465 protein-coding genes and 2 pseudogenes (2 of these 467 only partly in view) are annotated in these 450736 nt (G+C 70.6%); 291 read left to right on the forward strand and 176 right to left on the reverse strand.

Going from position 1 to position 450736, the window contains the following annotated elements; translation table 11 throughout:
• The 3 genes in view from BLV96_RS29980 to BLV96_RS49990 are tightly spaced (each overlapping or abutting the next) and all read left to right on the forward strand, a layout consistent with a single transcriptional unit that may run on beyond the window.
• Window positions 1–695, forward strand: the 3' portion of a protein-coding gene (locus tag BLV96_RS29980; RefSeq protein WP_086674678.1) for a histidinol-phosphate transaminase. The gene continues 406 nt to the left of window position 1, outside the view; the window shows 695 of its 1101 coding nt (coding positions 407–1101); its start codon lies off the left edge, out of view; the stop codon is at window positions 693–695.
• Window positions 692–1291, forward strand: a complete 600-nt coding sequence (hisB, locus tag BLV96_RS29985) for an imidazoleglycerol-phosphate dehydratase HisB (protein WP_086674679.1) — start codon at window positions 692–694, stop codon at window positions 1289–1291. The genes BLV96_RS29980 and hisB overlap by 4 nt, the downstream gene beginning before the upstream one ends.
• Window positions 1288–1446 carry a hypothetical protein gene (locus BLV96_RS49990; RefSeq protein WP_167379781.1) on the forward strand — a complete coding sequence of 53 codons (159 nt, stop codon included), beginning with the start codon at window positions 1288–1290 and terminating at the stop codon, window positions 1444–1446. Before hisB ends, BLV96_RS49990 begins: the two co-directional genes overlap by 4 nt.
• A gap of 61 nt (window positions 1447–1507) precedes the next feature.
• Here BLV96_RS49990 and BLV96_RS29990 read toward each other — a convergent pair whose 3' ends face one another.
• Window positions 1508–3700 (reverse strand): MMPL family transporter, encoded by a 2193-nt coding sequence (locus tag BLV96_RS29990; protein WP_086674680.1) that lies wholly within the window; start codon window positions 3698–3700, stop codon window positions 1508–1510.
• A 205-nt stretch (window positions 3701–3905) separates the two neighbouring features.
• Between BLV96_RS29990 and BLV96_RS29995 the strand changes: the two genes are divergently transcribed.
• On the forward strand, window positions 3906–4496 hold the full coding sequence (locus tag BLV96_RS29995; protein ID WP_086674681.1) for a TetR/AcrR family transcriptional regulator: 591 nt from the start codon (window positions 3906–3908) through the stop codon (window positions 4494–4496).
• 4 nt (window positions 4497–4500) lie between these two features.
• On the opposite strand, the gene BLV96_RS30000 is transcribed toward BLV96_RS29995, so the two are convergent.
• Window positions 4501–5034, reverse strand: coding sequence for an RNA 2'-phosphotransferase (locus BLV96_RS30000; protein ID WP_086674682.1), 534 nt, complete (start codon window positions 5032–5034; stop codon window positions 4501–4503).
• A 33-nt stretch (window positions 5035–5067) separates the two neighbouring features.
• Window positions 5068–5529, reverse strand: coding sequence for a redox-sensitive transcriptional activator SoxR (gene soxR, locus BLV96_RS30005; RefSeq protein ID WP_086674683.1), 462 nt, complete (start codon window positions 5527–5529; stop codon window positions 5068–5070).
• Between the two features lie 53 nt (window positions 5530–5582).
• Here soxR and BLV96_RS30010 point away from each other — a divergent pair, with 53 nt between their 5' ends.
• Together BLV96_RS30010 and BLV96_RS30015 are read left to right on the forward strand one after the other, a co-directional pair.
• The gene (locus tag BLV96_RS30010; RefSeq protein WP_086674684.1) at window positions 5583–6278 is read left to right on the forward strand and encodes a thiamine pyrophosphate-dependent enzyme; all 696 of its coding nucleotides are present in this window, start codon (window positions 5583–5585) and stop codon (window positions 6276–6278) included.
• Window positions 6275–7159, forward strand: coding sequence for a transketolase family protein (locus tag BLV96_RS30015; protein WP_086674685.1), 885 nt, complete (start codon window positions 6275–6277; stop codon window positions 7157–7159). Before BLV96_RS30010 ends, BLV96_RS30015 begins: the two co-directional genes overlap by 4 nt.
• Here the strand turns inward: BLV96_RS30015 and BLV96_RS30020 are convergent.
• Window positions 7137–8135 carry a hypothetical protein gene (locus tag BLV96_RS30020; protein ID WP_167379782.1) on the reverse strand — a complete coding sequence of 333 codons (999 nt, stop codon included), beginning with the start codon at window positions 8133–8135 and terminating at the stop codon, window positions 7137–7139. The two genes, BLV96_RS30015 and BLV96_RS30020, sit on opposite strands and share 23 nt — an antisense overlap.
• 506 nt (window positions 8136–8641) lie before the next feature.
• Between BLV96_RS30020 and BLV96_RS30025 the strand changes: the two genes are divergently transcribed.
• On the forward strand, window positions 8642–9058 hold the full coding sequence (locus tag BLV96_RS30025; protein ID WP_086674687.1) for an NUDIX domain-containing protein: 417 nt from the start codon (window positions 8642–8644) through the stop codon (window positions 9056–9058).
• A gap of 24 nt (window positions 9059–9082) precedes the next feature.
• Window positions 9083–9508, forward strand: a complete 426-nt coding sequence (locus tag BLV96_RS30030) for an NUDIX hydrolase (RefSeq protein WP_086674688.1) — start codon at window positions 9083–9085, stop codon at window positions 9506–9508.
• On the opposite strand, the gene BLV96_RS30035 is transcribed toward BLV96_RS30030, so the two are convergent.
• The 3 genes from BLV96_RS30035 to BLV96_RS49995 are packed head-to-tail and all read right to left on the reverse strand — an operon-like array spanning window position 9497 to window position 11464.
• Window positions 9497–10027 (reverse strand): NIPSNAP family protein, encoded by a 531-nt coding sequence (locus tag BLV96_RS30035; RefSeq protein ID WP_086674689.1) that lies wholly within the window; start codon window positions 10025–10027, stop codon window positions 9497–9499. The two genes, BLV96_RS30030 and BLV96_RS30035, sit on opposite strands and share 12 nt — an antisense overlap.
• A 36-nt stretch (window positions 10028–10063) precedes the next feature.
• On the reverse strand, window positions 10064–11239 hold the full coding sequence (locus tag BLV96_RS30040; protein ID WP_086674690.1) for an acyl-CoA dehydrogenase family protein: 1176 nt from the start codon (window positions 11237–11239) through the stop codon (window positions 10064–10066).
• Window positions 11240–11287: 48 nt separating this feature from the next.
• Window positions 11288–11464 (reverse strand): hypothetical protein, encoded by a 177-nt coding sequence (locus tag BLV96_RS49995; protein WP_167379783.1) that lies wholly within the window; start codon window positions 11462–11464, stop codon window positions 11288–11290.
• A gap of 170 nt (window positions 11465–11634) precedes the next feature.
• Here BLV96_RS49995 and BLV96_RS30045 point away from each other — a divergent pair, with 170 nt between their 5' ends.
• Genes BLV96_RS30045 through BLV96_RS30065 form a run of 5 tightly spaced genes read left to right on the forward strand, consistent with a single transcriptional unit; the run spans window position 11635 to window position 14840 of the window.
• Window positions 11635–12489: a hypothetical protein gene (locus BLV96_RS30045; RefSeq protein WP_086674691.1), complete on the forward strand. Its 855-nt coding sequence runs from the start codon at window positions 11635–11637 to the stop codon at window positions 12487–12489.
• 32 nt (window positions 12490–12521) lie between these two features.
• Window positions 12522–13139 (forward strand): imidazole glycerol phosphate synthase subunit HisH, encoded by a 618-nt coding sequence (gene hisH / locus BLV96_RS30050; protein WP_086674692.1) that lies wholly within the window; start codon window positions 12522–12524, stop codon window positions 13137–13139.
• A gap of 36 nt (window positions 13140–13175) precedes the next feature.
• The gene (priA, locus tag BLV96_RS30055; protein ID WP_086674693.1) at window positions 13176–13913 is read left to right on the forward strand and encodes a bifunctional 1-(5-phosphoribosyl)-5-((5-phosphoribosylamino)methylideneamino)imidazole-4-carboxamide isomerase/phosphoribosylanthranilate isomerase PriA; all 738 of its coding nucleotides are present in this window, start codon (window positions 13176–13178) and stop codon (window positions 13911–13913) included.
• A 54-nt stretch (window positions 13914–13967) separates the two neighbouring features.
• Window positions 13968–14318, forward strand: coding sequence for a DUF1330 domain-containing protein (locus BLV96_RS30060; protein WP_086674694.1), 351 nt, complete (start codon window positions 13968–13970; stop codon window positions 14316–14318).
• Window positions 14319–14366: 48 nt separating this feature from the next.
• On the forward strand, window positions 14367–14840 hold the full coding sequence (locus tag BLV96_RS30065; protein ID WP_086674695.1) for a GNAT family N-acetyltransferase: 474 nt from the start codon (window positions 14367–14369) through the stop codon (window positions 14838–14840).
• Here the strand turns inward: BLV96_RS30065 and BLV96_RS30070 are convergent.
• The 3 genes from BLV96_RS30070 to BLV96_RS30080 are packed head-to-tail and all read right to left on the reverse strand — an operon-like array spanning window position 14824 to window position 16668.
• A complete protein-coding gene (locus BLV96_RS30070) occupies window positions 14824–15210 on the reverse strand; it encodes a PPOX class F420-dependent oxidoreductase (protein ID WP_086674696.1) in 387 nt (128 codons plus the stop codon). The genes BLV96_RS30065 and BLV96_RS30070 overlap by 17 nt on opposite strands.
• Before the next feature lie 13 nt (window positions 15211–15223).
• Window positions 15224–15958 (reverse strand): ABC transporter permease, encoded by a 735-nt coding sequence (locus tag BLV96_RS30075; RefSeq protein WP_086674697.1) that lies wholly within the window; start codon window positions 15956–15958, stop codon window positions 15224–15226.
• Window positions 15955–16668 (reverse strand): ABC transporter ATP-binding protein, encoded by a 714-nt coding sequence (locus tag BLV96_RS30080; RefSeq protein WP_086674698.1) that lies wholly within the window; start codon window positions 16666–16668, stop codon window positions 15955–15957. The genes BLV96_RS30075 and BLV96_RS30080 overlap by 4 nt, the downstream gene beginning before the upstream one ends.
• 147 nt (window positions 16669–16815) lie before the next feature.
• On the opposite strand from BLV96_RS30080, the gene BLV96_RS30085 reads away from it, so the two are divergent.
• Entirely contained in the window at window positions 16816–17754 is a 939-nt protein-coding gene (locus BLV96_RS30085; RefSeq protein ID WP_086674699.1) for a hypothetical protein, read from the forward strand.
• Here the strand turns inward: BLV96_RS30085 and BLV96_RS30090 are convergent.
• The 6 genes from BLV96_RS30090 to BLV96_RS30115 form a co-directional block, all read right to left on the reverse strand.
• Complete coding sequence (locus tag BLV96_RS30090; RefSeq protein ID WP_086674700.1) at window positions 17744–18706, reverse strand: hypothetical protein; 963 nt, start codon at window positions 18704–18706, stop codon at window positions 17744–17746. The two genes, BLV96_RS30085 and BLV96_RS30090, sit on opposite strands and share 11 nt — an antisense overlap.
• Entirely contained in the window at window positions 18703–19200 is a 498-nt protein-coding gene (locus tag BLV96_RS30095) for an RNA polymerase sigma factor (RefSeq protein ID WP_086674701.1), read from the reverse strand. The genes BLV96_RS30090 and BLV96_RS30095 overlap by 4 nt, the downstream gene beginning before the upstream one ends.
• A 61-nt stretch (window positions 19201–19261) precedes the next feature.
• Window positions 19262–20761: a right-handed parallel beta-helix repeat-containing protein gene (locus BLV96_RS30100; RefSeq protein ID WP_086674702.1), complete on the reverse strand. Its 1500-nt coding sequence runs from the start codon at window positions 20759–20761 to the stop codon at window positions 19262–19264.
• Window positions 20762–20909: 148 nt separating this feature from the next.
• Window positions 20910–22064, reverse strand: coding sequence for a phytase (locus BLV96_RS30105; protein WP_086674703.1), 1155 nt, complete (start codon window positions 22062–22064; stop codon window positions 20910–20912).
• Between the two features lie 227 nt (window positions 22065–22291).
• Window positions 22292–24034 carry an ATP-dependent nuclease gene (locus BLV96_RS30110; protein ID WP_086674704.1) on the reverse strand — a complete coding sequence of 581 codons (1743 nt, stop codon included), beginning with the start codon at window positions 24032–24034 and terminating at the stop codon, window positions 22292–22294.
• Window positions 24035–24615: 581 nt separating this feature from the next.
• A complete protein-coding gene (locus tag BLV96_RS30115) occupies window positions 24616–25212 on the reverse strand; it encodes a TetR/AcrR family transcriptional regulator (RefSeq protein WP_086674705.1) in 597 nt (198 codons plus the stop codon).
• 38 nt (window positions 25213–25250) lie between these two features.
• On the opposite strand from BLV96_RS30115, the gene hisF reads away from it, so the two are divergent.
• The 5 genes from hisF (at window position 25251) to BLV96_RS30140 (ending at window position 27779) form a co-directional block, all read left to right on the forward strand.
• On the forward strand, window positions 25251–26024 hold the full coding sequence (gene hisF, locus BLV96_RS30120) for an imidazole glycerol phosphate synthase subunit HisF (protein WP_086674706.1): 774 nt from the start codon (window positions 25251–25253) through the stop codon (window positions 26022–26024).
• Window positions 26021–26398 (forward strand): hypothetical protein, encoded by a 378-nt coding sequence (locus tag BLV96_RS30125; RefSeq protein WP_086674707.1) that lies wholly within the window; start codon window positions 26021–26023, stop codon window positions 26396–26398. Before hisF ends, BLV96_RS30125 begins: the two co-directional genes overlap by 4 nt.
• On the forward strand, window positions 26395–26757 hold the full coding sequence (gene hisI, locus BLV96_RS30130) for a phosphoribosyl-AMP cyclohydrolase (protein WP_086674708.1): 363 nt from the start codon (window positions 26395–26397) through the stop codon (window positions 26755–26757). The genes BLV96_RS30125 and hisI overlap by 4 nt, the downstream gene beginning before the upstream one ends.
• A complete protein-coding gene (locus BLV96_RS30135) occupies window positions 26754–27107 on the forward strand; it encodes a DUF1304 domain-containing protein (RefSeq protein ID WP_086674709.1) in 354 nt (117 codons plus the stop codon). Before hisI ends, BLV96_RS30135 begins: the two co-directional genes overlap by 4 nt.
• A 105-nt stretch (window positions 27108–27212) precedes the next feature.
• Window positions 27213–27779, forward strand: a complete 567-nt coding sequence (locus tag BLV96_RS30140) for a ParB N-terminal domain-containing protein (RefSeq protein WP_143051041.1) — start codon at window positions 27213–27215, stop codon at window positions 27777–27779.
• Here BLV96_RS30140 and BLV96_RS30145 read toward each other — a convergent pair.
• Both BLV96_RS30145 and BLV96_RS30150 read right to left on the reverse strand, forming a co-directional pair.
• Complete coding sequence (locus BLV96_RS30145) at window positions 27755–27943, reverse strand: DUF397 domain-containing protein (RefSeq protein ID WP_086674711.1); 189 nt, start codon at window positions 27941–27943, stop codon at window positions 27755–27757. The two genes, BLV96_RS30140 and BLV96_RS30145, sit on opposite strands and share 25 nt — an antisense overlap.
• Before the next feature lie 11 nt (window positions 27944–27954).
• A complete protein-coding gene (locus BLV96_RS30150; protein WP_086674712.1) occupies window positions 27955–28788 on the reverse strand; it encodes a helix-turn-helix domain-containing protein in 834 nt (277 codons plus the stop codon).
• A gap of 163 nt (window positions 28789–28951) precedes the next feature.
• Between BLV96_RS30150 and BLV96_RS30155 the strand changes: the two genes are divergently transcribed.
• Window positions 28952–29908, forward strand: coding sequence for a DUF3592 domain-containing protein (locus tag BLV96_RS30155; RefSeq protein ID WP_086674713.1), 957 nt, complete (start codon window positions 28952–28954; stop codon window positions 29906–29908).
• On the opposite strand, the gene BLV96_RS30160 is transcribed toward BLV96_RS30155, so the two are convergent.
• Window positions 29889–30503 carry a TetR/AcrR family transcriptional regulator gene (locus BLV96_RS30160; protein WP_244180590.1) on the reverse strand — a complete coding sequence of 205 codons (615 nt, stop codon included), beginning with the start codon at window positions 30501–30503 and terminating at the stop codon, window positions 29889–29891. The genes BLV96_RS30155 and BLV96_RS30160 overlap by 20 nt on opposite strands.
• Window positions 30504–30597: 94 nt before the next feature.
• Here BLV96_RS30160 and BLV96_RS30165 point away from each other — a divergent pair, with 94 nt between their 5' ends.
• The 8 genes from BLV96_RS30165 (at window position 30598) to BLV96_RS30200 (ending at window position 37313) form a co-directional block, all read left to right on the forward strand.
• Window positions 30598–32148, forward strand: a complete 1551-nt coding sequence (locus tag BLV96_RS30165) for an anthranilate synthase component I (RefSeq protein WP_086674715.1) — start codon at window positions 30598–30600, stop codon at window positions 32146–32148.
• Window positions 32149–32179: 31 nt separating this feature from the next.
• Window positions 32180–32707: a Trp biosynthesis-associated membrane protein gene (locus tag BLV96_RS30170; protein WP_086674716.1), complete on the forward strand. Its 528-nt coding sequence runs from the start codon at window positions 32180–32182 to the stop codon at window positions 32705–32707.
• 124 nt (window positions 32708–32831) lie between these two features.
• Window positions 32832–33641 carry an indole-3-glycerol phosphate synthase TrpC gene (gene trpC / locus BLV96_RS30175; RefSeq protein WP_086674717.1) on the forward strand — a complete coding sequence of 270 codons (810 nt, stop codon included), beginning with the start codon at window positions 32832–32834 and terminating at the stop codon, window positions 33639–33641.
• Window positions 33620–34849 carry a tryptophan synthase subunit beta gene (gene trpB / locus BLV96_RS30180; RefSeq protein ID WP_167379811.1) on the forward strand — a complete coding sequence of 410 codons (1230 nt, stop codon included), beginning with the start codon at window positions 33620–33622 and terminating at the stop codon, window positions 34847–34849. The genes trpC and trpB overlap by 22 nt, the downstream gene beginning before the upstream one ends.
• The gene (gene trpA, locus BLV96_RS30185; RefSeq protein WP_086674719.1) at window positions 34846–35637 is read left to right on the forward strand and encodes a tryptophan synthase subunit alpha; all 792 of its coding nucleotides are present in this window, start codon (window positions 34846–34848) and stop codon (window positions 35635–35637) included. The genes trpB and trpA overlap by 4 nt, the downstream gene beginning before the upstream one ends.
• Before the next feature lie 33 nt (window positions 35638–35670).
• Window positions 35671–36048, forward strand: coding sequence for a MerR family transcriptional regulator (locus tag BLV96_RS30190; protein ID WP_086674720.1), 378 nt, complete (start codon window positions 35671–35673; stop codon window positions 36046–36048).
• Between the two features lie 324 nt (window positions 36049–36372).
• Window positions 36373–36582, forward strand: coding sequence for a Uma2 family endonuclease (locus tag BLV96_RS50855; protein WP_244180591.1), 210 nt, complete (start codon window positions 36373–36375; stop codon window positions 36580–36582).
• A 44-nt stretch (window positions 36583–36626) separates the two neighbouring features.
• Window positions 36627–37313, forward strand: coding sequence for a peptidoglycan recognition protein family protein (locus BLV96_RS30200; RefSeq protein ID WP_086674721.1), 687 nt, complete (start codon window positions 36627–36629; stop codon window positions 37311–37313).
• On the opposite strand, the gene BLV96_RS30205 is transcribed toward BLV96_RS30200, so the two are convergent.
• The gene (locus BLV96_RS30205) at window positions 37266–38624 is read right to left on the reverse strand and encodes a type I glutamate--ammonia ligase (protein WP_167379784.1); all 1359 of its coding nucleotides are present in this window, start codon (window positions 38622–38624) and stop codon (window positions 37266–37268) included. The genes BLV96_RS30200 and BLV96_RS30205 overlap by 48 nt on opposite strands.
• A 50-nt stretch (window positions 38625–38674) precedes the next feature.
• On the opposite strand from BLV96_RS30205, the gene BLV96_RS30210 reads away from it, so the two are divergent.
• The 4 genes from BLV96_RS30210 to lgt are packed head-to-tail and all read left to right on the forward strand — an operon-like array spanning window position 38675 to window position 43433.
• Window positions 38675–40102, forward strand: coding sequence for an APC family permease (locus tag BLV96_RS30210; protein ID WP_244180592.1), 1428 nt, complete (start codon window positions 38675–38677; stop codon window positions 40100–40102).
• Window positions 40099–41223, forward strand: a complete 1125-nt coding sequence (locus BLV96_RS30215) for an amidohydrolase family protein (RefSeq protein WP_086674724.1) — start codon at window positions 40099–40101, stop codon at window positions 41221–41223. The genes BLV96_RS30210 and BLV96_RS30215 overlap by 4 nt, the downstream gene beginning before the upstream one ends.
• Window positions 41220–42389, forward strand: a complete 1170-nt coding sequence (locus BLV96_RS30220) for a M20 metallopeptidase family protein (protein WP_086674725.1) — start codon at window positions 41220–41222, stop codon at window positions 42387–42389. The genes BLV96_RS30215 and BLV96_RS30220 overlap by 4 nt, the downstream gene beginning before the upstream one ends.
• A gap of 18 nt (window positions 42390–42407) precedes the next feature.
• The gene (gene lgt / locus BLV96_RS30225) at window positions 42408–43433 is read left to right on the forward strand and encodes a prolipoprotein diacylglyceryl transferase (RefSeq protein ID WP_208608362.1); all 1026 of its coding nucleotides are present in this window, start codon (window positions 42408–42410) and stop codon (window positions 43431–43433) included.
• A gap of 449 nt (window positions 43434–43882) precedes the next feature.
• Here the strand turns inward: lgt and BLV96_RS30230 are convergent, their stop codons facing one another.
• Window positions 43883–44671: an SDR family oxidoreductase gene (locus BLV96_RS30230; protein ID WP_086676716.1), complete on the reverse strand. Its 789-nt coding sequence runs from the start codon at window positions 44669–44671 to the stop codon at window positions 43883–43885.
• 310 nt (window positions 44672–44981) lie between these two features.
• Between BLV96_RS30230 and gltB the strand changes: the two genes are divergently transcribed.
• From gltB to BLV96_RS30255, 5 genes are all read left to right on the forward strand, one after another.
• Window positions 44982–49535: a glutamate synthase large subunit gene (gltB, locus tag BLV96_RS30235; RefSeq protein WP_091389700.1), complete on the forward strand. Its 4554-nt coding sequence runs from the start codon at window positions 44982–44984 to the stop codon at window positions 49533–49535.
• Window positions 49528–51036 (forward strand): glutamate synthase subunit beta, encoded by a 1509-nt coding sequence (locus BLV96_RS30240; RefSeq protein ID WP_086676714.1) that lies wholly within the window; start codon window positions 49528–49530, stop codon window positions 51034–51036. The genes gltB and BLV96_RS30240 overlap by 8 nt, the downstream gene beginning before the upstream one ends.
• A 149-nt stretch (window positions 51037–51185) precedes the next feature.
• The gene (locus BLV96_RS30245) at window positions 51186–52073 is read left to right on the forward strand and encodes a trypsin-like serine peptidase (RefSeq protein WP_086676713.1); all 888 of its coding nucleotides are present in this window, start codon (window positions 51186–51188) and stop codon (window positions 52071–52073) included.
• Window positions 52074–52154: 81 nt separating this feature from the next.
• Window positions 52155–53534, forward strand: coding sequence for an alpha/beta hydrolase (locus BLV96_RS30250; protein WP_086676712.1), 1380 nt, complete (start codon window positions 52155–52157; stop codon window positions 53532–53534).
• Window positions 53535–53636: 102 nt separating this feature from the next.
• Complete coding sequence (locus tag BLV96_RS30255; RefSeq protein WP_167379785.1) at window positions 53637–55028, forward strand: class II 3-deoxy-7-phosphoheptulonate synthase; 1392 nt, start codon at window positions 53637–53639, stop codon at window positions 55026–55028.
• On the opposite strand, the gene BLV96_RS30260 is transcribed toward BLV96_RS30255, so the two are convergent.
• A complete protein-coding gene (locus BLV96_RS30260) occupies window positions 55029–55802 on the reverse strand; it encodes an SDR family NAD(P)-dependent oxidoreductase (RefSeq protein WP_086676711.1) in 774 nt (257 codons plus the stop codon).
• Between the two features lie 86 nt (window positions 55803–55888).
• Between BLV96_RS30260 and BLV96_RS30265 the strand changes: the two genes are divergently transcribed.
• Window positions 55889–56716 carry a helix-turn-helix transcriptional regulator gene (locus tag BLV96_RS30265; RefSeq protein ID WP_086676710.1) on the forward strand — a complete coding sequence of 276 codons (828 nt, stop codon included), beginning with the start codon at window positions 55889–55891 and terminating at the stop codon, window positions 56714–56716.
• 1 nt (window position 56717) lies between these two features.
• Here BLV96_RS30265 and BLV96_RS30270 read toward each other — a convergent pair whose 3' ends face one another.
• The 5 genes from BLV96_RS30270 to pknB form a co-directional block, all read right to left on the reverse strand.
• Window positions 56718–58034: a wax ester/triacylglycerol synthase family O-acyltransferase gene (locus tag BLV96_RS30270; RefSeq protein WP_086676709.1), complete on the reverse strand. Its 1317-nt coding sequence runs from the start codon at window positions 58032–58034 to the stop codon at window positions 56718–56720.
• A 185-nt stretch (window positions 58035–58219) separates the two neighbouring features.
• Window positions 58220–58924 (reverse strand): hypothetical protein, encoded by a 705-nt coding sequence (locus BLV96_RS30275; RefSeq protein ID WP_086676708.1) that lies wholly within the window; start codon window positions 58922–58924, stop codon window positions 58220–58222.
• 275 nt (window positions 58925–59199) lie between these two features.
• Window positions 59200–60705 (reverse strand): SPFH domain-containing protein, encoded by a 1506-nt coding sequence (locus BLV96_RS30280; RefSeq protein ID WP_086676707.1) that lies wholly within the window; start codon window positions 60703–60705, stop codon window positions 59200–59202.
• A 55-nt stretch (window positions 60706–60760) separates the two neighbouring features.
• Window positions 60761–60970, reverse strand: coding sequence for a hypothetical protein (locus BLV96_RS30285; RefSeq protein WP_086676706.1), 210 nt, complete (start codon window positions 60968–60970; stop codon window positions 60761–60763).
• Entirely contained in the window at window positions 60967–62997 is a 2031-nt protein-coding gene (gene pknB, locus BLV96_RS30290; protein WP_086676705.1) for a Stk1 family PASTA domain-containing Ser/Thr kinase, read from the reverse strand. The genes BLV96_RS30285 and pknB overlap by 4 nt, the downstream gene beginning before the upstream one ends.
• A 103-nt stretch (window positions 62998–63100) precedes the next feature.
• On the opposite strand from pknB, the gene BLV96_RS50000 reads away from it, so the two are divergent.
• The 3 genes from BLV96_RS50000 to BLV96_RS30305 all read left to right on the forward strand — a co-directional run bounded on the left by BLV96_RS50000 (window position 63101) and on the right by BLV96_RS30305 (window position 65858).
• Window positions 63101–63469: an Rv2175c family DNA-binding protein gene (locus BLV96_RS50000; RefSeq protein ID WP_158104136.1), complete on the forward strand. Its 369-nt coding sequence runs from the start codon at window positions 63101–63103 to the stop codon at window positions 63467–63469.
• A gap of 1117 nt (window positions 63470–64586) precedes the next feature.
• Window positions 64587–65120, forward strand: a complete 534-nt coding sequence (locus tag BLV96_RS30300; RefSeq protein WP_091389703.1) for a CGNR zinc finger domain-containing protein — start codon at window positions 64587–64589, stop codon at window positions 65118–65120.
• 117 nt (window positions 65121–65237) lie between these two features.
• Window positions 65238–65858, forward strand: coding sequence for an MmpS family transport accessory protein (locus BLV96_RS30305; RefSeq protein ID WP_086675127.1), 621 nt, complete (start codon window positions 65238–65240; stop codon window positions 65856–65858).
• Between the two features lie 42 nt (window positions 65859–65900).
• On the opposite strand, the gene BLV96_RS30310 is transcribed toward BLV96_RS30305, so the two are convergent.
• Genes BLV96_RS30310 through merB form a run of 5 tightly spaced genes read right to left on the reverse strand, consistent with a single transcriptional unit; the run spans window position 65901 to window position 70918 of the window.
• Complete coding sequence (locus BLV96_RS30310; RefSeq protein ID WP_086675128.1) at window positions 65901–66680, reverse strand: LLM class F420-dependent oxidoreductase; 780 nt, start codon at window positions 66678–66680, stop codon at window positions 65901–65903.
• Window positions 66677–67603 carry a phytoene/squalene synthase family protein gene (locus tag BLV96_RS30315; protein ID WP_086675129.1) on the reverse strand — a complete coding sequence of 309 codons (927 nt, stop codon included), beginning with the start codon at window positions 67601–67603 and terminating at the stop codon, window positions 66677–66679. Before BLV96_RS30315 ends, BLV96_RS30310 begins: the two co-directional genes overlap by 4 nt.
• Entirely contained in the window at window positions 67600–69072 is a 1473-nt protein-coding gene (crtI, locus tag BLV96_RS30320; RefSeq protein ID WP_086675130.1) for a phytoene desaturase family protein, read from the reverse strand. Before crtI ends, BLV96_RS30315 begins: the two co-directional genes overlap by 4 nt.
• Before the next feature lies 1 nt (window position 69073).
• Window positions 69074–70165: a polyprenyl synthetase family protein gene (locus tag BLV96_RS30325; RefSeq protein WP_086675131.1), complete on the reverse strand. Its 1092-nt coding sequence runs from the start codon at window positions 70163–70165 to the stop codon at window positions 69074–69076.
• A gap of 60 nt (window positions 70166–70225) precedes the next feature.
• Complete coding sequence (gene merB / locus BLV96_RS30330) at window positions 70226–70918, reverse strand: organomercurial lyase (RefSeq protein WP_086675132.1); 693 nt, start codon at window positions 70916–70918, stop codon at window positions 70226–70228.
• 49 nt (window positions 70919–70967) lie between these two features.
• Between merB and BLV96_RS30335 the strand changes: the two genes are divergently transcribed.
• Together BLV96_RS30335 and BLV96_RS30340 are read left to right on the forward strand one after the other, a co-directional pair.
• Window positions 70968–71852, forward strand: coding sequence for a methylenetetrahydrofolate reductase (locus tag BLV96_RS30335; RefSeq protein WP_086675133.1), 885 nt, complete (start codon window positions 70968–70970; stop codon window positions 71850–71852).
• A 42-nt stretch (window positions 71853–71894) separates the two neighbouring features.
• Window positions 71895–73577 (forward strand): DUF885 domain-containing protein, encoded by a 1683-nt coding sequence (locus BLV96_RS30340; RefSeq protein ID WP_208608363.1) that lies wholly within the window; start codon window positions 71895–71897, stop codon window positions 73575–73577.
• Between the two features lie 22 nt (window positions 73578–73599).
• Here the strand turns inward: BLV96_RS30340 and BLV96_RS30345 are convergent, their stop codons facing one another.
• Both BLV96_RS30345 and BLV96_RS30350 read right to left on the reverse strand, forming a co-directional pair.
• A complete protein-coding gene (locus BLV96_RS30345) occupies window positions 73600–73908 on the reverse strand; it encodes a hypothetical protein (RefSeq protein ID WP_086675135.1) in 309 nt (102 codons plus the stop codon).
• A gap of 40 nt (window positions 73909–73948) precedes the next feature.
• Window positions 73949–74686, reverse strand: a complete 738-nt coding sequence (locus BLV96_RS30350) for a hypothetical protein (RefSeq protein WP_086675136.1) — start codon at window positions 74684–74686, stop codon at window positions 73949–73951.
• 233 nt (window positions 74687–74919) lie between these two features.
• Between BLV96_RS30350 and BLV96_RS30355 the strand changes: the two genes are divergently transcribed.
• The gene (locus BLV96_RS30355; RefSeq protein WP_086675137.1) at window positions 74920–75789 is read left to right on the forward strand and encodes a DMT family transporter; all 870 of its coding nucleotides are present in this window, start codon (window positions 74920–74922) and stop codon (window positions 75787–75789) included.
• Here the strand turns inward: BLV96_RS30355 and BLV96_RS30360 are convergent.
• Complete coding sequence (locus tag BLV96_RS30360; protein ID WP_086675138.1) at window positions 75786–76358, reverse strand: GNAT family N-acetyltransferase; 573 nt, start codon at window positions 76356–76358, stop codon at window positions 75786–75788. The two genes, BLV96_RS30355 and BLV96_RS30360, sit on opposite strands and share 4 nt — an antisense overlap.
• Entirely contained in the window at window positions 76355–76867 is a 513-nt protein-coding gene (locus tag BLV96_RS30365) for a YbaK/EbsC family protein (protein WP_086675139.1), read from the reverse strand. The genes BLV96_RS30360 and BLV96_RS30365 overlap by 4 nt, the downstream gene beginning before the upstream one ends.
• A 213-nt stretch (window positions 76868–77080) precedes the next feature.
• Here BLV96_RS30365 and BLV96_RS50860 point away from each other — a divergent pair, with 213 nt between their 5' ends.
• The 4 genes and pseudogenes from BLV96_RS50860 (at window position 77081) to BLV96_RS30385 (ending at window position 81149) form a co-directional block, all read left to right on the forward strand.
• On the forward strand, window positions 77081–78424 hold the full coding sequence (locus tag BLV96_RS50860; protein WP_244180594.1) for an SAV_6107 family HEPN domain-containing protein: 1344 nt from the start codon (window positions 77081–77083) through the stop codon (window positions 78422–78424).
• Window positions 78414–79184: a maleylpyruvate isomerase family mycothiol-dependent enzyme gene (locus BLV96_RS30375; RefSeq protein ID WP_086675140.1), complete on the forward strand. Its 771-nt coding sequence runs from the start codon at window positions 78414–78416 to the stop codon at window positions 79182–79184. Before BLV96_RS50860 ends, BLV96_RS30375 begins: the two co-directional genes overlap by 11 nt.
• A 59-nt stretch (window positions 79185–79243) precedes the next feature.
• Entirely contained in the window at window positions 79244–79975 is a 732-nt protein-coding gene (locus BLV96_RS30380; RefSeq protein WP_086675141.1) for a VOC family protein, read from the forward strand.
• 95 nt (window positions 79976–80070) lie between these two features.
• Window positions 80071–81149, forward strand: a pseudogene (locus BLV96_RS30385) (GNAT family N-acetyltransferase).
• Between the two features lie 421 nt (window positions 81150–81570).
• On the opposite strand, the gene def reads toward BLV96_RS30385, so the two are convergent.
• The 6 genes from def to BLV96_RS30415 are packed head-to-tail and all read right to left on the reverse strand — an operon-like array spanning window position 81571 to window position 91089.
• On the reverse strand, window positions 81571–82071 hold the full coding sequence (def, locus tag BLV96_RS30390) for a peptide deformylase (RefSeq protein ID WP_086680494.1): 501 nt from the start codon (window positions 82069–82071) through the stop codon (window positions 81571–81573).
• A 36-nt stretch (window positions 82072–82107) separates the two neighbouring features.
• Window positions 82108–86787 carry a DEAD/DEAH box helicase gene (locus BLV96_RS30395; protein ID WP_208608364.1) on the reverse strand — a complete coding sequence of 1560 codons (4680 nt, stop codon included), beginning with the start codon at window positions 86785–86787 and terminating at the stop codon, window positions 82108–82110.
• The gene (locus BLV96_RS30400; protein ID WP_086680490.1) at window positions 86768–87568 is read right to left on the reverse strand and encodes a DeoR/GlpR family DNA-binding transcription regulator; all 801 of its coding nucleotides are present in this window, start codon (window positions 87566–87568) and stop codon (window positions 86768–86770) included. The genes BLV96_RS30395 and BLV96_RS30400 overlap by 20 nt, the downstream gene beginning before the upstream one ends.
• A complete protein-coding gene (locus BLV96_RS30405) occupies window positions 87540–88817 on the reverse strand; it encodes an MFS transporter (protein WP_086680488.1) in 1278 nt (425 codons plus the stop codon). The genes BLV96_RS30400 and BLV96_RS30405 overlap by 29 nt, the downstream gene beginning before the upstream one ends.
• A complete protein-coding gene (pdxA, locus tag BLV96_RS30410; RefSeq protein ID WP_086680486.1) occupies window positions 88814–89842 on the reverse strand; it encodes a 4-hydroxythreonine-4-phosphate dehydrogenase PdxA in 1029 nt (342 codons plus the stop codon). Before pdxA ends, BLV96_RS30405 begins: the two co-directional genes overlap by 4 nt.
• Window positions 89839–91089, reverse strand: coding sequence for a four-carbon acid sugar kinase family protein (locus BLV96_RS30415; protein WP_086680485.1), 1251 nt, complete (start codon window positions 91087–91089; stop codon window positions 89839–89841). The genes pdxA and BLV96_RS30415 overlap by 4 nt, the downstream gene beginning before the upstream one ends.
• A 179-nt stretch (window positions 91090–91268) precedes the next feature.
• Here BLV96_RS30415 and BLV96_RS30420 point away from each other — a divergent pair, with 179 nt between their 5' ends.
• From BLV96_RS30420 to BLV96_RS30435, 4 genes are all read left to right on the forward strand, one after another.
• A complete protein-coding gene (locus BLV96_RS30420; RefSeq protein WP_086680483.1) occupies window positions 91269–93107 on the forward strand; it encodes an Hsp70 family protein in 1839 nt (612 codons plus the stop codon).
• 45 nt (window positions 93108–93152) lie between these two features.
• Window positions 93153–93347, forward strand: coding sequence for a DUF3046 domain-containing protein (locus BLV96_RS30425; protein ID WP_086680497.1), 195 nt, complete (start codon window positions 93153–93155; stop codon window positions 93345–93347).
• Between the two features lie 240 nt (window positions 93348–93587).
• Complete coding sequence (gene recA / locus BLV96_RS30430; protein ID WP_086680482.1) at window positions 93588–94634, forward strand: recombinase RecA; 1047 nt, start codon at window positions 93588–93590, stop codon at window positions 94632–94634.
• Between the two features lie 64 nt (window positions 94635–94698).
• Window positions 94699–95244, forward strand: coding sequence for a regulatory protein RecX (locus BLV96_RS30435; protein WP_086680480.1), 546 nt, complete (start codon window positions 94699–94701; stop codon window positions 95242–95244).
• Window positions 95245–95282: 38 nt separating this feature from the next.
• Here BLV96_RS30435 and BLV96_RS30440 read toward each other — a convergent pair whose 3' ends face one another.
• From BLV96_RS30440 to edd, 6 genes are all read right to left on the reverse strand, one after another.
• Entirely contained in the window at window positions 95283–96065 is a 783-nt protein-coding gene (locus tag BLV96_RS30440) for a hypothetical protein (RefSeq protein ID WP_086680478.1), read from the reverse strand.
• 92 nt (window positions 96066–96157) lie between these two features.
• The gene (locus BLV96_RS49315) at window positions 96158–96862 is read right to left on the reverse strand and encodes a hypothetical protein (RefSeq protein ID WP_143051042.1); all 705 of its coding nucleotides are present in this window, start codon (window positions 96860–96862) and stop codon (window positions 96158–96160) included.
• A gap of 31 nt (window positions 96863–96893) precedes the next feature.
• A complete protein-coding gene (locus tag BLV96_RS30450; protein ID WP_244180596.1) occupies window positions 96894–98213 on the reverse strand; it encodes an MFS transporter in 1320 nt (439 codons plus the stop codon).
• A gap of 17 nt (window positions 98214–98230) precedes the next feature.
• Complete coding sequence (locus BLV96_RS30455) at window positions 98231–100198, reverse strand: PEP/pyruvate-binding domain-containing protein (RefSeq protein WP_091389706.1); 1968 nt, start codon at window positions 100196–100198, stop codon at window positions 98231–98233.
• 204 nt (window positions 100199–100402) lie between these two features.
• Window positions 100403–101008 carry a bifunctional 4-hydroxy-2-oxoglutarate aldolase/2-dehydro-3-deoxy-phosphogluconate aldolase gene (gene eda, locus BLV96_RS30460; protein ID WP_086678339.1) on the reverse strand — a complete coding sequence of 202 codons (606 nt, stop codon included), beginning with the start codon at window positions 101006–101008 and terminating at the stop codon, window positions 100403–100405.
• Window positions 101005–102894, reverse strand: a complete 1890-nt coding sequence (edd, locus tag BLV96_RS30465) for a phosphogluconate dehydratase (protein WP_086678338.1) — start codon at window positions 102892–102894, stop codon at window positions 101005–101007. The genes eda and edd overlap by 4 nt, the downstream gene beginning before the upstream one ends.
• A gap of 248 nt (window positions 102895–103142) precedes the next feature.
• Here edd and BLV96_RS30470 point away from each other — a divergent pair, with 248 nt between their 5' ends.
• Genes BLV96_RS30470 through BLV96_RS30495 form a run of 6 tightly spaced genes read left to right on the forward strand, consistent with a single transcriptional unit; the run spans window position 103143 to window position 108629 of the window.
• Entirely contained in the window at window positions 103143–103430 is a 288-nt protein-coding gene (locus tag BLV96_RS30470) for a hypothetical protein (protein ID WP_167379786.1), read from the forward strand.
• Window positions 103427–104251 carry a hypothetical protein gene (locus BLV96_RS30475; RefSeq protein ID WP_086678336.1) on the forward strand — a complete coding sequence of 275 codons (825 nt, stop codon included), beginning with the start codon at window positions 103427–103429 and terminating at the stop codon, window positions 104249–104251. Before BLV96_RS30470 ends, BLV96_RS30475 begins: the two co-directional genes overlap by 4 nt.
• Before the next feature lie 51 nt (window positions 104252–104302).
• Window positions 104303–106219 carry a fumarate reductase/succinate dehydrogenase flavoprotein subunit gene (locus BLV96_RS30480; RefSeq protein ID WP_086678335.1) on the forward strand — a complete coding sequence of 639 codons (1917 nt, stop codon included), beginning with the start codon at window positions 104303–104305 and terminating at the stop codon, window positions 106217–106219.
• Window positions 106216–106968 carry a succinate dehydrogenase/fumarate reductase iron-sulfur subunit gene (locus BLV96_RS30485; RefSeq protein ID WP_086678334.1) on the forward strand — a complete coding sequence of 251 codons (753 nt, stop codon included), beginning with the start codon at window positions 106216–106218 and terminating at the stop codon, window positions 106966–106968. Before BLV96_RS30480 ends, BLV96_RS30485 begins: the two co-directional genes overlap by 4 nt.
• A gap of 27 nt (window positions 106969–106995) precedes the next feature.
• Complete coding sequence (locus BLV96_RS30490; protein ID WP_086678333.1) at window positions 106996–107520, forward strand: GNAT family N-acetyltransferase; 525 nt, start codon at window positions 106996–106998, stop codon at window positions 107518–107520.
• The gene (locus BLV96_RS30495) at window positions 107517–108629 is read left to right on the forward strand and encodes an amidohydrolase family protein (protein ID WP_158104172.1); all 1113 of its coding nucleotides are present in this window, start codon (window positions 107517–107519) and stop codon (window positions 108627–108629) included. Before BLV96_RS30490 ends, BLV96_RS30495 begins: the two co-directional genes overlap by 4 nt.
• Here BLV96_RS30495 and BLV96_RS30500 read toward each other — a convergent pair.
• On the reverse strand, window positions 108616–109467 hold the full coding sequence (locus tag BLV96_RS30500; RefSeq protein ID WP_086678331.1) for a helix-turn-helix domain-containing protein: 852 nt from the start codon (window positions 109465–109467) through the stop codon (window positions 108616–108618). The two genes, BLV96_RS30495 and BLV96_RS30500, sit on opposite strands and share 14 nt — an antisense overlap.
• A 172-nt stretch (window positions 109468–109639) precedes the next feature.
• On the opposite strand from BLV96_RS30500, the gene BLV96_RS30505 reads away from it, so the two are divergent.
• Window positions 109640–110575: a DUF4037 domain-containing protein gene (locus BLV96_RS30505; RefSeq protein WP_208608365.1), complete on the forward strand. Its 936-nt coding sequence runs from the start codon at window positions 109640–109642 to the stop codon at window positions 110573–110575.
• Window positions 110568–111257: a YoaK family protein gene (locus BLV96_RS30510; protein ID WP_086678329.1), complete on the forward strand. Its 690-nt coding sequence runs from the start codon at window positions 110568–110570 to the stop codon at window positions 111255–111257. Before BLV96_RS30505 ends, BLV96_RS30510 begins: the two co-directional genes overlap by 8 nt.
• On the opposite strand, the gene BLV96_RS30515 is transcribed toward BLV96_RS30510, so the two are convergent.
• The 5 genes from BLV96_RS30515 to BLV96_RS30535 form a co-directional block, all read right to left on the reverse strand.
• Window positions 111211–111948, reverse strand: a complete 738-nt coding sequence (locus tag BLV96_RS30515) for an SDR family NAD(P)-dependent oxidoreductase (protein WP_086678328.1) — start codon at window positions 111946–111948, stop codon at window positions 111211–111213. The two genes, BLV96_RS30510 and BLV96_RS30515, sit on opposite strands and share 47 nt — an antisense overlap.
• Window positions 111949–112044: 96 nt before the next feature.
• Window positions 112045–112950: an amino acid ABC transporter permease gene (locus BLV96_RS30520; protein ID WP_086678327.1), complete on the reverse strand. Its 906-nt coding sequence runs from the start codon at window positions 112948–112950 to the stop codon at window positions 112045–112047.
• A complete protein-coding gene (locus tag BLV96_RS30525; protein WP_086678326.1) occupies window positions 112947–113633 on the reverse strand; it encodes an amino acid ABC transporter permease in 687 nt (228 codons plus the stop codon). Before BLV96_RS30525 ends, BLV96_RS30520 begins: the two co-directional genes overlap by 4 nt.
• Before the next feature lie 76 nt (window positions 113634–113709).
• On the reverse strand, window positions 113710–114561 hold the full coding sequence (locus tag BLV96_RS30530; RefSeq protein WP_086678325.1) for a glutamate ABC transporter substrate-binding protein: 852 nt from the start codon (window positions 114559–114561) through the stop codon (window positions 113710–113712).
• A gap of 55 nt (window positions 114562–114616) precedes the next feature.
• Window positions 114617–115345: an amino acid ABC transporter ATP-binding protein gene (locus BLV96_RS30535; protein WP_208608384.1), complete on the reverse strand. Its 729-nt coding sequence runs from the start codon at window positions 115343–115345 to the stop codon at window positions 114617–114619.
• 275 nt (window positions 115346–115620) lie between these two features.
• Between BLV96_RS30535 and BLV96_RS30540 the strand changes: the two genes are divergently transcribed.
• Together BLV96_RS30540 and BLV96_RS30545 are read left to right on the forward strand one after the other, a co-directional pair.
• A complete protein-coding gene (locus BLV96_RS30540; RefSeq protein WP_167379812.1) occupies window positions 115621–116295 on the forward strand; it encodes a response regulator transcription factor in 675 nt (224 codons plus the stop codon).
• A 2-nt stretch (window positions 116296–116297) separates the two neighbouring features.
• Window positions 116298–117695: a sensor histidine kinase gene (locus BLV96_RS30545; protein ID WP_091389709.1), complete on the forward strand. Its 1398-nt coding sequence runs from the start codon at window positions 116298–116300 to the stop codon at window positions 117693–117695.
• Here BLV96_RS30545 and BLV96_RS30550 read toward each other — a convergent pair.
• Window positions 117692–118618 carry a TAXI family TRAP transporter solute-binding subunit gene (locus tag BLV96_RS30550; RefSeq protein ID WP_086676134.1) on the reverse strand — a complete coding sequence of 309 codons (927 nt, stop codon included), beginning with the start codon at window positions 118616–118618 and terminating at the stop codon, window positions 117692–117694. The two genes, BLV96_RS30545 and BLV96_RS30550, sit on opposite strands and share 4 nt — an antisense overlap.
• Before the next feature lie 83 nt (window positions 118619–118701).
• Here BLV96_RS30550 and BLV96_RS30555 point away from each other — a divergent pair, with 83 nt between their 5' ends.
• Complete coding sequence (locus BLV96_RS30555) at window positions 118702–119907, forward strand: FAD-dependent oxidoreductase (protein ID WP_086676136.1); 1206 nt, start codon at window positions 118702–118704, stop codon at window positions 119905–119907.
• A gap of 275 nt (window positions 119908–120182) precedes the next feature.
• A complete protein-coding gene (locus tag BLV96_RS51565) occupies window positions 120183–121544 on the forward strand; it encodes a beta-1,3-glucanase family protein (protein ID WP_086676138.1) in 1362 nt (453 codons plus the stop codon).
• Window positions 121545–121582: 38 nt separating this feature from the next.
• Here BLV96_RS51565 and BLV96_RS30565 read toward each other — a convergent pair whose 3' ends face one another.
• Window positions 121583–122248: a TetR/AcrR family transcriptional regulator gene (locus BLV96_RS30565; protein WP_086676190.1), complete on the reverse strand. Its 666-nt coding sequence runs from the start codon at window positions 122246–122248 to the stop codon at window positions 121583–121585.
• A gap of 54 nt (window positions 122249–122302) precedes the next feature.
• Here BLV96_RS30565 and BLV96_RS30570 point away from each other — a divergent pair, with 54 nt between their 5' ends.
• Window positions 122303–123382 carry an FAD-dependent oxidoreductase gene (locus BLV96_RS30570; protein WP_244180657.1) on the forward strand — a complete coding sequence of 360 codons (1080 nt, stop codon included), beginning with the start codon at window positions 122303–122305 and terminating at the stop codon, window positions 123380–123382.
• Here BLV96_RS30570 and BLV96_RS30575 read toward each other — a convergent pair.
• Entirely contained in the window at window positions 123363–124514 is a 1152-nt protein-coding gene (locus BLV96_RS30575; protein WP_158104129.1) for an SMI1/KNR4 family protein, read from the reverse strand. The genes BLV96_RS30570 and BLV96_RS30575 overlap by 20 nt on opposite strands.
• Before the next feature lie 483 nt (window positions 124515–124997).
• Between BLV96_RS30575 and miaB the strand changes: the two genes are divergently transcribed.
• Both miaB and BLV96_RS30585 read left to right on the forward strand, forming a co-directional pair.
• Window positions 124998–126491 carry a tRNA (N6-isopentenyl adenosine(37)-C2)-methylthiotransferase MiaB gene (miaB, locus tag BLV96_RS30580; protein ID WP_086676144.1) on the forward strand — a complete coding sequence of 498 codons (1494 nt, stop codon included), beginning with the start codon at window positions 124998–125000 and terminating at the stop codon, window positions 126489–126491.
• Entirely contained in the window at window positions 126488–126961 is a 474-nt protein-coding gene (locus tag BLV96_RS30585) for an Rv2732c family membrane protein (protein WP_086676146.1), read from the forward strand. The genes miaB and BLV96_RS30585 overlap by 4 nt, the downstream gene beginning before the upstream one ends.
• On the opposite strand, the gene BLV96_RS30590 is transcribed toward BLV96_RS30585, so the two are convergent.
• The gene (locus BLV96_RS30590) at window positions 126958–127386 is read right to left on the reverse strand and encodes a hypothetical protein (protein WP_086676148.1); all 429 of its coding nucleotides are present in this window, start codon (window positions 127384–127386) and stop codon (window positions 126958–126960) included. The two genes, BLV96_RS30585 and BLV96_RS30590, sit on opposite strands and share 4 nt — an antisense overlap.
• A gap of 148 nt (window positions 127387–127534) precedes the next feature.
• Window positions 127535–128848 carry a DUF349 domain-containing protein gene (locus BLV96_RS30595; protein ID WP_086676149.1) on the reverse strand — a complete coding sequence of 438 codons (1314 nt, stop codon included), beginning with the start codon at window positions 128846–128848 and terminating at the stop codon, window positions 127535–127537.
• A gap of 219 nt (window positions 128849–129067) precedes the next feature.
• Here BLV96_RS30595 and miaA point away from each other — a divergent pair, with 219 nt between their 5' ends.
• Window positions 129068–129979 (forward strand): tRNA (adenosine(37)-N6)-dimethylallyltransferase MiaA, encoded by a 912-nt coding sequence (miaA, locus tag BLV96_RS30600; RefSeq protein ID WP_086676151.1) that lies wholly within the window; start codon window positions 129068–129070, stop codon window positions 129977–129979.
• A 10-nt stretch (window positions 129980–129989) separates the two neighbouring features.
• Complete coding sequence (gene dapF / locus BLV96_RS30605; RefSeq protein WP_086676153.1) at window positions 129990–130817, forward strand: diaminopimelate epimerase; 828 nt, start codon at window positions 129990–129992, stop codon at window positions 130815–130817.
• 5 nt (window positions 130818–130822) lie between these two features.
• Here the strand turns inward: dapF and BLV96_RS30610 are convergent, their stop codons facing one another.
• The 3 genes from BLV96_RS30610 to BLV96_RS30620 form a co-directional block, all read right to left on the reverse strand.
• On the reverse strand, window positions 130823–131773 hold the full coding sequence (locus BLV96_RS30610; protein ID WP_086676155.1) for a hypothetical protein: 951 nt from the start codon (window positions 131771–131773) through the stop codon (window positions 130823–130825).
• Window positions 131774–131845: 72 nt separating this feature from the next.
• Window positions 131846–134359 (reverse strand): valine--tRNA ligase, encoded by a 2514-nt coding sequence (valS, locus tag BLV96_RS30615; RefSeq protein ID WP_086676156.1) that lies wholly within the window; start codon window positions 134357–134359, stop codon window positions 131846–131848.
• Between the two features lie 9 nt (window positions 134360–134368).
• Window positions 134369–135622, reverse strand: a complete 1254-nt coding sequence (locus tag BLV96_RS30620; RefSeq protein ID WP_086676158.1) for an MFS transporter — start codon at window positions 135620–135622, stop codon at window positions 134369–134371.
• Between the two features lie 64 nt (window positions 135623–135686).
• On the opposite strand from BLV96_RS30620, the gene BLV96_RS30625 reads away from it, so the two are divergent.
• From BLV96_RS30625 to BLV96_RS30635, 3 genes are all read left to right on the forward strand, one after another.
• A complete protein-coding gene (locus BLV96_RS30625; protein ID WP_086676160.1) occupies window positions 135687–136190 on the forward strand; it encodes an ArsR/SmtB family transcription factor in 504 nt (167 codons plus the stop codon).
• A gap of 42 nt (window positions 136191–136232) precedes the next feature.
• Complete coding sequence (hflX, locus tag BLV96_RS30630; protein WP_086676162.1) at window positions 136233–137681, forward strand: GTPase HflX; 1449 nt, start codon at window positions 136233–136235, stop codon at window positions 137679–137681.
• A gap of 64 nt (window positions 137682–137745) precedes the next feature.
• Window positions 137746–138759 carry an SdiA-regulated/phytase-like domain-containing protein gene (locus tag BLV96_RS30635; protein WP_086676163.1) on the forward strand — a complete coding sequence of 338 codons (1014 nt, stop codon included), beginning with the start codon at window positions 137746–137748 and terminating at the stop codon, window positions 138757–138759.
• Window positions 138760–139039: 280 nt separating this feature from the next.
• On the opposite strand, the gene lexA is transcribed toward BLV96_RS30635, so the two are convergent.
• Window positions 139040–139699, reverse strand: coding sequence for a transcriptional repressor LexA (gene lexA, locus BLV96_RS30640; protein WP_051736098.1), 660 nt, complete (start codon window positions 139697–139699; stop codon window positions 139040–139042).
• A gap of 353 nt (window positions 139700–140052) precedes the next feature.
• Between lexA and BLV96_RS30645 the strand changes: the two genes are divergently transcribed.
• The 3 genes from BLV96_RS30645 to BLV96_RS30655 all read left to right on the forward strand — a co-directional run bounded on the left by BLV96_RS30645 (window position 140053) and on the right by BLV96_RS30655 (window position 144218).
• Window positions 140053–140523 (forward strand): LysM peptidoglycan-binding domain-containing protein, encoded by a 471-nt coding sequence (locus BLV96_RS30645; protein WP_086676166.1) that lies wholly within the window; start codon window positions 140053–140055, stop codon window positions 140521–140523.
• 355 nt (window positions 140524–140878) lie between these two features.
• Window positions 140879–141373, forward strand: a complete 495-nt coding sequence (nrdR, locus tag BLV96_RS30650) for a transcriptional regulator NrdR (protein ID WP_086676168.1) — start codon at window positions 140879–140881, stop codon at window positions 141371–141373.
• Window positions 141374–141404: 31 nt separating this feature from the next.
• A complete protein-coding gene (locus BLV96_RS30655) occupies window positions 141405–144218 on the forward strand; it encodes a vitamin B12-dependent ribonucleotide reductase (RefSeq protein ID WP_086676170.1) in 2814 nt (937 codons plus the stop codon).
• 73 nt (window positions 144219–144291) lie between these two features.
• On the opposite strand, the gene BLV96_RS30660 is transcribed toward BLV96_RS30655, so the two are convergent.
• Entirely contained in the window at window positions 144292–145800 is a 1509-nt protein-coding gene (locus tag BLV96_RS30660; RefSeq protein ID WP_086676172.1) for an FAD-dependent monooxygenase, read from the reverse strand.
• A gap of 69 nt (window positions 145801–145869) precedes the next feature.
• On the opposite strand from BLV96_RS30660, the gene BLV96_RS30665 reads away from it, so the two are divergent.
• The gene (locus BLV96_RS30665; RefSeq protein ID WP_086676173.1) at window positions 145870–146571 is read left to right on the forward strand and encodes a TetR/AcrR family transcriptional regulator; all 702 of its coding nucleotides are present in this window, start codon (window positions 145870–145872) and stop codon (window positions 146569–146571) included.
• 51 nt (window positions 146572–146622) lie between these two features.
• Here the strand turns inward: BLV96_RS30665 and BLV96_RS30670 are convergent, their stop codons facing one another.
• From BLV96_RS30670 to BLV96_RS30680, 3 genes are all read right to left on the reverse strand, one after another.
• Window positions 146623–147381 carry a hypothetical protein gene (locus BLV96_RS30670; protein ID WP_086676175.1) on the reverse strand — a complete coding sequence of 253 codons (759 nt, stop codon included), beginning with the start codon at window positions 147379–147381 and terminating at the stop codon, window positions 146623–146625.
• 289 nt (window positions 147382–147670) lie between these two features.
• Entirely contained in the window at window positions 147671–147985 is a 315-nt protein-coding gene (locus tag BLV96_RS30675; RefSeq protein ID WP_086676177.1) for a VOC family protein, read from the reverse strand.
• Window positions 147982–148140: a ribbon-helix-helix domain-containing protein gene (locus tag BLV96_RS30680; RefSeq protein WP_086676179.1), complete on the reverse strand. Its 159-nt coding sequence runs from the start codon at window positions 148138–148140 to the stop codon at window positions 147982–147984. Before BLV96_RS30680 ends, BLV96_RS30675 begins: the two co-directional genes overlap by 4 nt.
• Before the next feature lie 101 nt (window positions 148141–148241).
• Here BLV96_RS30680 and BLV96_RS30685 point away from each other — a divergent pair, with 101 nt between their 5' ends.
• On the forward strand, window positions 148242–148976 hold the full coding sequence (locus BLV96_RS30685) for a ferritin-like domain-containing protein (protein WP_086676180.1): 735 nt from the start codon (window positions 148242–148244) through the stop codon (window positions 148974–148976).
• On the opposite strand, the gene BLV96_RS30690 is transcribed toward BLV96_RS30685, so the two are convergent.
• Window positions 148973–149512, reverse strand: a complete 540-nt coding sequence (locus BLV96_RS30690) for a TetR/AcrR family transcriptional regulator (RefSeq protein ID WP_086676182.1) — start codon at window positions 149510–149512, stop codon at window positions 148973–148975. The genes BLV96_RS30685 and BLV96_RS30690 overlap by 4 nt on opposite strands.
• A gap of 77 nt (window positions 149513–149589) precedes the next feature.
• Here BLV96_RS30690 and BLV96_RS30695 point away from each other — a divergent pair, with 77 nt between their 5' ends.
• Together BLV96_RS30695 and BLV96_RS30700 are read left to right on the forward strand one after the other, a co-directional pair.
• Window positions 149590–150201, forward strand: coding sequence for an FMN-dependent NADH-azoreductase (locus tag BLV96_RS30695; RefSeq protein ID WP_167379787.1), 612 nt, complete (start codon window positions 149590–149592; stop codon window positions 150199–150201).
• Window positions 150201–150515, forward strand: coding sequence for a DMT family transporter (locus tag BLV96_RS30700; protein WP_086676184.1), 315 nt, complete (start codon window positions 150201–150203; stop codon window positions 150513–150515). Before BLV96_RS30695 ends, BLV96_RS30700 begins: the two co-directional genes overlap by 1 nt.
• Here BLV96_RS30700 and BLV96_RS30705 read toward each other — a convergent pair.
• The gene (locus BLV96_RS30705; RefSeq protein ID WP_086676186.1) at window positions 150505–152517 is read right to left on the reverse strand and encodes a prolyl oligopeptidase family serine peptidase; all 2013 of its coding nucleotides are present in this window, start codon (window positions 152515–152517) and stop codon (window positions 150505–150507) included. The genes BLV96_RS30700 and BLV96_RS30705 overlap by 11 nt on opposite strands.
• A 127-nt stretch (window positions 152518–152644) precedes the next feature.
• Here BLV96_RS30705 and BLV96_RS30710 point away from each other — a divergent pair, with 127 nt between their 5' ends.
• Window positions 152645–153625, forward strand: a complete 981-nt coding sequence (locus BLV96_RS30710) for a neutral zinc metallopeptidase (protein WP_091389844.1) — start codon at window positions 152645–152647, stop codon at window positions 153623–153625.
• Here the strand turns inward: BLV96_RS30710 and BLV96_RS30715 are convergent.
• Window positions 153618–154190, reverse strand: a complete 573-nt coding sequence (locus BLV96_RS30715; RefSeq protein ID WP_208608366.1) for a TIGR03086 family metal-binding protein — start codon at window positions 154188–154190, stop codon at window positions 153618–153620. The genes BLV96_RS30710 and BLV96_RS30715 overlap by 8 nt on opposite strands.
• 77 nt (window positions 154191–154267) lie before the next feature.
• On the opposite strand from BLV96_RS30715, the gene pdxR reads away from it, so the two are divergent.
• The 5 genes from pdxR (at window position 154268) to BLV96_RS49320 (ending at window position 162025) form a co-directional block, all read left to right on the forward strand.
• Complete coding sequence (gene pdxR / locus BLV96_RS30720; protein ID WP_086684991.1) at window positions 154268–155674, forward strand: MocR-like pyridoxine biosynthesis transcription factor PdxR; 1407 nt, start codon at window positions 154268–154270, stop codon at window positions 155672–155674.
• On the forward strand, window positions 155671–156117 hold the full coding sequence (locus BLV96_RS30725; RefSeq protein ID WP_086684988.1) for a hypothetical protein: 447 nt from the start codon (window positions 155671–155673) through the stop codon (window positions 156115–156117). The genes pdxR and BLV96_RS30725 overlap by 4 nt, the downstream gene beginning before the upstream one ends.
• 102 nt (window positions 156118–156219) lie before the next feature.
• Complete coding sequence (locus BLV96_RS30730) at window positions 156220–156651, forward strand: CBS domain-containing protein (protein ID WP_086684985.1); 432 nt, start codon at window positions 156220–156222, stop codon at window positions 156649–156651.
• Between the two features lie 269 nt (window positions 156652–156920).
• Entirely contained in the window at window positions 156921–158246 is a 1326-nt protein-coding gene (locus BLV96_RS30735; RefSeq protein ID WP_086684982.1) for an esterase/lipase family protein, read from the forward strand.
• Window positions 158243–162025, forward strand: coding sequence for an NACHT domain-containing protein (locus BLV96_RS49320; protein WP_143051044.1), 3783 nt, complete (start codon window positions 158243–158245; stop codon window positions 162023–162025). Before BLV96_RS30735 ends, BLV96_RS49320 begins: the two co-directional genes overlap by 4 nt.
• Before the next feature lie 8 nt (window positions 162026–162033).
• On the opposite strand, the gene BLV96_RS30750 is transcribed toward BLV96_RS49320, so the two are convergent.
• Window positions 162034–163593: a mucoidy inhibitor MuiA family protein gene (locus BLV96_RS30750; protein WP_086684485.1), complete on the reverse strand. Its 1560-nt coding sequence runs from the start codon at window positions 163591–163593 to the stop codon at window positions 162034–162036.
• 84 nt (window positions 163594–163677) lie between these two features.
• On the opposite strand from BLV96_RS30750, the gene BLV96_RS30755 reads away from it, so the two are divergent.
• The 3 genes from BLV96_RS30755 to BLV96_RS30765 all read left to right on the forward strand — a co-directional run bounded on the left by BLV96_RS30755 (window position 163678) and on the right by BLV96_RS30765 (window position 167599).
• The gene (locus BLV96_RS30755; protein ID WP_086684488.1) at window positions 163678–165483 is read left to right on the forward strand and encodes a Xaa-Pro dipeptidyl-peptidase; all 1806 of its coding nucleotides are present in this window, start codon (window positions 163678–163680) and stop codon (window positions 165481–165483) included.
• Window positions 165483–166130 (forward strand): YdcF family protein, encoded by a 648-nt coding sequence (locus BLV96_RS30760; protein WP_086684491.1) that lies wholly within the window; start codon window positions 165483–165485, stop codon window positions 166128–166130. Before BLV96_RS30755 ends, BLV96_RS30760 begins: the two co-directional genes overlap by 1 nt.
• 74 nt (window positions 166131–166204) lie before the next feature.
• Window positions 166205–167599 carry an FAD-binding oxidoreductase gene (locus tag BLV96_RS30765; protein ID WP_086684494.1) on the forward strand — a complete coding sequence of 465 codons (1395 nt, stop codon included), beginning with the start codon at window positions 166205–166207 and terminating at the stop codon, window positions 167597–167599.
• Window position 167600: 1 nt separating this feature from the next.
• Here the strand turns inward: BLV96_RS30765 and BLV96_RS30770 are convergent, their stop codons facing one another.
• Together BLV96_RS30770 and BLV96_RS30775 are read right to left on the reverse strand one after the other, a co-directional pair.
• Window positions 167601–168242, reverse strand: a complete 642-nt coding sequence (locus BLV96_RS30770; RefSeq protein ID WP_086684497.1) for a response regulator — start codon at window positions 168240–168242, stop codon at window positions 167601–167603.
• Window positions 168239–169354, reverse strand: a complete 1116-nt coding sequence (locus BLV96_RS30775) for a sensor histidine kinase (protein ID WP_086684500.1) — start codon at window positions 169352–169354, stop codon at window positions 168239–168241. The genes BLV96_RS30770 and BLV96_RS30775 overlap by 4 nt, the downstream gene beginning before the upstream one ends.
• A gap of 96 nt (window positions 169355–169450) precedes the next feature.
• On the opposite strand from BLV96_RS30775, the gene BLV96_RS30780 reads away from it, so the two are divergent.
• Together BLV96_RS30780 and BLV96_RS30785 are read left to right on the forward strand one after the other, a co-directional pair.
• The gene (locus tag BLV96_RS30780; protein ID WP_091389718.1) at window positions 169451–170305 is read left to right on the forward strand and encodes a M23 family metallopeptidase; all 855 of its coding nucleotides are present in this window, start codon (window positions 169451–169453) and stop codon (window positions 170303–170305) included.
• A 159-nt stretch (window positions 170306–170464) separates the two neighbouring features.
• Window positions 170465–171571 carry a DUF4192 domain-containing protein gene (locus BLV96_RS30785; RefSeq protein WP_086678067.1) on the forward strand — a complete coding sequence of 369 codons (1107 nt, stop codon included), beginning with the start codon at window positions 170465–170467 and terminating at the stop codon, window positions 171569–171571.
• Window positions 171572–171688: 117 nt separating this feature from the next.
• Here the strand turns inward: BLV96_RS30785 and galE are convergent, their stop codons facing one another.
• The 3 genes from galE to BLV96_RS30800 all read right to left on the reverse strand — a co-directional run bounded on the left by galE (window position 171689) and on the right by BLV96_RS30800 (window position 174645).
• Window positions 171689–172669 (reverse strand): UDP-glucose 4-epimerase GalE, encoded by a 981-nt coding sequence (gene galE, locus BLV96_RS30790; protein ID WP_086678065.1) that lies wholly within the window; start codon window positions 172667–172669, stop codon window positions 171689–171691.
• Window positions 172670–172747: 78 nt separating this feature from the next.
• Window positions 172748–173932 carry a galactokinase gene (gene galK / locus BLV96_RS30795; protein ID WP_086678063.1) on the reverse strand — a complete coding sequence of 395 codons (1185 nt, stop codon included), beginning with the start codon at window positions 173930–173932 and terminating at the stop codon, window positions 172748–172750.
• Window positions 173929–174645, reverse strand: coding sequence for an iron-dependent transcriptional repressor DtxR (locus BLV96_RS30800; RefSeq protein ID WP_086678061.1), 717 nt, complete (start codon window positions 174643–174645; stop codon window positions 173929–173931). Before BLV96_RS30800 ends, galK begins: the two co-directional genes overlap by 4 nt.
• A 112-nt stretch (window positions 174646–174757) precedes the next feature.
• Here BLV96_RS30800 and BLV96_RS30805 point away from each other — a divergent pair, with 112 nt between their 5' ends.
• The 4 genes from BLV96_RS30805 to BLV96_RS30820 all read left to right on the forward strand — a co-directional run bounded on the left by BLV96_RS30805 (window position 174758) and on the right by BLV96_RS30820 (window position 181005).
• Entirely contained in the window at window positions 174758–175603 is an 846-nt protein-coding gene (locus tag BLV96_RS30805; protein ID WP_086678059.1) for a sulfurtransferase, read from the forward strand.
• A 418-nt stretch (window positions 175604–176021) separates the two neighbouring features.
• Window positions 176022–177191 carry an acetoin utilization protein AcuC gene (locus tag BLV96_RS30810; protein ID WP_086678057.1) on the forward strand — a complete coding sequence of 390 codons (1170 nt, stop codon included), beginning with the start codon at window positions 176022–176024 and terminating at the stop codon, window positions 177189–177191.
• A gap of 2 nt (window positions 177192–177193) precedes the next feature.
• Entirely contained in the window at window positions 177194–179875 is a 2682-nt protein-coding gene (locus tag BLV96_RS30815; protein WP_086678056.1) for a bifunctional acetate--CoA ligase family protein/GNAT family N-acetyltransferase, read from the forward strand.
• A 2-nt stretch (window positions 179876–179877) separates the two neighbouring features.
• Window positions 179878–181005 carry a serine hydrolase domain-containing protein gene (locus BLV96_RS30820; protein WP_086678054.1) on the forward strand — a complete coding sequence of 376 codons (1128 nt, stop codon included), beginning with the start codon at window positions 179878–179880 and terminating at the stop codon, window positions 181003–181005.
• Here the strand turns inward: BLV96_RS30820 and BLV96_RS30825 are convergent.
• Both BLV96_RS30825 and BLV96_RS30830 read right to left on the reverse strand, forming a co-directional pair.
• Window positions 181002–182021, reverse strand: coding sequence for an acyl-CoA dehydrogenase family protein (locus BLV96_RS30825; protein WP_086678052.1), 1020 nt, complete (start codon window positions 182019–182021; stop codon window positions 181002–181004). The genes BLV96_RS30820 and BLV96_RS30825 overlap by 4 nt on opposite strands.
• 9 nt (window positions 182022–182030) lie before the next feature.
• Entirely contained in the window at window positions 182031–183191 is a 1161-nt protein-coding gene (locus BLV96_RS30830; RefSeq protein ID WP_086678051.1) for an acyl-CoA dehydrogenase family protein, read from the reverse strand.
• A 70-nt stretch (window positions 183192–183261) separates the two neighbouring features.
• Between BLV96_RS30830 and BLV96_RS30835 the strand changes: the two genes are divergently transcribed.
• From BLV96_RS30835 to BLV96_RS30900, 14 genes are all read left to right on the forward strand, one after another.
• Complete coding sequence (locus BLV96_RS30835) at window positions 183262–183453, forward strand: ferredoxin (protein WP_086678049.1); 192 nt, start codon at window positions 183262–183264, stop codon at window positions 183451–183453.
• A gap of 82 nt (window positions 183454–183535) precedes the next feature.
• Window positions 183536–184393 (forward strand): 3-oxoacyl-ACP reductase, encoded by an 858-nt coding sequence (locus tag BLV96_RS30840; RefSeq protein WP_086678047.1) that lies wholly within the window; start codon window positions 183536–183538, stop codon window positions 184391–184393.
• Complete coding sequence (locus BLV96_RS30845) at window positions 184390–185154, forward strand: glucose 1-dehydrogenase (protein ID WP_091389721.1); 765 nt, start codon at window positions 184390–184392, stop codon at window positions 185152–185154. The genes BLV96_RS30840 and BLV96_RS30845 overlap by 4 nt, the downstream gene beginning before the upstream one ends.
• An 88-nt stretch (window positions 185155–185242) precedes the next feature.
• The gene (locus BLV96_RS30850) at window positions 185243–186031 is read left to right on the forward strand and encodes an MlaE family ABC transporter permease (RefSeq protein WP_086674213.1); all 789 of its coding nucleotides are present in this window, start codon (window positions 185243–185245) and stop codon (window positions 186029–186031) included.
• Complete coding sequence (locus BLV96_RS30855; RefSeq protein WP_167379789.1) at window positions 186031–186879, forward strand: MlaE family ABC transporter permease; 849 nt, start codon at window positions 186031–186033, stop codon at window positions 186877–186879. The genes BLV96_RS30850 and BLV96_RS30855 overlap by 1 nt, the downstream gene beginning before the upstream one ends.
• A complete protein-coding gene (locus BLV96_RS30860; protein WP_086674192.1) occupies window positions 186876–188198 on the forward strand; it encodes an MCE family protein in 1323 nt (440 codons plus the stop codon). The genes BLV96_RS30855 and BLV96_RS30860 overlap by 4 nt, the downstream gene beginning before the upstream one ends.
• Window positions 188195–189232: an MCE family protein gene (locus tag BLV96_RS30865; RefSeq protein WP_086674193.1), complete on the forward strand. Its 1038-nt coding sequence runs from the start codon at window positions 188195–188197 to the stop codon at window positions 189230–189232. The genes BLV96_RS30860 and BLV96_RS30865 overlap by 4 nt, the downstream gene beginning before the upstream one ends.
• Window positions 189229–190260, forward strand: coding sequence for an MlaD family protein (locus BLV96_RS30870; RefSeq protein WP_167379790.1), 1032 nt, complete (start codon window positions 189229–189231; stop codon window positions 190258–190260). The genes BLV96_RS30865 and BLV96_RS30870 overlap by 4 nt, the downstream gene beginning before the upstream one ends.
• A complete protein-coding gene (locus BLV96_RS30875; RefSeq protein ID WP_086674195.1) occupies window positions 190257–191450 on the forward strand; it encodes an MCE family protein in 1194 nt (397 codons plus the stop codon). Before BLV96_RS30870 ends, BLV96_RS30875 begins: the two co-directional genes overlap by 4 nt.
• Window positions 191447–192592 carry an MCE family protein gene (locus BLV96_RS30880; RefSeq protein WP_086674196.1) on the forward strand — a complete coding sequence of 382 codons (1146 nt, stop codon included), beginning with the start codon at window positions 191447–191449 and terminating at the stop codon, window positions 192590–192592. The genes BLV96_RS30875 and BLV96_RS30880 overlap by 4 nt, the downstream gene beginning before the upstream one ends.
• Complete coding sequence (locus BLV96_RS30885; RefSeq protein WP_086674197.1) at window positions 192589–193824, forward strand: MCE family protein; 1236 nt, start codon at window positions 192589–192591, stop codon at window positions 193822–193824. The genes BLV96_RS30880 and BLV96_RS30885 overlap by 4 nt, the downstream gene beginning before the upstream one ends.
• Before the next feature lie 2 nt (window positions 193825–193826).
• Window positions 193827–194297, forward strand: a complete 471-nt coding sequence (locus tag BLV96_RS30890) for a hypothetical protein (RefSeq protein WP_244180658.1) — start codon at window positions 193827–193829, stop codon at window positions 194295–194297.
• A complete protein-coding gene (locus tag BLV96_RS50875) occupies window positions 194294–194776 on the forward strand; it encodes a hypothetical protein (protein WP_086674199.1) in 483 nt (160 codons plus the stop codon). The genes BLV96_RS30890 and BLV96_RS50875 overlap by 4 nt, the downstream gene beginning before the upstream one ends.
• Before the next feature lie 177 nt (window positions 194777–194953).
• Window positions 194954–196180 carry an HNH endonuclease signature motif containing protein gene (locus tag BLV96_RS30900; protein ID WP_086674200.1) on the forward strand — a complete coding sequence of 409 codons (1227 nt, stop codon included), beginning with the start codon at window positions 194954–194956 and terminating at the stop codon, window positions 196178–196180.
• Between the two features lie 1103 nt (window positions 196181–197283).
• On the opposite strand, the gene BLV96_RS30905 is transcribed toward BLV96_RS30900, so the two are convergent.
• Window positions 197284–197763: a hypothetical protein gene (locus BLV96_RS30905; RefSeq protein WP_086674214.1), complete on the reverse strand. Its 480-nt coding sequence runs from the start codon at window positions 197761–197763 to the stop codon at window positions 197284–197286.
• Window positions 197764–197826: 63 nt separating this feature from the next.
• Between BLV96_RS30905 and BLV96_RS30910 the strand changes: the two genes are divergently transcribed.
• The 4 genes from BLV96_RS30910 (at window position 197827) to BLV96_RS30925 (ending at window position 202208) form a co-directional block, all read left to right on the forward strand.
• Window positions 197827–199068, forward strand: coding sequence for an aspartate aminotransferase type Ic (locus BLV96_RS30910; RefSeq protein ID WP_086674201.1), 1242 nt, complete (start codon window positions 197827–197829; stop codon window positions 199066–199068).
• Window positions 199069–199184: 116 nt separating this feature from the next.
• Window positions 199185–200153, forward strand: coding sequence for a ferritin-like domain-containing protein (locus BLV96_RS30915; RefSeq protein ID WP_086674202.1), 969 nt, complete (start codon window positions 199185–199187; stop codon window positions 200151–200153).
• Window positions 200154–200220: 67 nt separating this feature from the next.
• On the forward strand, window positions 200221–201324 hold the full coding sequence (locus BLV96_RS30920) for an FAD-dependent monooxygenase (RefSeq protein ID WP_086674203.1): 1104 nt from the start codon (window positions 200221–200223) through the stop codon (window positions 201322–201324).
• Window positions 201321–202208, forward strand: a complete 888-nt coding sequence (locus BLV96_RS30925) for an aminoglycoside phosphotransferase family protein (protein WP_086674204.1) — start codon at window positions 201321–201323, stop codon at window positions 202206–202208. The genes BLV96_RS30920 and BLV96_RS30925 overlap by 4 nt, the downstream gene beginning before the upstream one ends.
• A 1-nt stretch (window position 202209) precedes the next feature.
• Here the strand turns inward: BLV96_RS30925 and BLV96_RS30930 are convergent, their stop codons facing one another.
• On the reverse strand, window positions 202210–203247 hold the full coding sequence (locus BLV96_RS30930) for a LacI family DNA-binding transcriptional regulator (RefSeq protein ID WP_086674205.1): 1038 nt from the start codon (window positions 203245–203247) through the stop codon (window positions 202210–202212).
• 203 nt (window positions 203248–203450) lie between these two features.
• Between BLV96_RS30930 and BLV96_RS30935 the strand changes: the two genes are divergently transcribed.
• Genes BLV96_RS30935 through BLV96_RS30950 form a run of 4 tightly spaced genes read left to right on the forward strand, consistent with a single transcriptional unit; the run spans window position 203451 to window position 207885 of the window.
• Window positions 203451–204692 carry an ABC transporter substrate-binding protein gene (locus tag BLV96_RS30935; RefSeq protein WP_244180598.1) on the forward strand — a complete coding sequence of 414 codons (1242 nt, stop codon included), beginning with the start codon at window positions 203451–203453 and terminating at the stop codon, window positions 204690–204692.
• Window positions 204692–205612: a carbohydrate ABC transporter permease gene (locus tag BLV96_RS30940; RefSeq protein ID WP_086674207.1), complete on the forward strand. Its 921-nt coding sequence runs from the start codon at window positions 204692–204694 to the stop codon at window positions 205610–205612. The genes BLV96_RS30935 and BLV96_RS30940 overlap by 1 nt, the downstream gene beginning before the upstream one ends.
• Window positions 205613–205621: 9 nt before the next feature.
• Window positions 205622–206506, forward strand: coding sequence for a carbohydrate ABC transporter permease (locus BLV96_RS30945; RefSeq protein WP_086674208.1), 885 nt, complete (start codon window positions 205622–205624; stop codon window positions 206504–206506).
• A gap of 17 nt (window positions 206507–206523) precedes the next feature.
• Window positions 206524–207885 (forward strand): GH1 family beta-glucosidase, encoded by a 1362-nt coding sequence (locus BLV96_RS30950; protein ID WP_086674209.1) that lies wholly within the window; start codon window positions 206524–206526, stop codon window positions 207883–207885.
• 3 nt (window positions 207886–207888) lie between these two features.
• Here the strand turns inward: BLV96_RS30950 and BLV96_RS30955 are convergent, their stop codons facing one another.
• A complete protein-coding gene (locus BLV96_RS30955) occupies window positions 207889–209685 on the reverse strand; it encodes an AMP-dependent synthetase/ligase (protein ID WP_086674210.1) in 1797 nt (598 codons plus the stop codon).
• Window positions 209686–209811: 126 nt separating this feature from the next.
• Between BLV96_RS30955 and BLV96_RS30960 the strand changes: the two genes are divergently transcribed.
• From BLV96_RS30960 to BLV96_RS30985, 6 genes are read left to right on the forward strand one after another with little or no spacing between them, the layout of a single operon-like run.
• A complete protein-coding gene (locus BLV96_RS30960; RefSeq protein WP_086674211.1) occupies window positions 209812–210222 on the forward strand; it encodes a polyketide cyclase / dehydrase and lipid transport in 411 nt (136 codons plus the stop codon).
• A gap of 10 nt (window positions 210223–210232) precedes the next feature.
• Entirely contained in the window at window positions 210233–211027 is a 795-nt protein-coding gene (locus BLV96_RS30965; protein WP_091389724.1) for a metallophosphoesterase family protein, read from the forward strand.
• Window positions 211028–211054: 27 nt separating this feature from the next.
• A complete protein-coding gene (locus BLV96_RS30970) occupies window positions 211055–211489 on the forward strand; it encodes an SRPBCC family protein (protein ID WP_086678751.1) in 435 nt (144 codons plus the stop codon).
• A 4-nt stretch (window positions 211490–211493) separates the two neighbouring features.
• Window positions 211494–212621, forward strand: a complete 1128-nt coding sequence (locus tag BLV96_RS30975; protein WP_086678752.1) for an ArsA family ATPase — start codon at window positions 211494–211496, stop codon at window positions 212619–212621.
• Complete coding sequence (locus BLV96_RS30980; protein ID WP_208608367.1) at window positions 212618–213022, forward strand: hypothetical protein; 405 nt, start codon at window positions 212618–212620, stop codon at window positions 213020–213022. Before BLV96_RS30975 ends, BLV96_RS30980 begins: the two co-directional genes overlap by 4 nt.
• Window positions 213023–213037: 15 nt before the next feature.
• Window positions 213038–213976: an ROK family protein gene (locus BLV96_RS30985; protein WP_086678753.1), complete on the forward strand. Its 939-nt coding sequence runs from the start codon at window positions 213038–213040 to the stop codon at window positions 213974–213976.
• Between the two features lie 67 nt (window positions 213977–214043).
• On the opposite strand, the gene BLV96_RS30990 is transcribed toward BLV96_RS30985, so the two are convergent.
• Complete coding sequence (locus tag BLV96_RS30990) at window positions 214044–214520, reverse strand: SMI1/KNR4 family protein (RefSeq protein ID WP_086678754.1); 477 nt, start codon at window positions 214518–214520, stop codon at window positions 214044–214046.
• Window positions 214521–214547: 27 nt separating this feature from the next.
• On the opposite strand from BLV96_RS30990, the gene BLV96_RS30995 reads away from it, so the two are divergent.
• On the forward strand, window positions 214548–215390 hold the full coding sequence (locus BLV96_RS30995) for an NUDIX hydrolase (protein WP_086678755.1): 843 nt from the start codon (window positions 214548–214550) through the stop codon (window positions 215388–215390).
• A 96-nt stretch (window positions 215391–215486) separates the two neighbouring features.
• Window positions 215487–216434, forward strand: a complete 948-nt coding sequence (locus BLV96_RS51570) for a cold-shock protein (RefSeq protein WP_086678756.1) — start codon at window positions 215487–215489, stop codon at window positions 216432–216434.
• A gap of 65 nt (window positions 216435–216499) precedes the next feature.
• On the opposite strand, the gene BLV96_RS31005 is transcribed toward BLV96_RS51570, so the two are convergent.
• Genes BLV96_RS31005 through BLV96_RS31015 form a run of 3 tightly spaced genes read right to left on the reverse strand, consistent with a single transcriptional unit; the run spans window position 216500 to window position 218950 of the window.
• Window positions 216500–217639: a glutamate--cysteine ligase gene (locus tag BLV96_RS31005; RefSeq protein ID WP_086678757.1), complete on the reverse strand. Its 1140-nt coding sequence runs from the start codon at window positions 217637–217639 to the stop codon at window positions 216500–216502.
• A 10-nt stretch (window positions 217640–217649) separates the two neighbouring features.
• Entirely contained in the window at window positions 217650–218186 is a 537-nt protein-coding gene (locus BLV96_RS31010; RefSeq protein ID WP_086678758.1) for a hypothetical protein, read from the reverse strand.
• Window positions 218183–218950 carry an alpha/beta hydrolase gene (locus BLV96_RS31015; protein ID WP_086678759.1) on the reverse strand — a complete coding sequence of 256 codons (768 nt, stop codon included), beginning with the start codon at window positions 218948–218950 and terminating at the stop codon, window positions 218183–218185. Before BLV96_RS31015 ends, BLV96_RS31010 begins: the two co-directional genes overlap by 4 nt.
• A gap of 209 nt (window positions 218951–219159) precedes the next feature.
• On the opposite strand from BLV96_RS31015, the gene BLV96_RS31020 reads away from it, so the two are divergent.
• Both BLV96_RS31020 and BLV96_RS31025 read left to right on the forward strand, forming a co-directional pair.
• Window positions 219160–219921, forward strand: a complete 762-nt coding sequence (locus tag BLV96_RS31020; RefSeq protein ID WP_086678760.1) for a lysophospholipid acyltransferase family protein — start codon at window positions 219160–219162, stop codon at window positions 219919–219921.
• 17 nt (window positions 219922–219938) lie between these two features.
• On the forward strand, window positions 219939–220427 hold the full coding sequence (locus BLV96_RS31025; protein WP_086678761.1) for a polyadenylate-specific 3'-exoribonuclease AS: 489 nt from the start codon (window positions 219939–219941) through the stop codon (window positions 220425–220427).
• Window positions 220428–220430: 3 nt separating this feature from the next.
• Here BLV96_RS31025 and BLV96_RS31030 read toward each other — a convergent pair whose 3' ends face one another.
• Complete coding sequence (locus BLV96_RS31030; RefSeq protein WP_086678762.1) at window positions 220431–220886, reverse strand: Lrp/AsnC family transcriptional regulator; 456 nt, start codon at window positions 220884–220886, stop codon at window positions 220431–220433.
• Window positions 220887–220995: 109 nt separating this feature from the next.
• On the opposite strand from BLV96_RS31030, the gene BLV96_RS31035 reads away from it, so the two are divergent.
• On the forward strand, window positions 220996–221853 hold the full coding sequence (locus tag BLV96_RS31035; protein ID WP_086678763.1) for a DMT family transporter: 858 nt from the start codon (window positions 220996–220998) through the stop codon (window positions 221851–221853).
• 245 nt (window positions 221854–222098) lie between these two features.
• On the opposite strand, the gene BLV96_RS31040 is transcribed toward BLV96_RS31035, so the two are convergent.
• Window positions 222099–223178, reverse strand: coding sequence for a 3-deoxy-7-phosphoheptulonate synthase (locus BLV96_RS31040; RefSeq protein WP_086678764.1), 1080 nt, complete (start codon window positions 223176–223178; stop codon window positions 222099–222101).
• A gap of 284 nt (window positions 223179–223462) precedes the next feature.
• Between BLV96_RS31040 and BLV96_RS31045 the strand changes: the two genes are divergently transcribed.
• Window positions 223463–224488 (forward strand): 6-phosphofructokinase, encoded by a 1026-nt coding sequence (locus BLV96_RS31045; RefSeq protein WP_086678765.1) that lies wholly within the window; start codon window positions 223463–223465, stop codon window positions 224486–224488.
• 26 nt (window positions 224489–224514) lie between these two features.
• Here BLV96_RS31045 and BLV96_RS31050 read toward each other — a convergent pair whose 3' ends face one another.
• Window positions 224515–225951: an aromatic amino acid ammonia-lyase gene (locus tag BLV96_RS31050; protein WP_086678766.1), complete on the reverse strand. Its 1437-nt coding sequence runs from the start codon at window positions 225949–225951 to the stop codon at window positions 224515–224517.
• Window positions 225952–225987: 36 nt separating this feature from the next.
• A complete protein-coding gene (locus BLV96_RS31055) occupies window positions 225988–226461 on the reverse strand; it encodes a group II truncated hemoglobin (protein ID WP_086678767.1) in 474 nt (157 codons plus the stop codon).
• 64 nt (window positions 226462–226525) lie between these two features.
• Between BLV96_RS31055 and BLV96_RS31060 the strand changes: the two genes are divergently transcribed.
• Window positions 226526–226867, forward strand: coding sequence for a winged helix-turn-helix transcriptional regulator (locus BLV96_RS31060; RefSeq protein WP_086678768.1), 342 nt, complete (start codon window positions 226526–226528; stop codon window positions 226865–226867).
• 10 nt (window positions 226868–226877) lie between these two features.
• Here the strand turns inward: BLV96_RS31060 and BLV96_RS31065 are convergent, their stop codons facing one another.
• On the reverse strand, window positions 226878–227186 hold the full coding sequence (locus BLV96_RS31065; protein WP_208608368.1) for an ArsR/SmtB family transcription factor: 309 nt from the start codon (window positions 227184–227186) through the stop codon (window positions 226878–226880).
• Window positions 227187–227354: 168 nt separating this feature from the next.
• On the opposite strand from BLV96_RS31065, the gene BLV96_RS31070 reads away from it, so the two are divergent.
• From BLV96_RS31070 to BLV96_RS31105, 8 genes are all read left to right on the forward strand, one after another.
• The gene (locus BLV96_RS31070) at window positions 227355–228578 is read left to right on the forward strand and encodes a glycoside hydrolase family 18 protein (RefSeq protein ID WP_086678770.1); all 1224 of its coding nucleotides are present in this window, start codon (window positions 227355–227357) and stop codon (window positions 228576–228578) included.
• 55 nt (window positions 228579–228633) lie between these two features.
• Entirely contained in the window at window positions 228634–229299 is a 666-nt protein-coding gene (locus BLV96_RS31075; RefSeq protein ID WP_086678771.1) for a DUF2461 domain-containing protein, read from the forward strand.
• A gap of 245 nt (window positions 229300–229544) precedes the next feature.
• Window positions 229545–230969 (forward strand): pyruvate kinase, encoded by a 1425-nt coding sequence (gene pyk, locus BLV96_RS31080; protein WP_086678772.1) that lies wholly within the window; start codon window positions 229545–229547, stop codon window positions 230967–230969.
• Between the two features lie 36 nt (window positions 230970–231005).
• Window positions 231006–231902, forward strand: a complete 897-nt coding sequence (gene tesB / locus BLV96_RS31085; protein WP_086678773.1) for an acyl-CoA thioesterase II — start codon at window positions 231006–231008, stop codon at window positions 231900–231902.
• A 379-nt stretch (window positions 231903–232281) separates the two neighbouring features.
• Window positions 232282–233184 (forward strand): helix-turn-helix domain-containing protein, encoded by a 903-nt coding sequence (locus BLV96_RS31090; RefSeq protein WP_086678774.1) that lies wholly within the window; start codon window positions 232282–232284, stop codon window positions 233182–233184.
• Window positions 233185–233196: 12 nt separating this feature from the next.
• Window positions 233197–233400, forward strand: a complete 204-nt coding sequence (locus BLV96_RS31095) for a DUF397 domain-containing protein (RefSeq protein WP_086678775.1) — start codon at window positions 233197–233199, stop codon at window positions 233398–233400.
• A 159-nt stretch (window positions 233401–233559) separates the two neighbouring features.
• Window positions 233560–233766 carry a hypothetical protein gene (locus BLV96_RS31100; protein ID WP_086678776.1) on the forward strand — a complete coding sequence of 69 codons (207 nt, stop codon included), beginning with the start codon at window positions 233560–233562 and terminating at the stop codon, window positions 233764–233766.
• A gap of 62 nt (window positions 233767–233828) precedes the next feature.
• A complete protein-coding gene (locus BLV96_RS31105; protein WP_086678777.1) occupies window positions 233829–236852 on the forward strand; it encodes a helix-turn-helix transcriptional regulator in 3024 nt (1007 codons plus the stop codon).
• A 3-nt stretch (window positions 236853–236855) separates the two neighbouring features.
• On the opposite strand, the gene BLV96_RS31110 is transcribed toward BLV96_RS31105, so the two are convergent.
• From BLV96_RS31110 to BLV96_RS31120, 3 genes are all read right to left on the reverse strand, one after another.
• Window positions 236856–238466 carry a succinic semialdehyde dehydrogenase gene (locus tag BLV96_RS31110; protein ID WP_091389728.1) on the reverse strand — a complete coding sequence of 537 codons (1611 nt, stop codon included), beginning with the start codon at window positions 238464–238466 and terminating at the stop codon, window positions 236856–236858.
• A gap of 112 nt (window positions 238467–238578) precedes the next feature.
• The gene (locus BLV96_RS31115; protein WP_091389732.1) at window positions 238579–239541 is read right to left on the reverse strand and encodes a hypothetical protein; all 963 of its coding nucleotides are present in this window, start codon (window positions 239539–239541) and stop codon (window positions 238579–238581) included.
• A gap of 84 nt (window positions 239542–239625) precedes the next feature.
• Window positions 239626–240243: a TetR/AcrR family transcriptional regulator gene (locus BLV96_RS31120; RefSeq protein WP_091389735.1), complete on the reverse strand. Its 618-nt coding sequence runs from the start codon at window positions 240241–240243 to the stop codon at window positions 239626–239628.
• Between the two features lie 94 nt (window positions 240244–240337).
• On the opposite strand from BLV96_RS31120, the gene BLV96_RS31125 reads away from it, so the two are divergent.
• Window positions 240338–241489: an acyl-CoA dehydrogenase family protein gene (locus tag BLV96_RS31125; RefSeq protein WP_091389738.1), complete on the forward strand. Its 1152-nt coding sequence runs from the start codon at window positions 240338–240340 to the stop codon at window positions 241487–241489.
• 11 nt (window positions 241490–241500) lie between these two features.
• Window positions 241501–242637 carry a CaiB/BaiF CoA transferase family protein gene (locus BLV96_RS31130; RefSeq protein ID WP_091389741.1) on the forward strand — a complete coding sequence of 379 codons (1137 nt, stop codon included), beginning with the start codon at window positions 241501–241503 and terminating at the stop codon, window positions 242635–242637.
• Here the strand turns inward: BLV96_RS31130 and BLV96_RS31135 are convergent.
• Both BLV96_RS31135 and BLV96_RS31140 read right to left on the reverse strand, forming a co-directional pair.
• Window positions 242634–243164, reverse strand: a complete 531-nt coding sequence (locus BLV96_RS31135) for a GNAT family N-acetyltransferase (RefSeq protein WP_091389743.1) — start codon at window positions 243162–243164, stop codon at window positions 242634–242636. The two genes, BLV96_RS31130 and BLV96_RS31135, sit on opposite strands and share 4 nt — an antisense overlap.
• A 170-nt stretch (window positions 243165–243334) precedes the next feature.
• Window positions 243335–244108, reverse strand: a complete 774-nt coding sequence (locus tag BLV96_RS31140) for a crotonase/enoyl-CoA hydratase family protein (protein WP_091389746.1) — start codon at window positions 244106–244108, stop codon at window positions 243335–243337.
• Window positions 244109–244224: 116 nt separating this feature from the next.
• Here BLV96_RS31140 and BLV96_RS50005 point away from each other — a divergent pair, with 116 nt between their 5' ends.
• The 5 genes from BLV96_RS50005 to BLV96_RS31160 all read left to right on the forward strand — a co-directional run bounded on the left by BLV96_RS50005 (window position 244225) and on the right by BLV96_RS31160 (window position 247082).
• A complete protein-coding gene (locus tag BLV96_RS50005; RefSeq protein ID WP_167379779.1) occupies window positions 244225–244380 on the forward strand; it encodes a hypothetical protein in 156 nt (51 codons plus the stop codon).
• A 361-nt stretch (window positions 244381–244741) separates the two neighbouring features.
• Window positions 244742–245224, forward strand: coding sequence for a transcriptional regulator (locus BLV96_RS31145; protein ID WP_091389749.1), 483 nt, complete (start codon window positions 244742–244744; stop codon window positions 245222–245224).
• Between the two features lie 116 nt (window positions 245225–245340).
• The gene (locus tag BLV96_RS31150) at window positions 245341–246249 is read left to right on the forward strand and encodes a lytic transglycosylase domain-containing protein (protein ID WP_091389750.1); all 909 of its coding nucleotides are present in this window, start codon (window positions 245341–245343) and stop codon (window positions 246247–246249) included.
• A 65-nt stretch (window positions 246250–246314) separates the two neighbouring features.
• The gene (locus BLV96_RS31155) at window positions 246315–246713 is read left to right on the forward strand and encodes a hypothetical protein (protein WP_425266203.1); all 399 of its coding nucleotides are present in this window, start codon (window positions 246315–246317) and stop codon (window positions 246711–246713) included.
• 24 nt (window positions 246714–246737) lie between these two features.
• Window positions 246738–247082 (forward strand): DUF3817 domain-containing protein, encoded by a 345-nt coding sequence (locus tag BLV96_RS31160; RefSeq protein WP_086678653.1) that lies wholly within the window; start codon window positions 246738–246740, stop codon window positions 247080–247082.
• Here BLV96_RS31160 and BLV96_RS31165 read toward each other — a convergent pair.
• Window positions 247060–248484 (reverse strand): MFS transporter, encoded by a 1425-nt coding sequence (locus tag BLV96_RS31165; protein ID WP_086678654.1) that lies wholly within the window; start codon window positions 248482–248484, stop codon window positions 247060–247062. The two genes, BLV96_RS31160 and BLV96_RS31165, sit on opposite strands and share 23 nt — an antisense overlap.
• Window positions 248485–248620: 136 nt before the next feature.
• Here BLV96_RS31165 and BLV96_RS31170 point away from each other — a divergent pair, with 136 nt between their 5' ends.
• Window positions 248621–249181, forward strand: a complete 561-nt coding sequence (locus BLV96_RS31170; RefSeq protein ID WP_086678655.1) for a TetR/AcrR family transcriptional regulator — start codon at window positions 248621–248623, stop codon at window positions 249179–249181.
• A 19-nt stretch (window positions 249182–249200) separates the two neighbouring features.
• Here BLV96_RS31170 and BLV96_RS31175 read toward each other — a convergent pair whose 3' ends face one another.
• Together BLV96_RS31175 and BLV96_RS31180 are read right to left on the reverse strand one after the other, a co-directional pair.
• Window positions 249201–250793, reverse strand: a complete 1593-nt coding sequence (locus tag BLV96_RS31175) for a solute symporter family protein (protein WP_086678656.1) — start codon at window positions 250791–250793, stop codon at window positions 249201–249203.
• Window positions 250790–251227, reverse strand: a complete 438-nt coding sequence (locus BLV96_RS31180; RefSeq protein ID WP_086678657.1) for a DUF485 domain-containing protein — start codon at window positions 251225–251227, stop codon at window positions 250790–250792. Before BLV96_RS31180 ends, BLV96_RS31175 begins: the two co-directional genes overlap by 4 nt.
• A gap of 1012 nt (window positions 251228–252239) precedes the next feature.
• Between BLV96_RS31180 and BLV96_RS31185 the strand changes: the two genes are divergently transcribed.
• Genes BLV96_RS31185 through BLV96_RS31200 form a run of 4 tightly spaced genes read left to right on the forward strand, consistent with a single transcriptional unit; the run spans window position 252240 to window position 258153 of the window.
• Window positions 252240–256388 (forward strand): sensor histidine kinase, encoded by a 4149-nt coding sequence (locus tag BLV96_RS31185; RefSeq protein WP_091389753.1) that lies wholly within the window; start codon window positions 252240–252242, stop codon window positions 256386–256388.
• On the forward strand, window positions 256385–256837 hold the full coding sequence (locus tag BLV96_RS31190) for a roadblock/LC7 domain-containing protein (protein WP_004561253.1): 453 nt from the start codon (window positions 256385–256387) through the stop codon (window positions 256835–256837). The genes BLV96_RS31185 and BLV96_RS31190 overlap by 4 nt, the downstream gene beginning before the upstream one ends.
• Before the next feature lie 7 nt (window positions 256838–256844).
• Entirely contained in the window at window positions 256845–257561 is a 717-nt protein-coding gene (locus tag BLV96_RS50900) for a DUF742 domain-containing protein (protein WP_244180601.1), read from the forward strand.
• Between the two features lie 28 nt (window positions 257562–257589).
• Window positions 257590–258153: a GTP-binding protein gene (locus BLV96_RS31200; protein ID WP_091389756.1), complete on the forward strand. Its 564-nt coding sequence runs from the start codon at window positions 257590–257592 to the stop codon at window positions 258151–258153.
• Between the two features lie 75 nt (window positions 258154–258228).
• Here the strand turns inward: BLV96_RS31200 and BLV96_RS31205 are convergent, their stop codons facing one another.
• From BLV96_RS31205 to BLV96_RS31215, 3 genes are read right to left on the reverse strand one after another with little or no spacing between them, the layout of a single operon-like run.
• Window positions 258229–258879, reverse strand: a complete 651-nt coding sequence (locus BLV96_RS31205) for a DUF899 domain-containing protein (protein ID WP_091389760.1) — start codon at window positions 258877–258879, stop codon at window positions 258229–258231.
• Window positions 258876–259307: an SRPBCC family protein gene (locus tag BLV96_RS31210; protein ID WP_086685152.1), complete on the reverse strand. Its 432-nt coding sequence runs from the start codon at window positions 259305–259307 to the stop codon at window positions 258876–258878. The genes BLV96_RS31205 and BLV96_RS31210 overlap by 4 nt, the downstream gene beginning before the upstream one ends.
• Window positions 259300–259629 carry an ArsR/SmtB family transcription factor gene (locus BLV96_RS31215; protein WP_086685149.1) on the reverse strand — a complete coding sequence of 110 codons (330 nt, stop codon included), beginning with the start codon at window positions 259627–259629 and terminating at the stop codon, window positions 259300–259302. The genes BLV96_RS31210 and BLV96_RS31215 overlap by 8 nt, the downstream gene beginning before the upstream one ends.
• Window positions 259630–259766: 137 nt before the next feature.
• Between BLV96_RS31215 and icmF the strand changes: the two genes are divergently transcribed.
• A complete protein-coding gene (gene icmF / locus BLV96_RS31220) occupies window positions 259767–263000 on the forward strand; it encodes a fused isobutyryl-CoA mutase/GTPase IcmF (RefSeq protein WP_091389763.1) in 3234 nt (1077 codons plus the stop codon).
• Here the strand turns inward: icmF and BLV96_RS31225 are convergent.
• On the reverse strand, window positions 262997–263776 hold the full coding sequence (locus BLV96_RS31225; RefSeq protein WP_091389764.1) for a hypothetical protein: 780 nt from the start codon (window positions 263774–263776) through the stop codon (window positions 262997–262999). The two genes, icmF and BLV96_RS31225, sit on opposite strands and share 4 nt — an antisense overlap.
• A complete protein-coding gene (locus tag BLV96_RS31230) occupies window positions 263773–264462 on the reverse strand; it encodes a class I SAM-dependent methyltransferase (protein WP_091389768.1) in 690 nt (229 codons plus the stop codon). Before BLV96_RS31230 ends, BLV96_RS31225 begins: the two co-directional genes overlap by 4 nt.
• Before the next feature lie 76 nt (window positions 264463–264538).
• Here BLV96_RS31230 and BLV96_RS31235 point away from each other — a divergent pair, with 76 nt between their 5' ends.
• Window positions 264539–265369: an LLM class F420-dependent oxidoreductase gene (locus BLV96_RS31235; RefSeq protein ID WP_086684848.1), complete on the forward strand. Its 831-nt coding sequence runs from the start codon at window positions 264539–264541 to the stop codon at window positions 265367–265369.
• Between the two features lie 7 nt (window positions 265370–265376).
• On the opposite strand, the gene kstR is transcribed toward BLV96_RS31235, so the two are convergent.
• Window positions 265377–265997, reverse strand: coding sequence for a cholesterol catabolism transcriptional regulator KstR (gene kstR / locus BLV96_RS31240; RefSeq protein ID WP_091389771.1), 621 nt, complete (start codon window positions 265995–265997; stop codon window positions 265377–265379).
• 146 nt (window positions 265998–266143) lie between these two features.
• Between kstR and BLV96_RS31245 the strand changes: the two genes are divergently transcribed.
• Window positions 266144–268183, forward strand: coding sequence for an acyl-CoA dehydrogenase family protein (locus tag BLV96_RS31245; protein ID WP_086681501.1), 2040 nt, complete (start codon window positions 266144–266146; stop codon window positions 268181–268183).
• 249 nt (window positions 268184–268432) lie between these two features.
• On the opposite strand, the gene BLV96_RS31250 is transcribed toward BLV96_RS31245, so the two are convergent.
• Together BLV96_RS31250 and BLV96_RS31255 are read right to left on the reverse strand one after the other, a co-directional pair.
• On the reverse strand, window positions 268433–268879 hold the full coding sequence (locus BLV96_RS31250; RefSeq protein ID WP_086681498.1) for a hypothetical protein: 447 nt from the start codon (window positions 268877–268879) through the stop codon (window positions 268433–268435).
• A 51-nt stretch (window positions 268880–268930) separates the two neighbouring features.
• The gene (locus BLV96_RS31255; RefSeq protein WP_086681495.1) at window positions 268931–269266 is read right to left on the reverse strand and encodes a hypothetical protein; all 336 of its coding nucleotides are present in this window, start codon (window positions 269264–269266) and stop codon (window positions 268931–268933) included.
• A 495-nt stretch (window positions 269267–269761) separates the two neighbouring features.
• Between BLV96_RS31255 and BLV96_RS31260 the strand changes: the two genes are divergently transcribed.
• The 7 genes from BLV96_RS31260 to BLV96_RS31290 all read left to right on the forward strand — a co-directional run bounded on the left by BLV96_RS31260 (window position 269762) and on the right by BLV96_RS31290 (window position 273377).
• On the forward strand, window positions 269762–270208 hold the full coding sequence (locus tag BLV96_RS31260) for a hypothetical protein (RefSeq protein ID WP_086681492.1): 447 nt from the start codon (window positions 269762–269764) through the stop codon (window positions 270206–270208).
• On the forward strand, window positions 270205–270618 hold the full coding sequence (locus BLV96_RS31265; RefSeq protein WP_086681488.1) for a hypothetical protein: 414 nt from the start codon (window positions 270205–270207) through the stop codon (window positions 270616–270618). The genes BLV96_RS31260 and BLV96_RS31265 overlap by 4 nt, the downstream gene beginning before the upstream one ends.
• A 322-nt stretch (window positions 270619–270940) precedes the next feature.
• Window positions 270941–271318, forward strand: a complete 378-nt coding sequence (locus tag BLV96_RS31270; protein WP_086681485.1) for a hypothetical protein — start codon at window positions 270941–270943, stop codon at window positions 271316–271318.
• Window positions 271315–271851: a hypothetical protein gene (locus BLV96_RS31275; RefSeq protein WP_086681483.1), complete on the forward strand. Its 537-nt coding sequence runs from the start codon at window positions 271315–271317 to the stop codon at window positions 271849–271851. Before BLV96_RS31270 ends, BLV96_RS31275 begins: the two co-directional genes overlap by 4 nt.
• Before the next feature lie 49 nt (window positions 271852–271900).
• Window positions 271901–272161, forward strand: coding sequence for a hypothetical protein (locus tag BLV96_RS31280; protein ID WP_086681480.1), 261 nt, complete (start codon window positions 271901–271903; stop codon window positions 272159–272161).
• Window positions 272158–272364 carry a hypothetical protein gene (locus tag BLV96_RS31285; RefSeq protein ID WP_086681477.1) on the forward strand — a complete coding sequence of 69 codons (207 nt, stop codon included), beginning with the start codon at window positions 272158–272160 and terminating at the stop codon, window positions 272362–272364. The genes BLV96_RS31280 and BLV96_RS31285 overlap by 4 nt, the downstream gene beginning before the upstream one ends.
• The gene (locus tag BLV96_RS31290; protein ID WP_091389774.1) at window positions 272361–273377 is read left to right on the forward strand and encodes a hypothetical protein; all 1017 of its coding nucleotides are present in this window, start codon (window positions 272361–272363) and stop codon (window positions 273375–273377) included. Before BLV96_RS31285 ends, BLV96_RS31290 begins: the two co-directional genes overlap by 4 nt.
• A gap of 70 nt (window positions 273378–273447) precedes the next feature.
• Here BLV96_RS31290 and BLV96_RS51470 read toward each other — a convergent pair whose 3' ends face one another.
• The 3 genes from BLV96_RS51470 to BLV96_RS31300 all read right to left on the reverse strand — a co-directional run bounded on the left by BLV96_RS51470 (window position 273448) and on the right by BLV96_RS31300 (window position 275141).
• Complete coding sequence (locus BLV96_RS51470; protein WP_341866112.1) at window positions 273448–274122, reverse strand: hypothetical protein; 675 nt, start codon at window positions 274120–274122, stop codon at window positions 273448–273450.
• A gap of 89 nt (window positions 274123–274211) precedes the next feature.
• Window positions 274212–274385, reverse strand: coding sequence for a hypothetical protein (locus BLV96_RS50010; protein ID WP_158104217.1), 174 nt, complete (start codon window positions 274383–274385; stop codon window positions 274212–274214).
• A 240-nt stretch (window positions 274386–274625) separates the two neighbouring features.
• Window positions 274626–275141, reverse strand: coding sequence for a hypothetical protein (locus BLV96_RS31300; protein WP_086681470.1), 516 nt, complete (start codon window positions 275139–275141; stop codon window positions 274626–274628).
• 196 nt (window positions 275142–275337) lie between these two features.
• On the opposite strand from BLV96_RS31300, the gene BLV96_RS31305 reads away from it, so the two are divergent.
• The 64 genes from BLV96_RS31305 to BLV96_RS31595 all read left to right on the forward strand — a co-directional run bounded on the left by BLV96_RS31305 (window position 275338) and on the right by BLV96_RS31595 (window position 317612).
• The gene (locus BLV96_RS31305; RefSeq protein ID WP_086681467.1) at window positions 275338–275598 is read left to right on the forward strand and encodes a hypothetical protein; all 261 of its coding nucleotides are present in this window, start codon (window positions 275338–275340) and stop codon (window positions 275596–275598) included.
• Between the two features lie 235 nt (window positions 275599–275833).
• Complete coding sequence (locus BLV96_RS50015; RefSeq protein ID WP_167379792.1) at window positions 275834–276007, forward strand: hypothetical protein; 174 nt, start codon at window positions 275834–275836, stop codon at window positions 276005–276007.
• Window positions 276008–276057: 50 nt separating this feature from the next.
• Window positions 276058–276417: a hypothetical protein gene (locus BLV96_RS31310; protein ID WP_086681464.1), complete on the forward strand. Its 360-nt coding sequence runs from the start codon at window positions 276058–276060 to the stop codon at window positions 276415–276417.
• Between the two features lie 77 nt (window positions 276418–276494).
• A complete protein-coding gene (locus BLV96_RS31315) occupies window positions 276495–276812 on the forward strand; it encodes a hypothetical protein (protein ID WP_086681461.1) in 318 nt (105 codons plus the stop codon).
• Window positions 276809–277003, forward strand: coding sequence for a hypothetical protein (locus BLV96_RS31320; protein ID WP_086681458.1), 195 nt, complete (start codon window positions 276809–276811; stop codon window positions 277001–277003). Before BLV96_RS31315 ends, BLV96_RS31320 begins: the two co-directional genes overlap by 4 nt.
• Window positions 277000–277248 (forward strand): hypothetical protein, encoded by a 249-nt coding sequence (locus tag BLV96_RS31325; protein WP_086681455.1) that lies wholly within the window; start codon window positions 277000–277002, stop codon window positions 277246–277248. Before BLV96_RS31320 ends, BLV96_RS31325 begins: the two co-directional genes overlap by 4 nt.
• Complete coding sequence (locus BLV96_RS31330) at window positions 277245–277592, forward strand: hypothetical protein (protein WP_086681452.1); 348 nt, start codon at window positions 277245–277247, stop codon at window positions 277590–277592. Before BLV96_RS31325 ends, BLV96_RS31330 begins: the two co-directional genes overlap by 4 nt.
• Window positions 277589–277885: a hypothetical protein gene (locus BLV96_RS49325; protein WP_143051045.1), complete on the forward strand. Its 297-nt coding sequence runs from the start codon at window positions 277589–277591 to the stop codon at window positions 277883–277885. Before BLV96_RS31330 ends, BLV96_RS49325 begins: the two co-directional genes overlap by 4 nt.
• Window positions 277882–279081 carry a DNA cytosine methyltransferase gene (locus BLV96_RS31335; protein ID WP_143051046.1) on the forward strand — a complete coding sequence of 400 codons (1200 nt, stop codon included), beginning with the start codon at window positions 277882–277884 and terminating at the stop codon, window positions 279079–279081. Before BLV96_RS49325 ends, BLV96_RS31335 begins: the two co-directional genes overlap by 4 nt.
• A complete protein-coding gene (locus BLV96_RS31340; RefSeq protein WP_086681449.1) occupies window positions 279078–279566 on the forward strand; it encodes a hypothetical protein in 489 nt (162 codons plus the stop codon). The genes BLV96_RS31335 and BLV96_RS31340 overlap by 4 nt, the downstream gene beginning before the upstream one ends.
• 34 nt (window positions 279567–279600) lie before the next feature.
• The gene (locus BLV96_RS31345; RefSeq protein WP_208608369.1) at window positions 279601–280599 is read left to right on the forward strand and encodes a PD-(D/E)XK nuclease family protein; all 999 of its coding nucleotides are present in this window, start codon (window positions 279601–279603) and stop codon (window positions 280597–280599) included.
• Complete coding sequence (locus tag BLV96_RS31350; protein ID WP_086684521.1) at window positions 280596–280844, forward strand: helix-turn-helix domain-containing protein; 249 nt, start codon at window positions 280596–280598, stop codon at window positions 280842–280844. Before BLV96_RS31345 ends, BLV96_RS31350 begins: the two co-directional genes overlap by 4 nt.
• Window positions 280841–281293 carry a hypothetical protein gene (locus tag BLV96_RS31355; RefSeq protein WP_086684524.1) on the forward strand — a complete coding sequence of 151 codons (453 nt, stop codon included), beginning with the start codon at window positions 280841–280843 and terminating at the stop codon, window positions 281291–281293. Before BLV96_RS31350 ends, BLV96_RS31355 begins: the two co-directional genes overlap by 4 nt.
• 274 nt (window positions 281294–281567) lie before the next feature.
• Window positions 281568–281879: a hypothetical protein gene (locus BLV96_RS31360; protein WP_086684529.1), complete on the forward strand. Its 312-nt coding sequence runs from the start codon at window positions 281568–281570 to the stop codon at window positions 281877–281879.
• Window positions 281876–282151, forward strand: a complete 276-nt coding sequence (locus BLV96_RS31365; RefSeq protein ID WP_086684532.1) for a hypothetical protein — start codon at window positions 281876–281878, stop codon at window positions 282149–282151. Before BLV96_RS31360 ends, BLV96_RS31365 begins: the two co-directional genes overlap by 4 nt.
• Window positions 282148–282435, forward strand: a complete 288-nt coding sequence (locus BLV96_RS31370) for a hypothetical protein (protein ID WP_086684535.1) — start codon at window positions 282148–282150, stop codon at window positions 282433–282435. The genes BLV96_RS31365 and BLV96_RS31370 overlap by 4 nt, the downstream gene beginning before the upstream one ends.
• A gap of 23 nt (window positions 282436–282458) precedes the next feature.
• Window positions 282459–282842: a hypothetical protein gene (locus BLV96_RS31375; RefSeq protein WP_086684538.1), complete on the forward strand. Its 384-nt coding sequence runs from the start codon at window positions 282459–282461 to the stop codon at window positions 282840–282842.
• A 96-nt stretch (window positions 282843–282938) separates the two neighbouring features.
• The gene (locus BLV96_RS31380; protein ID WP_143051047.1) at window positions 282939–283652 is read left to right on the forward strand and encodes a bifunctional DNA primase/polymerase; all 714 of its coding nucleotides are present in this window, start codon (window positions 282939–282941) and stop codon (window positions 283650–283652) included.
• Window positions 283649–285058, forward strand: coding sequence for an AAA family ATPase (locus BLV96_RS31385; RefSeq protein ID WP_086684541.1), 1410 nt, complete (start codon window positions 283649–283651; stop codon window positions 285056–285058). The genes BLV96_RS31380 and BLV96_RS31385 overlap by 4 nt, the downstream gene beginning before the upstream one ends.
• A 244-nt stretch (window positions 285059–285302) precedes the next feature.
• A complete protein-coding gene (locus BLV96_RS50020; protein ID WP_158104239.1) occupies window positions 285303–285464 on the forward strand; it encodes a hypothetical protein in 162 nt (53 codons plus the stop codon).
• Window positions 285461–286021, forward strand: coding sequence for a hypothetical protein (locus BLV96_RS31390; RefSeq protein ID WP_086684544.1), 561 nt, complete (start codon window positions 285461–285463; stop codon window positions 286019–286021). Before BLV96_RS50020 ends, BLV96_RS31390 begins: the two co-directional genes overlap by 4 nt.
• Window positions 286018–286203: a hypothetical protein gene (locus tag BLV96_RS31395; RefSeq protein ID WP_086684547.1), complete on the forward strand. Its 186-nt coding sequence runs from the start codon at window positions 286018–286020 to the stop codon at window positions 286201–286203. Before BLV96_RS31390 ends, BLV96_RS31395 begins: the two co-directional genes overlap by 4 nt.
• Complete coding sequence (locus BLV96_RS31400) at window positions 286200–286460, forward strand: helix-turn-helix domain-containing protein (RefSeq protein WP_086684551.1); 261 nt, start codon at window positions 286200–286202, stop codon at window positions 286458–286460. Before BLV96_RS31395 ends, BLV96_RS31400 begins: the two co-directional genes overlap by 4 nt.
• Complete coding sequence (locus BLV96_RS31405; protein WP_086684554.1) at window positions 286457–286651, forward strand: hypothetical protein; 195 nt, start codon at window positions 286457–286459, stop codon at window positions 286649–286651. The genes BLV96_RS31400 and BLV96_RS31405 overlap by 4 nt, the downstream gene beginning before the upstream one ends.
• Before the next feature lie 74 nt (window positions 286652–286725).
• Complete coding sequence (locus tag BLV96_RS31410) at window positions 286726–286917, forward strand: hypothetical protein (protein ID WP_143051048.1); 192 nt, start codon at window positions 286726–286728, stop codon at window positions 286915–286917.
• Window positions 286910–287647, forward strand: coding sequence for a hypothetical protein (locus BLV96_RS31415; protein ID WP_143051049.1), 738 nt, complete (start codon window positions 286910–286912; stop codon window positions 287645–287647). The genes BLV96_RS31410 and BLV96_RS31415 overlap by 8 nt, the downstream gene beginning before the upstream one ends.
• The gene (locus BLV96_RS31420; RefSeq protein WP_086684563.1) at window positions 287644–288027 is read left to right on the forward strand and encodes a hypothetical protein; all 384 of its coding nucleotides are present in this window, start codon (window positions 287644–287646) and stop codon (window positions 288025–288027) included. The genes BLV96_RS31415 and BLV96_RS31420 overlap by 4 nt, the downstream gene beginning before the upstream one ends.
• A gap of 252 nt (window positions 288028–288279) precedes the next feature.
• Window positions 288280–288483, forward strand: a complete 204-nt coding sequence (locus BLV96_RS31425) for a hypothetical protein (protein ID WP_086684566.1) — start codon at window positions 288280–288282, stop codon at window positions 288481–288483.
• On the forward strand, window positions 288480–288710 hold the full coding sequence (locus BLV96_RS31430) for a hypothetical protein (protein WP_086684569.1): 231 nt from the start codon (window positions 288480–288482) through the stop codon (window positions 288708–288710). The genes BLV96_RS31425 and BLV96_RS31430 overlap by 4 nt, the downstream gene beginning before the upstream one ends.
• Window positions 288711–288881: 171 nt before the next feature.
• Entirely contained in the window at window positions 288882–289415 is a 534-nt protein-coding gene (locus BLV96_RS31435) for a ParB N-terminal domain-containing protein (protein WP_086684572.1), read from the forward strand.
• Window positions 289391–290512 (forward strand): DNA cytosine methyltransferase, encoded by a 1122-nt coding sequence (locus tag BLV96_RS31440; protein ID WP_086684575.1) that lies wholly within the window; start codon window positions 289391–289393, stop codon window positions 290510–290512. The genes BLV96_RS31435 and BLV96_RS31440 overlap by 25 nt, the downstream gene beginning before the upstream one ends.
• Complete coding sequence (locus BLV96_RS31445) at window positions 290476–290835, forward strand: hypothetical protein (RefSeq protein WP_091389778.1); 360 nt, start codon at window positions 290476–290478, stop codon at window positions 290833–290835. Before BLV96_RS31440 ends, BLV96_RS31445 begins: the two co-directional genes overlap by 37 nt.
• Before the next feature lie 443 nt (window positions 290836–291278).
• On the forward strand, window positions 291279–291716 hold the full coding sequence (locus BLV96_RS31450; RefSeq protein ID WP_091389781.1) for a hypothetical protein: 438 nt from the start codon (window positions 291279–291281) through the stop codon (window positions 291714–291716).
• Complete coding sequence (locus BLV96_RS31455; protein WP_208608370.1) at window positions 291658–293172, forward strand: hypothetical protein; 1515 nt, start codon at window positions 291658–291660, stop codon at window positions 293170–293172. Before BLV96_RS31450 ends, BLV96_RS31455 begins: the two co-directional genes overlap by 59 nt.
• Window positions 293173–293174: 2 nt before the next feature.
• Window positions 293175–293675, forward strand: a complete 501-nt coding sequence (locus BLV96_RS31460; protein WP_086684057.1) for a DEAD/DEAH box helicase family protein — start codon at window positions 293175–293177, stop codon at window positions 293673–293675.
• 11 nt (window positions 293676–293686) lie between these two features.
• Window positions 293687–293896: a hypothetical protein gene (locus BLV96_RS31465; protein WP_086684060.1), complete on the forward strand. Its 210-nt coding sequence runs from the start codon at window positions 293687–293689 to the stop codon at window positions 293894–293896.
• A gap of 74 nt (window positions 293897–293970) precedes the next feature.
• On the forward strand, window positions 293971–295245 hold the full coding sequence (locus tag BLV96_RS31470) for a phage portal protein (protein WP_158104234.1): 1275 nt from the start codon (window positions 293971–293973) through the stop codon (window positions 295243–295245).
• A complete protein-coding gene (locus BLV96_RS31475; RefSeq protein ID WP_086684066.1) occupies window positions 295242–296234 on the forward strand; it encodes an HK97 family phage prohead protease in 993 nt (330 codons plus the stop codon). Before BLV96_RS31470 ends, BLV96_RS31475 begins: the two co-directional genes overlap by 4 nt.
• Window positions 296203–297627, forward strand: a complete 1425-nt coding sequence (locus BLV96_RS31480) for a phage major capsid protein (RefSeq protein ID WP_091389784.1) — start codon at window positions 296203–296205, stop codon at window positions 297625–297627. Before BLV96_RS31475 ends, BLV96_RS31480 begins: the two co-directional genes overlap by 32 nt.
• Window positions 297628–297717: 90 nt before the next feature.
• Window positions 297718–298098 (forward strand): hypothetical protein, encoded by a 381-nt coding sequence (locus tag BLV96_RS31485; protein ID WP_086674063.1) that lies wholly within the window; start codon window positions 297718–297720, stop codon window positions 298096–298098.
• Between the two features lie 62 nt (window positions 298099–298160).
• A complete protein-coding gene (locus BLV96_RS31490) occupies window positions 298161–299471 on the forward strand; it encodes a glycosyltransferase family 2 protein (RefSeq protein ID WP_167379793.1) in 1311 nt (436 codons plus the stop codon).
• Window positions 299461–300093, forward strand: a complete 633-nt coding sequence (locus BLV96_RS31495; RefSeq protein WP_086674061.1) for a 2OG-Fe(II) oxygenase — start codon at window positions 299461–299463, stop codon at window positions 300091–300093. Before BLV96_RS31490 ends, BLV96_RS31495 begins: the two co-directional genes overlap by 11 nt.
• Window positions 300094–300097: 4 nt before the next feature.
• On the forward strand, window positions 300098–300601 hold the full coding sequence (locus BLV96_RS31500) for a methyltransferase domain-containing protein (RefSeq protein WP_158104090.1): 504 nt from the start codon (window positions 300098–300100) through the stop codon (window positions 300599–300601).
• A gap of 16 nt (window positions 300602–300617) precedes the next feature.
• On the forward strand, window positions 300618–301517 hold the full coding sequence (locus BLV96_RS31505) for a LamG domain-containing protein (RefSeq protein ID WP_086674059.1): 900 nt from the start codon (window positions 300618–300620) through the stop codon (window positions 301515–301517).
• 28 nt (window positions 301518–301545) lie between these two features.
• Window positions 301546–301875 carry a hypothetical protein gene (locus BLV96_RS49330; RefSeq protein WP_143051052.1) on the forward strand — a complete coding sequence of 110 codons (330 nt, stop codon included), beginning with the start codon at window positions 301546–301548 and terminating at the stop codon, window positions 301873–301875.
• A 5-nt stretch (window positions 301876–301880) separates the two neighbouring features.
• A complete protein-coding gene (locus BLV96_RS31510) occupies window positions 301881–302546 on the forward strand; it encodes a hypothetical protein (protein ID WP_086674058.1) in 666 nt (221 codons plus the stop codon).
• A gap of 12 nt (window positions 302547–302558) precedes the next feature.
• A complete protein-coding gene (locus BLV96_RS50025) occupies window positions 302559–302702 on the forward strand; it encodes a hypothetical protein (RefSeq protein WP_158104089.1) in 144 nt (47 codons plus the stop codon).
• A 3-nt stretch (window positions 302703–302705) separates the two neighbouring features.
• Window positions 302706–303098 (forward strand): phage tail fiber protein, encoded by a 393-nt coding sequence (locus BLV96_RS31515; protein WP_086674057.1) that lies wholly within the window; start codon window positions 302706–302708, stop codon window positions 303096–303098.
• Between the two features lie 4 nt (window positions 303099–303102).
• On the forward strand, window positions 303103–303570 hold the full coding sequence (locus BLV96_RS31520; RefSeq protein ID WP_086674055.1) for a hypothetical protein: 468 nt from the start codon (window positions 303103–303105) through the stop codon (window positions 303568–303570).
• 9 nt (window positions 303571–303579) lie between these two features.
• The gene (locus tag BLV96_RS31525) at window positions 303580–304545 is read left to right on the forward strand and encodes a hypothetical protein (protein WP_086674053.1); all 966 of its coding nucleotides are present in this window, start codon (window positions 303580–303582) and stop codon (window positions 304543–304545) included.
• Between the two features lie 3 nt (window positions 304546–304548).
• Window positions 304549–304896 (forward strand): hypothetical protein, encoded by a 348-nt coding sequence (locus BLV96_RS31530; RefSeq protein ID WP_086674051.1) that lies wholly within the window; start codon window positions 304549–304551, stop codon window positions 304894–304896.
• Between the two features lie 77 nt (window positions 304897–304973).
• On the forward strand, window positions 304974–305795 hold the full coding sequence (locus BLV96_RS31535) for a head-tail connector protein (protein ID WP_086674049.1): 822 nt from the start codon (window positions 304974–304976) through the stop codon (window positions 305793–305795).
• On the forward strand, window positions 305792–306250 hold the full coding sequence (locus BLV96_RS31540) for a hypothetical protein (RefSeq protein WP_086674047.1): 459 nt from the start codon (window positions 305792–305794) through the stop codon (window positions 306248–306250). The genes BLV96_RS31535 and BLV96_RS31540 overlap by 4 nt, the downstream gene beginning before the upstream one ends.
• Before the next feature lie 12 nt (window positions 306251–306262).
• Window positions 306263–306556 carry a hypothetical protein gene (locus BLV96_RS31545; RefSeq protein ID WP_086674045.1) on the forward strand — a complete coding sequence of 98 codons (294 nt, stop codon included), beginning with the start codon at window positions 306263–306265 and terminating at the stop codon, window positions 306554–306556.
• Between the two features lies 1 nt (window position 306557).
• Window positions 306558–307586 (forward strand): phage tail tube protein, encoded by a 1029-nt coding sequence (locus BLV96_RS31550; RefSeq protein WP_086674043.1) that lies wholly within the window; start codon window positions 306558–306560, stop codon window positions 307584–307586.
• 3 nt (window positions 307587–307589) lie between these two features.
• On the forward strand, window positions 307590–308147 hold the full coding sequence (locus tag BLV96_RS31555) for a hypothetical protein (RefSeq protein WP_086674041.1): 558 nt from the start codon (window positions 307590–307592) through the stop codon (window positions 308145–308147).
• A gap of 15 nt (window positions 308148–308162) precedes the next feature.
• A complete protein-coding gene (locus BLV96_RS31560; RefSeq protein ID WP_086674039.1) occupies window positions 308163–308471 on the forward strand; it encodes a hypothetical protein in 309 nt (102 codons plus the stop codon).
• Between the two features lie 155 nt (window positions 308472–308626).
• Window positions 308627–312520, forward strand: a complete 3894-nt coding sequence (locus BLV96_RS31565; RefSeq protein WP_086674037.1) for an aggregation-promoting factor C-terminal-like domain-containing protein — start codon at window positions 308627–308629, stop codon at window positions 312518–312520.
• Complete coding sequence (locus BLV96_RS31570) at window positions 312517–313377, forward strand: phage distal tail protein (RefSeq protein WP_086674035.1); 861 nt, start codon at window positions 312517–312519, stop codon at window positions 313375–313377. Before BLV96_RS31565 ends, BLV96_RS31570 begins: the two co-directional genes overlap by 4 nt.
• Window positions 313374–314534, forward strand: a complete 1161-nt coding sequence (locus BLV96_RS31575) for a siphovirus ReqiPepy6 Gp37-like family protein (RefSeq protein WP_086674033.1) — start codon at window positions 313374–313376, stop codon at window positions 314532–314534. Before BLV96_RS31570 ends, BLV96_RS31575 begins: the two co-directional genes overlap by 4 nt.
• 9 nt (window positions 314535–314543) lie before the next feature.
• Window positions 314544–315455, forward strand: coding sequence for a hypothetical protein (locus BLV96_RS31580; RefSeq protein WP_086674031.1), 912 nt, complete (start codon window positions 314544–314546; stop codon window positions 315453–315455).
• A 6-nt stretch (window positions 315456–315461) separates the two neighbouring features.
• Entirely contained in the window at window positions 315462–315860 is a 399-nt protein-coding gene (locus BLV96_RS31585) for a hypothetical protein (RefSeq protein ID WP_086674029.1), read from the forward strand.
• Window positions 315861–316158: 298 nt separating this feature from the next.
• Window positions 316159–316593 carry a hypothetical protein gene (locus BLV96_RS31590; protein WP_143051053.1) on the forward strand — a complete coding sequence of 145 codons (435 nt, stop codon included), beginning with the start codon at window positions 316159–316161 and terminating at the stop codon, window positions 316591–316593.
• Window positions 316594–316658: 65 nt separating this feature from the next.
• The gene (locus BLV96_RS31595) at window positions 316659–317612 is read left to right on the forward strand and encodes a glycoside hydrolase domain-containing protein (RefSeq protein ID WP_086674025.1); all 954 of its coding nucleotides are present in this window, start codon (window positions 316659–316661) and stop codon (window positions 317610–317612) included.
• A 174-nt stretch (window positions 317613–317786) separates the two neighbouring features.
• Here the strand turns inward: BLV96_RS31595 and BLV96_RS31600 are convergent, their stop codons facing one another.
• The 10 genes from BLV96_RS31600 to BLV96_RS49345 form a co-directional block, all read right to left on the reverse strand.
• A complete protein-coding gene (locus tag BLV96_RS31600; protein WP_086674023.1) occupies window positions 317787–318668 on the reverse strand; it encodes an endonuclease/exonuclease/phosphatase family protein in 882 nt (293 codons plus the stop codon).
• Window positions 318665–319612: an endonuclease/exonuclease/phosphatase family protein gene (locus tag BLV96_RS31605; protein WP_086674021.1), complete on the reverse strand. Its 948-nt coding sequence runs from the start codon at window positions 319610–319612 to the stop codon at window positions 318665–318667. Before BLV96_RS31605 ends, BLV96_RS31600 begins: the two co-directional genes overlap by 4 nt.
• A 73-nt stretch (window positions 319613–319685) precedes the next feature.
• Window positions 319686–319814 carry a hypothetical protein gene (locus tag BLV96_RS51300; protein ID WP_279627559.1) on the reverse strand — a complete coding sequence of 43 codons (129 nt, stop codon included), beginning with the start codon at window positions 319812–319814 and terminating at the stop codon, window positions 319686–319688.
• A gap of 103 nt (window positions 319815–319917) precedes the next feature.
• Window positions 319918–320364: a hypothetical protein gene (locus BLV96_RS49335; protein ID WP_143051054.1), complete on the reverse strand. Its 447-nt coding sequence runs from the start codon at window positions 320362–320364 to the stop codon at window positions 319918–319920.
• A gap of 4 nt (window positions 320365–320368) precedes the next feature.
• Window positions 320369–320875: a hypothetical protein gene (locus BLV96_RS31615; RefSeq protein WP_086674016.1), complete on the reverse strand. Its 507-nt coding sequence runs from the start codon at window positions 320873–320875 to the stop codon at window positions 320369–320371.
• On the reverse strand, window positions 320872–321390 hold the full coding sequence (locus tag BLV96_RS49340) for a hypothetical protein (RefSeq protein ID WP_143051055.1): 519 nt from the start codon (window positions 321388–321390) through the stop codon (window positions 320872–320874). The genes BLV96_RS31615 and BLV96_RS49340 overlap by 4 nt, the downstream gene beginning before the upstream one ends.
• Before the next feature lie 407 nt (window positions 321391–321797).
• Window positions 321798–322133, reverse strand: coding sequence for a hypothetical protein (locus BLV96_RS31625; RefSeq protein WP_086674012.1), 336 nt, complete (start codon window positions 322131–322133; stop codon window positions 321798–321800).
• 262 nt (window positions 322134–322395) lie between these two features.
• A complete protein-coding gene (locus BLV96_RS31630; protein WP_086674010.1) occupies window positions 322396–322809 on the reverse strand; it encodes a hypothetical protein in 414 nt (137 codons plus the stop codon).
• Window positions 322802–323827 (reverse strand): helix-turn-helix domain-containing protein, encoded by a 1026-nt coding sequence (locus BLV96_RS31635; RefSeq protein ID WP_143051056.1) that lies wholly within the window; start codon window positions 323825–323827, stop codon window positions 322802–322804. Before BLV96_RS31635 ends, BLV96_RS31630 begins: the two co-directional genes overlap by 8 nt.
• 5 nt (window positions 323828–323832) lie before the next feature.
• The gene (locus BLV96_RS49345) at window positions 323833–324225 is read right to left on the reverse strand and encodes a hypothetical protein (protein WP_143051057.1); all 393 of its coding nucleotides are present in this window, start codon (window positions 324223–324225) and stop codon (window positions 323833–323835) included.
• Window positions 324226–324537: 312 nt separating this feature from the next.
• Between BLV96_RS49345 and BLV96_RS49350 the strand changes: the two genes are divergently transcribed.
• The 3 genes from BLV96_RS49350 (at window position 324538) to BLV96_RS31650 (ending at window position 326119) form a co-directional block, all read left to right on the forward strand.
• Window positions 324538–324792, forward strand: a complete 255-nt coding sequence (locus BLV96_RS49350; RefSeq protein WP_143051058.1) for a hypothetical protein — start codon at window positions 324538–324540, stop codon at window positions 324790–324792.
• A gap of 217 nt (window positions 324793–325009) precedes the next feature.
• Entirely contained in the window at window positions 325010–325888 is an 879-nt protein-coding gene (locus BLV96_RS31645) for a helix-turn-helix domain-containing protein (RefSeq protein ID WP_086674004.1), read from the forward strand.
• A 36-nt stretch (window positions 325889–325924) separates the two neighbouring features.
• Window positions 325925–326119, forward strand: a complete 195-nt coding sequence (locus BLV96_RS31650) for a DUF397 domain-containing protein (RefSeq protein WP_086674002.1) — start codon at window positions 325925–325927, stop codon at window positions 326117–326119.
• Window positions 326120–326261: 142 nt separating this feature from the next.
• Here the strand turns inward: BLV96_RS31650 and BLV96_RS31655 are convergent, their stop codons facing one another.
• The 6 genes from BLV96_RS31655 to BLV96_RS31680 all read right to left on the reverse strand — a co-directional run bounded on the left by BLV96_RS31655 (window position 326262) and on the right by BLV96_RS31680 (window position 330340).
• Window positions 326262–326774 carry a hypothetical protein gene (locus BLV96_RS31655; RefSeq protein WP_143051059.1) on the reverse strand — a complete coding sequence of 171 codons (513 nt, stop codon included), beginning with the start codon at window positions 326772–326774 and terminating at the stop codon, window positions 326262–326264.
• A gap of 46 nt (window positions 326775–326820) precedes the next feature.
• On the reverse strand, window positions 326821–327258 hold the full coding sequence (locus tag BLV96_RS31660; protein ID WP_086673998.1) for a hypothetical protein: 438 nt from the start codon (window positions 327256–327258) through the stop codon (window positions 326821–326823).
• Entirely contained in the window at window positions 327258–327845 is a 588-nt protein-coding gene (locus BLV96_RS31665; RefSeq protein WP_143051060.1) for a hypothetical protein, read from the reverse strand. Before BLV96_RS31665 ends, BLV96_RS31660 begins: the two co-directional genes overlap by 1 nt.
• A complete protein-coding gene (locus BLV96_RS31670; protein WP_143051061.1) occupies window positions 327842–328405 on the reverse strand; it encodes a YkgJ family cysteine cluster protein in 564 nt (187 codons plus the stop codon). Before BLV96_RS31670 ends, BLV96_RS31665 begins: the two co-directional genes overlap by 4 nt.
• 116 nt (window positions 328406–328521) lie before the next feature.
• Window positions 328522–328959, reverse strand: coding sequence for a hypothetical protein (locus BLV96_RS31675; RefSeq protein ID WP_086678612.1), 438 nt, complete (start codon window positions 328957–328959; stop codon window positions 328522–328524).
• A gap of 649 nt (window positions 328960–329608) precedes the next feature.
• Entirely contained in the window at window positions 329609–330340 is a 732-nt protein-coding gene (locus BLV96_RS31680) for a DUF7873 family protein (protein ID WP_091389791.1), read from the reverse strand.
• Between the two features lie 193 nt (window positions 330341–330533).
• Between BLV96_RS31680 and BLV96_RS49355 the strand changes: the two genes are divergently transcribed.
• The gene (locus tag BLV96_RS49355; protein ID WP_143051062.1) at window positions 330534–330878 is read left to right on the forward strand and encodes a hypothetical protein; all 345 of its coding nucleotides are present in this window, start codon (window positions 330534–330536) and stop codon (window positions 330876–330878) included.
• An 80-nt stretch (window positions 330879–330958) separates the two neighbouring features.
• Here BLV96_RS49355 and BLV96_RS31690 read toward each other — a convergent pair whose 3' ends face one another.
• The 4 genes from BLV96_RS31690 to BLV96_RS31705 form a co-directional block, all read right to left on the reverse strand.
• Window positions 330959–331291, reverse strand: coding sequence for a hypothetical protein (locus BLV96_RS31690; RefSeq protein ID WP_143051063.1), 333 nt, complete (start codon window positions 331289–331291; stop codon window positions 330959–330961).
• 54 nt (window positions 331292–331345) lie between these two features.
• Window positions 331346–331903 (reverse strand): Lsr2 dimerization domain-containing protein, encoded by a 558-nt coding sequence (locus BLV96_RS31695; protein WP_086676622.1) that lies wholly within the window; start codon window positions 331901–331903, stop codon window positions 331346–331348.
• 7 nt (window positions 331904–331910) lie between these two features.
• Window positions 331911–332330 carry a histone-like nucleoid-structuring protein Lsr2 gene (locus BLV96_RS31700; RefSeq protein ID WP_086676621.1) on the reverse strand — a complete coding sequence of 140 codons (420 nt, stop codon included), beginning with the start codon at window positions 332328–332330 and terminating at the stop codon, window positions 331911–331913.
• A 360-nt stretch (window positions 332331–332690) separates the two neighbouring features.
• Window positions 332691–332882 (reverse strand): helix-turn-helix transcriptional regulator, encoded by a 192-nt coding sequence (locus tag BLV96_RS31705; RefSeq protein WP_086676620.1) that lies wholly within the window; start codon window positions 332880–332882, stop codon window positions 332691–332693.
• Between the two features lie 102 nt (window positions 332883–332984).
• On the opposite strand from BLV96_RS31705, the gene BLV96_RS31710 reads away from it, so the two are divergent.
• The 4 genes from BLV96_RS31710 to BLV96_RS31725 all read left to right on the forward strand — a co-directional run bounded on the left by BLV96_RS31710 (window position 332985) and on the right by BLV96_RS31725 (window position 338780).
• Window positions 332985–333578: a hypothetical protein gene (locus BLV96_RS31710; RefSeq protein ID WP_143051064.1), complete on the forward strand. Its 594-nt coding sequence runs from the start codon at window positions 332985–332987 to the stop codon at window positions 333576–333578.
• Window positions 333575–334774 carry a tyrosine-type recombinase/integrase gene (locus BLV96_RS31715; protein WP_086676618.1) on the forward strand — a complete coding sequence of 400 codons (1200 nt, stop codon included), beginning with the start codon at window positions 333575–333577 and terminating at the stop codon, window positions 334772–334774. Before BLV96_RS31710 ends, BLV96_RS31715 begins: the two co-directional genes overlap by 4 nt.
• 107 nt (window positions 334775–334881) lie before the next feature.
• Window positions 334882–337620 (forward strand): DEAD/DEAH box helicase, encoded by a 2739-nt coding sequence (locus tag BLV96_RS31720; RefSeq protein ID WP_086676617.1) that lies wholly within the window; start codon window positions 334882–334884, stop codon window positions 337618–337620.
• A complete protein-coding gene (locus tag BLV96_RS31725) occupies window positions 337620–338780 on the forward strand; it encodes an SWIM zinc finger family protein (protein WP_091389794.1) in 1161 nt (386 codons plus the stop codon). Before BLV96_RS31720 ends, BLV96_RS31725 begins: the two co-directional genes overlap by 1 nt.
• Here the strand turns inward: BLV96_RS31725 and BLV96_RS31730 are convergent.
• Entirely contained in the window at window positions 338774–340015 is a 1242-nt protein-coding gene (locus BLV96_RS31730; protein ID WP_086684902.1) for an alpha/beta hydrolase, read from the reverse strand. The genes BLV96_RS31725 and BLV96_RS31730 overlap by 7 nt on opposite strands.
• Window positions 340016–340066: 51 nt before the next feature.
• Here BLV96_RS31730 and BLV96_RS31735 point away from each other — a divergent pair, with 51 nt between their 5' ends.
• Entirely contained in the window at window positions 340067–341452 is a 1386-nt protein-coding gene (locus tag BLV96_RS31735) for a WS/DGAT/MGAT family O-acyltransferase (protein ID WP_086684905.1), read from the forward strand.
• Here BLV96_RS31735 and BLV96_RS31740 read toward each other — a convergent pair.
• Both BLV96_RS31740 and BLV96_RS31750 read right to left on the reverse strand, forming a co-directional pair.
• On the reverse strand, window positions 341436–341933 hold the full coding sequence (locus tag BLV96_RS31740) for a nitroreductase family deazaflavin-dependent oxidoreductase (protein WP_086684908.1): 498 nt from the start codon (window positions 341931–341933) through the stop codon (window positions 341436–341438). The two genes, BLV96_RS31735 and BLV96_RS31740, sit on opposite strands and share 17 nt — an antisense overlap.
• Before the next feature lie 13 nt (window positions 341934–341946).
• Entirely contained in the window at window positions 341947–342801 is an 855-nt protein-coding gene (locus tag BLV96_RS31750) for an alpha/beta fold hydrolase (protein WP_167379794.1), read from the reverse strand.
• Window positions 342802–342891: 90 nt separating this feature from the next.
• Here BLV96_RS31750 and BLV96_RS31755 point away from each other — a divergent pair, with 90 nt between their 5' ends.
• The 6 genes from BLV96_RS31755 (at window position 342892) to BLV96_RS31780 (ending at window position 348302) form a co-directional block, all read left to right on the forward strand.
• Complete coding sequence (locus tag BLV96_RS31755; RefSeq protein WP_086684915.1) at window positions 342892–343941, forward strand: acyl-CoA dehydrogenase family protein; 1050 nt, start codon at window positions 342892–342894, stop codon at window positions 343939–343941.
• Between the two features lie 5 nt (window positions 343942–343946).
• Window positions 343947–345101 carry an acyl-CoA dehydrogenase family protein gene (locus tag BLV96_RS31760; protein ID WP_167379795.1) on the forward strand — a complete coding sequence of 385 codons (1155 nt, stop codon included), beginning with the start codon at window positions 343947–343949 and terminating at the stop codon, window positions 345099–345101.
• A complete protein-coding gene (locus tag BLV96_RS31765) occupies window positions 345098–346009 on the forward strand; it encodes a bifunctional MaoC family dehydratase N-terminal/OB-fold nucleic acid binding domain-containing protein (RefSeq protein ID WP_086684921.1) in 912 nt (303 codons plus the stop codon). Before BLV96_RS31760 ends, BLV96_RS31765 begins: the two co-directional genes overlap by 4 nt.
• Window positions 346006–346392 (forward strand): hotdog family protein, encoded by a 387-nt coding sequence (locus BLV96_RS31770; protein WP_086684924.1) that lies wholly within the window; start codon window positions 346006–346008, stop codon window positions 346390–346392. The genes BLV96_RS31765 and BLV96_RS31770 overlap by 4 nt, the downstream gene beginning before the upstream one ends.
• Window positions 346389–347561, forward strand: coding sequence for a lipid-transfer protein (locus BLV96_RS31775; RefSeq protein WP_086684927.1), 1173 nt, complete (start codon window positions 346389–346391; stop codon window positions 347559–347561). Before BLV96_RS31770 ends, BLV96_RS31775 begins: the two co-directional genes overlap by 4 nt.
• A 156-nt stretch (window positions 347562–347717) precedes the next feature.
• The gene (locus tag BLV96_RS31780) at window positions 347718–348302 is read left to right on the forward strand and encodes a DUF5134 domain-containing protein (protein ID WP_167379813.1); all 585 of its coding nucleotides are present in this window, start codon (window positions 347718–347720) and stop codon (window positions 348300–348302) included.
• 432 nt (window positions 348303–348734) lie between these two features.
• Here the strand turns inward: BLV96_RS31780 and BLV96_RS31785 are convergent, their stop codons facing one another.
• From BLV96_RS31785 to kstD, 6 genes are read right to left on the reverse strand one after another with little or no spacing between them, the layout of a single operon-like run.
• Window positions 348735–349190 (reverse strand): riboflavin kinase, encoded by a 456-nt coding sequence (locus BLV96_RS31785; protein WP_086684851.1) that lies wholly within the window; start codon window positions 349188–349190, stop codon window positions 348735–348737.
• 34 nt (window positions 349191–349224) lie between these two features.
• Window positions 349225–350073 carry a MaoC/PaaZ C-terminal domain-containing protein gene (locus tag BLV96_RS31790; RefSeq protein ID WP_086684854.1) on the reverse strand — a complete coding sequence of 283 codons (849 nt, stop codon included), beginning with the start codon at window positions 350071–350073 and terminating at the stop codon, window positions 349225–349227.
• Between the two features lie 9 nt (window positions 350074–350082).
• Window positions 350083–351114, reverse strand: a complete 1032-nt coding sequence (locus tag BLV96_RS31795; protein WP_091389801.1) for a ferredoxin--NADP reductase — start codon at window positions 351112–351114, stop codon at window positions 350083–350085.
• Complete coding sequence (locus tag BLV96_RS31800; RefSeq protein ID WP_086674992.1) at window positions 351107–351364, reverse strand: hypothetical protein; 258 nt, start codon at window positions 351362–351364, stop codon at window positions 351107–351109. Before BLV96_RS31800 ends, BLV96_RS31795 begins: the two co-directional genes overlap by 8 nt.
• Window positions 351361–352497, reverse strand: coding sequence for a 3-ketosteroid-9-alpha-monooxygenase, oxygenase component (locus BLV96_RS31805; protein ID WP_086674993.1), 1137 nt, complete (start codon window positions 352495–352497; stop codon window positions 351361–351363). Before BLV96_RS31805 ends, BLV96_RS31800 begins: the two co-directional genes overlap by 4 nt.
• Window positions 352494–354158 carry a 3-oxosteroid 1-dehydrogenase gene (gene kstD / locus BLV96_RS31810; protein WP_086674994.1) on the reverse strand — a complete coding sequence of 555 codons (1665 nt, stop codon included), beginning with the start codon at window positions 354156–354158 and terminating at the stop codon, window positions 352494–352496. Before kstD ends, BLV96_RS31805 begins: the two co-directional genes overlap by 4 nt.
• Window positions 354159–354359: 201 nt before the next feature.
• Here kstD and BLV96_RS31815 point away from each other — a divergent pair, with 201 nt between their 5' ends.
• From BLV96_RS31815 to BLV96_RS31845, 7 genes are all read left to right on the forward strand, one after another.
• Window positions 354360–355958 carry an FAD-binding protein gene (locus tag BLV96_RS31815; protein ID WP_086674995.1) on the forward strand — a complete coding sequence of 533 codons (1599 nt, stop codon included), beginning with the start codon at window positions 354360–354362 and terminating at the stop codon, window positions 355956–355958.
• Window positions 355959–355991: 33 nt separating this feature from the next.
• On the forward strand, window positions 355992–357155 hold the full coding sequence (gene hsaA / locus BLV96_RS31820; protein WP_086674996.1) for a 3-hydroxy-9,10-secoandrosta-1,3,5(10)-triene-9,17-dione monooxygenase oxygenase subunit: 1164 nt from the start codon (window positions 355992–355994) through the stop codon (window positions 357153–357155).
• Window positions 357155–358000 (forward strand): 4,5:9,10-diseco-3-hydroxy-5,9,17-trioxoandrosta-1(10),2-diene-4-oate hydrolase, encoded by an 846-nt coding sequence (gene hsaD, locus BLV96_RS31825; protein ID WP_086674997.1) that lies wholly within the window; start codon window positions 357155–357157, stop codon window positions 357998–358000. The genes hsaA and hsaD overlap by 1 nt, the downstream gene beginning before the upstream one ends.
• On the forward strand, window positions 358000–358911 hold the full coding sequence (hsaC, locus tag BLV96_RS31830) for an iron-dependent extradiol dioxygenase HsaC (RefSeq protein WP_086674998.1): 912 nt from the start codon (window positions 358000–358002) through the stop codon (window positions 358909–358911). The genes hsaD and hsaC overlap by 1 nt, the downstream gene beginning before the upstream one ends.
• Complete coding sequence (gene hsaB / locus BLV96_RS31835) at window positions 358908–359447, forward strand: 3-hydroxy-9,10-secoandrosta-1,3,5(10)-triene-9,17-dione monooxygenase reductase subunit (RefSeq protein WP_086674999.1); 540 nt, start codon at window positions 358908–358910, stop codon at window positions 359445–359447. The genes hsaC and hsaB overlap by 4 nt, the downstream gene beginning before the upstream one ends.
• Window positions 359448–359506: 59 nt before the next feature.
• A complete protein-coding gene (locus tag BLV96_RS31840) occupies window positions 359507–360553 on the forward strand; it encodes a hypothetical protein (protein ID WP_086675000.1) in 1047 nt (348 codons plus the stop codon).
• A 122-nt stretch (window positions 360554–360675) separates the two neighbouring features.
• Complete coding sequence (locus tag BLV96_RS31845; protein ID WP_086675001.1) at window positions 360676–361275, forward strand: Rv1733c family protein; 600 nt, start codon at window positions 360676–360678, stop codon at window positions 361273–361275.
• Between the two features lie 2 nt (window positions 361276–361277).
• On the opposite strand, the gene BLV96_RS31850 is transcribed toward BLV96_RS31845, so the two are convergent.
• The 9 genes from BLV96_RS31850 to BLV96_RS31890 all read right to left on the reverse strand — a co-directional run bounded on the left by BLV96_RS31850 (window position 361278) and on the right by BLV96_RS31890 (window position 369531).
• Window positions 361278–361532 carry a Smr/MutS family protein gene (locus tag BLV96_RS31850; RefSeq protein ID WP_086675002.1) on the reverse strand — a complete coding sequence of 85 codons (255 nt, stop codon included), beginning with the start codon at window positions 361530–361532 and terminating at the stop codon, window positions 361278–361280.
• Window positions 361529–362590 (reverse strand): MBL fold metallo-hydrolase, encoded by a 1062-nt coding sequence (locus BLV96_RS31855; RefSeq protein WP_086675003.1) that lies wholly within the window; start codon window positions 362588–362590, stop codon window positions 361529–361531. Before BLV96_RS31855 ends, BLV96_RS31850 begins: the two co-directional genes overlap by 4 nt.
• 10 nt (window positions 362591–362600) lie before the next feature.
• A complete protein-coding gene (locus BLV96_RS31860; RefSeq protein WP_086675004.1) occupies window positions 362601–363617 on the reverse strand; it encodes a fatty acid desaturase family protein in 1017 nt (338 codons plus the stop codon).
• 150 nt (window positions 363618–363767) lie between these two features.
• Window positions 363768–366125, reverse strand: a complete 2358-nt coding sequence (locus BLV96_RS31865) for an ATP-binding cassette domain-containing protein (RefSeq protein ID WP_086675005.1) — start codon at window positions 366123–366125, stop codon at window positions 363768–363770.
• Window positions 366122–366361, reverse strand: coding sequence for a helix-turn-helix transcriptional regulator (locus BLV96_RS31870; RefSeq protein ID WP_086675006.1), 240 nt, complete (start codon window positions 366359–366361; stop codon window positions 366122–366124). Before BLV96_RS31870 ends, BLV96_RS31865 begins: the two co-directional genes overlap by 4 nt.
• The gene (locus BLV96_RS31875; RefSeq protein WP_244180603.1) at window positions 366346–367533 is read right to left on the reverse strand and encodes an MFS transporter; all 1188 of its coding nucleotides are present in this window, start codon (window positions 367531–367533) and stop codon (window positions 366346–366348) included. Before BLV96_RS31875 ends, BLV96_RS31870 begins: the two co-directional genes overlap by 16 nt.
• Window positions 367534–367580: 47 nt before the next feature.
• The gene (locus BLV96_RS31880; RefSeq protein WP_086675019.1) at window positions 367581–367991 is read right to left on the reverse strand and encodes a VOC family protein; all 411 of its coding nucleotides are present in this window, start codon (window positions 367989–367991) and stop codon (window positions 367581–367583) included.
• 10 nt (window positions 367992–368001) lie between these two features.
• Window positions 368002–368445 (reverse strand): helix-turn-helix transcriptional regulator, encoded by a 444-nt coding sequence (locus BLV96_RS31885; protein WP_086675007.1) that lies wholly within the window; start codon window positions 368443–368445, stop codon window positions 368002–368004.
• Between the two features lie 195 nt (window positions 368446–368640).
• Window positions 368641–369531: a LysR family transcriptional regulator gene (locus BLV96_RS31890; RefSeq protein WP_086675008.1), complete on the reverse strand. Its 891-nt coding sequence runs from the start codon at window positions 369529–369531 to the stop codon at window positions 368641–368643.
• Window positions 369532–369645: 114 nt separating this feature from the next.
• On the opposite strand from BLV96_RS31890, the gene BLV96_RS31895 reads away from it, so the two are divergent.
• Window positions 369646–370980 (forward strand): MFS transporter, encoded by a 1335-nt coding sequence (locus tag BLV96_RS31895; RefSeq protein WP_086675020.1) that lies wholly within the window; start codon window positions 369646–369648, stop codon window positions 370978–370980.
• A 380-nt stretch (window positions 370981–371360) separates the two neighbouring features.
• On the opposite strand, the gene BLV96_RS31900 is transcribed toward BLV96_RS31895, so the two are convergent.
• The 5 genes from BLV96_RS31900 to BLV96_RS31920 are packed head-to-tail and all read right to left on the reverse strand — an operon-like array spanning window position 371361 to window position 375012.
• Window positions 371361–372797 carry an NAD(P)/FAD-dependent oxidoreductase gene (locus BLV96_RS31900; RefSeq protein ID WP_086675009.1) on the reverse strand — a complete coding sequence of 479 codons (1437 nt, stop codon included), beginning with the start codon at window positions 372795–372797 and terminating at the stop codon, window positions 371361–371363.
• Window positions 372790–373020 carry a ferredoxin gene (locus BLV96_RS31905; protein WP_086675010.1) on the reverse strand — a complete coding sequence of 77 codons (231 nt, stop codon included), beginning with the start codon at window positions 373018–373020 and terminating at the stop codon, window positions 372790–372792. The genes BLV96_RS31900 and BLV96_RS31905 overlap by 8 nt, the downstream gene beginning before the upstream one ends.
• A 1-nt stretch (window position 373021) precedes the next feature.
• Entirely contained in the window at window positions 373022–373639 is a 618-nt protein-coding gene (locus tag BLV96_RS31910) for a ferric reductase-like transmembrane domain-containing protein (protein WP_086675011.1), read from the reverse strand.
• Window positions 373632–374429 carry a DUF4142 domain-containing protein gene (locus BLV96_RS31915; RefSeq protein WP_086675012.1) on the reverse strand — a complete coding sequence of 266 codons (798 nt, stop codon included), beginning with the start codon at window positions 374427–374429 and terminating at the stop codon, window positions 373632–373634. Before BLV96_RS31915 ends, BLV96_RS31910 begins: the two co-directional genes overlap by 8 nt.
• On the reverse strand, window positions 374413–375012 hold the full coding sequence (locus BLV96_RS31920) for a hypothetical protein (protein ID WP_086675013.1): 600 nt from the start codon (window positions 375010–375012) through the stop codon (window positions 374413–374415). The genes BLV96_RS31915 and BLV96_RS31920 overlap by 17 nt, the downstream gene beginning before the upstream one ends.
• A gap of 228 nt (window positions 375013–375240) precedes the next feature.
• Between BLV96_RS31920 and BLV96_RS31925 the strand changes: the two genes are divergently transcribed.
• The 4 genes from BLV96_RS31925 (at window position 375241) to BLV96_RS31940 (ending at window position 379344) form a co-directional block, all read left to right on the forward strand.
• Window positions 375241–375801 (forward strand): sigma-70 family RNA polymerase sigma factor, encoded by a 561-nt coding sequence (locus BLV96_RS31925; protein ID WP_086675014.1) that lies wholly within the window; start codon window positions 375241–375243, stop codon window positions 375799–375801.
• Window positions 375802–375808: 7 nt separating this feature from the next.
• Entirely contained in the window at window positions 375809–376600 is a 792-nt protein-coding gene (locus tag BLV96_RS31930) for a zf-HC2 domain-containing protein (protein ID WP_086675015.1), read from the forward strand.
• Window positions 376601–376925: 325 nt separating this feature from the next.
• The gene (locus tag BLV96_RS31935) at window positions 376926–378410 is read left to right on the forward strand and encodes a DUF1996 domain-containing protein (protein WP_086675016.1); all 1485 of its coding nucleotides are present in this window, start codon (window positions 376926–376928) and stop codon (window positions 378408–378410) included.
• A gap of 43 nt (window positions 378411–378453) precedes the next feature.
• A complete protein-coding gene (locus BLV96_RS31940) occupies window positions 378454–379344 on the forward strand; it encodes an SCO0930 family lipoprotein (protein ID WP_086675017.1) in 891 nt (296 codons plus the stop codon).
• A gap of 547 nt (window positions 379345–379891) precedes the next feature.
• Here the strand turns inward: BLV96_RS31940 and BLV96_RS31945 are convergent.
• Complete coding sequence (locus tag BLV96_RS31945) at window positions 379892–380956, reverse strand: Lrp/AsnC family transcriptional regulator (protein WP_244180605.1); 1065 nt, start codon at window positions 380954–380956, stop codon at window positions 379892–379894.
• Between the two features lie 68 nt (window positions 380957–381024).
• Here BLV96_RS31945 and BLV96_RS31950 point away from each other — a divergent pair, with 68 nt between their 5' ends.
• From BLV96_RS31950 to BLV96_RS31970, 5 genes and pseudogenes are all read left to right on the forward strand, one after another.
• Window positions 381025–382218: a M20 metallopeptidase family protein gene (locus tag BLV96_RS31950; protein ID WP_086670895.1), complete on the forward strand. Its 1194-nt coding sequence runs from the start codon at window positions 381025–381027 to the stop codon at window positions 382216–382218.
• A gap of 4 nt (window positions 382219–382222) precedes the next feature.
• Window positions 382223–382420 carry a hypothetical protein gene (locus BLV96_RS31955; protein ID WP_086670897.1) on the forward strand — a complete coding sequence of 66 codons (198 nt, stop codon included), beginning with the start codon at window positions 382223–382225 and terminating at the stop codon, window positions 382418–382420.
• Entirely contained in the window at window positions 382417–383829 is a 1413-nt protein-coding gene (locus BLV96_RS31960) for a sodium:solute symporter family protein (protein WP_086670898.1), read from the forward strand. Before BLV96_RS31955 ends, BLV96_RS31960 begins: the two co-directional genes overlap by 4 nt.
• Window positions 383826–385028, forward strand: a complete 1203-nt coding sequence (locus BLV96_RS31965) for a metal-dependent hydrolase family protein (RefSeq protein ID WP_086670901.1) — start codon at window positions 383826–383828, stop codon at window positions 385026–385028. The genes BLV96_RS31960 and BLV96_RS31965 overlap by 4 nt, the downstream gene beginning before the upstream one ends.
• A gap of 42 nt (window positions 385029–385070) precedes the next feature.
• A pseudogene (locus BLV96_RS31970) lies at window positions 385071–385304 on the forward strand (integrase core domain-containing protein); the annotation flags it as partial.
• On the opposite strand, the gene BLV96_RS31975 reads toward BLV96_RS31970, so the two are convergent.
• From BLV96_RS31975 to BLV96_RS31985, 3 genes are all read right to left on the reverse strand, one after another.
• On the reverse strand, window positions 385301–385657 hold the full coding sequence (locus tag BLV96_RS31975) for a DUF2255 family protein (protein ID WP_086670905.1): 357 nt from the start codon (window positions 385655–385657) through the stop codon (window positions 385301–385303). The pseudogene BLV96_RS31970 and the gene BLV96_RS31975 overlap by 4 nt on opposite strands.
• A 14-nt stretch (window positions 385658–385671) precedes the next feature.
• On the reverse strand, window positions 385672–386469 hold the full coding sequence (locus BLV96_RS31980) for an alpha/beta fold hydrolase (RefSeq protein ID WP_167379796.1): 798 nt from the start codon (window positions 386467–386469) through the stop codon (window positions 385672–385674).
• Between the two features lie 188 nt (window positions 386470–386657).
• Window positions 386658–387815: a steroid 3-ketoacyl-CoA thiolase gene (locus tag BLV96_RS31985; protein ID WP_086670909.1), complete on the reverse strand. Its 1158-nt coding sequence runs from the start codon at window positions 387813–387815 to the stop codon at window positions 386658–386660.
• Between the two features lie 232 nt (window positions 387816–388047).
• Between BLV96_RS31985 and BLV96_RS31990 the strand changes: the two genes are divergently transcribed.
• Window positions 388048–389274 carry a cytochrome P450 gene (locus BLV96_RS31990; protein ID WP_167379797.1) on the forward strand — a complete coding sequence of 409 codons (1227 nt, stop codon included), beginning with the start codon at window positions 388048–388050 and terminating at the stop codon, window positions 389272–389274.
• Here the strand turns inward: BLV96_RS31990 and BLV96_RS31995 are convergent.
• Window positions 389246–389827, reverse strand: coding sequence for a dienelactone hydrolase family protein (locus BLV96_RS31995; RefSeq protein ID WP_086670912.1), 582 nt, complete (start codon window positions 389825–389827; stop codon window positions 389246–389248). The two genes, BLV96_RS31990 and BLV96_RS31995, sit on opposite strands and share 29 nt — an antisense overlap.
• Before the next feature lie 22 nt (window positions 389828–389849).
• Between BLV96_RS31995 and BLV96_RS32000 the strand changes: the two genes are divergently transcribed.
• Window positions 389850–390641, forward strand: coding sequence for a transglutaminase-like domain-containing protein (locus BLV96_RS32000; protein WP_086670914.1), 792 nt, complete (start codon window positions 389850–389852; stop codon window positions 390639–390641).
• 56 nt (window positions 390642–390697) lie between these two features.
• Window positions 390698–391717, forward strand: a complete 1020-nt coding sequence (locus tag BLV96_RS32005; protein ID WP_086670916.1) for a YhjD/YihY/BrkB family envelope integrity protein — start codon at window positions 390698–390700, stop codon at window positions 391715–391717.
• Here the strand turns inward: BLV96_RS32005 and BLV96_RS32010 are convergent.
• The 5 genes from BLV96_RS32010 to BLV96_RS32030 form a co-directional block, all read right to left on the reverse strand.
• Complete coding sequence (locus BLV96_RS32010; RefSeq protein WP_086670918.1) at window positions 391692–392303, reverse strand: TetR/AcrR family transcriptional regulator; 612 nt, start codon at window positions 392301–392303, stop codon at window positions 391692–391694. The genes BLV96_RS32005 and BLV96_RS32010 overlap by 26 nt on opposite strands.
• A 15-nt stretch (window positions 392304–392318) precedes the next feature.
• On the reverse strand, window positions 392319–393482 hold the full coding sequence (locus BLV96_RS32015) for a thiolase domain-containing protein (protein ID WP_091389804.1): 1164 nt from the start codon (window positions 393480–393482) through the stop codon (window positions 392319–392321).
• The gene (locus tag BLV96_RS32020; protein ID WP_086682421.1) at window positions 393479–394492 is read right to left on the reverse strand and encodes a thiolase domain-containing protein; all 1014 of its coding nucleotides are present in this window, start codon (window positions 394490–394492) and stop codon (window positions 393479–393481) included. Before BLV96_RS32020 ends, BLV96_RS32015 begins: the two co-directional genes overlap by 4 nt.
• Before the next feature lie 7 nt (window positions 394493–394499).
• Window positions 394500–395483, reverse strand: a complete 984-nt coding sequence (locus tag BLV96_RS32025; RefSeq protein WP_167379798.1) for a Zn-ribbon domain-containing OB-fold protein — start codon at window positions 395481–395483, stop codon at window positions 394500–394502.
• An 84-nt stretch (window positions 395484–395567) separates the two neighbouring features.
• Complete coding sequence (locus BLV96_RS32030) at window positions 395568–396356, reverse strand: crotonase/enoyl-CoA hydratase family protein (protein ID WP_086682418.1); 789 nt, start codon at window positions 396354–396356, stop codon at window positions 395568–395570.
• 62 nt (window positions 396357–396418) lie between these two features.
• On the opposite strand from BLV96_RS32030, the gene BLV96_RS32035 reads away from it, so the two are divergent.
• Window positions 396419–398035 carry an acyl-CoA synthetase gene (locus tag BLV96_RS32035; protein ID WP_208608371.1) on the forward strand — a complete coding sequence of 539 codons (1617 nt, stop codon included), beginning with the start codon at window positions 396419–396421 and terminating at the stop codon, window positions 398033–398035.
• A gap of 13 nt (window positions 398036–398048) precedes the next feature.
• A complete protein-coding gene (locus BLV96_RS32040; protein WP_086681570.1) occupies window positions 398049–399149 on the forward strand; it encodes an NAD(P)H-dependent flavin oxidoreductase in 1101 nt (366 codons plus the stop codon).
• A 61-nt stretch (window positions 399150–399210) separates the two neighbouring features.
• Here the strand turns inward: BLV96_RS32040 and BLV96_RS32045 are convergent, their stop codons facing one another.
• Window positions 399211–400011 (reverse strand): S1 family peptidase, encoded by an 801-nt coding sequence (locus tag BLV96_RS32045; protein WP_086681573.1) that lies wholly within the window; start codon window positions 400009–400011, stop codon window positions 399211–399213.
• A 126-nt stretch (window positions 400012–400137) separates the two neighbouring features.
• Window positions 400138–401349: an APC family permease gene (locus tag BLV96_RS32050; protein WP_208608372.1), complete on the reverse strand. Its 1212-nt coding sequence runs from the start codon at window positions 401347–401349 to the stop codon at window positions 400138–400140.
• 80 nt (window positions 401350–401429) lie between these two features.
• On the opposite strand from BLV96_RS32050, the gene BLV96_RS32055 reads away from it, so the two are divergent.
• The 13 genes from BLV96_RS32055 (at window position 401430) to BLV96_RS32115 (ending at window position 412190) form a co-directional block, all read left to right on the forward strand.
• Window positions 401430–402203 carry a GntR family transcriptional regulator gene (locus BLV96_RS32055; RefSeq protein ID WP_086681579.1) on the forward strand — a complete coding sequence of 258 codons (774 nt, stop codon included), beginning with the start codon at window positions 401430–401432 and terminating at the stop codon, window positions 402201–402203.
• Between the two features lie 57 nt (window positions 402204–402260).
• The gene (locus BLV96_RS32060; protein ID WP_086681582.1) at window positions 402261–402641 is read left to right on the forward strand and encodes a DoxX family protein; all 381 of its coding nucleotides are present in this window, start codon (window positions 402261–402263) and stop codon (window positions 402639–402641) included.
• Between the two features lie 127 nt (window positions 402642–402768).
• Window positions 402769–403890 carry a TIGR03364 family FAD-dependent oxidoreductase gene (locus tag BLV96_RS32065; protein ID WP_086681626.1) on the forward strand — a complete coding sequence of 374 codons (1122 nt, stop codon included), beginning with the start codon at window positions 402769–402771 and terminating at the stop codon, window positions 403888–403890.
• A complete protein-coding gene (locus BLV96_RS32070) occupies window positions 403887–404552 on the forward strand; it encodes a phosphonatase-like hydrolase (RefSeq protein ID WP_143051065.1) in 666 nt (221 codons plus the stop codon). Before BLV96_RS32065 ends, BLV96_RS32070 begins: the two co-directional genes overlap by 4 nt.
• A complete protein-coding gene (locus BLV96_RS32075; protein WP_086681585.1) occupies window positions 404549–405556 on the forward strand; it encodes a 2-aminoethylphosphonate ABC transporter substrate-binding protein in 1008 nt (335 codons plus the stop codon). Before BLV96_RS32070 ends, BLV96_RS32075 begins: the two co-directional genes overlap by 4 nt.
• The gene (locus tag BLV96_RS32080; protein WP_086681587.1) at window positions 405553–406602 is read left to right on the forward strand and encodes an ABC transporter ATP-binding protein; all 1050 of its coding nucleotides are present in this window, start codon (window positions 405553–405555) and stop codon (window positions 406600–406602) included. The genes BLV96_RS32075 and BLV96_RS32080 overlap by 4 nt, the downstream gene beginning before the upstream one ends.
• Window positions 406599–407450 carry a 2-aminoethylphosphonate ABC transporter permease subunit gene (locus BLV96_RS32085; RefSeq protein ID WP_086681591.1) on the forward strand — a complete coding sequence of 284 codons (852 nt, stop codon included), beginning with the start codon at window positions 406599–406601 and terminating at the stop codon, window positions 407448–407450. The genes BLV96_RS32080 and BLV96_RS32085 overlap by 4 nt, the downstream gene beginning before the upstream one ends.
• Window positions 407428–408225, forward strand: coding sequence for an ABC transporter permease (locus BLV96_RS32090; RefSeq protein WP_086681594.1), 798 nt, complete (start codon window positions 407428–407430; stop codon window positions 408223–408225). The genes BLV96_RS32085 and BLV96_RS32090 overlap by 23 nt, the downstream gene beginning before the upstream one ends.
• 36 nt (window positions 408226–408261) lie before the next feature.
• Window positions 408262–408756 (forward strand): hypothetical protein, encoded by a 495-nt coding sequence (locus BLV96_RS32095; protein WP_086681597.1) that lies wholly within the window; start codon window positions 408262–408264, stop codon window positions 408754–408756.
• Window positions 408757–408929: 173 nt separating this feature from the next.
• The gene (locus BLV96_RS32100) at window positions 408930–409439 is read left to right on the forward strand and encodes a hypothetical protein (RefSeq protein ID WP_244180607.1); all 510 of its coding nucleotides are present in this window, start codon (window positions 408930–408932) and stop codon (window positions 409437–409439) included.
• Between the two features lie 14 nt (window positions 409440–409453).
• Entirely contained in the window at window positions 409454–409891 is a 438-nt protein-coding gene (locus tag BLV96_RS32105) for an SRPBCC family protein (RefSeq protein WP_086681603.1), read from the forward strand.
• Between the two features lie 66 nt (window positions 409892–409957).
• Entirely contained in the window at window positions 409958–411361 is a 1404-nt protein-coding gene (locus tag BLV96_RS32110; protein ID WP_086681606.1) for an MFS transporter, read from the forward strand.
• Window positions 411362–411527: 166 nt separating this feature from the next.
• Window positions 411528–412190 (forward strand): RlpA-like double-psi beta-barrel domain-containing protein, encoded by a 663-nt coding sequence (locus BLV96_RS32115; protein ID WP_086681609.1) that lies wholly within the window; start codon window positions 411528–411530, stop codon window positions 412188–412190.
• A gap of 57 nt (window positions 412191–412247) precedes the next feature.
• Here BLV96_RS32115 and BLV96_RS32120 read toward each other — a convergent pair whose 3' ends face one another.
• The 4 genes from BLV96_RS32120 to BLV96_RS32135 form a co-directional block, all read right to left on the reverse strand.
• Entirely contained in the window at window positions 412248–413909 is a 1662-nt protein-coding gene (locus tag BLV96_RS32120) for a fumarate hydratase (protein WP_086681612.1), read from the reverse strand.
• A 651-nt stretch (window positions 413910–414560) separates the two neighbouring features.
• Window positions 414561–415595, reverse strand: coding sequence for a sigma-70 family RNA polymerase sigma factor (locus BLV96_RS32125; RefSeq protein WP_086681614.1), 1035 nt, complete (start codon window positions 415593–415595; stop codon window positions 414561–414563).
• Between the two features lie 289 nt (window positions 415596–415884).
• Window positions 415885–416310, reverse strand: a complete 426-nt coding sequence (dtd, locus tag BLV96_RS32130) for a D-aminoacyl-tRNA deacylase (protein ID WP_086681617.1) — start codon at window positions 416308–416310, stop codon at window positions 415885–415887.
• Entirely contained in the window at window positions 416307–417809 is a 1503-nt protein-coding gene (locus tag BLV96_RS32135; protein ID WP_208608373.1) for a DUF7782 domain-containing protein, read from the reverse strand. Before BLV96_RS32135 ends, dtd begins: the two co-directional genes overlap by 4 nt.
• Before the next feature lie 28 nt (window positions 417810–417837).
• On the opposite strand from BLV96_RS32135, the gene BLV96_RS32140 reads away from it, so the two are divergent.
• Both BLV96_RS32140 and BLV96_RS32145 read left to right on the forward strand, forming a co-directional pair.
• Window positions 417838–419103 carry an amidohydrolase gene (locus tag BLV96_RS32140; RefSeq protein ID WP_086681620.1) on the forward strand — a complete coding sequence of 422 codons (1266 nt, stop codon included), beginning with the start codon at window positions 417838–417840 and terminating at the stop codon, window positions 419101–419103.
• Between the two features lie 17 nt (window positions 419104–419120).
• The gene (locus BLV96_RS32145) at window positions 419121–419456 is read left to right on the forward strand and encodes a DUF3099 domain-containing protein (RefSeq protein ID WP_167379799.1); all 336 of its coding nucleotides are present in this window, start codon (window positions 419121–419123) and stop codon (window positions 419454–419456) included.
• A 63-nt stretch (window positions 419457–419519) separates the two neighbouring features.
• Here BLV96_RS32145 and BLV96_RS32150 read toward each other — a convergent pair whose 3' ends face one another.
• The 4 genes from BLV96_RS32150 to BLV96_RS32165 are packed head-to-tail and all read right to left on the reverse strand — an operon-like array spanning window position 419520 to window position 422709.
• A complete protein-coding gene (locus tag BLV96_RS32150; protein ID WP_167379800.1) occupies window positions 419520–420392 on the reverse strand; it encodes a carbohydrate kinase family protein in 873 nt (290 codons plus the stop codon).
• A complete protein-coding gene (locus BLV96_RS32155) occupies window positions 420389–421294 on the reverse strand; it encodes a pseudouridine-5'-phosphate glycosidase (protein WP_086684136.1) in 906 nt (301 codons plus the stop codon). The genes BLV96_RS32150 and BLV96_RS32155 overlap by 4 nt, the downstream gene beginning before the upstream one ends.
• A 9-nt stretch (window positions 421295–421303) precedes the next feature.
• Complete coding sequence (locus tag BLV96_RS32160) at window positions 421304–421921, reverse strand: HD domain-containing protein (RefSeq protein WP_086684139.1); 618 nt, start codon at window positions 421919–421921, stop codon at window positions 421304–421306.
• Window positions 421921–422709, reverse strand: a complete 789-nt coding sequence (locus BLV96_RS32165) for a sporulation protein (protein ID WP_086684142.1) — start codon at window positions 422707–422709, stop codon at window positions 421921–421923. The genes BLV96_RS32160 and BLV96_RS32165 overlap by 1 nt, the downstream gene beginning before the upstream one ends.
• Before the next feature lie 58 nt (window positions 422710–422767).
• On the opposite strand from BLV96_RS32165, the gene BLV96_RS32170 reads away from it, so the two are divergent.
• Both BLV96_RS32170 and BLV96_RS32175 read left to right on the forward strand, forming a co-directional pair.
• Window positions 422768–423010 carry a DUF3039 domain-containing protein gene (locus BLV96_RS32170; protein WP_167379801.1) on the forward strand — a complete coding sequence of 81 codons (243 nt, stop codon included), beginning with the start codon at window positions 422768–422770 and terminating at the stop codon, window positions 423008–423010.
• A 165-nt stretch (window positions 423011–423175) separates the two neighbouring features.
• Entirely contained in the window at window positions 423176–424012 is an 837-nt protein-coding gene (locus BLV96_RS32175; protein WP_086684148.1) for a hypothetical protein, read from the forward strand.
• 89 nt (window positions 424013–424101) lie between these two features.
• Here the strand turns inward: BLV96_RS32175 and BLV96_RS32180 are convergent, their stop codons facing one another.
• On the reverse strand, window positions 424102–427248 hold the full coding sequence (locus BLV96_RS32180) for an efflux RND transporter permease subunit (protein WP_086684151.1): 3147 nt from the start codon (window positions 427246–427248) through the stop codon (window positions 424102–424104).
• An 89-nt stretch (window positions 427249–427337) separates the two neighbouring features.
• The gene (locus BLV96_RS32185) at window positions 427338–428513 is read right to left on the reverse strand and encodes a YihY/virulence factor BrkB family protein (RefSeq protein ID WP_086684154.1); all 1176 of its coding nucleotides are present in this window, start codon (window positions 428511–428513) and stop codon (window positions 427338–427340) included.
• Window positions 428514–428738: 225 nt separating this feature from the next.
• Here BLV96_RS32185 and BLV96_RS32190 point away from each other — a divergent pair, with 225 nt between their 5' ends.
• From BLV96_RS32190 to BLV96_RS32210, 5 genes are all read left to right on the forward strand, one after another.
• A complete protein-coding gene (locus BLV96_RS32190; RefSeq protein ID WP_086684155.1) occupies window positions 428739–430475 on the forward strand; it encodes a DEAD/DEAH box helicase in 1737 nt (578 codons plus the stop codon).
• Window positions 430476–431322: 847 nt separating this feature from the next.
• Window positions 431323–432462, forward strand: coding sequence for a sugar ABC transporter substrate-binding protein (locus BLV96_RS32195; RefSeq protein ID WP_091389809.1), 1140 nt, complete (start codon window positions 431323–431325; stop codon window positions 432460–432462).
• Window positions 432463–432553: 91 nt separating this feature from the next.
• A complete protein-coding gene (locus BLV96_RS32200) occupies window positions 432554–433327 on the forward strand; it encodes an ATP-binding cassette domain-containing protein (RefSeq protein WP_086674398.1) in 774 nt (257 codons plus the stop codon).
• Window positions 433328–433347: 20 nt separating this feature from the next.
• The gene (locus tag BLV96_RS32205) at window positions 433348–434811 is read left to right on the forward strand and encodes a sugar ABC transporter permease (RefSeq protein ID WP_086674400.1); all 1464 of its coding nucleotides are present in this window, start codon (window positions 433348–433350) and stop codon (window positions 434809–434811) included.
• Between the two features lie 11 nt (window positions 434812–434822).
• The gene (locus tag BLV96_RS32210; RefSeq protein ID WP_086674397.1) at window positions 434823–436004 is read left to right on the forward strand and encodes an ROK family transcriptional regulator; all 1182 of its coding nucleotides are present in this window, start codon (window positions 434823–434825) and stop codon (window positions 436002–436004) included.
• A gap of 130 nt (window positions 436005–436134) precedes the next feature.
• Here the strand turns inward: BLV96_RS32210 and BLV96_RS32215 are convergent, their stop codons facing one another.
• Complete coding sequence (locus BLV96_RS32215; RefSeq protein ID WP_086674396.1) at window positions 436135–436314, reverse strand: DUF7455 domain-containing protein; 180 nt, start codon at window positions 436312–436314, stop codon at window positions 436135–436137.
• A 342-nt stretch (window positions 436315–436656) separates the two neighbouring features.
• On the opposite strand from BLV96_RS32215, the gene BLV96_RS32220 reads away from it, so the two are divergent.
• The 4 genes from BLV96_RS32220 to BLV96_RS32235 all read left to right on the forward strand — a co-directional run bounded on the left by BLV96_RS32220 (window position 436657) and on the right by BLV96_RS32235 (window position 440460).
• Complete coding sequence (locus BLV96_RS32220) at window positions 436657–437454, forward strand: EamA family transporter (RefSeq protein WP_086674395.1); 798 nt, start codon at window positions 436657–436659, stop codon at window positions 437452–437454.
• A gap of 536 nt (window positions 437455–437990) precedes the next feature.
• Entirely contained in the window at window positions 437991–438116 is a 126-nt protein-coding gene (locus BLV96_RS51305) for a hypothetical protein (protein WP_279627560.1), read from the forward strand.
• A gap of 177 nt (window positions 438117–438293) precedes the next feature.
• The gene (locus BLV96_RS32230) at window positions 438294–439646 is read left to right on the forward strand and encodes a type I glutamate--ammonia ligase (RefSeq protein WP_167379802.1); all 1353 of its coding nucleotides are present in this window, start codon (window positions 438294–438296) and stop codon (window positions 439644–439646) included.
• A gap of 31 nt (window positions 439647–439677) precedes the next feature.
• Window positions 439678–440460 (forward strand): DUF6885 family protein, encoded by a 783-nt coding sequence (locus tag BLV96_RS32235; protein WP_086674392.1) that lies wholly within the window; start codon window positions 439678–439680, stop codon window positions 440458–440460.
• Here BLV96_RS32235 and BLV96_RS32240 read toward each other — a convergent pair.
• The gene (locus BLV96_RS32240; protein ID WP_086674399.1) at window positions 440438–441877 is read right to left on the reverse strand and encodes an amino acid permease; all 1440 of its coding nucleotides are present in this window, start codon (window positions 441875–441877) and stop codon (window positions 440438–440440) included. The two genes, BLV96_RS32235 and BLV96_RS32240, sit on opposite strands and share 23 nt — an antisense overlap.
• 125 nt (window positions 441878–442002) lie before the next feature.
• On the opposite strand from BLV96_RS32240, the gene malQ reads away from it, so the two are divergent.
• The 5 genes from malQ to glgX (BLV96_RS32265) all read left to right on the forward strand — a co-directional run.
• A complete protein-coding gene (malQ, locus tag BLV96_RS32245; RefSeq protein WP_086674391.1) occupies window positions 442003–443955 on the forward strand; it encodes a 4-alpha-glucanotransferase in 1953 nt (650 codons plus the stop codon).
• A gap of 93 nt (window positions 443956–444048) precedes the next feature.
• Complete coding sequence (glgX, locus tag BLV96_RS32250; RefSeq protein ID WP_091389812.1) at window positions 444049–446175, forward strand: glycogen debranching protein GlgX; 2127 nt, start codon at window positions 444049–444051, stop codon at window positions 446173–446175.
• Window positions 446172–448448, forward strand: a complete 2277-nt coding sequence (gene treY, locus BLV96_RS32255; protein WP_086674389.1) for a malto-oligosyltrehalose synthase — start codon at window positions 446172–446174, stop codon at window positions 448446–448448. Before glgX (BLV96_RS32250) ends, treY begins: the two co-directional genes overlap by 4 nt.
• The gene (gene treZ, locus BLV96_RS32260; protein WP_091389815.1) at window positions 448445–450166 is read left to right on the forward strand and encodes a malto-oligosyltrehalose trehalohydrolase; all 1722 of its coding nucleotides are present in this window, start codon (window positions 448445–448447) and stop codon (window positions 450164–450166) included. The genes treY and treZ overlap by 4 nt, the downstream gene beginning before the upstream one ends.
• 52 nt (window positions 450167–450218) lie before the next feature.
• Window positions 450219–450736: the beginning of a glycogen debranching protein GlgX gene (gene glgX, locus BLV96_RS32265; protein ID WP_086676913.1), read on the forward strand. 1627 nt of this gene lie beyond the right edge of the window; 518 of the gene's 2145 nt are visible here — the first part of the coding sequence; its start codon is at window positions 450219–450221; its stop codon lies beyond the right edge, outside the window.

The raw sequence follows: 450736 nt of genomic DNA on the forward strand, positions 1-450736 counted from the left end.
CGCGCACCGAGTGGGTGCCGTCCCCGCGTCGCGACGACTTCACGCTGGACACGGCCGCGGCGGCCGAGGTCATCGCTTCGAAACGGCCGGACATCGTGTTCGTCACGAGCCCGAACAACCCGACCGGCGGCTCGATCCCGCTTTCCGAGCTGCGTGCGCTGCTGGACGCGGCCACCGGGATCGTCGTCGTCGACGAGGCGTACGCGGAGTTTTCGTCGCAGCCGAGCGCGGTCTCACTGCTGGCGGACTACCCGGCTTCGCTGATCGTCTCGCGCACGATGAGCAAGGCGTTCGCGTTCGCGGGTGGCCGGCTGGGCTATCTGGCCGCGGCGCCGGCGGTCGTCGACGCGTTGCAGCTGGTGCGGCTGCCGTACCACCTTTCGCGCCTGACGCAGGCGGCGGCGCGGGCGGCGTTGCGCCACGCGGACGCCACTTTGGACAGTGTGCACAAGCTGGCCGCGGAACGCGACCGCGTCGTGGAAGCCTTGGCGGGACTGGGGTACGACCCCGTGCCGAGCGACTCGAACTTCGTCCTCTTCGGACGGTTTTCGGTCCCGGCGGACGCGTGGCGGTCCTATTTGGACAAGGGGGTGCTGATCCGCGACCCGGGCATCCCCGGTCACCTGCGCGTGAGCATCGGCACCCCGGAGGAGAACGACGCCTTCCTCGAGGCGAGTAAGGAAGTCTCGCGATGACCCGCATCGGCAAGGTCGAACGGACCACCAAGGAGTCCTCGATCTTCGTCCAGCTGGACCTCGACGGCACGGGCGAGGTGGAGATCTCCACGGGCGTGCCCTTCTACGACCACATGCTGACGGCGTTCGGCGTCCACGGCTCCCTGGACCTCAAGGTGGAGGCCACGGGCGACATCCACATTGACGCGCACCACACGGTCGAGGACACGGCGATCGTGCTGGGCCAGGCGATCCGCCAGGCCCTGGGCGACAAGAGCGGCATCCGCCGTTTCGGCGACGCGTGGATCCCGATGGACGAAACCCTGGCCCACGCGGCGATCGACGTGTCGGGCCGGCCGTACTGCGTGCATGTGGGGGAGCCGGAGCAGTTCAACACGTTCGCGATCGGCGGAAACTACCCGTTCGTGCTGACGCGCCACGTGTTCGACTCGCTGTCGTTCCACGCGCAGATCGCGTTGCACGTGCGGGTGATCCACGGCCGCGACCCGCACCACATAGCGGAGGCGGAGTACAAGGCGGTGGCAAGGGCGCTGCGCGCGGCGACGGAGCCGGACCCGAGGGCGGGCGGAATCCCGTCGACGAAGGGCGTTCTGTGAACAACGGAGTAGTCGGAGTCCTCCTGCTCGCGCTCGGAGGATTCCTGGTGGGCGGCGTCTATTCGACGTGGAAGACGGCCAAGTTCATGGCGGTGGTCCTGGGCATCGCAGCCCTCCTCGCCATCGGCGGCGCCATCTTCTGGCTCATGAGCTGAAAAGCCGTGAATGGCACATTGAGGGACATAGCGTCCCTCAATGTGCCATTCACGGACTTGGCTAGCGGGTGGCGCCGACCAGTTCGCGGGGCTCGTCGCCCGGCGCGTCCAGGTGCTTGGTCAGCTTCTCGCCCTCCACGTCCACATCCGGCAGGATCCGGTCCAGCCACTTCGGCAGCCACCACGCGCCACGGCCCAGCAGCGACATCACCGCCGGCACCAGCGTCATCCGGACCACGAACGCGTCCACCAGCACGCCGAACGCCAGCGCGAAGCCGATCGACTGGATCAGCGTCGACTCGGCCAGGACGAAGCCGGCGAACACGCTGATCATGATCAGCGCTGCCGCGACCACCACCCGGGCGCCGTGGCGGAAGCCCGTCACCATCGCTTCCTGCGGCTCCGCGCCGTGGACGTGCTCCTCGCGCATCCGCGTCACCAGGAACACCTGGTAGTCCATCGCGAGTCCGAAGAGGACACCGATGAGCAGGATCGGCAGCATGCTCATGATCGGCCCGGTCGACTCGACGCCGAGCAGGTCCGTGAGCCAGCCCCACTGGAACACCGCGACCACCGCGCCGAACGTCGCCGCGACCGAGCCGAGGAAGCCGATCGTCGCCTTCAGCGGCACCACCACCGAACGGAACACCAGCATCAGCAGCACGAACGCCAGCCCGACGATCAGCGCCAGGTACGGCAGCATCGCGTCGGACAGCTTCTCCGAGACGTCGATGTTCGCCGCGGTCTGCCCGGTGACGGCCAGCTTCGCTCCCGTCGCGTTCTCCAGGACGCCGGATTCACCGCGGATCGCGGCGACCAGGTCCTCGGTCTGCGTGCTGCTCGGCCCGCTCTTCGGGATCACCGTGAGCAACGCCGTGTCACCGGACTGGTTGACCCGCGGCGGGGTGACGGCGGCGACGTCGGGCAGCTTCTGGATGTCCGCCGCGGCCTGGCCGAGCGCGGCCTGGCGGTCGGTGCTCGCGCCGGCGTCGACGACGACCAGCAGCGGCCCGTTCGAACCCTCGCCGAAGCTGCGGCTCGCGATGTCGTACGCCTTCTTCTGCGTCGACTCGGGCGCCGCGGTGCTGTCGTTGGGCAGGCCGAGCTGCATGCCGAGCGCGGGCAGCGCGACGACGGCCATCCCGGCCACCGCGACGAGCAGCACCGGCCACCGGTGGCGGGCGACGAACCGCGCCCAACGCTCGCCGTGCGTCGTTTCGACGGGCTTGCGGCGCAGCCGGATGCGCTCGCCGGCCACCCGGGTGCCGGCGAAGCCGAGGATCGCCGGCAGCAGCGTCAGCGCGATGACCACGGCGACCGCGACGGTGACGGCGGCGGCCACGCCCATCTGGCCGAGGAACGGGATGCCGATGACGGTCAGCCCGGCCAGGGCGATGATCACGGTGAGCCCGGCGAACACGACGGCCGAACCGGCGGTGCCGGTCGCGCGGCCCGCCGCCTCTTCGGGATCGCGTCCGAGACTCAGCTCGTGCCGGTAGCGCGACACGATGAACAGCGCGTAGTCGATGCCGACGGCCAGCCCGATCATCAGCGCGAGGATCGGCGTGTTTGAGTTGAGCTCCAGGAAGCCGGAGGCGAGGAAGATGCCGCCCATCCCGGTGCCGACGCCGATCAGCGCCGTGAGCAGCGGGATCCCGGCCGCGACCAGCGAGCCGAACGTGATGATCAGCACGACGGCGGCGACCGCGACACCCAGGCCTTCGGTCGCGCCGGTTTCGGGGATGCCCTGCACGGCGTCGCCGCCGAACTCGACGGTGAACCCGGCGTCGCGCGCCGCGTTCGCCGTGTCGAGCAGCGCCTGGCGGTCACCGTCGGTGAGCTCGTACGCCTTCGCGCCGTAGCTGACCTGGGCGAGCGCGACGTGCTTGTCGGGTGAGATCGACTGCGCCTGGAACGGGTCGACGACGGCGGCGACCTTCGGCGCCGTCTTCAGCTGCCCGACCAGGGCCTCGACCGCGGCCTTGCCCTTGGCGTCGGTCACCGTGGTGCCCGCGGGCGCCTCGATGACGACGCGCGCGGTCGCGCCACCCGCGTTGGCCTGCGGGAACTTCTCGGTCAGCTGGTCGACGGCCCGCTGCGACTCGGTGCCGGGGATAGTCACCGAGTTCGACAACTGGCCGGACAGCGTCAGGGCGCCCAGCCCGAGCGCCACGAGGACGGCCGCCCAGACGGCGGCGACCAGCGCTCGCCGTCGGAAGGACAACCGGCCGAGCCGGTACAGGAAGGTCGCCACGAGTCAGCTCCGTTTCGCCCGAACGGGGTCGGTTCACTCCACTTGATTACTGACCAAGCTAGCCGATCGGCAAGGAGACCTCCAAGCCGATCGGCAAGTATGTGACTTGCCGAACAGCAAGGTTTATCCCAGCCGATCGGCTAGTAGTCGGTTTGCCGATCGACAGGGAGTGACGTACGCTCCGACGGCTCGCTGAGGAGGAAGAATGACCGCCGGCCCGGCCGAGGACACCCGGACCCGACTGCTGCAGACCGCGCTGCGGCTGTTCACCGAACACGGTGTCGAGGGCACGTCGCTGCAGATGATCGCCGACGCGCTGGGGGTCACGAAGGCGGCGGTCTACTACCACTTCAAGACGAAGGCGGAGATCACCGAGGCGGTGGCCGAGCCCGGCGTGCGCGACCTGGACGAGCTGGTGCTGCGCGCGGCCGCGCAGAAGCGCCGCGGCACGCAGGTGGACCTGCTGCTGGAGGGGTTCGTCGACCTGGTGATCCGGCACCGCGCGCTGGTGGCGCTGTTCTCGAGCGACCCCGGCCTGGTGCGCGCGATCGAGAAGTCGGCGCACGGCGGCATGGAGGGCTTCGGTCAGGCGCTGCTCGGCATCCTGTCGGGTCCGGACCCGACCCCGGCGGCCCGGGTCAACGCGATGGTGACGCTGACGGGCATCGCGATGGCCGGCGGTTCCCCGGACCTGGCCCGGCTGGGCGACGAAGAGCTGCGCACGGAGCTGCTGGACGTGGGCCGCCGCCTGCTGGGCCGCCCTCGCCGGCGCGGCCTCGCTTCGGTGACGCCGTAGCCGGTCAGCCGACGCGGTAGAGGTACTCCGGCGGCACCGCGGCCGTCAGCCACACGCCGTTCGCGCTGACCTGGAAAGCGTGTCCCGCGGCGGCCATCGCGGCCGCGTCGACGCGCAGGACGACCGGCTTGCCGCGCCGGGCACCGACGGTGCGTGCGGTGTCGACCGTCGCCGAGAGGTGGACCGCGTGGCGGTTCATCGGGCGCAGCCCCTCGCGCAGGATCGCGTCGAGGAACTTCGCGACCGTGCCGTGGTAGAGGACGTCCGGCGGGACGGCGTCGGCCAGCCCGAGGTCGACGTCGACGCTGTGGCCCTGGCTGGCGCGGATGCGCGTGCCGGTTCCGTCGAAGGCGAAGCGGCGCTTGTTGTTCGTCTCGACGACTTCGTCGAGCTGCTCGCGGGTGATGTTCAGCGCGCGCAGGAGCTGCTCGACCGGCGCCCAGCCGTCGGGGCTGAGCGTGAGGCCGATGGCGGCGGGATCGTGGCGAAGGTGGCGCGAGAGCCGCTTGGAGATGCGGATCGTTTCTTTCTCGTTCATTTCCTGCCCAGGATCCCCCGGCGGGCAAGCGATTTAGATGCCGCCCTCGACGGCGGGACGCAGTTTGCTCGCCCCCGGCCCGAAGCGGGCCAGCTCGTCGTCGTTGTTGTAGAGCGCACAGCTGCGCAGCGACAGGCAGCCGCAGCCGACGCAGCCGGTGAGCCGGTCGCGCAGGCGCTGGAGGGCGTCGATGCGGGCGTCGAGCTCGTGTTGCCAGTCGCGGGACAGGCGTGCCCAGTCGGCCTTGGTCGGGGCGTGGCCGGCGGGCAGCGTTTTCAGCGCGGAGCTGATGTCTTCCAGCGAGAGCCCGACCCGTTGCGCGGCGCGGATGAACGCGATCCGGCGCAGCACCGACCGCGAGTAGCGGCGCTGGTTGCCCGCTGACCGTTCCGAGCTGATCAGCCCTTTTTCCTCGTAGAACCGCAGTGCCGTGTGCGGCACCCCGCTGCGGTCGGCCACCTGTCCGATGCTGAGATGTTCAGCGAGCCTCGTCACCAGCTCAGGCTATCCTTGACTTCGAGTTTAGTCGAGGTTGCATCGTCGAAGACATGACCACTGCGACCGAGCTGGGTTACGCGGACCTGCCGCGCCTGATTTCGCTGATGACCGGCGACGACAAGCACCACGCCGCCGCGGAGTCCACTGTGGACGTGTTGTGGGTGCTGTACGACCGCGTGCTCGACATCACGCCGGCGAACTTCCGGTCACCGGACCGCGATCGGTTCCTGCTGTCCAAGGGCCACGGCCCCATGGCGTACTACGCGGTGCTGACGGTGAAGGGGTTCTTGGCGGAGGCGGAGCTGCCGACGTGGTCGAACGCGCTGTCCCGCCTGGGCCACCACCCGGACCGCCGACGCGTCCCGGGCGTGGAGATTTCGAGCGGTTCGCTGGGCCACGGCCTGCCGATCGCCCTGGGGACAGCGCTGGGCTTGCGAGCCCGCGGCTTGCCGTCGAAGGTGGTGACATTGATCGGCGACGCGGAGCTGGACGAGGGCTCGAACCACGAGGCGATCGTGGTCGCGGCGCGGTCGGGACTGGAGAACTTGACGACGGTGGTGATCGACAACCAGTCGTCGACGCGAGGGTGGCCGGGCGGGATAGGGAGCCGCTTCGAGGTGGAGGGCTGGGAGACACGCACGGTCTCCGGCCGCGACCATGCTGCGTTGTACTCGGCTTTCAGTTCGCCGCATCCGGGTCGCCCGCTGGCTGTGGTCGCGGTCGTCGAACCGAAGGGGCTGTCATGAGGGAGACGTTTCTCCGCGTCACGGAGGAGATCCTGGACGCGGACCCGGACGTGGCGGTGGTGCTGGCGGACATTTCGGCGGCCCAGCTGGCCGGCGCCGCCCGGCGTCATCCGGATCGGGTGATCAACGTGGGGATCCGCGAGCAGTTGTTGGTCAGCGCCGGTGCGGGGTTGGCGTTGGCCGGGCTGCGGCCGATCGTGCACACTTTTCCGTCGTTTTTGGTCGAGCGGGCTTTCGAGCAGATCAAGCTGGACTTTTCGCACCAGGAGGTGGGTGGGGTTCTAGTGTCGTACGGGGCTTCGTACGACATGCCGCTCGCGGGGCGGACGCACCAGTCACCTGGGGATGTCGCTTTGATGGACTCCTTGCCGGGGTGGACGGTTCATGTTCCCGGGCATGCTTCCGAGGTCCGTCGGTTGTTGCTGGAGTCGGTTCCGGGGGATGGCCGGGTTTACTTGCGGCTCTCGGCTCAGACGAACTCGGCGCCGCATCTCGGGGTGGGATTCACGCGGTTGCGGTTCGGTTCTTCGGGAGTTGTTGTCGCGGTTGGTCCGGTGCTTGATCGGGTGCTGCGGGCTTGTGCTGGGCTGGATGTGACGGTGCTTTATGCGTCGACGATTCGGCCTTTCGATGCGGCTGGTCTTCGGTCGGCGGTGCTTTCTGCTTCGCCTTCGGTGGTTCTGGTGGAGCCTTACTTGGCGGGGACTTCGGCTCATTGGGTTTCGGAGGGCTTGTCGGACTTGCCGCATCGGGTGAAGTCGTTGGGGGTTCGGCGGGATGCGGAGGTGCGGACTTATGGCGGGATCGCGGACCATGACCTGGCACATGGGCTGGATGCCGGGTCGTTGAGGCTGTCGATCAGGGACTTCCTGGGGGAGTAGAGTCGGCATCAGGTTCGCGGTATCGGAGATCGACGTGCTCGCCGGCGAGTAGCCGCATAAGCTTTTCGTTGTTCTTGCGTTCTTCGTCGGAATTCCGGGGAAGCTCGACGTTGAGCGATTCGTACAAAGCGAACCGGTCGAGATCGATGATGGTTCGGACAGCTGTCGTGTACTCGTCGGCCGCGGCAATCGAAGCGCGGTAGGCGAGGTACGCCAGCGCATAGGGGATCAACGCGATCAGCAACCACCATCCGTCGGTTGCCAGGCAGGCAAACGTCTCCGTCGCGGCGAGCAGGGACACGACGCACAACCGTACCGATGTGTCGAGCTGTTGCCGGGTGTCGTCGACGTATCCGACGTGTCGTTCCGGCGCGACGAGGCTGAAGTGCGGGGCCGTCCGGATAGCCTCGATGCCGTATTGCCGTCCGGCTCGATCTTCTTCGCGGCGGAGGGCGTTGCCCAGCCGGGTCGGCATGATCCGTGACGGGTCGGGAAATCCTCGCGCGATGTGGTCGAACGCCGCTTCGGCCGTCAGCAGCCCGACGAGATGCGCTCCTCGTTCTGAATTCAGGAGGTCGAGACGAATCTGAGCCTTGGTTCGCTGGTCCCCTTCAAGCGTATCGTCGCCTTGGGCGATGAGAAGAGCCTGCACCTCTGTGGTCAGCTGCCGCTGCACGGCGTTGCGCATCCTCACGGCGGTGGTGCGTCGCGCCCGGTAACTCTCGACGCGCAGCCTGGCGAGAGTCCGCGCGAGCGGATGGTTGCCCCAATAACCTTCCAGTAGCTGGGTCATACCGAACTGCAGCGGATGAACGAACAGGCCGGTCGCCAAGCTGGCCAGCAGGATCCAGCCGAAGGCGACGAGATCGAGCCTGCCGAACCTATCGGCGAAAAGTGCGAGATCCGGCGCACCCGTCCAGGCGCCGGCTGCGGCGAGAGCGGCCGACCAGAGCACCAGGAACAAAGCCGGGAGCATGCTTACCAGGCTGAAGTATCGCCCGATCCGACTACCGAGGGCGACAGTGCCCTCGACCACTGACGGCATGCTCACTTGCGGCTGCCTTTGTTCCGAGGCGGTCGGGAACACTCGCCGCAGTAGAGCCTGCCAGCCGAGTTTCGCTCGTAAGTGCCGTCACAGCCCGACTTGTCGCAGGGGCCTCCCTCTTCGACAGGACCACGGCCGGCCATCCGGGGGTCGCGGTTGTATGCCAGCGTGTGCAGCGACCGGGGGGCTGTGAAGACCAACCACAGTCGTCGCATACGAGACCCCGCCCTCCAGGATCGATCCATGGTAGGCCAGCATGCTGGTGGAGTCGACCAGCTGGGAGGAGGTAGCGACGGGTGCTTTCTCCCTGGTTCTGGCCCGTGCTGGTGATCGTCGCAGTCGCTTCGGCCGGAGCGCTGGGGCCCGGTTGGGCACTCCTTGTCGTGGCCGCTGCAGGTTGGGCCGCTTGGGCTCGGCTCCGCCGAGGTGATCAGGCGATGCCGATGGCGCGACCCACCGTGCAGCCGCTGGTATTCGGCCTGGTGGAGTACGACGGCAAGCTGCTCGTACACGAAGAGCGTGACGACGTGTCCGGCAGAACGGTGTGGCGTCCACCGGGCGGGACGATCGCCTTCGGTGAGCGTGCCGAGAATGCCCTTAGACGTCAGGTCCCGGCTTCGCTGGGGAGGCTGGCGGGTGTCAAGGCGTTTGGTGCGCTGGAGAACCATCCAGTGGTGGATGGACGTCCTGGACACCAGATCGTTCTGCTCTACGAAGCAACGCTGGCCGATCCCAACTGCTACGGAGCAGCAGACCTGGACGGAGCGCGGTGGCACCCGGTGTTGGACTTCGTCGAAGGCAGAGAGATGCTCGCGCCGGAGGGGCTCGCGGACCTGCTCGATTGGGAACCGTGACAGCCGGACGATAGCGTGGCCGGTATGGGGTCCAGCATTCGGCCGATCGCGCTCGGCCTTCTCCGGCGGCAAGGGCAGATCCTCGTCTTCGAAGGGCGCGATGACGTCAAAGGCGAGACCTACTACCGGCCCCTCGGGGGCGGCATCGAGTTCGGCGAGCACAGCAAAGACACCCTCCAACGCGAGTTCCGCGAGGAACTCGACGCCGAGGTCAAAGTCGGCGAACTCCGAGGCGTCCTCGAGAACGTCTTCGCCTGGCGTGGCAACCCCGGACACGAGATCGCCTTCGTCTACGAAGCCGAGTTCGTCGACTCCGCTCTGTACGCCAAAGACCAGATGAAGATCCTCGACGACCCCGCCACCGCCCGATGGGTCGACCTGACCGACTTCATGGACGGCAGCAAGATCCTCTACCCCAACGGCCTCACCGAACTGCTCTCATCGGAGTAACGACCGTGACGTCGCCTCCAAAGACTCGGAGCCGGGAGAAGGCGAACGGCTGAAGGACACCATGAACGGCCCGTCCGTCCGCACCGGCAACTGCGGGAAGTTGTTCGGCCCCGGCTCCGTCTCGAACACCGCGAAGGCCGCCGGCGCCTCCCCGAAGGACAAGTACACCCCCGAACCCGGAGGCGGCGAAGCCAACCCGCGCACGACCGGACGCAGCAGCAGCACGTTGTCCGAGTCCACCATCGTCGCGTTGGCTTCCTCGCGAAACCGCCGCCACACCGGCCCCGTGTAGAACGCCGTCAGCGCGTCGACGCGGGCCGCTAGCGACGAGAACCCCCTCAGCCACACGAACTCGTCCGGTGACGAAGGCGTGCGGAACAGCCCGAACAAGTGCGCCCCCACCGCCTCCTGCGGTGCGACGAACTCGCGCTCGAACAACGAAATCAGCTCGTCACGCCGCCCCGGGCGCAGTGTGTAGCGGCGCAGCTCCAGCACCGTCTCGTACGCAGAAAAGTCCACGCCCGAACTCTAAAGACCACCACCGACAAAAACCGCTCAGCGGAACGCCGCCAGCCCCGTCACCGCCTGGCCGAGCGACAGCGCGTGCATCTCCTCCGTGCCTTCGTACGTCAGCACCGTCTCCAGGTTCGCCATGTGGCGCATCACCGGGTACTCCAGCGAAATCCCGTTCGCGCCCAGCATCGAGCGCGCCTCCCTCGCGGCGGAAAGAGCCGAGCGCACGTTCGCCATCTTGCCGAAGCTCACGTGGTTGTGGTGCAACGTCCCCGCGTCCTTGAGGCGCCCGATCTGCAGCGCCACCAGGCCGGCTCGGTTGACCTCCACCAGCAGGTCCGCCAGCTTGCGCTGCGTCAGCTGGAACCCCGCCAGCGGCTTGCCGAACTGCGACCGCGACAGCGTGTACTCCAACGCCGCCTCGTAGCACGCGCGTGCCGCGCCGACCACGCCGAACAAGATCCCGTAGCGCGCCTCGTTCAGGCACGACAGCGGCCCGCGCAAGCCCCGGACCTCGGGGAACGCCGCCGAGCCGGGCAGCCGGACGCCGTCCAGGACCAGTTCCGCCGTCAGCGATGCCCGCAGGGACAGCTTGTGCTTGACCTCGTTGGCCGTGAACCCCGGCGTCGACGTCGGGACGACGAAGCCGCGGATCCCGTCGTCGGTCTGGGCCCAGACCACCGCCACGTCCGCGACCGTTCCGTTGGTGATCCACATCTTCGTGCCCGACAGCACCCAGTCGGACCCGTCGCGCACCGCGCGCGTCCGCATCGAACCCGGGTCGCTGCCCGCGTCGGGCTCGGTCAGGCCGAAGCAGCCGAGCGCGTCGCCCGTGGCCATCCGCGGCAGCCACTCCTGGCGCTGCTCCTCGCTGCCCCACTTGTGGATCGCGTACATCGCCAGCGACCCCTGCACCGACACGAAGCTGCGCAACCCCGAGTCGACGGCTTCCAGCTCGCGGCACGCGATGCCGTACGCGACCGCGCTGGTGCCCGCGCAGCCGTAGCCCTCCAGGTGCATGCCCAGCAGCCCCAGCGAGCCGAAGCCCTTGGCCAGCTCGGCGGCCGGCAGCGAGCCCGTTTCATACCAATCGGCGACCTGGTCCAGCAGGTTGTCCTTCGCGTACGCGCGGACGGCGGCGCAGATTCCGCGCTCCTCCTCGGCGAGCCCGGCGTCGAGGTCGAGGAAGTCGTGCGGGTCAGGGGTGCGGCTGCTCATGAGGGCTCCCGGGGAACGCGACGATGCGGCCCCCGCAGGAAACCACAGTCAGGCGTCTGTCCTCCGCGTGGCGTTCGTCACGCGGACAGCAGACGTCGACGGCGTGCATCGCGGCCGGACCTGCTGGCGGGGGATCAGCAGCTCGCTGAACTGCGGAAACGGCACGCTCTCGATGTCGTCACGCCAGGCGTGCAGCATCTGGGACAGCAGATCGTCCTCGGCCATCTTCGCCTCCCTGGCGTCCGGTCGTGCGGGTTGTGCGCACACGATCGAGTCGCTTGATACCCAGCGAGCGGGACGCCGAAACGTCCTTCGCCAAGATTCTTCCGGCGCGTGACCGCCCCGTGGCAGAATCGCGTCGCCGCCGCCACCGCCTCAACTCCCGAGGAGCGCACATGCGCGCGGCCAGTCTGCTCGCCCTCACCACCGCCGCCCTGCTCACCGCCACCGGCGTGGCCACCGCCCACGAAGCCCGCTGGCGCCAAACCGGTCACACGACCGCCGAAAACCGGGTCAGCGGCGAGGGCCTCACCACGCTGCGCCTGCCCGGGCACGCGCCCGAGCTCGTCTACCGCAACGGCGCCACCATCCCGCAGCCGCTCAAGGACGAGGGCTGGGGCCACGTCGGCGACCCGGACTCGCTGCGCGGCTACGTCTTCGACGTCTACCAGGACACCGTCACCCCGACGCCGACGAAGAAGATGTACCTGGTCACCAAGCCCGACGGCACGACGACGGAGTTCGTCCACCCCCTGCTGCCCGACGAGCCGGCGCCGAACGCGAACGCCCAGGTCGCGGCCACCCCCGACGGCCAGTGGCTCGTCTCCGGCCCGCTCGGCGAGATCGACCGCCTCTACGTCTCCCCGACACCGTTCCTGAACCCCCGCGGCCCGAAGACGGCCGGCGACCTGCCCGTCGCCGCCCGCATCCACCTCGACCACCACATCCGCAGCGCCCAGGGCTGCGACTTCGTCAGCTCGACGCGGCTGGTCTGCGCGACCAGCGACCCGTACAACGACCTGTACCCGACCAACCTGCAGCTGCTGCAGATCGACCTCCCGCGGCCCGTCAACGGCCACGACGTCACCGCGAAGGTGCGGGAAATCAGCCAGGTCCCGCTGGTCAGCACCTGCACCGGCACGTTCACGCCGGAGGGCGTCGACTACGACGCCGGCGTGCTGCGCGTCGAGGTCGTGCCGCCGGCGCCGTGCAACACCGTGACGGACGTCTATTCGTTCGAGCGCCGCTGAGCCCTGCGGCTACGCTGGGTGGCGTGTCTCGTGTGGTGATTCTCGACTACGGTTCCGGCAACCTCCGCTCCGCCGAACGCGCTGTGGCGCGCGCCGGGGCCGAAGTCGAGGTCACCGCCGACCCGCATGCCGCGATCGAGGCCGACGGCCTGGTCGTGCCGGGCGTCGGCGCCTACTCGGCGTGCATGGCCGGGCTGCTCGAGGTCAAGGGGCACCGGATCATCGGCAAGCGCCTCGCCGGCGGCCGTCCCGTGCTCGGCATCTGCGTCGGCATGCAGATCCTCTTCTCCCGCGGCGTCGAGCACGGCGAGGAGACCGAGGGCACGGGAGAGTGGCCGGGCGTCGTCGACCGGCTGAACGCCGACGTCCTGCCGCACATGGGCTGGAACACCGTGCGCGCGCCGGCGGACTCGCGGCTGTTCGCCGGGCTCGACCCGGACGAGCGGTTCTACTTCGTGCACTCCTACGCCGCGCGCAAGTGGGAGCTCGACGGGCTGGCCGGCCAGGAACCCAAGGTCACCTGGGCCAACCACGGCGACGACTTCGTCGCGGCGGTCGAAAACGGACCGCTCTGGGCCACCCAGTTCCACCCCGAGAAGTCCGGCGACGCGGGCGCGCGGCTGTTGAAGAACTGGCTGGCGACCCTCTGACCGGGTGACGCGGGTCTCCGCCTTAGAGTTACCGGCGTGACTTTCACGCTGCTTCCCGCCGTTGATGTGGCCGATGGCCAGGCCGTGCGACTCGTCCAGGGCGAGGCCGGCACCGAGACCTCCTATGGCAGCCCGCTCGAAGCGGCGCTCGCCTGGGAGCGCGACGGTGCCGAGTGGATCCACCTGGTCGACCTCGACGCCGCGTTCGGCAAGGGCAGCAACCGCGAACTGCTCGCCGACGTCGTCGGCCGGCTCGACGTCCAGGTGGAGCTCTCGGGCGGCATCCGCGACGACGCGTCCCTGAAGGCCGCGCTGGCCACCGGCGCCCGCCGCGTCAACCTCGGCACGGCGGCGCTCGAGGACCCGGAGTGGACAGCGCGCGTGATCGGCGAGTACGGCGACCGCGTGGCGATCGGCCTGGACGTCCGGATCACCGAGGCGGGCCACCGCCTGTCGGCCCGAGGCTGGACCTCCGACGGCGGCGACCTGTGGGACGTCCTGGAGCGCCTGGACCGCGACGGCGCGTCCCGGTACGTGGTGACGGACGTGAGCAAGGACGGCACGCTGCGGGGCCCGAACCTGGAGCTGCTGCGCGACGTCGTCGCGCGGACGGACGCGCCGGTGATCGCTTCGGGCGGGGTGTCCAGTGTGGACGATCTCGTCGCGTTGGCCGGGTTGGCCGCCGATGGGGTCGAAGGGTCGATCGTGGGGAAGGCGCTGTACGCGGGCGCGTTCACGCTGCCCGAGGCGCTCGCGGCGGTCGCGAAGGTCTGAGCATTACCTCCGGCGTAATCGACGCCGTACGGCTTCCCCGCCAGGATCCAGGGCATGACGAAGAACGCCTACGGGATCGCCCACCTCCGCCCGCCCGCCGTGCTGCACGAAGAAGTTTTCGAGTACCTCGAACGCATCCAGGCGACGCTCGACCCGTACGGCGGCAGGTTCGTCGTGCACGGTGCGCAGCCGCAGGTGATGGAGGGGGAGTGGCCCGGAGCGCTGGTGGTCATCGAGTTCCCCGGCCTCGCCGCCGCGCACGAGTGGTACGCCTCGCCCGCCTACCGGGAGATCCTCGCCCTGCGAGCGGACCACATCCCGGGCGACCTGGTCATCGTCGAAGGCTGCGGCCCGGACCACGACTCGGCCGCGATGGGCGCGGCGATGCGGGCCGCGGCGGCATGACGCCGAAAAGCGGCTGACAGCGCGCCCCCGGGGTCGTAGGTTGCCGCGGTGGAGGAGATCGTCACCCAGCTGGAAATGACCGCCGCCGGGCAGCTGAACCCCGCCCCCGTCGTCGACGGTGTCACGCTGCGGGTCACCGGTCCGGGCCCGGAGATCGAGCGGCTGCACGTCCGGATCGGGACGCCCCACGCCTGGCCGAGTGCCTCGCGCAGCGCCGAAGACTGGGCGAAGTGGCTCTCGGAGCCGCGCCGGTACCGGCTCATCGAATACCGCGGCGAAATCGCGGGCGCCGCCGATTTCGAGGAGCAGCCGGGCAACACCGTCGAAATCACCACCTTCGGCCTGCTGCCCGAATTCGTCGGCAAGGGCCTCGGCGGTTACGCGCTCACCCTCGTCGTCGCCGACGCGTGGGCGCTTCCCGGCACGAAAAGGGTCTGGCTGCACACCTCGACGCTCGACCACCCGAACGCGCTGCCGAACTACCTGCGGCGCGGGTTCCGCGGCTTCAGCCGTCCAGCTTGACCGCGATCCCGACCGTCCGGTCGGCCGGGCCGCGCAGCTTCGAGAAGAACATCGTGACGCGCCCGATGAGGCCGTACTTGCGGCCGATCACCCGGCGGACACGCTCGGTCTCCGCCAGGTCCAGCAGCCGCGCCTGGCCGCCGACGACCGCGCCGTGCGTCTTCTGCCCGCGCAGGTCGCACGCCTGGACCTCGACGCGCCCGCTGTTGCGGATGCGCTTGACCTTCCCCGCCTTGCGCTCGGACCAGAACACGAGCTCGCCCGCGTCGCCCGCCAGCCAGATCGGGGTCGGCACCGCGCGCCCGTCACGGCGGAACGTGGTCAGCAGGACGTAGCGCTCGGCGGCGAGCCGGTCCGTTTCGGAGGCCATGGCACCACGGTAGTCACGGCGTCCGCCGCCGCAGCGTCGCCGCGCCGAGCACCAGCGCCAGCAGCGCGCAGCACGCCACCACCACGAGGTTGCGCAGGATCACCGCGTCCACCGTCGACGACGCCGTGACGCGGGTCAGCGCCTCGACCGCGTACGACAGCGGCATGACGTCCGAAAGCCGGCGCAGCAGCCACCCCATGTCGCCGCGCGGCACGAACAGCCCGCACAGCAGGATCTGCGGCAGCACGAACACCGGCATGAACTGGATGGCCTGGAACTCGGTGCGCGCGAACGCGCTGACGAACAGCCCGAGCGCCATGCCCAGCAACGCGTCGAGGACCGCGATCACCAGCAGCATCCCGACCGATCCCGCGAGGTCGAGCCCGAGCCACCACAGCGAGACGCCGGCCGCGAGCGAAACCTGGACGACGGCGATCGCGCCGAACGCCAGCGCGTACCCGAAGAGCAGGTCGAGCCGGCCGATCGGCAGGGTCATCAGGCGTTCGAGGGTGGCCGTCGTCCGCTCCCGCAACGTCGTGATCGACGCGATGAGGAACATGATCAGGAACGGGAACACGCCGAGCAGCGCGGGCGCGACGCGGCTGAACACCAGCGTCGAGTTGAAGACGTACCGCAGCAGGATCATCAGCAGGGTCGGCACGACGACCAGCATCACGACGGTCCGCGGGTCGTGCCGCAGCTGGGCGAGGATGCGCCGCGTGGTCGCGAGCGTCAGCGCGGGGTTCACGACGCCGCCCTCACGAGGTGCAGGAAGGCCCCTTCGAGGTCGGCGGCGCCGGTGCGCTCGCGCAACACCGCGGGCGCGTCGTCGGCCAGGAGGGTGCCTTCGCGCATGAGCAGGAGGCGGTCGCAGCGCGCGGCTTCGTCCATGACGTGGCTGGACACCAGCAGCGTGGCGCCGCCCTCGGCGAGCCGGCGGAAGAGGGCCCAGAGCTCGTCGCGCAGCAGCGGGTCGAGCCCGACGGTCGGCTCGTCGAGCACCAGCAGCTCCGGCGTGCCGAGCAGCGCGACGGCGAGGTTCGCCCGGTTGTGCTGCCCGCCCGACAGCGAGCCGACGAGCTTCCCGGCGTGGTCGGCCAGGCCGACTTCGGCGATCACTCTGTCCACATCGGACGCCGGGGCGCGCAGCACCGCGGCGAAGTACCTGAGCGCCTCGCGCACGGTCAGGTCGGCGTAGATCGCCGGGTTCTGCGTCGCGTAGCCGATCCGCCGCCGCAGCGGCGGGCTGCCGGCGGGCAGGCCGAGCACGGTGACCGTGCCGCCCTCGACGATCTGGACGCCGACGATCGCCCGCATCAGCGTCGTCTTGCCGCAGCCGCTCGGGCCGAGCAGCCCGGTGACGGCGCCGCGCGGCACCTCGAAGCTCACGTCGCGCACCACCGGCCGGCCACCGCGCCGGACGCGGAGCCCGGTGACCTCGAGCGCCGAATTAGTCATGCGTTTAATTCTGCGCGCGATGAGTTTCCGGAGTCAAGGGGCGAAGCGGCGCAACGCGATGGGGCATGACGGCAGAAGCGCGCCAAGCCCCCGACTTGCGACGATTTATCGGTCGGGCCGCGCGCCCGCGTACTGGAGGGAACGTCGATGACCGTCAAGCACGAAGTCCCCGTTCATCCCCAAGCAGGTTTCTTCGGCGAAGGGCCGTACCCCGCCCGACGCGCCGCGATCGCCGTGATCGCGGTCCTGGCCGGGTTCGCCCTCACCGCGATCTGGTCGGCCCCCTTCGTGGACTCCGTGATCGGCGACAGCGTCGCCAACGGGCTCCTCGGCTACGACGCGAAAGCGACGCCGATCAGCAGCGCCCTCGCCGGGACGCTGTTCGCGTTCGTCTCCGGGCTCGCCGGCTCGTTCACCGCGTGCAACATCGCCGCGTTCGGGGCGGTCGCGCCGCTGGTCGGCGGACAGGCGGGCGAAAAGCGCAGCCCGTTCAAGCCGCTCGGCTGGATCGCCGCGGGCATGCTCACGGTCTCGATCGTGTACGGCGTGATCGTCGCGCTCGTCGGCACGGGCATGCCGCAGTTCTCCACCGCGCAGACGAGCGGGCTGAGCCCGCGCAGCATCCAGTCCATGGTCGCCTTCGGGGTCGTCGGCCTGGTCTTCCTGCTGATGGGCCTGGTCGCGCTCGGCATCGTCGGCAACCCGTTCGCCGCGTTCACCCGGCGGCACCCGGCGGCGCCGCACGTCCTGATGGGCGCCCTCATCGGCGGCTTCCTGATCGGACGGCCGTACCCGCTGTTCCGGATCATGTTCCGCAGCGCCGCCGAGGAGCACAACGTCTTCTACGGCGCCGCCGCGTTCGCCCTGCAGTCGCTCGGCAACATCGTGATCATGGCGGTGCTGTTCCTGATCCTGACCTACGCCACGCGGGGGCGCCTGCAGCGCTGGTTCGCCGCGAAGCCGGCCCGGATCGCCGCGGTGACCGGGGCCGCGCTGCTCGTCGGCGGCACGTTCACGCTGCTGTACTGGGACGTCCGCGTGCTCGGCCGGCTGGGGATCATCTGGTTCCCGATGATCAGCTGGTAGCCCGGCCGAGCCACCGGTAGTCGGGTGTGGGGTCGAGCTGGACGCCGTTCGCGACGGCGACCAGCTCGCTCTCCGGCCGCGCGCCCGACACCGTCAGCCAGCGCCCGGACGGCATCCGCACGGCGACCGTGCCCGCCACGAAGAACCCCGGGCCGCCGCGGACGGTGACGGGTGCGGCGCCGTTGACACCGGGAGAGCCCGCGCTCGCCGTGACGCGGACGGCGGGTTCGGCCGGCCGCGCCGGATCGGCGGCGGTCAGCTCGGTGCTCGCGTCGCCCGGTCCGGTGCCCTTGACCGCCGCCGAACGCTCGGTCAGCCCCGCCGGGAGCGGGCCGAACCGCAGTTCACCGCGGACGCCGACCGGCGTGGCGGTGACCCCCTGGGCGATCCCCAGGGCCACCACGCGGGCGTCCGGGACCCCGGCGACCCGCGCGGTCAGGACGTGGTCGTCGTCGGCGAGCCAGGTGATCAGCGCGGCCGTCCCGGTGTCGCCGGTGACCATGGCGACGCGGCCGCCCACCAGGACCTGGTCGCGGATCGACGCGATCCGCAGCTCGGTCTGCGACCACTCGGGGTCGGCGGTCGAGTAGACCGACAGCGTGACCTCCGCGGGGCCGGCGAACCACCGCCGGACCTGCGGCGTGCTCCCGGGCCCGCCCTCGCGGAACTGCTCGGTGAAGCCGGCCGGCAGCCAACCGGGGCTGTAGCCGAGCACCGGGCGGCTCGCGGCCGGCTCCAGGTCCGGGGTGGTGAGCGCCCGCGTGCCCACGAAGACCCCGGCGACCAGCACGACCACCGCCGCGGCGACCAGGGCCAGCCGCGTCGCCGGCCGCCGCGGCCGCCCGGCGCGGGCCAGCGCGTCCCGCACCGCCCGGCCGTCCGGGGCGTGGGTGGCGAGGCGGTCGAGGCTCTCCCGGATCAGCGTCTCGGTGTCCTGCTCGCGGTGGGTCATTCTCCAGCTCCGGTGGTGAGTGCCGCGGGGTGCGGCGCCTGGCGCAGGGTGGTGAGCGCGCGCGAGATCTGGCTGCGCACGGTGGAGGTCCCGCAGCGCAGGACGGCGGCGATCTCGGCGTCGGAGTAGTTCTCGTAGTAGCGCAGCACGATCGCGGCGCGCTGCTTGCGCGGCAACGTGGCGAGCAGGCCGAGCATCGCGTCCCGCTCGTCGTAGGCGGCCGCGGGGTCGGCTTCGGGCGGGCTCAGCGCGTCGAGGACGTCGTGGCTGCTGGGCACCATCCGCCGCACGGCCCGCCGGCGCCACGAGAGGTACTCGTTGGTGACCATCCGGCGCACGTAGGTGGGCGGCGAGGCGATGCCGTCCCACCGCTGCTGGGCGCGCAGGAGAACGTCCTGGACGATGTCCTGCGCGAGGTGCGGGTCGTTCGTCAGGACGGTCGCGTAGCGCAGCAGCCCGTCCAGCCGCTCCGCCACGAACTCTTCGAAACCCACCCTTTAGGGACGCATGAGGCGACCGGACTGCTGCACGCGGCCGGAGTGGCCGCGGTCACACTCAGCAGTTCGGCGTCACGCCGTCGAAGGAGGCGCAGTCGTCCTGGTTCCAGGGCTCGTTCTGCCACTGGTCCGGCGTCAAGCTGCGTGAAGTGTCACCCGCCACGAACGTCCACGGGCCGAAGTAATCGTTGCTGTACCAGTAGTTGTCCTGGTCGTGGGTGATCGCGTCCTGGACGGACGTCCCCCGGTACGGGGACCACGCCGGGTACGTTCCGTAGTTGCTCAGCACCGCCATCCGGCCGCACATCCCGTTGCAGCCCGGCCGGGCGGGGTCGAAGCGGAACGTGTTCGAGTGGATCTCCACCCGCTGGGTCTTCCACCGGCAGTCGCCGAACAGCGGGTCGTCGTCGATGGCCGGGGCCGAACACAGGTTCCGGTCCGTGACCAGCTTCGTGCAGCTCGCCGTCGACGTGTTGGCCGGGCTGTTGCAGAAGCGGTCGGCGTTCTCCCACAGCGTGATCGCCGACCAGTTGTCCTCGAACGTGTTGCCGTAGACGTCCAGGACGTCGGTGCGGGCCGGGACGCGCGGCTCGCCGCCGGACTCCGAGATGTACACCGCCGCCGACGGGAAGTTGTCGCCGCGGGACGCGCGCCGGCTGCCGGCCACCACGTTGTTGCGGCGGATCGCGTTGTGGCGGATGACCGCGTTGTAGCTGATCTCGTAGAAGATCGCTTCGGCGTCATTGTCCTCGATGACGTTGTCCTCGATCAGGAAATCGTTGTCGTTCGTGTCGGCCCAGAGGCCCGCGCCGTGGTTGTGGTGGATCCAGTTGCCGCGCACGTCGGCGCCGTCGACGGCCCAGAATTTGATTCCGCCGCTGCACCCGCACCCGGGGTTGCGCGTTTCCCAGTCGTCGACGTTGTTGCCGGTGATTTCGTTGCCTTCGACGAGCAGCCCGGTGATCGCGTTGTCGGGGCGGTAGGCGTTCATGCCGTACTGCCCGTTGTCGCGCAGGCAGTTGCCGCGCACGACCTGGCGGGCGCCGGCCATCAACGCGGCACCGCGGTTGTTCTGGATCGTGTTGTTTTCGATCACCCAGTGCGCCCCGGAGTCGTGGTTGACCACGCCCTGGTCCTGCGGGGCGACGAAGTTCTGGATGGTGAGGCCGCGGATGACGACGTCCTTGGCCTGCTGCGTGAAAGCGGCGCGGTTGACCGAACGGCCGTCCAGCACGGCGCCGGGCGCGCCGAGGTAGACGTCGCCGTCCTTCGGGATGACCTGGCCGAACTGGTCCGGGGCCAGCAGGTGCGTGCCCGGCGGCAGCCAGAAGGTGGTCCCCGGTGGCGCGGACAGCGTTTTCGCGTACAGGTCGCCCTCGACGGCGGGGTCGACGACCACGGCGCCCGCCGGGGCCTGGGGATTCAGGGCGGGCTGGTGGTCGCAAACGGCCCCCGTGGACGCGGCAGCGGCGACGGCGGCGGGCGCGGCGGCCGGGAAAACGGGGGAGGCGAATGCGGCGACTAGCACGACGGCGAGCGCGGAATGGAGGCGCGACATGCCGTGGAACCTACGCGAGATCGATGCCGGGAATACCGCCATCAGTGGACGATCGAGGCTGTTTTTGAAAGCGCCGGTCACGGTTAAAGAATCACCGTGACCGGCGGAAAGGAGGAATTCGGACAATGGCGTGTCGGTATAATTCCCCCTAGCGGGGGAGGACGTCGTCGAGCCGGACGAACGCGAATCCCGTGGTCGCGAGGTCACCGGCGGCCGGGCGGCGCTCGCCGTCGTGCACCACCAGCAGGCCGTGCGGGAAGCGGCGGCCGAGGTAGGCGGTGCTGATCGCCGAGCCGTCGGAGTGCTCCACCGAGTCCGTGCCGCGACCCGCGACGATCCGCAGGTCACGCGTGCGCGGGCCGTAGACCACGAACCGCGAGTCGCCTTGGCTGGAGGCGAACAGCGTCCCGTGCGCGACGGCCAGGCCCTCGGCGTCGGCCGTCAGCCACTTGCCGCCGAAGCCGGGGTCGGCGCCGTCGGGCACGCACTCCTCGGTGGCCGCGTCCCACCGCTGCGGGACGCCGTAGGAGCGCACGCGGTCGACCAGCTCGGGTCGCCCGAAGCCGCGGGCGGTGAGCGGGATCCGCCAGATCCCGACGTCCTCCTGCGCGGTGTAGAGCACCCGGCCGTCGAGGACCGACCCTTCCAGCTGCGGCCCTTCGCCCGGCTCCTCGCAGGGCGACCACGTCGTGCCGTCGGGCAGCCGGAAGGAAGACGGCAGGTCGACGGTGGCCAGCTCCTCGGTGCCGACGGTGCCGACGGTGCCGCCGGGCCGGTCGACGAGCTTCAGCAGCGCCACCCGCGTCTCGTGCCGCCGGGTCACCGCCGCCCAGCGGATCCCGGTGACCGGGTCGCGCCCCGCGGCCAGGCCGTAGGCGGTGCGCTGTTCGTCCACATCGGACTCCGGGAACACCCGCGCGGCGGCGGGATCGGTGACGTCGCGCAGGACGTGGGCCCCGGCCGCGGCCCCGCGCGGGTCGATCCGGTAGACCCGGACGTGGTCGCGGCCCCGGTCGCTGACGACGGCGAGGTCATCGACGACGTCGACGTTGTTGAACCGCCCGCCCGCCCCGGCCGGGACGAGCTGCAGGGTCCGCGCCTCCAGGTCGAACGCCGCGAGGCCGCCTTCCTTGAGCGTCCCGAGCACGACGCTGCGGGCGGGGTCGTGGGGGTGGACCCAGATGGCGGGGTCGTCGGCGTCGGCGGGCTCGGCGAAGGCCTGGGTCTGGAGCACCGGGGAGGGATCGTGCCGGGCGGCGGAGGCGGGGACGGCGGTCAGCAGCGAGAGGGCGGCCACGGCCACCGGGAGGAGTCTGCGCACGCGCGGCAAAGTAGACGAATCGGATGACCGGGACGTGAACGAGCCCGGAACGTGAACGAGCGGTGTGGCGCAGCCCCCGGTCTCCAGTCCACGGCGGGATCTACAGCTGACGTGGTTAACCCCGCGTCCTTGCGCGCCCACTGCCGACTAGGATTGCTTACTTGCAGTGAACGTTGAGCTAGAGGCGGCCGAGTGCTGCCAATTGTCAACTATACTAGTTTTTCATTGATTGCAAGCAGCAGGTCTCGCATCTCAGCTGGTACTTCATGAGAGTATAGCCTCGCGGATAATAATCTTGCGGAGACGGGTTTCCCTCCCGCTGTCTGAATGCGTCGGTTGATGCCAGAGATCAAATCCTTGGCGGGCGCGCGACTTATTCGCCATTCTCGGTTCGCCCAGAAGCCTTCGAAAACTTTCATGTAGGAAGAGAACGACGTGGAGAAATGGACCCCTTGACGTTTCTCGACCTCGAGGCGGGGTGCGAGCATCTGGCCGAATACTTGCTCCTTCAACTCTTCGAGAGCTTCGTCGACGTAAGATTCAATCTTGTCAACGGGGATTCCGGAAACTCTGGACATAGCTGTTTCGGATAGGAGATAGCTCTCGAGCTCCTTTCGTTTCCATATGTGAGGTTTAACTTGCGCCGAATCAAACTCGCCTATCACGCTAATCACGGCGTCATCATCAAGGTAATCCCTGTCAATAAGAACGTGTATATCTACTGCTGAATCGAGTAGGGTGGAATTAATCCAGCCAAAGGAGCTCGCAAGCTTTCTTTTCGATGCTCCGCCCATTGGCACCACTGTTAGTCCACGTTCTTGTGCAACTAATTCTGCTCCGACTGTTTTAGCAACGTTGCGGAGGACTCTCATGTCATGGCCTTCCACGAATAGGGCAACCCGCGCCCGCAATGCTTTGGCCAACTGAAGGTTGAAGCCGGAACCGAGAAGGCTATTCAACTCCGATAACACGGCTGCGTCGGTGACTGACTTGGATCTCCTCTTGGTTCGGTCAACAATAATTATCGAGTCCTTCCCTGCTTCAGCCAGCATCTCGGTAGCATGGGTGGCTAATATGACCTGACAGTCCAAATCTTCAAGGATGTGCACCAGTCGGCGCTGGAGGTCTGGGTGCAAGTACACGTCAGGTTCGTCGAGGATTAAGGTGTCTGAGTCCATCTGGCGCCAAATATGAAAAAGTAGCTGTAGCCAAATCTGCAGGCCGTCGCCTGCCCAAAATATCTCCTTTTCTGTTCGCCCTACGCTTTCGGTGTAATATAGATCTAAGGCTGCCGAGTCGCCCGAGGTGCTTAAGACTAGATTGATGCTGCCAATTTCGGGAGTATGTTGGAGTAGGAATTCATGTAGCTTGCCGTACTCGGAGGGGTCAGATTCTCGCCGGTAGTAAAGTTGATTTCTAAAGTGTCGACTCGACAGGCGTGTGCCAAGGTTGTCGCGTACGTGGGTCTCGGATAGAAGGTTCTCGTCGCGCTCTAGTGGAACCATGCTCTGCACGACTCCCATTGTTGAGTAAAAGCTCTTGACAACTCTGAGGTTGGATGGTTGAGCTCCAGGTATCTGTTCGATATAGAAATAAGGATTGCCTTCGAGTGGCCAGATGACATAAAGTGCCGCTTTGTTGCGGAAGTGAAGTTCGATTCGTGATTCCACTTCTCGAAATTCGTGCTGAACATTCTCGCTGACGAATCCGGTGGTCGGCGCAGAAGTTATAGAAAATGCTGCGACGGAACGATCTCGCTTCTCGTCCTTGGTTCCGAACTCTGGCTTCCTGCGCTTGGCTAGGGAAAGTAGGCCAGAGCAGAGCCTTAAAGCGTTAATTATGGTGCTCTTGCCGGCATTATTCGGGCCAATCAAGAAAGATGAACCTGACTTGAAGTGAACCGTGTAGTCGCTGAATCCTTTGTAATTCAGAAGCCGCATTCGCGCCAGCATCTCTATTCCTTTGGGTCACCGTGTTCGTCGGACGTGTGTCAAGGTAGGGTCGTTTGCGTCAAGAAGTATGTTGCTCTGTGTATAGTTTCGATATGGATTTGTATCCAAAGGTGGTCCGTTGTGGCTGTCGCGATGAGGCTGGTAGGCGCGTATTTAGGTCGCTGACGTGCAGTTTTATACCCGGCAAACACTCCGGTTCGTCGCTGTTGCAGGGTGATCGGCTGCCGTGCACTGGATGCGTGCATTAACGTCACCAGGCGACGCGCGCAGTGCGACCCGGCATGTCGACGACTGGGTAGTCGCGAGCATGTTCTACCCGGCGCATCCGCGTGCTAACCGAACGTAATCACCTGGACGTCGAGCGGCTCAATGATCGCCGTAGTTGGTGCGCACGCTCGGCCGCAGGCATCCACGCAGTGGTCGACGTGGGGGATGCCGGACGCGCAGCTCAGGTGGCTCGCCTAAGCGGTTCAGGGAGCCGGTCACCTGTCCAACTGGCCGCTTCTTAGTCTGGCGATGTGAGTACATCGGGACGGGGAAAACCGGCCGGCTCCTGGTGAAAGTAGGTAGATGATCAACCGTTACGGCGGGGGACCGACAGTTTCGCGGCCCTCGAGGTAGTACTGCGCCACCGGGGCCAGCAGCGCCACGATCTCCTCGTCCTCCGCCTCGGCCAGCGGGGGCAGCTTGATCACGTACCGCAGCAGCGCGACGCCCATCATCTGCGCCGCGATGCCCGTCACGCGGATCTTCGGCACGTCCAGGGCGCGCGCCACCTCGGCCAGGACCGTGCGCTCGATGAACTGGCGCATCATCAGGGCCACCTGCTCGTTCGTCGCCGCCGCGCGGAGCATCGCGATGAACGGCGTGCGCCCCTCCGGCACCGCCCACACCGACAGGAACGCCCGCACCAGCCGCTCGCCGACGCCCGCACGAGGGCCGCTCAAGATGGCGGGCACCAGGGTGGCCGGGTTCACCGGGAGGTTCATCGCCGCCGCGAACAGGGCCTGCTTGCTGCCGAAGAAGTGGTGCAGCAGGGCCGCGTTGACGCCCGCGTCGGCGGCGATCCCGCGGACCGTCGCGCCGTCGTACCCCAGCTCGGCGAACCGGTGGCGGGCCGCGTCGAGGATCTTCTCGCGCGTCTCCGTCTGCCCCGGCCGCCGTCCCGCCCGTGCCATCGTCCGAGCTTAGAGGGCGCATGACTACGCTGGTGGGCATGTCTGTCGCGGTGCGGGTGATCCCCTGTCTCGACGTCGACGCGGGCCGGGTCGTCAAGGGCGTCAACTTCGCCGGCCTCCGCGACGCCGGCGACCCCGTCGAGCTGGCCCGGCGCTACGACGCCGAGGGAGCCGACGAGCTGACGTTCCTCGACGTCACGGCCTCTTCCGGCGACCGCGAGACCACCTACGACGTCGTCCGCCGGACCGCCGAGCAGGTCTTCATCCCGCTCACCGTCGGGGGCGGCGTCCGCAGCAACGACGACGTCAACCGGCTCCTGCGCACCGGCGCCGACAAGGTGAGCATCAACACCGCCGCCATCGCCCGGCCGGAGTTCCTCCACGAAGCCTCGCGCAGGTTCGGTGCGCAGTGCATCGTCCTGTCGGTCGACGCGCGCCGCGTGCCCGAAGGCGGCGAGCCGACCGCGTCCGGCTTCGAGGTCACCACCCACGGCGGCCGCCGCGGCACCGGCATCGACGCCGTCGAGTGGGCCGCCCGCGGCGAGGAGCTCGGGGTCGGCGAGATCCTGCTCAACTCCATGGACGCCGACGGCACCAAGAACGGCTTCGACCTCGAGCTCATCGAGCTCGTCCGCAAGGCCGTGCGCGTCCCGGTGATCGCCAGCGGGGGAGCCGGCGCGGTCGAGCACTTCCTGCCCGCCGTGCGGACGGGGGCGGACGCGGTGCTCGCGGCGAGTGTGTTCCACTTCGGACAGTTGAAGATCGGCGACGTCAAGGACGCGCTGCGCGAAGGCGGGGTCGAGGTCCGGTGAAGTCCTGGCAGGCACCCGTCGAGGTGAAGGTCACCGCCGCGCTGCTGGTCGGGCTCCCGCTGGCGTGGGCGCTGCTCGACCTGATCCCGGTGCTCGGCGCCGGGTCGGGCCTCGAGATCTACCGGATGCCCGCGCTCGCGCTCATCCTCGGCGGCGTCGTGACGACCGGGCTCGCGCTCAAGATGGGCAGCGCCCGCATCGGCGGCCTGGTCGTCAGCGTCGTCTTCGCGCTGCTGCACGCGTTCCTCCTGATCGGCGCCGCGCTCTGGTGGAACAAGCTGTTCTCCGGCCTGTCCTTCGCGGGCTACGGCTACGCGTTCGTCCTGTTGAACTCGATGCCGCTCAAGCGGCACATCCTGGGAGTACGGGCATGACCCTGGACGCGGCCGTCTCGGCGCGCCTCAAGCGCAACGCCGACGGCCTGATCGCCGCGGTCGTCGTCGAGCACGCCACTTCGGACGTGCTGATGATGGCCTGGATGAACGACGACGCCCTCGCGGCGACGCTCTCGACCCGCCGCGGCACGTACTGGTCCCGCAGCCGGGAGAAGCTGTGGGTCAAGGGCGAGACGTCCGGCCACTACCAGCACGTCCGCGAGGTGCGGATCGACTGCGACGGCGATACGGTCCTGCTGCGCGTCGACCAGACCGGCCCGGCCTGTCACACCGGCACGCACACCTGCTTCGACACCGAGGAGCGCCTGCTCCTGGCCGACGAGAAAGAGCACGCGTGACCATCGTCGCCGACGTCCTGATCGGGCTGGTCGCCCTGATCCACGTCTACATCGTCGTCCTCGAAATGTTCCTCTGGACGACCCCGCGCGCCCGCGCCGCCTTCGGCACGACGCCGGAGTTCGCCGAGGAGTCCAAGACCCTCGCCGCGAACCAGGGGCTGTACAACGGCTTCCTCGCGCTGGCCCTCGTCTGGGGCCTGATCGCGGACCAGTACCAGCTCCAGCTCTACGGTCTCGTTTGCGTGATCATCGCGGGCCTCTACGGCGCCGCGACGGCCAGCAAGCGGATCCTCTTCGTGCAGGTGCTGCCGGCCGCGCTGGCCCTGATCGCGCTGCTGATCGCCCGCTGAACACCCGGTTCGTGATCTCGCGGCGGTAGTCTCCGGCTTCCTGGGGGAAGGGGAAGCCATGGGCCGCGGTGGGGGAGTGCCGGGTTCGCGGCCGTGTGCGTCATCGTGGCAGGGGGACGAGCCGGGGCCGAGGCCGTGAAGACCCGGCGCCCGTACGCGGAATGGCTGCCGCGGCCGGAGAAGCAGGCGCCGCCGTGGGCGGATCGGGCCACGGCGCTGCTGGACCGGCGGTTCCGGCTCTGGGCGGTGGTCATGGTGCTGGGGATCTTCGTCGCGGTGGCGTGCCTGTTCACCGGCGAGGTGGCGGCCATGATCGTCGGCCCGGTGCTCGGGGCGGGCGGCGTCCTCGGCGCGTTCCTCCCGGAGCGACGCCTGCGCGCGGCACGCCGGACCGGCTGGCGCACGGCCGAAGTGACCATTTCCCTCAACGGGGGCAAAGACAACTACGTGCTGATCGCCGTGCGGTTCGCGGACGGCAGCCGGATCGACCTCTGGTCCCGGCCCGGCAGCCTGACCGTGCCGACGTTGCGGTATCCGCCCAGCCTGCCGGCCATCATCGCCGGCCACGGGCCGGCGATGAGCGTCCTGGTCCCGCCGAACCCGCCGGCGCGCGACAAGCCGGTGCTGTTCGGGGCGCGCGCCGAGACCTACCGGTGGAGGCCGGGGAATTGACCGAGCACCGGCAGGGCGGCTCGCCACGCGGCGGCGGAGACGGTGAGCTGACCCGCGCGCCGGGCCTTGGTGTCCCGCACCCCCACGACCGGCCCCATCGCCACCTCGACACAGTTGTCGTTGGGGCCGCTGTAGGAAGACTTGCGCCACCCGGTCGAGCCCACGATCGCCTCCGTTATCGGGCGGCTTCCCGAAGCAGGGCTTGGGAAGCCTCTTCGCTCAGAGCTAGTCCGCGTAGCACCTTAGCATCGCGCTTGTGGCCTGTGGTCTGGGATTCCTCGTGGAGGAAGGCAGTCGAGCTCACGTGTTCCACCGAAGCGATCGGCGGTGAGTCGGCGAACTCGTAAATATCGAACGGGCCGATCAGTCCGGGGTGGTAGCCGATCCCGGACGGCACGATGTGCAGGCTGATGTTCGCGCGCTCGGACATTGCCAGCAGGTGATCGACCTGGTCGGACATGACCTCGGTGCCGCCGAAGTTCTCCCGGAGGGACTGTTCGCCGATCAGGGCGATGAACCGCACCGGGTCCCGGCGAGTGAGGATCCGCTGCCGATCGAGCCTGATCCGGAGCCGGTTGTCGGCCTGTTCGATCGGTAGCGAGAGCTGGTCCATGATCGAGCGGATGTAATCCGGGGTCTGCAGCAGTCCGGGAATCAGCAGGGGCGACCACGTGGTGATGACCGTTGCCGTGCTTTCCAGGTTCAGCCGGGTGGTGAGGGCAAAAGGGATGTCCGAGTTGCTCGACGCGAGCCAATTGGGTTCCCGGGCGTGCCTCGCGAGCGTCCGGATGCGATCCCGTTTCTCCCCGGTCACCCCGAGCAGCGCGAGGATCGCCGACACGTCCTCGACGCTCGGCAACCGCTGCCCCTTCTCCCACAACGACAGCACCTGCGGCAGGACTCCCAATTTCTCCGCGAGCCTGCGCAGACCGACTTTGCGCGCTTCGCGTTCTTCGCGCAGAGAAGCGGCGAGCGTTCTCGCTGCCGGGCTTGAAGACGTTGGCTTCACGGACGAAGCATACGAATCCCGTCGATTCCCCGAATGCGCGAACGGTGTCAGCGAATGGTGACGCCTGGTCCCTTACACGCCCGAGACGGGCGTTCGGTTGTCTCGTCGTCCTATGGTCTTTCTCGCAGCGTTCACGCGGGCCGCCGCGCCCTAGCATCACTCCATGCGGGCACTCTGGGTGGGCATCATCGTCGTCTTTTCCGTCCTCGCCGGGCTCGGCGCCACCGGCACGGTGTACTCGCTCATCGTCGGCGACGACGATCTACTGGGCAACGCGATCCTCCTGATCGGTGCCACCGCGTTCGCCGTCCTCGGCCGGCACGGGCTGCGGGTCTTCGACCGCGGAGCGCCGGCCGCCGCCCGGGACTTCGGCCGGTGGCTGCCCGCGGCGGATCCCGCCGACGGTGCCCACCCGGAACTGGACGCCCGCCTGCGCCGGTCCGCTCGTCGCGCGACGGGCTTCGCCGTGGGCTGGGCGGTGGTGTTCGCGGCCGGGTTCACCCAGCTCTCCCTGGTCGACGCGGCCGCCGAGGATCTGCTCCACACCGGCTTCCACGAGATCGGCGAGGTGGTCGACGTGCGCCACACCAGAGGCACGACCTACATCGAGGTGAGCCACGGCACCCGGACCGACGTCCTCATCCGGGATTCGGACCGCGACTACCGGGTCGGCGATGAGGTGATCGTCATCTACGACCCGGCGGACCCGTCGCGCGTGCGCACCGCGGACGAACCCAACGAAGGCGACGGCCGGCTCGCCCTCGGCATAGTCCCGATGCTGGCCGCCCTGTTCGGCCTGCCGTTCTCGATCGGGCCGGCGGCCGGCTGGCGGCGCCGGATCCGGGCCGTCGAGCGCACCGGGTGGCGGCGGGCCGGCGTGACCGACGACCAGCTGGGAGGGAGCCAAGGGCGGTACCTGGACGCGGAGTTCCGCGACGGGACGGACGTCACCCTCCGCCGCTCCTGGGCGTTCCTAAACCTCTCGCCGTCGGCCGGCTGGAAGAACCGGCCGGTCTGGGTCGGTGGCTGGGGCAAGACGATGGTCGTGGGGGACGAGAAGGGCCCGTACGTCCTGGCCGCCCACGCGATCCGCGAGCGGGTCAGCCGATCTCGCCCGTGAGGTAGCGCTGCAGGTTCGGCGCCACCGCACGCACCAGGACCTCGACCTCCTCGGCGGCGAACGGCTCGAACTTCGCCACGTACCGGATCATGCCCATGCCGACCATCTGGGACGCGCAGAGCGTCATGCGCAGCGGGACGTCGTCCGAGCCGATCGAGGAGATCAGCGCGGTGAAGAACTTCTGGAAGAAGTCGCGCAGCACGTGCCCGGCCTGCTCGTTGCCGCTGACGCTGCGGATGAGCGCGATGAACACCCCGCCGCCGGCGGCGTCCCACCGCGTGAGGAAGGTGCGGACGATGCGTTCGCCGAGTTCGTCGTCCGGGCCGTCGCGCAGGACCTTCAGCAGGTCCAGGGGGTCGAACGGCAGCTTCAGCACCGCTTGGGCGAACAGGCCCTCCTTGCCGCCGAACCAGTGGTTGACCATCGCGGCGTCGACGCCCGCGCGGGTCGCGATCGCGCGCACGGTCGCGCCGTCGTAGCCGTTTTCGGCGAACACGGCCCGGGCCGCCTCGATCAGCGCCGTGCGGGTGTCCTGGCCGGCGGGCCGCCGCCCGCGGCGGCGCGAAGTAGGCTCGGTGCTGTCGGTGGTGCTCACGGTCCCATCATGACCTACGTCCCCCCTGAATTCAACAATCATTGAATTCAGGGTCCAGGAGAACCCCGACCGGGGGTGCAGCACAATGAGGACCATGGTCAGCGCATCCACCGGCCCCGGCTCGGTCAGCCCCTCCCGCGAAGACTTCCGCGCCCTCGCCGAGAGCCGCCGCGTGATCCCGGTCGTGCGCCGGGTCCTCGCCGACGGCGAGACCCCGATCGGGGTCTACCGCAAGCTCGCCGCCGACCGGCCGGGCACGTTCCTGTTCGAGTCCGCGGAGAACGGTGCCTCCTGGACGCGCTGGTCGTTCATCGGCGTCCGCAGCCCGGCCGCGCTCACCGTCCGCGCCGGCGAAGCGGTCTGGACCGGCACCCCGCCGGTCGGCCTGCCGACCGAGGGCAACCCGCTCGACGTCCTGCGTGAAACGATCGAAGCGTTGCACACCGAGCCGCTGCCCGGGTTGCCGCCGCTCACCGGCGGCATGGTCGGCTACATCGGCTACGACTCCGTGCGCTGGCTGGAAAAGCTGCCCGAGCTGGCCGAGCGCGACCTCGACATCCCCGAGCTGACCATGCTGCTGGCCACCGACCTCGCGGCGTTCGACCACCACGAGGGCACGGTCACGCTCATCGCGAACGCCGTCAACTGGGACGACTCGCCCGAGCGCGTGGACGCGGCCTACGACGACGCCGTCGCGCGGCTGTCCGCGATGACCGAGCAGCTCCAGGTGGCCGCGCCGGCGACCGTCGCCGCGTTCGAGCGGCCCGCGCCGGAGTTCGTCCGCAAGCGGTCCAAGGAAGACTTCCACGCGGCCGTCGAGAAGGCCGTCGAGGCGATCAAGGCCGGCGAAGCGTTCCAGATCGTGCCGTCGCAACGGTTCGAGATCCCGACCGCGGCCGACGCGCTCGACATCTACCGCGTGCTGCGGACGTCCAACCCCAGCCCGTACATGTACCTGCTGCGGCTGGAAGGCTTCGACATCGTCGGCTCCAGCCCCGAATCGCTGGTCACCGTCCGGGACGGCCGCGCGACCACGCACCCGATCGCGGGCACGCGCTGGCGCGGCGCCGACCCGGAGGAGGACGCCCAGCTGGCCAAGGACCTGCTGGCCGACGAGAAGGAGCGCGCCGAGCACCTGATGCTCGTCGACCTCGGGCGCAACGACCTCGGCAAGGTCTGCAAGCCGGGCACCGTGCGCGTCGTCGACTTCTTCCAGATCGAGCGCTACAGCCACGTCATGCACATCGTGTCGACCGTCACCGGCGAGCTGGCCGAGGGCAAGACGGCGTTCGACGCGGTCACGGCGTGCTTCCCGGCCGGGACGCTCTCGGGCGCGCCGAAGGTCCGCGCGATGCAGCTGATCGAGGAGCTGGAGCCGGTCCGCCGCGCGCTGTACGGCGGCGTCGTCGGCTACCTCGACTTCGCCGGCGACGCCGACACGGCGATCGCGATCCGCACCGCGCTGGTCAAGGACGGCATCGCGCACGTCCAGGCCGGGGGCGGGGTGGTCGCCGACTCGGTGCCGGACTACGAGGACACCGAGTCGCTGAACAAGGCCAGGACCGTGCTCTCGGCCGTGGCCGCCGCCCAGACGATGGTGGCGGCGGGCTCCCTCGACCCGGTCGCGGACTCCGCGCATGTCTGAGGAGACCAAGCCGTCCCGCCGTCCACTGTGGATGATCGTGGTCGCGCTCCTGCTGGGCGCGCTCGCGCTGTGGGGCGCGTCACGGCTGACGTGGTTCGCCGAGTTCCGCGACGGCGGCGTGCGCGGCACGGTCCTCTACCGCGAGACCGGCGAGCAGCGCGCGACCGCGCTCGTGCCGCTGGCCCTGCTGTCCCTGGCCGGCGTGGCCGGGGTGATCGCGACCGGCGGCTGGGCGCGGCGCGTGCTGGGCGTCGTGCTGGCGCTGGCCGGCGTCGCCGCGGTCTGGTCCGGCGTCGCCGGGGTGAAGGTCTCCGGCTGGGCCGACGGCCTGCCCGTGACGCAGATGCTGCTGGGCCGCGGCCTGGCCGTGCTCGGGGGAATTCTCGTCGCGGCCGGCGGGTTGGCAGCCGTCAAGGGCGCCGGGAAAGCCGCGCGGCTCGGGGCCAGGTACGCGGCTCCGGCCACCCGGAAGAAGGCGCGGGATCCGGACGCCGAGCTGTGGGAAGCGCTGTCGGAAGGGGAGGATCCGACCGACGTCCGGGGGAGGCATTCGGAGTAACGCGCGCACCCGGAACCGGGCGCTCCAGATGCGGGGGTTAGCATCGTTTCGGCGGGAAGGGGAAGGTTTTTGTGAGCGACCTTGCGAAGGAAACCGTGAGCGCGTACCAGGGCGGGGGCGTCCGGTGACCGTGCTCGAAGACATCGTCGCCGGCGTCCGTGAGGACCTCGCGGCACGCGAGGCCGTGCTGCCGTTCGACGAGCTGAAGATCCGCGCGGCGGCCGCCCCGGCGCCCCGCGACGTGATGTCCGCGCTGCGCGAGTCCGGCATCGGCGTCATCGCCGAGGTCAAGCGGCGCAGCCCCTCCAAGGGCGACCTGGCCGACATCCCCGACCCGGCCGCGCTGGCGAAGGACTACGAAGACGGCGGCGCGCGCGTGATCAGCGTGCTCACCGAGCAGCGCCGCTTCGGCGGCTCGCTGGCCGACCTCGACGCGGTCCGCGCGGCGGTCGACATCCCGATCCTGCGCAAGGACTTCATCGTCAGCCCCTACCAGGTGCACGAGGCCCGCCTGCACGGCGCCGACATGGTGCTGCTGATCGTCGCCGCGCTGGAGCAGAACGCGCTCGTCGCGCTGCTCGACCGCGTCGAGTCGCTGGGCATGACCGCGCTGGTGGAGATCCACAACGCCGAGGAGGCCGACAAGGCCCTCGAGGCGGGCGCCAAGGTCATCGGCGTCAACGCGCGCAACCTGCACACCCTCGAGGTGGACCGGGACGTCTTCTCGCGGCTGGCTCCCGGCCTGCCGATGGACGTCTACAAGGTCGCCGAGTCGGGCGTCCGCGGGCCGGGCGACCTGATGTCCTACGCCGGCCACGGCGCCGACGCGGTGCTGGTGGGCGAGGGGCTCGTCGCGTCCGGCGACCCGAAGGGCTCCCTGGTCAAGCTGGTCACCGCCGGTTCCCACCCCGCCTGCCCGAGGCCTTCGCGGTGACCGCTGAGCACGACAAGCACGACCCGGACGAGCGGGGCTACTACGGCCCGTACGGCGGGCGGTTCATGCCGGAGGCGCTGATCGGCGTCGTCGACGAGGTCGCGGCCGAGTACGAGAAGGCCCGCCACGACCCGGACTTCGTGAACGAGTTCGATCGCCTGCTCCGCGAGTACGCGGGCCGTCCGTCGCTGCTCACCGAGGCCAAGCGCTTCGGCGAGCACGCTGGCGGCGCACGGGTGTTCCTCAAGCGCGAGGACCTGAACCACACCGGCTCGCACAAGATCAACAACGTGCTGGGCCAGGCGCTGCTCACCAAGCGGATGGGCAAGAAGCGCGTCATCGCCGAGACCGGCGCGGGCCAGCACGGCGTCGCGACGGCCACCGCGTGCGCGCTGCTCGACCTCGACTGCGTCGTCTACATGGGCGAGGTCGACACCGAGCGCCAGGCGCTGAACGTGGCCCGCATGCGGCTGCTCGGCGCCGAGGTCATCCCGGTCAAGACCGGGTCGCGGACGCTCAAGGACGCGATCAACGAGGCCCTGCGCGACTGGGTGACCAACGCCGACACCACGCACTACCTGTTCGGCACGGCCGCCGGCCCGGCGCCGTTCCCGACGATGGTCCGCAACTTCCACCACGTCATCGGGGAAGAGGCCCGGTCGCAGATCCTGGAGCAGGCGGGACGGCTTCCCGACGTCGTCGCGGCTTGCGTCGGCGGCGGGTCGAACGCGATCGGCATCTTCTCCGGCTTCTACGACGACCCGTCGGTGCGGCTGGTCGGCCTGGAGCCGGGCGGCGAGGGCATCGAGGGCAACCGCCACGGCGCGACGCTGACCAAGGGCACCCCGGGCAACCTGCACGGCGCGATGACGTACCTGCTGCAGGACGAGGACGGCCAGACGGTCGAGTCGCACTCGATCTCGGCCGGGCTGGACTACCCCGGTGTCGGCCCGGAGCACGCGTGGCTCAAGGACACCGGCCGCGCCGAGTACCGGCCGGTCACCGACGCCGAGGCGATGGACGCGTTCAAGCTGCTGTCCCGCACCGAAGGCATCATCCCGGCGATCGAGTCGGCGCACGCGCTGGCCGGCGCGCTGGTGCTGGGCCGCGAACTGGGTCCGGACGGCCTGATCGTCGTCAACCTTTCGGGCCGCGGCGACAAGGACATGGACACGGCGGCGAAGTGGTTCGGGTTGGTGGACAAGTGAGCGGGCTCGACGATCTCTTCGCCGGTACGCGGGCGGAGGGGCGCGGCGCGCTGATCGGCTACCTCCCGGCGGGCTTCCCCACGGTGGACGGCTCGAAGGACCTCATCGCGGCGTGCGTCGACGGTGGTGCGGACCTGATCGAGGTCGGCGTCCCGTATTCGGACCCGGTGATGGACGGCCCGACGATCCAGGCCGCGTCGGTGACCGCGCTGGACAACGGCTTCCGCCTCAAGCACTTGTTCGAGGTGGTCGAGTCGGTGTCGGCGCGTGGCGGCCGCGCGGTCGTCATGACGTACTGGAACCCGGTGAACCGCTACGGCGTGGACCGCTTCGCGCGTGACCTCGCTTCGGCGGGCGGCCTCGGCCTGATCACGCCGGACCTGATCCCGGACGAGGCCTCGGCGTGGATGACGGCCTCTGAGGAGCATGGTCTGGACCGCACCTTCCTGGTGGCGCCGTCGTCGTCGGAGGAGCGGCTCGCCCTCACGGCGTCGGCGTCCTCGGGGTTCATCTACGCGACCGCGGTGATGGGCGTGACGGGCGCGCGCGACCAGGTCGGCGCGGGCGCGGAGGCGCTGGTCCGCCGCACGCGGGCGCACACTTCGCTCCCGATCGGTGTCGGGCTGGGCGTGCGTTCGGGCGACCAGGCGGCCCAGGTGGCGTCGTTCGCGGACGCGGTGATCGTCGGATCGGCCCTGGTCACGGCGGCGGCCGAAGGTCCTTCGGGCGTCCGTGCGCTGTCGGCGGAACTGGCCGACGGCGTGCGCCGGGCGGTCACTCCGGCTTGACCCGGAGCCCACTCCAGGTGTCACTCTGGATCGGTGACGTCCTACACCCCGGCCCAGGTGACCGAAAAGACCGGTTTCACGATCGACACGCTGCGCTACTACGAGCGCATCGGCTTGCTCCACGAGGTCGGCCGCACCGCCGGTGGCCGGCGGTTCTTCACCGAGCAGGACGTCGAGTTCCTGCAGTTGCTCCGGTGTCTGAGGTACACGGGCATGCCGGTGGCGGAGATGCTGCGGTTCGTCGAGCTCCTGCGATCGGGTGAAGCGACGCGCGAGGAGCGGGTCGAGGTGCTGCGCGAGCACGAGGCCCGGGTGGCGTCGCAGATCGCCCGGTTGAAGGAGCACCAGGAGCACATCCAGTTCAAGATCGAGCTCTACAGCGGCGCCGGTCAGCTGGCTTCGGCGGGCTAGAGCTGCGCTGTTCTGCCGGTGTGACCCCTTCACCTGAACCAGAACTGTCGGTGGCGGTCCGCATACTCCTCGTGTGATGATCCACCACGCGTTCCTCCCGCCGCCAAGACCGGACGGCTGGACAGCGGACGACGTTCTCGCCCTGCCCGAAGAACAGACCATGCTTCTCCGGATCGAACTCGTCGACGGGATGCTGCTCGTCAACCCATGGCCAGGACTGGAACACCAGCGGCTTCTGGGGAAGCTCCAATCCGCCTGCGCGCCCGCAATGCCGGACGGCGCCGAGTCGCTGCCCGGGGTGAACGTCCGCCTCGCGGCGCAATCGTGTCGCCTTCGACGAAGATGCAGGACCGGATCCTCAAGCGCGCCCTCTACGCCGAGGCGCTGATCCCGTTCTACCTCCTGGTGGAACCCGGCGAACAGAACACCGCGACCCTGTTCGAACTCCAAGGTGACGAGTACGAGCCCATCGCCAAGAGCGAGAACGGCGAACTCCACCTCACCCGTCCCTTCGAGGTCACCCTCCGCCTCTGAGCCCTTTGTACGAAAGCTGTACAGCGCCGCGGGAAAGTCCACTCATGGACATCGCACCCCTTCCGCGACGCACCTTCCTCCGCGGCGCCGCCGGCCTGGCCGCCGCGGGCGCCACCGGACTGCTCCTCCCTCAAACAGCCCGAGCGCAAGGACAAGAACCCCGGATCTACTCCTGCGCCGAATGGGGAGCCCGCCCGCCGGCCGATGCCCTCACCACCCTCGACCACCCCGCGAACCGCGTCCTCATCCACCACATCGCCTGCCCGAACAGCACCGACTACTCCCTGGCCCACGCCTTCCAGGTCGCCCGGGACGACCAGCACGACCACATCGACAACAACGGCTGGTCCGACACCGGCCAGCACTTCACCGTCAGCCGCGGCGGGTACCGGCTCGAAGGGCGCCACGGCAGCCTCGACGCGCTCAAGAGCGGCACCACCATGGTCCAGGGCGCGCACTGCCCCGGCCAGAACACCAACGCCATCGGCATCGAAAACGAAGGCACCTACACCAGTGTCGAGCCGCCCGAAGCGCAGTGGGCTTCGCTCGTCGTCTTCTGTGCCTACATCTGCCGTCAGTACGGCATCGGCGTCGACGAGATCAAGGGCCACCGCGACTTCTACAACACCGAGTGCCCCGGCGATCGCCTCTACGCGAAGCTGCCCCAGCTCAGGGACGAAGTCTCAATGGAGGTAGCGCATCAGCGCGCACAGCTCGCCGGGCGGCAGTGAGCCCAGCCGGGCGATCTCGCCGCGGCGCACGTCCATCACCGTCGTCGCGAACTCCGCGCCGAACGCCGAGGTCAACGCCGAGTCCGCCTCGAACGCCGTCACCGCGTCCGCCAGCGACGTCGGCAGGCGGACCGCCGAGGGGAGCGTCCCCGGGTCGACGTCCACCGGCTCCGGCAGCGACGCCTCCTCGGAAAGCCCGGCCAGGCCCGCGAACAGCAGCGCCGCCACCACCAGGTACGGGTTCGCCGTCAGGTCGAAGCACTTGACCTCGAAGTTCGCCGCCCGGTCGCGCTGCCCGGCCGGGCCCTGCACCAGCCGCAGCGGCGCCTCGCGGTTCTCCAGGCCCCACACCGAAAACACGCCGGCCCAGTGGTGCGGTTCGAGACGCAGGTAGCTGACCACCGACGGCGCGCCGATCGCCAGCAACGCCGGCAGCCGCGCGAAGATCCCCGCGCCGAACGCCTCCGCCGTCGGCGTCAGGCCGAACCGGCCGTCGCCGCCGGCGCACAGGTTCCGGTCGCCGTCCCAGAGGCTCAGGTGGACGTGGCCGCCGTTGCCCACGCCGTCCGGGGAGAACTTCGGCGTGAACGACGCCCGCAGCCCGTGCTGCTCGCTCACCATCCGGATCGTCTCGCGCGTCAGCACGGCGATGTCCGCCGCACGCACCGGGTCGTCCGGCGCCACCGACAGCTCGAACTGCCCGGCCGCGTACTCGGGGTGGATCTGTTCCACCGTCACGCCTTGAGCGGACAAAGTGGACACCAGCGCGCGCAAGTACGACGCCTGCGAGGACAGCCGCGCGAAGCCGTAGGCCGGGCCCGCGGTGGCCGAACGCGGGTCGTCCGGCGCGTCCGCCGCCGTGATCACCCACTCGATCTCGAACGCCGTCCGCACGTTGTAGCCGAGCGCCGCCACCCGCGCCGCCGCGGTCGCGGCCAGCGCCCGCGCGTCCTGCGGGTGCGGCTCGCCTTCGGTGTCGAACTTGCGGACCGGCGCCCACGCCCAGCCCGGCTGCGCGGCCAGCGGCACGAGCGCGTCGAGGTCGGGGTGCAGCCGCAGGTCGCCCACCGGACCGCGCGAGTACGTCCCGTCGGTGATGTCGTCGGTGGCCAAAAAGAAGTCGAACGAGTTGGACGCGCCGACCCCCCACGCCGCCGCCGACCACAGCCGGTCCACCGGGACGGCCTTCACCCGCGCGATGCCGCTGTTGTCCACGAAGGTCAGCGCGACGAGCTCGACGCCGGCCGCGCGCAGGGCGTCCGCCCGCAGTGCGCCCTGTTGTGCGAGTTCCGCCCGATCGAGCTGGCTCATCCTGCTCCCGTCGATGTTCACTGAGTACCTTGAGAAAAGAGGTGGAGATCGTGTCAGACACCGTCGAAACCCGTCCAGGGCTGCGCCGCTCCCTCTCCGTCTGGCAGGCCGTCGGCCTGTCGGTGGCGTTGATGGCCCCCAGCATGGCTGCCAACATCAACCCCCAGCAGACCGCGGCCGCCGCCGGCCGCGCCGTCCCGCTCGCCTTCCTCCTTTCGGCGGTCGGCGTGCTGCTGGTCGCCTACGGCTTCGTGAAGCTTTGCCAGCACTACCAGCACGCGGGATCGGTGTACGCGTTCGTCGGCGCGACGCTCGGCTCGCGCGCCGGCGTCGTCTCCGGCATCGGCCTGCTCGGCACGTACACGTTCTACGCCGTCGTCACGAGCTCGGCCGCGGGCACGCTCGGCACGGCCTTCCTGACGCAGGTGGGCATCTGGCCGGACCCCCCGTCCTGGGGGCCGTTCGTGCTGACGGCCGTGGCGCTGATCGGCGCCTGGCTGCTGTCGGTGGTGCCCGCGCGCCGCGGCACGAGCACACTGCTCGCCGTCGAAGGCGCGACCATCGCGGTGATCCTGCTGGTCACGGTCGTGATCCTGGTCCGGCTGCTGGCCGGGAACGCCCCTGGCCAAGCGCGGTTCACGATGGACGTCTTCGTCCCGGAAACCGGCCTGTCCGGGGTGTTCCTCGGCGCGGTCTTCGGCTTCCTGTCCTTCGCGGGGTTCGAGGCGGCCGCGACGCTCGGTGAGGAGACCCACGACCCGAAGCGCAACATCCCGCGCGCGATCCTCGGCACGGCGATCTTCGGCGGCATCTACTTCGTCGTGGTCACGGCGGTCGAGATGATGGCGTTCGGCACGGACGCGACGGCGTTCCACGACTCGCCGTCCCTGCTCGGCGACCTCGGCAGCCGCTACGCGGGCGCGTGGGTCGGCGACGTGATCAGCGTCGGGGCGGCGATCAGCGCGTTCGGCTGCTGCCTGGCCTGCGTGGTGGGCGGCTCGCGGCTGTTGTACGCCCTGGGCCGCGACGCGGGTGGCGGCCTCGGCCGGACGTCCTCGCGGGGTACGCCGGTGGCCGCGGTGACGGCCGTGACCGCGGCGGCGGTCCTGATCATCGGAGTGTGCGGGCTGTTCTTCGGCGCGACGGCGTCGGACACGTTCGCGTGGAGCGGCTCGATCGGGACGCTGATCCTGCTGGTGATCTACCTGCTCACGACGATCGGCGCGATCCTGCTCCTGTTCGTCAAGCGCCGGCTGCGCGTGCCGGCGTGGCACCTCGTGTTCCCGATCGGCGCGCTGGCCGTGCTCGGCTACACGGTTTACGTCAACGTGGTGCCGTACCCCACCGAGGGGCCGGCGCGGTGGTTCCCCGTGGTGGCCGGTGCCGTCCTGGTGCTGGCGGTGATCTTGGTGCTGTCGGCGCCCGGGTTCGCTCGTAGGGTGGGGGAGAGGCTCACGAGTGTGGACGGAGGCGCATGACCGACCTGCTCCCGTTCGTCGCGGACCTGCCGCTGGTGGACCACCACTGCCACGGCGTCGTCACCCGTGACGTGGCCCGCGCGGACTTCGAGGCGATGCTGACCGAGGCGGACACGACGTCGTCGCTGGGCACCAGCCTCTTCGACTCGCTGATCGGGCTCGCGGTGCGCGCACGCTGCGCACCCGTGCTCGACCTGCCGGAACACGCTTCGGCGGAGAGCTACCTCGACCGCCGCGCCGAACTGGGCGCGGCCGAGGTGGCGCGGCGGTTCTTGCGAGCCACCGGCACGACGGACTTCCTGCTGGACGGCGGTTTCCGGCCCGACGCGCTGACCACGACCGGCGAATTCGCGGAGCTGGCGGGCACCCGCGCGCACGACGTCGTCCGGCTGGAACAGGTCGCCGAGCACGTCAGCCGCGGCAGCACGGCGCAGGGGTTCGCCGCCGCCTTCGCCGATGAGCTGGGGAAACGCGCCGAGACCGCCGTCGGGTTCAAGTCGATCGCGGCCTACCGCGTCGGCCTCGGCCTCGCGGGGGAGCGGCCGTCGGCGGCCGAGGTGGAAGCTGCCGCCGGGCGGTGGCTCGGCGCGGGCGGCGGCCGGCTGGCCGACGAGGTCCTGCACCGGTTCCTCGTCTTCACCGGGCTGGACCTCGGGCTGCCGGTGCAGTTCCACGTCGGCTACGGCGACTCCGACGTCGACCTGCACCGCTGCGACCCGCTGCACCTGACCGGGCTGCTGCGCGCGACCCGCGACCGCGGCGTGCCGATCCTGCTGCTGCACAACTACCCCTTCCACCGCAACGCCGCGTACCTGGCGCAGGTCTTCGAGCACGTGTTCGTGGACGTCGGGCTCGCCACCCACAACGCGGGGTTCCGCGCGCCGGCGATCCTGGCCGAGCTGCTGGAGATCGCGCCCTTCGGGAAGGTCCTCTTCTCCACCGACGCGTTCGGCCTGGCCGAGCTGTACCACCTGGGCACGGCCCTGTTCCGGCAGGGACTTTCGGACTTCGTGCGCGCCGGGCTCGACGCCGGCGCGATGTCCGAAGTGGACGCCGTCCGGCTGTGTGCTTTGGTGGGACACGAGAACGCGAAGAGGATCTACCGCTGGGAGCGCGCGTGAACGACCTTTGGGGCCGGTGGACGAAGGCCATCGACGAAGAACTGCCCGCGGCGATCGACCTCCGGCACGCGGTGCACGCCGACCCGCGCGGCTCCGGTGACGAGGAGGACACCGCCCGCCTGGTGGCCCGCGCGCTCGGCGCCGGTGACGGCACGCGCGTCGCCAAGACCGGCCGGGCGATCCCGCTGCCCGGCGGCGACGGCCCGGTCGTGGCGTTGCGCGCGGAGCTCGACGCGTTGCCCGTGCTGGAAGGCACCGGCGTGCCGTGGGCGTCGGGCAACGAGTTCATGCACGCGTGCGGCCACGACGTCCACCTCGCCGCGCTGGTCGCCGTCTGCCGGGCGGCCCTGCGCGTCGGCGTCCCGCGGCCGATCCTCGCGCTCCTGCAGCCGCGGGAAGAGACGTCGCCGCCCGGCGCGCTCGACATCGTCGAGTCCGGGGTGCTGGCCGAGGCCGGGGTGGACGCGGTGATCGGCGCGCACGTCCAGCCGCGGCTCGCGCACGGCGTCGTCGCGGCGGTGCCCGGCCCGGTGAACGCGTCCACCGACGAGTTCGAGGTGACCCTGCACGGCCAGGGCGGCCACGCCGGCTACCCGCAGCTGCTGCGCGACCCGATCCTGGCGCTGTCCCAGCTGGTCGTGAGCCTGCAGCAGCTCGCGTCGCGCCGGATCGACCCGGTGTTCGGCGCGGTCTGCTCGGTGGGCCGGATCCAGGGCGGCGCGGCGGCCAACGTCGTCCCGAACAGCGCCAGCGCGTTCGGCTCGCTGCGGCTGATGCGCGCGAAGGACCGCGAGCGCGCGCTGGAGACGCTCGCGGAGATCGTGCACGGCACTGCGCGGGCGTACGGCTGCACCGCCGAGCTGGAGATCAGCCCGTGTGAGCCGGTCCTGGACAACGACCCGGCGCTGGCGACGGGAGCACAGCGCTGGCTGAGCCACGGCGGCTTCGTCGTCGACGACCAGTTCCGATCGTTCGGCGCCGACGACTTCGCCCACTACTGCGGCGGCGGGACGCGCGGCCTGATGCTGTTCGTCGGCCTCGGCGACACCGCGGGCGTGCCCAGCCTGCACGACGAACGGTTCCTCCCGCGCGACCAAGCCGTCGTCCAGGTGGCGCACGCGCTGGTGGCGGGGTACCTGGCCGCCTTGGAGGCTCCGGCGCCTTAGCGCTACGGTGGCCGCGTGATGAGCGCCTACCTCGCGACGATCCCGAGCCCCGACCAGGGCGTCTGGCACCTGGGGCCGATCCCGCTCCGCGCGTACGCCCTGTGCATCATCGCCGGCATCATCGTGGCGATCTGGTGGGGCGAGCGGCGCTGGGCCGCCCGCGGCGGCACCAAGGGCACGGTCATCGACATCGCCGTGTTCGCCGTGCCGTTCGGCCTGGTCGGCGGCCGGTTGTACCACGTCATCACCGACCCGGAGCTGTACTTCACCGAGGGCAAGAATCCCTGGAACGCGCTGGCGATCTGGGACGGCGGCCTCGGCATCTGGGGCGCCATCGCCCTCGGCGCGGTGGGCGCGCTCATCGCCTGCCGCCGCAAGGGCATCCCGCTGCCGGCGATGGCGGACGCGATCGCCCCGGGCATCGTCGTCGCGCAGGCCATCGGCCGCATCGGCAACTACTTCAACCAGGAGCTCTACGGCGCGCACACGGACCTGCCGTGGGGCCTGGAGGTCTACCAGCGCTTCAACCCGGAGGACCCGGACAACCTGCTGAACGGCGTCGCGACGGGGCACATCCCGCTGCCGGAGAGCCCGGTCCACCCGACGTTCCTGTACGAGCTGATCTGGAACCTGCTGGTCGCGCTGCTGGTGGTGTGGGCGGACCGGCGCTTCAAGCTCGGGCACGGGCGGGCGTTCGCGCTGTACGTCGCCGGGTACACGGTGGGCCGCGGCTGGATCGAGATGATGCGGACCGACACCGCGAACCACATCCTCGGGCTGCGGGTGAACGTGTGGACATCGATCCTGCTGTTCGTCGCGGCGGTGGTGTACTTCGTGCTGGCGGCCAAGCGGGGGCCGCGGGAGCTGCCGGAGACGCTGCGGAGCAAGGACGCGGTCGGTCCGGACGAGACGCCTCTTGCGGAGGGCTCGGAGGATTCGGAGCCCGAGCACGCGAAGGTGGCGGCCGAGGCCCCGGCGGCGGAGAAGCCCGCTTCTTCCGAGGACGCACCGGCCGAGGAGCCGAAGAAGACCGACGAGAGCTGAGCGCTTTCCCGAAGGCCATCACCGGACGATCGGTGGTGGCCTTCGTCGTACCCGCCCCGCCCCAAGCGCCCAATGTGGCCTTGGTTGCGTCTCACGCACCGAAGGCCACTTTGGGGCGCTGGCAGCCGGCCAACAACGCCGGGCTTGGGCGCCGCCAACAACGCCGGGCTGGCGCCGGGTTTGGGCGCCGCCAACAACGCCGGGCTGGCGCCGGGTTTGGGCGCCGCCAACAACGCCGGGCTGGCGCCGGGTTTGGGCGCCGCCAACAACGCCGGGCTGGCGCCGGGTTTGGGCGCCGCCAACAACGCCGGGCTGGCGCCGGGTTTGGGCGCCGCCAACAACGCCGGGCTGGCGCCGGGTTTGGGCGCCGCCAACAACGCCGGGCTGGCGCCGGGTTTGGGCGCCGCCCCCGGTTTCCACGCTACCCGGGGGTACCGACAGTTTCGGCGTCAGCCGAGGTCGGGTAGGCCCAGCTCCAGGTTCGGCGCCTGCAAGCCGCCGTCGACCTCGAGGATCTTGCCCGTGATGTAGCCGCCGGCCCGGGACGCCAAGAACACCACCGTCGCCGCGATGTCCTCGGCCTCGCCGATGCGGCCCAGCGGTGTCGCGCTCTCCATCTTCTCCTTCAGCTCCGGGTTGCCGACCACGATCTCCAGCGCCGACGTCGCCACCGAGCCCACCGAGATCGCGTTCACCCGCACCCGCGGGGCCAAGTCCGCCGCCGCCAAGCGCGTGTAGTGCGCCAGGGCCGCCTTCGCCGTTCCGTACGCCGCGAAGCCGCGGCCCGACACGCGGCCCATCACCGACGAAATGTTGACGACCGAGCCGCCCGTCTCGACCAGTGCGGGCGCCGCCGCCACCGTCAACGCGTGCGCCGTCGCCACGTTGAAGCGGAACGCTTCCTCCAGGAAGTCCACCGTCGACTCCAGCAGGGGCCGCGGGTACGTGCCGCCGACGTTGTTGACCACCAGGTCCAGGCGGCCGAACTCCGACACCGCCGTCGACGCCAGCGCCGCCGCGGCCTCCGGCGACGAGAGGTCGACCGGAACCGGAAAAGCCCGCCGCCCGACCGCCGAAACGCGGGCGGCGACCTCGTCGAGCTGAGCGGCAGTACGGGACGCGATCACCACGTCGGCCCCCGCTTCGGCGAGGGCCACGGCCGTGGCCGCGCCGATTCCCCTCCCGGCGCCGGTGACCACCGCGACCTTGTCGTCCATGCGGAACCGATCGAGGATCATGCGGCGAAATGTAACACGTTCTAGTGACCGGCGACACAATTCCGCGCTGCCGCGTCGGGCCCGTCACGTTAGGCTTGACGGGAGTTTCCGCCGTATACTTAGCAGAGCGAACTACCGGGAACCCATCAGGAACTACGTCGTTCCGCGCAGCCAGATCGTTACCGTCCGACGTCGCTCGGGGCGCTCTGAACAGGTGCTGGCATGTTTCCCAGGTGTTAAAGTCGCGCTAACAAGCGGGCCATCGTCGTCCCGTGCGCTCCCCGGCCGGTAGCCCGGCCCCGCACGACAAGACGACGAAGGAGGTCCCTTCATGATCTTCTCCGCCATTCCCGGCAAGCAGGGTCTCTACGACCCGGAGACCGAACAGGACTCCTGCGGTGTGGCCATGGTGGCCGACATCCGCGGACGCCGTTCCCATGGCATCGTCACCGACGGCCTGGCCGCGTTGACCAACCTCGACCACCGCGGCGCCGCCGGCGCCGAACCCACCAGCGGCGACGGCGCCGGCATCCTGCTGCAGCTGCCCGACACGCTGCTGCGCGCCGAAGCCGGCTTCGCGCTTCCCGAACCCGACGAACACGGCCACCACGCCTACGCCGCCGGCATCGCGTTCCTCCCCGAAGACGCCGAGCAGCGCCGCAAGGCCGTCGAACTGGCCGAACGCATCGCCGTCGAAGAAGGACTGGAAGTCCTCGGCTGGCGCGAGGTCCCCGTCGACGCCGACCGCGCCGACATCGGCCCGACCGCGCGCTCGGTCATGCCGCACTTCTCGATGCTTTTCGTGACGGGGGACGGGAAAACCGGCCTGGAGCTGGACAGGCTCGCGTTCTGCCTGCGCAAGCGCGTCGAGCACGAAAGCGCGAACTCCGGCTGCGGCACGTACTTCCCGTCGCTGTCCTCGCGAACGATCGTCTACAAGGGCATGGTGACGCCGGAGCAGCTGCCGGCGTTCTTCGGCGACCTGCGTGACGAGCGCCTGGAAAGCGCCATCGCGCTGGTGCACTCCCGCTTCTCCACCAACACTTTCCCGTCGTGGCCGCTTGCGCACCCGTTCCGGTTCGTGGCCCACAACGGCGAGATCAACACGATCCGCGGCAACCGCAACCGCATGCGGGCCCGCGAGGCGCTGCTGGAGTCCGAGCTCCTGCCCGGCGACCTGTCGCGGCTGTTCCCGATCTGCTCGCCGGACGCGTCGGACTCCGCGTCCTTCGACGAGGTCCTCGAACTGCTGCACCTCGGCGGCCGTTCGCTGCCGCACGCCGTGCTGATGATGATCCCGGAGGCGTGGGAGAACCACGCCACCATGAAGCCCGAGCGCCGCGCTTTCTACCAGTTCCACGCCAGTCTCATGGAGCCGTGGGACGGCCCGGCGTGCGTCACCTTCACCGACGGCACGCTCGTCGGCGCGGTCCTGGACCGCAACGGCCTGCGCCCCGCACGCTGGTGGCGCACGGCCGACGACCGCGTCGTCCTCGCCAGCGAGGCCGGCGTCCTGGACGTCGCCCCGAAGGACGTCGTGGCCAAGGGCCGGCTCAAGCCCGGCCGGATGTTTCTCGTGGACACCGAAGCCGGCCGGATCGTGGACGACGAAGAGGTCAAGTCCGCGCTCGCCGGCAAGCTCCCGTACGAGGGCTGGTTGCACGCGGGCCTGCTGAAGATCGCCGAGCTGCCCGACCGCGACCACGTCGTGCAGAGCCACGACTCGGTGCTGCGCCGCCAGCTTTCCTTCGGCTACACCGAAGAAGAGCTCAAGATCCTGCTCGCGCCGATGGCCGAGAAGGGCGCCGAGCCGATCGGCTCGATGGGCTCGGACACCCCGCCCGCGGTGCTCTCCCAGCGATCTCGGCTCCTCTACGACTACTTCAAGCAGAACTTCGCCCAGGTCACCAACCCGCCGCTGGACGCGATCCGCGAAGAGCTCGTCACCTGCATGGCGCGGATCATGGGCCCGGAGCGCAACCTCCTGGCCCCCGGCCCGGCGTCCTGCCGCCACCTGAAGCTGCCCTACCCCGTCATCGACAACGACGAGCTCGCGAAGCTCATCCACATCAACGACGACGGCGACCTCCCCGGCTTCGCCTGCAGCGTCCTTTCCGGACTGTACGAAGTGGACGGCGGCGCCGAGGCGCTGGCCGGCGCGATCGAGCGCGTCCGGCGTGAGGCGTCCGAGGCCATCGCGGCCGGCGCGCGCACACTCGTGCTGTCCGACCGCGACTCCGACCACCGGATGGCACCGATCCCCTCGCTGCTGCTGGTCTCCGCAGTGCACCACCACCTGGTCCGCACCAAGGAACGCCTGCGCGTCGCGCTGGTCGTCGAATCCGGCGACGCGCGCGAGGTGCACCACATCGCACTGCTGCTCGGCTACGGCGCCGCCGCGGTCAACCCGTACCTGGCCTTCGAGACCATCGAGGACATGATCGGGCAGGGCGCGGTCACCGGCATCGAGCCCGGCAAGGCGATCCGCAACTACGTGCAGGCCCTGGTCAAGGGCGTCCTGAAGATCATGTCCAAAATGGGCATCTCGACGGTCGGCGCGTACACCGCCGCCCAGGTCTTCGAATCCCTCGGCCTGGCCCAGGACCTGCTCGACGAGTACTTCACCGGGACGTCGTCGAAGCTCGGCGGTGTCGGCCTGACCGTGCTCGCCGAAGAGGTCGCCGTGCGCCACCGCCGCGCGTACCCGGACAACCCGACCGAGCGTGTCCACCGTGGACTCGACACCGGCGGCGAGTACGCCTACCGCCGCGAGGGCGAGCTGCACCTGTTCACGCCCGAGACGGTTTTCCTGCTGCAGCACGCGTCCAAGACCGGCCGCGACGAGGTCTACCGCAAGTACACCGACGAAGTGCACCGCCTCTACCGCGAAGGCGGCACGCTGCGCGGTCTGTTCTCCTTCCGCGACGGCGTCCGCGAGCCGATCCCGCTCGACGAGGTCGAGCCCGCCGAGGCGATCTTCAAGCGCTTCAACACGGGCGCGATGTCCTACGGCTCGATTTCGGCCGAGGCACACGAAACCCTGGCCATCGCGATGAACCGCATCGGCGGCCGGTCCAACACCGGTGAGGGCGGCGAAGACCCCGAGCGGCTCTACGACCCCGAGCGCCGCAGCGCGATCAAACAGGTCGCTTCGGGCCGCTTCGGCGTCACGAGCGAATACCTCGTCAACGCCGACGACATCCAGATCAAGATGGCGCAGGGCGCGAAGCCCGGCGAGGGCGGCCAGCTGCCGCCGAACAAGGTGTACCCGTGGATCGCGCGGACCCGGCACTCCACGCCGGGCGTCGGCCTCATTTCCCCGCCGCCGCACCACGACATCTACTCCATCGAGGACCTGGCCCAGCTGATCCACGACCTCAAGAACGCCAACGAGCACGCTCGCATCCACGTGAAGCTGGTGTCCTCGCTTGGTGTCGGCACGGTCGCGGCGGGCGTGTCGAAAGCGCACGCCGACGTCGTGCTCATCTCGGGTCACGACGGCGGCACCGGCGCGTCCCCGATGAACTCGCTCAAGCACGCGGGCACGCCGTGGGAGATCGGCCTCGCCGAGACTCAGCAGACGTTGCTGCTCAACGGGTTGCGCGACCGGATCACCGTGCAGGTCGACGGCGCCATGAAGACCGGGCGCGACGTCGTCATCGCGGCGCTGCTCGGCGCCGAGGAGTACGGCTTCGCGACGGCCCCCCTCGTCGTCGCGGGCTGCATCATGATGCGCGTCTGCCACCTCGACACCTGCCCGGTCGGCGTCGCCACGCAAAGCCCCGAGCTGCGCAAGCGCTACACCGGCCAGGTCGACCACGTCGTCAACTTCTTCAAGTTCGTCGCCGAAGAAGTCCGGGAAACCCTGGCGGCACTGGGCTTCCGCACGCTCGACGAGGCCATCGGCCACGCCGAACTGCTGAACACCGACGAGGCCGTCGACCACTGGAAGGCGTCCGGTCTGGACCTGGCGCCGATCTTCGAGATGCCGTCCGAGACGCCGTACGGTGGCGCCAAGCGACGCACGCGCGGCCAGGACCACGGCCTCGAGCACGCCCTGGACCGCACGCTCATCCAGCTCGCCGAAGCGGCCCTCGAGGACGCGCACCACGTGAACATCGAGCTGCCGGTGCGCAACGTGAACCGGACTGTCGGCACGCTGCTCGGCTCGGAGATCACCCGCCGCTACGGCGGGGACGGCCTGCCGGAGGGCACGATCAACGTCACGCTCACCGGTTCGGCGGGCCAGTCGCTCGGCGCGTTCCTGCCGCGCGGCATCACCCTCGACATGGTCGGTGACGCGAACGACTATGTCGGCAAGGGGCTTTCGGGCGGCCGGATCGTCGTCCGCCCCGACCCGGACGCGGCCTTCGCGGCCGAGGCGCAGACGATCGCGGGCAACACGATCGCCTACGGCGCCACCGGCGGCGAGATCTTCCTGCGCGGCCAGGTCGGCGAACGCTTCTGCGTCCGCAACTCCGGCGCCACGGTCGTCGCCGAGGGCGTCGGCGACCACGCCTTCGAGTACATGACCGGCGGCCGCGCGGTGGTGCTCGGCCCGACCGGGCGGAACCTGGCGGCCGGCATGTCCGGCGGCATGGCGTTCGTGCTCGACGTCGACCGCAAGAAAGTCAACCAGGACATGGTGGACCTGCTCAAGCCGACCGCCGACGACCTGGCGTGGCTCAAGAAAACGGTGCAGCAGCACCACGATCTCACCCGCTCCGCGGTGGCGGCCTCGCTGCTCGGCGACTGGCCGCGCCGGTCCGTCGCGTTCACGAAGGTGATGCCGCGCGACTACCAGCGGGTCCTGGATGCGGCAAAGGCGGCGAAGGCCGCCGGCCGCGACGTCGACGAGGCGATCATGGAGGCCGCTCGTGGCTGACCCGACCGGTTTCCTGAAGTACGACCGCGAAGAGCCGTCCAAGAAGTCTCACGAGGAACGGCTTTCCTCGTGGGGTGAAGTGTACGCGGACGTCGACCCGGGCGAGCGCAACGAAAAGGTGCGCAAGCAGGCGTCGCGGTGCATGGACTGCGGCATCCCGTTCTGCCACTCCGGCGGTTCCGGCTGCCCGCTGGGCAACCTCATCCCCGAGTGGAACGACCTGGTCCGCCGCGGCGACTGGGCCGCGGCGAGCGACCGGCTGCACGCCACCAACAACTTCCCCGAGTTCACCGGGAAGCTGTGCCCCGCGCCGTGCGAGGCGGGCTGCGTGCTGTCGATCTCGCCGCTCTCGGGCGGGCCGGTGTCGATCAAGCGCGTCGAGCAGACGATCGCCGACCAGTCCTGGGAAGCGGGCTACGTCCAGCCGCAGGTGTCCGAAGTGGCCAGTGGGCAGCGCGTCGCGGTCGTCGGCTCCGGGCCCGCGGGCCTGGCCGCGGCCCAGCAGCTGACCCGCGCGGGCCACGAGGTCACGGTGTTCGAGCGCGACGACCGCCTCGGCGGCCTGCTGCGCTACGGCATCCCCGAGTTCAAGATGGAGAAGAAGGTCCTCGACCGCCGCCTCGCGCAGCTGCGCAAGGAGGGCACCCGGTTCGTGACGGGCTGCGAGGTCGGCGTCGACCTGTCGGTGGAGGACCTGCGCGCGCAGTACGACGCGGTGGTGCTGGCGGTGGGCGCGTTGCGCGGCCGCGACGACACGACGACGCCGGGCCGCGAGCTGGCCGGCATCCACCTGGCGATGGAACACCTGGTCCCGGCCAACAAGTTCGTCGAGGGCGACGGCCCGCCGTCGATCGACGCGCGCGGCAAGCACGTGCTGATCATCGGCGGCGGCGACACCGGCGCCGACTCGTACGGAACGGCCACCCGCCAGGGCGCGCTGTCGGTGACGCAGCTGGACCAGTACCCGACCCCACCGTCCACAAGGGACGACGAGCGTTCCCCGTGGCCGACGTGGCCGTACATCCTGCGCACGTACCCGGCCCACGAGGAGGCGGGCGAGCGCAAGTTCGCGGTGGCGGTCAAGCGGTTCGTCGGTTCCCCCGAGGGCCGCGTGACGGCGGTCGAGCTGCAGCAGGTCCGGGTGCAGAAGGACCCGGTTTCGGGTCGCCGCGAGGTCATCCCGGTCAACGACGAGGTCGAGACGCTCCCGGCGGACCTGGTCCTGCTGGCGATCGGCTTCGAGGGCGTCGAGGAGATGCCGCTGCTGTCCGGTCTCGGCTTGTCGTTGACCCGCCGGGGGACGCTGTCGTGTGGGGCGGACTGGCAGACGGAGACCCCAGGGGTGTTCGTCTGCGGCGACGCGCACCGCGGAGCATCGCTGGTGGTGTGGGCGATCGCGGAGGGCCGTTCGGTGGCCAACGCGGTCGACGCGTTCCTGACGGGGGCTTCGGACCTGCCGGCTCCGGTGCACCCTACGGCGTTGCCGCTCGCGGTCGTATGACGTTCGGTTCCCGAAAGCCCCCTCGCCGCCGGTGAGGGGGCTTTCGACCGTTTCGACCCATTACTCCGTCTGGTGGCTGTGCTCTGCGTACACGGCCAACTACTTTCGAGTAGCTGTGCACAATTCACTTCCGCGGAAGGTGGGGCGTCTTGAAGCACACGACTTTCCGAGCAGCGGTCGTCACCGCGATCCTCTCCCTCGCGTTCGCCCTGGCCGGCCCGCCCGCCCAGGCCGCGCCGAAACCCTTCTGGACGCCCGATGCCATGCGGGCGGCCGTCCCGATGGACAACCTCGTCAAGGCACCTCGCGTGAGCCCCGAGGACGTGGCCAAAGGGGAAAGCGCCATCATCCGGAGCATCCCGAACGGCGGTGGGGCCTGGACCGGCGGCGGCAAGGTCACCCAGACCGCCGGCCGCGTGTTCTTCCTCTTCAACGGCCAGAAGGCCTCCTGCTCCGGCGATGCCGTGACCAGCACCAACGGCAGCGTCGTCGTCACCGCCGGGCACTGCGTCAAGTACCAGGGCACCTGGCACACCGAATGGGTCTTCGTGCCGGGCTACGACAACGGCAACGCGCCCTACGGCCAGTGGGCCGCGAAGTCCACGCTGACCACGCCGCAGTGGGAAGCCAGTGAGGACATGAACTACGACGTCGGCATGGCCGTCGTCAACCCGCTCGACGGGCAGCGGCTCACCGACGTCGTCGGCGCGCAGGGCATCGCCTTCAACCAGCCCAAGAACCAGAGCATGTACACCTTCGGCTACCCGGCCGCCGCGCCCTACGACGGCACGAAGCTGATCTACTGCAGCGGCAGCACCTTCACCGACTTCCTGCTCACCCAGGACCACGGCATGCGGTGCAACATGACCGGCGGCTCCAGCGGCGGGCCGTGGTTCCTGTCGTTCAACGAGGGCACCGGCACTGGCGTCCAGGCCTCGGTGAACAGCTTCGGCTACACCTTCCTGCCCGGCTACATGTTCGGGCCGTACTTCGGCACCGACGCGCAGAACCTGTACAACCGCGCACAAGCCGCGTGACGACCGTCAGTCCAGGGGAGGACTCCAGGGTCCGGCCCCTGGGCTGACGTCCGCGTCCACTCACGAGGCCACGCTCGGACCATGCGGAAATCGTTGGTACTCCTGGCTTTCCTGCCCCTGCTCGCCGCACCTCCGGCGGACGCGTCGCCGAGTCTCGAGTGGACGACGCCGTGCCCGGACTACGGCAGGTCGCCGTCGCCCACGGCCGGGCTCGAATGCGCGACCCTGCGCGTTCCGCTCGACTACGCGCACCCCGGACGCACCATCGAGCTGACGATCTCGCGGCACGCCGGCGTTCCCGGCAAGCGGCGCGGGGTCTTGCTGATGAACCCGGGCGGCCCGGGCAGTCCCGGGCTCGCCATGCCCGCCCAGCTGGTGCAGCGGATGGGCGCGTCGGGCCTGCCGGACGCCTACGACGTCATCGGGTTCGACCCGCGCGGCACCACCTACAGCACGCCCGTGACGTGCGCGATGACGCCCGAACAGCGCGGCTCGGTGCTGGGACCGTACGCGGACGGCCGACGTGACGTCGTCGCGACCGCGGCCGAGGCGCGGGCCGTGGCGAAGCAGTGCGGTGATGCGTCCACAAAGGACTTGCTGCCGCACATGACGACCGCGAACACCGCGCGTGACCTGGATCGGATCCGGGAAGCGCTGGGGGAGCGGAAGATCTCCTACTACGGCGTCTCGTACGGCAGCTACCTCGGTGCCGCCTACGCGTCGATGTTCCCGGACCGCGGCGACCGGATCGTGCTCGACAGCGTCCTCGGCCCGGCCGGTCTCGACGTCCGTGCGAACCAGCGCTTCGCCGAAGGCTTCGACGACCGGTTCCCGGACTTCGCCGCCTGGGCCGCCGCCCGCGACGACGTCTACCACCTGGGGCGGACACCCGCGGCGGTGACGGCGAAGTTCGCCGAGCTGGCCGCCGTCCGCGGACCGGAGTTCCGCGCGAACACGTGGAACGGGCTGTACGACGACGCGTTCTTCCCCGCGCTCGCGGCCGAGTGGGCGGGCACCGCTCGGGCGGCCGCGGGCCCGCTCGACGGCGACAACCACGCCGCCCTCCAGCTCCAGGTGCTCTGCAACGACTCGGACTGGCCCGAGCAGCTCGGTTACTACCAGCGCGCGGTCGAGCGCGAACGGGCGCGGCACCCGATGTTCGGGCCGGCGGCGGCGAACGTGAACCCGTGCGCGTTCTGGCCGGTCGAGCGAGCCGAACCGCCGGTGCGCGTCGGCGGTCCGGGGCCGGCCGACGTGCTGCTGGTGCAGAACGAGCGCGACCCGGCGACCCCGCTGTCCGGCGCCCGCGAAACGCGAGCGGCGTTCGGGAACCGGGCGCGGCTGGTGACCGTCGACGCGGGTGGGCACGGGGTTTTCACGCGGGACAACGCTTGCGGGAACGCGGCGGTGCTGGAGTACCTGCGTGACGGCGTCTTCCCCGCGGCCGACCGTTCCTGCTGAACGAACGCCGCGGGCGCCCGGTTCTCCGGCCGTGCGGACTTCCGCGGCACGAATGGCGAACCGGGCGAAGCCGGGTGGGGCGGGAACCCTATCCTGGTGTTCGTGAACTGGACTGTGGACGTCCCCGTCGACACCCTGCCCGAACTGCCGCCGCTGCCGCCCGGGCTGCGTGCCCGGCTCGACAAGGCGCTGGAGCTGCCCGCGGCGCAGCAGCCGGAGTGGCCCGACCCGGACGCGACCCGGCGGGTCCGCGGCGTGCTGGAGAGCGTGCCGCCGATCACGGTCCCGGCCGAGATCGACCGGCTGAAGGACCGGCTGGCGATGGTCGCCCGCGGCGAGGCGTTCCTGCTGCAGGGCGGTGACTGCGCGGAGACGTTCGAGTCCAACACCGAGCCGCACATCCGCGCCAACCTGCGCACGCTGCTGCAGATGGCCGTCGTGCTGACCTACGGCGCGAGCCTGCCGGTGGTCAAGGTCGGGCGCATCGCCGGCCAGTACGCGAAGCCGCGTTCGGCGGCGACGGACGCGCTGGGCCTGCCGGTCTACCGCGGCGACATCATCAACTCCCTCGTCGCCAAGCCCGAGCTGCGCGTGCCCGACCCCGGCCGGATGATCCGCGCCTACGCGAACGCGGGCGCGGCGATGAACCTCGTCCGCGCCCTCACCGGCGCCGGCATGGCCGACCTGCACCAGGTGCACGACTGGAACAAGGACTTCGTCTCGGCGTCCCCGGCGGCGCAGCGCTTCGAGGCGCTGGCCAACGAGATCGACCGCGGCCTGCGGTTCATGTCGGCGTGCGGCGTCACGGACACCTCGCTGCAGTCCACCGAGATCTTCGCCAGCCACGAGGCGCTGCTGCTCGACTACGAGCGGTCGATGCTGCGGCTGGACAAGGCCGACGCGGCCAACCCGAAGCTCTACAACCTGTCCTCGCACTTCCTGTGGATCGGGGAGCGGACCCGCCAGCTGGACGGCGCGCACATCGCGTTCGCCGAGCTGCTGGCCAACCCGATCGGGTTGAAGATCGGCCCGACGACCACGCCCGAGCAGGCACTGGAGTACGTCGAGCGGCTCGACCCGCGCTTCGAGCCGGGCCGCCTGACGCTCATCTCCCGCATGGGCAACGGCAAGGTCCGCGAGGTGCTGCCGGCGATCGTCGAGAAGGTCGAGGCCTCCGGCCACAAGATCATCTGGCAGTGCGACCCGATGCACGGCAACACGCACGAGTCGTCCACCGGGTACAAGACCCGCCACTTCGACCGGATCGTCGACGAGGTCCAGGGCTTCTTCGAGGTCCACAACCAGCTGGGCACCTACCCGGGCGGCATCCACGTCGAGCTGACCGGCGAGGACGTCACCGAGTGCCTGGGCGGGGCCCAGGAGATCTCGGACATCGACCTGTCGGGCCGCTACGAGACCGCCTGCGACCCGCGCCTGAACACCCAGCAGTCGCTGGAACTGGCGTTCCTCGTCGCGGAGATGCTGCGCGGCTAGCTAGGCCCCGGCGCCGCCGTCGACCGGCACGATCGCCCCGGTCACCATGGCCGCGCGGTCGCTGAGCAGCCACGCGGCCGCTTCGGCGACCTCGCGGGGTTCGGCCATGCGCCCGAGCGGGATCGAGGCGGTGATCTGCTTGACGACGCCGGGTGAGGCCGCTTCCCACGCGTCGATCATGTCCGTGGCGGTCCCGCCCGGGGTGATGCCGTTGACCCGGATGCCGTGCGGGCCCCAGGTCACGGCCGCGGTCTCGGTGAGGCTGTTCAGCGCGCGCTTCATGGCGCCGTAGGCGGGCAGGGCGGGGTTGGCGCGGCGGCTGCCGATGCTGGAGGTGTTCACGATCGCCCCGCCGGTGCCGCGGCGCATGAGCTCCGCTTCGGCGGCCATGGCGGTCCAGTGCGCGCGGAAGTTCACCGCGAACTGCTCGTCGATGTCCTCCTCGGCGGTCGTCTCGAGCGGGCCGGGCCGCTGGATGGCGGCGCCGTTGTTGAACGCCCCGTCGAGACGGCCGTGGAGCCGCTCGACGCGGGCGACGGCGGCCCGGATGCTCGCGGGGTCGGCCAGGTCCAGCGCGACCGTGTCGGCGGTGCCACCCGTGTCGCGGATCTCGCCGGCGACGCGGTCGAGGGCCTCGGTGCCGCGCGAGGCCAGCACGACGGCCGCGCCTTCCCGGGCGAAGAGACGGGCCGCGGCCGCGCCGATGCCGCGGCTGGCGCCGGTGATGAGGACGACCTTGCCGGTGAGCAGGCCGATCGGGTTCGTGTTCGTCATGCTGCCGACGCTGCCCCGGTCCGCGCCCCGGAGGCAGGCACAAGCCGTACCAGGATCCGGCGCCGGACCCTCCGCATACTGGTGAGGTGGACAAACAAGAGCTCGGGGCGTTCCTCCGCAGCCGTCGTGAGCGGCTGCGGCCGCAGGACGTCGGCCTGCCCGCCGGGCCGCGCCGGCGGACGCCGGGCCTGCGCCGCGAGGAGGTAGCGGTGCTCGCGCACATCTCCACCGAGTACTACGTCCGCCTCGAGCAGGGCCGGGCACCGCGTCCGTCGGGCGAGGTCCTGGCCGGGATCGCCGAGGCCCTGCGGCTGACCGACGCCGAGTCCGCGCACCTGCACGTCGTGGCGGGGACCGCGCCGGTCCGGAGCGGCCTGCACCGCCGGGACGTGCGGCCCAGCATCCTCGCGCTGCTGCGGCGGCTGCCGCAGACGGCCGCCATCGTCATCTCGGCGACGTTCGAGGTGCTGGCGTGGAACGACCTCGCGGCGGCGCTCATGGAGGACTTCGCCGGTCTCCCGCCCGAGCGGCGCAACCTCGCCCGCAAGGCGTTCCTCGGACCGGCCGAGCCGCCGTACGGGATATCCGACGCGGCCGAGTTCCGGCTCACGGTCGTCATGGAACTGCGCGCCACGCTGGCCCGCTATCCCGCGGATCCGGCGGTGCGCGGGCTGGTCGACGAGCTGCGCGCGGGCAGCGCCGACTTCGCCCGGCTGTGGGAGCGGCACGACGTCCAGGCGACGCCGGTGCTCACGAAGACGTTCCGCCACCCGGCCGTGGGCGAGGTGACCGTCGACTGCGACTCCCTCGCCCTGCCCGAGTCCGACCAGCACCTGGTGCTGTACACGGCGCCGCCCGGTTCTCGCGGCGCCGAGGCGCTGGCGTTCCTGGAAGTGGTGGGCGTCGCCCCCTGAGTCAGGAGGCGTCGACCAGCCGGGCCGCGGACTTCAGCACCGCGTCCCGCAGGGAACCCACGTCCGGGACCGCCTCGCCGTTGACCTGCAGTCCGATGTGGACCGAGTCGCGGTAGGTCGCCACCGCGATGCCGACCGCGTGGCGCGGGGCCAGCGGGACGAAGGGGTACACCTCGGCCAGCCGGGCGCCGCCGAGGGACAGCCGGGCCGGGGGCACCGGGACCGTCGTGATCACCAGGTCGAACAGCATCGGCGCGGCCAGGCCCGCCGTGCGCGTGCCCAGGCGGTGCAGCAGCGGCGGGACGCGGCCGGCCAGCAGCGGCAACGCGCCGGCGCCGCGGCTCGGGCCCGCCGCCTTGTTGCGGGTCATCGCCCGGCGGACCACGCGCAGCCGCTCGACCGGGTCGTCCTCGCCGACCGGCAGGTCGCACAGGTACCCCGACAGCTTGTTGCCGCCGAGCTGGTCGCCCGCCCGGCCGCGCACGCTCACCGGGATCAGCGCGCGCAGCGTGCGCCCGTCGGCGCGGTGGCCGCGGTTCACCAGCCATTCGCGCAGTGCGCCGGAAAGCACCGCCAGCACGACGTCGTTGGTCGTGCCGCCGTGGGCCTTGCGCACGCGGCGCAGCTCGCTCAGCGGCAGCCGGACGAACCCGAGCCGGCGCTCGGCCGACTGCGGCGCCGACACCGGCGACAGCGGCGGCCGCGCGGCCCGCACGAGCGACGACGCGATCCCGGCCGTCTCGTTCGCCTGGCCCCAGACCGTGCCCAGCGCGCCCTTCACGGTGTCCAAAGTGGACCGCGGTGCCGGGATCCGCGGGGTCGGAGCGGATATCCGCTCCGGCAGCTTGACGCCGTCGAGCAGGCCGGCCGCGACCGCGTACGCGCCGGCGCCGTCGGTGAGCGCGTGGTGGAGTTTCAGCAGCAGAGCGAACTTCCCGTCCGGCAGCCCGGTCACCAGGGTGAGGTGCCACAGCGGCCGCGAGGTGTCGAGCGGCTCGGCGATCCACCGCGACGCGTACGCCGCGAGCGGGTCCGGTTCGTACAGTGAGCTGAGCGTCGCGTGGTGGACGTGGTCGGCGGCGTCGAAGCCGGGGTCGTCGGCCCAGCTGGCCGAGCCCGGCGGGAACAGCTCCGCGCGGGCGCGCTGGCGCAGCTTCGGCAGCCGCGCGGCGCGCTCGGCCAGCACCGCGGTCAGCGCGGCGGGGTCCACCGGGCCGCGGGCGGTGAAGGTGACCACCGCCCCCATGTGCATCGGGGAGTTTTCGCTTTCCAGGCACAGGAAAGCGACGTCGAGTGCGCTGAGCGGCGAGCCTGCCATGGGCGACCTTTCCGGGTTCGCGGGTGTGCACGGCCACGTGCGTCGGAAGGGGAGGAACCCACCACACCAGCCCGACGTGACAGCCGGGTGGTCGAAGTGTTTCCACGACGCTAACTACCCACCCCGTTCATCCATTCGAGATACCCCGGGCGCCGGTGCCCGGGGTCACAGATCAAGAAAAACGTTCAGCTTTCCGGCGCAGGCGGGGGTTCTTCCGCCCGGGCCACGGCGGTCCCCCATTCGGGGGTGAGCGCCACCTGCTTGCCGACGCGGCGCACCGGCAGGCCGTTCACCTGCCGCTTGCCGAGCCCCGGCCAGATCTCCGCGGCGTCCTTCGCCGCGGCCCGGATCGCGCCGCCGTCGAGGGTCGTGCGCGTCTCGGGGATTTCGCGGTCGGTCCACTGGACGACCAGCTTCAGCGGGCCGGCCGGCGGGAGCGGCCACAGGAACACTTCGTGCTCGACGGCGAAGCGCGTGCCGCCGACGGGGTGCGCCCGCAGCACCGGTTCCTCCGGTTCGGACGCCGACGGCACCGAGACGGCCTCGGAGCTCGCCCGGCTGCCGTCGGCGTAGAGCACGCCGACGAGCAGCCCGTTGTAGTCGGGTTTGCGCCGGTGGTCGATCAGGCCCTCGGCGGGGTCGTCGACCAGGCTGTCGCGCGAGTACACGGTGATGCGCAGGGTGAGCGCCTGCGGCCACACCTCGACCGCCCGGAGCGCCACGATCGTGCGCTCGGAGCGGCCCAGCGGCTGCGCCAGGGGCAGCACGGCCGGGACGATGTGTTCACGTGGGGGATCGGTCCAGTGCCGGCCGTTGAACGCGTACAGCTCCTGTTCCGGGACGGGGAACAGGGGACGCTCGCGGGGACCGCCGGTGAAGAAGCCGCTCATCGGTCGGCCCGCGACACGCTGTCCGGCACCATGCGCCCACGGTAGGACACCGGCCCGGGAATTGCCGCCCCCGAACGGGCGTACGGCCCTTGCCTCCCGTGATCCGGGACACAAGGGCCGTACGCAGCGTGATCCGCCGGTCGCGCACCGAGCGAGGCTCGCCCCCGCTCGCCCGGGTCGCCGACCGGTGCTGAAGGGCACCTTCCTCGCATGAGATGGGAGAAAGGTGCCCTTCAGCGCATCACATGAGACGAAGGTGCCCTTCAGCCCGCACGTCAGTCGGTCAGCTTGAGCTCGCCGTTCGACTGGGCCTGCTTCTCCAGTTCCTTCTCCGCCGGCTTGCCCATCGCGTCCATCAGCTGCCGGGCCAGGCCGAGGCCCGTCCCGCCGAGCGACAACGCCTTCGCGAACATGTCCGACATCCCGTCCGCGCCGTTGAGCACGACCATGTGGTCGACGTTGCCGAACGCACTCGCGCCCGCCTCGACGATCTCCGGCCAGCGCTCGGCCAGCTGCTGCGCCACGACGGCTTCCTGGTTCTCCGCCAGCGCCGCCGCGCGGGCCTTGATCGCGTCCGCCTCGGCGAGACCCTTCGCGCGGGCCGATTCGGCTTCCGCCAGGCCGCGCGCCTTCGCGGCCTCCGCCTCGGCCAGGCCGCGCGCCTTGGCCGCGGCCGCCTCCGCTTCACCGGTCGCCCGGGTCGCGCCGGCCGCCGCCTCCGCGCGGGCCTTCGTGGCCTGCGCCTCGGCCTCGGCCGCCGTCTTCACGCGCGTCGCGTCCGCCGCCGCCCGCAGCTCCGTCTCCTTCGCCTCGGCCTGCGCCTTCGCGATCGAAGCGTCACGAGCCGCGTCGGCCGTCGTACGCGTGTCGTACGCCTTCGCGTCGGCCGGCTTGCGGACCTGCGACTGCAGCCGCTGCTCGGCCAGCGCCGCTTCCAGCTCCGCCGCCCGCGTCTCCTGGACGACGACCTCCTGGCGCGCGGTCGCCTCGGCCAGCGGCCCCGACTGCGACGCCTTCGCCCGCGCCTGGTCCACCTCGGCCTGGTAGCCGGCCTGCTGGATCTGGCTCTCGCGGACCGCGGCTGCCTTCTTCGCCGCGGAGACCTGCTCGACCTCGGCGGCCTCCTGGTCGCTGCGCGCCTCGGCGATGCGGGCCGACGCGGCGATCGCGGCGGCGTGCGGCTTGCCGAGGTTGGTGATGTAGCCCGACTCGTCGTCGATCTCCTGGATCTGCAGCGAGTCGACGATCAGCCCCAGCTTGATCATCTCCGTCGCCGAGGACTGCCGGACCTCGCCGGTCAGCGCGTCCCGGTTGTGGATCATCTCCTCGATGGTCAGCCCGCCCACGATCGAGCGCAGGTGCCCGGAGAACAGCTCGTGGATCGTGTCGTTCATGCCCTTCTGCTGGTCCAGGAACCGGCGGGCGGCGTTGGCGATCGAGGCGAAGTCGTCCCCGACCTTGTAGATGACGACCGCTCGCACGGTGACCGGCAGCCCCTGCTTGGTGACGCACGAGACCTGCAGGTTGACACCGCGCGTGTCCAGCGACAGCCGGCGCGCGGTCTGGAAGCCGGGCAGGACGTTCACGCCGCGACCGGTGATGATCTTGAACCCCAGGCTGTCCGCGGTGTCCGCGCGGTCGACCCGGACGCCCAGCCCGGAGATGATCAGGGCTTCGTTCGGCTCGGCGACCTTGTACAGCAGCCGCAGGATCCCGAAGATCACCACCAGCGCGACGACGAGCCCACCTACCGAATACAGCAGGATTTCCACGAGACTCATGGCACCGACCCCCTCGCTCTTCTGTTGTGGGTGTGTTGGTGCCCCTTCGACGCCGTCAGCGGCTCAACGGTTGCCACCGCTCGACATAAACCGTCCGCGGGGGTTCGAAGTCCACGACGAGCACCTGCGTGCCGGAGCTGAACGACTCGTCCGGGTCGGCCGGGTAGGCGTAGAACGCCTCCGTGCCGCCCCGAACGTTCAGCAGGACCTCGCCGATGAGGCCGGGGCCGATCGTGCCCGTGACGCGGCCTCGGCTGCCGATCATCCCCCGAAGCCCTTCAGCTTGACCTTGGAGCCCTTCTGCACGAACGTCCCCGGCTGCGGGTCCTGCTGGAAGACGAAGTCGAACCCGCCGCCGCCGTTGCCGCGGCCCCGGCCGCCGTCGCGGTCGGCCTTCAGCCCGGCCTGCTCGAGGATCTTCTGCGCGTCGTCGAACGAGCGGAACCGGACGTCGGGCACCTGGACGGCGTTGTTGACGAAGACGCCGATCCGCTTTTCCTTCGCCTGCGAGTTGGCCGGCGGGTCGGTCCGGGTGACGGCGCCGCCCGGGACCTCCTGCTTGAACTCCTCGCCGGCCTGGAACGGCTCGAACCCGGCCTGTTGCAGCAGCTGGAACGCCTCGTCCTTGCTGCGCCCGACGACGTCCGGGACCGGCGGCAGCGGGATCGGGCCCTTCGACACGATGATCGTGACCTGGCCGCCGATGTTCAGCTGGCTGCCCGCCGACGGCTCGGTGCGGATCACCGCGCCCTGCGGGACGTCGGCGTCGTAGTCGTCGGTGCCGCGCGCCGGGGTCAGCTGCGCGGTCTTGATCGCCTGCTCGGCGTCGGGCAGCGCGGTGCCCGGCCGGATGTCCGGCACGGTCGGGCGGCCCTTCGACAGCACGACCGACACCGTCGAGTTCGGCGCCAGCGACGTGCCCTCGGCGGGCTCGGCGCGCAGCACGGTGTTCGACGGGACCGAGTTGTCGTACTCCTGGCTGAACTGCGGGGTCAGCTTCACCGCGCGCAGCGCGTCGCCCGCCGCGGCCTGGTTGAGCCCGACGAGCTTCGGCACGGTCGCGGTCTTGTCGCCACCGGTGTCGGTGAGCATGAAGATGAACGCCGTGATCAGGCCGCCGAACAGCAGCACCGCGCCGGCGATGACGGCGATCTGCTTCCGGTTGTCGGCCGGCTTCTCCGGCTCCGGCTCGCTCCGGCGCCGCGCTGCGGGCGGCGGCACGGGCGGGATCTGCTGGGTGAAGCCCGGGGGCGGGGTGCCGGGGTGGCTCAGCGCCCGCGTCGCGTTCGGACGGTGCACCGGCATCGTCTTTTCGCTGTCCGGCGCCACCTGCGGGATCCGGGGGAGCGTGCGCTCGGTGTCGGCGAGGTCGCCCTGGCCGTGCGACACCGGAACCGGGACGGTCACCGGCAGCAGGCCCAGCTGCGCGCGCACCGCCGTCAGCTCGGTCAGGAACTCCCCGGCGTCGGCGGGGCGCAGCTCGGGGTCGCGCCGGGTCGCGCGGGTGATCAGCTCGTCGAGCTCCGGCGGCAGGTCCGGGCGCAGCGCGCTCGGCCGCGGGACGTCGTCGTTCACGTGCCGGTAGGCCACCGAGATCGCGGTGTCGCCGGTGTAGGGCACCTGCCCGGTGAGCATTTCGTAGAGCAGGATGCCCGCGGAGTAGACGTCGCCGCGTGCGGACGCCGCGCCGGTCTCGACCTGCTCCGGCGACAGGTAGGCGACCGTCCCGAGGATGACGCTCGAGCTGGTCGTGCCCGCGCTCGCGACGGCCCGGACCAGCCCGAAGTCGGCGACCTTGACCGCGCCGCCGGTGTGCGGCCCGGTCCGGCCGATCAGCACGTTCTCCGGCTTGACGTCCCGGTGCACCAGGCCCGACCGGTGCGCGGCGGCCAGCGCCGACAGCACCGGTTCGGCCACGCTCAGCGCCAGTGCGACGTCCAGCGGGCCCTTCTCGTCCAGCAGGTCGCGCAGGGTGCCGCCGTCCACCAGTTCCATCACCAGGAAGGCGAGGCCCGACTCGGCGCCCTGGGGCAGGTCGAACCCCTGGTCGTGCACCGCCACCACGTGCGGGTGGTGCAGCTGGGCCGCCGACTGCGCTTCCCGGACGAAGCGGTCCACGAACGACCGGTCGTCGGCGAACCGCGGGTCCATGATCTTGATCGCGACCGGACGGTCCAGCCGGGTGTCCGTCCCCCGGTAGACGGAAGACATCCCCCCGTGCGCGAGCAGCCGGTCCACCCGGTAGCGCCGCTCGAGGAGCGTGCCGACCAGGCCGGGTTGGGTGCGAGTCACGAGTATGGATCGTACGGAACCGGCCACGGTTCGTGGAGGAGACCTCGCGGGTCACCCGTGCGCACTAGCGGGAGTGGGTGCGGAATGTGGCAGAGTGTCACGTGTGAGTGGGATTCCTGTCGCCGACGACGTCCTCGACACCGCCATCGCGGTTCTTCCGCTGGCGGAGGTGGCGAACGTCCTCGGGACCTCCGCCAACAAGGTCCGCCAGATGCTGCGCGACGGGCAGCTGATCGCCCTCAAGCGCGGCGGTGACCTGTGCGTTCCCAGCGACTTCTTCGTCAAGGACGGCGTCGTCAAGGGCCTGGCCGGCACGATCACGGTGCTCGCCGACTCCGGGTTTTCGCGGACCGAGATGCTGCGCTGGCTCTTCGAGACCGACGAGAGCCTGCCGGGCAGGACCCCGGTCAACGCCCTGCGCACCAGCCACGGCACCGAGGTCAAGCGGCGCGCGCAGGCGATGGCGTTCTGACCTGCTCGAACAGGCCGCGGCGCCGAGCTGGACGACCGCGGCGGCGAGCAGGCACGCCGGCAGCGACCACGCCGCGAGCGGGCCGGCCAAGGCCGCTCCCGCCGCGAGGCCGGTGATCTTCACGCTCGCCGCCGTCGTGAACACCTGAGCCCGCACGTGCTCCGGCGCTTCCCGGTGGCGGATCGCGAACAAGGCTGTGAGCTGCGGTCCTTCGGCGATTCCGGCGATCGCGGCGGCCGCCACCAGCGAGACGGGGTCCCGGCCGACGGCCGCCAGTGCGGCGCTCGCGGCCAGGACGAGCGTGCTCAGCAGGACGATCCGGTCCGGTGACCACGGCAGCGGTTTTCGCGTGAAGACCGCGTTGGCCAGCAGGGACGTGACCGCGAGGACGGTCAGCAGGAGGGCGCCGTCCGCTGGGCCTCGGAGGTGAGCCGCCCCGAGCAAGGGGTAACAGACGGTGACCATGCCGATGCCCGCACAGGAGATCGTCGACGCCGTCGTCGCGCGCCTCAGGGATGCGTTGCGGACGAGGATCGTGAAGCCGTCTCGGAGGTTCGTTTTCGCCTGGGGTCGCTTCCTCGGGAGACGCCACGCGATCGGCGTGGCCGCCGCGACGAGGAGGACCGCCGCGACCATGCCGGTGGGGCCGCCGAGGAGCCCCGCGAGGCCGGGACCGGCCAGGGCGGCGGCGGTGAAGGTCAGGGCGTCCTGTCGGCTGGCTTTTTCGAGCCGCGGCTGGGCGACGCCGGGCAGCTGGGCCGTCCAGCCGCCGGCGATGGCCGGGTTGAGCAGGCCGGTCACGACGGCGACGGCGACCACGCTCGCGAGCGGCAGGTGCCCGAACGCCGCGGCGACGACGGCGAGCCCACCGGCGTACCCGGCGAGGCCGGCGGCGAGCAGCCGGCCGGGCCGGGGACTGCGATCGAGGAAGGCGCCGAAGACGGGCCCGCCCCCGGCGGCGGCCGCGGTCAGCCCGGCGAGCAGCGCCGCCCCGGCGTGCGGACCCTCCTGGAGCCCGAGCAGGAGCAGCGCGGGGCCGGACAGCTCGTCGCCGGTCCGGGCGAGCGTCGCGCCGACCAGGTAACGCCTCAGCATGGGCAAGACGTTACAGTGGGGTATGGCCTTTCCGCACCGGGATTCCGTGCAGCGCGCGGTCGACCTGCTGGGTGTGCTGCTGGAGCCGGACTGTTCTCCGCCGGCCGTCGCGTGCGTCTTGCGCGAACACGGCGAACCGGACGTCCGGCTGTCGGCCGCGGACGTCTCGGAGTTGCGGAGGGCTGCTTTTGAACTGCGCGAGGTGTTCGCGGCCCCGGACGTGGCTACGGCAGCTTCGGTGCTGAACGCGTTGTTCGCGGCGTATGCGGGACCACCGCGCCTGACGGACCACGAAGAGGGCTACGGCTGGCACCTGCACGTGGACGCCGCGGACGACGGGCCGTGGGGAGCGTGGCTGGTGACGTCGTCGGCGCTGGGGCTGGCATCGCTGCTGGCCGAGCGCCAGGACGTGCCGGGAGGGTTGTGCGCGTCGCCGTCGTGCGGGAAGCCGTTCGCCCACACGGGCGGGGGAAGCCCGAAGAGGTACTGCTCACCCCGGTGCGCGACGAGGGAAAGGGTCGCCGCGCACCGGGCCACCCGACCGGTCAACCGATGAAGTCGCCGGGCCGGCGAGCAGGGGCTTCCGGCCTGTTTTCGTCGCACGAAGTAACAGGGGCTCGAAGAAGTGCGACCACGCGGAGGTACGCGCCCGCACACCGAGAATCGAGCACGCATGTCCGTCCCCGGAACCCGGCCGCCGACACCCGCCCGGACGAAGCACCCCAAGTGGCCCTGGATCACCGCTGCGGTGGCGGCCGCCGTCATCGTCGGCTCGATCTCGGTCGCGACCGCGCCGAAGCCGGCACTGACGGCTGACGCGACCTCGCTGGTGAGCACGACCGAGCCCGTCCGCACGACGGACCCGGCCGCCGCGGCAGCCGAGAGCTCGGTCGCGAAGGCAAGCCAGGAAGCGGAAGAGAGCCGTGCCTCGGAATCGGCGCGCCGGTCCTCGGCCGCGGCGGCCAGTTCTTCGGCCGCCGCAGAGGCACAGCGCAAGGCCGACGAGGAGGCCCAGCGCAAGGCAGACCGGATCACCTACAGCGTCACGACGACCGGCTCCGGGATCTCGACGGTCACGTACTCGAAGCCGGACTTCAACATCTCGCAGGAAACCGATGTCCGCGGCCGGAAGTGGTCGAAGACCATCGACACCGACGGGGATGACGTGAGCGTCGGTCTGAATGCGCAGAATTCCGGCGGAGGCACGATCACTTGCCGGATCACCCGCGGCAACGGGTTCGTCGTGGCCGAGAACAGCAGCTCCGGCGAGTACGCGGTCGTCAGCTGCGGCTGAGAAAGGCCCGTCCCGGAACGCCGAGACGGGCCTCCGCGGCACTCAGCCGGTGGTCTTGTCGCGCCAGGCGATCCACTTCTTGAGGGCGTCCAGGTCGTAGTCCGGGCCGCCGACCCCGACCGTGAACGTCGTGACGCCCAGTTCGAGGAGCTTCGGGCCCAGCTCGTCCGGCTCGCCCTGCACGCCGCACGACCGCTCGATCTCGCTCGGGTCGCGGCCGACGTCCGCGCAGTGCTGGTCGAGGATCTTCACCTTGCGCTCGACGACCTCCGGGTCGCCGAAGCCGTGCCAGATGTCGCCGTGCTTGGCCACGAGCTTGAGCGTCTTCTTCTCGCCGCCGCCGCCGATCAGGACCGGGATCTTGCGCGTCGGGGCCGGGTTCAGCTTGCCCAGGCGGGACTCGATGCGGGGGAGCGACTCGGCGAGGTCGTCGAGGCGGCCGCCCGCGGTGCCGAACTCGTAGCCGTACTCGTCGTAGTCCTTCTCGAACCAGCCCGAGCCGATGCCGAGGATGAGCCGCCCGCCGGAGATGTGGTCCACCGTGCGCGCCATGTCGGCCAGCAGCTCGGGGTTGCGGTAGCTGTTGCAGGTCACCAGCGCGCCGATCTCCACGCGGGACGTCGACTCCGCCCACGCGCCCAGCATCGTCCAGCACTCGAAGTGCGCACCGTCGGGATCGCCGTACAGCGGGTAGAAGTGATCCCAGTTGAAGACGATGTCGGCCCCGAGGTCCTCGGCGGCCGACGCGGTGCGCCGGATGGTGTCGTAGTCGGCGTGCTGCGGCTGGAGCTGCAGGCCGATCCGGATGCGTCGTTCGGTCATGATCGCAGCCTACGACCGCTTCCGAACGTCTCGCGCGCCCAGACCGTGGTCAACGGGGGTAGTGCGACTACCAGCCTGCGCGACTTCGGGACCACCGCCCGCCGGGTGAGGATGTCGTAGTCCAGGGCCTCGATCTCGTCGAGGATCCCCTCGTACAGCGTCAACGCCGTCCGCACGCACGGCCGCGATTCCGGGAGCAGCTGCGCAACCCCCGCCTCCGCCCGCCGGTACACCGCCCGCGTGCGCGCGACGAAGTACGCCAGCGCCGCCCGGATCCGCGGGTCCGGCCGCCGTTGTTCGAGCAACGAACGCGAGACGCCGAACGCGGCCAGCTCGTCGAGCGGCAGGTACAGGCGCCCCCGGTCGAGGTCTTCGCCGACGTCGCGCAGGAAGTTCGTCAGCTGGAACGCCTCACCGAGTGCGATCGCCCCCGGCTCGGCGTCGGACAGCGGCCCGATCGTGCCGAACACCGGCAGCATCTGCAGCCCGATCACCGCGGCCGAGCCGTACATGTATTCGCCGAGCTCGGCGAACGTCCGGTACTCGACCGGCGAAAGGTCCATCCGCATGGACTTCAGGAACGCGTCGAACAACCCGCGCGCGATGCCGTAGCGCCGCACGGTGTCGGCCAGGGCCACGAGCACCGGGTCCGCCGGGGTCCCGCCGTCGTAGACGACGTCCACCATCGCCGCGACGCGGTCCAGCGACTCGGCCGGGTCGCTGCCCGGCTCCGGGTTGTCGACCAGTTCGTCGGCCATCCGCGCGAAGCCGTACAGCGTGTGCGCGGCCGGGCGGGCCCGCGCCGGCAGCAGCCGGGTGGCCAGGAAGAACGTGCGCCCGAAGTGCGCGTTGATGCGGCGGCACTCCGTGTACGCGGCGCGCAGCTCCGGCGCCGTGATGCCCGCGGCGTCGAGTTCCTTCACCGGCCGGTGATCCTTTCCGCTGCCAGTCGTCCGGAAATGAGCACCGGCGGGATGCCGACGCCGGGGGTGGTACCGCAGCCGGCGAGCACGACGTTGCCCGCCGCGCGCACCAGGTTCGCCGGCCGGAACGGGCCGGTCTGCGCGAACGTGTGCGCCAGCGAGAACGGCGTCCCGGCGGCGAGCCCGCGGGCCGCCCAGTCCGCCGGGGTGATCGTCTCGTCGACGGTGAACTCGTCGCCGAACCCGGTCAGCCCGCGCGCTTCGAGCGTGCGAAGGAGCTCTTCGCGGTACGGCTCGCGGACGCGGTCCCAGTCGATCGGCCCGCTGCGCAGGTTCGGCGCCGGCGCGAGCACCGAGACGATCTCTCCGCCGCGCCCGGCCAGCCCCGGGTCGGTCGCCGTCGGCCGCGTGACCAGCAGCGACGGGTCGCTCATGAGCTTGCCCTCGCGGATGATCTCCGCGAACGTCCGTTCCCAGGCGTCGCCGAAGAAGATCGTGTGGTGCCCGAGGTCCCACTTTTCGGTGGTCCGCCCGTGCAGGACGACGGCGGACGGCGAGTAGCGCAGCGGCAGCGGCCGCCGCGGCCGCGCGCCGATGAGCCGGTACGCCGTGCTCAGCTCGGTCGCCAGCACGACGGCGTCGCACGCGATCCGCTCGCCCGAGCGCGTCCGGACCGCGCGCACCCGCGAATTCACCCGTTCGAGCCAGGCGGCTTCGGTGCCGAACCGGACGTCGGCGCCCGCCCGCGCAGCCGCGCCGGTCATCGCCCGGCCGATCTCGCCCATCCCGCCTTCGGGGTAGTAGACGCCGCCGACCGTGTCCATGTAGGCGATGACGCCGTACGCGCCGATCGCGCTCGCCGGATCCAAGCCCGCGTAGAGCGCCTGGAAGGTGAACAGCCGCCGGACGCGCTCGTCGAGCAGGTACCGGCCGACGCGCGGGCCGAGCCGCCCGAACCCGCCCAGCGCGGCGAGCTTCGCCAGTTCGGGGCGGGCGAGGTCGGCCGGCGAATCGAAGTTGGTCCCGATGAACCGGTCCTTCTGCGCGGCGTACAGCTCGGTCAGCCAGCGTCGCAGCGCCCGGTAGCCCACCGCTTCGCGAGCGCCGGCGAACTCGCGGATCGCGGCTTCCATCGCGTCGCCGTCGGTGTGCAGCGCCAGTTCCGAGCCGTCGGCGAACCGCGCCCGGTACGCCGGGTCGAGCCTGGTCAGCCGCAGGTTCTTGGCCAGCGGCTCGCCGACCGCGGCGAACGCCTCTTCGAGCAGTTCGGGCATGGTCAGCACGCTCGCGCCGGTGTCCACGGCGTTGCCGTCGAAGTTCTCCTGCCCGGCGCGCCCGCCCGGGGTGTCCGCCTGCTCCAGCAGCGTGACGCGCCGGCCGGCGCCGAGCAGGTGCAGCGTCGCCGAAAGCCCGGCCAGGCCGGCGCCGATGACGACGACGTGGTCGGCCGGCCCGTCTACCGTCCGCACGTCAGTACGTCCGCTGGGTGGCCTTGACGACCAGCCCGGTCAGCGCCTCGGGCGCGGGCTCGGCCAGGTGCGCGCGCTCCAGCGCGGCCATCGCCGCCGTCGTGAGCTCGTCGATCCGCCGCTCCACGGCGTCGACCGCGCCGACCTGCCGCAACGCCATCCGGACGGTCTCGACGCCCTCGTCGGAGAGGTCGGCGTCGCCGATCGCGTCGGCGATGACCGTCGCCGCGGCCGTCTCACCCTTCTCCGCGGCGAGCTGCAGACCGAGCGCGACGAGCAGCGTGCGCTTGCCCTCACGCAGGTCGTCGCCGGCGGGCTTGCCGGTGACCGACGGGTCGCCGAACACGCCCAGGAGGTCGTCACGCAGCTGGAACGCGACGCCGACCTCGCCGCCGAACTCCAGCAGCGTGGCGATCAGCTCGGGCGAGGCCCCGCCGAGCGCGGCGCCCAGGTGCAGCGGCCGCTGGACGGTGTAGGCGGCGGTCTTGAGCCGGTCGATCTTCAGCGCGGCCTCGACGGAGGCGTCGCCGGTGGCCTGCGTGCGGACGTCGAGGTACTGGCCGGCGAGGACTTCGGTGCGCATCGCGCGCCAGGCCGGGCGCGCCGCGGCCAGCGTCTCGGCGGGCAGGGACGCGTCGGCGAACATGTCGTCCGCCCAGGCCAGGGCCAGGTCGCCGACGAGCACCGCGGTGGCCAGGCCGAACGTCGCGGGGGAGCCGAGCCAGCCCCGGTCGGCGTGCAGCTTCGCGCCCGCGATGTGCACGGTCGGGAAGCCGCGGCGGGAGTCGGAGGAGTCGATGAGGTCGTCGTGGATCAGCGCGCACGCCTGGATCAGCTCGAGGCTGGCCACCGCCTGCAGCACGCCCTCGGCGTCCGCGCCCGCCGGGTCGCCGCCCGCGCCGCGCCAGCCCCACCAGGCGAACGTCGGGCGCAAGCGCTTGCCACCGTTCAGCACGAACCCGCGCAGCGCGTCGATCCCCGCGGCCACGGTCGGCTCGGTGTCCAGGATCGCGGTGCCCGCCCGCTCGAGGAACCCGGCCAGCGCGCGCTCGACGTGGGCGGGCAGGTCGGCGTCGGAGACGGGCGCGTTCATCCCGCCATCCTCGCGGAACCGGCGGGGCCGCGGGCCGCCGGGGCACCCGGATGTGGCGAATCAGACTCCGGCCGTGACCGGCGCCCAGAAGGGCCCGGTGAGGCCCGCTTCGGCGAAGTAGGCGACCGCACCGTCGGGCTCGCGGCGCCGGTAGCCGCGCTCGAGCCGGCCCGCGTACCAGCCGCGGGCGAGCCGCCAGAGCGTGACGAGGTCCATCACGTACCCCTTGGCCTGCCCGGTCGCCGCGAGCCAGGCGTCCACACAGGACTCACAGCAGAACAGCCGCTGGTTGCCGCAGGTGTGCAGCACGTCGTCCCACATCCGCGCGGCGGGCACGAGGAAGTGCGCCACCTGCGCGCCTTCCGGCGGTTTCGCCCGGTCCACGACCAGCGCGTGCGGCTGGGCGCAGCCGGGGCAGCGGGTCGCGACGAGCACCTCGGGCTCGTCCTCGACCAGGTGGGGGATGGCGAACGAGTCCCACGCGCAGCCGCCCCACCACAGCGTGTGCGAGCCCATCACGGAGAAGCCGAGCGACCGCGCGGCGAACGGGTGGGCCAGCACGACGTGCTCGCACTCGTCGAGCACCAGGTGGTGGGCGCCGGCGAGGCGGTGCAGGGCCTGCTTGGCGACGGCGAGCGACCCGCCCGCGGCGTCGGCCAGCTCCGGCCCGGTCGGCGCGCGGCCGCGGTCGGCGAAGGCGTGGTAAACGGCCAGGCGGACGTCCTCGTCCCAGCTCGCGTCGTCATCCCTCATCGCTCACTCCTGTATCGAGTCTAGAGCCGGGGCCCTTAACATTCGAGGTATGACGTCGGTGATCGAGCGGTTGCGCGGAGACGGGCCGAAGTTCTCCATCGAGTTCTTCCCACCCCGGGACGCGGCGGACGAGGCCGTCCTGTGGAAGGCGATCCGGGAGCTCGAGCCGTACGACCCGGCCTACATGTCGATCACCTACGGCGCCGGCGGCTCCAGCCGCGACGGCACGATCCGCAGCATCGCCCGCGTCGCGACCGAGACGACGCTGGTGCCGATGGCGCACCTGACCGCGGTCAACCACTCCGTCGCCGAGCTGCGGAACGTGATCGGCTGGTACGCCTCCGTCGGCGTCCGCAACGTCCTCGCGCTGCGCGGCGACCCGCCGGGCGACGTCTACGGCGACTGGATCCCGCACCCCGACGGCCTGACCTACGCCGAAGAGCTGGTCCAGCTGGTCCGCGAGCTGGGCGACTTCTGCGTCGGCGTCTCGGCGTCGACCTACGGCCACCCGCGCTCGCCCGACCTGGAGTCGGACACGAAGTACCTGGTCCGCAAGCTGCGCGCGGGCGCCGACTTCGCGATCGCGCAGCTGTTCCACGACGCCGAGGACTTCCTCCGGCTGCGCGACCGGGTCGCCGCGACCGGCTGCGACGTCCCGGTGCTGCCCGGCGTCATGCCCCTGACGACCATGCGGACCCTGCAGACGACGATCAAGCTCTCCGGCGCACCGGCGCCGCGCAAGCTCCTGGACCGGCTCGAACCGCTGGCCGACGACCCGAAGGCGTTCCGCGCGGCGGGCATCGACGTCATCACCGAGCTGTGCGAGAAGCTGATCGCCGAGGGCGTGCCGAACCTGCACTTCTACACGTTCAACCGGTCCAAGGCGACGCGCGAGGTGATCGCGCGGCTGGGGCTCGTCCCGGCCCGTGCTTAAGTACGTACCACCGGGTCGTGGTGGCCCGGTAGCGTGCGGCGCATGGCTTCTACTGCTTCCGACGGCGTGCACGACATCTGTGACCGCTACGTCGACGACTACGCGGCCGTCGACCCGGTCGCCGCGACCGCTTACGGCGTCAAGGGCTACGACGACCGGCTGACCGACTACTCGGCGGACGGGTTCGCCGAGCGCGCCGGGCTCGCCGCGCGGGCGCACGCCGCCGTCACCGCCGCCGAGCCGCGCGACGCCGCCGAGCGCGCCGCCAAGGCCGTGTTCACCGAGCGCGTCGGCCTGGAGCTGGAGATCCACGAGGCCGGCCTCGACGTGGCGAGCCTGAACGTCATCTCCAGCCCGGTGCAGGAGCTGCGGATGGCGTTCGACCTGATGCCGCTGGAGACCGAGCAGGACTGGGCGACCGTCTCGGCCCGCATCGGCGAGGTCCCGCGGGCGCTGGCGAACGTCCGCAACGGCCTGCTCACGGCGGCCGACGCCGGGCACGTCGCGGCGTTGCGCCAGGTCGGGAAGGTCGCGGAGCAGTGCGAGACGTGGGCCGGCCTGAAGGACGAGAAGGGCTACTTCACCCAGCTCGTCGGTTCTTCGCAGGTGCCGGCGCTCGCGGCGGATCTGACGCACCGGGCGCGGGCGGCCGAGGAGGCGTTCGCCGAGTTCGCGGGGTTCCTGCGGGCCGAGCTGGCCCCGAAGGCCCCGGTGAAGGACGCGGTCGGCGAGGACGTCTACCGCCTGTGGTCGCGCTACTTCGTGGGCGCGGCGCTGGACCTGCGCGAAGCGTACGAGTGGGGCTGGGCGGAGTTCGCGCGCATCGAGTCCGAGATGCGCGCGGTCGCGAACCGGATCAAGCCGGGCGCGACCCTGGCGGAGGCCGCGGCGGCCCTGGACGCCGACCCGCGCTACCGGGTGCGGGGCCGCGCCGAGTTCGAGGCGTGGATGCAGCACCTGTCCGACGAGGCCCTGAAGTCGTTGCGCGGCAAGCACTTCGACATCTCCGACCGCGTGATGGCCCTGGAGTGCAAGATCGCCCCGCCGGGTGGCGGCGTCGGCGCGTACTACACGGGCCCGAGTGAGGACTTCGGCCGCCCGGGCCGCATGTGGTGGTCCCTGCCGAGCGGCCGCGACGAGTTCTCGACGTGGCGCGAGACGAGCACGGTGTACCACGAGGGAGCGCCGGGCCACCACCTCCAGATCGCGACGGCGGTGGACCAGTCCGAGAGGCTGAACAAGTACCAGCGCCTGATGGCGTTCACGTCGGGCCACGCGGAGGGCTGGGCGCTGTACGCGGAGCGCCTGATGGAGGAACTGGGCTACCTGGCCGACGACGGAGACCTCCTGGGGATGCTGTCGGAGCAGCTGTTCCGCGCGGCGCGGGTCGTGGTGGACCTGGGGATGCACCTGGAACTGGTCATCCCCACCGGAACCGGCTTCCACGAAGGTGCGCGGTGGACCCCGGAGCTGGGCCTGGAGTTCATGCTGACCCGCACGATCACGGACCAGGCCCACGTGCGCGACGAGATCGACCGCTACCTGGGCTGGCCGGGCCAGGCCCCGGCGTACAAGATCGGCGAGCGCTTGTGGCTGGCGGCGCGGGCCGAGGCGCAGGGCCGGGCGGGGGCCGGGTTCGACATCAAGCGGTTCCACACCGAGGCGCTGCGGATGGGCGGGATGGGGCTGGACACCCTGCGGGAGCAGCTGGCCCAGCTGGACTGAGCGCCGTCGGCTGGACCTGCCGCTACCGCCGGCGGGTCCAGCCGCGCCACTTGCGGGGCGGTGGAGCCTCGGGCGGTCCTCCGTCCGGCACGGACGTACCCGGGTCGTCGGTGATGGGCACCTCCAACAGGGCGCAGCGCAGCCTTCCCTGGCTTTCGGTGAACTCGCCGGCCTTCTTGGCAGATCTCTGGATCTGCCGCACGACCTTGTTCCGGCGGCGCTGCCGAAGCCCTTCCGGCCTCAGCAGCTGCCCGATCGCGAAGAGCGCGGCGGCAAGCAGCGGAACGTTGTCGATGACGTCGGCGACGGCGACGATCTTCGTGAAATCCATGCTCGGCTCCCTGCCGATCGAGCGGGGAGCCGAGGCCGGATTAGGGCTGCGCTCCGCCGCGGATGACCATCGAGGACATCCGCGGCGCGCTGGGACCCCGGGGAGCGCGGCCCGCGCAACGAGGACGTGTTCCATCGGCATTCGCCGGGCACAGGTCCCGTGAACGACGCCTGATCCGGGCCAAGCCCCTGAGGGACGCGCACACGGCTCCGGTCCGCCACGAGAGGACGAGGAGCCGGTGGACCAGCAGGATCCAGGGCGAAACCAGGTGGAAAGCCGTTACCCGCGCGGCAGTTCCCTCCGCGGTCTGGTGAGCCCGGTCGAAAACCGCGTCGGTCCATTCGTCGAGAACCGCCGCGATTGCCATGGCCGGCGCGTCCATCAAAGCCGTGACGTGAGGCGCGGCAAGAGCGGCAGGGGCAGCTGCCCAGCTCTCGAAGCTCAGACGCTCGCCGAACTCGTCGGAGGAGCGTCCACACCGGGCTGTCGCGGTGAACTCGGCACAGGCCGGGCAGTCGCACGGCTTTTGCGGACTGCTCTCGGGCGAGGCCAATCCGTTGGCCGCGAGCCACTCGGAGAAGCCGTGCCGGAAGAACTCCGACATGATCTGCAGTGCAGTCGCCGTTTTTCCGCTCCCCGTCGAAAGCTGGACCACGGTCCCCGGGGGCAGAAGGCTGGGAGGCAGGTCCGCCAATGGCGGCCACGCAAAGTCGATCGACAGTGCCGAAGTCTTCCCGACTGGCCGAGGCCGGGCAAGATCGACGTCGATCGTGGTCATGGCGTCATCCTAGTCGCAGTGCGGTGGGGGCGTGCTGCCACCGGAAAACCCTTCGCGCCACCCCCGATCCGTCGCTAAGTTCCCTTCGTGCGCCGAATTCTCTTCGTCACCCCGCCGCCCCGCGTCTGAGCGGGGTGGTTCCCGGCCGCGTGGCCTCCAGGGCCCGCGGCTGATCCGTCGTGCACGACCGCCCCGCGTCGAACTCCCTTTTCCTTCGACGCAGGAGCATTCCCATGTCTGTCGACATGCCCACGCGCGCCCGTTCGTCGGCCGCGCTCGTTCTCGCCGGGGTCCTCTGGGGCACCGGCGGTCTCGCCGGCTCGCTGCTCGCCCAGCTCGCCGGCCTCCACCCGCTCGCCGTCGCCGCCTACCGGCTGCTCGTCGGCGGCGGGATCGCCACCCTGGCCGTCCTCCTGAAAGGCGGCACCTTCCCGCGCACGGCTGAAGCCGGCAAACGGCTCCTCGCCGTCGGCGGGCTGTTCGCGCTCTTCCAGGCGAGCTACTTCGCCGCCGTCGCGTTGAGCTCCGTGAGCATCGCGACGATGACCACGATCGGCGCGGCCCCGGTCTTCGTCACCCTCGCCGCTGTGCGGAAACCCGGGCGCTGGACGCTCGTCTCGGTCGCCGGCACCGTCGCCGGTCTCGTCCTGCTGCGCTGGTCACCGGAGGAACCCGCCCACCTCCTCGGCGGCCTCGGCTTCGCGCTGCTCGCGGCCGCCGGCTTCGCGACGCTGACGTTGCTCACGGCGAAACCGGTCCTGGACCCGCTGGCCACGACCGCGTACGGCTGCCTGATCGGCGGCCTCCTGCTCACTCCCGTGGCGACCTGGACCGGCATGGCGCTGCCGCTGCACGCCGACGTCCTCGCGGTGGTCTGCTACCTCGGCGCCGTGCCGACCGCGCTCGCCTACGCCGCGTACCTGCGCGGCCTCGCGACGGCGCACCCCGTCCTCGGCGCGCTGTCGGCGGTGCTCGAACCGCTGACGGCCACGGTCCTGGCCGCGCTGCTGTTCGGCGAACGCCTGGGCGTCACGGCGTGGTGCGGCGCCGCCGTGCTGGTCGCGGCGCTGGCGATCGGCTACTGGCGGCCGGAACCGGCTTAGCGCGCGTCGAGCGGCAGCGCCCGCCCGAGGATCGCGAACGGCCGCGGGTCGCCGGCGAAGTGGTAGTCGCGCAGGACGTCGACGAACCCGGTCCGGCGGTAGAGCTTCCACGCCCGGCTGGTGCCCTCGGGCGTGGACAGCAGGACGTTCGCGCTCGGCACGCCGTCCAGCAGGCCGCGCAGCAGGTCCTCGCCGATCTGGTGGCCCTGGTTCTCCGGCTTGACGTGGATCTCGGTCAGCTCGAAGTAGTCGGACAGCCAGCGTTCGGCCGCTTCGGGCCCGAACCGGCGGCTCAGGCCGTGGCGGACCTGCTCGTGCCACCACTGCCCGGCCCGGCCGCGGTAGCCGTAGGCGAGCCCGAGCAGGACGTCGTCGGCGTCGAGCGCGGCCATGCAGCGCCAGCCCTCACGCAGCGCGTGGGTGAGCCACATCGGCGCGCGCTGCTCGGCGGTGCCCGCCGGGTACCGCATCGCCCGGACGTAGATGTCCAGGGCTTCGGGCAGGCGTGCGCGGAACTCGTCCGTCGAGAGCTGGACGTAGCGGGAGCAGCCGGCGGGCATCGCGGTCACAGCGATCCATCTTCCTCCGCGCCGCCGAGCGCGCCCGGGGTGCCCCCGGTCAAGGCGACCAGCTCGGCGAAGGTGGTCGGGTAGACGGTCTTCGGGTGCCCGGCCGCGGCCCACACGACGTCGTGGGCGCGCAAGGCGGTGTCGACGAGCGTGGGCAGCTTCGTCGGGTGCCCGGTGGGTGCGACGCCGCCGATCGGCTGTCCTGTGTGCGCCCTCACGAAATCGGCGTCGGCCTTCCCGATTTCGGCCCCGGCCAGGCGTTCGAGGGTGGCCGTGTCCGCTCGGTGGGCCCCCGAGGTGAGGGCGAGGAGCGCGTTTTTGTCGTACCCCAGGCGGAAGATGAGGCTGTTGGCGATGGCCCCCACGGGCACGCCGAGAGCCTCGGCCGCTTGAGCGGCGGTCCGGACTTCGGCGGGCAGCACGCGGATGCCCTCGGCGGCGGCGTGCTGCCCGGCTTCGGCCAGCGCGGCCGCCACCTTGGCGACGGCGGGGTGGTCCAGCGAACTCATGAGCCTATGAGATCACGCCACCGACCTGGTGTCCCGCGGGAATCCACCCCTGGGGTTGAGCGGACGCCGGGTGGAGGGTTACTCTGGATTTTGTTCGAACAGACGTTCGACATCGGTGAGCGCGCACCGGTCAGGTGCCCGGCTCCGGGGCGGGGGAAGCGTCTCGGCGCCGGGCACATGATCGGGCTCACCCCGCGCAGGAGGAGGGTCGTCATGTCCGTCAAGGTCGTGTCCCCCACGGAGTCCGGGCAGCCGCAGCTGCCCATGTCGCTGCGCCCGCACACCGGGCGGTCCCCGCTGCGCCCGTCGGTGTCGTCGGCCCCGCCGGTCCCGGGCTGCGTGGAGCCCCGCAAGCCCCGGCGCCGGCCGGTGGACGCCGGCCAGCCGGAGCTGCCGATGACGCCGGAACCCGCTGCGGCGCCGGTGGCCGGCACCGAGCCCGCGGAGCGGCGGGCGGAGCCGTCGCGGCCGGCCGCCGAGCCTGCGGTGGCCGAGCCGGAGCTGCCCTCGCGCCCGCCCGAACTGCCGCTGGAGGCGCCCGCCGCCGCGGCTTCGGTGCCCGAGCAGCCTCGGCCTGCCGCTGAGCCGGCCGAGCCGGAGCTGCCGATGCTCCTGCGCCCGCCCGCTGCCGCGCCGGTCGCCGAGGCGGACCTGCAGCTGTCCTTGCGCGAGCCTGCCGCTGTGGAGCCCGCGCCGCGTTCGGCTGCCGCGCCTGAGCTGCCCTCGCGCCCGCCCGCTGCCGGGGCGGAGCCTTCGCCGCTTCTTGCCGTCGAGTCGGCCGAGCCGGAGCTGCCGATGCTCCTGCGCCCGCCCGCCGCTGCGCCGGTCGCCGAGGCGGACATGCAGTTGTCCTTGCGCGAGCCTGCCGCTGTGGAGCCCGTGTTGGGTTCGGCCGCCGAGCCGGAGCTGCCGACGCCCGTGCGCGAGCCTGCCGCCGTGGAGCCCGCGCCGCGTTCGGCCGCCGAGCCTGAGTTGCCCTCGCGCCCGCCAACTGTCGGGGCGGAGCCCTCGCCGCTTCCTGCCGTCGAGTCGGCCGAGCCGGAGCTGCCGATGCTCCTGCGCCCGCCCGCCGCCGCGCCGGTCGCCGAGCCCGAACTGCCGCCGCACCCGCCTGCCACCGAGCGCGAGCAGTCGCAGCTGCCCATGTCCCTGCGTCCGCCCGCTCCGCCCGTTGCCGCCGGCCTGCTCGCCCAAGCCCGGCGTCAGCTCGCCGAGGCCGAGCGGGAAACCGACCCCGTCGAACGCTTCGTCGGCGCCTATCTCGCCGCGCTGCGCGGGGCCGCCGCCGTGCTCGCCGCCCGTGGCCGCCCTCACCGGGGCCGCGCCCGGCCGGCCAGCACCTGGCTGCTGCTCGACTCCGTCGCCCCCGAACTGCGCGAGTGGTCCGCCTTCTTCGCGAGCAACTCGGCCGCGCGCGCCGCCGCGCAGGCCGGGATCACCGGCAAGGTCAGCGCCGAGTCGGCCGCCGGGCTGGTGCGCGCCGCCACGCCGTTCCTCGAACTCGTCCGCCGGCTCGTGCACGGCCTGCCGATCACCGGGGAAGCCCATGTCGCGTGAGCACGGCCCGGTCGACCAGGGGCGACTGCTCACGGCGTTGGGAATCGAAGGCCGGTTACTGGCCGAAGCCGTCCACGCGGCGCCGATCGAAGCGCCGGTGCCCGCCTGCCCCGGCTGGTCGCTCGGCGAGGTGGCCCGGCACGTCGGGAGCCTCTACCGGATGGTCCGGCGCCGGCTGGCCGACGGCCGCGGCCCGGACGACTGGCAGCGCGACCCCGAACCCGGCCAGGGCCTGACCGGGTACCTGGAAACCGGCCTGACCGAGCTGCTCGACGAACTCGCCGCGCACGACCCCGAGGACCACGCCGACACCTGGTGGCCGGCGGACCCGACCTACGGGTTCTGGCGACGCCGGATGCTGCACGAGACCCTCGTCCACCGCGTCGACGTCGAGCAGGCCGCGGGCGCGGAGCCGCGCGGCATCGACGAAGACCTCGCGATCGACGGCATCGACGAGGCCCTCACGCTGTGGTTCGGCCAGAAGCTGCCGATGCTGGGCCTGACCGGCACGAAAGCGGGCTCGGTCGGCGTGCGCGCCGGGGCGCACAGCTGGATCGCGCGCGCCGGGCCCGACGTGACGGAGGCCTGGCGGTGTTCGGCCGAGGAGGCCGAGGCCGCGGACGACGTCGTGACGGCCGGCGAGCCCGAGCGCATCTACCTGTGGTTGTGGGGCCGGTCGTCCCTGACCTCGGTGACCGTGCGCGGCGTCCACGACCAGGCGGCCCAGCTCTGGGCGCTGCTGCGGCTCGCGACCCGATGAACCCGGTAGGTGGGGAAGCCGAACCGGAACTGTCGGGGGTGGCGGTTAACCTGCGGCGCATGAACACGCGCCTGGTGAACCTGGTGATCGACGCGGCGCGGCCGAGGGTCCTGGCGGACTTCTGGGCCGCGCTGCTCGGCTGGCGCGTCGCCGTCGAGGAGCCGGACGAGGTCGACGTGCGCGCCCCGGAGACCGACGGCTGGGACCTGGACCTCGTGTTCGTCCCGGTGCCCGAGCCCAAGGAGGTCAAGAACCGGATCCACCTGGACCTGTCGAGCGAAACGCTCGCGCACCAGGCGGAACTGGTGTCGCGCGCCTTGGAACTGGGCGGCAGCCGGGTCGACGTCGGGCAGGGCGACGTGCCCTGGGTCGTGCTGGCGGACCCCGAAGGCAACGAGTTCTGCGTCCTCGAGCCCCGCGACCGGTACGCGGGTACGGGGGCGGTCGCCTCGATCGTCGTCGACGCCCACGACCCGGAACGCATGGCCGCCTTCTGGGCGCGGCTCACCGGCCGGTCGGTCGGCGCCCGCGACGAAGGAGGCCTGGTGGGGCTGAGCGCGCCGGCGGGGCGGGGGCCGTGGCTGGAGTTCCTCCGCAACGACGACGTGAAGCGGGTCAAGAACCGCGTCCACCTCGACGTCGCGCCGCCGGCGGGTGCCGACCACATGGCCGTGGTGTCGGAGGTCGTGGCGACGGGCGCGGCGCCGGCCGACCTCGGCGGCCCGGACCTGCCGTGGCGCGTGCTGATGGACCCGGAGGGCAACGAGTTCTGTGTGCTGACCCCGCGCTGAGGCGTTTCGGCCGCGTTGCCGAGCCGTCCCGAACGCTGATCTGCGCGAAACACCCGCGTCCCGGAGCGGCAACAACCGCGCGGGACCGTGGGGGCATGGAGACTTCCAGAACGTTGCCCCAGCTCGCACCGGCGGCCGCGGTCGACGTGCCGGGCGCGCCGACGGCGTGGCGGGTGCGGGTCCGGATGCACGACCACCCCGGCACCCTGGCCCGCATCGCGATCCGGCTCGCCGACCTCGAGTGCAACATCCTCGGCCTGACGGTGCTGCCGGTGCCCGGCGGCGTGCTCGACGAGATCGTCCTGCGCCCGGCGACCGGCCTGCCCCGGCGGCACGTCGCCGACGCGATCCGCGACGAGGGTTGCGAGTGCACGGCGATCATCGACGCCGACGTCCACGAGCTGGTCGACCCGTCGTCGTCGACGCTGCTCGCGGCCCGGCGCGCGATCGACGACCCGGCCCGGCTCGCGGAGGTGCTGAAGGACGTGCTGGCCGCGGACGTGGTCACGCGCGTCCCGGCGGCCGAGGCGAACCCGGCACGCACCGAGAGCGGGCACCGCGCGGTGTTCGAGCTGGGCGAGGGAAACGCGCTGGTGGCGCGGCGCCGGTGGGCGCCGTTCGTGCAGCTGGAGCTGACTCGCGCGGAAGCACTGGTGACGGTGCTGGGCGCCGCGGTGCGGAACGTGGCGGGCCCGGTGGTCCTGAACCGCCCCGACGGCGCGGCGATCGTCCTGCGCAGGGGGCTGCCGGCCGACGCGGACGCGGTGTCCGAACTGCACCGCCGCTGCTCGACGGCGACGCTGTTCCGGCGTTACCACACGGGTGTCCGCACGGTGCCGCGCCGCTGGCTGCACCGGTTGCTGGTGCCCCCGCGCGGGACGAGCGTGCTGGCGGTCTTCGGGCGCGAGGTGATCGGGCTGGCCCAGCTGATCCCCTCGGCTTCGGGAGGCGCTGAGATCTCGTTGCTGGTGGAGGACGACTGGCAGCGTCAGGGCATCGGCACGGCGTTGCTGAGTCGCGTGGCGCGCTGGCGGAGGCGCAAGGGATTTCGGAGTTGCGAGCGGACTGCCTGGCCGGAGACGACGTGCTCCCACGCACGGCGGCCCGGGCGGGCCTGCGCGCGGAACGGTCGGCCGAGGAAAGCACCCAGCTGCGGATGTTCCTGCGCGACTGAGCGGCTTGGCCGGACGGGTCGGCGGCCGCGCGAGTGGGGGCGGGTGCCGGGTGGGCTGGTCGAGCCGTGCCGCGATGGCCGCGCGGGTTGGGGCGGGTGCAGGGATGGGTCGGGCGAGTCACGCCGCGGAGGCCGCGCGGGTTGGGGCGGGTGCCGGGTGGGCTGGTCGAGCCGTGCCGCGATGGCCGCGCGGGTTGGGGCGGGTGCAGGGATGGGTCGGGCGAGTCACGCCGCGGAGGCCGCGCGGGTTGGGCCGGGTGCAGGGATGGGTCGGGCGAGTCGCGCCGCGGTGGTCGTGTGAGTGGGGTCGGGTGCTGGGGTGGACTGGCGGACCCCCTCGCGGCCGCGCGAGCTGGGCCGGCCGGCGGTGAGTGGCGGCCCGTTCGACCCGCGCCTCGCGGCGGCGACTCTGGTCAGCTGGTCAGCGCTTCCAGAACCAGTTCTTGTCGCGGGCTTCGCGCAGGGCCGTTTTCTTGCGTTCGGCCGTCAGGCGGTCCAGGTACAGGATTCCGTCCAGGTGGTCGGTTTCGTGCTGGAGGCACTGGGCCAGCACGTCTTCGCCCTCGACCTCGATCGGCTCGTTGTGGATGTCCACGCCGCGGACCTTCGCGTGCTTCGCCCGCTTCGTGGGGAACCACAGCTCCGGGACCGACAAGCAGCCCTCGTTGATCTCGTGCGTTTCCTCGGACAGCTCCGCGATCTCCGGGTTGATCACGTAACCCGTGAGGCCGGCGACGTCGTAGCTGAAGATGCGCAGCCCGACGCCGATCTGCGGGGCCGCCAGCCCGGCTCGGCCATCCGGCTTCACCGAATCGACCAGGTCGCGCACGAGCGCTTCGAGCTTTTCGTCGAACACGGTGACCGGGTCGCAGACGGACTTGAGGATCGGGTCGCCGAAATAGCGCAGTTCGCGCATCGCCATGAGCAGAACATCCTTCGTGCGTGTCGAACTGGCAGCTTAGGCCCGCAGGCGCAGCCCGGACGGCGTGGCCCGGAAACCCGCCTCCCTCAGCACCTCCGCCAGTTCCGACGTCAGCGCCTGCTCGCCGTCGGCGCGCTGGACCGACAGCTGACCCAGCCAGCCTTCGCGCACCGCTGCCGACAACGCCTGCGCCGCGTCCACCAGCGGTTGCCGCTCGTCGGTGAAACTCAGCAGTGATTTGCCTCCTCGCTCGACGTACATCGCGGGCACGCCGTCCACCAGCACCGCCAGCGCGCCGGCCTTGCGGGCCGGACGGTGTTTCGTGTCGCCCGTCGCGGCCGGCCAGGGGAGCGCCGCGCCGTACGGCTGGGCCGGGTCCGCCGCCGCCAGCACCACCGCGCGGCCGGGCGCCGGGCGGCCCGGTCCCGACAGCGCGCGCAGCCGGTCGACCGCGCCCTTCGCCGCGAACTGGGCCGCGCCCAGCCCCTCCACGACGTAGCCGCGGATCACCTGGCCGGTGTCCTCCATGCCGCGCAGCACCTTGTAGATCCCGGAGAACCCGCCGGTGACGCGTTCGGTGTCGAGCGCGCCGCGAGTCAGGACGCCGTGGCGTTCCAGGAACGCCTCCGTCCGCGCGTGGGCGCGCCGGGTCGCGTCGGTCTCGCGGTTCGGCGTCAGCGCCCAGCGGCCGGCGACCGTCGGCGGCCCGGACCGCGACGGCATCTGCGGCCGCCCCGCCCGCAGCCGCGCGTACCGGCCGCGCGGTGCCTGGCGCCGTGGCTTGTGCGCGCCGTGCCCGGCCACCTGGGCCCGCAGCGGCCCCAGCGTGTCGCCGGTGACCAGCCCGGCCCACACCAGGTCCCACAGCGCGGCCACCACTTCGGCGTCGTTCGGGGCCTTGTCCACCAGGACGCTCGAGCGGTCCACCAGCTGGCGGAAGAACAGCGCGCCACCCTCCAAAGTGGACAGCAGAGCCTCGTGCAGCGGACCGGTCGGGATGTCCTCGACGACCTCGGGCAGCAGCAGGTCGGCGACGTCCGTGGGCGCGAGGGCGATCCAGCCGTCCCCGCCGGACAACGCACCGCAGCCCGCCCACGTGACCTCGCCCGCGGTCGTCAGCTCGTCCAGCAGCGCGGGGGAGTAGCCCGGCAGCCGGCCGGGCAGGATCAGCGACTCCACCGCACTCGCCGGCAACGGCGCCCCGGCGAGCTGCTCGACCACCGACAGCACGTCGTCCGCCGTCGGCGCCGCCCGGACGCGGCCGCCGAACCCGTGCCACGACGGCAGGAACCGGCCCAGCGCCGCCGGTTCGACCGGCTCCACTTCGGCCCGCAGCTTCGCCAGCGACGCCCGCCGCAGCCGCCGCAGCACCGCCGAATCGCAGTACTCGATCCCGACGCCGTGGGTGTCCGGGTGGCCGACCGGGCTCAGCTCGCCGCGCACCAGCCGGCCTTCGCCGGTCATCCGGTCGAGGACGCCGGTGACGACGGCCAGGCCGAGCCCGAACCGCCGGGCCACGTCCGCCGCCGCGAACGGCCCGCGGCTGCGGGCGTAGCGGAACAGCAGGTCACCGAGCGGGTCCGGGACCGGTTCGGTGAACGCCTCGGGCACCCCCACCGGCAGCGCGGTGCCCAGCGCGTCGCGCACCTTGCCGGAGTCCTCGATCGCCAGGAACCGTTCGGTGCCGCCGATCCGCACCCGGATCGCCCGCCGCGCGCTTTCCAGTTCGGTGAGCCATTCGGGCTGGATCCCGCGCTCGGCCGCCTCCTCGACGGTCAGGTCGCCGAGGAAGCGCAACAGGTCGGCGGCGTCCTCCGCCGAGCGGGCGTGCCGGTCGGGGTCGAGCCGCTGCAGTGACCGGGTCACCTCCGCGACGGCCTCGGGATCCAGCAGCTCGCGGATCGCCTCGGTGCCCAGGAGTTCGGCCAGCAGCCCCGAGTCCAGCGACAGCGCCGCCGCCCGCCGTTCGGCCAGCGGTGCGTCGGTCTCGTACAGGAACATCCCGACGTAGCCGAAGAGCAGGCTGCGCGCGAACGGCGACGCGGCCGGCGTCTCGACCTCCACCAGCCGGACCTTGCGGGCCCGGACGTCGGCCATCAGCTCCCGGAGGCCGCCCACGTCGTAGACGTCCTGCAGGACCTCCCGCATCGCTTCCAGCACGACCGGGAACCGCTCGTACTTCGCCGCCACCGACAGCAGCTGCGACGCGCGTTGCCGTTGCTGCCAGAGGGGAGTGCGGCGCCGCGGGTCCCGGCGCGGCAGCAGCAGCGACCGCGCCGCGCACTCCCGGAACCGCGCCGCGAACACGGCCGAACCGCCGACCTCCGCGACGATCAGCTGCTCCACCTCTTCGGGATCGAGCAGCACGTCGTCGGCGCCGATCGTGACGTCGCCGCCGTCGGCGTCGAGCGCGTCGGGCAGGCGCAGGACGATGCCGTCGTCGGAGTGCGCCACCTGCGCGTCGACGCCGCGGTTTTCCCGCAGCCGCGCGGCGATCGCGAGGGCCCACGGCGCGTTCACCTGCGCGCCGAACGGCGAGTGCACGACGATCCGCCAGTCGCCCAGCTCGTCGCGGTAGCGCTCCAGGAGGATCGTCCGGTCGTTCGGGACGTGCCGGGTGGCTTCCTTCTGCTCGGCCAGGTAGTTGAGCAGGTTGTCGCAGGCCCGCTCGTCGAGCCCGGCCGCGGCGGCCCGCTCGCGCGCCTTCCCGGCGTCCGATGTGGACAGTTCGCGGACGAACTTCCCCAGCGCCCGGCCGAGTTCCAGCGGCCGGCCCGGCGCGTCACCCTTCCAGAACGGCATCCGCGCCGGTTCGCCCGGCGCGGGCACCACGATGACGCGGTCGTGCGTGATGTCGGTGATCCGCCACGACGACGTGCCGAGCAGGATGGTGTCGCCGACGCGCGACTCGTACACCATCTCCTCGTCGAACTCGCCGACGCGCGACCCGGGCTTGTCGTCCCCGCCCGGCGTCATCACGGTGAACAGGCCGCGGTCCGGGATGGTGCCGCCGGAGGTCACGGCCAGCCGCTGCGAGCCGGGCCGGCCCCGCAGCTCGCCGGCGATGCGATCCCAGGTGATCCGCGCGCGCAGCTCGCCGAACTCCTCGCTCGGGTACCGGCCGGCGAGCATGTCGAGCACCGCGTGCAGCGCGTCGTCCGGCAGCGACGCGAACGGCGCCGCCCGCCGCACCAGCGAGGCCAGGTCCGGCACCGTCCACGGTTCGAGCGCCACCATCGCGACGACGTGCTGCGCCAGCACGTCGAGGGGGTTGCGCGGGTAGCGGACCGCCTCGATCGCGCCGGTCGCCATCCGTTCCGCGACCACCGCGCAGGAGACGAGGTCGCCGCGGAACTTGGGGAACATCACGCCGGAGGAGACCGCGCCGACCTGGTGCCCGGCACGGCCGACGCGCTGCAGGCCGGACGCCACCGTCGGCGGCGCCTCGATCTGCACCACCAGGTCGACCGCGCCCATGTCGATGCCCAGCTCCAGCGACGACGTCGCCACCACACACGGCAGCCGCCCGGACTTGAGGTCCTCCTCGACGTGCGTGCGCTGTTCCCGTGACATCGACCCGTGGTGCGCCCGGGCGATCACCGGCGGGGCGCCGGTGCTCACGCCGGACTGCCCGACCGCTTCGGCCGGGAAGGAGTCGGCCGCGGTCAGCTCGGTCTGCTCCGCGGCCAGCTCGTTGAGCCGGGCCGTCATCCGCTCGGTGAGCCGCCGGGAGTTGGCGAACACGATCGTCGAGCGGTGGGCTTGGATCAGGCTCAGCACCCGCTCTTCGACCGCAGGCCAGATCGACGGCCGCTGCACCGGGTTGCCGGCGATCTCCTCCAGCGTGCCCAGGCCACCAGGGGCGATGTCGCCGGGCGGGAACGCTTCGGTCAGGGAATCCAGGGACCCGAGCGACTCCAGCTCGTCGAGCGGGCTCGGCGCCGGGCCGCCGCGCGGGGCGTCGAGGTTGCTCATGTCCTCGACCGGGACCTCGACGCGGACCTCGATGGTCTTCGCCAGCTTCGGCTGGACCACCCGCACCGGTCGGCCGCCGGCCAGGAACGCGCTCACCTCGTCGACCGGGCGGACCGTCGCCGACAGGCCGATCCGCTGCGCCGGCTTCGGCAGCAGCGAGTCGAGCCGCTCCAGCGACAGCGCGAGGTGCGCGCCGCGCTTGCCGCCCGCGACCGCGTGCACCTCGTCGACGATCACGGTCTCGACGCCGCGCAGCGACTCCCGCGCCGACGACGTGAGGATCAGGAACAGCGACTCCGGCGTGGTCACCAGGACGTCGGGTGGGGTCTTGGTGAAGGAGCGGCGCTCGGCCGCGGTGGTGTCGCCGGTGCGCATGCCGACCTCGATCTCCGGCACCGGGAGCCCGAGCCGCCGCGAGGCCTGCGAGATGCCGGCGAGCGGCGCGCGCAGGTTCCGCTGGACGTCGACGGCGAGCGCCTTCAGCGGCGAGACGTAGAGGATCCGGCAGCGTTTGGTGGCTTCCGCCGGCGGTGGTTCCACCGAAAGCCGGTCCAGCGCCCAGAGGAACGCGGACAGGGTCTTGCCGGACCCGGTCGGCGCGACGACGAGGGCGTGCTCGCCCGCATGCGCCGCCCGCCAGGCGCCTTCCTGGGCCGCGGTGGGCGCGGCGAAGGCCCCCGCGAACCAGTCCCGGGTCGCGGGGGAGAAGAGGTCGAGCACGTCAACTGCCACGTCGTCCATGATGCGCGGCACCACCGACAATTTCGGATCCGTCCGCCACGATCACGCTGTCGGCGAACGCCGGGTACACGGCGTCGATCCGCGGCTCGTCGGTGATCAGCCGGTACTCGCGGTCGAGCGGCGTCCAGTAGGAAAAAGGGGCCTGGTCCAGCTTGGAGTGGTCGGCCAGCACGTAGGCCTCGGCGCCCGCGTGCAGCATCGCGTGCTTGACCACGGACTGCTCCAGTGACGGGCAGCACAGCCCCCGGCCGGGCACCAGGCCATCCGCGCCCAGGAACACCCGATCGGGTGAGATGTGCCGCAGCTGCGCGAGCACGCTCTCGCCGAGGATGGCTTCGTTGGGGTGCCGCAGCCGGCCGCCGAGGACGATCAGGTCGATCCCGGCGAAGCCGGCCAGCTCGCGGATCGCCGTGACGCCGTTGGTGACCACGGTCAGCCCCTCGCGGTGGGCGAGGTGGCGGGCGAGCCGGCCGGTGGTCGTGCCGGCGTCGAGCAGCACGACCTCGCCGTCGCGCACCAGCGCGGCGGCTTGCCGGGCGATGGCGTCCTTCGCCGCCGCGTTCTCGCGGTCCTTCTCGTGCGGGCTGCGTTCGGTGTCGAGCGCGCCGCCGTAGGTGCGGACGACGTGCCCGGCGCCGGCGAGGGAGGCGAGGTCACGGCGGATCGTCGACTCCGAGACACCGAACTCCTCGGCCAGTTCCGCGATGCCGCCCGAGCCGTCGCGGACGGCTTCGAGCAGCATCGCGCGCCGGTCACGGGTGCCTGGTCGCGGCTGGGACATGCGCAGACTCTTCCACAGTCGCGGGTTTCAGCCCGAAGAACGCCAGGCCGGCGGCCACGGCGAGGAACGCGGCCAGCACGACGAACCCGGTGGTCGCGCTGCCGGTGACGTCGGTGAGCCAGCCGACCAGGTACGGCCCGGCGAACCCGCCGAGGTTGCCGAGCGCGTTGATCAGGCCCATCGCCACGGCGACGACCTCGATGCCGAGGAGCCGGCTGGGGATGGCCCAGAACGGCCCGTACGGCATGTAGACGCCGGTCGCCACGACGCAGAGCAGCACCAGCTGCACCGCCGCCGGCCAGTGCACGAGGTTGCCGAGCAGCAGCCCGGCGATGGCCACGACCAGCGGCACCGCGACGGCGAGCCGCCGGTTGCCGGTCTTGTCCGACCAGTGCGCGCACGCGACCATCCCGGCCAGCGCGAGGACGTATGGCACGGCCGACAGGAACCCGACCGCGGTGGCCGAGCCGCCGGTCATTGTCTTCACGACCGACGGCAACCACAGGCTGAACCCGTAGAAGCCGGTGATCCAGAAGAAGTAGACGCCGATCAGCAGCAGGACCTGCCGGTTCGCCAGCGCCTGCCGGTAGCCCTGTTTCACGAACGCCGGTTTGGCCTCTTCTTCGGCCCGCAAGGTGGTTTCGAGGTACTCGCGCTCCTCGGCGGAGATCCAGCGGGCCTTAGCCGGCCGGTCGGCCACCGCGAACCACCAGACGACCGCCCACAGCAGCGGCGGCAGGCCCTGGATGACGAACACCCAGCGCCACGACATGTGGTCGAGCATCAGCCCGGACAGCGGGGACATGACGATCGCCGAGATCGGCAGGCACGTCATCCACAGCGCGTTCGCCCGGGCCCGCTCGGCCTGCGGGAACCAGGACGCCAGCAGGATCAGCACCGCGGGCCAGACGCCGCCCTCGAACAGCCCGAGCAGCAGCCGCGCCAGGTGCAGCTGCGTTTCGTTCCGCACCAGGCCGCAGAGCACCGCCGCGAACGCCCACGCGACCATCAGGATCAGCACCGTCTTGCGGGCGCTCCACTTCGCGGCCAGCACCGCGGCCGGGATCTGCAGCACGAGGTAGCCGACGAAGAAGATGCCGCTCGCCAGGCCCTTCGCGCTGGCGGACAACGGGAAGTCGTCGCCGATGTAGGGCAGGATCACCGCGACGTTCGTGCGGTCGAGGTAGGCCAGCATGTACATGACCACCGCGACCGGGATGACGTACGCCCAGCGCTTGCGGGGGATCACCGGACGCCCGGCGGGTAGATGGCGGGCAGTTTCCGCGCGTACGGCGCCAGGGTCGCGGCCGCCTTGAACGCGGCGACCATCGTGCCGTGCGACGCCCGGCCGGTGCCGGCGATGTCGAACGCCGTGCCGTGGTCGACCGACGTGCGCAGGATCGGCAGGCCGACCGTCACCGAGACCGTGCCGTCGAAGTCGTACGTCTTCGACGCGATGTGCCCCTGGTCGTGGTAGAGCGAGAGCACGCCGTCGAACCGGCCCTGGATCCCTTGGTGGAACACGGAATCCGCCGGGATCGGGCCGACCACGTCGAGCCCGGCCGCCCGCGCGGCGGCGACCGCCGGGGCGATCGCGACGATCTCCTCGTCGCCGAACTTGCCGTTCTCCCCGCCGTGCGGGTTCAGCGCCGCCACGGCCAGTCTCGGTTTCTCCGTGCCGAACACCTCGAGCGCGGTGTAGGCCTCGCGGATGGCGTGCTCGATGTTCTCGCGGGTGATCTGGTTGATCGCCTCGCGCAGGGAAAGGTGCCGGGTGGCGAAGAAGATCTTCAGCCCCGACACCCAGAACATCGTGTTGAACCGGGTCGAGCCGGTCAGCTCGCCGAGCATCTCGGTGTGCCCGAGGTGCTGGGAACCCGCCGCCCAGATCGCCTCCTTGTTGATCGGCGCGGTCACGACCGCGTCGACCTCACCGGCCAGTGCGAGCCGGGTGGCCACTTCGATAGCGCCCACGGCGGCGGCGCCCGCGGTCGCGTTGACCTCGCCCCACGGCAGGTCTTCCCGGACGACGCCGAGGTTGAGGATGTCGATCACGCCGGTGGTGAAGCGCGCGTCGGCGACCGTGGCGATGGGGTTGATCTCCAGGTGCAGGCCGAGGTGCCGGACCAGGCGTTCCAGCACGACCGCGTCACCGACCGCGACCCCGCGGGCCATCTGCAGCGACTCGGGCTCGGCGAGGGTCTTGAGGGTGATTTCCGGGCCGATGCCCACGGGGTCGCCGAGGGTGACGGCGAGGATGGGGAGGTCGCTCACGGGTTCTTCCTTCCGGTGGCCAGCACGTGGTTCAGGTGTTCCAGGCAGGCGACGGCGGCGTCGCGGCCGCCGATCAGCCCGCCTTTGGTGGCGAAGGGCAGCCCGGCGTGCGGGCCGCCGGTGAGCCGCCCGGCGACCGCCAGCGGCAGCACCTCGGTGTCGATCTCGAAGCCGTCGGCCCCGAGTGCTTTCGTGACCTCGACGGCGATGTCGCCGCCGGTGGCGTAGAGCCCGCCGATCCGGTGCGCGCCGAGCACCAGCCGGGTCGCTTCGCCGAGCGCGGGCGGGATTCGTGCCGCGACGCCGGGGTCGATCGGGACGCCCGGGGTGGGCGCCCGGGTCCGGATGCCGACCACGCGGTGCCCGGCGCCGAGGAGTTCCCCGGCCGCGGCGGCGATCGACGGGGGATCGAGCCGGCCCGGGTCGACGTCGACGTACCGCGCGTCCAGCACCAGCTCGGTTTCCAGGACCTGGTCCCGGGTCTGCCCGGTGATGCTGCCGATCACGGACAGGACCGGCGGGATGGTGCCGTGGCCGGGCGCGAGACCGAGTGCGGCGGCCAGCCGGACGCCGAACGGCCCGGAGTCCACGGAGATCCACCGCGTGCCCTCGGCCGCCAGCCGGGCGGCGGCCTTGGCGACGACGGTGAGGTGCCGGTTCGTCGTGGCGTCGCAGACGACGATCCCCGCCGGGCGGCGCAGGGCGGCCACGACCGCGTCCACGCCCTCCTCGACGACGTCCAGCGCCAGCTCGGCGATGTCCCGGCCGGTGGGCTGCAAGAGGGCGCGGATCCGCGACGACCGGACCGGCGCGAGGGGGTCGCGCGCGGCCGGGCTTTCGGCCAGCGGCACGCCGTCGACCAGGTGCAGGCCGCCGAGGGTGACCCGGCCGGCGTCGGGGAACGCGGGTACGACGAGGGCGCGGGCCTCCGGCGCGGTGGCCAGGACGGCCTCGGTCTCCACGCCGACGTTGCCGCGCAGGGTCGTGTCCACGCGCTTCACCGTGAGCTCGACGGGCCCGGCCAGCTCGACCGCCGCCCGCACCGCCCGCGCGGCGTGTGGTGGCGACGCGTGGCGGGTACCCAGGTTGACCACCAGCGCGTCGATCCCGCTTCCCGCACGGAAACAGGGCGCGTCCGGTTCGAGCGGCGCGTTGACGGAAACCGCACGCAGCCCGAAGCGGGCGTACAGCGCTCCGGTCGCGTTGCTGCCGGTCAGGTCGTCCCCGAGGACGAGCAGCTTCGGCATCTCACGCTCCTTTGCACAGTTCGTGCAACTCGGATGACCGAACTGCGCAACTATCGTGCACCGTGATCCACCTCTCCGTCAAGCGGCGGTGACTTTCGCGGGTCCGCACGCACGGTGACCTCGCGCATGGCAGCATCACCGCGAACGCCGTCAAGGCGTGTTTCGCGAAGGGGAGTGCTGTGCGGATCCTGTCCGTGGACCTCGGGACGTCCAACACCGTCGCCGTCCTGTCGGCGCACGGCAGGCCGCCCCGGGTCGTCGAGGTCGACGGCTCGGCCAACATGCCGTCGGCGGTGTTCGCCACCGAAGAGGGCACGATCATGGTCGGCCGCGACGCCGAACGCCGCGCCCGCCTCGACCCGACGCGCTTCGAGCCGAACCCCAAGCGCCGCATCGACGAGCAGACCCTGCTGCTCGGCACCGACGTCGTCCCGGTGACCGACGCGCTGGCGGCCATCCTGCGCCGCGTGCTCGAGGAGACCTCCCGCCAGCTCGGCGGCGAACAGCCCGACGAGGTCCGGCTGACCCACCCCGCGCAGTGGGGCCAGACCCGCCGCAACGTGCTGATGTCCGCCGCCCGGCTCGCCGGGATGGGCCAGAACATCCTGCTGGTGCCCGAACCCGTCGCCGCGGCCGCGCACTTCGCGTCGTTCCCCGGCAAGGCCCTCGCGCCCGGCCAGGCGCTCGCCGTCTACGACCTCGGGGCGGGCACCTTCGACGTCGCCGTCGTCGGCGCGACGCAGAACGGCTTCACCGTGCTCGCCGAGGACGGCCTGCCCGACCTCGGCGGCCTCGACGTCGACCAGGCGCTGATGGTGCACGTCGGGCGCGAGGTGTCGCACTCGGACCCGCAGCGCTGGCAACGGCTCCTGCGCCCCGAGTCCACCGGCGACCGCCGCACCCGGCGCGCGCTGCAGGAGGACGTCAAGGCGGCCAAGGAGGCGCTGTCGCGGCACCCGCAGACCGAGGTGCCGATGCCCGAGCCGTTCAAGGACGTCCTCGTCACGCGCGGTGAGCTGGAAGGCCTGGTCCGGCCGGCGATGCTGCGCAGCGTCGAACTGCTCTCGCGGACGTTGCGCTCGTCCGGCCTGACCCCGGACCGGCTGGCCGGCATCTACCTCGTCGGCGGGTCGAGCCGGCTGCCGCTGGTCGGCACGATGATCGCGGAGAAGCTCGGCGTCGTGCCGGGCAGCCTCGACCAGCCGGAGACCGCCGTCGCGCTCGGTGCCCAGCACGTCGCGCGCGACGGCATGGGCGCGCGGACGCAGAACGTCGAAGGGGCCGTCGCCGCCGGTGGCCCGCACCGGCCGCAGTACGCGCCGCCGCCTCCGCCGCAGTACCCGGGGTACGCGCCGGCGAACTTCCCGCCCAGCGGGCCGCAGCCGGTGCCGTCGAACTTCCCCGCGTACGCGCCGCCGGAGAAACCGGAACCGAAGCCCGGCGGGAAGAAGAAGCTGCTCATCGGGATCGCGGCCGCGGTCGTCGTGCTGCTCGCGGCGGGGCTGACGTACTTCCTGACTTCGTCGTCCTCGGCGGCGACCTACACCGCCGACCAGTGCAGGACGCCGGGTCAGGCGGACGCCAAGGGCCTCACCGGCTGCCTGCGCCAGCTCGCCGGGAAGATCGCCGACACCGGCGACTGCAAGCCGGGCATGGGCAACGGCCCGGCGGCGCCGGCGGAGAGTCTCGGCGTGTCCTCGACCTGCTCGGCGCCGGGCCGGGCGGGCACGCAGGTGACCTACGTCCAGGGCGACAACGCCGACGCGCTCAAGCAGTACACCGACGGCCTGCTCACCTCCGCCGGCGGCGACCGCACGGAGGCCGACTGGGGCGGCAACGGGCTCAAGGGGCACTACTCGTCGGCCGCGGGCAAGACGTCGGCGGTGCTCGTGTTCACGGTGTCGGACCGGCCGCTCGTGGGGTTCATCTACCAGCTGAATTCGGCCGACCAGGCCGCGGCTACCACGCCGGGCACGCTGGCCGACTACTTCGAGGCGAGCGTCCAGCCGGGGGAGTAGGCGGCGCGAACGGACCGTTCGCGACCGCCGGTTAGAGTGGGTTCGATGCGGATCACGGTTTTCCGGCGGCTGATGGCCGAGGAGTTCGGCCCCGGGCGGGCCCAGGTGCTGGCCAGGGACCACGTGCTCAGCGGGCTCGGCGGCCGCACCGTCGACCAGGCGCTGACCGCGGGAATCCCGGCCAAGGACGTGTGGCGAGAGGTCTGCGACGCCTTCGACGTGCCCCGCGAACGGCGCTGACCTGGGCGGATACGCACGGGTCCTGACCCGGGCGGGCGAAAATCCTAGCGCAAGGGTGTGTCGCTGCCGACCTCGAACAGGTGTTCGTCTATGGTGTTGTCCACATCGGGTCCAGCGATCCACAGATTGGGCGCCGCTCCTGGAATTGTCGGTCCCCGCCGCTAGCGTCGGACCGGACAGCTGAAGAACCGACACAGAGCCCCTCGAGAAGGGGGCTTCGACCAGCGAGGTGGGACTTCCATGCCTGCAGCACCCGACAAGGACAAGGCGCTCGAGCTCGCGCTCGCGCAGATCGACAAGCAGTACGGCAAGGGCTCGGTGATGCGCCTCGGCGAGGACACCCGGCCGCCCATCGCCGTGATCCCCACCGGCTCGATCGCCCTCGACGTCGCGCTCGGCATCGGCGGGCTGCCCCGCGGCCGGGTCGTCGAGATCTACGGCCCGGAATCCTCCGGTAAAACGACGGTTGCCCTGCACGCGGTGGCGAACGCGCAGCGCGCCGGCGGCATCGCGGCGTTCATCGACGCGGAGCACGCGCTCGACCCGGAGTACGCCAAGGCCCTCGGCGTCGACACCGACGCGCTGCTCGTGTCCCAGCCGGACACCGGTGAGCAGGCGCTGGAGATCGCGGACATGCTGATCCGCTCCGGCGCGCTCGACATCCTGGTCATCGACTCCGTCGCCGCGCTCGTGCCGCGTGCCGAGATCGAGGGCGAGATGGGTGACTCGCACGTCGGCCTCCAGGCCCGCCTGATGAGCCAGGCGCTGCGGAAGATCACCGGTGCGCTGTCCAACTCGGGCACCACGGCGATCTTCATCAACCAGCTCCGCGAGAAGGTCGGCGTCATGTTCGGCTCCCCGGAGACGACGACCGGTGGCAAGGCGCTGAAGTTCTACGCGTCGGTCCGCCTGGACGTGCGCCGCATCGAGACGATGAAGGACGGCGGCGAGGCGGTCGGTAACCGCACCCGCGTCAAGGTCGTCAAGAACAAGGTGGCCCCGCCCTTCAAGCAGGCCGAGTTCGACATCCTCTACGGCCAGGGCATCTCCCGCGAGGGCTCGCTGATCGACATGGGTGTCGACCAGTCCATCGTGCGCAAGTCGGGCGCTTGGTACACCTACGAGGGCGACCAGCTCGGCCAGGGCAAGGAGAACGCGCGCCGGTTCCTGCGCGACAACCCGGACATCGCCAACGAGATCGAGAAGCGGATCAAGGAGAAGCTCGGCATCGGCCCGCAGCTCGACGCGGACGCCGTCGAAGCGGTCCCGGCGCCGGTCGACTTCTGAGATCCGGGAATGAACCCCGCCGTGGCCGTGGTCCGCGGTGGGGCGTGACGAAGGGGTAGTCGAGGTGGCGAGGGCGCCCAAGGTTCCGCCGGCCGAGCTTCCTCCCGAGGAGCGGTACAAGAAGGCCAAGGAGATCTGCTTCGATCTCCTGGCCGCTCGTCCGCGCACTCAGGAAGAGCTCCGGCAGGCGTTGCACCGCAAGGGATTCGACGAGGAGACCTGCGAAACCCTGCTCGGCAAGCTCGACCGGGCGGGGCTGGTCAACGACGAGGAGTTCGCCCAGCTGTGGGTGAAGTCCCGCCACGCGAACCAGGGGCTCTCCCGCACCGCGCTGGTGGCCGAGCTGCGGCGCAAGGGCGTCGACGGTGAGATCGCCGCGCAGGCGGCGGGCGAGGTCGATCGCGAATCCGAGGAGCAGATGGCCAGGGAACTGGTCCGCAAGCGCCTCGGGTCCCTCGGCAACGTCGACGAGCAGACGGCGTTGCGGCGGCTGCTCGGCTTCCTCGCCCGCAAGGGCTACCCCCAGGGACTGGCGTACACGGTGATCAGGGAGGAACTCCGCGAGTACGGCGCGGAGTCCACCCTGCTCGACGACGCCGTCATCGACTGACCCGAGCGGCCGGCGCGGGCGGGGAAGACCGCGGCGAGTCAGTTCGTCTTTCGGATCAGACCGGTGTAACCAACGAGGGCGAGAGTCGCCAGTCCCCAGATCCCGGCTTGGGTCAGCCAGATCGCGATGGTGAAGACGGTTGCCCAGTTAGTGTCCGGGTCGATGTCGCACCGGCCGCGGACACCGGTCGTTGCGATCGGCAGCCCTCGGTCCAAGCCGAGGCTGATCAGTTCGACGTCCGTGCATGGTCTGCCGGTGAGATCGGAGAAAGTGCTGGTGCGTTCGGCGACGTGGTGCCTGCCATCGGTGATGTGTCCCGCCCACAGGCCAAGGCAAGCGGACATCCCCAGAGCGACCAGGAGTGCTGCAGCGGTCCGTCGAGTCAGGTAGCCGTAGCCCGCTAGGGCACCCCAGAGCCAATGGAACCGCCTCGTCAACCAGTTGCCGAGGGCTTTCGGAGCTCGGTCGTAGAGGTCTCTCTGCTGGGCGATGAGGATTCGGCGTGCGTTTCCATCGTGACCGGCTGCTCGCTCGGCGGATGCCAGCTCCTGATAGGGGCCAGGCCGATATGCTTCTGTGTGAAAGCGGACAAGGTGAAGCCATTCCTGCCATGGCATGGACTGATAGGGCATTACTTCGAGCGCGCCGAATTTGAACCCGTTGATGTCCACGCGCCTGGGCTGTTCGCAAGGCTTTTCGGCGCTTGTCCCTGAACATAGTGTGTCCCTGGGGAGAAAGACCTTTGACTCCACGTGCGTGTTCTCGAGATCCAGGGTCAAGCCTTCGCTGTTGGTGATCTCGGATCCCAACATGATCAACATGCCTCCGATCCGTGCGCCGATGAGTCGGACTGTGGCATGTTGGCCAGTGCCGGAAGCTTGCACACCGTTGAGGTTCAAGCCTGCTTCGGTCCTCAGTTGGTCAGCTGAAAGGCGGTACCGGCGGCGTTGAAGATCCTTGCTTTGCGGAGGCTCACCACCCCGTCGATGCGGGCCTGGAAGAGCTGAACCGCCGCCCACCTGGTCGCGGCATCGAACCGAGTCTCGTCCAGCCACAGGTCGCCGTCGACGTGAAGGCCTGGTGCAAACAGGGCAGCGCCAGTCGAGTTGGTGATCTCGGTTCTGCTCAAGTCCAGCCTGTTGCCGATGCGTGCCTTGGGGAGTCGTACCGCGCCGGCGCTGCCGGCGCCGGCTATCCGAAGGTCGTCGAGCCACATACCCGATTCGAGCCGGGCTCCATCGGCGTGAACGTTGCCGACGCGGCAGTGTGCCAGGCGCAACCAAGGTAAGTTGGCGTGCCAGGCGGAGATTTCGCCGTTGACGACACAGGAGATCAGGCTCAAGCCGGCGCGGGCGCTGACATTGTCGAGGTCAAGCGGGCCTGAGACGCGAACGCTTCGAACCCTTACGCCCTTTGGGTCGAACGTGCCGTGCTGGCCCAACAGCATCTCGCGTACCAGCTGTGCCCGGATCTCGTGTGCCGGATCATCGTCCTCGGCAAGGTCGTCGACCGAAAGCCCGGAACCTGTCGGTACCTCACCGGCGTGCGCAGCGTCGATCAATTCACGTTCGAGGTCGGTCAGATCGTCAAGTATCGGCAGCGATGAGTATTCGGTCACACCAAGCGAGTCGCCGGATGCTGAGCGGATGCTACAAGCGTCGCTGAGCTTCTACGGCGGAACCGGATGGCCGAGGGACGGCGGGCGGGGAGCTCGTGCGTGCCTCGCCGGGGCGGCGGGCCGCCGGGACCCGGCGGTCCGAGCGGTGCTTGCGGACCGCCAGCAGCAGCACCGCGAGCAGTCCCATCACCACGCACGTGACCACCGCCGACAGCACCAGGAACTCGTCGAGCCGCCCGGCCGCCAGGTACGCGCCCAGGGCCACCGCCACCAGCGCGCACACCGCTCGGTCCACAATGGACTCCATCGACAACAGCGTCGCGCGGTAGCGGGAGTCCGGGATCGAGTCGTTCAGCAGCTGTTTCTGGACCGGGAACGAAATCCCCGTCGCCACCGCGAAGACGCACAGCAGGACCACCGTCGGGAAGGCACCCGCGACCACGACCACGCCGAGGCACAGCGCCATCACGATCGTCAGCGTGAACACCGAACCCACCGGGCCGATCGCGCGGCGGAGGCGGTGGGGGCGGGCCGCGCCCAGAGCCTCGAACACCGTCATGGCCGCCAGCACCGCGCCGTACCAGTTCACCGACAGCGACTTCGACTCCAGGATCGGCTGGAACAAGTTCACCTGGCAGATCCGGACCAGCGTGAACATCGCGATGCCCTGCACCATCAGCAGCACCAGCCACCGCGACGACCGCAACGTCGAGAGCGCGCCGCCGACGCCCGCCAGCAGCGACGCCGTCTTGCCCGTGACCCGGCGGCCGCCGGGGATCGGCGGGAGCTTCAACGCGAACACCAAGGCCACGCCGGCGTTGATCGCCGTCAGCCAGTACGGGGACGGGAGGTTCCACGTCATCAGCAGGCCGATCACCGGCCAGTACACGATCTTGCCGACCAGGCTGTACGCGCGGCCGACCCCTTCCACGCGCAGGTAGTGCTCACCGGCGCCGGACGCGTGGAGGTATTCGTACAGGTACGCGCTCTGCGCGCCCGACACGAGTGACCGCGCCAGGGCGATCAGGATGAAGTGCACCAGGAACCCGGTGTACGAACCGAGGAACACCGGCACCAGGTTCGCCGCCACGAGCACGCCCGCGCCCGCCGCCAGCGAGGTGCGGTAGTCGAAGCGGTCCGCGATCATGCCCGTCGGGATCTCCAGCAGGCAGAACACGATGTAGTAGATGCTCTGGATGCCGAAGATCTCGCCGTCGGACAGGCCGGCGAGCTTCTGGTACTGGTAGAAGATCGGCACCCACAGCAGCAGGCCGAAGAAGAACTGGAACCCGTAGGTCAGCCGGACGGCACGACGGACGGCGGGGTTCGCGGGCAGGCGAAGGCCCAGCATGACGGTTTCTCCCGAGCTCAAACGGAATACGGACGCAGCTGCACGAGGTGGAGGTGCTCGCCGTCGGCGAGCCACTCGACGTCCACCGGCGAGTCGAACGTGTAGTCGGGCGAGAAGTGCCCCTGCAGCAGGCGACCGGCGATCGCGAGCCGCTGCAGCTGGTCGTGCGCCCGCGAGTCGAGGTCGGACACCGCGTCGCCGAGGGACACCGTGCGGCCGCCGCCTTCGACCGTCGAGTACAGGTACTGCATGGGCAGCGCCGAACCCTCGACGACGTCGGTCACGCGCGGCGACACGTTGACGTACACCGTGCGGAAGTCCGCGCGGTTCATCGGGTTCGTCGTCACGAGCACACCGCCGAAGTCGGCCGCGACCTGCTCCTGGATCACCACGCCCATGTAGCACTCGTCGAGGGAGATCCCGGCCTGGCGCCGCAGCCGGACGCTGCGCACCGACACCAGCGACGCCCACACCTCCTTGACGCTGGCGAAGATCCGCTCGGCCGTCGTGACGTGGTTGAGCGACTCGTAGATCCCGGCCGCCGAGAACCCGGCCAGGTCTTCGGCGTTCGAGGAACTGCGCACGACGAACGTCCGGACCCCGGCCAGCTGCGACACCAGCGCGGAGTCGATCTCCCCGGCGAGCGCGCCCGGAAGCCGAGCCGACCGGATCAGCCCCTGCAGCTCGACGCACAGCGGCTCGATTTCGCGGGCGTCCAGCTCCAACGCCATCTTCAGCTTGCCGATGGCCTGCTGGATCCGCGGCGACGACTCGAGGAACCGGCGCTGCAGTGAGAACGGCAGCGCGATCCCGCGAGGCACGCGGACGTGATCGTCGAGCAGCCGGCGTGCAGCCGCAAGAAGATCACCCCCGGCCGGGACGTCCAGCAGCCGGGCCAGGTAGGGCAGCAGGTTCTCCCGCGGCGGGCGCGGCACCTGGTAGAAGCCGAGCAGCCGCTGCGAACCGTGCGCCAGCACGTGGTGCAGCTCGCCGAGGTTGGCCGCCTTCGTCCCGTACCGGTAGCGGTCGGTCGCGCGCAGCCGCTTCAGGTTCACGATCGGGCTGTGCTCGGACTCCGGTTCCTCCAGCTTGACGCGCTGGGCGTACCACCGCGGCGGTTCGGTCGACGCCGGCTCGGCGACCTCCCGCAGCGAGAGCCCCTGAGCGTCCACTGTGTACTCGACCCACTTGCCGTCCAGCCCGCGGGTTTCGACGTCGGCCAGCGCGCCGACCTGGACGGCGTTCGGAATCTGCCAGCCGGTGGCCAGGACGTTGGTGTGCGACAACGGCGTCGTGTGGCGGGCGTTGACGATGCCCGACAGTCGCGGGATGTCGTCGGGGACGCGGTCCATCACGATGATGTCCGACCAGTCCAGCGTCGCGGCGCGGTACTCGGCCTCGGTGCGGAACGCGCGCAGCCGGCCCGTCGCCGTGCCGGGGTTCAGCGGGACGAACGGCGCCGTCGAGAACAGCTCGTGCGCGAACACCCGCGGCAGCTCGCCCGGCGGGATCTCCCGCACGATCCGCTCCTGCAGCTGGTTGGCCGGCTTGAACACCAGCGGCAGCGCCGGGTCGACGTACCGCGCGACGAACGCGTGGAACTCGCGGATCAACGCGGCCGGCATCGTGTCGACCTCGACCGTCTCCAGGGAAAGCAGCTGCGGGTGGCGGGCGAGGATGCCGAGCAGGAACCGGCGGTCCGGCGCGTGGTAGAAGTCCTGGTTGTAGGAGTCGATTTCCGCGCGCACCCGTTCTTCGGTGACGCCCAGGATCTCTTCCCCGATATAGATCGCGTGAAAGGAATGGCGCGCGTCGTTCAGGAAGTGGATCTCCGCGTTTTCGCGGTCGACCACGACCTTGACGAAGGAATAGCCGCCGAGGGTGCCGCCCAGCTGGTGGAGGGCGGACAGCGAAAGGCGTTCGCCGACGAGTGCGGCGACGTTCTCGGGGGCAGGACTGGGGGCGACCACATCGGTCAGGGACACTGGATCTCCTCGCTCGAAACAGCGAGGGGGAACGATAACAGGCCGGTAAATCACCCACCGGCGCCGCGATTGCTCCATTCAGCGGGATTCATGACCGCCGCCACACCCGCTCGGAGCACCGTTCCAGAAAGCTGGAACGGTGCTCCCGCGATGCGGACGTGAATTCCGCCGTTCGGGCGCGGCGACGACGCGGGGTGATCTCCGCTACAGCTGCGCGGCTTCGGCGGCCAGCTTCTCGATCGTGGCGGGATCGAGCGACGCCGTCAGCCACGAACCGCCGATGCAGCCGACGTTCGGCAGCGCCAGGTACGACGGCGCCGACGCGACCGTGATCCCGCCCGTCGGGCAGAACTTCAACGACGGCAACGGGCCCGCGATCGACTTCAGGTACGCGACGCCGCCGGAGGCCTCGGCCGGGAAGAACTTCAACGCCGTGAGCCCGCGCTCGGCCAGCCGCATCGCCTCGGACACGGTGCTCGCGCCGGGCAGGAACGGCAGCCCGGTCTCGAAGCACGCGTCGACGACCGCGTCGGTGCAGCCCGGCGTCACGAGGAACTTCGCCCCCGCGTCCGCCGCCTGCTTCGCGTGGTCCGCCGCGGTGACGGTGCCGGCGCCGATGACGATCTCCGGCACCTCGGTCGCGACGCGCTCGATCGCCGACAACGCCGCCGGGGTGCGCAGGGTCAGCTCGATGACCCCGATCCCGCCGGCGAGCAGGGCCCGGGCCGTGGGCACCGCGTCGTCGGCGTCGTCGATCACCACGACGGGCATCACGGGGGACAGCTCGAGCAGGTCCTGACCGGTGGTCACTGACCGACCTCCTGGGTTGTGAAAGCGGGCATTCCGAAGTGCTCCGGCGTCAGGCCGCCGAACACCGATGCGCCCTGGTCAGCGGGGCCGACGGCACGGCGCAGCGCGGCGAACAGCTCTCGGCCGGTGCCGGTCCAGGATGCTTCGGACGGCGGCGAGTCCACAAGCTCACGGCGGGCGAGTTCTTCGTCACCGACGAGCACGTCGAGGCTGCCCGAGGTGGCGTCCAGCCGGACGACGTCGCCGTCGGCGATGCGCGCGATCGGGCCGCCCGCCGCGGCTTCCGGTGTCACCTGGATGGCGGCGGGGATCTTGCCCGACGCGCCCGACATGCGGCCGTCGGTGAGCAACGCCACGGCGTGCCCGCGGTCCATGAGCACACCCAGAGCCGGCGTCAGGCCGTGCAGCTCCGGCATGCCGTTCGCCCGCGGCCCCTGCTGCCGGACCACCACGACGACGTCGCGGTCCAGCTCGCCGGCCTCGAACGCGGCCTTGAACGCCTGCTGGGTGGTGAACACGCGCGCCGGCGCCTGGACGACCCGGTGCTCGGGCGCCACGGCCGACACCTTGACCACCCCGCGGCCGAGGTTGCCCTCGACCATCCGCAGCCCGCCGTCCGCGGCGAAGGGACGCCACACCGGGCGCAGCACGTCCTCGTCGAGGCTGCGGGTCGGCACGTCGCGCCAGACCAGCTCGCCGTCGGACAGGATCGGCTCGGCGCGGTAGCGGTGCAGCCCGAACCCGGCGACCGTGTGCACGTCTTCGTGCAGCAGCCCGGCGTCGAGCAGCGTGCCGACCAGGAACTGGATGCCGCCGGCGGCGTGGAAGTGGTTGATGTCGGCGCTGCCGTTCGGGTAGACCCGCGCCAGCAGCGGCACGACGGCCGAGAGGTCGGAGAAGTCGTCCCAGGTCAGCTGGATGCCCGCGGCCGCGGCGATCGCGACCAGGTGCATCGTGTGGTTGGTCGAGCCGCCGGTGGCGAGCAGCGCGATGATGCCGTTGACGAACGCCTTCTCGTCGAGGATCCGCGAGACCGGCGTGTACTCCTCGCCGCGCGAGAGGGCGACGATCCGGCGTCCGGCTTCTTCGGTCAGCGCTTGACGCAGCGCCGAACCGGGCTGGACGAAGCTGGCGCCGGGCAGGTGCAGGCCCATCACCTCGACGACCATCTGGTTGGAGTTCGCCGTGCCGTAGAAGGTGCACGTGCCGGCCGAGTGGTACGACGCCGCTTCGGCGTCCAGGAGGTCTTCGCGGGTCGCGAGGCCCTCGGCGTACAGCTGCCGGACGCGCGCCTTCTCCTTGTTCGGCAGCCCGGAGTTCATCGGCCCGGCCGGGATCAGGATCGCGGGGAGGTGCCCGAACGACAGGGCACCGATCAGCAGGCCGGGGACGATCTTGTCGCAGACGCCCAGCAGCAGGGCCGCGTCGAACATGTCGTGCGACAGCGCGATCGCCGTCGACATCGCGATGACCTCGCGGCTGAACAGGGACAGCTCCATGCCCGCGCGGCCCTGGGTGATGCCGTCGCACATCGCGGGCACGCCGCCGGCGAACTGGGCGACGCCGCCCGCGGAACGGACGGACTTCTTCAGCCAGGCCGGGTACTCCTGCATCGGCTGGTGCGCCGAGAGCATGTCGTTGTAGGACGAGACGATCGCGACACCCGGGGCGCGCGCGGCCCGCAGGGCTTCCTTGTCGACGCCGTCCATGGCGGCGAAGCCGTGGGCGAGGTTGCTGCACGCGAGACCGCGGCGGACCGGGCCTTCCGCGTACGCGGCGGCCGTGCGGCCGAGGTAGGCGCCGCGGGTCGCGGCACTGCGGGCGGCGATGCGCTCGGTGACGTCGGCGACGACTCGGTGCGGCTTCGTGGTGGGGATGGGGCTCATGTCCGGCTCCGGATCACTGGTGTGGGGTGGTCCGCGGGACGGCAGCGCTGGCGCCTCTGGGTCGTGACACTGGCCACAGTACCTCGCGAAAACGCCGAATCAAAATCGATTCAGAAGATCGACCCGCGTGACCCCGATCACCCCCAGAACCGTTAGTGTGCTAGTTGTCACACTGCACGACGCACGGTAAAGCCGTAGGGGCGAGTGATCGTCCGGCTTCGCCGGCCCCACCACACCCGGGAGGATTGATGTCCACCTCCGAGATCGCCGAGCTGCGGCGAACCATCGGCCAGCTCAGGCAGTGCGTCGGCGCACTGCGCTCTCGTTACGGCGACGCGTCGGCGGTCCGCCGGCTCGCGAACGACGTGGAGCGCCTCGACATCGACACCGCGGACCTCGACGGCACGCCGCTCGCGGTGCCCGCCCAGGCGAAAGCGGCCGAACGCGTCCCCGTACCGGACACCCCGTACGACCCGTCCTTGTGGCACGGCGCCGATGACGAAGGCGTCGGCGGCTACAAGCGCGACCAGCGGTGAGCGCTCCGGCTGACAACGGCGTCGGTACCGGCGTCCGGGCCCCCAAGCGGGCCCGGATCGCCGAGCGCACCCTCCGGACGGACCGGTGGTGGCTCCAGCCGCTGCTGACCGTGCTCGGGCTGTCGGCGTTCATCATCTACGCGACGGTCCGGTCGTTCGTGCGCACCGCGTACTGGGTGCCCGACTACCACTACCTGACGCCGTTCTACTCACCCTGCCTGTCCACTTCCTGCGTCGAGGGCTCGAGCCACTTCGGCCACTGGTTCGGCGACCTGCCCGGGTTCATCCCGCTCGGGTTCGTCGTGCTGCCGTTCCTGCTCGGATTCCGCCTGACGTGCTACTACTACCGCAAGGCCTACTACCGGGCGGTGTGGTTCTCCCCGCCCGCCTGCGCCGTCGCGGAACCGCACGCGAAGTACACCGGCGAGACCCGGCTGCCGCTCATCATCCAGAACGTCCACCGCTACTTCTTCTACGTCGCGCTGATCGTCTCGCTGGTCAACACCTACGACGCGATCACCGCGTTCCACGGGAAGACCGGCGGCTTCGGGTTCGGGCTGGGCAACATCATCCTGCTCGGCAACGTGGTCCTGCTGTGGGCGTACACGCTTTCCTGCCACTCGTGCCGGCACGTGACCGGGGGCAGGCTGAAGCACTTCTCCAAACACCCGGTGCGCTACTGGATCTGGACCAAGGTCTCGAAGCTCAACACCCGCCACATGGCGCTGGCCTGGACGACGCTCGGCACCCTGGTGCTGACCGACTTCTACGTCATGCTCGTCGCCAGCGGCGCGATCTCGGACCTCAGATTCGTCAACTAGCGCACTTTTCTCCCGACAGCGACGTCCCCAGTTCCGAGGTGGAATTCTTCTATGACCGAGGTCGAACGCCACAGCTACGACGTGGTGGTGATCGGGGCCGGTGGCGCCGGTCTGCGAGCGGTGATCGAGGCGCGCGAACGCGGTTTCCGCGTCGCCGTCGTGTGCAAGTCCCTGTTCGGCAAGGCGCACACGGTGATGGCCGAAGGCGGGTGCGCGGCGTCGATGGGCAACGCCAACTCGAACGACAACTGGCAGGTCCACTTCCGCGACACCATGCGCGGCGGCAAGTTCCTGAACAACTGGCGGATGGCCGAGCTGCACGCCAAGGAGGCGCCGGACCGCGTCTGGGAGCTGGAGACCTACGGCGCGCTGTTCGACCGCACCGCCGACGGCCGGATCAGCCAGCGCAACTTCGGCGGGCACACCTACCCGCGGCTGGCGCACGTCGGTGACCGCACCGGCCTCGAGCTGATCCGCACGATGCAGCAGAAGATCGTTTCGCTGCAACAGGAGGACTTCGCCGAGACCGGCGACTACGAGGCCAAGATCAAGGTCTTCGCCGAGTGCACGGTCACCGAGCTGCTCACCACCGATGGCAAGATCGCCGGCGCGTTCGGCTACTGGCGCGAAAGCGGGCGGTTCATCCTCTTCGAGGCGCCCGCGGTCGTGCTCGCCACCGGCGGCATCGGCAAGTCGTTCAAGGTGACGTCGAACTCGTGGGAGTACACCGGCGACGGCCACGCGCTGGCCCTGCGGGCGGGCGCGAAGCTGATCAACATGGAGTTCGTCCAGTTCCACCCGACCGGGATGGTCTGGCCGCCGAGCGTCAAGGGCATCCTCGTCACCGAGGGCGTGCGCGGGGACGGCGGCGTGCTCAAGAACTCCGACGGCAAGCGGTTCATGTTCGAGTACGTGCCCGACGTGTTCAAGGGCCAGTACGCGGAAAGCGAAGAGGAAGCCGACCGCTGGTACGCCGACGCGGACAACAACCGGCGCACGCCGGACCTGCTGCCCCGCGACGAGGTCGCCCGCGCGATCAACTCCGAGGTCAAGGAGAACCGCGGCTCCCCGCACGGCGGCGTCTTCCTCGACATCGCCAGCCGGCTGCCGGCCGAGGAGATCAAGAAGCGGCTGCCGTCGATGTACCACCAGTTCAAGGAGCTGGCGGACGTCGACATCACGGCGGAGCCGATGGAGGTCGGGCCGACCTGCCACTACGTCATGGGCGGCATCGAGGTCGACCCGGACACGGCGGCGGCGAGCGTGCCCGGCCTGTTCGCGGCCGGCGAGTGCTCGGGCGGCATGCACGGGTCCAACCGGCTCGGCGGCAACTCGCTGTCGGACCTGCTGGTGTTCGGCCGCCGCGCGGGCCTCGGCGCGGCCGAGTACGTGCAGGGCCTCGAGGGCAGGCCGGCCGTCAGCGAGTCCGATGTGGACGCCGCAGCCACGATGGCGCTCGCGCCGTTCGACCCGGCCGAGGGCACCACGGCCGAGAACCCCTACACCCTGCACACCGAGCTGCAGCAGTCGATGAACGACCTGGTCGGCATCATCCGCAAGGCCGGCGAGATCGAGCAGGCGCTGACGAAGCTCGCCGAGCTGCGGCAGCGGATCAAGCGCGTCACGGTGGAAGGGCACCGGCAGTTCAACCCGGGCTGGCACCTCGCGATCGACCTGCGCAACATGCTGATGGTCAGCGAGTGCGTCGCGAAGGCCGCGTTGACGCGTACGGAGAGCCGTGGCGGGCACACGCGCGACGACTTCCCGGGCATGGACGCCGAGTGGCGGCACAAGCTGCTGGTGTGCTCGGCTTCGGACGGCGAAAACCCGGTCGTCCCGGACATCGACGTCGAGGTGAAGGAGCAGGTGCCGCTGCGGCAGGACCTGCTGGAGCTGTTCGAATTCGGCGAACTCGGGAAGTACTACACCGACGACGAGCTCGAAGCGCACCCCGGGAGCAAGGCATGAGCTACAAGGCGAGTTTCCGCGTCTGGCGCGGCGACGACACGGGCGGCGAGCTGCAGGACTTCACGGTGGAGGTGAACGAGGGCGAGGTCGTCCTCGACATCATCCACCGGCTGCAGGCCACCCAGGCGTCGGACCTCGCGGTGCGCTGGAACTGCAAGGCCGGCAAGTGCGGCTCGTGCTCGGCGGAGATCAACGGCAAGCCGCGCCTGCTGTGCATGACGCGGATGTCGACGTTCACCGAGGAAGAGGTGATCACCGTGACGCCGATGCGGACGTTCCCGGTGATCCGCGACCTCGTCACCGACGTGTCGTTCAACTACACGAAGGCGCGGGAGATCCCGTCGTTCACGCCGCCCGCGGACCTGAAGCCCGGTGAGTACCGGATGCAGCAGGTGGACGTCGAGCGGTCGCAGGAGTTCCGGAAGTGCATCGAGTGCTTCCTGTGCCAGAACACCTGCCACGTGGTGCGCGACCACGAGGAGAACAAGGAGTCGTTCGCCGGGCCGCGGTACCTGATGCGGATCGCGGAGCTGGAGATGCACCCGCTCGACGTCGCGGACCGGCGTGACGCGGCGCAGGATGAGCACGGCCTCGGGTACTGCAACATCACCAAGTGCTGCAGCGAGGTGTGCCCGGAGGGCATCCACATCACCGACAACGCGCTCATCCCGATGAAGGAGCGCGTCGCGGACCGCAAGTACGACCCCATCGTCTGGCTGGGCAACAAGCTCTTCCGCCGCGACAAGTGAGGCCTCCCGCCTGGCATGGTGGGAGGCATGGAGATCGAGTTTTTGGCGTCGCCGGTCGACCGGGCCGTGGTCGATCGGGTCACGGCGCTGGTCAACCAGGTCTACGCCGAGTCCGAGAAGGGGCTTTGGCTCGGGAGTACCGACCGGACCTCGGCCGACGAGGTCGCCGGGTTCGTGCGGGCCGGGGAGGTCGCCGTCGCGTTCGTCGATGGGGACCTCGCCGGCTCGGTGCGCGTTCAGCGGCTCGACGAGGCGACCGGTGAGTTCGGCATGCTCGCCGCCGAGCCCGCGCGACGCGGGCTCGGCGTCGGGCGTGAGCTGGTGGCGTTCGCCGAGCGGGTGAGCCGGGACGCGGGCTGCCGCGAGATGCAGCTCGAACTGCTGGTGCCGCGCGAGTGGACGCACCCGGCCAAGCAGTTCCTCGCCGAGTGGTACGACCGGCTCGGCTACCGCGTGACGCACCGCGCCGACCTCGCCGTCGACTACCCGCACCTTGCGCCGTCTCTCGCCACGCCGTGCGACTTCCTCATCTACCGCAAGGCGCTCGCGTGACGGTGCTGGCCGGGGCGCACGTGTTCGATGCGGAGACCGGCGACGTGATCCGCGCGGACGTCCGGCTCGACGGCGCGCGGATCGCCGAAGTCGGGCTCGGCCTCGACGGGCCGGCCGTCGACTGCTCGGGTGGGTTGCTGATCCCGGGGCTCATCGACTGCCACGTGCACGTCGCGTTCCGGCGGCCCGAGTCGTTGCCGCGCAGCGCCCGGATCCTCGAGGCCGTGCCGGTGCTGCGGGGGTTGCTGGCGCGGGGGATCACCACCGTCCGGGACGCCTGGGGCGCCGACGCCGGGTTCAAGCACGCGCTGGCCCAGGGGTGGATCGACGGGCCGGACCTGCTGGTCAGCCTGCGTCAGCTGGGACCGACCGGCGGGCTCGGCGACGCCTGGGACCCGGCCGCGGGCGCCGTCGACAACTACGGTGACCCGTCGCTGCCCGACCCGCTGTTCGACGGGCCGGAAGCCGCCCGCGCCGCCGTCCGCCGGATGGTGCGCGCGGACGCCGACTGGATCAAGCTCGGCGCGAGCGGCTCGTTGCGGGCGGTCGTCGCGGGTGTCGACGTCCGCCCGACCGACGACGAACTCGCCGCCGTGGTCGACGAAGCCGGCCGCTGCGGCCGCGATGTCCTGGCGCACGCGCACACCTCGGCGGCCGTGGTGTCGGCCGCCCGCGCGGGGGCGCGCAGCATCGAGCACGGCACGTTCCTCGACGACTCCGCCGTCGCGGCCCTGGCGGACGCCTGGTACGTGCCGACGCTGTCACCGATGAGCGAGACGGAGTTCGCCGAGCAACATCGCCGGTCGCTGCGCCTCGCGGTGGAGGCGGGCGTCCGGATCGCCGCCGGGTCCGATATGGCCCCTCGCCCCCATGTCGACTTGACGACCGAGCTGAGGTTGCTGGCCGCGGTGCTGGGGGACGCGGCTGCCTTGAAGGCGGCCACCTCCGAGGCGGCACGGCTGCTCAGGCTCGACGACGACCGGGGCCGGATCGAGCCGGGGCTACGGGCGGACGTGGTGTGGCTGGCGGGCGTGGATCTCGACGTGTCGGATCTGCCCGCCCGGGTCCGGGCAGTCTGGCACGACGGACAGCCGGTCACTTCGCCATGAGGTCGAACTCCTCGGTCAGGCGGACCAGGAACTCCCGCGACTCGCGTTCGGACAACGCCACCTGTTCCAGGCGCGTGCGGAGGATGTAGAACGCTTCGACCGCCACGCGGTCGTCGACGAACAGCCCGGCGGAGAAGGTTTCTTCGTAGGCCACCGGCGGGTGTTCGGCGAACTCCAGGATGGTGAACCGGCTGCCGACCAGGTGGTACGGCGGTGCCGAGGCGGGCACCACCCGGATCGTGCAGTGGGGGAGGTTCGTGGCCAGGACCAACGACTGCAGCTGTTCGTGCATCAGGGCCGGGTCGCGCAGGATCGATCTCAACGTGTGCTCGTAGACGAAGTAGACGCAGTGGGGCGGGTTTCGGCGCTGCAGCAGCCGTTGCCGGTCGATCCTCGCGCGGACCAGCGTCTTCAGCCGATCCGTGGTGTAGCGGCCGGACAGCTCGTAGATGCTGCGCACGTAGTCCTCGGTCTGGAGCATGCCCGGCAGGGCCGCCGGGCTGTTCGAGATCACCGCCGTCGCCAGGTTTTCCTGGATGATCAGGGATTTCATCGGGTCGACGAGCTCGTCGAAGTACGGCCGCACCCAGTACAGCTCGCTCGGCGGCCGGGTCAGGTGCAGCAGCCGCTCGCGCTCGGGCGCCTCGGTGCCGCAGTGCGCGAGGTAGATCGCCAGGTCGATCGGCGAGATGCGCCGGCCGTTCTCCCAGCCGGACACCTTCGACGCCGACCAGTGGGCCCGCCGGGCCACCTCACGCAGTGACATCTGTTTCGCCTCGCGCTGGGACTTCAGCTCGACGCCCATCTCCCGCGTGCGTACCGTGCTCTTTTCGGTCATGCCCGCACGCTAAAGGCAACCACCGACAAAACGGCCCCTGCCGCGCAGGGGTTCACCGGAACGGATGTTGCTGTTCTGCCTGTGCGACAACGGATTCCGCTCGCGAAGCGCCTGCGAAGCAGCTTCGCATAATGAAGCGCGCTTCGCAGGTTAGTAAGCCACAATGGCATTCATGACGTCCCTTTCCGGAATCGAGCTGAGCCGCCGGTTCTACGCCGAAGCCGTCGCGCCGGTCGTCGAGGGGCCGCACTCCGCCGCGCTGGTCGGGCCCGGCTCCGAGGTCCTCGGCTTCGACACCGCGCGCTCCACCGATCACGACTGGACCGCGCGCGTCTTCCTCTTCCTCCCGGAGGTCCGGGACGTCCCGATCCCGGGCACCTTCCGGGGCCACCCGGCGAAACTGGAAGTCGCGACGCTCGACGCGTGGACGCGCGGCTTCCTCGGCTTCGACCCGCGCCATGCCGGCCGCCGCGACTGGCTCGCCACCCCGACCCAGGTCTTCGCCGAGTTCACCGGCGGCGCCGTCCACCACGACGACCTCGGCTTCGAGGCGCTCAGGCAGCGCGTCGCCTGGTATCCGGACGACCTCTGGCGGTACGTCCTCGCCTGCCAGTGGCAGCGCATCGGCCAGGAGGACGCGTTCGTCGGCCGGTGCGGGGAGGCCGGGGACGAACTGGGCTCGGCCGTCGTCGCGGGGCGGGTCGTGCGGGACCTCATGCGGTTGTGCCTGCTCATGGCCCGCCGGTACCCGCCCTACAGCAAGTGGCTCGGGAGCGCCTTCGCGCGGCTGCCCGCGGCCCCGGCATTGACCCCGCACCTCACCGGCGCCCTCGCCGCGACGGAGTGGCGGGAGCGCGAACGTCACCTCGTGGCCGCCTACGAGAACGTTGCCGAACAGCACAACGCGCTCGGCCTCACCGACCCCGTCGAGCCGCGCGTGAGCTGCTTCTTCGACCGTCCGTTCCGGGTGATCCACGCCGAGCGGTTCGTCCGCGCCCTCGTCGGGGACCGGCCGCTGATCGGGGCGATCGACCAGTTCGTCGACAGCACCGACGCGCTCGGGCACCGCGAACTGACCCGCGCGGTGGTTGACTGCGCGCATGGCTGAACCGAAACCGCGGGACCTGGCCGCGCTGCTGCTGGCGCTGACCGTCGTGACGGGGGTCGTCGACGCCGTCAGCTTCCTCGGGCTGGGGCGGGTGTTCGTAGCGAACATGACCGGCAACGTCGTGTTCCTCGGGTTCGCGGCGGCGGGGGAGGCGACGCTGTCGGTGCTCGCGTCGCTGACCGCGGTGCTGGCGTTCCTGGCGGGCGCGCTCGCCGGCGGCCGGCTGGCCCGCCGCGACGACGACCACGACGCCCTCCGCCAGGCGACGGCGGTGCAGGCGGCGCTGGTCGCGGTGGCGGTCGTGCTGTCGGCGACGCTCGGCGCCGGCCCGCGGGTGGGCAGTGAGCTGCTGATCGTCGTGCTGGGCGTGGCGATGGGCCTGCAGAACGCGGCGGTCCGCCGCATCGGCGCGCCCGACCTGACGACGACGGTCCTGACGATGACGCTGACGGGCTTCGCGGCGGACTCGAAGGCGGCGGGCGGTCCTGGGGCTCATCCGCTGCGGAAGGTGGCGGCCGTCGGGGCGATGCTCGTGGGCGCGTTGGCTGGTGGGTTGCTGCAACTGCACGTGGCGATGTGGACGGCGTTGACGCTGGCCTTGGTGCTGATCCTGGGCGTGCTGGCGGTGCTGCACCTCAACCGAGGGCGCGACCGCCGTCCACCAGCAGCCGCTGGCCCGTGATGAACCCCGCCTCCTCCGAGGCGAAGAAGCTCACCGCCGCCGCGATGTCCTCCGGGGTTCCGAGCCGGCCCGCCGGGACCGACGCCCGGTAGTCCTCGCGTTCCGCCGCGGCCACCTCCGCGTGGCGCTCCACCGGGACGAAACCCGGGGCCACCGTGTTGACCGTGATGCCGTCCGGGGCCAGCTCGCGCGCCCACGCGCGGGCCAAGCCGATCTGCGCGCTCTTCGCCGCCGCGTACGCCGAGCGGCCCGGTGGCGGGCGGTCCGCCACCTCCGAATCGATGTGGACGATCCGGCCGTGGCCGCGGGCCCGCATCCCCGGCAGCACCGCGTGGCCGAGGAGCACCGGGGACCGGACGAAGAAGTCCAGCTGCGCCAGGTGGTCCGGCCAGTCCACTTGGGACACCGGGGCCTCCGGCTGCGGGCCGGTCGCGTTCAAGACCAGCACGGTGATCGGGCCCAGCAGCGCGGTGACGCCGTCGACGAGCTCGCCGACCTGACGGCGGTCGGTCACGTCCGCGGCGAACGCCGCCGCCTTGCCGCCCTCCGCGAGGATGCCCTCCGCCGCCGACTTGAGGTCGGTGTCGTCGTGGTGGCCGTTGACCGCGACGGCGAGCCCGTCGCGCGCCAGTCTGCGCGCGATCACCCGGCCGAGTCCGCGCGAGCTGCCGGTCACCAGTGCGACACCCATGCGCCCGACGCTAGGGGAGACCCCCGGGTACGACAACCCGGGGAAACGAAAAACGGGTGGGTGCGATGTGCGCACCCACCCGCTTCGAACACTGGTTCAGAGCGCGCGACCGGTGTTGATGTCCGTTGCCGCAGTCACCGCCGCCGGGGCGGCTTCCAGCGGCTTCGCGCCCCGCGGGGCCTTCTTGCGCCGCGACAGCTTGCGCTCCAGCCACGAGGCGAACCACGACAGCGCCAGGTTGAGCACGATGAAGATGATCGCGATGACGATCAGCGTCGGGATCGTGTTGTTGAAGTTGCCGGTGATCGGCCCGGACCCGCGGATCAGCTCGTCGTAGCCGATGGTCAGCTGACCGGCGAGCGCGGTGTCCTTCAGGATGACCACCAGCTGGCTCACCAGGGCCGGCAGCATCAGCGTGACGGCCTGGGGCAGCAGGACGTTGATCATCGTCTGGGTCTTGCGCAGGCCCAGCGCCGACGCGGCCTCGGTCTGTCCCTTCGGGAGCGACAGGATGCCGGCCCGGAACACCTCCGCCATCACCGAGCCGTTGTAGAGCACCAGGCCTGTGACGGCGGCGAACAGCGGGCGGGTGTCCGCCTCGATCGGGGTGTAGTACGCGTACAGCGCCGCGCCGAACACCATCAGCAGCAGCACCGGGATGGCCCGGAAGAACTCGACCACCGCACCGACCGGGATCCGCACCCACTTGTGCTGGGACAGCCGGCCGATGCCCAGCAGCGCACCGATCGGCAACGCGATCACGATGGACAGCGCGGCCGCTTCGAGCGTCTTCAGCAGGCCGGGCAGCAGGAACTGCGTCCAGGTCGACCCTTCGACGAACGGCTTCCAGAGCGCGCCCGCCCACTGGCCCTTCTCGTCGAAGCCGGTGTAGACGAACCACGCCACCAGCAGCAGCACCAGCAGGAACAGGACCGTGTAGATCCAGTTGCGGGCCTTGGCCTTCGGGCCCGGGGCGTCGTAGAGGACGGACTGCGTGCTCATCGCTTGACCTCGGCTTTCTTGGCGACCCAGCCGAGCAGCAGGCCGAGTGGCAGGACCAGCGCGACGAACACCAGGGCGAACAGGATGAAGACCAGGAACAGCGAGTCGGACTCGTTCTCGACCATCGTCGACATCAGCAGCGACGCCTCGGCGACGCCGATCACCGACGCCACGGTGGTGTTCTTCAGCAGCGCGATCAGGACGTTCGCCAGCGGAGCGATCACTGAACGGAACGCCTGGGGCAGCACGATCAGCGTGAGCACCTGGAGGAAGTTGAGCCCCAGGGCCCGCGCCGCCTCCGCCTGGCCGACCGGGACGGTGTTGATGCCCGACCGCAGCGACTCGCACACGAACGTCGCCGTGTAGACGACGAAGCCCAGCACGGCCAGCCGGAACGCGTTGTCGGCCAGCGACGTCGGCGAGTCCGACGCGGCCAGGTTGATGCCCAGCGTGGACGAGAGACCCAGCGACGTGAAGATGATGATCACGGTCAGCGGGGTGTTCCGGAAGATGTTCACGTACGCCGTCGCGAAGCCGCGCATGATCGGCACCGGACTGACCCGCATCGCGACGAGGATCGTGCCCCAGACGAGCGCGCCGATCGCCGAGAAGAACGTCAGCTGGATCGTCGTCCAGAACGCGCCGACGAGGTCGTAATCAGGGTTGTTGAGGAACTCGAACACGGTTGTCCAACCTGGCCTCGGTATGGGAACGGTGCGCCGCTTTCACGGCGCACCGTTCGTCTTCACAAACCGGATATCAGGGAGCGATCGCCGGCGCGGCCGGGATCTTGTAGCCCGACGGGCCAACGTTGGTCTGCAGCGACTTCTCCCAGGAGCCGTCCTGCTCCATCGCCTGGATGGCCTTGTTGATCGCGGCCTTGCCGTCGGCGTCGTCCTTCTTCACGCCGACGCCGTAGTTCTCGTCGGTGAAGCCCTTGCCGACCAGCTTCAGCTTGCCGGGCTGCTGCGCGGCGTAGCCGGCGAGGATGACGTCGTCGGTGGTCATCGCGTCCACCGTGCCGTTCAGGAGCGCGGTCACGCAGTCGGTGTACTTGCCCACCTCCTGCAGCTGCACCTCCTTGGCGTACTTCGTCTTCACGTTCTGCGCCGGGGTCGAGCCCTTGACCGAGCAGAGCTTCTTGTTGCCGGTCAGCGACTCGGGGCCGGTGATGTCGGTGTTGTCCTGGCGGACCAGCAGGTCCTGGTGCGCGATGAAGTACGGGCCGCCGAAGGAGACGTCGTTCTTGCGCTTGTCGGTGATCGAGTAGGTGGCGACGATGAAGTCGACCTCACCCTTCTTGATCAGGTCCTCGCGCTGCGCCGACTGCGCTTCCTTCCAGGTGATCCCCGACTCTTCCACGCCGAGCTGCTTCGCGATGTACTTCGCGACGTCGACGTCGAAGCCGGCGTAGGTGCCGTCCGGCTTCTTCAGGCCGAGGCCCGGCTGGTCGAACTTGATGCCGATGACCAGCTTCTTGTTGTCCTTGGCCCGCTGGACCAGGTTCTTGTCGCCGCTCGCGCCGCTGCCGGACCCGCCGCCGCAGGCCGCCAGGGCCAGCCCGGCGGCCATCACGACCGCGCCGACCTGCAGAACTCGGTTCAACCGCATCGTCTCTCAGGTTCCTTCCGAATCTCGCCCGGCCGCGGAGGCCGGGAAAAAGTGCTCAGTGGGTCAGGATCTTGCCGAGGAAGTCCTTCGCGCGCTCGCTCTTGGGTGCGGTGAAGAACTCTTCCGGCGTCGTGTCCTCGACGATCTCGCCGTCGGCCATGAAGATCACCCGATCGGCTGCCCGGCGGGCGAAGCCCATCTCGTGGGTGACGACCAGCATCGTCATGCCGTCCTTGGCCAGGCCGGTCATGACGTCGAGGACCTCCTGGACCATCTCCGGGTCCAGCGCCGAGGTCGGCTCGTCGAACAGCATGACCTTGGGCCGCATCGCCAGCGCCCGCGCGATCGCCACGCGCTGCTGCTGACCACCCGACAGCTGCGCCGGGTACTTGTCGGCCTGGTTGGCGATGCCGACGCGCTCCAGCAGTTCCATCGCCGTCTTGCGCGCTTCGTCCTTCGAGGCCTTGCGGACCTTCGTCGGCGCCAGCATCACGTTTTCGAGGATGGTCTTGTGCGCGAACAGGTTGAACGACTGGAACACCATGCCGACGTCGGCGCGCAGGGCCGCGAGCGCCTTGCCTTCGGCGGGCAGCGGGACGCCGTCGACGGCGATCTCGCCCGAGTTGATCGGCTCGAGGCGGTTGATCGCCCGGCACAGGGTCGACTTGCCCGACCCCGACGGACCCAGCACCACGACGACCTGGCCGCGAGGCACCTCGAGCGTGATTTCCCTGAGCACGTGCAGGTCGCCGAAGTACTTGTTCACGACGGACGCCTTGATCATCGGCGCCGCCACCTCCGCGGTCATCTGGCCTCCAGGGTCGTTCGAATGCGGCGTGGGTCACCACGCGATGGCGAGAACCTACCGTTGCTTCCCCGGCTGGCAAGCCGAGTTGAGCAATACTTAGGGTTTCAACTGCGTATCGATGTCCCTTTTGGGGCTATCGGCGCCAGCGTAACCCACAGTCACCGTCCGGGTGGCCCGTGCGCGGTGCGGCGGGACGTCCTAGAGTTCGGCGTCACCGGCCGGTGGAGCGGGTCACCATGGGAGGCGGACGGGTGCGGGTGCTGCTGGTGGAGGACGACGACCGGGTCGCGGGCGCGCTCATCCCGGCGCTGACCCGCCGCGGCCTGGCGATCGCCCGGCTGGCCACCGGCGCCGGCGTGCTCGAACGCGTGCACGAGGTCGACGTCATCCTGCTCGACCTCGGGCTGCCGGACATCGACGGTGTCACGCTGTGCACCCAGATCCGCGCGGTCAGCGACGTCGCGATCATCGTCGTGTCGGCGCGCGGCGAGGTCGACGACCGGATCCGGGGCCTGCGCGCGGGTGCCGACGACTACCTCGTCAAGCCCTACGACGTCGAGGAGCTCCTCGCCCGCGTCGAAGCCGTGCGCCGCCGCCGTCCGGAACACACCGCCACCGAGCCGGTGGTCATCGAGGTGGGGGACGTCAGCGTGGACCTGGCCCGGCACGAGGTGCTGGTCGACGGGCGCGCGATCGCGTTGTCCCGCAAGGAGTTCCAGGTGCTCGCGCTGGTCGCGGGCGCGCGCGGCGCGGTGTGCTCGCGCGAGCACGTGCTCACCGAGGTGTGGGGCCACCGGGGCGCCGCGGAGAGCCGGTCGCTGGACGTCCACGTCGCGACGCTGCGGACGAAGCTGGGCCGCCCGGCGCTGATCGAAACGGTCCGCGGGGTCGGCTACCGGCTCGGCGGCGCGGGCACCCGGAGCTGAGCGTGCGCGTCCGGCTGCAAGGCATCGTGCTGACGCTGGTGGCGCTGCTGGTGTTCGGGCTCGGCATCCCGCTGGCCATCTCGATCGCCGCGGGCGCGCAGCAGGACCTCTTCCTCGACCGGCTCACCGACACCGCCCGCTTCGCGTCGCTGGCGCAGCGGCCGCTGCTGGACAACAAGCCGTACCTGATCGAACCCGACGTCCGCCGCTACACCGAGGTGTACGGCGTCCAGGTGGTGGTCGTCGACCAGGACGGCCGGCCGGTCGTCACGGCGCTCGGCCCGGCCGCCGCGCGGATCGACCTCAAGGACGAGCGGATCAGCGACCCCGTCCACGAGGCGCTGGCCGGCCGCCGGTCGCAGCCCGCCGGCGTGCTGATGCCGTGGGACTCGACGCCGCTGGTGCTCGCCGAACCGGTGCTCGCCGACGGCGAGGTCCGCGGGGCGGTGCTCACCGTGTCCACCACCGACTCCGAACGCGCCGCCGTGCTGTGGTGGTGGCTGCTGCTCGCCGCGGGCGGGATCCTCGCGTTCGTGGTCGCGCTGGGCGTGGCGATCCCGGTCGTCCGGTGGATCCTCAAGCCGGTGAAGCGGCTCGACGACGCGACCGGCGCGCTGGTCGCGTCCGTGGTCAGCGGGCGGGAGGCCGAGCCGGTGGGGGAGGGCGGCGGGCCGCCGGAGCTGCGGCAGCTCGGCCGCTCCTTCGACCGGATGGCCGAGAGCGTGTCGGGTGCGCTGGCCGCGCAGCGCGCGTTCGTCGCCGACGCCTCCCACCAGCTGCGCAACCCGCTGACCGCGCTGAAGATCCGGCTCGGGAACCTCGACGGCCACGTCGTCGACGACCAGTCCGCCGCCGACCTGGAGGCCGCGCGCGTCGACGCCGGGCGGCTGCACCAGATCCTCGACGGCCTCCTGTCGATGGCCCGCGCCGAAGCGTCCGGGGGCGAGCTGGACCCGGTGGTGCTGGACGAAGCCGTCGCCGAGCGCGTCGCCGACTGGTCGGTGGTCGGCGAGGCCCGGGACGTGCGGCTGGTCGTCGACGCGGCGGGCGACGGTGCCCGCGTCCGGATGCCGCCGCGCGGGGCCGAGACGATCCTCGACGCGCTGCTCGACAACGCGCTGAAGTTCACCGCGGCCGGCACCGAGATCCGGGTCGCCGTCGAACGCGACGGCGACCGGGTGCGGCTGTCCGTCCGCGACCACGGACCCGGCCTGCCGCCCGAAGAGCTCGACCGCGCGCTGGACCGGTTCTGGCGCAGCCCGGCGCACCAGAACGTGCCGGGTTCGGGGCTGGGCCTGGCGATCGTGTCGGAGCTGACCGCGCACTCCGACGGCGAGCTGGCGCTCGACCTGCCCGACGGCGGCGGCCTGCGGATCACGATGACGTTCCCGGCCGCCTAGATCTTCTTGTCGCGGTAGTACCGCAGCGCGCCGGGGTGCAGCGGGATCGGCTGGGTCTCGATGCCGGGGTGGACGTCGATCGACAACGCCGCCGGGTTCGCCAGCGCCAGCTGCTGGCGCGCGTCGAAGAGGCCGCGGACCAGCGCCTCGGCGACGTCGTCGCGCATCGACTTCGGGACGATCAGGAAGTTCGGCACCAGCAGCGTCGTCACCGGGCCCGGCTGGTTGTACGTGCTGGCCGGGATGGACGCGGTGCCGTAGACCTGGTTGATCTCCTGCATCTTCGGCATCACGTCGGCGATGTCCAGCAGGCGTAGCGACTGGCTGGCGTTGTATCCGGCCAGCGTGGGTGTCGGCAGGCCGCCGGACCAGAAGAAGGCGTCGATCTCTCCGTCGAGCAGCGCTTTGACGGAGTCGTCGAGCCCGCGGGCGCTGGTGGTGACCGCACCGGTGAGGCCGGTCGCCTGCAGCAGCCTCTTGGCGATGTACTCGACGCCCGAGGACGGCGCGCCGGTCGCGATCCGGTGGCCGCGCAGCTGCTCGACGGTCCGGATGTCGGAGTCGCCGCGCACGACGATGTGCAGGTAGTCGTCGTGGATCCGGGCGAGGGTGGTCAGCCGCGGGTCGGCCTTGGCGCGGTCGGCGGCGACGTCGGCGGCGACGAACGCGACGTCGGCGGCCCCGGCGAGCACCTTGTCGATGTTGTCGGGCGAGCCCTGGGTCTGCAGCACGGCCGGCCGGTCGATGTCCAGGCCGGCGGCCCACGCCGTGGCGAGGGTCTGGGCGAGCTTGTCGTAGACACCGCCGGGGTTGCCCGCGGCGATCCGCAGCTTCAGCCCGCCGAACCCGGAGCTGCACGCCGAGAGCACCAGGACCAGGGCGGCCGCCATCGCGAGCGCTTGCCTCCGCCGCGTCGTGGCCACGGCCCGATCGTGCCAGATCCGGCGGCCCGGCGGTTGGTCACCGGCGATCCGGGCATTACCAGTGAGGACGAAGGGAGAGCGGCATGGACGTCGTCGTCGTGGGTGGCGGGCTGGCGGGGCTGAGTGCGGCGCGGCGGCTGCGCCGGGCCGGCGCCGAGGTCACGGTGCTGGAGGCGGGGGACGACGTCGGCGGCCGGGTGCGCACCGACGTCGTCGACGGGTTCCGGCTCGACCGCGGGTTCCAGGTGCTGCTGCCCGCGTACCCAGCGCTGCGGCGGCTGACCGACGTCGCCGCGTTGCGGCCGCGGTCGTTCACGCGCGGCACGATCGCGATGACCGGTTCGGGACGCCGGTGGCTCGCCGGGCCGTGGCACGGCCTGCCCGCCGTGGGCGGGGTCGCGGCGTTCGCGGCGAGCCGGCCCTTCGACGGCGCGCGGATGGCGGCGCTGGCGGCGCGCGACGTGCTGAAGGCCGACCGCGCCGACGCCGGGCGCAGCACCGCCGAAGAGCTGCGGCGCTGGGGCATCTCGAGGTCGACCGTCGAGGAGGTGCTGCGGCCGTTCCTGGCCGGGGTGTTCCTCGACCCGGCCCTGGCGACGTCGAGCCGCATGTTCCACCTGATCTGGCGCAGCTTCCTGCGCGGCGGCGGCGCGTTGCCCGCCGAGGGGATGCAGGCGCTGCCGAACCAGCTGGCCACCGGGCTGACCGTTCGCACCGGCGTCGAGGTCGAGGCGGTCACCGAGGACGGCGTCCGCACGCGCGACGGTGAGGACATCCGGGCGCGGGCCGTCGTCGTGGCGACCGATGGCGACACGGCCGCGCGGCTGCTGCCGGGCGTCGAAGCGCCGGGCTGGCACGCGGTCACGACGTTCTACTACCGCGCGGACACCTCTCCGCTGCGCTCGCCGACCCTGCTGGTCGACGGGCTCGACGACCTGCTGCTGAACACGGCGGTGCTCAGCGAGGTCTCCCCGGCCTACGCCCCGGCCGGCTCGGCGCTGATCGCCGCGTCGGTGCCCGACCGCGCCGACCCGGGCCTGGAGCCGCGGGTCCGGCAGCGGCTGGCCCGGATCTACGACACCGACACGCGCGGGTGGGACTTGATCGGGACGTACGCGGTGCCCCGGGCGCTGCCGGTGTTCGGTCCCGGGGCTCCGCTGCGGCGCCCGGTCCGGATCGGCCCGGGCCGGTACGTCTGCGGAGACCACCGGGACACGCCTTCGGTGCAGGGCGCGCTCGTGTCCGGCCAGCGGGCGGCCGCCGCGGTGCTGGCCGACCTCGTCGCGTAAGTCCACAGTGGACGGGCATGGCTGACTCCCGGGGTGAGGCCCCTGGGCGGGTGGCGGCGCCACGCAGAGGTTCGAGGTGGAACCGGTTCCGAGGATCGCTCCGCGGCGCGGAACTGTCAAGGGTTGACAGGTCGGGTGCGGTGGTATGAACCTTTTCACCGATCGTCCCCCGCCGGCCCTCGAGGGCATCCGCCCGGCGCTCAGGGGACGAGCCGGACCATGCCGTCCCCTGACCGGCGGCGGGTCCGCCCCGCTTCCCCGGCCAGGGAGGAACCATGCCCTCGAACGTCCTGCCGCGGCGCCGTCGCCGCGGCCCCGGTACCCGCTTGGCGACGCTCGCGGCGGCGCTCGCCGTCGCCGTCCTCGGGCTCGCCGCACCGTCGGCGACCGCCGCGGATGCCTTGATCTCCCAAGGCAAACCCGCCACGGCGTCGTCGGTGGAGAACGCCGGCACCCCGGCGAGCGCCGCGGTGGACGGCAACACCGCCACCCGCTGGTCGTCGCAGTTCAGCGATCCACAGTGGATCCAGGTCGACCTCGGCGGCTCGGCGACCGTCAGCCAGGTCGTGCTCCGCTGGGAGGCCGCCTACGCGACCGCGTACCAGATCCAGGTGTCCGCCAACGGTTCCACCTGGTCCACTGTGTACCAGACGACCACCGGCGCCGGCGGTACGCAGACGCTGAACGTGACCGGCTCCGGCCGGTACGTCCGGCTCGCCACGACCGCCCGGGCCACCCCGTACGGCGTCTCGCTGTGGGAGTTCCAGGTGTTCGGCACCGGCGGCGGCACCACGCCACCCGGCGCGGGCACGCCGCCGGACTCGTTCTGGGGTGACACCGCGAGCATCCCGGCCGCCCGGAACGTGCTCACCGTGAAGGTGCTCAACCGCACCAACGGCAAGTACCCGGACAGCCAGGTGTACTGGAACTTCGGCGGCCAGACGCACTCGATCGCCGAACAGCCCTACATCGACATGCCGGCCAACTCCGCCGGCCGGATGTACTTCTACCTGGGCACCCCGAACGGCCAGTACGCCGACTTCATCGAGTTCACCGTCGGGCCGGACGTGTTCAACGGCAACACGACCCGGGTCGACGCGTTCGCGCTGAAGCTGGCCATGCGGCTGCACGCGCACGACGGCTACGACGTCCAGGTGGGTGACGACTACGGCCTGTTCCAGGAGGACCGCTCGGCCACCTTCGCCCGGTTCCAGTCCGAGGTGCCGACGGAGTTCAAGGGCCTGGCGACGGTGAACGCGCCGTACCGCATCCCGGCTCCGGGCAGCGCGCCGGACTTCCGCGCGGGCGGCCGGTACGCGAACTACTTCACCGCCTACGCGCAGTCGGTGGGCGTCAACGAGCCGACGTCGAACATCACCGGGTGCGCCGGCTCACTGGCCGGGAACCCGAACATGTGCGCGGCGCTCAACCGGCACACGGCGCAGCTGCCGGCGTCGCAGCAGCAGGACCCGGCGAACTACTACCGGGCCGCGCCGGCGAACTACTACGCGAAGTTCTGGCACGACCACGGGATCAACCACCTCGCGTACGGCTTCCCGTACGACGACGTGGCGGCCCAGTCGTCGTTCGTCTCCCACGGCGACCCGCAGTGGCTGGTGGTCGCCGTCGGCTGGTGACAGCACCCGGTGCGGCGGCTTCCGGGCCGCCGCACCGGTCAGTACCGGGCGGCGATCCCGGCCAGGAAGATGTCGACGCCGGCGAGGAACTGCTCGCGGTCGTCGTGCTCGCGCAGCCGCGCGGAAACCCGGTGCACGAACGGGTACCGCTCCGGATCCAGTTTCGCCCACTGCGCGGCGACCTCGGCCAGGAACGCCGTCCGGTCGGCTTCGCCGAAGGCGAGTACCCGCGCGTTCGCGGCGTTCTGCCCGGCGACGCCGAGGACGTAGTTCACGAGCGCCCCCGCGGCGTCGAACAAAGCCGCCTCGGGGACGCCGAGTGCGTCGAGCAGCCGGCCGGTGCTTTCGTAGATCTCCAGGAGCGCCGGGCGCCACGGCTCGCGGGAGAGCTGGGCGCCGACCCACGGGTGGGCGTCGATCGCGTCGAACAGGCCCAGGGCCACCGTGCGCAGGGCTTCCCGCGGGTCCCCGGTGACGACCACGCCGGTCAGGACACCCGCGATGACGTCGTCGGTGGCCGCGGCGAGCAGGTCGCTCTTGTTCGCCACGTGGTGGTAGATCGCGCCGTAGCCGGTGCTCAGCCGCGTCGTCAGCGCGCGGAAGGTCAGTGCGGCCTCGCCGCCGTCGTCAAGGAGCCCGGTCGCGGCCCGGACGATCACCTCCCGGGACAGCCCGTCCGTGCGTCGTTTCGCCATGGGGCTCATCATGCCATGTTTGGATCGGCGATCCAAAGTCGTGGTAGCGTCATTGGAGTGACGATCCAAAACTCGGTGACGATCATCGGAGCGGGACTCGGCGGCCTGGTGCTGGCCCGCGTCCTGCACGTTCACGGAATCCCGGCGACGGTCTACGAAGCGGACGCCGGACCCCATGCCCGCCGTCAGGGCGGCATGCTCGACATCCACCCGTGGAACGGCCAACCGGCCCTAGAAGCGGCAGGACTGACGGACGGCTTCCGCAAGCTGGTCCTGCCGGGCCGGGAGTCCTACCGCGTCTTCGACCGGACGGGGAAGCTCCTGCTCGACCGGCCCGACGACGGCACCGGCGAGCGCCCCGAGGTCCAGCGCGGCGAGCTGCGGCAGCTGCTGCTTGACTCCCTGCCACCGGGGACTGTCCACTGGGGACGGAAGGCCACCGGCGCGCGTGCCCTCGGTGAGGGTCGTCACGAGGTGAGCTTCGCCGATGGCACCAAGGTCGTGACCGGCCTGCTCGTCGGCGCGGACGGCGCGTGGTCGCGGGTCCGTCCGCTGGTATCGGACGCGATTCCGTCCTACGTCGGCGTTTCGGTGGTCGAGACGTTCCTGTTCGACGCCGACACCCGCCACCCCGCCGCCGCGAAGGCCGTCGGCGCGGGCTCGATGTTCGCGCTGGCGCCGGGCAAGGGAATCCTGGCGCACCGGGAAAGCGGCGGGACGCTGCACGCGTACGCGCAGCTGCGAAAGCCGCAGGACTGGCTCGGTGAGTTCACCGGGGAGTTCGACGGCTGGGCTCCGGAGCTGACGGCGTTGCTGACCGGCAGCGACGTGCCGCCGGTGCTGCGCCGCCTGTTCACGCTGCCGGCCGGGCACCGCTGGGACCGCGTACCGGGAGTGACCCTGATCGGCGACGCGGCGCACCTGATGCCCCCGAACGGCGAAGGAGCCAACTTGGCCATGCTGGACGGCGCGTCACTCGCACAGGCGGTCGCGGCGCATCCGGACGACCCGGAGAAGGCGTTGGCGGAGCACGAAAAGGCGATGTTTTCCCGGGCAGTGGAGGAGGAGGACGTCTACGAGACCATGCTCGGCGCCGACGCACCGCACAGCATGGTGGCGATGTTCACGGGTGCCGAGGCGTAGTGAGCAGTTCGCGGCCCCGCGCGGGGGTGATCGCCGCGGCCAGCACGGGGTCGGCGAGCAGCGCGACGGGGGCGATGTGGTCCGGGGTGCGCGGCCGCCAGAGCGGCAACGCGGCCAGGATGGCGGCCCACAGCGCGTCGGGGTCGTCCTGGTGCGCGGCCCGCGCGCGGCGCACGGGCTCGTCGAACTCCGGGTTGCCGTAGGTGAACCCTTCGCCGGGCCGCGAGAACCGGGGCTCGTTTTCGGAGATCAGGGACATGATTTCCGGTCGCTCGCCGATCATCGCGCCTTGGAGCACGGACATCCGGCCCTGCCGCGCGCCGCGAAGGTGGTCGTCGAAGAGGTACGGCAGCAGTTCTTCGGTGAAGAGCGGGTCGGTGAGGAATCCCGCGGGCAGGAAGGACGGGTGCAGCAACCGCCCGAGCAACATGCCGGCCTCGTACCACTCGCGTGACAGCAGCAGGATCTGCACGCGCAGCAGGGTGGCCCGCTCGCGGCCGAAGTCTTCGGCCCGCGCCAGCACCCCGGCGGCGAGGCCGACGTCACCGGCGAGCGCGGCGACGCGTGCCCGTTCGACCTCCGCGTCCCACCCGTCGCGCGTCTCACCGGCCGGCTTGCGCATCTGGTGGAACTCGGCGTAGAGGTCCTCCATCAGCGCGGTGAAGGAAGCGAACCGGGCCGGTGGTTCGGCCCGCCAGGAGAACAGGCTGTAGGCCGCCCACTCGCCGGACTCGTCGACGTCGCCGGGGTCGAGGAACAGGATGCCCGCGTCGGCTTCCAGCGACACCAGCAAACCCCGGCTGAAGCAGGTGCCGTCGTCAGCTCCGACGAAGTCTTCCCACGGCTCTTCCCAGAACGGCTCGAGGTCGCGCAGCCAGCCGACTGTCGTGGTGTCGCGCAGCCGCCACACGAAGCCACCGGCGTCACGCCACCCGTTGGTGCAGCGCAGGAACTGCCGGTACGACGGCGGCAACCGCACGCCCAGCCGAGCTTCGGCCGCGGCGACGTCGTCTTCGCTCGCAGGAGCGAACCCGAGCCACTCCTCGCGCGTCACGGCGGGATCGAGTTCGCCGGGCTCGGCCGTGCTGATCCATTCCGCGCTCCACTTGCGCAGCCACGGTTCCCAGTCCATCCGATCACCTTGCCACGGAACAGGTTCAGCCGGTGGCCAGTACGCGATACGGCTTCGGGAAAAACGCCCAGTGGTCGTCGCACCAGGCGAGGCTGTCGTAGGACAGGCCTGCGGACCCCCCCAGGTGACAGGTACCGCCAGGCAGTCCACCGCACCCGCGGGCTCACTGCTGCGCTCCGCCCGGCTGTCCAGGCGCGGCGTGCCGGTCATCGAGGCGGCGACGGCGGCGTTGCCGGCCACGGGAGGCGCCACGGCCGGTCTCGCCGCCGGGACCGGCCCACGAGGCCCCGGCCCGGCGGCCACGACCGGAGCAGCCGGCCGCGGAGCACGAACCTTGAGGGGCGCGGGCACCCCGCAGGCCGGCACCCGCCCCGTCGCGGCAGGGCTTACACGGCGTCACGACCACATCACCGGCCCGGCACGAGGGGACCTGAGGGCAGGCGGCGGCTTTACCTGGTCAGGCCGGGGTTACCCTGAGAGACGATGACCGAGACACAGGCACCCAGGGCGTACCAGATCCGCACCTTCGGCTGCCAGATGAACGTGCACGACTCCGAGCGCCTCGCGGGGCAGCTCGAGGACGCCGGGTACGTCCCCGTCGACCACGGGGCCAAGCCCGACCTCATCGTGTTCAACACCTGCGCCGTGCGGGAGAACGCCGACAACAAGCTCTACGGCACCCTGGGCCACCTGCGCCCGGACAAGGTCGCCAACCCGGAGCTGCAGATCGCCGTCGGCGGGTGTCTCGCGCAGAAGGACCGCGGGGAGATCGTCAAGCGCGCGCCCTGGGTCGACGTCGTCTTCGGGACGCACAACATCGGGTCGCTGCCGACGCTGCTCGAACGCGCGCGGCACAACGCCGAGGCCGAGGTCGAGATCCTCGAGTCGCTTGAAACCTTCCCCTCGACGTTGCCCGCGAAGCGCGAGTCGTCCTACGCGAGCTGGGTGTCCGTTTCCGTCGGGTGCAACAACACCTGCACCTTCTGCATCGTGCCCGCCCTGCGCGGCAAGGAGCGCGACCGGCGGCCCGGCGAGATCCTCAGCGAGGTCGAGGCGCTCGTCGCCGAGGGCGTGCTCGAAGTCACGCTCCTCGGCCAGAACGTGAACTCCTACGGCGTCGAGTTCGGCGACCGGCTCGCGTTCGGGAAGCTGCTGCGCGCGACCGGCGCCATCGACGGCCTGGAGCGCGTGCGCTTCACCTCGCCGCACCCGGCCGCGTTCACCTCCGACGTCATCGAGGCGATGGCCGAGACGCCGAACGTCTGCCACCAGCTGCACATGCCGCTGCAGTCCGGCTCCGACCGGGTGCTGCGCGAGATGAAGCGGTCCTACCGTTCGGCGCGCTTCCTGAAGATCCTCGACGAGGTCCGCGCGGCGATGCCCGACGCGGCGATCACCACCGACATCATCGTCGGCTTCCCGGGGGAGACCGAGGAGGACTTCCAGGCCACGCTGGACGTTGTCGCGCAGGCCCGGTTCTCCAGCGCCTTCACGTTCCAGTACTCGAAGCGGCCCGGCACGCCGGCCGCGACGATGGCGGACCAGCTGCCCAAGGAGGTCGTCCAGGAGCGCTACGAGCGCCTGGTCGAGCTGCAGAACGCGATCTCCTGGGAAGAGAACAAGAAGATCGTCGGCCGCCGCGTCGAGCTGCTCGTCGCCGAGGGCGAGGGCCGCAAGGACGCCGAAACGAACCGGATGAGCGGCCGCGCGCGTGACGGCCGGCTGGTGCACTTCACGCCGACCGGTGCGCTGGTCGACGGCACCGTGCGCCCGGGCGACGTCGTCGAGACGGTGGTCACCTACGGCGCGCCGCACCACCTGGTGGCCGACGGCGACCTGCTGTCCCACCGGCGGACGCGGGCGGGCGACAACGCGGAGGCCGGGCTGAAGCCGAAGACGAGCGGCGTCACGCTGGGACTGCCGGGCTTCGGTGCTCCGGCCGCCCAGCCGGCGCCGGTGAGCGGGTGTGCGCTGTGACGGAGTCCAAGGGCAACGGCGAGCTGGCCGAGCTGGCCGCCGAGATCGACGAGGTGGGCGACCGCGCGTCGCGCACGGTCGAGCTGGGCCGGCGCGGGTTCACCATCGCGGTGTTCACGTTCGTGCTGCTGATCTGCCTGATCCTGCCGTGGGTCGGCGACAAGGCGGGCTGGCAGGTGCTGGCCGGCGAGGGCGGCGGCATCCCGCAGCTGTTCGCGGCGACGTCGACCGGCGTCGGCATCGTGGCCTCGGCGCTGGCGCTGGTGACGCGCCGGTGGTGGCTGGCCTGGGTGTGCGCCGCCGGCGGCTGGTTCGCTTCGGTGGACGGGCTGCTGGCGATCTGGTCGCAGCAGTCGTCGCACGCGAGCGGAGCCGCGGGCGGCGGACCCGGGTACGGCCTGATCATCGCGTGGCTCGCGATGATCTGCCTCGCGGTGTCGTGGATGCGCACCGCGTTCTCGCGCTCCTAGATCACCACGACGCCGAAGACACTGGAGACCGCGCTGACGTAGAGGTCGGTCTCCGGGTGGAAGACGCGCAGGGTAACGGTGGCGCGCAGGCTGAAGCTGAGGCTGAACACGAAGTTCCCGTTCGGCCGGCAGGTGCCGGTGCTGAGGTTGACCCAGACGCCGGCCTTCAGCTGCTGGACGATGACGGGCTCGCCGCCGCTGAGGCTTTCCTGCCCGCCGAGGTCGGCGAACGAGCCCTTGATCTTCGTCTCTTCGCCAACCTTGACGCGCGACTTGTCGGCCTTGGCCTCGACCTTGGCTTTGTGCTTCTTGCCCTGCACGACGGAGGGAGCGGGCCCGGCGGCCGCAAGCGCGACGGCGGGCGCGGCGAGCGCGACGGTGCAGGCGATGACCAGTGCGGACACGAGGTTCGATGTCTTGCTCATGATCGAAGTGGAGCACCGGCGAGGCGCGAAAGCGCCCGGAAACCCCCGGCCGGGGAGCGCCTGGGACCGGTTCGGGTGACGCGTTAACCATCCGATAACCGGCGAAGGCCCCCTCGCCGTGGCCAGGGGGCCTTCGAAGCAGTGAACCTCAGCGGTCCGCGACCGCCGCCTCGGCGGCCTGCAGCCACTCCCGCCACTGGGCTGCCTGCTCGTCGGCCTTCTTGGCCCGCCGCTCGTCCCCGGCCGCCCGTGCCTTCGCGGCCTGCGACTCGAACTGCTCCACCCGCTCCCGGAACTGCGCCGCCCGGGCCTGGGCCTCCGGGTCGGTGCGCCGCCACTTGGTGTCCTCCGCGGACTTCACCGCGTCCTGGACCGCCTTCAGCCGCCCGTCCAGCTCGCGGATCCGCTCGCGCGGGACCTTGCCGATCTCGTCCCACTGCTCCTGGATGCGCCGCAGCGCGCTCTTCGCCGCCTCCAGGTTGGCCGCCGCGTCGATCTTCTCCGCCTCGACCAGCAGCTCCTCCTTGCGGGCCGCGTTCGCGCCGAACTCGGCGTCGCGCTCGGAGAACACCGTCGAACGGCGGGCGAAGAACTTGTCCTGCGCCGCGCGGAAGCGCTGCCACAGCGCCTCGTCGCTGTCCTTGGGCGCGCGGCCGGCGGCCTTCCACTCGGTCATCAGGTCCTTGTAGCGCCCCGCCGTCTCGCCCCAGTCCTCGGACTCGCTGATGGCCTCGGCCTCGGCGATGAGCTCTTCCTTGCGCTGCTTGGCCGACGCGCGCTGTTTGTCCAGCTCGGCGAAGTGCGATCCGCGGCGGCGGTTGAACGCCTCGCGGGCCTTGGAGAACCGCTTCCACAGCTCGTCGTCGGTCTTGCGGTCGACGCCCTTGACCGTCTTCCACTCGTCGAGGATCGCGCGCAGCCGGTCGCCCGCCGCCTTCCACTGGGTGGAGTCGGCGGCGATCTTCTCGGCCTCTTCGGCCAGCTCCTGCTTGCGGGCGACGGCGGCCGCGCGGGCCTCTTCACGCTCCGCCTTCGCGCTGGCCAGCGCCTTCTCGGCGTGCCCGATCACGTACTCCAGCCGCGCCGCGAGCGCCGCCAGGTCGCCGACCAGGGCGGACTCGGCCAGGCCGTCGCGGATCTGGGTCGCGCTCGAGAGCGCGTGCTTCGGGTCGCCGGCGCCGGACACCAGCCGGGTCTCCAGCAGCTCGACCTCGGTGCGCACGTCGTCGAAGCGGCGGGCGTAGTGCACGAGACCCTCGTCGGGGCTGCCTGCCTGCCAGACGCCGACGGCGCGTTCACCCTCGGCGGTGATGACGTAGACGGTGCCCTCGTCGTCGATCCGGCCCCAGGTCGACGGGGTGGGTTCGGCGGGCGGCACGGGCGGGGCGGCGTGCCCGGCGTGCAGCGCGTGCGGCACCGGGTGCGGGGCCGGGGTACCGGTGGAAGTGTTCTCCTGGGCCATCGCAGGCTCCTTATCGCCTGTACGCCCGCTCGCGCGGGCGCCCCGCCGCGGAAGCGGGGCCGGGTAATGCGGTCGTCACGGGCCGTGCTCGGATGCTACGACCTCCAGTCGGCATTCAAGCAGCTCAGCGCGCACCGTGGTACCGGATGAGCCACTCGAAGCTCGTGATCCTACTTCCGGTGGACGCTCTGTGTCGGCCCGCCGGTATCGTCAGCCGCCGTGAACAGCCTCGTCGCCCCGATCGCCGTGGTCGGGCCGACGGCCACCGGCAAGACCGCGCTGGCCGTGGAGCTGGCGCTGGAACTCGGCGGCGAAGTCGTCAACGCCGACGCCCTGCAGCTCTACCGGGGCATGGACATCGGCACCGCGAAGGCCACCGGGGCCGAGCGCCGCGGCGTCCCGCACCACCTGCTCGACGTCCTGGACGTGACCGAGACGGCGTCCGTCGCCGCCTACCAGCGCCACGCCCGCGCCACGATCGAGCGACTCCGGGCCGCCGGCCGGGTCCCGGTGCTGACCGGCGGGTCCGGCCTCTACGTCCAGGCGGTGCTCGACGACCTGCGGTTCCCCGGCACCGATTCGGCCGTCCGGGCCCGGCTCGACGCGGAAGCCGAGCAGCTCGGCACCCCCGCGTTGTACACCCGGCTGGGTGAACGCGACCCGGCCGCGGCGGCGGCGATCCTGCCGACCAACACGCGCCGGATCGTGCGCGCGCTGGAAGTCATCGAGATCACCGGTGAGCCGTTCTCGGCGAACCTGCCCAAGCCGGGGCCGGCCCGGTACGGCACGGTCGTCCTCGGCGTCGACCGCGCTCCCGAGGAGCTCGACGAGCGCGTGAACGAGCGCGTCCGGCGGATGTTCGACGCCGGTTTGGTCGACGAAGTGCGCGAGCTCGAGAAGCGCGGCCTGCGCGACGGGAAGACGGCGTCGCGGGCGCTCGGCTACCAGCAGGTGCTCGCCGAACTGGACGGCGAAGGCGACTTCGAGGCGGCCGCCGCGGCGACGGCGCAGGCGACGCGGCGCTTCGTCCGGAAGCAACGTTCCTGGTTCCGGCGCGACCAGCGGATCCACTGGTTCGACGGCGCCGATCCGGGGCTGGCCGCGCGCGTCCTGGATACCCTGGGCCGGTAATCTTGCCCCTATGGGCGGAATCGAGTTCCTCAAGGGGCACGGCACGCAGAACGACTTCGTGCTGCTCCCCGATCCGGCGGGCCGTCTCGAGCTGACCGAAGCCCGAGTCGCCGCGCTGTGCGACCGCCACCGCGGCCTCGGCGCCGACGGCGTGCTGCGCGTCGTCCGCGCCGCGGCGATCGACGAGCCGTCCGCGGGCGAGTGGTTCATGGACTACCGCAACGCCGACGGGTCGATCGCCGAGATGTGCGGCAACGGCACCCGCGTGTTCGCCCGCTACCTGGTCGACGCGGGCCTGGAGACCGCGGGCGAGTTCGTCATCGGCACCCGCGCGGGCGACCGCCCGCTGGTGGTGCACCCCGACCGCTCGGTGACGGTCCGGATGGGCCCGGCGACCATCACCGGCACGTCGGTGACGGTGGTGGCCGGCCGGCCGTTCTCGGGCGTCGCGGTGAACGTCGGCAACCCGCACCTGGTGTCGCTGATCGACGAGGACGTGGCGGACCTGGACCTGCGCGACCAGCCCGACTTCGACCACGACGTCTTCCCGCACGGGGTCAACCTCGAGTTCGTCAACCGTCTCGGCGAGGGCGCGCTGCGGATGCGCGTCCACGAGCGCGGGGTGGGGGAGACCCGGGCGTGCGGAACGGGCACGGTCGCCGCGGTGGCGGCGGCGTTCCACCTCTCGGGCACGGACACGGGTGCGTCCACAGTGGACATTCCGGGCGGTAGGGTGTCGGTGACGGTCTCCCGAGGTGGCTCGACGCTGTCGGGCCCGGCGGAGATCGTGGCGCGCGGCGAAATCGACGAAGCCTGGTGGGCCGCCGCCGGTTCGTGACGGCCTCAGCCGGTTTCGAGGGCGCTCAGGATCTTCCAGGTGTGCCAGTGCGAATCGTGCTCCTGACAGAGCAACGAAACGGCCGTCAGCACCGCCACGAGCGCGTTGGTGCGCGTGACCTGGTCCGGCGCGGTGATGTGGTGGCTGGTCACCTGCCGGCTGAAGCTCGTCGGGGCGGGCGCGCCGCTGCCCGGCGACCACGGTGCCATGGCGTTCAGCAAGGGCATCACGGTGGCCAGTTCGCGCAAGATGCCGAGCGAAGCGAAGAACGGCAACCCCGCGCTGCGGGCGCGTTCCGACAACGTCTGGACGCGGCTCAGCGCCGGGGCGTGGCTGTGCCGATCGCCGTAGACGATGGTGAACGCGGTGCGGACGAGCTCGTCGATGAGGTTCGTGGCCGCCGACTGAGCCGGTGACAGGAGATCGAGACGAAGTGCCCGGACCGCTTCCCGGGCGACCCGGACCGACGGTGCCGCCGCGGGGGTCCGGTCCAGCTCGTCCAGGCGGCGGTCGCAATGGTCGAGGATCGGCTCGCGGCGGTCGTCCAGAACGGCGTGGACCGAGACCGCTTCGTCGTCGTGGGCGGCCAGGAGCAGCTTGACGGTTTCCGGGTCGGGCACCCAGGCCAGGGGGACGCCGTGCGCCAACGAGAGCCGGACGGCCGCGAAGTAGTCGACGTCCGCCTTGCCGTCGGAGACCCAGTTCGGCGGAGCGGCCCGCCGGTGGAGCTCGTCGACCCTCTTGCCCGAGGCCCTGGCCGTTCGCTCGACCCAGGGCCAGAACCCGTCGATCGCGCGTCCGATGGAGTCCGCCAGCTGCCGAGTGGGCTCGGCTGACAGCTCGGCCGCGGCCGGTTGGACCAAGGGCCGGAACGGTCGCAGCAGGTCAGCGGCGGCGAACGCGAACTCGTCTCCGGTCGCCGCGGGACGCTCCCCGCCCGGCGCATCCGTACTCATGGCGAGAGATTAACGGTCCGGCCCGGCGGAATTCCCGTTTCCGCGGCAGGAATTCCGCCGGGCCCACCGGCGTCAGATCTTCGCTTCGATCGCGAAGCCGCCTTCCCGCGTCTCCACGTCGACGATCGCGCCCGCGGTGCGGATGTCCGGCTCGATGGCCGCGAACCGGTCCAGCAGCTCGGCCGGTCCGGTCACGGTGAGCGTCTCGACGGCGGACCGCATCGACACCTTCGCGTCGGTCTTCGCCCGGCGCACCGCCGCGATCACCTCGCCCGCCAGCGAAAGCAGCTCGGGGTCACCCTCGAGGGGCGCCACCGAAGGCCACGCCGCGCGGTGCACCGACCCCTCCCGCCACCACGACCAGACCTCCTCGGTCGCGAACGGCAGGAACGGCGCGAACAACCGCAGCACCGCCGACAACGCCGTCACCAGCGCGGCCTGCGCCGACGCGGCCGCCGCCGGGCCGAGGTCGCCGTACGCGCGCCCCTTCACCAGCTCGACGTAGTCGTCGCAGAACGTCCAGAAGAACGTCTCCGTCACCTGCAACGCCCGCGCGTAGTCCAGCGCCTCCAACGCCGTCGTCGCCTGCTTGGCGACGACGGCCAGCGACGCCAGCAGCGCCCGGTCCAGCGGCTCGGTCGCCACCGCGTCAGCCGAAGGCACGCCCAGGCCCAGCACGAACCGGCTCGCGTTGAGCAGCTTCGTCGCCAAGCGGCGGCCGACCTTCATCTGGCCTTCGTCGACCGCCGTGTCGACGCCCGGGCGCGCGCTCGCCGCCCAGTACCGCACCGCGTCCGAGCCGAAGCGCTCCAGCAGGTCCACCGGGATGATCACGTTGCCGATGGACTTCGACATCTTCTTGCGGTCCGGGTCGAGCACCCAGCCCGCGATCGACGCCGCCCGCCACGGCAGCACGCCTTGCTCCAGCTCCGCGCGCACCGCCGTCGAGAACAGCCAGGTGCGGATGATCTCGTGCGCCTGCGGCCGCAGGTCCATCGGGAAGACGCGCTCGAAGAGGTCGTCGTCGAGGGTCCACCGGCCGACGATCTGCGGCGTCAGCGACGACGTCGCCCACGTGTCCATCACGTCCGGGTCGGCCACGAACCCGCCCGGCACCCCGCGCTGCTCGGCGGTGAAGCCCGGCGGGACGTCGCTGCTCGGGTCGACCGGCAGCGTGTCCGGCAGCAGCCGGGCGTCGTGGTCGGGCTCGCCGTTCGCGTCGAGGCGGTACCACAACGGGATCGGCACGCCGAAGAACCGCTGCCGGCTGACCAACCAGTCGCCCGCGAGGTTCTCCACCCACGACGAGTAGCGCACCTTCATGTGCTTCGGCACCCAGTTCAGTTCCTCGCCACGCGCCAGCATGCGAGCCCGGAACGACGAGTCGTTGCCGCCGTTGCGCAGGTACCACTGCCGGCTGGCGACGATCTCCAGGGGCTTGTCGCCCTTTTCGTAGAACTTCACCGAGTGCGTGATCGGCCGCGGTTCCCCCCGCAGGGCACCGGCTTCGCGCAGCAGGCGGACCATGATCTCGCGTCCCGTGTGGACGGTCTTGCCGACCAGGGGCGCGTACGCCTCCGCGGGCACGTCGTGGGGCGCGTCGGGCAGGAACCGGCCGTCGCGGCCCAGCACCACCCGCGTCGCCAGGCGCAGCTCGCGCCACCACGTGACGTCGGTGGTGTCGCCGAAGGTGCACACCATCGCGATGCCGCGGCCCTTGTCCGGGTCGGCCAGGTGGTGGGCCACCACGGGCACCTCGACGCCGAACACCGGCGTCCGCACGGTCTTCCCGAACAGCGGCTTGAACCGCTCGTCGTCGGGGTGCGCGACCAGCGCGACACACGCGGGCAGCAGCTCCGGCCGGGTCGTCGCGATCACGACGTCGGCGCCGTCCGGGCCGGTGAACGCGAGGTCGTGGAAGGCACCCGGGCGTTCGCGGTCCTCCAGCTCGGCCTGGGCGACGGCGGTCCGGAACGACACGTCCCACAGCGTCGGCGCTTCGGCCTGGTAGGCCTCGCCGCGGTCGAGGTTGCGCAGGAACGCGCGCTGCGAAATCAGCCGCGAGTCGTGCCCGATCGTCTGGTAGGTCATCGTCCAGTCGACCGACAGCCCCAGCCGCCGCCACAGCTCCTCGAAGACCTTTTCGTCGGTCTCGGTCAGGGTTTCGCACAGCTCGACGAAGTTGCGCCGCGAGATCGAGACCACGTCCTTGCCCGGCTTCTCCGGGGCGCGGAAGTCCGGGTCGTAGGGCAGCGACGGGTCGCAGCGCACGCCGAAGTGGTTCTGCACCCGGCGTTCGGTCGGCAGGCCGTTGTCGTCCCACCCCATCGGGTAGAACACCTCGAGCCCGCGCATCCGCTTGAACCGCGCGACGATGTCGGTCTGGGTGAAGGAGAAGACGTGCCCGATGTGCAGCGAGCCGCTGACCGTCGGCGGGGGAGTGTCGATCGAATAGACCTCGTCCCGGGTCTTCGTGCGGTCGAAGCGGTAGGCGCCGGTGGATTCCCATACGGGTACCCACTTGGCCTCCAGACCGTCGACACCGACCTTGTCCGGGACTCGCGGGCGTTCGTATGGGGTACTCATGCAGCAACTCTAGGCGGCCGCGGAATCGCTTTTCGCCTCGGTCGGCAGGTCGCGCGTGTGCCGCAAGGGTGAGCACACGACCCACAGGACCGCGGCGGCCTCGCCGGCGACGGCGACCCACATCGCGCCGCGCAGCCCGAGTCCTTCGCCGAGCGCGCCACCGAGCAGGCCGCCGAGCGGGATGGTGCCCCAGACGACGAACCGCACGCTCGCGTTCATCCGGCCGAGCAGCCGGTCCGGACAGATCGCCTGCCGGTAGGAAACCTGCGCGATGTTGTAGATGATGATCCCGAACCCGCTCAGGACGAGCCCGAACGCGGCGAGCCCGAGCCGCCAGTCCGGCGCGGCGAGCGGGACCAGCAGGTAGCCGGGCGCGGTGACCAGCGGGACCAGCCAGATCGCGCGCGACTGGCCGACCCGGCGGGTGACCGCGCCCGAGCAGACCGCGCCGAGGATCCCGCCCGCGCCGCCGACCGCCAGCAGCACGCCGACCGCGGCCGGCGGCAGCCCGACGGTCCGCGTCAGGAACAGCACCTGCACGGCGGCGAACGCGCCGTTGAAGAAGTTGGCCGTCGCCGTCGTGCCGACGATCGCCCGCAACGGCTTGTCGGAGAAGACGAACCGCAGCCCCTCGGCGATCTGCGGGAGCAGCCGGGCGTGGCCGTCGCGCTTCGGCGCGGGTTCCGCCGCGCGGATCCGCAGCAGGCACAGCGCCGAGGTGAGGAAGCCGAGGCCGGTGACCAGCACGGTGTTCGCCGCGGTCACCAGCTGGACCAGCACGCCGGCCGCGCTCGGCCCGGCGATCTGCGCGGTCGACTGGACGGCCTGCAGCTTGGCGTTGCCCTCGAGGAGGTGCTCCCGGCCGACGAGCGAGGGCAGGTACGACTGGTAGGCGATGTCGAAGAACACCGTAGCGATGCCCACGAACAACACGACGACGAGCAGCTGGGCGAGCGTCAGCACCCCCGCCCACCAGGCGACCGGCACGCTCAGCAGCAGCGTCGCCCGTGTGAAGTCGGCGGTGAGCATGACCCGGCGGCGGCGCATCCGGTCGACCCACACCCCGGCGGGCAGCCCGATGAGCAGGAAGGCGAGCGTCTCGGCCGCGGTGAGCAGGCCCATCTCGAACGGCGTCGCGGCGAGCGTGACCGCCGCCAGCAGCGGGACGGCGGTGTTCCCGACGAACACACCGAACTGGCTGGCCGTGTCGCCGGCGAAGAGCCGCCTGAAGTCCGCGTGGCGGAAGAGTGACCCCCTGTGCATGGCTCCCGAGTGTGGACCGAGTGATTGGAAAGTGTCAATCACTGTTCGCTCTAAGCTGTGCGCCGTGCCGCCCGAGAAACGACGTACCGCCACCGAAGCCGAGGCCGCCGCGCTGGCCTCCGGAATACGGCTGCGCATCATCCGGTTGACCTTTTCGGAGGCGCTGACGAACAAGGAGCTCGCCGAACGGCTGGGCCGGGACCCGGCGACGACGCTGCACCACGTGCGCAAGCTCGTCGAGACCGGCTTCCTCGCCGCGCAGCCGCCGCGCCGCGGGACCCGGGGGGCCAAGGAAATCCCGTATCTTTCGACGGGCCTTTCGTGGACACTCGACTCATGCGGTGACAAGGGCGTGGAACAGGCGGTTCTCGAGGCCTATCTGGCCGAGATCGCCGAGACCGGATTCGACGGCGTGCACCAGGCACGCCTGGTCGTCCAGGTGGCCCCCGAGGAGCGGGCCGAGCTGCAGGCGCGGCTCAACGCCCTGCTCGAGGAGTTCCGTTCGCGTCCCCGCCGTCCCGGCGCGGAACGCACCGCGATCTACCTCGCCACCTATCCCAGCACGTAAAAGTTCGGTTCCCGCGGCGAAACGTGGGAACATGGAGGCACGATGACAGAACTGACACACACCGAAGACCACGACGACGAGCTGTACGACGGCGACCCGTCGACGGGTGAGATGGAGCTCGAGGACCGGGCGTCGCTGCGCCGGGTCAGGGGACTGTCCACGGAGCTCGAGGACGTCACCGAGGTCGAGTACCGGCAACTGCGGCTGGAACGCGTCGTGCTGGTCGGCGTGTGGACCGAGGGCACGGCCCTGCAGTCCGAGGCGTCGCTGGCCGAGCTGGCGCGCCTGGCCGAGACGGCGGGCTCGGAGGTCCTCGAAGGCCTCATCCAGCGGCGTCCGAAGCCGGACCCGGCCACCTACATCGGCTCGGGCAAGGTGAAGGAGCTGCGCGACATCGTCTCCTCCACCGGCGCCGACACGGTGATCTGCGACGGCGAGCTCTCGCCGGGCCAGCTGCGGCAGCTCGAGGAGAAGGTGAAGGTCAAGGTCATCGACCGGACCGCGCTGATCCTCGACATCTTCGCCCAGCACGCCCGGTCCAAGGAGGGCAAGGCGCAGGTCGAGCTGGCCCAGCTGCAGTACCTGATCCCGCGCCTGCGCGGGTGGGGTGCGTCGCTGTCCCGGCAGGCCGGTGGGCGTGCCGGCGGCGCGAACGGCGGCGTCGGCCTGCGTGGTCCCGGTGAGACCAAGCTCGAGACCGACCGGCGGCGGATCAACAAGCGCGTGGCGAAGCTGCGTCGCGAGATCGCGGCCATGGACACCATCCGCGAGACCAAGCGCGGGCGGCGGCTGGCCAACGAGGTGCCCAGCGTGGCGATCGTCGGCTACACCAACGCCGGCAAGTCGAGCCTGCTCAACGCGCTGACCGGGGCCGGGGTGCTGGTGGAGGACGCGCTGTTCGCCACCCTCGACCCGACCACGCGGCGCGCGCAGACCGCGGACGGCCGCGGCTACACGCTGACCGACACCGTCGGCTTCGTGCGGCACCTGCCGCACCAGCTGGTGGACGCGTTCCGCTCGACGCTGGAAGAGGCCGCGGACGCGGACCTGCTGCTGCACGTGGTGGACGGGTCCGACCCGGCGCCGGAGGAGCAGGTCAGCGCCGTGCGCGAGGTGCTCGGCGAGATCACCCGCAAGCGCAAGGAGCCGCTCCCGCCGGAGCTGCTGGTGATCAACAAGATCGACGCGTCCGACGAGGTCAGCCTCGCCCGGCTGCGGCACGCGCTGGCCGGCTCGGTGCCGGTGTCGGCGCGGACCGGGGCGGGCATCGCGGAGCTCGTCGAGGTGATCGCCGACCGCCTGCCGCGGCCGGAGGTCACGGTCGACGTCCTGGTGCCGTATGCGCGCGGCGAGCTGGTCGCGCGGGCGCACGCGGACGGCGAGGTGCTCGAAGAGGAGCACGTCGAGGACGGCACGCGCCTGCTGGTGCGGGTCCGCCCGGACCTCGCCGCGGCTTTGCGGGACTACGAGACCAACTCGACCCGGACCTGAGACGTCTACATTCCAGTGTGCGGCCGATGGAGTCGCACACTGGAATGTTTTCGGAGGTGGCTGGGTGCGCTGGGTGGTCGCTTTCGCGGCGGTTTCTTTTGGTCTGCTGAGCGGGCCTGTCCCGGCTTCGGCGGCTCCGGCGGCTCCCGAACCGTTGTGCACGATGAAGGATTCGCGCATCGGCGAGCTGTCCGGGCTGGTGTCCGACGGTGCGAAGCTCTACGGGATCAACGACGGCGGCACCAAGGTGCAGGTGTTCGTGCTCGGGCGGGACTGCAAGGTCCAGAAGGTCCTCACGGACAAGACCGACCCGTTCGACGTCGAGGACCTGGCCCGCACGTCCGATGGCACGTTGTGGCTGTCCGACACGGGCGACAACAAGAAGGGGCGGCTGACGGTCGCCCTGCTGGAGCTGAGCCCGGCGGGCAAGCTGACGGTGCACCGGCTCACGTACCCGGACGGGCAGCACGACACCGAAGCGCTGATCATGGACAAGGCGGGGACGCCGTACCTGATCACCAAGGACATCCTGGGCGAGGCTCGCGTGTACCGGCCTTCGGGTCCGCTGGCCAGTCCCGGGCCGACCAACCTCGAGAAGGTCGGCACGGTGAAGATCGCGACGACGGACACCCAGGGCGGCCCGGTCGGATCGATCGGCTCGGTGCTGGTGACGGGCGGCGCGTCTTCGGCCGACGGCACGGTGGTGGCGTTGCGGACGTACACGGACGCTTACTTGTATTCGGCCCCGGACGGAGACGTGCTGGCCGCGTTGCAGCGGACGCCGGTCCGGATCCCGTTGCCGGGGGAGAAGCAGGGCGAAGCGATCGCGTTCGACCCCGACGGGACGTTGCTGTCCGGGAGTGAAGGGGTGGGCGAGCCGATCCGCGCGGTTTCCGGTGCGGCTGCGTTGGCGGCCGCGAGCGCGCCTTCGCCGGACGGGAAACCCGCTTCGAGTGCGAGCGGCGGGTCCTCTTCGGACGGTGGGGGAGTGCCGTACCTGCCGGCGGCCGGAATCGCGGTGGCCGTGGTCGGCCTCGGCTGGTTCGGGTTCAGCCGGCTGCGTCGCCGGAGGGGTTGAGCGCGGTTTGCTTTGGGGCGCGAACGGACCGTTCGCGCCCCCTTCGCCGTCCACAAGGGATCGCCCTTCGCGCGGTGCGGGGCGCGGCCGCTCGGGCCGCGCAGTCCTGCGCACCGCACGAAGGAAACCTCGACCGCCGCGGCGGCGGACAGGGCCGGGCTCCCCGTCCACCCGCCGCACCGCGGCCGGGCTCGCTCCCGGATCTCGGCTCCCCACGGCCGAAGATCATCCGATCCGGTGAACCTCCCGGGCCGTGCGAAAGCCCGGGACCATTCCTCTTCTAGAGCCGGCGGAGCACCGCCACGACCTTGCCGAGCACCGTGGCGTCGTCACCGGGGATCGGCTCGTACGCCTCGTTGTGCGGCATCAGCCAGATGTGGCCGCCCTTGCGCTTGAACGTCTTGACTGTGGCCTCGCCGTCGATCATCGCCGCGACGATCTCGCCGTTGTCCGCGTCCGGCTGCTGGCGGACCACGACCCAGTCGCCGTCGGTGATGGCCGCGTCGACCATCGAGTCACCCGTGACCTTCAGCAGGAACAGCTCGCCCTCGCCGACGATCTCCCGCGGCAGCGGGAACACGTCTTCGATGGCCTGCTCGGCCAGCACCGGGCCACCGGCGGCGATCCGGCCGACCAGCGGCACGTACGCCGCCTTCGGCATGACCGGCTGCTGGTCCATCTCGATGCCCATGGGGTTGTCGTCGGTCGCCGAGAGCACGCCGACCGCGCGGGGACGGTTCGCGTCCCGCCGCAGGTAGCCCTTGCGCTGCAGGGCGCGCAGCTGGTGCGAGACCGACGACGTCGACGTCAGCCCCACCGCCTCACCGATCTCCCGGACGCTCGGCGGGTAGCCGAAACGGCTCACCCACGAGCGGATCACGTCGAGGACCTGCTGCTGGCGGACGGTGAGGGTCTCGTCCACGTCGTACACCTCGGGCATGGGGTGCACACTGCCCCCGGGGGACCCACTGGTCCTGCCCGCCTTGTTCTCCTTCGCCACTGCGTCGCCTCCCAGACGTTCGCTGCACGTATCGCGCGCCGGCCGCCGCCCGCCGGGTGCGGGCAGGCTCGCCGGCGGCATCTGCCCGGCAGATGCCCTGGTCACCGACGTTAGCCCCCGGACACGACGATTTCAAACATCTGTTCGATCGACACGCCGTGTCCGCTCGATTTTGTCGGTGGTAGGTGGTAGACCTTCGCACGGGCGTTCGATAGAACGCTTGTTCGACCTTGATCCACGGGCCGGCACCGGCCCCGGAAACGGGCGGACACCAGGGTTTCGAGGAGGTTCGGATGTCCATTCTGGCCGAACGCGGGCACGCCCGCCCGGCGACCCCGGTCCCGGCGCAGCCCCGTCCCGTCCGCGTCCTGCGCGGCCGCCGCGGCGAGGTCCAGCGCCCGCCGACACGCGCACGGGTCGTGGCGGGCCGCCGCCCGGCCGGCGCCCCCTGCGCGGCGCCCCGCCGGGTCCCGGTCCGCTGGCCGTGGCTGGCGGCGCTGGCGGTGGCGAGCTGCCTGGTGGTCACGGGCCTGGGCTTTATCGGCGGCGGGACGGCGGCGGAAGCCCCGGTGCCGGCGGAGACGGCGACGGTGTCGGTGGGCCAGGGCGACACGCTCTCGTCGATCGCGGCGAGGTTCGCGCCGGAGAGCGACCCGGGCGCGGTCGTCGCCCGGATCAAGGAGCTGAACCGGCTGGACGGCGCCGTGCTGGTCCCGGGGTTGCCGCTGACGGTCCCGGTCGCCGGCGGTGTCCCGGCACCCTGACGGCCGGAGATCGACCGGCCGAAGATCACCCGCTTCGGTGAAGTTCGCGCTAGGCCGGACCGGTGAACGCCAGGTCGTCGCGGATACGCTCGTCCGCATCTCACCCGGGCGGGGCCGGGCATGGCCGTGTCGCTTGCGCACACCCCCGCCGAGTTCTACTCTCGCCCGCTATATGTAGTAGTTACACCGCTGTAGTTGGTCCACAGGTTGGGGTAGACTGGGCAGCAGTTGTCCACAGCTGGTCGGCGTTTACCCACCGGATGTCCACAAAACGATCACCAGGTGCAGGGGTGCATGGTGGCCGCGGAGGACGTCGACCGCGGGCGGCCGGCGAGGAGGGGAAGGTGATCGGCGGATGAGGTGCCCGTTCTGCCGGCATGCGGACTCCCGGGTCGTCGACTCGCGAGAGGTGGATGAAGGCCAGGCGATCCGCCGGCGGCGCTCGTGCGCGTCGTGCGGGCGGCGGTTCACGACTTCGGAGACGATGGTGCTCGCCGTCGTCAAGCGGTCCGGGGTCACCGAACAGTTCAGCCGGGACAAGGTGGTGAGCGGCGTCCGCCGCGCCTGTCAGGGCAGGCCGGTCGACGACGACGCGCTGCAGCAGCTCGCGCAGCGCGTGGAGGAGTCGATCCGCTCCGCCGGTCTGGCGGAGATCCCGAGTCACGAGGTCGGCCTGGCCATCCTGGGCCCGCTGCGTGAGCTCGACGGGGTCGCCTACCTCCGGTTCGCCAGCGTCTACCGCTCCTTCTCCTCGGTCGAGGACTTCGAGAAGGAGATAGCCGATCTTCGTGAGGCCATGGCGGGTTCTGCTGCTCCGGAGGAGAGCGATCAGCGCGAAGACGGCGATTGACCGTCCCGCTGCGGGAGTGAGGGTTCGACCGATGACCGAAACCGTGGGAACCGGGGCCGGCGCGGCCGCCGGCAAGAAGAGCAAGGCGGCCGGCGGGCTGACCGTGAAGCGCGTCTTCACCACCGAGGGGCAGCACCCCTACGACCAGGTGACCTGGGAACAGCGCGACGTCGTGATGACGAACTGGCGCGACGGCTCGGTCAACTTCGAGCAGCGCGGCGTGGAGTTCCCCGACTTCTGGTCGGTCAACGCCACCAACATCGTCACCAGCAAGTACTTCCGCGGCGCCGTCGGCAGCCCGCAGCGCGAGCGCAGCCTCAAGCAGCTCATCGACCGCGTCGTGAAGACCTACGTCAAGGCCGCGCGCGACCACGGCTACTTCGCCTCGCCGCAGGACCTCGAAATCTTCGAGCACGAGCTCACCTGGATGCTGCTGCACCAGGTCTTCTCCTTCAACTCCCCGGTCTGGTTCAACGTCGGCACGGCGTCGAAACAGCAGGTCTCGGCGTGTTTCATCCTCGCCGTCGACGACACGATGGAGTCGATCCTCAACTGGTACCGCGAGGAGGGCCTGATCTTCAAGGGCGGCTCCGGTGCCGGCCTGAACCTCTCCCGCATCCGCTCCTCGAAGGAACTGCTGACCTCCGGCGGCACCGCTTCCGGCCCGGTCTCGTTCATGCGCGGCGCCGACGCGTCCGCGGGCACCATCAAGTCCGGCGGTGCCACCCGGCGCGCGGCGAAGATGGTCGTGCTCGACATCGACCACCCGGACATCGAGGAGTTCGTCCAGACGAAGGCCCGCGAAGAGGAGAAGATCAAGGTCCTCCGCGACGCCGGGTTCGACATGGACCTCTCCGGCGCCGACATCTCCTCGGTGCAGTACCAGAACGCGAACAACTCGGTCCGCGTCACCGACGAGTTCATGCAGGCGGTCGAGAACGGCACCGACTTCGGCCTGCGGGCCCGGCTCACCGGCGAGGTCATCGACCGGACCGACGCGAAGAAGCTGTTCCGCAGCGTTTCGCAGGCCGCGTGGGAGTGCGCCGACCCCGGCATCCAGTACGACGGCACGATCAACGACTGGCACACCTGCCCGGAGTCGGGCCGGATCACCGCGTCGAACCCGTGCAGCGAGTACATGCACCTCGACAACTCGAGCTGCAACCTCGCGTCGCTGAACCTGCTCAAGTTCGTCACGCCCGAGGGCACGTTCGACGCGCCGCTGTTCGCGCGCGCCGTCGAGTTCGTCATCACGGCGATGGACGTCTCGATCTGCTTCGCGGACTTCCCGACCGAGCCGATCGCCGACACCACGCGCAAGTTCCGCCAGCTCGGCATCGGGTACGCGAACCTCGGCGCGCTGCTGATGGCGCTGGGCCACGCGTACGACTCCGACGGCGGCCGCGCGCTCGCGGCGGCGATCACGTCGCTGATGACGGGCGTGTCGTACCGGCGTTCGGCGGAGATGGCCCAGGTCGTCGGCGCGTACGAGGGTTACGCGCGCAACGCCGAGTCGCACCAGCGCGTGATGCGCAAGCACGCGGCGGCGAACGAGCTCGTCCGCACCTACCACTCGAACGACGCCGCCGTCCGCGCGCTGGCGACCGAAGAGTGGAAGAAGGGCATCGACATCGGCGCGAAGCACGGCTGGCGCAACGCGCAGGCGTCGGTGCTCGCGCCCACCGGCACCATCGGCTTCATGATGGACTGCGACACCACCGGGATCGAGCCGGACTTCTCGCTGGTGAAGTTCAAGAAGCTCGTCGGCGGCGGCTCGATGCAGATCGTCAACCAGACGGTGCCGCGCGCGCTCACCGCGCTGGGCTACCAGGACGAGCAGGTCGAGGCGATCGTCGAGTTCGTGGCGCAGAACGGTCACGTCGTCGACGCGCCGGGGCTGCGTCCCGAGCACTACGAGGTGTTCGACTGCGCGGTCGGCGAGCGCTCGATCGCGCCGATGGGCCACGTCCGGATGATGGCGGCGGTGCAGCCGTTCCTGTCGGGCGCGATCTCGAAGACGGTCAACATGCCGGAGTCGGCGACGGTCGAAGAGGTCGAGGAGATCTACTTCCAGGGCTGGAAGCTCGGCCTCAAGGCCCTCGCGATCTACCGCGACAACTGCAAGGTCGGCCAGCCGCTGTCCACGGCCAAGAAGGAAACGGCCGTCGCGGAGCCGGAGAAGGTCGTCGAGTACCGGCCGGTCCGCAAGCGCCTGCCGAAGAAGCGCCCGAGCCAGACGGTGTCGTTCACGGTCGGCGGCGCGGAGGGCTACCTGACGGCGGGCTCGTACCCGGACGACGGCCTCGGCGAGATCTTCGTCAAGCTGGGCAAGCAGGGTTCGACGCTGGCCGGTGTGATGGACGCGTTCTCGATGTCCATTTCGGTCGGTCTGCAGCACGGCATCCCGCTCGAGTTCTACGTTTCGAAGTTCTCGAACCTGCGCTTCGAGCCGGCGGGCATGACCGACGACCCGGACATCCGCATCGCGACGAGCGTGATGGACTACCTGTTCCGCCGCCTGGCGCTGGACTACCTGCCGTACGAAAAGCGGTCCCAGCTGGGCATCCTGTCGGCGGACGAGCGTTCGGCGGAGGTGGAAGCCACCTACGGCTCCCCCAAGGTCGACCTCGAGGCGTTGCAGTCCACAGTGGACTCCTCACCGGAGCCGCACGTGGCGGAGCCGGAGCACCCGCACCGCGAAGCCCAGACGACGACGGAGCTGATGGAGCTGCGCCTCGGCAAGGCGGCGGACGCCCCGCTGTGCATGACGTGCGGAACGAAGATGCGCCCGGCAGGCTCGTGCTACGCCTGCGAAGGCTGCGGCGCGACGTCCGGTTGTAGCTGACGGCTCGAGCCGGGCGGGCGTTCCCCGCGCCCGCCCGGCTTCCCGTGTTCGGTGACGGCAGCCGGACGATGCCTCAGCGGGTGAGGACGCGGTCCACCACTCCGGCGAGCTCGTCCGGCCGTCCGCGCCAGGCGATGAAGTGGTCCGGCCGCACCAGTACCGCGCCGCCGTCCGCGATTCCCGTGTCCCGCAACCATGCTTCGTCCTCGACGACGTGGATGTCGAAGTCGCCGGCCGGGGGTTCACCGGGGCCCATGAACAGGGTGAGCCGGCGCCCGACCAGGTCCAAAGTAGACAAATCGTCCGCGAGCCAGGCGTGGGGCACCCGGGACCCGGGTGTCCCGTCGAGCACGACGTCCTCCGTGGACGGCAGCCCGGGCCGCGCGCCGAGCACCGCCGCCGAGTCGTAGCGGTAGCCGAGGTGGACGACCGGCGCGTTGACCACGCCGGCGGCGGCGCGGGCCGCGGCGGCCGCCGGACCCTGCTCCCAGTGCAACCGCGGATCCGCCAGCCGCCGCAACGCCTGGTCCAGCGCCAGCGCGGCCACCGGACGGCGTTCGGCTTCGTAGGTGTCCAGCAGGGCCGGACCCGCGGTGCCGTCGAGGACCGCGGCCAGCTTCCACGCCAGGTTGTGCGCGTCGGCGATGCCGGTGTTCGCGCCGAACGCCCCCAGCGGCGGCACCGCGTGCGCCGCGTCGCCGGCGAGGAACACCCGCCCGGCGCGGAACCGGTCCGCCAGCAGCCCGCGCACCCGCCACGGCAGCACGCTCAGCACCTCGACCCCGAGGTCCGGGACGCCGACCGCGGCCCGGATCAGCGCGGCGCAGCGTGCCGGCGGGAAGGCGCCCACCGGCTCGTCGCCGAGGCCGGTGTGGAAGATCCAGTCCTTTTCGGCGTCGACGGTCACCAGCATCCCGGGCGCGTCCGGCGTCGTGATCGTGCAGTTCGCGAAGTGGTGGCCCTTCGTGTACGGCGTCAGGTCGGCGCGGAACAGGATGTTGAGCAGCGGCTTGCCGAGCGCGCCCGGCCCCGTCGTGCCGATGCCGAGCGCGGCCCGCACCTCGCTGCGGCCGCCGTCGGCCGCGACCAGGTAGTCCGCGCGCTCCGTGCGCCGTCCGCCCGGGCCGTCGAGGACCGCGGTGACGCCGGTGTCGTCCTGCTCGAACGCGACGAGCGTCGTCGAGTACGCGACCGTGGCACCCCGTTCGCGAGCCGCGGTGAGGAGGACCGAGTCGAGCCGGTCTTGCGGGCAGGTCCCGCGCAGCACGCTCGGGCTGTGCCGGGAAGCAGCGGCGCCGGCCGGCGCGGGAGACAAGGTGTCGGGCAGGTCCGCCGTGGCGAGCGTGGCGGCGTGGATCTTGCCGAGGGTGGCGGTGCGCCGGACGGCGACTGCCTCGACGGCGTCGGCGATCCCCGCCTGCCGGAAGAACTCCAGCGTGCGGAAGCTCAGGCCGGTGGCGCGCGGGTGGGCGGACGGGCCGTCGGCGCGTTCGACGACCAGAGCGCGCACGCCGTGGTGGGCGAGGAAGAGGGCGGTGGACAGGCCGACGGTGCCGCCGCCGGAGATGAGGACGCGAGTCATGGTGTACCCCCAGGTATGGTTACAGTGTTCTCACTATGGATACACTGTAGCCATACTTGGAGGAGGACGATGGCGGACGAGCCGGCGCTGGTCTGGGCCAAGGAGCGGCGAAGCCCGCGGCGCCAGGCCCCGAGCGTCGAACAGATCGTGCGGACGGCGCTCGCCATCGCCGACGCCGAGGGTGTGCCCGCGCTTTCGATGCGCCGGGTCGCGGCGGACCTCGGCTCGGGCACGGCGTCGCTCTACCGCTACGTCGCGAGCCGCGACGAGCTGCTGGACCTGATGATCGACGAGGTCAAGGCCGCCGAGCGCACCGAGCTCACCGGCGACTGGCGCGCCGACCTGGCGAGCGTCGCCCACCAGGTCCGCGCGACGCTGCTGCGGCACCCCTGGTTGAGCGGCGAGATCCCCGGCCGCCCGGCGCTGGGGACGAACTCGCTGCGCCGGCACGAAGCCGCCCTCGCGGCGGCCGCGCAGCTCAGCGGCGACATCACCTTCGCGGCGGGGGCGGTGGACGTCGTGCTCGCCTACGTCTTCGGCACGGTGACGCAGGAGCTGGCGGAGCTGCAGGCCCAGCGCCGGTCCGGGCTGACGAAGGAGCAGTGGCAGGCGAGCGTCGGCCCGTACATCCGCGAAGTCATCGCAAGCGGCGAGTACCCGCAGTTCGCGCGCCGGGTGATCGAGGGGGAGGACCGGACCGCCGAGGAGGTGTTCGCCTTCGGCCTGGACTGCGTGCTCGACGGCATCGCGGCCCGCGCGCCGCGGCCCTGAACGCGAACGAGCCGGGCCCGCGGCTGCGGGCCCGGCTCGTGCGTTCACGGATCAGCTGTCGTACGAGTCGTAGTCCTGCCAGCCGTGGTCGTGCGTGTCGGCGTCGGCTTCCGCGGTCACGGAGTGCACGGCGGTGCCGCCCGCGCCGGCCGCCGTGTACCAGTTGTGGTAACCGGCGTAACCCGGCACGGCCAGCGCGTGGACGCCCTCGGAGGACGCACCGCCGGGCCCGGCCGTCAGGTGGCCCGAGTCGTAGGTGGCGTAGTGGTCACCGGCGTGGCTGGCGATGTGCGCCGAAGACGCACCGTCCGCACCGGCCCAGTGGGCTTCCTGCACGTAGCTGGCGGCGTCGTCGGCATCGTCGTCGTCGTCGGTGTCGGCCGCGGGCTGGGTGTAGGTCACGTGGTCCGCGGTGTCCACCGGGTCGGGGTGGGACACGGCGTGGTGCTGGACGTGGTGGGTCACGGTGTTGTGGTGGTTGTTCCAGCCGCCGTTGTCGTCGTCACCGTCGTCCCAGTCGGTGTCGTCGGTGCCGGACTCCTCGCTGTGGGTCACGGCCGCGCCGCCGATGCCGGCGTAGGCGCCGTCCGACTCCGACCAGTGGTGGCCCCACCAGTCGGAACCGCCCTCGGTGTCGGTCGTGGCCGCGCCGCCGATCCCGGCGTAGCTGCCGGAGGTTTCGAAGTGGCTCCAGGGGGTCCAGGGCTCATAGGGGCCGTCGAACGTGCCGGCCGACGACGGGGCGACGGCGACAAGGGAAATCGGCAATGCGAATGCGCCCGCCAAGGCGAGTCGACGCAATGTGGACATGGTTGATCGGGGTTCCTTCCTGGCTGCGGCTCCCGGGAATTCTCGGGGTTTCCGGGTGCCGGGACAGAACATCTGCCCACTTCGGACGGTACCCGGCAAACCGGCCTTCTGACCTGCGTGGATACCCGATCGGTGCGGCGAACCCGCCCGCCGGAGGACACCGGCGGAAAGGCGCCGGAACAGCGTAGGCCGAGCGCCAAATGATGTCGGCGTGAATCGCGCCGAATCACACGCTCAGGTAGTCAACTGTTTAACCCGGAAATCGACGGTCCGGTGTGCCGCCCGCACGTCAGCTCCCGGCCTGCAGGATCCACTCCCGCCCGTCGGGGTCGCGGACGGTCATCTCGCGCGTCCCGAAGTGCGTGTCCTCGAAGGGGGAGACGACCTCGACGTCGGGCGTGACTTCCTTTCCCTTGAGGACGATCTTCATGCCGGTGGGCCGGCTTTCGGGCACTTCGGCGACGAAGACGTAGGGGCCGTCGCCGTTGCGCAGGAGCCCCGAGTTGTGGTCGGTGGCGAAGTCGAGCTCGAACCCGAGGGCTTGGAAGAACTGGGCGGTCTTGCCCCAGTTGTGGGTCTCGAGGTACACGGCTTCGATGGTCATCGCTGGTCTCCTTCGGTGCTGGCCAGGTACTGGCGCAGGGCTTCGGTCACGAGGGCCGAGAGGGACTGCCCGTGGTCGACGGCGTGGTGCTTGACCTCCCGGATCAGGTCCACGGGGAGGTACACGTTGAACTGCTTGACGTCCTTGTCCGCCATGACAACATGCTAGCATTCTAGACAGCTAGCGCGTCAACCTCCACCGGATCTCCACCGGACCCGCTCGGGAAGTCCACGGGAAAGCGGCATGATCGGGCCCGATGAACTGGTTGCGGGAATTCGAAGCGGAAGCCGAACGCCGTCGCCGCCGGGAGGAGCCGCCCTGGGCGCGCGGGGCCCGGCTTCACCCCGACGTCGCGAAAAGCGTCCAGCGGTTCCAGGTCGGCGAAGCCGGCGACGGCGCCAACCTCATCGCGAAAGCCGGCGGCGGCGACTACCTGGCCGCGGTCGAGCTCTTCGTCGCCGAAGAACAGAACCACGCGCGGATGCTCGCCGAGCTCCTGAACGCCGCCGGCGTGCCGACGATCGAACAGCACTGGTCCGACACCGTGTTCGTCCGGCTGCGGCGGGCCCTCGGGCTGCGGCTGGAGCTGATGGTGCTGCTCATCGCCGAGGTCGTCGCGCTGCGGTACTACCGCGCCCTGCGCGACGGCACCGGCGACCCGCTCGTCACGCAGGTCGCGGCCCGGATCCTCGCCGACGAGGAACGGCACGTGCCCTTCCACTGCCACCGCCTGCGGATCGGGTTCGCCGGTCTCTCGAAACCTGTGCGCGCGGCAGTGTTCGGCGCCTGGCGGGTGCTGCTGCTCGGCGTCGCGGTCACCGTCGCGGCCGATCACGGGCCGGCGCTGCACCGGCTCGGCGTCGGACGGCTCGTCTTCGTCGCCGACGTCCTCACCGCATTCGAGACCGCCCTCGCGCGGATCCGGGGTGACGAGCCGAAGCCCAAACCGCGGTACGTCCCGAAGCGGGCAAGACCGCGCGGCCTCGTCTAAAGGAGACGCGCCAGTTCGCGCAGCGACGCCGTGATCCGCTCCGGCGACAAGCCCCGCGCCCGCTGGTGCAGGTACAGCTCCGGAGCGAGCGGGGCCAGCAGGACGTCGGCCAGGACGTCGGGGTCCGGGGTGCCTGCCGCCAGCACCTTCACGTGCGTGCGCCAGAAGCCGTACGCGCCCGTCGTGAAGCGGGAGTGGCCCACCTCCGTGCCCAGCACCAGGGGCGCGTGCCGCTCCAGCAGTTCGACCATCGCCGCGTAGAACGCCGCCAGCCGCTCAGCGGGTGGTGCGCCCGGGCCCAACGGCGGGTCGCCGCGCAGCAGCGATTCCTGCAGCCGGCGCTCGTGCTCGTCCAGGAGCGCGACCGCGATCGACGCGCGGTCCGGGTAACGGCGGTAGAGCGTTCCCCGGCCGACGCCGGCCGCGCGCGCGATGTCCTCCATCGTCACCTCCGCCGCGCCGCGGGCGGTGAACAGCTCCTCCGCCGCCTCGAGGATCTTCGCGCGGTTGCGGGCCGCGTCGGCGCGTTCGGGCATGGCGGCAGCCTAGGGAATAAGCGGACGCGGCGTCCAGTTGACGTCAAGTGGACACCGCGTCCACTTGAGGAGGAACCGTGACCCACCTGCTGCACCTCGACTCCAGCGCCCGCCGCACCTCGTTCTCGCGCGAGCTGACCGCGCGCTACGCCGCGACCTGGCAAGGCACCCGCACCTACCGCGACCTCGCCGCCGACCCCGTCCCGGTGATCGGCGAGGCGTGGACCGAGATCTGCGACGCGCTCCTGACCGCGGGGATCACCGACCCGGCGCACTACACCGACGTCGTCGGAACGCCCGCGCACAAACAGGCCTGGGCGATCGTCGAGCCCCTGCTCGCGGAACTCCTGGCGGCCGACGTCGTGCTGATCGGCGCGCCGATGTACAACTTCTCGATCCCGGCCGCGCTCAAGACCTGGATCGACCAGGTGACGTTCCCGCGCATGTCCCTGCGCGGCAAGGCGTTCGTCATCGCCGGCGCCCGCGGCGGCACGTACGCGCCGGGCACGCCGAGAGCCCCGTTCGACCACCACGAGCGCTACCTGCGCGACTTCGTCGCCGGGCACTACGACGTCGACGACGTCCGGTTCGTGCACGCCGAACTGACCAACGCCCTGGTCGACCCGCACCTGGCCGCACGCGAAGGCGAGCGGGCCGCTTCGCGCGAAGCAGCCCTGAAGGCGCTCTGATGGGCTGGGTGACGCTCGTCTTTGCCGGGCTGGTCGAGATCGCCTGGTCGCAGAGCATCAAACCGACGGAGAACTTCACGCGGCTGTGGCCGACGCTCCTGTGCTTCGTGCTCGGCGCCGCCGCCGTCTACCTGCTCTCGCGCGCGATGGACACCGTCCCGGTGGGCACCGCCTACGCGGTGTTCACCGGGATCGGCGCCGTCGGCGCGATCGTGCTCGGCGTCGTCGTGACCAAGGACCCGCTCAGCGTCGGCCGGGTGGCGGCGCTGGCCCTGATCGTCGGCGGCGTCGTGCTCGCGCGGGTCACTTCGTGAGCTGCTCCCACAGGAACTCGAAGACCAGTGCCCACTTGAACGCCAGCTGCTCGTTGTCGGCTGCGGCGCCGTGGCCGCCTTCGATGTTCTCGTGGTAGCGGACGTCGTGCCCCTGCTCACGCATGCGCGCCACCATCTTGCGGGCGTGAGCGGGGTGCACGCGGTCGTCGCGCGTGGACGTCACGAACAGCGACGGCGGGTACGAGCGTCCACTGTGGACGTTCTGGTACGGCGAGTACTTCGCGATGTACTCCCATTCCGCGCCTTCGTCGGGGTCGCCGTACTCGGCCATCCACGACGCGCCGGCCAGCAGCAGGTGGTAGCGGCGCATGTCCAGCAGCGGCACCTGGCTGACGATCGCGCCGAACCGGTCCGGGTAGCGCGTCAGCATGACGCCCATCAGCAGGCCGCCGTTGCTGCCGCCCTGGATGCCGAGCCGCTCCGGCGTCGTGATCCCGCGTTCGACGAGGTCTGCGGCCACGGACGCGAAGTCCTCGTACACGCGGTGCCGTTCGGCCTTGATCGCCTGCGTGTGCCAGCTGGGCCCGTATTCGCCGCCGCCGCGGATGTTCGCGACGACGTACGTGCCGCCGCGCGCGAGCCAGCCGCGGCCGATCATCCCGCTGTAGGACGGCGTCAGCGAGACCTCGAAGCCGCCGTAGCCGGTCAGCAGCGTCGGGCCGCCGTCGGCGCCGGACGGCCGGACCACGAAGTACGGGATCTTCGTGCCGTCCTCCGACGTCGCGAAGTACTGCGCGACGTCCATGCCCGAAGCGTCGAAGAACGCCGGAGCCTGCTTCAGGACTTCGACCTCTTCGCCGACGTGGCCGTAGCTGAGCGTCGACGGCTGGAGGAAGCCGCTGGAGTTCAGCAGGTACTCGTCGCTGACGTCGGGATCGGTGTCGAAGATGTCCGCGCTGCCGAACTCCGGCCCGCCGGAAAGCGGTTCCTCGCGCCAGCCGTCCGGACCGGGCGTCAGGGTGCGCAGTTCGGTGCGGACGTCGCGCAGCGTGCCGAGCAGCAGGTGGTTGCGCGTCCAGGCCCAGTAGTCGAGCGAAGTGTGGTCGTCGGGCGTGAAGAGCGTCGCGAAGGCGCGGTCGCCGGCGAGGAAGTCGTCGAACCCGATGCCGATCAGCGAGCCGGCCGGGTGGTCCACCCCGCCGACGGTCCACCCCGTGCGCGGCCGCACCAGCAGCCACTCGCGGTGGATCGACGCGCTCGCGTCGTCGGGGACGTCGATCTTGACCAGCGCATCGGGCGTCCGCAGGTACAACTCGGAGCGGTAGAAGTCGATCGAGCGGCTGACGAAGTCGCGCTCGAAGCCTTCGGTCGGGTCGTGGGACGCGCCGATCGAGACGTCGTCGGGCTTGCCCTCGTAGACCGTGACGGCTTCCTCGATCGGCGTGCCGCGGCGCCACTCCTTGGCCAGCCGCGGGTAGCCGGAGCTGGTCAGCGAGCCCTCGCCGAAGTCGGTGCCGAGGTAGACGCGGTCCTCGTCGATCCAGCCGATCCGCGTCTTCGCTTCCGGCACGGTGAAGCCGTCTTCGACGAACTCGTGCGCGTCGAGGTCGAACTCGCGTACGACCGTCGCGTCCGCGCCGCCGCGGGACAGCTCGACCAGGCCGCGGCGGTAGTCCGGGCGCAGCACGGTCGCGCCCTGCCAGACCCAGTTCTCGCCCTCGGCCTCGGCCAGCGCGTCGACGTCGAGCAGCAGCTCCCACTCCGGCTCGGCCAGCCGGTAGGACTCCAGCGTCGTGCGCCGCCACAGGCCGCGCGGGTGGCTCGCGTCCTGCCAGAAGTTGTAGAGGAACTCGCCGCGGCGGCGGACGTACGGGATCCGGTCGTCGGCGTCGAGCACCTCACGCAGTTCGTCGCGCAGCTCGGCGAAGCGCGCGCCGCGGGTCAGCTCGGCGAGCGTCTCGTCGTTGCGGGCGCGCACCCAGCCGAGCGCGTCGTCGCCGGTCACGTCTTCCAGCCACAGGTAAGGGTCCTCGACACTCATAGCGACAGTTTCGTACTTCCAAGGTCCTGGTGGCCACCGGGCGGTGTTTTCGTTTCGTGATCCTTCCCTCTCCGGGGGTCCGTATGCTGGTCCCATTGAGCAGGGGGAGAACGTGAACGACGACGGAATGTCCGGTTTTCCCGCGCCGCCGGCCGGGGACCGGCCACCGGAACCCGCGTGGGCCCCGGAGCCGAACCCCTGGGCGCCGAACTGGGCCGCCGCGCCGCCCGTCCCGATCGCCCCGCCGCGCAGCCGGCTCTGGGGCGCCGTCGCCGGTGTGCTCGTCGTCGTGCTGGCGATCTCCCTGATCGCGGCCACCATCCCGCACCGCGTCGACGGGCACGCGTACGTCGCCCAAGGCGCCGACACCGGCCGCGCGTACAGCGGCAGCTCGGACGGCAAGCCCGCCAAGCCCGTGCCCGAGCTGGCGCGCAACCCGCTGCTCTCGGCCGGCATCACGCCCGGGCCCGCGACGTGCGCGCTGCCCGACCTCGGCCGGGCACCCGCCCAGCTCAAGGCCTACTACGGCGCGCTCGCCGACTGCCTGGAGCAGTCGTGGCGCCCGGCGCTGGAGAAGGCGAACGAGCCGACGCTGACCGCCACGGTCTCGGTGACGCTGCCCGAGCACAGCGCGTGCGGCTCGGCGCCGTCGGAGACCGAAGCCGTCGCCTACTACTGCGGCGGCGACACCACGATCTACGCCCCGACCGACTGGATGCTGGCGGACGCCGGGCTCAACAAGGCCCGGCACATCGCGACGATCGCCCACGAGTACGGCCACCACGTGCAGCGCGAGAGCGGCATCCTGGCCGCGGCGGCCGACAAGATGACCTCGCCGAACGAAGACAGCGCGGCCGACAAGCAGGTCGTCCGCCGGATCGAACTGCAGGCGAACTGCTTCGGCGCGCTGTTCCTGGCCGCGGTCGCCGGCACGGGCTCGATCAGCCGGTCGCTGGCGAACGCCGCCGTCGCCGACTACGGCCGCGCCAACGACAGCGACACGCACGGTTCGCGCGCGCACCAGCTGTCGTGGGCGAAGGCCGGCTACGACAGCAAGAACACGAAGGCGTGCGACACGTGGAGCGCCGCGCCCGCCGAGATCAGCTGACGGTCCAGGCGGGGTCGCGGCCGAGCAGGGCGAGGAACCGGTCGAGCTCGCTCGCGTCCGTTCCGATCGTGACGCTGTGCGCGAAGGAGCCGTTCTTCTCGCGGCCTTCGTCCGGGATCCGCTCGGCGAGCTGCAACGCGGCGTGCACGGCTTCGGCGTCGGGCTCGTAGGGCAGGCCGAGCGTGCGGGCCAGGTCCCAGCCGTGCGCGACGGTGTCGACGAGGTGCATGTGCGCGGCGATCGTGCCGGGGAACGTGCCGAAGTGGTTGATGGTGAGCTGCCGCTCCAGCACGGCGTCGTCGGCGAAGGCGTCGAGGAAGTCGTCGACGGAAGCCCGGTAGGCGGCTTGGTGGTCATCGCCGAGCTCGCCCGCGTCCCAGTCCGGGGCCGAGCCGTCGCGGGCCGCGGTCGCGAAGGCGTGGTTCTCGCTGACCTGGTGGCGGAGCAGGTCGGCCAGGGTCCAGCCGGCGCACGGGGTCGGGCGCTCGAGGTCGGCCGGCTTGCTGGCGGCGACGATCTCGTCGAGGACGAGCAGGGTGCGGCGGTCGAGTTCGCGGAGATCCATGCTCCGCACGCTAGGCGCGGGAGCGGACCACGAACAGTGCCAAAGCCCGGCCACTTCAGGTGTGCCAATCTGGGGCGGTGGACGTCCACATCGACCTGACCGGGAAGCGCGGGCACCGCGACGCGATCTACCGCCAGTTGCGCGCGGCGATCCTGGACGGCCGGATCCGGCCCGGCGAGGCGCTGCCGCCGACGCGGGAGCTGGCGCAACGGCTGGCGGTCTCCCGCACCACGGTCAGCGCCGCCTACGACCGGCTCACCGCCGAGGGGTTCCTCGCCGGGCGCGTCGGCGCGGGCACGTTCGTCACGGCGTCGTCGCTGACCCGGCCGGCGCCGTCCTCGGTTTCGGGGGTCCGCCCGCTGCCGGAGTGGGACGCGGTGCCGGCGCCGCCCGCGCCGTTCGCGCCGGCCCCGGAGTTCGACTTCCGGCCCGGCGTCCCGGACCTCACGCGGTTCCCCTTCGACACGTGGCGCCGGCTCGTCACGCAGCTGCTGCGCGCGGGCCAGGCCGACCTGATGACGTACGGCGATCCGCAGGGCCTCGCGGCGTTGCGCACCGAGATCGCGCGGCACATCGGGGTGTCGCGGGACGTGCGGGCGAGCGCGGCGCAGGTCGTCGTCACCGCCGGCGCCCAGCAGACGACGGACCTGGTCGGGCGGGTGCTGTTGCGGCCGGGTGACGTGGCGGCCGTCGAGGACCCCGGCTACCCGCCGCCGCGGCTGGTGCTGGCCGCGCGGGGCGTGCGGGTGGCGCCGGTGCCGGTCGACTCCGCCGGGATCGTCGTCAGCGCGATCCCGGCCGAGGCGCGGCTGGTGTACGTGACGCCGTCGCACCAGTACCCGCTGGGGCTGTCGATGTCGCTGGAGCGGCGGCTCGAGCTGCTGGACTGGGCCGAGCGGCACGACGCCGTGCTCGTCGAGGACGACTACGACACCGAGTTCCGCTACACCGGGCGTCCGCTGGAACCGTTGCACAGCTTGGATTCCCGCGGCCGGGTCGTGTACGTCGGGTCGTTCTCGAAGGTGCTTTCGCCGGCGCTGCGGCTGGGGTTCCTCGTCGCGCCGCCGTCACTCGTGCCGGCGCTGGTGAAGGCCCGGTACCTCACGGACTGGCACGCGCCGAACGTCGAGCAGGCGGCGCTGGCGGCGTTCATGGCCGAGGGCGGCTTCGCGCGGCACGTCCGGCGGATGCGGAAGGTCTACCGCGAGCGGCACGAACTGCTGTCGGCGCTTCTTCCCGCCTTCGGTTTCTTGACGCTGTTGCCGTCTTCGGCCGGGCTGCACGTGAGCGCGGTTTCTCCGTCGGACCTCTCGCCGTTGGTGCGCCGCGCCCGGCACGCCGGCGTCCGGCTGTACTCGCTGGGCGACTTCGCGGTGGGCGAGCGGCCGCACGGGCTCGTGTTCGGCTACGGTGCGGTCGCGACCGAGCGGATCGGGCCGGGACTGGCCCGGCTGCGGGCGCTGGCGGACGGGGGAGCGGCGTGACCGACGACGTGATGGTGGCGATCGACGCCGGCCTGCGGCAGCACATCGGCGGTGACCGCGCGGGCGCGTACGCGACGTTCACGGAGTTGTGGGCGTCGATCGGCCCGGACGGCGACCCGCTGCACCGCGTCGCGCTGGCCCACCACATGGCCGACGTGTGCGACGACCCGGCGGAGGAGCTGGAGTGGGACCTGCGCGCGCTGGCGGCGGCGGACTCGCTGACCGACTCGCGGGCCCAGGAGTACCACTCGTCCTTAGCGGTGCGCGGGTTCTACCCGTCGCTGCACCTCAACCTGGGCGAGGACTACCGCAAACTGGGTGACCTGGCCGCGGCCCGTGAGCAGCTGGAACTGGCCCGAGCCCGCCTCGACGCCCTGGGCGACGACGACTACGCGGCAGGCATCCGCTCGGCGGTGGACGGCCTGGCCGAACGCCTCGGCTGAATCGGTTTGAATACCACGAGAACGCCCCGTTTGCCGGACTTTCGCGCGGGTCCCGGCACCCTTACCCTGTGGTGATCCAGCTCACCGACGGGAAGGATCGCCATGCGGATTGCGGATCTGCTGCGCAAGAAGGGGTCGGCGGTCGCAACGGTCACCCCGGAGACCACGGTGACCGCGCTGCTGACCGGCTTGGCCGAACACAACGTGGGCGCGATGGTGGTCGTGGCCCCGGACGGATCGATAGCGGGCATCGTGTCGGAACGCGACGTGGTCCGCCGCCTCAACGAACACGGCCCGGGGCTGTTGGAGGGCCCGGTGTCATCGATCATGACAAAGCTGGTGGCGAGCTGTACACCGGACGACTCGGTGGACCAGCTGTCGGTGCTGATGACGGAGCGCCGAATCCGGCACGTGCCGGTGCTGGCCGACGGGCGGCTGGCCGGGATCGTGTCCATCGGGGATGTGGTGAAGAACCGGATGGAGCAGCTGGAGAAGAGCCAGGAACAACTGGAGGCGTACATCTCCCAGGGCTGAGGAGGGCACGCCGTGACGGGCGTCCCGCTCAGCAGCGAGCGGAACGCCCGTGCGGTGTCGGTTGATCGGCGCCGTGTCCGCACCACGGCGTAACACTCTTCGCGGCCGTCACGACCCTGCCACTGGCACCTTGTCATGGCGCAACGGGAAGTGAGTACGGCTTGCGACGCCTCCAGCACCTTGTGGTGGTCATCCCCGGTATCGGTGGTAGCGCCCTGCGGAGACCGGATGGAACCACCTGGGAATTAGCGGGTGCGCAACTCGCAAGCATGGTCATCAGCCCGACCGGGTTGGACCTCGAACGATTTCCCGAGCTCGAACCGAGTGCGCTCGTCCGCACGTTCAGCGCGTTCGGCCCACTGCTGACCATCATCGGTTACGACAGATTGAGCGAACGCCTCACGAAGAGCTTCAAGGACGTCGTCCTGCACACGTATCGCTCTGGGGAAGCTGTTCCCGAAGACGTCGACGTTCTGCTGTTCCCGTACGACTTTCGTCGCTCGGTGGCCGATGCGGCGGAGCGCCTGGCCGGTGCGGTGCGTGCGACACTGGGACCTGAAGCCTCCTCGAGAAGGCGTGTCATCGTCGTGGCTCACTCCATGGGAGGGTTGGTCGCGAGGTACTGGATCGGCCCGCTCGGCGGCTGGTCGCTTTGTTCGGCGTTGCTGACTCTGGGGACGCCACATCGTGGCGCCCCGAAAGCCGTCGACTGGTTGGTCCGCGGACCGGGAATCGGCCCGCTTCGGCACCCCGGTCTGCGGAAAGTGCTGCGCCGGTGGCCCTCGCTCTACGAACTGCTGCCCCAGTATCCGGCGGTCTGGGACGAGAACGCCGGCCGCGAGACCGAGTTGACTCGGCTCCAACCGTCTGCCTACGCGGCACAGTTCGCGACGATGGCGGCCGCGGGCCGGCAGGTGCACGACGACATCGCCACGGCGTGGGGAGACATCCCGGCGGGCCGGGCCCCCGATGTGATTCCCTACTTCGGGCGTGGCCACGCCACCCCGAACCTGATCACCTTGCGGCCGAGCGGTCGACTCACGGTTGTGAAGGAGGATCCCGCCTGGCGCGGCAATGTCGGCTGGGCGGGTGATGGCACAGTACCGGCGCTATCGGCGATTCCTCGCGAACTGGGCGAGCAGAGAGCGGTCTGGCGCGGCATGCGAGAGCGTCACGGTCCGCTGACCGGCACCCCGTCCGTCATCGAAGTCTTGAGGACCTATTCGGGCGAGCCCATGCCGACGCGAGGCGGGGAAGCGCCGGAAACGCCGTGGCTTGGCCTCGATGTCGAGGACGTCGTGCCTGCCGGCATAGAGGTCGCGGTCGGCGTGACCATTCAGCCCGAAGCTGCACTGGCCGCCGGTGTGCAGATCACACTGTGCGCCGTTCCGGTGACCGCACCGCCGGTGTTCACGACGGTGATGACCGGCTCGGAGCGCACCTGGCGGGCGACGTTGCCGGCCCTGCTGCCGGGTCGTTACCGCATCGAGTTCGAAGCACGGCAGGTGCGTGGTCCCGAATCGATCTTCGCCGACGTCGATTTGGTCGTCCTGGATCCCACTCGGGAGGCCGAAGCCGCCGAGGAGGTGCTGTGAACCGTCCGCTGTGGAACCGGGCGGAAGATCCCGGCCTCGTGCTGCGGTACGTCGAAGCCAACACCGCGGCCACCCTGTTGAGCTCGCTACCACCGCGCACCGAAGGGTTCGGTCTCGGTGCCTTGGAACGGGTTCGCGCGGTGTTCGAGGGGTTCGCTCGTGCGGGAATCCGATACGCCGACGAGTCGGTGGTGGGTCAAGACGGCTGGCAAGAGATCCGCGGTCCGACAGAGGTGCTGAAGTCACCGCGGCTGGCGAACTGCGTCGACCTGGCGGTCACGTTCTCGGGTGCTTGCTTGGACGCCGGCGTGCACCCGCTCATCATCCTGCTGGACCCGGTAGCGGGTGGTCCTGCTCACGCGATGGTCGTGGCGTGGGTAGCCGGGTCCTGGAGCGGAGTCGGCGGAGACCCCGGATATGAGGACTTCGCTCCGGGTAACGGTCCGGAAGTGCTTTGGCCGCGTGGGATGCGCCAGGAAGTCGACGGTGCAGGGGCGTTTCTGCCGATCGAAATCACCCAGGTCACCGAGGAGGACCCCACCCTGGAGTCCGCGGTTCGGGTGGGCGCGAAGCTCCTGACCTCGGGGAACTGGCGGATCTCCCTCGTCGTGGATGTCGGCCTCCACTACGACCCGCGTGGCGAGATGCGCGCTCAAGCCCGGCATGTGAGCGGCATTCACACACATATCGAGGAAGTCAACTTCCTCGAAGGTTTCCGCAGGAACCTCCTCGCCGCCAACCTGCCGTTCGTGCCGCCGGCGGATGAGAGCGATCCGGTCCACCCTCGCCGGTTGCTGGACCGTCTGGCCATGGACGCGGGGCTGCCCGGCGTGTTGCTGGTCGGCGCCGCCGGAGTGGGAAAGACACGCACCTGCTTCGAAGTCGCCGCTCAGGCGGTGCAGGCGGGCTGGGCGGTACTCCATGTGACCGCCGGCGAAACCGCCGTCACCAGTTCGACTCTGAACCAAGCGATCATCGAAGAACGTGCCGACCGGATCCTCGTCGTCCTGGACTACCTCAACGACTATCGCATCGACTGGCTGTCACTGCGCAATCTCATATCGTCTGACAGGGCTCGTTACGGCTCGAAAATCGCCTTCATCGCTTCCTGCCGACCGGGGTGGCGTTCGACCGGAGCGGCGGCTTCGCTCGAAGTGCTGTTCGAAGTCATCGAGCTGGAGCCCGATGCGGCGCGAACGGCGGCGATCCGGGACCAGATCCTGCACGTGATGGCACCGGGGGCGGTTGAAGCGGTCGGTCTGGAGCGGATGCGGGACATCTGCGGAAACCGCCCGGTGATCGCCATGCTGATCGCTTCGGAGGCCGAAAGTCTCTGCGCTCGGCACTTGCTGGAGGAGGCGCTTCCCCGGATCCGGTCGGCCGACCTCATCAGCTGGCTGAAACGCAGACTACGGGAGGACAACCTGCTCCCGTCTCCCCCTGCCAACCACTTTGATGATGACGTGGCACCGCCAGGGCGTTCCCTGCAGGCGTGTGTGGCCATGATGCTTGCTTCCCCGCAAGGCGAAGCAAGCATCATGACATGCGGCCAAGAGCTGGCTGACGCCGAATCGATCTTCGCGAAGTTGAAGATGATGAAGTGGATGGTGAGAGGCCCTGGAGGATGGGCGCCGGTGCACGACCTGGTCGCCGACCAGCTGGTGGAGCACATCCTGATCGACCAGGTGACGAACATCGTTCGCGGAGATCTGTCCGATCGCGTGCTCGAAACTTGTTTGACGTCGGGGCGGTCCGTCGGTCGGTTCGCGCTGAACCTCAGTCGCGTGATACGCGACATGCCCACTGGAAAAGGGGAATCGTTTCGCAGTCGTTGTGCGGCATGGTTGTCCGCCAATGCGGAGCGTGCGGGTGAGGTGTTGGCCGGTGGTGAGGACGAGGGATCGTACGCTATCGGTGCCGTGTTAGAAAATCCCGCTTGGTCGCCGGTGGCTTTCAACGCATGGCATCAGGTCGTGGATCCCTGGTTGCGGCGGTACAAGCGGTCGATGTCCGCTCGTCACCTGTTCTACAAGGGATTCCGCTCAGAGGTGGGAAAGACCGACCCTCGGCTTGTGCCGGAGGCCCTTGCGTGGCTGAGCGAGCACGATACGACCGTTGAGGCGGGGTTTGTGCTGGGGCCTCTGCTGGGTCGTGATCTTGATGTGGGGAGTGCTGGGGTTGCGGTCGGTCATGCTCTTGCGTGGCTGGGTGTGCATGGAACGACCGTTGATGCGCAATTCGTTTTTTATGCTCTGTTGGGTCGTGATCTTGATGTGGGGAGTGCTGGGGTTGCGGTCGGTCATGCTCTTGCGTGGCTGGGTGTGCATGGAACGACCGTTGATGCGCAATTCGTTTTTTATGCTCTGTTGGGTCGTGATCTTGATGTGGGGAGTGCTGGGGTTGCGGTCGGTCATGCTCTTGCGTGGTTGAGTGTGCATGGAACGATCGTTGAGGCCAGGTTTGTGCTGAGCCCTCTGTTGGGCCGTGATCTTGATGTGGGGAGTGCTGGGGTTGCGGTCGGTCATGCCCTTGCGTGGCTGAGCGAGCAAGATACGACCGTTGAGGCGGGGTTTGTGCTGAGCCCTCTGTTGGGTCGTGATCTTGATGTGGGGAGTGCTGGGGTTGCGGTCGGTCATGCGCTCGCGTGGCTGGGTGTGCATGGAACGACCGTTGATGCGCAATTCGTTTTTTATGCTCTGTTGGGTCGTGATCTTGATGTGGGGAGTGCTGGGGTTGCGGTCGGTCATGCTCTTGCGTGGTTGAGTGTGCATGGAACGATCGTTGAGGCCAGATTTGTGCTTGAGTCCCTTTTGGGTCGTGAAGTTGATGTGGAGAGTGCTGGGGTTGCCGTCGGTCATGCTCTTGCGTGGTTGAGTGCGCATGGAGCGATTGTCGAGGCTGGGTTCGTGCTGGGGTCTCTGTTGGGTCGCGATCTTGATGTGGGGAGCGCGGGGGTTGTGGCCACTCGGATTCGTGATTGGTTGCGTCAATGCGGAACTGCTGTCGATGCGCAGTACGCCTTGGTGAAACTCTTCTCGCGCAAGATTGATGACGCAATTATGGAGGCGATCATTGATGCTTGTTTTTCTTGGCTTCGCCTGAATGGAACTTTGGCGAACGCGCATTTCTTGCTCGGATGCTTGCTGAGGCAGAATCTCAATGATGAGTATCGCGACGAGGCGGTCAAGGTCTCATTGCGGTGGCTGGAACTCAATGGGGTCGGCGACGACTCCGTGTCGAAGTATATCGCTCGTCAGCGTGAGATAACTGAGCCTGTCGCGGTTGCGTTCGTCGAGTGGGCGATCGCTAATCCTGGTGTCGAGGATATAGCGTGGAGATTAGGTTCAGTAGTGAAGGGGATTGCGCTCTGGCCGCACGTCGCCGAGTCGTTGCTGACTGCTGTCGAGCGCACGGTATGGTCTCTTCCTGATCATGAAACCTCGCTGAATGAGCAATCTGAATTTGATGGTCTCATGCGCTATCTTTGTCGGGCCACTCCGCTTAGTAACGGTATTCTGGGTGCCAGAGTCGATGATCTTCTGCGAATTTGGATCTCTCGACCGGAAAGTCTGAATTCAAATTGTTCGGCTGGGTCCAGCTTCTTGGAGCTCGTGTCACGTTCCTGTAGTTTATTTGTCTTACCTCGTCATGATTTCAGTGATCCGATTGAAGTGCTTGACCGTCTTGAAGAATGGACTGGGTGCTGGCGATGCGATGTTGAGGAGCAAGAAGCTGCGTTCGCCTGCATCAACCGAGCCCGATCGTTCTTGAGTTCCTGAGGTAGGGGCTACTCCCGCCAACCCGACAGTTCCACGCCCTTCGCGACATCCACCCGATAGGAAAGCTTCACCTCACCGGTCTGCCCCGGCTCCAACGTCAACTTCCACGTGAACTCACCCAGCTCCGAAGTCTCCACCGGCTCCGGCGACGTCTTCACATCCCGAACCGTGACCCCGTCATCCCGCGAAACAGGCGCCTGATCCAGCACCGTCACCTCAGCGGAACGCGGCCCATGGTTGCCCACCGAAATCCGGTACTCCGCCTCCCGCCGCTTCTGGCCCGACAAAGTCGCCTTCGAAGCCGTCCGGCGGATCAGCTCGCGCTCGATCCTGATCCGGTCGTCCACCCCCAATGCCAGCTCCAGCTCCTCCCCGGGAGCCCACGCCTCCAAAACGGTGGTCCCGACGAACTCGGCGTCGTGGAACACCGAAGCCCGCCCCGGCCGCAACGCGACCGACGACGAATTCACCACGACAGCCCGCAAGTACGCCTCCTCGGCCAGCACCGGCGCGGTCACGTAACCCAAAACCGCTGTGAGGGAAAGCTGAGCCAACGTCGTCCGATGCCCGGACGCCCCCGACGGCACCGCCACCGGGCGCGAAGGCCGGTACGTCACCGCCGTCGTCCCTTGCTCCACCGAAGCCAACTTCGGCGCCATCGGAGCGGCGGCCAAAGCCGCGAACCCCCTCGTCCGCGCGCCGTCCGGGATCCCGCCGCCCGAACCGCCGTACGCCGCCGCCGGGGCGGGTGGGACCGGGTGGACGCGGTCCAGGTACCACGGCGACAATTCCGGTACCACCACCGAAACCGCCGGCCGCGCGGTCGACAAAGCGAGTTCGCACTCCGGCCAGTCCTCGCCCGTGTGCTGGCTGACCAAACCATAAGAAAGAACCGTCACCTCGGTCCCGCGCACCCGGACGTCGTACCCCGGCTCCCAGCTCGCTCCGGGGACCACATAGGACAGTTCCAGCTCGGCCGAACCGGAGGCATCCGAAATCTCCAGCTCCACCACCACCGACGTACTGTCCTCATCGGACCGCGCACTGTGGGACTCGATCCGGCGATCCAAAGCAGCGAGGTCCTCACGCAGCCGCGTGATCCGATCCGAAAGCACCCGACGCGCCTTCAACGCCGACGCCAGCCGCGAACTCAAAGCGTCGGTCACCTCGGCGACGCGCGACGGCTCGGCGGTCCCGGCTGCCAGTGCCTTCGCGAAGCTGCCGCCGCTGCGCTTCGCGAGCGAAGTCAGCAGATCCACCTTCATCGCTTCGGCCGCTTCGTCGTCGACGACGCCGTCGAGCGTCGCTTGGTCCGCGCGCCGCTGGTCCACCAAAGCGCGCAACGCGGCGTCGGCCGGCGAAGCGTGCCGCTCGGTGCGGACGTCGACGCCCGTGATCAGCGCGGGGCCGGTCCCGGTGACGCGCACCGAGCCCGGGTCGAGGGACAGGGGGAGCCCGGCGAACGTCAGGCGCGGCCCGCCGTCGAGCGGGGCCTTGCCCCGGCGGGTGATCCGGGCCTGCTGCGGGTAGACGGTCACGGCGGAGATCGGCGCTTCCACGGTCGGCATGCCCCCGACGTTAGTCTCTTGACACCCCCGAGGCCGGAGCGGAAGTCTCGACACTCGTCCGCTTCGCCCGGCTTGGGGGTTTGAGTGAAAGCCGCACGAACCGCAGTCCTGCTCTTCGCACTGGCGACCTTGCCGCTGACCGCGGTGCCCGCCGAAGCCGCGCCGCCCGCCCCGGTCTTCACCGGCGGCCAGGCCCAGCCCGTGTTCGACCCGGCCGACGTCGTCCGCGAAGACGTCTGGGTCACCGCGCCGGTCGACAGCGACCACGACGGCGCCGACGACCTCGTGCACGCCCAGGTCGTCCGCCCGCGTGCGACGCAGCAGGGGCTGAAGGTCCCCGTCGTCTACCAGGCCAGCCCGTACTACGCCGGCGGCAACGACGTCGCGAACCACGACGTCGACGTCGAGCTCTACGCGCCCGGCCACGCCCGCGGCCCGGAAGGCCCGCGCGTCGCCGCGCACGGCGTCGGCCCGGCCACCCCCATCACCTGGCGCTACCAGGACTACTTCACCGCCCGCGGGTTCGCCGTCGTGTACGGCGAGTCGCTCGGCACCGGCCTCTCGACCGGCTGCCCGACCACCGGCGACGTCAACGAGACGATCGGCGCGCGCTCGGTCGTCGACTGGCTCAACGGCCGCACCGCCGCGAAAGATGCAAACGGCGCCGCGGCGAAGGCCGACTGGAGCACCGGCAAGACCGGCATGATGGGTGTGTCCTACAACGGGACGCTGCCGAACGCCGTCGCGAGCACCGGCGTCGAAGGCCTCGAGACGATCGTGCCGATCGCCGCGATCTCCAGCTGGTACCAGTACTACCGCAACGACGGCGCCGTCGTCGCGGCCGGCGGGTTCCAGGGCGAGGACGCCGACGTGCTCGCCGAGTACGTCTACACCCGGGCCGACCGGCAGGTCTGCCGCGCGGTCATCGACGGCCTGACCCGCGACCAGGACCGCGTGACCGGCGACTACACGCCGTTCTGGGACGTCCGCAACTACCGCAACGACGTCGCCAAGGTGCACGCGTCGGTGCTCGCGGTGCACGGCCTCAACGACTGGAACGTCAAGACCGACCAGGTCGCCGAGTGGTACGAAGCGCTGAAGGCGCACGGCGTCGAGCACAAGATCTGGCTGCACCAGTCCGGCCACGCCGACCCGTACTCGCTGCGTCGCGACGCCTGGCTCGCGACGCTGAACAAGTGGATGTCGCACTACCTCTACGGCATCGACAACGGCATCCAGAACGAACCGAAGGCGACGATCCAGCGCGAGGACCTGTCGTGGGTCGACGAGGCCGACTGGCCGGCGCCGACGACGGCCGACGTCCGCGTGTACCCGTGGCCGGGCGGCCGGTCGAAGGGCACCATCGACACGCGCAACCCGGTCCCGGGCAAGGCGGCCGTCGAGACCCTCGCCGACGACTCGTCGAAGACGATCGAGCAGCTGGCCGGTCTGGCTTCGTCCGGTAACCGGCTGCTGTACGCGACTTCGGCGGCGAAGCAGTCCGTACGCCTCTCCGGTACCGCGCGCGCCGACCTGGCGCTGGCGTTCGACCGGCCCGCGGCGAACGTCTCGGCGATCCTGCTCGACCGCGCTCCCGACGGCACGTCCCACGTCATCAGCCGCGGCTGGACCGACCCGCAGAACCGCGCGTCGCCGGCCCGCACCGAGCCGATCACGCCCGGGCAGACCTACCGGATCGGCGTCGAGCTGATGCCGAAGGACTACATCCTCGCGGCGGGGCACCGGCTGGAGTTCCTGCTGGCTTCGAGCGACCACGACTACACGCTGCGGCCGAAGCCGGGCGCGGGGCTGGCGCTCGACCTGACCAGGACGTCGGTGACGCTGCCGGTCACGGGCGGCAAGCCGGCGCTGCGAGCCGCGTTCGGCTGATGCTGCCGGAGCACCTGGACGCCGACGTCCGCACGTTGTGGGAGTACCACGACCTGCGACACGAGCCGCGGCGTTCCGACGTCGGGATCGGGCTGGGCAGCCGTGATCCCGGCGTCGCCGTCCACACCGCCGAGCTGTTCCACGCCGGCCGCTTCCCGCTCGTCGCCTTCACCGGCGCCAACGCCCCGACGACGGTGGAGCGCTTCCCGCGCGGCGAAGCGGTCCACTACCGCGAAATCGCGCTGGAGCGGGGCGTGCCCGACGACGTGATCCTGGTCGAGCCGGCGGCCCGCAACACCGGCGAGAACATCGCGTTCACCCGCCGGCTGCTGGCCGGCCGGGAAATCCGGTCCGTGACGCTGGTGACGCGGCCCTACCAGCAGCGCCGGGCGTACGCGACGGCGAAGCAGCTCTGGCCCGGCGTCGACGTCGTATGCGCGTCGAAAGCGGTCTCGTTCGAGGACCACGTCACCGGGGAAGAGGACGTCGAGCGCGTGGTCAGCATGCTCGTCGGCGAGACCCAGCGGATCACCCGGTACGCGGAACGGGGCTTCGCGATCCCGCAGCCCGTCCCGGCCGGCGTCGAGCGTGCGTTCGGCCGGCTGGCCGCGGCGGGGTTCACGCAGCGTCTCCTGCCACACCGCTGAAGATCACGCACTGTAACGATCTTCGCAGGTCAGGCGACTCATAGGGGTTCTGTCCGCTGTGAGAGGAAACCGCCATGACCTCGACCGCCGAACCCACGTTGGCGAGCTTGCGCGCTCAGCTGACCGGATCGCTCCTGACCCTCGGCGACGCCGGCTACGACGTCGCCCGATCGGTCTGGAACGGCGAGATCGACCGCCGTCCCGCGGTCGTCGTGCAGCCCGCCGGGCCCGGGGACGTCGCGGCGGCGCTCGCGTACGCGCGCGAAGCGGCGCTCGACGTCTCGGTGCGCGGCGGCGGCCACAACTTCGGAGGCGCCGCGGTCGTGGACGGTGGCGTCTGCATCGACTTGAGCTCGTTGCGGGCGATCAGCGTCGACCCGGAGAACCGGACCGCGCGCGTCGGCGGCGGCGCGACGTGGGCGCAGCTCGACGCCGCCACCCAGGAACACGCGCTCGCAGTGCCGGGCGGCACGGTCAGCCACACCGGAGTCGGCGGCCTCACCCTCGGCGGCGGCTTCGGGTGGCTGACCGGCAAGCACGGCCTGAGCTGCGACAACCTGCTCTCGGCCGAGGTCGTCACGGCCGACGGGCAGATCCTGCGCGCGTCCGCCGACGAGCACCCCGACCTGTTCTGGGCGCTGCGCGGGGGTGGGGGCAACTTCGGCGTGGTCACCGAGTTCGAGTTCCGGCTGCACCCGGTGGGCCCGATCGTCCACCTGGGGCTGTTCTTCTGGGGGCTCGACGACGGCGCCGCCGCCCTGCGCCAGGCCCGCGACGTGCTCGAGACGCTGCCGCCCGAAATGGGCGTCCTGGTCGCCGGGCTCAACGCACCGCCCGCACCGTTCGTGCCCGAGGAGCACCACTTCCGGCCCGGCTACGCGCTGCTGATCGCCGGGTTCGAGGGGGAGGACCAGCACGCCGAGGCGATCCGCGGGGCGCGGTCGGGGACGGCGCCGCTGTTCGAATTCGTCTCGCCGATCCCGTACGTGGAGCTCCAGCGGATGATCGACGACGCCGCGCCGTGGGGCATCCTCGGCTACGAGAAGGCCGCCTTCGTCGACGGCTTGACCGACGCGGTCATCGATGTGATCACCGACTTCCTGCCGCGGAAGGCGTCCCCCCTGTCGATCATGCCGATCTTCTCGATGCACGGGGCGTTCGCCGCGGCCGACGACGCCGCGACGGCCTTCGGCGGGGCCCGGCGGAAGAGCCTGGCCGTGAACATCGCCGCGCTCGCTCCCGAAGCCGGGCCGTTCGCCGCGGACCGCTCCTGGGTGCGCGGGTTCTGGGCGGCGCTGGTGCCGCACGCGTCCAACTCCGCCGGCTACGTCAACTTCATGGCCGAGTACGACGAGGACCGCGTCCGGACGTCGTACGGTGAAAAGTACGAGCGGCTCGCGCGGATCAAGGCGCAGTACGACCCACGCAACGTGTTCCACCACAACGCGAACATCCCGCCCGCGGGGTGAGTCAGTCCGCGATGCCCGCCCGGTAGGCGAAGGCGACCGCCTGCGCGCGGTCCCGTAGCCCGGCCTTGGTGAACAGGTGGTTCACGTGGGTCTTCACGGTCGCTTCGCTCACCACGAGCGTGCGCGCGATCTCCGTGTTCGACAGGCCCGCCGCGATCAGCCGCAGCACCTCGACCTCGCGGGCGGTCAGGCCTTCGACCTCCTTGACCCGCCGGGGTGTGCTGCGGGTGGCGGCCTCGACGAGCCGCCGCTGCAGCTCGCCGTCCACTGTGGACTGTCCGGCGGCCGCCGAGCGCAGCGCCCGCGCGATCGCTTCGGCGTCGGCGTCCTTGGTGAGGAAGCCGCGGGCGCCGGCGCGCAACGCGGCTAGCAGCGACTCGTCGTCGGCGTAGGTGGTCAGGACGACGACCTCGGTGTCCGGGTGCCCGGCGCGGATCCGTTCGGTGGTCTCGACGCCGTCGCAGCGCGGCATCCGCAGGTCGACCAGCACGACGTCGGGGTGGTGCTCGGCGACGAGGTCGAGTGCGGCCAGGCCGTCCGCGGCGGCGCCGACCACCTCGACGCCGGGCAGCAGTCCGAGCAGCGTGACCAGGCCTTCCCGGACCACCGCCTGGTCGTCGGCCAGCACGACGCGCAGCGTCACGCCGGCACCGTCAGGTGAATCCGCCATCCGTCCTCCCCCGGCCCGCTGTCCAGGTGCCCGTCGAGCAGGGCGACCCGTTCGCTCATCCCGCGCAAACCGTAGCCTGCCGCCGGCGCGTCCGGCGGCCGCCTGCCCTGCCGGTCGGTGACGGTCAGCGTCACCGAACCGGCGGTGTAGCCCAGCGTGACGTCGACGTCGGCGTGCGCCGCGTGCTTGCGCGTGTTGGCCAGCGCTTCCTGCACCGCGCGGACCAGGGCGGTGCCGACCGCGGCGTCGAGTTCGCGAGGTTCGCCTTCGACCTCGAGGTCGGCCCGCGCCCCGCTGTCGAGCCGGTAGGCGGCCAGCAGGTCGGCGATCGCGCGTTCGACGGGAACGGCGTCCTCGCGCAGCGCGGCCACGGCCTTGCGGGCCTCGGCCATGCCGTCCGAGGCCAGCTTCTGCGCCCGTTCGATCTGTGCGACGGCGTCCGGGCTCGCCCCGTCGCGCACCAGCATCAGCCGGGCGCCCTGCAGGTTCAGGGAAAGCCCGGCCAGCGAATGCGCGAGCACGTCGTGCAGCTCGCGCGCGATGCGGGCGCGTTCGGCGAGGGCGGCGGCGCGGGCGTGCTCCTCGGACGCCGTCTGCGCGCGGGCCAGCGCCAGCTCGGTCTGCTCGACCCGGGCGTTGCGCGTCCGCCGGTTCAGCCCCATGAGCACGATCACGGCGAGGACCGCGTAGGTCGACAGGGCGCTTTCCCAGAGGTCCTGGCGGGCCACCCAGACCACGGTGATCAGCGCGGCGTCCAGCACGATCGCCAGCACGATCGGTACCGGAGCTTGCCGCAGCACCACGAAGAACGTCGTGCTGAACATCGCCACCGTCGCCCAGCTGCCCGGCAGGGCCACCCACAGCGCGCCGGTGGACGCGATCACCGCGAGCGACAGGATCGCCGACGACGTCCGGGCGCCGAGGTCGGCGATCCACGGCATCGGGACCGACAGGACGAGGGTGATCCCGATCAGCACCCAGGCGACCGCGTCCGCGCGAGGCATCGTGGTGATCATCGGCACCGCGACGAGCCCCCAGCGCAGCCAGCCCTGTGCCGTGGGGAACGGGGGTCGTCGAGGCGTCATCAGGGGTGTCCTCCGCGGGTGCTTGTACGGAAAATGTACCGACGGGGGCTTCCCTTCGTGGGGTCAAGCTGTCTCGTTTGTCAGGAGGTAAGCCCCATGTCCAGGTTGCGACGGCTCGCCGTGTTCGCCGCCGCCGCGGCGCTGCCCGCGCTCGGCCTCACCCTCGCCGGCCAGGCGCCCGCGTCGGCCGCGCCCAACTTCCAGGTGCCGTTCAAGTGCGGGGTCACGGTGACCGCGGCGACGTTCAGCGGCCACAGCCCCGAGTACTCGGTCGACTTCCAGAAGTCGGGCATCACGGGCATGCCGGTGCTCGCCGCGGCGTCCGGCACGGTGACGCGGGTCGCCGACGAGGGCAGCACCAGCTACGGCAAGTGGATCGAGGTCGACCACGGCAGCGGCTGGCGGACCCGGTACGCGCACCTGTCGGCCCAGGAGGTCTCGGTCGGGCAGTCCGTCGGCCTCGGCAAGGAGCTCGGCAAGGCGGGTGCGACCGGCGGCGTCACCGGCCCGCACCTGCACTTCGAAGAGCGGCTGAACGGCGTGGTACAGAAGGCGAAGCTGAACGGCGTCGCCGTGCCGTACTACGCGCACACGAACTTCACGAGCAAGAACAACTGCGGCGGCAACCCGTACTCCGCCGAAGAGGTCTGCGGCGCCGGCTTTTCCGTCGTCGACCAGCAGGCGCTGGCGAACTCTTCGGGTACGGCGTACCTGCTGTACAACTCCTCGACCCAGGCGAACTGCGTGACGACGCTGAAGGCGACGTCGCTCGGCACGGCCAGCCCGGTCTCGGCCTTCCTGGAGGTCCAAGGTTCGGCGCGGGTGACCGACTCCGGCAGCTTCACCTACTACGCCGGGCCGGTGAAGAAGACCGCCGCCGCCACCTGCGTGAAGTGGGGCGGTTCGGTGGGCGGCAACACCTACGAAAGCGGGTTCGAGCACTGCGGCTGAGGCCGGACCGGTCGGTGGGGCCGGGCAGGATAGCCCGCCCCACCGACAAAAACCCGCCGCCCGGCCGCCGCCCGCCCGGTTCCGTCCACATCGGCCCCGCCCATCCACAGATTCGCCGCCACCGCCCCACCCGGCCCCGTCCTGCCCCACGCTGGAGGCATGACCACTTCCACCCCGACCGGCCGGCCGCCGGTCGACCTCCGAAGCCCCGCGCAGCTGCTGGCCGCGCTCCCGTACCTGATCGGGTTCCGGCCCGCCGGCTCGGTCGTCCTGCTCGGCCACCGGACCGACCGCGTGGGCCTGGTCCTGCGCGGCGACCTCCCGCACCCGGAAGACCGGGCCCAGCAGGCCCGGGCGCTCGCGGGGAGGTACGTCCTGTCGCCGCCCACGGGCGTGACGCTGGCGCTGATCGGCGGGCGGCGAAGACCCGGCAGCCCGCCACCGCACGCGGGCTTCGCGGCCGAGCTGGCCGACGCGCTCGGCGAGCTCGGCATCCCGGTGCTGCACGCGCTGTGGGCCGAGGACATCGCCGAGGGAGCACCTTGGGGCTGTTATGCGGATCCGGGCTGCGGCGGCGACCTCCCGGACCCGCGCGCGACCGTGGCGGCGGCATCGGCCGCGGAAGCCGGCTGGGTGGCCTTCGACAGCCGCGACGAGCTGGAGGCGCTGCTGGCTCCGCGGTCCCCGGACGCAGTGGCCCGCCGGAGTGCGTCGTTGTCCGGGATGTCGTCGTTGCCCTGGCCCGAGCCGGCGTGCGTTTCCGAAGCGGCAGCGGTGATCCGAGCGGCCTTCGAGCGCCAACGCCGCGGCGCGGGCCCGCCGACGGACGAGCAGGCGGTGTCGCTGGCGAGCGCGTTGACGCTCCCGGAGATCCGTGACGCGTGCCTGGGCATGGCGGTCCCACCCCACACCCCACCGGCGCGCGAGGCGGAACGGTTGTGGTTGACGCTGGTCCAGGAGCTCCCGGCCCCGGAGCGAGCCGAAGCGGCAACCCTGCTGGGCTACACGGCCTTCATGCGCGGCGACGGAGCATTCGCGGGAATGGCCCTGGACAACGCGCTGGAGGCGAACGGCGACCACGTGCTGGCGGGGTTGCTGAGAACGGTCCTGCGCCGCGGCATGCCCCCGAAGCAGTTGCTGGGGCTGGCGTTGGCAGCGGACCCGACGGGTCTGTCCGGGTTCGGGTTGGCGCCACCGGAGGCCGGCGCGGATCTGCCGGTGACTGTCTCTTGTGGACACGCGGAGTCCGTGGGAGACGAGTCCTGAGCCGGCGGGACACGGAAGTTCCGCCCGGCTGGTCCGATCCCGGGCGCACGTGCGCCGCGGCCGGGCCTGACCGCCACCAACCGGCGGTGGTCCGGCCCGGCCGGACGATCCGCGACCTCAGCCCAGCCGGGCCTGGGTGAATTCCCAAGCGTCGCGCACGATCCCCGCCAGTTCGGTCCGCTCCGGCTTCCACCCCAGGTCCTCCCGGGCCCGGTCGCTGGCCGCCACGAGCACCGACGGGTCGCCCGCCCGGCGCGGCGCCACCGCCGCCGGGATCGGGTGGCCCGTGACCTCCCGGCAAGCCTCGATCACCTGCAGAACGGAGAATCCCGTGCCGTTGCCCAAGTTGTAGATCCGGTGCGCACCCGCCGTGGCGCTCTTGAGCGCCAGCAGGTGCGCGTCCGCGAGGTCCACCACGTGGATGTAGTCGCGGACCGCGGTGTGGTCCGGCGTCGGGTAGTCGTCGCCGAAGATCTGGATCTTTTCGCGGTCGCCCGTGGCGACCTGGAGAACGAGGGGGATGAGATGGGTTTCCGTGGTGTGGCGCTCCCCGAACGCCCCGTACGCACCCGCGACGTTGAAGTACCGCAGGCTCACCGCGGCCAGTCCGTGCGCGCCGGCGAAGCTGGTGATCGCGTGGTCGATCGCGAGCTTCGTCGCGCCGTAGGTGTTGGTCGGCCGGGCCGGCGCGGACTCCGGGATCGGCGACTGCTCCGGCTCGCCGTACGTCGCCGCCGTCGAGGAGAAGACCAGGCGGGGCGTGCCGTGCTCGCGCATGGCCTCGAGCAGCCGCAGCGACGTGACGACGTTGCCTTCCCAGTACTTCGCCGGCTCTGTCATCGACTCTCCGACCAGCGACTTGGCCGCGAAGTGCAGCACGCCGTCGAAGCCCTCGCGCAGCAGGCTGCCCGCCACCTCGGCGGCGTCGCCCTCGACGAACCGCGCGTCCGGGTGGACGGCGTCCGCGTGGCCGGTGGACAGGTCGTCGACGACGGTGACCTGGTGCCCGGCCTCGATCAGCCGGGCGGCGCAGACACTGCCGACGTACCCGGCTCCGCCCGTCACGACCAGCTTCAGGGCGTTGCTCTGCTCCGACACGTCCAGGCCTTCCTGCCGAGGGTGATGACTGTCGCGGTCAGTCTTCCCCCTCGGCGGCGCGCGGGTCCGCGCGGGGCCTCAGACCTCGTCGCGACCCGCGCCGCGCGACGGCACCGCGGTGAACATCCGCGGCCGCCGGTAGCCGGCTTTTTCGTACGCCGCTTCGACGGCCGCCTTGACCCCGTCCAGGTCGGCGTCGCGGACCAGCGCGATCGCCGAGCCGCCGAAGCCGCCGCCGGTCATCCGCGAGCCGAGCGCGCCGGCTTCCCGCGCCGCGTCGACCGCGAGGTCCAGCTCGGCCGTGGAGATCCGGTAGTCGTCGCGCATGCTGACGTGCGAAGCGTCCAGGTACGGGCCGATGTCGGCCAGCCGGCCGGCGCGCAGCAGCTCCACCGTGTCGAGCACTCGCTGGTTCTCGGTGACGACGTGCCGCACGAGCGGCCGCAGGTCCTCGGGAAGCCGGTCGAGCGCGGAGCCGAGCCCTTCGACGGTGATGTCCCGGAGCGCCTTCACCTCGAGCAGCTCGGCGGCGCGCTCGGTGCCGCGGCGACGCTCGCCGTACCCGCCCTCGGCATGCGAGTGCTTCGTGCGGGTGTCCATGATCAGCACCTGCAGCCCGGCGTCGGCCAGGCCGAAGGGCACCTGCTCCTGCTCGCCGGAGCGCACGTCGAGGAACAGGACGTGGGACTCGGTGCAGCAGAGCGACGCCGTCTGGTCGAGCAGGCCGGTGGGCGCGCCGACGAAGTCGTTTTCCGAACGCTGGACCCACCGCGCCACCTGGGGCCGCGTCGGGACGCGCTCGCCGGGGGCGCCGAGCTCCAGCCCGGCCAGGCCCAGCAACGCCAGCGACACCGCGCACTCGAGCGCGTGAGAGGAGGACAGCCCCGCTCCCGACGGCACGTCCCCGGCGACGACCAGGTCGGCGCCGGCGGCGAAGCCCTGGTCGCGCAGCACCCAGGCGACCCCGGCCGGGTACGCGGCCCACCCGTCGACGGTGCCCGGCGCCAGGTCGGCGATCTTGAGCTCGCCGGAGCGCTGGAGCTGGCCGTCGTCGCCCAGGGTCGCGACGGACAGCACGCCGTCCTCGCGGGGTGACGCCGCCGCGGCCAGGCGGTGCGGCAGGGCGAACGGCAGCACGAAGCCGTCGTTGTAGTCGGTGTGCTCGCCGATCAGGTTGACGCGCCCGGGCGCGGACCACACGCCGGCGGGCGCGACTCCGTGGACCGTGCGGAACGCCGCCACGGCCTCCGAAGCGGGCCTCACCTGGCCTGCGCCAGGACTGCGTGCAGCGCGGAGCTGGCGACCTGGGCGGTGGTCTCGCCGCCGGTGACCTCGACGGTGCCGCCGGTGGCCTTGCCGATGGTGACCGTGCCGCCCGGCACGATGCCGACGGACTTGAGCTCGGTCATCAGCGACTCGTCCAGCTGGACGTGCTCGGCGATGCGCCGGATCTCGACGCGGCCGCCGCCGGTGCGGGCGAACTCGTCCAGCCGGACGAGGTCGGCCTCCGCGGGCGGGGCCGGGTCGCCGTCGCCCAGCTTGTCCAGACCGGGGATCGGGTTGCCGTAGGGGGAGGTGGTCGGGTGGTCGAGCAGCTTGACCAGCTTGCGCTCGACGGCCTCGCTCATCACGTGCTCCCACCGGCACGCCTCGTTGTGCACGTGCTCCCACTCGAGCCCGATGACGTCGACGAGGAGGCGCTCGGCCAGGCGGTGCTTGCGCATGACGGCGATGGCCAGCTCGCGGCCGTGGTCGGTCAGCTGGAGGTGCCGGTCGTCGGCGACCACGACGAGGCCGTCGCGCTCCATCCGGGCGACGGTCTGGCTCACGGTCGGGCCGCTCTGCTGCAGGCGCTCGGCGATGCGGGCGCGCAGCGGAACGACACCTTCTTCTTCGAGCTCGTAGATCGTACGCAAGTACATCTCGGTGGTGTCGATGAGATCGTTCACGCTGTCCCCTTCGTCCGCGTTGCTCATCGTAGTCGTTGACCCCGACGGCGGCGGCGGGCCTTGGACTAACAACTCGCCGGTGACGGATATGTCCGCACCCCGGCGCGGCCGGGTGGGCGGCCGCTGGAAGATGGGAGGCATGCGTCCGCTGATCAGCACCACCGACCTCGCCGCCGCGCTGGCCGGCCCGGCCGGGGACCGGCCCGTGGTCCTCGACGTCCGCTGGCGGCTCGCCGGCCCGCCCGGCGCCGATTCGTACCGCGAAGGCCACGTGCCCGGCGCGGTCTTCACCGACCTCGACCGCGTGCTCGCGGGCGAGCCGGGCGAGGGCGGCCGCCACCCGCTGCCCGACCCGGCCCACCTGCAGCGCGACCTGCGCGCGGCCGGCGTCCGGGCGGGGGAGCCGGTGGTGGTCTACGACGACGCCGACGGCTCGGTGGCGGCGCGGGCGTGGTGGCTGCTGCGCTGGGCCGGTCACGACGAGGTGGCGGTACTCGACGGCGGTTACGCTGCGTGGACGGCCGGCGGTCACCCGGTGAGCACGGAGCAGCCGGAGCCCGAGCCGGGGGACATCACGGTCCGGCCGGGCGGCATGCCGGTGCTCGACGCGGACGAGGCAGCGGCCCTGGCCCGCGACGGCTTGCTGCTGGACGCACGCGCGAACCCGCGCTACACGGGCGAGACCGAGCCGGTCGACCCCCGGGCGGGCCACATCCCTGGAGCGGTGAACGCCCCGTTCGCCGGCCACACCACGGACGACGGCCACTGGCACGCCCCGGAGGAGCTGGCAGCCCGGTTCGCGGACCTGGGCCTGCGCCCGGGTGAGCCGGTAGCGGCGTACTGCGGCTCGGGAGTGACGGCGAGTTCGGTGGTGCTGGCCCTGGAGCTGGCAGGGCACCCGGGCGCGGGGCTGTACGCGGGCTCGTGGTCCCACTGGTCCCGCGACCCCCAGCGCCCAGCCGCGACGGGCGACCTGCCCGGCTGAGCAGCTTCGAAGGAGCGAGCCGGGCGGCCGGCCGCCCGGGAACGCGGCCGGCCGAGCCGCGGTGGACCGGCGGGCGGCCCAGCGCGCCGGGCTGCACCAGCGCCTGCGAGGAAGGCGCCGGCCGAGCACCGCGCCGGCGGCGGGCCCCGAGGGAGCGCAGCGCCCGTGAGGTAGGGGCCGGTCGAGCATCGTGCCGGGCTGCGCTAGCGCCCGTGAGGTAGGTGCCGGTCGAGCATCGTGCCGGGCTGCGCCAGCGCCCGCGAGGAAGGCGCCGGTCGAGCACCGCGCCGGCGGCGGGCCCCGGGGAGCGAGCACCCGCGCCGGCGACCGCCCCTCGACAGCGCCGCGCCGCTCGGGCTACCCCGCGCCGCTCACTTCCGGTCCACGCGTTCCCTCGATCGGCACTACAGTCGACCCCATGTCGCCGGCCGTCGTTTGGGACTCCGCCCTTCTCGGTTATGACCTGGGTGGGGATCACCCCTTCAACCCCGTCCGGCTGGAGCTCACCGTCCGGCTGGCCACCGAACTCGGCGTGCTCGACGACGTCCCGCTCCTGATCCCCACCGGTGCCGGTGACGAGGAACTCCTCCGGATCCACGCCCCCGAATACATCGCCGCCGTGCGGGAGGCGCCGCTTGTCGGGTGGGATGTCGGGCACGGGCTCGGGACCTCCGACAATCCCGTCTTCTCCGACATGCACGATGCCTCCGCGCTCGTCGTCGGCTCGACGTTGCTCGCCGCCCGGAAGATCGCCGAAGGCGAGGCCACGCGCGCGGTCAACATCGCCGGGGGGCTGCACCACGCCATGCGCGACCAGGCGGCCGGCTTCTGCGTCTACAACGACTGCGCCGTCGCCATCTCGTGGCTGCTCGACCACGGCTTCGACCGCATCGCCTACATCGACACCGACGTCCACCACGGCGACGGCGTCCAGGCCGCCTTCTACGACGACCCCCGCGTCCTCACCATCTCGATGCACCAGCACCCCTTCACGCTCTGGCCGGGCACGGGCTACTCCGCCGAAACCGGCCGCGGGAAGGCCGACGGGACTTCCGTCAACGTCCCGTTGCCGCCGCGCACCCGGGACCCGGGCTGGCTGCGCGCCTTCAACGCCGTCGTTCCCTCACTGCTCGCCGACTTCGAACCACAACTGCTCTTCACCCAGTGCGGCGTCGACTCGCACGAGGAAGACCCGCTGGCCGACCTCTCGCTCTCCGTCGACGGCCACCGCACCATCTACGCCACCCTCCGGGACCTCGCCGAGACCTACGCCGGCGGCAAGTGGATCGCCGTCGGCGGGGGCGGATACCAGCTGATCCGGGTCGTCCCGCGGTCGTGGACGCACCTGATCGCCACCGTCCTCGACCGGGACGTCGCCCCCGCGACGCCGCTGCCGCCGGGCTGGGTCGGAACCGTCTCCAAGGCCGCGCCGAACGCCGAACTGCCGCACGCCATGACCGACGAGCGCGAAACCGCCTTCAAACCCTGGGGCGACGGCGAAGACGACCCGGTCGACGTCGCCGTCCGGGACACCCGCCGCGCCGTCTTCCCCCTGCACGGCCTCGACCCGGACGACCCCAGGGACTGACCATGACCGGCCGGGACCCCTTCGACTACCCCCGCGACTGGGAGGCCGACGTCGTGCTGTCCGACGGCGGCACCGTCCACCTGCGCCCGATCGTCCCCACCGACGCCGACGGCCTCGTCGCCTTCCACGGCAAGCTCTCCGAGCGCACCCGCTACTTCCGCTACTTCGGCGCCTACCCGCGGATCCCGGAGAAGGACCTCAAGCGGTTCTCGACCGTCGACCACCACGACCGCGTCGCGTTCGCCGCCTTCCTCGGCGACGACATCGTCGCGGTCGGGCGGTACGAACGGCTCGACCACGGGCCGTCGGCGGAGGTCGCCTTCGTCGTCAGCGACGCCCACCAAGGCCGCGGGCTCGGCTCGATCCTGCTCGAACACCTCGCCGCGGCCGCCTCCGAATGCGGGCTGCGCCGGTTCGTCGCCGAGGTGCTCGCCGAGAACGCCGCCATGGTGCGGGTCTTCCGCGACGCCGGCTACCAGGTCAGCCGCGAGATCGAGGAAGGCGTGCTGCACCTGGAGTTCGACATCGACCCGACCGAGGAGTCCCTCGCCGTCGCGCGCTCGCGGGAGCAGGCCGCCGAGGCGCGCAGCGTGCACAACCTGCTGCACCCGACGTCGGTCGCGGTGATCGGCGCGTCCGCCGAGCCGGGCAAGGTCGGCCACGTCGCCTTCGTGAACCTCCTGGCCGCCGCGTTCACCGGCACCGTCTACCCGGTCAACCCGGAGCACCGCTCGGTCCGGGGCGTCCGCGCGTACCCGTCGGTGCTGGACATCCCGGACCCGGTCGACCTGGCCGTCGTCGCGGTGCCCGCCGAGTCCGTCGAGTCCGTTTTGGACGCTTGCCTCGCCAAGGGCGTCAAGACGCTGCTGATCCTCTCCAGCGGCTTCGCCGAAGCCGGGCCGCACGGCCTGCACGCCGAGCTGCGGCTGGTCGGCGAGGCGCGGGCGCACGGCATGCGCGTCGTCGGCCCGAACGCCCTCGGCGTGCTGAACACCGCGCCCGGCATCCGGCTCAACGCCACCCTCGCGCCACGCCTGCCCGGGCGCGGGCGCACCGGGTTCTTCTGCCAGTCCGGCGCGCTGGGCACCGCGATCCTCGCCGACGCCGAATCGCGCGGCCTCGGCCTGTCGACGTTCGTCTCGGCCGGCAACCGCGCCGACGTCTCGGGCAACGACCTGCTGCAGTACTGGGAAACCGACCCGGACACCGACCTCGTGCTGCTGTACCTCGAGTCCTTCGGCAACCCGCGCAAGTTCGCCCGGCTGGCGAGGAGGCTGGCTCGCACGAAGCCGATCGTCGCGGTCAAGTCGGGGCGGCACGCGGTCCGCCCGCAGCTGGCCGCGACGTCGACGGAGATCGACGAGGCCAGTGTGCAGGCCCTGTTCGAGCAGGCCGGTGTCGTGCGGGTGGAATCGCTGGCGCAGCTGTTCGACACCGCGCTCGTGTTCGCCCACCAGCCGCTGCCCGCCGGGCCGCGGATCGGCATCGTCGGCAACTCCAGCGCGATCGGGCTGCTGGCCGCCGACACCGCGCGGATGCAGGGCCTGCGGCTGGCCTTCGACCCGATCGACGTCGGCCCGCAGGCCGGCCCGGACGACTTCGCCAAGGCGGTCGGCGAGGCGCTCACCTCGCCGGACACCGACGCGCTGGTCGTCGTGTTCGCCCCGCCGGTGGCGATCCCCGGCACGGCGTACGCGCGCGCCTTGCGTGAAACCGTGGTCGAACTCGGGCAGCAGAAGCCGATCGTCTCGACGTTCCTGGCCGCCGAAGGCGTCCCCGACGAACTGGCCGTCTCGACGGGCGACGGCGTGCCGACGCGCGGCTCGATCCCGTCGTACCCGAGCCCGGAACGCGCGGTCAACGCGCTCGCCCGGGTCGTCCGGTACGCGGCCTGGCGGCAGCGCCCGCAGGGCACGCTGATCCGGCCGGCCGGGATCCACACCGAGCAGGCGCAGGGACTCGTGCGCGAGCTGCTCGAAACCGAAAGCGGCAAGACGACGCTGCTGTCCGACACCGACGTCGTGCGGCTGCTGGGCTGCTACGGCATCGACGTCGTCCCGTTCCGCGTGGCGTCCACAGTGGACGAAGCTGTCGCCGCGGCGGCCGAGCTGGGCTACCCGGTGACGCTCAAGGCCGTCGACGAGCGGCTGCGCGGCCGGCCCGACCTGGCCGGGGTGCGGCTCGACCTGGCGTCCGAAGACGCCGTTCGCACCGCTTACGAGACCCTGCGCGAGGTCTCCGGCGACGACGACGTCTACGTCCAGCGGATGGCCCCGAAGGGCCTGTCGTGCGTGATCGGGCTGCAGGACGACCCGTCGTTCGGCACGCTCGTGTCGTTCGGGCTGTCCGGGCTCGTCAGCACGCTGCTGGGCGACCGCGCGTACCGGGCGGTGCCCCTCACCGACGTCGACGCGGCCACGCTGCTGCGCGAGCCGCGGACCGCGCCGCTGCTGACCGGCTACCGCGGCGACGAGCCCGCCGACCTCGCCGCCCTGCAGGACATGGTGCTGCGCGTCGCCGCGCTCGCCGAGGACAACCCGGAGGTGCGGTCGCTGGTGCTCGACCCGATCCTGGCGTCGCCCGACGGCGCTTTCGCCGCCAACGCCCGTCTGGTGCTGGGGCCGCCGCCGTCGCGGCCCGACACCGGCCCGCGGCGCCTGCGCGCCATCAACCCCTTGGACTGAGCATGCCGACCTTGACCGAGGTGCTGACCGAACACGCCACCGACGTGCCGGGCGCGGTGGCGCTCGTCGCGCACGGCGAAGGGCTCGAAGTGACGGCTGTGGGCTCGGCCGACGCCGAGGGCACCGTGCCGATGGCGCGCGACTCGCTGTTCCGCATCGCGTCGCTGACCAAGCCGATCGTCGCCGCGGCGCTCCTGCTGCTCGTCGACGACGGCGAGCTCGCGCTGGACGACCCGATCGCGCGCTGGCTGCCGGAACTGGCGTCCCCGGTGGTCGTGCGGACGCCGGCCGGGCCGGTCGACGACGTCGTGCCCGCCGTCCGCCCGATCACGGTGGCCGACCTGCTGACGTTCCGCTGCGGGTACGGCCTCGCGGCGGACCTGACGCTGCCCGCGGTCGACCTGCTGCTGCAGGTGCTCGGCCTGCCGGCGGCGGCGCAGGCGCTGGCGCCGGACGAGTGGCTGGCCGCGCTGGCGCAGGTGCCGCTGCTGCACCAGCCGGGGGAGGCGTGGCTGTACGACACCGGTTCGGACCTCCAGGGTGTGCTGATCGCGCGGGTGTCGGGCCGGTCGCTTCCGGAGTTCCTGGCGGAGCGGTTGTTCGAGCCGCTGGGCATGGCCGACACGGGGTTCGCGGTGCCGACCGCCGCGCTGGGCCGGTTCACCAGCGCGTACCGGCCCGGCGAGAACGGGCTGCGGCTGATCGACTCGCCGGAGGGCCGGTGGAGCGCCGCGCCGGCGTTCCCGTCCGGCGCGGCGGGCCTGGTCTCGACGGCCGACGACCTGCTGGCGTTCGCCCGGTTCCTGCTGGACGACGGCACGGTCGGCGACCACCGGCTGCTGACGGCGCGGTCGGTGCACGCGATGACGACCGACCACCTGACGCCGGCCCAGCGCGAGGCCGGCCGGGTGTTCCTGCACGGCCAGGGCTGGGGCTACGGCGGCTCGGTCGACGTCGAGGCGAAGCAACCGTGGGAGGTCCCGGGCCGCTACGGCTGGGTGGGCGGCGCGGGAACGGCCTGGCACCTGCGCCCGGCGACGGGCACGGTCACCGTCCTGCTGACGCAGGTCGAGATGACCAGCCCGGAACCGACCGAGCTGATGCGCGAGTTCTGGACGTACGCGGCTTAGCCTCCCGCGAGCTCGTCACCGAGCGCCAGCAGCTGCGGGGTCGCCGGGCCGAGCTCGAATTCGAGGCGCTTCGCCGCGGTGAAGTAGCGGTGCACCTCGTGGTCCACGTCGATGCCGACACCGCCGTGGACGTGCACCGTCGTGTGGGCCACGCGGTGTCCCGCCTCCGCGGCCCAGAACTTGGCCGTCGCCACCGCTTCCGCCGCCGGCCGGTCCGAGGCCAGCTGCCAGGCGGCCTGCAGCGACGTCAGGCGCACCGCCTCGACGTCGACGTAGGCGTCCGCGAGGCGCTGGCGGACCGCCTGGAAGCCGCCGATGACGTGGTCGAACTGCTTGCGCTCGGCCGCGTACGCCGCGGTCAGCTCCAGGGATCGCTCGACGACGCCGAGCTGCTGCGCGCACACGCCGACCGTCCCGCGCAGCCGCAGCCACTCGCCGATGTCTCCCAGGGAAACCCCCGGCACACCGGACAGTTCGAGCAGGCACGCGTCCGCGTGGTCGGTCGTCGCCTGCGGCCGCACCGAGACGCCGGACGCGGCCGCGTCGACCAGGAAGACCTCGCCGGACGCCGCCACGAGGAACCCGTGGGCGAACGCGCCGAACGCCACCGCGGACCGCGAGCCCGAAAGCACGCCGTCCGAAGCCGTGAACCCGGACAGCGCCACCGCTAGAACACGTTCTCCTCGCAGGACCGGCAGCACCCAGCGGTCCACCAGCTCAGGCGTGCCGAACTCGGCCAGCGCGGCCGCCGCCATCGTGATCGACGGCAGGTACGGCACCGCCGCCACCCCGCGGCCGATCTCGGTGAGCACCGCGCACTGCTCCAAGAGGCCGAACCCGCCGCCGCCCAGCGCCGACGGCAGGGCCGCGTCGAGCACGCCCGCCTGGCCCAGCGCCGTCCACAGTGGAGCGTCGAAGCCGCCGCTGCCGTGCGGATCATGGGTCGCCTTGTCGGCAACGATCCGCCGGGTCAGCGCGGCCAGATCGGCCGACGCCTCGGAAGGGGTGAAGTCCATGAGACGCTCCTAGCGCGTGACGGGCAGGCCGAGGGCGGTCGCGGCGATCATGTCCCGCTGGATCTCGTTGGTGCCGCCGCCGAAGGTGAGGATCAGCGCCGAGCGGTGCAGCCGCTCGATCCGCCCGGCCAGCAGCGCGCCCGGCGAGCCGTCGCGGACGACGGCGGCCGCGCCCAGCACCTCCATCAGCAGCCGGTAGGCCTCGATCGCGAACTCCGTGCCGTACACCTTCGTCGCCGACGCCTCCGCCGGCCCGAGCTCGCTCGCCGCGGCCGCCCAGGCGATCCGCCAGTTCCGCAGCTTCAGGTACTCCGCCCCGGCGTGCACCCGCGCGAGGTGCACCCGCACCCATTCCTGGTCGATGGCACCGGTTTCCTTCGCCCACGCCAGGACGTCGGCGAGGGCCTTGCGGACCGGCGCCGACGACGTCAGCGCGACGCGCTCGTGGTTGAGCTGGTTGGTGATCAGCGGCCAGCCGGCGTTCTCCTCGGCGACGCGCGCCGACACCGGCACGCGCACTTCGTCGTAGTACGTCGCGCTCGTCCCGGCGCCCGCGACCGTGCGCACCTTGGTCCACGAAAACCCGGGAGCCGACGTCGGCACGATCAGCATCGACAGCCCGCGGTGCTTCTTCGCGTCCGGGTCGGTCCGGACGGCGAGCCAGACGTAGTCGGCGTATTCGATCAGGCTCGTCCACATCTTCTGCCCGGTGACGACGTACTCGTCGCCGTCGCGCACCGCGCGCGTCCGCAGCGACGCGAGGTCGGTGCCGGCCTCCGGCTCCGAGTAGCCGATCGAGAAGTGCAGCTCGCCGGCGGCGATCTTCGGCAGGTAGAACGCCTTCTGCTCGTCGGTGCCGTAGCGCATGATGGTCGGCCCGACGGTGTTGACCGTGAGGAACGGGACCGGCACCCCGGCGACCGCCGCCTCGTCGGTGAAGATGAGCTGGTCGAGCATCGACCGGTCCTGCCCGCCGTACTCCTTCGGCCAGCCCAGCGCGAGCCAGCCGTCCTTGCCCAGCTGCCGGACGATCTCCTTGTACGCCACGCCATCGCCGTACTCGTCGCCCGCGCGCAGGCTCTCCCGCCGCTCCGGCGTCATCAGCTCGGCGAAGTACTCCCGAAGCTCCGCGGCCAGCGCGCGCTGCTCCGGTGTGTAGTCGATCCGCACCCGTCACCTCGATCCGGCGTTATAGTAGAACCTGTTCTAGTTGTACCAGGACTCACGCGGCGGAGGAAGCATGGAGATCGGCGTCGATCGTTCGCTCTGCGAGGCGAACGCGGTGTGTGTCGGGTTCGCGCCGGACATCTTCGACCTGGACGACGACGAAGAACTCGTCATCCAGCCGGGCCCGGTGTTAGCCGATCGAATAGAACAAGTTACAGATGCGGTCAAAGGCTGCCCGAAGAACGCCCTGTTCATCGCCGGTTAGCGGTGTTCACTGAACCTCTTGCGAAGAGCAAGAACAGATTCTAGTGTAGGCGCGGTCACAGGACTCGACGAGGAGGCCTTGCGTGAGCCTGACCGGCAGGACAGCGATCGTAACGGGCGCCGCCGCGGGATTGGGACGGGCCGAAGCCCTCGCCCTCGCCGCGCGCGGGGCCACCGTCGTCGTCAACGACATCACCGAGGCCAAGGACGTCGTCGAAGAGATCGAAGGGGCAGGTGGCAAGGCTGTCGCGGTCGCCGGTGACGTCGGCGACCGGACGACTGCGGACGCGCTCGTGGCCGCCGCGCTCGACCTCGGCGGGCTCGATATCGTGGTCAACAACGCGGGCGTGCTGCGCGACAAGATGCTCTTCTCGATGTCCGACGACGAGTGGGACACCGTCCTGCGCGTCCACCTGCGCGGCCACTTCCTGTTGTCCCGCAACGCGACGAAGTACTGGCGCGACAAGTCCAAAGCGGACGGACAGCCGGTGTACGGCCGGCTGGTCAACACCGCGTCCGAGGCGTTCCTCATCGGCTCGCCCGGTCAGCCCAACTACGCCGCGGCGAAGGCGGGTATCACCGCGCTCACCATGTCGGCCGCCCGCGGCCTGGCCAAGTACGGCGTCCGCGCCAACGCGATCTGCCCGCGCGCGCGGACGGCGATGACCGAGGGCGTGTTCGGCTCCGCTCCCGCCGAGGGGGCCGATCCGCTCTCGGTCGAGCACGTCGCCCCCTTCGTCGCCTACCTCGCTTCGCCGGCCGCCGAGCACGTCAACGGCCAGGTGTTCATCGTCCACGGCGGCGCCGTCTCGCTGGTCGGGGCGCCGCGGATCGAGCAGCGCTGGTCCCTCGACGAGCTCGAGACGTCGGTCAGCACCTTCTTCGCCGACCGCGACCCCGGCCGGATGTTCGCCGCCACCGAAATCCTGGGAGAGTCATGAGGCTGGACGGGAAGATCGCCCTCATCACCGGCGCCGCGCGCGGCCAGGGCGAAGCGGCCGCACGCGCGTTCGTCGCCGAGGGCGCGAAGGTGCTGCTCGCCGACATCCTCGACGACGAGGGCAAGCAGCTCGCCGCCGAGCTGGGGGAGCGGGCCGTCTACCAGCACCTCGACGTCGGCGACGAGGACGGCTGGGCCGCCGCCGTCGACCGGGCGGCCACCGAGTTCGGCGCGCCGAACGTGCTGGTCAACAACGCGGGCATCCTCCACTTCTCGGAACTCGGCAAGACGACGCTGGCCGACTACGAACGCGTCATCCGGGTGAACCAGATCGGGGCGTTTCTCGGGATGCGCTCGGTCGTTGAACCGATGACCGCCGCCGGCGGTGGCTCCATCGTCAACGTGTCCTCTGTGGAGGGACTGGCCGGGATGCCCTACCTGATCGCCTACACCGCGAGCAAGTTCGCCATCCGCGGGATGACCAAGGTCGCCGCGATGGAGCTCGGCCGCAAGCACATCCGCGTCAACTCGGTGCACCCCGGCGCGATCGACACGCGGATGGTCGAGACCGCGGCGGGCGGGCAGAAAGTCGACATGTCGTACGTCGGGAAGAAAGTGGCGCTCGGCCGGGTCGGGCAGCCGGAGGACATCGCGAAGCTCGTCCTCTTCCTGGCCAGCGACGAAAGCGCGTACTGCACGGGAGCGGAGTTCGTCGCGGACGGCGGCGCCACGGCGTCGCACGCGCTCAACCTCAGTTTCTGACCGCAAGATCAGTTAACACCGCTAACGAAAATCGGGCACCGGGTATGGAGAACACTCGGAGGTCAGCGACGACCTACTGGGAGGTGTGGTGAGCGAGAGCACGGGCACGCTCCCGGGAACCGCGGCCCTGACCCAGGTCGGCCGCCTCGCGACGCTTTCCTGGGAAGTCCTGCGCGCGATCTTCAAACGCCCGTTCCAGGCGCGGGAATGGATCCAGCAGTGCTGGTTCTTCGCCAGCGTCACGATCCTGCCGACCGCGCTGGTCGCCATTCCGTTCGGCGCCGTGATCGCGTTGCAGCTCGGTTCGCTGACCGCGCAGATCGGCGCCCAGTCGTTCACCGGCGCGGCCAGCGCGCTCGCCATCGTGCAGCAGGCCAGCCCGCTGATCACCGCGCTGCTCGTGGCGGGCGCCGGCGGCAGCGCGGTCTGCGCGGACATCGGCGCGCGCAAGATCCGCGAAGAGATCGACGCCATGGAGGTCCTCGGCGTCAACCCGATCCAGCGCCTGATCGTGCCGCGGGTGCTCGCCGCGATGGTCGTTTCGGTGCTGCTCAACGGCTTGGTCAGCGTCGTCGGCGTGCTCGGCGGCTACTTCTTCAACGTCGTCCTCCAGGGCGGCACGCCCGGCGCGTACCTGGCCAGCTTCAACGCGCTGGCCCAGGTGCCGGACCTCTGGGTCAGCGAGATCAAGGCGCTGCTGTACGGCTTCGTCGCCGGGGTCGTCGCCGCGTTCCGCGGGCTGAACCCGCCGCCCGGGCCGAAGGGCGTCGGCGACGCCGTCAACCAGGCCGTCGTCATCACGTTCCTGCTGCTGTTCCTCATCAACGTCGTGCTCACCGCGATCTACCTGCGGATCGTCCCGCCGAAGGCCATGTGATGACGGCGGAACCGATCGACCGCGACCGGACGCTCGAGTACATCGCGCGTCCCGGCCAGAGCCTGGAAGGCCTCGGCAAGCAGCTTGCGTTCGCCGCGAAAGCCCTCGCCTGGTCGCCGCGCACGATCCGCCGCTACGGCCGGGAAACGCTGCGGCTGCTCACCGAAGTCTGCTTCGGCACCGGCGGCCTCGCCGTCATCGGCGGCACGCTCGGCGTGATGATCGGGATGACGCTGTTCACCGGTCTCATCGTCGGTCTGCAGGGCTATTCCGCGCTGAACCAGCTCGGCACGGCCGCGCTCACCGGGTTCATCTCCGCCTACTTCAACACCCGCGAAGTCGCGCCGCTGTCGGCCGGGCTCGCGTTGTCCGCGACCGTCGGCTGCGGCTTCACCGCCCAGCTCGGCGCGATGCGGATCTCCGAGGAGATCGACGCCCTGGAAGTCATGGGCGTGCCGAGCATGCCCTACCTGGTGACGACCCGCGTGCTCGCCGGCGTCGCCGCGGTCATCCCGTTGTACGCGGTCGGCCTGCTTTCGAGCTACCTCGCGTCCCGGCAGATCACCATCTGGCTCTACGGCCAGTCCGCGGGCACCTACGACCACTACTTCACGCTCTTCCTGCCACCCGGCGACGTCCTCTGGTCGTTCGGGAAGGTGATCGTGTTCAGCGTGCTCGTGATCCTGTCCCACTGTTATTACGGCTTCAATGCCAGCGGCGGCCCGGCCGGCGTCGGCGTCGCGGTGGGCCGTGCGGTGCGGACGTCGATCGTGCTGATCTCGGTGCTCGATTTCTTCCTGTCGCTGGCGATCTGGGGCGCGAACACGACGGTGAGGATCTCCGGATGAGGCGCGAGCTCTGGCAGCGGCTCCGGTACCAGGTGCTGGGGCTCGCCTTCCTGCTCGTCGCCGCCCTGTTCATCACGCTCACGCTCGCCGTCTACAACAAGGCCTTCACGCCGGTGACGCTCGTGAAGCTGGAGACCGACCGCGTCGGCAGCCAGCTGCGCACCGGCGGCGACGTCAAGGTCCGCGGCGTGCTCGTCGGCGAAGTCCGTTCGGTGCTGGCGAAAGGCGACCACGCCGAGCTGGAGCTGGCCCTCGATCCGGACAAGACGCACGTCATCCCGCGGAACGTCTCCGCGCGCTTGCTGCCGAAGACGTTGTTCGGCGAGCGGTACGTCTCGCTGCAGCTGCCCGAGACGTCCGAGGGCCCGATCAAGGCCGGTGACGTCATCCCGCAGGACCGCAGCAGCGCGGCGATCGAGCTGCAGAAAGTCCTCGACGACGTCATGCCGCTGCTGCAGGCCGTCCAGCCGGAGAAGCTCTCGAGCACGCTGACGGCGGTGTCGACCGCGCTCGAGGGCCGCGGCAAGCAGCTCGGCCAGACCCTCGTGCAGCTGAGCGACTACCTCGGCAAGCTGAACCCGTCGCTGCCGGACGTCAAAGCCGACATCACCGGCCTCGCGAACGTCGCGAACACCTACGACAAGGCCGCGCCGGACCTGCTGCAGGCGCTGTCGGACCTGACGACGACCAGCCGGACGATCGTCGACCAGCGCGCGCAGCTGACCGACCTCTACGCCACCGTCACCGCGGCGTCGGTCGACCTGACGAGCTTCCTGCAGGTGAACAAGGACAACCTGATCCGGCTCACCACGGCCATCCAGCCGACGCTCGACGTCCTCGCGAAGTACGCGCCCGAATACCCGTGCCTGATGCGTCAGCTCGCCGAATCCGTGCCGCGCGCGGAACTGGCGTTCGGCAAGGGCACCGCGCACCCCGAGGTCAGCCGGGTCACCATCGAGTTCGCCGCCAGCCGCGGCAAGTACCTGCCCGGCGTGGACGAGCCGAAATACGACGACAAGCGCGGCCCGCGCTGCTACCCGCAGGTCCCGAAGCCCGGCGTCTGGCCGCAGTACCCGCCCGACGGCGCGATCGAGGACGGTTCCAGCAAGCCCGCGCCGCCCAAGAACCCGCCCGAGACGCTGCCCGCCGGCGGCGGCGCCATCGGCGGCGACGGCACGATCGTCGGCTCGGCCTACGAAACCGACCTGATCGACCTGCTCGCCTCGCCCGCGCTCGGCACCTCGCCCGGTGACGTGCCCGGCTGGGCCGGTCTGATCGTAGGGCCGCTCTACCGCGGGGCGGAGGTGGAGCTGAAATGAGGAACTTCGCCGGCTCACTGATCAAGCTCGCGGTGTTCGCCGTCGTCACCGTGCTGCTCACCGGGGTCCTGGCGGCCACCATCGCGAACACGAACTTCGGCGAGACGGCCGGCTACCTGGCGAAGTTCACCGACGCGTCCGGGCTCAAGGAAGGCGACGACGTCCGCATCGCCGGGGTCAAGGTCGGCCAGGTCGACGCGATCGGGGTGGTCGAAGGCGAGCGGAACTTCGCCGAGGTGCGGTTCGACGTCGAGCAGGCCTACCGGCTGCCCGAGACGGTGACCGCGACGATCAAGTACCGCAACCTCGTCGGCCAGCGCTACCTCGCGCTCGGCACCGACGTGCCGGGCGATCGCGCGTTACCCGACGGCGGCACGATCCCGCCCGAGCGCACCAAGCCCGCGCTCAACCTCACCGTGCTGTTCAACGGGTTCAAGCCGCTGTTCAAGGCGTTGAGCCCCAAGGACGTCAACCAGCTCTCGGCCGAGATCATCAGCGTCTTCCAGGGCGAGGGCGGCACGATCACCAGCCTGCTGCAGCACACCGCGTCGCTCACGACGGCGATCGCGAGCAAGGACCAGGTGATCGGCCAGGTCATCGCGAACCTCAACACCGTGCTCGGCACGGTCAACGCCCACGGCCCGCAGCTCGGCGACCTCATCGAGCAGACGCAGAAGCTGGTCAGCGGCCTGGCCGAGCAGCGCAAGCCGATCGGCGACGCGGTCAGCGCGCTCGGCGACCTCGCGGTGTCCACGACGGGCCTGCTCGCCGACGCGCGCCCGGCGCTCAAGGACGACGTCGCCCAGCTCGGCGTGCTGTCGCAGAACCTCGGCGACTCCGGCGAACTGCTCAACCACCTGCTCGAAGTGCTGCCGGGCAACCTGCAGAAGTTCACCCGGACGCTGAGCTACGGCAGCTGGTTCAACTACTACCTGTGCGGGATCACCGGCACCATCGGCATTTCCTCGCTCGACATCACCGTGCCGATCGTCCCCCTTCCCGGTACGAAGCGCGCGGAGAGGTGTGGTCCGTGAAGCCGCTGAAGGATCGCAACCAGGCGGGAGTCGGCGCGGTCGCGCTCGTGCTGATCGTGCTCGTCACCGCCACGACGTACTTCTCCGACCAGCTCCCGTTCTTCGGCAACGGCACGACCTACTCGGCGTACTTCGGCGAGTCCGCCGGGCTGGCGCCGGACAACGAGGTCGAAGTCGCGGGCGTGAAGGTCGGCACGGTGTCGTCGGTGAAGCTGGCCGGCAAGCAGGTCCTCGTGCGCTTCCGCGTCAAGGACGTCCGGGTCGGCGACGCGACGACGGCGTCCATCGAGATCAAGACGCTGCTGGGGGAGAAGTACCTCGCGCTCGACCCGAAGGGCGACGGCGCGCAGGAGCCGGACACCACGATCCCGCAGGCCCGCACGCGCACGCCGTTCCAGCTGCAGGACGCGTTCGAGCAGCTCTCGACGACGGTCGGCGACATCGACACGAAGCAGCTCGCGGACAGCTTCAACGCGTTGTCCGACAGTCTCAAGGACAGTCCGCAGTACCTGAAGGACACGCTGACGGGGTTGTCATCATTGGCGCGCACCGTTTCCTCCCGCGACGCCGACCTGCACACACTGCTGGCCAACACGAGCCAGGTGTCGAAGACGCTGTCCGACCGCAACGCCCAGCTGCAACGCGTGATCAGCGACGGCAACCTGCTGCTGGGCGAGCTGCAGAACCGCAAGAAGGCGATCAACGCGCTGCTCACCGGCACCCAGCAGCTCTCGCAGCAGCTCACCGGGCTCGTCCAGGACAACCGCGCGCAGCTCAAGCCGACGCTGGACAAGCTCGGGAAGGTGACCGACATCCTGCAGCGCAACCAGGGCAACCTCGACAAGAGCCTGCAGCTGATGGCGCCGTTCGCCCGCGTCGGCGCGAACGCGACCGGCAACGGCCGCTGGTTCGAGGGCTACCTGTGCGGGCTGCTGCCGCCAACGATCAACGCCGGCGTGGTGACGATCAACCCCGAAGGCTGCACCCCGCCGATCGCGGCGCCGAACCAGGGGGTGGGTGGCCGATGACCATCCGGACCTATCGCGGCCGCAGCCTGGTGACGTGGCTGGCGTTCGCGTGCGTGCTCGCATTGCTGCTCACCGCGGGATTGTGGCTGGTGTTCCGTGCGTCGACCGGCACTGTGGTGTCCGCCTACTTCGGCAAGACCGTCGGGCTCTACGCGGGTTCGTCGGTGCGGGTGCTCGGCGTGCCGGTCGGGCAGGTCACCGACGTCACGCCGCAGGGTGACGCGGTGCGCGTGGACATGCGTGTCGACGACGTGTCCCTGCCGGCCGACGTCGGCGCGGTCGTCGTCGCGCCGAGCCTGGTCAGCGACCGGTACGTCCAGCTGACCCCGGCCTACGACAACGGCCCGACCCTGGCTTCGGGAACGGTGCTGGCGAAGGACCGCACGGCGACGCCGGTCGAACTGGACGACCTGTATTCGAGCCTGGACAAGCTGTCGACGGCGCTGGGACCCAACGGCGCCAACAAGGACGGCGCGCTGTCCGGCGTCCTGGACACCGCGGCGAACACGTTGAAGGGCAACGGCGCTTCGCTGAATTCGACGGTCGGGCAGCTCGCCGACCTGGCCAAGACCCTCGACGGTTCGAAGGACGACCTGTTCTCGACCGTGCAGAACCTGAATTCGTTCACCGGCGCCCTGGCCCAGAGCGACCAGCAGCTCAACGAGTTCTACGGCCGCGTCGCCGACGTCAGCCAGTTCCTCGCGGCGGACTCGTCCGACGTCGGCGCGGCTCTGCAGTCCCTCGGCGGGGCGCTCGGCGACGTCCAGCAGTTCGTCAACGACAACAAGGGCGCACTGGAGTCCAATGTGGACAAGCTGGCGTCGCTGTCGAAGGTCCTGGTCGACCAGCGGGCCGCGTTGGCCGAGGTGCTCGACATCGCCCCGACCGGCGCGACGAACTTCATCAACTCCTACGACGCCGCGTCGGGCACGATCGCCGTCCGCGACAACCTCAACGAGCTGACCAACCCGCCGATCCTCACCGTGTGCCGGCTGATCAGCTCGTTCACGCCGAAGGAAGTGCCGGACACGCTGGGGAACATCTGCAAGCAGCTGGCGCCGGTCCTGGACGGCGCGTTGAAGCTGCCGACCATCCCCCAGGTGCTCAATTCCCTGCAGAACGGCACTTTGCCGCCGTTGCCGCTCCCGCTGGTCGACGTCATGGAGCAGCTGACGGGCGGTGCGAAGTGAAGCGGCTCGCGGGAGTGCTCGCCGGGGTGCTCGTACTGGCGGCCTGCAGCGACGGCGGGTTCAACGGCCTTTACGGAACTCCGCTGCCGGGCGGCGCGGACGTCGGCGACCACCCGTACCACGTCACGGCGTTGTTCACCGACGTCCTGGACTTGGTGCCGCAGTCCAGCGTCAAGGTCAACGACGTCGCCGTCGGGCGGGTCGACAAGATTTCCTTGACGCCGGACACGCGGTCCGCGTTGGTCGCGATGACCGTGAACGGTGACATCGCGTTGCCCGCCAACGCGCGGGCCGAGCTGAAGCAGTCCTCGTTGCTGGGGGAGAAGTTCGTCGAGCTGAGCGTGCCGACGGCCGAGCCGGCGTCCGGTCACCTAAGTAATGGCGCCCAGATACCGCTCGGGCGGACGAACCGCAACCCCGAGGTCGAGGAGGTGCTCGGCGCGCTTTCCCTGCTGCTCAACGGCGGCGGCGTCGAGCAGATCCAGAAGATCAGCCACGAGCTGAACGACGCGTTGTCCGGCAACGAGCCGGAGATCCGCGCGCTGCTGTCGCGTGTGGACGAACTGGCGACCCAGCTCGACGGGCACCGCACCGAGATCCTCCGCGCGATCGACGGTCTCGGCAAGCTGTCGCACACTTTGGCCGGCCAGACGCAGAACCTGACGAACGCGCTCGACAACCTGGCACCGGGCCTGAAGATCGTCACCGATCAACGCGACCAGCTCGTCGGCATGCTGAACGCGCTGAACACGTTGTCCGGCGTCGCCGTCGACACGGTGACGAAGAGCCGCGACCAGCTCGTCGCGAACCTCAAGGCGCTGCAGCCGACGTTGACGAAGCTCGGCGAGGCCGGTGCCGATCTGCCGAACGCGTTGCAGATCCTGCTGACGTACCCGTTCCCGGACTACGCGGGCAACGTGATCAAGGGTGACTACGCGAACGTCGAGGCGAACGTGAACCTCGACCTGGACACGCTGATCTCGAACTTCACGAACTCGTCGCAGCCGCCGATCGCGTTGCCGGCCGGGCAGCCGTCCGCCGTCGCGCCGCCGTTGCCGCTGCCCGACCTCGGTCCGGTTCCGCAGTCCGCCGGGCCCGACCTGCTGGGCGGCCTGCTCGGCCTGATCGGGGGTGGCAGGTGACCACCCGCAAGATCCGGATCCAGCTGTTCGCGTTCGTCGTCATCGCGGTGGTGTCGGTCGTCTACGCCGGCGGCCACTACGCGGGCCTGGACCGGTTGTTCGGCAACCGCGGCTATGTCGTCACCGCGCAGCTGACCGACTCCGGCGGCGTCTTCGTCAACTCCGAGGTCGCCTACCGCGGCGTGACGGTCGGGCGGGTGACAGGGATGACGCTGACCGAGCACGGCGTCGACGTCGCGCTCGACATCGACGCGGGCGCCCCGGAAATCCCGGCCGACGCGCACGCGCAGGTGGCGAACCGGTCGGCGGTGGGGGAGCAGTTCGTCGACCTGCTGCCGTTGCACGACGGCGGGCCGTTCCTGAAGGACGGTTCGGTGATCACGGCGGACAAGACGTCGCTGCCGCCGTCGCCGGACACGGTGCTGTCGCATTTGGACGATCTCGTCGCGAGCGTGCACCCGGAGTCGCTGCGGACGGTCGTCGACGAGACGTACAACGCGTTCGCCGGCGCGGGCCCGGAACTGCAGCAGCTGCTGGACAGCACGGGCTCGCTGACCGCCGTCGCCGCGCAGTACGTCCCGCAGACGCAGGGGTTGCTGTCGAACTCGCGGGTGGTCCTGGACACGCAGCAGCGGCAGGCGGCGAACATCACCGACTTCGCTTCGGGTTTGCGCACGATCGCGGGCCAGCTCAAGAAGTCCGACCCGGACCTGCGGCGCGTGATCGCTCAGGCGCCGCAGCTGAGCCGGCAGATCAGCGACGTGCTCGCCGCGTCCGGGACGGATCTGGGCGTGCTGTTCGCGAACCTGCTGACGACGGCGCAGATCACGTCGTCCCGGCGCGATTCCCTCGAGGAACTGTTGGTGGCGTACCCGATCATCGGGGCGTTCTCGCCATCGACGTCCCCGGACGGCACGGGACACCTCGGCGTGGTGTTCAACTTCTTCGACCCGGCGTCGTGCACGAAGGGGTACGAGGGGACGAAGCAGCGTCCGGCGAACGACCAGACCGAGGCGCCGGTGAACATGAACGCGTACTGCGCGGAGCCGCCGGGCAGCCCGACCGGAGTTCGCGGGGCGCAGAACGCGCCTTACGCGGGAAAGCCACCGGCGATTCCGGCGGCGCCATCGCAGCAGGCTGCCTCTTCGTCGCCGCCGCAGCTGCCGGGAATGCTGAGCCTGCTGACGGGGCCGTCGTCCGGTGGCCTCGGCCGGCTGTTGGGCGCCCCGTGAGAATTTTGGTCGTGGCGGCGGTACTTTCGGTACTGGCGGCCCTGTTCGCCGGGTGGACCTGGTGGCGAGCCGCGTCGGACGAGTCCTTGGCACGCGGTCGCGACCGCGACGCGGTGCTGGCGGCGGCCGGCCCGGAACTGGTGACGCTGAACACGATCGACTACCGCTCGGCCGGCGCGGACGTGGACCGCTGGATAGCGGCGACAACGGGGCAGTACGGAAAGGACCTTTCGAGCGACCGGCAGGTCCAGATCGAGCGGGCATCGAGCGCACGCACGGTTTCGTCGGCATCGCTGGTCCAGGCGGCGGTGACGGAGATTTCCGCCGACTCGGCTCGTCTGCTGGCGGTCCTGGACGTCCGGGTTTCATCCGGCGGCGGTGCGGCTTCCCCGCGCTTGAACCGGTTGACGGTGGACGTGTCCCGAACCCCTGACGGCTGGAAGGTCTCAGGCGTCCAGGCGGCCGGCTCATGACGCGGGTGTTGGCTGTCGTCGTGGCTCTCGCTTTGGGTTGTGCCGTGTGGTTCGGCGTTGAGACGGCTTCGTTGTCTCCGGGGGACAATCAGGCTTTGGTGGACTCTGCTGGGACCGCTTCGGTTTCCGCTGAGGTCAGTGATGCGGTGAAGTCGGTTTTCTCTTATGACTACGCCAATTTGGCTCGCACCGAGCGGGCGGCGTCTCAGGTTTTGACGGGGGACGCGGTTCGTCAGTACCAGGACCAGTTCGCTTCGGCTCGTACTCGGGCTACGGCTGAGAAGCTCGTTCGGACTACTACTGTTCGGGCTGTCGGGGTGCGGTCTCTGGTGGGGGATGATGCTTCGCTTCTCTTGTTCTTGGATCAGCAGACTGTTGTTTCGGGTGGGGGTGCGCCTTCCTCTTCCGTTGCTCAGTTGGCTGTTACTGCCAAGCGGGTTGATGGTCACTGGAAGCTTGCTTCTTTGACGGCGTTGTAGCTTTTGGCGGCTTTAAAGATGCGGCTTCGCCGGGGCGTGGGGAATCGGCGCTCCGGTGGTTGCGTTCTGTTGTGGTCGGCAGCGCCGATTCCCCACGCTTCGGTGCCCCTGCCGGAGTTCTCTTTTTCCACCCGTTCGTGTGGTGATCATGCGTTCGATGTCGGCTAACCTTGTTGTATGGCAACGGAAGCGGTGTGGAAAGCGGATGCGATGGCTCTGGCCGATCGCATCTCCACTCTGCTTACCGTGGTGCGCTCCGCCGAGGCCGAGATCGGTGCGCTGCTGGTGGAAATCGAGTCCCGTGGCGTGATGGAGCTCTTCGGCTACCGCTCTGTCTCGCGTCTCTTCGAGCACCTGGCGGACGTCCCGAAGTCCGCCGCTGAAACGGTCGTCAAACGAGCCCGCTCCCTACACCCCGGCCACCACCTGGACAGCGCCCCCACAGTCGCCCTCGCAACCGCTGCCGCAGCCGCGGAGGGCCGCCTGAGCAACCCGATGATCGACACCATCGTCGGTGCCCTGACGCAGATCCCGCCCGAGCACCGCGGGGATGCCGAGCAGCACCTCCTCACCTTCGCCGAAGACGCGGGCCACAAACAGGTCGCCGCCCTCGGCGCCCGCATCGTGGCGCACCTGGACCCCGACGGCCCCGAACCCGACACCACCGAACCCGCCATCCCCAGCCGGGAACTCTCCCTGCGCCGCAAAAGAACCGGAGTGTGGGAGCTACACGGCCGTCTCGACGACGAAACGGGTTCCCGGACCAGCGCCCTCCTGGACGCACTAGCCGAACGTCGCACAGGCCCGGACGAAGCCGGCGACCACCGTTCCCCACAGGAACGCTACGGCGACGCGTTCTCCGACGCGATCGACCTCGCCCTCAACTCTCCCACGCTGCCGATGCAGGCGGGCGAACGAGCCCACGTGATGGTCGCGGTGTCGTTGAAGGACCTGAAGTCCGCAGTCGGCCAGGCCACTCTCGGCGACACCGGCACGATAACGGCGGCAGAGGCTCGGATCCACGCGTGCGACAGCATGATCATCCCCGCGGTGCTAGGCGAGAAAAGCGAGCCGTTGAACTTGGGCCGCCTCCGACGCCTGATCTCCGCAGGCTTACGTCGAGCGCTGTACCTGCGCGACCGAGGCTGCGCGTTCCCGGGCTGCCACCGCCCACCCCGGCATTGCCAGGGTCACCACATCCGCCACTGGGCCGAAGGCGGCCCGACGAACTTGGACAACCTGGTCCTGATGTGCGCCCACCACCACCGGCTGTTGCACCGTTCAGGTTGGGAAGTCCGCATCGCCACCGACGGCCTCCCAGAGTTCTTACCGCCAGCGTTCTTGGACAAGCGCCGAAAACCCAGGCGCAACAACCTGCACCAGCCACTGCCGTTCGCGGCTTGAGACAACCGAAGACGGGAAAGGCCCGCAGCCAGAAGGCTACGGGCCTACACCCACGTCGGCATCAGCTCCCCACCAGCAGTTCGCTCACCGAGGCCCCAGCCCCGGCGTGTGTCCTGTGCAATCACGGGCCTACACCTACGTCCGCATCAGGTCGCCACCAGCCCTCGCCCGCCGAGGCCCTTAATCTCGGCGCGTGTCCTGTGCACAGCCTGCGTCCGGCACCCAACTGTCCCGAGCGGATCCGCCGAGCCACGGCGCCCGCCCACGGCGACGCCTGTCTCCGGCGGGTGTCCTGCAGTTACTTGTGCCTGGCACCCAACCGTTCCCGGCGCGTGTCCTGTGCAATCGCTTGCGTCCGGCACCAATCGTCCCGAGCGGCGCCTCCTATAAGGCAACGCCCGTCTCCGGCGGGTGTCCTGCAGCTGCCTGCGCCTGGCACTCAACCTTTGCCGGTGAATTCGCTCGGCCTCAGCAGCTCAACCGCAGCGACTCCCGCTCCGGCACCTGTCCTGCGCGACCGCCGGCGCCAGCCCCCACCTGTTCCCGGCGTGTGCCTTATCTCAGCACCTCGCCCGCCGCAGTTTCCGTCTCCGGCCTGCACAACTACTCGCGCCGAAACCCGCTGAGGCGGATGCCCCGGCAGCGGCCGCAACGTCGCGATCCAGCCCGGCGCAACCGCTACTAACCATCCGAAACGGCTGCGCCTGCCTCGGCGCCGCCGCGGCTTCCGTTCCCGCGTGCGTCCTGCGCGGTCGCTCGCGACTGAACCCTCCCAGGCAGATGCCCCGCAGCGGCGGCAACACCGCGATCCCACCCGGTGCAACCGCCCCAACCGTCCCAAATGGCCGGGCCCTGCGCCTGGCCGCCGCAAATCCCGTCCCCGGCGTGCGTCTTACGCAACCGGCCGCGACTGAACCCACCCAGGCGGATGCCCCGGCAGCGGCCGCAACACGGCGATCCAGCCCGGCGTAATCGCCTCTAACCGCCGCGCCGTGCCTCAGCCCCTGGCCCACGGCGGCTGCCATGTCCTGCGCAACCGCTAGCGGCCCTAACCAACCCAGGCGCAGGCCGCAACACCGCGACCCCACCCAGCGCAACCGCCCCTAACCATCCCAAACAGCTGCACCCTGCCGCAGCACCTCGACCCCCGACGGAGCCGACACCGGCCACATCTCCACCACGTACCGGTAATGCTCCCCATACTCATGGTCGTTCCAGTCGACCGGCGGCGGCCCAGCCGGCTCATACGACACCCGAGCCCGATACAACCCCGGCAACACCGAAAAGAACTTTTCCTGCGACGGATAGTCCGCAGGCCCGGAAATCACCAACCGACCGCTCGGAACCGGAAGATCTGCTTCCACCACATGCTCCGCAGCAGCCGACAACTCCGGCGGTGAAGGCAACAACTCCACCAACGACTCCACCAAATCCGACCGCGCCGTGGCTATCGCCAAACCGCCCGGCTCGGCCCCGATCCGGTGGGACTCGACGGCCGAAGCCGTCCAGCCGCTGCCGTCGAGGCGAGAACCGGAGTCGCGCAACGAGAACTGGCGCTGGTCGGCGTGGACTACCAAATGCACACCGATCACCCTAGCCAGGACCCGCCCCGAAATGGTATCGACGCCGGGTTTAGCGTTGACGGCATGACCACTGCTTCCGTCGACGTCGACACGGCCCGCCGCGACTACGCGGCCCTGGTCGACCGCGGCCTCTCCCTCGACATCACCCGCGGCAAGCCCTCCCCGGAGCAGCTCGATCTCGCGAACGGCCTGCTGACCCTCCCCGGTGACGGCTCCTTCAAGGCCGAGGACGGCACCGACGTGCGCAACTACGGCGGCCTCAAGGGGCTGCCCGAGCTGCGCCGCATCTTCGCCGGCGCGCTGCAGGTCCCCGTCGGGCAGCTGCTCGCCGCCGGCAACTCGAGCCTCGAACTGATGCACGACGCCGTCGTGCAGGCGCTGCTCTCCAAGCTCCCCGGGGCCGAGCGCCGGTGGGCCGATGAGCCCACCCTCAAGTTCCTCGCGCCCGTTCCGGGCTACGACCGCCACTTCGCGCTCACCGAGCGCTTCGGCATCGAGCTCGTCCCCGTCGCCATGACCGCCGAGGGTCCCGACATGGACGCCGTCGAGACGCTGGTCGCCGAGGACCCCGCCGTCAAGGGCATCTGGTGCGTTCCCAAGTACAGCAACCCCACCGGGGTCACGTTCAGTGACGACGTCGTCAAGCGGCTCGCCACCATGCGCACCGCGGCGCCGGACTTCCGGATCTTCTGGGACAACGCCTACGCCGTGCACCACCTGACCGACGACGAGCCGGCGCTGGCCGACGTGCTGGCCCTGGCCACCGAGGCCGGCAACGCCGATCGCGTCTTCGTCTTCGGCTCCACCTCGAAGATCACCTACGCCGGCGCCGGCGTGGGCTTCTTCGGCGCCTCCGAGGCCAACCTCGCCTGGTGGACCGGCAACACCGGCAAGCGCACCATCGGCCCGGACAAGGTCAACCAGCTGCGCCACGCCCTCTTCCTCAAGGACGAGGACGGCGTCCGCGCCCACATGCGCAAGCACGCCGAAATCATCGGCCCGAAGTTCGAGGCCGTCGACCGCATCCTCACCGAGGAGCTGAAGGACCTCGCGTCCTGGACCAAGCCGACCGGCGGGTACTTCATCTCGCTGACCGTGCCCAAGGGCACCGCGAAGGAGGTCGTGCGGCTGGCCAAGGAGGCCGGGGTCGCGCTGACCCCCGCCGGGGCGACCCACCCGCACGGTGCCGACCCGGACGACGCCGTGATCCGGATCGCGCCGACCTTCCCGACGCTCGACGTCGTCGAGGAGGCCGTCCGCGCGCTCGCCGTGTGCGTCCGGCTCGCCGCGGCGGAACGCGCCTGACCAGCGAGAACAGAATCGGGAAGAACTTTTTCCCGTTTTGACCGAGCCGGGGGCCGTCCAGGTACGTATCACCGTTGGGTGAGGTGGACGAACTCGTCACGAGAGGACGTCCCCCGGTGTTCGGAAAACGCTACACAGAGCAGCTGATCGAGCGCAGCGCGGAGAACGCGACCGACCGCCGCCGCTTCCTCAAGGCTGCGGGAGCGGCGGGACTCGGCGTCGCGGGTGCCGGCGCGCTCGGAACCGCGCTGTCGCTGGGCCTCGGCTCGGCGGGCGCGACTTCGCAGTACCCGCAGCAGAACGCGCAGGACGCCGCCGCCAGCGACGCCGCGGTGCTGAACTTCGCCCTCAACCTGGAGTACCTCGAGGCGAACCTGTACTCGTTCGCCGCCTACGGCTACGGGCTGAACGAGAAGTACGTCAACGGCGTCGGCAACCTCGGCAAGGTCTCCGGTGGGCACGGCGTGAAGTTCAAGAGCGAGCACACGAAGCAGATCGTCCAGGAGATCGCCGGCGACGAGGTCGCCCACGTGAACTTCCTGCGCAAGGCGCTCGGCAACGCCGCCGTCGCGCAGCCGGAGATCGACTTCCAGAACAGCTTCACCGCCGCGATGCAGGCGGCCGGGGTCATCAAGGAAGGCCAGACCTTCGACCCGTTCGCGAGCGAGAACAACTTCCTGCTCGCCGCGTTCCTGTTCGAAGACGTCGGCGTGTCGGCCTACAAGGGCGCGGCGCCCCTGGTCAACAACAAGACGTTCCTCGACGCGGCGGCGGGCATCCTCGCGGTCGAGGCCTACCACGCGGGCATCGTGCGCGGACAGCTGTTCGAACGCGGCCTCGGCGACGTCACCAACAAGATCTCCGACGCCCGCGACAGCCTCGACGGCAAGGCCGACGACGACGAAGGCGTGCTCAAGGACGGCAAGGCGAACCTCGTCCCCGCGGACGAGAACGGCATCGCGTTCGGCCGCTCCGCCGACCGCGTCCTCAACATCGCCTACCTCAACCCGGACAAGGTCAACTCGGGCGGCTTCTACCCCCGGGGCCTCAACGGCGACATCGCCGCCAGTGGCGCCAAGGAGTGAGCGCCGCGTGCCGCCCTCACGGTAACGTCGTGAGCGGCGGCACGCGGAGTTCACGAGGGGGCGCGGAGTGCGGGTACTGGTCGCGGGTGGCGGGATTTCCGGCACGGTCACGGCGATGGCACTGCAGCTGGCCGGGCACGACCCGGTCGTCTTCGAGGCCTACCCGGCCGGCGGGGACGACATCGGCGCATTCCTCACGATCATGCACAACGGCATGGACGCCCTGCGCGCGATCGACCTGGACGGCCCGGTCATCGACAGTTCTTTCGCCGCGACCGGCGTCGAGCTGGTCGCGCCGAACGGCGACACAATCGGCCGCCGCGAGTTCGACACCGAGAACGTGGACGGGCCGCGCACCATGACCCGTGCGGCGCTCTACCGCGTGCTGCAGGACGAAGCCGCACGCCGGGGCGTCCCGCTCCAACGAGGCAAACGGCTGGTCGGAGCGAAACCGGACGGAAGCGGTGTCACGGCCGAATTCGCCGACGGCACCACCGAAACAGGTGACGTGTTGGTCGGCGCGGACGGGTTGCACTCGGTGGTCCGGACGCTGATCGACCCGGACGCCGACGCGCCGCGCTACACCGGCCAGACCATCGTCTACGGCTACACGCGGGCGCCGGGGCTGCCCTCGGCGGCCGGGATCTACCGGATGGTCCGCGGCAGCAAGGCGGCCTTCGGGTTCACGACCGACACCGGCGGCGCGACGTACTGGTTCGCCCGCATCCCCGACGCCGAGCGCTCCCGCGACGAGCTCGCGGCGGTGAGCCCGGCGGGGTGGCGCGAGTTCGCGCACGCCGCGTTCGAGGGAGAACCGCTGCCCTGCACGGACATCATCGCCGCGACGGGTGACGAGGTGTTCGGCGGCCACTGCTACGACGTCCCGCGGACGCGGATCTGGTCGACGCCGGAAATGGTGCTCGTCGGCGACGCCGCCCACGCCGCGGCCCCGGCGGACGCGCAGGGGGCGTCGATGGCGATCGAGGACAGCGTGGTTCTCGCGCAGTGCCTGCGTGACCTGCCGGATCCGGCGTCGGCGTTCGCCGCGTACGAAGGACTTCGGCGCGAGCGCGTCGAGAAGCTGGTCGCGTCGAGCGCGGGGGAGGACGTCGGCGAAAAGCCGGGCTGGGTCTACGCGCACCACATCGACTGGGCCGCGAAGATCCGGTGAACCTCGGTCCGCCGCCCCGGCGCATCACCGTCGACGCCGATCAGGTGCGCCGGCTCGTGGCCGAACAGTTTCCCCAGTGGACCGACCTCCCGGTCCGCCCGGTCGCCGAGGGCGGCTGGGACAACCGGACGTTCCACCTCGGCGACGCGCTGACCGCGCGGCTGCCCAGCGCGGCCGAATACGCCTTGGCGGTCGAGAAGGAGCAGCGCTGGCTTCCGGTGCTCGCGCCCCGGCTGCCGGTGCCGATCCCGGTCCCGCTGGCGGAAGGCCGGCCGGGCGCGGACTATCCCTTCGCGTGGTCGATCCACCCGTGGCTGGTCGGCGAGCCTGCGCGGCGCGAGCGCGTCGCCGACCCCGTCGGATTCGCCGCCGACCTGGCCGGTTTCCTGGCGGCGCTGCGGAGCGTCGACACCGACGGCGCGCCCCGGCCGGGCAAGCACAACTGGTTCCGCGGTGGCACTTTGCGGACCTTCGACGAACTCGTCCAGCGTTCGCTCGACGGCCACGACTGGGCCGGCGAGATCTGGCAGGCCGCGCTGGACACTCCGTGGGACGGCGTCGAGAGATGGTTCCACGGCGACGTCGCCGAAGGGAACCTCCTGCTCGACGGCGGGGAGCTGGCGGCGGTCATCGACTTCGGGACGTGCGGAGCCGGCGATCCGGCCTGCGACCTGGCGATCGCGTGGACGCTGCTGACCGCGGACGGCCGGCGGGCGTTCCGCGAGCGCCTCGCCGTCGACGACGCGGAGTGGGCCCGCGGCCGCGGCTGGGCGCTCTGGAAGACCCTGGTGACGTGCGCCCGCACGAAGGGCCGCGACGACCGCGAGGCCATGGAAGCCCGGCGCGTCCTGGACGAAATCCGCTTGGAGTACCTCAAGAGCTGACTCACGCCCCGCAGGAGTCGCGGACCACCAGCTTCGTCGGCAGCCGCACCGGGTCGGGGGCCACTCCCGTGTCGATCATCGCCAGCAGTGCGCCCGCCGCCGCCGTGCCGAAACCCGGTTTGTCCTGGGCGACCGTCGTCAGCGCCGGGTCCACCAGGGACGCCACCTCGATGTCGTCGAACCCCACCACCGCCAGGTCGTCCGGCACCCGTAGGCCGGCCGCGCGGGCCGCCAGCAGGGCGCCGACCGCCATCTCGTCGCTCGCCGCGAACACCGCCGTCGGCGGGTCCTTGCGGGCCAGCAGCCGGCGCATCCCGACGAACCCGCTCTCGCGGTAGAAGTCCCCGGTGACCACGTAGTCCTCGCGTGCCGCCAACCCGGCTTCGGCCAGGCCGCGCAGGTAGCCGTCGGTGCGGGCGGCCGCCGGCGCGTTGCCGCGCGGGCCGGTGATCGTCGCGATCCGCCGGTGCCCGAGCGCCGCCAGGTGCCGGACGGCCTCCGCCGCGCCCGCGGCGTTGTCCGACGTCACGTAGGTCGCCCGCGGCCCGGACAGCGCCACGTCCACCGCCACGCACGGCAGGCCGGACTGGGCGAACGTCCCGAACGCGTCGGCGTCGGTCCCGCTGTCGATCAGCACCAGCCCGGCCAGGTGGTGGCGGCGGGTCATGCTCACGTACGCGATCGGGTCGGCCAGCGACACGCCCGGGTTGCGGTCGCGGGCGTCGTCGCTCGTCGCGAGCAGCAGCAGGTGGTAGCCGTGCGAGCTGAGCGCGGATTTGAGGCCCAGCAACAGGTCCTGCAGGAACGGGTGCCGCCAGCCGGGCCGCCGGTGGTCGGTGTCCCAGACCAGCCCGACCATCGCCGAGCGCTGCCGCGACAGCGCCCGCGCCGACTCGTTCGGCGAGAAGTCGAGTTCCCGGGCGACGCGCTCGACGTGCTCGCGCGTCGTCGCGCTCACCGTGGCGGGGCGGTTGAACACCCGCGACACGGTCGCGACCGATACCCCGCAGAGCTGGGCGATCTCGCGGGCCGTGACCATCTCTGACCTCCTGTGCTGTAACCGGTTACATTGGTAGCACATGATCTCGGACTGGGTAAATGCCGAGGTGCGTTACTATTTCGTTACTTGACGAACGATGGCTGGGAGCGCTCTCATGGGTCCCGCGTTTTCCGACCGGCCCGCAGAACAACGGAGATCTCATGCGCCCGAAAACGACAACCCGACGGACTCGCCTGATCGCCGTGGCGGGTGCCGTCCTGGCCGCGGTCACCGCCCTGAGCGCCTGCGGCAGCAGTGACGCCGGCGGCGGCGGCAAGGTCAAGCTGAGCCTCGGCCTCTTCGGCAACTTCGGCTACACCGACCTGATCAAGGAGTACCAGGCCGCGCACCCGGACATCGAGATCACCGAGCGGACCGCGTCCTACTCCGACCACCACAAGAACCTCGCCGCGCACCTGGCCACCGGCGGCGGCGCCGCGGACATCGAGGCGATCGACACCGGGTACGTCGCCCAGTTCAAGGCGAACCCGGACAAGTTCGTCGACCTCAACACCGTCGGCGGCGACAAGCTGAAGGACCGCTGGCTGGGCTGGAAGTGGTCGGCCTCGCTCGGCAAGGGCGGCCAGCAGATCGGCTACGGCACCGACGTCGGCGGCCTGGCCATCTGCTACCGCCGCGACCTGTTCGAGCAGGCCCAGCTGCCCGCCGACCGCGACGCCGTCTCCGCGCTCTGGCCGACCTGGCAGGCGTTCTTCGACACCGGTAAGCGCTTCCAGGCCAAGGCGCCGAACGGCGTCAAGTTCATGGACGGCGGCCCGACCGTGCTCAACGCGATCTTCGGCCAGGCACCCGTCGGGTACTACGACCAGAGCGACCAGCTCGTCGTCGGCAGCAACCCGGCCCTGCGCACCGGCTGGGACCAGGTCGTCGACGCCGTCAAGGCGAACCTCTCCGCCGGCCTGCTCTACAGCACCCCGACCTGGAACACCGGCTTCACCCAGGGCCAGTTCGCCACGGTCACCTGCCCGGCCTGGATGATGACCAAGATCAAGGACCAGGCGCCGGACACCGCCGGCAAGTGGGACGTCGCGACCGTGCCCGGCGGGGGCGGCAACTGGGGCGGCTCGTACCTGACCGTGCCGAAGCAGGGCAAGCACACCAAGGAAGCCGCCGAGCTCGCCGCGTGGCTGACCGCGCCCGAGCAGCAGGCGAAGGTCTTCACCAGCCAGGGCCTGCTGCCCTCGACGCCGTCGCTCTACGACGACCCGAAGATCTCCGGCTACACCAACCCGTTCTTCAACAACGCTCCCGTGGGCAAGCTCTTCACCGACGCGGCGAAGAAGCTGAACCCGCAGTACCAGGGCCCGAAGGCCGGCGACGTGCAGACGGAGTTCGGCAACGCGATGCAGCGCGTCGAGCAGGGCAAGCAGGACGGCGCGGCGGCGTGGCAGCAGCTGGTCGGTGACGTCTCGAAGCTCAAGTAATGGCACTCACCTTCGCCGACCGGCGGCACAAGTGGGACGTCAAGCTGTCGCCGTTCGGCTTCGTCAGCCCGTACTTCCTGATCTTCGGCGTCTTCGGGCTGTTCCCGCTGCTCTACACGGCTTTCGTGTCGCTGCAGAAGCGGAACCTGCTCGACGCCGAAGGCGCGACGTTCATCGGCTTCGGGAACTACGAACAGCTGCTGTTCCACGACCCGTACTTCTGGAACGCGATGGGGAACACGGTCAGCCTGTGGCTGCTGACCACCATCCCGCAGATCCTGTTCGCGCTCGGCATCGCGCACCTGCTCAACCGCCGGCTGCGCGGCCGGACGCTGTTCCGGATGGGGATGATCCTGCCGAACATCACCTCGGTGGCGGCGGTGACGATCATCTTCGCGCAGCTGTTCGGCCGGGACTTCGGGCTGGTCAACTGGGTGCTGAGCTGGTTCGGCGGCGGTCAGGTCGACTGGCAGGCCGGCACCGCCAGCTCGCACACCGCCATCGCGGCGATGGTGGTGTGGCGCTGGACCGGCTACCACGCGCTGATCTTCCTGGCGTCGATGCAGGCGATCCCGTCGAGCATGTACGAGGCCGCGACGCTCGACGGCGCCCGCGGGTGGCAGCAGTTCTGGCGGATCACCGTCCCGCTGCTGCGCCCGCAGATCATCTTCTCCACGGTGATCGCGACGACCGGGAACATGCGGCTGCTGGCCGAGCCGCTGCTGTTCAACCCCGGCACGGCGGCCGCCACCGGCGGCTCGGACCGGCAGTTCCAGACCGCCGCGCTCTACCTCTACGAGCAGGGCTTCACCAAGTACGACTTCGGCTACAGCTCGGCGATCGCGCTGATCCTGGCCGTCGCCACGATGCTGGTCGCGGGCCTGTCGTACCTGGTGACCCGGCGCATCCAAACGGACTGAGGAGCGGACATGACCACCGTGCTGACCCCGGCGGCACCCGCGCCGCCGGCGGCCCCCGGGCGGGCCCGGCGCCTCGTGCGCCGGGTCGCGAGCCCGTGGACCTACGCCGCGCTGATCGCGATCCTGGCCGGCTCGGCGTTCCCCGTGTACTGGTCGTTCGTCGTCTCCTCGCAGACGACGGAGGCGGTCGGCAGCGTGCCGCCGGTGCTCGTGCCCGGCGGCCACCTGTTCGAGAACATCGCCCGCGTCTTCGACGAGACGGACTTCGCCCTGGCGCTGGGGAACTCGCTGATCGTCGCGGGCACGATCACCGTGTCCGTGGTGCTGTTCTCGACGCTCGCCGGGTTCGCCTTCGCCAAGCTGAAGTTCCGCGGCCGGACGCTGCTGCTGCTCATCGTGGTCGCCACCCAGGCGATCCCGACCGAGCTCGGCGTCGTCCCGCTGTACATGATGATGGCCGACTTCGGGTGGGCCGGGCAGCTGCAGGCGGTCATCGTGCCCGGCCTGGTCACCGCGTTCGGCGTGTTCTTCATGCGCCAGTACTTCGAACGCGCGCTGCCGCTGGAACTCCTGGAAGCCGGGCGGATGGACGGCTGCGGCTCGCTGCGGCTGTTCTGGCACGTCGCACTGCCGGCGGCCCGCCCGGCCGCGGCGGTGCTCGGGCTGTTCACGTTCATGCAGGCCTGGAACGACTTCTTCTGGCCACTGGTGGTGCTGGTGCCGGAGAACCCGACCGTCCAAACCGCACTGTCCACTCTGGCCAGTGGCTACACCACCGACTACACGCTCGTGCTCACCGCCGCCACCATCGGCACCGTCCCCGTCCTGCTCGTGTTCCTGCTGTTCGGCCGCCAGATCGTCGGCGGCATCATGCAGGGCGCGCTCAAGGGCTGACCCTCCCGGAGCTCACTGTGACTTCCAGCTTCCCGCCCGGCTTCCGCTGGGGCGTCGCGACTTCGGCGTTCCAGATCGAGGGCGCCACCACCGCGGACGGTCGCGGACCGTCCATCTGGGACACCTTCGCCGCGGTGCCCGGCGCGGTGGCCGGCGGCGACACCGGCGAGCCGGCCGCCGACCACTACCACCGCTGGCGCGAGGACCTCGCCCTGCTCGCCGAACTGGGCGTCGGCTCCTACCGGTTTTCGGTGTCCTGGCCGCGGGTCCAACCGGACGGGCGCCGCTTCGAGCGCCGCGGCCTCGGCTTCTACCGGCGGCTCGTGGAAGCCCTGCGGGAGCAGGGGATCGAGCCGTTCCTGACGCTGTACCACTGGGACCTGCCGCAGGCGCTCGAGGACGAAGGCGGCTGGCGCTCCCGTGACACGGCCCACCGGTTCGCCGAGTACGCGGCCCTGGTGCACGAGGAGCTGGGCGACGTCGTCGACCACTGGACGACGCTGAACGAGCCGTACCCGTGCGCGGTCGCGGGCTACGGCGAAGGCCGCCACGCACCGGGCGCGCGGGAGGGGCACGGCTCGCTCGCCGCCGCCCACCACCTGCTCCTCGGCCACGGCCTGGCGGTCCGGGCGATGCGGGGGCAGGCGACACCGCAGCACCAGTTCGGGATCGTGCTCAACCAGTCGCCGGTGGTCCCGGTGACGGACTCGGCGGCCGACGCGGCGGCGGCCGCCCGCCAGGACACGCTGCTGCGCCGCCAGTTCACCGACCCGCTGTTCGGCGGCCGGTACGCACCGGGCCTGGCGGCGATGTTCAGCGGCGTCTCGGACTTCTCGTTCCGCCTCGACGGCGACCTGGAGACGATCGGCGTGCCGCTGGACTACCTGGGCGTCAACTACTACTACCGGCTGCACGTGGCGGACGCCCCGCACCGCGAGCCCGAGCCGGCGCGGCGCACGGTGACCGACATCGGCGTGGACACGACGCGCCTGCCGGACGTCCCGCGCACGGGCATGGGCTGGCCGGTGGAGCCGGAGGGGCTCACGGAAGCGTTGGTGGGCCTGCACAACCGCTACCCGGGGCTGCCCCCGATGTACGTGACGGAGAACGGCTGCGTGTACGCGGACCGGAGTGACTTCGCCGACTACGAGCGGATCACGTTCCTGAGCGAGCACATCGAGGCGGCCCGGACAGCCGCGGCGGCGGGGGTCGACCTGCGGGGGTACTTCTGCTGGTCGCTGCTGGACAACTTCGAGTGGGCCCACGGGTACAAGCACCGGTTCGGCTTGGTACACGTGGACTACGCGACGCAGGTGCGCACGCCACGGGCGAGTTTCCGCTGGTACCGCGACTTCATCGCGGCCCGGCGGCTCGGGTGACGCTTACTTCTTGTACAGGCCTTCGATGTCGTTCGCGTAGTTCTTCGTGACCACGTTGCGCTTGAGCTTCAGGCTCGGCGTGATCTCCCCGCCGGCCTCGGTGAAGTCGTTGGCCAGCACCGTGAACTTCTTGATCGCCTCGGCCTTCGACACCGACTTGTTCGCCTCGTCCACCGCAGCCTGGATCTCGGCGAGCAGATCGGCGTCGGAGGCCAGGTCCGCCACCGAAGCGCCGGCGGGCTTGCCGTGCTGGGACTTCCACGCCGGGAAGTACTCCTCGTCCACCGTCACCAGCGCCGCGATGAACGGGCGCTGGTCGCCGACCACCATCGCCTGGCTGACCAGCGGGGCCGCCTTGATCGTGTCCTCGAGGCCGGACGGGGCGACGTTCTTGCCGCCCGCCGTGACGATGATCTCCTTCTTGCGGCCGGTGATCTTCAAGAACCCGTCGGTGTCCAGCTCGCCCAGGTCGCCGGTGTGGAACCAGCCGTCGGTCAGTGCCTCGGCGGTCGCCTGGGGGTTGTTGTAGTACGCCCGGAACACGACGTCGCCCTTGAGCATCACTTCGCCGTCGTCGGCGATGCGGACCGACGTGCCGTTGACCGGCTTGCCGACCGTGCCGACGCGGAACGCCGTCTGGGTGTTGACGTTCGCCGCCGCGGACGTCTCGGTGAGGCCGTAGCCCTCGAACACCGGGACGCCGATGCCGCGGAAGAAGTGCGCCAGCCGGGCACCCAGCGGTGCGCCGCCCGACACCGCCGCGACGCAGCGGCCGCCGAGGGCCGCGCGCAGCTTGCCGTAGACCAGCTTGTCGAACACCAGGTGCTTGGCCTTCAGGCCGAAGCCGGCGCCGCCGTTGTCCTGCGCCTGGCTGTACTCGACCGCGACCGCCTCGGCGGCGTCGAAGATCTTGCCCTTGCCGTCGCCGTGGGCCTTCTGCTTCGCCGAGTTGTAGACCTTCTCGAACACGCGCGGCACCGCGACGACGAACGTGGGGCGGAACGTGCCGAGGTCGGCGACCAGGTTCTTGACGTCCGGGGTGTGCCCGAGGGTGACGCGGGCGGACAGCGCGGTCACGGCGATCGCGCGAGCCAGCACGTGCGCCAGCGGCAGGAACACCAGCAGCGAGTTGCCCTGCTCCATCAGCTGCGGGAACGCCTCGATGTCGGCGCGGATCTCGGCCAGCAGGTTGCGGTGGGTCAGCTCGACGCCCTTGGGGCGGCCGGTCGTGCCGGAGGTGTAGACGATGGTGGCGAGCTCGTCGGCGCTGACCTCGCGGCGGCGCTCGTGCAGCTCGTCGTCGGACAGCGAGGCGCCCAGCGCGGCCAGTTCTTCGACGGCGGGGGAGTCGCCCTCGATCTGCCACGTGTTGTCCAGCTCGGTGAGCCGGTCCCGGATCTCCTCGACGGCGCCGCGGTGGCCGTTCGTCTCGACGAACACGCCCTTGGCGGCCGAGTCGGAGAGGATCCAGTACACCTGCTCGGGCGAGGACGTGTCGTAGATCGGCACGGTCACCGCGCCCGCCGCCCAGATCGCGAAGTCGATCAGCGTCCACTCGTAGCGGGTCTTCGACATGATCGCGACGCGGTCGCCGCGGCCGATCCCGGCCTGGGCCATGCCCTTGGCCACGGCCAGCACCTGGCCGGCGAACTCCTTGGCGGTGACGTCCAGCCAGGTCCCGTCGACCTGGCGGCGGAAGCTCACCACGTCCGAGAACCGCTCGGCGTTCGCCCAGACGACATCGGACATGTTCTCGTCGTCGGCCACCGGCTTCCCGGCGGGAGCGCTGTATTCGCGCACGTGGACCTCCGTGTTCAACGCGTGCGGTGGGCGACACCGCTGTTACCCGCCAGTCAACTTAGCGTGGTGAGCACCTTAAGACCATGCTGATCGACCCCGCACGGCGAGGCGTGACATTCTTCGCACGTGAACGCACCGCCCGCCCTCGACGTCGTCGACGAGACGTTCCTCGCGGTCCCGCCGTCCACCGTGGCCGCCGTTTTCGCCGATCCCCGGTCGTGGACGCGCTACTGGCCCGACCTGGTCCTGGAGGTCTACACCGACCGGGGTGACAAGGGTCTGCGCTGGACCGTGCGCGGCGCGCTCGTCGGTACGATGGAGGTCTGGCTCGAGCCGGTGCTCGACGGCACCCTGCTGCACTACTTCCTGCGGGCGACCCCCGCCGACGCGGCCGGGACGCCCCGGGAACTGGCGCCGCGCGACCTGCGCCGGGAGTTCGACCGGCGGGCCCGCGCGGCGAAGGCGATCGCACTCGGGCTCAAGGAGATCCTGGAGGACGGGCGCGAGCCCGGCGTTCCTCCGCGTACGGACAGCTAGGGGGCCAGGGGTGCGGGTACACGTCGTCTCGGACGTGCACGGCAACGCGGACGCGTTGAAGCGGGCGGGCGACGGGGCCGACGCCCTGGTCGTGCTCGGCGACCTGATCGACTTCGTCGACTACCACGACCACGAGAAGGGCATCATGGGTGCCCTGTTCGGCGCGGAGAAGGTGGCCGGGTTCGCCCGGCTGCGCCGCGAGGGCACCCGTGACGAAACCGTTGCCTACTCGCGGGAGCTCTGGGCGAGCCTCGACGACCCGGCGGGCGCCGTCGACGAGGCCATCCGCACCCAGTACGCGGCGCTGTTCGCGGCGATGACCGCGCCCACCTACGCCACCCCCGGCAACGTCGACACCCCGGCGCTGTGGCCGGAGTTCGCCGGCGAGGGCATCCGGGTGCTCGACGGCGAAGTGGCCGAGATCGGCGGCCTCCGGTTCGGGTTCGTCGGCGGCGCGCTGCTGCCCGACGGCGTCGTCCCGCGTCCGCGCAAGGGCGCCGCCTGGCGGCCCTACCTGCGGGTTCGCGAGGACTACGACGCGAGCGTGGCCAAGCTGACCGACGTCGACGTGCTCTGCACCCACGGCCCGCCCGCCCTGCCCGAGCTGACCTACGACGTCGTCGCGCGCCGCAGCGAGATCGGCTCGGCGGCGCTGCTGGAGCTGATCCGCACCCAGCGGCCGCGCTGGTCGGTGTTCGGCCACGTCCACCAGCCCCTGGCGCCGCGCGCCCGGGTCGGCCTGACCGAGTGCCGTAACGTGGGTCACTTCAAGGAGACCGGGCAGCCGTACGTGCTGCGCTGGTGACCGGCCGCGGCGGCTACGCTTCGTCCCATGGCCGAGCAGTCCACACAGTCCATCGAGGTCGACGCCGAGCCCAGCCGGGTGATGGCCGTGATCGCCGACTTCCCCGCGTACCCGGAATGGGCCAAGGCCGTCCGGCAGACCGAGGTCCTCGACACCGACGGTGACGGGCGCGCCAAGCAGGTCAAGCTCACGCTCGACGCGGGCCCGATCAAGGACGTCTACACCCTCGAATACGACTGGGACGGTGACGGCCTCGGCGTCAGCTGGCACCTGGTCAAGGGCCAGATGCAGAAGGCCCAGAACGGCCGGTACGCGCTGGAGGACCTCGGCGGCCGCACGCGCGTGACGTACACGCTTTCGGTCGAACTCGCGCTGCCGATGATCGGGCTGCTGCGCCGCAAGGCCGAAAAGATGGTCATGGACACCGCGCTCAAGGAGCTGAAGAAGCGGGCCGAGGGGTAGCCGCGTGCGGATCCTGCTGTTCACCGGCAAGGGGGGTGTCGGGAAGACCACGCTGGCCGCGGCCACCGGCGCCGCGCTCGCCGCCCGCGGCAGGAAGGCCCTCGTCGTCTCCACCGACCCGGCGCACTCGCTCGGCGACGCCTTCGGCCACACCCTCGGGGCCGAACCGTCCGAAGTGGACGCTCTGCTGTCCGCCGTGCAGATCGATTCGCGGACGCTGGTGGACACGACCTGGCACCGGCTGCGCGCCGAACTGCAGAGCGCGTTGGCCGGCGCGGGCCTCGACACCCTCGACGCCGAAGAGCTGACCGTGCTGCCCGGTGTCGACGAGCTGCTCGCCCTCACCGAGGTCCGGCGGCTGGCCGAGGAGGGGCCGTGGGAGACCATCGTCGTCGACTGCGGGCCGACGGCCGAGACGCTGAGGCTGCTCGCGCTGCCCGAAGCCGTCTCGGGCTACCTGACCCGCGTGTTCGGCCGCCGCGTCACCGACTCCGTGCGCCGGCTCGGCGTCCACCTCGACGGCCTACGCGCGCTGCTCACCGAGCCGTCGGTGACCACCGTCCGGCTGGTCCTGACGCCGGAGCGGGTCGTCGTAGCCGAGGCGCGGCGCACGCTCAGCTCCCTGGCCCTGCGCGGCATCGCCGTTGACGGCCTGATCGCCAACCGGCTGATGCCCGCGCCCGGGTTCTGGCGCGGCGGGGCCGCGTCGTGGCTGCGCACCCGGCGGACCCAGCAGGACGCCGTGCTGGCCGAGCTCTCGAAAGCCGGGTTCGAAGCGGTGTCGCGCGTCGAGCACCGGGCCGTCGAACCGGTCGGGCTGCCCGCGCTGCTGGAGATCGCCGCCGAGCTCTACCGCGACGGCGACCCCCTGGCCGGCGACGGCACCCCCGTCACGCCGCTGCTGCGCGTCCGGCCGGCCCCGGACGGCTACACACTGCGCATCGCGATCCCGCTCGTCCGGGACGCCGAGGTCGACCTCGCCCGCGTCGACGACGACCTGGCGATCACCGTGGACGGCTTCCGCAGGCTCATCGCCCTGCCGGAGTCGCTGCGGCCGTGCCGGATCACCGGCGCGGAATCCGACGCCGACGGCCTGGTCGTGAGCCTGGCCGGGAACCGGGGACGCGGGTGAGCGAAGAGGACGAGGCCGCCGGACCGCGGCTCGCGGAGGAGATCCGCCTGCTCGTCGAGATGGTCGTGGAGAAGGCCGCGCCGTGGCTGGAGGGCGTCGTCGCCGCCGGCCACGGGGACCCTGACCAGGCGAAACCGGACGGCTCGGCGTGCGGCTGGTGCCCGCTCTGTGCGATCGTCGCCGTGGTGCAGGGTGAGCGCCCGGAATTCGTCGCGCGGCTGCTGGAACAGCTGGCGCAGCTGGTGGCGTTGCTCCGGGCGGTGCTCGCGGACCGCTGGGAGCCGGACGAGGGCGTGCACATGCCCGGGTTCCGGCCGGCGCCGCGGCCTCCGGCGGACGCCGCGGTTTCGGTGCGGGTGCAGCACATCACCGTCCGCAGGCGCGACGAGTGGGAGAGCTGAGTGCGGACGATAGGGGTGGACGTCGGCGGGACGAGCGTCCGGGCCGGCGTGGTGGACGAGCGCGGCTCCCTGCTGGACACGGCACGCGTCGCGACGCCGAGCGAGGAGGGCGCCCTCGAGGACGCCATCTCCGGGGTGATCGAGGACCTGCGCAACCGGCACGAGGTGGCGGGCGTCGGCCTGGCCGTGGCCGGGTTCGTGGCGCGCGACCGCCGGTCGGTCATGTTCGCGCCGCACCTGGCCTGGCGCGGCGCGCCGGTCGCGGACCGGATCGAGAAGCGCGTCGGCCTGCCGGTGCTGCTGGAGCACGACGTCAACGCGGCGATGGTGGGCGAGCACCGCTTCGGCGCGGCCCGCGGCGCCCACGTGGCGGCGCTGGTCGCGCTGGGCACGGGCATCGGCGCCGGGCTGCTGCTGGACGGCAAACTGTTCCGCGGCGCGTACGGCGTCGCGCCCGAACTGGGTCACCTGACGGTGGTCCGCGGCGGCCGGCCCTGCCCGTGCGGCAAGTACGGCTGCTGGGAGCGCTACTGCAGCGGAACGGCGTTGGCGGCGACGGCGGTGGAGCTGCTCGCGCGGCACCCCGGACGTTCGACGGTGCTGGCCCCGCAGGTCGCGGGCGACCCGGGCTCGGTGACGGGCCGCCGCGTGGCCGGCGCGGCGAGGGACGGCGACCCGATCGCGCAGCTGGCGATGGCGGAGCTGGCCAAGTGGCTCGGCGAGGGGCTGGCCCTGGTGGCGGACGTGTTCGACCCGGAGATCATCGTGATCGGCGGGGGAGTGTCGGAGTCGGCCCCGTTGTTCTTGGACGAGGCCCGCGAGCACTACGCCGGGGCGATCACGGGCGCGCGGCACCGGCCGCTGGCCCGGATCCGGACGGCCCACCTGGGCGACGACACGGCGATCGTGGGCGCGGCGGCGCTGGCCTTGGAAGCGGCCAAGACCCCGGTCTGATCAGCCGCGCAGCCCGGAACTGTCGGTGGTCGCCGGTAGCGTGGAGATCGGGGGCGGGCCCGCGGCCTCACTCCTCCGGAAAGCTTCCCGACGGCACCAGCCCTTCGAGGAACGCCCGGAACGTCGGCGCCAACGCCAGCTCGGACTCCAGCTCCACGTCGAACCACGTCACCGACGGCTCCGAAGACCGGCGGTAGTCCAGCGCGACCCACGTGTGCCCGTCGCCCGACAGGACCACCACCTGGCGAGGCAGATCCCACTCTTCGCTCAAGTACGGCGAATCCAGGATCGACAACCGCCCGCCGACGCCGAGCAGCTGGTCGAAGGGCACGTGCGTCTCGCTCCACGACGTCGGCGCGCTCGTCGGGAAGGCGTCGAAAGCAGCGGCCACCGTGCCACCGTTGCGCAGGCCCAGCAGCTCGCCCAGCTCGATCGGCAGGCGGACGCCCAGCTCGCGGCCGGCGTGCGCGAACTCGCGGGCGCTCAGCGGCTCGCCGGGGCCGCCGTCCCAGAAGGTGGGCTTGAGCTGATCGAACAAGGTCACCCGCGAGAGTGTGACAGGCTGGTCGGCGTGAGTGCCCCGTCCGCGAGCGTCTTCGTCAAGTGTTCCTGCGGGCACCTGCACTGGGGCCGCTACGGCGCCGCCGGCCTGCTGCTCGTCGACCCCGCCCGCGGCGTCCTTCTCCAGCGGCGCGCCTGGTGGGTGCACCACGGCCGCACCTGGGCGCTGCCCGGCGGGGCCATCGAAGCCGGCGAGACCGCCGTGACCGCCGCCGCCCGCGAAGCGTTCGAAGAAGCCTCCGTTCCCGCCGACGCCTTCCGAGCGGTGTCGGCGTCCGTGGTGGACCATGGCGAGTGGAGCTACACGACCGTGCTCGCCCTCGCCGACGGCGCCGAGGCGCGGGTCGCCAACACCGAAAGTGCGGAGGTGCGCTGGGTGGACCCCGACGACGTGCCCGGCTACCGGCTGCACCGCGACTTCGCCGCCGCCTGGCCCGCCCTGCGCGACCGCGTCGGCCAGGAGCTGGTCCTCGTCATCGACGGCGCCAACGTCGTCGGCTCGCGGCCGGACGGCTGGTGGCGCGACCGCCACGGCGCCGCCCAGCGCCTGCGCGACCAGCTCGCGAAACTCGCCGAAGCCGGCGTTCCCGACCCCGAGGACGCGACCGTGACGTGGTGGCCCCGGATCGTCCTGGTCGTCGAGGGCAAGGCCAAGCACGTCACCGGGACAAACGGCGTCGAGGTCGTCGCCGCCGACACCGACGGCGACTCGAAGATCGTCGAAGTCGTGGCGCAGCAGACGGGGAAAACACTCGTCGCGACGGCCGACCGGGAGCTGAAAGGACGCGTCGAAGCCCTCGGCGCGTCCATCCTCGGCCCCGGCACGCTCCGCAGCCAGCTCGACGAGCTTTAGACCCCGCACCGCCCGCCTGTGGGCCCGGCCCGACGGACCGGAGGTCGGTCAGGGAGACTGGAGGCCAGTGCCCGCCCTCTCGACCTGGAGCCGTTGATGCCGCAAGGGACCGTCCGTTGGTTCGACGCCGAACGGGGTTTCGGCTTCCTCGCGCCCGAGGACGGCTCGCCGGACGTGTTCGTGCACGCCTCCGAGATCGTCGGGGACGGCGGCGCGAAACTGCTCCGCGAGGGTCAGGCCGTCGTGTTCGAGGTCGGCGAGAACGACCGCGGGCCCCAGGCGCTGCGCGTTCGCGTCACCGCCGATGCGGCCACCGGCAGCGCCGTGGGCCTGCTCGGCACCGTCAACTGGTACGAGCCGGGCAAGGGGTACGGCTTCGCGTCGCCGGACGGCGGCGGCGCCGACATCTTCGTGCACAGCTCCGCCATCGTGACCGGCGGCGTGCTCACCGAGGGGCAGCGGGTGGCCTTCCTGGTCGTCGAAGGCGAGCGCGGCCCGCAGGCCGGGCACGTGATCCCGCTGGGAGCGGGAGCCGGCTCACCCGCCGCGGCCGGTATCGGGGACGGTGCCGACGGCACGGTGGCCTGGTACGACGAGGACAAGGGCTTCGGCTTCATCAACCCCGACTCCGGCGCCGGGGACGTCTTCGTTCACGCCCGGGCCCTGGCCGAGGGGCTGACGTGGCTCGCGGAGGGCGACCGCGTCGCCTACGAGGTGGCCAGTGGCGACAAGGGCCCGCAGGCCCGCGACGTGCACCTGGTCCGGGGCGTCGAGCCCCAGCCGGCGCCGCAGCGGCCGGCACCTGCCGCGGCCGCGGGGCCGGCGGCGCGGGACGTGCCCGTACGAGGCGGCGAGGGCGTCGTCGCGCGCTACGACGGCGACCGCGGCTTCGGCTTCATCACCCCGGACGCAGGCGGCGACGATCTCTTCGCCCACGCGTCCGTGATCATGGGGTCGGAGTCGCTGCAGAAGGGTGACCGGGTCCGGTACGCGGTGCGTCAGAGCGACCGGGGCCCGCAGGCCGACCGCGTCGAACGCCTCTGAAGAGGCGGCCCGGAACCGCATCCGAGCTTACGCAGTGACACACCCTCGAGTTTTGAGACCAGGTCTCAATCCTTCGGGATCCCGTCGCGCATTTCGGCGACCAGCGACGCCATCACGGCCTTGAGGCTGCCCTTGTGCGCCTCGGCGACCGCCCGCTGCCGCCGGTAGCTCGGCCCGTACTCCAGGATCGTCTCGACGTCCCGCAGCTCGGCCACGCAGTCGAGCCGCCGCGCCACCGGCTCCAGCCGGTCCAGCAGGTCGGCGACGTCGTCGGTGACCAGCCGTTCGCGCCCGGCCGCGTCCAGGATGATGATCGCGTCGGTGCCGTAGCGGGCCGCGCGCCACTTGTTCTCCTGGACGTGCCACGGCGGCAGTGCCGGGAGGATTTCGCCGTCGTCGAGGCGCTCGCTGAAGTCGTCGACCAGGCACTGCGTCAGCGCCGCGATCGCGCCGACCTCCTCCAGCGTCGGCAGCCCGTCGCAGACGCGCATCTCGATCGTGCCCAGGTGCGGCGCCGGCCGGATGTCCCAGCGGATCTCCGAGAAGTGGTCGATCACGCCGGTGGTGAACATGTCCTCGACGTAGCTCTCCAGCTCCGCCCACTTCCGGAACTGGAAAGGCAACCCCGCCGTCGGCAGCTGCTGGAACATCAGCGCCCGGTTCGACGCGTACCCGGTGTCCTCGGCGCCCCAGTACGGCGAAGAAGCCGAGAGCGCCTGCAGGTGCGGCGCGTAGTTCAGCAGCGCGTCGAGGATCGGCAGCACCTTGTCGCGGTGGTCGACCCCGACGTGGACGTGCACGCCGTAGATCAGCATCTGCCGGCCCCACCACTGCGTCCGATCGATCAGCTTCGCGTACCGCTCCTTGTCGGTGACCTTCTGCTGGTACCAGTTCGAGAACGGGTGCGTCCCGGCCGAGAACATCTCGACGCCGAGCGGGTCGGCGACGCCGTGCAGCACGTCGAGCGACCCGGCCAGGTCGGCCTTGGCCTCGGCGATCGTGTCGCAGACGCCGGTGATGACCTCGATGGTGTTGAGCAGCAGCTCCTGCTTGATCTTCGGGTGCTCCGCCGCGCCGTCGGGCCGGACGGCCTCGAGGATCTGCCCGGCGACCGAGGACAGCTCACCGCTGCGCCGGTCCACCAGGCCGAGCTCCCATTCCGCGCCGACGGTCGATCGCCGCGAAGGGCTGAACTCGATGTTCATCGCGCCTGGGTCAGACCTGGGCGCCGTTGCTGGGGTCGGCGCCGGGCGGCGGCCCCTGGCGCACGCGCAGCAGCAGCAACGCGATCGACGTCGCGAGCGCGAGGATGCCCAGCGGCGTCGCCACCGTCGGGCCCACGCCGATCGCGCCGGGCAGGATCAGCAGGAACAGCCCGGCCAGGAACAGCAGCAGGATGAGGAACGCGCCCATCTTCGGCCGCGGCAGCGGCGGCGGCTCCGGCGGGACGTAGTGCTCGTCGTCGCCGGCCGGGTCGTCGGAGAACATCGTCGTGTCCCACGACGTGCCCCCGGACCGCCAGCCGGGCTCCGGCGGGGTGTCCGCGGCGGGCGGCTCGACGGGCCGGTCCGGCGTCCGGCGCGACTCGCTTTCCACGCCCCGGCCGGATCCAGCCTTGTCGGGGGCGCCCGCGGCGTCCGCTTTGTCGGCAGTGTCGTCTTCGGGGAGCCCGAACCCGTCCGCCCGCAGGTCGGCGACGATCTCGGCGAACGTCGCGTCGACGTCCTCCGGCCCGTCCTTCCCCCGGCTCATGCGGTCTCCTCAGGCTGTGCGGCGTGCGTCTTCGCGAACTCGACGCTACGCGTGAAGATGACTTCGGCGTCGTTGTCCTGCGTCGCGACGTGGTAGCTGTTCTCCAGCACGACCTCGGTGACGTCGGTGCTCGAGACCCCCCGCAGCACCAGCTGCGAGTTCACCGGCTCGACGACGTGGTCCACCGACGAGTGCAGCAGCAGCACCGGCTGCGTCACCTTCGCCAGGTCCGCGCGCACGACCGCCCACAGCTTCGCCAGGCTCGCCGCGGCCCGCACCGGCGTGCGCGGGTAGGCCAGCTCCGTCTCGCCCGGCTTCTTGATGTCGTTCGCGATCGCCGGCACCGACGGCACGATCCTGCCCAGCACGGGCAGCAGCTTCGTGTCCCACCTCAGCCGCGTCACCGACGGGTTGACCAGGACGATCCCGGCGATCCGGTCACCGAACTCCTCGGCCAGGCGCAGGGTGAGCGTCCCGCCCATCGACAGGCCGCCGACGAAGACGGTCTTGCACGTCGAGAGCAGCGCCAGCAGCGCCTCGCGGACGGCGCCGTACCAGTCTTCCCACGTCGTGCGGTTGAGGTCCGGCCAGCGGGTCCCGTGGCCCGGCAGCAGCGGGCAGCGCACCGTGAACCCGGCCCCGGCCAGGTGGTCACCCCAGGCCCGCATGCTCGCCGGGGTACCGGTGAACCCGTGGCAGAGCAGGAAACCGGTCTCGGCCGAACCGGTGTGGCCGAACGGTTCCGCGCCGGCGAGCACGCCCATGCGATCGCCTTCCGTGTGAGCGGTGGATTCGTCCATGCTCTCACGGCTCGCGGGCGTTGTGGGGGTCCGGCCGGGCCCGGAATTCCCTGTGAGATCGATCGCCCCCGCGTGGTAACCGGGTGGTCTCCGTTGTGCGCCGGCCACCGGGGTTCGTAGGCTGTCCCGCGCGGGTGAATGGGGCTGAGCTGCGATGGAGGACTGAGGCACCGGTGCTGTACTGGCTCATGAAGTGGGTATTCATCGGACCGCTGCTCAAGACGCTGTGGCCGACCAAGGTCGTCGGCGCGGAGAACATCCCCGAGAGCGGCGGCGCGATCCTCGCCGGCAACCACCTGGCGGTCGCGGACTCGTTCTTCATGCCGCTGCGGGTCAAGCGCAAGGTGACCTTCCCGGCCAAGTCCGAGTACTTCACCGAGCCGGGCCTGAAGGGCCTGCTCAAGAAGTGGTTCTTCACCGGCGTCGGCCAGTTCCCGATCGACCGCTCCGGCGGCAACGCGGCGCAGGCCGCCCTCGACACCGCGACCCGGCTGGTCAAGGCCGGACACCTGCTCGGCATCTACCCCGAGGGCACGCGCTCCCCGGACGGCCGCCTCTACAAGGGCAAGACCGGCGTCGCCCGGATCGCCCTGGAGTCCGGCGGCGTCGTGGTGCCGGTCGCGATGATCGGCACGGACAAGGTCAACCCGATCGGCTCGAAGATGTGGTGGCCGCGCCGCCTCGAAATCCGCTTCGGCAAGCCGCTGGACTTCTCGCGCTACGAGGGCCTCGCGGGCGACCGCTTCATCGAGCGGTCGATCACCGACGAGATCATGTACGCGCTGATGGAGCTCTCCGGCCAGGAGTACGTCGACATCTACGCGGCCAAGGCCAAGGAACTGCTGGCCGCCGAAGCCGCCGGGGTGAAGCCCAAGGTGCCCGCCCAGCCGTCCTCACGGGACGCCGCACGGGTGCCCGAATCCAAGGTCGGCTGACCCACTACTGTTCACCAGTGCGTTTTTTCTACGACACCGAATTCATCGAAGACGGCGTGACCATCGACCTGGTGTCCATCGGTGTCGTTGACGAGCGCGGCCGCGAGTTCTACGCGGTGTCGACCGAGTTCGACCCCTCGAAGGCGGGCCCGTGGGTCCGGGACAACGTCCTGGACAAGCTGCCTTCGCCCGCCGACAAGGCGTGGCGGAGCCGCGAGAAGATCCGTGCCGACCTGCTGGAGTTCTTCGGCAAGCCGCCGGGCGGCATCGAGCTGTGGGCCTGGTTCGCCGCCTACGACCACGTGGCGCTGGCCCAGCTGTGGGGCCCGATGCCGGCGCTGCCGCGCCAGCTGCCGCGGTTCACCCGCGACCTGCGCCAGCGGTGGGAGGACGCGGGGAAGCCGAAGCTGCCGTCGGCCCCCACCGACCAGCACGACGCGTTGGCGGACGCGAAACACAACCTGGCGCGCTGGGAAGTCATCGACGAGTACTTCCACCGCCGCTGACGCTCACCCCACCGGGGTGACGACCGTGCGGCGGACGTGGCTGAAGATCACCGACGTCCGGACGTCGACGATCTCCTTGCGCTGGGTCAGCCGGTCGAGGACGAACCCGCTCAGGTGGTCGTTGTCGGCGACCGCGATGTGCAGCAGGAAGTCGTCGCTGCCGGACATCACGAACACCGACAGCACCTCCGGCAGCCCCGCCACGAACGCGCGGAAGGATTCGATCACCGCGCGGTCGGGCGGGCGCAGCCGCACCGCGACCATCGCCTGCACCGGCCGGCCGATCTTCTTCAGGTCGACTTCGACGTGGTGCCCGCGCACGATCCCGCGCCGGGTCAGCTCCCGCACGCGTTCGAGGCACGTCGACTGCGCGATGTGCAGCTTGCGGGCCAGCTCCTTGTTGGTCTGCTTGGCGTCCTCCTGCAGCAAGGTCAGCAACGCCGAATCCAGTTCGTCCATCTGGCCTGTCTTCTCCCCGTGCTGATGTGAAGTTCGGCGTTCTTTGCCAGTTGCCGAATCTAACACGCTGGTTCTCGGGCGCTGTCCGTTCGTTGCTTAACCTCGCGCCATGATCACAGAAACGCGTGGCCTCTCGGTGGCCGCCGTCCTGGCCGCCGCGCTGATCTGGAGCAGCTCGTTCGCGGTCACCAAGGTGGTGCTGGCGGAGGTCCCGCCGATGACCCTCGGCGCGCTCCGGTTCGTCCTGGCGGCGGCCGTCCTCGGCGTGGCGGCTCGCCGGTTTCCGCGGCCGCCGCTTCGCGACCGGCTGTCCATGGGCTTCGCGGGCCTGCTCGGGATCACGGCGTACTTCGCGCTGGAGAACGCGGGCGTCGACCTCGCGACGGCGTCGGACGCGACGCTGATCGTCGCCGCTTACCCGATCATCACGCTGGTGCTGTCCGGCCGCGCGGCGTTCTCCCCGGTCCGGCTGGCGGGCATGCTGCTGGCGTTGGCCGGGGTTTGGCTGGTGGTACGGGAGCAGAGCGGCGGTCACCGGCTGTGGGGTGATCTGCTGCTGGTCGCGGGTGGCTTCGCGTGGGCGGCGTACAACCTGGTGGTGCGGCGGGACAGGTCGGGTGCGTCGCCGATCGTGGTGACCTACTACCAGACGCTGGCGGGCGCGGGTGGATTCGTTCTGCTGTCGCTGACGGAGACTCCACGGTGGAGCGTGCCGTCCGGCGGAACCCTGGTGCGGATCGGTTTTCTCGCGGTGTTCTGTTCGGTGGCGGCGTTCCTGCTGTACAACCACGGGCTGCGCGGGCTGGAGCCGAGTGTCGCGGTGAACCTGCTCAACGTGGTTCCGGTGGCGGGGCTCGGGTGGGCGGTGCTCCTGGCGGGGGAGAGCTTGACGGGCTCGCAGCTGTTCGGTGGGGCGGTGGTGCTCGCGGGAGTTTTCCTCGGCAGCGTGCGCCGGCGGACGTTATGAAAGGGTCGTTCATGACGTCGGGCGACCTGAACGAGTCGTTCAGGACATCGCCGACCGGCAGCTCACCGGCGGACGCGTCGCGAATGACTCATTCGGGACCTCTGGTGCCCCCGATGAGTCATTCGCGACAGCACGCGTGCCGCCACCTCGGCCGCCGGCAGCGTCCCCCGGCCCGCTTCGGGTCCGAAAACTGTCGGTGGTCCCCGGTAACGTAAAAACCGGGGGACCCCCAGGCCGGGGACCTCTCAGCGGCGCGCGCGGACCGCGGCGGCCAGCTCGTCCAGCAGCGGGGCCGTGTCGTCCCACGCCAAGCACGCGTCGGTGATCGACTGGCCGTACGTCAGCTGCTCCGGGTGCCCCAGCGAAAGGTCCTGCCGGCCCGCCGCCAGGAAGCTCTCCATCATCAGGCCGGTGATGCGCTCACCGTCGCCGATCCGCGCGGCCAGCTCGCGGACCACCGCGGCCTGCCGCACGTGGTCCTTACCGCTGTTGCCGTGCGAAGCGTCGATGATCACCCGCTCCGGCAGGCCCGACTTCGCCAGCCGCGAAAGCGTTTCCGCCACCGTCGCCGCGTCGTAGTTCGGGCCGCCGTTGTGGCCGCGCAGGATCACGTGGCAGTCCGGGTTGCCCGCCGTCGTCAGCAGGGCCGCCAGCCCGTCGGTGTTGATGCCCGGGAACACGTGGCTCGCCGCGGCCGCGCGGGTCGCGTCGACCGCCACCTGGACGTCGCCCTCGGTCGAGTTCTTGATGCCCACCGGCATCGACAGCGCGCTGCACAGCTGGCGGTGCACCTGGCTCGCCGCCGTGCGCGCGCCGATCGAGCCCCACGTCACGATGTCGGCGATGAACTGCGGGGTGATCGGGTCGAGGAATTCGCAGCCGACCGGCAGGCCCAGCTCGGAGACGTCGAGCAGCAGCTTGCGCGCCATCCGCAGGCCCTTGTTGACCGCGAACGTGCCGTCGAGGTCCGGGTCGTTGATCAGGCCCTTCCAGCCCAGCGTGGTGCGCGGCTTCTCGAAGTACACGCGCATCACGATGTGCAGGTCGTCGCGCAGTTCGTCGGCCTTCGCGGCCAGCCGGCGGGCGTAGTCGAGCGCGGCTTCCGGGTCGTGCACCGAGCACGGGCCGACGACCACGAGCAGCCGGTCGTCCCGGCCGTCGAGGATGTCGACCGTCTCGGAACGGCCCTGCCGCACCACTTTGGCGACGGCGGCTCCGGCGGGATGGTCTTCGCGCAGCAGCGCGGGCGAAATGAGCGGACTGATCGACGTCGTGCGGGCGGCGTCGAGGTCACCGATGGCGGCGGGTCCGGCGGAGAGTGTCATCGCGGGGGGTCCTTCCTGGTGGACACCGACCCGCGGGGGGACCCTCGCCGAGCCGGTTCGGAAATCCGGCTCGGGGGTGGGAGTCAGCGCAGGTTCACGCCGCCGTGCCCACCCGGGGCCGGCTTCGTAAACCAGAAATAGCGCTGCACGGCGCCAAGGTAGCACACCCCGGAGCCGGACCGATTCGGCAGGTGGTCCGGGCTGCACCGATCAAGACGCGAGCCGCTACTCTGGCGAGCGACGAACTGTGACTGTCATCTCCAGAGAACAGACGGAGGCTTCTCATGCGTGTCGGTGTGCTGACCGGCGGCGGCGACTGCCCGGGGCTCAACGCGGTGATCCGCGGCGTGGTGCGTAAGGGCATCGAGGTGCACGGCTGGGACTTCGTGGGCTTCCGCAACGGCTGGAACGGCCCGCTCACCGGGGACAGCCGCCCGCTCGGCCTCAACGACGTCGAGGACATCCTGACCCGCGGCGGCACCATCCTGCGGTCGTCGCGCACCAACCCGTACAAGGTGGACGGCGGGGTCGACAAGATCAAGCAGGTCCTGGCCGACCAGGGCGTCGACGCGCTGATCGCGATCGGCGGCGAGGACACCCTCGGCGTCGCGAAGCGGCTCACCGACGACGGCATCGGCGTCGTGGGCGTGCCCAAGACGATCGACAACGACCTCGGCGCCACCGACTACACCTTCGGCTTCGACACCGCGGTCTCCATCGCGACCGAGGCGATCGACCGGCTGCACACCACGGCCGAGTCGCACCACCGCGCGCTGGTCGTCGAGGTCATGGGCCGCCACGCCGGCTGGATCGCGCTGCACTCCGGCCTGGCCGGCGGCGCGAGCGTCATCCTGGTGCCGGAGAAGCACTTCAACGTCGACCAGGTCGTCTCCTACGTCGAGAGCCGCTTCGAGAAGGAGTACGCGCCGATCATCGTCGTCGCGGAGGGCGCGCTGCCCGAGGGCGGCGAGGAGAAGCTGCTGACCGGCGAGAAGGACGCCTTCGGGCACGTCCGCCTCGGCGGCATCGGCACCTGGCTGGCCGACGAGATCGCCCACCGCACCGGCAAGGAGTCCCGCGCGGTGGTCCTGGGCCACGTCCAGCGCGGCGGCACCCCGACGGCGTACGACCGCGTCCTGGCGACCCGCTTCGGCCTGCACGCGGTCGACGCGGTGGCCGACGGCGACTTCGGCGTGATGGTCGCCCTGAAGGGCACGGACATCGTCCGCGTGAAGCTGTCCGAGGCGACGGCCGAGCTGAAGACGGTCCCGGAAGAGCGCTACCAGGAAGCCGAAGTCTTCTTCGGCTGAGTCATCCCGCCCCACCGCGGTCGGCGTCAGATCCGGGCGAGTGAGTCCAGGACGCCGACCGCGGCGGCGATGTCGTCGGTCAGCGGCCGGTCGTCGACGCTCTCGTCCAGCACGGATGCCGCTGTGTCGTAGGCGTCGCGCACCGGCAGGTCCACCAGGTCGGCGTCGCGCATCCGCAGGGCCCGGACCGCCGCCACCAGCTCGCACGCCAGCACCTGCTGGTACGCCGAGCAGGCCGCCGTCGCCGCGCGGGCCGCCTGCGTCGAGAAGCTCGCGTGGTCCTCGATCCCGCGCGAAACCACGGCTGTGCCCAGGGTCGCCGGGAGCGCCGCCTGCCGCAGCTCCGTCAGCGCGTCGTGCGCCACGTACTCCAGGATCATCACACCCGAACTGCCCGACGGGCCTGCCGCGAGGAACGGCCGCAGCCCGGTGAACTCCGGCTCGACGAGGTCGCCGAGCCGCGCCACCGACAGCTCCGCCACCTGGTGCACGGTCGCGCGGGCCTGGTCCAGCGCCGTCGACACGTACGCGGTGTGGAAGTGCGCGTGGTGGTAGGCGTCGCCGTGGACGGTCGAGATCATCGGGTTTTCGGTGCTGGCGTTGATCTCCACCGCGAGGACGTCCCGCAGGTAGTGGATCGCGTCCAGCGCCGGGCCCTGCACCTGCGGGAACGCCCGCAGCCCGAACGGGTCCTGGATCCGCCGGCCCGGCTTCGGCGTCTGGTGCATGCCCAGCAGCCGCCGCATTTCCGCGGCGCACGCGACCTGCCCGGCGTGCGGACGCGCTTCGTGCACCGGCGTCGCGTACGCCTCGGGGTTGCCGTCGAGCGCGACGTACGTCAGCGCCGCGATGGCGTGGCTCGCGCGCGTCAGCGTGTCCAGCCGCATCGCCGCGAGGGTCGCTTCGGCGAGCGTCGCGGCGTTGCTGCTCATGAACGCCAGCGCGTCACCCGCGTGCACCGGCACCGGCGGGACGTTCCCGCCGACCCAGGCGCGTTCCCCGGTGAGCGCCAGCGCCGTCTCGGCCAGCGGCGCGAGGTCGCCGGTGCCGATCGCGCCGAGCCGGTGCACCAGCGGCAACGCGCCGGTGCGCACGGCCTCGGCCAGCGCGCCGATCAGCTCGGGACTGATCCCCGAACGCCCGGCGAGGAGCTGGTTGAGGCGGATCAGCATCATCGCGCGCACCTGCCCGGGCGGCATCTCGTCGCCGCTGCCGCCCGCGTGGCTGCGCAACAGCCGCAGGCCGTGCTCGCGCGAGCTTTCGACGGTGTCGTCCTTGTTGGCCCCGACGCCGGTCGTCCGGCCGTAGACCACCCGCCGCGTGCTCAGGTCCTCGGCGAGCTTCCACGCGTGCTCGGCGGCCCGCAGCGCGGCGATCGAGACGTCGATACCCAGCGGCCCGTCGGTGCGCGCCGCGGTCACGACGTCGGCGCACCTGAGGGTCCGGCCGTCCACCCGGATCAAGGGCAGCCTCCTTTCCGGCTGCCCCTCACTATGCGGCTAGGACGCGGGCGGCTGCCAGGGGGGCATCGGCCAGTCCCAGCGCGGGACGGGTTCGTGCGGGTTCGGCTCGGCGCCGGGCGCGGAGAAGACGACGGCCAGCCGGCTGCCCCACTCGAGGTAGCCGGCGAACGCGGCGCGGAACTCGGGGTCGGCGGGCAGGCCGGCCTCGTCGGCGGCGTCGAGCAGCAGGGTCACCCACCGGCGGCGCTGCTCTTCGGTGATGCCGCGCCCGAGGTGGCGCCCGACCATGTGGGCGTGGCCGCCGTGGCTCGCGGAGTACTCGGCCGGTCCGCCGAAGACCTCGCCGAGCCACACGGCGACGTGCTTCGGGTGCTCCGGGTCCATGCCGCGGAAGACGGGTTCGAGCAGCGGATCTTCCAGGACGTGGCCGTAGAAGATCGTCAGCAGCCTCACGAGCGCTTCGCGGCCGCCGGCCCAGTCGTGGAGGGTGGGGGTTTCTGGCACGATCACCCGCTCAGGCAACCAGTGGTTTTCCGGGCGGGCAACCACGTACTTTCCGGTGCGTAGGAGCGACATGAAGCGGTACCACTGCGCGACGGAGCTGGCGGTCGACCTGATCGGCGGCAAGTGGAAGCCGGTGATCCTGGCGCACCTGAAGGAGGGCGCGCACCGCTACGGCGAACTCCGGCGGCGCGTGCCGGGGGTGAGCGAGAAGATGCTGACCCAGCAGCTGCGCGAGCTGGCGGCGGACGGGATCGTCCGCCGCGTGGAGTTCGACGGCCGGGTGCCGCACGTGGAGTACCACCTGACGGAGGTGGGGGAGGAGCTCCGCCCGGCGCTGCAGGCGCTGTACGAGTGGGGCGAGCGCCGGGCCGCGGACCGCGGGATCGCCTTCGAGCCGGCGCCGTCGGACTAGGTCGTCCCGCTCAGCGGGGATCGGTTTCGTCCAGCCGGCGTTCCAGCGCGTCGAGCCGGTCCGACCAGAAGGCGCGGTAGGGCGCCAGCCACGCGTCCACTTCGGCCAGCGGCTCCGGCCGCAGCGCGTAGCACCTTCGCTGGGCCGCCACCCGCACCGTCACCAGCCCGGCCTCGCGCAGTACCCGCAGGTGCTTGGACACCGCGGGCTGGCTGAGGGACAGCTCGTCGACCAGCTCGCCGACCGACCGCTCGCCGGCGCGGAGCAGGTCCAGGATCGTGCGGCGGCGGGGCTCGGCGAGCACTTCGAACGTCTGCATCACCCCCGAAATGTGCTCCGCCGGGCATATTCCTGTCAAGGAATGCACGGGCCGACCACCGGGCTGCTTGGTCTGAACCATTGACCTAGTGGTCTAGTCCACTTACGGTGGTGTGGTCCCCACCACTCCGGCACCGTCGCCGTGAGTAATTCTCCGGAGGGAGAACGCATGTCCCGTTTCCGCAGGAAGAGCTTCTCGGCACTGTTGACCGTGGCGGCCGCCGCGGGCCTCGTCGCGGGCGCCGCGACCGTCCCGGTGGCCACCGCCGCCACCGAGACCGCGCAGGCCTCGGTCGGCAAGGTGGTCGGCTACTTCACCGAGTGGGGTGTCTACGACCGCAACTACCACGTCAAGAACATCGAGACGTCGGGTTCGGCGAGCAAGCTGACCCACATCAACTACGCCTTCGGCAACGTGACGAACGGCGGCTGCGCGATCGGCGACGCCTACGCCGACTACCAGAAGACCTACGACGCGGCGGGCAGCGTGGACGGCGTCGCCGACACCTGGGACCAGCCCCTCGCCGGCAGCTTCAACCAGCTCAAGAAGCTCAAGGCGAAGCACCCCGGGCTGAAGGTGCTCTGGTCGTTCGGCGGCTGGACCTGGTCGGGCGGCTTCGGGCAGGCCGCGCAGAACCCGACGGCGTTCGCGAACTCCTGCTACAACCTCGTCAACGACCCGCGCTGGGCCGGCGTCTTCGACGGCATCGACATCGACTGGGAGTACCCCAACGCCTGCGGTCTCTCCTGTGACACCAGCGGCGCGGCGGCGTACAAGAACCTGATGGGCGCGCTGCGGGCCAAGTTCGGCTCGAAGCTCGTCACCTCGGCGATCACCGCCGACGGCACGAGCGGCGGCAAGATCGACGCGGCCGACTACGGCGGCGCGGCGCAGTACGTCGACTGGTACAACGTGATGACCTACGACTACTTCGGCGCGTGGGCCGCGCAGGGCCCGACGGCTCCGCACTCGCCGCTGACGTCGTACAACGGCATCCCGACCGCCGGCTTCTACTCCGACGCGGCCATCCAGAAGCTGAAGAGCAAGGGTGTCCCGGCGGGCAAGCTGTTGCTGGGCATCGGGTTCTACGGCCGCGGCTGGACCGGCGTCACGCAGAGCACCCCGGGCGGCACCGCGACCGGCCCGGCGCCGGGCAAGTACGAGCAGGGCATCGAGGACTACAAGGTGCTCAAGACGTCCTGCCCGTCGACCGGCACGGTCGCCGGCACGGCGTACGCCAAGTGCGGCAGCAACTGGTGGAGCTACGACACCCCGTCGACGATCGCGGGCAAGGTCTCCTACGCGAAGACGCAGGGCCTCGGCGGCGCGATGTTCTGGGAGCTGTCCGGCGACACCACGAACGGCGAGCTGATCACGGCCGTCGCGAAGTAGCGTTCGGCGGGGGCACCGGCAGAACTTGTCGGTGCCCCCGTTTACTGTCCTGGGCGTGAAGTTCAGCGGATTCGGCGAGTACGCCGTCGACTTCTACGACGGTCTCGTGGAGGACAACTCGAAGCCCTACTGGGACGACCACGTCGAGACCTACAAGTCCGACGTCCGCGCCCCGATGGAGGCGCTGCTCGCCGAGCTCGCGCCGGAGTTCTCCGACGGCTTCGGCGAGCCCAAGGTGTTCCGCCCCTACCGCGACGTCCGGTTCGCCAAGGACAAGACGCCGTACAAGACCCACTGTGGGGCGGTCATCGAGCAGGGCCGCGGCGGCGGTGCCTACTACGTCGAGGTCGGTCCCGAGGGGCTGCGCGTCGGCGGGGGCTGCTTCCACCTGGCGTCCGACCAGATCGCGCGGTTCCGCAAGGCCGTCGACACCGAGCTGCACGGCGAAGCGCTCGAGAAGATCCTGAAGAAGCTCGAGAAGGCCGGCTGGGAGATCCGCGGCGACCGGCTGAAGTCGAAGCCCCGCGGGTTCGACGCCGAGCACCCGCGCCTGGACCTGCTGCGTTACCGCTCGGTGTACGCGGTCCGCGCCTGGGAGCCGGACGACGTCCTGCACGAGCGGGGTGCGCTGGAGCGGGTGAAGAAGGCGTGGCGGCAGGTGCGCGAGTTCAACGAGTGGGCCCGCGACCGGGTCGGGCCGAGCGAGCTGCCGCGCCGCTAACCACGCGGGTGAGCGACGCCCAGCGCCGGCCCTCGCCTGGTCGCGCAGGTCCCGCCGGTGCGCCCCCGCGCCGACCGGCTTGTCGGCCGACCCCGCGCGGCCGCGCCCACCCGCCCCGCCTCGTCAACCCCAAGCGCGGCAACCCAGGAGACGACCCCTGGACCGGACCGGTTTCTGAACAGTTTTTCTGAACTTTTCGGGATCGGTACAGACGAACGCGCGAAGAGGGACTACGCTGTGCGAACGTGAGCCGACGCGCGAAGATCGTTTGTACCATGGGCCCCGCCACCGCTACGCCGGAGAAGATGCGGGCCCTCGTCGACGCTGGCATGGACGTGGCCAGGATGAACTTCAGCCACGGCAGCCACGGCGACCACAAGGAGGTCTACGACCTCATCCGGGCTGCGGCCGCCGAGAGCGGCCGGGCGGTCGGCGTCCTCGCCGACCTGCAGGGCCCGAAGATCCGCCTCGGCACCTTCGCCGGCGGGCCGGTCGAGTGGCACACCGGCGATGTCGTCCGGATCACCGTCGAGGACGTCGCCGGCACCCACGACCGCGTCTCGACCACCTACAAGGGCCTGGCGAAGGACGCCAAGCCCGGCGACCGCCTGCTCGTCGACGACGGCAAGGTCGGCCTGGTGGTCAAGGGTGTCGAGGGCCAGGACGTGGTCTGCGAGGTGACCGAGGGCGGTCCCGTCAGCAACAACAAGGGCGTCTCGCTGCCCGGCATGGACGTCTCCGTGCCGGCGCTGTCCGAGAAGGACATCGAGGACCTCGAGTTCGCCCTCGAGCTGGGCGTGGACTTCGTCGCCCTGTCCTTCGTCCGCTCGCCCGCCGACATCGACCTGGTCCACCAGGTGATGGACCGGGTCGGCAAGGGACGCCTGCCGGTCGTCGCCAAGATCGAGAAGCCCGAAGCCGTCTACAACCTCGAAGCCATCGTGCTGGCCTTCGACGCGGTGATGGTCGCCCGCGGCGACCTCGGCGTCGAGCTGCCGCTGGAGCAGGTCCCGCTGGTGCAGAAGCGCGCCATCCAGATCTGCCGCGAGAACGCGAAGCCGGTCATCGTCGCGACGCAGATGCTCGAGTCGATGATCAACAACTCCCGGCCGACCCGCGCCGAGGCCTCCGACGTCGCGAACGCGGTCCTCGACGGCACCGACGCGGTCATGCTCTCCGGCGAGACCAGTGTCGGCCGGTACCCGATCGAGACCGTGCAGACCATGGCCCGGATCGTCGAGGCGGTCGAGACCGACTCGCCGATCGTGCCGCCGCTGACGCACGTCCCGCGCACCAAGCGCGGCGTGATCTCCTACGCCGCCCGCGACATCGGCGAGCGGCTCAACGCCAAGGCGCTGGTCGCCTTCACGCAGTCCGGCGACACCGTGCGCCGCCTGGCGCGGCTGCACACGCGGCTGCCGCTGCTGGCGTTCACGCCGGAAGACTGCGTGCGCAGCCAGCTGTCGATGACGTGGGGCACCAACACCCACATCGTGCCGCGCGTGGAGTCCACCGACCAGATGATCCAGCAGGTCGACCACGCCATGCTCGACATGGGCAAGTACCAGAAGGGCGACCTGGTCGTCATCGTCGCCGGCTCCCCGCCGGGCACCGTGGGCTCGACCAACCTGATCCACGTGCACCGCCTCGGTGAAGACGACCACGCATAAGGGACGTCCCGCCCCCGCAGCACATAAGGTCTGGCCATGACTGAAATGGCCAGGACGGCCGCCACCGAACTGGAGATCCCGGGTGGCGGCCAGCCGGTGCTGGACCGCCTGATCGCGCTGCTGGACCTCGAGAAGATCGAGGAGAACATCTTCCGCGGCGTCTCGCCCGCCCACTCGCCGGTGCGCGTGTTCGGCGGGCAGGTCGCCGGCCAAGCGCTGGTCGCGGCCGGGCGGACGGTCCCCGACGAACGCCGCGTCCATTCGCTGCACGCGTACTTCATCCGCGGCGGCGACCCCAGCGTGCCGATCATCTACGAGGTCGACCGCATCCGGGACGGCCGGTCGTTCACCACCCGCCGGGTCGTCGCGATCCAGCACGGCAAGGCGATCTTCTCGCTGTCGGCGTCGTTCCAGAAGGACGAACCGGGCATCGAGCACGCCGAGACCATGCCGGCAGGCGTGCCCGCGCCCGAGACGCTGCCGACGCTGATGGAACGCGCCGAGGGCTACGCGATCGGCGCGCACAGCCGGCCGCGGCCGATCGACCTGCGCTACGTCAACGAACCGCCGTGGGTCACCCGCGAAACCGGGGAGCTGCCCGCGCGCAACCAGGTCTGGATGCGCGCCGACGGGAAGCTGCCCGACCAGCAGCTGCTGCACGTCTGCGTGCTGACCTACGCCTCGGACATGACGCTGCTGGACTCGGTGCTCGCGCGCCACGGCGTCTACTGGGACACCGACAAGGTGCTCGGCGCGAGCCTCGACCACGCGCTCTGGTTCCACCGGCCCTTCCGCGCCGACGAATGGTTCCTCTACGACAGCGTCTCGCCGACGGCCTCGGGCGCGCGGGGACTGGCCACGGGCCGGTTCTTCGCCGAGGACGGCACGCTCATCGCGACGGTCGTCCAAGAAGGACTCCTGCGCGTCCTCTGACGCCGGTCGGGAAATCACCCTTACGGGCGACAAATGGGCGGAATAATCATTCTGCCAATAGGGCGTCGACACACGGAAGAGGTCCGGGGCCGATCGGGGGACGGCCCCGGCCCTCTTCCGTCGATGACCGTGCGGCGCGCCGCCCGATCTTCGTCTACGCTGATCACAGGCTCAGCGAGGGTCTGGGGGAGAAGCCCGCCGCGCCCTGGCCGCGTCCTGTCGTCGCGCAGGGTGTGAGCATACAGAAGCATTTTGCAAATTGCAGATTCGACACGAGACCGGGTCGGGTAATCGGAGCCGTGCGATTACTCGACCGTTCATGTTGGATACTGGCAGCAAGCGAACGGCTACGACGCCGTCGACATCCCGGAGGTGCGCCATGGCAAGGGGACAGAGCCCCACGGTTCGCCGCCGGAGGCTCGCGGGCGAGCTGCGCAGGCTGCGCGAAGCCGCGGACCTGACGATCGACGAAGTCGGCGAAAAGCTCGAGTGCTCGGCCTCGAAGATCAGCCGCATCGAGACCGGCCACGTCGGGGTCACCCCGCGTGACGCCCGCGACATGCTGGCCCTCTACGGGATCACCGGCGACGAGCAGGAGGCGCTCGTCCAGCTGGCCCGGGAGGCCCGCAAGCGCGGCTGGTGGCACGCCTACAACGAGGTCTTCACCGGCACGTTCGTCGGGCTCGAGGCCGACGCCAGTTCGCTGCGCGCGTTCCAGGCGCTGCTGGTGCCCGGGCTGCTGCAGACCGAGCGCTACGCCCGCGCGGTGATCCGGGCGCTGCGGCCGGACGCCGAGGACGCCGAGATCCGCCGCCGCGTCGCCGCCCGGATGGCCCGCCAGGAGCTGCTCTCGGACACCCCGCCGCCGGAGTACTGGGCGGTGATGGACGAAGCCGTGCTGCGCCGGGTCGTCGACGGTCCCGAGGTGATGGCCGAGCAGCTCTACCGCATGGTCGCGGTCGCCGAGAAGCCGAACGTGACCATCCAGGTCGTGCCGTTCGGGGCCGGCGCGCACCCGGGCATGGAAGGTCCCTTCCTGATCATGGGGTTCCCCGAGCAGGCCGACCCGGACGTCGTCTACGTCGACGACAGCACGTCCAGCGGCCTCTACCTGGAGGAACCCACAGACGTCCGGCGCTACGGGCTGATGTTCGACCATCTGCGCGCGGCCGCACTGAAGCCGGACGACTCGGTGGACCTGATCGCCGAGGCGGCCGGGCGGTTCGCCGAACAGGCGGCCGTACCGGCTCCGGTGCACCAACTGGAACCGAGGACACAGTAAGGAGTGGGGACGATGGAAGACGAATTCTCCGGGGCGCGGTGGCGCAAGAGCAGCCACAGCGGCGGCGGCAACGACTGCGTCGAGGTCGCGTTCGTCGACGGTGGGGCCGCGCTGCGCGACTCGAAGGACCCCGAAGGTGGTGCGTTCCGCCTGCCCGCGTCGGGTTGGCGGGGGCTGCTGGCCGCGGTGCGGCCCGGCGGCCCGGCGCACGACTGAGGCGCTTGGAAGACCCCTTACCCCCGCCGAGCTGGGCTCGACCGGGAGTAAGGGGTCTTTTCGCGCGTAGGGCTGCGTGATCACCCGATGCCTGAGGTGCCCCCTCAGGACGAACCTGAGTGCTACCAAACCGGAGAACTCGGGAACAAGGGGAACACGATGCACAGCGATCTGATGCTCGACGCGGTCCGCGCCGAAGCGGCCTACCGGGCCGAGGAACTGCGGAAGGCCGGGCGCAGCGCCTGGGCCGCCCGCGCCCGCCGCGCCGTCCGCCACCTGCGGGCCACGCGGACCGACGTCACCGTCCCGGCGCAGGAGCGCCGCGAAGCCGCGCGGGAGACCGCCGGCGTCGAAACCGCCCGGTAAGGGGCGGCGAGATGGTGTCAATGGCGATAAGCGGTCGGAAACTGTCGGTGGGGTGAGCAACAATGCTCCTCGTGCCCCGACTCGGCTCCGGAATCCCGCTCGTCGCCCGTACCCACGAGATGCGACGGCTCCGCGCCGCCTTCGCCCGTGCCGAACGCGGCGAGGCCGGCGCGGTGCTGCTCTCGGGGGACGCCGGGGTCGGCAAGACCCGGCTGCTGACCGCGCTCGCCGAGCACGTCGAGGCGTGCGGTGGGCTGGTGCTCACCGGCCGCTGCATCGACGTCCGCGAAGGCGGTCTTCCTTATCTTCCGTTCGCCGAAGCGCTCGCCCCGCTGGGCAGCGCGGCGGACCCGGCGGTGGCCGCGGCGGTGCGGCTGCGCCCCGCGCTCGGGCGGCTCCTGCCGCAGGGCCAGGGCGTCGAAGAGCCCCGCCCGGCCGAACACCCGCCGATGACCTCGAACGACCGGGAGACCATGGTGCGTCCCCGGCCCGAGCAGGATCTCGGTCAGCTGCAGTTGTTCGACGCGGTACTGGGGGTGCTGACCGAGGTTTCCGAGGCGCGCCCGGTGGTGATCCTGCTGGAGGATCTCCACTGGGCCGACGCCTCGACCCGCAACCTGTTGTCCTTCCTGCTCAGCCGGCTGCGCGCGCAGCGGCTGCTGGTCGTGGGCAGCTACCGCGAGGAGGACGTGCACCGGCGCCACCCGCTGCGCGGCCTGCTCTCCGAACTGGTCCGGCTGGCCACCGTCGAGAGCGTCGACCTGCGCCCGTTCGGGGCCGCCGACGCGCGCAAGTTCGTCGAGGCACTGGCCGACGAGCCGATGTCCGCCGACGTCGTGGCCGACATCGTCGCCCGCTCCCAGGGCAACCCGTTCTTCGCCGAGGAGCTGCTCGCCACCCAGACCGAGTGCAACGACCTGCCCGCCGGGCTCGCCGAAGTGCTCCTGTCCCGGCTCGAGCGGCTCTCGCCGGACACGCGGCGGGTCGCCCGGGTGATCTCGGTGGCCAACGAGCCGGTGATGCACGCGGCGCTCGCCGAGGTCTCCGCGCTGGGGGAGCTGGAACTCGACGAGGCCCTGCGCGAAGCCGTCCAGCACCACGTCCTGGTGGTGCTGTCCGACGGCTCCTACACGTTCCGGCACGCGTTGCTGCAGGAAGCGGTGTACGGCGACCTGCTGCCGGGGGAGCGGTCGCGCACGCACGCCGCGTACGCCGCCCGGATCCTGGCGCGGCCGCAGGGCCGCGGCCACGACGCGAAGCTGGCCTACCACTCGATGCAGAGCAGCGACCTGGTCACCGCGCTGCCGGCGCTGCTGCGCGCGATGGACGAGGCCGAGAAGCTCGGCGCGCCCGGATCGGCGCTGCAGCACGTCGAACAGGCACTGTCCATCTGGGACGCCGTGCCGGCCGCCGACCGGCCCGAGGGCTTCGACGAGCTGCGGCTGCTGCACGAGGCGTCCTACTTCGCGGGCACGTCCGGCGAACCCGAGCGGGCGGCCGCGTTCGCGCGCTCGGCCACCCAGGCGCTGACCCCGGAGACGTCGGCCGACCGCGCCGCGAAGACGTGGCGCCGGCTGGCGGAAGCGCTGCTGGCGCTGGAAGGCACCCTGGACGAGGCGGTCGCGGCGATCGACCGGGCGTGGGACCTGGTGAAGGACACCGAGCCGAGCGGCACCCGTGCGTGGGTGCTCGCCAGCCGGGCCGGGTTCCTCCGGATCCTCGAACAGCCGGAGGCGGCGCTCGACAGCGCGCGTACCGCGGTCGCCGACGCGCAAGCGGTCGGGGCGGCGGGTGCGGAAGCGTCGGCGCTGGTCACGCTGGGCACGCTGGCCGACTCGCGGGGCGACGCCACCGAGGCCCGCGAGTGGCTGCGCAAGGCCGAGCAGAAGGCTCGCGATGCCGGAGGACCGAACACCGAGATCCGCGCGATCTACTTCCTCGCGTTGAGCTACGTCGACCAGGCCGAGTTCGCCGAAGCGCTGGAGCACTCTTCACGCGGCGTCGCGCGGGCCGAGGAAGCCGGGCTGAGCTGGAGCACCTTCGGGCTCGAACTGCGGGCGGGGCAGCTGGTCCTGCGGTACGTCATGGGCGACTGGCCGGACGAGAGCGCCGGCCGGGCCGGGCGCGGGGTGTCCAGTGCGGTCGCCGCGCGGATCCAGGCCATCTGGGCGCAGTTCGTCGTGGCCCGCGGCCGGTTCGACGAGGCCGCGAAGCTGATCACCGGGCTGCGGCAGCACTGGACCGCGGACATGCAGATCCCGCTGTCGGCCGGCGGCGCCGGGATCGAGCTGGCGTACTGGCGCGGTGAGCACGCCGAGGGGGTGCGCCGGGCCGAGGACACCATCGGCTGGCTGGAGCGAATCGAACCCGGCCTGCTCGCGGGCATCCGGATGGCCGCCCTCGGCGTGTCCGCCGCGGCCGCGCAGGCCGCCGACGCCCGGGTCCGCGGCGACCAGGCCGCGGCCGGTGCCGCGGTGGCGGCGGGCGAGCGGCTGCTGGCGCACGGCCGGATGTGCTCGGTCGTCGGGCAACCGCGGTCGGGCACGCTCGGGCCGGAGGGCCGGGCCTGGCTGGCCCGGCTGGAGGCGGCGGCGTCCTGCCTGACCGGCCGGGGCGACGCCCGGAAGTGGGCGGCCGCCGCGGCGGCGTTCGGCTACGGCGCGGTCTACGAGCAGGCGGTCTGCCGCTGGCACGAGGCCGAAGCGCTGCTCGCGGCGGACGGTGACGCGGGCCCGGCGCTCGAAGCGGCCCACGCGGTGGCGGTCCGCCTCGGCGCGATCCCGCTGCGCGACGCGGTCCGCGACCTGGCCCACCGTGCCCGCGTCGAACTCGCCGGCGCCGAACCCCTGGCGCCGGTGCGCGCGGTGACGGACCCGCTGACCGACCGCGAACGCGACGTCCTGGAGCGCGTGGCGCTCGGCCGGACGAACCGTCAGGTCGGCGAGGAGCTGTACATCAGCGAGAAGACGGTCAGCGTCCACTTGTCCCGCGTGATGGCGAAACTCGGCGCGAGCCGGCGCGCGGAGGCGGTGGCGATCGCGTACGACCGTGGGCTCCTCACGGCGCCCACGGCCGAACACGCGTGAGGGTCAGCGCGGCAGCCGGCGCAGGGCCTTGAGGCCGAACGTCATGCCGCGCGACCACAGCGAACCCGGCACCCGCTTCGGCGGCCGCAGCGCCAGTCCGCGCTGCAGCGCGATCGACTGGGACTCGGTGTACTTCAGCAGGCCTTCGGAGCCGTTGCGGCGCCCGACCCCCGAGTCCTTCATGCCGCCCATCGGGACGCCGACGCTGCCGAACGTCGCGGCGTACCCCTCGTTGACGTTGACCGTCCCGGCTTTCAGCCGCGCCGCGACCTCCCAGCCCGCGCGGCCGTTGCGCGACCAGACACTCGCGTTGAGCCCGAACGGCGTGTCGTTGGCGCGGTCGATGGCGTCGGTGACGTCGGTGTAGCCGTAGATCGAGACGACCGGCCCGAACGTCTCGTCCGCGAACGGCGCCATGTCCGGGGTGACGCCGGAAAGGACGGTCGGCTCGTAGAACAGCGGCCCGAGGTCCGGCCGGGCGCGGCCGCCGGTGAGCACCGACGCGCCCTTCGCGCGGGCGTCCTCGACGTGCGCCGACACCGCGGCGAGCTGCTCTTGCGAGGTCAGCGACCCCATCTGGGCGTGGTAGTCCAGCGCGCCGCCGAGCTTCACCGCCGCGGTCCGCGCGACGAACGCGCGGGTGAACTCGTCGCGGATGTCCTCGTGGACGTAGATCCGCTCGACCGACACGCACAGCTGGCCCGCCGAGGAGAAGCAAGCGGTCACCGCGCCCGTGGCGGCCTTCGCGATGTCGGCGTCGGGCAGCACGATCATCGGGTTCTTGCCGCCGAGCTCCAGCGAGTACGACGTCAGCCGCTTCGCCACCTGCCCGGCCAGCTCCTTGCCGGTCGGCGTGGAACCGGTGAAGCACAGGTAGTCGGACTCCTCGACCAGCGCCGTGCCGATCTTCGAGCCGCGGCCGAGCACGATCTGCCACGTCCCGGCCGGCAGCCCGGCTTCCTCGGCGAGCTCGTGCAGCCACAGCGCCGACAGCGCGGTCTGGTTGTCCGGCTTCTGCACGACGGCGTTGCCCGCGGCCAGCGCCGGCAGGACGTCCATCGCGGTGAGGGCGAGGGGGTAGTTCCACGGCGAGATGACGCCGACGACGCCCTTGGGGTGGCGGATCTCGCCGGCGCGGGTCAGGCCGGGGATGACCCCGGCGACCCGGCGCGGGGCGAGGATCTTCGCCGCGTGCTTGCCGTAGTAGGCGGCGACCAGGGCCGTCGCGCTGACCTCGTCGAACGCGTCGAGTCGCGCTTTGCCCGCCTCGACCTGGACCAGGTCGAGGACCTCGTCCTGCTTGGCCAGCACGAGGTCGTGCAGCCGGGTGAGGACGCGGGCGCGGTCGGCGGGGGAGCGGTCCGCCCAGGCCCGCTGGGCCGTGCGGGCGCTCCCGAACACCGCGCGGACGTCGGCGTCGGTGGCCTGGGGCAGCGTCGCGATCGGCTGCCCGGTGAAGGGCGCGTGCATGCGGATCGGCGCCGAGTCGGCGCCCCCGGCCACGCGGGCGACGAGCTGGGCCGCCCGCGCCGAGCCGGGCGCCCCGGCGACCCCGCCGACGGTCGGCGGCAACGGGGTGTCTTCGATGGCGTTCGCGGGGGTCGTGCTGGTCATGACGTCTCCGTTCCGCGGCGTCCGGAGGTCCGGGCGCGACGCCGCGCAGGGGTTACCGACGAGTACACCATACCGTCGGTACGTCAGATGTCCAGCCTGATATGAATATCTTTCACGTATTGGGTGGATTCAGCGGCGGGAGCTGGTAGTTCGGCTCGGTCGGGTCCTGCTTCGGCGGCGGGTGGGCCTGCGTCGCGCCGCCGTAGGGGTCTTCGAGCCGCGCCGACAACCCGCCGGGCTGCGACGGCTCCCCGGACTGCGCCGGGAAGGGCTGCGAAGGCGGGCCGCTCTGCGCCGGGAACGGCTGGGACGGCGGCGCGGCGGGGTAGGGCTGCTGCGCCGGGTACGGGGGCTGCGCGCCGGTGTACGGCTGCTGCGGGAACTGCTGCTGCGGCGGTCCCGGGTACGGCCTCGGCTGCTGCTGGTACGGCCCGCCGTACGGCCCCGGCAGCCCGGCCGGCGCGGTGGCGGGCGCCTGCCGTCCGGCCAGCGCCGCGAGGACCAGCGTCACCGCGGCCAGCGCGCCGCCGCCGAGCAGGACCCAGAACCCGAGGCCGGTCGAGTAGAGCGACTTGAGCGTCTGGTCGTCGGACTCGTAGCTCAACGTCGCCGAGACGTCCATGCCGAGCATCCACACCGCCGCGGCCACGCCCGCGCCACCGGCCACCAGCGCCGTCCGGGCACCCGAGCGCACCCCGTTGCCCGCCGAGCGCCGCGCCCCCGCGAACGCCAGGCCGGCGCCGGCCAGCAGCACCAGCGCGCCGGCCGAGAGCGGGATCCCGTAGCGCGCGACGTGGGTGTTCTCGTAGAACTTCCTGGCTTCGTCGCCGGGTTCGACGGCGAACGAGCGCGACCAGGCGCTGATCGTCTGGCTGCTCTCCGTCTTGCCGCTCACGACCTGCTCGAACTTGGTCTGCGGCAGGAACGACCCGGCCAGCACGACGATCGCGGCGAGGACACCGACGATCGCGGCGACGAGCCGCAGGCGCGCGCCGGCGTCGGCGGGCGGCCGTGGCGGTTGCGGCGGCTGCCCCGGGGGAGGGCCGTAGGGGTTCTGGTACGGCGTCGCGGTCACGGAAACTCCCCTCCATCGGGGGGATTGGACCACGAATCCGCCGGGCGGATAAGGGGTATTCCAGCCCTTGCGGTGCCCCGCTGGTCAGCTTGGCGCAGTGGCTGCGTCCTGGTAGAGCAGGACGGCGATCCGCTTCCACTCTTCCAGCAGCTGCCGGCGCCGGTTCGGGTCGCCGCCGAGCTCGGCGTCCAGCGCCAGCCCGCGGGTCAGGTTCACGGTGAGCCAGAACAGCATCTCGGCGCGTTCGGGCGGCAGCTCGCCGGCGACCTGGGTGACGTGCTCGAGCGTGGCGCGTCCGAGCGCGCGGTCGACCGGGCGGATGGCCGCGCGCAGCTCGGGATCGGTGCGGGCGGCGACCCACAGCTCGGTGACGGCGGTCGAGAGCGTGCCCGAGTAGCCGGTCCAGAGCAGGTCGATCGCCGCGGCGACGCCGGTGCCGCCGCTGGGCAGCTCGTCCAGCGAAGCGGCGAGCTGGCGCCGCAGCTTGGTCGTCAAGTGCTCGACGGCGGCCGCCATCAGCTCGGCCTTCGCGGTGAAGTGGTGCTGCACGGCACCCTTCGACACGCCCGCCCGGGCGCAGATCTCCTGCACCGACGTGCGCGCGTACCCGACGTCGACCAGGCAGTCGATGGTCGCGTCGAGCAGCGCCGTGCGGGTCTGTTCGCGCCGCTGCGCCTGGGTCCGGTGCGCCGTCTCGGTCACCGCGGCCTCCCTGCTTTACCTACAGGCCGGTACGGATGTACATTCCGCAGAGAACTTACATGCTGATCGTCATGTTTTCCAGCAGGAGGGTCCCGTGCCGCTTCAACTCCCCAAGAGCTCCTGGATGACCACCGAGCTCGAAGACCTCCGCGAGCTGTCGCGGTCGTTCCTGCAGAAGGAGGCCGTGCCGCACCAGGAGCGCTGGGCGGCCGAGAAGAAGGTCGACCGCGAGCTGTGGACCAAGGCCGGCGACGTCGGCCTGCTCTGCCTGTCGATCCCCGAGGAGTACGGCGGGGGCGGCGGCACGTTCGCGCACGAGGCCGTCCTCTACGAGGAGCAGGCCCGTTCCGGCGACAGCGCGTGGGGCGTCACCGTCCACAACGGAATCGTCGCGCACTACCTGCTCGCCTACGCTTCGGAAGAGAAGAAGCGCGAATGGCTGCCGAAGATGGCCAGCGGCGAGCTGGTCGGCGCGGTCGCCATGACCGAGCCCGGCACCGGCTCGGACCTGCAGGGCATCAAGACGCGCGCGGTCCGCGACGGCGACCACTACGTGATCAACGGCGCGAAGACGTTCATCACCAACGGTTTGCACGCCGGCCTGGTCGTCGTCGCGGTGAAGACCGACCCGGACGCGGGCGCCCAGGGCGTCTCGCTGATCGTGGTCGAGACGGACACGCCGGGCTTCCGCCGCGGCCGCGTGCTCGACAAGGTCGGCCTCAAGGGCCAGGACACCGCCGAGCTGTTCTTCGACGACGTCCGCGTGCCCGCCGCCAACCTGCTCGGCGACGCCGAAGGCCAGGGCTTCTTCCAGCTGATGCTGCAGCTGCCACAGGAACGGCTGATCATCGCCGTCACCGCGGTGGCTGGGCTGGAGGCCGCGGTCGACCTCACGCTCGAGTACACGAAGGAGCGCACGGCGTTCGGCCGGCCGATCTTCGGCTTCCAGAACACGAAGTTCAAGCTCGCCGAGGCCGCCACCGAAGCCGCGGTGTCGCGCGCGTTCCTCGACCAGTGCATCGAACGGCACCTCAAGGGCGAGCTCGACGTCCAGGGCGCGGCGATGGCGAAGCTGTGGACGACCGAGCGCGTCAACAAGGTGATCGACGACTGCGTGCAGCTCTTCGGCGGCTACGGCTACATGACCGAGTACCCGATCGCGCGTGCCTGGGCCGACGTCCGCATCTCGCGGATCTTCGGCGGCACCAGCGAGATCATGAAGGAAATCATCTCCCGCTCGCTCTGAAAGGACCGACCATGAAAGCAGGTCCGCTCAGCGGCCTGAAGGTGGTGGAGCTCGCGGGTCTCGCCCCCGGGCCCTTCGCCGCGATGATCCTCGGTGACCTCGGCGCCGACGTCGTGCGCGTCGACCGTGCGACGCCGGGGAAGGACGTGCTCGGCATCCCGACCGACCCGCTCGCCCGCGGCCGCCGGTCGGTCGGCATCAACACCAAGACGCCCGAAGGCGTCGAACTGGTGCTGAAGCTGTGCGAGACCGCCGACGTCCTCATCGAGCCCTTCCGGCCCGGCGTCGCCGAGCGGATCGGGCTCGGCCCGGACGTCGTGCACGCCCGCAACCCGCGGCTGGTCTACGGCCGGATGACCGGCTGGGGCCAGGACGGCCCGCTGGCGACGGCGGCCGGGCACGACATCAACTACATCGGCATCGCCGGCGCGCTCGAGCCGATCGGGCGCGCGGGCGAGCGGCCGGTGCCACCGCTCAACCTCGTCGGCGACTTCGGCGGCGGCGGGCTGCTGCTGGCGATGGGCATCCTGGCCGCGTTGTACGAACGGAACTCGTCCGGGCGCGGCCAGGTCGTCGACGCGTCGATGGTCGACGGCGCCGCGCTGCTCACCACGAGCCTGCACGGCATGGCCGCCGCCGGGCTCTGGGGCGGCGAACGCGGCGACAACATGCTCGACGGCGGGGCCCCGTTCTACGACACCTACGAGACCGCGGACGGCAAGTACGTCGCCGTCGGCGCGATCGAGATGCGGTTCTGGGGCGACCTGGTGAAGGTCCTCGAACTGGACCCGGATTCGCTGCCGCTGCACGTGGACAAGACGCAGTGGCCGCGCCTGCGCGAAATCCTCGCGACGGCGATCGGCAAGTACACGCGCGACGACCTCGTGGCGCGCGCCGAAGGCACCGACGCGTGCCTGACACCGGTCCTGGCCCCGGGCGAAGCGGCGTCGCACCCGCACAACGCGGCGCGCGGCACGTTCGTCGAGATCGGCGGGATGGTCCAGCCGGCGCCGGCACCGCGGTTCGACCGGACGCCGCCGTCGACGCCGGAAGCCCCGCGTGCCAAGGGATCCGACACCGAAGCGGTGCTGGCGGAACTGGGCGTCACGGACCTCGGGGGCCTGCGTTCGGCGGGGGCGATCGCCTAGTTCTTCGCCAGGTCGGAGCGCACGACCGAGTAGATGACGTGGTCGCGCCACTCGCCGTCGCGGAAGTCGTAGCCGCGAAGGATTCCTTCGCGCGTGAAGCCGGCTTTCTCGAGCGAGCGTTGTTCGGCGCGGTTGCCGACCTCGGTCGTCGCTTCGACCCGGTTGAGCTGGGTGTGGGCGAAGAGGTATTCGACGAGCAGGCGCTGGGCTTGGGTGCCGTAGCCGTGGCCACGCGCTTCGGGGGCCAGGACGAGGCCGGCGTTCCAGCAGTAGGACGTTGGCCCGCTGCGGCTGCGGTGCCAGGAGACGAGCCCGAGGACGCGGCCGCCGAGCGTCGGCACGAGCATGCCGGTCTCGGCGGTGAGCATGCCGGTCTCGAGCCACCGGCGGCGCAGGAAGCCGGGATCGTGCCAGCCGAACCACTGGTGCTCCCCGGCGCCGACGGGATCGTTGGTCAGACGTTCCAGGAGGTCGAGATCGCCTTCGGCCACGGGCCGGAGCACGACTCTGTCGACATCGTCGTCCATCGGGCGACCTTATCGGCCGCTTGACCGGAAACCGCGGGACGGCGCGCGATCCAGCCGGTCCGGTGAACCGGGGTTGCAGACCGTGAACTGAAGGGCACCTTTGTTGCACGAGACGCGCTGAAGGGCACCTTCCTTGCATGAGATGCGCTGAAGGTGCCCTTCAGCCCGCCTCAGCCGAAGCTGCCGTGCCGGCCCTCGCCGCCCGCGAAGCGGGCTGCCCCGTCGACCGCCTCCGCCGCCAGGACCCCCGCGCCCATCGCCGCGGCGAACTCCGCCGTCAGCGCGTCCTCTTCGGACTTCCCCCACTGCTCCAGCGCCGACATCCGGTCGCCGCGCAGACACGTCTGCGGGAACGCCGCCAGCTGGCGCGCCAGCTCCTGCGCCGCGGAAACCGCTTCGCCCGCCGGTACCAGGCGGTTCACCAACCCGATCGAGAACGCTTCCGCCGCGTCCACCGCCCGCCCCGTCAGGATCAGGTCCATCGCCCGGGACTGGCCGATCAGCCGTGGCAGCCGGACCGTCCCGCCGTCGATCAGCGGCACGCCCCAGCGGCGGCAGAACACCCCGAACACCGCCGTGGCGTCCGCGACCCGCAGGTCGCACCACAACGCCAGCTCCAGCCCGCCCGCCACCGCGTGCCCGTGCACGGCCGCGATCACCGGCTTGGACAGCCGCATCCGGGTCGGACCCATCGGGCCGTCCCCGTCCGGGTGGGTGCGGTTCACCCGGTCGGTGCCGATCGCCTTCAGGTCGGCGCCGGCGCAGAAAGCGCCACCCGATCCGGTGAGGACCGCGACCGCGGCTTCCGGGTCCGCGTCGAACTCGCGGAACGCCTCGGCCAGCTCGGCCGCGGTCGGCCCGTCGACGGCGTTGCGGGCGGCCGGGCGGTCGAGGGTGACCGTCGTCACCCCGCCGTCGCGCTCGACCAGCACGTTCCGCGTCATCGCCGCTCCTCAGGGGTTGATCAGGGTGTCTTCCGGGCACGCCTTCCCTAGAGTATTGACGTGGCCACTCCCAGGACGGGCGCGGCGAGCCGGGGAGGAAGCCGATGTCGAGCGGCATGAAGAAAGTTCTCATCGTGGGTGTCGTCGCGCTCGTGCTCTTCTTCCTGATCACCCAGCCCAACCAGTCCGCCGACTTCGTGCACCGCGTCCTCGGCTGGCTCAAGGACGGCGCCGAAGCCATCGTTACGTTCTTCCGGTCGCTCTTCTCCTGACCCGCACGACGTCGCCCACCGGCCCCGCGAACCGCGGCGCCGGCCGTCACCCTGTGTGTTAGCGGACGGTAAATCACTCAGTGTCACGAATCTCGGATTTCGGACCCCGGCACTCGACCATCCGGGTGGATTGCGGCCGAAAACGCGCAGGTCGGCGAATTCGTGGCTGCCGGGGTCTGGCGAAGGAGACCACCCCGGCCCTACGGTGCTCACATTGCGTGATCGGGTGGTTCGCCCTCCCCCCGGAGACCCCCGGTACGCAGGCAGTTTCCACTCAGCAAGGTGCAGGTTGGTGCGTGCGGCACCACCGCGTGGGACAGGCGTCAGGGCCTGTCCGTCGGGGACCTACAAGGAGGCAGGGATGACCGGAGATCCCGGAGTGGACGCGCTGATCCGGCAGTGGGCAGCCGAGCGCGAGCAGACCCCCGAAGAGCAGGAGGTCGACCGCATCGCGTCCGCGTGGCTGGCCGACGCGCCGGCGCAGGCCCCGGGCATCCCCGGCCAGCGCGCCCGGACCGGGCAGTCCCGGTTCGTCCCCGTCGAGTCGGCCGATCCCGGCTACCTCGCGGCGATGCGCAGCCGCCTGCCGGACGTGCCCGAAGAGCTCCTCACCGCCGCCGCGGGCTGGTGGCAGATGGTCGGCGGCGTCGCCGAGGCCGAGGAGTGGTGGAACGCCGGCATCAGCCCGCTCGACCAGCGGGCCCTCGACTACCGGGCGGCCGGGCTCGCGCCGTCCGACCTGAGCCGCCGGCTCGGGCCGATGACCGTCCTGCAGCACCTGCGCCGCGGCAGCGCCCCGGCCTGGTGCGTCGCGCGGCTCGCGCGGCAGCAGAAGTCCGCCTGACGTTTCACACGGCCGGGTGAACCGGCGTGGTGAGAGGATTTCGGCGACCCGCGTAACGCTAACCTGCGCGGGCTCGTTGACACTTCGTCGACACCACGCTGGAGAACCGGAGTTTCGTGCGCACCAAGACCGGAAAGACCGAGGACGACCCGATCGGCGCGAGCGTCGAGGAAGCCGCCCCCGCCGAACCGGCACGGCGCTCTCCTGGTGTGGCCGTCCTCACCCGGCTGATCGTGGTCCTCGCCGTGCTGGCCGTGGCCGGCGGCGGGGTCTGGCTGGTCACCCGTGCCTCGACGCCGGAAGCCGGCCCTCTCACCACCGAAATCCCCGCCCTGCAGGTCAAGGCGGCCGACGTCCGGCCGGGCTCGGTCGCGCCGGCCGGTGGGGCGGTCGCGGGCGGGGCCGAGCAGCAGACGTCACCCCAGCAGGCCCGCAGCACCGGCCCGGCGACGCTGGCGCAGTGGGCGAGCCAGGTCGCGGCGGCGTCCGGCGTCCCGGCACGCGCGTTGCAGGCGTACGGCAACGCCGAGCTGGCGATGCGCGCGGACCAGCCGAAGTGCAAGATCTCGTGGGCGACGCTCGCCGGCATCGGCCGGATCGAGTCCAACCACGGCCAGTACGCGGGCGCGGTCCTGGGTGCGGACGGCCGCCCGTCCAAGCCGATCATCGGCGTCCCGCTCGACGGGTCGGCGGGCGTCCAGGCGATCGGCGACACCGACGGCGGCCGCTACGACGGTGACGCGGGGGTGGACCGCGCGGTCGGCCCGATGCAGTTCATCCCGAGCACCTGGCGCAAGTGGGCCTCCGACGGCAACGGCGACGGCCTCGGCGACCCCCAGCAGATCGACGACGCGGCCCTGGCGGCGGCGCGGTACCTGTGCGCGGGCGGGCGGGACATGGCCGGCCCTTCGGGGTGGTGGGCCGGGATCCTGTCGTACAACAACTCGACGGAGTACGCGCAGAAGGTGTTCGGGCTGGCGGACGGGTACGCGAAGGCGGCCCAGTCGGTGCGCAAGCAGGGCTGAGAGCCGGGCCACCCCGGTCGCGCCTCGGCCGCCGCCCCTCAGCCGTCCAGTGCTAGCGTCGGAGCGTGCCAGCTTCCCCGCCACCGGCCGTGTCCCCCTGGGGGCGGCGGATCGCGATCATCGCGACCTGCCTGGTGAGCCTGCTCGTCTGCTGCGGGCTCGCCTGGTGGCAGTGGGACCGCTTCACCTCCGCGAACGGCACCTTCCAGAACCTCGGCTACGTCCTGCAGTGGCCGCTGTTCGGGCTGTTCCCCGCCTTCATGTTCTGGCGGATCCGCAAGCTCCGGATGAAGGCCGAAGCCGATGGCACCACCGACGAGACGCCGAAGCCGGCCCCCGTCGCCGAGGTGCCCGCTCCCCGTCCCCGCCCGGACGCGCAGGTCACGGACGAGGACGAAGAGCTGGCCGCGTACAACCGGTACCTACGCGAGCTGAACGCCCGCGACCAGCAGGCCGCCGAGTAACAGCAGCACAGTGAGGACGACCCGATGACCACCAGCACCGAAGGTGCCGCGCAGACCGCGGTGCCGCTCACCGGCCCCCTGGTCCGGTTCCGCACCGCCGCCTACGTCACCGGCGTCGGGCTGCTCGGCCTGTGCTTCGTGATGGTGCTGCGCTACGTCTTCGACAACCCGACGCCGTCGGCGGTCTACTCGCCGATCCACGGCGTCCTCTACATGATCTACCTGGTGCTGACCATCGACCTGGCGATCAAGGCCCGCTGGTCGATCAAGGGCACCGTGCTGGTGCTGCTGGCCGGCTGCGTCCCGTTCGTCTCGTTCCTCGTCGAGCGCCGGGTGACGCACAAGGTCAAGGCCGGGCAGAAGCTGTAACCCGCCGGAAGGTCAGCGCCACCAGGACCGTCCCCGCGGCGAACACCGCGGCCGTCGCGAACGCGGCCGTCATGCCGTCGACCGTGAGCTGAGCTCCCGTCGTGCCCGCCGAGCGGGTCGCCGCGCCGAACACCGTGATCAGCACCCCGAGCCCGAGCGTGCTGCCGACCTGCTGCATCGTCTGCAGCACGCCGCCCGCGGCACCCGCGTCCTCGGTCGGCACCGTGGCCATCACGATCACGTTGAGCGGCGCGAACGCCAGCCCGCCGCCGAGGCCCATCAGCAGCAGCGGCCCGAGCAACGCCGGGAAGTACGCGCTGTCGGTGGTGAGCAGCGCCAGCCAGCCGACCCCGGCCAGCATCAGCAGGGACCCCGTGACGGACAGGGGCTTCGGGCCGTACCGGGGGAGCAGCCGCGGCACGAGCCGGCTCATCGTGAAGATCAGCGCCGCCATCGGCAGGAACGCGAATCCCGTCGCCAGCGCGGCGTAGTGCCGGATGTCCTGCATGAACTGGGTGAGGAAGAAGAACATCGACATCATCGCCATCGGCCCGAGGAAGAAGTTGACGTAGGCCGCGCTGCGGTTGCGGTCGGCGAACAGCCGCAAGGGGACCAGCGGCATCGCGGTGCGGGCCTCGATGGCGACGAACCCGGCCAGCAGCACGAGGCCGGCGGCGAGCGAGCCGAGCGTCACCGGGTTGCCCCAGCCGTCGGACGCCGCGTGGGTGAAGGCGAACACGAGCGAGCCGACGCCGAGGGTGCCGGTGACCGCGCCGGGCAGGTCGAGGTGCGCGCGCCGCCGTTCGGGTTCCGGTACGAACCGCGGGGCCAGCAGCACGATCGCCAGGCCGAACGGGACGTTGATGAACAGCGCCGCGCGCCACGAGATCCACTCGGTGAGCAGGCCGCCGACGATCAGGCCGATGGCGAAGCCGCCGCTGGACATCGCGGAGAACAGCGCCAGCGCGCGGACCCGGGCCTTGGCTTCGGTGAACGTCGTCGTGACCAGGGCCAGGGTGCTCGGGCCGGCCATCGCGGCGCCGACGCCCTGCAGGACGCGGGCGGCGATGAGCAGCGCGGCCGAGCCGGCGAGGCCGCCGGCCAGCGACGCGACGGTGAACAGCGCGGTGCCCGCGACGAACATCCGGCGCCGCCCGAACAGGTCGCCCGCCCGGCCGCCGAGCAGCAGCAGGCCGCCGAAGACGAGGCTGTAGGCCGTCATCACCCAGGACAGGCCGGTGGGGGTGAACCCCAGGTCGGCCTGGATGCGCGGGAGCGCGACGTTCATGACGGTCGCGTCGAGGATGAGCATGAGCTGGCAGGTCAGGATGATGGCCAGGACCAGCCCGCTGCGGCGCGCCGGGGCAGGCGCGACCGCACGATGGATCGTCTGCTGGGACAAGGGATACTCCCCCGAGGAGTAAGAGAGCGAAGCGGAGAATTTCTCCGCTTGCGTGTGATCCGATAATATGGAGAGCGTCTCCGGATGCGCAAGTGAATTCGGAGAATCTCTCCGGTTGAGTGGCGAGGAGGCCGGGATGCCGGGTGCGGACTCGGAGCGTCCGATGCGGGCGGACGCGCGGCGCAACTACGAACGCATCGTCGCGACGGCGAAGGACCTCTTCACCGCGCAGGGGGCCGACGTGCCGCTGGACGACGTCGCGAAGAAGGCGGGCGTCGGCGCGGGGACCCTGTACCGGCACTTCCCGACGCGGGAGAAGCTGTTCGAAGCGGTCTACCGCGACGAGATCGAGGTGCTCGCCGACCGCGCGTACGTCCTGCACGACGAGCTGCCGCCGTGGGAGGCCCTCGAAGCCTGGCTGGGGGAGCAGGTCACCTGGGTCGTGGAGCGGCACAAGCTCGCCACGATCCTCAAGGAGTCGATCGACTCGGGCTCGGAGACCTTCCAGTACTGCCAGGTCCGGCTGCGCGAGGCGGTCGGGGTGCTGGTCGACGCGGCCGCGGGGCTGATCCGGCCCGACGTCGCGGGGCCCGACGTGCTCCGGCTCGGGCACGGCGCCGGGATGGCCGTGCGCAACTGCAGCCCGGAGGACGGCAAGCGGGTGCTGACGGTGATCCTGGACGGCCTGCGCGCGTGACGCAGGCCGTCCGGGGGGACTAGCTGCCGATCCCGGTGAGGGACCGGACCTCCATCTCGGCGTGCTTGTCCGCGTCCGCCTTCGGCCGGCCGACGAGGGTGCCGACGAACCCGCAGAGGAACGAGAACGGGATCGACACCAGGCCCGGGTTCTTCAGCGGGAACCAGGCGAAGTCGATGCTCTTGAAGATCGCGTCCGGGGCGCCCGAGACGACCGGCGAGAAGAGCACCAGGATCAGGCTCGCGGCGAGGCCGCCGTAGATGCCCCACAGCGTGCCGGTTGTGTTGAACCGCTTCCAGAACAACGAATACAGCAGCGTTGAGAGGTTCGCCGACGCCGCCACCGCGAACGCCAGCGCCACCAGGAACGCGATGTTCTGCCCGTTCGCCAGCACGCCGCCGACGATGGCCAGCGCCCCGACCACGATCGCGGTCAGCCGCGCCACCCGGACCTCGTCCGCCGGTTCCGCCTTGCCCTGCTTGAAGATGTTCGCGTAGACGTCGTGGGCGAAGGACGCCGACGCGGTGATCGTCAGCCCGGCCACCACCGCGAGGATCGTCGCGAACGCCACCGCGGCGATGATGCCGAGCAGCAGCGTCCCGCCGACGTGCAGCGCCAGCAGTGGGGCCGCCGAGTTCTCCCCGCCGGGCGCGGCCTTGATCTCGTCCGCGCCGACCAGCGCGGCCGCGCCGAAGCCGATCACCAGCGTGCACAGGTAGAAGAGGAACATGCACGCCGTCGCCCAGACGACGCTTCGCCGCGCCTCGCGCGAGTTCGGCACGGTGTAGAAGCGCATCAGCACGTGCGGCAGCGCCGCCGCGCCGAGCACCAGCGCCAAGGCCAGCGACACGAAGTCCAGCTTGGTGGTGCCGTTCTTGCCGTACGAGCCGCCCGGCTCGAGGAGCTTGTCGCCCAGCGGGCTGTTCTCCGCCGCCGACGAGAGCAGGTTCGAGAACGAGAAGCCGAACTTGCCGAACAGGAACACGGTCAGCAGCGCGCCGCACAGCAGCAGGATGGTCGCCTTGATGATCTGCACCCACGTGGTGCCCTTCATCCCGCCGACCAGCACGTACAGCACCATGACCAGCCCGACGACGCCGATCACCAGCGCCTGGCCGAGCTTGGAGTGCACGTTCAGCAGCAGGGCGACCAGGCCGCCCGCGCCCGCCATCTGCGCCAGCATGTAGAAGAAGGAGATGACCAGCGTCGACGTCGCCGCCGCCGCGCGGACCGGGCGCTGCTTCATCCGGAAGCTCAGGACATCGCCCATCGTGAACCGGCCGGTGTTGCGCAGCAGCTCGGCGATCAGCAGCAGGTCGACCAGCCAGGCGACGAGGAAGCCGATCGAGTAGAGGAAGCCGTCGTAGCCGTGCATCGCGATGGCGCCGGCGATGCCGAGGAACGACGCGGCCGAGAGGAAGTCGCCCGAGAGCGCGATGCCGTTCTGGCGGCCGGTGAACGCGCTGCCCGCGGCGTAGTAGTCGGCCGTCGAGGAGTTCCGGGAGCTGGCCCGGTAGACGACGTAGAGCGTGATCGCCACGAACAGGGCGAACACGACGGTGTTGACCAGCGGGTTGCTGGCCGGGGCGGCTTCGGCGGCGAGCGCGGTCATCGGCGGGGTCCTTCCGGCAGGCCCGCGCGGGCCCGCAGCTCGGCGACGCGCGGGTCGACGTGGCGGCGCGCGTAGCGGAGGTAGAGCCAGGTGACCAGCGCCGTGCTGGCGAACTGGCCGATGCCGAGCACGATGCCGACGTTGACCTGGCCGAACACCTTGCGGCTCATGAAGTCGTGGGCGTACGCGGCGAGCAGCACGTACGTCATGTACCAGGCGAAGAAGGCGAAGCTCATCGGGAAGACGAAGGCCCGGAACCGCCGCCGCAGCGAGACGAACTCGGGGCTGGCCTGGATCCCGGCGTAGTCGGGACCCGTCGGGGGAGCGGGTCGTCGGTGCTGGGTGCCGGGCGGGCGGTCTCCGGTGAACAGGGCCGGCATCTGGCCGGTCTCCTCCATCGGGTTGCCCGCCGCGGGACGCGCGACGTCGTACATGGGTGCCTCCGGCAGAGTGCCTCCGTGGTGGCGGGCCCCGGGGGACACCTGCGGGCAGGGTCCGGGCCGCCCTTGCGGACTGCGAGGCGAACATCGTAACTAGGCCGTCCGGCGGACACCGGAGGCGGCCGGTCGATCTCCGCGTGCGGAAGCGGTGGTATTCGATTTCCCGTCGAAAGCGTCGAATACCCGATCGCCACAAGATCACGGGCAGATCACCCGTCATGATGAAAAGAATTGTGACCGGCCGTTGTCGCATCCGGCCTACGCTGCGGCGAACGGGTTAACTGTCCTGGACGATCGTCCAAATCGATCACTCAGCGTGGCTGACGTAGCCTTCATCGCGCCGGAGAGTGTCGCTCGTGGGTGGGCGTGGCGGCGAAGATCCACTGGTCAACCCGCGGTCTCGAAAGAAATCACCAGGTTGGGGCATGGTGGCGCGGAACGCCACAACATCGGGCACATCTTGAGACTTGACCCACCCGATGGGGGTACGGAGTGTAGATCGTCCGAGGTACTATGCTGCCCTGCATGGGCTAATCGGGTGACGTCCGGATGCCTGGGTGAGACGCGTCCGGTAACCGGAATTCCCTCTTCGGGGGCAGTGAGGTCGAATGTCGAGGGCGGTTCCCGGCCCGGAAAGCACTTTTCGCAGGTCAGCGCCCGAGTGGGGAACAAAATTGACCGGCCAGGCATCGGGGGTACGATTCTTTGGCCCAGCTGACCGCAGCGATCGATTGGCACCGATAAAGTTGATCTCGACGACCGTGCAGAACGCAAATTGCGCCGTGCACGTGCACAGTCCCTTGCACGGGACCGCGGGACCTTCGCAACGGTGCCTGCGCGCGGCCGGCCGGGCGGCCGGGGACGAGCGCGGGCACCGGGGGCGCGGCAGGGCGCGGACGGCACGACCGTCCGCACGCCCGCCGCGAGCCGGGACGCCGTGCCGCCGACGCGGATCCATGACGCCGGACAGGGAGTCACTCACGTGACCGTTGCAGGAGAAGGTCAGGTGCCCGTGGGGGAGCTGCTCGGCCGAGCACCCCGGCGGTCCAAGGGGAAGGACGCGTGGCGCGCCCTCGTGCGCTGGCGCGACTGGAGCCTGCCCGTCAAGCTTTCGGCCGTCACCGTCGTCCCCATCGTCCTCGCGCTGGTCCTCGGCGTCACGACGATCGCGGGCCAGGTCGGCCGCTCGGACGAGTACCAGCGGCTCGACCGGCTCGTCGCGCTCGGCGGCCAGACGCGCGCGCTCACCGGCGCGCTGCAGCAGGAGCGCACGGTCACCGCGGCGATGCTGACCGAGGGCACCGTCGGCGGCACGCCCGAGCTGACCGCGGCCCGCAAGGCCACCGACGCCGCGGCCGGGCCGTTCACCGCGGCGCAGGCCCGCGCGGGCGAAGCCGAGCCCGGCGTCGCCGGTGCCGCCGGCGCGGCCGGCGCACAGGTCAACAACCTCGGCTTCCTCCGTCGCCAGGTCGACGGCGGCCAGCTCGACCCGGCCCAGGCCGTCACCGCCTACTCCGGGATCACCGGATCGCTGATCAGCCTCGACACCGCGGCCACCGCGGGCGAAGGCGACGGCACCCTCGGCGGCACACCCGCCGGGCTGCACGAGCTGCTCGTCGCGGGCGAGCAGGTGTCGCTCAGCCAGGCGCTGGTCTCCTACGGCATCGCGCGCGCCTCGCTGTCCCCGAGCGAGCTGGCGACGTTGCGCGCCGCCGAACTGCGGCTGGCCGACCGGCTCGTCGACTTCCGGTCCGCGGCCGGCGACACGCTGCAGCGCGACTTCGCGGCGATCGCCGAAGGCAAGCAGGCGCAGAGCCGGGCGCGGATGGTCGAGTCCGTGCTGAACGCGCAGCCCGGCACCGTCGACGACGCCTTCCGCGCCCTCTCGGCGGCGGACTGGAACGCCGCGTCCACGGGGATGCGGAAGGAGATCAGCCAGGTCGCCGACCGGCTCGGCGCGTCGGCGGCGGACACCTCGGCGCGGCTGGTCGACGACGCCAGCAGCGGCGCGGGCCTGCTCGCGGTGCTCCTGTTCGCCGCCATGGTGCTCGCCGTCGCGGTCGTCTTCCTCATCACCCGCCAGCTGCTGCGCTCGCTGAAGGCGTTGCGGCGCAGCGCCCTCGACGTCGCCGAGACCGCGCTGCCCGAAGCGGTCCGCAACATCCAGGAGGGCCGCGCGCAGGGCACGGACATCGTGCCGGTGCCGGTGCGGACCGACGACGAGGTCGGCGAGGTGGCGCGGGCCTTCGACAAGGTGCACCACCAGGCGCTGCGGCTGGCGACCGAGCAGGCCGCGATGCGCACCGGCTTCGGCAGCGTCTTCGTCAACCTGTCGCGGCGCAGCCAGAGCCTCGTGCAGCGGCAGCTGCAGCTGATCGAGCAGCTGGAGCGCGACGAGGAGGACGCCGACCAGCTCGCGACGCTGTTCCAGCTCGACCACCTCGCCACCCGGATGCGGCGCAACAACGAGAACCTGATGGTGCTCTCGGGCGCCGAGCCGGGCCGCCGGTCCGGCAAGCCGGTCGGCACCACCGACATGCTCCGCGCCGCGGTCTCGGAGATCGAGCAGTACCAGCGGGTCCAGGTGCAGCCCCCGCCCCCGGCCCGGATCGTCGGGTACGCCGCGAGCGACCTGATGCGCCTGGTCGCCGAGCTGCTGGACAACGCGACCGCGTTCTCCGCGCCGGAGACGTCGGTGACCGTCGCTTCGCGGCTGGGCGAGGACGGTTCGCTGAACGTCGACATCCTCGACAAGGGCATCGGCATGAACGAGGCCGAGGTCGCCGAGGCGAACACCCGGCTGACCGAAGCCGGCTCGGTCGACCTGGCCACCTCGCGCCGGATGGGCCTGTTCGTCGTCGGCCGGCTGGCCAGCCGGCACCGGATCGGGGTGTCGCTGCACGGCGGCAAGGACATCGTCGGCGTCCGCGCGACGGTCGTCGTGCCGGCGGAGCTGGTGATGCCGGTGACCGACGGCCCGCTGACCGGTCCGATCGGCTCGCTGCAGCAGCACCCGGCGAGCCCCGCGGCGGGCAACCCGCTGCCGCGGCGCCAGACCAACGGCCACTCCCGGCCGCGGCCGCTGGTCCCGCAGCAGCCGGCGATGGGTGAGGAGCGCTGGCCGTCGGCGAGCGACCTCGCCGGGCTGACGAACGGCCACGGGCCGGCCGACCGCCCGCCGTCGGACCGCGAGATTTCGGGGACCGCGTTGTTCTCGCCGCTGCCGAAGGACGAGGAAGCCCCGCCGCCGCGTCCGACGCTGCCGCCGGTGCCCGCGGTGCTGCCGGTGCCGGACCCGCCGCGCGCCGGCGACCTGCCCTCGGGCAAGGACCTGTTCTCCGCCAACGAAACGACGTTGAGCGACTGGTGGCGCCAGGCGACCGCGAAGCCGGAGCCGGCCCCCGCGCCCAAGCGGGCCCCGGACCCCTCGGAGACGACGCCGATCTTCGACGAGATGCTGTCGGCGTGGTTCCGCGAGGACAAGCCGGCCGCTCCGGAAGAGCCGGTCGCGCAGGAGGCGGAGCCCGCCGTCGCGGAAGAGGTGCGGAGCTGGGACTTCGCGAGCGACGAGAACTTCCGCACGGTCCAGGCGGTCACGAAGTCGGAACCGACGGCGTTCACGGACAAGGGCCTCCCCCGCCGCAGGCGCGGCGAGCAGCTGCTCCCGGGCAGCGCGACCCCGACCCCGCCGGCCCCGGCCCCGGCCCCGGCGCGTTCGGACCTCCCGGTCCGCGACCCGGCGGACGTCCGGGGGAGGCTGAGCAGCTTCCAGCAGGGCGTGACCCGCGGACGCCAGCAGGCCCGCCAGGCGGCGGCTTCGGCTGGTGGTTCGGGGCAGGCCGGGACCGCGGCTCAGGGTGGGGCGCAGCCGCAGGCAGGGGCTCTGGGACAGGCCGGGAATCTGGCCCAGTCGGGGTCGGCGCAGCCGCGGACCGCAGGTCAAGGCGGTGCGCAGTCGCAGGCCGGCGCTCCGGGGCAGGCCGGGAACGCTGCCCACGCGGGTTCGGTTGAGGCCGGGACCGCGGCCCAGGGCGGTGCGCAGCCGCAGGCCGGGAGCCCTGCCCAGCCCGCTTCGGCGCAGCCTGGGACCGCAGCTCAGGCCGGCGCTCCGGCGCAGGCCGGGAATCTGGCCCAGCCGGGGTCGGCGCAGCCCGGGACCGCAGCCCAAGGCGGCGCGCAGCCGCAGGCCGGCTCTCCGGGGCAGACCGGAAACGCTGCCCACGCGGGTTCGGTTCAGGGCGGTGCACAGCCGCAGGCCGGGAACCTTGCCCAGCCGGGTTCGGCGCAGCCCGGGACCGCAGCTCAGCAGTCGTTCGCGCAGGGACTCCAGCCCGGCGCGCTGCCCCGGCCGGGACGGCCGGCGGTCCCGCCGAACGGGCTCCCGCAGCGGCGACAGCAGGGTGCCTCGGCGCAGCCGAACGCCCTCGACCAGCCCGGCGACCGCCCGGCTTCCCCGGAGGCCGGCGAGCCGGCAGCTCGGGAAGCCGGCCGGCTGCCGAGCCGGCGGCCGCGGCCGTATCGCCAGGCGCCCGTCGACCCGGCGGACCAGCCGACGGCCTTCCAGGAAGCGGTTCCGCCGCAACCCGGCGACCAGGGCGAGCAGCCCGACGTCTTCCAGGAAGCGGCGGCGCCCGGCGACCAGCCCACGGTCTTCCAGGAAGCGCCGCAGCCGGGCGACCAGGCCACCGTCTCCCAGGAGGCAGCGGCGCCGCAGGGCGGCGACCAGCCCACCGTCTTCCAGGAGGCGGCGCAGCCCACCGTCTTCCCGGACTCCGGGCAGCTGCCCACCCCGGAGACCGCCGCTCTCCCCTCCCGCCGCGGCTCCGCGCCCACCCCCGAAACCCCCGCCCCGCGCCGGGAAGAGGTCACCGCCGAGTGGAACTTCGGGACCGATGACGGCTGGCGGGCGGTGCAAGCGGTGTCCCAGTCGGCACCCGCCACCTTCACTTCGGCAGGATTGCCCCGGCGCCGTCGCGGGGAGCAGCTGCTTCCGGGCAGCGCCGGACCGCCCACCGGGGCCACGGCCCCCCGACCACAACGGGACGCACACGACGTGCGCGGCCGCCTGCGCAGCTTCCAGCAGGGCATCGAGCGCGGGCGCCACCGCACCGCTCGGGCGACCGAGACCAACCACGAGACACTGGAGGGTGAATGACCTCGCCGAGTAGCGCGCAGCCGACGCAGAATCAGTTCGGCTGGCTGGTGAACGACTTCGCGGAGCGGGTGCCCGGCGTGGCCCACGCCGTGGTCGTCTCGGCGGACGGCCTGCTGCTGACCGCGTCGAACCGGCTCCCGCTCGACCGGGCCGACCAGCTCGCCGCGGTCGCCTCCGGCCTGGTCAGCCTCACCCAGGGCGCCGCGCGGTGCTTCGAGGCCGGGGCGGTCAACGAGACCGTCGTCGAGATGGAGCTGGGGATCATGGTGCTGATGTCGATCAGCGACGGGTCCTGCCTCGCCGTGCTCGCCGCCCCCAACTGCGACATCGGGCAGGTCGCCTACGAGATGACCATGCTCGTCGACCGCGTCGGTCAGATCCTCACCCCGGAGCTACGCGCCCAGCTTCAGGGCTCCGGGGGATCGCTGATCGGCGAACCGGTGGGATGATGGCGCGATGAGCACGGGGTCCGGATTCAACGGCGAACCACCCGCGGGGCAGCAGCCCGCCGGGCGAGGGGACGACGGCACGTTCGCCGACGTCCTCAACGGGTTCACCCTGGATTCCGGCCGTGCCCGCCGGAAGCGCAAGAAGAGCAAGGAGTCCCCGCCACCCCCGGCCGCCGGTGCGCACGCGGCCGCGGAACCGCCGGCGCCCGCGCCGTCGGCCGACCAAGGAGATCGTGTGACCTCTTTAGTCTCGCCCCCCGGCAGTACCGACGGGGACAGTCCCAGGCCGGGTGGGCTGTTCGACCCCGGCCCGCCCAGCGGCGAGTTCATCATGCCCGCGGTGTTCGAGCAGCCGCCGGCGCCCGAGGACCTGACGGCGATCGTCCGGCCCTACGCTTTGACCGGCGGCCGCACCCGGGCGAACTACGCCCTGGAGCTGGAGACACTGATCTCCGCGAAGGACTACGCTGCCACCGGTGGCTTCCCCGAGGTGGCCGCGGAGCAGATCGAGTGCATCTCGATCATGGAAGAGTGCCGGACCCCCCGTTCGGTCGCCGAGATCGTGTCGGCCCTGCGGGTGCCGCTGGGGGTGGCCCGGGTGCTGATCAGCGACGCGGCCGACGCGGGGCTGGTCACGGTGCACAAGACGATAACGGGCAATGACGGCGCCGAGGCACATCTGGTGTTGATGGAAAGGGTTTTGAGTGGACTCCGTCGGCTTTAAGGCACCGCGGGACACCGCGCCCCCGACCATGACATCCGCCAAGATCGTGGTGGCTGGTGGCTTCGGAGCGGGGAAGACGACCTTCGTCGGGTCGGTGTCGGAGATCGTGCCGCTCACCACCGAGGCGATGATGACCGACGCCAGCGTCGGCGTCGACAACCTCGACCACACCCCGAGCAAGTCGACGACCACGGTGGCGATGGACTTCGGCCGGGTGTCGCTGGACGCGGACCTGATCCTCTACCTGTTCGGCACGCCCGGGCAGCAGCGGTTCTGGTTCATGTGGGACGACCTGGTCCGCGGCGCGATCGGCGCCGTCGTGCTGGCCGACACGCGCCGGCTGGCCGACTCGTTCGCCCCGATCGACTTCTTCGAGGACCGCGGCCTGCCGTACATCGTCGGCGTCAACACGTTCGACGGCGTGCTGGAGCACGACATCAACGACGTGCGCGAGGCGCTGTCGATCGACCCGAACATCCCGATCGTCCGCTGCGACGCCCGGGACCGCGAGTCGACGAAGCAGACGCTGATCACGCTCGTCGAGTACGCGATGCGCCAGTGGATCGCGCTGCGGGCGGCCAAGTCCCGCTGACGCCGCCCCGGGCGAGCACCGGAGCGATCGCGCGCGGGGAAGCGCGGGATCGCCCGGTGTCTCACGAGCGCGCCGTCAGTACTCGTCGTGGCGGCGCCACCACGAGCCGGGCGCGTCCTCGCCGTGGGCGCCCTCCTCCCACGCCTCCTGCCGCCCCAGCGGCGTGACGTCGAGGTAGCGGTGCGAGGCCAGGAACATCTCGCCGCCGCGGCCGGAGGTGAAGTACGTCCGGTAGACGTCGTCGCCGTCGCGCAGGAACACGCTGACGCCGAAGCCCATCCCGACGCCGCAGTCCTCGGTGAAGCCGCTGCCGTGCGCGGACACCCACGGCACGTCCCAGCCCATCCGCGTCCGGTACCGCTCGATCTCCGGCAGCGTCGCCGGCGCGACGATCTTGAGCGTGACGTCGCGGGCGTGCAGGTGCGCCAGGTGCGGCATGTTGTCGACGAGCAGGGAGCAACCGGGGCAGCCCGCTTCGTCGCCGGGGTGCAGCATGAAGTGGTAGACGATCAGCTGGCGGCGGTCGTCGAACAGGTCGAGCAGGCTGACCGGCCCGTCGGTGCTCTCGAACCGGTACTTCGCGTCGAAGCGGACCATCGGCAGCCGGCGGCGTTCGGCGGCAAGCTGGTCGGCCGCCTTCATGTGCGCCTTCTCCTTGGCCAGCAGCGCGTCGCGCGCTGCCTGCCAGTCCTCCGGCGAGACGATCTCGGGCAGGGTGGCGGTCATCGGGCGTCCTTTCCTCGGAGGTGGCCGGTCAGGTCTTCGAAGCTGGAGGTCCAGCCCTCGTCGTGGTCGTCGCGTTCGGCAGCGGTCGGGAAGCCGGTCTGGGTGAACGTCATCTCGGTCTTGCCCCCGAGGTCGGCGAACCCGATCTCCACCAGCGTCTCCGGCTCCCGGGCTTCCCAGGCGAAGGTGAACGCGAGCCGTTCGGGGGCGTCGACCTCGCGGTAGACACCGCCCACCCAGAGGTCCTCGCCTTCGGGGGAGTGGATGCAGGCCCGCCAGCGGCCGCCGGGGCGCGGGGCGACGGTGACGGCGGTGCAGGTGAAGCCCTGCGGACCGAACCAGCTCGCCACGTGGTCCGGTTCGGTCCAGGCGGCGTAGACGAGCTCGCGCGGGGCGTCGAAGACGCGCGTGATGGTCAGGTCAGGCATCGCCGGTCAGCCTCCTCAGGTGGTCCTCGAGGCGGTCGAACCCGCCGTCCCAGAACTGCCGGTAGGTCGCGACCCAGTCGGCGACGTCTTCCAGGGGTTTCGCCTCCAGCCGGCAGGGCCGCCACTGGCGCGTGCGGCCGCGGGTGATCAGCCCGGCCTGTTCGAGCACCTTCAGGTGCCGCGAAACGGCGGGCAGGCTCATCGTGAACGGTTCGGCGAGCTCGTTCACCGTCGCTTCGCCCGCCGAAAGCCGGGCGAGGATGGCGCGCCGGGTCGGATCGGCGAGGGCGGAGAACGTGCGGCTCAGCTGGTCAGTCGTCATTTCAGCACCTTGTTAATTAACGGACTCGTTAAACATAGCGCCGAACAGGGCACTGTCAAGTTCTCCCGGTGGGCCCTGAGATCCGCGTCACGGGTCCTCGGGTTTCCAATAGTAGGAAGTCAAAGTATTTTGGAGGGATGAGCAGCGAGCTGTACCGCCCCGTGCACCCCGTCCGGTTCGTGACGGCGTCGAGCCTCTTCGACGGTCACGACGCGTCGATCAACATCATGCGGCGGATCCTGCAGTCGCAGGGCGCGGAGGTCGTCCACCTCGGCCACAACCGGTCGGTCGACGAGGTCGCCACCGCGGCCATCGCCGAGGACGTCCAGGGTGTCGCCATCTCTGCTTACCAGGGCGGGCACGTCGAGTACTTCTCCTACCTGGTGGAGCTGCTGCGCGAGCGCGGCGCCGGCCACATCAAGGTCTTCGGCGGCGGGGGCGGGGTGATCGTGCGCGAGGAGATCGAACTGCTGCACTCGCGCGGCGTCGCCCGCATCTTCTCGCCCGAGGACGGCTACGAGATGGGCCTGCCGGGCATGATCAACCTGATGATCAAGGCCTGCGACACCGACCTCGCGGCCGAGGCCCCCGCGCTGGACAAGGTGCTCTCCGGGGACGTCGCTTCGCTGTCGCGCGTCATCACCCAGCTGCAGGCGGAGAAGCTGCCCGCCGAACTGCTGAGCGGCCTCACCGAGGCCGCGGGCAAGCGCGAGGTGCCGGTTCTGGGCATCACCGGCACCGGCGGCTCGGGGAAGTCGTCGCTCACCGACGAGCTGATCCGCCGCTTCCGCCTCGACCAGGAGGACAAGCTGCGGATCGCGGTGCTCGCCGTCGACCCGTCGCGGCGCAAGGGCGGCGGAGCGCTGCTCGGCGACCGCATCCGGATGAACTGCCTCGACGGCTCCCCGGTGTACTTCCGCTCCCTGGCCACGCGCACGACTTCGGGCGAAATCCCGGCCGGGCTGAGCGAGTCGATCCTGGCCTGCAAGGCCGCCGGCTTCGACCTGGTGATCGTCGAGACGCCGGGCATCGGCCAGGGCGACGCCGGCATCGTCGACTTCGTGGACGAGTCGCTGTACGTGATGACGCCGGAGTTCGGCGCCGCGTCGCAGCTGGAGAAGATCGACATGCTCGACTTCGCCGACGTCGTCGCGATCAACAAGTTCGAGCGCCGCGGCGCCGAGGACGCCCGCCGCGACGTCGCGCGCCAGCTGGTGCGCAACCGCGAGGCCTTCTCTTCCGCGCCGGAGGACATGCCGGTGTACGGCACGAGCGCGGCGAAGTTCAACGACGACGGCGTCACCGCGCTGTACCAGCACCTGCGCGGGATGCTCGCCGAGCGGGGCCTCGGCGTGTCCGCGGGGACGCTGCCGCAGGTCGAAGGCAAGGTCTCGACCGACGCGTCGACGATCATCCCGGGCAACCGGTCCCGCTACCTGGCGGAGATCTCCGACACCGTGCGCGGCTACCACGCCGACACCGCGAAGCAGGTCGCCGCGGTCCGCAAGCGCGAAGCCCTGGCGCTGGCCCAGGCGGAACTGTCCAAGGTGGACGCGTCCACCGACGCGCTGGACGGGCTGCTCGCCGCGGCCGAGTCCGATGTGGACGGCGAGTCGACAAAGCTCCTCTCGCGCTTCCGCGAACTGGCCGAGGAGTACCGCCAGGACGAGCTCGTCGTGAAGATCCGCGACAAGGAGCTGCGCACGCAGCTGTGGCGCGAGACGCTGTCCGGCAACCGGATCCCGCGCGTGGCCCTGCCGCGGTACGCGGAGTCCGGCGAGCTGCTGTCGTTCCTGCGCCGGGAGAACCTGCCGGGATACTTCCCTTACACGGCCGGTGTTTTCCCGTTCAAGCGCGACGGGGAGGACCCGGCGCGGATGTTCGCCGGCGAGGGTGACGCGTTCCGCACCAACCGCCGGTTCAAGATGCTTTCGGCCGACTCCGAGGCCAAGCGCCTCTCGACCGCGTTCGACTCCGTGACGCTCTACGGCCACGACCCGCACACGCGCCCGGACATCTACGGCAAGGTCGGCACGTCCGGCGTGTCCATCGCGTCGCTCGAGGACATGAAGGTCCTCTACGACGGCTTCGACCTGACCGCGCCGAACACGTCGGTGTCGATGACGATCAACGGCCCGGCGCCGACGATCCTGGCCTTCTTCCTCAACACCGCGATCGACCAGAAGCTCGCGGACTTCCGCGAGGAGCACGGGCGCGAGCCGTCCGACGCCGAAGCCGCCGAACTGCGCGAGTGGGCCTTGAAGAACGTCCGCGGCACGGTCCAGGCCGACATCCTCAAGGAGGACCAGGGCCAGAACACCTGCATCTTCTCCACCGAGTTCAGCCTCCGGATGATGGCCGACATCCAGGAGTGGTTCATCGAGCACGGCGTCCGCAACTTCTACTCGGTGTCCATTTCGGGCTACCACATCGCCGAGGCCGGGGCGAACCCGATCTCGCAGCTGGCGTTCACGCTGTCGAACGGCTTCACCTACGTCGAGTCGTACCTCGCGCGCGGCATGGACATCGACGACTTCGCGCCGAACCTGTCGTTCTTCTTCTCCAACGGCATGGACGCGGAGTACTCGGTGCTCGGCCGGGTCGCGCGGCGCATCTGGGCCGTGGCCATGCGCGAGCGCTACGGTGCGAACGAGCGGTCGCAGAAGCTCAAGTACCACGTGCAGACGTCCGGGCGGTCGCTGCACGCGCAGGAGATGAGCTTCAACGACATCCGCACGACGCTGCAGGCGCTGTGCGCGCTGTACGACAACGCGAACTCCTTGCACACCAACGCGTTCGACGAGGCGATCACGACGCCGTCGGAGTCGTCGGTGCGCCGCGCGATGGCGATCCAGATGATCATCAACAAGGAGTGGGGCCTGTCGAAGAACGAGAACCCGCTGCAGGGTTCGTTCGTCATCGACGAGCTGACCGACCTGGTCGAAGAGGCCGTGCTGGCCGAGTTCGACCGGATCAGCGAGCGCGGCGGCGTCCTCGGCGCGATGGAGACCGGTTACCAGCGCGGCAAGATCCAGGACGAGTCGATCCTGTACGAGCGCAAGAAGCACGACGGCTCGCTGCCGATCATCGGCGTCAACACGTTCCGCAACCCGCGCGCGGGGGAGGACGAGGTCGAGGTCGAGCTGGCCCGCGCGACCGAGGACGAGAAGAAGTCCCAGCTGGACCGCCTGGCGGACTTCCAGCACCGCCACCACGAGGAGGCCCAGCAGGCGCTGAAGGCGCTGCGCGAGGCGGCCACCCGCGGCGGCAACCTGTTCGGGGTGCTGATGGACGCCGCGCGGGTGTGCTCGCTGGGTCAGATCACGGAGGCGTTCTTCGAGGTCGGCGGCCAGTACCGGCGCAACGTCTAGAGCCGCACGCGAAGGTACGCCCGGTCGTCGAACGAGTTCGCGGCCGGGCGCAGGCCCTTCGTTTCCGGCGGGTCTTCGATCATCAGCGGGTCCCGCGCGAGCCGCTCGGCCAGCAGGCGTTCGGCTTCGGCGAGCGTCGGCGCCGGTTCGGGGTAGCCGTCGGTCGTGATGACGACTTCCCGCACGCCCTCGGGCACCGGGAGCACCTCGACGAAGCCGGCCGGGACGTCCCGGCCGTCGATCGCGCCGTAGCCGAGGTGCGGGTCGGGCCGGTTGCGCAGCCCGACCAGTGCGCGCAACAGCTCCCGGACGGCCGCGCGGCCCGGATCGTCGGCCAGGAGCGCCGCTTCCGGAACGCCGTCGGCGAGGTGCGCGCGAAGCACGAGAGCACGCGCCTCGGCCACGACCCGCTCGCCGGACGGGCGCGGCGGCACGGGCGTGGCGTCCAGCAGCACGCGGCCTTCGCCGACGCGCCAGATTTCGCGGCGTGGCCGGTGCAGCACGCAGAACGTCACCGCCGAGCCGGCACCCGGCTCCGGCAGCAGCCCGCGGACCAGCGCGGTCGCGCTGCCGGCGGCCTCGCGCGCCGAACACCTGGCCGGGAGCCCGGCCAGGTGCCCGGCGACGGCTTCGGCCAGCGCGGCGCCGTCGGGTCCGGTGTCCCAGGGCTTCTTCGTCGCGCCGTCGGCGACGCCGACGACGTGCGCACCCGAGATCAGCCGGTCGGCGCACGGTTCGTCGCCGGCGCGCGGCACCACGGACTGTTCGACGATCACCCGGCCGAACGTACGGCCTTCAGCTGCCAGACCGGTACCAGCACCCGGCCGTCGGCGTCGGTGTCCAGCTCGGTCAGCGCGGCCGGGTCCTGGTCCAGGATCGCCCGGACGCTCTGCCGCAGCTCCTCCGGTGTCATCGACGTCGTGTACACCGTCGGCTCGAGGCGTTCGATCGTCCAGTCCTGGCCGACCGTCTCCCGCAGGTTGGCCTCGGTGATCAGGTACGGCGCCGGGAACGCGTCCGGCACCTCCGGCGAGAACGCGAACAGGTGCAGCGTCGCGCCCGGCCGCGTCGCGCGGGTCAGCGCCGCGAGGTACGCGCGCCGCTGCTCCTCGGACAGGCAGTGGTACAGCGCGCTGTCGAGGACCGTGTCGAAACGTCCTTCGTAGCCTTCGAGCTTGGTCGCGTCGGCCACCGCGAAGGTGACGCCCGGCGCGCGCGTCCGGGCCTGCTCGATCGCCGACGGCGCGCCGTCCAGCCCGGTGACCCGCAGGCCGCGCGAGGCGAGCAACGCCGAGTTGTCGCCGAGGCCGCACCCGATGTCGAGCACGTCACCGGTGAACTCGCCGGCGTCGGCCAGCGCGACGACCGCGGGCTGCGGGGCGCCGAGGTCCCACGGCATCTTCCGGCCCATCGGGGTGGCGCCCTGGTACAGCTCTTCGAAGTCGACGTCCTGTACGTCCATGACTGCCCCCTTATTCAACGTATGATGAGATGACTTCATCGTGCACCACGTGTCAACCCGGTGGTAGTCGTTGACTATGAAATTCGGGATCTCGACGTTCGTGACCGACGAAGGCATCCGGCCGGACGTGCTGGGTGCGGCACTGGAGGAGCGCGGCTTCGACTCGCTGTTCCTGGCCGAGCATTCGCACATCCCCGCCAGCCGCGAAACCCCTTACCCCGGCGGCGGCGACCTGCCCCGCGTGTACTACCGCACGCTCGACCCGTTCGTGGCGCTCAGCGCGGCGGCCGTGGCGACGTCGGAGCTGCTGCTCGGCACCGGGATCGCGCTGCTGCCCCAGCGCGACCTGATCCACACGGCCAAGGAGGTCGCTTCGCTGGACCTCGTCTCCGACGGCCGCGCGCTGTTCGGCGTCGGCGTCGGCTGGAACCGCGAAGAGATGCGCAACCACGGCACCGACCCGAAGACCCGCGGCGCGCTGATCGACGAGCAGCTGGCCGCGCTCAAGGAGATCTGGACGAAGGACGAGGCCGAGTTCCACGGCGAGCACATCGACCTCGACCCGATCTTCAGCTGGCCGAAGCCGGTGCAGAAGCCGCACGTACCGATCTACATCGGCGGAGAGAGTGAAGCGGCGCTGAACCGTCTCGCTCGCTACGGCGACGGCTGGCTGCTTCGCGGCTACACGAAGTACCAGGAGGCTCAGCGCGTCCGGGGCTGGCTGGCCGACCAGGGCCGCGAGGACGTCCAGTTCGCGGTGTTCGGCGGGCCGACCACGCCGAAGGTGATCGACGGCTTCCGCGAGGCCGGCGTCGAGCGGTACACGTTCCTGCTGGACACGCTGCCGGAAGCGGAGACGCTGAAGTCGCTCGACGAGCTGGCGAAGGTGGCCTCCGCGCACCGCTGACCGGCGGCTACTTGTCCAGGAGGAGGTGGACCGACAGTTCGAGGCGGTTGGCGACGTCGGCGGCCGACGCGCGGCGCGTCACCCAGGCCACCAGGTTCGCCATCCAGACGTCCGCGACGACGTGGAAGATGTCGCGGTCGGCCTCGGTCGGCTCGGAGATGCCCATGGCCTGGGCGAACATGTTCTCCATCAGCCGGCCGACCTGCTCGACCTCGGCCGCGGCGGAGGTGTCGGCGAACATGAACGCCCGCACCATCGCCTCGGTCAGGTGCGGGTCACGTTGCATCAGCCGGGTGTTGCGGCCGAGCACGAACATCAGCCGCTCGGCCGGCGTCTCGCCGGGGATCGCCTGCCGCTCCAGCTTCTCCTGCGCGCGCTCGAACTCGCGGGCGAGGCCGGAGACGAGCAGGTGGATCTTCGACGGGAAGTACCGGTAGAGCGTGCCGAGCGCGACGTCGGCCTTCTCGGCGACGGCGCGCATCTGGACGGCGTCGTAGCCACCCTTCGAGGCCAGGGCGAGGGTGGCGTCGATGATCCGGCGACGGCGGTCGCGCTGGGCGGCGGAGCCGAGTTCGTCGGCCCCGATCGCGCTCATGCCGTTGCCGCGCGCCTTGGTCTTGCCGGGCATCGGTGTTCCCCCGTCCTTCGGAACTTGTTCCAGTTCAGGACGTAGCGTACCTCTCCTGGCGAAACGTTCAACAATTGACCCACTGGCCGAAAAACTGTAACACGTTCTACACTCGCGAGTAGTGTCCCGTCCCGCGAGGAGGCCCCATGCCGGTCGCGCTCACCGAGGAACAGGCCGCGCTGGCCGAGGCGATCCACGCCTGGGCGAGCGCGCACCCCCCGCGAGAGGCGGTGCGCGCGGCGGAAACCGGGGCCGGGCTGCCGGCCGGGTTCGCCGGGCTCGGCCTGTCCGGCGTCGCCCTGCCGGCCGCGGTGGGGGGTGCCGAGGGGAGTGTCGCCGATCTGGCGGCCGGGCTGGCCGCGGCGGCGGAGGAACTCGTTCCCGGTCCGGTGCTCGGGACCGCGTTGGGTGGCCTCCTGCTCACGGAGGTCCCGTCGGCGAAGGAACTCCTCGAAGCGGTCGCCGAGGGGGAAGCGTCGATCGCCGTGCTGCTGGAACCGCTGGAGGACGGCGTCAGCGGGCCCGTGCCCGGCGCCACTCCGGAGTCCTGGCTGCTCGTGCCGGTCGACGGTGGTCACGTGCTGCTCGCGCCCGGGACGCCCGGCGTGACGGTCGAGCCGCTGCCGCCGTTCGACTTCTCGCGTCCGCTGGCGCGGATCCGGTGGTCCGGGGCCGGTTCCGACGTCCTGACCCTGCCACCGGTCCGTCCGTTGGCGGCCACGCTGGCATCGGCCGAGGCGGCGGGGGTGACGCGGCGGTGCCTGACCCTCGCCGTCGAGTACGCCAAGGTCCGCGAGCAGTTCGGCCGGCCGATCGGGGCGTTCCAGGCGATCAAGCACCTGTGCGCCGAGATGCTCTGCCGCGCCGAAGCGGCCGAAGCGCTGGCCTGGGACGCGGCGTCCGGGCAGCACCCGCTTTCGGTGGCGAGCGCGGCCGCCGTCGCGCTCGACGCGGCCGTCGCCAACGCCAAGGACTGCGTCCAGGTGCTCGGCGGGATCGGGTTCACCTGGGAGCACGACGCGCACCTCTACCTGCGCCGGGCCGTCGCGCTGCGGCAGTGGCTCGGGGGCTCGGGCCCGTGGCGCCGGCAGGCGGCCTCGCTGGCGCTGGCCGGGACCGAACGCACTTTGGGCGTCGACGTCGGAGAAGACCCTTCGCTGGCCGAAGAGGTGGCGCGGATCGCGGCGCTGCCGTCGCACCGGGTCGCCTTGGCGGACGCCGGGCTGCTGACGCCGCACTGGCCCGCCCCCTACGGCCGGGGCGCCGACGCCGCGGAGCAGCTGCGGATCGACGGCGCGCTCGCCGCGGCCGGGGTCCGCCGCCCGGACCTGGTGATCGGGGCGTGGGCGGTCCCGACGATCCTCGAACACGGCGACGACGAGCAGCGCGAACGGTTCGCCCGGCCGACGCTGCGGGGCGAACTCACGTGGTGCCAGCTGTTCAGCGAGCCCGGTGCCGGGTCGGACCTGGCGTCGCTGCGGACGGCGGCGCGGCGCGTCGAAGGCGGCTGGCGGCTGACCGGGCAGAAGGTGTGGACGTCGTTGGCGCGCGAAGCCGATTGGGGCATCTGCCTGGCGCGCACCGACCCGGACGCGCCCAAGCACCGGGGGATCACGTACTTCCTGGTCGACATGCGCGCCGAGGGCATCACGACGCGGCCGCTGCGGGAGATCACCGGGGAAGCCGTGTTCAACGAGGTGTTCCTCGACGACGTGTTCGTCCCGGACGCCGACGTCGTCGGCACTCCCGGTGGGGGGTGGCGGCTGGCGCGCACGACGCTGGCCAACGAGCGGGTCGCGCTCGGGAGCGGGTCGGCGGTGGGGGAGAGCGTCCAGGCGTTGGTGTCCATTGTGGACGCTGCCGCGCTGGACGACGTCGCCCTGGACCGGCTCGGTTCGCTGGTGGCCTTCGGGGTGGCGGGTTCGGTGCTGGACCTGCGGGTGGCGTTGCGGCGGCTGGAGGGGCAGGACCCGGGCGCGGAGTCGAGCGTGCGGAAGCTGCTCGGGGTCTCGCACCGGCAGGAGGTCGCGGAGTTCGCGGTGGAGCTGGCCGGGGTGGGGGCGCTGGTCGCGGACGGTGCGGCGCAGCACGAGTTCCTGCTGACGCGGTGCCTGTCCATCGCGGGCGGCACGACGCAGGTGCTGCGGTCGTTGACGGCGGAACGGCTGCTGGGGCTGCCGCGGTGACTTCCTGAGACGGCGCGAATGAGTCATTCGCGACGTGGCGGGTCCCTGACCTGCGGGAACAAGATCATCATGTGACCTGATCAGGCGAAAGTCGCTCTCAACGCTTCGCATCATTTTGCAGTGCTGATCAGCCTCGCGCGTACCGAGCGCGTACCCGCGTACCGCACCGACGAAGATCAACTCTCAACGGAAAGAGGCCGGGGCCGCCCCCATCGGGAAGGCGGCCCCGGCCTCTTTCGTCGTGGCGGATCATGACCGGAGACGGCCGTCAGTGAGCGTCACCGAGTGTTGCATCTCGTCCTTGGTGACCTCTTCGGCCGTCGACTGTCCGACCATGATCGTGTAGACGTTGTGGTCGGCCGGGATGTCGGCGACGGTGAAGTACCACACGCACGCCTGGTCGGCGTAGTGGCCACCGGTGAGGGTCCCAGTGGCGATGACGTCGGACGTGTTCAACTGGTCGGCCACCCGCACCGTGAGGCCGTCTTTCACGTCTGCGAAGTCGTTGAGGCCGCCGCACTCGCCGGACGTCTTCGGGTAGGCGTTCGCCACGAGACGGAACGTGCCGGCCGTCGTGAACTTGCCCGGCGCGGTCGGGGCGGGTGCCTGGGCACAGCCGGCGACGATCAGGCCGACACTGCCGCCGACGACCGCGCCGGCGACCCACCTGGTGATCAAACGTACGGTCTTGGTCACGACGGCCCCGCTTCCCTAAGTTGCGCCCTGTCGGGGATGGTCGCGATGATCTTACGGAGCGTTACGCCGGTCGATCCACGTCGCGCCTTCCCGGCGGGGTTCGAGCGCGTTCGGCACGACGAAGTGGCTAGTTCGTGAACCGCCCGCCCCGTCCGCCCCGCCGATCTTGAAGTTGCACCAGCCCACCCACTGACCGGTTGTGGCCCGGCGCCACATCCGGAGGTCGCCCGGCACGACGGCCTGCAGGTCGATGCCGTGCGGGTAGATCCCGAGCGGTTCCCCGAGCGGGTAGGCCCGTGCGAGGTCGACCCATACGGGCCGGCCTCCGCGGATGGACCGGATGTCGTTCAACCCGGGCGGCGGCTCGGGGTTCGATACGTCGAACATAGGTTCGAGTATGCAACACGTCGACACGCGGCGCGAGAGCCTGGAAAACCCCGGATGCGAAGGAAGGCCCCGCCGACTCGGCGGGGCCTTCGGTGTGCCACATGGGGGGTGGCGCACTCAATCGCGTTGCGATCCCCAAGGTCCGCAGACCTTGCCGGCCCCGCTGACGCAGGGTCCATAACCGTCGTGATGCCAAGTGAATGTGCACCCTCGGGTCAGCTCCGCTCGCACGGAGACGGGAACAGAGGATAGCAGGGCGCCGAACGGTGCGCTAGGGGTCCGGCGGGGACGGGCGCGTTGGGAACCCCCGTGTCGGCCGCCGGGCGGGGCCCGCCCGGCGGGTAAAGCGATGCCGAGGGACGCCCGCCGAGACCGACTCCATTCCGCAGTTCAGCAGTGACAGCCGGTGTCGGTGACCAGCGTCTCACTCCGCCCCCGTATCGTTGTCAACCGCCGGTTGATGAGCCGGCGAATGACCAGAGAGAGGCTTGCCCCGTGCTCGACATCGCCCGCCTCCACGGCGCGACATACGAAGAACTCAACGCCATCACCCGCCTCGACACCACCAAAGGGCACTCGTGGATGACGATTGTCGATGACGTACGCGAGGCCGTCATGAAGGCGAACAGTGAAGGGAAGTTCGACGACGGCGACCGAGACGGCACATACCACCTCATCGCGAAAACGCTAGTTCCGCGGCGTCCCACCGATCGCGGTTCGGAGTTCGGGCAGATCGCCGCCGCGTGGCACGTCGACCTCTCGGAGTTCGACGGCGTCGCCCACGAATTCGGTCAGAACGACAAGGGCGAAGACGACGGGCTAGCCGACCTCGGCGACCTCAAGAATCGCACCGCCCACGTGATGTGCGGCCGGGCGCTCTACCTCGCGTACTACGCCGCCGCGCGGAACCTGGTGGCCTGGATCGACACGGAGACCGCGTGACGGAGGAATACACGCCGATGTACGCGCCCGAGAACTGGCCGACACATCGCATGGAGGTCATCCGGTTCGCATCGATCCTTGCGGACAGCATCGCCGAGCACGGCCGCCACAACGGTTTAACCGAGTTCATCCGCAGCACCAAAGACCTCCCGAAAGACCTGATGGCCGGGATGATCGGGATGCTGTTGATCGACTTGCACGATCACCAACGCCGCGATGGGGAAACAACCCTGCTGTCCGTCTCCGGCGACCTGTGGGAAGAGGTAACGCGAGTCCTCGGGCTGAAGGGCCTTCGGATCGACCCGCAACCGTGGACGTGGCGGACCGACTGGCCGGTCTACAACACGTACGCCGCTCACCCCGTCCGCCGGGAACTACCGCCCGAGGCGGGGCCGTCGCGCACGACGTGACCCGTGGTGCGCGAGTGGTGGGTACGCATGGTTGCCGTCGCATGGAAGTACGCCGGAGTGGACTCGCAGTGGATCGCCGGCGCGGTCCGCGCGGCCGCCGCCGCGACGGACGACGCGCGGCCGGCTGGTCCCCCTCGCCGGCCCGACCAGTCTGACGAGCAACCGGAGACTTACCCGTAATTGCAGCAGAGAGCTAATACCGAATAGCACATTGCCTATCGCAGCACGGTGCTATTCATGGCCAGCACAAAGTTATAGCTGCGCCGGGGGCATTCCAGACCGTACGGTGGTCGTACACCGCAAGGCACGGAGGGAAAGCCCAGTGACGCGAACACTCATCGCCACCGTTGAAACGTATCCCGCACGGACCGCGACTGTCCGGACCAGCTACTACGACGACGGCTCGCGCAACTTCCGCCTCTTCGTGGACGGGTGCCGGATCAACGACTACGCGACGAAACGCGGTGTTGAATCGGCCCTGGAAAAGCGCGACATCACGGACGTCACGCCGTGGCTGGTCGACGACTTGGCAAACACGTTGTTCTACCGGATTTACCGATGGGACGAAAACGGAAATCCCGTGTACCCGACCGGATTTCTGTTCGCGGACAGACGTCACGCCCAACAGCGGGTCGACCGATACCACGCCGACCCCCTTCAGGCGGGCCGTGAATACGACATCGAAGAAGTGATGTTGTGACGTGGGAACAGCCCGTCGTCGCCGCCCACGCCGCACGTGTGGCGGCCGCCGACGCCGAAGAGACGATGATCCGCACCGCCATCGGTGCGGGCGCGAAGCCCACGCACATCGCGAAGTGGCTCGGCGTCCGTGGCCGAAACCGGGTCTACGACATCGCGAACCGCCCCGGCCCCGCCGTCATCACCCCGCCGTATCAGCCGCCCACGGTGTTCGTGGCCGCTGACGGGTGCGAGCCCGTGACCGCGCGGCGGGTTGAGACCGTGATGTGGGCCCATGGCTGGCCCACCGTCGTGTCGGCGACCGCCGCATGGCACTTGTGCGTCGCTGGGCGCACGGTGGTGTTGTGCGACATCACGCACGATTCCACGGTGACCGTCGGCGTGATGCGGGCCGACGACACGCCCGGCGACTTCACTATGGCCAACGGCGGCCGGGTGCCCCGTCCCGTTCGCGAAGACGGCATCTTGGACGAACATTTTTTGGCCTGCCTGGTCGCGACCGCCATTGCGGGTGACCAGACGCACGGCGAGTGAATCTCACCCCTTAATCAACCCCCGGACAAAACGGGAAGGCGGATTTGCCATGGCTGCGGAACTCTTCGTTGCGACGCTGGAAACGTCAGGCTTCCGGTTCATGACCGCCGGATCATCGGAACAAGAGGCGCGTGACGTCATGAAAGCGGCGTGGCACGCGCACCGCACGCAGACGGGCGCGACGTGGACGTTCGACGACTTGGCCGACGACGTCAACGTAGTCGCGATGCGGCCGTGGACCGCTCTGCGCGACGGATCGCCGATGAACCTCGGATCGGTTACATACTTCAGAAAGGCGCGACGCCAATGACATACGACCACGCTGAATGCGCGGCGGATCGGCACGACCGCACACCCGCCGACGCCACCGGGACCGACGACGACCAGCCCGCCGACGCCGACGGTCTCATCGTCTGCCGGGACTGCGGGGCGGCGCTGATGTACTGCGAAACGTTCGACGACTACGACCACGCCGACCCGGCGACCCCGCCGTGTTTTCTGATCGGAGCATGATCGCGATGGCTGATATCGCACCCCGGTACGTGGTGCTCGGCGACGGTCTCGAAGTCGCCCACTACGTGTTCGACGTCATGACGGACATGGTCGCCGCGCTGCCGAGCGGCCTGGACGGAGACGCGCAGGCTCGGGCCGACCACATGAACGCGCTGTACCTGCGCGCCGTGGCTCTGATCGCCCAGCGGGTTCGGTCCGAAGTGGCCGACGACATCGCCATGGGCACCGTGCCCGCCGATGTGAAGGCGTTCAGCGATCTCCACGACTACGTCGACGCGAACGAGTACGGCGGCCTGTGCGCCGAGAATTTCGGTCCGACGCGGATGGCGTTCGACGTGCAAAATGTCGTGCACGAATGGCTTGCCGCCGGACGCCTGGACTTCCCGGACATCGACGTCGACGACCCGGTCAGCCGGGAAGCCTGGGCGGTCTTCGGGAATCGGGCCGAGGCGAACGCCCCGGCCCCGTCGGCTGATGTCCAGCCGGCTGACGACCCGTGCGGCGGCGGAGACTCCGAGTACCGCCACATCGAAGAAGCCATCGCCGTCCCGCTCCACGCAGCCCCGGACGGGGCGGGCGGCGGCTGGCGGCTGTGCCTGCGCCATCTCGTTCACGGCTACGAATCGGCGCACACCGTCTACGACGACCCCCGTTTCCAAGTCATCCGGGAGACGTGCGGATGCTCGGGTGACGGGCATGACGACTGGTGCAACGACGACGCCGCCAAACTGGAAAACGCCTCATTCCCGGACGCAACGGCGCTGCTGCACATGCTCGCCGACGCTCTCGGCTACACCGTCGCTTACCCCGGCGGGACGACGGTCCGGTACTACGCCGACCGCAACGACGCGCGTCGGTACTACCGGGTTGAGGGAAGCGGCGTCGCGGTGTGGCAACCGTTCGCGCGCAACTGGGAATCGGTGGACTGCCTGCCGTGCGAACGCGACTTGGAGCCCATCACCCGCCAGCAGATCGCAAGTCCCGCCGCCAAGTGGGCGTTGGGACTCAAGTAAGTCCACGTTCAAGTCCGCGCCGATCAAAGCCGCCCCGTCCCCCGGTCCGCCGGGTGCGGGGCGGCTTTCGTCATGCCCGGGGTTCGCCGTCCGGGACGTCGAACTCACCGTCTCGGGCGCCGAGCCGGAAGGCTTCCCACTCGGCCGGGTCGAAGTACAAGACGACCTCGGGACGGCTGGACTGCCGCATGACGGTCCACGTGACGCCGTCGGTGTGCACGACGTGGGCGTACTCGATCGGGTCGTCGAGGGTCACGCCGGGCGGCTCGGCCCGGACCCACTCCACCGTGCTCAGGTCCAGTTCACGGCGCACGCGGGCCTTGCGGTTGTCGTCGGGGGTGACGGTCATGGCGACCACCGTAGCCGCCGGGCACAGGGCGGCCCGGACGTCGTCCAGGATGGCCAGCCGGCCGGGGTGCGCGTCGATGAGCGCGACGGCCTCGCCGATGGCCCTTCCCCGGGTCACGGCCATCTCGGCGAACATCGCCGTCACCCGGGTCGTGGGGTTGGTTGAGCCGCGGAGCAGGCCGACCGCGTTCAGCGTGTGCGCGGTGGCCATCGGGTTCACGAGGTACGCCGGCGGCCCGCCGGTCTCGTCGCCGTGGTCGGACTGGTCGTCGCCCGTTACGGCGATGATCAGGGCCACCGCCTGTTCGAGGCCCAGCACGTCCTCGAGCCGGCCGCCGGGCGTCCAGGTTTCCTTGCCCGATCCAGCGTCGTACGATGCGGTGGGTTCTTCACTCATCCGAGGGACATCCTTCTGTGTGAATGGGCCCGAACATGAGAGAGTCCCCGGCTCCGCATACTTGCTCTATGCGGTGCCGGGGACTCTCGTCACTTTCCTCGGTACCGGGGGTCTTCCCGCACTAGGGCTATGGCCGCCCACAGGTCCACGTCGGACTGTGGCGCGTTGTTCGCGGCGACGATCTGGATAACGCCATCGAGAACCACATAGCCCGCGTCTTCGTCATCGTCACCCTCGGATGTCCGGACGATTTCGATGTCCATTTACGCTCCATCGTCCCTCTCCCGCCCCCCGGGGTTGGCTACTGTTTCCGTCTCGCTCGGGCCCGAGCTGCACACCCAACCTGAAAAATTCTCAATAATCCTCCATCTCCGTTAATCCATGCGTGAACCCTCATACCGAGGGTGTGCCGTCGCAACTGCGCACACCGGACATTCCTCCATATGGCCCAATGATCATGCACGACCGAGCGGTTTGGAGCACTCGGTTACGCACAGTTACGATTATTCTGCGGGGCTCGCGGGGCGTCGATCGTCGTCGTCGCCACCTCGGATCGCCAGCGTGCGGCTGATCCTCCGTCGGGTGACTGCCAGCTGTGAGGGCGAGCGACGTTCCCGGGAGAACACCACGGCGTCGCCCGGTTCATCTGGCTGGTAGATATGGATGCCGAAGACTTCGGCGACCGCTGCGGTCACCGTCTCTTTGCTCTCTTTCAGTGCCGCCGCCAGAGCGAAGATGGTGTCCGGCGTAGGAAACGCGCGTAACTCGTTGTTGACCATCTTCGAAAGCTGTGCGCGCGACAGGCTGTAGCCGGCCACCCTCGCCCGGAGCACCATGGTTCCGTAGGTCACCCGGCGGAAGCTCGGCAACCGGGTCCCCGGGTTCTTCGTGTTCCGCTCGTCTTTGACGGCGTCCAGAAACGCGTCGTCCTTCTCGGTTTTGTCCTCTTCGTGTAGTCGTTCGTCCTCCTCGGTTCGCGGTTCATCCAATTTGCTCAGAATTAATTCCGGCAACTTCATCGGGGCACCTCTCGCAGGGGTGGTAGGTACACCAGTGACCGTGATCAAACCACAGTTGACAGCAACCGCGTGTTAACAGCCAGTTGACGGGCGCGTCGGGGCGACCTACGGTGAGGACCGAAGATCAACTAGGCCCCGCGCACCACGCAGACGTGTCCTCTGCCGGTCGATGCGCCGAGCGAGGAAGGGCGCTCGGATGACCGTCTACGTGCACGTGCGCGACCTCTCTGAGCTGCGGGAACGCGTCGCCGCTGCGGGCCCGCGCGCAGAGACAGCACGCCGCGCCGGCATGACGCCCCAGCGGCTACATCAGCTTGTGCACGGCGACCGAACCACCGTCGCCGTAACCACCGCCGCCGCCCTCGAAGACGCCTTGAGCGTCGACCGGGGCGCCCTCTTCCGGTTCCCCGACACCGCACTCGCCGCCCCGTACGCCAGCCCGGACGCCGTCGCATGAACGCCGCGACCGAGGCCGCGACCGGCCGCGAGACCACCGCACGCCGCCACGCCGTGGGAGCAACCCTCGCCGACGTAGGGCCCCCACGCGCGGTCTGAACCACCCAACCCCCGGCGCCTGTGGCGCGCCCCGGGGCTGACCCATCCCAAAAACCGGTCACAACAGGGACAGAACCATGCCAGGAGACCGCCCGACCCACGCCGCGACCATCCGACCGGCCTTGGTCGAGATCCCCATGTGGATCACATCTCGACTGGTCCACCTCACCCGCGTCGCCCGGTGGCAGGTCGGCCAACTCGCCGACGCCTACCCCGACACGGCCGTGGAACAGCTCCACGTCGTCGGCCGGCTCGCCATCGCTGCGTGCCTGCTCGACGCCGCCATCACCGCCGCGCCGCTGCTCACGTGAACCGGCCGCGCCCCCGAAAGCCCACCGCACCTCAACCGGAAGGAACATCCGTGGCCCTGCCGACCTGCGACCCGCTCGCCCCGCTCGCCAACTCGCCCGCCGAGCTGATCGCCGCCATCACCACCCCGCACCCGGACACCCCGATCCTCAACGCATGGGTTGAGGCGTTGGGCGCCGCCCGGGTCGCCGCCTTGCTGTCCGACGACACCGCCGAGCCCGCCCCCGACGCGGCGCCAGTCGAACCCGACACGGCAGAACCCGCGTCCGAGCCTGCGCCGACGGATGACGTCGCCGACGCACCCGGCGAAGCCGAGCCCGAGCCCGGCCGCGAGACGACCGGCGGGCCCGACGACCCGGCGGGCGACGACCCGCGGCAGACCGAACCCGACCCCGCGTCCGACGCCGACTGAACGTTCCGCCCGCGTCGCCTTGCCTTGCCCCGGTCCCCGCCGCGTACCTCCGCCGAAGTGAGGAAAGGCGATTTCCCATGCTCGACCCCAAGACGGTCGCACTCGACGCGATCGCGCCGGCCGTCGCCCGCTGGCGGGCCGCCCGATGCGGTGCCGCCCGGCTCGCCGCGACCGCCGCCCAGGCCGAAAAGGACATCATCGCGGCCCTCGGCGACGCCGACATCGGCACCGTCGACGGCCGGCCCGTCGTCCGCCGCGACGTCCAGGAACGCCAGGGCTTCGCGTTCGGGCTGTTCCGCACCGAACATCCCGAACTCGCCGATCGCTACATCACCCGCCGCCGCCGCGAATCTCTGAAGATGCCGCGGCTCGACACCGAAGCGGAAGCGTCATGACCGCCGCCGACCGGCTCGCCCGAATCGCCGACGCGCACGTCCGCGCGATTCTTGAGGGCGGTCTCTTCGACGACTTTTGCATGGAATGCCAACTGCCTTGGCCATGCCCGACCTACGTGTGGGCCACCACCGAACGCAACGTCTGCGCCACCTGGAACCCCCTTGACGACGAGGACGGGGAGGACGGGTGACCATCGACGAATGCCCGCACTGCGGGACATGCTTGCGCGGTAACGAAATTCCCGAAGAGCGTCGCCAGTACTACAGCTACGCCACGCACTACAGCCGCGTCATCGGGCAGGAGATCCGGGGCGTCTACGACGGCGTCTTGTTCTGGTCGTGCCCTGACTGCGGGGGCTGTTGGCACCGCTGGCCGGAAGGCCACTACCTGCGCGTCCGCGCCGAAAACTACGTCACCACAGGGGAAATCTCATGAGCGTCATCCTCTCCGGCAAGCTGCCGCGCGACGATCGCACCAACGGTATCGCCAGCATCGCCGCCGCCCTCATCGCCAACCCCAGCGACGTCCACATCGTCGTTGCCCTGGTCGACTGCCTCAAGATCACGACCAAGACCGAATCCGGCGAGGTCATCCCGGAGGCCCGGATTCGCGCCATCGAAGCATTTCCGGGCGCTACTGCGGACGGTGAAGAGCTGCGCCGTCTCTGGCGCCGAGCCCGGGAACGCCGGACCGGCGAAGTAGAACTCGAACTCCCCATTGAGCTGGAACGCGAACTCGACAGCCTCAAGCCCGCGCCGGCCGAGGGGGATGACGAATGACCCGCACTGGCGATACCTACGTTCGGTGGCGCTCGGGAGCGCCCCGCGAGGGACGCGCGTTCCCACCGCTCGGGCCCGGTCACCCGGCCTATCGGGACGTGTGCCCGGCCTGCGACCACTTCCTAGGTAACGGGCTGCCGGTTCAGATTCTCGCGATCGGACCGACCGACGACGAAGCCCGTGACCGTCATCGCGCCGGCCGTTGGTACTCCGCGCTTGCGTTGCTGTTCCACGCGGCGTGCCTCGGCTCAAACATCGTCGACCTCGCCGATGCCGAGGGGGCGGCGGGATGATCACCTTCGGATCGCTGTTCACCGGCACCGCCGCCCTCGACCACGCTGCGGGCTCCGTGCTCGGATGCGTGCCCGCGTGGTTCTGCGACAACGACAAGGGCGCGTCGAAGCTGCTCGCCTACCACTACCCGCACATTCCGAATCTCGGGGATATCACCGCCGTTGACTGGTCCACTGTGGAACCCGTCGATGTCCTTGGCGGCGGCTTTCCCTGCCAGGATGTGTCTGCCGCGGGCCGCCGCGTCGGCATGGCCCCCGGGACCCGGTCCGGCCTCTGGTCACACATGGCATTCGCCATCGCCACGATTCGGCCGCGCCTGGTGGTCGTCGAGAACGTAAGGGGTCTGCTCAGTGCCAAAGCGCATAGCCACGTGGAACCCTGCACGGGGTGCCTGGGAGACCACCCGAAGAAGCCTGCTTTGCGCGCACTGGGAGCCGTACTCGGCGACCTGGCCGACATCGGGTATGACGCGGTCTGGTGTGGCGTTCGAGCTTCCGACGTCGGCGCTCCGCACCAACGATTCCGCGTCTTCGTTGCTGCTCAAGACACCAACCGCACAGCTGGCGAAGAACGGCGGAAGCCAGCACCCGGACAAGCGGAAGGCCGGTCGGCACGGGCCGACGCTGGCGGACGAAGTGGAACACCTCTTGCCAACGCCGCGGGCATCCGACACGGCGGGCCCGGGTTTGCATGGTCAGGGTGGGGCGGACTTGCGCACGACGATCGCGTTGTTGCCGACACCTCGGGCGACCGACGGGGACAAGGGGAGCCCGAAGCAACGCGGTTCATCGGGCGACATGATGTTGCCGAGCGCGGTGTACGCGCTACTGCCGACTCCGACCGCGACGGACGCGAAGTCGTCGAGCGGTTCGAATCCCGCGTGGGGCCACGGGATGACGTTGACGGACGCCGCGCGCACAGCTGGGGCGCCTATGCCCCCGCGATCGCCCGATGGGCCGCCATCATCGGACGACCAGCACCCGACCCCACCGTCCTCGGACAGCGCGGCGGGCAAGTCCTGAACCCGGCGCTTGTCGAATGGATGATGGGGCTGCCTGCCGGCTACATCACGGCCGTGCCGGGACTGAGCCGCAATGACATGCTGCGGCTCGGCGGCAACGGCGTTGTGCCGCAACAGGCGGCGGCCGCGCTTCGCCGGCTCGTGTCGCTGCTCGATGGGGCGGTGGCGGCATGAAGCCCGAACTCACCGGCGAAACCATCGCGACGATGATCGTGGTCCCGCTGCTCATCGCCGTGGTTTGCGTCGTCGGCGTCTTTTTCTTCGTGGTGTGGCGCTCCCTGCGGGCTCGCGACCACGACGACGCGCCGTTGGCGTTGGCCTGCTGGATCCTCTCCGCGTTGCTCGTGGTCGGCATCGTCGCGGCGACCTGGTGGGGCATGTACCCGTGGGAAGCCGAATACCACCACTGGACGCCGAAATCTGGTGTGGTCGCCACGGTCGATTCGCGCATCGTCCCCGGCGGCGCGGACTCGAAGTCGGTGGAACAGAAGTTCGTGGTGTCGTTCGTCGGCGAAGACCAGCAATACGCCGTCATGGACACCCGCGCCGCCGGCGTCAAGCCCGGCGACCGGCTCACCATCACGTGCGTCCGCCGCTGGCAGTGGAGCGGAACCCCGGGCTACGACTGCAATTTCGTGTCCTTGGAGCGTGGCCGGTGACCAATTACGACCACCCGAACGGGGAGGGTGTGGAATGACCGGCGTCATCGACTCGGCGGCCACGCCGATCCCGCGGGACCGGTTCGGCCGACCCATGGTTGTCCCGCCCGGCGGGCACAAGGCCGTCGGCTATACCCGGTGCACCACCTACGTGTCGTGCCTGGAAGACACCTACAACCTCGGCAAGTGGCAGCAACGCATGGTCGCGATCGGCCTTGCCGACCGGCCCGACCTGCTGTTGGCGGTGTCCGCGAGCCAACGCGACGACAAAGACGGCCTCAACCGCATCGCCGACCAAGCGATGGACGCCGCCAAGGCCGGCGCCGCGTCGACCACTGGCACGGCGCTCCACGCCCTGACCGAGCGCATCGACCGGCGCGAACAGCTGCCGATCGTGCCCGCCGCCCACCTCGACGACCTCGACGCGTACCGGGCCGCCACGCGCGACCTCGAACCGCTCATGATCGAACAGTTCACGGTGTTGGACGAACTCCGCATCGGCGGCACCCCGGACCGGGTCGTGCGGTACCAGGGCAATGCCTACATCGGCGACGTCAAGACCGGGTCGATCGACTACGCCGCAGGCAAAATCGCCATGCAACTTGCGGTCTACGCCCGATCGATGCCCTACGACCACGCGACGGGTGAGCGGTTCCCGTACCCCGAGCCGGTCGACACCAGCCGCGGCATCGTGATCCACCTCCCCGCCGGGACCGGCCGGTGCGAGCTGCATTGGATTGACCTGGACGCCGGTTGGGACGGCGTCCGGCTCGCCGGGAAAGTCCGCGACTGGCGAACCCGGAAGGGCCTGCTCGAACCCTGGGACGTCACCCGCCCGGACACATCGGCGGCGCCCGTCGTCGCCGGCGGCGTGTCCGACAACGTCGCCGCTGCCCTCGCGGAGATCCGGGCAGCGACCACCCTGGACGGGCTCCGCGCCGCCTACCAACAGCACGTCGCGTCCGGTGTGGACGGTGACTTCATCCTCCCGGCCTGCCTCGCGCGGAAGGCCGAATTGGAGGGGGCGGCGTGAGCAGGCTGACTTTGCACACCGTCGTGGCCGACGTCCTCGAATCGCTGCCCCACGCCCTGCGGGAGATCCGGGAACGTCGCGGGATGTCGATCCGGTCTGCGGCCAAAGAGATCGGCATCAACTTCGCGACCGTGTCCCGCATCGAGGCAGGGCGGGACCACCGAGTGGACAACGTCATCGCCGTTCTCCGATGGCTCGACCACCGCCCCGAGGAACACGACGCGACCATGGAGGGACGACCGTGACCAGCCCCATTCTCGAAGAAGACAGCTACGACGCCCACTTGGCGCGGCGACTGGTCCGCGCCGCCGCGGCAGCGGTCTCCCACGAAGAGTGCCGCCAGCTCGGTGGGGGCGACCCGGCCGGCGGCGACGGGTTCTACGCGGCCGGGATCGTTGCCGCGCAAGCCGTCCTGCGCACACTCGCCGAGGCCACCCCCGGCAACGAATACACAGTCGACCTGGACTTTGACAGCCTCGCCGACCTGATCGAGGACTACGCCGCCCGCGTCGCCGACCCCAGCGTGTACCGCGACCGCCGGCCATGGCGCGTCGGCAACCACTACGGCATCCACATCTACGCCGTCAACGGTGACGATGGCGACGACGAATCCATCGGCACCACCCATTCCGCCCGAGTGGCGCGGCAGATCGTGGCCGAACACAACGTCCGGCTCCCGGGGGCGGCGTCGTGATCCACGGAACGATGAGCGGGTACAAGAACCATCGGTGCCGGTGCACCGGATGCCGCGCCGCGCACAACGCGATGATCAACCGCCGCCGCGCCGAGCGGTACGCAGCGCGGGTGCTGGTCAACGGGGTGTGGATCGCGCCGCTCCCGGCCGAGAAGCACGGCCGGGTCACGTTGTACGCGAACTGGGGATGCCGTTGCCAGCCATGCACCGCCGCGGCTAGCGCGTCCTCGCGGCGATCCCGCCTCTCCCGTCTCGCACTGGCCGGGGAGGCGCGATGAACGGGCGCCGTCGCCTCACTTACCACGGGACCGCCCACGGGTACAAGAACGTCGGTTGTCGTTGCGTCGCATGTTCCGAGGCCAACCGCGCCGCCGCCCGCGACGAACGCCACCGGCGGTATGCCCGCCGGCTGCTGGTCGACGGGGTGTGGGTCGCGCCGGTCGCCGCCGAGCGGCACGGCCGGGTCACCACCTACAACGCGTGGGGATGCCGCTGCGAGCCATGCACCGGGGCCGCCAGCGCCGAACGGCAGCGCCTCGCCCGGGTGCGCGCCGAGCGGCAGCGGACCGCGCGGGCGGCGTCATGACCGAGCACGGCAACGCCAGCACGTACGTCAACCACGGGTGCCGGTGCCAGTGGTGCACCGCGGCCAACACCGAACGGGGCCGGGAACAGCGCCGCGTCCGGTTCGCCAGCCGGCGCATCGTCGACGGCGTGTTGGTCGCGCCCGTCCCGCAGCACCGGCACGGGATCGCCAACACCTACACCAACTGGGGATGCCGCTGCGCGCCCTGCGCTGGCGCGCACCGGCGGGCCAGCCGCGATCGGTACTGGCGGCGCGTGGCGGTGACCCGGTGAACCGCCGCCGCTGGTCCGGCGCGACCACCGCGCCCGTCGTGAAACGCCGGCCGTGCCGGTTCGGGTGCGGACGCAGCGTCGACGTGTTCACCGAAAACCACCGGGTGATCCAGCTCGACACCGAACCGCCGGCGGTGACCGTCGACCTGACCACGGTCCACCTGCGGATCTACGAGTATCGAGGCCCACGCATCGGGTGGGTCCCGAAGTTTCTGCCCGAGCGCGGATGGCGAGAGCTCCGCCTACTCCACGAATGCGCGGCAGAGCAACAGAAATTGCGCTAGCACCACACGAGAAGGGCAACACCATGACCGATCTGTTCGACGGTCCCGGCAGCATCACCGGGATCGAATGGGCCGACCTCAATGGGCGGCTCTTGCTGATCACCCCCCACGAGGTGATCGCCAGTTTCAAGACGCAGGTGTCCGACGGCCCCACCGTCCGCGCCGACGTCGTCGTCCTGGACGGCCCGGACGCGCCGTTCGAATACAAGGACACCCTGATTTTCCCCAAGCTGCTGCAGGGCCAAGTCCGGTCCAACGCGGGAACCGGCCGGATGAACCTCGGCCGCCTCGGGCAGGGGGAAAAGAAGCCGGGCCAGTCGGCGCCTTGGATGCTCGCGGAACCCACCGAGGCGGACAAGGCCGTCGCCCGGCGGCACCTCGCGTCGTCTGCTCAGCCGCCGTTCTGAGGCTCGACCGTCACCGCCGGGGCCCCGACCCCCGGCGGTGTGCGGCCGCACCTCAGCGCAAACCCACGAACCGTCGATCGGAGGTGGATCAACCCCGTGCGCACCTTCACCACCTGCCCCGGATGCGGCGACGTGCTGGCGTACCAAGACCGGCGGACCCGCACCCACCCGGGATGCCAGGACCCGCAGGGCTACGAATTCGAACTGGAAAGGGAATTCCTCGCCGCCGCCGAGGCCGGCGACAACGCCTTGGCCGACACCCTCGCCGCCCAGCTGGACGGCATGTTCGACCGGCCGCCCCGGCTGTTCGACGCCGCGTTGGCCTACGCCGAAATGGGATGGCCGGTGTTCCCGCTCCGGCCGGGCACGAAGATCCCGTTTCCGAACACCCGCGGGTTCAAGGACGCCACCGACAACCGCATCCTCATCCGGCAGTGGTGGGGCCGGTGGCCGATGGCGAACATCGGTCTCCCGACCGGCCGCCACTTCGATGTGATCGACATCGATTTCCGGCACGGCGCCCGGCCCGCGTGGGACCGGCTCCGTGCCGTCGACGCCATGCCGGACGTTCACGGCGTCGCGTCGACGGCACACAACGGGATACACCTGCTGCTCGAACCAGCCGGGGGCGGCAACCTCACCCGCGCCGGCGCGCTGCCCGGCATCGACTACCGGGGCCGCGGCGGCTACATCGTCGCCCCGCCGTCGATCCTCGCGAGCGGTCGCCGGTACACGTGGGAGGTCAAGCCGTCGCCCGTCATCACCGCGCCGCGCCGGCCCGTCCCGACGCGCTCGGCCGGTGCACCATGACGGCCGCCGCGTCGCACCCGTTCCTTGCCGTGCTCGAAGCGGCCGGCCTCTACACCCCGAACGGGCACGCCGTCACCGTTGACCTGTCGGATCTCCCAGCCGCCGCCGCCGGCGACCCGGCGGCGGCCCACTACGCCGAAAAGGCATTGGAGTACGAAGCGGACGCGGTCGCCGCGTCCACCGAGGGCACCCGCAACGACAACCTCAACCGCGCCTGTTTCAAGATCGGCAGTCTCGTCGCCGCCGGCCACCTCGACGCCCAGCACGCCATAGACACCCTGATCGCGGCCGCCCGGGTGTCCGGGCTTCCCGCCAGCGAAATCAACCACGTCGTCTACCGCGCCACGCGCGAGGGCGGCGCCGAACCCCGCGTCGTCAAGCTCGAACCCGTCAAGGGCTACCGCCCGGCGTACACGTTGGACGGCCCACCCCCGGCGCCCCCCGGCGCCGCCGGGGTATCAACCTCCGGGGCCGTTGACACCGGTGCGACCGACACGGTCGCCCTCAACACCGCGTACCCGCCGCTCGATTGGCGCGAGACCTGGTCACGCACACCCGAAGACGTCGATTGGCTGGCGTACCCGGTACTCGAGCGCGGCGGCATGTACGCCCTGTACAGCCCGGCGAAGGCCGGCAAGTCGCTGTTCGCGCTCGACCTGTGCGCCGCCATCGCCGCGGGCCGATCCGCGCTCGGACAACCGCCCGCGGCCCCGGCGACGGTGCTCTACGTCGACTTGGAAAACCATGTCACCGACATCGTGGGCCGGCTCAAAGACATGGGGTACCAGCCGTCCGAACTGGACAGGCTCATCTACCTCAGCTTCCCGGCCCTCCCTGCGCTGGACACCCGCGTCGGCGGCGCCCAGCTGTTCGCCGAGGCCACCCGGCATCGCGCCGAGATGGTCGTGATCGACACGGTCAGCCGGGTCATCAGCGGCGAGGAGAACAGCGCCGACACGTTCAACGCCCTGTACCGGTATTCGTGCGTGCCGCTCAAGGCGGCCGGGATCACCGTGCTGCGGCTCGACCACGCCGGCAAGGACGAAGACCGCGGGATGCGCGGGTCGTCGGCGAAGATCTCGGACGTCGACGTGGCGTGGAAGCTGACCCGCACCAGTGAAAGCCGGGTCCGGCTGGACCGGATCGCGTGCCGCAACGCCCACCATCCCGACTCGGTGATCCTCGACCAGCACGACATGCCGTTACGGCACGTGCTGTTGCCCGGCAGTGGCCTGCCGGACCGGGTCGCGCAGATCGTGCGGACCCTCGACCGGCTCGCCGTGCCGGCCGACTGGGGCCGGGATCGGGTGCGGCACATGCTCGCCGAGCGGGGGATCAAGGTCCGTAACGACGCCCTCGGCGAGGCCCTTCGGGTGCGCCGAACGACCTTCACCGGGGGTGCCTGAAATGTCCGAAAACCTGTCCGGGACAGGTGGGACGGACACCACCTGTCCCGTCCACATGGGACAGCCGGGGACCGAGCCCATGTTTGCCCAGCTCAGACCTGTCCCCGTCCACCTGGGACACCCCGGGACACCCCCATCGCCACCACCTGTCCCCGTCCCCCTCCCTCTAAAGGAGGGGACGGGTGGGTCAGGGGCCGTCCGGAACGGCCCGAAACCGCCAGACCATCGCCCGGGAGGCGACGTTGTGAAGCTGACTATCTCGCCGCTCGCGTGGTTCCTCATCACCGTGTACGGCGCCCTCGGTGCGCTCATCCTCTGGGGCACCCTCGAAGACCCCTGGTGGCTCGGCATCGCCGTGTGGCTGCTGCTGCTGGCCCGCTGGCCCGGCGAAGGGCAAGCCGAATGACCACGATCGTCGGCATCGACCTGTCCTTGACCAGCACGGGCCTCGCCCGGATCACCACCGACGGCCGCAAGTGGATCGTTGAAACGAACTGCCGGCAGTCCAAACCCACCGGGACCAATCTCGCCGCCCGGGACAGCCGCATCCGCGGCATCCGCGACGACGTGATCGCCTGGACCACGCCATGCCGGCTCGCCGTCATCGAGGCGCCCATACCGCACGGCCACGGCGCCGGCACGTTCGAACGAGCCTGGTTATGGGGTGCCGTCGTCTCAGCCCTGATCGGCCGCCACGTGCCCGTCGTCGCGATCCCGCCGGCGACCCGCGCCAAGTTCGCCGCCGCGTCCGGTGGGGCCGACAAAGCCGCCGTCGCGCTCGCGGCGAACCGGATGTGGCCGTCGTGGACACCCGGTGTCCCGCACGGCGTCAACGACCAGGCCGACGCCTTGGCCTTGGGATCGATCGGTGTGGTCCTCGCCGGCCTCACGCCGCCGTTCCTCATGCCCGCCTATCGCGTCGACGCCCTCAAGAAACTCCCGCGAATGGAGCGCGCAGCGTGAAGCCCAGCGACCACATGTCGACGTCCTACCACCTGGTCAGCGCCTACGCCGTCGACCCGGAAACCCGTACCCGAGCCGCCCGGGTCGTCGCCGCCAACGCGCGAGACGCCGCCGACCTCCGCCTGTTGTTCGACGTGCTCGGACTCGCCGACCAGACGACCACAACTGAGGTGACCCCGTGACCAACCCCCAATGCCGATGCCCCGACCAACGCCACACGCCGCCGAACGCCGCGCCCGAAAACGTCCTGGCGAAACTGCCGCAGCGCATCCACGCGGCACGCACCCGCAAGAACATGACCATGCGCGACCTCGCCGCCGAGATCGGCGTGAGCGTCAGCACCATCCACCGCATCGAATCCCGGCGGGCACAGTCGCCGTTGCCCAAGTGGTTCCCCGCGATGATGCAATGGCTCACCGATGCGGAGACCGGCCAGTGATCGCCCGCAAGCGCATCACCGGCAACGCCAACGACCCCCAACGCGGGATGACGCTGGACGAAATCGCCGCATGGCTGGACTACGCGCGGGCGTCCGGCGGCCACGGCAACGACCGAGTCCACGTCGTCACCAACCGGCATCACGGCCTCAAGATCATCTCGGTCGAGATCACGGGAGACCTGCGTCAATGAACCGGATCGAAGACCCCCGCGTCGGTCAGTACGAACGTGAGCGAGCCGAGGCAATCGATATCGCGCATCGGGCGATGTCAACGTCGTACATCGGGGCGCCCCCGCCGGGCCTGCGCGGTGACGCCGACCGCATGGTGGCGGCGCTGCTGGCGGCAGGCTGGACGCCGCCCAGTGAGCTGACGGCCGAGTACGCCACGGCCGGCATGAAGACCTACCGGCGGCGCGTCATCGTCGTCGAAGACTGGACGGAGGTACCCCGTGGATGAATGCCACCACCGTTGCCACCGTGGCCCCCGGTGCGCTCGGTGGCAACGCCACCCCGACACCGGCGCCCGGATCGGTGCCGAAATCAACGCCGACCGTGGGTTGTGCACCGCGTGCACAGTCCACCTCGGCGACGTCCTCGGCGAGCTCCCGCGCGACTACGTCGAATTACACCGCGTCCTCGCCCGCATCGCCCGGCCCGGCGCCGACGTTGTCACCGGCACCCGAGACCTCCCGATCCCCGTCCGGGCCGACGTCGAAGCTCTCATGGCCGAAATCGTGCATGAAGCGATCTGCTGGGCCGAGTCCACAAGCGACGTGCTCGGCATCGTGATGGACACGCAAGTCACCCGCGATTCACGGCCCGGCGTGGCCCTGCAGCGCGCCGCGCGCATCCTCGCCAACGCCGTGCCCGTGTTCCTCGCCCTGCGCGACGTCGAGCACGTCGAACACGCCGGCCTGGTCGACGGCATTGCCACGGTCCTCGTCCGCGACGGCCTCGACGGCGCCGTCCTCCTGCTCGACCGGCATCACCGCGCCCGCGCCGTCATCGGGCAGACCCGAAAAATCAACCACTTGCCGTCGCCCTGCCCGCGGTGCCAATACCTCAGCTTGGAGCGTGAAGACGGCGACGACGTCATCCATTGCCGCGCCTGTCTGCGGGATTACACGTGGGAGGAATACGACACGTTGTGCAGCATTCTCGCCGATCGCAAAGGCTTCGCGGCGTGAGTCCCCGGCGCAAACAGCCCGATCCGTGGCCGTGGCCGGCCGACACGCCCACCGAGCGTGCCCGCCGGATCGCCCGCACCTACCGGGACGCGTACGCCGCCGTCGCTCCCGAGGCGTGCCGCGAGCTCGACGGCCGGGTTCAGGGCCTCGGTCAGGGCTGGATCGTGCCCGCCGTCGCGCAGTTCAGCGACGACGACTTGCTGACCGTCGAAGAACTGGCGGACTTCTGCCGCGTCCAGCCCGGGACGATCGACCAGTGGTGTTCTCGCGGACTGGCCAGTGTGGACACCCCGGACGGTCGGCGATTCCTCATCCGCGACGCCCTCGAATACCAGGCACGGGCACGCCGCCGCCGGGCCGGACTTGGCGAAAGCGGCTGACAGTATTACCGTGTGCACCAAGCACACGTGCGCCCGAAATCCGGCGCCGACGTCAATTCCCATTTGATTGTCTCGTGTTTCCACGCGCGACCTACCGTCTTCAGATCTCGACCAACTACGGCCACGTACTGACGGTCGACATCGACGCGGCTGACGCGGCTGACGCCGTCACAGCCGCCAATGACCAGCTCCGCGCCGGCGTTCTCGAAATGCCGGACGGGGAGGTCGTTCGCGGTGCCATCGTCCACCTCAATGTCCGGCCGCTACGCGGTGGACGGTGAAAGGAATCCGCCGGCCTTGCCGTTCTGGATCGTCTGCCTCGGATGGGCACTGATCATCACCAGCCTGATCGCGACCGGCGCCGGAATCGGCGTCGTCGCCGAACGCGCTCGCACCCGCAACGCCGGTAGACACCGCCGCGAACGCGCCGAGCCCCACGCCGAGAGGACGTCATGATCACCGCGAAGGTCAAGTGCACCAGCAAGACCGTCCAGGGCGAACCCGGGGACGCCGGCCGCTTCGCGCAGGTCGCGTTCGCGGCCGACTACGCCGACGGTCGCAACGCCGAATGGGCGTTGGCCACTCCGCACCTCACCGTGAACATGACCCTCAACGGGCAGGCCGCCGACCTGTTCGACCAGGGCACCGCCTACACCTTGCAGTTCGTCGAGAGCGACGACTGAGACCCCCTCGGTGCTGCTGGCCGACCCGTAGGTAAGAGCAGGTCCAACGGGGTTTCACCGGCACCGGTCCGCGTCCCGAAGATGCCGGGCCGGTGACGCCCGGCGCAGATTACGGGTGGTCCCACCTGCCGCCAGCTTCCGAACCGCCACCAACGCGAAAGGGCAACCGCCGTGCCCACACGCATCATCGAACCCCTGCGCGGGCTCGCCGTCCCCATCGACAACCTGATCAGCGACCCCGACAACGCCCGCCGTGGCGACGTCGCCGCGATCCGGCGCAGCCTCAACGTCTTCGGACAGCGCAAACCCGTCGTCGCGAAACTCACCGGCACCGACGCCGAAGGCCGGCCAACCGGCATCGTCACCGCCGGCAACCACACGTTGCAAGCGGCCCGAGACCTCGGCTGGTCCGACCTCGCCGCCGTGTTCGTCGACGACGACGCCACCACCGCCAAGGCGTACGCGCTCGCCGACAACCGAACTGCCGAACTGGCTACATGGGACGCCGACCAGCTCGCCGCGAACCTCCGCAGCCTCGCCGATGCCGAGTTCGACACCCTTGCCCTCGGCTGGTCGGAAACCGAACTCGACAAGCTGACCGGCGACCCGGCCGACCTGACCGAGTTCAAAGAGTACGACGAATCGGCCGCCGATGACGTCAAGCTCATGACCTGCCCCGAATGCGGGCACGAATTCCCGCCGTGACCGGCTACGGCGCCGAGTTGACCGCCGCATGGGCCGCCCACACCGCGCCTCGCGAGCCGGACGCACCCACCGTGGCGTCCCTGTTCGCCGGATGCGGCGGATCGTCTCTCGGCTACTCCATGGCCGGTTTCCGCGAACTACTCGCCGTCGAACGCGACCCGCACGCCGTAGCCATGTTCCGCCGCAACTTCCCCGACGTAGCCGTCTACCACGGCGACGTCACCGAGCTGGACCCCGCCGCACTGCCGCTCGCACCCGGCGAACTCGACGTGCTCGACGGGTCCCCACCGTGCCAAGGGTTCTCCCGCGCCGGCAAGTTCACCGCACGCGACACCCGCAACGACCTGTTCCGCCACTTCGTGCGCCTGCTCTCGGCATGGCAACCCCGGATGTTCGTGATGGAAAACGTCGCCGACATGATCCGGACACGGATGCGGGTCCGGTTCGCCGAAGTCCTCGCCGCGCTCCGCACCGCCGGCCCCGGCTACCGCGTCACCGCGCGCGTCCTGGACTCTTCATGGCTGCGGGTGCCGCAGTCCCGAAGCCGGATGATCTTCATCGGCGTACGGTCCGATCTGGACGCCGAGCCGACCCACCCCACGCCGGTGTCCCGGCCTCTGACCGTGCGCCACGCCTGGGCCGACCTGGACAACCCCGGGCTGATCGTCCGCCCGACGGGGAAGTTCGTGGCTCTCGCCCCGATGATCGGTCCCGGCGAAAACGGCGCCAAGGCCCTCCGGGCAGCAGGACGCAAGCCCGCACAGTTCAACCTGTACCGGCTGTCATGGCACCGGCCGGCACCCGCATTGCCGAGCCTGTTCGGGACCAGCTGGGCCGGCTTCCTCCACCCCGCCGAAGACCGGTTCATCGGGTCGCGGGAGATGACCCGACTCCAGTCGTTCCCGGACGAATACGACTGGGGCGACTCGGCGTACAAGCTGATCCACGCCCGGGTGGGCAACAGCGTGCCGCCGTTGATGATGCGGGCCGTGGCCACCGCCGTCCGGTCCACACTGGACCAGACGCGCACCGGCCCGGTTGTGGGGCAGGGAGGCGCACCGTGTCCCGCACCGAGGCCACACGCGCCGGCAGGGTAGGCCGCGCGTGGCGCGAGGTCAGCTCCCGCGTCTACGCCGAAGAGACCCACTGCTGGATCTGCGGGGACTACGTGGACCCCCGGTTGCACCCCCGGCACCCGCGGGCCCGCTCGGCTGACCATCTGATCCAGCTGAGCCACGGCGGCCACCCCACGCGGCGTGCCGGGCTCCGGCTCGCTCACCTCGGGTGCAACAGCGCGCGAGGCAACCGGCTACGGGCCGTCGCCCTCGGTGACTGCGCGTGCCAGCACGGTCGGCCGTGCGCGCCGCTCGCCAGCCACCAGCCGCGCGGCTACGTCGCCGTCGACGCGAGCAGCGTGTGACGTCAGCATCTGACCTACTTGTCGTGAGTTAGCTCGGAGCTCGCACCGTGTTCGTCAGCTACTCACGGGTAAGGACCGGCCGAGCCTGTGGACAGCCTTGTGGATCTTGTGGATGGTTGGGTAGTTGATCTCCACCGGGTCGAAGATTGATCTCCAACCGGGACTTGGTGATCAACTACCGGGGGGTACCAAGATCACGTGGAGATCAACTCAGCTGACCCCGCGCCCCACGTCCCCCGCAGATCTCCCCCCGCGCTCGTGCGCAGGCCCGCCAACGGGTCCTCACATGTCAGTTGATCACAGTGCGCGTTCGTAAGTTGTCGTGAGCAACCTGCCAACGTTTGCGCAGGTAGGAAGCTGACGGACCGGTGATGGTCAGGACCTTGACGACCTGTTAGCAGGAGATTTTCGGTGACGTTCTGTAGTCGGCGGGAGGTGCCGACTTGGCCGCCTCGGAAGAGCAGAGAGCTAAGACCGCCGAGCGTCGCCGCCGGGCGGTCGCGATGCGTTTTGCCGGCGTCGATTACGAGACGATCGCCGAACGGCTTGGCTACGCCGGCCGCGCGGCGGCGTGCAAGGACATTCAGCGCGCGCTCGCCCCGAACATCGCTGAGGACGCCGCCCCGGCTACCGACGAACAGCGCGCGCTCGAACTGATGCGGCTGGACCGGCTACAGGCCGCCGCGTGGCCCGCGGTCCTCAAAGGAGACCTGCGCGCGATCGACACGGTCGTCCGGATCATCTCGACCCGGGCGAAGATCCGCCGCGACGCCGACGCCGCCGAGCGCGGAGCCCGGCAGGCCACCCCGGTTGCGGAGGTGAGTGGCATTGCCGATCTCACTGAGCGAATCGCCGCGCGGCGCGGGGCGGCCACGGGTTGAGGTTGTCCCGCCGCACGTGTTCAGCCTGGGCGCCGAGGCGGTCGAACTCGCCCGCCGCGCCGGCCTGGAACTGGACCCGTGGCAGCAGGACGCCCTACGGGTGATGTTGGCCGTCCGCGAGGACGGCAAGTGGGCGTGCTTCGAGTACGGCGAGATCGTGGCTCGCCAGAACGGCAAGGGCGCGATCCTCGAAGCGCGTGCGCTCGCGGGGCTGTTCCTGCTGGGCGAACGCCTGATCATGTGGAGCGCGCACGAGTACAAGACCGCGATGGAAGCGTTTTTGCGGTTGCGGGCGCTCATCCGGAATCTCGAACACGTCGGCGTGATCCCGGCCGACACCGTGAAAACCTGCAACACCAACGGCGAAGAGAGCTTCGAGATCCGCGCCACCGGCCAGCGGCTCAAGTTCATCGCCCGCTCGAAGAGCAGTGGCCGCGGATTCTCCGGCGACTGCAACCTGATCGACGAAAGCTTTGCCTACAGCGCAATCCAGCACGCCGCCCTACTCCCGACGATGAGCGCTCGCCAGAACCCGCAGATCGTGTACACGTCGTCGCCACCCCTGGACGGGGACAGCGGGGACGTCCTGTTCGCCCTCAAGGCGCGCGCCGAGGCCGGCGGTGACGACTCGCTCGGCTGGCGCGACTGGGGCCCGGCGGCGAACCTGGACCAGCTCGACCGGCTCAACCTCGACGACGTCGCGTTGTGGGCCGCCACGAACCCGGCCATGGGCGTCCGGATCACCGAGGAGACGATTCGGCGGGAACGCCGGTCGATGGGTGCTCCGGAGTTCGCCCGCGAGCGGCTGAGTGTGTGGCCGCGGCAACTGATCGGCGGCGGCGCGATCGACCCCGCGAACTGGGCGGCCCTCATGGACCCCGAGTCGCGCCGGGACGGCGACGTCGCGATCGGCGTGGATATCGCGCCGGACCGCAACTATGCCGCGATCGGGCTGTATGGCCGCCGCGCCGACGGGTACGGCCACATGCAGATTGTGGACTACCGCCCGGGGACGGATTGGCTGCTGGACCGCATCCGGGAGTGGCGCGAGGCTGTCAACCCCGTCGCGATCGCCATGGGCCGGGCCTGCGCGGCGTCCCTGGACGTCGAGTTGGAAAAGGTCGGCATCACCCGGCCCGAAGACCCCGAGAAGCCGCGACGCGGCGATCTCGCGGTCACCAGCGCCATGGAGATGTCCGCCGCGTGCGGTCAGTTCCTCGATGGAGTCCGGCAGCGCACCGAACGGTACGTCCCCGACGCCGCAAACGCCCTGGACGCCTCGGTGGCCGGCGCCAAGGTCAAGCAGAACGGCGACACGCTCGTGTGGGCCCGCAAAGAGTCTGCCGCGGACACAAGCCCGCTGGTGGCCGTCACGGTCGCGCGGTGGGCATGGCACGCCCTGTCGCACCTGGTGGACCAGAACGTCAGTGCCGAACCGACGTTCGCGCTGCTCTGACGATGCGGATCGTCGTCATCGCCGGGCCACCGTGCGCCGGCAAGACCACGTTCGCCGACCTGGTCGCCGGTCCCGACGACATCGTCTTGGACTTCGACGTGATCGCCCGCGAACTGGGGTCACCGGTGCTGTGGAGCCATCCGGAGCCGTGGCGGTCCCGGGCCGAAGCGGACATGCAAGCCGCCGTCCGCTGGGCCGTACTCGAGCCCAGCGGCGCGACCGCGTGGGTCATCCGCACGGCCCCGCGGCCTCGGCAGCGCGCCGAACTCGCCGCCCGATGGGACGCGGCCGTCTACCTGCTCAACCCGGGCGAGCGGGAATGCCGCCGGAGAGCACGGGCCGACGGCCGACCTGCCGGGACGTCGACGTCGATCGGTGAATGGTTCAGCCGCTACGCCCCATGGATTCACGACCAGGACCCCGGCCGGCTCCGCCCGGAGTGGGCGAGCCCGTCGCCGCCCGTTGACCGGGGAATCGTCTGCGTCGATCCCCGCTACGTCTGACGGGGGGCACCATGGCCGTTCTCGACCGCGTCCCCACCGACCGGATCAACGCCAGGGCCAAGGCTCTTTCGGCCGGACGCGTCGCCCTCACCGTCGTCGCCGCCGTCCTGTTCGGACTCGGCTGGCTCATTGCCAAGGCGCTCGGTGGTGCGTGGTTCGTCCTGGCGTGGTGCTTCGCCGCAATCCAGGTGGGTTGGAACGACGCGAGGGGCCGTGACTGATGGGCCTGCTCGAACGGATCGCACAGTCGCGAAAGCGCCCCGAGGCCCGAGACAACAACACCGTCGGTCTCTCGATGACCGATTGGCAACGGATGTGGCGGCCCGGCTCACAGGTCGTCTACGACGGCTTGACGTACCAGGCGTACCAGCTCGGTTCGTCCGGGTCGATGAACTCCGGGTTCTACGAGTCGAACGCCGTGGTCTACGCCTGCGAAGCCAAGCGCGTATCGGTCTTCTCCGAGGCCAGGTTTCAGTACCAGCAGATGCGCAACGGCCGACCCGGCGACCTGTTCGGCACGCCGGACCTCGCAATCCTCGAAGAGCCGTGGCCGGGAGCAACCACCCGTGACCTTCTGGTCGCCGCGGAACTCGACGTCGCCACCTACGGCAACTCGTATTGGGTCGCCGACCACGACAACTACTTGGTCCGGCTCGACCCCGGCAACGTCAAGATTCTCACCGAGGCCATCGAGGACCAGGTGACCGGCCTGCGCGTCGGGGAACGCCTGCTCGGCTACGTCTACATGTCCACCAACGACACCATGACGGTCTACTCACCGCACGAGATCGCGCATTACAAGCCGATCCCGTCGCGGTGGCAGTTCCTCGGTCAGTCGTGGATGACGGCGTGCCTACAAGACATCGACGCCGACACACAGATGACCGAGCACAAGCGCGTGTCCTTGCGCACCGGCGCGAACCTGTCCTATGTGGTCAGCCTTGACAAGTCGATCACGCCAGATCAGTTCGCCGCCTTCGTCGAAAAGTTCCGGGCCGCGACCGAAGGCCCCGCCAACGCGGGCAAAACGGTGTTCCTCGGCGGCGGCGCGGACATCAAGACCATCTCGCAGACGTTCGGCGACCTCGCGTTGGCCGCCACGCAGGGCGCGACCGAAACCCGGATCGCCGCGTGCGCCGGCGTCCACCCCGTCATCGTCGGCCTGTCCGAAGGCATGGCCGGCAGCTCTCTCAATGCCGGCAACTACACGTCGGCGAAACGGCAGTTCGTGGACGGCACGATGCGCCCGTTGTGGGGCGCGTTCTGCGGCGCGTTTCAGTGGCTGCTCAAGGTTCCCAGCGGTGCCCGGCTTTGGTACGACGACCGCGACATCGCGTTCCTGCGCGAAGACGTCAAGGACCAAGCCGAAATCCAGGCATCCGACGCGGCGACGATCAGCACGCTGATCATGGCCGGGTTCACCCCGGACGCGGTCGTGGAAGCGGTCCACGCAAACGACCTCAAGCGACTCGCGGGCGCCCACTCCGGCCTGTTCTCGGTGCAACTCCACCCTCCGGGCGCCGAGCAGGCGCCGCCACCGGCCACCGAAAAGAAGGTGCAAAAGCCATGAACGCGCCCACCGACCTGTGCCGTTCGGTGCAGTTCACGGTCACCCGGGCCGACGCGGAGCCGACCGGCGACGGCCTCACGCTCGAAGGCTACGCGGCCGTATTCGACCAGCCCACCGAAATCGACTCGTGGGAAGGCTGTTTCCTGGAGAAGATCCGCCGGGGAGCATTCAAGAAGACGATCCGCGAGACCACGCCCGTCATGCAATTCGATCACGGACGGCATCCGCTGATCGGATCGATTCCCATCGGCACGATCACTGACCTGCGCGAGGACGACCAGGGCCTGTACGTCGCCGGCCGCATTTCGGACAACTGGCTGATGCAGCCTGTGCGCGACGCCATCGCCAACAAGTCCGTCAACGGCATGAGCTTCCGGTTCTCGGTGGTGCGGGACGAGTGGCGCGACAACACCGGCACGTTGCTGAAGGCCGGGGAGCTGCCCGAACTGCTGTGGGACCCCGGTGACCGGGGCCCGCTCGAACGCACACTGATCGAACTCAAGATGGCCGAACTCGGGCCCGTGGTGTTCCCGGCCTACGTCGGGACTTCCGTGTCGGTCCGCGCGGCCGGCATCGCCGCGACGATTCAGCAGGACGACGAGCTTCGCCGCGAGGTCCGCGCCGCGCTCGCCAGCGCCCGCACCTCTCACGACGCACCGCCCGAAGACCCGGCCTTGCGCCGCGAAGTCGCTCGGGCCGTGCTGTTCCCCACGACTTCACAGGCCGCGCCGCCCGAGGGGCACCCGGCTGACCGTTCGCCGTTCGGTCATGACCGAACGGCGAACACGGAGACCGAGCCCGCAGAGGCTCCCGACGCGCCGCCCGAGGGGCACCCGTCGAACCCCGAAGACGCGCCGCCCGCCGAAGGGCACCCGTCGCCCACTGATCGCGCCGCTCGGCAGCTCTATGCCCGGCGCGCTTACGTGACGCGCAATGGCGTCGGAAAGCTAGGCATCAATGCCCGAGGAGAAGAACACGCGGCTTGTTGAGCTGCGTAATCGCCTCAAGGACCTTGACGCGAAGATCCTGCACCTGGCGGAGAAGGAATCCATCCTCACGCCCGATGAGGAACAGCGTTGGGACGACCTCACCGTTGAACGGGAAACGATTCTTCCCGAGTACGAGAAGCTGGAAGAGCGCGCAGCCCGCGCGGCGCAGATCCGGAACAAGACGTATCGGCAGATCTCCGGCCTGCCGGACGCCAAGAAGCCGACCGATGAGTGGTTCGGCGTCGACGTCCGGACGATGGATTGGCGGACCGCCCGTGACGGCGCGCTCCGGGTCCTCGAAGACCGCGACTCGAACCACATGCTCAACGCCCACCAGGCCGACCTTCTGGACAACCGCGTCCGGTCGGCCGGATACACCGAACTCGCCCGCCGCATCCTCGTCACCGAGAACGAGCACTACCGCAGCGCGTTCCACAAGAAGATGACCCGCGGCAACGACGCGGTTCTCACGCCGGAGGAAAGCATTGCGATGCTCCGGTACGAGGAGTACCGCGCCGCGTCGGAAGGCACCACCACCGCCGGCGGTTTCGCGATCCCGGTGTTCATCGACCCCAGTGTCATCCTGACCGACCAGGAAACGGACAACCCGTTCCTGAGCATCGCGCGACAGGTCGACGTCAACACCAACGCGTGGAAGGGTGTCAGCGCGGCCGGCGTTAGCTGGTCGTTCGACGCCGAGGCCACGGCGGTGTCCGACGACAGCATCACCATCGCTCAGCCGAGCGTGACCGTCTTCACGGCACGCGGCTTTATCCCGTACTCGATCGAGATCGGCGAGGACTGGCCCGGCTTTCAGTCCGAGATGGCTCGACTTCTGGCTGAGGGCTACGACGAACTTCTCATCGACAAGTTCAGCCGTGGCTCGGGTTCCGGCGAGCCACGCGGCATCCTCACCGCCCTCGGTGCGGCGTCGGGATCGCAGGTCGTGTCCACTACGGACGGTGCGTTCGGCCAGGAAGACATCTACAAGACGTGGAAGTCCCTGCCGCAGAAGTACCGCCGGAAGGCATCGTGGATGATGTCGGTCGACATCAACAACCGCATCCGGCAGTTCGGCGCGGCGAACGTGTACCACGCCGCCACTGTCACCCTGCCCGCCGGCGCGGCCGAGGTCCTGTTCAACAAGCCGGTGTACGAATCCCCGTACTTCCCGGACTTCACCGGCACGACCGGCGTCGAAAACCGCTGCGTCGTCGGCGACTTCTCCAACTACGTGATTGCCCGTCGTACCGGCATGAACGTGGAGCTTGTTCCGCAGCTGTTCGACGTGACCAACAACCGGCCCACGGGCCAGCGCGGTTGGTTCGCTTACGCACGCATCGGTGGCAACAGCGTCAACGACGCGGCGTTCCGCCTGCTGCAGAACCAGTAATCACGCCCCCTCGGCGATCGGCGAGGGACCGAGGGGGCTGGTGCCCGGCGGACACCAGCCCCCTCAACCACCATCCCGGAAGGACAAACCATGGCTGTCGTCTACGCGACCTTCTCAACGTGGGTCACCCCGACCGTCCAGATCGAGCGGGGTGAAATCTGGGACGCTGACGACCCGGTCGTGGCCAGTCACCCGGACTGGTTCACGTCCGACCCGAGCGCGTTCGCCCGTCGCTCAGCCGCCGACGTCTACAACGCGGGGAACGCTGAGACTGGCCGGGTCGAAAAGGCGACCGCCGAACCCGGCGAGAAGCGCGCTCTCAGCAAGACCGATCAGGCTTTCGACGAAGCCGCGAGCCTGCGCGAAGAACTCGAGAACGCCGACGTCAAGGTGGACGGTCGATGGGGACTCGACCGGCTTCGCGAGGAATACGCCAAGATCAACGAAGCCGCCGAGACCACCGACGAATGACGGGGTCTGTCTGCCTCGCGTACGTCCACGACATCGACGTGGCGTACAGCTTCCACGACTCGGTGATCAACCTGCTGATGTTCGACGCGTCCACCCGCGGCCGCGTCCTCGAAGGCGGGTACATCGCCGTCCGGTGCGCGCGGAGCTCCGACCTGGTCGACGCCCGCAACCACGCCGTGAAGACATTCCTCGAACGGCCGGCCGACTGGCTGTTCTTCGTGGACACCGATATGGGTTTCGCACCGGACACCATCGACCGCCTCATCGAGGTCGCCGACCCGAAGACCCGCCCCATCGTCGGCGGCCTGTGCTTCGCCCAGAAAGAGACCGCCCAAGATGGCCTATCGGGCTACCGCACCGCACCCCGGGTGACGATCCTCGATTGGGTCGACACCGACGGCGGGCCGACGTTCATGGGTCGCACCCGATACCCGGTCAACAGCGTCATCAAGTGCGCCGGCACGGGCGCCGCGTGCATCCTCATCCACCGGTCCGTCCTGGAACGCATCCGGGACGAGAACGGTCCCGTGTGGTTCGACCGCGTACCCGGCGGCGGCGGCAAGCTGCTCGGCGAAGACGTGTCGTTCTGCGTCCGCGCTGGCGCACTCGACATCCCCGTCCACGTGCACACCGGCGTCCGGACAACGCACCTGAAAAGCGCCTGGCTCGGCGAAGCCGACTTCTGGGACGCCGCGACCGCACCGCCCGCAACCGAGCCGACCGCAGTCGTCGTCCCGGTCATGCGCCGTCCCCAGAACGCGGAACCGTTCATGGCCACCCTGCGGGCGACGACCGGACTGGCGACCGTCTACGCCGTGGCCGACGTCGCCGACACCGAGACCGCCGACGCATGGCGGCACGCCGGCGCCCAAGTCATTGACTATGACGGCGATACGCCCGGGACGTTCTCGGAAAAGATGAACACCGGCTACCGAGAGACGACCGAGCCGTGGATCTTCCTGACCGGCGATGACGTCGCGTTCCGCCCGGGATGGCTCGACCACGCCCAGGCAACCGCCGGGGACGATCTCCACGTCATCGGCACCAACGACCTGGGAAACCCCGCCGTCATCGCCGGCGAACACGCAACACACATCCTGATCCGCCGCGCCTATGTGGACGAGACCGGCGCAAGTTGGGACGGCCCGAAGGTCCTCGCGCACGAAGGCTACCGACATTGGTTCGTGGATAACGAGATCGTGACCGCAGCTCGCCGACGCGGCGTCTGGGGCATGGCACTGGCGTCCGTCGTCGAGCACCTGCACCCGCGGTGGGGCAAGGCCGACACCGACGACGTGTACGCGCTCGGCGAGTCCCGTGCGATCCCGGACCGGCACCTGTTCGAGAGGCGCGCACGCAAGCATGTTCAGTGACCCGGCCACGTTCAGGACAGCGGAACCGTTCCCACACGTCGTCATCGACGACCTGTGGGACGCCGCGCGCCTGCGGGCTATCGCCGCCGAGTTCCCGCCAGCCACCGACCCACGATGGGTGACCTACCCCGACCCCAAGGAACGCGGCAAGCGCTGCGGCGGCCCCGACATGTGGGGCCCCGAGACGCATCGATGGTTCTCCGACATGCGAACCCCGGAGATGGCCCGGGAACTGGAGACCTTGACCGGAATCCAATCCCTCTCCGCCGACACCCTCGGCGGCGGGATGCATATGACATCCGACGGCGGCCGACTCGCATCGCACGTCGATTTCAATATCCACCCGCATGACCCGACACGAGAGCGGCGCGTCAACGTCCTCGTCTTTCTCAACCCCTTGTGGCGAAACGAGTGGGGCGGCGCGCTGGTCCTCGGCGAACACCGCGACGTCGAGATCACCCCGACGTTCAACCGGACCGTGATCTTCGAAACCTCGGACCGGTCATGGCACGGCCACCCCGACCCGATTGCGGGCGAGCACCACCGCAAGTCGCTGGCCTGCTACTTCTACGCACCGCGCCGCACCGAGGCCAGCAACCCGCACTCAACGATTTGGCGGTGAGGCGGTGCACGCCGAGGCACACGCGTGGGTGGAATACCACCGCACATTTCAACGGGTCGCCGTCCTCGACATTGGCGGCCGTGACATCAACGGCTCCGTGCGAGACCTCTTCCCGAACGCCGACTACACCGTACTCGATATCCGCCCCGGCGCCCGCGTCCACATCATCGCCGACGCCGCTAGCTGGACCCCGGACCGGGAATACGACGTCGTGGTCTGCTGCGAAGTGTTCGAGCACACCGACGTCTGGCCGGAAATTTGCGCAACCGCGTACAAGGCCGCCGCACCCGGTGGGAAGTTCATCGTCACGTGCGCCGGCCCCGGACGGGGCGAACACTCCGCGATCGACGGATCGGGCGGACTACACCCGGGCGAGCACTACGCGAACGTGTCTGCTGACGCGCTCGGGCGCGTCCTGCGCGACTGCGGATTCGTCGACGTGATCACCGACCAGCGCACCGGCCCGTGCGACACCCGCGCCGTCGCCTACAAACCTCGGACCGCCTAAACCGAAAGGTGTTGGCATGGCGCTTGTCGCGGCCTACTCCATGGACGAATCCGGTGACACCGTCATCGACCTTTCCGGCAACGCCCACGATTTCGCCCTGACGTCCGGCGCGACCCGGGTCACCGGCCACACCCTCGGCGGACTTCGCCCCAACGGGGCCACGCCGCTTACCCTGCCGAACATCGGCCAGACCGACGAACGCACGGTCATGTTGTGGGCGAAAGGCAGCATCCCGGACGCGTGGCCGATCCAGTGGTACGACCCGACCGCAGACGGCGGGGCAGGGTCCGGCGCGTGGGGAATCCTCAGCAATATGGGGAACATCTGCATACAAGGCCGCAACGGCGCCGACGAATTCGCCCGGCCGCTCACCGCATGGCCGGACACGACGAATTGGCATCACGTGGCCGGCACGTTCGGCGGCAACGCCGTGAAGCTGTACCTCGACGGCGTGTTGGCGGACCAGCAGACGCTAACCGGCCCGCTCCGCATCGCCGACGCCCCGACGTTGTTCGGGTGGACCGGCACGGATTCCTATGACGACCTACGGATCTACAACACAGCCCTAGAGCCCGCGGGCATCGTCGCCGCCATGAACACTCCGGTCGCGTCGTCCGACCTCGCGTCCGCCGCCGCGCTCGCCATCGACGCCACGTTCGTCAACCGGGTGTGCGCCGCAATGCAGCAATACGGGGTCATCGTCGGAAAGGCGATCCTCGGGGCCGGCTCGCCGTCCGCCGCGGATAAGGCCCGCTTGATCCTTGCGCAAGCCTGCCTTGCCGACCACGCGACCTACACCGACCGGTTCGTCTGGGCTCTCGCGTCCGACGCCGAGGTGGACAACACCGTCGACGACGCGACGATCCGATCAAAGGTCGCTGACGTCTACAACCTCATCGCCGGCGTGCCGGTGTAGATCCCAACCCCATACGGAGGGACACGCAATGCCGCACGGACCATGGCCGCCCGCATCACCGTGGGTATGGGGCGACTCATTTTGGGACGTTGATGGAAACCAGCACCCCCTGACCTTCTACGTACGGTTCGACAGCCCGGTCAACGGCACGGGAACCCTTGTACTGCAGGGCATCGACTACGAACGCGACAGTGAGGTCCCATGGAACTACATGATCGTCGACCGATCGGACGCGGAACGCGTGTCACTTGAGATGACCGGCGAGACTGGCACGTTCGGCGTTGAGGAACTTAGCGGCATCGGTCTAGAGACCTTTGACGACATCGGTTCCCTGACTGCCGGAGTGAATCCGGAGTAACCGGCATGGCAATAGCCCTCGACGGCAGTTCGCCGGCGTTCGTCAAGGGCACGGCGAACCCCGCCACCACCGCGAGTTTCACCCCGCCGTCCGGTGCCCTGCTCATCGCGTTCTCGATGGCGGACGAATCCAACACATTCTCCTTGTCAGGCGGCGGTCTCAGCTGGACCCAACTGGACACCGTGGGCGTGACCTCGCGCAACTCGCTCGCGAGCTGGTGGGCGATCTCGGCCGGGTCCAGCATGACCGTGTCGAGTACCAAGAGCGGTAGCTTCACGGCGAACGCCCTGCGGGTACTGGTATTCACTGGCGCTGAGGCGTCGTTCACCGGCGCGCACAACGTCGCGCAGTCCAACACGATCACATTGACGATGACGCAGACCGGCTCATGGGGATGGGCGGCGTTCGGCGACAACCTCGGCGCCACGACCGACACCGCGGGCACCGGATGCACCTGGAACGACGCGGAATCCGCATTCGGCGGTGTCGCGGGCGGCATCCTCAAGCGCACGACCGCAGACGGTGTGTCCGGTTCCGGCACCACGATGTCCGCGGGATCGGCAGCGTCGGATTGCAGCATCATCATGGTTGAGGTCAAGGCCACCGCGACGGCCATCACACCCAGAACCGTTCGACTTCCGCAAGCGGCCTTCCGCGCGGCGTGCCAGTGAACGGGGGCCACTGTGGACCTTCCGCCAGACATCCCGATCGATCCGGACGCCCCGCCCGGAGCGTTGCCGGACCTCCCGCCCGGCTACGTGTGGGGACTCAAGATCACGGCCGAGGCCGAAGTGATCAAAGCCGCCGACGCCGAACAGGAAGGCTGATCAATGACCGTCGGAATCAGCTCCGCGAACCTCGCTAACAAGTGGCTGGACATGTTGGCGGGCACGGCTTTCACTGCGCCGACGACCTGTGCAGTCAAGCTGCACACCGGCGACCCGGGTTCAGCCGGGACCACCAACGCATCGTCGGTCACCACCAGGCCGACCGTGTCGTGGTCTGCGGCGTCCGCCGGTTCCAAGTCGATGTCGAACACGCCGAGCTGGGCGAGCTGGGCCGGCACCAACGGGGAGGTTGTCTCGCACATCTCGGCGTGGGATGCAACCTCGGCGGGAAACTTCCTGTTCTCCGCCGCCCTGACGGCGTCGAAAACCGTGAACACCGGAGACACGCTGAATCTGACGAGTCTGACGTTCGCGTTCACCCCGATCGCGGCGTGATCCGATGGCATCCGTTCGGTACTACATCGCGTGGAACGCCGTGTCCCTCTCGGCGGCCACGGCCAAGACGATTTTGGAACTCCCCTCGCCGGCAAACGGGTCGCCGCAGATCGAAGAACTCGTGATCGGGTGCGACGCGACCGCCGCGGGCAGCCTCAAAATCGAGTGGGGAACGTTCACCACCACCGGCACCGGCACCGCTGCCACACCGCAGAAATGGGCCGGGGACCGTAACATCGACTCTGCGGTGTCGGCGGCGAAAGTCGCCGACACCGTCGAACCCACGGGATTTAGCCAAGGAACCCTCGGCGGCACCCTGTACCCGGCCGTGACGATTCCAACGCCCATGTATTTCCCGTTTCAGTGGCCGCTCGACCAGGAATTCGCGATCCCCGAATCGACGAACTTTGCTATCCGACTCACGTCCTCCGGCGCCGCGAACACGGTGGGCTGGATTCGGTGGCGCGAGTAGGGGTGACCCATGGCGAGGTTCGGCCGTACCTTCCCGATCCCGCGGCGCCCGTTCTACCTTCTCGCCAGTAGTGCCAAGACCGCCGATGCGGTTGTCGCCGAAGCCGCCGCTATCACGGCCGATACGACGACCACCAAGCCGGTGGACGCAGCGGTCACCGAGACCGCCACCGTCACCGCCGCCGCGACGTGCACCAAGGCCGTCGCGGCGTCGGCCACCACCACGGCCACGATCACCGCCGACACCGCCGTGACCAAGCCGGTCACCAGCTCGGCCACCACGACGGCCACCATCACAGCCGACACGGCCGTGACGAAGCCGGTGACCACCTCGGTCACCGCGACGGCCACCGTCACCGCAGACACGACCACCGCCAAGCCCGCGGCGGCCTCGGTCACGACGACCGTCACGATCACCGCGTCCGCGACGGTGACCAAGCCGACCGACGCCGCGGTCACGACCACCGCGACCATCACGGCGGACGCCACGATCGGCGCCGCGCCCAAGACCATCGACGCGGCCGTCACCGAGACGGCCACCGTCACCGCGGACGGGCAGGCCACCAAGCCCGTCGACGCGTTCACCACCGCCACGGCCGGGATCACCGCAGCTGCTCAAGGCACCCGGCCGGCCGTCGCCACCCTCACCACGACCGCCGCTCTTTCTGGCACCGCGGCGACGACCAAGCCCGAAGACGCGTCGGTCACCACGACGGCGACGATCACGGCAACGGCCACGGTGATCAAGGGCGTCACCGCCGCAGCCACCATCAGCGCGACCGTGACGACGACCGCCGCGATCCCGACGGCGACCGGCGGGTTCGTCTGCCAGGACTTCACCACCGTCGTCACCGTCGACGCGCTCACCGGCGCAGCGACCATCGACGCCTACGCGACGACCGCATTCATCACCCTCACCGACGCCACCGCCACCGTCGTGACCGACGACGCCACCGCCACGATCTGCGGGAGGTGATCCGTGGCCACCCAACAGGCGATCACGCTCAATGAGTCGAACGACGAAAACGTCAAACTCATCATCACCACCAACGTCCCAACCGCCGGGACCGCGCTCGACCTCACCGGGATGTCCCTAGAGGCGTTCGTCAAACCCACCCGCGCCACCGCCGATTCGGACGGCGCCGTGTGGAAGGGCACCACCACCGGCGGGCAGGTCGTCATCACCGACGCGGCCAACGGCAAGGCGACAGTGTCGATCCCGGGGTCCGCCCTCACCACGACGCAAACGTGGTGGCGCGTCGATGTCCTATCCGGCGGCCTGCGCAAGACCGCCATATACGGCGCCCTCACCGTTACCGACCTCTAGGGCCCCGCCCCGAACGCCACCCCGCCGGCCGTCCTCGAGCCCGCCGGCGCCAAGCCCACCACCACCAAGGAGGGCCGATGGCGATCGACGTTGGCGACCTCTACCGCTGTTCGTTCACCCTCACGTCCCCGGCGGGCGGCAACGTCAACGCCGGGACGATGACGTTGACGATCACCCTTCCTGACCAGACCACAACGGTCGTGGGCCCGGTGGCGCCCACCACCACCGGCGTCTACGTCTACGACTACCAAACCGTCCAGGCAGGACGGCACACAGCGCATTGGGTCGGCACCGGCGCGAACCCCGGCGCCTACGTCGAGGTCTTCGACGTACGGCCCGCAGACGCCCCCTACCTGGTCAGCCTCGCCGACATCAAGGCCCAGACGAATATCAGCAACACCGTCTCGGACGAAGAGCTGCGGACATACCTCGAAGCCGCAACCGGCGTCATCGAACGCCACCTCGGCCAAGCGGTGGTGCGACGGTCACGGACCGAGGAACACCTCATCCCCTCCGGCGGCGGCCTGGTCCTCAACTGGACACCCGTCGTCTCGGTGACCTCTCTCGCCACGGTCGACGGCTCATACACCTGGAATCCGGCGACCCTGTACGCGACGCCGGCCGGCTTGGTCACGTGCCCGCTCGGGACTGCCCCGTACGGCCATGTCGCCGTGACCTACGTGGCCGGCACGTCCCTGGTGCCCGAGGAATACGGGCTGGCCGCCCGGATCATCGTGCAGCACCTCTGGGAAACCCAACGTGGCGCCGCCGGCGCCCCGCGGGCTGGCGGGCTCGGCGACACGCTCGGCATCAGCCGGTCGGCCGGGTCCGGACTCGGCTACGCCATCCCCAACCGCGCCCTCGAACTGCTCGGCACCGGACTGCCGGGGGTCGCATGAGCGAATCCCGGCTCCCTGCGGCCATCGACGCCATCGTTGCCGCACTCACTGCCGCCGGCCTCACCGTCTGGGACGGCCCGGTCATCAGCGGCGACTACTCGGTGGCCTGCGTCTACATCGGATACGACGGCGACCCGTCGTACGAAGAAGAACGCGCATCGTCCACACAGCAGACGTGGGCCGGCCTCGGCGCCAAGCGGAGAGACGAGACCAACGAAATCGTCTGCGCTGCCGTGACCATCACCGGCAATGACGCCCGGTCATGGAAAGAAGCACGGGACTCCGTCTATGCCCTCGTTGAAACCGTCGGGCAAACCCTGCGGGCCGATCCGTCCCTAGGGCTCTCAACGCCGTCCGTCGCCGAGTTGTGGCCCGGTGACTATTTCCAGGAAGCGGGACCGGCCGGATACCAAGCCCGGGTCGTTTTCTCCATCAATCACAAGACCCGCGTGTAAAGGGAGACATTCATGCCCAGGTTCCGCCTGCGGTCGAACCATGCCGCCGTCGACCTGTACCAGCCGTCCGGCGGGCCCGACAGCTTCGAAATCGAGCCCGGACAGGAAATCGAAGTTCCCGGCGAACTCGTCACCGAACGACCGGCCCCGAAAAAGGGAGAGCCGGAACCCGCGCCCCTTCCCGACGACGCATTCATCGTCGCGAACGGGGGCGAAGAGCAGGCATGGCCGCACGCCGTGTGGGAGCTCGCCGACAAGCCCGCCGCCGCGTCGGCACCCGCGGCCTCGCCGGTGAAGGAGAAGTGACGTGACCACGGGAAGCGGCCTCGACGCTCAGATCGGGTTCGGCCAGGAAAGTGTGTGGGGGACGCCCGTCACCCCGACGCGGTTCGTCGAATTCGATTCGGAGAGCATGAAGTTCGATCCGACCTGGCTCGAACCGAACGCACTCCACAAGGGACTGAAGTACAAGCGACTCAGCCGCGCGACGATCTCGCGCAGCTCCGTGTCCGGCGATGTCACGATGGACGTCAACACGCTCGGCATGGGGATGTTGGTCCGGAACATGCTGGGCTCTACCACAACGACGACGACTCTGGTGTCCGGATCGGCGTACAAGCAAATCCATGTGCCCGGAGACTTCCGCGGCCTCGGCCTAACCGTCCAGGTTGGACGGCCCGAGCCGTCGACCGGAACCGTGCGTCCGTTCACTTACGAAGGGTGCAAGGTCGTCAAATGGGAGTTTTCGTTGAAGGACAACGACACTCCCAGCCTCAAGCTGACCTTTGACGGCCAGGCTGAATCGACGGCGACGGCGCTGACGGCGGCGTCGTACCTCAGTGGGTCCAGCACCTACAACTTTTCGCAAGCCACGCTAAAGCTGGGCGGCACGCCTGCCACGGCAAGCGGCGAGACGACCATCACGTCCGGCGTCACGGTCGCGACGATCATCAAGGAAATCACGATCTCTGGCACGGTCCCGATGGCAACCGACCGGTACGGAGTCGGCAACAGCGGCCAAAAGGCTGAGCCTCTCGAAAACGGGATTCCCATGATCACAGGGAAGCTCTCGGCCGAGTTCAATAAGACCGAGCTGTACGACCTGTACACCGCCGCTTCGGGGACCGCGCTACAGCTCGACTTGACTGGTGCCGCAATCGGAAGCGCGAACTACCTGTTCAGCTTCATTATCCCGGCGATCAAGCTCAAGACCGCCGCGCCGACGGTGGGTGGTCCGGACATCGTGCCCATGAGCACCGACTTCGAGGGCTACAGCAACGAAGTCGATCCGGTCATTCAGTGCAAGATCGTCTCCACCGAGTCGACGACGGTGTAGCCGATGGCGACCGAGGCGGAGTTAATCCTGAACGCCGAGGCGCGCCGAGACTACCGCGAATTGGCCGCGAAACTCCGCAAGCGCAAGGAACACCGGAAGACGTTGCGCAAGAAGATCGCCGATGCCGGCCGTCCGATCCTCGCCGAGGTGAGGACGGCCGTCCAGGAACTCCGTGTCACCGGCCGGTCCGGCGGCGGAGCGAAGCAACGGCGGCTTCACAACGTGGCCCGCGCCAGAACGGAACGCGCCGCGCAAGCGGCCGCGCGTCGACATGCCGGGCTAAGGCGGACCGTCGCATCGGCAACCAACCTCAAGGTGACCGCCAAGGGCGTCAAGTTCGTCGTGGACGAGAACCGTTTGCCGGCCAATCAACGGGGCTTGCCCCGCGCGCTGGACCTGCGTAAGGGGTGGGACCACCCGGTCTTTGGCCGTGCGGATATTCCCAAGGCGCACCAGAAGGGCGGACCGTGGTTCGCGTCGACAATCGCCAAGCACGAGCAGGCGTTCCGGCACGCAATCGTTGAGGCAATGGACGAGATCAAACGAGATATCGAAGAGTAAGAGGGACGAGAGCCTATGCGCTGCCGCATCGGTGACAACGAATACGACTTCGACTTCCGGATGACGGTCGCCGAGGCGATCTTTCTGCAAGAGAAAGCTTTTTGCACGGTCCTGGAATTCGGGCCCGCCCTGCAAAAGGCGGACGCCCGCGCCCTCGCGGTACTGATGTACATGCTGAAGAAGCGAAACAAAGAGGTCGTCAAGTGGGACGACATCCTCAAGATGGACGTGTTCAGCCTCCAAATGCTGCCTGACCCGGAGCAGGCCGACGCCGGTGATGACGTCGAGGACGAGGTGGCGGAATCAGCGGGGGACCCTACCTAGCCAACTGGAAGGACCCGCAACTCCGGTACCTCACCTGGCGGCGGTTGCTGTCATTCCACTTCTCGTGGACGCCGGAGGAAATCCTACAGTTGACCCTTTTCGACTTCGATGACTACGTGGTGTTCGTCGAGGCAGCCAATAAAGGGGGGTAGCCGATGGCCACCCTTCAGTACAACATCATTGCCCTCGACCAGTTCACGGCGACATTCGAGCGAGCCGCTGCGGAAATCGAGCGCATCAGTGGACGCCTCGAACGGCTCAATGGGCAGTCCGCGCGGGTGGCCGTCGACGTCAAGACCGACGACAGCCAGAAGGCACTCGACAGCTTTACCACCCGCTTCCAGCTCATGGCGGCGGGAATCATCGCCGCCTCTCCGGCGGTCGGAGCTGCCATTCTCGGCGGCGCCGGCGCCGGTTTCATCGGGCTCGCCGCCCTCGCGGTCCAGTCGAACGACCAGGTTAAGCAGACCTATCAAAATCTGTGGTCCAACGTCGTCAACGAAACCAAGGCGGGCGCCGCACAGCTGGCGCCGCAGATCGTCGCGGCCGGGAACCAGATGGGGGCGGCGGCCGACCGCCTCGGCCCGCAGCTCCGCCAGGCATTTTCGGCCGCTGGGCCGGACATCACGGCGTTGTCCCGCGGCGTAACGACCTTCGCCACCAACGCCATGCCCGGCGCGGTGTCCGCGACGCAGGCATCGCTACCGATCTTCGAGGCTGCGGCGAACGTGATGGGTGTCCTCGGGACTTCCTTCTCTACCAACGTCCAGTCGATCGGTCAGCACTCTTCGGACTACGCCCGGTTCGTCACCTCGATCGGCAACGTCACGTCCTCGGTGCTCGGCGTGATCGTTTCGGTGGTCAACGACATCGCGTCCGCCTGGGCCGGCAACGCGGACGAAATCGACGCAGCGATCGCCGGCGTCGCCGACGTCATCACCGGCCTCGCCCAAGGCGTCCTGCCGGTGTTCGCGGCGGCGCTCGGCGCGGCAGCATCCGCAGTCCGTGAGATCACGGCCGTACTGGGGCCGATGGCCCCGGTCCTGGGCACGCTCGCCGCGCTTGCGCTGGCTGCGTGGGCGGCGTTCAAGGGCGCATCGCTGGTGACAGCGGGTGTCAAGGCATTGTCCAGCACGGTCCTTGACGTCGGCACGGCCATGGAGAAGGCGGCGACCCGATCGGCCGCGACCGTAGCCGCGATGCAAGGCGTGTCGGTCGGGTCGTCGGCGGCGGCCGGCGCGATTACCACTGCCGGGGCGGCGGCGAGCAGTGGCGCCCTCCGCTTCGGCGTCATGGCTTCCGAACTCGCCGGGCCAGTGGGCATCGCCCTGATCGCCGGTGTCGGCCTGTTCGCTCTGCTCAAGTCGCAAGTGGATTCCACCTCGGGTGCGACCGACGCACTGAAGGGCAATCTCGACGGCGTCACTTCGGCTCTGGAGTCGACCGACGGCGCGATCAGCAATTCCGTCATCAAGGCCCTGCAGAACGAACAAGGCTTCAAGGACGCCGCGGCCGCGACCGATGCGTTCGCCATCAAGCAATCCGACCTCGCCACCGCAGTAACGCAAGGCGGCGTGAAGCTCGACTCCCTCAAGGCCAAGCTTCAAGCGATCATCGACGCTCACAAGCAATACGCCACCGATGAGGTCACCGGTGAGCTGAACTTCACCGGCTACGACGACGAAGGCGCCGCCGCCGCCAAGGCGCTAGATGCCGTGAACCTCCTGACCAAGGGGTTCAAGGGTTCCCAGGACGCAGCGGCGGAGAATCAGCGGGCGATCGAGCAACACGCCTCGGCGATGACAAGCACGCCCGAGGGGTTCGCGGCCGCCGGCAGTGCGGCGATGCTGTTCGGCGGAAGCCTCGGCACTGTCCGGGCGGGACTCGACAACGTCGCAAAGTCCAGCGGCGATGCGAGCATCAGCCTCGACGACGTCGTTCAGAAGTACGAACAAGGCGCGCTCGCGATCGCGAATGCGACGGCCTCAATCCAGCAGGGATTCGCCCAGGCGGACAAGGCCGTCGCGCAGGCACAGAATGCCGTGTCCGACGCGGCGCACTCGGCGTCGAACGCGAGCCGCGCCATCGGAGATGCCCGGCATTCCGAGGCGCAAGCGGCGCAAGCGGTGGTCCAGGCCGAACAGGCGGTCGCCGACGCCCAGCGCGGCGTCATGACCGCCCAACAGAACTACGTCAAGGCCCAGGACCAAGAACGGCAGGCGCAGCGGGCACTGTCCGAGGCACGCCAACAGGCGGTCAAGGACCTCAAGGCGCTCCACGACCAACTCGAGGACGCGTTCACGTCCGAGGCGCAAGCGCGCGTCCGACTGTTCGATGCCCAGCAAGCGGCCGCCGGATTCGGCATCACCGGAGGCAACGCCAAGGGCATAGCGAGCCAAACAGTCACGGCCGAGAACGAAGACAAGGTCAAGGCGGCGATTGACCTGCTCAGCGCACAAAACGCGCTGAACCAGGCCCAGAGCAATAATGTCGATCTCCGCGACAAGGTCGCGAAGGCCGACGCCGCTGGGGTCAACGGCGCTCAGAATGTCGTCGCGGCACAGCAAGCCGTCGTCGCCGCGCAACAGCAGGTCAGCGACTCGGCATACGGCGTCGACCAGGCCAAGCGATCACTGACGCGAGCTCAACAGGGTGTTGCCGATGCGGCGTACGGCGAACAGCGTGCACACCAGGCGGTCCGAGACGCCCAGTACCAGGCCAGCAGGGCGGCCGACCAGCTTCGGCAGGCAAAGGAGGCTCTGACCGAGGCTGAAAAGGCGGCTTCACGGTCGCTGGACGTCAGCACCGAGGCAGGGCGCCGAAATCTGGGTGAGCTGTTCAACCTCGCGAACGCGATCAAGACCGAGTTCGGTCCCACCTCGGCGGGGTACAACACCTTGATCCAGAAGACCGCGGACGCGTTCGGCATCACGACCGACAAGGCCGCGGATCTTCTCAAGGGCCTGCACCAGATTCCGCAGGACTGGCGATTCGACGTCACTGCGGTGGCCAATGTGGACACCGCGTCGCTTCAGCAGGTGTTCAAGGGAACCGACGCCGGCGGCTACTACAACGACTCGAAGAACGTCAAGAAGACGATCGGCGGGACAGGATACGCCGAGGGCGGCCACATCCGCGGCCCCGGCGGACCGACGGGCGATGCGATCCCGGCGTGGTTGTCGGACAACGAGTACATCCAGCCGGCCGACGTCGTCGACTACTACGGCATCGGGTTCATGGACGACGTCCGCCGCAAGCGTCTCCCGCGGTTCGCGCGTGGCGGCGCGGTCCGGTGGAACGCGTTCGGCGCCGGCGCAGGCGCGGCGTACATCTCCACCGTCGACGCCCTCACCGCGATGGGCCTTCCGCACCCTGCCCAGCTCCCGCAGTGGACGCCGCCGGTCGTGCCGATCCCGACGTTCGGAGGCGTGCCCGGTAACCGAGCGGGCAACGTGGAGATCGTCCGGCAGGTCTTCGCGTCGATGTTCGGATGGACCGGGGCGGAATGGGACGCGGCGGTGGCGCTGATCATGAGCGAGTCCGGGTTCAACAACACCATCAAGAACCCGACGAGCACGGCCTACGGAATTTTCCAATTCTTGGACAGCACGTGGGGCGGGTACGGCATTCCCAAGACGTCGGACCCGACCTTGCAGGCGATCGCCGGCGGCCGGTACATCCGGGCTCGCTATACCGACCCGATCAACGCGTGGGCGTTCAAGCGCTCGCACAATTGGTATTCGCAGGGTGGCCCGGTCCATGACGTCGGAACGATGCTCTACGGCCGGCCGAAGGTCCTCGACACCGGCGGCACCGTCGACCCGGGCTTGAACCTCATTTACAACGGCACTGGCCGGGGCGAGACCGTCCGCACCGGTGCGACCGAGGACAAGTTGTTGGCCGCTGTCACGCAGATCGCGGCAGCACAGAGCACGACCGGAACGTTCGTCGGGGCTCTCTACCTGGAGTCCGGCGAATTCCTCGGGAAGGTACGCGGCGAAGTCGCGCAGGAATTCCGGCGTATGGAGCTCGCAAGCGGGGTGCTATGACCGCCGAGATCACCACGTGGATCGACGCGTCCGGGTCGGCGACCGTTCTGGACGTCGACTTGGACGCGTCGGGCCGCTTCATGCCGGAGCCGGCGTTCATCTCGAACGCTGTTCCCGGTGCACCTGGCGAACGGCTCCGGTCCGCGCGTCACTCGGTCCACGACTTCACGATCCGCGTCGTCATCAGCGGCGCGAACGAACCAGCCGTCCGGGCATCGTTGCGGGCGCTCATGACGGCGATGGACCCCACCCGCGGGGACGGAATCATCCGGGTTCAGTCCCCGCTCGGCGACACACGCGAAATCGTGTGCCGGTACGTCGGCGGCCTGGGCCTGGACGAGAAGGTCGGTAACACCGGCCCGCAAGTCCAGTTCGCCGACGTCAAGTTCCGGGCCTTCGATCCTTTCTGGCGGGACCCCAGCGATGTCGTGACGGCCCCGTACGTCGTGGGCGTCACGCCGACGTTTTTCCCGTTCTTCCCGATCCGGCTCACCGCCTCGGAAATCGCGGTCGACACGTCGATCACCAACGGCGGCGACACCGAGGCGTGGCCGGTCTGGCAGATCACCGGACCGGGATCGTCCATCGTGCTCCGCAACCTGACCACCGGCAAGTTGCTTCAGTTCACGTCCCTAGTACTCGGGGCCAGCGAATTCGTCACGATCGACACGCGACCCGAGGCAGTGACGCAGGTGGTCAAGTCCGACGGAACGCAGATCTTCTACGACCTCACGGCAACATCGTCGTTGTGGTCGCTAGCCGTTGGCCTCAACGCGATCCGCTTGGAGATGGCGACCGCGGCCGCCGGCTCATCGTCGCTTGTCCTGAGCTACCGACAGAAATACGTGTCGCCATGACCTTCGAGTGGCGCCTATACGTCCGGGACGCGAATTATCAACGGCAAGGTGAGATCCGCGACTACACGTCGGCCACGCTTTCGCCCGTCTACAACGACGTGGGGACTTGGTCGATCACCCTCGACCGCAACTCGCCGATGGCTCCGTATCTGACAACGCCGGGGTGGGGAATCATCGCCACCCGCAACGACGTTGCGTTGTTTACCGGTATCACGACGAACATCCGCCACGTCGTAGGTGCGACCGACAACCACATGGAGATCTCGGGTTCGACAGACGAGATCTGGCTACAGAGTCGACTAGTGTCGCCGTCGCCGGGGGAATCGTCGGCCCCGTACACCGTGCAAGCCGTCGACGTCCGGACCGGCCCGGCGTCAACGGTTCTGATCGGCTACGTCAACGCGAACCTAGGCCCCGGCGCTGTCACGACCCGCCGCAAGGCTGGCTTCACTGTCGGCGCGGACCCGGTGATCGGGGCGAGCGTGCGCGGCGAAGGCCGTTGGGACGCCGACCTTCTCACGTTCATCCAACCAATGGCGCAGACCGCGAACGTCGGGTTCCGTGTCGTCCAGGTCGGTGCCGGCCTTCAGTTTCAGGTGTTCGCGCCCACGGATCGATCGAGCACCGTCAAATTCTCGGTGGCCCTGGGCAATCTGTCGGCCTTTGAGTACAGCAGCAGTCGGCCCCGAGCGAACTATGTGTTCGTCGGCGCGAGCGGCACCGGCACTGCTCGCATCATCAAGGAATTCGCCGACGGACCCGCGATCGCGACGTGGGAACGGATCGAAGGACCACTAGCCAACCAGGGGACCACGTCGGACAGCACGGCCATCGCGCAAGCGGGGGCGGATGCGTTGGCGCAGAACAGCGAACAGGCATCGCTCACGATCACACCGCTTGAAAAGCCGAACCTGATGTACGGGGTCCACTACGCGCTCGGCGACATCGTGACCGTGCAGCTGGAAGGGCCGGCGCAGACGCCGTACACCGAGTCCGGCCAAATCGTCGACCTGCTGCGTCAGGTGACGATCACGTTGTCGAAAGACGAACAGACCATCACGCCGACGATCGGCACGCCGGCCAAGGGCACGATTCCCCGCCTCATACGCGCGTTCCAGCAACAGGCACGGCGAATCAACAACTTGGAGAGGACGTGAGCGGGGCCCATGGCAACGACGCTTGACACCTACATGCCGTACGACAGCGGCCCCGGCTCCAACGTGACCGAAGACGGCTGGCGCCAGTTCGCCCGACACTTCCGCGGCGACGGCGTGATCCGCAACGTGGGCAGCGAGTTCCGTCCCCTCGGCGACTCGACCGGAATGCAAGTCAAGGTGCCGGCGGGTGAGTGTTGGATTCGCGGGCAATGGGGGTCCAGCACCGCCACGAAGACTCTGCCCATTGCTGCGGCGCACGCGACCCTGCAGCGGCTCGACCGGGTCATTCTCCGCAACGACTTTCTCAACAACCGCATCGAGCTGGACGTCCTCACCGGCACGCCGGGAAGCAGCAGCTACCCGAGCGTGACCCAAAGTACGGCGATGTGGGAGATCCAGCTCGGACAGGTGACGGTGCCGGCCGCCGCGGTCACCATCACATCGGGCAACGTCCGCGCGATCCCGGAGTACACCGACGGCTCGTGCTCGTACACAGTGGACGCCGGATTCCAAACCGTCGCGAGCGGCACAACTGGCGCCCGCATCGACTTCGACGTGGAACAATTCCCGAGCAGCGTGGTCGGGCGGCCGAGCATCCGTGAGTGGCAGCTCAACCGCGCGGGAATGTGGCTGATCGTCTTTAACCTGTACTGGGACAACCCCAACGGAACCGGAAGTCGCCGGGCGTGGATTCAACGTCAGAACGGCGGCAGCCCCAACCCCGTGAAGCTGGCCTGGGACACGCGGGTGCCTGTGACGGATATTGGTCCGGCGCACAACATCTCAGCACTTGAACGGTTCTCCTCCGGCGAGATCGTCGAGATGTGGGGCGCACAGAACTCGGGCGTGAGCATCAACGTCCTCGGCACGTCGACGTTCAACGAAGGGACGCGCGTGCAGCTGTATTGGCTCGGACCGTGATCCGGCGTGTTCGGCTACGCGGCCGATGATCCCGGTGCCGGCCTCGCCGATGTCACGACGTGGGTCAACTTCGGCGTCTTGGGCTTGGTGGTCCTTTCGCTGTTGACGGGGTGGCTATGGGCGAAGCCGTCCGTTGACAAGTTGCAAGCCGAAAAGGACCGAGCGGTCAAGGAACGCGAACACGCGGACGCCCAGAGAGACGCCATGGCAACGGTTTTGCAAGAGAAGCTGTTGCCAGTCGTGGGCGATTTCATAGCCACGACGCGCGCCCTGATGCCCGTGCTGCAGCAGTTGCAGCAACTTCAAGCGATGATCCCGATTCTTCAGGAACTCATCCGTGCCAACGATGTAGGTGATACGCGTGGCACCCGACCGCCCCCGCGGGAACGGAAGCGCAAGACGTGACTACGAACCCGAGGAAGTCGACGCGCTGACACAACGCGCCTCGGAGTTGCTTGACCAGCTCCACGAGGTGATGGCGGAGATGTCCGCACGTCTGCGGACATTCCTGGGAGAAGAGGACAACTCCCCATGAGCCGATGGCCTTTCCGGCGCCGACCGCGAGACGCACACCAGCCGCGAACGGCGACCCAGGACACAGAGGTGGCCCGATTGACCGCAAAGGCGGACCTCATCATGGACGAACTCGAATCGGTCGTCGGCCAGATGGCGGACATGCTCCGGGAAGCACACGGGGGCAATGATGACTGAACCGTGTAGCGACGACGACCGCGTCCGCGTGTTCGCGGCGGCCGAACGTCTACAGGACTCGATGACGGATCTCGGCGCCGAACTGGCGACTCTCCGCGCGTACGGCCAACACAACCGCCGGTATATCTGGGGGTTGTTCGTGTCGTTGGCGCTCGACGTCGCGCTGTCCATTGTGGTCGCCGTGGTCGCCGTCCAGGCGAACGAGGCGTCGTCGCTGGCGAACCAGAACCGGCAGGCCCAGCGCACTACCTGCGAGGCGGGGAACCAGGCGCGCGCCGTCTCGGTCCAGCTGTGGAACTACGTCTTGGACGCCACGAAGGACGACCCGCGGAATCAGACACCGGAACGTAAGGCGTTGATTGCGAAGTTCCGGACATACATGGAATCCGCTTACGCGCAGCGGGATTGCGCCGCTGCGGACAAGTAGAGGCGGCCGGCCATGAGGTCAACCGGACACCGCGGCTTCATCCGAGACGGGAAGTGGGTGCCGGCATGACGCAGTTCGCCGACTACTCGGCCGGTCGGCCCTCGGGTGCGGCGCTCAAGGCCGCCGGCTTCACGGGCGTCGTGCGGTACGTCGGGCTCGGCAGCGCCGGGAAGCGGCTCACTGCGGCTGAGTACCGCGACCTGGTCGCCGCCGGGGTTCAGGTACTCCTAGTCGCCGAACTCGGCGTAGGCGACTCCTGGGGCACCGCGACGGACGACGACTACGCGCGGGGCAAGGCCAACGCCGCGGCCGCGCTCAACGATGCCCACGCTTGCGGCATACCGGACCGCGACATCGTGATCTTTGCCGCCTCGGACGCCCAGCCGTCCGCGACCTGGCATGTCACCGACACCGTCAAATACGTCAGAGGGTTCCGCGACGTGCTCGGTCTCAGCCGAACCGGCCACTACGGGTTCGCCGCGACCAACCAAGCCGTCCACGCCGCCGGCGTGGCGTCGTTCTACTGGCGGTGCGGGGCGGAGCCCTCGGCGGCCGACAAGGGGTGGGTTCACCTCTGGCAACGCAACCGCAACCCGACGACGCGGGTGGTGGCGGGCGTGCCCTGCGACATCAATGACGTGTACCGGCCGATCTCGCCGGTCGCGCCATCCCCAGTTCCCACGCCAGCCGTTGAGGAGGACGACGCCATGGACCCGATCCAGCTCCCGGTGTCCGAGAGCACGACGTACCGGACGATCCCGTGGAACGGTCGCGCCGCCGTGCTCAACTTGATCACCACGAACACGGATCTTTTCGTGGCGCGGCCGGGGAACTGGGGGCCCGGCGGCGGCACGGGCGGCGGTGACCCGACCAACCCGAACCTCCCGCGCGCGGGTGACGGGTGGCGGATCACCGCCAACCTCCCGGGTGCTTTCACCGTCCCCGGCGGGACCACCCGGATTTTCCTTGCCTACTCATGCGCGAGCCTCGCCTACGCGTGGCCCGTCGCTACGGCCTAATTTACATGCACGTGCACTCTGGCACGGGCTTCTTACACTCCGAGCATTTGATGTCAGGCAATTCTTCGCCGTAGTCGGCGAAAAAATCGTCTTTCTGCTGTTGCGTGTAGTTTCCGTATTCGTCTGCTGGCATGGCTAGAAAACGTCCGTTCCTGGTGGTGGACTGCGGGTGGTTCAGATCTTGGTTTCGTCGACCTCAACCACGGCGGGACGATGGTCTGTGCACTGGCCGACGACGTCGGTCCCCACCACCCGGTAGCTGGTCACGGCGGCCTCGGGAAAGTTGTAAGTCACGTAAACCCGGTCAATCCGGCGCGGCTCGTTGGTGTCGGTGTGGTGGTGCCCGGTGGTGGCCTCCCAATCCGCGCCGACCAGCTGGGCGCAGTCACGGAACCGGCCGTACCGTTCGAGCCGGATCGCGCCGTGCCGGTCGACCTCGCCGTTGAGGTCGTAGTGCAAGGCGTGGGAGACGTCCCACGGCTTCCCCTTGTACGGGTCTTTGTCGTAGGTCTCGTCCGAGCCGATGCCCTGCCAGTCGCCGCCGACGATGCCGGGGATGCCGTCGTTCCGATTGAATGCCCGCATGACAACGCCGGCGTCGCGCCAGCCGCCGGACAGGCCGGGGTCGAAGTGGCTGAAATGCGCCGACCCGACCCGCAGTGGCCGGCCGCCCACGTCGAACAGCACGACGGCCATCCCATGCGAATTGCCGTAGACGTCGCTGTCATACGGGGAGAAGCGGCGCGGAACCACGTCGATCCCGTGCCGCCACAGGACACCCGTGTGGTGTCGGGTCTGACTGATTGACGCCGTAGCCCGTTCGTCGGCGCTGCACGTCAGGCCGAGGGCGTCGGCCAGGTCGATGAGCGCGTCTTCGGCGGCCCGGAGGCGAGTCAGGGCGTCGCCACCGTTGTCGGGCCCGGAAATGAGTTCCTGGACGACGAGAATATCGGGCTTCTGACTGGCCAGCATGGAGACCAATTGCGCGTACCGGGCGTATTGCTCCGGGTCTTTGCCGTCGTAATTCATCAAGTTTGCCGTGACGAAGTTGATCACGGTCGAGTCCCCTCGGCGGTACGGGTGGCGCCTCCGGTCGGCGCGAATTCGAGCCAGCACGACACCATCCGGTGATCCGACAGCTCTTTGTCCCCCGGCTTCGGCACGTGGACCTTGTACGAACCCGGTACGAGACGGGCGGGCGTGCGGTCGCTGACCATGATGCGGTCGATCCTCATCCCCGAACCGCCATCGACCCACGGGTTGACGGTGACGGTGAAGTCGCCGGCTCGCTCGCCAGCGTCCCACCATCCGTGCTCGAGAAAGCTATCGATGGCGTCGGTGTTGACCTTCCACACTCCGTTCGGCCCACGGACGCCCTTCTGGCTGCGCTTCTGCGACTGCCCCTGATCGTCGCATCGCTGCCCCCAGTCCGCTGGGACGATTTCCTTCGGGTGTCCGCTGGTGGCATTGAAGTCACCGCCAATGACGGCCGAGTGCTGCGCCATCTGTCCGTCCTGGCTGGCCTGCTGGTCGAATACCGTCGCCCCGCCGGAGCCATTCCAGTGCACGGACTTGAGCTGGATGTCATGCCCGTTGATCCGCGCCGTCAGCGAGTTGGCCAGACTGCGCCGCTGCGTCTCGCCGTACCAACGCAAAGGGCGAACATAGCGGGGATCGATGAACAGGCCGGGCACGTTCACCGAGCCGTGGACTTCCGAGATGAACGCCTCATAGTTCGTCTTCGGGAGGGTGTTGCCGGCCTCGTCCTCGTCGTACCCCCACAGGGACGCAAGGGTTTCCTTGACGTCGAACAGTGGAGCGGACTGGATCATCGGATCGGTGTAGTACGTGCATTCCGACAGGAACAGGATGTGCGGGGGGCTGTCCAATGCGGACAACATGGCGAAGAGCTTCCCGTGGTCGTGCTGACGCGTGTCGCGGTCGTACCCGCCACGCTTGAGATTCAGCGCGACAACGTGAAGTTTCAAGGGGTTGAACAAGATCTACCCTTTCGTTCGGGCCCGCTCGGCGGGCTGTCATGGAGGGGGTTGGGCCGGTGGTCGGTGGCCCGTGCTAGTGGTCTAGCGTGCGCATCCACAGGTTGTTGGCCTCTTCGCGGGTCAGACCCCCGCCCTGTTCGGTCGTTGTCTCCGGTTCTTCGGCGCCGCCTTCGGGGGCACCTTCGGTCGGGGACTCGGTCATTCGATTACCTTTCTCTTTCGGCGACATTAAGCAACGGCGGGACGGTTTTCGTCTTATCCAGTTGCTCCGCCACCACTCGCACGATGAATGGCTCACGTGTCGTTCAGATCTCGTTGGGTACGACGGTGAAGAAAGATTTGATCAGCGCGGCGTCCCATCCGAGGAAGTCGCGCGCCTCGAACCATGTGGCAGTAGCGTCGACCCACATGCGATATTCGTTGCGGTTGAGCGAGGTTCGCGCGTCGTCGCCCAGGTTTTCGGTGATGTAGGCGTCGAACGATAGGCGGCCGTCAGCGGCATCTCTTACTTTCAGGGCGATTTCGTCGTCCCAGTCTGGGGCGGTAGCGTCGGGCTTCGTGGTGGTGATCCAAGCCCAGTCGTACATTTTTCCTGCGGCGTCGCGCCGTTCGATCCGTGCCGCCCACAGTCGTCTCGGCCCATGCGGGTATTCGTATACACCCATGTCCCAGGCGTTGTACCGGATGTTGTGCTTTTCGATAAAGTCGAGGCCGAAAAAGTAGTCGTCGTCTTCGACGGGTTCGGGTGCCACGGAATTACCCCTTCTGGCGTTTTATGGTAGGCCCTATGTAGGTCCGGGTCGTGGTCACGAACTGGACGCCGTCGCCGACGAACCCGGTGAGGCCGCGCCGAGTGGTCGCCAGGATGACGCTCCCCGGGTGGCCGGCGGTGAGTGCGCGGACTTGCGCGGCCGCGTCAGCATTTCCGATGACAATCAACACTCTTCGGCTCGCGGCCCGCTGGTGGTACTTCGTGATGCGGGCGGGCAGGGACTTCGGCACTCGCCATCGCCAAACGCCAAGTCGGCGGAGCATCACTCGGGACACTTCGGCTAGATCGACACAGCCGTTGCGCCGGAATTCAGACAGGTCGACGGTGTACATGTCGCGCGGGAAGTCGTGGCGCCGGCGGTATGCCCAGCAGGCGGCCGCCCAGCTGGTGAACCGAGCGTCGCCCTCGATCACGACGACGGCGACGGGGCCGTTCGCGTGTGACCGCTTCACCGCGGCTTCGATGGCGGCAAATGCGTCGTCCGGCGTCATCGGAGCCCTCGCCGTTCGTAGAGCCCGGTTCTCGGGTTGTAGACGGTCCCTTCCGGTTGCTCCCATGTCTGCCCGGCAGAGTCGCAGTGCACGATCCCCCAGCACGGATTCAGGGCGCACAGGCCGTTCCAGCACGGACTGTGCAGGCGCGGCGCTGGCGGGTCCCACGGCTTGTAATGCCGGATCTGCGCCTGTCGGTCGCAAGCGGTATGGAGAGCCCAGAATTCCCGAGCGCGGTTGCCGGTCCAGAAGTCCCGTGCGCGAACCTTGCCGTCGTCACCCCAATGGAGCACGCGGAACGGCAAGACGCCGACGTCGTCTCGGTCGAACCATCGGGGTTTCGGCTCCACGAAGCCCGGGGCCGGCTGGCCGTCGTGGTCGTCTTCCCAGTCCGCGTACGCGATGTCGCGTTCGAAGCGGTTTCGTTCACGATGGTCCATGAACGGGTTTCTGAGCTGGGCCTCATCGTAGGCCCGTCGAGCCGCGACGCCGCGCGGCCCGGCATGTTCGGGCATGAGCCTTTCCGTCCCCTCCGATGCCGCAACAGCCCGCACACAGGCGGGCTGTCCGACAAGGTCCCTCTTACCTCGGGCAGCCTCTTAGGCCCCCGCGCTCCCGGACTCGTCCCCGGGATGCGCGGGGGCCATTTCTCTGTGTCTAGGCGCCGGGATCGTCATACCGCCGAGGCACAGCACGGCACCGCCCCCGACAATCAGGCCGGCAGCGGCCTGCCAGTCGGTGACGACCTGGCCGCATTCATGTGCACCAGTGGCCGGACCAACCCCGGGAGCGCTCGGGCTGATTGCGGTTCCACAGTGGACGGCCTTCCCCATGGCGCTCTCGGCGCGGAGTGGGACGAAGACCATCAGGACGCCGCCGAAGATGCCGACGAATCCGACGGCAAGGGCGGCGCGGCGCAGGTTCACTCGGTATCCCTCTTCGTCACCGTGTAGCCGAGTCTCGCCGCGAGCATGAGCAGCAATTCGTGCGCGCCAGGAATCTCGGCGTTCATGAGTTGGGCGGCCCACGCGTCACACTCGGGCGACGTGTGCGTAGCGGTCCCGCACGCGCAGTTGGTTTGTTGGGGCGCTTCGTAAATCACGACAAGGGGTTCGGCGTCGGGGCCGTCGCCCGCGGCGGCCGTGAGGTCGCACAGTTCCCAGCCCTGCCCATCGGGGGCGGCGTGGAGGTCGACGCGAACTGACTGTTCGACGTGGTGGTATCCGGCGGCCTCGCCGTGACAGAGGATCGTCGACAATGTACTTCATTCCTTTCAGCTGCCCGACCATCCCGGGTAGCACTCCTGACACCACTCGACGGTATTTGTGTTGCCTTGCAACGGTGATCGGCAGATTCGGCCGCATTCCGAGACGCCCAGCCACATTCCGCGCCATTTGAGCCGTTCGAGGTACCGCCCGGTCACACGGTGCATGACGACCCGGCCGTAGAACCAATGTGAGATCAGTTCGGGTCGCGCCTCATCTCGGAGCACCCGGTTCCCCCGGTCCGGCATGGCGCGTTCAGTCCGGCGTCGTCGGCCGCGACCACGGCGGGATGCCGGGGACGGGGCGTAGGCCGCGCGAGCCGTGACGGAGCCGCGAAGTGGGGACCTGGGAGACGACTAGGAGTTCGTCCTTCGTCGGCAGGACCAGGCCGCCCGCGGCGCGGGCGGCGTTCACACGCTCAATGACGGCGGTGAAGTAGGACATGGGGGGCGAAGGGCGGTCGGCGTTCCAGGCGATCGACAACGAGTGACGGGGAATGGTGACGACTTGGACGGCGAGCCCGACCCGCATGGCCAACAGCCCGAGTTGCCCGGCCCACTGCTCGGGCGAGCCGTCGATGTCCGCCCACTCCCATGGGAAGGTGATGGGCGTGCCGTGCATCAGTTCGCGGATCTGGTCGTCCAGGGTCGGCACCCGGTAGCTAGGCATGGGCGTCTCCCGGCCCCGGGCGTTCGAGTTCGCGCAACGCCGCGATGAGCCGGCTGGCTTCGATGCCGAGACTGCCGGCGAGATGTTCGAGGGCGTCGATGTCGATGGGGATGGTGAACCGTTCGAGGTGGTCGGCCGAGGCGGCTCGGAGCCGGGCCCACTCCCGGAGCCCTTCGAGGTCGGGGCGGTCGGTGTGAGCGAGGGCGGCGAGGTCGACCATGATCGCGTCGGTGCGCGGGGCGGCGGGTGCGTCGATGGCGGCGAACGCCTCGGCGACCAGCTCGGCGGGCGTGACGCTGTAGGCGCCGGCGTACCTCAACAGTGTGTCGATGCCCATGACCCGGGTGCCGTTCTCGTGGGTGGAGAGTGCGGGACGGCTGACGCCGATCTGTTCGGCGGCGAAACGTGCGTCCCATCCGGCGGCGCGGCGCCGGCGGCGAAGGGCGCTGCCGATTGCGGACACGAATGCCTCGGCGGCGGCGTCCGTGACGAGGTACGGGGTGCGTTCGGCGAGGTCGGCCGGGGGGCCGTCCGGGATTTCGGCGAAGGCCAACGCGGCGTCTTGGTTGGCGGCGGCGGCTCGAACCCACATACCGACGCTGTCCCGGGCTACGCCGAATCGCGCGCCGATCGCGGCGTACGAGACTTGTTCGCGCCGGAGCCGGAGGATCTCCACGTCGACGCTGGTGATCAACTGCTCAAGGGTCTCCTCGGTCAGTTCGTACTCAGTCGACAGGCGCCCCATCGACCACCCGGTATGCCGATCCCGGCGGACCATCAGCGCTAGCGCTCGGCGTCGCGCCGGGTCTTCGATCCGGGCCGCGACCTCCGGTCGATCCGCCTCGACGGCGGACACGCCGGGCGTGATGCGGCGGCTATAGAGGAGGTCGCCGACGTCGTTGATCACCGCCCTCAACGGGACGTCGTACTTCGCGCGTAGTTCGCGCAGGGTTGCACCCGCGAGGTACTGCCCGCGCAGTGTGGTGACGCTGTACGGCACCGGGCTGTCGTCGGTCACGGCCGTCACGCTGCCGTGTCGGGCTCGGCGGGGCGGCGGTGCACCAGCCGGGCAATCCGACGGGACAACGTCCGGCGGTGGGCGGCGCGGTCGCGTTGGCGCGGAATCTGGTCGGCGAGCCCTTCGCGGTAGATGAGGTCAGCCACGTCGATCGGCTGGCGACCTTCCTCCGGGTCGTCCGGGGGAGGCTCGGCTAGGGCACGCTTGTGGATCTTGCATGGCCTGCAGATGCGGGATGGCCCGACCGCGCCCGGCGCGGGGATGAGCTGATCATCACAGAGGGTGGGGAGCCGGACGTCATCGCGCTCGACGGCGATGGCTTCTTCGGGGACTTCATGTTCAACATGCGTGGTTGTGCATGTGACTGGGATGGATGCCCTGGTGGCGGGTTTGGTCATGGGATTGGTCCCCGTGGTCGGCTCCCCGGCTCATCGGCCCGTGGGATGCGGTCATGTGGTGAGGCAGCGGACGCGAATGGATCGGGGGCCCGCTCGCGTCCGCCGCCCGTCTGGGGGGGGCGGCGACCGACGGGGAGTCAAGCCGGGATGCGGTCCGAGGGGGTTTGGATAAGAACCGCTATCCCGGCGACTCAACCACGGGTCGGTCGCCGCCCGGCGGGTTGTCCCCGGGGCCTAGGAACGCCGTGTCAAGCGGACCCCGGGGACGGCCTTGGCGGGCTGGTTTCAGGCGCCGGATGGCACGGGAGCCAAGTGGCGGCCGCGCGCGTGGGCGTCACCGAGCGCGGCAAACTCAAGCAAGGCACGCGAGAGAGCGCGGGCCTGCTCTCTGTCGAAAGTGCCGGAGCCGCCCGGCGGGATGATGACGACGACCCGGCCAGCGTCGTCGTTCTGCACTCGCGTGTGCCGGGGGCGCCCAGTGGCGTCGGCGCAGGGGACTTCTCCGAAGCCGGCCGGTCCGCCGGTATCGCCGGTGGTGGTGTGATCCATGGCTCTGCCCTCTCGTGACCGGCGCCCGCGGCTCGCACTGACCCATCGGTCGGCGCGGACCCGGATGCAACGTTCCACTAAGCTCGCGGTACGCGGGGTAACCCCGCTGGTGAAATATTTCATGTGAGCGGCGTGAGTGATATCGCGACATGGGAGATTTCACCCGATCGGCCGACGCCGTCTGTCGTAACTTGGCGGGCATCCGAGGCTGACCATGTGAGCGCGTGGAGGTGGAGTGGCTGACAAGCCCGAGGTCAAGAAGGCTCGGCCGAACATCCGGCAACGGCGGGTCGCCGCCAGACTCAAGGCGTGGCGAGCCGCGACGGGCAAGACCACGGAGGAAGCCGCCGCGCAGTTGCGATGGAGCGCGGCGAAACTCAACCGGTTCGAGACGGCAGGCCAGATTGCGGGACCTGCGGAGATCATCGCGCTTGCCGCCATCCTCGGCGTTGACGAAGAGGAACGCGACCGTGTCGTGACCTACGCCGTCAAGGGTCAGGAAGGTCTCGTGTGGTGGCGTGCCTTTGCCGACGCGGACACGGGCGACGACTTCGCCGACTTCATGGTCACCGAGTCCGACGCTACTGACGTATGGAACAAGGAGGCCCTGTTGATGCCGGGGCTTCTCCAAGATGAGGACTACATGACCCGCCTCATGCGGGCGTGGAACTCCGATGACGACCGGATTGAGGCTCGGCGTGAACTCCGGCGTCGCCGACAAGAGCGAGTCACGTCCGGCGCACTGCGGATCAAGGCCATCATCTACGAAGCGGCGTTCCACCAGCCGTTCGTGTCGCGCGGCCAAAAGGATCACTTGCTGACCATGGGCGAGTTGCCGAACGTCACGTGGCAAGTCTTGCCGGCCGAGGCCGCCGAGGATGCCCCCGTCAAGACGGAGCAGGGCAGCCCGGCGGCGGGCTTCGAGGCGGCCTACCACCTCATGAAGTTCGAGAACGAAGAAGACGTGTCCGCCGTCTACGTCGAGAACCTGACCTCCGGCCTGTACATCGAATCGAGGCCGGACGTTGAGGCGTATACCCTCAACTTTGAGCGCCTGGAACGTCTGGCGCTGGACCCCAACGCGTCGGCACGGTGGCTTGAACGTGCGCGGTGACCCGACGCAGCAGTAAGAACAAAGGAAAGGACAACAATGTCCGACATCACCAGTGGCGCCCGCTGGCGAAAGAGCAGTTATAGCGGCGGCGGCGACCAACAGGCTTGCGTCGAAGTGGCCCAGACCCCGGACGTGACCGCCGTCCGAGACAGCACGGACCCCGCCGGACCGGTCATCGCGGTACCGCACGGTTCGTGGGCGGCATTCCTCGACGACGCGGTGGTCCGCTAGTCCACCGATAGGTTCGAAGGGAACGGCCCCTCGGGCGCGGGAACAAAGGGAACCGCGCCGAGGGGCCGTTCTTATGCGGTCCGCCGGACCCATGGGCGGCCGTGTCGACAGCCTACGTGATCGACGGCTCATGCCTGCTCCGTCATGTCGCTAAGCCGTGAAGTCGACGTGCGGCGGTGTGCACCCGCAATAGACCGGGATACACGTGCTCCCCGCCGAGGCGGTCGACCGGCCCGGCGTCGGTCCGGGTATTCAACACTTCCTGTTGCCGGCCTCGGTCACGGCGCAGATAGAGCACGTCGGCTTCGCCGACGATCCCCACCGCGAACCGGCATTCGATGCTGCCCACCACGTCGGCAGGGTCGCACCCCGGCGGCAGAGTGATACCCGTGGCGGCGCGGTATCCCTCGGCAAGGAAGACGTGCGCGACCGGGTCGCCGGGTGGGTCGAACCCGGCCCGTTCCTCCGCCGTGCCGGTCTCCAACAGGTGCGCGATCCGGGCAAGGTCGCTGGCCTCATTGACCGGCGTCATCGACAGGTCGAGGTATCCGGGTCGGGAATCCGGGGTCCGGCTGAGCACGTACAGCATCGGGGGCAGCTGGTCCCATCCCCGGTCGTTGTGGCATTCCTCGGCGCCGGCGATGACCCCGGCCACCGTGCCGAGGTCACCCCGCAGCCCGTGCCGGAACGCAGGCCGCCACTTAGCGGACACCAGCGTCCTCAGGCGTTGTTGTGGCCGTCGCGTCGAGTTCTGCCCCGCCGAACCAGTCGTCGGGGTCGGCTCCAACGGCGCCCAACGCCGTTTCGAAGACGTCCGCCGCTTCGGAGTGGTACTTCATGCCGTCGATGACGCCCCACACCGACACCGTGAGGCCGGGGAACTGGGCGATCAGTTGGCGTGTCCCCGCCACCACAGGGTCGGTCAACGTCATGCCGAGGAAGTCCCGCCACCCGGCGAGCACGGCGGGCACTTCGCTGTCGGGGTACATTCCGGCCGCCGAGCCCGAGAGGATCAGGCTGGAAAACGACGCGTCGAGTGTCCACGTGAGGTCGTCGCAACCGGCCTTGCGGCCCGCGGCGTTGAGCTCCGCCGTGACACCGGCGTTCACCAGGCCCGTCACGTTCCACGGGATCGTCATTACTGAGCTTGCCTTTCAGTGTCGTTGTCTATGGGTAGGTATTCGGAGAGGCCGGCCACGACCGCGCGCGCCTTGTCGGCCGGCAGGTCGATCCGCTCGGTCAGGTAGCGGAACAGCCGGTCGTCGAGCACCGCGCCGGCCATGGTGTTCAAGACGCCCTCACCGTGATCGCGAACCGCGTCCGGTTCAAGAACGCCGAGCTGTTCGCCACCAAGCTCGATCACCACTATCGGCGTGAACCGGTTGGGGCTCGCCGGATTCAGGTTGCGGCCGATCGCGGGCACCAGGCGAAGCGGTGCGGTCGTGTCGTGATCGCCGACCAGCTGTTGCCGCAAGTCACGCATGACGACGGTCTTCGCCGCGTCCTCACCGAGTTTCAGACGTTCCGTGAGCAGGCGAATCACGGCGACGGCGTGTTCCGCCTCGGTCGCCCGGCTCATGCACGTTGCGGCGTACTCGAGCGCCTGCGCTCGGTCTAGGTGGAACGCGCAGTCAGGCCCTACCGTCACGGCCACGCCGTATGTTCCGTCCGGCAATACGTCCGACCGCACCCACAGGCCGTCGTCTTCATCAGGTGTCGTTGTCATAGCCGCCTCGACCTCGGAACGCCGGTCACGGCGATTGACAGTTCCTCGATCTGCCGCAGAGCTCGGAACAGCTCCGAGGCGTCGATGGTCGCGTCCGGGATGCAGCCGTGTTCGCAACGCAGGCCACCGCGGATCAGGTCCGAACGGTCGCGCACCACGCCGAAGACGCGGCAAATCAGAGGCCGGACGTCGTACACCGAACAGGTGTTGAGCGGCGACAACGCCGGGCACCGAGGGGTCTTGCCGGTCGCGATCAGGGCCTGTAAGCGCTCGTACGACATGTGGACTGGCAAAGTCACCCCCCGGGCGGCAAGCCGCTCACGCTCCAGTTCGGACGCATCGATCGACGTGCATGAGTCATGGCACAAGCCCTTGCACTCAATGGCCGGCACCTGCTCGTAAAGGTCTTCGAGCGCGGCGATTGCCTCGGCGCGCGTGGGAATCCGCTGGCGGCTCATCGTTTCGCCCCCGCTCGGCCCGAGCCGCGTTGTGGCGGTGTCGCGGCCGCCGGCGGCGTCGCGGCGCCCTCGGTTTCGCGGACGCATACCGTGCATCGCCATCCCGTCGACTTGCCGTCTTTCATTCGCTTAGCGTTATGGACGCGCCGGCCTTCGCCGTAGGTGTCGTCCTGGAACCGGTTTGCGCAGGTGCAACGCCTGATCTCCGTCTTGGACATCTAGTTGCCCGCCCGTCCTTCGGCGTTGTCGAGCGTGTCCACGGTGGACATCTGGTCCGGCGCCCAGGCCGGCCCGAGGCTGCCCGCCTTACGCTGCGCCGCCTTACCCTGTGCCGCGTTCGCTTCGAGGCGATGCCAGACCTCGTGAACCAAGTCGACCCCTGCAATGTCGGCCAGCCTGATCACGTACATCAGTACGTCCGCGAGACCTTCGGCGATATCACGATCACCGGCAAGGTCCGCGCTGACGCTGTCCGCGTCGTAGATGGTCGCCAACACGCCGGCCGCTTTGAGAACCAGTCCGCTGACCAGCTGTCGAGGCGGGAAGCCCGCTCGCCACTTCCGTTCACCCACGAAGCTCCGAAGTTCCACGGTGAGCGTGAACAGCGAAGGGTCGTCTTTCGCCAAGGTCCGGTAGTAGCCCGGATCGATTGTCATTATTCCCCGTCCTGACGCCGCGCCTGCTGCTTCCCTTCGCGGCGCTCGCGGCGATTGCCGATTCGTTTGACTTTCTTCACGGCGCCCGACTTCTGTGTCCAGCAGAACCGGCGGCGCCATCGGCTGTGCACGTCCCGTTCCGCACCCGACCGGGTTCGTCGTTTCACGTTGCACCGCCTTGGAAATAGGGTCGGGCGGCCACGTATCCAGTGACCGCCCGACATGCAAAGTGTGTAACGGATTAACAGTCCGTTGCCCTCACGGGCGACTTTTGCGCCGTCATTGGGCGCGTCACCACGTTTAAACACGGGGATCAAGTTCATGTTCCGTCGCGCTCTGCCGTTGAGCCACAGCGCCATGATTGGAGGCGCCGGCGGGAATCGAACCCGCAATCTCGACAAGGAATCGTCCCCGCGTGGTCGATGTGACGTGCGGCGGCAATGCTGAGTCTGTGGCAAGAATCTGACATGCGGCCCGCTGCCTCTGCCGATTGGGCTACCCGGGCCCGTGGTGCCCGGGGCAGGATTCGAACCTGCACTGTGCGGGGTTGTTCCGCCTATGAGTCTGAGTCTGAGTCTGAGTCGTTCAGTCTGTGCCAATCCCCAAGCTGCCCAACCTAGGGCCCGAGGGGAAACCGTTGGGTCCGCGCCTACGCGAACAGGAAGTCGAAGAAGCGGCGGCCAATCTTCACGTCTTCGACCTCGACGGTGTTCGCCGCTTCGCGCGCCATCTTTACGGCCCGCTGTAGCGTCTCGACGCGTTCGATGAGGATCTTAATGCGGGCGGCCGGCAGTGCGCCACTCCGCTTCACTGTGGTCCATGTGCCCACAATGACGTCCTCAAAGTACATTTCCACCTGCGCCTTGTGGTGCTCGGTCGCCGGGGCTTTCTCGTAGCTGCGCGGGAGCTTCTTCGACCTGGTCGTCTCAAACGGCTCGGTCGACCACGTGTCGGTCGTCTCGTCGTACTCCCACTGCTCCGACGGGTCCAGCACAGGAAGCCTGCGGATGAACGTGTTCAGGCTGACCAACTGCTTTTCCAGGAACAGCAACACGGCCACCGGCACGTTATCCAAGAGCGTGACGTCACCCACCACCAGATCAGCCGAGGCGTTCCGGTTGGCCGTCTCCTTGGTGGCCACCGCGTCGAACGCCCGGGTCATCTTCAGGACCACGTCCGCGATGACCGCGCCGGCGCGGACCTGGACGCGCGTGGACTCGGGCGGGAGCGGGTCCCCACCGTCTTCCTTCGGCCGGTACGTGCGCGAAATGCCGGACAAAAGCGGTTGCTTCTCAAGCAGGTGATCCGCGTTTTTGAGCGCGGCGAACGCCTGCGCCTTGGCGTCCTTTTCGACCGGCAGGATTTGATGCAGCTTGACCATGGGCCCGTGACCTCCTTCTGAATCTGGTAGTTCGCATGGGGGACGGGGTTCCCCGCCGTGGGGTGTGCTTCACGGCGGGGAACCCCTTTTCCAACCCCGGCACCCCCTGCGTGCCGTGGGCGGGCGTAGCCGGGCCTCTGCTCTCGGCGGGGGCAGCCCTACAGAGCCCGGCTACGCGTCTTCACTGGACCGCGTGGACTACGACGTCCAGTCGTTCGGGGCTATCAGTCGCTTCATCGGCGACCATGCCGACGGCGATGCGGACCTTTCGCAGCTCACCGGCCGCGATCGGCGCTATCGCGATCCACGTGTGCATCCCAAGGAACACACCGTGGTACCGGCAGATGATCGGGACAACTACCCGCGGGTCGGGTGCTGGCGCCGATGCAGCGCGAAGCTTCCTGGTCCGGCTCTCGACTTCGAGCAGGACCGCGATGCCGAACAGGAACAGAAACGTCGTGCTCGCCGCCCCGATGGGGAGCCCAGTGGGGTGGGGGTTGGCCCACACGAGCCACGTCATCAGGACGCCGCCAAATGACACGGTCAGCAAGGACCACATGGTGGCGCGAGAGAACACGGCGGTGAGTACGCGCCGACATGCCGCGCGCGCTCGGGACATCACGCCGCCTCAGCTTCCTCGACGGCCGCGCGTTCGGCCAAGAACCGTTCCATGTTCCACGACCGCATGTCGTGGCGGGACATGGTCATGCCCACCAACAGATAGCCGTCGGGGTACTCGTAGGCGCGACGGATGAGGTCGCGCGTGACGCTGCTGTACTCGTCGATCCGCTTGGTGCCGCACGACCGGCATTTCAGCTTCTTCAGCAACGTGAACGCTGACCCGGACGCCTTGCCGATGTAGTCCCGGTGGGTGGGGCGCATCGCGTGGCCGAACTCCCGGCACATCTGGAACTCAGGATGGTCGAGTACGTACGCCTCGACCATCGACATGACGAACTCGTACGTAACGGCAGAGTCGTTGTAAGCCAACCTGATCTCGCCCCCTTACATCAATGTGTCCTGAGTGGACTTGGTCGCCTTCGCCCGTGGCTGCTTGCGCTTCGGCGGACTGTCCTTGTCACGTGCATCTCGCCACGCCGACCACTCTTCGAAGAGGGGACCCGTCCACCCCATCGTCTTTTTCCATGCGACGTAGGCGTGATCTGGCACCCGGCCTCGGTCGCCGAGGCCCGGCCACCCGTTCACCAGCGCCCACGCGCGAGCGTCTTTCCGCATCAGCGTCCAGCGCTCACGTTCACGGGTCGAGTGCACTTCGGGCGGCGTGAACCACTCGTGCGTGACCTCGCTTTGGTCTGCGACGACCGGCGGGGGGATAGGGGCCCGTATCACGGCCTGCCCCTTGTCGGCTTTCCGTGCGTGCGATGCCCACTCGGTCAGCACGGCTGTCAGTTCCTCAAGCCGCTCCGGGCCGAGGTCGATCACGTATTCCTGTCGCGCCGCGCGGGTGCCGGCCGCGCCGTTGACGCGGAAACCGAACTCAACCGACCCGACGGCGACGGTCTCTAGGTCGACGTCGTCGACGATGGTGATTCGTTGCGCCATGTGGCGTTCACGCCTTGGCGTTCACGCGGGTTCCACGGGCACGTCCGGTGGCCTTCGCCGGGGCCGACCGTTCCTTGACCTGGTCGGCGCGGTAGGCGGCGATCACTTCATTGGGGATGCGGCCCTGCGCGTTGACGTGGTGTCCGTTGGCTGCCGCCCATTCGCGGATGCGGGCCGATTCGCTCTGCGCCGCGAGCGGCACCGCGGCGCTGAGGTGGCGAGGCCGCTCGGCGACGCGGCGACGTACCGCACGGCCGCCGGTGCGGCGCGCACCTTCGACGTAGCGCGCCAGCTCTTCCCGCAGGTCGGCGGCGTGTTCGTCGTTGAGGTCGATGGTGTATTCGACGCCGTCGAGCATGAACTGAACGGTTTCGCTCGCCTCGGACCCGTCGAGGTCGTCGACCAACGTGATGTGCGCGTGCTGCAACGTGTGTGCTCCCGCCGTGATTTGAACGTGAGGGGAAAGGGCCTGCGCGGTCCGCGTGAAGGGGGTGCGGACTCGTCAACTGCCTTTCAATACGCGGTGACCGCGTGTTGCCTGGCAGTTAACACCCGAGGCCATGACCTCGCAACCAACCGGCCGGCTGGCGTCGGGGTGTTTCGGCGTCTTGTCCGTGTGCCAATTGACCACTGTGGACCGGGTCCGACTCGTCCCCCTGTGGCCGAATCCCCAGCAAGATCGTCATCTTTGGCATACCCGGCACTGTCCATAGTGGGCACACCGTGGGTGCGTCCGGTGCGCCGAACCGTCTCTTGATATGTCACTCAACCGGGCGACGGCAACCACTCAGGCGACGCGTTCCCCGCCGGCTTCGTGGGCGCGCTCCCACGCCTCGACGTCCGCGAGCCGGTATCGCACGTGGCGGCCGGCCCGGAAGTACTTCGGACCGGTCTGGTGACTGTTCCAGCGGTAGAGCGTCGGCACGGGGACGCCGAGCCGGTCGGACAGGTCGCGGATGCTCAGGTGCTTCGCAGGCATCGTCAACACCTCTCAGTGGTGGTGATCATTTCGCAGTAGTTGCGACATTGGCACACCTAGTGGCACAGTCGTACTGCCAGACCACGACCGAAAGGTGGCAGGGTGCCCGATCACCCACGTCCGTTGACGCGCGCAGACTTCACCTACGGCTACGCCGAGTTCGACGCCGGCGACACAGTCCGCATGGGTGGTGACCGACTGCTACCGCGGCGGATCACCGCGTACATCACCAGTGCTCCGGACCTTCCGGCCACCATGTTGACGATCGAAGCCCGGGACGGCGTCCCGGTGTGCACGGCCGTGACCGTGACCGCCAAGGACGGCGGCCGCGAAGTCCGAGCGGTCGATCTTCGGGCGATCAAACTCGAAGACTGGATAGAGGCGATCGTTGCCGAAGTCGCACCCACGATCGTCGCGTCCGACGACGACGGCCGCCCCATCATCGTGAGCCCGGCACCCGGCACCCCGGATGCACAGCGGCTCGCCGTTGCCGCCGTCCGGGCAGCCCGCCACGGCACCCGCAAGACGGTCACCGAAGACCACTTGCGCACCGTCGCCGAGGTCTACAACGCCGCCGACCCTCGGCGGGGGATTAAGACCGTGGAAGAGCGGTTCGGCACGTCGTACCGCACCGCCGCCCGGTGGATCGCCGCCGCGCGCGACAAGGGTTTCATTCCAGAAAGGGACGAGAAATGACAGTCGAAGATCGCTGGCATCACAGAGGCACACGCACGCGGACCAAGGACTACGGGCGCGGGAAGCGTTGGCGTGTGAGGAATCCCGGGTGCCCCACCCGCTCGTTCGCGAAGAAGAGCGACGCGGAAAAGCACGACACGGCCGTTAACGCCGACCTGCTGAAAGGGTTGCAGCCGTACGACGCAACCAAGGGTCTCATCCTGTTCCGGGACTACGTGGAAAAGCATTGGCTGCCGAACCACCCCGGCACGCCCCGGACGATCGAGACGGTCAAGTCCCGGCTTAAGAACCACATCTATCCGCACTTCGGGGCCAAGCGCATGATCGATTGCCGACCGTCCTCGGTGAACGGATGGAAGGCGTACATGCGGAACAAGACGTCAGTGCGCGGCGGGAAACTCTCGGACGCAACGATCCTCGCGTGCTGGATACACCTCGGTGGCATCTTTCGCGGGGCCAAGATCGACGGCGTGATCCCGGCACACCCGTACGACGAGGTAGAGCGCGTGGACGACCCCCGCCGGGTGGAACCCCGATTGTTCGAGGACGAGACGGTCGACGGCATCCTGAGCGCCTTCCCCGACCGGTACCACGCGATCCCGCTGGTGTCCGCCACGTGCGGTCACAGGCAGGGCGAGAGCTTCGCCGTCGCCGTCGAGGACATCGACTTTCTGCAACGGAAGATCACGATCCGTCACCAAGTGCAGCGCATCAACGGGACGCTCACCCTGGTCCCGCCCAAGCGGGGGTCCGTGCGGACGGTGCCGCTTCCCGCGATGACGGCGGAAGCCCTTGCCGCGCATATTGCCCGGTACGGCACCATGGCCGTCCGGTGCGAGTGCTGCAAGAAGTCGAACCGTCTCCTGTTCATCTCGGAGACCGGGAAGTTGATCAACCGTAGTCAGTTCAACGAGCGGGTCTGGCGGCCGGCTGTGATGGCGGCGGGTCTGGACCCCGCCGATGAGGACGAGACCGGGCAGCACTGCCTGCGGCACTACTACGTGTCGACGCTCATCGACGGCCACACCAACCCCAAGGCGATCCAGCAGTACCTAGGCCACAAGAACATGAAGACGACCATGGACGTGTACGGCCACCTGTTCGAGCGGGCCCACGGGCAGGCGGCGGACACCATCGACCGCGCGTTCGCTGGCCGGGCCCGCGCGTACCCTCCGCGTACCGGGACGGGGGCCTAGCGGTGCTCCCCGCAGGTCAGGGCCAGATTTCGCCTGAACCCGTCGTGAAAGGACCGTTCGCGCCGTCGGTCCCGAAACTGTCGGGGGTGTGTTCTAGCGTTGCCGTCGTGGAGTTCAGCGCAGACACCCGGGCCACCTACCTTCCCGCGGATCCCCCGCGGGACGGCGTGCTGGCCTTGTGGGGCGACGACGTGGCCGGCGGGACCACGATCGAGCTCGTGCTGCCCCGGGGCGCCAAGTTCGCGCGGACGAAGGTCGAGGCGGAGCTGGTGCCCCTCGAACGCGCCCTGCCCCGGCTGCTGTCGGTCGGGGAGGAGGCGAGCCCGGCGGTCGCGGCGTGGTCGGCGGCGGTCAACGCGGGGGTGAACCTCGTCGCACGCGGGCGGCTGCGTCCCGCGGTCTCCCCGGCGGGGGCGGCGGCGTGGCGGATCGGGCCGCTGGACGCGGCCGACGAGGAACTGCTGCGCGGGCTGGCCGGGGCGTTGCCACCGGAGGCGTACGCGCTGCCGCTGACCGGGCTGAAACGCATCCGCCTGCACTCGCCGGACTCCCTGGTCCGCGCCCTGTGGGACGCGACGGCCGACCTGCTGGCGCGCAGCCCGGCGGCCCCGGTCGGCGCGGGCGACCCGGCGTTCGCGGCGCGCGAACCGGCGCTGCTCGGCCCGGACGGCGCGGCGTGGCTGGCCGAGCTGGAGGCGCGTGAGCCGCGGGGTGTCCAGGTGCTGCTGCGGGTCGAGGGCCTGGACGACGAGTCGTTCGCCGGGGTGCTGGCGGTGCGGAGCATGGCGGAGCCGAGCCTGGTGGTGGAGGCGTCGACGCTGTGGGACGCGCCGGACGCGGTGCTGAGCCGGCTCGGCGACCAGGTGGAGACGCAGCTGCTGCTGGGCCTCCGCCGCGGCGCGCGGGCGTGGGCGCCGCTGGAGCGGGTGCTGGACCAGCCGGCCCCGTCCTCGCTGGAGCTGTCCGACGACGAGGTGGTCGACCTCCTCACCGACGGCGCCCGCGACCTGGGCGGCGCGGGCATCGAGGTGCTGTGGTCGAAGGGGCTGTTCGCGGGCGAGGTGAAGGCGAAGGCGAGCGCGACCCAGGCACCGGCGAGCGTGACGGAGGCGGAGTTCGCGCTGCGGAGCCTCCTGGAGTTCCGCTGGCAGCTGAGCCTGGGCGGCGAGCAGCTGACGCCATCCGAGGTGGCGGCGCTGGCGGAAGCGAAGCGGCCGTTGGTCCGGTTGCGCGGGCAGTGGGTGCGGGTGGACCCGCAGCTGCTGGCCCGCGTGCGAAGCCGTACGCGAAAGCTGGAGGCGGGCGAGGCGCTGGCGGCGGCGCTGACGGGCGAGCTGGAACTGGACGGCGAGCGGGTGGAGTTCACGGCCCCGCCGGTGCTGGGCGACTTGGTTTTCCGGATCCGGGACCGGGCGTCAAGCGAGGTGGCGCCACCGCCGGGGTTGCGGGCGACGCTGCGGCCGTACCAGCAGGCGGGGTTGGCGTGGCTGTCCACGATGACGGGGCTCGGGTTGGGCGCGTGCCTGGCCGACGACATGGGGCTGGGCAAGACGATCCAGCTGATCGCGCTCCACCTGCACCGGCGTGCGACAGCGCCGGGCCCCACCCTGGTCCTCTGCCCCACCTCCCTCCTCGGCAACTGGGAGCGCGAGTTCGCCCGGTTCGCCCCCGAAATCCCCGTCCGCCGGTTCCACGGTGGCAGCCGTCACCTCGACGACCTCGCCCCCGACGAGGTCGTCCTCGCCACCTACGGCGTCCTCCGGCGCGACCGCGAAACGCTGTCCGAAGTGGACTGGGGCCTCGTCGCCGCCGACGAGGCCCAGCACGTCAAGAACCCCCTCTCCGCCACCGCCAAGGAACTCCGCAAGATCCCCGCCCGCGCCAAGGTCGCCCTCACCGGCACCCCGGTCGAAAACCGGCTCACCGAACTCTGGTCCATTGTGGACTGGACCACCCCCGGCCTCCTCGGTCCGCTCGACCGCTTCCGCCGCACGGTCGCGCGCCCGATCGAACGCGACCGCGACAAGGCCGTCACCGAACGGCTCGCCGCCACCGTGCGGCCGTTCCTGTTGCGGCGGCGCAAGTCCGATCCGGACATCGCCCCGGAACTGCCGCCCAAGACCGAGACCGACCGGTTCGTGCCGCTCACCGCCGAGCAGACCACGCTCTACGAAGCCGTCGTGCGCGAAAACCTCGCCGAGATCCGCGAGACGCAGGGCATCAAGCGGCGCGGCCAGGTCCTGCAGCTGCTCACCGAGCTCAAGCAGATCTGCAACCACCCGGCCCAGTTCCTCAAGGAACCGCACGGCGCGCTCACCGGCCGCTCGGGCAAGCTCGCCGCGTTCGAAGAGCTCATCGACGTCATCCTCGACGAAGGCGAGAGCGTCCTCGTCTTCAGTCAGTACGTCCAGCTCTGCCGGCTGCTCGAACGCCGCCTCACCGAGCGCGGCATGCCGACCGAGCTGCTCTCCGGCGAAAGCTCGCCGGCGAAACGCCAGGACATGGTCGACCGGTTCCAGGCCGGCGAAATCCCCGTCTTCCTGCTCTCGCTCAAGGCGGGCGGCGTCGGGCTCAACCTGACCCGCGCGACCCACGTCATCCACTACGACCGCTGGTGGAACCCGGCCGTCGAAGACCAGGCGACCGACCGCGCCTACCGCATCGGGCAGGACCGGCCCGTCCAGGTCCACCGGCTCATCGCCGAGGGCACCCTGGAGGAGCGGATCGCGCAGGTGCTGGAAAAGAAGCGCGGGCTGGCGGAGTCGATCGTCGGCGCGGGGGAAGACTGGATCACCGAGCTCTCCGACGACGAGCTCGCCGACCTGGTCCGCCTCGGGAGCGGATGATGCCCCCGAGGCGCAACTTCGGCACGACGTGGTGGGGCCGCGCCTGGGTCGACGCCCTGGAACAACGCGCCAAGCTCGACCCGAACCGGCTGCCGCGCGGGCGGACGTACGCGCGCAAGGGCACGGTCAGCGAGCTGCACTTCGGCGCCGGTGCGATGACGGCGCGGGTGCGCGGCAGCCGGCCGCAGCCGTACAAGGTGACCATCACCATGCGCACCTTCACCGACGGCGAGTGGGACACCCTGCTCGGCGTCGTCGGCACGCGGCTCGGCCACGCGGCCGCCCTGCTCGACGGCGAACTGCCGGCCGCGCTGGCCGAGCAGGCGCGCGAGGCGGGCGCCGACCTGCTGCCCGGCCCGGGCGACCTGCGGCCGCGGTGCTCGTGTCCGGACTCGGCGAACCCGTGCAAGCACGTCGCCGCGGTGTACTACCTGGTCGCCGACGAGGTGGACCGCGACCCGTTCACGCTGTTCCTGCTGCGCGGCCGCCCCCGCGCGGACGTCCTGGCCGAGCTGCGAGCCCGCCGCTCTCCGACGCGCGGCGAGAAGCCGAAGCTGCCGAAGCGCGTCGACGAGGGCCTCACGCCCCGCGCGGCCTACGCCCGCCGCCCGGCCGCGATCCCCGCGTTGCCCCCGCCACCGCGAGTGGCCGGCCCACCCGCGGTCCTGGACCTGGACCCACCACCGAGCACCGGCTGGACGGCGGCGGCGCTCTCCGGCCTGGCGGCGGACGCGGCCTCGCTGGCCCGCGACCTTCTGCACACCGGCCCGACGGCAACCCAGCTGACGTTCGAGGAAGACCTGGCCCGCCGGGCGGCGAGCCGCTCCGGCTCGGACTTCACCGCTCTGGCCACCGCCGCCGAGGTGCCGGCGCGAGAGCTGGTCCTCTGGGCGGAGGCGTGGCGCGAAGCCGGCCGCGCGGGCTTGGCGGTCGTGCGCGAGACGTGGCAACCGGGCCCGGGCCCGTTGGCCGAAGCACAGGCAGTCCTGGCCGACGCGGGTCTGCCGGGAAAGCCGAAGGTGTGGCGCAACCGCCTGACGCAGGGAGAGCTGCAGCTGCGCTACGGCCGCGACGCCCGCTGGTACCGATTCGTCCGCGAGGGAACGGAGTGGCGCCTCGACGGCCCACCCTCGGCGAGCCCGGTGGACCTGGCCTACTGACCCCGGTGCTCGGCTTTCCAAGCGTTGTAGGTGAAGTCCAAGAACCGCGCCACCCCGCGCACCACGTGCGCGCTCCGCACCGACGTGAACACGTCGAACGCGTGCTGCGCCCCCGCCAGCTCCGCGTAAGCCACCGGCTGGCGCGACTTCTCCCGCAACCGCCGCACGAACTCCCGCGCCTCGCGCACCGGCACCAGCGAGTCGTCCCGGCCGTGGATCACGAAGAACGGCGGTGCCTCCGAAGAAATCCGGTCCAACGGCGACGCCGCCACGTAGTCGTCCAAATGCCGGACCGGGTCACGATCGGCCGCGAACACCCGCCGCGCGATCAAGCTCTCCAGCCGGTACTGGCTCGCCCGCGAGCCGGACGTCGCCGCGAAGTCGTACACCCCGTAGTGCGGCACGCACGCCTGGACGCTCGTGTCCACGTCCTCGAACGACGGCTGCAGCGCCGGGTCGTTCTGCGACAACGCCAGCAACGCCGACAAGTGCCCGCCCGCTGAACCGCCCGTCACCGCCACGAAATCCGGGTCGCCGCCGTACGAAGCGATCGACGAACGGATCCACGCCAGCGCCTGCTTCGCCGCCACGATGTGCGCCGGCCAGCGGTGCGCCGGCGACAGCGGGTAGTTGATCGCCACGCACACCCAGCCTCGACGCGCCAGGTAGCGCATCAATGGCCGGCCCTGCTCCTCCTTGTTGCCGATCACCCACGCGCCGCCGTGGACCTGCAGCAGCACCGGCGCTCCCGAGACGTCGGAAGAAGGCCGGTACACGTCCAGCAGGAACCGCTTCCCGCCCGGCGCGTACGCGATGTTGCGGTCGACCCGCACGTCCGGCGCGCCCATCCGGAACGGCAACGCCAGCTCGCCCCACGGCAGCCCGAGGTCGGAGCGGCCCAGCTCGGCCGCGTAGTCCTCGCCCAGTGCCGACGTCAGCGCCGACTCGATCTCCTCGCGGGCGCCGTGGCCCGTGCGGACCAGCGCGGCGAGGCCGGCCGCCGACGCCGCGGCCATCGCCAGCCCCGCCTGCGTCGACCGGTCGCGGACGCCGTGGCGGGCCACGTGCACCGCGGCGTCGGCCGCCGTCAGCGCGAGGAACTGGGGCGCCAGCTCGCTGGTCAGCCACCCGGCGAAGAACGCCGGGATCGTCGTGGACCGGGCCCGCAACGGGCGGAGCGCGTTCGCCGTGAGACCGAGCTGGACCGCGCGACGGATCAGGAAATTCGGCTGCACCAGCGTGATGATACCGGCGAGTAGGGTGACGCGCCGCCTACGCTGATCGCCATGCAGAGACTGAGCGGCCTCGACGCGAGCTTCCTGTACCTCGAGACGTCGGCCCAGGTCCTGCACGTCTGCGGGCTGCTCGTCCTCGACGGCTCGACCGTCCCCGGCGGCTACAGCTTCGCGAAGCTCGAGAACGAACTCGAAAAGCGGGTCCGGGTGATCCCGGCGTTCCGCCGCAAACTGCACAATCCGGTCTGGAATATCGGGCATCCCGTGTGGATCGAGGACGAGGACTTCGACCTCGACCACCACGTGCACCGCATCGGCGTCCCGGCCCCCGGCGACCGCGCCGAACTGGCCGAGCTCTGCGCGCACATCGCCGGCCAGCAGCTCGACCGCGCGCACCCGCTCTGGCAGCTCTACGTCATCGAAGGCCTGGCCGACGGCCAGATCGCCGTGCTGCTGAAGATGCACCACGCGAGCGTCGACGGCGTGAGCGGCGCCAGCCTGATCACCTACCTCGCCGGCCTCGAGCCCGACGCGCCGATGCCGGACGTCGAGGCGCCCCGCAACCCCGCGCTGCCGTCGCCGGCGCAGCTGCTCCGCACCGGCGTCGAGAGCATCGCCCGACGCCCCGCCGAGGTCGCCCGGCTGCTGCCCGACCTGCTCGGGCTCGTCCCGCGGTGGCTCGGCAAAGCGTTGCGCGGCAAGGGGATGCCGGTCCCGTTCACCGCGCCGCGGACGTCGCTGAACGGCACGATCACCGGCCACCGCAGCGTCGCCTTCGCCCAGCTCGACCTCGACGACGTCAAGGCGGTCAAGAACGCGTTCGGCGTCACGGTGAACGACGTCGTGCTCGCCCTCGTCGCCGGCGCGCTGCGGGACTTCCTCGGAGCGCGCGGCGACCTGCCCGAAGATCCGCTGGTCGCGACCGTCCCGGTCTCGGTGCACGACCGGACCGAACGCGACCACGGCAGCAACAAGGTGTCCGCGTTCTTCGCCTCGCTGCCGACGCACCTCGAGGACCCGGCCGCGCGCGTGTTCTTCCTCGCCGAGGCCAACCGGCTGTCCAAGGACCACCACTACGACATCGACGCCGACATGCTGCAGGACTGGGCGCAGTTCTCCGCGGCGACGATGTTCGGCCTCGCCGTGCGCGCGTATTCGGCGCTGCGCCTGGCCGAAAAGCACCCGGTGGTGCACAACCTGGTCGTCTCCAACGTGCCCGGCCCGCCGATGCCGCTCTACCTCCTCGGCGCGCGGATCACCGGCTTCTACCCGCTCGGCCCGGTCTTCCACGGCGCCGGGCTGAACGTCACGGTGCTGTCCAACGCCGGCAAGGTGCACGTCGGCCTGCTCGGCGCGCGGGAGCTCGTCAAAGACCTCTGGCCGCTCGCCGACGCGCTCCCGGAGGCCCTCGCCGGACTGCTCAAGGCCGCGGGCTGAGGATCACGACCGGGATCTCCCGGTCGGTCCACGCCTGGTACTTCGCGAAGTCGGCGTAGAGCTCGACCAGCCGCGGCCACAGCTCCGCGCGTTCGTCCGGATCGGCGACCCGGGCCGTGACGGCGACGTCCCGCCGTCCTTTGAGGTGGACGCGGGTTTCGGGGTGGGCCAGCAGGTTCCGGTACCACTGCGGGTGCTTCGGCAGCCCGCCCTGCGAGCCGACGATGACGACGTCCTCGCCCGAGCGCAGGTACAGCAGCGGCGTGGTGAACAGCCGGCCGGACTTGCGCCCGCGGTGCTCCAGCAGCAGCGTCGGCACCGGCTTGCGGAAGCCGGCACCGATCCGCCACGTGCTGCCGACGCGCCCGCCGGTCAGCCGGAACACCGCGACCTGCGCTTTCGCGCCGTACTTCATGACCTTCGCCGTCACGGGCGAGTCGAGACCGCCGGGTTTCTCGTCGGGCAGGCTGAAGCGTCCCATCGGGTTTCCTTCCTCAGAGGGAGTGGACGGCGGCGAGCAGCGCGGGCACCCAGCGGCCGGCGGCCAGGACGCAGGCGGCGTGCCCGGCCGCGACCTCGTACGTCGCCGCGCCCGGGAGCCGGCGGGCCAGCGACCGCTGGTGGTCGGGGGAGATGAACCGGTCCTTCGTGGTCACGACGACGGCCGCGGGCAGCCGCACCGAAGGGAGCCACGGCGTCGAGTCGAAGCGGCCGATCTCGTCGACGGCGACCGCGATCTCCCACGGCGTGGTCGACCGGAACTCCCGCAGCCCCCACCGGTAGTCCTCGACGCGCTCGCGCGGGACGGCGGCGGGCACGGGCGGCAGCTTCACGCGCTCGCGCAGCTGCCGCAGCGTCCGGCCGAACACGTCGAGCGCGACGCGCTGGCGCAGCCCGCGGCGGAAGTTGCTCGCCGTCGAACAGAGGACCAGTCCGGTAACACGTTCTGGTTCCGCATGGGCGACCAGCTGGGCCACCATCCCGCCCATCGAGTACCCGGCGAGCGCGAACCGGCCGATGCCGAGCGCGTCCGCGACGGCGGTGACGTCTTCGGCGCAGTCGGCGAGCCGGAACTCCGGCGACCGGATGCCACGCCCGTGCCACCGCTGGTCGAACACGACGACCCGGTGGTCGCGCGCCAGCCGGTCGAGGGCGGGATACCAGGTCAGCAGGCCCGTGCAGGCCACCGAATGCAGCAGGACGAGCGCGGGCGCGTCCCGCGGGCCGACGTCGGTGACGACGGTCCGGCCGCGCCCCGGCAGGTCCAGCGGGACCGGGTCGGGCACGCCGGCGGTCGGCGGCATGGTGATCAGCCGGCGGCGCGCGCCGCCGCGTTCGGTCACCGCCATGCACGTCCTCCGCCGGGGGTTGCCGTACCGACCCTTTCCGGTTAAGACTAGAACAGGTTTCAGTATTGCGCCGAATCCGGAGGGACGGGCGTGGACTTCACCCTTGACGATACGCAGACGGAGATCGCCGCCCTCGCCGCGAAAGTGCTCGGCGCGGAGGACGATCCGTGGCGTGCCCTGGCGTCCTCGGGCCTGCTGGCCCTCGCGCTGCCGCCGGACCTCGAAGGCGACGGCCTGGGCGTCGCCGAGGTCGCGCAGGTCCTGACCGAGGTCGGCCGCGCCGCCGCGCCGGTGCCCGCCTACGCCACCCTGGCCCTGGGCGTCCTGCCGATCGAGACGCTCGGCACCCCGGCGCAGCGCGCGGAGTTCCTCCCGCCGGTCGCCGCGGGGGAGGCGCTGCTCACCGCCGCGCTGAACGAGCCGTCCGCCCCGCTCGCGGCCGAACCCGCGACGACCGCGCGGGTGGCCGCCGGGAAATGGCTGCTCAGCGGCGTCAAGACCGCCGTCCCGTACGCCGACGGGGCCACCCGGATCCTCACCCCCGTGTCGACCCCGCACGGCACCGCCGTCTACCTCGTCGACCCGCGTGCCGATGGCGTCACGCTCGTCCCGACACCCACTTCCGCGGGGACGCCCGAGTTCACCGTGCGGCTGGACGACGTCGCCGTCGAGGAGACCGACCTGCTGTTCGACCGCGGTGCCGTCGCGGCGCTGCACCGGTTCGCGCTCGCCGGCGCGCTCGCGGCCGGGGACGGGCTCCTCACCGGCGCACTGGCCCTGACGGTCAAGCACGTGGGCGAGCGCACCCAGTTCGGCCGGCCGCTGGCGACCTTCCAGGCCGTGGCCGGTCAGATCGCCGACGTCTACATGGCCGCGCGGACCGTCCACCTGGCCGTGACGTCCGCGGTGTGGCGGCTGGCGGCCGGGCTGGACGCGGACGCCGAACTCGACGTCGCCGCGTACTGGCTCGCGACCCAGGCGCCGGTGGCGCTGGCCACCTGCCACCACCTGCACGGCGGCGTCGGTGTCGACGAAACCTACCCCCTGCACCGGTATTCGTCGCAGGTCAAGGATCTCGGCCGGACGCTCGGCGGCGCCGCGCACCGGCTCGGCAAGCTCGGCGAACGAGTGGCGGGGTGAGGGAGATGCACGTCGAACTGACCGCGGCGCAGAAGGACCTGCGCGCCGAGCTGCGCGCGTACTTCGCCGGGCTGATCAGCCCCGAAGAACGCCAGGCGATGCGGCGCGAGCGGCACGGGCCGGTGTTCCGCGAGATCGTCCGCCGGATGGGCCGCGACGGCCGGCTCGGCGTCGGCTGGCCGGTCGAGTACGGCGGCCAGGGCTTCGGCGAGATCGAACAGCACCTGTTCGTCGACGAGGCCGTGCGCGCCGACGTCCAGTTGCCGTCGGTGACGCTGCAGACCGTCGGGCCGACACTGCAGCAGTTCGGCACCGACGAGCAGAAAGCGTTCTTCCTGCCGAAGATCCTCGCGGGCGAAATCCACTTCGCGATCGGCTACACCGAGCCGGAAGCGGGCACCGACCTCGCGGCGCTGCGGACGACCGCGGTGCGCGACGGCGACGAATACGTCGTCAACGGCCAGAAGATCTTCACCACCGGCGGCCACGACGCCGACTACCTCTGGCTCGCCGTCCGGACCGCGCCCGACGCGCCGCGGCACAAGGGCATCTCGATCCTCATCACGGACACGAGCGACCCCGGCTATTCGTGGACGCCGATCATCACGTGCGACGGCGCCCACCACGTCAACGCGACGTATTATTCGGACGTCCGAGTGCCGGTGAACCGCCTGGTGGGCAAGGAGAACGAGGGCTGGCGGCTGATCACGACGCAGCTCAACCACGAGCGCGTCATGCTCGGCCCGGCCGGGCGGATCGGCGGGCTGTACGACCGCGTGCGCGCCTGGGCCGCCGCCCACGGCCTGCTCGACCTCGCCGACGTCCGGGCCGTGCTGGCCGACGCCATGGCGGTGACGCGGGTCAACGAGCTGCTGAACTGGCAGGTCGCGGTGTCCTCGGCGAGCGCGCCGGTGGCCGTCGCGGACGCGTCGGCGACCAAGGTGTTCAGCTCCGAGGTCATCCAGCGGATCGGCCGGAACCTCGAAGAACTCCTCGCCCGCCACGGCGATCTGTCCGATCCGGACACCGCCGAGCTGGCGGAGTGGCTCGACGTCGCCGCCAAGCGCAACATCGTGCTGACGTTCGGCGGCGGGGTCAGCGAAATCCAACGGGAGCTGATCGCCTCGATCGGCCTGGGCCTGCCGAGGGTGCCGCGATGACCGACATCTTGACGACCGCCGAGGAGATCGCCGCCCGCGGGGAGTGCGCGCCGCGCCTGGCGCGCGACCCCGTCAACCAGGCCATGGTGAACAACTGGGTCGAAGCGATCGGGGACACCAACCCCGTCTACACCGACCCGGAGTTCGCCGCGCAGAGCGTCCACAAGGGACTGGTCGCGCCGCCGGCGATGGCGCAGGTGTGGACGATGGGCGGGCTGAACGTCCCGCGGGGCAGCGACGACCCGCTCGGCCTGATGATGGAACTGCTCGACGAAGCCGGGTTCACCTCCGTCGTCGCGACGAACTCGGAGCAGACCTACCACCGCTACCTGCGGCCGGGTGAGCAGATCGAGGCGCGGACGCGGCTGGAAGACGTCGTCGGTCCTAAAAGGACGGCGCTGGGCGAGGGCTGGTTCGTCACCACGCGGATGACCTGGTACGTCGGCGAGGAAGCCGTCGCGGAGATGATGTTCCGGGTGCTGAAGTTCCGGCCACCGGCGCCTTCACCGCCCGCGGCACCGGTGTTGCGGCCGGTGATCAGCCGCGACACCGAGTTCTTCTGGGAAGGTCTTCGCCAGGGCGAACTGCGCATCCAGCGCTGGGGCGAGACGCTGCGGCACCCGCCGGGGCCGATGCCGCCGGACGGCGCGCTCGACGCGAAGCCGGACTACGTCGTCGCGAGTGGCCGCGGCACCGTGTTCTCGTACGTCGTGCACCACCACCCGCCCGTGCCGGGCAAGGAGCTGCCGTTCGTCGTGGCCCTGGTGGAGCTGGAAGAAGGGGTCCGGGTGATGGCCGAGCTGCTGGACGCGGCGGCGGACGAGGTCCACATCGGACTGCCGGTGGTGGCCGCGTTCGTCCGCGTCGACGACGACCTGACGTTGCCCGCGTGGAAGGTGGCCCGATGACCGTCACCGAAGGGACCGAGCTGCCGCCGTTGACGATCGAGGCGACGCCGACGTTCGTCGTCAGCACCGCGCTGGCCACCCGCGACTTCCAGGACGTGCACCACGACCGCGATTCGGCGGTGGCGCGCGGCTCGAAGGACATATTCCTCAACATCCTCACCGACACCGGCCTGGTGCAGCGGTTCGTGTCGGACTGGGCCGGGCCGGAGGCGCTGATCCGGTCGATCAAGATCCGGCTCGGCGTGCCGTGCTACGCCTACGACACGCTGACGTTCACCGGCCGGGTGGAGTCGGCTTCGGGGCGGGACGTCGTTGTATCGGTGTCCGGAGTGGACAGTCTCGGTGAGCACGTCGCCGGGACCGTGGAGGTGACGCTGCCGTGACGCTCTCGGGCCGGGCGGCCATCGCGGGGATCGGGGCGACGGAGTTCTCGAAGGACTCCGGGCGCAGCGAACTGCGGCTGGCGGCCGAATGCATCTCGCACGCGCTGGCGGACGCGGGACTTTCGCCGTCCGATGTGGATGGTCTGGTGTCGTTCACCATGGACGGCAACGCCGAGATCGCGGTGGCACGCGAACTGGGGATCCCGGAGCTGAAGTTCTTCAGCCGCATCCACTACGGCGGCGGCGCGGCGGCGGCGACCGTGCAGCAGGCCGCGATGGCGGTGGCGACCGGGGTCGCGGACGTCGTCGTCGCCTACCGGGCGTTCAACGAGCGCTCGGGGATGAGGTTCGGGCAGGTGTCTTCGGCCGCCGCCGGGCAGGTCAATTCGTCCGGTGTGGACAACGCCTTCCACTACCCGATGGGGATCGCGACCCCGGCGGCCACCGTGGCCATGGTGGCGCGGCGGTACCTGCACGACTACGGCGCGACGAGCGAGGACTTCGGCCGGATCGCGGTGCTCGACCGCAAGCACGCGGCGACCAACCCGAACGCGTGGTTCCACGAACGGCCGATCACCCTCGAGCAGCACCAGGCGTCGCGCTGGGTGGCGGAGCCGTTGCACCTGCTCGACTGCTGCCAGGAGAGCGACGGCGGGGTCGCGCTGGTCGTGACGAGTGTGGCCCGTGCCCGGGACCTCGCGCAGTCGCCGGCGGTGATCGCGGCGGCGGCGCAGGGGAGCGGGCCGGACCAGTACGTGATGACCAGCTACTACCGCGACGACCTGGCCGCGTTGCCGGAGATGGGCGTCGTCGGGCGGCAGCTGTGGGACCAGTCCGGGCTCGGACCGTCCGACGTGGACGTCGCGGTGCTGTACGACCACTTCACGCCGTACGTGCTGATGCAACTGGAGGAACTGGGTTTCTGCGGGCGCGGCGAGGCGAAGGACTTCATCGCCGGTGGCACGTTGGAGCTCGACGGCGCGTTGCCGCTCAACCCGCACGGCGGGCAGCTGGGCGAGGCGTACATCCACGGCATGAACGGCATCGCCGAAGGCGTCCGGCAGCTGCGCGGCACGGCGGCCAACCAGGTCGCCGGCGCGTCGCGGGTGCTGGTCACGGCGGGGACCGGGGTGCCGACCAGCGGGCTCGTCCTGACGAGCGGGGCGTAGCCGGCCGTCGCTCTTGTGGGTCAACGGGCTTCACCTCATTGACGGCTGGTGCGCGCCGGTGCGGGGTGTCACGGTGGTTTGACCAGCCGACGACGCGGAGTGAGGCCCCGAGATGTGTGACTTGCGGATCCCCGGCACGCGGATCGCCGGTTGACGATGGGCTGGGCGCTGACGGCGGCGTTCGCGGCGCTGGCGCTGCCGTGCGTGCTGCGGCTGGTCCGCCTCGACTACGTGCGCCTGGGTGCGGCGGTCCGCCACGGCGACCTGGCCGAGCTGCTGCTGGTGGTGGCGATGGTGGCGATGCTGTCCCCGGTGGGCGGCCCGATCCCGGCGGCGGGCTGGCAGGCGGTGCTGGCGCTGACGGCGGCGTGGTTCGCGGCGGCGTGGTGGCGTGGGCGCCGGTCGGGCTGCGCGCACCACGCGCTTTCGGCGGCGGCGATGTTCTACATGGTGACGGCGATGCCCCACGGCGGGATGGACCACGGACCGTGGCTGACGATGTCCACAATGGACGAGCGGCTGGCGTTACCGGTGGTGGCCGTGGTGGCGGCGGGGTATTTCGTGGCGGACGCGGCGTGGGCGGGGGTCCGGGCGGTCCGCGGCGCACCGGGCGCGGTGGTCGGGGGAGAGGCCGGTATGGCTGGGGTCACGCGGGTGCGGGCCGGGCAGGCTTCGCGCGCGATGTGCCGGGCGGCGATGGGGGCGGGGATGGGCTACATGCTCCTGGCGGCCGCTTTGTGAGGTGCGGGCGGGTCGTCGGAAGCTGCCACCGTGGCGGTCCCGGCTGCGCCGGGGCGGCGTGCTCGGGGATTGGCCTGTGGTTGGGTTCGAGATCGGCCACTGCGGCGGTCCGGGCTGTGCCGGGGCCGTGCGCTCGCGGGTCGGCCTGAGGTTGGGTTCGAGATCGGCCACTGCGGCGGTCCGGGCTGCGCCGGGGCCGCGTGCTCGCGGGTCGGCCTGAGGTTGGGTTCGAGATCGGCCACTGCGGCGGTCCGGGCTGTGCCGGAGCCGCGTGCTCGCGGGTCCGCCCCAAAGGTCGGCCTCAACACCCGCCACCGCGGCGGTCCCGGCTGTGCCGGAGCCGCGCGCTGGCGGGTCGGCCTGAGGTCGGGCTCGAGATCGCCGGGTCGGGGCTCGCGTGGCGGGCTTGCGGCGGCGGGGCGGCGGGCCGGCTCAGGCTTCGACCCGGCGGACCTCGCCCAACTCGCTCTCACCCGCGGCCGGGAGTGAAGCCGCCGGGTGGGCCGCGGTCCACTGGGTCGCCGCCGCGATGTCGTTCTTCAGCGCCGTGATCAAATCCTCCGCCGACGAGTACTTCTGCTGCTCCCGCAGGTGCGCGCCCAGCCACACCACGAGCGTCTCGTCGTACAAGTCACCCTTGAAGTCCAGTATGTGGGCCTCCAGCAGCCGGTAGCCGTCCGCTCCGTAGTACGTCGGGCGGCGGCCCACCGAGATCGCCGCCGGGAGGTGCGTTCCGTCCGCCCTGCGGACCCAGCCCGCCCACACTCCGTCGCCGATCGAGCCCGATTGGTCGCGCAAGGCGATGTTGGCCGTGGGGAAGCCCAGCTCACGGCCTCGCTCGTCGCCGTGCTCGACCGTTCCCCGCACCACGAAGTATTCGGAAGTCACCCCTCCACGGTAGCGGGCGCCGGCCGGGTCGGTCTCACGAAGTGGGCACCAGCACCGTGTCCGCCAGCACCGGGGCGTCGTCGCGCTCCGCCGCCGACGTCGTCACCAGCAGGCGGCCGGCCGAGCGCCACACCCGCGTCCGGAGCGTCTCGCCCGGGAACACCACCCCCGCGAACTTCGTCGAGAACGACGCCACCCGCGCCGGGTCGCCGTCCAGGAACTCGTTCACCAGCACCCGCGCGACGATCCCGTACGTGCACAGGCCGTGCAGGATCGGCCGGTCGAACCCGGCCGCCCGCGCGAACGCCGGGTCCGCGTGCAGCGGGTTGCGGTCGCCGCACAGCCGGTACAGCAGCGCCTGCTGCGGCAACGTCGGCGTCTCGAAGACGAAGTCCGGCTCGCCGGAAGGCCACTCGATCCGGTCGGACGGACCCCGCGAGCCGCCGAAACCGCCCTCGCCGCGGGCGAAGATGCTCGACCGGGCCGTCCACAGTGGATCGCCCGACGACGACGTGACCGCAACCTCCTGGATCACCACCGCGGCCTTGCCCTTGTCGTACACGTCGGCGATGCGGGAGCGAGCCACCGCCTTCCCCGACGTCGGGACCGGCCCGTGCAGGGTGATCTCCTGCTTGCCGTGCAGCACCTTCGCCAGGTCGATCTCGACGCCGGGGAACGACACCGCCGGCGGGTCGAACACGCGCAGGTTCGCCGCGACCGTCGCGAACGTCGGCAGCACCACCAGGTCCTGCTCGTAGGTGTAGCGCGGCTCGTCCGGGCCCGCGCCCAGCGCGAGGTGGTAGAGCAGCACGTCCGACGACGTCCAGGCGAAGTTCACCTCGCCGATCTCGGCACCGATGGCGACCGCGGGATCGATGGGCACGCGGGGCTCCTATTCGTAGCTGATCGAGACGTCGTCGGTGACCGGCAGCGACTGGCAGGCCAGCACGATGCCGTCGGCGATGTCCTCGGCGTCCAGGACCTCGTTGTGCAGCATCTTCACCTCACCCGAGACGATCCGGCACGCGCACGCGCTGCATTGTCCCTCGCGGCACGAGTACGGCGCGTCCAGGCCCGCGTCCAGCAGGTGGTCCAGGAGCATCCGCTGCCGCGGCCACGCCATCGACCGCGTCTCGCCGTCGAGGGTCACGGTCAGGGCCGCGGGAGCCTCGTCCGACTCCGGGGCCGACTCTTCGACGACGGCTTCGAACGGGTTCCCGGTCAGCGACGTGAACTTCTCGACGTGCACCCGGTCCCGCGGCACCCCGAGCTGCCCCAGCGCCTCGCGTACGGCGGCCATGAACGGCGCCGGACCGCACAGGAAAGCCTCGTGGGACGTGTACGCCGAAGCCAGTCCACGCAGCTGCGACACGTCCGGCAGCCCCTGGACGCTCTCGAGCCAGTGCACGACGACCAACCGGTCGCCGTACCGCTTCGCCAGTGACGCGAGTTCGCCCGCGAAGATCACCGAATTCTCGTCCCGGTTCGCGTAGACCAGCACGACCCGGCCGGACCCGGTCTCCAGCGCCGTCTTCAGGATCGCCATCACCGGCGTGATCCCGCTGCCGCCGGCGAAGAGCAGGAAGTCCTCGTCCACCGACGTCGGGCAGAACACGCCCGCCGGCGCGAGCACGTCGATCTCCATGCCCGGCCGCAAAGACGAGCACACCCAGCTCGACCCGTACCCGCCGTCGGTGCGCTTGACCGTCACCTGCACGCGGTTCTCGTGCGGCGCGCTCGACAGCGAGTAGCAGCGCGCCACCGAACCCGTCCGGTCGCTGGGGATCCGCAACGTCAGGAACTGGCCCGCCGTATAGGAAAACGCCGCCGCGTGCTCGGCCGGGATCTCGAACACCACCGACCGCGCGTCCGCTGTCTCGACGACGACGTCGGCGACCGTCAGCGTGTAGACGCGCTCACCCATCGGCCACCGCCAGCGAGCCCTCCCGCACCGCGTCGCCGATGCTGTCCGCCAGCTTCGGGCACGTGTCGAGCAGCGCCGACGGGCCGTCCGCGTCGGCGAACACCGGGCAGGTCTCGGCGGGCCGGGACGTCCACTGGATGCTGGTGTGCTGGATGCTGTTCTTCTTCACCAGCACGCACGTCCCGCAGCTGCGGCACTCGTGCGGCCGCAGCCCGCCCGACAGGAACTCGGTCTGCTCGGCGGTCGTCACACTTCCGCCTCGGTCTTCTGGCGGGCCAGGTTTTCCGCCACCTCCGCCGCCCAGGCCTCGTTCGCCTTCGAAGTGTCCACTTCGAACTCGAAGCGCCGGGTCATGTCCTCGGTGACGTCGGCCGCGTCGACGTAGAACTGCTGGTACCACCGGCGAAGCTGGTAGACCGGACCGTCCTCTTCGCACAGCAGCGGGTTGTCGATCTGCGTCTTGTGCTTCCAGATCTCGACGTCCTGCAGGAACCCGGCCCCGATCCCGCGGGCCAGCTTCGCCGCGATCTTGTCGGCGTGCTCGTCGGTGAGCCCGTGCTGCTTCTTGACCTTCATGCCGTACTGCAGCACGAACGACGTCGGCGTCACGGGGTAGTGGCAGTTGATGAGCACGCTCTCGATCTCGTAGCCCTGGAACGAGTTCACCAGCTTGTTGATCATGTAGGACGGCCCGAAGTACGACGCCTCCGAGCGCAGCAGGTTGTCCTCGCCGCCGTAGTTCGACGCCATGCCCATGTCCGGGCGGCCCTTGGTGTTGAGGTACTGCGTCGCGATGTGGCCCTCGAAGACGTTCTTGAAGTACGTCGGGTAGGCGTAGTGGATGTAGAAGAAGTGGGCCATGTCGACGACGTTGTCGATGATCTCCCGGCAGTTCGAGCCGTCGATGAAGATCTCGTCCCAGGTCCAGTTGCTCCACTCGTCACTGTCGGCGGCCTCGATCCGCGGGATGGCCAGCTCCGCCGGCGGCGGGTTGCCTTCCGGGTCGTGCCAGACCATCAGCTGGCCGTTCTGCACCGACGCCGTCCACGACCGCGTCCGCGCGCGCAGCGGAACCCGCTTGGCGTAGGGGATCGAGACGCACTTGCCCTTGCCGTTCCAGCGCCAGTCGTGGAACGGGCACGCGACCTCGTCGCCCTTGACGCTGCCCTGGGTGAGGTCGCCGCCCATGTGCCGGCAGTAGCCGTCGAGGACGTTCAGCTCCCCGTGGGAGTCGGCGAACACCACCAGTTTCGTGCCGAACGCCGTGACGGCGTGCGGTTTCCCGTCGCGGAACCGCTCGGCCAGGCCGAGGCAGTGCCAGCCGCGCGCGAACCGGGTCGGCGGCTCTCCGGCGTAGATGGTGCGTACGGATTCCTGCGTCATCGCTCGCCTCCCGTGGTCCCTTGATCTTCGTGCGCCAGCCGCGTCGCCGCAAGGTAGCCGAACACCATGGCCGGCCCGATGGTCGCGCCCGGCCCGGCGTACGTCCGGCCCATCACGGCCGCGCTGACGTTGCCCGCGGCGGACAGGCCCGGCACGACCGAACCGTCCTCCCGCAGGACTCGTGCCTGTTCGTCGGTCCGCAGCCCGCCCTTGGTGCCGAGGTCGCCCGGCACGATCTTCACCGCGTAGTACGGCGCTTTGTCGAGCGGGCCGAGGCTGGGGTTGGGCTTGTTGCGCGGGTCGCCGTAGTAGTGGTCGTACTTGCTGACCCCGCGCTGGAAGTCCTCGTCGACACCGTTGCGCGCGAAGCCGTTGAAGCGCTCGACGGTGGCCGCCAGTCCCTCGGGTGGGACGTCCATCTTCGCGGCCAAGCCTTCGAGCGAACCCGACTTCACCGCGATCCCGGCCTTGAACCAGCGGCCGGGCAGCGGCTGGCGCGGCCCGACGCCGGTGAACATGTACCGGTCCTTGTACTTCTGGTCGAACACCAGCCAGGTCGGGATGTGCTCGCCCGGGCCGTCGCCGGCGCCGTACATCGCGTGCACGGCCTCGACGTAGGGCGCCGACTCGTTGCCGAACCGCTGCCCGCGCGCGTCGACCATGATGCAGCGCGGCCGCGACCGCTCGGCCAGGGCGAACCACGGCCCGCCGGTGAGCGGCAGCGACGGTCCCCACCAGGCGTCGTCCATCAGGTCGAGGGCGGCGCCGAGCTTGAGGCCGGCGGTGATGCCGTCGCCGGTGTTGGCGGCCGCGCCGACGGTCCAGTCGATGCCGATCGGCGCGCGTTGGTACTTTTCGCGCATCTCGAGGTTCTGCTCGAAGCCCCCGCTGGCGAGGATCACCCCGCGCCGCGCTCCGACGACGCCGTCCGCGGTCACGACGCCGGTGACGCGGTCGCCTTCGACCTGGAGGTCGACCAGCGGCGTGTTCAGCCGGACGTCGACGCCCGCCCTGGTCAGGCCCACGCGCAGGCCGGCCGCAAGCGCTTGCCCCATGCTCAGCAGCCGCTGCCCGCGCAGCTTCCCGACGAGCCACTGGACGCCCAGGGACAGCATCCGGACGGCCCCGCGCGGGTGCCGCGCGAGGAGGCTCAGCCAGCGGTAGTCGGCCTGGGTGATCGGCACGCCGAGCGGGGGAGCGCTGTAGGGCGGTTCGAGGTGGGCCAGGTCGGCGCCGAGCAGCTTGCCGTCGAACGCCATCGGCTCGACCGACCGGCCGCCGGGCCGTCCGCCCGGGGCTTCGGGGTGGTAGTCGCTGTAGTCGCGGACCCACCGGAACTTCAACGGCGTGTGGTCGCAGACGAACTTCAGGACCTCGGGGCCGTGGTCGAGGAACGTGTCGCGCCGGACGGCCGGGACGACGTCGCCGACGATCGAGGCCAGGTACTCGCGCGCCCGCTCGGGCGGTTCGTCGATCCCGGCGGCGCGCAGCGCGTGGTTGCCCGGCAGCCAGACCCCGCCGCCGGAGCGGGCGGTCGAGCCGCCGAAGCAGGCGGCCTTCTCGAGGACGACGACGCTCAGGCCGTTACGGGCCGCGGCCAGCGCGGCGGTCATCCCGGCGGCGCCACTGCCGACGACGACGACGTCGAACTGCTCCGTCATGCCACCTCACTTGCTGTATCGATGGTTACCGATCTGGCCGACAGCCACGGCGGAAAGGCTGCCGGTGAGCGGGTCGCCACCGGTCCGTGTCCGCCTGCTTTTCGGCCAGATCGGTAACGTGTTCCACAACAAGAGTATCCAGTTGAGAGCCACTTTCGCTCACCATAGACGAGAACGTGTTTCAGTTCTAGGGTACCGACCATGGACGAACTCGTCGCGGACGTCATCATCGTGGGGTTCGGGGCGGCCGGCGCCTGCGCCGCTCTCGAAGCGGCCGACGCGGGCGCCGAGGTCATCATCGTCGAACGGTTCGCCGGTGGCGGCGCGAGCGCGGTCAGCGGCGGCGTGGTCTACGCGGGCGGCGGCACCGCCCAGCAGGTGGACGCGGGCGTCGACGACTCCGTCGACGCGATGTACGCCTACCTCAAGCTCGAGGCCGGGGACGTCGTCGCCGAGAAGACGCTGCGGCGCTTCTGCGAGGGCAGCCGCGAGATGATCACCTGGCTGGAGGGCAACGGCGTGCCCTTCGAAGGCAGCCTCTGCCCGTACAAGACGTCGTACCCCAGCGACGCCCACTACCTGTACTACTCCGGCAGCGAGGCCGCGGGCGGGTTCCGCGACGCGGCGAAGCCGGCCCCGCGCGGTCACCGCGTGAAGGGGCCCGGGACGTCGGGGAAGATGCTGATGACCCGCCTGGAAGAGGCCGTGCGCGAGCGCGGGATCCGGATGCTGACCCAGACCCACGTCCGCGGTCTGATCCAGGAAGACGGCCGCGTCACCGGCCTGGTCGCCGACACGTTGGAGAACGCGCCCGCCGGAGTCAAAGCCCGGCACCGGCGGCTCGCGCAGTACGCCGCCAAGCCCGGGATCTACATGCCCTCGCTGCGCAAGTCGCTGCACCGGCGCGTCGAACGCCTCGAACGCGCGCACGGCCGTGAGCTGCGGATCACCGCCCGGCGGGGGGTCGTGCTCGCCGCGGGCGGGTTCATCGCGAACCGCGAAATGGCGCGCGAACACGCCCCGCGGTACCGCGGCGGGCTCGCGCTCGGCACGTCCGCCGACGACGGCTCGGGTATCCGGCTCGGCGTCGAGGCCGGGGGCGCGACCGGTGAGCTGGGCCGGATCTCGGCCTGGCGGTTCGTCACGCCGCCGAGCGCGTTCCTCGGCGGGATCATCGTCGACGCCGGGGGACGGCGGGTCATCGACGAGTCCCGGTACGGCGCCGCCGTCGGCGAGAAGCTGATCGAAGAGCACGAGAGCAAGGGCTGGCTGCTCGTCGACGCGCCGATCGTCGCGGAGGCCCGGCGGGACGGCCGGAAGCAGAGCCAGTGGTTCCAATGGCTCCAGCTGCGGTACCTGCTGCGCCGCGGCCGGGTCATCGGCGCGACGGTCGAAGAGGCCGCGCGCAAGGCCGGCGTCGATCCGCAGGGGCTGCGGGCGAGTGTCGAGGCCTATCACGGCGCTTCGGATCCGGTCGGCAAGCCCGAGGAGTTCCGGCGGCGGCTGGAGAACCCGCCGTTCTCGCTCATCGACATCTCGGTCCGGCCGAACCTGGGGTACCCCACGCCGATGCTGACCCTGGGCGGTCTGGTGGTCGACGAGGACACCGGCGCGGTGCGGGACGCGGCGGGGCAGTCCATTCCCGGGCTGTACGCCGCCGGGCGCACCGCGGTGGGAATCTGTTCCAGGTCCTACGTGAGCGGGTTGTCCCTGGCCGACTGCGTGTTTTCCGGCCGCCGGGCAGGGATCAACAGTGCCCTGGCGCAGGGTGTTCTCGACAAAAACGAGAACGTGTTCTAGTCTTGGCGCAGTGAGCAAGAGAGAGGACTGCGCATGAGCGAGCAGGTGATCGCCGGGGTCCGGGACCTCCTGCCGGTCCTGCGGGAACGGGCCCAGGACACCGAGGACGCGCGGAACGTGCCCGAGGAGTCCGTCAAGGCCCTGCAGGAGACCGGGTTCTTCAAGATGCTGCAGCCGAAACCGTTCGGCGGCCTCGAATCCGACCCGGTGAGCTTCTACACCGCGGTCAAGCTCATCGCGAGCGCGTGCGGGTCCACCGGCTGGGTCGCCTCCATCCTCGGCGTCCACCCGTGGCACGTGGCGCTGTTCGACGCCCAGGCGCAGCAAGAGGTCTGGGGTGAGGACGAGGACGTGCGGATCTCCTCGTCGTACGCGCCGATGGGCAAGGCGGAGGTCGTCGAAGGCGGCTACCGGCTGTCCGGCCGCTGGAGCTTCTCCTCCGGCTCCGGTCACTGCACGTGGGTGCTGCTCGGGGGACCCGCGTTCAAGGACGGCAAGCCGGTCGACTTCTGCACGTACCTGCTGCCGATCGCGGACTACACCATCGTGGACGTCTGGGACACCGTCGGCCTGCGCGGCACCGGCTCGAACGACATCGTCGTCGAGGACGTCTTCATCCCGCAGCACCGCGCGCTGAGCTTCATCGCGACGTCGAAGTGCAAGGTGCCGGGCCAGGCCGTGAACCCCGGGCCGCTCTACCGGCTGCCGTACGGCTCGGTGCACCCGTCCACGATCACCGCGCCGATCATCGGCATGGCGCAGGGCGCGTACGACGCGCACGTCGAGCACCAGCGCAAGCGCGTGCGCGCCGCGTACGCCGGGGAACAGTCCAAAGAGGACCCGTTCGCCAAGGTGCGGATCGCCGAGGCGGCCAGCGAAATCGACGCCGCGTGGCTGCAGCTGACGCGCAACATCGACGAGCTGTACGAAATGGCCAAGCGCGAGGAGCGGCTGCCGGCGGACCTGCGGTTGCGCGTCCGGCGCGACCAGGTGCGCGGCACCGAACGCGCGATCGCCGCGATCGACCGGCTCTTCGAGAACTCCGGCGGCCGCGCGATCCAGCGCGGCACGCCGATCCAGCGCTTCTGGCGCGACGCGCACGCGGGTCGCGTCCACGCGGCCAACGACGCCGAGCGCGCGTACGTCATGTTCGGCACCGGCGTCTTCGGGCTCCCCGTCGAGAACGCGATGTACTGATGGCCGCTCCGGAAGGCAAGTACGTCCAGGCCGGCTCGCTGAAGCTGCACTACCACGAGGCCGGCGCCGAACACGCCGAGACGGTGATCCTGCTGCACGGCGGCGGGCCCGGCGCCTCGGCGTGGAGCAACTTCGGGCGCAACCTGCCGGAGTTCGCCAAGCACTACCGGACGATCGCCGTCGACCAGCCCGGCTTCGGGCGGTCGGACAAGCCGACCGAGCACCCGCAGTACTTCCGGCACAGCGCGGACGCCGTCCTCGGGCTCATGGACGCGCTGGGGATCGAACGCGCGCACTTCGTCGGCAACTCGCTCGGCGGCGGCGCGGCGGTGCGGTTCGCGCTGAACCACGGCAAGCGCGCCGGGCGGCTGGTGCTGATGGGACCGGGCGGGCTGAGCGTCAACCTGTTCGCGCCCGATCCGACCGAGGGCGTCAAGAACCTCGGCAAGTTCGGCGCGAAACCGAGCCGCGAGCGGATGGAAGCGTTCCTGCGCATCATGGTCCACGACCAGGCGCTGATCACCGACGAGCTGATCGACGAACGCTTCGCCGCGGCGAACACCCCGGAGTCCCTGGCCGCGATGCGCGCGATGGGGAAGTCGTTCGCCCACCCCGAAACCTACGAAGAAGGCATGCTCTGGCGCGAAGCCCATCGCCTCCGCCAGCGCGTGCTCCTGATCTGGGGCCGCGAGGACCGCGTCAACCCCCTCGATGGGGCACTCGTGGCGCTCAAGACCATTCCGCGCGCGCAGCTGCACGTCTTCGGCGGCTGCGGGCACTGGGCCCAGCTGGAGAAGTTCGACGAGTTCAACCGGCTGGCCCTCGACTTCCTCGGGAGTTCCTGATGGGCATCCGGTCACTGGGCTACCTCCGCATCGAAGCCACCGACATGGCGGCCTGGCGCGAGTACGGGCTCAAGGTGCTCGGCATGGTCGAAGGCAAAGGCTCCGACCTGGAGTCGCTTTACCTGCGCATGGACGACTTCCCGGCGCGACTGGTCATCTCCCCGGGTGCGGCGGACCGGCTGGCCGTCACCGGCTGGGAGGCGGCCAACGCCGGCGAGCTCGCCGAGATCCGGTCCCGGTTGGACAGTGCTTCCGTGCCCTACAAGGAAGGCACGCCGGAGGAGCTGGCCGACCGCCGCGTCGACGAGCTGATCAGCTTCGACGACCCGTCCGGCAACACCCAGGAGGTGTTCCACGGCGTCGCGCTGCAGCACCGGCGCGTGGTGAGCCCGTACGGCCACCGGTTCGTCACCGGCGAGCAGGGCCTCGGCCACGTCGTCTTGTCCACAAAGGACGACGAGGCGTCGCTGCGGTTCTACCGGGACGTCCTCGGCTTCCGGCTGCGCGACTCGATGCGCCTGCCGCCGCAGATGCTCGGCCGGCCCGCCGACGGCCCGCCCGCGTGGCTGCGGTTCTTCGGCTGCAACCCGCGGCACCACAGCCTGGCGTTCCTGCCGATGCCGACGCCGTCCGGGATCGTGCACCTGATGGTCGAGGTGGAGAACACCGACGACGTCGGCCTGTGCCTCGACCGCGCGATCCGGCGGAAGGTGCCGATGTCGGCCACGCTCGGCCGGCACGTCAACGACCTGATGCTGTCGTTCTACATGAAGACCCCCGGCGGCTTCGACGTCGAGTTCGGCTGCGAAGGCCGCCAAGTCGACGACGACAACTGGATCGCCCGCGAAAGCACCGCGGTTTCCCTGTGGGGCCACGACTTCTCGGTCGGCGCGCGACCCCCGGGCGCATGACCTCCGTGGTGGTCGACCAGGCCGGCTTCCGCAGCGTCCTCGGGCACTTCTGCACCGGCGTCACGGTGGTCACCGGCCGCGACGGCGACACCCTCGCCGGGTTCGCCTGCCAGTCGTTCGCGGCGCTGTCGCTGGATCCGCCGCTGGTGCTGTTCTGCCCGGCCCGCACTTCGCGGACGTGGCCGGTGCTGGCGGCGGCGGGGAGGTTCGCGGTCAACGTGCTGGCCGAGGACCAGCAGGAGGTCAGCGCGGTGTTCGGCGCCCGCGGCGAGGACAAGTTCGCCCGGGTCGGCTGGACACCGGCGCCGTCCGGGGCACCGCTGCTCGACGGCGCGTTGACCTGGATCGACTGCGAGCTGGAAGCCGTCCACGAAGCCGGCGACCACTACGTCGTGATCGGCCGCGTGACCGCGCTGGGCGCGCCGTCGGACGCCCGGCCGCTGCTGTTCCACCGCGGCCGGTACGCGGTCACCGAGCCGGCGAAGGACGCGCTGTCGGCGTTGATGCCGTGGCCGCGTCCGGACGACTGGCTCTGACGTAACAGCCACGGGGACGCGGGCGACTTCCCGGGAGTCGTCGCCCGAGGAGGACCGCCGTGCAGCTGTCCGGTTTCCCGGCCGCCGAGGTGGAGTTCGACCGGACCGGCGAGCTCGCCGGCGACCGCGGCGCGGCCGTCCGGGCGCTCGCGGCCGACCCGGCGGTCACCGATCTCGTCGTCCTGACCCACGGCTGGAACGACGACCACCTCGTCGCGCGGCTGCTGTTTTCGGCGCTGGCGGGGTCGCTGCGCTCGGTTTCGGGTGGGCTGCCGGGCCGGCGGATCGCGTTCGCCTGCGTGCTGTGGCCGTCGCGCAAGCTCGCCGAGGGCGGGGTGGCGGAACGGCTGGACCTGCTGCGGGACCTGGTGCCCGAGCAGCGGCTCACGATCGCCGCCGCCGCCGACCTCGTCCCGGCGCTGACCGCCCGCGCGACCGCGCGCACGGCGTTCGCCGCGGCGCTGCTGTCGGCCGCCGCCCGCGGCGCGGACGACCACGAGGACGCGTCGACGCAGCTGTTCACGCTCCCCGGCGGCACGGTGATGGACCGCCTCGGCGCGACGAACTTGCTGGACTTCCTCGCGTACTACGAGCTGAAGGCGCGCGCGGGTGCGGTGGGCGTCCGCGGGCTCGCGCCGTTGCTGGCAAGCTTCGCCGGACCCAAGATCCACCTCGTCGGCCACGGCTTCGGCGGCCGGTTGATGACGGCGGCGGCCAACGCGGCCGCGTCCGTGGGGACACTGACCCTGCTGCAGGCGACCCTCTCGCACCACGCCTTCACCGGCACGTTCCGCCGGATCGTGGCCGACGGGTTGGTGACCGGGCCGATCATCGTCACGCACTCCGCGCACGACGACGTCGTCGGCGTTCCGTTCACGATCGCGTCCCGGATCGTCGAAGCCGCGTCCGGCCACTTCGGCGCACTCGGGCGCACCGGTGCGCAGGGGATCGCCGACGCCGGAGAGCTGGTGCCGGTGGGCGGGACCTACCACTGGAAGCCGGGGGTGCCGCACAACCTGCGTGCGAACCGGTTCGTCCGCAGCCACACCGATGTCTGCGGGCCCGAGATCGCTCACGCGCTGTGGTCGGCGATCGCGGCGAGTTAACGCGACCGGGTGGTTGTGCAGGGGTTCACAGGTGGGCCGCATCCCATTCACGAGAGTAAGCCGAGCCTTCGCGGGCACACTGGTACCCACTTGATGCTTTTCCTGGGAGGAGTGTGTCGCGCATGCGTGGGCCCAGCGGACGGATCGCCCGGTTCCGGCGCCGGTTGCACCCCGGCCGCAACCCGCTGACCAGGTTCGGCGACCGCGTCGAAGCCGCCCTGCTGGTACTGGTCTTCGCCGGCGCGCTGCTGGCGCTGCCGTTCGCCGCGGCGTTCGGCTCCGAGACCTACGCCGCGCAGACCGCCCGCGCCGAGCAGGAACGCACGACCCGCCACCCGGCGACGGCGGTGTCGCTGGCCGCGGCGCCCAACCAGACCTACAGCACCGACGGCGCGGGCGCCCCGGCCGACCAGACGACGGTCCAGGCGGCCTGGTTCGACGCCCGCGGAGCCCGGCACACCGGGGACGTCCTGGCCGACGCGGGCAGCCCGGTGGGCACGCACGTGTCGGTCTGGCTGGACCAGCGCGGCGAGCTGACGAACGAGCCGCTCTCGCCGTCGACGTCGGTGGCCGACGGCATCTTCGCGGCGATCCTGCTGTGGGTGGCGATCACGGGCTCGCTGGCCGGTTTGTACGGAGCAGGCCGGTTCGCCGTGAGCCGCGTCCACGCGTCGGCGTGGGACCGCGCCTGGGCCGAAGCCCGCCACGACAGCCGGTTCTGACCTCACTTCCAGCGGAAGTGCACGAACACCCGGCCGAAGTTGTCCTTGTCCTTCTCGACGCGGTGGTAGAGCGCCTTGACGTCCTTGCGCTCGAGGAACCGCAGCACGTGCTTCTTCAGCTGACCGGACCCTTTCCCGGGGATGATCTCGACCAGCGGCGCCTTCTTGGCGACGGCCTCGTCGATGATCGCCTTGAGCGCCCGGTCGATCTCGCCGCCGCGGTTGTAGATGTCGTGGAGGTCGAGTTTCAGCTTCACAGCGCCTGCCACCAGCCGTCGACCGCCGGGGGAGCGGCCACGTCGACGCGCTCGCCCGGGCGGGGGATGGCCAGCGGCAGGTCCGCCGCCTTCGCCTCGCGCCAGACCCGGTCCGCCGGCTCGCCCCACGGGTGCATCGCCAGCTGGAACGTCGCCCAGTGCACCGGGACCAGCAGCTTCGCCCGGACATCGATGCCCGCCGCGACGCCTTCCTCCGGGGTCATGTGGATGTCCGGCCAGTGCGGGGCGTACGCGCCGATCTGGATCAGGGCCGCGTCGAACGGGCCGTGCGCTTCCCCGATCGCGGCGAACCCGTCGAAGTAGCCCGTGTCACCGCTGTAGAACACGCGGTGGTCCGGCCCGAGCAGCGCCCACGACGTCCACAGCGTGTCGTCGTTCGAGATGCCGCGGCCGGAGAAGTGCTGGGCCGGCGTCGCCACGAACCGGACCCCGGCGACCGTCGCGTCCTGGTGCCAGTCGAGCTCGATGATCCGCGACGCGGGGACGCGCCAGCGCTCCAGGTGCGCGCCCACCCCGAGCGGGACCAGGAACGGCGCGTCGGACGACGTCACCAGATCGCGGATCGTGGCCAGGTCCAGGTGGTCGTAGTGGTCGTGCGAAATGACCACGGCGTCGACGCGGCCGACCTCGGCCAGCGTCACCGGCGGCTCGTGCAGCCGCCGCGGGCCGGCGAACGCCGCCGGCGACACGCGGTCGCTCCACACCGGGTCGAGCAGGACGCGGGCGCCGTCCAGCTCGATCAGCGCCGACGCGTGGCCGTACCAGGTCAGGTGCAGGCCGTCGGCGGACTCGACCGGCGCCGACGCGACCAGCGGCACCGCGCCCCGGGGTTTGCGCAGTTCGCGGTGCTCGCCGAAGAACATCTCCCGGAAGATGGTCCGCATCGCCGACGCCGTCATCGGGTGGCGCGGCGCGACGTTGCGGAACACCTTGCCGTCGAACTGCGGCGACGAGCGGACCCGCTCGGCCCGCGCGCCGGTGGCCTTCCCGCCGAACGCCGCCGGCAGGTCCTTCAACGCCGCGATCGTCTTCCTCATGGGATCGAGTCTACGAACGGTTCCTGAGAGGCGCCCCAGCTTCATGCAGGTGGGTGAGCGCCTGCCGGTAGGACTCGACGAGGCTCGTCTGCAGGTAGGGGACGCCCAGCTCGGCGCAGTAGGCCTCGACGATCGGCTGCGCCCGCCGCAGGTGCGGCGACGGCATGCTCGGGAACAGGTGGTGCTCGATCTGGTAGTTGAGGCCGCCGAGGGCGACGTCGGTGACGAGGCCGCCGCGGACGTTGCGGGAGGTCAGGACATGCTTGCGGAGGAAGTCGAGCTCGGGGCGCCCGGTCAGCGTCGGCATGCCCTTGTGGTTGGGCGCGAAGATCGATCCCATGTAGACACCCCAGAGTCCTTGGTGGACGGCGAAGAACAGCAGCGCCATACCGGGGGAGAGCACGGTGAACAAGGCGGTGAGGTAGCCGACGACGTGGACGGCGAGCAGCGCGGCTTCGACACCGCGGCGGCGCAGGCCCGGCTTGCGCACCGCGCGGATCCCGGACCAGTGCAGGTTCAGGCCTTCGAGCGTCAGCAGCGGGAAGAACAGGAAGGCCTGGTACCGCCCGACGAACTTCGCGACGCCGCTCGCGGTGCGGGCCTGGTCCTTCGACCACACGAGGATGTCGGGATCGACGTCCGGGTCGAGCTCCTCGTGGTTGGGGTTGGCGTGGTGGCGGGTGTGCTTGTCCATCCACCAGCCGTAGCTCATCCCGATCCCGAGATTGCCGGCGAGCATCCCGGCGATCTCGGTGGGCCGCCGGCGCCGGAACACCTGCTTGTGCGCGAGGTCGTGCGAGAGCAGGGCGATCTGCGCGAACATGACGGCCTGGAACGCGGCGACGGCCAGCTGCCACCACGAGTTCCCGAGCAGCGCGAAGGCGACCCAGCCCCCGGCGAACAGCCCGCCGACGACGGCGAACCGGGCGGTGTAGTACCCGGGCCGCCGCACCATCAGGCCGGCGGCGGAGATGCGGTGGCTCAGCCGGGCGAAGTCACTGCCGGTGCTGATCTCTGTCGTGGTCACGCACCCGAGTCTTCGCGGTAGGGGACCGCGCCGGAACCCGGACCGCACCAGGCAATTTGCGGGGGCCCGCCCTACCACGGCTTCTGGTATGGGCCCCGCCGGTCGTGAGTGGCAGTTCGGGTTCTAACCCGAATTGCCACTCACGAGGCGTCAGCCGACGTACTCCGCGAGGTGCTCGCCGGTCAGTGTCTTCTTGCGCGCCTTGACCAGCTCCGCCGGCGTTCCCTCGAACACCACCCGGCCGCCGTCGTGGCCCGCGCCCGGGCCCAGGTCGATGATCCAGTCCGCGTGGGCCATCACCGCCTGGTGGTGCTCGATGACGATCACCGACTTGCCGTCCTCCACCAGCCGGTCCAGCAGGCCCAGCAGCTGCTCCACGTCGGCCAGGTGCAGGCCCGCCGTCGGCTCGTCGAGGACGTACACCCCGCCCTTCTCCGCCATGTGCGTCGCCAGCTTGATGCGCTGCCGCTCGCCGCCCGACAACGTCGTGAGCGGCTGGCCCAGCGTCAGGTACCCCAGGCCGACGTCGGACAGGTGCGTCAGGATCTTGTGCGCCGCCGGCAATGCGGCGTCACCGGAAGCGAAGAACTCCGTCGCCGAAGCCACCGACATCCCCAGCACCTCGCTGATGTCCCGGCCGCCGAACGTGTACTCGAGCACCTCGGCGTTGAAGCGCTTGCCCTCGCACACCTCGCACGGCGTGGCCGTGCCCGCCATGATCCCGAGGTCGGTGTAGATGACACCCGCGCCGTTGCAGTTCGGGCACGCGCCCTCGGAGTTCGCGCTGAACAGCGCCGGCTTGACGCCGTTGGCCTTGGCGAACGCCTTGCGGATCGGCTCCAGCAACCCCGTGTACGTCGCCGGGTTGCTGCGGCGCGAACCGCGGATCCCGGTCTGGTCGACCGTCACCACGCCCTCGCCGCCGGACAGCGAGCCGTGGATCAGCGAGCTCTTGCCCGAGCCCGCCACCCCGGTCACGACCACCAGCACGCCGAGCGGGATATCGACGTCGACGTCCTTGAGGTTGTGCGTCGATGCTCCGCGCACCTCCAGGAATCCGGACGGCGAACGCACCGACGACTTCAGCGCCGCCCGGTCGTCCAGGTGCCGCCCGGTCAGCGTCCTGCTCTTGCGCAGCCCGGCCACCGTGCCCTCGAAGACGACTTCGCCGCCGCCGGAGCCGGCGCCCGGGCCTAGGTCGACGACGTGGTCGGCGATCGCGATCGCCTCCGGCTTGTGCTCGACGACCAGCACCGTGTTGCCCTTGTCCCGCAGCTGCAGCAGCAGGTCGTTCATGCGCCGGATGTCGTGCGGGTGCAGGCCGATCGTCGGCTCGTCGAAGACGTAGGTGACGTCGGTGAGCGACGACCCCAGGTGCCGGATCATCTTGGTGCGCTGGGCTTCCCCGCCCGACAGCGTCCCGGATGGACGGTCGAGCGAGAGGTAGCCGAGCCCGATCTCGACGAACGAGTCCAGCGTGCGCCGCAACGCTTCCAGCAACGGCGCGACCGACGGCTCGGCCAGTTTTCCCACCCACGCGGCGAGGTCGCTGATCTGCATCGCGCACGCGTCGGCGATGCTGATCCCGTCGATCTTCGACGACCGGGCCTCGTCGGACAGCCGCGTGCCGGCGCAGTCCGGGCACGTCGTGAACGTGACGGCCCGCTCGACGAACGCGCGGATGTGTGGCTGCGTCGCGTCGACGTCCTTGGACAGGAAGGACTTCTGGATCGCCGGCACCAGCCCCGAGTAAGTCAGGTTGATGCCCTCGACCTTGATCTTGGTCGGTTCCTTGTACACCAGGTCGTTGAACTGCTTCTTGGTGTACTTCTTGATCGGCTTGTCCGGGTCGAAGAAGCCGGAGCCGCGAAAGATGCGGCCGTACCAGCCTTCCATGCTGTAGCCCGGGATCGTGATCGCGCCGTCGTTGAGCGACTTGTTCTCGTCGAACAAGGCGGTGAGGTCGATGTCGTTGACCTTGCCGCGGCCCTCGCAGCGCGGGCACATGCCGCCGGTGATGCTGAAGCTGCGCCGTTCCTTGATCTGCCGCCCGGCCTTCTCGATGGTGACCGCGCCGGCGCCGCTGATCGAGGCGACGTTGAACGAAAACGCCTGCGGCGAACCGATGTGCGGCGTCCCGAGCCGGCTGAACAGGATGCGCAGCATCGCGTTGGCGTCGGTCGCGGTCCCCACGGTGGAGTGCGGGTTGGCGCCCATCCGCTCCTGGTCGACGATGATCGCGGTGGTGATCCCGTCGAGCACGTCGACGTCGGGCCGGGCCAGCGTCGGCATGAACCCCTGCACGAAGGTGCTGTAGGTCTCGTTGATCAGCCGCTGCGACTCCGCGGCGATCGTGCTGAACACCAAGGAGCTCTTGCCGGAGCCGGAAACCCCGGTGAACACCGTCAGCCGTCTTTTCGGCAGCTCGACGCTCACGTCCTTGAGGTTGTTCACGCGCGCGCCGTGGACGCGGATCAGGCCGTGGCTGTCGGCGACGTGCTTGGTCATCGGGGCTCCAGGACTCGGTCGAAGGCGGGGGTGCGGACGGCCCGCTGGTAGGCGTGGGGGGACTGCCCGTAGGCGAGCCGGAACCGGTGGGTCAGGTGCTCGGTCGTCATCCCGGCGTCGCGGGCGAGCGCATCGAGGTCGACGGTCCCCTCACGGCCGATGCGGTCGCGAACGCGGCGCAGCAGCACCAGTTCGCGGAAGTGCTCACGGGCGGCGGCGGTCAGGCCGAGACACATGTCGATTCCCTTTCTCGGGTGAGCACGGCGCGGGCCGCGATCGGGAGCAGCAGCAACGTCAGCACGCCCGACAGCACGAGCCCGCCGGTGCTGCCGGCCAGTTCGATCAGCGGGCCGCCGAGGGCCAGGCCCAGGGGAGCGGCCACCGTGGCTCCGGTCGTCCACAGCGTCACGACCTGCTGCTGTTCGCCGGGGGCGAGCCCCGACTGCAAGAAGCTGTAGGCGACCGGCGTGAACGGCGCGTACACCAGGCCGCCCAGGGCGAAGACGACCAGCGCGAGCGTGAGGTTGCCGGTGAACGCGAGCGCGATCGGGCACAGCGCCCACAGGCCGATGATCGCGACCAGCAGCGGCCGTTGCGGCAGGTTCCGGAGCCGGCTGACCAGCGCGGCGCCGACGAACGCGCCGACCCCGAGCGCGCCCCACAGCAGCCCCAGACCGGACGCGCCCGCGTGTAGCGTCCCGCTCACGTACAGCGGGAGGGCCACTTCGATGGGCATGTACAGGAAGTTGAAGAAGAACTCGACGACCAGCAGCCGCGCGGCCACCGGGCGCCGCCGCAGGATCCGCCAGCCGGACGTCTTCGGCTCGCGCAGGGCGTCCGGGCCTTCGGCCGCGCGCGGCACGAACACCGCCGTGGCCGCGAGCAGGACCAGCGCGCCGGCCGCGTCGAAGAAGAGCGCGTAGCCCGCGCCGGCCGTCGCCACGACGAGCCCGCCCAGCACCGGCCCGGCGATGTAGAGGGCGAACGTGGTGTTCAGCCCGAGCAGGCCGTTGACCGAGAACCGCCCGGCCTCGCCCGCCGCGGACGTCGCCAGGAGCCGGCGGCTGCTCGACCCGGCGAGCCGGAACGTCGCACCGAAGAGCAGCCCGAGGATCAGGACGGGCAGCGTGAGCCGCCCGATGACGGCCAGGACGCCGAGCGCGGCGAAGGTGAGCGACCGCAGGACGCAGTCGACGACCAGCAGGGTGCGCGGCGGGACGCGCACGCGGCCCAGCCCGATGGCCAGCGCGAGGACGGTCGACAGCACGAACGGCGCGGCCTCCACCAGCCCGATCGCGATCGCCTTCGGGACGCCGCCGTGCAGCGACAGCGTTTGCACGGGCATCGCGACGATGATCATCCCGGTGCCGACGTTGGCCAGCAGGTCCCCCAGCAGCAGCCCGGCCACGCGCCGGTCCCGCAGGACCTGGCGGTAGGACCGGGCCGCGACCTCGGTCAGCGCAGCTCCTGGATGCGCAGGAGGTTGCCGGCGGGGTCGCGGAAGGAGCAGTCGCGGACGCCGTAGGGCTGTTCGACCGGCTCCTGGACGACCTCGGCGTTGCCCGCTTCGAGCTTCGCGAACAGCGTGTCGAGGTCCTTGGTGGCGAGGTTGATGCCGGCGTAGGTGCCCTTGGCCATCATCTCGTTGATGGTGCGGCGCTCGTCGTCGGTGAGGCCGGGCGTCGCGGTCGCCGGCGCCAGCACGATCGCGGTGTCGGGCTGGTTCGGCGGACCGACGGTGATCCACGCCATGTCGCCGTACTTGACGTTCATCCGGACCTCGAAGCCGAGCAGGTCGCGGTAGAAGGCGAGCGAGGCTTCCGGGTCGGTGTGGGGGAGGAAGCTCGAGTGAATGGTGACGTCCATGGTCGTCACCCTAGGTGGCCGCGGAAGGCCGCGCTTCTCGATTCCTGATCGGTCTGGTGACCTGTTTGGCCACGCACGGCGGCATGCCGAGGGTGGCCTGGGCCTGCTCTTCGCGGTAGACGCTCGGCGGCACGCCGACCAGCTCGGCGAACCGGGTGCTGAAGGTGCCCAGCGACGAGAAGCCGACGGTGAAGCAGACCTCGGTGACGCTCAGCTCGCCCTTGCGCAGCAGCGCCATCGCGCGTTCGATCCGCCGCGTCATGAGGTAGGAATACGGTGACTCTCCGTAGGCCTTGCGGAACTGGCGGCTGAGGTGCCCGGCGGACATGCCGGCGCCCTTGGCGAGCGCCTCGACGTCGAGGGGCTGGGCGTACTCCCGGTCGATCCGGTCCTTGACGCGACGCAGCAGCGCGAGGTCGCGCAGGTACGGCTCGGAGGCGGAAGTGCTGCTCACGGGGCCAATCGTGCCACACGCGACGGCCCCGGCGGGACGCTTCGGCAAGAGCGCCCCAATGTGGCCTTCGGTGCTCCACCGATGCCCCCACCGCCACCCTCAACGGAGGCGCTTCGCGCCGCAGTGCTTATTCAACGCACCCAATGTGGCCTTCGGTGCGGGAGACGCAACCAAGGCCACATTGGGGCGCTCGGGTCAGCGGAGGGCGGTGCGGAGCGTGTCGCGCAGCCAGCGTTGGGCCGGGTCCGCGTCCAGGCGGGCGTGCCAGAACAGGCCCACCGCCACCTCCGGCAGCTCCGCCGGGATCGGGAACCAGCGCAGGCCCAGCGCCGGGCCGTGCTGCTCGGCCAGCCGCTCGGGGACCAGCCCGACGTGCGCGCTCGACGCCACCAGCAGCAGCGCCAGCGCCGACGTCGGGACCACCGCCGCCACGTGACGCCGCAGGCCCGCCGCCGCCAGGACGTCGTCCAATGGCCCGCGGGCCCGGCCGCGGCGGGACGCCGACACGTGCGGGTGGCGGCACAGCTGCGCCAGCGTCGGGCGGCGGCCGCGGCCCAGCGGGCTGTCCGCGCGGACGATGCCGACCAGCCGTTCGCGGTACAGCACCGCCGTCCGGATGTCCGGCGACGGGGCGTCGCCCGCGCCGATGTCGAGGTCGACCGAGCCGTCGCGCAGCGCCTCCGTGCTTTCCGCGCCCTCCGCGACGAACCGCAGCGTGACGCCCGGGGCCACCGCCGCCGTCGCCTCGACCGCCGCCGTCGCCAGGGTCGCCGCGACGCCGTCGTTGATGCGGATCGTGAACGTGCGTTCCAGGCCGGCGACCGAGAAGTCCACGTTGACCAGCGCCGCCGCCTCCTCCAGCAGCGATCGCACCCGGGGTGCCGTGCGGAGCGCGAACGGCGTCGGCGCCATCCCGCGCCCGGCGCGCACCAGGATCGGGTCGCCCATCGCCCGCCGCAGCCGGCCCAGCGCGCGGCTCGCCGCCGGGATGGACAGGTGCAGGCGCTCGGCCGCCGCCGTCACGCTGCCCTCGCGCAGCAGCGCGTCGAACACCCGCAGCAGGTTCAGGTCCAGCTGGTCCGCCATGGTTGCAGCGTACGCAAACCATCCTTGTCGAAGTTGCGTGGCACGACACACGAGCCGCTCCATACCGTCGGCCCCATGCACCTCAAGCAACGAACCGGCGGCCTGCTGACGCTGATGTGCGCCTGCGTCGCGCTCGTCGTCGGCATGGTCGCGGCGGTCAACCTCGCCGTCCCGATGCTCGCCGCGAGCGGGCTGCACCCGTCGGCGGCGACGCTGGTCTGGATCGTCGACACCTACGTGATCGTGTTCGCCTGCCTGGTGATCCCCGGCGGCGCCGCGGGCGACCGGTACGGCCGCAAAGGTGTCCTGCTCGCCGGGCTCGGGCTGTTCGCCGCCGGTGCGCTGCTGTCGGCGCTGGCCCCGGACGTCGTCCTGCTGCTCGCCGGCCGCGCGCTCACCGGCGTCGGGGCCGCCGCGGTCCTGCCCAATTCGCTGGCCGTCCTGCTGCACGCCGTCCCGCCGGAGAAGAAGCCCGCGACCATCGCCACCTGGGCGTCCATGACCGGCATCGGCGGTGTCCTCGGCAACGTCGGGGGTGGACTCGTCCTCTCGACCGGGTCCTGGCGCTGGCTGTTCGCCGCCGCCGTGCCGATCGCGCTCGCCGAAGCCGCGCTGGTGGCGCGGACCGCCCCGGTGTCGTCGCGCCACGACCGCCGGCTCGACCCCCTCGCCGCGTTGCTGCTCGTCGGTGCGTCGGTCGCCTTGCTCGTCGGGATCGTCCAGGGCCCGGAAGCGGGGTGGGGGAGCGCGGTCGTCGTGACCGGGTTCGCCGGCGCCGCCGTGCTGTTCACGGCCTGGACGCTGCGGGAACTGAAGGCCGAACACCCGCTGCTGGATCCGCGGCTGTTCCGGATCCCGGGCCTGCGCAGCGCCTGCCTCGGCATGACGACGGTCTTCTTCGGCATGTTCGCGCTGTTCTACGTCAACGCGTCGTTCCTGCAGTACGCCAAGGGGTTCGGCGTGCTGGGCACCGGTCTGGGCATCGTCCCGCTGACCGTCCCGATCATCCTGGGCGGCCGGCACGTCGGCCGGCTGACCCGGCGCATCGGCTTCGACGCCACGGTCGCGCTCGCCTTCGCGTTCGTCGGCGGTGGCCTGCTCGGGCTGTCCACAAGCGACGCCTCGACGCCGTACGCGGCCTATGCCGGGTGGCTCGTGGTGACCGGGATCGGCGTGACGCTGGCGCTGCCGACGTTGTCGGGAGTCATCACCGGGTCGCTGCCGCCCGAGCAGGCGGGTGTCGGCACCGGGCTGCAGGCCACCACCCGCGAGTTCGGCAGCGCGCTCGGCGTCGCCGTCATCGGCACGGTCATGTCGGCGACGAGCCGCGGAGGTGACGTCGTCACGGCGTTCGTCGCAGGCGCGGACACCGGGTTGCGCGTGGCCGGCGGGGTGGTCCTGGTGCTCGGCGCGCTGGTCGTGGGGGAGTCCTGGCGGCGGACGAGGTGAAGGCCGTCTCGCGGGCTCCCGTTTCCCTCGAGACGGCCTTCGCCGGTGCAACCCCGAACCCGACTTTTCCGACCGTGCCGGTCTTCCCGGCGGCATACCCTTCCCCCGGGAAGGCCGGCACGGACGTGCACGCCGTGGCGGTGCGAACCACCGCGGCGCTCGACCCCGGGCCCCCGCCCGGTGCGCCGGAAGAAGGCCACCCCGGGGGCGTCGGGTTCCCTCGGGATGGCCCTCTCCTGGCCCGCCGGACGCTTGACACGCAGAACGCGAGGCGGGCAGGGGGACGTTGGGGCCGATCACCACACCGCCCAGCCGCGGAGGGGGCGTGGTGACCGGCGAGGGGACGATGGCCGCCGCGCGCAGCCACGTCCCGGCTTTCTCTACCTCCCCATCGGGATGGCCATGGTCGGCAGCGCCGCCCCGGGCTGGGCGGCGAACGCCGTGGTCGGCGGGGCCGCCAGCGCGGGGAACGCCGTCGTCGGGATGTTGTTGGCGAACTCGCTTTCGAACTCGCGCTCGAAGGCCTGCTGGTCGAAGCCGCTGTCGACCTCCGTCGGCACGTCGGCCGCCAGCGCGGCGAGCGCCGGCTCGACGACCGGGACCTCGGGCACCTCCGCGACGGGCGCGGGCTCCGGCTCGGGCACGTAGTCGGGGGCGGGCAGCCGGCGGTCGAGCTCGGCCATCCAGTCGAGCATCGCCCGCGGCCGGTCCCACGACGAGATGCCGACGAGCTGGCCGTCGCGGACGAAGCCGGTGATGCCGTCGGCCAGCGTGACCGTGTCCTCGGCCAGCGAAGGCATCCCGCACATCTGCAGCCGCGTGTCGTACAGCGTCGACCAGGCCCGGGGGAGCGGGGTGAACGGCTTCGCGCTGGACTGGCCCATCAGCAGGTTGTCCGCCGCGTGCCGGGCCGATTCGACGGCGTTGATCCAGTGCTCGACCCGCCGCGGGGTCTCGTCGAACCGCAGGTTCGGCCAGCGCGCGATGTCGCCGGCGATGACGACGTCGGACGCGCCCTCGGCGAACAGCTTCGCGTCGCAGAGCACGCCGTCGCTGATGTCGAGGCCGGAGCCGCGCATCCAGTCGACCGACGGGACGCTGCCGATGGCGAGCACGACGACGCTGGCGACCAGCAGCTGGTTGTTCGTCAGGTGCAGCCCGACGGTGTCCTTCGTGCTGATCCAGTGCCGCACTTCGCTCTTCATCGCCAGCTTCGCGCGGTGCTCGTGGTGCGCTTCGACGATGCCGCTGGAGACGCGGTCGCCGAAGCGGTGCAGCGGCGCCTTCGCGTGGCCGATCAGGGTGACGTCCCGGCCGATGTGCCGCATGCTCGCGGCGAACTCGTTGCCGATCAGGCCGGCCCCGATCACGACGGCGGGCTTCTTGCTGGCGTTGAGGCAGCGCCGCACGGCCATCGAATCCTCGACCGTGCGCAGGATCCGCACGCGCGGGTCGTGCCGCGGCGACCCGGGCAGGTGCCGCGGGTAGACGCCGGTCGCGGCGATCAGGCCGTCGTACCAGAGGGACTCGCCGCCGGGCAGGTGCACGACCCGCTCGGTGGTGTCCAGGTGCGTGACGCGCGCGCCGAGGCGCCAGTGCACGTCGAGGTCCGGCAGGTAGTGGTCGAGCCCGACGTCGCTGGGGCGTTCGGTGCCCATCACCAGTGCCTTGGAGACCATCGGCCGGTGGTAGGGCCGCCGCGCTTCGTCGCCGATGAGAACGATCTCGCCGTCGAACTTCTGCTCGCGCAGCCGTTCCGCGGCACGCAGCCCGGCGACACCCGCGCCGACGATGACGATCCGGTCGCCGTCAGCCATCGAGCTCTCCTCTCATCACGACCGCCTGCATCGGGCAGCAGCGGGCCGCCATCTTCGCCTGTTCAATCGTGGTCTCGTCCAGCAGCCGCGTGTGGAAGCGCAGGCGGCCGTCCTGGCCGAGGTCGAACACGTCCGGCGCCTCCATGGCGCAGATGCCGTAGAGCTCGCACCGGTCGTTGTCGACGCTGATCCGGGGGCCGCCCCCGGGCAAACGGAAGGGCATGTCAGGCCACCTGCTCTTCCACGAGCCCGATGCGCTCCAGGGTCCGCGCGGGCATGAACCGCAGCAGCGACGTCGTGACCGCCGGGACGAGCAGCGTGATGCCGCCCAGCCAGACGACCGCGAGGTGGCCGTTGGCGATCGAGCCGAACCACGCGTGCAGCGCGGTCAGCGCGACGGCCGGGTAGGCGCAGCGGTGCAGCCACAGCCAGCGGCGGTAGGAGGTGAACCGCTGCAGGCCGGCGGTCAGCGCGATGGCGAGCATGACCTCGAAGCCGACGATGCCGATGCTGTGCCGGGTCTCCTGGCCCGACAGGAAGGGGAGGAACAGGTACTGCAGGCTGTAGGGCTGGATCGTCAGGTAAAAGAAGCCCAGCGCGTGGATGCCGCCGAAGATCAGCGTGCCGGTGGCCAGCACCATGTGCGAGCTGCGCAGCGCCTTGCGGCCGGTGACCGAGCGCACCCAGCCGGTGGCGGTCAGCACGCCCCAGGTGAGCGTCAGCATCATCGCCGCGTAGGACGCCCGGGCGGCGAAAGCCGCGAGGCCGCGGGCCGCCGGGTCGGTCTTCGGCTGGAACTGCTGGGTGAGGAAGATCGTCGCGTCGTGCCAGGTCTCAACCATGGGTGCCCCCGGTTCTGACGGTGGCCGGCCGGCGGGACGCCCGGGCGCGGCCGCGGTTGCCCTTGATCTGGCGCAGCACGTAGAAGAGGCCGCCGCCGACCAGCAGGAACAGGGCTCCCACCACGGCGATCTGCGACGGGTCGAGGCCGAGCGGCTGCCCGACGGGCGCGGCCGTGGTCGAGACGGCCGGTGTCGGCAGCGCGGTGTAGTCGACCATGCCGCTGCTTTCGAGCATCGTCATGTGCCGCAACACGGCCTGGTTCCCGACGGTCGCGAACGCCCGCACGTCGTCGTTGCGGGTACCGGCCCGCAGCTGCGCGAGGACGGCGAACACCTGGCCGTGCGCCGCACGCAGCCGGTTGGCGAAGACGCTGTCGAACGACGCCCCGGGAGGCGCCGCCATCTCTTCGGCCAGCCAGCCCATCTGTTCGGCCGAGGGCTGGTCGGGGACCGGCGAGTTCAGCTTCTGCGACAGCGCGCGCGTGGCGACGTCGAGCCGGCCGTGGTCCATCATGATCGCGAAGCCGATGGCCTGGACCTTCGGGCTGCCCTTCTGCATCGCCATCATGCCCGAGGGCATCTCCCACAGGCCCGCCTGGCGGACCTTGTTCAGCAGCACCGCGTCGGTGTCGGACACCGCGGTGGTCTGGGCGATCGAGGCCGGGGACACCGACGCGAGCAGCGTCAGCACCGCGACCAGCACGAACAGGATCCGGACCAGCGGGCGCGAACGCTCGAGCGAGGACGGCGGAGCGAGCTCCAGCCCCGCGAGCTCAGAGGCCGAAAGCATTTTCCCTCCACTCATCCTGGGTCATCGTGATCTTCTTGCCGTCCGGCGCGATCGGGTACCACGCCTGGTCAGCGCCCTGGCCCGACGTGTCGGCGGGTTCGCTGTCGCCGGTGAAGTGGTACAGCGGCCAGCCGGCGAGGGTGGCCTGCTGGGTGCCGTCGTCGCGGGTGATCTGGCCGATCAGCGACCGGTCGACGTCGATCGGCGCGGGGCCGCCGGCCCGGACCGGGATCCACTTGGTCGCGCACGCGTCGTTGCAGTTCGAGCGGGACGGGTCGGTCGAATCGCGGTCGTAGCGGTAGATCGTGTAGCCGGTCCCGTCGACGAGCAGCAGGCCGAGGTCGAACGTCTTCGCGGCCCTGAGCTGGCTCTTCATCGGGTCGTTCGGGTTGGCCGTGATCGGTTGCGGCATCGCGATCGTCATCGGGACCTGCTGCTGCATACCGGGCATCTGCATCCCGGCGCCGCCACCGGCGGCATAGCCGCCCGAGGTGGTGGCCGCGCCGGCGGTGCAGGCGGTGAGCAGGGCGAGTGCGGTGAGGCACACGGCGGCGGGGACCACCGTACGGGGAATGCGTATCACTGCTCCTCCGAGGGCATGACTACGCGCAGTAGCCTGGGGTGAGGCGGAAATGCGCGCGAAGGATCCACAGTGGACATTCGGTCCGGAGTGGATGCGGAGCGTTGCGGGGGACAACGCCTTGTCGGGGTCTTCGGTAGGGGATACGGACACGGTCCGGAAACGGTTCAAAAAAGTTTCGGGACCGTTTGGTACTGGACGTAGGCCCTTCGGAGCACCAGGATGTCCCGCGTGGGACGGCACACCCGAGCGCTGAGACCCGTTCAAGATCAGGAAGTCGTTGTCGAGCACAACGACGCCTCCGACGACTTGGCGAAGGCGCTCTACCAGGAGTTCGGCGGGTCCCTCATGGCGTTCGCGCTGCGGCTGACCGGCCACGACCGGCAGTGGGCCGAAGACGTCGTGCAGGAGACCCTGATCAAGGCGTGGCGGAACGCGGACAAGCTCGACCGCCAGCCGGAGATGCTGCGCGCGTGGCTGTTCACCGTCGCCCGGCGGACCGTCATCGACGGCTGGCGCAGCCGCAGTGTCCGGCCCCAGGAGCTCGAGGAGATCGAGTCCGACGCGATCGCGGTGTCCGACGAATCGGACCGGACGCTCGCCGCGATGATCGTTTACGAGGCGCTGCAGGGCCTTTCGCCCGAGCAGCGGGAAGCCATCCAGCAGACCTACCTGCGCGATCGCACCGTCAACGAGGTCGCGGCGACCCTCGGCGTGCCCCCGGGCACCATCAAGTCCCGCATCCACCACGCCGTCCGCGCCCTGCGCCGGGCCCTGCGGGAGCGGGGGTGAACTGAGGGTGGCCGGGTCCGCACACACCGACGTCGCCGCGTACGTGCTCGGCGTCCTCAGCGAGGCCGAGAGCACCCAGTTCGAAGCCCACCTGATGAACTGCCCGCACTGCCAGCTCGACCTGATCGAGCTCTACCAGCTGCCGGACGTCCTCGACCTGGTCAAGCGCAGCTGGCCGGAGCCGCCGATGCCGGCGCCCAGCCCGCGCACCCTTGCGCCCGGGCCCCGCGTGCTGCGCGGCCTGATGGAAGAGGCCGCCGTCAAGCGCCGCCGCCGCAAGCGGATCGGCCTGCTCGCCGGCGCCGCGGCCGCCGCCGCCGTCATCGCCGGCCCGCTGGTGACCCTCGCGGTCCAGCCGGCCGACGCCGTCCCGCCCGCGTCCCTCGCCGCGCCGACCGGCAAGCAGCCCCCGCCCCTGACGAGCGTCCTGGCGACGTCCGTGCCGCCACCGTCCACCGGTGCGCCGGGCCAGCCCGGCGGCGGCCAGACCTACGGCCGCGGCAGCGGCGGGTCGGCCGTGAGCGCCGTCGTCACGGTGTCCCCGGTGGAGTGGGGCAGCCGCGTCGACCTCGAGCTGCGCGGGATCGTCGGACCGCTCAAGTGCCAGCTGGTCGCCATCTCGACGACCGGCGACGACCGCGTCGTGTCCGGCTGGTCGGTGCCGCCCAAGGGGTTCGGCATCCCGGGCTCGCCGGACCCGTTGCGGCTGCAGGGTTCCACCTCGCTGGCGGTCGAGCAGATCAGCCGGTTCGAGGTCCGCGGCGACGACGGCACGGTGCTCGTCGTCGTGCAGCGCTGACTCCTCTTTCTCCCTCTGGTCTGAACCACGTCGGCGTGCGCGCCGCGGTTCACCACTCTCTTTTTCCGGTCGTATCGCTTTGACCTGCGTCAATGGTGCGCGGTTGCGTTCCGCTAGATAACGAACAGATAACGGGCTGGTCGCTTTTGAACCTCGCCGCGTCGGCGTCCGTATCCCCCAATGCATCCCCCGATGCATCCCGACAGCCGGAACCACAAGCATCCCCGCGGGTTCCGTGCGATCTCGACCGCAAACCAACGGTAGTTCTTGCCCGGGCACCGCGGTAATCGGCGTGCCCGGAATAACGAACGAGGTGAACTAGTCTATGGCCCGGAATTCTCGGTCCCCCGTGACGGGCAAGCATCGCGTCGCCCGCCGTACCAAGATCGCCATGGGCGCGATCGGCCTGGCGATCGCCGTCGGCGCACTCGCCGTCGCGGTCACCGCGGGCCGCACGGGCGAGGCCAGCGCGGACCCCGCGGACCCGTCGTTCTTCATCGACATCAACAAGGTTCCCGCCGGCAACAACGTCAACGCGGCCTTGCAGAAGAAGGGCGCGCAGGGTTCCTTCACCGTCGACTGTGGAACGAACGCGGACGGCGCGCACCACAACCCGGACAACTTCATCGCGCAGCCCGGGATCAAGAACGGCGCCCAGCACCTGCACGACTACGTCGGCAACAAGACCACCGACGCCGACTCGAGCCTCAAGAGCCTGCTCGCCGGCGGCACCACCTGCAAGAACGGTGACAAGTCGGCCTACTTCTGGCCCGTGATCCGCATCGACCGCGAGGACAACGCGGCCAACGAGAGCGAAAACCAGCAGGCCCAGCAGAAGCAGCAGGGCAAGACCGGCGACGTCCAGCAGGACCAGAGCGCCCAGGACGCCCAAGACGCGCAGGACGCCGGGCAGGGCCAGGACCAGGACGCCCAGAACCAGGACGGCCAGGACCAGAACGCGCAGGACCAGCAGGACCAGAACGCGCAGGACCAGAACGGGCAGCAGCAGAAGAAGGGCAACACCGGGGGCGGCGCGGGCCGCGGCGGTGACCAGAACGCCCAGCAGCAGAACGGCCAGGACCAGAACGCCCAGCAGCAGGACGGTCAGAACCAGCAGGACCAGCGGCAGAACCAGGACCGCCGGCGCGGCGGCCAGAACAACGGTGGCAAGAACAACGGCGGCCAGAACGGTGGCCAGAACCAGAGCAGCTCGGCCGCCGCACCGCCGGCCGAAGAGCTCGGCGGCCCGGAGGGCGAGAACGAAGAAGTCGGAGACAACGACGGCGAGATCATCGAACCGGAGTCCGCGACGCTGAAGTTCATCGGCGGCGGCGCGCGCAACGTCGTCGCGATGCCGCTCGGCCTGAAGATCCTCTACGGTGACGCCAAGCAGAGCACCAACGGCCCGGCCAACGCCCGGCCGAGCTGGACCTGCACCGGGTTCGAGGACCGGCTGACCGACCTCTACCCGATCTGCCCGGCCGGCAGCAAGGTCGAGCGCATCCACGCCTTCCCGAACTGCTGGGACGGCAAGAACACCGACAGCGCCAACCACCGCACGCACATCGTGTTCGCGAACCAGCAGGGCAAGTGCCCGCAGGGCTTCAAGAACGTGCCGCAGCTGCAGGTGACGCTGGTCTACGACGTCCCGCAGGACGTCCAGCAGAAGGGTCAGTACAAAGTGGACGCCTTCGCCCAGGAGAAGCACAACCCGCGGTCCGACCACGACGACTTCGCGAACGTGATGAACCGCAAGATCATGGGCCGCCTGGTCAACTGCATCAACTCCGGCAAGGCCTGCGCGGAATAGCTCCACCCGTCCGGTCACTCCGCCCCAGGAGGGAGAACGTCCGATGAACCGTGCTCGTCCGGGTGCCGCTGCCGCCGTCGCCGGTGTCGCGCTGGTCGCGGCCTGCGGGACCAACCCGTACGCCACGTCCGGTGTGGTCCAGCCGGCCGCGCAGCAGCAGCTCTCGGCGAGCACGGTCCAGGCCAGTCCCCGGGCCCGGCTGACGACGTCCACAGTGGAGGGTCTCGGCGAGGTCCTCACCGACGCCGCGGGCCACACGCTTTACCGCTACGCCAAGGATTCCGCGAAGCCGTCGCGGACCACCTGCGTCGACGCCTGCGAGCAGGCGTGGCCGCCGCTGGTCTCCGATTCCCCGGCGTCCGGTGTGGACGCTCAGCTCGTCGGCCAGGTCACCCGGCCTGACGGCCGCAAGCAGGTGACCGTCGGCGGCTGGCCGGTGTACACCTACGCCAAGGACACCGCCACCGGCGTCGCGCTCGGCCAGAACGTCAGCGCGGACTGGGCGGCGATCACCCCGGAAGGGGAGAAGGCCGGTAAGGCGACCACCCTCGGCGCCACCGAGATCGACGGCCTCGGCCCGGTCCTGACCGACCAGGCCGGCCGCACGCTTTACCTGTACACCAGGGACGAGCGGGGTTCCGGACAGTCCACCTGCGACGGCACGTGCGCGAAGACGTGGCCGCCGCTGCTGGTGGACGGCCGGATCACCGTCGCCCCGGCGATCGACACGGGCCTGGTCGGCGAGCTCACCCGAGCCGACGGCCGCAAGCAGGTCACGGTCGGCGGCTGGCCGGTGTACACCTACGCCGAAGACGGCGCACCCGGCGAGGCGACCGGCCACGGCGCCGGCGGCACCTGGTACGCCGTGGAACCCAGCGGCTGCAAGGTGGACCCGTCGCGCCGCCCGGCGTCGACGACGACCGGCGGGTACTGACCCGCCCCACGAACCCCGGCCCGGCGGACACTTCCCTCCACCTCACCCCCCCGTCCGCCGGGCCGGTCGCACCACCCAGAAGAACCGCGGGACCCCCGTCCCGCGCCCCGAGCCCCGGCCCGGGTGGACACTTCCCTCCACCTCACCCCCCTAGTCCCTCGGGCCGGGATTCCTCACCCCCATCGATCCGGTTCGCCGGATCAGCGAAGGAGGAAGAAGGCGGGAGCCGTTCCCGCCCCGCGAGTTCCGGCCGGTGGACGTTCTTCCCTCCACCTCACCCCCCGAGTCCACCGAGCCGGAACTCCTCCTCGAACCGACCCACCAGCCGCCAGAGCTTCGCCCTCGATCACGCGGGCCGCGGCTCCGGTCAGGCGAGACCCGCCTGGGACACCGCCCCTCGGTCACCGGGCCGGAACCACCGCCCGAAGCGGAAGCGAACACTTCAGGTGCTTCTGAAGCCGGCGCCCCGAGAGAGCGCAGCCGGCACTCGAAGGCCACTCCTCCACAGTCCCCGGTCCGGTGGATGCTTCCCTCCACCTCACCCCCCTCATCCCCCGGACCGGCCCACGCTGCGGTCCCCGTGCTCCGGCACGGGGACCGCGGCCCAGAAGTCCAGCGGCACCCGGCCCACCCCGCGCCCCGCGTCGTCGAGCAGGCGGCCCATCAGCTTCACGTTCCGCAGGGTCACCGCGCGCGCGACCACCTCCAGCCACGGCAGCTTCGCCGCGAGCACCGCCTCCAGCCCCAGCGTCTCGTGCTGCGAAGGCAGCCACACCACGACCATCAGGTTCGCCGTCCCGGTCAGCGCCGCGCACATCCGCACCTCGGGCAGCATCGCCAGCGACCGCGCGGTCGTCTCCAGCTTGTCCGGCGGCACCCGCAGCCACAGCGTCACCGTGACCGGCGCCGGCGACACCGACCGCGCGATCTCGCACCGGACGCGGATCGCGCCCCGGGCCAGCAAACCGTCCAGGCGGCGCCGGACCGTCGTCGCCCCCACGCCGAGTTCGGCCGCCAAGGAAGCCGCCGACGCCCGGGCGTCCACCCCCAGCGCCAGGACCAGCGCGCGGTCCGCGTCGTCGAACCGCAGTGGCGCGCGGTTCTTCGCCGGCTTGGCCGACAACGCTTCCCGTTGCCCCGGCGAGATCGCGCGCACCCGCCACCGGCTGCCCTCGGTGAACATCCGCGGCGACAGCACCGTCCGCACCCGCGCGACGCCGGGCACCGCCGAGACCCGGTGCAGCACGTGCGCGCCCAGCTCGCGCAGGGTCGGCGCGACGACGTGGGCCAGCAGGTCGCACGGCCCGGCCACGTACTCGACCGTGACCACGTGCGGGTCCGCGGCCAGCGCGTCCGCCACGGCCGGCGCGGTCCCGGGCACGCAGTCGATCTCGACGAACGCCAAGGTCAGCCGCGCGCTCAGCTCGCCGCCGACGTACGCGGTGAGCCACGCGTCACCGCGTTCGACCAGCGTGTCCCAGTGCCGGGCGGCGGTCACCGCGCCGAGGCCGAGCGCGCGGCCGAGCGTCGACCACGACGCCCGCGGCGCCGCCTGCAGCGCGTCGACCAGTTTGAGGTCCTGCTCGGTCAACATGGCGGATTCTTCGGTCATCGGCTCTCGCAGCGGTGGTTTAGGGGAATTTCTGCGGCCATTGTGCTCGACACTTGCATGATCTGCGGATGACCCTGCGCTCCGACGCCGCTGACCTGCTCGACGACCTGGTCGCCCTGCGCCGCGACCTGCACCGCATCCCCGAGATCGGCCTGCACCTCCCGCGTACCCAGGAGCGGGTGCTCACCGCCCTGGACGGCCTGCCGCTCGAACTGAGCCTCGGCAAGAACCTCTCGTCGATCACGGGGGTTCTGCGCGGCGGCAAACCCGGCGGCACCGTCCTGCTCCGCGGCGACATGGACGCGCTGCCGGTGACCGAGAACAGCGGCGAGGAGTTCAGCTCGACCCTCGACGGCGCCATGCACGCCTGCGGCCACGACCTGCACACGGCGGGCCTGGTCGGCGCGGCCCGCCTGCTCGCCGCCCGCCGCGAAGAGCTCGCCGGCGACGTCGTCTTCATGTTCCAGCCCGGCGAAGAGGGCTGGGACGGCGCCGGCCGCATGATCGAGGAAGGCGTGCTGACGGCGTCCGGCAAGCACGTCGACGCCGCTTACGGCCTGCACGTTTCGGCCGCCAGCTACGCGAAGGGCCACTTCGTCGCCCGGCCCGGCACGCTGATGGCGGCCTCGGGCGCCCTCGAGGTCCGGGTCCTCGGCGACGGCGGCCACGGCTCGTCGCCGCACGACGCCCGCGACCCGATCCCCGCGGCCTGCGAGATGGTGACCGCCCTGCAGACGATGGTGACGCGCACCTTCGACGTCTTCGACCCGGTCGTCATCACGGTCGGCTCGTTCCACGCCGGCACCCGGCGCAACATCATCCCGGACGACGCGAAGTTCGAGGCGACGCTGCGGTCGTTCTCGCCGGAGGTCGCGGCGCGGGTGGGGGAGCGCGCGGTCCAGGTGTGCCAGGGCATCGCGCAGGCGCACGGCCTCGACATCGAAGTCACCTACGAGCCGGAGTACCCGGCGACGGTCAACGACGCCGCGGCGTACGACTTCGTCGCCGACACGATCCGTGACGTCTTCGGCGAAGAGCGGTTCACCGAGATGGCCGATCCGATCACCGGCTCGGAGGACTTTTCCCGCGTGCTCGAACGCGTTCCCGGCGCGTACCTGTTCCTCGGCGCCTGCCCGACGGACCCGGAATCCGCGCCGGACAACCATTCGCCGCGCGCCCGGTTCGACGACAGCGTTCTCGGCGACGGCGCCGCGCTGCTGGCCGAGCTCGCCGTCCGCCGCCTCGGGCTCCTGGCCGGGTGACGCCGTGCGCAGCTACCACTGGCCGCCGGTGCTCCCGGTCGTCGCGCTGGTCCTGATGCCGTTCCTGCCGTTCGTCAACACCACCGGGCTGTGGCTCGGGCTGCCGCGGATGATCGTGTGGGGCGCGTTCTGGTGCCTCATGTTCACCCCGGCGCTGCTGCTGTCCGAACGCCTGATGCGCGGACGGGAGGAAGAGCCGTGATCCTCACGTTCACGCTCGCCGGCATCGTCCTGATCGGCGTCCTCGGGTTCCTCGGCCGGCGCAAGCCCGTCGCCGACCTGGCCGAGTGGACCGTCGGCGGCCGCCGCTTCGGCGCGCTCACCATGTGGTTCCTGCAGGCGGGCGAGGTGTTCACCACCTTCACCTTCCTCGGCATGGCCGGCCTCGCGTTCTCCGGCGGCGTCGCGGCGATGTACGCGCTGCCGTACGTGCCGATCGCCTACGTCGTGCTGTTCTTCCTCGCGAAGCGCCTGTGGACGATGGGCAAGGAACGCGGCTACCTCACCCAGGGCGACTTCCTCGAGGACCGCTACTCCAGCCGGGCGCTCGGGACGCTGTCGGCGGTGCTCGGCGTGATCTTCGTGCTGCCGTACCTGCAGCTGCAGATCACCGGGCTGGGCCTGATCGTCCGGCTGGTCACCGGCGACAGCGCGTCCGGCACGCTCAGCATGGTCACCGGCAGCGTGCTGGTGGTCGCGTTCGTGCTGTGGGCGGGGCTGCGCGGCGTCGCGGCGACGTCCTACTTCAAGGACGGCATCATGCTGGTCGCGCTGGTGGTGCTGATCATCGCCGTGCCGACGCACTTCGCCGGCGGCATCGGGGGAGTGTTCCACAAGATCGAGCAGCTGCACCCGGAGAAGCTGATTGTCCACAGTGGAGCGAACGACCACGTGTGGTTCGTGACGAGCATGCTGGTCAGCGCGATCGGCGTCGGGCTGATGACGCTGCCGCACTCGTGGCCGGCGCTGATGTCCGCGCGCGACCCGAAGGTGCTGCGCCGCAACTACACCTGGATGCCGGTGTACGAGCTGTCGCTGTTGCTGCCGATGCTGATCGGGTTCGCGGCGATCATCGTGGTGCCGAAGGGGAGTGACCCGAACGGCGTATTGCTGACGCTGTCGAAGGACGCCTTGCCGCAGTGGGTGACCGGTGTCGTCGTGGTCGCCGCGACGGCCACCGCGATGGTCCCGGCGGCCGGGATCCTGATCGGCATCTCGTCGCTGGTGGCGCGCAACATAGTCCGGGTCCGCAGCGGCCGCAAGCAGTTCTGGATCAACCACGGCACGGTTGTGCTCGCGAGTACTCTTGCCCTCGTGCTCGGCATCTTCCGGCCGGACCTGCTGGCCAACCTGCTGTTGCTCACGTATTCGGGGTCGGTTCAGCTGGCCCCGGCCAACCTGCTGGGCTTCCTGAAGCGCGTGCCGGTCGGCAAGGGCCCGGTGTTCGCCGGGCTGATCGCGGGCGAGCTCGTCGTCATCTGGCTGACCTTTGTGGACACTCACTTCGCCGGCACGGTCAACGTCGGCCTCATCGGGCTCGGCGTCAACGTCGTCGTGCTCGCGCTGGCCGCTCTGGTGCGGCGCCAGGTTTCCCCCAAGGAGGCGGTGTGACTCGCACGGTGTTCACCGGCGGCTCGGTGTTCGACGGCACGGGCGCGGACCCGGCGCCGGCCGACGTCGTGGTCGAGCACGGCCGGATCGTCGACGTCGGCACGGACCTGGACGGCGACGAGGGTGTCGACTGTTCCGGCGCGGTGCTGCTGCCGGGGCTGTTCGACTGCCACGTGCACGTCACGGTGTCGGACATCGGGCTGCTGTCCCGCGTGCAGAAGCCGTTCTCCTACCAGTTCTACGAGGCGGCGCGGAACCTGTGGGCGACGCTCGGGCTGGGCATCACGACGGTTCGCGACGCGTCGGGCGCGGACCTGGGCATCAAGCAGGCGGTCGACGACGGGCTGATCCCGGGGCCGCGGCTGCAGATTTCGATCGGGCTGATCAGCCAGACCGGCGGCCACGGCGACAGCTGGAACCCGTCGAGCATCTGCGTCCCCCTGCTGGTCCCGCACCCGGGCCGCCCGGACGCGACGGCCGACGGCCCCGACGAGATGCGCCGCGTCGCCCGGACGCTGCTGCGCGCGGGCGCGGACGTGCTGAAGGTGTGCACGACGGGCGGGGTGCTGTCCCCGCGCGACGACCCGCGCCACTCGCAGTACACGCCGGAGGAGCTGGAGGTCCTGGTCGCCGAGGCGGCGGCGCAAGGGCGTCCGGTGATGGCGCACGCCCAGGGCGCGGCGGGCATCAAGAACGCGGTCCGGGCGGGGGTGCGCTCGATCGAGCACGGCATCTACCTGGACGACGAGGCGATCGAGCTGATGCTGGGCCACGGGACGTGGCTGGTCCCGACGTTGATCGCGCCGGTGAACGTGGTCCGCGCGGCGGACGCGGGAGTGGATCTGCCTGCCGCGGTGGTGGCCAAGGCCCGGGAAGTCGTCGAGGTGCACCGGGATTCGGTCCGTCGCGCGTACGCGGCGGGGGTCCGGATCGCGATGGGGACGGACAGCGGGGTCGGGCCGCACGGGACGAACCTCGAGGAGCTGGCGCTGATGGCGGCCTGCGGGATGACGCCGGGGGACGTGCTGGAGTCGACCACGTCGTCCGCCGCGCGGCTGATGGGGTTGGACGGCGAGCTGGGGCGGGTCGAGCCCGGGCTGCGGGCGGATCTGGTCGTGGTGGCCGGGGATCCGTATGACTTTCCGGGGTTGGCGGGGAACATCCGGGAGGTCTGGAAGGACGGGGTCCGGGTGGTCTGACGCGCTAGCTGTACTGCCCGGGTGTGGATCACCACCGCCGGTATCACCCCGAAACGCACCCGTCCCTACCGGCCGCAAACCAACGGGAAAGTGGAGCGGTTCAACCGCACCCTGCTCGAGGAATGGGCCTACAGCCAGCTCTACCTCAGCGACACCGACCGACGCCGCGCCCTGCCACACTGGCTGCACACCTACAACCACCACCGCGGACACACCGCACTCGCAGGCCACCCACCCATCAGCCGCGTTCCCAACCTCACCGGTCAGTACAGCTAACGCGGGTCGAGCCGCAGGGTGGTCGCCGCGGCCTCGGGCGTCACCATGGCGTCCGTGCCGCCGGTGTACTTGGTGCGGTAGGCGGTGTCGATGTCCGCGGTGGCCTGAGCGCCGAGGTCTTCGATCGTGACGTCGGTTTCCAGCCCCGGCACGCGGATCCGGCCCCGGCCGGAGCGCACCGCGTCCCCGAACCAGCCGGTGTCCCGCCGGTACCAGGTCCGCACGTACGCCTGCCCGCCGGCGCACACGACCCAGATCGGCGTCCACGGCCGCGAGCTGCCGTCGGCGCGCTCGACGGCGATCTCCAGCTCCTGGGCCGTGTCCAGGAGGACCAGCTCATCCGGTGACCACACGGCGCGTTCCTCCCTCACAGCTCCGGGCTCAGCAGTTCCTTCAGCGCCACCGCGAACTTCGCCGGGTTCCGCTGCGGAGCCAGGTGCGCCCCCGGCATCTCGGTGAACGGCAACCCCAGCTCCAGAGCCAGGATCTTCGCCGGCTGGTAGTGGTACCGCCCCCGACTGCCCTCGCCGGCCACCGGGATGATCTCCGTGCTCGCCTTCCGCAGCGCGCGCAGGTCCGGGAGGTAGTCGAAGAACTCCGTCAGCTCCCGGTCGAACAGCCGGATCCAGTCGGCCTCGTGCGGCAGCCGGAGGTTCGGCAGATCCGGCAGGGCCGCGCCGGCGATCGCGTCCGCGAACCGCGTCACCGCGGTCATCAGCTCGCCCGACCGGGCCAGCCGGACCTGCTCCGCCGCCGCCTCGAGCCACGCGCCCGCGTCCGGCATCAGGTGGACGGCCGGGGGTTCGTGCGCCACCAGCGTCGTCACGCTCGCCGGGTGCCGGGCCACCAGATCGAGGCCGATCAACGCCCCCGCGCTCGTGCCGAACACCGCCGCCGGGCCGACGCCCGTCTGGTCGAGCACCGCCCGCGCGTCGTCGGCCTGGAGCGACACCGGGACGGCGCCCGTCGTCGAGTCCGTGCTGCCGAAGTGACCGCGCCGGTCGTACGTGATCACCGTGTAGTCCGCGTACAGCGGCTTCGCGAGCGCGCGGTACGAGTCACCCGACCCGGTGCCGCCCGCGATGAGCAGCAGCGCCGGACCCTCGCCGCCGCGGCGGACGAGGAGCTCACCGTTCTCCACCGGGCAACGGCTTTCCGAGATCATGCACCGAAGTCAAGCACAACCGCTCCACCCGACGGCGTGGTGGTCGACCCCGGCCGGGGTACGCCTCGGCGCCGGTCTCGCGCCGGTCTCGGCCCGGTTGTCACGACCTGGCAGTACGTGAACGCAGGGCGGCCCGGACCGGCCGGTTTCGCCGAGCTGACCCGTCACCCCGGCGCGGCGGTCGGGGGCTAGAGCCGTTCGATGATCGACGCCGTCGCGAGTGCGCCGCCCGCGCACATCGTCACCAACGCCGTCGATGCGTCTCGGCGCTCCAGCTCGTGCAACGCCGTTGTCAACAGCCTCGCCCCCGTGCTCCCCACCGGGTGGCCCAGCGCGATCGCGCCGCCGTTGACGTTCACCCGCTCCGGATCCGGCGACAGCGTCCGCTGCCACGACAGCGCCACCGAAGCGAACGCCTCGTTGACCTCGAACAGATCCGGGTCGGCGATGGTCATCCCGGCGCGGGCGAGCACCCGCTCGGTCGCGCGGATCGGGCCGTCCAGGTGGTAGTACGGCTCCGCGCCGACCAGTGCCTGCGCCACGATCCGCGCCCGGGGCCGCAGTCCCAGCTCCGACGCCCGCGAAGAGTCCATCAGCAGCAGCGCCGCCGCGCCGTCCGAGATCTGCGACGATGTCCCCGCCGTGTGGATCCCGTCCTCGACCACCGGCTTCAGCCGCGCCAAGCCCTCGACCGTCGTCTCGCGCAAGCCCTGGTCGCGGCCCACCAGCCGCGTTTCGCCGGTGAGCGAACCGTCTCCGGACAACACCGGCGCCTTCACCGGCACCACCTCGCGGTCGAAGTGCCCGGCCTCCCACGCCGCCGCGGCCTTTTGCTGGGACGCGGCGCCGAAGGCGTCGACGTCGGCGCGCGTCAGGCCGCGGCGGGCCGCGATCCGCTCCGCGGCGCCGTACTGGTTGGGCAGGTCGATCGACCACGACGCCGGCCGCGGCGACGCCCCGGCCCGGTTGGCGCCCAGGGGCACCCGGCTCATCGCCTCGACCCCGCACGCGACGCCGGCCTCGATGGCGTCCGCGGCGATCAGCCCCGCGACCAGGTGGGTCGCCTGCTGCGCCGAGCCGCACTGGGCGTCGATCGTCGTCGCGCCCGCCGTCTCCGGGAGGCCCGCGTGCAGCCACGCCGTGCGCGTCACGTTGTTGGACTGCTCGCCCGCCTGCGTGACGCACCCGCCGATCAGCTGCTCGACCAGCGCGGGGTCGATCCCGGCGCGGTCGAGGAGGGCCAGCTGCGCGGCGCCCAGCAGCTCGGCGGCGTGCAGGCCGGCCAGCAGCCCGCCCCGCTTGCCGATCGGGGTCCGCACGGCTTCGACGATGACCGGCACACCCATGTCGTCCCTTTCGCCGGGCAACTCTGTCCTGTAGCCCAAAACTAGAACAAGTTATCGTTTGAAGCAAGCGGCCGCAGGGCTGGCCGGATCTTGATCTACGTCCGGTGAGCGCTCGCTCACCTGGCCTCATCGGTAAAGTTAACGGGTTTCACTAAACGGTCTTCCGCAAGTTAACACCGTATGCTTCAATCGCCGTTAGAACGTGTTTCAAAGGCGAAACGTGGGAGGCACCGTGGCCGCTCCGCTCATCCCCGCCGGTTTCGACTTCACGGACCCGGACCTCTACGCCCAACGGCTGCCCGTGGACGAGTTCGCCGAGCTCCGGCGGACCGCCCCCGTGTGGTGGAACCCCCAGAAGCACAACACCGCGGGCTTCCGCGACGACGGCTACTGGGTCGTCTCGCGCCACGCGGACGTCAAGGAGGTGTCCCGCGACAGCACGCTGTACTCGTCGAGCGAGAAGACGGCGATCATCCGCTTCGACGAGAGCATGACCGAGGACAACCTCAACGCGAACCGCCTGGTGCTGCTCAACATGGACGCCCCGCAGCACACGAAGCTGCGGCGGATCGTGTCGAAGGGCTTCACCCCGCGGTCCATCTCGAAGCTGGAGGACACCCTGCGCGACCGCGCCGAGCGGATCGCCGCGGAAGCGCGCAAGAAGGGGTCGGGCGACTTCGTCACCGACGTCGCGTGCGAGCTGCCGCTGCAGGCCATCGCCGAGCTGATCGGCATCCCGCAGGAAGACCGGCTCAAGATCTTCGACTGGTCGAACCAGATGGTCGCCTACGACGACCCGGAGTACGAGGTCGAGCCCCTCGAGGCGTCTGCGCAGCTCATCGGTTACGCGTGGAACATGGCCGAGGACCGGCGCAAGTGCCCGATGGACGACATCGTCACGAAGCTGATCCACGCCGACGTCGACGGCGAGGCGCTCGGCTCCGACGAGTTCGGCTTCTTCGTCATCCTGCTCGCGGTCGCCGGCAACGAGACGACGCGCAACGCGATCAGCCACGGCATGAAGGCGTTCCTGGACCACCGGGACCAGTGGGAGCTGTTCAAGGAGCAGCGGCCGAAGACCGCGCCGGACGAGATCGTCCGCTGGGCGACGCCGGTGGTGGCGTTCCAGCGCACGGCCACCCGCGACACGGAACTGGGCGGCGCGCGGATCCGCCGGGGCGACCGCGTGGGGATGTTCTACAGCTCGGCCAACTTCGACCACGAGGTGTTCGAGGACCCGGAGAAGTTCGACATCCTCCGCGAGGACAACCCGCACGTGGGCTTCGGCGGCACGGGCTCGCACTACTGCATCGGCGCGAACCTGGCCCGCCTGGAGATCGACTTGATCTTCAACGCGATCGCGGACGTGATGCCGGCGATCACCGAGGCGGCACCCCCGGTGCGGCTGCGGTCCAGCTGGCTGAACGGGATCAAGCACTACCCGGTGCGGTACGCCTGAGGAACTCGAGAACCCGCCGCCGGGTGAGCCCGGCGGCGGGTTCGTCGTACTCGGGGCCGCCGGAGTCGGTGTAGAAGTGGCCGAGGCCGGGGTAGCGGAACACCTCCGCGTCGGCGCTCGCCCGGGCCGCGGCGGCACACCACGCCGCGACCTGCGCCGGGGGCGCGATCGGGTCGGGGTCGGCGACGTGCACCTGCACCGGCAGCCCGGCGCGGATCCCGGCGGGCAGCGCTCCCAAGGCGTGCAGCAGCACGACGCCGGCCGTGTGCGGGCGGCCGGGCAGCACCTCCTGGACGACGCCCGCCCCCATCGACACGCCCACGAGCACGGTCTTCGCGGGAAGGTCTCGCACGGCCTCACGAGCTCGCCGGGTGATGGTCTCCCAGCCGACGGCGTCCTTCAGCGCGAAACCCTGGTCGAGGGCCGGCGCCGTCCGGCCGCCGTAGAGGTCCGGTGTCACCACGCGATGCCCGGCCTCCCGCAGCCGGTCGGCGAAGGCGAGTTCGACGGGCCGCAGCCCCAGCACCGAGTGGAAGAGCGCGATGGTGGTCACCGGACCATGACATCATGAGGCGATGGCCCCGCGAGCGACCGTCGACGTCGAGTTCTCGATCCGCGTCACCGAACCCGGGCTCGCGGCGATCTCCGTCTCCGCGGCGCACGCCGACACCGAAGAGCTCACCGTCTCCTGGCACGGGGACAGCGAGCTCGCCGAGTTCGAGCACGGCACCCGCGCCGAGGTCTTCGACCTGCCCAAGGGCGAACACCGCGTCACCTACCACGCCGAACGCGCGCTGATCGAGCCCGATCCCGAGCCCGTCGCGCTCGCCGACGTCGCCGTCTTCACCCGGCCGAGCCGGTACTGCCCCTCCGACCGGGTCGCCGGGCTCGTCCCGCCCGCGGCGATCAAAGCCAAGGACACCAAGGCCAAAGTCGACGCCATCGTCCGCAACGTCCACGAACGACTGTCCTATGTGGTCGGCTCCAGCCGGCCCACCGACGACGCGATCGACACGCTCCTGGCCGGCGAAGGCGTCTGCCGCGACTTCGCGCACGTCTGCGTCACGCTCTGCCGGTTCCTCGACATCCCCGCCCGCTACGTCGGCGTCTACGCGCCCGGGCTCTCCCCGATGGACTTCCACGCCGTCTTCGAGGCCGGGATCGACGGCCACTGGTACGTCTTCGACGCCACCCGCCTCGCGCCGCGGCAGACCATGCTGCGGATCTCCACCGGGCGCGACGCCGCGGACACGTCCTTCCTCGCCACCCTCGGCTGCGAGCTCGACTTCCTCGGCAGCACGGTCTTCGCGACGACCGACGCCGCCCTCCCGGTGGACGACGGCACCGGGCTCGTCGTCCTGAGCTGATGGTCCGACCGCGTGTTGCCTGCGCGAAGTGGCCTCCGGCTGGGTAGACAGAGTCCGTGAAGAGTTCCCCCAAGGCCCCGAGCCCCTGGGCCCGGGCCCGCGCCCGGTACCGCTGGCTGGACCACATCGCCCGCGCGACCAACCGCTACATCGACCGCGGCGGCTACCACTACGTCGCCTCGATCACCTACTTCAGCCTGCTGTCGCTGGTGCCGCTGCTGATGGTCGCGTCCTCGGTCGCCGGGTTCGTGCTGGCCAGCCAGCCGCACCTGCTCGACACGATGGTCCACGCGATCGTCTCCACGCTGCCCGGCGGCCTCGGTACCAAGGCCACCGACCTGCTCACCGGGTTCGTCAAGCAGCGCACGAGCGTCGGGGTGGTCGGTCTGGCCATCGGCCTCTACTCGGGCTGGAACTGGATGAACGCGCTGCGGGACTCGCTGACGGCGCTGTGGGGGCAGAACCGGTCCGACCAGCCGCTGCTGCGGCTCATCGCCGTCGACCTGCTCGCGCTGCTCGGCCTCAGCGCCGCGCTGCTCGTGTCGTTCACGCTCACCATCTCCGGCACCGCGCTCGGCGGCTACTTGCTGCGGCTGGCCGGGCTCGACGACACGAGCTGGGGTCACCAGCTGGTCTCCGCGTCCTCGGTGCCGCTGTCGCTGGCCGCCGACTGGCTGGTGTTCCTCTGGGTGCTCACGCGGCTGCCGCGGCAGAAGGTCGGCGTGCGCAGCGCGGTGCGCGGCGCGGTCGCCCTGGCCGTCGGGTTCGAGGTGCTCAAGCTCGCCGGGGGCTTCTACCTGCGGCTGATCAGCGACTCGCCGACCGGCATCGCGTTCGGCTCGGTCATCGGCCTGATCTTCTTCATCTCGCTCGTCGCGCGGCTGCTCGTCTACGTGACGGCGTGGACCGCGACCGGCTCCGACGCGCCGCCGAAGCCGGTCCAGCCGCCGGCGCCGGTGGTGCTGAACCCGGTGGTCGTGGTGGACCCGCCGGTCGCGGTGCCGGCCACCGTCGGCGTCGTGACCGGGATCGTCGGGACGCTGCTCGCGCTCAGGTGGCGACGTTCGCGAGACTGAAGAGCCGGTCCAGCTGGTGGTCGATCAGCGCGACCGCCGCCTCCGGCGTCCGCTGGCCCAGGATGATGCTGGTCTGCAGGCCGTCGACGCTCGACAGCAGCAGCTCGGCCTCCGGCATCAGCTCCAGGTCCGGCGCGACCTCCCCGCGGTCGCGGCCCCACGCGAGCAGGTCCGCGGTCAGCCGTTCCAGCTCGGGTGGCGCGGCGCTGAACGCCGACGCGAGCCCGGGGTCCGAAAGGGACCGGACGAAGTAGGCGAGGTGCACGAGGTAGCGCGTGCGGCGCTCGTCGCCGACCGGCAGCATCCCGACGAGCATGGCCCGCAGCACCTCGCGCGGCGCCGCGTCCTCCTCGGGGCCGAGCTCCGCGCGGATGCTCTCCCCGGCGTCGGCGTTGAGGATCTCCAGCGCGCCGAGCAGCAGGTCGTCGCGCGTCCCGAAGTAGTACTGGACCAGCCGCAGCGAGACGCCGGCCTCGGCCGCGACCTTGCGCAGGGACACGTCTTCGAGCCCGCGCGCGCTGGCGATCCGCCAGACCGCTTCGGCGATCTGGCGGCGGCGCTGCTCGTGGTCGGCGAGTCTGGGCATGGTGGGTCGAGCGTATCAACGCGGCTTGTGCGCGCCGACCACCCACATCGAGAAGTACTGCGAGCCGCCGCCGTAGGCGTGCCCGACCGCGATGCGCGCGCCGTCGACCTGGTAGTCCCCGGCCCGGCCCATCACCTGCTTCGCGGCTTCGGAGAAGCGGAGCATGCCGGACGCGCCGATCGGGTTGGACGAGAGCACCCCGCCGGACGGGTTCACCGGCAGCTGCCCGCCGATCGCCGTCTCGCCGGCTTCGGTGACCTTCCAGCCTTCGCCTTCGGGCGCGAACCCGAGGTTCTCCAGCCACATCGGCTCGAACCACGAGAACGGCACGTAGATTTCGGCGACGTCCACTTCGGACAACGGGTCCTCGATCCCGGCCTCGGCCCACAACGCGGCCGCGGCGTCCCGCCCGGCCTGCGGGTTGACCTGGTCGCGGCCGGCGAACGTCGTGGGCTCGGTGCGCATCGCCGTCGCGTGGATCCAGGCGGCACCGCCCTCGACGGCGTCCCCGGCGGCCTCGTCACCGAGCACCATCGCGCACGCGCCGTCCGACGACGGGCACGTCTCGTCGTAGCGGATCGGGTCCCACAGCATCTGCGACTTCTGCACCGACTCGACGGTGATGTCGGCCTGCCTCAGGTGCGCGAAGGGGTTGAGAGCGCCGTTGCGGCGGTCCTTCGCCGCGACGATCGCGCCGACGTGCTCGGGCGCGCCCGAGCGGCGGATGTAGGAGCGCACGTGCGGCGCGAAGTAGCCGCCCGCGCCGGCGCCGACCGGCATCTGGAACGGCGGCAGGATCGACAGGCCCCACATCGCGTTCGACTCGGACTGCTTTTCGTACGCCACGGTCAGCACGCGGCGGTGCACGCCGGACTGGATCAGCGACGCGGCGACCAGCGCCGTCGACCCGCCGACCGAACCCGCGGTGTGCACGCGCAGCAGTGGTTTCCCGGTGGCGCCCAGGGCATCGGCGAGGAACAGTTCGGGCATCATGACGCCCTCGAACAGGTCCGGGGCCTTGCCGAGGACGACGGCGTCGATGTCGGCCCAGCCGACCTGGGCGTCGGTCATCGCGCGGTCGATCGCCTCGCGCAGCAGGCCCGGCATCGAGACGTCCTGGCGCTTGGCGCGGTGGTGCGTCTGGCCGGTGCCGAGCACGGCGGTGAGCTGCTTGGTCATCGGGCCTCCAGCACGGTCACCAGGTTCTGTTGCAGGACCGGGCCGCTCGTCGCGTGCGCCACGGCCTTGCGGGATTCGCCGCTGTGGATCCGGGCCGCCGCCTCGCCGATGCGGGCGAGACCGGCGGAGAACATCGGGTTGGCGGCCAGTGCGCCCCCGGACGGGTTGATCTTGACGTCGTCGCCCAGCTTGAGCGCCGTCCGCAGGATCAGTTCCTGGTGCGTGAAGGGCGCGTGCAGCTCGGCGAGGTCGGCGCCGTCGAGGTCGAGGGCCGCGCCGGCGAGCTCGGTGGACGGGCTGCGCGTGAGGTCGCGGGCGCCGAGGACGGGGGAGTCGACGCGGTGCTCGATGCCCGTGATCACGGCGGGGTGGTCGACGATGTCTTTCGCACGCTCCACAGTGGATAGAACGACGACCGCCGCGCCGTCGGTGATCGGCGCGATGTCGTGCCGCCGCAAGGGATCCGCGTAGTACGGGGTGTCGAGCAGCTCGGCGGCGTCCCTGCCGGTGCCGCGCGCGGCGACCTCGGCGAGGTCCTTTTCGGACCACAGCCCGGCTTCGAGTCCCATGCGCGCCTGGATCCCGGCGATCGAAACCGAGTCCGGCCACAGGGGAGTGACGACGTACGGGTCGAGCTGCAGGGCGAGCACCCGGCGCAGCTGGCCGGCGCTGGACTTGCCGAAGCCGTAGACGAGCGCGGTTTCGACCTCGCCCATCTTGATCTTCAGCCACGCTTCGTAGAGCGCCCAGGCGGCGTCCATCTCGACGTGCGACTCGTGGATCGGCGGGAACGCGCCGATCGCGTCGACGGCGGCGATGAAGCTGAAGGCCCGCCCGGCGAGGTAGTCCGACGAGCCGGAGCACCAGAAGCCGATGTCCTGTTTGGACAGACCGGTCCGTTCGAAGACCTCGGCGAAGATGGGGACGAGCATTTCCACGCCGTTGGTGGTGCCCGGGGTCTCGCGGACGTTGGGGGCCTTCGCGAAGCCCGCGATCGCGACGTCTGGCATCAGGACCTCACAGGTGGTGGGCGAAGGTTTCGTAGGCCGCGTCCGGCTCGCCGGTCGGCTCGAAGTGGCTGATGTTCTCCAGCGACGTCCACCACTCGTCCCGCGGTTTCCACGCGGCGCGCACGCGCATGCCCATCTTGACGTCCTGGGCGTCGCAGCCGAGGACGAGGTGCAGGAAGGCGATGTCGGCGCCGTCGAGCAGGATGTACGCGGCGACGTACGGCGGCTTGAGGCGCTGGCCGAGGAACGGGACGTTGACGATGCAGAACGTCGTCACGATCCCGGTGTCGGGCAGTTCGACCTCGTCGGTGGTGGGGACGCCGTCGGTCGGGCACGCCCCGCGCGGCGGGATGTAGACCTTCTCGCACTTCGGGCAGCGCTGGCCGATTAGCTTGCCCTCGGCGAGCCCGCGCAGGTACCGGCTCTCCTCGGGGGAGGCCGAGTGCATGTACTTCAGGTGCACGGGCGTGATGACGACGCTGACCGGAGCGCCTTCTTCGCGTTCGGCGACCGGGGGAGCGGGCGCGGTCGGCGTGGTGTCCTCGGCGTCGACGGGGAGGAAGTAGGCGATGTCCCGGATGTGCCCGACGGTTTCGCCGGCCCACTTCACGCGGACGCGCTGTCCACTGTGGATGTTCGCGGGCGCGCCGGCGTCGACGGCGTGGAGCAGGGCGGTGTCGGCGCCGTCGAGCTTGACCAGCGCCCAGGCGAAGGGCCGGTCGAGCGGCTGCCCGTCGAGGGGTTCGGGACACCACGACCACGAGACGACGGTGCCCTCGTCGGCGACGGGGACGAACTCGCCGAGCTGTTCGGCGGTCCCGGGGTCGTACTCGACGGGCGGGACGTGCACGCGGCCGTCACTGCCCCGGACGCCTTCGATGCGGCGCTCGCGCAGGGAGGTGACGAACCGGCCCAGGACGGGCCCGGTGGACCGCGTGTAGTCGAAGCCGACGTTGAGGGGTGCCGCCAGTGGTGTCTCGGTCACGGTCATGAGTGAAACATGTTCTCGTTCTGTCGACAAGGTTCCTCCGCCAGGCGGTTCGATATCGGTGGAACGCGTTCTATGTCAGCGACGTCAGCGTCCTCGGAACTCCGGCTTCCGCTTCTCGCCGAACGCCCGCGGACCCTCCTTGGCATCCTCCGATGCGAAGACCTCGATGCCGTACTGCGAGTCCAGCTTGAAGGCCTCCTCCTCGTGGAGTCCCTCGGTGTCCCGGATCGTCCGGAGGATGGCCCGCACGGCGACCGGCCCGTTCGCGTTCACCAAAGAAGCCAGCTCGAGGGCCTTCGTGAGCGCGGTCCCGTCCGGCACCACGTGCCCGATCAACCCGATCGCCAGGGCCTCCGCGGCGGACAGGTGACGTCCGGTCAGCAGGATGTCCGCGGCCACCGTGTACGGGATCTGGCGCGGCAGCCGCACCGCCGACCCGCCCATCGGGAACAGCCCCCACCGGGCCTCCGACACCCCGAAGCGGGCCGACTCGCCGGCCACCCGGATGTCGGTCCCCTGGAGGATCTCCGTCCCACCCGCGATGGCCGGCCCCTCGACCGCCGCGATCAGCGGCTTGGTCAGGCGGCGCCCCTTCAGAAGCCCCGGGATGTTCGACGGGTCGAACTTGCCCGCCGCGAACGACTCGGAAGGGGAGTTGCGGGCCATCGACTTCAGGTCCGCGCCCGCGCAGAACGCGCCGCCCGCGCCGGTGAGGACGCAGCTGCGGATCGAGTCGTCCGCATCGACCCGGTCCCAGGCGTCGACCATGATCGACATCATCTCGCCGGTGATCGCGTTGCGCGCCTCGGGCCGGTTCATCGTGACGACGAGGGTCTGCCCCTCTTGCGAAACCAGCGCGTGCGGTTCACCCACGGGAGACCTCCTGAAGGAGCAGTGCCATTGCCCAGAACGATAACATGTTCTACTTTGAGGGCGTGGCACTCAACATCGCGGATCTTCTGGAGCACGCCGTCGACGCCGTGCCGGAGCGCGTCGCGGTCGTGTGCGGCGACCGGCGGGTCACCTTCGCCGAACTGGAGGCGCGGGCCAACCGGCTCGCCCATCACCTCGCCGCGCACGGCGTGGGACGCGGGTCCCACATCGGGGTCTATTCCCGCAACTCGATCGAGGCCTTGGAGGCGATGATCGCGGCGTACAAGCTGCGCGCGATCGCCGTCAACGTCAACTACCGCTACGTGCACGGCGAGCTCGCCTACCTCTTCACCGACGCCGAGCTCGTCGCCCTCGTGCACGAAAGAAGCTACGCCGACAAGGTCGCCGCCGTCCTGCCCGAGACGCCGAAACTGAAACACGTTGTCGTGATCGACGACGGCAGTGACGGTGACTACGCGGGCTACGGCGGCGTCGACTACGAGGCCGCGCTCGAGGCACAGAGCCCGGAGCGCGACTTCGAAGAGCGCAGCAACGACGACCTCTACATCCTCTACACCGGCGGCACCACGGGCTACCCGAAGGGCGTGCTCTGGCGCCAGGAGGACGTCTGGCGCGCGCTCGGCGGCGGGATCAACTTCGTCACCGGCGAGTACATCCCGGACGAGTGGACGCTCGCCGAGCAGGGCAAGGCCGGAAGCTTGACCCGACTGCCCGCCGCGCCGCTCATCCACGGCGCCGCGCAGTGGGCCGCGTTCGGCGCCCTGTTCACCGGCAGCCCGGTGGTCTTCGTGCCGCGCTTCGAAGCGCACGAGATCTGGAAAGCCGTGCAGGAGCACAAGGTCCAGGTCCTCACGATCGTCGGCGACGCGATGGCGCGGCCGCTGATCGAGGCGTTCCGCGAAGGCGATTACGACGCTTCCTCGCTCGTCGCCGTCTCCAGCCACGCCGCGCTGTTCTCGCAGTCGGTGAAGCAGGAGTTCGTCGAGCTCGTGCCCAACGCCGTGATCACCGACGCCATCGGCTCGTCGGAAAGCGGCTTCACCGGGATCGGCATGGTCGGCAAGGACTCCGACCACAGCGCCGGCCCGCGGGTCAGCTTCGGCAAGGACGCGATCCTCGTCGACGACGACGGGAAGCTCGTCGAGCCGGCACCCGGCGCGGTGGGGCTGATCGCCCGCCGTGGGCACGTCCCGCTCGGCTACTACGGCGATCCCGAGAAGAGCAAGAAGATCTTCGTCGAGGTCGGCGGCGTCCGGTACGTCGTCCCGGGCGACTACGCCCGCTACGAGGAGGACGGCACGGTCACGCTGCTCGGGCGCGGCTCCCAGTGCGTCAACACCGGCGGCGAGAAGGTCTACCCGGAAGAGGTCGAGGGCGCGCTGAAGTCCCACCCCGACGTCTTCGACGCGCTCGTCATCGGCGTCGCGGACGACCGGCTCGGCCAGCGCGTCGCCGCCGTCGTCCAGCTGCGTGAGGGCGCGGAAGCCGACTTCGCCTCGCTCGAGGAGCACGTCCGCGGCGAGATCGCCGGGTACAAGGTGCCGCGCACGATCTGGCTGGCCGGCGAGATCGGCCGGTCGCCCAGCGGCAAGCCGGACTACCCGTGGGCCCAGCGCTACGCGGCCGAGCACGAACCGGCCACGGCCCAGCCCGTCTGAGAGGACATCGCAAGTGCGGACACCCCTGTGCGACCGGCTCGGCATCGACCTGCCGATCATCGGGTTCACGCCCTCGGAGCACGTCGCCGCGGCGCTCAGCCGCGCCGGCGGGCTCGGCGTGCTCGGCTGCGTCCGGTTCAACGACGCCGCCGAGCTCGACCGGGTGCTGACCTGGATGGACGAGAACACCGGCGGCAAGCCCTACGGCGTCGACATCGTGATGCCGGCGAAGATCCCCGCCGAGGGCACCCAGGTCGACCTCTCGAAGCACATCCCGGACGGCCACCGCGCGTTCGTCGACAAGGTGCTGCGAGACCTCTCGGTGCCGCCGCTGCCGGACGACACCGACGAACGCGCGGGCGTCCTCGGCTGGCTGCACTCGGTCGCCCGCTCGCACGTCGAGGTCGCGCTCAACCACCCGATCAAGCTGATCGCGAACGCGCTCGGCTCGCCGCCGGCCGACGTCATCGCCCAGTGCCACGACCGCGGGGTGCCGGTGGCGGCGCTGGCCGGGAAGGCCGAGCACGCGGTCCGGCACGTCGAGAACGGCGTCGACTTCGTGGTCGCGCAGGGCTACGAAGCCGGCGGGCACACCGGCGAGATCGCGTCCATGGTGCTGGTGCCGGAGATCGTCGACGCGGTCGACGTCCCGGTGCTCGCCGCGGGCGGGATCGGCTCCGGGCGGCAGGTGGCCGCGGCGCTCGCGCTCGGGGCGTCCGGCGTCTGGATGGGCTCGATGTGGCTCGCCACCGAGGAGTACCTGCAGACGATGGGCGAGTCGGTGGCGATGCAGCAGGCGCTCGTCGGGGCGTCGTCGTCGGACACCGTCCGGACGCGGATCTACACCGGCAAGCCCGCGCGGCTGCTCAAGACCCGGTGGACCGAGGCGTGGGCCGCGGCGGACGCGCCCGAGCCGTTGCCGATGCCGCTGCAGAACCTGCTGGTTTCCCACGCCCACAACCGGATCCACGCGGCGAACGACCCGAGCGTGGTGTCCATGCCGGTCGGGCAGATCGTGGGGCGGATGAACGCGGTGCGGCCGGTCGCCGACGTCGTCGCGGACCTGATGAACGGCTACGAAGAGGCACTGTCCCGCTTGGACAAGACCCGCTGAACGCCGTGAATGGCACATTGAGGGACCAAGTGTCCCTCAATGTGCCATTCACGGACTTTGGCTACAGACCGGCGGCGGCCGAAGCGATCTTCGACGCGAACGTGCTCACCTCGGTGTAGACGCCGGGGGCGTGCGCCCGGGCGCAGCCGTCACCCCAGGAGACGATGCCGACCTGGATCCACGCGCCGGCGTTGTCGCGGCGGAACATCGGGCCGCCGGAGTCGCCCTGGCACGTGTCGACACCGCCGGAGGCGAGGTTGCCCGCGCAGATCTCGGCGCTCGGGATGAGGTCGGGGTAGCTGCCGCCCTGGGACTGGCAGGTGGCGTCGTCGACGAACGGGACGGTCGCCTTCAGCAGGTACCGCTGCTGCGCGCCACCTTCGCGGGCCGCGCCCCAGCCGGCCACGGTGAACGTGCCGTTGTTGTACGACGACGTCGTCGCGATCGGCAGCGTCGAGAGGCCGCTCACCGGGCTGGCGAGCTTGATCAGCGCCCAGTCACCGCCGGTCGAGGTGCCGTAGGTGGGGGACTGGTAGACGTAGGTCGAGCGGATCTTCTGCGCGCTGGTGCTGTTGAGGTCGACCACGCCGACCGTCGCGGTGATCGAGGTGTTCGACCCCGTCCGGCTGACGCAGTGCGCCGCGGTCAGGACGATCTGCTTGGTGTAGAGCGCGCCGCCGCAGCCCATGGACAGCCGCACCATGAACGGGAACTCGCCCTGGGCGGCCCGGGTCCCGCCGACGACGTCGGTGGACGGCGGCTGGGCGGCGATCGCCGGGGTGGCGAACGACGCGGCCGCGGCGAGCGCGGCCAGTGCGGTGGTGGCGTTTCTGAGCAGGGTGAACCAGCGCTTGGGAGCCAAGGGGATCAGTCCTTCCAGTGTCCACTGTGGAAGCCGGTTGCCGTCGGCGGCTCCATGACTACACCAGGTGTTCACATACCGGGACAACCAACTTTCTTCGGATGTTTCGGGCGGTTGGGTGATTTCTCACCGGCGGATCCGGCGAACGCCGTAGGCCGATGCGCCCAGCAACAACGCGACGCCGCCCGCCAGCACCGACGGCAGCGGGAGGCTGAAGGCCAGCACCACGCACCCGGCCAGGCCCAGGACGGCTCGCGCTTTCCCCTTGAGAGTGAGCGCGGCGGCGTTGGCGACCGCGTAGTACGTCAGGACGGCGAAGGACGAGAAGCCGATCGCCGCGCGCAGGTCGAGGAACGCGGCGAGCACGGCGACGACGAGCCCGACGGCGAGTTCGGCGCGGTGCGGCACGTCGTAGCGGGGGTGCACGGCGGCGAGGAACCGGGGGAGGTGACCGTCGCGGCTCATCGCCAGCGTCGTGCGCGAAACGCCGAGGATGAGCGCGAGCAGCGAGCCGAGTGCCGCCAGCGCCGCGCCGACCCGGACGATCGGGGCGAGCCACCCCGGGACGGCGGCCGCGATGGGATCGGGGCTCGCGGCGAGCGCGGCCGGGCCGAGGCGGACGAGCAGCAGCACCGCCAAGGCCGCGTAGACGACGAGGGTCAGGCCCAGCGCCAGCGGGATGGCGCGTGGGATGGTCCGGGCCGGGTCGCGGACCTCCTCGCCGAGCGTCGCGAGCCGGGCGTACCCGGCGAAGGCGAAGAAGAGCAGCCCGGCCGCCTCGAGGACGCCGCCGCTGCCGGGCCAGGCGACGAGCGGGCCGCCCGCGGCCGGCCCGGTGGCCATCGTGACCGCGGCGGCGGTGAGCACGAGCAGGGTGCACGAGACGATCACCCGCGTCGCCAGTGCGGAGCGGTGGACGCCGAAGTAGTTGACCGTGGTGAGCGCGGCGACCACGGCGACGGCGAGCAGGCCGCGCCACGGCTGCCCGAGCCCGGGGGCGGCGTAGGCGACGACGGTCAGCGTCATCGCGGCGCAGCTGGCCGTCTTCCCGGTGACGAATCCCCAGCCGGCCAGGTAGCCCCAGAATTCACCGAGCCTTTCCCGGCCGTAAACGTAGGTGCCGCCCGATTGGGGGTGAATCGCCGCGAGCCGCGCCGAAGACATCGCATTGCAGTACGCGACGACGGCCGCGACGACCAACGCGATGAGCAATCCGCCCCCCGCGGCCCGCGCCGCCGGGGCGAACGCGGCGAAGACGCCGGCGCCGATCATCGAGCCCAGGCCCAGGAAAACGGCGTCGGCCAGGCCGAGCCGGCGGGCCAGCGGTGTCGAGGGCATCCGGGTGATCCTCCGTGTGACGGCCGTGTTGCGCGCCACAGCGAACCACGGCGCACCGGGAAACGAATAGGGTCGATTCCGTGCCCGCTCCTTCGCGCCATTCCCGCCTGTCCGCCGACGGTCCCGTTCTCGACGGGATTCCCGAGCACGGCCGCGTCCCGCGTTACTACGCGGTCAAGGTCGAGCTGCTGGCGGTGATCGCGGAACTGGGCGAAGGATCGGTGCTGCCCACGGAACGGGAGCTGTGCGAGCGCTTCGAGGTGTCGCGGGCGACGGTACGGCAGGCGGTCGGCGAGCTGGTGCTCGAGGGCAGGCTGAGCCGGCGCCAGGGGAGCGGGACGTTCGTCGCGGGCCCGAAGCTGGTGCAGCCGCTGGCCCTGGTGAGCTACACGGAGGGGCTGCGGCGCCAGGGGATCCGCCCGGGCCGCACGGTGATCACCCTGGAGCGGCGGCTCGCGGGCAGCGCGCTGGCGGCGGACCTGCAGGTCACCTCGGACGCCGAGGTGATCCACATCGAGCGCGTCCTGCTGGCCGACGAGGAACGCGTCGGCCTGGAGTCGACATATCTCCTGGCGGAGCGGTTCCCGACGCTGCTGGAGGTGTTCAACCCCGAGCAGTCGCTGTACGCGTGCTTGAGCGAGCAGCTCGGCGTCGTGTTCGACGGCGCCGAGGAGCGCGTCGAGACGGTCCTGGCGACGCCGCGCGAGGCGTTGCTGATCGGGACCAACCCGGCGCTGCCGATGCTGCTGATGCACCGGATCTCGTGGGGCCCGGACGGGGCGCCGTTCGAGCGGGTGCGGTCGCTGTACCGGGGTGACCGGTTGAGCTTCATGACCCGGCTGGGCCGCGCCTGAGCGTCACGTTCTTCCCGCCGGCCTCGTCCCTCCCGCACAACCGAACGGGAGGACGTCATGAACATCGCGTTGTGGGTGGGGCAGGTACTGCTGGCGGCGATCTTCGCCGTGTCGGGCGCGCTGAAGTCGACGATGTCGCGGCAGCGCATGCTCGAAACGGGCCAAACGGGCGCGGCGGCGTACCCGCTGCCGGTGGTCCGGTTCACCGCGATCTGCGAGCTGGTCGCGGTGGTGGGGCTGATCCTGCCGGTGCTGGTGGGGGTGGCACCGGAGCTGACGGGCTGGGCGGCGGCCGGGCTGGCGGTGGTGATGGTGGGCGCGATGGCGTCGCACGGCCGGCTCGCGGTGGTGGGGCACAAGACGGCCGAGTGGCGGAACGTCGGGGCGAACGCGCTGATCTTGGCGGTGTGCGTGTTCGTGGCGGTCGGCCGCCTTTGAGCCCGGCGTGACCTGGCATCGAAGGTAACAAACGGGTAACTCGTCCGGTCCAATATTCCGGCTCGCTTCACTCCGCGTTCGCCGAGGGGCCAGCGGCTGTTGGCGCGCGGCCGACAGCGTGGGCCGCGTGCGAATCCTCATCGTGGGTGGTGGCGTGCTCGGCACGTTGCACGCCTGGCAGGCCGTCGAGCGCGGCCACGACGTCGTCCAGCTCGAACGCGAACCCGAGGCCCGGGGCGCGTCCGTGCGCAACTTCGGCCTGGTCTGGGTCGGCGGCCGGGCGCCCGGCGTCGAACTCCGGACCGCGCTGCGGGCCCGGCGCCTCTGGGAACGGATCGGCGAGCGCGTCCCCGCCCTCGGCTTCCGCGCCAACGGCTCGCTGACCGTCGCCCGGACCGAAGCCGAACTCGCCGTCGCCGCGGAAGCCGCCGAAGCCGCCGAAGCCGGCACCGAACGCGGCTACCGGCTGCTCGACGCCGCCGAAACGAAAAAGCTCAACCCAGCACTCCAGGGCGACTTCCGCGGCGCCCTCTGGTGCGAGCGCGACGCCGCCGTCGAACCGCGCACCGCCCAGCCCGCCCTGCGGGAAGAACTCGCCAAAACCGGCCGCTACGCCTGGCGTCCCGGCCGGGAAGTCTGCCACCTCACCGGCACCGGCGTCGTCGACGACCGCGGCGAACGCCACGACGGCGACCTCGTCCTCTTCTGCACCGGCGCCTGGACCGGTGGGCTCGTCCGGGAACTCGCCGGGGAACCGCCGGTGAGAAAAGTCCGGCTGCAGATGGCCCAAACCGAACCCCTCGCCGAAAAGCTCACCACCAGCGTCGCCGACGGCGACAGCTTCCGCTACTACCCCGCCTACCGCGGCGAAGCCCTCGACGCCCTCGAAAAGTCCCAGCCGCAGACCGAAACCGCGCGGGCGCACCGGATGCAGCTCCTGCTCGTCCAGCGGCTCGACGGCTCCCTCACCATCGGCGACACCCACGAATACGACGAGCCTTTCGCCTTCGACGTCACCGAAGACCCCTACGACCACCTGGAATCCGTCGCCGGCGCGCTGCTCGGGCACCCGCTGCCGCGGATCCGGCGCCGCTGGGCCGGCGTCTACGCCCAGACCACCGACCCCGGCCGGATCGTGCACCGCGCCCGTGTCGCCGGCAACGCCTGGCTCGTCACCGGGCCGGGCGGCCGCGGCATGACCTGTGCCCCCGCCATCGCCGAAGACACCGCCGAGGAGCTGGACCTGTGACCCCGGAACTCGTCGTGCTCGACATGGCCGGCACGACCGTGGCCGACGACGGCCTCGTCGTGAAGGCCTTCACCACAGCCATCGAGACCGTCGGCGTGCCCGACGAGAAGTACCCCGAAATGCTGCGGTACGTCGTCGACACCATGGGCCAGTCGAAGATCACCGTCTTCCGCGCCCTGCTCAATGACGAAACCCTGGCGCAGCAGGCCAATTCCGCGTTCGAAACGGCCTACGGCGACCTCGTGCGAGCGGGGGAGTGCCGGCCGATCCCCGGCGCCGAAGACGTCGTCCGGGGCCTGCGCGAGGACGGCGTCAAAGTCGCCTTCACCACCGGCTTCGCGCCCGCCACCCAGCACGCCATCCTCGACGCGCTCGGCTGGCAGGGCCTCGCCGACCTCGCGCTCGCCCCGGGCGACGGCGTCCGCGGCCGCCCGTTCCCCGACCTCGTCCTCACCGCCGCGCTGCGGCTCGAAGTCACCGACGTGCGGCGGGTCGCCGTCGCCGGTGACACCGCGTCCGACGTCCTGTGTGGACTCCGGGCCGGCGCGTCGGTCGTCGCCGGTGTCCTCACCGGTGCCGGCCGCCGCGAAGACCTCGTCGAAGCCACCGCCGTCCTCGACTCCGTCCGTCACCTCCCCGCCCTGCTCGAAGGAACGAAATGAAGAAGACCCTGGCCACCGTCCTCGCGGTCGCGCTGACCGCCGTCCTGTCCGCCTGCGGCGGCACCGGCGCCGCGAGCGCCGGCGGCAAGACCGTCACCGTGTACACAGTGGACGGACTGGAAGACTGGTACACCGCCCGCTTCGCCGAGTTCGAGCAGCAGACCGGCATCACCGTCCAGGCCGTGACGGCCGGTTCCGGCGAAGTCGCCTCCCGCGTCGAGAAGGAGAAGGCCAACACCCAGGCCGACGTCCTCGTCACGCTCCCGCCGTTCATCCAGCGCGTCACCGGACTGCTGCAGCCCTACACCCCGCGGGGCGCCGACCAGGTGTCCGAAAAGGACTCCCAGGGCCGTTACTTCGCCATGATGGACAACTACCTCAGCTTCATCCGCAACCCGCAGGCCACCGCGAAGACCTGGGACGACCTGCTCGACCCGAAGCTCAAGGGCAAGGTCCAGTACTCGACGCCCGGCGAGGCCGGCGACGGCACCGCCGTCCTCCTGCAGCTGCAGCACGCCCTCGGCGACCAGGGCGCGCTCGACTACCTCGGCAAGCTCGAGGCGAACAACGCCGGACCGTCGTCGTCGACCGGCAAGCTGCAGCCCAAGGTGGCCAAGGGTGAGCTGCTGGTGGCCAACGGCGACGTCCAGATGAACCTCGCCGAGATCGCCAAGAGCGGCGGCTTCGACGTCTTCTTCCCGGCCGACGCCCAGGGCAAGCGCTCGACGTTCGCGCTGCCGTACTACGCCGGGCTCGTGGCGAACGCCCCGCACGCCGACGACGCCAAGAAGCTCCTCGACTTCCTGTTCTCGCCCGAGGTCCAGGCGAAGGCCGCCGACGCGTACGGCATCCCGGCCCGCGTCGACGTCACGGCCACCGGCGCCAACGCCGCGAAGATCAAGGCCGCGCTCGACGGCGTCGAGATCTGGCACCCGGACTGGACCGCCGTGCTCGCCGAGCTCGACGCCGACCTGGCCGCGTACAAGAAGGCCGTCGGCCGGTGACGCCGGCCGTCGAATGGCGCGGGGTGTCCATCCACTTCGGACGCACCACCGCGCTGGACGCCCTCGACCTGACGGTCGGCCGCGGCGAAACCCTGGCGCTGCTCGGGCCGTCCGGCTCCGGCAAGTCGACGGCACTCAAGGCCCTCGCCGGGTTCGTCCGGCCGAGCGCGGGCCGCGTGTTCCTCGGCGGCGAGGACGTCACCGACCGGCCGCCGCACCGGCGCGGCCTCGGCGTCGTCGTGCAGAGCTACGCGCTGTTCCCGCACCTGCGCGTCGACGCCAACGTCGCGTTCGGGCTCACCGCACGGCGAACCCCGCGCGGCGAAACCGGCCGGCGCGTCGCCGAAGTCCTCGACCTTGTCGGCATGGGCGAGTACGCCCGCCGGTTCCCGCGCGAGCTGTCCGGCGGGCAGCAGCAGCGCGTCGCGCTCGCCCGGGCGCTGGCCATCCGGCCGGACGTGCTGCTGCTCGACGAGCCACTGTCCGCTTTGGACGCCACCCTGCGCGAGGACATGCTCGCCGAACTGCTGCGGCTGCGGGCCGAACTGCCGGACACCACGCTCGTCTACGTCACCCACGACCAGGGCGAGGCCCTCGCGCTGGCCGACCGCATCGCCGTCATGCGCGACTCGCGGCTGGTCGAGACCGGGCCGTGCGAGCAGCTCTACCGGCGGCCGGCCTCGGAATTCACCGCGAGCTTCCTCGGCGCGGCCAACCTCATCCCGGTCGACCTCGTCAGCGACGGCACGCCCGCGACCGTCCGGCTCGGCGGCCGCGTGCTGACCGCCGAACCGACCGGCGCGCTCGGCCCGGGCCCGGTCGCGCTCGGCGTCCGCCCGCACCGCGTCGGCGTCGGCGAACCCGGCGAAGACACGCTCCCGGCGCTGGTGCGGGCCGTGCAGTGGCGCGGCACCGGCTACCGCCTGGATCTGGTCCTGGCGACCGGCGAGACGATCCGGGCCGAGGTGCCGGAGGCGTTCCCCGTCGGGACGGCGGTCGGCGTCTCGATCCCGGACGGCTGCCCGCTGGTCGGGGTCGGCACATGACCGCGGTGGCCCTCGCGAGTGGGAAACAGGGTTCCAACCCTGTTTCCGACTCACGACGGGGGTGGGTGTGGCTGCTGCCGCCGCTGGCGGTCGTCGCGGTGTTCTTCGGCTACCCGCTGGTCCTGGTGGCCGGGCAGTCGCTGACCACGGACAGCGGGTTCGGCCTGGGCGTCTGGGCCGAGGTGCTCGGCTCGGCGGAGTTCCGCGACGCCGCGGGGCAGACCGTGCTGCTCGCGCTGGGCGCCACGACCGGCTGCGTGCTGCTCGGCACGTTCCTCGCGCTGGTGATCGCGTTCGTCCCGTTCCCGGGCGCGCGGACGCTGTCGCGGCTGGTCGACACCGTGCTCGCGTTCCCGTCGTTCCTCATCGCGCTGGCGTTCACGTTCCTCTACGGCAGCGCGGGGGTCTTCGGCGCCGGCGGCTTCCTCTACTCGCCGTGGGGCGTGCTGCTCGCCGAGATCACGTTCTACACGCCGTTCGTGATGCGCCCGGCACTGGCGGCGTTCGGCCAGGTCCCGGGCGTGCACCTGGACGTCGCCGCGTCGCTGGGCGCGAAGCCGGGCCGGGTGCTGTGGCGGGTCGTGCTGCCCGCCGCGCTGCCGTCACTGGCGTCGGGGGCGTGCCTGACGCTGCTGCTGGCGCTCAACGAGTTCGGCATCGTGCTGTTCCTCGGCGCGAAGGGCGTCACGACACTGCCGATGCTGGTGTACGGCAAGGGGATCGTCACGTTCGACTTCCCGGCGGCGAGCGTCGTCGCGCTGGTCGACGTCGCGATTTCGCTGCTGCTGTACGGAAGTTACCGGGTCCTGTCCGGAAGGGGTCGCGATGCTGTTGTGGACGCGGCGTAGCAAGGTGCTGCTGTGGCTGGTGTTCGGCGTGGTGTTCGCCGTCGTCGTGGCGGCACCGCTGGTGATGATCGTGCTCGCGTCGTTCGCCGGGCACTGGACGGGTGTGCTGCCGGGCGGGCCGACCTTGGCCCACTACGCCGGCGCGTTGTCGGGGGAGACGTTCGCGAGCCTGTCGGTGAGCGTCCAGACGGGCGTGATCGCGGGCGCGGCGGCCGTCCTGCTCGGCACCGGCGCGGCACTGGCGGCCGAGACCGCGCCGAAGCGGCTGCGGCAGCTCGCCGACACGCTGTTCCACCTGCCGATCGCGGTGCCCTCGGTGGTGCTGGGGCTGGCGCTGCTGGTGGCGTTCAGCCGCCCGCCGCTGGCGTTCAACGGGACGCGCTGGATCGTGCTGCTCGGGCACCTGCTGATCCTGCTGCCCTTCGCCTACAGCACGGTCTCGGCGGCGCTCGCCCGCGTGGACCCGCTGCTCGCGCAGGCGGCGGCGTCGCTCGGGGCGTCGCCGGTGCGGGTGCTGCTGCGGGTGCGCGTCCCGGTGCTGCTCCCGGCGATGACGGCGTCGGCGAGCCTCGCGCTGGCGATGTCGATGGGCGAGCTGGGCGCGACGATGATGCTGTACCCGCCGGACTGGCGCACGCTGCCGGCGAGCATCTTCGCGCTGACCGACCGCGGCCAGGTGTTCCTCGCCTCGGCGGCGACGGTCGTGCTGCTCGGGGTCACGCTCGTCGGTGTGGTGCTGCTGGGCCTGGTCCGCGGCCGGGCGGCGCACCGGTAGGTGCAACCGATCCGGCGTCCGGTCCGTCCTGGAGGTATGCGCACACTGCTGGGTACGGGTCTGCTGCTCCTTACGCTGACGGCGTGCGGGGCGGCCAACACGGCGGCGCCCGCCGGGAGCAGCACCGGACCGGAGACGCCCACGACGTCGGCATCGCCGGTGGTGCCGGGTTCGCCGACTCCTCCGCCCCCGCCGTCGCAGACCGTCGGGCGGCCGACGCAGGGCATCGCCCCGGGCGACGACGTGATCGCCGAGTCCCAGGTCGACGCGCGCGGGCTGCCCGAGGGCTACCCCCGCAGCCTCACCCGCAGCCTCGACGGCAAGCAGGTGATCCTGCAGGCGGAGGAGGGCGGCTGCCGCCGCGTCGCCGCGCACGTCGGGGACCAGACGCCGCAGCAGGTGGTCGTGCTGGTCTCCGTCATCGCGGCGAAGAAGGGCCAGATGTGCCCGGATTACATCAAGGAGGTCAGCATCCCGCTGACGTTGGCCGAGCCGCTCGGCACGCGCACGGTGGTGCTCCGCCAGGGCTGAGGAGCCCCCGCAGACGCTGGGAGGGCCGCCTCGGGATGCCCGGGGTCGCCCTCCCAGACCACGTCCGCGGCACTTTCACGTGAAAGTGCCGCCTTCGAACCGGAGCTTTCACGTGAAAGCTCCGGTTCGATCTTTCGTGCAACCCCGGGCGGGGGACGTTCCGTCTTCGGGACATGAGGTACTCAGCGAAGGTGGTCGGGACAGGCGCGTTCCTGCTGATGGCAACGGCCTGCGCCGACCAGGACATGCCCACCAGCCAGCCCGCGGCCGGAGGTGACTCCGCCGCCCCGACCGGGAGCGTTTCGACGTCGCCGACCGAGTCGGTGCTGCCGACGTCACCGTCGGCGAACCCGCCGGGCAAACCGCGGCTCACCGTGCCCGAAGGCAGTACGCCGGTGCCGCCGGACAAGGTCGACGCCGCCGCTCTCCCCAAGGACTACCCGCGCGAGGTGTGGACGGCCAACGGCGGCACGATCCTCAACATCCGCGCCCAGGAAGGCGGCTGCGGCCACGCTCTCGGCGAGGCGACCCAGCAGGCGGGCGACCGCGTCGTCGTCAACCTGAGCGAGACCAAGGCCCAGACCGGCCAGATGTGCACCATGGACATCCGCTACCCCGTGATATCCGTCGCCCTGGCGGCGCCGCTGGACCAGCGCACGGTCGTGTTGAAGACGCAGAAATGATCTAGGGTCGGGTGATGGGAAGCCGCCAGGTCTCACGCACCGCGATCGTCGCCGCGCCGCCCGAGAAGATCTTCGGGCTGCTCGCCGATCCGGCCCAGCACCCGCTCATCGACGGATCCGGCACGGTCCGGGCCGCCCAGTCGGGCGGCCCGGACCGGCTCACGTTGGGCGCGAAGTTCGGCATGGACATGAAGATCGGCGCGTCGTACAAAATCCTCAACACCGTCGTCGAGTTCGAAGAGGGCCGGCTCATCGCCTGGCGGCACTTCAACGGCCACCGCTGGCGCTGGCGCCTCGAGCCCGTCGGCGACGGCCGCACCGAGGTCACCGAGACGTTCGACTGGTCGACGGCGAAGTTCCCGCTGGCCATCAGCCTCAGCCCGTTCCCGCGCAAGAACGCCGAGGGCATCGAGAAGACCCTGGCGCGGCTCGGGCAGCTGTTCCCGGCCTGACGCGGAGCCCTCCCAAATTAGTTGTACAGTGCTTAATATTGTCCGTGCAACTAGTTGGGGAGTGCGGTGCCGCAGCCGGTGCGCCGGCGGGTGGTCCTGGCCACCTGCTGCCTGAGCCTGTTCATGGTGGGGCTCGACAACACGATCGTGAACCTCGCGCTGCCCTCGATCCGCCGTGAACTGGGCGCGTCGGTGTCCAGCCTGCAGTGGACGATCGACGCGTACACGCTGGTGCTGGCGAGCCTGCTCATGCTGTCCGGCTCGACCGCGGACCGGATCGGGCGGCGCCGGACGTTCCAGACGGGGCTCGCGCTGTTCAGCCTCGGGTCGCTGTTGTGCGGGATCGCGCCGTCCATCGGGCTGCTGGTCGCCTTCCGCGCGCTGCAGGCGATCGGCGGGTCGATGCTCAACCCGGTCGCGCTGTCCATCGTCGCGAACGTGTTCACCGATCCCCGGGACCGCGCCCGCGCGATCGGCGTCTGGGCGGCGGTGAACGGGCTGAGCCTGGCGGTCGGCCCGGTGCTCGGCGGCGTGCTCGTCGACTGGGCGGGCTGGCGCTCGATCTTCTGGATCAACGTCCCGGTCGGCATCGCCACGATCGTGCTGACGGCGGTGTTCGTCCCCGAGTCGCGGGCCCCGCGCCCGCGCCGGCTCGACCCGGTGGGGCAGCTGCTGGTGATCGTGCTGCTGGCGTCGCTGACCTACGGGATCATCGAAGGCCGCGGCTCGGGGACTTCGGTGGTGGTGGGCTGTTTCCTGGTCGCCGCCGCGGCGCTGGCGGTGCTGCTGCCCTACGAGCGACGGCGCCGGGATCCGTTGCTGGAACTGAGGTTCTTCCGCAGCGTGCCGTTCTCGGGGGCGACGCTCACGGCGGTCGCCGGGTTCGCGGCCCTGTCGGGCTTCCTGTTCCTGACCACGCTGTACCTGCAGGAGACGCGCGGGTTTTCGGTGCTGCACGCGGGGTTGCTGACGCTGCCGATGGCGGTCCTGACGGCGCTGGGCGCGCCGTTGTCGGGCCGGCTGACCGGCGCGCGCGGCCCGCGGCTGCCGCTGCTGGTGGCCGGCGCGGGGATCGCCGCGTCCGGCGTGGTGCTGGCGGGCATCGGCCCGGCGACGCCGATCGCCTGGGTGGTGACGGGGTACCTGTGCTTCGGCATCGGCTACGGCCTGCTCAACGCGCCGATCACGAACGCGGCGGTGTCCGGGATGCCGCGCGAGCAGGCGGGCCTGGCCGCGGCGGTGGCGTCGACGAGCCGCCAGGTGGGGATCTCGCTGGGGGTGGCGGTGATCGGCGCGGTGGTGGCGGCGGACGTCGGGACGCCGCCGGGCACGGGCCACGCGGTGTGGGCGATCGTCGCGGGGTGCGGCGTGCTGGTGTTCGTGCTGGGCCTGGTGACGACCGGCCGCTGGGCGCTGGCGACGGCCGCCCGCGTCAATGGTTCGGACCACAAGTCCGCTCCGGTGGCGTGATCGCGGTGTCCCGCCGCTGGTGACCGCGGGTGCCGACCCTGGTGGTCCGGACCACCCCTTCCTCTCGCGCGTCGAAGACGTCGAAAAACTTCCGGCGAATCCGGTGAACCGCCCGAGTCACCGAGCCGTGTCCAGGAGTGAGGTGGTGATCAGAGAGGAGGGGCACATGCCCCGGTTGAGCAGTGGTCGGCACCGCAAGCAGGCGACCGTCGGGTTGGCCGCGTTGCTGGGTGTTTCCGGCATCACCGCGGCGGCCATCGCGTTGAGCAGTCCCGCGGGCAACGCGGCCGAGGCGCCCAAGGAGAACTGCGGGGGGCTCGACACCGCCCTGCAGAACAACCTGAACTTCATCGCGGGCCAGCAGGCGAACCCGGACGCGCAGTCGGCCGCGCGGATCGCCAACCGGCAGGCGGTCGTCGACCTGATCCAGCAGCGGCGGCAGGTCGCGGGCTGCACGGCGAACGTCGCCGCGAACAACGGCCAGACCGCGCAAGCCCCGGCTCAGCAGGCTCCCGCGCAACAGGCGCCGGCCCAGCAGGACCAGCAGCAGAACCAGTCCGGGGTGGACACCGGCGCCGTCGGCGACGTCGTCTGCCCGGGTTCGACCGTGACGCTCTCGGGCGAAGGCGGAGCGCCGGCCGCGTCGAGCAACCAGTTCCCGGCGGGGACGAAGCTGAAGGTGACCAACCTGGACAACTCGAAGTCCACCACGGTGGAGGTCACGTCGGTGTCGGGCAGCTGCACGCTGCTCAACAACGCGGCCTTCGAACAGGTTCGGGAACCCGGAAAGTTCCTCATCCGGCGCGCACGGATCGAGCGCGTCGGCTGAGGGAGCAGGGAAGGAGGGGGACACCGGCGGCGGGCCGGTGTCCCCTTCCCTTGTGTCCTAACGGAAGCTGATCTGCAGCACCGGGTCGCCGGTGCTCGCGAAGAAGTCGTTGCCCTTGTCGTCGATGACGATGAACGCCGGGAAGTCCTCGACCTCGATCTTCCAGACGGCTTCCATGCCGAGCTCGGCGTACTCGAGGACGTCGACCTTCTTGATGCAGTCCTGCGCGAGCCGCGCCGCCGGGCCGCCGATCGAACCGAGGTAGAACCCGCCGTGCGACTCGCACGCGTTCGTCACCTGCTTCGAGCGGTTTCCCTTGGCCAGCATGACGAGTGAGCCGCCGGCGGCCTGGAACTGCTCGACGTAGGAGTCCATCCGGCCGGCGGTGGTCGGGCCGAACGAGCCCGACGCGTAGCCTTCCGGCGTCTTCGCCGGGCCGGCGTAGTAGACCGGGTGATTCTTCAGGTAGTCCGGCATTTCCTCGCCGGCGTCGAGGCGCTCGGCGATCTTCGCGTGCGCGATGTCGCGCGCGACGACCAGCGGCCCGGTGAGCGAAAGCCGCGTCTTGACCGGCAGCTGCGAGAGCTGCGCGCGGATGTCCGCCATCGGCCGGTTGAGGTCGATGCTCACGACGTCGTCGGAGAGGTCTTCCTCGGTGACGTCGGGCAGGAACTGCGCCGGGTCGCGCTCGAGCTGCTCGATGAACACGCCGTCGGCGGTGATCTTGGCCTTCGCCTGCCGGTCGGCGGAGCAGCTCACGGCGATGCCGACGGGGCAGCTGGCGCCGTGCCGGGGGAGCCGGATGACGCGGACGTCGTGGCAGAAGTACTTGCCGCCGAACTGCGCGCCGATGCCGAACTGGCGGGTCATCTCCAGCACCTGCTGCTCGAGGTCCTGGTCGCGGAAGGCGTGGCCGAGCTCGGAACCCTCGGCGGGGAGGTTGTCGAGGTAGCGCGCGGAGGCGAGCTTCGCGACCTTCAGGTTGAACTCGGCCGACATCCCGCCGACGACGATCGCCAGGTGGTACGGCGGGCAGGCCGCGGTGCCGAGGCTGCGCAGCTTCTCGTCGAGGAAGCGCGCGAGCCGCTTCGGGTTCAGGACGGCTTTCGTTTCCTGGTAGAGGAACGTCTTGTTGGCGCTGCCGCCGCCCTTGGCCATGAAGAGGAACTCGTAGGCCGGGGCGTCCTGCCCGTCCTTGTGGTAGAGCTCGACCTGGGCGGGGAGGTTGGTACCCGTGTTGCGCTCGTCCCAGAAGTTCACCGGCGCCATCTGCGAGTACCGCAGGTTCAGCTGCTGGTAGGCGTCGAAGATGCCCTGCGAAAGGGCGCGCTCGTCGTCACCGCCGGTCAGGACGCCTTCGCCGCGCTTGCCGATGACGATGGCGGTCCCGGTGTCCTGGCACATGGGCAGCACCCCGCCGGCGGAGATGGCGGCGTTGCGCAGCAGGTCCATGGCGACGAAGCGGTCGTTGCCACTCGCTTCGGGGTCGTCGACGATGGCTTTGAGCTGCTTCAGGTGTGATGTACGCAACAGGTGCTGGATGTCGGTGATCGCGGTGCGCGCGAGGGTGGTGAGTGCTTCCGGGGCGATCTTCAGGAACTTCCGCCCGGCGGCTTCGACGGTCTCGACGCCCTTGTCGGTGACCAGCCGGTACTCCGTGGTGGTGTCCTTGCCGAGGGGGAGGACTTCGGTGTGCTGAAACGTGGTGGTGGACGGCACTGCCAGGCTCCTTTGCCAGCTCCGGGATCGGTCCACCCTACGGGGGGTGGTTCGGCACCGGGCAGAAGCGTCCGATCACTGTGGGCCACCCCACGCGGTTTTGCGTTCGGCGGGGGGCTTGGTGTCTCCGCAACGCTGGGCTTGGTATCCCCCACAACCCCGAAGCCTGATTGTGACTACGGCCGGCGGTACCGCGTCAAGGCGGGAAAGATGCCTTGACCCGGCACCGCCGGCCGTGTTCTGGCTTCGGATCGGGGTTGCGGGGAGGTCTGGCTGGTGGGGGTGTGGGTTGCGCTGCCGGCTTGCGTTTGCGGGAACTCTTCGGTTCGGAAGGCTGGCCGGCTTGGCTCACGGACGTTGGTCGGGAGGCCGGGTCCACCCCGACGGACCCGACCTCCCGGGGGAAGCTTCCGGATGCGTGCACATCCGGTTGCGAGGTCTGTGCCGGTACTTCGAGGCTGGCGTGACGAAGGTCATAAGTCAACGCTGCCGAACGGGTACCAGCGGAGGGTTGTTACCCACGCCCGTCGGCGGCGAAACCCGCTTTTCGTGAAGAATTTTCTTTGCGAGCCGCGTTAAACGCGGAACCGCTGGTCGAAGACGCGCGAAAGGGGCGGGTGCAGAGTGCACCCGCCCCTTTACCGGAAGCGATCAGCTGGCGTACGCGCGGAGCCGGTCGGCGCGCTCGCCCTGGCGGAGCTTCGACATGACCTCGCGCTCGATCTGGCGGACGCGCTCGCGGGACAGCCCGAAGTGCTTGCCGATCTGGTCGAGCGTGCGCGGCTGGCCGTCGTCGAGGCCGTAACGCAAGCGGATCACGTGCTGCTCGCGGTCGTCCAGCGTTGCCAGTACGCGGCGCAGGTCGTCCTGCAGCAGGCCCGAGATCACGGCGCTTTCCGCGTCCGTTGCCTCGGAGTCCTCGATGAAGTCGCCCAGCGGGGCGTCCTCCTCCGTGCCGACCGGCATGTCCAGGCTTACCGGGTCACGCGAGTGGTCGAGCAGGTCGGAGATCTTGTGCGCCGGGATGCCCGACTCGGCCGCCAGCTCGTCGTTCGTCGCGTCGCGCCCGAGCTGCTGGTGCAGGTCGCGCTTGATGCGGGCCAGCTTGTTGACCTGTTCCACCAGGTGGACCGGGAGCCGGATGGTGCGGCCCTGGTCGGCCATCCCCCTGGTGATGGCCTGGCGGATCCACCAGGTGGCGTAGGTCGAGAACTTGAACCCCTTGGAGTAGTCGAACTTCTCCACCGCGCGGATCAGACCCAGGTTCCCCTCCTGGATCAGGTCGAGCAGCGGCATCCCCCGGCCGGTGTAGCGCTTGGCCAGCGAGACCACCAGGCGGAGGTTCGCCTCCAGCAGGTGGTTCTTGGCCACGTGCCCGTCGCGGACCAGGGCGGAGAGCTCCTTGCGGCGCTTCGGGGTGAGGTTCTCCCCGGTGTCCAGCATGTGCTGGGCGAAGACGCCGGCTTCGATGCGCTTGGCGAGTTCGACCTCGTCGGCCGCGGACAGCAGGGCCGTCTTGCCGATGCCGTTGAGGTAGACGCGCACGAGGTCGGCGGCGGGGCTCTGGGCGTCGAGGTCGGCGTCGGTGAGCGCCCCCACGCTCAGCGACGACGGCTCCTCGGACACCTGAGCCGGGATGCGCTCGCGAATCCCGCGCGACTCGCGTTCGAGAGTCTGGACTGACATTCTGCCTCCCCGGTCACGGGCTGAACGTGCTGCTGCGGTCGTCCCACCGGGTGCGTACCCGCGGACCGGGGCCTGTGGAACCCGGTACGCCGGTCCGGCCGGCTTGGCTGGACATCTGGCACAACGCTCCGGGTTTCCAAAACGTTCCCGGCTCGCCTGAAAAGGAGACGGCTGCCGGCGCGCTCCGGTTGCTCGACCATTGCTGAGCTTTTGCTGAGAACGTCGAGGAGGCGGTGAACCTGAGAATACCGTGTGAATCGGGTCAGGAAGTGAACGGTCCCGCTGTGGTCTAGACCTCTACGAGAACCGTGAACGGACCGTCGTTGACGCTCGAGACCGCCATCATCGCCCCGAAACGCCCCGTGGCGACGGTGGCGCCGCGGCCGCGCAGCTCGGCCACGACGGCGTCCACCAACGGCTCCGCGACCTCCGGCCGGGCGGCCCGCGTCCACGACGGCCGCCGCCCTTTCTTCGTGTCGCCGTAGAGCGTGAACTGGCTCACCACGAGCAGCGGGGCATTCGCCGTGGCGCATGATTCCTCGTCACGAAGCACGCGCAGCTCGTGCAATTTGCGCGCCATCGTCACGGCCTTCGCCGCGTCGTCGTCGACGTGGATTCCCAGCAACACAAGCAAACCCGGCTCGTCGATCGCGCCGACGACCGCACCCGCGACGGTGACGTCCGCCCGGGTGACGCGCGCCGCGACCGCCCTCATCGGCCCGCCGGGACGAGCATCCCGTGCCGGACGAGTTCGCGGACGACGGGCAACGCGGTGGCGGCCAGCTCCGATGCGTCGAGTCCTTGCGAGAACGCGAGGAGCTCGATCAGGTCCTCCAGCGGCAGTGCGCCCCGGCAGCCGGCGAGCAGCCGCGCGGCCAGGTCGTCGACCTCGTGCTGCCAGCCCGGCCCGTCGGTGCGGTGCAGGCGGCGGATCTGCGTCGCCCAGCCCTCGTCGCCGGGTTCCTCGACGCTTTCGAGCAAAACCGTGTCGGGCACCACAAAACGGACATCGAGTAACGAATCCCCTGATTCACGCAGCCATTCCACGCGGTCCAGCCAGCCGGCCGCTTCCGGGCCCAGCGGGTCGTCGTAGGCCTGCCGGAGGTCTTCGCAGACGACGGTCGGGGTTCGCCCGGACGCGCGCCGCAGCGTGACGAAGCCGAAGCCGATGCCCCGGACGTCGTTCGCCGCGAACCAGTCGAGCCACGCCGCCGCTTTCGCCCGGCCTTCCGGCGAGCGCGGGTCGAGGCCCGCGTCCCGTAGCCAGGTGCCGACGTACAGCGCCGGGTCGGCGACGTCGCGCTGGACGAACCACGCGTCGGTCTCGGCGGGCAGCCAGCGGCTCACCCGGTCGGCCCAGTCCTCTTTCCCGGTGTGCACCCAGGAGGCGAGCAGCTGGCCTACGCCGCCCTCGTTGAGGAAGCCGGGCAGCTGCCGGACGACCAGCGCGCTCGCGTCGTCGCCGGCCAGTCCGGAGTCGCGGTAGGTGTAGTCGACGCGGGCCGGCCCGACCACGAACGGCGGGTTGCAGACGACCTGGTCGAACTTCCGCCGCGCGACCGGTCCGAACCACTCGCCGCGCACGAGCTCGACGTCCAGCTCGTTCAGCCGGAAGGTCGCCGCGGCCAGGGAGAGGGCCCGTTCGGAGACGTCCGTGGCGGTCACGCGCTGGGCGTGCCGGGTCGCGTGCAGGGCCTGGACGCCGTTGCCGGTGCCCAGGTCGAGCAGGGTGCCGACCGGGCGGCGGCTGGTCGCGCGGATCAGCGACAGCGACGCGTGGCCGACGCCGAGCACGTGGTCTTCGGGGACGGTGGTGCCGAGCACGTCGGCGTCGAGGTCGGACACGACCCACCAGGAGCCTTCGTCGTCGCCGTGCGGGCGGATGTCGAGCGCGGCCCGGTATCCCTCGGCTGCCGACGAGAGCACTCCCGCGGCCACGGCGTCCTCGGGCGAAAGCGGCGCGAACGCGGCCTTGACCGCGGTCTCCGGCTCGGTGCCGCCCAGCAGGAACAGCCGGATCAGCGTGCCGAGGTCGCCGGCGTCCCGGCTCGCGCGCTCGGCCGGCACCGGCTCGCCGCGGCCCAGCGCCGCGTGCGCGGCCCCGCCGAGGGCAGCCACCACGCCGTCGGCGTCGTAGGAGGTGCGCCGGAAGGCCTCGCGCAGCCGCGCGCAGACGTCGTCGGACAGGTCGGGCAGTACGCTTCGCGTGCTCACGGTGGGTAATGCTGCCACGATGGCCCCCGTGACCCTTGAACGCGCCCTCGCCCCGCTCGACGCGGCGCTGCCCGAGCTCGAAGCGCTGTACATCGACCTCCACCGGCACCCCGAGCTGTCCTTCGCCGAGACCCGCACGGCGGCCGAGCTGGCCCGGCGGCTGGAGCGCGACGGCTACGAGGTGCACACCGGCATCGCCGGCACCGGGGTGCTGGGCGTCCTGCGCAACGGCGAGGGCCCGACGGTGCTGCTGCGCGCCGACATCGACGCGCTGCCGGTCGAGGAGAAGACCGGGCTGTCGTACGCGAGCACCGCCCGCGGGACCGACGAGCACGGCAAGGACGTCCCGGTCATGCACGCGTGCGGGCACGACATGCACGCCACCTGGCTCTCCGGTGCCGCCGCGCTGCTCGCGAAGGGCCGCGACACGTGGTCCGGCACGCTTCAGGTCGTCTTCCAGCCGGGGGAGGAGGGCGCGGGCGGCGCCGCCGCGATGGTCCGCGACGGCCTCTTCGACCGCGCCGGCACGCCCGACGTCGTGTTCGGCCAGCACCTGGTGCCCGGCCCGGCCGGCTGGGTGCTCACCCGGCCCGGCGTGATCATGGCCGCGACGGACACGCTGCGCATCACCCTGCACGGCCGAGGCGGCCACGGCTCGCGCCCGGAGACGACCGTCGACCCGGCCGTGCTGGCCGCGTCCGTGGTGCTCAAGCTGCAGACGATCGTCTCGCGCGAAATCGCCGCGACCGACTCCGCCGTGGTCACCGTCGGCTCGCTGCACGTGGGCACCGCGAGCAACGTGATCGCCGACGACGCCGTGCTGGAGGTCAACGTCCGGTCGTTCGACCAAGCCGTGCGCGAGCGGGTGCTGGCCGCGGTCGAACGGATCGTCAACGGCGAAGCGGCGACGGCCGGCGCGCCGAAGCCGCCCGGCATCGAGCGGTCGGGCGCCTACCCCGTCACCGAAAACGACGAAGCCGCCAACAACGCGCTCACCGAGGTCTTCCGCGGCCACTTCGGCGCCGACGTGGTGCTGCCGGCCCCGCTGGTCACCGGCAGCGAGGACTTCAGCGAGTTCGGCCGCGCGGCCGGCGTGCCGTCGGTGTTCTGGCTGGTCGGCGGCTTCGACCCGCAGACGGTCATCACGGCGATGACCGAGGGCCGGTTCGAAAGCGACATCCCGTCCAACCACTCGCCGCGCTTCGCCCCGGTGCTGCACCCGACGCTGCGCACGGGCATCGAGACGTTGGTCACCGCCGCGCTCTCCCGAATGTCCCACCCAGGTGTCGGATGACCGTCACAGGTGGGACGATGGGACGTGGAGGTGGTGCAGTGACCACGCCCGCCAAGGACTCGGACCCGGTGCTGATCACCGGGGCGGCCCCGTCGTACGAAGAGCAGTTCGCCGCCCGCAAGCGCAAGTACGTGATCATGATGGCCTGCCGGATCCCGTGCCTGATCCTCGCGGGGCTGACCTACCACACCTGGTGGCTCGCGCTGGGGTTCCTGGCGATCTCGGTGCCGCTGCCGTGGGTCGCGGTGCTGATCGCCAACGACCGCCCGCCCCGCAAGTCCGAGAACGTCTCGACGTACCAGCGCGAGGCGAAGGCGATCGAAGGCACCAACCACCGCGTGATCGACGGCTGACGAGCGGCACTTTCACGTGAAAGTGCCGCTTCTGAGGCGGAGCTTTCACGTGAAAGCTCCGTTCTAGACCGGCTGCGGGCCCACCTTCCCGACGGCCAGCGCGCCCAGCCGCGTCCCGTGCCGCAAGATGTCCACAGTGGACTCCCCGGCCAGCCAGCCGGTGAGCACGCCCGCGTCGAACGCGTCACCCGCGCCGGTCGAGTCGATGCACTCGGCCTCGACCGCCGGCACGCTCGTGACGCCGCCGGCGTCGACCCAGCTCGCGCCCTCCAGCCCGGCCGTCACCACGACCGCGCCGACCGTGCCGAGCAGTTCCTTCGCCGACGCCGGGTCCGCCGAGCCGGTCAGCGCGACCAGTTCCTCGGTGTTCGGCATCAGCAGGTCGACGCCGCGGACGTCGTCGAGGAACGCCGCCGGGTCGGTGATGTGCGCGGCGGCCTGCGGGTCGACCGACGTCGTCAAACCCGCTTCGCGCGCGGCGGCCAGGGACGCCAGCCCGGCCGCGCGCGACGGCGGGTCGAGCAGCACGTATCCCGACAGGTGCAGGTGGCTCGCCCCCGCCAGTGCCTCGGCGGTGACGTCCTCGGGGGCGAAGCGCTGGTTCGCGCCGCGGTCGGCGAGCATGCTGCGCTGCCCGGAGCCGTCGACCATCACCACGACGCAGCACGTCGGCGCCTCGGCGTCGACGGCGAACGCGCACCGCACGCCCGCCGCCTCCAGCTCCGCGCGGATCAGCCGGCCGCCGGGGTCGTCGCCGATCCGGGCGACCAGCGTCGTCTCCGCGTCGAGGGAGCGCAGCCACAACGCCGTGTTGGCGCCCGAACCGCCGCCGGTGAAGCGGATCTTCGCGCGCGCGTCCCCGCCGTGCGGCAAGGGCTTGTCGTGCCGGGCGATCACGTCGAGGGCCGCGTCGCCGACCACCACGATGCCGCTCATGCCAGCGCCACCGCGACTTCGGCGGCGAGCTTCGCGTTGTTGAGCACCAAAGCCTCGTTGGCGTCGATGCTCACGCCGCCGCTGGCCGTGTGGAAGTGCTCCAGCAGCACCGGCGTGACGTCGGCGCCGTGGACGCCCTGCTCGGCCACCAGCGCGAGGCCTTCGGCGAGCAGCCGGTCGTGCAGCTCTCTGTCCATTTCGGACGCTTCGGGGATCGGGTTCGCCAGCAGGACACCGGAACCCGCGTACGCGCGGTGCGCGGCGACCACGGCGGCGGCCTGCTTCGGGTCGTCGACCCGCCAGCCGACCTGGTGCCCCGACGAGCGGAGGTAGAACGCCGGGAAGTCGTCGGTGCGGTACCCCAGCACCGGCACCGAGTTCGTCTCCAGCACTTCCAGCGTCGCCGGGATGTCGAGGACCGACTTCACTCCGGAGCAGACGACCACGGTCGGCACCTTCGCCAGCACGCCGAGGTCGGCCGAGACGTCCCACGACTGCGCGGCGCCGACGTGCACGCCGCCGAGCCCGCCGGTGGCGAACATCCCGATGCCGGCCGCGGCGGCCAGCGCCGACGTGCTCGCGACGGTCGTCGCGCCCGAGCGGCCGAGGCCGACGGCCGGGCCGAGGTCGCGCAGCGAGAGCTTGTCGAGCCCGGCGTCCGCCGCGCAGACGCGCTCCAGCTCGGCGGGGGAGAGGCCGACGACGACGCGCCCGTCGAGCACGGCGATGGTGGCGGGGACGGCCCCGCCGTCGCGCACGACGCGCTCGAGCCGCCGGGCGACGTCGAGGTTGCGGCCGGGCGGCAGGCCGTGGGACAGGATGGTGCTCTCCAGCGCGACGACAGGGTGCCCGTCACGCAGCGCCGAGGCGACCTCTTCGTGCAGGTTGAGTGGGGTGGTCACGAGGAACCATCATCGGTGATCGTCCCGGTCGGCGCGCCAGTGGGTCAGCTCGGCGGTGAGGTTCTTTTCCGCAGCGGTCGCCCAGCGTGCCCGCGCGGCTGCGCTGCGGTAGAGCGGCCGGGCGAGCATGCCCTCAAGGACGGCGATGCGGCCTTCGCGCCAGACCTCGTCGGGGTACTTCGCGTACTCCTGGCGCACGCCTTCCGCGTAGATCGCGTAGTCCTGGGCGGGCGCGCCGAGGATGGCCAGGTCCGCGTCGAGGAGCGCGGTGGCGAGGTGGTCTTCCGGTGGGGCGTCGTGCTTGATGGTCGCGAGGATCAGGCCTTCGACGCGCTCGATGTGGGCTTCGGCGACCCCGGCCAAGGCTTCGTGGGCCCAGCGCGCGCTGGCGCGTTCGTCGTCGCCGGGCTTCGCGTCGTAGACGACGTCGTGGGTCCACGCGGCGACGGCGACGATCGCGCGGTCGGTCTCGCCGAGGTCGCCGGCCAGCCAGGCGGAGTCGCGGACGACGGCGGTCGCGTGGTCGAGCGTGTGGTACCGGCGGTGCGGCTCGCCGTAGCGGGCCTGGAGTTCGGGCCAAGCGCCGGAGGTGCCGCCGAGGACGGCGATCGCCTCGGCCCACTCCATCAGTCGAAGATCCCGCGCGGCCGGGCGACCTGGTCGAGCCAGTCGTCGAGCTGCTTCTCCCAGTTCACGTCGGGCTTCATCGTGAACATGCCGAGGAAGTCCTGCCCGCGGCCGCCGAAGCCGCCGGTCTTGCTCACCCGGACCCGCTTGGTCACCTCCAGGACGACGTCCGTGCGGTCCGCCGACGCCAGGAACGTCACCGCCAGCTGCGAGAACACGCTCGCGAAGCGCGGCGAAGGCGTGAAGCGGACTTCCTGGAAGAACGGCAGCTGCTGCTGGGCGCCGTTGATCCGGCCCTGCTCCAGGATCGCCTCGCGGAAGGTGAAGCCGGTGCGGCTCAGCGCGTCGAGGACGCGCTTCTGCGCCGGGAGCGGCTCGATCGCGACGGCGTCGGCGTCGAACGGGTCGGAGACCGACGTCGCCAGGTCGAGCTCGGCCCGGACACCGACCGCCATGCCGGTGAGCGGCTTGCCGTAGACGCTGGTCACCGGCGTCTCCCACGGCAGCGGAACCTCGAACGGGACGCGCACCTGCTGCCCCGCTCGGATGACCTCTTTTCCGACCAGGTGTTGCGTCCCGAAGGGGAGGTCTTCGGTCTTGTCCGCGCCGGGGACCTGGACGCGGGCCAGCAGGGTCACCGCGAGGCCCTTGATCTCCTGGTCGACGTCGCCGCCGGCCAGCAGGACCTCGCCGTGCAGGGGCCGGCCGGGGGTTGCGGTCCGGTCGAGGAGGCGGGCGTCGACCTTGGCCCCGCCCGAGCCGAACGTCGCGAGCACCTTCTGGAACATGCCGCAGATCCTGCCAGGCCGGAGACCTTTCGCGCGGGGACTCAGGCACAATGGCCGGGTGAGCACCGAGACGCTGACGAAGCCGGAAACCACGCCCGAGGGCACGGACACCACCGACGACGACACCCCGAAGATGTTCCACTACGTGAAGAAGAACAAGATCGCCGAGAGCGCGGTCATGGGCAATCACGTGGTGGCGCTGTGCGGTGAGGTCTTCCCGGTGACGAAGTCGCCGAAGCCGGGTTCGCCGGTCTGCCCGGCCTGCAAGGAGATCTTCGACGGGCTGCGCCCGGGGGAGTGACCCCGGCGCCCGGACCCGGCTGACGTCGTCCGCCGGGGCCGGAGGCTGTCCGGAAAGGGACAGATCCCCGAACAAACGTGAAAACCCTTCATAAGACGGGTGTGCGCGGGGTGGGACGCCTGGTAGATCCAGGGCACCAGGTTCCCTCACCCACCGGAGTCGCACATGCGCAGAACCGGGATCGTCCTCGCCGTCGCCGCCCTGCTGACCGCGTTCGCCCCCGCACTGGCCCAGGCCGCCACGGGCTGGACGGAGGTCGGGTCCGACCACGCCCGCGCCCTCGACGAGAGCCAGGGGCTCGCCACCATCGTCCGGCCGTCGGGCACCACGATCCGCTACACCGGGATCGGCACCATCCCCGCCGACCTGAACTCCCAGGGCTGGAACCACGTCGGCGACCCCGGCTCGGCCCAGGGCTGGTACGTCGAGCCCTACCAGCGTGACGACCGCGGCGCGAAGCTCTTCCGCGTCCAGGCCCCGGACGGCTCGTGGGCGAACTACAAGCACAACCTCGAGTCGTGGGAAGCGAACAACAACTCCTTCGCCGCGGTGTCGCCCGACGCGCGCTGGCTGGTGGCGGGGGAGTGGGGCACCATGGACCGGCTCCTGGTCCACCCGATGCCGGGCGTGGTCGCCACCGACCCGGTCGCCAACCTCCCCCTCGCCGGGACGATCCGCCTGGACCACCAGGTCCGCGACGTCCAGGGCTGCGACTTCCAGACGGCGACCCGCCTGCTCTGCGCGTCCGACGACCCGGACGGCAGCCTCTTCGGCACGACGAAGCCGCTGCTGCAGGTGGATCTGGCCGGCCCGCTGTCCGGTTCGGACGTCGCCGGGCACGTGACGTCGCTGGGGCAGCTCCCGCTGCGCAGTGGCTGCAGCGGGTCGTTCGAGGTCGAGGGCATCGACTTCGACGAGCGTGACGGCACCCTGCGCGTGATCGTGATGTCGCCGAGCATCTGCATCCTCTTCGACAGCATGACCTACCGCTTCCGCCAGTGAACGCCGAGGGCCCGGCACTTTCACGTGAAAGTGCCGGGCCTTCGTGCGTTCCGGGACGCGTAGCTTTCACGTGAAAGCTACGTTTTGGGTCAGGCGGTCGGGGCCGGGTCCAGGGACTCCGAGGCCGGGGCCTTCGCCGGGTTCCGCTTGGCTTCGCGACGCGCGCGGCGCCGTTCCTTGCGGGTCTCGACCATCGTGTAGAGCGTCGGGACCAGCACCAGCGTCAGCAGCGTCGAGCTGACCAGGCCACCGATCACCACGATCGCGAGGGGCTGGCCGATGAACCCGCCCTGGCCCGTGATGCCCAGGGCCATCGGGACGAGCGCGAAGATCGTCGCCGCCGCGGTCATCAGGATCGGCCGCAACCGGCGCCGGCCGCCTTCGGTGACGGCGTCAGCGACGCTCATCCCCTCCGCCCGGTACTGGTTGATCAGGTCGATCAGCACGATCGCGTTCGTCACCACGATCCCGACCAGCATCAGCATGCCGATCAGCGCCGGCAGGCCGAGCGCGGTGCCCGTCGCCAGCAGCAGCCCGATCGCGCCGGTCGCCGCGAACGGGATCGACACGAGCAGGATCAGCGGCTGGATCAGGCTGCGGAACGTCGCCACCATGATCAGGAACACGATCGCGATCGCCGCCAGCAGCGCCAGGAACAGGTTCGAGAACGCCTCCTGCTGGTCCTGGCTCACGCCGCCGAGCGAGTACGACGCGCCGCCGGTGAACGTCAGGCCGTCCAGCTTGGACTTGATGTCCGCGGTCGTCTTGCTCAGGTTGTCCCCGGTGTTCTTGGCGGTGACCGTGGTGCTGAGGTCGCCGCCGGTGCGGTGCACCGACGCCGGGCCGTCCACAGTGGACACCTTCGCGACCTCGTCGAGCCGGACGACACCCGTCGCGCCCGGGATCGGCAGGGCCTTCACCTGGCCGACCGTCACCGGCGCGGTGCCGGCGCGCAGCACGATGTCCGTGCGCTGCCCGTCGACCGGCAGCTGCGTCACCGTCCGGCCGGCGATCGCCTGGTTGGCGACCTGGCCGATGGTGCTCGCCGACAGCCCGCGCGCGGCGGCCGCGGCGTCGTCCACCTCGACCTGCACCCGCGGCGAACCGACGGCCAGGTCACTGGACACCTCGGTCAGCCCGGACACCCCGCCCAGTGCCTGCACGACCTGGTCGGACGCGGGCTTGAGCGCAGCCTCCGACGGCGCGGTCACCGTCACCGAGACCTGGTCGGAGTTGAAGCCGGACGCGTCCGCGCCGATCTTGACCTCGCCCAGCTCGGGGCGCGAGGTCAGCTTCGACCGCAGCCGGTCCGACAGCGCGTCGAGGTCGGTGTCCTTCGCGACGGTGACCGAGATGCTGGTGTTGGTCCCGCCCCCGAAACCGAACGCGCCCCCGCCGCCGATGCTGACCTGGTAGGTCTGCACCGCTGGCTCCGCGGCCAGCGCCTGCTCGACGGCCGTCGCCGCCTTCTCCTTCTCCTCGACGCTCGTGCCCGCGGGCAGCTTCTGCGTCATGTTCAGCGTGGTGCCGCCGGACTGGTCCAGGAAGTTCGTGTTCAGCCGCGTCGCGAGCCCGACCGTGCCGGCGAAGATCAGCAGCGCCAGCAGGACGACGGTCAGCCGCCGCTTGGTCGCGAACCGGATCACCGGCAGGTAGGCGCGCTGCAGGAAGCTGCGGCGCTCCTTCTCGACGGCGGCTTCGCGAGCGCGTTCGGCTTCGATGGCGTCCGCCGGGACCTCCGGCCGCTTCAGGAACCAGTACGCCAGCACGGGAACCACGGTCAGCGAGACGAGCAGCGAAGCCAGCAGCGCCACCGTGACGGTGATCGCGAACGGCGAGAACAGCTCGCCGACGAACCCGCCGACGAACGCGATCGGCAGGAACACCGCGACGGTCGTCAACGTGGACGACGTCACCGCGCCGGCCACCTCGCGCACGCCGTCGAGCACCGCCCGCTGCTTCTCCTCGCCGTAACCCAGGTGCCGCTTGATGTTCTCCAGCACCACGATCGAGTCGTCGACCACCCGGCCGATCGCGATCGTCAGCGCGCCGAGGGTGAGCAGGTTGAGCGAGAGGTCGCCGGTCCACAGCGCGATCAGCGCGACGACCACCGACAGCGGGATCGACACCGCGGTCACCAGCGTCGAGCGCACCGACAGCAGGAACAGCAGGATCACGAGCACGGCGAACGCCAGGCCCAGCAGGCCTTCGGTGGTCAGGCCGCTGATCGCGTCCTTCACCGGCGTGCCCTGGTCGAACACGACGCTCATCTCGGAACCGGTCTTCTTCGCCAGGTCCGGCAGCTTGTCGCGGACGGCGTCGGAGATCGCGACGGCGTTCCCGTTGTCCACCATGGTGATCGAGAGGCCGAGGCTGGGCTTGCCGTTGGTGCGCGTGATCGACGTCGGCGGCGCGAAGCCGGTCTGGACGTCGGCGACGTCACCCAGCTTCACCGGACCGCGCGCCGGGGTGCGGGACGCGCCCGCACCCGCGGCGCTCGGTGTGAGGTAGAGGTTGCGGAGGGTGTCCACAGTGGTCTGCCCGCCGCCGACCTGGACGCTCAGCGTCTTGCCGCCCTCGGTCAGCGTGCCGGCCGGCACGGCGGCGCCGGCGGTCTGCAGCGTGGTCGCGATCGACGCCGGGTCGACGCCGGCCGCGGCCAGCTTCGCGTAGTCGAGCGTGATGGTGACGCGCGGCTGCTGCACGCCGGTGACGGTCACCGTGCGGACGCCGTCGATCTTGCGCAGCTCCGGCGCGACCTGGTCGGTCAGCGCGGGCGCGAGCCGCTGCGGGTCACCCGAGGTGCCCGCGGCGACCAGCACGACCGGCAGGTCGTCGGTGCTGCCGGCGGACACGGACGGCTCGGAGCTCTGCGGCAGCCGGGGCCGGACCTGGTTCACCGCCTGCTGGATCTGCGAGACCGCGGCGTCGAGGTCGGTGCCGAACGCGAACTGCGTGACGACGCGCGAAACGCCGTCCGACGACGTGGAGTTGATCTCCTCCAGGCCCTTCAGCCCCTGCAGCGCGCCTTCGAGCGGCTCGGTGACCTGCCGGTCGACCGCGTCCGGCGACGCGCCGGCGTAGGAGGTGACGATCTGGGCCTGCGGGAACTGCAGCGACGGGAACAGCTGCTGCTTGATCTGCGGCAGCGCGAAAGCGCCGAAACCGACGACCACCAGCGCGAGCAGGCCGATCAGGCTTCGGTTGCGCAGGCTCAGTCTGGCCAGCACGGACATGGCTTCGAAAACCCCCTCGGGAATGACGCGACGACCGACGCCGCCGCGCACGACCCGCTGAGCGTGCCATGTCCGACCTGAGGAGCGACTCAGTCTGGGGGTGGATTCCGGGTCGTCCCCTGGGAGGAGACGCGACCCTGAGCAGCGCTGGGTGCCGGTTCGGCCGCGCTCGGTGACGGTGCGTCCTCTTCGGACGGTGCGGCTGCGGGTGGTGCTTCGTCCGCCGGGGTGTCGCCGTTGGCGGAGACGTCTTCGGCGCGCGGGCGCTTGAGCGGCATCGTCGTGCGCTCCCACAGCTTGCGGCCGTCTTCCGAGCGCAGCCGCTCGGAAGCGCGTTCCATTTCCAGCCGCCGCCACTTGCGCCGCTGGCGCCGGGTCGCCTTCGCCGGCCACAGCTCCTGGATCGCGCTGTTGAAGTAGGCGCCGCCGACGACGGCCAGCCCGATGAAGAACATCAGCAGCAGGAAGGCGATCGGCGCGGCGAGCGCGCCGTAGGTGTAGCCGGTCTTGGTGATCCAGTTCAGGTAGATGCGCAGGCCGACCGAGGAGAGCAGGAACACGACCATCGCGAGCACCGCGCCGGGCAGCCCGCGGTGCCACGGCAGCTTCCGCGGCAGGGCCAGTTTGTACAGCGTGGTCAGGGCGAGGGTGATCATCACCCCGAGCGTCGGGAAGTAGAGCGCGCTCACCCAGGACGCCACGGTCGGGCGCCAGTCGGCCGGGAAGAACTCCGGCAGCAGGTCCGGGCCGATCGCCAGCAGCGGCAGCCCGACGACCAGGATCACCAGGCCGCACAGGTAGAGCAGCAGCGCGAAGATCCGCTGCCAGACGTCGTTGCGGACGCCGTACTGGTCGTGGGCGACGGTGATCGCGTCCACGAAGGACGACATCGCCGACGAACCCGCCCACAGCGAGATCAGGAAGCCGACCGAGACGATTTCGCCCTTGCCGACGGTGAGGATGCTGTTCACGGTCGGTTCGATGATGTCGTGCACGGCGTTCTGGCTGAACACGGTCCGGCAGAAGCCGATGATGCGGTCGTGCACCGCGGCGACGACGTCCTGGCCGAACCACTCGCCGACGAACCCGAGCGAGCCGAGCAGCCCGAGCAGCAGCGGGGGCAGCGACAACGTCTGCCAGAAGGCCGCTTCGGCGGCCTCGGAGAAGATGTTGCCTTCCCAGGCCTTGGCGAGCGTGCGCGTGAGGAGGCGCCACGGCCCCCTGCGGGCCACCTTCGTCGCTGCGGACGGCTGCACCTCACCCATGACGTGTCCAGCATGGTCCATCCGTGCTGATTTGGCTCGTCACACCCCCTGCGGCCGGGCGTGTCGGGGGACATCACCCGTGCCGGTGCCCGGAACTGTCGGACCCGGCCGGTAGACTCGTCCCAGTGCCCTCACCGCAGCCGCCAGCTTGGTTGTCACAGCCGAAGTCGGTACCACAGTGAGGGTTTTCGCACGTCAAAGGCATGAGCGAGGGGGAGGACCGGCATGACGGAGACGCAGCTCGGGGCGCCTCCCGCGGAGAAGGACTCGACCGCGCGCCCGCTGCGGGCGTGGCAGCGGCGGGCGCTCACGAAGTACCTGACGCGGCGGCCGAAGGACTTCCTCGCGGTGGCGACGCCCGGTGCCGGCAAGACGGTGTTCGGCCTGCGGATCGCCGCCGAGCTGCTGAGCGACCGCACGATCGAGGCGGTCACCATCGTGACCCCGACCGAGCACCTCAAGCACCAGTGGGCGGCCTCGGCCGCCGCGGCCGGCATCGCCATCGACTCGAACTTCCGCAACACCACCGGCGTCACGTCGTCGGACTACAACGGCGTCGCGCTGACGTACGCGCAGGTCGCGGCGCACCCGAACCTGCACCGGGTGCGCACGGAGAACCGCAAGACGCTCGTGATCCTCGACGAGATCCACCACGGCGGCGACTCGAAGTCCTGGGGCGACGCGATCCGCGAGGCCTTCACCCCGGCGGTGCGGCGGCTGTCGCTGACCGGGACCCCGTTCCGGTCCGATGACTCGGCCATTCCGTTCGTCACGTACGAGCCGGACGCGGGCGGGTTCCAGCGCAGCAAGGCCGACCATTCGTACGGCTACGCGGACGCGCTGGCCGACGGCGTGGTCCGGCCGGTGGTCTTCCTCGCGTACTCGGGCGAGGCGTCCTGGCGCACGAGCGCGGGCGAGGAGTTCACCGCCCGCCTCGGCGAGCCGCTGACGGCGGAGCAGAACGCCCGCGCCTGGCGCACGGCGCTCGACCCGGCGGGCGAGTGGATCCCGGCGGTGCTGCAGGCGGCCGACACGCGGTTGTCGCAGGTCCGCCAGCACGTGCCGGACGCGGGCGGCCTGGTGATCGCGACGGACCAGGAGTCGGCGCGGGCGTACGCGAAGATCCTGGAGCGCATTTCGGGCGAGATGCCGACGCTGGTGCTCTCGGACGACCCGAAGGCGTCGGGCCGGATCAAGGAGTTCTCGGAGACGAAGGAACGCTGGATAGTGGCGGTCCGCATGGTCTCGGAGGGCGTCGACGTTCCGCGGCTGGGGGTCGGCGTGTACGCGACGAGCGCGTCGACGCCGCTGTTCTTCGCCCAGGCGATCGGCCGCTACGTGCGGGCGCGCAAGAAGGGCGAGACGGCGAGCGTGTTCCTGCCGTCGGTGCCGGTGCTGCTGGAGCTGGCGAGCGAGCTGGAGGCGCAGCGCGACCACGTGCTGGGCAAGCCGCACCGCGAGAAGGAGGGCTGGGAGGACGAGCTCCTGGCCCAGGCCAACCGCACCGAGGACGAGCCGGGCGAGGAAGAGAAGGCGTTCACGTCGCTGGGCGCCTCGGCCGAGCTCGACCAGGTCATCTACGACGGCAACTCGTTCGGCACGGCGGTGTTCTCGGGGTCGGACGAGGAGCAGGAGTACCTGGGCCTGCCGGGGCTGCTCGAGCCGGACCAGGTCCGCGCGCTGCTGCGGAAGCGGCAGGAAGAGCAGGTCGCGGACGAGAAGCGCCGCAAGCCGGCGAAGGAAGAGGCCCCGGCCCCGGCGGCTCGGCCCCAGTCGGTGAGCGAGCGGCTGGGTGCGCTGCGGAAAGAGCTGAACGCGCTGGTGGGGATGTACCACCACCGCACGAAGAAGCCGCACGGCTCGATCCACAACGAGCTGCGGCGGGTCTGCGGCGGCCCGGTGACCGCGATGGCGACCGTCGAGCAGCTCGAAGAGCGGATCGTGACGCTGCGGTCCTGGTAGGGGGGTGGCCCGAACCGACTTCGGGCGAACCCGACCCGGCCGGGCAAGCGCCCCAATGTGGCCTTCGGTGCGTCTGACGCACCCAATGTGGCCTTCGGTGCGTCAGACGCAACCAATGTGGCCTTGGGGCGCTCCGGACCGGACCTCGCCCGCTCAGCCGCGCCGACCATGGAACCGGATAAATCCCCTAGTCGTCGCGCCCAACCCGCGCCGCCATCCGCACCGACCACGAACCGGACAAATCGCCTCGTCGTCGCGCCCAACCCACCCGGCACCCCCGCCCCCGCCGAGCCCGCCTCCGAACGCTCGTGAGCGCCGTCGGGGGTCGCCCGGCCGGCTGAACTCCGCCGTCACCGTCCGTTCCTGGTAAGTACCAGCCGCCCGGCGACCGTCCGTACCCCCTCCGTCACCGTCCCACTGCCCGAGCGTCCCCCGTCCGATGGCCCGCCGGGCACCTTTCGCTCCGAAGTTCGCAAGTCGGCGACCAATCAGCGGCCCAGAACGTGGGTTCGCCACCACTCCGCGGCGGATTGCGCTGAGTACACCCCGGCGGAGTACCTTCAAGCCGCGAAGAAACCTGGATGTAACAGAGGGTGAGTGCTGGCGATCACATCGTCAGCGGATCTACTCTTTCCGGGCGACGCTCAGCCTGTGTTGCCGAACCGTGTCCAATTGGTGTCATTTAATCGATCCAGCTATCTTCCCCGCAGCCGCTCAGCGGCATATGTTGTCGCCCACAACATATGCGCGTCGGTGCGCCGGGACCCTCCGGATCACCGCCTCGCAGGGCCCGAGACGACGTCGACGGCCCGCTCGTCACCAATGCTTGGATCCGGAAGGAACGAGGATGCGCAGCAGAACCCTTACCCTCCTCGCCGCCACGGTGAGCACCGGCCTGGTGCTGACCGCTTGCGGTGCCAACAGTTCAGACAGCGGGGGCACGGGGAGCAACTCCGCCTCCTCCTCCGCGCCGGCCGCCGGTGGCGGTGCCAGCGGCAAGGTCGGCGTCATCCTCCCGGAGACCGCCACCTCGGCCCGCTGGGAAGCCTTCGACAAGCCGATGCTGACGGCCGCGCTGACCGCTCAGGGCTTCGAGGTCGACGTCCAGAACGCCCAGGGCGACAACCAGAAGTTCTCGACCCTGGCCGACGGCTTCATCAGCTCCGGCGTCAAGGTCCTGGTCATCGCCCCCGGTGACCCGGCCGTCGGTGCGGCGGTCGAGGCCAAGGCCAAGACCGCGGGCATCCCGGTCATCGACTACGACCGCCCGAGCCTCGGCGGCTCCGCCGACTACTACGTCTCGTTCGACAACGAGAAGGTCGGCCAGCTGCAGGGCCAGGCCATGGCCGACGCGCTGAAGAGCAAGCCGGGCGCGGGTTTCGTCCAGATCGAGGGCGCCCCGACCGACAACAACGCCACGCTGTTCACCAAGGGCCAGGACTCCGTCCTCGACCCGCTGGTCGCGTCGAACACCCTGAAGCGCATCCAGAAGCAGCCGATCAACGACTGGGACAACCAGCTCGGCGGCACGACGTTCGAGCAGATCTTCACCGCCAACGGCGGCAAGGTCGACGGCGTCGTCGCGGCGAACGACGGTCTGGCCGGCGCGGTCATCACCATCCTGAAGAAGAACGGCCTCAACGGGAAGGTCCCGGTCACCGGCCAGGACGCGACCGCCGACGGCCTGATGGCGGTCATGCGCGGCGAGCAGTACATGACGGTCTTCAAGCCGATCAAGGAAGAGGCCGAGTCGACCGCCAAGCTGGCCGCCGCCCTGGCCAAGGGTGACACCGCCGGTGCCGACGCGATCGCGACGGCCAAGCTGCACGACCCGAAGAACAACCGTGACATCAAGTCGGTCCTGCTCACCCCGCAGACGATCCTCGAGAAGGACGTCAAGACCGTCGTCACCCAGGGCTACGTGAAGGCCGCCGAGATCTGCGGTGGCGACCTCGCCGCCAAGTGCAGCACGCTCGGCATCTCCTGAGCCGCCTGTAGTACCCCATGAACAGCCGGGCCGGGACGCGCACCCCGACGGCGCGTCCCGGCCCGGTCCCCACCCAGGAGAAAAGCCAGCCATGAGTGAGCCCATTCTCGAGATCAAGGGCCTGAACAAGAGCTTCGGCCCCGTCCACGTCCTCCACGACGTGGACTTCGACGTGCGTGCCGGGGAAGTGACCGCCCTGGTCGGCGACAACGGCGCCGGCAAGTCGACCCTCGTCAAGTGCATCGCCGGCATCCACCCGTACGACTCGGGGGCCGTGCGGTTCAACGGTCAGGACGCCCACATCCGCGGTCCGAAGGACGCGGCCGACCTCGGCATCGAGGTCGTCTACCAGGACCTCGCGCTCGCCGACAACCTCGACATCGTGCAGAACATGTTCCTCGGCCGCGAGCGCGGGAGCAGCTGGAAGCTGGACGAAGCCAGCATGGAGAAGGCCGCCCGCGAGACGCTGGCCTCCCTCTCGGTCCGGACGGTCAAGTCCGTCCGCACGCCGGTCTCCTCGCTGTCCGGTGGTCAGCGCCAGACCGTCGCCATCGCGAAGTCGGTGCTGTGGAACAGCAAGGTCGTCGTGCTCGACGAGCCGACCGCCGCGCTGGGCGTCGCGCAGACCCGGCAGGTGCTCGACCTGGTCCGCCGGCTCGCCGAGCAGGGCCTGGGTGTGGTGCTGATCAGCCACAACATGGCCGACGTGTTCGAGGTCGCCGACCGCATCGCCGTGCTGTACCTCGGGCGGCTCGTCTCCGAGGTGCACACCAAGGACGTCACCCACGGCCAGGTCGTGGAACTGATCACCGCCGGTCGCTCCGGTGACCTCGGCCTGGCCCGGCCCGAAGCCGTGGTCCTGTGAGCGGGAAGAAAGAACCGGAAATGACTGAAACCCCTGCCAAGAACGAGGTCGGCACCCCGGCCGACGCGCTCGCGCAGACCCAGACCTCGTCCGCGGCGATCACCGACTTCGGCATCGACACGACATCGATGTCAACCGGCGAAGCCGTCCGCGACTACTTCGCGCGCCTGCGTGCGGGTGAGCTCGGCGCGCTGCCGTCGCTGTTCGGCCTGCTCGTGCTCGTCATCCTGTTCAGCGCGCTGTCGGACAACTTCCTGACCCTCGCGAACATCGCCAACGTCTTCCCGCAGGGCGCGGGCGTGATCATCATCGCGATGGGCATCGTCTTCGTCCTGCTGCTCGGGGAGATCGACCTCGCCGCCGGTGTGGCCTCGGGCACCGCCGCGTCGGTGATGGCCCTGCACTACGTGCACGCGGGCAACCTGCTGGGCTCCATGGGCTCCGGCGTCTTCATCACGTTCATCGCGGTCCTCGCCGTGGCCATGCTGCTGTCGGCCTACCAGCGGATCTGGGCCGGCGCCGCGTTGTCGCTGGTCGGGTTGCTGATCGTCGCGATCGGCGTCCCCGCCAACGCCTGGCTCGAGATCCTGCTGGCCATCTGCGTCGGCACCGCGATCGGCTGCATCACCGGCTTCCTCGTGTCGAAGATCGGCATGCCGTCCTTCGTCGTGACGCTGGCGCTGTTCATCGTGTGGCAGGGCGTCCTGCTGCAGTTCATCGGTGAGGGCGGCACGATCGGCATCACGAACTCGGACGTGCTGTACAAGATCGCCAACGGCAACCTGAACATCCTGGGCAGCTGGATCTTCTTCCTCGTCGCGGCCGGCGGCTTCGCCGTGGTCACGCTGCTCAGCCACTTCCGGCGGCTCCAGCGCGGCCTGGTCGTGCAGCCGACGGCGCTGGTGATGATCAAGGTCGGCGCGCTCGTCGTGCTGTCCGCGATCGGCACCTGGCTGCTGACGATCAACCGCTCGCCGAACAAGACCGTCGTCACGATCGAGGGCGTCCCGTACGTCATCCCGATCATGCTGGTGCTGCTGGTGGCCGGGACCTACGTGCTCAACCGGACCAAGTACGGCCGGTTCGTCTACGCGGTCGGCGGCAACAAGGAAGCCGCCCGCCGCGCCGGTATCGACGTGCCGAAGATCCGCGCGAGCGTGTTCGTCATCGGCTCGGCGGTCGCGGCCATCGGCGGCATCGTCGCCGCGTCGAAGGTCGGCTCGGTCAGCCCGCAGTCCGGTGGCCTCAACACGCTGCTGTTCGCGGTGGGTTCGGCCGTCATCGGCGGCACGTCGCTGTTCGGCGGCAAGGGCCGGGTGTCCGACGCGGTCGTCGGTGGCCTGGTGATCGCCGTGGTCATTAACGGGCTCGGCCTGCTCAAGCAGCCGGCCGCGGTGGTCAACATCGTCACCGGTCTGGTCCTGTTGCTCGCCGCCACGGTCGACGCGCTGTCCCGGCGCCGCGCGGCTGCGTCGACTCGCTGAACCAGCATGGGATGATCAAGCCCGTGTCCAGCTCACCCGTTGCCAGACCTGACGAGGTGCGCCGGCACAACCGCACGACCCTGCTCCGCCTGCTGCACGTCGGCGGGCCGAGCACCCGGGCGACCCTGGCCGCCGAGCTGGGGCTCAACCGGAGCACGATCAAGACCCTCGTCGACGGGCTCGCCGAAGCCGGTGTCGTCGAGGAGAAGGTGCCGAGGCCGGGACGAGGGGCGGGCCGCCCCTCGCTCCTGGTCCTGCCCCAGCCGCACGCGGCGGTCGTGCTCGCGGTCGACCTGCAGGTCGAGCACGTCGCGATCGCGCTGGTCGGGCTGGGCGGCCAGATCCTGGGCCGCAACAGCTGGAACCTGCGGGGCCGGATGGGGCAGCCCGACGAGGTCATCACGCACGTCATCGAGTCGACGGCCATCCTGGCCGGCGACCTCGACGTGACCCCGGTGGCGGCCGGGGTGTCGGTGCCCGGCGTCATCCGGCGGGCCGACGGGTACGTGCACGAGGCGCCGAACCTGCGCTGGACCGACGTCGCGCTCGGCGAGCGGCTCGGCGGGGTGCTGCAGATCCCGATCCTGGTCGGCAACGACGCCGAGTTCGGCGCGGTCGCCGAGCACCTGCGCGGGGCGGCCCGCGGGGCGTCCGACATCGTGTACATCTCGGCGGACGTCGGGGTCGGCGGCGGTGTCATCGCCGAAGGCTCGGCGCTGCGCGGCGGCTCGGGGTACGTCGGCGAGATCGGGCACATGGTGATCCGCCCGGACGGCCGGCCCTGCTACTGCGGCAGCAGCGGCTGCTGGGAGACCGAGGTCGGCGAGGCGGCGCTGTGCCGGGCCCTCGGGCTGCCGGAGGACACCCCGCGTGGGGCGATCCTGTTCGAGCTGCGCGAGCTGGGCCGCGACCCGGAGGCGGCGCTGACGCGGCTGGCGGAGTTCGCCGAGTGGCTGACGCTGGGGCTGATCAACGTCGTCAACCTGCTCGGGCCGCAGCTGGTGATCCTCGGCGACCTGCTGACGGTGCTGCCGGAGGCGGTGCTGAGGCACGTCGGCGCGGAGGTCCGGCGGCGCAGTCTGGTCAGCCGGGCGGTCGGTGGCACCCGGATCGTGAGTTCCGCGTTGGGAGCCGATGTGAAGCTGCTCGGCGCCGCGGAAGTGGCGTTCGAAGTCGTGCTGGATTCTGTCTGATTTTCTGTCCGCTTTCGTGTCCGTAATCACTGCGGATCGGTGTCTTGCCGTGATATCGGCCACGCAGTTTGCAAGATGCAGAAAGGCGGCCGGCGCCTGTGCGCACCGGCCGCCTTTCGCGTCTGGGTCGTTACCGCTGGATGTCGGCGGACAGTTCCTTGAGCTTGGCCTCGTGCTCGCGGGCGTGGTGCCCGCAGAAGAGCAGTTCGCCACCTCCGGAGAGGATGGCTCGTACCTGAGCTGCAGCTCCGCACCGGTCACAGCGGTCGGCGGCGGTCAGTTCGGGGCGGGTGAGCGTCGGCGATGTCATGGGGGTCTCCCTCCGTCCCGGCACCGGTCGCCCGGTGCCATCGATCCAGCTACGCCCACTTCGGGACTGATGCCGGTGGCTACGATCGCCTCCGGCTCCGCGGTGTTCGTGCTTCCACTCTTGCAGACGTTTCGCGGCCCGCAAGTGTTCCCGCGCCGGTGGGACCTGAGTCACGCCGATTTACCCCGGATGTCGTAGCCGCGTCCCGCAATGCAGGAGACGAATACCCGGAGAGTTACGTTTTCCGTGGTCAGGCACCATGAGGTGGTGAGCACGGTGACTTCGCCGCGACGGCATTCCGCGGTACCCGCGCCGCTCTTGTTCGTTCTCAGCGGAATTTCGATGTACGCGGGAGCGGCCATCGCGGTCGACCTGTTCGGACACGCGACCCCGGCGGGGGTGGCGTGGCTCCGGTGCCTCGGGGCAGCGGTGGTCCTGCTGGCGTGGCGCCGCCCGGGCCGGGCGGCGTGGCGCGGCCGCGGGCTGTGGCTGGCGATCGTGTTCGGCGTGGTGACGGCGGGCATGAACGTGCTCTTCTACGAGGCGATCGCCCGCCTCCCGCTGGGCACGGTGGTGGCGATGGAGTTCGCCGGCCCGGTCCTGGTGGCGGCGTTCGGTTCCCGGTCGCTGCGGGACGTGCTGGCGGTGGTCCTGGTGGCGGCCGGGGTGGTGGCGATCGCGGACGTCCAGCTGTCGGGATCGGTCGCGGGAGTGCTGTTCGGACTGGGCGCGGCGGCGGCTTGGGCGGGGTACATCGTGCTGGGGAAGCGGGTGGCCACGTCGTCTTCGTCGGGCTTGGACAGTCTGGCGATCGGCTTCACGGCGGCGACGGTGGTGCTGTCGCCGCTGGCCTTCGGGACGGGTGCGGTGTGGTCTTCGCCACGGATGCTGCTGCTGGGGGTCGGAGTCGGGGTGTTGTCGACGGTGGTGCCGTACGCGTTGGACCAGGTCGTGCTGCGGCGGCTGGGACAGGGGCGGTTCGCGGTGCTGTTGGCGTTGCTGCCGGTCACGGCGGGGGTGATGGGGTTCGTGTTGCTGGGGCAGGTGCCGTCGGTGCCGGAGGCCGTGGGGACGGCGGCGGTGGTCGTAGGGGTGGCGTTGCGGAGCCGGGACGGGGCGGTGCCGGAGCCACCGGGCTGACGCGGGCCGGACCTCATGAACGACTCGTTCATGTCGTGGGACGCGGTGAACGACTCTTTCATGCCGTCGGCGCCGGCCGGCGGGCTCGCTCGACGCCCTGGACGGCCGTCCGAAGGCCGCGGTCGCGACCTTCACGTCGCTGCCGCAGCCGCCGGTGAACCGCGCGACTCCCACTTCGCCGGGACGCTGGTGAGCTGAACGGGTCGTTCATGACGTGGGGCGGCAGGGGCCCGGCAAAGTCGCGCCGGCTCGCCTCGCGGCGGCGCAGGCGTAGTCGGTCGCCCACCGGCCGGCCACTGAGACTGGACCGGTTGCCCACAGGCCGGCCGTGATGTGGACAACCAGGCCCGTCCGGCCGCGGGGCCTGGTTGCGTGGGTGGGTTGCGTTCGACCTCGTGCGACGGCACCGGAGGCTTCGGGGCCTTACAAGCGCACCGAGGGAGGCGTGGCCGAGTCCGGGTCGCCACCGAGGCTGTTGCCCCGCCCCATGGGAACGAGCGTCGCGAATGACCCATTGGGGACCTCGGAGGTCCCGAATGTGCCTTTCGTTGCTGTTGCTGCTGCCGCCGCTGCTGCCGCTGCTGCCGCCGCTGCTGCTGCCGCTGCCGCTGCCGCTGCCGCTGCTGCGCAGCCGAGGCCGATTGCCCACAGGCCGGCCGTGATGTGGACAACCAGACCCGCCCAGCCCCGAACCGCGGCTTTTCGTCCGACCCCGCCGATACGCTGGACAAGGGCACGCCCCCCAGGGAAGGGCGGGGTGTGTCGGCGGACCGGATCGTGATGGCCGCCACCGTCGGTGACCGGGATACTTACCCCGGGCGGCACGGAAGCAGGTGACCATGACCAAAGCGGCGTCGGCGGCGGCGAAGGACTTCGCGGCCGCCGGAGTGGGCGGGGTCCACCTCGCCTGGGCCGACAACAACGGCATCCCTCGCTCGCGGATCGTCCCCATCGCCGGTCTCGCCGAGGCCGCCACCCGGGGTGTCGGGGCCACCTCGCTCTTCGCCGTCTTCGACAGCCATGACGCCATCACCTACGCACACCCGGGGCTCGCTACCCCGAGCGGGGACATCCGGCTCGTGCCCGTCGTCGAGCGGTTGCGGCGGCTTGCCGGGCAGCCCGCGCTCGCCTGGGCGCCCGCTCGGCAGGTCACCCAGGACGGTGCGCCTTGGCCGTACTGCCAGCGGGCCGTCCTCGAAGCGCAGGTCGCCGAAGGTGCGCGCCGCGGGTTGGAGTTCCGGGCCGGCTACGAGCTCGAGTTCGCCGTCGCGCCCGCAGGCAGCGCCGGTGTCACCGAGAACCCCGGGCACCCCGGGCCCGCCTACAGCCCGCACGCCCTCATCGGCCTCGATGGGTTCGTCGCCGCCCTCCTGCACGACTTCGCCGCCAACGGCCTGCGGATCGGGCAGCTGCACGCCGAGTACGGCGTCGCGCAGCTCGAACTTTCCCTCGCCGCGACCGATCCGGTCTCCGCCGCCGACGACCAGCTGCTGGCCCGGCAGACCATCCACGCCGCCGCCCGGACGCACGGCCTCGTCGCCAGCTTCGCGCCGCTGGTCGGGCTCGGCGCCGCCGGCAACGGCTGGCACCTGCACACCTCCGTGCGGCGCAGAGGCCGCAACCTCCTCGAGACCGGCGGCGACGGCAAACCGGACGACGACGGCTACCTCGCCGGGCTCCTGCGCGACCTCCCGGCCCTGACCGCGATCACCGCGCCGAGCGTCCCGTCGACCCTGCGGCTGCGCCCCGGTTACTTCGCGGGCGCGTACGCCTTCTGGGGCGTCGAGAACCGCGAAGCGCCGCTGAGGTACGTGCCGGGCTCGCCGCTGCTCGGCGCCGACCACGCGAACGTCGAGCTCAAGACGTCCGACGCGTCCGCCAACCCCTACCTCGCGCTGGCCGTCGTGCTCGCCGCCGGGATGGCCGGCCTCGAGGACGCGGCCGCGTTGCCCGAGCCGATCGCCGATGACCCGGGTGGCTGGACCGAAGGCGAACGCGAAACGCGCGGCGTGCGCCGGCTGCCGGCCGACACCGCCGAACAGGACGCCGCGCTGCTCGCCTCACCGCGGATCGCCGGCGTGCTCGGCGAGGAGCTCCTGGGCGCCTTCCGCGCGGTCCGGGCGTCGGACGCGGCGTGGGCGGCCGAGCGGAGCGTCGAAGAGATCGTCGCCGCACACCTGTGGCGCTATTGAGGACCGGAAAAGGAAGTCGCTGAGGGGATCGATGTCTTCGGGGATCGACGGCGGGCAGCTCGACCTGTCCGGGGTGCGGTGGCTGCCGGGCGGGGCCCGGCTGGCCGCGGTGGCCCAGGCGGAGCTGCCCCAGAAGGACGGCTTGGCCGCGGCGTTCTGCGGCCTCGCGGCGCTGCGCGCGGCCGGGCTCGACGTGCCCGACCAGGACGCCGTCGCGGTGGCCGCGGGCACGGTCCGGGGGCCGGTCGTGCGCCCGCCGGGCGAGGCGGGGCGGCCGGGCTTCCGGCTGCCCGTGCCGCAGGTCGACGACCCGGCCGCGGCGGGAACGCGCGTCTCCGGGCTGGCCACGGCGATCGGCGCGCTGTCGGGCGGGGCCCTCGCGACCGTGCCGGTGACGGGGGAGTGGACCACCGAGACGCTCTTCGACCTGCTGACCGGCCTGTGGGACGTCCCGCGCGTCGCGGTGCTCGCCCGGATCGACGCCGCCGAGCTCGGCGCCCACGACACCCCGGAACGCGCGCTGCTCGACTACCTCGACACCGGCGTCCCGCCACTGTGGACGTCGCGCTGGCGGCCGCCCGGCGGCCACTTCGTGCTCGTGGCCGGGATCCGGATCGGCGCCGAAGGCACCCTTTTGTCCATTGTGGACACTTATCCGTCGTTCGGGGACAACGGGATCCACGACCAGCCCGTCGAGTGGGTGACGGCGGCGCTGGCCGGGCTGGGCGTGCTGGTGGTCGTCGACGCGGACCAGGTGGCCGTGACGCGCGAGGCGGTCCGCGTCGCCGGCCTCAGTCCGTCCTACTGGGACTGACTTCCGCGTCGCCCGCGAAGCGGGAATGCCTGCGGCCGTAGGCGAAGTAGATCACCAGGCCGATCAGCAGCCACACGGCGAACCGGATCCAGGTCAGCACGTTCAGGTTGAGCATCAGGTAGAAGCACGCCAGCGCGGCGAGCGCCGGGACCACCGGGGAGAACGGCACCCGGAACGGCCGGTCGAGGTCGGGCCGGCGGCGGCGCAGCACCGGGACCGCCACCGCCACGATGATCATCGCCGAGAGCGCGCCGATGCTGACCATGTCGGCCAGCTCGGAGATCGGGATGAACGCCGCCAGCACCGCGATCAGCGCGGCGCCGCCGATGGTCATCCGGTGCGGCGTGCCCCACTTCGGGTGCGCGGTGCCGAGCGCCTTCGGCAGCAGGCCGTCGCGGCCCATCGCGAAGCCGATCCGGCCGATCGTCACCAGCTCGACCATCATCACCGACGTCAGGCCGGTCACCGCGCCGAGCGAGATGAGCGCGCCGACCCAGTGCTGGCCGACCTTGTCGAACGCGTCGGCCAGCGGCGCGCCGGTGTCGATGTCGGTGAACGGGATCATGCCGGTCAGCACGATGGAGACGCCGATGTAGAGCAGCGCGCACACGCCGAGCGCGCCGAGGATGCCGACCCGGAGGTCCTTCTTCGGGTTCAGCGTCTCCTCGCCGAGGTTCGCGAGCGCCTCGAAACCGGTGTAGGCGAAGAAGACGATCGCGGCGGCGGTGACCATCCCGGCGATGCCGTAGACCGACTGCTCCAGGCCGAGCGCGGCCTGCACGATCGGCTGCTCCAGCACCGTCGACCCGTTCGCGGGCGGCTGGGCGGGCGGGATGAACGGCGTCAGGTTCGCGCCCTTGACGAAGAACAGGCCGACCGCCAGCACCAGCACGCACACGGCGACCTTCACGCACACGAGCAGGTTGGTCAGCCAGGCCGACTCCTTGATGCCCAGCACGGCGACGACGGTCAGCACGGCGATGATCAGCACCGCGCCGACGTTGACCTTCGCGTCCTCGCCGAACCACTCCGGCGACAGCCCGAGCAGGTTGGCCAGGTAGCCGGACCAGCCGCGCGACACCACGGCGGCGCCGAGCGCGAACTCCAGCAGCAGGTCCCAGCCGATGATCCAGGCGAAGACCTCGCCGAGGGTGGCGAAGGCGTAGGTGTAGGCGCTCCCGGCCGTCGGCACGCTGGAGGCGAGTTCGGCGTAGCAGAGCGCCGCGAAGCCGGCGACGACCGCGCCGAGCACGAACGACAGCGTCACCGACGGCCCGGCGTGGGTCTTCGCCTCGACACCCGCGAGGGTGAAGATGCCGGTGCCGATGATGATCCCGACGCCGAACCCGACCAGGTCGCGGCCGCGCAGCCGCCGCTTGAGCTCCCCGGAGTCCTGGCGCTTCAGGACTTCGTCCACGTTCAAGGTTCTCCGCACGCCCATGGGGAGAAGTTAGAAGGTCACGCTCCTTTCCGCAGCGTGGCCGCGGAGTGACATACCCCGTGCGGATGGCGGGATCGGCCCGGCACCGGAATGCTGGTGCCGTGCCCGACGAGATCCCCGCCCGCAGCGCCCTGCACCAGCTCGCCGACCGCTACGGCGTCGCCACCCGGTACGAGAACGCCGACCAGGTCTGGGTCGAGGTCGAAGACGACGTCGTCGTCGCCGTTCTCGGGCAGTTCGGGGTCGACGCCACCAGCGACGACGCCATCGCCCGGGCACTCGACGCGCGCGAAACCCCCGGAAAGCTGCCCCCGACGATCGTCGTGAAGGAAGGCAGTACGCGGAGCCTCGGGACCAACGCCGAGATCTTCCTCGAAGACGGCGGCCGGCGGGTCACCGCCGGCGAGCTGCCCGGGGACCTGCCGCTCGGCTGGCACCGGGTCGTCACCGCCGACCAGGACGTCGTGCTCGCCGTCGTGCCCGCGAAGCTGCCGGACGTCCCGCCCGCCTGGGGCTGGATGCTGCAGCTCTACGCGCTGCACTCGGCCGGCTCGTGGGGCATCGGCGACTACGCCGACCTCGCCACCTTCGCCGCCCGCTCGGCCTCGGAACTCGACGCCGGCGTGCTGCTGGTCAACCCCGTCCAGGCCTTCAGCCCCGCCCACCCCGTCGAACGGTCGCCCTACTCGCCCGCGAGCCGCCGCTTCGCCAACCCGATCTACCTGCGCGTCGCCGCCACCGAGACCTACGCGCGGGCCGATGCCGCGACGCGGGAGGCCGTGGACTCCCTGGCCCCGGACGGCGAGGGCGAACTGATCGACTACGACGGCGTCTGGACGGCCAAGCGGGCCGCGCTCGAGCTGCTCTGGCCGCACCGCGTCGAGGAGCTGCCCGAGGACCGGGATCTGCGGGACTTCGCGCTCTTCTGCGCCCTGGCCGAGCAGCACGGCGCCGACTGGCGGGACTGGCCGGAGCCCCTGCGCGACCCGGCCGCCCCCGAAGTCGAGAAGGCCCGCGAAGAGCTGAAGGAACGCGTCGGCTTCCACACGTGGCTGCAGCACCTCTGCCGGGAGCAGCTGGAGGCCGCCCGCAAGGCGGCGAAAGACGCCGGGATGACCGTCGGGATCGTGCACGACCTGCCCGTCGGCGTGCACCCCGGCGGGGCCGACACCTGGGCGGTGCGGGACGTCTTCGCCGCCGACGTCCGCGTCGGCGCGCCGCCGGACGCGTTCAACCAGCAGGGCCAGGACTGGAACCTGCCGCCGTGGCGGCCGGACAAGCTGGCCGAGGCCGGGTACGCGCCCTTCCGGGACGTCATCCGCGGCGTGCTGCGCTACGCCGACGGCATCCGCGTCGACCACATCGCCGGGCTCTGGCGGCTGTGGTGGATCCCGCCGGGCGAGCCCGCGCACCGCGGCACGTACGTCCACTACGACGCCGAGGCCATGGTCGGCGTGCTCGCGCTCGAGGCGCACCGGGCCGGCGCGGTCGTCGTGGGGGAGGACCTCGGCACGGTCGAGGAGACCGTCACCGAGACCATGCACGAGCGCGGCATGCTCAGCTCGGCCGTGCTGTGGTTCGAACGCGACTGGGACGCGCCGGGCAAGCCGTTCACGCGTCCGGACACCTGGGACCCGGAGGCCATGGCCAGCATCTCGACGCACGACCTGCCGACGGTCTCCGGCTGGCTGCGAGGCGAGCACGTCCGGGTCCGGGCCGAGCTTGGCCTGCTGGACCGCGGGGTCGAAGCGGAGGAAGAAGCGGCCGCCGCCGAACGCCAGGCCCTGCGGGAACTCCTTGCCCGCGAAGGCATCCCGGCCGACGACCTGGTCGTCGCCCTGCACACCTTGCTCGCGCGGGCCGCGTCCCGGCTGGTGCTGACGTCGCCGGCCGACGTCGCGGGCCAGGTGCGGCAGCCGAATCTGCCCGGGACGGTCGACCAGTACCCTAACTGGCGGATTCCCCTTCCCGTCAGCGTCGACGGCTTCTTCACCGCGAAGGGGGTGCGCGCCGCGGTGGCGCCGCTGGCAGCGGCGCGTCCGTTGCCCGGGTAACGGGTACCCCACGGCGTACGACCCCCGCAGTGATGCGCGTCCGCGAGCGCGGACGCGCCCGGCACAACCCTGTGAAAGTTCGAGGAGACCCCAGTGCGGCCCTGGCCCGGAACGCCCTACCCGCTCGGCGCGACCTACGACGGAGTCGGGACGAACTTCGCCCTGTTCTCCGAGGTCGCCGAGCGCGTCGAACTGTGCCTGTTCGACGCCGAGGGCGAGGAGACGCGCTACGCGCTCGAAGAGGTGGACGGCTTCGTCCACCACGGCTACCTGCTCAACGTCGGCCCGGGACAGCGGTACGGCTTCCGGGTGCACGGCCCGTACGACCCCGCCCGCGGCCTGCGCTGCAACCCGAACAAGCTGCTCATCGACCCGTACGCGAAGGCCGTCTCGCACGGCGTGAAGTGGGACGAGTCGCTCTTCGGCTACCAGTTCGCCAACCCGGAGGAGCGCAACGACGACGACTCCGCCGGCCGCGTGCCGTACTCGCTGGTCGCCAACCCGTTCTTCGACTGGGGCAACGACCGCCAGCCGAAGCGGCCGTACAACGAGACGGTCATCTACGAAGCCCACGTCAAGGGCATGACGGTGAACCACCCGTTCGTGCCGGAGGCGCTGCGCGGCACATACGCCGGGATGGCGCACCCCGCCGTCGTCGAGCACCTGCAGAAGCTCGGCGTGACGGCGGTGGAGCTGCTGCCGGTGCACCAGTTCGTCTCCGACCACGGGCTGGAGGAGAAGGGCCTCACGAACTACTGGGGCTACAACACGATCGGCTACTTCGCCCCGCACGACTCCTACGCCGCGATGCCCGGCGAGGGCGGCCAGGTCCAGGAGTTCAAGGGGATGGTGAAGGCCTTCCACGAGGCCGGCATCGAAGTGATCCTCGACGTGGTTTACAACCACACCGCCGAGGGCAACCACCTCGGGCCGACGCTGTCGATGCGGGGCATCGACAACGAGGCCTACTACCGGCTGGTGGAGGGGGAGCCCGAGTACTACATGGACTACACCGGCACCGGGAACTCCCTCAACGTGCGCAACCCGCACACGCTGCAGCTGATCATGGACTCGCTGCGGTACTGGGTGACGGAGATGCACGTCGACGGCTTCCGCTTCGACCTCGCCTCCGCGCTGGCGCGCGAGTTCTACGACGTCGACCGGCTGTCCACGTTCTTCGACCTGGTGCAGCAGGACCCGATCGTGAGCCAGGTGAAGCTGATCGCCGAGCCGTGGGACGTCGGTCCCGGTGGCTACCAGGTCGGCAACTTCCCGCCGTTGTGGACGGAGTGGAACGGGCAGTACCGCGACACCGTCCGCGACTTCTGGCGCGGCGAGCCCTCGACGCTGGGGGAGTTCGCGAGCCGGATCACCGGTTCGTCCGACCTCTACCAGGACGACGGCCGCCGCCCGTTCGCGTCGATCAACTTCGTCACCGCCCACGACGGCTTCACGCTGCGGGACCTGGTGTCCTACAACGAAAAGCACAACGAAGCCAACGGCGAGGACGGCCGCGACGGCGCCGACGACAACCGGTCGTGGAACTGCGGCGTCGAGGGCGAGACCGACGACCCCGAGGTCAACGAGCTGCGCGTCAGGCAGCAGCGCAACATGCTGGCCACGGTGATGCTGTCGCAGGGCGTGCCGATGATCCTGCACGGCGACGAGTTCGGCCGGACCCAGCAGGGCAACAACAACGTCTACTGCCAGGACTCAGAACTGTCCTGGATGGACTGGGAGCTGGCCACCGAGCACGCCGACCTCGTCCGGTTCACCGGCGGGCTGGGCGCGTTCCGGCACCGCCACCCGGTGTTCCGCCGCCGCCGGTTCTTCCAGGGCGGCCCGGTCGGCAAGGGCGACAAGCTCGGCGACATCGCCTGGTTCACCCCGGCCGGCGAGGAGATGACCGAGCAGAACTGGGACGACGGCTTCGGCAAGGCGGTCGTCGTCTTCCTCAACGGCCAGGCCATCCCGGACCTCGACCCGCGCGGGATGCACGTCGAGGACGACTCGTTCCTGCTCGCGTTCAACGCGCACTACGAGGACATCGACGCCAAGCTGCCGGGCAACGGCTACGGCCAGGCCTGGACCGTCGTCGTCGACACGGCGACCGGCGAGGTCGAGCCGCGCGACGCGGCACCCATCGAAGGCGGCGGCCAGTTCACCCTGCCCGCCCGGTCCCTGATCGTGCTGCAGCGGACGGAGACGGAGTCCGAATGACCGTGCCGGAGTCGACCTACCGGGTGCAGCTGCGCCCGGAGTTCTCCTTCAGCGACGCGGCCGGCGTCGCCGGCTACCTGCGCGAGCTGGGCATCGGCGCGCTGTACGCCTCGCCGGTGCTGGACGCCGCGCCCGGCTCGACCCACGGCTACGACGTCGTCGACCCGACGCGCGCGCGGCCGGAGCTGGGCGGCGAGTCGGCGCGGCAGGAGCTGAGCACGCTGCTGAAGGAGCTCGGGCTCGGCTTCGTGGTCGACATCGTGCCGAACCACATGTCGGTCGAGGTGCCGAAGGCCAACCAGTGGTGGTGGGACGTGCTGAAGCACGGGCGCGACTCCGCGCACGCGTCCTACTTCGACATCGACTGGGAGCGCGGCCCGCTGCTGCTGCCGGTGCTCGGCGAAGACGACGCGGTCTCGGAGCTGACCGTCGACGGCGACGAGCTGGCCTACTACGACCACCGCTTCCCGATCGCGCCCGGCACCGAAGGCGGGACCCCGCAAGAGGTCCACGAGCGCCAGCACTACCGGCTGATCGGCTGGCGGCGCGGCAACGCGGAGCTGGGCTACCGGCGGTTCTTCGACATCACGAACCTGGCCGCGGTCCGCGTCGAGGACCCGACGGTCTTCGCCGCGACGCACGGCGAAGTGCTGCGCTGGGTCGCCGACGGCGACGTCACCGGCCTGCGCGTCGACCACCCGGACGGCCTCGCCGACCCGGGCGGCTACTTCCGGCGGCTGCGGGAGAACGCGCCGAACGCGTGGATCGTCGCGGAGAAGATCCTGCACCCCGGCGAGCCGCTGCCGCAGAGCTGGCCGGTCGACGGCACCACCGGCTACGACGCCCTGCGCGAGATCGCCGGCGTTTTCATCGACCCGGCGGGCGAGCCCGGCTTCACCGAACTGGCGACCGAACTGGGCGTGAAGACCGGCTACCACCGCGTCGAGGCCGAGGCCCGGCGCCTGGTCACCGACCGCATCCTCGTCGCCGAGGTCCGGCGGATCGCCGCGCTGCTGCGCGGGATCGACCAGGACGCCGCGCGCGAGGCCGTCGCCGAGACCATGATCGCCTTCCCCGTCTACCGCTCGTACCTGCCCGAAGGCGCGGCGCACTGGGAGGCCGCGATCGCCGGGGCCCGCCAGGCGCGCCCCGACCTGGGCGCCGCGCTGGACACGCTCGACGCGCAGGTCCGCGCCGAGCCGGAGAGCGAGCTGGCCACCCGGCTCCAGCAGACGTCCGGCATGGTCGTGGCCAAGGGCACCGAGGACACGACGTTCTACCGCTACACGCGCTTCGCCGCGCTCAACGAGGTCGGCGGCAACCCGGACCGGTTCGGCCTGGACGTCGAGGAGTTCCACCGCCTGGCGGCCGAGCGCGAGGCCGGGCACCCGGCCGCGATGACGACGCTGACCACCCACGACACCAAGCGCTCGGAGGACACCCGCGCGCGGATGGCCGTGCTGGCCGAGCTGCCCGGGGAGTTCGCCGACGCCGTCCGCCGCTGGACCGTGCGCCGCGCGATCGCCGAGCCGGCGCTCAACCTGCTCGCCTGGCAGACGCTCATGTCGACCTGGCCGATCGAGCCGGCCCGCCTGCGCGACTACCTCGACAAGGCGGCCAAGGAGTCCAAGCTCCGGACCAGCTGGACCGACCACGACGAGACGTTCGAAGCCGACGTCGCCGCGTGGCCGGAAGACGTCATGGGCGACGCCGAACTGGCGGCGGACATCGAAGCGTTCGTCGCGCGGATCGAGCAGCCCGGCTACGCGAACTCGCTCGGCCAGAAGCTCGTCCAGCTGACCGCGCCCGGCGTCCCCGACGTCTACCAGGGCACCGAGCTGTGGGACTTCTCGCTGGTCGACCCGGACAACCGCCGTCCGGTCGACTACGCGGTCCGCCGCGAGCTCCTGACCCGGATCGCCGACGGCGAACAGCCGGCGATCGACTCCTCCGGCGCGGCGAAACTCCTGGTCGTGCACAAGGCGCTGCGGTTGCGCCGGGAGCACCCGGGCCTGTTCCGCGGCTACCGGCCGCTGCGGGCCGAGGGGCCGGCGGCCGAGCACGTGCTGGCCTTCACGAGGTCCGCGGACCTGGCCATCGCGGTCACCCGGCTGCCGGTCGGCCTCGACACGGCCGGCGGCTGGCGCGACACGGTGCTGCCGCTGCCCGACGGCGTCTGGACCGACGTCCTGACCGGCCGTGAGGCGAGCTCGGACGCGGCCACCCTGTTCGGCCGGTACCCCGTCGCGTTGCTGGTGCGAGGAGACGCATGAGGTTCAGGGTGTGGGCCCCGTCCGCCGGCCGGGTCCGGGTGAGCGTCGATGCCGGCGTGCACGAGATGACCGCCGGTGACGGCGGCTGGTGGCACGCCGAAGCCGACGGCATCAACTACGCCTTCCTGCTGGACGACTCCGACGACCGCCTGCCGGACCCGCGGTCGCGGTGGCAACCCCACGGCGTCCACCAGGAGTCGCGCGTCTACGACCACGCCGCGTTCGAGTGGACGGACGACGCCTGGCACGGCCGCCAGCTGCCCGGCGGCGTCCTCTACGAGCTGCACGTCGGCACGTTCACCGAGGGCGGCACCTTCGACGCGGCGATCGACCGGCTCGACCACCTCGTCGACCTCGGCATCACCCACGTCGAGCTGCTGCCGGTCAACTCCTTCGACGGCACCGCGGGCTGGGGCTACGACGGCGTCCTGTGGGGCGCGGTCCACGAGCCCTACGGCGGGCCCGACGGCTTCAAGCGGTTCGTCGACGCGGCGCACGCGCGCGGGCTGGCCGTCGTGCTCGACGTCGTCTACAACCACCTCGGGCCGTCGGGGGCCTACCTCGACCGGTTCGGGCCGTACTTCGCCGGGCAGAACGACTGGGGTCCCGGCCTCAACCTCGACGGCGCCGGCTCCGACGAGGTCCGCCGGTACGTGATCGACAACGCGCTGAGCTGGTTCCGCGACTTCCACGTCGACGCGCTGCGCCTGGACGCGGTGCACGCGCTGCTCGACCGGCGCGCGGTCCACCTGCTCGAACAGCTCGCCACCGAGACCGAAGCGCTGTCGGCGGCGCTGAACCGGCCGCTCACGCTGATCGCCGAGTCCGACCTGAACGACCCGCGGCTGGTGACGCCCCGCGAGCGCGGCGGCTACGGCCTGCACGCCCAGTGGTCGGACGACTTCCACCACGCGCTGCACGTCAAGCTCACCGGCGAGACGTCCGGTTATTACACGGACTTCGCCGCGCAGGACGCCGTCGAGCGGGTCCTGCGCGAGGTGTTCTTCCACGCCGGGACCTGGTCGTCGTTCCGCGAGCGGACCCACGGCCGCCCGGTCGACACGCGGACCGTGCCGGGCCACCGCTTCCTCGCCTACCTGCAGAACCACGACCAGATCGGCAACCGCGCGACCGGCGACCGGCTGTCGGCGACGGTCTCACGGGACCGGCTGGCCTGCGGCGCGGCGATCCTGTTCTGCTCGCCGTTCACGCCGATGGTCTTCATGGGGGAGGAGTGGGCGGCGAGCACGCCGTGGCAGTTCTTCGCCTCCTTCCCGGACCCGGAGCTGGCCGAGGCCGTCCGCACGGGCCGCCGTCGCGAGTTCGCCCGGCACGGCTGGGGCGAGTCCGAGGTGCCCGACCCGATGGACCCGGCGACGGTCGAACGCTCGCGGCTCGACTGGACCGAGGCCGGCCGGCCCGGTCACCGGGAGGTGCTGGACCTGCACCGGGCGTTGATCCGGCTGCGCCGCGACCACCCCGAGCTGGCCGACCCTCGGGTCGACGACCTGCGGATCGACGCCGCGCCGGACGGCTCCTGGCTCGTGCTGCACCGCGGCGCGCTGCGGCTGGCCGTCAACTTCGGCGAAGGCCCGGTCACGCTCCCGCTCGGGGCCACGACGACCAAGCTGGCCTGGGCGGAAGCCACTGTGGACGGGGGCGCCGCGCAGCTGCCGCCGGACACCTTCGTCGTCGTCGGAACGGCGGCGGCCCGGTAACCGTCCCGGTATAGGGGCGCGGCGGACCGGCCGGATCTGGGACGATTCAGGAATGGCCACACGACCCTCGACCCAGCACGTCCGCGCCGGACGCCCGTTCCCGCTCGGGGCCCACCCCGAGGCGGGCGGGGTCCGGTTCGCGATCACCTCCGCCGTCGCGGACGCGGTCGACCTGTGCCTGATCGACGCCGACGGGTCGGAACGCCGGATCGCGCTCACCGAGCGCACGTTCGGCGTCTGGCACGGCCTGGTGCCCGGGGTGACGCCGGGGCAGCGCTACGGCTACCGGATCCACGGCCCGTACGACCCGGCCCGCGGCCTGCGCTGCAACCCGCACAAGCTGCTCGTCGACCCCTACGCCCGCCAGATCACCGGCGGCCTGACCGACCTGCGCGCGGCCCAGGGCTTCACCGGCGACCCCGAGCGCGGGCCGATGTCCACTGTGGACTCCCTGGGCAGCGTGCCGCTGTCGGTCGTGTCCTCGCCGGGCGGGCCGGACACCGGCATCAAGCCGGAGGTCCCGTTCGAGGAGGCGGTGGTCTACGAGCTGCACGTCAAGGGGTTCACGCA

The sequence above is a fragment of the Amycolatopsis pretoriensis genome, from assembly GCF_900107925.1.
GTDB classification, from domain to species: Bacteria; Actinomycetota; Actinomycetes; order Mycobacteriales; family Pseudonocardiaceae; genus Amycolatopsis; species Amycolatopsis pretoriensis.

Excerpts from the sequence above, each read along its gene's own strand:
- hisB (WP_086674679.1), top strand. The coding sequence starts at position 692 with ATGACCCGCATCGGCAAGGTCGAACGGACCACCAAGGAGTCCTCGATC.
- BLV96_RS29995 (WP_086674681.1), top strand. The coding sequence starts at position 3,906 with ATGACCGCCGGCCCGGCCGAGGACACCCGGACCCGACTGCTGCAGACC.
- BLV96_RS30000 (WP_086674682.1), bottom strand. The coding sequence starts at position 5,034 with ATGAACGAGAAAGAAACGATCCGCATCTCCAAGCGGCTCTCGCGCCAC.
- BLV96_RS30010 (WP_086674684.1), top strand. The coding sequence starts at position 5,583 with ATGACCACTGCGACCGAGCTGGGTTACGCGGACCTGCCGCGCCTGATT.
- BLV96_RS30015 (WP_086674685.1), top strand. The coding sequence starts at position 6,275 with ATGAGGGAGACGTTTCTCCGCGTCACGGAGGAGATCCTGGACGCGGAC.
- BLV96_RS30020 (WP_167379782.1), bottom strand. The coding sequence starts at position 8,135 with ATGCTCCCGGCTTTGTTCCTGGTGCTCTGGTCGGCCGCTCTCGCCGCA.
- BLV96_RS30025 (WP_086674687.1), top strand. The coding sequence starts at position 8,642 with ATGCCGATGGCGCGACCCACCGTGCAGCCGCTGGTATTCGGCCTGGTG.
- BLV96_RS30030 (WP_086674688.1), top strand. The coding sequence starts at position 9,083 with ATGGGGTCCAGCATTCGGCCGATCGCGCTCGGCCTTCTCCGGCGGCAA.
- BLV96_RS30040 (WP_086674690.1), bottom strand. The coding sequence starts at position 11,239 with ATGAGCAGCCGCACCCCTGACCCGCACGACTTCCTCGACCTCGACGCC.
- BLV96_RS49995 (WP_167379783.1), bottom strand. The coding sequence starts at position 11,464 with ATGGCCGAGGACGATCTGCTGTCCCAGATGCTGCACGCCTGGCGTGAC.
- BLV96_RS30045 (WP_086674691.1), top strand. The coding sequence starts at position 11,635 with ATGCGCGCGGCCAGTCTGCTCGCCCTCACCACCGCCGCCCTGCTCACC.
- BLV96_RS30060 (WP_086674694.1), top strand. The coding sequence starts at position 13,968 with ATGACGAAGAACGCCTACGGGATCGCCCACCTCCGCCCGCCCGCCGTG.
- BLV96_RS30070 (WP_086674696.1), bottom strand. The coding sequence starts at position 15,210 with ATGGCCTCCGAAACGGACCGGCTCGCCGCCGAGCGCTACGTCCTGCTG.
- BLV96_RS30080 (WP_086674698.1), bottom strand. The coding sequence starts at position 16,668 with ATGACTAATTCGGCGCTCGAGGTCACCGGGCTCCGCGTCCGGCGCGGT.
- BLV96_RS30085 (WP_086674699.1), top strand. The coding sequence starts at position 16,816 with ATGACCGTCAAGCACGAAGTCCCCGTTCATCCCCAAGCAGGTTTCTTC.
- BLV96_RS30090 (WP_086674700.1), bottom strand. The coding sequence starts at position 18,706 with ATGACCCACCGCGAGCAGGACACCGAGACGCTGATCCGGGAGAGCCTC.
- BLV96_RS30100 (WP_086674702.1), bottom strand. The coding sequence starts at position 20,761 with ATGTCGCGCCTCCATTCCGCGCTCGCCGTCGTGCTAGTCGCCGCATTC.
- BLV96_RS30110 (WP_086674704.1), bottom strand. The coding sequence starts at position 24,034 with ATGCTGGCGCGAATGCGGCTTCTGAATTACAAAGGATTCAGCGACTAC.
- BLV96_RS30115 (WP_086674705.1), bottom strand. The coding sequence starts at position 25,212 with ATGGCACGGGCGGGACGGCGGCCGGGGCAGACGGAGACGCGCGAGAAG.
- hisF (WP_086674706.1), top strand. The coding sequence starts at position 25,251 with ATGTCTGTCGCGGTGCGGGTGATCCCCTGTCTCGACGTCGACGCGGGC.
- hisI (WP_086674708.1), top strand. The coding sequence starts at position 26,395 with ATGACCCTGGACGCGGCCGTCTCGGCGCGCCTCAAGCGCAACGCCGAC.
- BLV96_RS30155 (WP_086674713.1), top strand. The coding sequence starts at position 28,952 with ATGCGGGCACTCTGGGTGGGCATCATCGTCGTCTTTTCCGTCCTCGCC.
- BLV96_RS30165 (WP_086674715.1), top strand. The coding sequence starts at position 30,598 with ATGGTCAGCGCATCCACCGGCCCCGGCTCGGTCAGCCCCTCCCGCGAA.
- BLV96_RS30170 (WP_086674716.1), top strand. The coding sequence starts at position 32,180 with ATGATCGTGGTCGCGCTCCTGCTGGGCGCGCTCGCGCTGTGGGGCGCG.
- BLV96_RS30200 (WP_086674721.1), top strand. The coding sequence starts at position 36,627 with ATGGACATCGCACCCCTTCCGCGACGCACCTTCCTCCGCGGCGCCGCC.
- BLV96_RS30205 (WP_167379784.1), bottom strand. The coding sequence starts at position 38,624 with ATGAGCCAGCTCGATCGGGCGGAACTCGCACAACAGGGCGCACTGCGG.
- BLV96_RS30215 (WP_086674724.1), top strand. The coding sequence starts at position 40,099 with ATGACCGACCTGCTCCCGTTCGTCGCGGACCTGCCGCTGGTGGACCAC.
- lgt (WP_208608362.1), top strand. The coding sequence starts at position 42,408 with ATGAGCGCCTACCTCGCGACGATCCCGAGCCCCGACCAGGGCGTCTGG.
- BLV96_RS30230 (WP_086676716.1), bottom strand. The coding sequence starts at position 44,671 with ATGATCCTCGATCGGTTCCGCATGGACGACAAGGTCGCGGTGGTCACC.
- gltB (WP_091389700.1), top strand. The coding sequence starts at position 44,982 with ATGATCTTCTCCGCCATTCCCGGCAAGCAGGGTCTCTACGACCCGGAG.
- BLV96_RS30250 (WP_086676712.1), top strand. The coding sequence starts at position 52,155 with ATGCGGAAATCGTTGGTACTCCTGGCTTTCCTGCCCCTGCTCGCCGCA.
- BLV96_RS30260 (WP_086676711.1), bottom strand. The coding sequence starts at position 55,802 with ATGACGAACACGAACCCGATCGGCCTGCTCACCGGCAAGGTCGTCCTC.
- BLV96_RS30270 (WP_086676709.1), bottom strand. The coding sequence starts at position 58,034 with ATGGCAGGCTCGCCGCTCAGCGCACTCGACGTCGCTTTCCTGTGCCTG.
- BLV96_RS30275 (WP_086676708.1), bottom strand. The coding sequence starts at position 58,924 with ATGAGCGGCTTCTTCACCGGCGGTCCCCGCGAGCGTCCCCTGTTCCCC.
- BLV96_RS30280 (WP_086676707.1), bottom strand. The coding sequence starts at position 60,705 with ATGAGTCTCGTGGAAATCCTGCTGTATTCGGTAGGTGGGCTCGTCGTC.
- BLV96_RS30285 (WP_086676706.1), bottom strand. The coding sequence starts at position 60,970 with ATGATCGGCAGCCGAGGCCGCGTCACGGGCACGATCGGCCCCGGCCTC.
- BLV96_RS30300 (WP_091389703.1), top strand. The coding sequence starts at position 64,587 with ATGGCCTTTCCGCACCGGGATTCCGTGCAGCGCGCGGTCGACCTGCTG.
- BLV96_RS30305 (WP_086675127.1), top strand. The coding sequence starts at position 65,238 with ATGTCCGTCCCCGGAACCCGGCCGCCGACACCCGCCCGGACGAAGCAC.
- BLV96_RS30310 (WP_086675128.1), bottom strand. The coding sequence starts at position 66,680 with ATGACCGAACGACGCATCCGGATCGGCCTGCAGCTCCAGCCGCAGCAC.
- BLV96_RS30325 (WP_086675131.1), bottom strand. The coding sequence starts at position 70,165 with ATGAACGCGCCCGTCTCCGACGCCGACCTGCCCGCCCACGTCGAGCGC.
- merB (WP_086675132.1), bottom strand. The coding sequence starts at position 70,918 with ATGAGGGATGACGACGCGAGCTGGGACGAGGACGTCCGCCTGGCCGTT.
- BLV96_RS30335 (WP_086675133.1), top strand. The coding sequence starts at position 70,968 with ATGACGTCGGTGATCGAGCGGTTGCGCGGAGACGGGCCGAAGTTCTCC.
- BLV96_RS30340 (WP_208608363.1), top strand. The coding sequence starts at position 71,895 with ATGGCTTCTACTGCTTCCGACGGCGTGCACGACATCTGTGACCGCTAC.
- BLV96_RS30345 (WP_086675135.1), bottom strand. The coding sequence starts at position 73,908 with ATGGATTTCACGAAGATCGTCGCCGTCGCCGACGTCATCGACAACGTT.
- BLV96_RS30350 (WP_086675136.1), bottom strand. The coding sequence starts at position 74,686 with ATGACCACGATCGACGTCGATCTTGCCCGGCCTCGGCCAGTCGGGAAG.
- BLV96_RS30355 (WP_086675137.1), top strand. The coding sequence starts at position 74,920 with ATGTCTGTCGACATGCCCACGCGCGCCCGTTCGTCGGCCGCGCTCGTT.
- BLV96_RS30365 (WP_086675139.1), bottom strand. The coding sequence starts at position 76,867 with ATGAGTTCGCTGGACCACCCCGCCGTCGCCAAGGTGGCGGCCGCGCTG.
- BLV96_RS50860 (WP_244180594.1), top strand. The coding sequence starts at position 77,081 with ATGTCCGTCAAGGTCGTGTCCCCCACGGAGTCCGGGCAGCCGCAGCTG.
- BLV96_RS30375 (WP_086675140.1), top strand. The coding sequence starts at position 78,414 with ATGTCGCGTGAGCACGGCCCGGTCGACCAGGGGCGACTGCTCACGGCG.
- BLV96_RS30380 (WP_086675141.1), top strand. The coding sequence starts at position 79,244 with ATGAACACGCGCCTGGTGAACCTGGTGATCGACGCGGCGCGGCCGAGG.
- def (WP_086680494.1), bottom strand. The coding sequence starts at position 82,071 with ATGGCGATGCGCGAACTGCGCTATTTCGGCGACCCGATCCTCAAGTCC.
- BLV96_RS30395 (WP_208608364.1), bottom strand. The coding sequence starts at position 86,787 with ATGGACGACGTGGCAGTTGACGTGCTCGACCTCTTCTCCCCCGCGACC.
- BLV96_RS30400 (WP_086680490.1), bottom strand. The coding sequence starts at position 87,568 with ATGTCCCAGCCGCGACCAGGCACCCGTGACCGGCGCGCGATGCTGCTC.
- BLV96_RS30415 (WP_086680485.1), bottom strand. The coding sequence starts at position 91,089 with ATGCCGAAGCTGCTCGTCCTCGGGGACGACCTGACCGGCAGCAACGCG.
- BLV96_RS30425 (WP_086680497.1), top strand. The coding sequence starts at position 93,153 with ATGCGGATCACGGTTTTCCGGCGGCTGATGGCCGAGGAGTTCGGCCCC.
- recA (WP_086680482.1), top strand. The coding sequence starts at position 93,588 with ATGCCTGCAGCACCCGACAAGGACAAGGCGCTCGAGCTCGCGCTCGCG.
- BLV96_RS30440 (WP_086680478.1), bottom strand. The coding sequence starts at position 96,065 with ATGTTGATCATGTTGGGATCCGAGATCACCAACAGCGAAGGCTTGACC.
- BLV96_RS30450 (WP_244180596.1), bottom strand. The coding sequence starts at position 98,213 with ATGCTGGGCCTTCGCCTGCCCGCGAACCCCGCCGTCCGTCGTGCCGTC.
- edd (WP_086678338.1), bottom strand. The coding sequence starts at position 102,894 with ATGAGCCCCATCCCCACCACGAAGCCGCACCGAGTCGTCGCCGACGTC.
- BLV96_RS30470 (WP_167379786.1), top strand. The coding sequence starts at position 103,143 with ATGTCCACCTCCGAGATCGCCGAGCTGCGGCGAACCATCGGCCAGCTC.
- BLV96_RS30480 (WP_086678335.1), top strand. The coding sequence starts at position 104,303 with ATGACCGAGGTCGAACGCCACAGCTACGACGTGGTGGTGATCGGGGCC.
- BLV96_RS30485 (WP_086678334.1), top strand. The coding sequence starts at position 106,216 with ATGAGCTACAAGGCGAGTTTCCGCGTCTGGCGCGGCGACGACACGGGC.
- BLV96_RS30490 (WP_086678333.1), top strand. The coding sequence starts at position 106,996 with ATGGAGATCGAGTTTTTGGCGTCGCCGGTCGACCGGGCCGTGGTCGAT.
- BLV96_RS30500 (WP_086678331.1), bottom strand. The coding sequence starts at position 109,467 with ATGACCGAAAAGAGCACGGTACGCACGCGGGAGATGGGCGTCGAGCTG.
- BLV96_RS30505 (WP_208608365.1), top strand. The coding sequence starts at position 109,640 with ATGACGTCCCTTTCCGGAATCGAGCTGAGCCGCCGGTTCTACGCCGAA.
- BLV96_RS30510 (WP_086678329.1), top strand. The coding sequence starts at position 110,568 with ATGGCTGAACCGAAACCGCGGGACCTGGCCGCGCTGCTGCTGGCGCTG.
- BLV96_RS30515 (WP_086678328.1), bottom strand. The coding sequence starts at position 111,948 with ATGGGTGTCGCACTGGTGACCGGCAGCTCGCGCGGACTCGGCCGGGTG.
- BLV96_RS30520 (WP_086678327.1), bottom strand. The coding sequence starts at position 112,950 with ATGAGCACGCAGTCCGTCCTCTACGACGCCCCGGGCCCGAAGGCCAAG.
- BLV96_RS30530 (WP_086678325.1), bottom strand. The coding sequence starts at position 114,561 with ATGCGGTTGAACCGAGTTCTGCAGGTCGGCGCGGTCGTGATGGCCGCC.
- BLV96_RS30535 (WP_208608384.1), bottom strand. The coding sequence starts at position 115,345 with ATGATCAAGGCGTCCGTCGTGAACAAGTACTTCGGCGACCTGCACGTG.
- BLV96_RS30555 (WP_086676136.1), top strand. The coding sequence starts at position 118,702 with ATGGACGTCGTCGTCGTGGGTGGCGGGCTGGCGGGGCTGAGTGCGGCG.
- BLV96_RS51565 (WP_086676138.1), top strand. The coding sequence starts at position 120,183 with ATGCCCTCGAACGTCCTGCCGCGGCGCCGTCGCCGCGGCCCCGGTACC.
- BLV96_RS30565 (WP_086676190.1), bottom strand. The coding sequence starts at position 122,248 with ATGAGCCCCATGGCGAAACGACGCACGGACGGGCTGTCCCGGGAGGTG.
- BLV96_RS30575 (WP_158104129.1), bottom strand. The coding sequence starts at position 124,514 with ATGGACTGGGAACCGTGGCTGCGCAAGTGGAGCGCGGAATGGATCAGC.
- miaB (WP_086676144.1), top strand. The coding sequence starts at position 124,998 with ATGACCGAGACACAGGCACCCAGGGCGTACCAGATCCGCACCTTCGGC.
- BLV96_RS30590 (WP_086676148.1), bottom strand. The coding sequence starts at position 127,386 with ATGAGCAAGACATCGAACCTCGTGTCCGCACTGGTCATCGCCTGCACC.
- BLV96_RS30595 (WP_086676149.1), bottom strand. The coding sequence starts at position 128,848 with ATGGCCCAGGAGAACACTTCCACCGGTACCCCGGCCCCGCACCCGGTG.
- dapF (WP_086676153.1), top strand. The coding sequence starts at position 129,990 with ATGGGCGGAATCGAGTTCCTCAAGGGGCACGGCACGCAGAACGACTTC.
- BLV96_RS30610 (WP_086676155.1), bottom strand. The coding sequence starts at position 131,773 with ATGAGTACGGATGCGCCGGGCGGGGAGCGTCCCGCGGCGACCGGAGAC.
- valS (WP_086676156.1), bottom strand. The coding sequence starts at position 134,359 with ATGAGTACCCCATACGAACGCCCGCGAGTCCCGGACAAGGTCGGTGTC.
- BLV96_RS30620 (WP_086676158.1), bottom strand. The coding sequence starts at position 135,622 with ATGCACAGGGGGTCACTCTTCCGCCACGCGGACTTCAGGCGGCTCTTC.
- hflX (WP_086676162.1), top strand. The coding sequence starts at position 136,233 with ATGACAGAACTGACACACACCGAAGACCACGACGACGAGCTGTACGAC.
- lexA (WP_051736098.1), bottom strand. The coding sequence starts at position 139,699 with ATGCCCGAGGTGTACGACGTGGACGAGACCCTCACCGTCCGCCAGCAG.
- BLV96_RS30645 (WP_086676166.1), top strand. The coding sequence starts at position 140,053 with ATGTCCATTCTGGCCGAACGCGGGCACGCCCGCCCGGCGACCCCGGTC.
- nrdR (WP_086676168.1), top strand. The coding sequence starts at position 140,879 with ATGAGGTGCCCGTTCTGCCGGCATGCGGACTCCCGGGTCGTCGACTCG.
- BLV96_RS30655 (WP_086676170.1), top strand. The coding sequence starts at position 141,405 with ATGACCGAAACCGTGGGAACCGGGGCCGGCGCGGCCGCCGGCAAGAAG.
- BLV96_RS30660 (WP_086676172.1), bottom strand. The coding sequence starts at position 145,800 with ATGACTCGCGTCCTCATCTCCGGCGGCGGCACCGTCGGCCTGTCCACC.
- BLV96_RS30665 (WP_086676173.1), top strand. The coding sequence starts at position 145,870 with ATGGCGGACGAGCCGGCGCTGGTCTGGGCCAAGGAGCGGCGAAGCCCG.
- BLV96_RS30670 (WP_086676175.1), bottom strand. The coding sequence starts at position 147,381 with ATGTCCACATTGCGTCGACTCGCCTTGGCGGGCGCATTCGCATTGCCG.
- BLV96_RS30675 (WP_086676177.1), bottom strand. The coding sequence starts at position 147,985 with ATGACCATCGAAGCCGTGTACCTCGAGACCCACAACTGGGGCAAGACC.
- BLV96_RS30680 (WP_086676179.1), bottom strand. The coding sequence starts at position 148,140 with ATGGCGGACAAGGACGTCAAGCAGTTCAACGTGTACCTCCCCGTGGAC.
- BLV96_RS30685 (WP_086676180.1), top strand. The coding sequence starts at position 148,242 with ATGAACTGGTTGCGGGAATTCGAAGCGGAAGCCGAACGCCGTCGCCGC.
- BLV96_RS30690 (WP_086676182.1), bottom strand. The coding sequence starts at position 149,512 with ATGCCCGAACGCGCCGACGCGGCCCGCAACCGCGCGAAGATCCTCGAG.
- BLV96_RS30700 (WP_086676184.1), top strand. The coding sequence starts at position 150,201 with ATGGGCTGGGTGACGCTCGTCTTTGCCGGGCTGGTCGAGATCGCCTGG.
- BLV96_RS30705 (WP_086676186.1), bottom strand. The coding sequence starts at position 152,517 with ATGAGTGTCGAGGACCCTTACCTGTGGCTGGAAGACGTGACCGGCGAC.
- BLV96_RS30710 (WP_091389844.1), top strand. The coding sequence starts at position 152,645 with ATGTCCGGTTTTCCCGCGCCGCCGGCCGGGGACCGGCCACCGGAACCC.
- BLV96_RS30715 (WP_208608366.1), bottom strand. The coding sequence starts at position 154,190 with ATGGATCTCCGCGAACTCGACCGCCGCACCCTGCTCGTCCTCGACGAG.
- BLV96_RS30730 (WP_086684985.1), top strand. The coding sequence starts at position 156,220 with ATGCGGATTGCGGATCTGCTGCGCAAGAAGGGGTCGGCGGTCGCAACG.
- BLV96_RS30735 (WP_086684982.1), top strand. The coding sequence starts at position 156,921 with ATGGTCATCAGCCCGACCGGGTTGGACCTCGAACGATTTCCCGAGCTC.
- BLV96_RS30750 (WP_086684485.1), bottom strand. The coding sequence starts at position 163,593 with ATGCCGACCGTGGAAGCGCCGATCTCCGCCGTGACCGTCTACCCGCAG.
- BLV96_RS30760 (WP_086684491.1), top strand. The coding sequence starts at position 165,483 with ATGCTGCCGGAGCACCTGGACGCCGACGTCCGCACGTTGTGGGAGTAC.
- BLV96_RS30765 (WP_086684494.1), top strand. The coding sequence starts at position 166,205 with ATGACCTCGACCGCCGAACCCACGTTGGCGAGCTTGCGCGCTCAGCTG.
- BLV96_RS30775 (WP_086684500.1), bottom strand. The coding sequence starts at position 169,354 with ATGACGCCTCGACGACCCCCGTTCCCCACGGCACAGGGCTGGCTGCGC.
- BLV96_RS30780 (WP_091389718.1), top strand. The coding sequence starts at position 169,451 with ATGTCCAGGTTGCGACGGCTCGCCGTGTTCGCCGCCGCCGCGGCGCTG.
- BLV96_RS30785 (WP_086678067.1), top strand. The coding sequence starts at position 170,465 with ATGACCACTTCCACCCCGACCGGCCGGCCGCCGGTCGACCTCCGAAGC.
- BLV96_RS30800 (WP_086678061.1), bottom strand. The coding sequence starts at position 174,645 with ATGAGCAACGCGGACGAAGGGGACAGCGTGAACGATCTCATCGACACC.
- BLV96_RS30805 (WP_086678059.1), top strand. The coding sequence starts at position 174,758 with ATGCGTCCGCTGATCAGCACCACCGACCTCGCCGCCGCGCTGGCCGGC.
- BLV96_RS30810 (WP_086678057.1), top strand. The coding sequence starts at position 176,022 with ATGTCGCCGGCCGTCGTTTGGGACTCCGCCCTTCTCGGTTATGACCTG.
- BLV96_RS30815 (WP_086678056.1), top strand. The coding sequence starts at position 177,194 with ATGACCGGCCGGGACCCCTTCGACTACCCCCGCGACTGGGAGGCCGAC.
- BLV96_RS30820 (WP_086678054.1), top strand. The coding sequence starts at position 179,878 with ATGCCGACCTTGACCGAGGTGCTGACCGAACACGCCACCGACGTGCCG.
- BLV96_RS30825 (WP_086678052.1), bottom strand. The coding sequence starts at position 182,021 with ATGGACTTCACCCCTTCCGAGGCGTCGGCCGATCTGGCCGCGCTGACC.
- BLV96_RS30835 (WP_086678049.1), top strand. The coding sequence starts at position 183,262 with ATGGAGATCGGCGTCGATCGTTCGCTCTGCGAGGCGAACGCGGTGTGT.
- BLV96_RS30845 (WP_091389721.1), top strand. The coding sequence starts at position 184,390 with ATGAGGCTGGACGGGAAGATCGCCCTCATCACCGGCGCCGCGCGCGGC.
- BLV96_RS30855 (WP_167379789.1), top strand. The coding sequence starts at position 186,031 with ATGACGGCGGAACCGATCGACCGCGACCGGACGCTCGAGTACATCGCG.
- BLV96_RS30860 (WP_086674192.1), top strand. The coding sequence starts at position 186,876 with ATGAGGCGCGAGCTCTGGCAGCGGCTCCGGTACCAGGTGCTGGGGCTC.
- BLV96_RS30865 (WP_086674193.1), top strand. The coding sequence starts at position 188,195 with ATGAGGAACTTCGCCGGCTCACTGATCAAGCTCGCGGTGTTCGCCGTC.
- BLV96_RS30875 (WP_086674195.1), top strand. The coding sequence starts at position 190,257 with ATGACCATCCGGACCTATCGCGGCCGCAGCCTGGTGACGTGGCTGGCG.
- BLV96_RS50875 (WP_086674199.1), top strand. The coding sequence starts at position 194,294 with ATGACGCGGGTGTTGGCTGTCGTCGTGGCTCTCGCTTTGGGTTGTGCC.
- BLV96_RS30900 (WP_086674200.1), top strand. The coding sequence starts at position 194,954 with ATGGCAACGGAAGCGGTGTGGAAAGCGGATGCGATGGCTCTGGCCGAT.
- BLV96_RS30910 (WP_086674201.1), top strand. The coding sequence starts at position 197,827 with ATGACCACTGCTTCCGTCGACGTCGACACGGCCCGCCGCGACTACGCG.
- BLV96_RS30930 (WP_086674205.1), bottom strand. The coding sequence starts at position 203,247 with ATGGTCACGGCCCGCGAGATCGCCCAGCTCTGCGGGGTATCGGTCGCG.
- BLV96_RS30940 (WP_086674207.1), top strand. The coding sequence starts at position 204,692 with ATGGCACTCACCTTCGCCGACCGGCGGCACAAGTGGGACGTCAAGCTG.
- BLV96_RS30945 (WP_086674208.1), top strand. The coding sequence starts at position 205,622 with ATGACCACCGTGCTGACCCCGGCGGCACCCGCGCCGCCGGCGGCCCCC.
- BLV96_RS30970 (WP_086678751.1), top strand. The coding sequence starts at position 211,055 with ATGGCCGAGCAGTCCACACAGTCCATCGAGGTCGACGCCGAGCCCAGC.
- BLV96_RS51570 (WP_086678756.1), top strand. The coding sequence starts at position 215,487 with ATGCCGCAAGGGACCGTCCGTTGGTTCGACGCCGAACGGGGTTTCGGC.
- BLV96_RS31005 (WP_086678757.1), bottom strand. The coding sequence starts at position 217,639 with ATGAACATCGAGTTCAGCCCTTCGCGGCGATCGACCGTCGGCGCGGAA.
- BLV96_RS31010 (WP_086678758.1), bottom strand. The coding sequence starts at position 218,186 with ATGAGCCGGGGGAAGGACGGGCCGGAGGACGTCGACGCGACGTTCGCC.
- BLV96_RS31015 (WP_086678759.1), bottom strand. The coding sequence starts at position 218,950 with ATGGGCGTGCTCGCCGGCGCGGAACCGTTCGGCCACACCGGTTCGGCC.
- BLV96_RS31030 (WP_086678762.1), bottom strand. The coding sequence starts at position 220,886 with ATGGACGAACTGGATTCGGCGTTGCTGACCTTGCTGCAGGAGGACGCC.
- BLV96_RS31035 (WP_086678763.1), top strand. The coding sequence starts at position 220,996 with ATGATCACAGAAACGCGTGGCCTCTCGGTGGCCGCCGTCCTGGCCGCC.
- BLV96_RS31040 (WP_086678764.1), bottom strand. The coding sequence starts at position 223,178 with ATGACACTCTCCGCCGGACCCGCCGCCATCGGTGACCTCGACGCCGCC.
- BLV96_RS31045 (WP_086678765.1), top strand. The coding sequence starts at position 223,463 with ATGCGTGTCGGTGTGCTGACCGGCGGCGGCGACTGCCCGGGGCTCAAC.
- BLV96_RS31060 (WP_086678768.1), top strand. The coding sequence starts at position 226,526 with ATGAAGCGGTACCACTGCGCGACGGAGCTGGCGGTCGACCTGATCGGC.
- BLV96_RS31065 (WP_208608368.1), bottom strand. The coding sequence starts at position 227,186 with ATGCAGACGTTCGAAGTGCTCGCCGAGCCCCGCCGCCGCACGATCCTG.
- BLV96_RS31070 (WP_086678770.1), top strand. The coding sequence starts at position 227,355 with ATGTCCCGTTTCCGCAGGAAGAGCTTCTCGGCACTGTTGACCGTGGCG.
- tesB (WP_086678773.1), top strand. The coding sequence starts at position 231,006 with ATGACTGAAATGGCCAGGACGGCCGCCACCGAACTGGAGATCCCGGGT.
- BLV96_RS31090 (WP_086678774.1), top strand. The coding sequence starts at position 232,282 with ATGGCAAGGGGACAGAGCCCCACGGTTCGCCGCCGGAGGCTCGCGGGC.
- BLV96_RS31095 (WP_086678775.1), top strand. The coding sequence starts at position 233,197 with ATGGAAGACGAATTCTCCGGGGCGCGGTGGCGCAAGAGCAGCCACAGC.
- BLV96_RS31100 (WP_086678776.1), top strand. The coding sequence starts at position 233,560 with ATGCACAGCGATCTGATGCTCGACGCGGTCCGCGCCGAAGCGGCCTAC.
- BLV96_RS31105 (WP_086678777.1), top strand. The coding sequence starts at position 233,829 with ATGCTCCTCGTGCCCCGACTCGGCTCCGGAATCCCGCTCGTCGCCCGT.
- BLV96_RS31110 (WP_091389728.1), bottom strand. The coding sequence starts at position 238,466 with ATGACCAGCACGACCCCCGCGAACGCCATCGAAGACACCCCGTTGCCG.
- BLV96_RS31130 (WP_091389741.1), top strand. The coding sequence starts at position 241,501 with ATGAAAGCAGGTCCGCTCAGCGGCCTGAAGGTGGTGGAGCTCGCGGGT.
- BLV96_RS31135 (WP_091389743.1), bottom strand. The coding sequence starts at position 243,164 with ATGGACGACGATGTCGACAGAGTCGTGCTCCGGCCCGTGGCCGAAGGC.
- BLV96_RS31140 (WP_091389746.1), bottom strand. The coding sequence starts at position 244,108 with ATGACGCGGAACGTGCTGGTCGAGCGCGACGGCGGGGTGACGACGGTC.
- BLV96_RS50005 (WP_167379779.1), top strand. The coding sequence starts at position 244,225 with ATGAAGAAAGTTCTCATCGTGGGTGTCGTCGCGCTCGTGCTCTTCTTC.
- BLV96_RS31145 (WP_091389749.1), top strand. The coding sequence starts at position 244,742 with ATGACCGGAGATCCCGGAGTGGACGCGCTGATCCGGCAGTGGGCAGCC.
- BLV96_RS31160 (WP_086678653.1), top strand. The coding sequence starts at position 246,738 with ATGACCACCAGCACCGAAGGTGCCGCGCAGACCGCGGTGCCGCTCACC.
- BLV96_RS31170 (WP_086678655.1), top strand. The coding sequence starts at position 248,621 with ATGCCGGGTGCGGACTCGGAGCGTCCGATGCGGGCGGACGCGCGGCGC.
- BLV96_RS31175 (WP_086678656.1), bottom strand. The coding sequence starts at position 250,793 with ATGACCGCGCTCGCCGCCGAAGCCGCCCCGGCCAGCAACCCGCTGGTC.
- BLV96_RS31180 (WP_086678657.1), bottom strand. The coding sequence starts at position 251,227 with ATGTACGACGTCGCGCGTCCCGCGGCGGGCAACCCGATGGAGGAGACC.
- BLV96_RS31190 (WP_004561253.1), top strand. The coding sequence starts at position 256,385 with ATGACCTCGCCGAGTAGCGCGCAGCCGACGCAGAATCAGTTCGGCTGG.
- BLV96_RS50900 (WP_244180601.1), top strand. The coding sequence starts at position 256,845 with ATGAGCACGGGGTCCGGATTCAACGGCGAACCACCCGCGGGGCAGCAG.
- BLV96_RS31200 (WP_091389756.1), top strand. The coding sequence starts at position 257,590 with ATGACATCCGCCAAGATCGTGGTGGCTGGTGGCTTCGGAGCGGGGAAG.
- BLV96_RS31205 (WP_091389760.1), bottom strand. The coding sequence starts at position 258,879 with ATGACCGCCACCCTGCCCGAGATCGTCTCGCCGGAGGACTGGCAGGCA.
- BLV96_RS31210 (WP_086685152.1), bottom strand. The coding sequence starts at position 259,307 with ATGCCTGACCTGACCATCACGCGCGTCTTCGACGCCCCGCGCGAGCTC.
- BLV96_RS31215 (WP_086685149.1), bottom strand. The coding sequence starts at position 259,629 with ATGACGACTGACCAGCTGAGCCGCACGTTCTCCGCCCTCGCCGATCCG.
- icmF (WP_091389763.1), top strand. The coding sequence starts at position 259,767 with ATGAGCAGCGAGCTGTACCGCCCCGTGCACCCCGTCCGGTTCGTGACG.
- BLV96_RS31230 (WP_091389768.1), bottom strand. The coding sequence starts at position 264,462 with ATGGACGTACAGGACGTCGACTTCGAAGAGCTGTACCAGGGCGCCACC.
- BLV96_RS31235 (WP_086684848.1), top strand. The coding sequence starts at position 264,539 with ATGAAATTCGGGATCTCGACGTTCGTGACCGACGAAGGCATCCGGCCG.
- kstR (WP_091389771.1), bottom strand. The coding sequence starts at position 265,997 with ATGCCCGGCAAGACCAAGGCGCGCGGCAACGGCATGAGCGCGATCGGG.
- BLV96_RS31245 (WP_086681501.1), top strand. The coding sequence starts at position 266,144 with ATGCCGGTCGCGCTCACCGAGGAACAGGCCGCGCTGGCCGAGGCGATC.
- BLV96_RS31255 (WP_086681495.1), bottom strand. The coding sequence starts at position 269,266 with ATGTTCGACGTATCGAACCCCGAGCCGCCGCCCGGGTTGAACGACATC.
- BLV96_RS31280 (WP_086681480.1), top strand. The coding sequence starts at position 271,901 with ATGGCTGCGGAACTCTTCGTTGCGACGCTGGAAACGTCAGGCTTCCGG.
- BLV96_RS31285 (WP_086681477.1), top strand. The coding sequence starts at position 272,158 with ATGACATACGACCACGCTGAATGCGCGGCGGATCGGCACGACCGCACA.
- BLV96_RS31290 (WP_091389774.1), top strand. The coding sequence starts at position 272,361 with ATGATCGCGATGGCTGATATCGCACCCCGGTACGTGGTGCTCGGCGAC.
- BLV96_RS51470 (WP_341866112.1), bottom strand. The coding sequence starts at position 274,122 with ATGAGTGAAGAACCCACCGCATCGTACGACGCTGGATCGGGCAAGGAA.
- BLV96_RS50010 (WP_158104217.1), bottom strand. The coding sequence starts at position 274,385 with ATGGACATCGAAATCGTCCGGACATCCGAGGGTGACGATGACGAAGAC.
- BLV96_RS31300 (WP_086681470.1), bottom strand. The coding sequence starts at position 275,141 with ATGAAGTTGCCGGAATTAATTCTGAGCAAATTGGATGAACCGCGAACC.
- BLV96_RS31305 (WP_086681467.1), top strand. The coding sequence starts at position 275,338 with ATGACCGTCTACGTGCACGTGCGCGACCTCTCTGAGCTGCGGGAACGC.
- BLV96_RS50015 (WP_167379792.1), top strand. The coding sequence starts at position 275,834 with ATGTGGATCACATCTCGACTGGTCCACCTCACCCGCGTCGCCCGGTGG.
- BLV96_RS31315 (WP_086681461.1), top strand. The coding sequence starts at position 276,495 with ATGCTCGACCCCAAGACGGTCGCACTCGACGCGATCGCGCCGGCCGTC.
- BLV96_RS31320 (WP_086681458.1), top strand. The coding sequence starts at position 276,809 with ATGACCGCCGCCGACCGGCTCGCCCGAATCGCCGACGCGCACGTCCGC.
- BLV96_RS31330 (WP_086681452.1), top strand. The coding sequence starts at position 277,245 with ATGAGCGTCATCCTCTCCGGCAAGCTGCCGCGCGACGATCGCACCAAC.
- BLV96_RS49325 (WP_143051045.1), top strand. The coding sequence starts at position 277,589 with ATGACCCGCACTGGCGATACCTACGTTCGGTGGCGCTCGGGAGCGCCC.
- BLV96_RS31335 (WP_143051046.1), top strand. The coding sequence starts at position 277,882 with ATGATCACCTTCGGATCGCTGTTCACCGGCACCGCCGCCCTCGACCAC.
- BLV96_RS31340 (WP_086681449.1), top strand. The coding sequence starts at position 279,078 with ATGAAGCCCGAACTCACCGGCGAAACCATCGCGACGATGATCGTGGTC.
- BLV96_RS31345 (WP_208608369.1), top strand. The coding sequence starts at position 279,601 with ATGACCGGCGTCATCGACTCGGCGGCCACGCCGATCCCGCGGGACCGG.
- BLV96_RS31360 (WP_086684529.1), top strand. The coding sequence starts at position 281,568 with ATGAACGGGCGCCGTCGCCTCACTTACCACGGGACCGCCCACGGGTAC.
- BLV96_RS31365 (WP_086684532.1), top strand. The coding sequence starts at position 281,876 with ATGACCGAGCACGGCAACGCCAGCACGTACGTCAACCACGGGTGCCGG.
- BLV96_RS31375 (WP_086684538.1), top strand. The coding sequence starts at position 282,459 with ATGACCGATCTGTTCGACGGTCCCGGCAGCATCACCGGGATCGAATGG.
- BLV96_RS31385 (WP_086684541.1), top strand. The coding sequence starts at position 283,649 with ATGACGGCCGCCGCGTCGCACCCGTTCCTTGCCGTGCTCGAAGCGGCC.
- BLV96_RS31390 (WP_086684544.1), top strand. The coding sequence starts at position 285,461 with ATGACCACGATCGTCGGCATCGACCTGTCCTTGACCAGCACGGGCCTC.
- BLV96_RS31410 (WP_143051048.1), top strand. The coding sequence starts at position 286,726 with ATGTCAACGTCGTACATCGGGGCGCCCCCGCCGGGCCTGCGCGGTGAC.
- BLV96_RS31425 (WP_086684566.1), top strand. The coding sequence starts at position 288,280 with ATGTCCGGCCGCTACGCGGTGGACGGTGAAAGGAATCCGCCGGCCTTG.
- BLV96_RS31430 (WP_086684569.1), top strand. The coding sequence starts at position 288,480 with ATGATCACCGCGAAGGTCAAGTGCACCAGCAAGACCGTCCAGGGCGAA.
- BLV96_RS31440 (WP_086684575.1), top strand. The coding sequence starts at position 289,391 with ATGCGGGCACGAATTCCCGCCGTGACCGGCTACGGCGCCGAGTTGACC.
- BLV96_RS31460 (WP_086684057.1), top strand. The coding sequence starts at position 293,175 with ATGCGGATCGTCGTCATCGCCGGGCCACCGTGCGCCGGCAAGACCACG.
- BLV96_RS31465 (WP_086684060.1), top strand. The coding sequence starts at position 293,687 with ATGGCCGTTCTCGACCGCGTCCCCACCGACCGGATCAACGCCAGGGCC.
- BLV96_RS31470 (WP_158104234.1), top strand. The coding sequence starts at position 293,971 with ATGACCGATTGGCAACGGATGTGGCGGCCCGGCTCACAGGTCGTCTAC.
- BLV96_RS31475 (WP_086684066.1), top strand. The coding sequence starts at position 295,242 with ATGAACGCGCCCACCGACCTGTGCCGTTCGGTGCAGTTCACGGTCACC.
- BLV96_RS31480 (WP_091389784.1), top strand. The coding sequence starts at position 296,203 with ATGCCCGAGGAGAAGAACACGCGGCTTGTTGAGCTGCGTAATCGCCTC.
- BLV96_RS31485 (WP_086674063.1), top strand. The coding sequence starts at position 297,718 with ATGGCTGTCGTCTACGCGACCTTCTCAACGTGGGTCACCCCGACCGTC.
- BLV96_RS31495 (WP_086674061.1), top strand. The coding sequence starts at position 299,461 with ATGTTCAGTGACCCGGCCACGTTCAGGACAGCGGAACCGTTCCCACAC.
- BLV96_RS31505 (WP_086674059.1), top strand. The coding sequence starts at position 300,618 with ATGGCGCTTGTCGCGGCCTACTCCATGGACGAATCCGGTGACACCGTC.
- BLV96_RS49330 (WP_143051052.1), top strand. The coding sequence starts at position 301,546 with ATGCCGCACGGACCATGGCCGCCCGCATCACCGTGGGTATGGGGCGAC.
- BLV96_RS31510 (WP_086674058.1), top strand. The coding sequence starts at position 301,881 with ATGGCAATAGCCCTCGACGGCAGTTCGCCGGCGTTCGTCAAGGGCACG.
- BLV96_RS31515 (WP_086674057.1), top strand. The coding sequence starts at position 302,706 with ATGACCGTCGGAATCAGCTCCGCGAACCTCGCTAACAAGTGGCTGGAC.
- BLV96_RS31520 (WP_086674055.1), top strand. The coding sequence starts at position 303,103 with ATGGCATCCGTTCGGTACTACATCGCGTGGAACGCCGTGTCCCTCTCG.
- BLV96_RS31525 (WP_086674053.1), top strand. The coding sequence starts at position 303,580 with ATGGCGAGGTTCGGCCGTACCTTCCCGATCCCGCGGCGCCCGTTCTAC.
- BLV96_RS31535 (WP_086674049.1), top strand. The coding sequence starts at position 304,974 with ATGGCGATCGACGTTGGCGACCTCTACCGCTGTTCGTTCACCCTCACG.
- BLV96_RS31540 (WP_086674047.1), top strand. The coding sequence starts at position 305,792 with ATGAGCGAATCCCGGCTCCCTGCGGCCATCGACGCCATCGTTGCCGCA.
- BLV96_RS31545 (WP_086674045.1), top strand. The coding sequence starts at position 306,263 with ATGCCCAGGTTCCGCCTGCGGTCGAACCATGCCGCCGTCGACCTGTAC.
- BLV96_RS31555 (WP_086674041.1), top strand. The coding sequence starts at position 307,590 with ATGGCGACCGAGGCGGAGTTAATCCTGAACGCCGAGGCGCGCCGAGAC.
- BLV96_RS31560 (WP_086674039.1), top strand. The coding sequence starts at position 308,163 with ATGCGCTGCCGCATCGGTGACAACGAATACGACTTCGACTTCCGGATG.
- BLV96_RS31565 (WP_086674037.1), top strand. The coding sequence starts at position 308,627 with ATGGCCACCCTTCAGTACAACATCATTGCCCTCGACCAGTTCACGGCG.
- BLV96_RS31570 (WP_086674035.1), top strand. The coding sequence starts at position 312,517 with ATGACCGCCGAGATCACCACGTGGATCGACGCGTCCGGGTCGGCGACC.
- BLV96_RS31575 (WP_086674033.1), top strand. The coding sequence starts at position 313,374 with ATGACCTTCGAGTGGCGCCTATACGTCCGGGACGCGAATTATCAACGG.
- BLV96_RS31580 (WP_086674031.1), top strand. The coding sequence starts at position 314,544 with ATGGCAACGACGCTTGACACCTACATGCCGTACGACAGCGGCCCCGGC.
- BLV96_RS31590 (WP_143051053.1), top strand. The coding sequence starts at position 316,159 with ATGACTGAACCGTGTAGCGACGACGACCGCGTCCGCGTGTTCGCGGCG.
- BLV96_RS31595 (WP_086674025.1), top strand. The coding sequence starts at position 316,659 with ATGACGCAGTTCGCCGACTACTCGGCCGGTCGGCCCTCGGGTGCGGCG.
- BLV96_RS51300 (WP_279627559.1), bottom strand. The coding sequence starts at position 319,814 with ATGACCGAGTCCCCGACCGAAGGTGCCCCCGAAGGCGGCGCCGAAGAA.
- BLV96_RS31615 (WP_086674016.1), bottom strand. The coding sequence starts at position 320,875 with ATGACGCCGGACGACGCATTTGCCGCCATCGAAGCCGCGGTGAAGCGG.
- BLV96_RS49340 (WP_143051055.1), bottom strand. The coding sequence starts at position 321,390 with ATGCCCGAACATGCCGGGCCGCGCGGCGTCGCGGCTCGACGGGCCTAC.
- BLV96_RS31630 (WP_086674010.1), bottom strand. The coding sequence starts at position 322,809 with ATGCCTAGCTACCGGGTGCCGACCCTGGACGACCAGATCCGCGAACTG.
- BLV96_RS49345 (WP_143051057.1), bottom strand. The coding sequence starts at position 324,225 with ATGACCAAACCCGCCACCAGGGCATCCATCCCAGTCACATGCACAACC.
- BLV96_RS31650 (WP_086674002.1), top strand. The coding sequence starts at position 325,925 with ATGTCCGACATCACCAGTGGCGCCCGCTGGCGAAAGAGCAGTTATAGC.
- BLV96_RS31660 (WP_086673998.1), bottom strand. The coding sequence starts at position 327,258 with ATGACGATCCCGTGGAACGTGACGGGCCTGGTGAACGCCGGTGTCACG.
- BLV96_RS31665 (WP_143051060.1), bottom strand. The coding sequence starts at position 327,845 with ATGACAACGACACCTGATGAAGACGACGGCCTGTGGGTGCGGTCGGAC.
- BLV96_RS31670 (WP_143051061.1), bottom strand. The coding sequence starts at position 328,405 with ATGGCGATGCACGGTATGCGTCCGCGAAACCGAGGGCGCCGCGACGCC.
- BLV96_RS31675 (WP_086678612.1), bottom strand. The coding sequence starts at position 328,959 with ATGACAATCGATCCGGGCTACTACCGGACCTTGGCGAAAGACGACCCT.
- BLV96_RS31680 (WP_091389791.1), bottom strand. The coding sequence starts at position 330,340 with ATGGTCAAGCTGCATCAAATCCTGCCGGTCGAAAAGGACGCCAAGGCG.
- BLV96_RS31690 (WP_143051063.1), bottom strand. The coding sequence starts at position 331,291 with ATGTCGATGGTCGAGGCGTACGTACTCGACCATCCTGAGTTCCAGATG.
- BLV96_RS31695 (WP_086676622.1), bottom strand. The coding sequence starts at position 331,903 with ATGGCGCAACGAATCACCATCGTCGACGACGTCGACCTAGAGACCGTC.
- BLV96_RS31705 (WP_086676620.1), bottom strand. The coding sequence starts at position 332,882 with ATGCCTGCGAAGCACCTGAGCATCCGCGACCTGTCCGACCGGCTCGGC.
- BLV96_RS31715 (WP_086676618.1), top strand. The coding sequence starts at position 333,575 with ATGACAGTCGAAGATCGCTGGCATCACAGAGGCACACGCACGCGGACC.
- BLV96_RS31725 (WP_091389794.1), top strand. The coding sequence starts at position 337,620 with ATGCCCCCGAGGCGCAACTTCGGCACGACGTGGTGGGGCCGCGCCTGG.
- BLV96_RS31735 (WP_086684905.1), top strand. The coding sequence starts at position 340,067 with ATGCAGAGACTGAGCGGCCTCGACGCGAGCTTCCTGTACCTCGAGACG.
- BLV96_RS31740 (WP_086684908.1), bottom strand. The coding sequence starts at position 341,933 with ATGGGACGCTTCAGCCTGCCCGACGAGAAACCCGGCGGTCTCGACTCG.
- BLV96_RS31750 (WP_167379794.1), bottom strand. The coding sequence starts at position 342,801 with ATGGCGGTGACCGAACGCGGCGGCGCGCGCCGCCGGCTGATCACCATG.
- BLV96_RS31760 (WP_167379795.1), top strand. The coding sequence starts at position 343,947 with ATGCACGTCGAACTGACCGCGGCGCAGAAGGACCTGCGCGCCGAGCTG.
- BLV96_RS31765 (WP_086684921.1), top strand. The coding sequence starts at position 345,098 with ATGACCGACATCTTGACGACCGCCGAGGAGATCGCCGCCCGCGGGGAG.
- BLV96_RS31770 (WP_086684924.1), top strand. The coding sequence starts at position 346,006 with ATGACCGTCACCGAAGGGACCGAGCTGCCGCCGTTGACGATCGAGGCG.
- BLV96_RS31780 (WP_167379813.1), top strand. The coding sequence starts at position 347,718 with ATGGGCTGGGCGCTGACGGCGGCGTTCGCGGCGCTGGCGCTGCCGTGC.
- BLV96_RS31795 (WP_091389801.1), bottom strand. The coding sequence starts at position 351,114 with ATGGGTGAGCGCGTCTACACGCTGACGGTCGCCGACGTCGTCGTCGAG.
- BLV96_RS31805 (WP_086674993.1), bottom strand. The coding sequence starts at position 352,497 with ATGACGCAGGAATCCGTACGCACCATCTACGCCGGAGAGCCGCCGACC.
- kstD (WP_086674994.1), bottom strand. The coding sequence starts at position 354,158 with ATGACGGAGCAGTTCGACGTCGTCGTCGTCGGCAGTGGCGCCGCCGGG.
- BLV96_RS31815 (WP_086674995.1), top strand. The coding sequence starts at position 354,360 with ATGGACGAACTCGTCGCGGACGTCATCATCGTGGGGTTCGGGGCGGCC.
- hsaA (WP_086674996.1), top strand. The coding sequence starts at position 355,992 with ATGAGCGAGCAGGTGATCGCCGGGGTCCGGGACCTCCTGCCGGTCCTG.
- hsaD (WP_086674997.1), top strand. The coding sequence starts at position 357,155 with ATGGCCGCTCCGGAAGGCAAGTACGTCCAGGCCGGCTCGCTGAAGCTG.
- hsaC (WP_086674998.1), top strand. The coding sequence starts at position 358,000 with ATGGGCATCCGGTCACTGGGCTACCTCCGCATCGAAGCCACCGACATG.
- hsaB (WP_086674999.1), top strand. The coding sequence starts at position 358,908 with ATGACCTCCGTGGTGGTCGACCAGGCCGGCTTCCGCAGCGTCCTCGGG.
- BLV96_RS31845 (WP_086675001.1), top strand. The coding sequence starts at position 360,676 with ATGCGTGGGCCCAGCGGACGGATCGCCCGGTTCCGGCGCCGGTTGCAC.
- BLV96_RS31855 (WP_086675003.1), bottom strand. The coding sequence starts at position 362,590 with ATGAGGAAGACGATCGCGGCGTTGAAGGACCTGCCGGCGGCGTTCGGC.
- BLV96_RS31865 (WP_086675005.1), bottom strand. The coding sequence starts at position 366,125 with ATGACCAAGCACGTCGCCGACAGCCACGGCCTGATCCGCGTCCACGGC.
- BLV96_RS31870 (WP_086675006.1), bottom strand. The coding sequence starts at position 366,361 with ATGTGTCTCGGCCTGACCGCCGCCGCCCGTGAGCACTTCCGCGAACTG.
- BLV96_RS31880 (WP_086675019.1), bottom strand. The coding sequence starts at position 367,991 with ATGGACGTCACCATTCACTCGAGCTTCCTCCCCCACACCGACCCGGAA.
- BLV96_RS31890 (WP_086675008.1), bottom strand. The coding sequence starts at position 369,531 with ATGGCGGACCAGCTGGACCTGAACCTGCTGCGGGTGTTCGACGCGCTG.
- BLV96_RS31895 (WP_086675020.1), top strand. The coding sequence starts at position 369,646 with ATGTGCGCCTGCGTCGCGCTCGTCGTCGGCATGGTCGCGGCGGTCAAC.
- BLV96_RS31900 (WP_086675009.1), bottom strand. The coding sequence starts at position 372,797 with ATGGCTGACGGCGACCGGATCGTCATCGTCGGCGCGGGTGTCGCCGGG.
- BLV96_RS31905 (WP_086675010.1), bottom strand. The coding sequence starts at position 373,020 with ATGCCCTTCCGTTTGCCCGGGGGCGGCCCCCGGATCAGCGTCGACAAC.
- BLV96_RS31910 (WP_086675011.1), bottom strand. The coding sequence starts at position 373,639 with ATGGTTGAGACCTGGCACGACGCGACGATCTTCCTCACCCAGCAGTTC.
- BLV96_RS31915 (WP_086675012.1), bottom strand. The coding sequence starts at position 374,429 with ATGCTTTCGGCCTCTGAGCTCGCGGGGCTGGAGCTCGCTCCGCCGTCC.
- BLV96_RS31935 (WP_086675016.1), top strand. The coding sequence starts at position 376,926 with ATGGCCCGGAATTCTCGGTCCCCCGTGACGGGCAAGCATCGCGTCGCC.
- BLV96_RS31940 (WP_086675017.1), top strand. The coding sequence starts at position 378,454 with ATGAACCGTGCTCGTCCGGGTGCCGCTGCCGCCGTCGCCGGTGTCGCG.
- BLV96_RS31945 (WP_244180605.1), bottom strand. The coding sequence starts at position 380,956 with ATGACCGAAGAATCCGCCATGTTGACCGAGCAGGACCTCAAACTGGTC.
- BLV96_RS31950 (WP_086670895.1), top strand. The coding sequence starts at position 381,025 with ATGACCCTGCGCTCCGACGCCGCTGACCTGCTCGACGACCTGGTCGCC.
- BLV96_RS31980 (WP_167379796.1), bottom strand. The coding sequence starts at position 386,469 with ATGATCTCGGAAAGCCGTTGCCCGGTGGAGAACGGTGAGCTCCTCGTC.
- BLV96_RS31985 (WP_086670909.1), bottom strand. The coding sequence starts at position 387,815 with ATGGGTGTGCCGGTCATCGTCGAAGCCGTGCGGACCCCGATCGGCAAG.
- BLV96_RS32000 (WP_086670914.1), top strand. The coding sequence starts at position 389,850 with ATGGCCCCGCGAGCGACCGTCGACGTCGAGTTCTCGATCCGCGTCACC.
- BLV96_RS32010 (WP_086670918.1), bottom strand. The coding sequence starts at position 392,303 with ATGCCCAGACTCGCCGACCACGAGCAGCGCCGCCGCCAGATCGCCGAA.
- BLV96_RS32015 (WP_091389804.1), bottom strand. The coding sequence starts at position 393,482 with ATGACCAAGCAGCTCACCGCCGTGCTCGGCACCGGCCAGACGCACCAC.
- BLV96_RS32020 (WP_086682421.1), bottom strand. The coding sequence starts at position 394,492 with ATGCCAGACGTCGCGATCGCGGGCTTCGCGAAGGCCCCCAACGTCCGC.
- BLV96_RS32025 (WP_167379798.1), bottom strand. The coding sequence starts at position 395,483 with ATGACCGTGACCGAGACACCACTGGCGGCACCCCTCAACGTCGGCTTC.
- BLV96_RS32050 (WP_208608372.1), bottom strand. The coding sequence starts at position 401,349 with ATGCCCTCGACACCGCTGGCCCGCCGGCTCGGCCTGGCCGACGCCGTT.
- BLV96_RS32060 (WP_086681582.1), top strand. The coding sequence starts at position 402,261 with ATGAACATCGCGTTGTGGGTGGGGCAGGTACTGCTGGCGGCGATCTTC.
- BLV96_RS32075 (WP_086681585.1), top strand. The coding sequence starts at position 404,549 with ATGAAGAAGACCCTGGCCACCGTCCTCGCGGTCGCGCTGACCGCCGTC.
- BLV96_RS32085 (WP_086681591.1), top strand. The coding sequence starts at position 406,599 with ATGACCGCGGTGGCCCTCGCGAGTGGGAAACAGGGTTCCAACCCTGTT.
- BLV96_RS32090 (WP_086681594.1), top strand. The coding sequence starts at position 407,428 with ATGCTGTTGTGGACGCGGCGTAGCAAGGTGCTGCTGTGGCTGGTGTTC.
- BLV96_RS32095 (WP_086681597.1), top strand. The coding sequence starts at position 408,262 with ATGCGCACACTGCTGGGTACGGGTCTGCTGCTCCTTACGCTGACGGCG.
- BLV96_RS32100 (WP_244180607.1), top strand. The coding sequence starts at position 408,930 with ATGAGGTACTCAGCGAAGGTGGTCGGGACAGGCGCGTTCCTGCTGATG.
- BLV96_RS32105 (WP_086681603.1), top strand. The coding sequence starts at position 409,454 with ATGGGAAGCCGCCAGGTCTCACGCACCGCGATCGTCGCCGCGCCGCCC.
- BLV96_RS32115 (WP_086681609.1), top strand. The coding sequence starts at position 411,528 with ATGCCCCGGTTGAGCAGTGGTCGGCACCGCAAGCAGGCGACCGTCGGG.
- BLV96_RS32125 (WP_086681614.1), bottom strand. The coding sequence starts at position 415,595 with ATGTCAGTCCAGACTCTCGAACGCGAGTCGCGCGGGATTCGCGAGCGC.
- dtd (WP_086681617.1), bottom strand. The coding sequence starts at position 416,310 with ATGAGGGCGGTCGCGGCGCGCGTCACCCGGGCGGACGTCACCGTCGCG.
- BLV96_RS32145 (WP_167379799.1), top strand. The coding sequence starts at position 419,121 with ATGGGACGTGGAGGTGGTGCAGTGACCACGCCCGCCAAGGACTCGGAC.
- BLV96_RS32150 (WP_167379800.1), bottom strand. The coding sequence starts at position 420,392 with ATGAGCGGCATCGTGGTGGTCGGCGACGCGGCCCTCGACGTGATCGCC.
- BLV96_RS32160 (WP_086684139.1), bottom strand. The coding sequence starts at position 421,921 with ATGGAGTGGGCCGAGGCGATCGCCGTCCTCGGCGGCACCTCCGGCGCT.
- BLV96_RS32165 (WP_086684142.1), bottom strand. The coding sequence starts at position 422,709 with ATGTTCCAGAAGGTGCTCGCGACGTTCGGCTCGGGCGGGGCCAAGGTC.
- BLV96_RS32175 (WP_086684148.1), top strand. The coding sequence starts at position 423,176 with ATGCGCAGAACCGGGATCGTCCTCGCCGTCGCCGCCCTGCTGACCGCG.
- BLV96_RS32180 (WP_086684151.1), bottom strand. The coding sequence starts at position 427,248 with ATGTCCGTGCTGGCCAGACTGAGCCTGCGCAACCGAAGCCTGATCGGC.
- BLV96_RS32185 (WP_086684154.1), bottom strand. The coding sequence starts at position 428,513 with ATGGGTGAGGTGCAGCCGTCCGCAGCGACGAAGGTGGCCCGCAGGGGG.
- BLV96_RS32190 (WP_086684155.1), top strand. The coding sequence starts at position 428,739 with ATGACGGAGACGCAGCTCGGGGCGCCTCCCGCGGAGAAGGACTCGACC.
- BLV96_RS32195 (WP_091389809.1), top strand. The coding sequence starts at position 431,323 with ATGCGCAGCAGAACCCTTACCCTCCTCGCCGCCACGGTGAGCACCGGC.
- BLV96_RS32200 (WP_086674398.1), top strand. The coding sequence starts at position 432,554 with ATGAGTGAGCCCATTCTCGAGATCAAGGGCCTGAACAAGAGCTTCGGC.
- BLV96_RS32205 (WP_086674400.1), top strand. The coding sequence starts at position 433,348 with ATGACTGAAACCCCTGCCAAGAACGAGGTCGGCACCCCGGCCGACGCG.
- BLV96_RS32210 (WP_086674397.1), top strand. The coding sequence starts at position 434,823 with ATGATCAAGCCCGTGTCCAGCTCACCCGTTGCCAGACCTGACGAGGTG.
- BLV96_RS32215 (WP_086674396.1), bottom strand. The coding sequence starts at position 436,314 with ATGACATCGCCGACGCTCACCCGCCCCGAACTGACCGCCGCCGACCGC.
- BLV96_RS32220 (WP_086674395.1), top strand. The coding sequence starts at position 436,657 with ATGTACGCGGGAGCGGCCATCGCGGTCGACCTGTTCGGACACGCGACC.
- BLV96_RS51305 (WP_279627560.1), top strand. The coding sequence starts at position 437,991 with ATGTGCCTTTCGTTGCTGTTGCTGCTGCCGCCGCTGCTGCCGCTGCTG.
- BLV96_RS32230 (WP_167379802.1), top strand. The coding sequence starts at position 438,294 with ATGACCAAAGCGGCGTCGGCGGCGGCGAAGGACTTCGCGGCCGCCGGA.
- BLV96_RS32235 (WP_086674392.1), top strand. The coding sequence starts at position 439,678 with ATGTCTTCGGGGATCGACGGCGGGCAGCTCGACCTGTCCGGGGTGCGG.
- treY (WP_086674389.1), top strand. The coding sequence starts at position 446,172 with ATGACCGTGCCGGAGTCGACCTACCGGGTGCAGCTGCGCCCGGAGTTC.
- treZ (WP_091389815.1), top strand. The coding sequence starts at position 448,445 with ATGAGGTTCAGGGTGTGGGCCCCGTCCGCCGGCCGGGTCCGGGTGAGC.